357 protein-coding genes, 1 other RNA gene and 5 pseudogenes (1 of these 363 only partly in view) are annotated in these 386,090 nt (G+C 62.3%); 148 read left to right on the plus strand and 215 right to left on the minus strand.

Going from position 1 to position 386,090, the window contains the following annotated elements; translation table 11 throughout:
* The 3 genes in view from mscK to trxC are tightly spaced (at most 45 nt apart) and all read left to right on the plus strand, a layout consistent with a single transcriptional unit that may run on beyond the window.
* Positions 1-3,281 carry the 3' portion of a mechanosensitive channel MscK gene (gene mscK, locus LOY26_RS25050; RefSeq protein WP_258714214.1) on the plus strand. It extends 37 nt beyond the left edge of the window, so the window shows 3,281 of its 3,318 coding nt (coding positions 38-3,318); its start codon lies beyond the left edge, outside the window; it ends in the stop codon at positions 3,279-3,281.
* 45 nt (positions 3,282-3,326) lie between these two features.
* Positions 3,327-4,787, plus strand: a complete 1,461-nt coding sequence (gene selO / locus LOY26_RS25055) for a protein adenylyltransferase SelO (RefSeq protein ID WP_186663478.1) — start codon at positions 3,327-3,329, stop codon at positions 4,785-4,787.
* Positions 4,788-4,832: 45 nt separating this feature from the next.
* Positions 4,833-5,267 carry a thioredoxin TrxC gene (gene trxC, locus LOY26_RS25060; RefSeq protein WP_033701991.1) on the plus strand — a complete coding sequence of 145 codons (435 nt, stop codon included), beginning with the start codon at positions 4,833-4,835 and terminating at the stop codon, positions 5,265-5,267.
* A gap of 1 nt (position 5,268) precedes the next feature.
* Here trxC and LOY26_RS25065 read toward each other — a convergent pair whose 3' ends face one another.
* The 4 genes from LOY26_RS25065 to LOY26_RS25080 all read right to left on the minus strand — a co-directional run bounded on the left by LOY26_RS25065 (position 5,269) and on the right by LOY26_RS25080 (position 7,754).
* Positions 5,269-5,625 carry a type II toxin-antitoxin system HigA family antitoxin gene (locus LOY26_RS25065; RefSeq protein WP_033701993.1) on the minus strand — a complete coding sequence of 119 codons (357 nt, stop codon included), beginning with the start codon at positions 5,623-5,625 and terminating at the stop codon, positions 5,269-5,271.
* Positions 5,615-5,923: a type II toxin-antitoxin system HigB family toxin gene (locus LOY26_RS25070; RefSeq protein WP_186652903.1), complete on the minus strand. Its 309-nt coding sequence runs from the start codon at positions 5,921-5,923 to the stop codon at positions 5,615-5,617. Before LOY26_RS25070 ends, LOY26_RS25065 begins: the two co-directional genes overlap by 11 nt.
* 70 nt (positions 5,924-5,993) lie before the next feature.
* Entirely contained in the window at positions 5,994-6,767 is a 774-nt protein-coding gene (locus tag LOY26_RS25075; RefSeq protein ID WP_258714215.1) for a ParA family protein, read from the minus strand.
* Between the two features lie 96 nt (positions 6,768-6,863).
* Complete coding sequence (locus LOY26_RS25080; protein ID WP_258714216.1) at positions 6,864-7,754, minus strand: LysR family transcriptional regulator; 891 nt, start codon at positions 7,752-7,754, stop codon at positions 6,864-6,866.
* A gap of 165 nt (positions 7,755-7,919) precedes the next feature.
* Between LOY26_RS25080 and LOY26_RS25085 the strand changes: the two genes are divergently transcribed.
* Positions 7,920-9,107, plus strand: a complete 1,188-nt coding sequence (locus LOY26_RS25085; RefSeq protein WP_202883653.1) for an MFS transporter — start codon at positions 7,920-7,922, stop codon at positions 9,105-9,107.
* Positions 9,108-9,141: 34 nt separating this feature from the next.
* Here the strand turns inward: LOY26_RS25085 and LOY26_RS25090 are convergent, their stop codons facing one another.
* The 11 genes from LOY26_RS25090 to pilM form a co-directional block, all read right to left on the minus strand.
* On the minus strand, positions 9,142-9,489 hold the full coding sequence (locus tag LOY26_RS25090) for a YgiW/YdeI family stress tolerance OB fold protein (protein ID WP_186652910.1): 348 nt from the start codon (positions 9,487-9,489) through the stop codon (positions 9,142-9,144).
* Between the two features lie 119 nt (positions 9,490-9,608).
* Complete coding sequence (gene hemE / locus LOY26_RS25095) at positions 9,609-10,673, minus strand: uroporphyrinogen decarboxylase (protein WP_033701999.1); 1,065 nt, start codon at positions 10,671-10,673, stop codon at positions 9,609-9,611.
* Positions 10,674-10,824: 151 nt separating this feature from the next.
* On the minus strand, positions 10,825-12,243 hold the full coding sequence (locus tag LOY26_RS25100; RefSeq protein WP_033702001.1) for an FAD-dependent oxidoreductase: 1,419 nt from the start codon (positions 12,241-12,243) through the stop codon (positions 10,825-10,827).
* Positions 12,244-12,365: 122 nt separating this feature from the next.
* Positions 12,366-16,811, minus strand: a complete 4,446-nt coding sequence (gene gltB / locus LOY26_RS25105) for a glutamate synthase large subunit (protein ID WP_095063901.1) — start codon at positions 16,809-16,811, stop codon at positions 12,366-12,368.
* A gap of 373 nt (positions 16,812-17,184) precedes the next feature.
* Positions 17,185-18,810 (minus strand): SPOR domain-containing protein, encoded by a 1,626-nt coding sequence (locus tag LOY26_RS25110; protein WP_033702003.1) that lies wholly within the window; start codon positions 18,808-18,810, stop codon positions 17,185-17,187.
* 15 nt (positions 18,811-18,825) lie between these two features.
* Positions 18,826-19,923, minus strand: coding sequence for a 3-dehydroquinate synthase (gene aroB, locus LOY26_RS25115; protein WP_047582202.1), 1,098 nt, complete (start codon positions 19,921-19,923; stop codon positions 18,826-18,828).
* A 96-nt stretch (positions 19,924-20,019) separates the two neighbouring features.
* Complete coding sequence (gene aroK / locus LOY26_RS25120) at positions 20,020-20,538, minus strand: shikimate kinase AroK (RefSeq protein ID WP_033702005.1); 519 nt, start codon at positions 20,536-20,538, stop codon at positions 20,020-20,022.
* Positions 20,539-20,542: 4 nt separating this feature from the next.
* Positions 20,543-21,811 (minus strand): type IV pilus secretin PilQ, encoded by a 1,269-nt coding sequence (locus LOY26_RS25125; protein WP_258714217.1) that lies wholly within the window; start codon positions 21,809-21,811, stop codon positions 20,543-20,545.
* Positions 21,735-22,733 carry a pilus assembly protein PilP gene (locus tag LOY26_RS25130; RefSeq protein ID WP_186652916.1) on the minus strand — a complete coding sequence of 333 codons (999 nt, stop codon included), beginning with the start codon at positions 22,731-22,733 and terminating at the stop codon, positions 21,735-21,737. Before LOY26_RS25130 ends, LOY26_RS25125 begins: the two co-directional genes overlap by 77 nt.
* 14 nt (positions 22,734-22,747) lie before the next feature.
* The gene (locus tag LOY26_RS25135) at positions 22,748-23,284 is read right to left on the minus strand and encodes a PilN domain-containing protein (protein WP_186652918.1); all 537 of its coding nucleotides are present in this window, start codon (positions 23,282-23,284) and stop codon (positions 22,748-22,750) included.
* Entirely contained in the window at positions 23,281-24,144 is an 864-nt protein-coding gene (pilM, locus tag LOY26_RS25140) for a type IV pilus biogenesis protein PilM (protein ID WP_186652920.1), read from the minus strand. The genes LOY26_RS25135 and pilM overlap by 4 nt, the downstream gene beginning before the upstream one ends.
* A 181-nt stretch (positions 24,145-24,325) precedes the next feature.
* On the opposite strand from pilM, the gene LOY26_RS25145 reads away from it, so the two are divergent.
* Positions 24,326-26,776 (plus strand): penicillin-binding protein 1A, encoded by a 2,451-nt coding sequence (locus LOY26_RS25145; RefSeq protein ID WP_371856397.1) that lies wholly within the window; start codon positions 24,326-24,328, stop codon positions 26,774-26,776.
* Positions 26,777-26,952: 176 nt separating this feature from the next.
* Here LOY26_RS25145 and LOY26_RS25150 read toward each other — a convergent pair whose 3' ends face one another.
* From LOY26_RS25150 to rpmE, 3 genes and pseudogenes are all read right to left on the minus strand, one after another.
* Positions 26,953-28,221: a malic enzyme-like NAD(P)-binding protein gene (locus LOY26_RS25150; RefSeq protein WP_027592351.1), complete on the minus strand. Its 1,269-nt coding sequence runs from the start codon at positions 28,219-28,221 to the stop codon at positions 26,953-26,955.
* Between the two features lie 178 nt (positions 28,222-28,399).
* Positions 28,400-29,222: pseudogene (locus tag LOY26_RS25155) on the minus strand (thermonuclease family protein).
* 2 nt (positions 29,223-29,224) lie between these two features.
* Positions 29,225-29,440 carry a 50S ribosomal protein L31 gene (gene rpmE / locus LOY26_RS25160; RefSeq protein ID WP_033702012.1) on the minus strand — a complete coding sequence of 72 codons (216 nt, stop codon included), beginning with the start codon at positions 29,438-29,440 and terminating at the stop codon, positions 29,225-29,227.
* A gap of 168 nt (positions 29,441-29,608) precedes the next feature.
* Between rpmE and LOY26_RS25165 the strand changes: the two genes are divergently transcribed.
* The 3 genes from LOY26_RS25165 to LOY26_RS25175 all read left to right on the plus strand — a co-directional run bounded on the left by LOY26_RS25165 (position 29,609) and on the right by LOY26_RS25175 (position 34,378).
* Entirely contained in the window at positions 29,609-31,828 is a 2,220-nt protein-coding gene (locus LOY26_RS25165) for a primosomal protein N' (protein ID WP_258714219.1), read from the plus strand.
* Between the two features lie 113 nt (positions 31,829-31,941).
* Complete coding sequence (argS, locus tag LOY26_RS25170) at positions 31,942-33,678, plus strand: arginine--tRNA ligase (protein ID WP_186652927.1); 1,737 nt, start codon at positions 31,942-31,944, stop codon at positions 33,676-33,678.
* A 1-nt stretch (position 33,679) separates the two neighbouring features.
* Positions 33,680-34,378 (plus strand): SPOR domain-containing protein, encoded by a 699-nt coding sequence (locus LOY26_RS25175; RefSeq protein ID WP_033702014.1) that lies wholly within the window; start codon positions 33,680-33,682, stop codon positions 34,376-34,378.
* A 59-nt stretch (positions 34,379-34,437) separates the two neighbouring features.
* Here the strand turns inward: LOY26_RS25175 and LOY26_RS25180 are convergent, their stop codons facing one another.
* Positions 34,438-34,857, minus strand: a complete 420-nt coding sequence (locus tag LOY26_RS25180; protein ID WP_033702015.1) for a TM2 domain-containing protein — start codon at positions 34,855-34,857, stop codon at positions 34,438-34,440.
* A gap of 167 nt (positions 34,858-35,024) precedes the next feature.
* Between LOY26_RS25180 and LOY26_RS25185 the strand changes: the two genes are divergently transcribed.
* The gene (locus tag LOY26_RS25185; protein WP_186652928.1) at positions 35,025-35,648 is read left to right on the plus strand and encodes a C40 family peptidase; all 624 of its coding nucleotides are present in this window, start codon (positions 35,025-35,027) and stop codon (positions 35,646-35,648) included.
* Positions 35,649-35,775: 127 nt separating this feature from the next.
* Here the strand turns inward: LOY26_RS25185 and LOY26_RS25190 are convergent, their stop codons facing one another.
* Positions 35,776-36,774, minus strand: a complete 999-nt coding sequence (locus tag LOY26_RS25190; protein WP_047582189.1) for a type IV pilus twitching motility protein PilT — start codon at positions 36,772-36,774, stop codon at positions 35,776-35,778.
* A gap of 65 nt (positions 36,775-36,839) precedes the next feature.
* On the opposite strand from LOY26_RS25190, the gene LOY26_RS25195 reads away from it, so the two are divergent.
* The 9 genes from LOY26_RS25195 to LOY26_RS25235 all read left to right on the plus strand — a co-directional run bounded on the left by LOY26_RS25195 (position 36,840) and on the right by LOY26_RS25235 (position 43,422).
* Positions 36,840-37,526: a YggS family pyridoxal phosphate-dependent enzyme gene (locus tag LOY26_RS25195; RefSeq protein WP_258714220.1), complete on the plus strand. Its 687-nt coding sequence runs from the start codon at positions 36,840-36,842 to the stop codon at positions 37,524-37,526.
* 38 nt (positions 37,527-37,564) lie between these two features.
* Entirely contained in the window at positions 37,565-38,383 is an 819-nt protein-coding gene (proC, locus tag LOY26_RS25200; RefSeq protein ID WP_033702020.1) for a pyrroline-5-carboxylate reductase, read from the plus strand.
* 10 nt (positions 38,384-38,393) lie between these two features.
* Positions 38,394-38,984, plus strand: coding sequence for a YggT family protein (locus tag LOY26_RS25205; RefSeq protein WP_033702021.1), 591 nt, complete (start codon positions 38,394-38,396; stop codon positions 38,982-38,984).
* Positions 38,985-39,084: 100 nt separating this feature from the next.
* Positions 39,085-40,224, plus strand: coding sequence for a homoserine O-acetyltransferase (locus LOY26_RS25210; protein ID WP_033702022.1), 1,140 nt, complete (start codon positions 39,085-39,087; stop codon positions 40,222-40,224).
* A 7-nt stretch (positions 40,225-40,231) separates the two neighbouring features.
* Positions 40,232-40,852, plus strand: a complete 621-nt coding sequence (gene metW / locus LOY26_RS25215; protein WP_033702023.1) for a methionine biosynthesis protein MetW — start codon at positions 40,232-40,234, stop codon at positions 40,850-40,852.
* Between the two features lie 22 nt (positions 40,853-40,874).
* On the plus strand, positions 40,875-41,309 hold the full coding sequence (locus LOY26_RS25220) for a DUF4426 domain-containing protein (protein ID WP_033702024.1): 435 nt from the start codon (positions 40,875-40,877) through the stop codon (positions 41,307-41,309).
* Positions 41,306-41,902 carry an RdgB/HAM1 family non-canonical purine NTP pyrophosphatase gene (gene rdgB, locus LOY26_RS25225; protein ID WP_033702026.1) on the plus strand — a complete coding sequence of 199 codons (597 nt, stop codon included), beginning with the start codon at positions 41,306-41,308 and terminating at the stop codon, positions 41,900-41,902. Before LOY26_RS25220 ends, rdgB begins: the two co-directional genes overlap by 4 nt.
* Positions 41,899-43,086, plus strand: coding sequence for a radical SAM family heme chaperone HemW (gene hemW / locus LOY26_RS25230; RefSeq protein WP_186652931.1), 1,188 nt, complete (start codon positions 41,899-41,901; stop codon positions 43,084-43,086). Before rdgB ends, hemW begins: the two co-directional genes overlap by 4 nt.
* Positions 43,087-43,095: 9 nt before the next feature.
* Complete coding sequence (locus LOY26_RS25235; protein ID WP_033702028.1) at positions 43,096-43,422, plus strand: DUF3392 domain-containing protein; 327 nt, start codon at positions 43,096-43,098, stop codon at positions 43,420-43,422.
* 132 nt (positions 43,423-43,554) lie between these two features.
* On the opposite strand, the gene trmB is transcribed toward LOY26_RS25235, so the two are convergent.
* From trmB to LOY26_RS25255, 4 genes are all read right to left on the minus strand, one after another.
* Positions 43,555-44,277, minus strand: a complete 723-nt coding sequence (trmB, locus tag LOY26_RS25240) for a tRNA (guanosine(46)-N7)-methyltransferase TrmB (RefSeq protein ID WP_186652932.1) — start codon at positions 44,275-44,277, stop codon at positions 43,555-43,557.
* A gap of 9 nt (positions 44,278-44,286) precedes the next feature.
* Positions 44,287-45,081 (minus strand): thiazole synthase, encoded by a 795-nt coding sequence (locus LOY26_RS25245; RefSeq protein ID WP_015272152.1) that lies wholly within the window; start codon positions 45,079-45,081, stop codon positions 44,287-44,289.
* Positions 45,082-45,135: 54 nt separating this feature from the next.
* Entirely contained in the window at positions 45,136-45,336 is a 201-nt protein-coding gene (gene thiS / locus LOY26_RS25250; protein ID WP_033702586.1) for a sulfur carrier protein ThiS, read from the minus strand.
* Positions 45,337-45,438: 102 nt separating this feature from the next.
* A complete protein-coding gene (locus tag LOY26_RS25255) occupies positions 45,439-45,810 on the minus strand; it encodes a DUF423 domain-containing protein (protein ID WP_033702030.1) in 372 nt (123 codons plus the stop codon).
* 64 nt (positions 45,811-45,874) lie between these two features.
* Here LOY26_RS25255 and mtgA point away from each other — a divergent pair, with 64 nt between their 5' ends.
* A complete protein-coding gene (mtgA, locus tag LOY26_RS25260) occupies positions 45,875-46,585 on the plus strand; it encodes a monofunctional biosynthetic peptidoglycan transglycosylase (protein ID WP_186663469.1) in 711 nt (236 codons plus the stop codon).
* An 87-nt stretch (positions 46,586-46,672) separates the two neighbouring features.
* On the opposite strand, the gene rpoH is transcribed toward mtgA, so the two are convergent.
* The 4 genes from rpoH to ftsY form a co-directional block, all read right to left on the minus strand.
* A complete protein-coding gene (rpoH, locus tag LOY26_RS25265) occupies positions 46,673-47,527 on the minus strand; it encodes an RNA polymerase sigma factor RpoH (RefSeq protein WP_012312302.1) in 855 nt (284 codons plus the stop codon).
* A 113-nt stretch (positions 47,528-47,640) separates the two neighbouring features.
* Positions 47,641-48,663 carry a permease-like cell division protein FtsX gene (ftsX, locus tag LOY26_RS25270; RefSeq protein ID WP_033702032.1) on the minus strand — a complete coding sequence of 341 codons (1,023 nt, stop codon included), beginning with the start codon at positions 48,661-48,663 and terminating at the stop codon, positions 47,641-47,643.
* Entirely contained in the window at positions 48,660-49,331 is a 672-nt protein-coding gene (ftsE, locus tag LOY26_RS25275; protein ID WP_027592328.1) for a cell division ATP-binding protein FtsE, read from the minus strand. The genes ftsX and ftsE overlap by 4 nt, the downstream gene beginning before the upstream one ends.
* On the minus strand, positions 49,328-50,866 hold the full coding sequence (gene ftsY, locus LOY26_RS25280) for a signal recognition particle-docking protein FtsY (RefSeq protein WP_258714221.1): 1,539 nt from the start codon (positions 50,864-50,866) through the stop codon (positions 49,328-49,330). The genes ftsE and ftsY overlap by 4 nt, the downstream gene beginning before the upstream one ends.
* 231 nt (positions 50,867-51,097) lie before the next feature.
* Between ftsY and LOY26_RS25285 the strand changes: the two genes are divergently transcribed.
* The 5 genes from LOY26_RS25285 (at position 51,098) to LOY26_RS25305 (ending at position 55,842) form a co-directional block, all read left to right on the plus strand.
* Positions 51,098-52,453, plus strand: a complete 1,356-nt coding sequence (locus LOY26_RS25285; RefSeq protein WP_033702034.1) for a pitrilysin family protein — start codon at positions 51,098-51,100, stop codon at positions 52,451-52,453.
* The gene (locus LOY26_RS25290) at positions 52,446-53,936 is read left to right on the plus strand and encodes a pitrilysin family protein (RefSeq protein WP_095063907.1); all 1,491 of its coding nucleotides are present in this window, start codon (positions 52,446-52,448) and stop codon (positions 53,934-53,936) included. The genes LOY26_RS25285 and LOY26_RS25290 overlap by 8 nt, the downstream gene beginning before the upstream one ends.
* The gene (rsmD, locus tag LOY26_RS25295) at positions 53,936-54,538 is read left to right on the plus strand and encodes a 16S rRNA (guanine(966)-N(2))-methyltransferase RsmD (RefSeq protein WP_047582174.1); all 603 of its coding nucleotides are present in this window, start codon (positions 53,936-53,938) and stop codon (positions 54,536-54,538) included. Before LOY26_RS25290 ends, rsmD begins: the two co-directional genes overlap by 1 nt.
* A 107-nt stretch (positions 54,539-54,645) precedes the next feature.
* Positions 54,646-54,789 (plus strand): hypothetical protein, encoded by a 144-nt coding sequence (locus LOY26_RS25300; protein ID WP_186657883.1) that lies wholly within the window; start codon positions 54,646-54,648, stop codon positions 54,787-54,789.
* A gap of 60 nt (positions 54,790-54,849) precedes the next feature.
* Positions 54,850-55,842, plus strand: a complete 993-nt coding sequence (locus tag LOY26_RS25305) for a hydrolase (RefSeq protein ID WP_258714222.1) — start codon at positions 54,850-54,852, stop codon at positions 55,840-55,842.
* Between the two features lie 12 nt (positions 55,843-55,854).
* Here LOY26_RS25305 and LOY26_RS25310 read toward each other — a convergent pair whose 3' ends face one another.
* Positions 55,855-56,709, minus strand: coding sequence for a sulfurtransferase (locus LOY26_RS25310; RefSeq protein WP_186657879.1), 855 nt, complete (start codon positions 56,707-56,709; stop codon positions 55,855-55,857).
* Positions 56,710-56,744: 35 nt separating this feature from the next.
* Positions 56,745-57,410, minus strand: coding sequence for a TetR/AcrR family transcriptional regulator (locus LOY26_RS25315; RefSeq protein ID WP_033702040.1), 666 nt, complete (start codon positions 57,408-57,410; stop codon positions 56,745-56,747).
* Positions 57,411-57,561: 151 nt separating this feature from the next.
* On the opposite strand from LOY26_RS25315, the gene LOY26_RS25320 reads away from it, so the two are divergent.
* From LOY26_RS25320 to LOY26_RS25340, 5 genes are all read left to right on the plus strand, one after another.
* On the plus strand, positions 57,562-58,992 hold the full coding sequence (locus LOY26_RS25320) for a coniferyl aldehyde dehydrogenase (RefSeq protein WP_258714223.1): 1,431 nt from the start codon (positions 57,562-57,564) through the stop codon (positions 58,990-58,992).
* A gap of 10 nt (positions 58,993-59,002) precedes the next feature.
* Positions 59,003-59,488 (plus strand): twin-arginine translocation pathway signal protein, encoded by a 486-nt coding sequence (locus LOY26_RS25325; RefSeq protein ID WP_258714224.1) that lies wholly within the window; start codon positions 59,003-59,005, stop codon positions 59,486-59,488.
* Between the two features lie 20 nt (positions 59,489-59,508).
* Positions 59,509-61,107: a GMC family oxidoreductase gene (locus LOY26_RS25330; RefSeq protein ID WP_186657874.1), complete on the plus strand. Its 1,599-nt coding sequence runs from the start codon at positions 59,509-59,511 to the stop codon at positions 61,105-61,107.
* A gap of 111 nt (positions 61,108-61,218) precedes the next feature.
* A complete protein-coding gene (coaD, locus tag LOY26_RS25335; protein WP_016489662.1) occupies positions 61,219-61,698 on the plus strand; it encodes a pantetheine-phosphate adenylyltransferase in 480 nt (159 codons plus the stop codon).
* 109 nt (positions 61,699-61,807) lie between these two features.
* Entirely contained in the window at positions 61,808-62,059 is a 252-nt protein-coding gene (locus LOY26_RS25340; RefSeq protein WP_027592315.1) for a YfhL family 4Fe-4S dicluster ferredoxin, read from the plus strand.
* A 32-nt stretch (positions 62,060-62,091) separates the two neighbouring features.
* Here LOY26_RS25340 and mutM read toward each other — a convergent pair whose 3' ends face one another.
* Together mutM and LOY26_RS25350 are read right to left on the minus strand one after the other, a co-directional pair.
* Entirely contained in the window at positions 62,092-62,904 is an 813-nt protein-coding gene (gene mutM / locus LOY26_RS25345; RefSeq protein WP_033702045.1) for a bifunctional DNA-formamidopyrimidine glycosylase/DNA-(apurinic or apyrimidinic site) lyase, read from the minus strand.
* A 3-nt stretch (positions 62,905-62,907) separates the two neighbouring features.
* Complete coding sequence (locus tag LOY26_RS25350) at positions 62,908-63,726, minus strand: HDOD domain-containing protein (protein ID WP_186657891.1); 819 nt, start codon at positions 63,724-63,726, stop codon at positions 62,908-62,910.
* A 191-nt stretch (positions 63,727-63,917) separates the two neighbouring features.
* On the opposite strand from LOY26_RS25350, the gene LOY26_RS25355 reads away from it, so the two are divergent.
* Positions 63,918-65,114 (plus strand): class I SAM-dependent rRNA methyltransferase, encoded by a 1,197-nt coding sequence (locus LOY26_RS25355; RefSeq protein ID WP_186664705.1) that lies wholly within the window; start codon positions 63,918-63,920, stop codon positions 65,112-65,114.
* 39 nt (positions 65,115-65,153) lie between these two features.
* On the opposite strand, the gene mgtE is transcribed toward LOY26_RS25355, so the two are convergent.
* Positions 65,154-66,209 (minus strand): magnesium transporter, encoded by a 1,056-nt coding sequence (gene mgtE, locus LOY26_RS25360; protein ID WP_186664703.1) that lies wholly within the window; start codon positions 66,207-66,209, stop codon positions 65,154-65,156.
* 478 nt (positions 66,210-66,687) lie between these two features.
* Between mgtE and ilvD the strand changes: the two genes are divergently transcribed.
* Positions 66,688-68,529, plus strand: a complete 1,842-nt coding sequence (ilvD, locus tag LOY26_RS25365; RefSeq protein WP_186657855.1) for a dihydroxy-acid dehydratase — start codon at positions 66,688-66,690, stop codon at positions 68,527-68,529.
* Between the two features lie 97 nt (positions 68,530-68,626).
* Here ilvD and LOY26_RS25370 read toward each other — a convergent pair whose 3' ends face one another.
* The gene (locus LOY26_RS25370) at positions 68,627-69,487 is read right to left on the minus strand and encodes a LysR family transcriptional regulator (RefSeq protein ID WP_186664701.1); all 861 of its coding nucleotides are present in this window, start codon (positions 69,485-69,487) and stop codon (positions 68,627-68,629) included.
* A gap of 140 nt (positions 69,488-69,627) precedes the next feature.
* Here LOY26_RS25370 and LOY26_RS25375 point away from each other — a divergent pair, with 140 nt between their 5' ends.
* The gene (locus tag LOY26_RS25375; protein ID WP_047582164.1) at positions 69,628-70,296 is read left to right on the plus strand and encodes an FMN-dependent NADH-azoreductase; all 669 of its coding nucleotides are present in this window, start codon (positions 69,628-69,630) and stop codon (positions 70,294-70,296) included.
* A gap of 11 nt (positions 70,297-70,307) precedes the next feature.
* Here the strand turns inward: LOY26_RS25375 and LOY26_RS25380 are convergent, their stop codons facing one another.
* On the minus strand, positions 70,308-71,363 hold the full coding sequence (locus tag LOY26_RS25380; protein WP_186664696.1) for a haloacid dehalogenase-like hydrolase: 1,056 nt from the start codon (positions 71,361-71,363) through the stop codon (positions 70,308-70,310).
* A gap of 240 nt (positions 71,364-71,603) precedes the next feature.
* Between LOY26_RS25380 and LOY26_RS25385 the strand changes: the two genes are divergently transcribed.
* The gene (locus LOY26_RS25385) at positions 71,604-72,995 is read left to right on the plus strand and encodes an L-cystine transporter (RefSeq protein ID WP_186657827.1); all 1,392 of its coding nucleotides are present in this window, start codon (positions 71,604-71,606) and stop codon (positions 72,993-72,995) included.
* 33 nt (positions 72,996-73,028) lie between these two features.
* Here LOY26_RS25385 and LOY26_RS25390 read toward each other — a convergent pair whose 3' ends face one another.
* Positions 73,029-73,547, minus strand: a complete 519-nt coding sequence (locus LOY26_RS25390) for a dihydrofolate reductase (protein WP_033702055.1) — start codon at positions 73,545-73,547, stop codon at positions 73,029-73,031.
* A 54-nt stretch (positions 73,548-73,601) separates the two neighbouring features.
* On the opposite strand from LOY26_RS25390, the gene LOY26_RS25395 reads away from it, so the two are divergent.
* Complete coding sequence (locus LOY26_RS25395) at positions 73,602-74,993, plus strand: DUF2868 domain-containing protein (RefSeq protein ID WP_258714225.1); 1,392 nt, start codon at positions 73,602-73,604, stop codon at positions 74,991-74,993.
* Complete coding sequence (locus tag LOY26_RS25400; protein WP_186664690.1) at positions 74,986-76,350, plus strand: GTPase/DUF3482 domain-containing protein; 1,365 nt, start codon at positions 74,986-74,988, stop codon at positions 76,348-76,350. The genes LOY26_RS25395 and LOY26_RS25400 overlap by 8 nt, the downstream gene beginning before the upstream one ends.
* Positions 76,351-76,427: 77 nt before the next feature.
* Here the strand turns inward: LOY26_RS25400 and LOY26_RS25405 are convergent, their stop codons facing one another.
* The 5 genes from LOY26_RS25405 to LOY26_RS25425 form a co-directional block, all read right to left on the minus strand.
* Positions 76,428-77,453, minus strand: a complete 1,026-nt coding sequence (locus LOY26_RS25405; protein WP_033702058.1) for a putative 2-aminoethylphosphonate ABC transporter substrate-binding protein — start codon at positions 77,451-77,453, stop codon at positions 76,428-76,430.
* Positions 77,454-77,471: 18 nt separating this feature from the next.
* Complete coding sequence (locus LOY26_RS25410) at positions 77,472-79,196, minus strand: putative 2-aminoethylphosphonate ABC transporter permease subunit (RefSeq protein WP_095063914.1); 1,725 nt, start codon at positions 79,194-79,196, stop codon at positions 77,472-77,474.
* Position 79,197: 1 nt separating this feature from the next.
* A complete protein-coding gene (locus tag LOY26_RS25415; protein ID WP_095063915.1) occupies positions 79,198-80,256 on the minus strand; it encodes a putative 2-aminoethylphosphonate ABC transporter ATP-binding protein in 1,059 nt (352 codons plus the stop codon).
* A 117-nt stretch (positions 80,257-80,373) separates the two neighbouring features.
* Positions 80,374-81,243, minus strand: a complete 870-nt coding sequence (locus tag LOY26_RS25420) for a LysR family transcriptional regulator (RefSeq protein ID WP_033702061.1) — start codon at positions 81,241-81,243, stop codon at positions 80,374-80,376.
* 9 nt (positions 81,244-81,252) lie between these two features.
* Entirely contained in the window at positions 81,253-83,466 is a 2,214-nt protein-coding gene (locus LOY26_RS25425) for a heavy metal translocating P-type ATPase (protein WP_186657816.1), read from the minus strand.
* A gap of 83 nt (positions 83,467-83,549) precedes the next feature.
* Between LOY26_RS25425 and cadR the strand changes: the two genes are divergently transcribed.
* On the plus strand, positions 83,550-83,993 hold the full coding sequence (gene cadR / locus LOY26_RS25430; RefSeq protein WP_186657814.1) for a cadmium resistance transcriptional regulator CadR: 444 nt from the start codon (positions 83,550-83,552) through the stop codon (positions 83,991-83,993).
* Between the two features lie 39 nt (positions 83,994-84,032).
* Here cadR and LOY26_RS25435 read toward each other — a convergent pair whose 3' ends face one another.
* From LOY26_RS25435 to LOY26_RS25445, 3 genes are read right to left on the minus strand one after another with little or no spacing between them, the layout of a single operon-like run.
* Positions 84,033-85,004 carry a thymidylate synthase gene (locus LOY26_RS25435; protein ID WP_033702064.1) on the minus strand — a complete coding sequence of 324 codons (972 nt, stop codon included), beginning with the start codon at positions 85,002-85,004 and terminating at the stop codon, positions 84,033-84,035.
* 49 nt (positions 85,005-85,053) lie between these two features.
* Positions 85,054-85,863: a prolipoprotein diacylglyceryl transferase gene (gene lgt, locus LOY26_RS25440; protein WP_033702066.1), complete on the minus strand. Its 810-nt coding sequence runs from the start codon at positions 85,861-85,863 to the stop codon at positions 85,054-85,056.
* A 29-nt stretch (positions 85,864-85,892) separates the two neighbouring features.
* Positions 85,893-86,675 carry a sulfite exporter TauE/SafE family protein gene (locus LOY26_RS25445; protein WP_047582150.1) on the minus strand — a complete coding sequence of 261 codons (783 nt, stop codon included), beginning with the start codon at positions 86,673-86,675 and terminating at the stop codon, positions 85,893-85,895.
* Positions 86,676-86,805: 130 nt separating this feature from the next.
* Here LOY26_RS25445 and LOY26_RS25450 point away from each other — a divergent pair, with 130 nt between their 5' ends.
* Positions 86,806-87,552, plus strand: coding sequence for an NRDE family protein (locus LOY26_RS25450; protein ID WP_033702070.1), 747 nt, complete (start codon positions 86,806-86,808; stop codon positions 87,550-87,552).
* A 42-nt stretch (positions 87,553-87,594) separates the two neighbouring features.
* Here LOY26_RS25450 and ptsP read toward each other — a convergent pair whose 3' ends face one another.
* Both ptsP and LOY26_RS25460 read right to left on the minus strand, forming a co-directional pair.
* Complete coding sequence (gene ptsP / locus LOY26_RS25455; protein ID WP_033702071.1) at positions 87,595-89,874, minus strand: phosphoenolpyruvate--protein phosphotransferase; 2,280 nt, start codon at positions 89,872-89,874, stop codon at positions 87,595-87,597.
* A 22-nt stretch (positions 89,875-89,896) separates the two neighbouring features.
* A complete protein-coding gene (locus LOY26_RS25460; protein WP_003249017.1) occupies positions 89,897-90,376 on the minus strand; it encodes an RNA pyrophosphohydrolase in 480 nt (159 codons plus the stop codon).
* 141 nt (positions 90,377-90,517) lie between these two features.
* Here LOY26_RS25460 and LOY26_RS25465 point away from each other — a divergent pair, with 141 nt between their 5' ends.
* Positions 90,518-91,174, plus strand: coding sequence for an HAD family phosphatase (locus LOY26_RS25465; RefSeq protein WP_033702072.1), 657 nt, complete (start codon positions 90,518-90,520; stop codon positions 91,172-91,174).
* 50 nt (positions 91,175-91,224) lie between these two features.
* Here the strand turns inward: LOY26_RS25465 and LOY26_RS25470 are convergent, their stop codons facing one another.
* Both LOY26_RS25470 and ilvA read right to left on the minus strand, forming a co-directional pair.
* Positions 91,225-91,650: a DUF2269 family protein gene (locus LOY26_RS25470; RefSeq protein ID WP_186657790.1), complete on the minus strand. Its 426-nt coding sequence runs from the start codon at positions 91,648-91,650 to the stop codon at positions 91,225-91,227.
* 44 nt (positions 91,651-91,694) lie between these two features.
* The gene (gene ilvA, locus LOY26_RS25475) at positions 91,695-93,209 is read right to left on the minus strand and encodes a threonine ammonia-lyase, biosynthetic (RefSeq protein ID WP_033702075.1); all 1,515 of its coding nucleotides are present in this window, start codon (positions 93,207-93,209) and stop codon (positions 91,695-91,697) included.
* Between the two features lie 133 nt (positions 93,210-93,342).
* Between ilvA and rpiA the strand changes: the two genes are divergently transcribed.
* Positions 93,343-94,017, plus strand: a complete 675-nt coding sequence (gene rpiA / locus LOY26_RS25480; RefSeq protein ID WP_033702077.1) for a ribose-5-phosphate isomerase RpiA — start codon at positions 93,343-93,345, stop codon at positions 94,015-94,017.
* 121 nt (positions 94,018-94,138) lie between these two features.
* On the opposite strand, the gene LOY26_RS25485 is transcribed toward rpiA, so the two are convergent.
* The 4 genes from LOY26_RS25485 to LOY26_RS25500 form a co-directional block, all read right to left on the minus strand.
* Complete coding sequence (locus LOY26_RS25485) at positions 94,139-95,041, minus strand: SdiA-regulated domain-containing protein (RefSeq protein ID WP_033702078.1); 903 nt, start codon at positions 95,039-95,041, stop codon at positions 94,139-94,141.
* A 91-nt stretch (positions 95,042-95,132) separates the two neighbouring features.
* Positions 95,133-96,059 (minus strand): SdiA-regulated domain-containing protein, encoded by a 927-nt coding sequence (locus LOY26_RS25490; RefSeq protein WP_258714226.1) that lies wholly within the window; start codon positions 96,057-96,059, stop codon positions 95,133-95,135.
* 238 nt (positions 96,060-96,297) lie between these two features.
* On the minus strand, positions 96,298-96,963 hold the full coding sequence (locus LOY26_RS25495; protein ID WP_186657765.1) for a fumarylacetoacetate hydrolase family protein: 666 nt from the start codon (positions 96,961-96,963) through the stop codon (positions 96,298-96,300).
* A 25-nt stretch (positions 96,964-96,988) separates the two neighbouring features.
* On the minus strand, positions 96,989-98,386 hold the full coding sequence (locus LOY26_RS25500) for an FAD-binding oxidoreductase (protein ID WP_033702081.1): 1,398 nt from the start codon (positions 98,384-98,386) through the stop codon (positions 96,989-96,991).
* Positions 98,387-98,557: 171 nt separating this feature from the next.
* On the opposite strand from LOY26_RS25500, the gene serA reads away from it, so the two are divergent.
* Positions 98,558-99,787: a phosphoglycerate dehydrogenase gene (serA, locus tag LOY26_RS25505; protein ID WP_027592284.1), complete on the plus strand. Its 1,230-nt coding sequence runs from the start codon at positions 98,558-98,560 to the stop codon at positions 99,785-99,787.
* An 81-nt stretch (positions 99,788-99,868) separates the two neighbouring features.
* Here the strand turns inward: serA and LOY26_RS25510 are convergent, their stop codons facing one another.
* Positions 99,869-100,348: a DUF4399 domain-containing protein gene (locus tag LOY26_RS25510; protein ID WP_186657759.1), complete on the minus strand. Its 480-nt coding sequence runs from the start codon at positions 100,346-100,348 to the stop codon at positions 99,869-99,871.
* 199 nt (positions 100,349-100,547) lie between these two features.
* Here LOY26_RS25510 and LOY26_RS25515 point away from each other — a divergent pair, with 199 nt between their 5' ends.
* On the plus strand, positions 100,548-101,036 hold the full coding sequence (locus tag LOY26_RS25515; protein ID WP_186657757.1) for a transporter substrate-binding domain-containing protein: 489 nt from the start codon (positions 100,548-100,550) through the stop codon (positions 101,034-101,036).
* Positions 101,037-101,042: 6 nt separating this feature from the next.
* On the opposite strand, the gene LOY26_RS25520 is transcribed toward LOY26_RS25515, so the two are convergent.
* Positions 101,043-101,540, minus strand: a complete 498-nt coding sequence (locus LOY26_RS25520) for a DUF523 domain-containing protein (RefSeq protein ID WP_186657754.1) — start codon at positions 101,538-101,540, stop codon at positions 101,043-101,045.
* Positions 101,527-102,159 (minus strand): 2OG-Fe(II) oxygenase, encoded by a 633-nt coding sequence (locus LOY26_RS25525; RefSeq protein WP_033702087.1) that lies wholly within the window; start codon positions 102,157-102,159, stop codon positions 101,527-101,529. Before LOY26_RS25525 ends, LOY26_RS25520 begins: the two co-directional genes overlap by 14 nt.
* A gap of 113 nt (positions 102,160-102,272) precedes the next feature.
* On the opposite strand from LOY26_RS25525, the gene LOY26_RS25530 reads away from it, so the two are divergent.
* Positions 102,273-103,025, plus strand: a complete 753-nt coding sequence (locus tag LOY26_RS25530; RefSeq protein ID WP_186664682.1) for a DUF2059 domain-containing protein — start codon at positions 102,273-102,275, stop codon at positions 103,023-103,025.
* Here LOY26_RS25530 and LOY26_RS25535 read toward each other — a convergent pair whose 3' ends face one another.
* The gene (locus LOY26_RS25535) at positions 103,026-103,952 is read right to left on the minus strand and encodes an alpha/beta hydrolase (RefSeq protein ID WP_033702090.1); all 927 of its coding nucleotides are present in this window, start codon (positions 103,950-103,952) and stop codon (positions 103,026-103,028) included.
* A gap of 235 nt (positions 103,953-104,187) precedes the next feature.
* Here LOY26_RS25535 and LOY26_RS25540 point away from each other — a divergent pair, with 235 nt between their 5' ends.
* Complete coding sequence (locus LOY26_RS25540; RefSeq protein ID WP_186664680.1) at positions 104,188-104,745, plus strand: DUF6436 domain-containing protein; 558 nt, start codon at positions 104,188-104,190, stop codon at positions 104,743-104,745.
* On the opposite strand, the gene LOY26_RS25545 is transcribed toward LOY26_RS25540, so the two are convergent.
* Complete coding sequence (locus LOY26_RS25545) at positions 104,724-105,290, minus strand: sugar O-acetyltransferase (RefSeq protein ID WP_033702094.1); 567 nt, start codon at positions 105,288-105,290, stop codon at positions 104,724-104,726. The genes LOY26_RS25540 and LOY26_RS25545 overlap by 22 nt on opposite strands.
* Before the next feature lie 86 nt (positions 105,291-105,376).
* Between LOY26_RS25545 and LOY26_RS25550 the strand changes: the two genes are divergently transcribed.
* Positions 105,377-107,740 (plus strand): penicillin acylase family protein, encoded by a 2,364-nt coding sequence (locus tag LOY26_RS25550; RefSeq protein ID WP_258714227.1) that lies wholly within the window; start codon positions 105,377-105,379, stop codon positions 107,738-107,740.
* Between the two features lie 105 nt (positions 107,741-107,845).
* Here LOY26_RS25550 and LOY26_RS25555 read toward each other — a convergent pair whose 3' ends face one another.
* The 11 genes from LOY26_RS25555 to LOY26_RS25605 all read right to left on the minus strand — a co-directional run bounded on the left by LOY26_RS25555 (position 107,846) and on the right by LOY26_RS25605 (position 120,139).
* The gene (locus LOY26_RS25555; RefSeq protein ID WP_258714228.1) at positions 107,846-108,631 is read right to left on the minus strand and encodes a MetQ/NlpA family ABC transporter substrate-binding protein; all 786 of its coding nucleotides are present in this window, start codon (positions 108,629-108,631) and stop codon (positions 107,846-107,848) included.
* Positions 108,632-108,807: 176 nt separating this feature from the next.
* Positions 108,808-109,638, minus strand: coding sequence for a sigma 54-interacting transcriptional regulator (locus LOY26_RS25560; RefSeq protein WP_186664674.1), 831 nt, complete (start codon positions 109,636-109,638; stop codon positions 108,808-108,810).
* Between the two features lie 64 nt (positions 109,639-109,702).
* Positions 109,703-110,284, minus strand: coding sequence for an alpha/beta hydrolase (locus LOY26_RS25565; protein ID WP_258714229.1), 582 nt, complete (start codon positions 110,282-110,284; stop codon positions 109,703-109,705).
* A gap of 443 nt (positions 110,285-110,727) precedes the next feature.
* Positions 110,728-111,717 carry a sulfate/molybdate ABC transporter ATP-binding protein gene (locus tag LOY26_RS25570; RefSeq protein ID WP_033702112.1) on the minus strand — a complete coding sequence of 330 codons (990 nt, stop codon included), beginning with the start codon at positions 111,715-111,717 and terminating at the stop codon, positions 110,728-110,730.
* 3 nt (positions 111,718-111,720) lie between these two features.
* On the minus strand, positions 111,721-112,593 hold the full coding sequence (cysW, locus tag LOY26_RS25575) for a sulfate ABC transporter permease subunit CysW (RefSeq protein ID WP_033702114.1): 873 nt from the start codon (positions 112,591-112,593) through the stop codon (positions 111,721-111,723).
* A gap of 12 nt (positions 112,594-112,605) precedes the next feature.
* Entirely contained in the window at positions 112,606-113,424 is an 819-nt protein-coding gene (cysT, locus tag LOY26_RS25580) for a sulfate ABC transporter permease subunit CysT (RefSeq protein ID WP_033702116.1), read from the minus strand.
* Between the two features lie 87 nt (positions 113,425-113,511).
* Complete coding sequence (locus LOY26_RS25585) at positions 113,512-114,519, minus strand: sulfate ABC transporter substrate-binding protein (RefSeq protein ID WP_033702118.1); 1,008 nt, start codon at positions 114,517-114,519, stop codon at positions 113,512-113,514.
* A 50-nt stretch (positions 114,520-114,569) separates the two neighbouring features.
* On the minus strand, positions 114,570-114,752 hold the full coding sequence (gene oscA, locus LOY26_RS25590) for a sulfur starvation response protein OscA (protein WP_186657732.1): 183 nt from the start codon (positions 114,750-114,752) through the stop codon (positions 114,570-114,572).
* A 184-nt stretch (positions 114,753-114,936) separates the two neighbouring features.
* Positions 114,937-117,990: an efflux RND transporter permease subunit gene (locus tag LOY26_RS25595; RefSeq protein ID WP_186664672.1), complete on the minus strand. Its 3,054-nt coding sequence runs from the start codon at positions 117,988-117,990 to the stop codon at positions 114,937-114,939.
* Positions 117,987-119,054 (minus strand): efflux RND transporter periplasmic adaptor subunit, encoded by a 1,068-nt coding sequence (locus tag LOY26_RS25600; protein WP_033702121.1) that lies wholly within the window; start codon positions 119,052-119,054, stop codon positions 117,987-117,989. The genes LOY26_RS25595 and LOY26_RS25600 overlap by 4 nt, the downstream gene beginning before the upstream one ends.
* Entirely contained in the window at positions 119,051-120,139 is a 1,089-nt protein-coding gene (locus LOY26_RS25605) for an efflux RND transporter periplasmic adaptor subunit (protein WP_033702123.1), read from the minus strand. Before LOY26_RS25605 ends, LOY26_RS25600 begins: the two co-directional genes overlap by 4 nt.
* A 108-nt stretch (positions 120,140-120,247) precedes the next feature.
* Here LOY26_RS25605 and LOY26_RS25610 point away from each other — a divergent pair, with 108 nt between their 5' ends.
* Positions 120,248-121,408, plus strand: a complete 1,161-nt coding sequence (locus tag LOY26_RS25610; RefSeq protein WP_258714230.1) for an AAA family ATPase — start codon at positions 120,248-120,250, stop codon at positions 121,406-121,408.
* Between the two features lie 27 nt (positions 121,409-121,435).
* On the opposite strand, the gene LOY26_RS25615 is transcribed toward LOY26_RS25610, so the two are convergent.
* The 7 genes from LOY26_RS25615 to LOY26_RS25645 all read right to left on the minus strand — a co-directional run bounded on the left by LOY26_RS25615 (position 121,436) and on the right by LOY26_RS25645 (position 129,748).
* Positions 121,436-122,329: an ABC transporter permease subunit gene (locus tag LOY26_RS25615; RefSeq protein ID WP_033702126.1), complete on the minus strand. Its 894-nt coding sequence runs from the start codon at positions 122,327-122,329 to the stop codon at positions 121,436-121,438.
* Positions 122,326-123,207 carry an ABC transporter permease subunit gene (locus LOY26_RS25620; protein WP_177326479.1) on the minus strand — a complete coding sequence of 294 codons (882 nt, stop codon included), beginning with the start codon at positions 123,205-123,207 and terminating at the stop codon, positions 122,326-122,328. The genes LOY26_RS25615 and LOY26_RS25620 overlap by 4 nt, the downstream gene beginning before the upstream one ends.
* Positions 123,208-123,242: 35 nt before the next feature.
* Positions 123,243-124,385: a polyamine ABC transporter ATP-binding protein gene (gene potA, locus LOY26_RS25625; protein ID WP_033702130.1), complete on the minus strand. Its 1,143-nt coding sequence runs from the start codon at positions 124,383-124,385 to the stop codon at positions 123,243-123,245.
* Between the two features lie 72 nt (positions 124,386-124,457).
* Positions 124,458-125,552: a polyamine ABC transporter substrate-binding protein gene (locus LOY26_RS25630; protein WP_258714231.1), complete on the minus strand. Its 1,095-nt coding sequence runs from the start codon at positions 125,550-125,552 to the stop codon at positions 124,458-124,460.
* A 159-nt stretch (positions 125,553-125,711) separates the two neighbouring features.
* Positions 125,712-126,809 (minus strand): polyamine ABC transporter substrate-binding protein, encoded by a 1,098-nt coding sequence (locus LOY26_RS25635; RefSeq protein WP_258714232.1) that lies wholly within the window; start codon positions 126,807-126,809, stop codon positions 125,712-125,714.
* A 170-nt stretch (positions 126,810-126,979) separates the two neighbouring features.
* Complete coding sequence (locus LOY26_RS25640; protein WP_033702135.1) at positions 126,980-128,341, minus strand: aspartate aminotransferase family protein; 1,362 nt, start codon at positions 128,339-128,341, stop codon at positions 126,980-126,982.
* 48 nt (positions 128,342-128,389) lie between these two features.
* The gene (locus tag LOY26_RS25645; RefSeq protein WP_033702137.1) at positions 128,390-129,748 is read right to left on the minus strand and encodes a glutamine synthetase family protein; all 1,359 of its coding nucleotides are present in this window, start codon (positions 129,746-129,748) and stop codon (positions 128,390-128,392) included.
* A 574-nt stretch (positions 129,749-130,322) separates the two neighbouring features.
* Between LOY26_RS25645 and LOY26_RS25650 the strand changes: the two genes are divergently transcribed.
* The gene (locus LOY26_RS25650) at positions 130,323-131,699 is read left to right on the plus strand and encodes a glutamine synthetase family protein (RefSeq protein ID WP_186657692.1); all 1,377 of its coding nucleotides are present in this window, start codon (positions 130,323-130,325) and stop codon (positions 131,697-131,699) included.
* 51 nt (positions 131,700-131,750) lie between these two features.
* On the opposite strand, the gene argA is transcribed toward LOY26_RS25650, so the two are convergent.
* Both argA and argE read right to left on the minus strand, forming a co-directional pair.
* Positions 131,751-133,049, minus strand: a complete 1,299-nt coding sequence (gene argA, locus LOY26_RS25655; protein ID WP_033702141.1) for an amino-acid N-acetyltransferase — start codon at positions 133,047-133,049, stop codon at positions 131,751-131,753.
* Positions 133,050-133,173: 124 nt separating this feature from the next.
* Positions 133,174-134,316 carry an acetylornithine deacetylase gene (gene argE, locus LOY26_RS25660; RefSeq protein WP_258714233.1) on the minus strand — a complete coding sequence of 381 codons (1,143 nt, stop codon included), beginning with the start codon at positions 134,314-134,316 and terminating at the stop codon, positions 133,174-133,176.
* A 115-nt stretch (positions 134,317-134,431) separates the two neighbouring features.
* Here argE and LOY26_RS25665 point away from each other — a divergent pair, with 115 nt between their 5' ends.
* Complete coding sequence (locus LOY26_RS25665; RefSeq protein WP_186657690.1) at positions 134,432-135,808, plus strand: inorganic triphosphatase; 1,377 nt, start codon at positions 134,432-134,434, stop codon at positions 135,806-135,808.
* Between the two features lie 149 nt (positions 135,809-135,957).
* Here the strand turns inward: LOY26_RS25665 and LOY26_RS25670 are convergent, their stop codons facing one another.
* Entirely contained in the window at positions 135,958-136,428 is a 471-nt protein-coding gene (locus LOY26_RS25670; RefSeq protein ID WP_258714234.1) for an Lrp/AsnC family transcriptional regulator, read from the minus strand.
* A 126-nt stretch (positions 136,429-136,554) separates the two neighbouring features.
* Here LOY26_RS25670 and LOY26_RS25675 point away from each other — a divergent pair, with 126 nt between their 5' ends.
* From LOY26_RS25675 to LOY26_RS25685, 3 genes are all read left to right on the plus strand, one after another.
* The gene (locus LOY26_RS25675; protein WP_258714235.1) at positions 136,555-136,860 is read left to right on the plus strand and encodes a hypothetical protein; all 306 of its coding nucleotides are present in this window, start codon (positions 136,555-136,557) and stop codon (positions 136,858-136,860) included.
* Between the two features lie 109 nt (positions 136,861-136,969).
* Positions 136,970-138,655 (plus strand): GspE/PulE family protein, encoded by a 1,686-nt coding sequence (locus tag LOY26_RS25680; protein WP_258714236.1) that lies wholly within the window; start codon positions 136,970-136,972, stop codon positions 138,653-138,655.
* A gap of 88 nt (positions 138,656-138,743) precedes the next feature.
* Entirely contained in the window at positions 138,744-139,058 is a 315-nt protein-coding gene (locus LOY26_RS25685; protein ID WP_186657680.1) for a DUF2388 domain-containing protein, read from the plus strand.
* A 28-nt stretch (positions 139,059-139,086) separates the two neighbouring features.
* Here the strand turns inward: LOY26_RS25685 and gcvP are convergent, their stop codons facing one another.
* The 10 genes from gcvP to LOY26_RS25735 form a co-directional block, all read right to left on the minus strand.
* On the minus strand, positions 139,087-141,960 hold the full coding sequence (gcvP, locus tag LOY26_RS25690) for an aminomethyl-transferring glycine dehydrogenase (RefSeq protein WP_258714237.1): 2,874 nt from the start codon (positions 141,958-141,960) through the stop codon (positions 139,087-139,089).
* Between the two features lie 130 nt (positions 141,961-142,090).
* On the minus strand, positions 142,091-142,474 hold the full coding sequence (gene gcvH / locus LOY26_RS25695) for a glycine cleavage system protein GcvH (RefSeq protein WP_186657668.1): 384 nt from the start codon (positions 142,472-142,474) through the stop codon (positions 142,091-142,093).
* Between the two features lie 51 nt (positions 142,475-142,525).
* A complete protein-coding gene (gene gcvT, locus LOY26_RS25700) occupies positions 142,526-143,608 on the minus strand; it encodes a glycine cleavage system aminomethyltransferase GcvT (RefSeq protein WP_186657665.1) in 1,083 nt (360 codons plus the stop codon).
* A gap of 123 nt (positions 143,609-143,731) precedes the next feature.
* The gene (locus tag LOY26_RS25705; protein ID WP_258714238.1) at positions 143,732-145,354 is read right to left on the minus strand and encodes an iron ABC transporter permease; all 1,623 of its coding nucleotides are present in this window, start codon (positions 145,352-145,354) and stop codon (positions 143,732-143,734) included.
* 159 nt (positions 145,355-145,513) lie between these two features.
* Positions 145,514-146,515 (minus strand): extracellular solute-binding protein, encoded by a 1,002-nt coding sequence (locus LOY26_RS25710; RefSeq protein ID WP_033702162.1) that lies wholly within the window; start codon positions 146,513-146,515, stop codon positions 145,514-145,516.
* A 114-nt stretch (positions 146,516-146,629) separates the two neighbouring features.
* The gene (locus tag LOY26_RS25715; RefSeq protein WP_258714932.1) at positions 146,630-147,847 is read right to left on the minus strand and encodes a 2-octaprenyl-3-methyl-6-methoxy-1,4-benzoquinol hydroxylase; all 1,218 of its coding nucleotides are present in this window, start codon (positions 147,845-147,847) and stop codon (positions 146,630-146,632) included.
* Between the two features lie 9 nt (positions 147,848-147,856).
* A complete protein-coding gene (locus LOY26_RS25720) occupies positions 147,857-148,339 on the minus strand; it encodes a DUF4442 domain-containing protein (protein ID WP_258714239.1) in 483 nt (160 codons plus the stop codon).
* On the minus strand, positions 148,336-149,535 hold the full coding sequence (gene ubiH, locus LOY26_RS25725) for a 2-octaprenyl-6-methoxyphenyl hydroxylase (protein ID WP_033702168.1): 1,200 nt from the start codon (positions 149,533-149,535) through the stop codon (positions 148,336-148,338). The genes LOY26_RS25720 and ubiH overlap by 4 nt, the downstream gene beginning before the upstream one ends.
* The gene (pepP, locus tag LOY26_RS25730) at positions 149,532-150,866 is read right to left on the minus strand and encodes a Xaa-Pro aminopeptidase (protein WP_033702170.1); all 1,335 of its coding nucleotides are present in this window, start codon (positions 150,864-150,866) and stop codon (positions 149,532-149,534) included. Before pepP ends, ubiH begins: the two co-directional genes overlap by 4 nt.
* 21 nt (positions 150,867-150,887) lie before the next feature.
* Entirely contained in the window at positions 150,888-151,442 is a 555-nt protein-coding gene (locus tag LOY26_RS25735; RefSeq protein WP_033702172.1) for a YecA family protein, read from the minus strand.
* Positions 151,443-151,623: 181 nt separating this feature from the next.
* Between LOY26_RS25735 and LOY26_RS25740 the strand changes: the two genes are divergently transcribed.
* From LOY26_RS25740 to LOY26_RS25755, 4 genes are all read left to right on the plus strand, one after another.
* The gene (locus LOY26_RS25740; RefSeq protein WP_033693939.1) at positions 151,624-151,806 is read left to right on the plus strand and encodes a TIGR02449 family protein; all 183 of its coding nucleotides are present in this window, start codon (positions 151,624-151,626) and stop codon (positions 151,804-151,806) included.
* Positions 151,803-152,123, plus strand: coding sequence for a cell division protein ZapA (locus LOY26_RS25745; protein WP_033702174.1), 321 nt, complete (start codon positions 151,803-151,805; stop codon positions 152,121-152,123). Before LOY26_RS25740 ends, LOY26_RS25745 begins: the two co-directional genes overlap by 4 nt.
* Before the next feature lie 17 nt (positions 152,124-152,140).
* A non-coding RNA gene (gene ssrS, locus LOY26_RS25750) (6S RNA) lies at positions 152,141-152,320 on the plus strand.
* A 69-nt stretch (positions 152,321-152,389) separates the two neighbouring features.
* Positions 152,390-152,998: a 5-formyltetrahydrofolate cyclo-ligase gene (locus LOY26_RS25755; RefSeq protein ID WP_033702176.1), complete on the plus strand. Its 609-nt coding sequence runs from the start codon at positions 152,390-152,392 to the stop codon at positions 152,996-152,998.
* 19 nt (positions 152,999-153,017) lie between these two features.
* On the opposite strand, the gene LOY26_RS25760 is transcribed toward LOY26_RS25755, so the two are convergent.
* Positions 153,018-153,170 carry a hypothetical protein gene (locus LOY26_RS25760; protein WP_167334468.1) on the minus strand — a complete coding sequence of 51 codons (153 nt, stop codon included), beginning with the start codon at positions 153,168-153,170 and terminating at the stop codon, positions 153,018-153,020.
* A gap of 178 nt (positions 153,171-153,348) precedes the next feature.
* Between LOY26_RS25760 and LOY26_RS25765 the strand changes: the two genes are divergently transcribed.
* The 4 genes from LOY26_RS25765 (at position 153,349) to LOY26_RS25780 (ending at position 158,683) form a co-directional block, all read left to right on the plus strand.
* Positions 153,349-153,798 carry an EVE domain-containing protein gene (locus LOY26_RS25765; RefSeq protein ID WP_033702178.1) on the plus strand — a complete coding sequence of 150 codons (450 nt, stop codon included), beginning with the start codon at positions 153,349-153,351 and terminating at the stop codon, positions 153,796-153,798.
* Positions 153,799-153,892: 94 nt separating this feature from the next.
* Entirely contained in the window at positions 153,893-154,852 is a 960-nt protein-coding gene (locus LOY26_RS25770; RefSeq protein ID WP_033702180.1) for an HlyD family secretion protein, read from the plus strand.
* Positions 154,849-157,569 (plus strand): ribosome-associated ATPase/putative transporter RbbA, encoded by a 2,721-nt coding sequence (gene rbbA, locus LOY26_RS25775; RefSeq protein WP_258714240.1) that lies wholly within the window; start codon positions 154,849-154,851, stop codon positions 157,567-157,569. The genes LOY26_RS25770 and rbbA overlap by 4 nt, the downstream gene beginning before the upstream one ends.
* Before the next feature lies 1 nt (position 157,570).
* Positions 157,571-158,683 carry an ABC transporter permease gene (locus LOY26_RS25780; protein ID WP_186657657.1) on the plus strand — a complete coding sequence of 371 codons (1,113 nt, stop codon included), beginning with the start codon at positions 157,571-157,573 and terminating at the stop codon, positions 158,681-158,683.
* Here the strand turns inward: LOY26_RS25780 and LOY26_RS25785 are convergent, their stop codons facing one another.
* On the minus strand, positions 158,684-159,088 hold the full coding sequence (locus LOY26_RS25785; protein WP_033702186.1) for a flagellar basal body-associated protein FliL: 405 nt from the start codon (positions 159,086-159,088) through the stop codon (positions 158,684-158,686). It lies immediately after the preceding gene.
* Between the two features lie 157 nt (positions 159,089-159,245).
* Between LOY26_RS25785 and LOY26_RS25790 the strand changes: the two genes are divergently transcribed.
* The gene (locus tag LOY26_RS25790) at positions 159,246-160,223 is read left to right on the plus strand and encodes an NADPH:quinone oxidoreductase family protein (protein WP_033702188.1); all 978 of its coding nucleotides are present in this window, start codon (positions 159,246-159,248) and stop codon (positions 160,221-160,223) included.
* 94 nt (positions 160,224-160,317) lie between these two features.
* Here LOY26_RS25790 and LOY26_RS25795 read toward each other — a convergent pair whose 3' ends face one another.
* The 7 genes from LOY26_RS25795 to trxA form a co-directional block, all read right to left on the minus strand.
* Entirely contained in the window at positions 160,318-160,968 is a 651-nt protein-coding gene (locus LOY26_RS25795; protein ID WP_258714241.1) for a gamma-glutamylcyclotransferase, read from the minus strand.
* 246 nt (positions 160,969-161,214) lie between these two features.
* Complete coding sequence (locus LOY26_RS25800) at positions 161,215-162,183, minus strand: CDP-6-deoxy-delta-3,4-glucoseen reductase (RefSeq protein ID WP_033702191.1); 969 nt, start codon at positions 162,181-162,183, stop codon at positions 161,215-161,217.
* Positions 162,183-163,649 (minus strand): 4-hydroxy-3-polyprenylbenzoate decarboxylase, encoded by a 1,467-nt coding sequence (ubiD, locus tag LOY26_RS25805; protein WP_033702193.1) that lies wholly within the window; start codon positions 163,647-163,649, stop codon positions 162,183-162,185. The genes LOY26_RS25800 and ubiD overlap by 1 nt, the downstream gene beginning before the upstream one ends.
* Before the next feature lie 147 nt (positions 163,650-163,796).
* On the minus strand, positions 163,797-164,129 hold the full coding sequence (locus tag LOY26_RS25810) for an addiction module antidote protein (protein WP_033702194.1): 333 nt from the start codon (positions 164,127-164,129) through the stop codon (positions 163,797-163,799).
* Positions 164,126-164,446 (minus strand): type II toxin-antitoxin system RelE/ParE family toxin, encoded by a 321-nt coding sequence (locus tag LOY26_RS25815; RefSeq protein WP_033702196.1) that lies wholly within the window; start codon positions 164,444-164,446, stop codon positions 164,126-164,128. The genes LOY26_RS25810 and LOY26_RS25815 overlap by 4 nt, the downstream gene beginning before the upstream one ends.
* Positions 164,447-164,645: 199 nt before the next feature.
* A complete protein-coding gene (gene rho, locus LOY26_RS25820) occupies positions 164,646-165,905 on the minus strand; it encodes a transcription termination factor Rho (protein WP_003253661.1) in 1,260 nt (419 codons plus the stop codon).
* Positions 165,906-166,133: 228 nt separating this feature from the next.
* Complete coding sequence (gene trxA, locus LOY26_RS25825; RefSeq protein ID WP_186657633.1) at positions 166,134-166,460, minus strand: thioredoxin TrxA; 327 nt, start codon at positions 166,458-166,460, stop codon at positions 166,134-166,136.
* 245 nt (positions 166,461-166,705) lie between these two features.
* Between trxA and ppx the strand changes: the two genes are divergently transcribed.
* Positions 166,706-168,208 (plus strand): exopolyphosphatase, encoded by a 1,503-nt coding sequence (gene ppx / locus LOY26_RS25830; RefSeq protein WP_033702200.1) that lies wholly within the window; start codon positions 166,706-166,708, stop codon positions 168,206-168,208.
* Here the strand turns inward: ppx and ppk1 are convergent.
* Positions 168,195-170,444, minus strand: coding sequence for a polyphosphate kinase 1 (gene ppk1 / locus LOY26_RS25835; RefSeq protein WP_258714242.1), 2,250 nt, complete (start codon positions 170,442-170,444; stop codon positions 168,195-168,197). The genes ppx and ppk1 overlap by 14 nt on opposite strands.
* Before the next feature lie 216 nt (positions 170,445-170,660).
* Here ppk1 and LOY26_RS25840 point away from each other — a divergent pair, with 216 nt between their 5' ends.
* Positions 170,661-171,305: a DedA family protein gene (locus tag LOY26_RS25840; RefSeq protein WP_186657619.1), complete on the plus strand. Its 645-nt coding sequence runs from the start codon at positions 170,661-170,663 to the stop codon at positions 171,303-171,305.
* A gap of 501 nt (positions 171,306-171,806) precedes the next feature.
* Here the strand turns inward: LOY26_RS25840 and LOY26_RS25845 are convergent.
* A pseudogene (locus LOY26_RS25845) lies at positions 171,807-172,433 on the minus strand (sterol desaturase family protein); the annotation flags it as partial.
* A 112-nt stretch (positions 172,434-172,545) separates the two neighbouring features.
* Here LOY26_RS25845 and elbB point away from each other — a divergent pair.
* A complete protein-coding gene (gene elbB / locus LOY26_RS25850) occupies positions 172,546-173,214 on the plus strand; it encodes an isoprenoid biosynthesis glyoxalase ElbB (protein ID WP_186664654.1) in 669 nt (222 codons plus the stop codon).
* A 131-nt stretch (positions 173,215-173,345) separates the two neighbouring features.
* Here elbB and LOY26_RS25855 read toward each other — a convergent pair whose 3' ends face one another.
* On the minus strand, positions 173,346-173,801 hold the full coding sequence (locus LOY26_RS25855) for a YaiI/YqxD family protein (protein WP_033702205.1): 456 nt from the start codon (positions 173,799-173,801) through the stop codon (positions 173,346-173,348).
* Positions 173,802-173,999: 198 nt separating this feature from the next.
* On the opposite strand from LOY26_RS25855, the gene LOY26_RS25860 reads away from it, so the two are divergent.
* Entirely contained in the window at positions 174,000-176,855 is a 2,856-nt protein-coding gene (locus tag LOY26_RS25860) for a class I adenylate cyclase (protein WP_186664652.1), read from the plus strand.
* Between the two features lie 31 nt (positions 176,856-176,886).
* Here the strand turns inward: LOY26_RS25860 and rnk are convergent, their stop codons facing one another.
* From rnk to cyaY, 3 genes are all read right to left on the minus strand, one after another.
* Positions 176,887-177,297, minus strand: a complete 411-nt coding sequence (gene rnk / locus LOY26_RS25865; RefSeq protein ID WP_033702208.1) for a nucleoside diphosphate kinase regulator — start codon at positions 177,295-177,297, stop codon at positions 176,887-176,889.
* A gap of 132 nt (positions 177,298-177,429) precedes the next feature.
* The gene (locus LOY26_RS25870) at positions 177,430-177,642 is read right to left on the minus strand and encodes a DUF1289 domain-containing protein (protein WP_095063924.1); all 213 of its coding nucleotides are present in this window, start codon (positions 177,640-177,642) and stop codon (positions 177,430-177,432) included.
* A gap of 1 nt (position 177,643) precedes the next feature.
* The gene (gene cyaY / locus LOY26_RS25875; protein WP_258714243.1) at positions 177,644-177,976 is read right to left on the minus strand and encodes an iron donor protein CyaY; all 333 of its coding nucleotides are present in this window, start codon (positions 177,974-177,976) and stop codon (positions 177,644-177,646) included.
* Positions 177,977-178,167: 191 nt separating this feature from the next.
* Between cyaY and lptM the strand changes: the two genes are divergently transcribed.
* From lptM to LOY26_RS25905, 6 genes are read left to right on the plus strand one after another with little or no spacing between them, the layout of a single operon-like run.
* Positions 178,168-178,383, plus strand: a complete 216-nt coding sequence (gene lptM / locus LOY26_RS25880) for an LPS translocon maturation chaperone LptM (protein WP_033702214.1) — start codon at positions 178,168-178,170, stop codon at positions 178,381-178,383.
* A gap of 9 nt (positions 178,384-178,392) precedes the next feature.
* The gene (gene lysA / locus LOY26_RS25885) at positions 178,393-179,640 is read left to right on the plus strand and encodes a diaminopimelate decarboxylase (RefSeq protein WP_033702216.1); all 1,248 of its coding nucleotides are present in this window, start codon (positions 178,393-178,395) and stop codon (positions 179,638-179,640) included.
* 4 nt (positions 179,641-179,644) lie between these two features.
* A complete protein-coding gene (dapF, locus tag LOY26_RS25890) occupies positions 179,645-180,475 on the plus strand; it encodes a diaminopimelate epimerase (RefSeq protein WP_033702218.1) in 831 nt (276 codons plus the stop codon).
* A 13-nt stretch (positions 180,476-180,488) separates the two neighbouring features.
* Positions 180,489-181,199, plus strand: coding sequence for a DUF484 family protein (locus LOY26_RS25895; RefSeq protein ID WP_033702220.1), 711 nt, complete (start codon positions 180,489-180,491; stop codon positions 181,197-181,199).
* Positions 181,199-182,098, plus strand: coding sequence for a tyrosine recombinase XerC (gene xerC, locus LOY26_RS25900; RefSeq protein ID WP_033702222.1), 900 nt, complete (start codon positions 181,199-181,201; stop codon positions 182,096-182,098). The genes LOY26_RS25895 and xerC overlap by 1 nt, the downstream gene beginning before the upstream one ends.
* A complete protein-coding gene (locus LOY26_RS25905; protein WP_033702224.1) occupies positions 182,095-182,790 on the plus strand; it encodes an HAD family hydrolase in 696 nt (231 codons plus the stop codon). Before xerC ends, LOY26_RS25905 begins: the two co-directional genes overlap by 4 nt.
* Before the next feature lie 225 nt (positions 182,791-183,015).
* Here the strand turns inward: LOY26_RS25905 and sutA are convergent, their stop codons facing one another.
* From sutA to glnK, 3 genes are all read right to left on the minus strand, one after another.
* Positions 183,016-183,342 carry a transcriptional regulator SutA gene (gene sutA / locus LOY26_RS25910; protein WP_033702226.1) on the minus strand — a complete coding sequence of 109 codons (327 nt, stop codon included), beginning with the start codon at positions 183,340-183,342 and terminating at the stop codon, positions 183,016-183,018.
* A gap of 432 nt (positions 183,343-183,774) precedes the next feature.
* Complete coding sequence (locus tag LOY26_RS25915; protein WP_033702228.1) at positions 183,775-185,106, minus strand: ammonium transporter; 1,332 nt, start codon at positions 185,104-185,106, stop codon at positions 183,775-183,777.
* A gap of 47 nt (positions 185,107-185,153) precedes the next feature.
* Positions 185,154-185,492, minus strand: coding sequence for a P-II family nitrogen regulator (glnK, locus tag LOY26_RS25920; RefSeq protein WP_002555808.1), 339 nt, complete (start codon positions 185,490-185,492; stop codon positions 185,154-185,156).
* A 384-nt stretch (positions 185,493-185,876) separates the two neighbouring features.
* Between glnK and LOY26_RS25925 the strand changes: the two genes are divergently transcribed.
* Positions 185,877-186,137 (plus strand): accessory factor UbiK family protein, encoded by a 261-nt coding sequence (locus tag LOY26_RS25925; RefSeq protein ID WP_033702230.1) that lies wholly within the window; start codon positions 185,877-185,879, stop codon positions 186,135-186,137.
* A gap of 3 nt (positions 186,138-186,140) precedes the next feature.
* Here the strand turns inward: LOY26_RS25925 and LOY26_RS25930 are convergent, their stop codons facing one another.
* Positions 186,141-188,168, minus strand: a complete 2,028-nt coding sequence (locus tag LOY26_RS25930; protein WP_258714244.1) for a DUF4034 domain-containing protein — start codon at positions 188,166-188,168, stop codon at positions 186,141-186,143.
* 255 nt (positions 188,169-188,423) lie between these two features.
* On the opposite strand from LOY26_RS25930, the gene LOY26_RS25935 reads away from it, so the two are divergent.
* The 3 genes from LOY26_RS25935 (at position 188,424) to LOY26_RS25945 (ending at position 192,963) form a co-directional block, all read left to right on the plus strand.
* A complete protein-coding gene (locus LOY26_RS25935) occupies positions 188,424-189,911 on the plus strand; it encodes a YifB family Mg chelatase-like AAA ATPase (protein ID WP_186664646.1) in 1,488 nt (495 codons plus the stop codon).
* 158 nt (positions 189,912-190,069) lie between these two features.
* A complete protein-coding gene (locus LOY26_RS25940; RefSeq protein WP_258714245.1) occupies positions 190,070-191,857 on the plus strand; it encodes a monovalent cation:proton antiporter-2 (CPA2) family protein in 1,788 nt (595 codons plus the stop codon).
* 194 nt (positions 191,858-192,051) lie between these two features.
* Entirely contained in the window at positions 192,052-192,963 is a 912-nt protein-coding gene (locus LOY26_RS25945; RefSeq protein WP_033702243.1) for a LysR substrate-binding domain-containing protein, read from the plus strand.
* Positions 192,964-193,070: 107 nt separating this feature from the next.
* Here the strand turns inward: LOY26_RS25945 and LOY26_RS25950 are convergent.
* The 4 genes and pseudogenes from LOY26_RS25950 to ycaC all read right to left on the minus strand — a co-directional run bounded on the left by LOY26_RS25950 (position 193,071) and on the right by ycaC (position 197,395).
* Positions 193,071-194,913 (minus strand): annotated as a pseudogene (locus tag LOY26_RS25950) (amidohydrolase).
* Positions 194,914-195,214: 301 nt separating this feature from the next.
* A complete protein-coding gene (locus LOY26_RS25955) occupies positions 195,215-196,033 on the minus strand; it encodes an alpha/beta fold hydrolase (protein ID WP_047582060.1) in 819 nt (272 codons plus the stop codon).
* A 47-nt stretch (positions 196,034-196,080) separates the two neighbouring features.
* The gene (locus tag LOY26_RS25960) at positions 196,081-196,647 is read right to left on the minus strand and encodes an antibiotic biosynthesis monooxygenase (protein WP_186663736.1); all 567 of its coding nucleotides are present in this window, start codon (positions 196,645-196,647) and stop codon (positions 196,081-196,083) included.
* Between the two features lie 118 nt (positions 196,648-196,765).
* Positions 196,766-197,395, minus strand: coding sequence for an isochorismate family cysteine hydrolase YcaC (gene ycaC / locus LOY26_RS25965; protein ID WP_033702251.1), 630 nt, complete (start codon positions 197,393-197,395; stop codon positions 196,766-196,768).
* A gap of 273 nt (positions 197,396-197,668) precedes the next feature.
* On the opposite strand from ycaC, the gene LOY26_RS25970 reads away from it, so the two are divergent.
* Positions 197,669-199,096: a mechanosensitive ion channel family protein gene (locus LOY26_RS25970; protein ID WP_258714246.1), complete on the plus strand. Its 1,428-nt coding sequence runs from the start codon at positions 197,669-197,671 to the stop codon at positions 199,094-199,096.
* 156 nt (positions 199,097-199,252) lie between these two features.
* Here LOY26_RS25970 and LOY26_RS25975 read toward each other — a convergent pair whose 3' ends face one another.
* Together LOY26_RS25975 and LOY26_RS25980 are read right to left on the minus strand one after the other, a co-directional pair.
* Positions 199,253-200,539, minus strand: a complete 1,287-nt coding sequence (locus LOY26_RS25975) for an FAD-binding oxidoreductase (RefSeq protein WP_186663734.1) — start codon at positions 200,537-200,539, stop codon at positions 199,253-199,255.
* 170 nt (positions 200,540-200,709) lie between these two features.
* The gene (locus tag LOY26_RS25980) at positions 200,710-202,200 is read right to left on the minus strand and encodes an aldehyde dehydrogenase family protein (protein WP_186657530.1); all 1,491 of its coding nucleotides are present in this window, start codon (positions 202,198-202,200) and stop codon (positions 200,710-200,712) included.
* 135 nt (positions 202,201-202,335) lie between these two features.
* Between LOY26_RS25980 and LOY26_RS25985 the strand changes: the two genes are divergently transcribed.
* Both LOY26_RS25985 and LOY26_RS25990 read left to right on the plus strand, forming a co-directional pair.
* Positions 202,336-203,226 (plus strand): LysR family transcriptional regulator, encoded by an 891-nt coding sequence (locus LOY26_RS25985; RefSeq protein ID WP_186663732.1) that lies wholly within the window; start codon positions 202,336-202,338, stop codon positions 203,224-203,226.
* Positions 203,227-203,356: 130 nt separating this feature from the next.
* Complete coding sequence (locus LOY26_RS25990; RefSeq protein WP_033702261.1) at positions 203,357-204,751, plus strand: VOC family protein; 1,395 nt, start codon at positions 203,357-203,359, stop codon at positions 204,749-204,751.
* 3 nt (positions 204,752-204,754) lie between these two features.
* On the opposite strand, the gene LOY26_RS25995 is transcribed toward LOY26_RS25990, so the two are convergent.
* Positions 204,755-205,708: a LysR substrate-binding domain-containing protein gene (locus tag LOY26_RS25995; protein WP_033702263.1), complete on the minus strand. Its 954-nt coding sequence runs from the start codon at positions 205,706-205,708 to the stop codon at positions 204,755-204,757.
* Positions 205,709-205,864: 156 nt separating this feature from the next.
* On the opposite strand from LOY26_RS25995, the gene LOY26_RS26000 reads away from it, so the two are divergent.
* Complete coding sequence (locus tag LOY26_RS26000) at positions 205,865-207,253, plus strand: NorM family multidrug efflux MATE transporter (protein WP_033702265.1); 1,389 nt, start codon at positions 205,865-205,867, stop codon at positions 207,251-207,253.
* Positions 207,254-207,287: 34 nt separating this feature from the next.
* Here LOY26_RS26000 and LOY26_RS26005 read toward each other — a convergent pair whose 3' ends face one another.
* Positions 207,288-208,952 carry a bifunctional diguanylate cyclase/phosphodiesterase gene (locus tag LOY26_RS26005; protein WP_186657517.1) on the minus strand — a complete coding sequence of 555 codons (1,665 nt, stop codon included), beginning with the start codon at positions 208,950-208,952 and terminating at the stop codon, positions 207,288-207,290.
* A 285-nt stretch (positions 208,953-209,237) separates the two neighbouring features.
* Here LOY26_RS26005 and rep point away from each other — a divergent pair, with 285 nt between their 5' ends.
* On the plus strand, positions 209,238-211,247 hold the full coding sequence (gene rep / locus LOY26_RS26010) for a DNA helicase Rep (RefSeq protein ID WP_033702267.1): 2,010 nt from the start codon (positions 209,238-209,240) through the stop codon (positions 211,245-211,247).
* Between the two features lie 65 nt (positions 211,248-211,312).
* Positions 211,313-211,885, plus strand: a complete 573-nt coding sequence (locus LOY26_RS26015) for a xanthine phosphoribosyltransferase (RefSeq protein ID WP_033702269.1) — start codon at positions 211,313-211,315, stop codon at positions 211,883-211,885.
* Positions 211,886-211,979: 94 nt separating this feature from the next.
* On the opposite strand, the gene LOY26_RS26020 is transcribed toward LOY26_RS26015, so the two are convergent.
* From LOY26_RS26020 to dadA, 5 genes are all read right to left on the minus strand, one after another.
* The gene (locus LOY26_RS26020) at positions 211,980-213,839 is read right to left on the minus strand and encodes an acetyl-CoA hydrolase/transferase C-terminal domain-containing protein (RefSeq protein ID WP_258714247.1); all 1,860 of its coding nucleotides are present in this window, start codon (positions 213,837-213,839) and stop codon (positions 211,980-211,982) included.
* Between the two features lie 127 nt (positions 213,840-213,966).
* On the minus strand, positions 213,967-214,371 hold the full coding sequence (locus tag LOY26_RS26025; RefSeq protein ID WP_186655657.1) for a cytochrome c5 family protein: 405 nt from the start codon (positions 214,369-214,371) through the stop codon (positions 213,967-213,969).
* A 154-nt stretch (positions 214,372-214,525) separates the two neighbouring features.
* A complete protein-coding gene (locus LOY26_RS26030) occupies positions 214,526-215,074 on the minus strand; it encodes a cupin domain-containing protein (RefSeq protein WP_033702273.1) in 549 nt (182 codons plus the stop codon).
* 123 nt (positions 215,075-215,197) lie between these two features.
* Positions 215,198-216,271 carry an alanine racemase gene (gene alr / locus LOY26_RS26035; protein ID WP_258714248.1) on the minus strand — a complete coding sequence of 358 codons (1,074 nt, stop codon included), beginning with the start codon at positions 216,269-216,271 and terminating at the stop codon, positions 215,198-215,200.
* A gap of 88 nt (positions 216,272-216,359) precedes the next feature.
* On the minus strand, positions 216,360-217,661 hold the full coding sequence (gene dadA, locus LOY26_RS26040) for a D-amino acid dehydrogenase (protein ID WP_033702277.1): 1,302 nt from the start codon (positions 217,659-217,661) through the stop codon (positions 216,360-216,362).
* 155 nt (positions 217,662-217,816) lie between these two features.
* Here dadA and dadR point away from each other — a divergent pair, with 155 nt between their 5' ends.
* Positions 217,817-218,305 carry a transcriptional regulator DadR gene (gene dadR, locus LOY26_RS26045; protein WP_003258963.1) on the plus strand — a complete coding sequence of 163 codons (489 nt, stop codon included), beginning with the start codon at positions 217,817-217,819 and terminating at the stop codon, positions 218,303-218,305.
* 2 nt (positions 218,306-218,307) lie between these two features.
* Here the strand turns inward: dadR and LOY26_RS26050 are convergent, their stop codons facing one another.
* Entirely contained in the window at positions 218,308-218,661 is a 354-nt protein-coding gene (locus LOY26_RS26050; protein WP_033702279.1) for a YkgJ family cysteine cluster protein, read from the minus strand.
* Between the two features lie 161 nt (positions 218,662-218,822).
* Here LOY26_RS26050 and LOY26_RS26055 point away from each other — a divergent pair, with 161 nt between their 5' ends.
* Positions 218,823-220,115 (plus strand): FAD-binding oxidoreductase, encoded by a 1,293-nt coding sequence (locus LOY26_RS26055; protein ID WP_186663729.1) that lies wholly within the window; start codon positions 218,823-218,825, stop codon positions 220,113-220,115.
* 92 nt (positions 220,116-220,207) lie between these two features.
* Here the strand turns inward: LOY26_RS26055 and LOY26_RS26060 are convergent, their stop codons facing one another.
* Positions 220,208-220,438 carry a DUF1127 domain-containing protein gene (locus LOY26_RS26060; RefSeq protein WP_033702284.1) on the minus strand — a complete coding sequence of 77 codons (231 nt, stop codon included), beginning with the start codon at positions 220,436-220,438 and terminating at the stop codon, positions 220,208-220,210.
* A 178-nt stretch (positions 220,439-220,616) separates the two neighbouring features.
* On the opposite strand from LOY26_RS26060, the gene LOY26_RS26065 reads away from it, so the two are divergent.
* Both LOY26_RS26065 and LOY26_RS26070 read left to right on the plus strand, forming a co-directional pair.
* Positions 220,617-222,047, plus strand: a complete 1,431-nt coding sequence (locus LOY26_RS26065; protein ID WP_258714249.1) for a PLP-dependent aminotransferase family protein — start codon at positions 220,617-220,619, stop codon at positions 222,045-222,047.
* A 60-nt stretch (positions 222,048-222,107) separates the two neighbouring features.
* Complete coding sequence (locus LOY26_RS26070; RefSeq protein WP_033702288.1) at positions 222,108-223,661, plus strand: phospholipase D family protein; 1,554 nt, start codon at positions 222,108-222,110, stop codon at positions 223,659-223,661.
* 63 nt (positions 223,662-223,724) lie between these two features.
* Here LOY26_RS26070 and LOY26_RS26075 read toward each other — a convergent pair whose 3' ends face one another.
* Both LOY26_RS26075 and LOY26_RS26080 read right to left on the minus strand, forming a co-directional pair.
* On the minus strand, positions 223,725-224,864 hold the full coding sequence (locus LOY26_RS26075; protein WP_186655638.1) for an MFS transporter: 1,140 nt from the start codon (positions 224,862-224,864) through the stop codon (positions 223,725-223,727).
* 145 nt (positions 224,865-225,009) lie between these two features.
* Positions 225,010-226,503: an aldehyde dehydrogenase gene (locus LOY26_RS26080; protein WP_033702292.1), complete on the minus strand. Its 1,494-nt coding sequence runs from the start codon at positions 226,501-226,503 to the stop codon at positions 225,010-225,012.
* Positions 226,504-226,700: 197 nt separating this feature from the next.
* Here LOY26_RS26080 and LOY26_RS26085 point away from each other — a divergent pair, with 197 nt between their 5' ends.
* Both LOY26_RS26085 and LOY26_RS26090 read left to right on the plus strand, forming a co-directional pair.
* Positions 226,701-227,060, plus strand: a complete 360-nt coding sequence (locus LOY26_RS26085) for a cupin domain-containing protein (protein ID WP_033702294.1) — start codon at positions 226,701-226,703, stop codon at positions 227,058-227,060.
* A gap of 82 nt (positions 227,061-227,142) precedes the next feature.
* Positions 227,143-227,346, plus strand: a complete 204-nt coding sequence (locus LOY26_RS26090) for an I78 family peptidase inhibitor (RefSeq protein ID WP_186663727.1) — start codon at positions 227,143-227,145, stop codon at positions 227,344-227,346.
* 68 nt (positions 227,347-227,414) lie between these two features.
* Here LOY26_RS26090 and rpmG read toward each other — a convergent pair whose 3' ends face one another.
* Together rpmG and rpmB are read right to left on the minus strand one after the other, a co-directional pair.
* Positions 227,415-227,570 carry a 50S ribosomal protein L33 gene (rpmG, locus tag LOY26_RS26095; protein WP_003253507.1) on the minus strand — a complete coding sequence of 52 codons (156 nt, stop codon included), beginning with the start codon at positions 227,568-227,570 and terminating at the stop codon, positions 227,415-227,417.
* An 11-nt stretch (positions 227,571-227,581) separates the two neighbouring features.
* Positions 227,582-227,818 carry a 50S ribosomal protein L28 gene (gene rpmB / locus LOY26_RS26100; protein ID WP_003253504.1) on the minus strand — a complete coding sequence of 79 codons (237 nt, stop codon included), beginning with the start codon at positions 227,816-227,818 and terminating at the stop codon, positions 227,582-227,584.
* Positions 227,819-228,178: 360 nt separating this feature from the next.
* Here rpmB and LOY26_RS26105 point away from each other — a divergent pair, with 360 nt between their 5' ends.
* Positions 228,179-229,768 (plus strand): ABC transporter substrate-binding protein, encoded by a 1,590-nt coding sequence (locus tag LOY26_RS26105; protein ID WP_258714250.1) that lies wholly within the window; start codon positions 228,179-228,181, stop codon positions 229,766-229,768.
* Positions 229,769-229,902: 134 nt separating this feature from the next.
* Here the strand turns inward: LOY26_RS26105 and radC are convergent, their stop codons facing one another.
* A complete protein-coding gene (radC, locus tag LOY26_RS26110) occupies positions 229,903-230,583 on the minus strand; it encodes a RadC family protein (protein ID WP_033702300.1) in 681 nt (226 codons plus the stop codon).
* Positions 230,584-230,710: 127 nt separating this feature from the next.
* On the opposite strand from radC, the gene coaBC reads away from it, so the two are divergent.
* The 4 genes and pseudogenes from coaBC to argB all read left to right on the plus strand — a co-directional run bounded on the left by coaBC (position 230,711) and on the right by argB (position 234,828).
* The gene (gene coaBC, locus LOY26_RS26115) at positions 230,711-231,922 is read left to right on the plus strand and encodes a bifunctional phosphopantothenoylcysteine decarboxylase/phosphopantothenate--cysteine ligase CoaBC (RefSeq protein WP_033702301.1); all 1,212 of its coding nucleotides are present in this window, start codon (positions 230,711-230,713) and stop codon (positions 231,920-231,922) included.
* A 5-nt stretch (positions 231,923-231,927) separates the two neighbouring features.
* Positions 231,928-232,383, plus strand: coding sequence for a dUTP diphosphatase (dut, locus tag LOY26_RS26120; protein WP_027592160.1), 456 nt, complete (start codon positions 231,928-231,930; stop codon positions 232,381-232,383).
* 135 nt (positions 232,384-232,518) lie between these two features.
* Positions 232,519-233,892 (plus strand): annotated as a pseudogene (locus LOY26_RS26125) (phosphomannomutase/phosphoglucomutase); the annotation flags it as partial.
* A 30-nt stretch (positions 233,893-233,922) separates the two neighbouring features.
* Positions 233,923-234,828: an acetylglutamate kinase gene (argB, locus tag LOY26_RS26130; protein ID WP_027592158.1), complete on the plus strand. Its 906-nt coding sequence runs from the start codon at positions 233,923-233,925 to the stop codon at positions 234,826-234,828.
* A gap of 76 nt (positions 234,829-234,904) precedes the next feature.
* On the opposite strand, the gene LOY26_RS26135 is transcribed toward argB, so the two are convergent.
* The 4 genes from LOY26_RS26135 to pyrE all read right to left on the minus strand — a co-directional run bounded on the left by LOY26_RS26135 (position 234,905) and on the right by pyrE (position 239,689).
* Positions 234,905-237,337 carry a TonB-dependent siderophore receptor gene (locus tag LOY26_RS26135; protein ID WP_033702305.1) on the minus strand — a complete coding sequence of 811 codons (2,433 nt, stop codon included), beginning with the start codon at positions 237,335-237,337 and terminating at the stop codon, positions 234,905-234,907.
* 79 nt (positions 237,338-237,416) lie between these two features.
* Positions 237,417-238,385: a FecR domain-containing protein gene (locus LOY26_RS26140; RefSeq protein ID WP_156309976.1), complete on the minus strand. Its 969-nt coding sequence runs from the start codon at positions 238,383-238,385 to the stop codon at positions 237,417-237,419.
* The gene (locus tag LOY26_RS26145) at positions 238,378-238,917 is read right to left on the minus strand and encodes a sigma-70 family RNA polymerase sigma factor (protein ID WP_052040640.1); all 540 of its coding nucleotides are present in this window, start codon (positions 238,915-238,917) and stop codon (positions 238,378-238,380) included. The genes LOY26_RS26140 and LOY26_RS26145 overlap by 8 nt, the downstream gene beginning before the upstream one ends.
* 130 nt (positions 238,918-239,047) lie before the next feature.
* A complete protein-coding gene (gene pyrE, locus LOY26_RS26150) occupies positions 239,048-239,689 on the minus strand; it encodes an orotate phosphoribosyltransferase (protein ID WP_016394033.1) in 642 nt (213 codons plus the stop codon).
* An 80-nt stretch (positions 239,690-239,769) separates the two neighbouring features.
* Here pyrE and LOY26_RS26155 point away from each other — a divergent pair, with 80 nt between their 5' ends.
* Positions 239,770-240,549, plus strand: a complete 780-nt coding sequence (locus tag LOY26_RS26155) for an exodeoxyribonuclease III (RefSeq protein WP_033702309.1) — start codon at positions 239,770-239,772, stop codon at positions 240,547-240,549.
* 61 nt (positions 240,550-240,610) lie between these two features.
* On the opposite strand, the gene rph is transcribed toward LOY26_RS26155, so the two are convergent.
* Complete coding sequence (gene rph / locus LOY26_RS26160; protein WP_033702311.1) at positions 240,611-241,333, minus strand: ribonuclease PH; 723 nt, start codon at positions 241,331-241,333, stop codon at positions 240,611-240,613.
* Positions 241,334-241,559: 226 nt separating this feature from the next.
* Between rph and LOY26_RS26165 the strand changes: the two genes are divergently transcribed.
* Positions 241,560-242,423, plus strand: a complete 864-nt coding sequence (locus tag LOY26_RS26165) for a YicC/YloC family endoribonuclease (RefSeq protein ID WP_033702312.1) — start codon at positions 241,560-241,562, stop codon at positions 242,421-242,423.
* 13 nt (positions 242,424-242,436) lie between these two features.
* Positions 242,437-243,057, plus strand: a complete 621-nt coding sequence (gene gmk, locus LOY26_RS26170; RefSeq protein ID WP_258714251.1) for a guanylate kinase — start codon at positions 242,437-242,439, stop codon at positions 243,055-243,057.
* Between the two features lie 33 nt (positions 243,058-243,090).
* On the opposite strand, the gene LOY26_RS26175 is transcribed toward gmk, so the two are convergent.
* The 3 genes from LOY26_RS26175 to LOY26_RS26185 form a co-directional block, all read right to left on the minus strand.
* Positions 243,091-244,632: an APC family permease gene (locus tag LOY26_RS26175; protein ID WP_033702314.1), complete on the minus strand. Its 1,542-nt coding sequence runs from the start codon at positions 244,630-244,632 to the stop codon at positions 243,091-243,093.
* Positions 244,633-244,744: 112 nt separating this feature from the next.
* Complete coding sequence (locus tag LOY26_RS26180) at positions 244,745-245,518, minus strand: gamma-glutamyl-gamma-aminobutyrate hydrolase family protein (protein WP_186655614.1); 774 nt, start codon at positions 245,516-245,518, stop codon at positions 244,745-244,747.
* Between the two features lie 4 nt (positions 245,519-245,522).
* Positions 245,523-246,866, minus strand: a complete 1,344-nt coding sequence (locus LOY26_RS26185) for a glutamine synthetase family protein (RefSeq protein ID WP_408980782.1) — start codon at positions 246,864-246,866, stop codon at positions 245,523-245,525.
* A 244-nt stretch (positions 246,867-247,110) separates the two neighbouring features.
* On the opposite strand from LOY26_RS26185, the gene LOY26_RS26190 reads away from it, so the two are divergent.
* The 5 genes from LOY26_RS26190 to LOY26_RS26210 all read left to right on the plus strand — a co-directional run bounded on the left by LOY26_RS26190 (position 247,111) and on the right by LOY26_RS26210 (position 251,779).
* Complete coding sequence (locus LOY26_RS26190) at positions 247,111-247,983, plus strand: LysR family transcriptional regulator (RefSeq protein ID WP_033702318.1); 873 nt, start codon at positions 247,111-247,113, stop codon at positions 247,981-247,983.
* A gap of 179 nt (positions 247,984-248,162) precedes the next feature.
* Positions 248,163-248,426 carry a DNA-directed RNA polymerase subunit omega gene (gene rpoZ / locus LOY26_RS26195; protein WP_012312123.1) on the plus strand — a complete coding sequence of 88 codons (264 nt, stop codon included), beginning with the start codon at positions 248,163-248,165 and terminating at the stop codon, positions 248,424-248,426.
* Between the two features lie 59 nt (positions 248,427-248,485).
* Positions 248,486-250,594 (plus strand): bifunctional GTP diphosphokinase/guanosine-3',5'-bis pyrophosphate 3'-pyrophosphohydrolase, encoded by a 2,109-nt coding sequence (gene spoT, locus LOY26_RS26200; protein ID WP_033702320.1) that lies wholly within the window; start codon positions 248,486-248,488, stop codon positions 250,592-250,594.
* Positions 250,595-250,617: 23 nt separating this feature from the next.
* Positions 250,618-250,998 (plus strand): RidA family protein, encoded by a 381-nt coding sequence (locus tag LOY26_RS26205; protein ID WP_033702322.1) that lies wholly within the window; start codon positions 250,618-250,620, stop codon positions 250,996-250,998.
* A gap of 55 nt (positions 250,999-251,053) precedes the next feature.
* On the plus strand, positions 251,054-251,779 hold the full coding sequence (locus LOY26_RS26210) for a hypothetical protein (RefSeq protein ID WP_033702323.1): 726 nt from the start codon (positions 251,054-251,056) through the stop codon (positions 251,777-251,779).
* Between the two features lie 63 nt (positions 251,780-251,842).
* Here LOY26_RS26210 and LOY26_RS26215 read toward each other — a convergent pair whose 3' ends face one another.
* On the minus strand, positions 251,843-252,700 hold the full coding sequence (locus LOY26_RS26215; RefSeq protein ID WP_033702325.1) for an SDR family oxidoreductase: 858 nt from the start codon (positions 252,698-252,700) through the stop codon (positions 251,843-251,845).
* A 192-nt stretch (positions 252,701-252,892) separates the two neighbouring features.
* Here LOY26_RS26215 and exbB point away from each other — a divergent pair, with 192 nt between their 5' ends.
* The 6 genes from exbB to LOY26_RS26245 all read left to right on the plus strand — a co-directional run bounded on the left by exbB (position 252,893) and on the right by LOY26_RS26245 (position 259,627).
* Positions 252,893-253,882: a tonB-system energizer ExbB gene (exbB, locus tag LOY26_RS26220; protein ID WP_033702329.1), complete on the plus strand. Its 990-nt coding sequence runs from the start codon at positions 252,893-252,895 to the stop codon at positions 253,880-253,882.
* Between the two features lie 3 nt (positions 253,883-253,885).
* Entirely contained in the window at positions 253,886-254,314 is a 429-nt protein-coding gene (gene exbD, locus LOY26_RS26225) for a TonB system transport protein ExbD (RefSeq protein WP_033702331.1), read from the plus strand.
* A complete protein-coding gene (locus tag LOY26_RS26230) occupies positions 254,311-255,042 on the plus strand; it encodes an energy transducer TonB (protein WP_033702333.1) in 732 nt (243 codons plus the stop codon). Before exbD ends, LOY26_RS26230 begins: the two co-directional genes overlap by 4 nt.
* Positions 255,043-255,136: 94 nt before the next feature.
* Entirely contained in the window at positions 255,137-256,063 is a 927-nt protein-coding gene (locus LOY26_RS26235; protein ID WP_033702334.1) for a hydrogen peroxide-inducible genes activator, read from the plus strand.
* Between the two features lie 3 nt (positions 256,064-256,066).
* Complete coding sequence (recG, locus tag LOY26_RS26240) at positions 256,067-258,145, plus strand: ATP-dependent DNA helicase RecG (protein ID WP_033702337.1); 2,079 nt, start codon at positions 256,067-256,069, stop codon at positions 258,143-258,145.
* A gap of 78 nt (positions 258,146-258,223) precedes the next feature.
* Positions 258,224-259,627, plus strand: coding sequence for an aminoacyl-tRNA deacylase and HDOD domain-containing protein (locus tag LOY26_RS26245; protein WP_033702339.1), 1,404 nt, complete (start codon positions 258,224-258,226; stop codon positions 259,625-259,627).
* 53 nt (positions 259,628-259,680) lie between these two features.
* Here the strand turns inward: LOY26_RS26245 and LOY26_RS26250 are convergent, their stop codons facing one another.
* From LOY26_RS26250 to LOY26_RS26265, 4 genes are all read right to left on the minus strand, one after another.
* A complete protein-coding gene (locus LOY26_RS26250) occupies positions 259,681-260,055 on the minus strand; it encodes a helicase (RefSeq protein ID WP_033702341.1) in 375 nt (124 codons plus the stop codon).
* Between the two features lie 148 nt (positions 260,056-260,203).
* Entirely contained in the window at positions 260,204-260,503 is a 300-nt protein-coding gene (locus LOY26_RS26255) for an HU family DNA-binding protein (RefSeq protein WP_033702342.1), read from the minus strand.
* Positions 260,504-260,691: 188 nt separating this feature from the next.
* Positions 260,692-261,840 (minus strand): NAD(P)/FAD-dependent oxidoreductase, encoded by a 1,149-nt coding sequence (locus tag LOY26_RS26260; protein ID WP_033702344.1) that lies wholly within the window; start codon positions 261,838-261,840, stop codon positions 260,692-260,694.
* A gap of 33 nt (positions 261,841-261,873) precedes the next feature.
* Positions 261,874-262,041: a rubredoxin gene (locus tag LOY26_RS26265; RefSeq protein ID WP_033702346.1), complete on the minus strand. Its 168-nt coding sequence runs from the start codon at positions 262,039-262,041 to the stop codon at positions 261,874-261,876.
* 180 nt (positions 262,042-262,221) lie between these two features.
* Here LOY26_RS26265 and LOY26_RS26270 point away from each other — a divergent pair, with 180 nt between their 5' ends.
* Complete coding sequence (locus LOY26_RS26270; RefSeq protein WP_033702348.1) at positions 262,222-262,779, plus strand: chorismate lyase; 558 nt, start codon at positions 262,222-262,224, stop codon at positions 262,777-262,779.
* Complete coding sequence (gene ubiA, locus LOY26_RS26275) at positions 262,779-263,669, plus strand: 4-hydroxybenzoate octaprenyltransferase (RefSeq protein WP_033702350.1); 891 nt, start codon at positions 262,779-262,781, stop codon at positions 263,667-263,669. Before LOY26_RS26270 ends, ubiA begins: the two co-directional genes overlap by 1 nt.
* Positions 263,670-263,730: 61 nt before the next feature.
* On the opposite strand, the gene LOY26_RS26280 is transcribed toward ubiA, so the two are convergent.
* On the minus strand, positions 263,731-264,105 hold the full coding sequence (locus tag LOY26_RS26280) for a hypothetical protein (protein ID WP_033702352.1): 375 nt from the start codon (positions 264,103-264,105) through the stop codon (positions 263,731-263,733).
* Between the two features lie 174 nt (positions 264,106-264,279).
* Between LOY26_RS26280 and phoB the strand changes: the two genes are divergently transcribed.
* The 3 genes from phoB to LOY26_RS26295 all read left to right on the plus strand — a co-directional run bounded on the left by phoB (position 264,280) and on the right by LOY26_RS26295 (position 267,802).
* A complete protein-coding gene (gene phoB, locus LOY26_RS26285; protein WP_003253341.1) occupies positions 264,280-264,969 on the plus strand; it encodes a phosphate regulon transcriptional regulator PhoB in 690 nt (229 codons plus the stop codon).
* A 45-nt stretch (positions 264,970-265,014) separates the two neighbouring features.
* Positions 265,015-266,322 (plus strand): phosphate regulon sensor histidine kinase PhoR, encoded by a 1,308-nt coding sequence (phoR, locus tag LOY26_RS26290; RefSeq protein ID WP_047582536.1) that lies wholly within the window; start codon positions 265,015-265,017, stop codon positions 266,320-266,322.
* A gap of 139 nt (positions 266,323-266,461) precedes the next feature.
* Positions 266,462-267,802 carry a hemolysin family protein gene (locus LOY26_RS26295; RefSeq protein ID WP_033702357.1) on the plus strand — a complete coding sequence of 447 codons (1,341 nt, stop codon included), beginning with the start codon at positions 266,462-266,464 and terminating at the stop codon, positions 267,800-267,802.
* A gap of 34 nt (positions 267,803-267,836) precedes the next feature.
* On the opposite strand, the gene LOY26_RS26300 is transcribed toward LOY26_RS26295, so the two are convergent.
* The 8 genes from LOY26_RS26300 to LOY26_RS26335 all read right to left on the minus strand — a co-directional run bounded on the left by LOY26_RS26300 (position 267,837) and on the right by LOY26_RS26335 (position 278,537).
* Positions 267,837-268,733: a peptidoglycan DD-metalloendopeptidase family protein gene (locus LOY26_RS26300; protein WP_033702359.1), complete on the minus strand. Its 897-nt coding sequence runs from the start codon at positions 268,731-268,733 to the stop codon at positions 267,837-267,839.
* A gap of 148 nt (positions 268,734-268,881) precedes the next feature.
* Positions 268,882-269,772, minus strand: coding sequence for a response regulator (locus LOY26_RS26305; RefSeq protein ID WP_033702361.1), 891 nt, complete (start codon positions 269,770-269,772; stop codon positions 268,882-268,884).
* Positions 269,773-269,937: 165 nt separating this feature from the next.
* Positions 269,938-270,708, minus strand: coding sequence for a phosphate signaling complex protein PhoU (phoU, locus tag LOY26_RS26310; protein ID WP_033702363.1), 771 nt, complete (start codon positions 270,706-270,708; stop codon positions 269,938-269,940).
* A gap of 94 nt (positions 270,709-270,802) precedes the next feature.
* The gene (gene pstB / locus LOY26_RS26315) at positions 270,803-271,636 is read right to left on the minus strand and encodes a phosphate ABC transporter ATP-binding protein PstB (protein WP_033702365.1); all 834 of its coding nucleotides are present in this window, start codon (positions 271,634-271,636) and stop codon (positions 270,803-270,805) included.
* 102 nt (positions 271,637-271,738) lie between these two features.
* Positions 271,739-273,409: a phosphate ABC transporter permease PstA gene (pstA, locus tag LOY26_RS26320; protein WP_033702367.1), complete on the minus strand. Its 1,671-nt coding sequence runs from the start codon at positions 273,407-273,409 to the stop codon at positions 271,739-271,741.
* 17 nt (positions 273,410-273,426) lie between these two features.
* Positions 273,427-275,715, minus strand: coding sequence for an ABC transporter permease subunit (locus LOY26_RS26325; RefSeq protein ID WP_033702369.1), 2,289 nt, complete (start codon positions 275,713-275,715; stop codon positions 273,427-273,429).
* Positions 275,716-275,854: 139 nt separating this feature from the next.
* Entirely contained in the window at positions 275,855-276,853 is a 999-nt protein-coding gene (locus tag LOY26_RS26330; protein WP_033702371.1) for a phosphate ABC transporter substrate-binding protein PstS, read from the minus strand.
* A gap of 394 nt (positions 276,854-277,247) precedes the next feature.
* Positions 277,248-278,537, minus strand: a complete 1,290-nt coding sequence (locus LOY26_RS26335; RefSeq protein WP_033702373.1) for an MFS transporter — start codon at positions 278,535-278,537, stop codon at positions 277,248-277,250.
* A gap of 357 nt (positions 278,538-278,894) precedes the next feature.
* On the opposite strand from LOY26_RS26335, the gene LOY26_RS26340 reads away from it, so the two are divergent.
* Complete coding sequence (locus LOY26_RS26340; protein WP_003253317.1) at positions 278,895-279,293, plus strand: acyl-CoA thioesterase; 399 nt, start codon at positions 278,895-278,897, stop codon at positions 279,291-279,293.
* Between the two features lie 71 nt (positions 279,294-279,364).
* Complete coding sequence (locus tag LOY26_RS26345) at positions 279,365-280,261, plus strand: D-hexose-6-phosphate mutarotase (RefSeq protein ID WP_258714252.1); 897 nt, start codon at positions 279,365-279,367, stop codon at positions 280,259-280,261.
* A gap of 156 nt (positions 280,262-280,417) precedes the next feature.
* On the opposite strand, the gene LOY26_RS26350 is transcribed toward LOY26_RS26345, so the two are convergent.
* The 5 genes from LOY26_RS26350 to LOY26_RS26370 all read right to left on the minus strand — a co-directional run bounded on the left by LOY26_RS26350 (position 280,418) and on the right by LOY26_RS26370 (position 284,030).
* The gene (locus LOY26_RS26350) at positions 280,418-280,951 is read right to left on the minus strand and encodes a DUF3299 domain-containing protein (RefSeq protein WP_162181159.1); all 534 of its coding nucleotides are present in this window, start codon (positions 280,949-280,951) and stop codon (positions 280,418-280,420) included.
* 48 nt (positions 280,952-280,999) lie between these two features.
* Positions 281,000-281,245, minus strand: coding sequence for a GlsB/YeaQ/YmgE family stress response membrane protein (locus tag LOY26_RS26355; protein WP_033702379.1), 246 nt, complete (start codon positions 281,243-281,245; stop codon positions 281,000-281,002).
* A gap of 96 nt (positions 281,246-281,341) precedes the next feature.
* Entirely contained in the window at positions 281,342-282,424 is a 1,083-nt protein-coding gene (locus LOY26_RS26360) for a 5-(carboxyamino)imidazole ribonucleotide synthase (RefSeq protein WP_033702381.1), read from the minus strand.
* Between the two features lie 10 nt (positions 282,425-282,434).
* A complete protein-coding gene (gene purE / locus LOY26_RS26365) occupies positions 282,435-282,926 on the minus strand; it encodes a 5-(carboxyamino)imidazole ribonucleotide mutase (protein ID WP_016489856.1) in 492 nt (163 codons plus the stop codon).
* 171 nt (positions 282,927-283,097) lie between these two features.
* A complete protein-coding gene (locus LOY26_RS26370; RefSeq protein ID WP_077068706.1) occupies positions 283,098-284,030 on the minus strand; it encodes a LysR substrate-binding domain-containing protein in 933 nt (310 codons plus the stop codon).
* 182 nt (positions 284,031-284,212) lie between these two features.
* Here LOY26_RS26370 and aspA point away from each other — a divergent pair, with 182 nt between their 5' ends.
* The 4 genes from aspA to LOY26_RS26390 all read left to right on the plus strand — a co-directional run bounded on the left by aspA (position 284,213) and on the right by LOY26_RS26390 (position 289,071).
* Positions 284,213-285,637 (plus strand): aspartate ammonia-lyase, encoded by a 1,425-nt coding sequence (gene aspA / locus LOY26_RS26375; protein ID WP_033702596.1) that lies wholly within the window; start codon positions 284,213-284,215, stop codon positions 285,635-285,637.
* Between the two features lie 175 nt (positions 285,638-285,812).
* Positions 285,813-286,805: an AraC family transcriptional regulator gene (locus LOY26_RS26380; protein WP_033702385.1), complete on the plus strand. Its 993-nt coding sequence runs from the start codon at positions 285,813-285,815 to the stop codon at positions 286,803-286,805.
* 119 nt (positions 286,806-286,924) lie between these two features.
* The gene (locus tag LOY26_RS26385; RefSeq protein WP_033702387.1) at positions 286,925-287,968 is read left to right on the plus strand and encodes a histone deacetylase family protein; all 1,044 of its coding nucleotides are present in this window, start codon (positions 286,925-286,927) and stop codon (positions 287,966-287,968) included.
* Positions 287,968-289,071, plus strand: coding sequence for a polyamine ABC transporter substrate-binding protein (locus LOY26_RS26390; RefSeq protein WP_033702389.1), 1,104 nt, complete (start codon positions 287,968-287,970; stop codon positions 289,069-289,071). Before LOY26_RS26385 ends, LOY26_RS26390 begins: the two co-directional genes overlap by 1 nt.
* A 29-nt stretch (positions 289,072-289,100) precedes the next feature.
* Here the strand turns inward: LOY26_RS26390 and LOY26_RS26395 are convergent, their stop codons facing one another.
* Positions 289,101-290,630, minus strand: coding sequence for a PLP-dependent aminotransferase family protein (locus LOY26_RS26395; protein ID WP_047582524.1), 1,530 nt, complete (start codon positions 290,628-290,630; stop codon positions 289,101-289,103).
* 89 nt (positions 290,631-290,719) lie between these two features.
* On the opposite strand from LOY26_RS26395, the gene LOY26_RS26400 reads away from it, so the two are divergent.
* From LOY26_RS26400 to LOY26_RS26410, 3 genes are read left to right on the plus strand one after another with little or no spacing between them, the layout of a single operon-like run.
* Complete coding sequence (locus tag LOY26_RS26400; protein WP_033702393.1) at positions 290,720-291,349, plus strand: FMN-binding negative transcriptional regulator; 630 nt, start codon at positions 290,720-290,722, stop codon at positions 291,347-291,349.
* A gap of 11 nt (positions 291,350-291,360) precedes the next feature.
* Positions 291,361-291,807 carry a GNAT family N-acetyltransferase gene (locus tag LOY26_RS26405; RefSeq protein ID WP_047582522.1) on the plus strand — a complete coding sequence of 149 codons (447 nt, stop codon included), beginning with the start codon at positions 291,361-291,363 and terminating at the stop codon, positions 291,805-291,807.
* A 7-nt stretch (positions 291,808-291,814) separates the two neighbouring features.
* Positions 291,815-292,486: a GNAT family N-acetyltransferase gene (locus LOY26_RS26410; RefSeq protein ID WP_033702396.1), complete on the plus strand. Its 672-nt coding sequence runs from the start codon at positions 291,815-291,817 to the stop codon at positions 292,484-292,486.
* Here the strand turns inward: LOY26_RS26410 and LOY26_RS26415 are convergent, their stop codons facing one another.
* Complete coding sequence (locus LOY26_RS26415) at positions 292,487-293,386, minus strand: homocysteine S-methyltransferase family protein (RefSeq protein WP_186655565.1); 900 nt, start codon at positions 293,384-293,386, stop codon at positions 292,487-292,489. It abuts the gene before it with no gap.
* Between the two features lie 105 nt (positions 293,387-293,491).
* Between LOY26_RS26415 and LOY26_RS26420 the strand changes: the two genes are divergently transcribed.
* Together LOY26_RS26420 and LOY26_RS26425 are read left to right on the plus strand one after the other, a co-directional pair.
* A complete protein-coding gene (locus LOY26_RS26420; RefSeq protein ID WP_047582518.1) occupies positions 293,492-294,313 on the plus strand; it encodes an ABC transporter substrate-binding protein in 822 nt (273 codons plus the stop codon).
* Positions 294,310-295,131: an amino acid ABC transporter permease gene (locus LOY26_RS26425; protein ID WP_258714253.1), complete on the plus strand. Its 822-nt coding sequence runs from the start codon at positions 294,310-294,312 to the stop codon at positions 295,129-295,131. The genes LOY26_RS26420 and LOY26_RS26425 overlap by 4 nt, the downstream gene beginning before the upstream one ends.
* 3 nt (positions 295,132-295,134) lie before the next feature.
* Here LOY26_RS26425 and LOY26_RS26430 read toward each other — a convergent pair.
* The 3 genes and pseudogenes from LOY26_RS26430 to LOY26_RS26440 all read right to left on the minus strand — a co-directional run.
* Positions 295,135-295,236: pseudogene (locus LOY26_RS26430) on the minus strand (transcriptional regulator); the annotation flags it as partial.
* A gap of 148 nt (positions 295,237-295,384) precedes the next feature.
* Positions 295,385-297,193 (minus strand): sodium-extruding oxaloacetate decarboxylase subunit alpha, encoded by a 1,809-nt coding sequence (oadA, locus tag LOY26_RS26435; RefSeq protein ID WP_033702401.1) that lies wholly within the window; start codon positions 297,191-297,193, stop codon positions 295,385-295,387.
* Between the two features lie 97 nt (positions 297,194-297,290).
* Positions 297,291-298,706 (minus strand): acetyl-CoA carboxylase biotin carboxylase subunit, encoded by a 1,416-nt coding sequence (locus LOY26_RS26440; RefSeq protein WP_033702402.1) that lies wholly within the window; start codon positions 298,704-298,706, stop codon positions 297,291-297,293.
* 189 nt (positions 298,707-298,895) lie between these two features.
* Here LOY26_RS26440 and LOY26_RS26445 point away from each other — a divergent pair, with 189 nt between their 5' ends.
* Positions 298,896-299,858 (plus strand): LysR family transcriptional regulator, encoded by a 963-nt coding sequence (locus LOY26_RS26445; protein ID WP_033702403.1) that lies wholly within the window; start codon positions 298,896-298,898, stop codon positions 299,856-299,858.
* On the opposite strand, the gene LOY26_RS26450 is transcribed toward LOY26_RS26445, so the two are convergent.
* A complete protein-coding gene (locus LOY26_RS26450; protein WP_077068708.1) occupies positions 299,800-300,018 on the minus strand; it encodes a PA3496 family putative envelope integrity protein in 219 nt (72 codons plus the stop codon). The two genes, LOY26_RS26445 and LOY26_RS26450, sit on opposite strands and share 59 nt — an antisense overlap.
* A 132-nt stretch (positions 300,019-300,150) precedes the next feature.
* Positions 300,151-301,017: a transcriptional regulator HexR gene (hexR, locus tag LOY26_RS26455; RefSeq protein ID WP_027592102.1), complete on the minus strand. Its 867-nt coding sequence runs from the start codon at positions 301,015-301,017 to the stop codon at positions 300,151-300,153.
* A 103-nt stretch (positions 301,018-301,120) separates the two neighbouring features.
* Here hexR and zwf point away from each other — a divergent pair, with 103 nt between their 5' ends.
* From zwf to LOY26_RS26480, 5 genes are all read left to right on the plus strand, one after another.
* Positions 301,121-302,563: a glucose-6-phosphate dehydrogenase gene (gene zwf, locus LOY26_RS26460; RefSeq protein WP_033702404.1), complete on the plus strand. Its 1,443-nt coding sequence runs from the start codon at positions 301,121-301,123 to the stop codon at positions 302,561-302,563.
* Between the two features lie 88 nt (positions 302,564-302,651).
* Positions 302,652-302,969 (plus strand): hypothetical protein, encoded by a 318-nt coding sequence (locus LOY26_RS26465; RefSeq protein WP_186655559.1) that lies wholly within the window; start codon positions 302,652-302,654, stop codon positions 302,967-302,969.
* A gap of 107 nt (positions 302,970-303,076) precedes the next feature.
* A complete protein-coding gene (uvrD, locus tag LOY26_RS26470; protein ID WP_186663708.1) occupies positions 303,077-305,260 on the plus strand; it encodes a DNA helicase II in 2,184 nt (727 codons plus the stop codon).
* 149 nt (positions 305,261-305,409) lie between these two features.
* Positions 305,410-306,264 carry a Tim44 domain-containing protein gene (locus LOY26_RS26475; RefSeq protein WP_033702407.1) on the plus strand — a complete coding sequence of 285 codons (855 nt, stop codon included), beginning with the start codon at positions 305,410-305,412 and terminating at the stop codon, positions 306,262-306,264.
* Between the two features lie 114 nt (positions 306,265-306,378).
* Complete coding sequence (locus LOY26_RS26480) at positions 306,379-306,786, plus strand: SMI1/KNR4 family protein (protein ID WP_033702408.1); 408 nt, start codon at positions 306,379-306,381, stop codon at positions 306,784-306,786.
* Between the two features lie 101 nt (positions 306,787-306,887).
* Here LOY26_RS26480 and LOY26_RS26485 read toward each other — a convergent pair whose 3' ends face one another.
* On the minus strand, positions 306,888-308,648 hold the full coding sequence (locus LOY26_RS26485; RefSeq protein WP_033702409.1) for a cation:proton antiporter: 1,761 nt from the start codon (positions 308,646-308,648) through the stop codon (positions 306,888-306,890).
* 321 nt (positions 308,649-308,969) lie between these two features.
* Here LOY26_RS26485 and LOY26_RS26490 point away from each other — a divergent pair, with 321 nt between their 5' ends.
* The gene (locus LOY26_RS26490) at positions 308,970-309,455 is read left to right on the plus strand and encodes an acyl-CoA thioesterase (RefSeq protein WP_186655542.1); all 486 of its coding nucleotides are present in this window, start codon (positions 308,970-308,972) and stop codon (positions 309,453-309,455) included.
* Here LOY26_RS26490 and pdxY read toward each other — a convergent pair.
* Positions 309,452-310,324, minus strand: coding sequence for a pyridoxal kinase PdxY (pdxY, locus tag LOY26_RS26495; RefSeq protein WP_095063946.1), 873 nt, complete (start codon positions 310,322-310,324; stop codon positions 309,452-309,454). The two genes, LOY26_RS26490 and pdxY, sit on opposite strands and share 4 nt — an antisense overlap.
* 120 nt (positions 310,325-310,444) lie before the next feature.
* Here pdxY and LOY26_RS26500 point away from each other — a divergent pair, with 120 nt between their 5' ends.
* The gene (locus LOY26_RS26500) at positions 310,445-310,837 is read left to right on the plus strand and encodes a DUF3301 domain-containing protein (RefSeq protein ID WP_095063947.1); all 393 of its coding nucleotides are present in this window, start codon (positions 310,445-310,447) and stop codon (positions 310,835-310,837) included.
* Here the strand turns inward: LOY26_RS26500 and LOY26_RS26505 are convergent, their stop codons facing one another.
* From LOY26_RS26505 to zigA, 3 genes are read right to left on the minus strand one after another with little or no spacing between them, the layout of a single operon-like run.
* On the minus strand, positions 310,838-311,809 hold the full coding sequence (locus LOY26_RS26505; RefSeq protein ID WP_186655537.1) for a GTP-binding protein: 972 nt from the start codon (positions 311,807-311,809) through the stop codon (positions 310,838-310,840). It abuts the gene before it with no gap.
* Between the two features lie 40 nt (positions 311,810-311,849).
* A complete protein-coding gene (locus LOY26_RS26510; RefSeq protein ID WP_186663705.1) occupies positions 311,850-312,476 on the minus strand; it encodes a DUF1826 domain-containing protein in 627 nt (208 codons plus the stop codon).
* Positions 312,473-313,681 (minus strand): zinc metallochaperone GTPase ZigA, encoded by a 1,209-nt coding sequence (gene zigA / locus LOY26_RS26515; RefSeq protein ID WP_258714254.1) that lies wholly within the window; start codon positions 313,679-313,681, stop codon positions 312,473-312,475. The genes LOY26_RS26510 and zigA overlap by 4 nt, the downstream gene beginning before the upstream one ends.
* Positions 313,682-313,796: 115 nt before the next feature.
* Between zigA and LOY26_RS26520 the strand changes: the two genes are divergently transcribed.
* Both LOY26_RS26520 and folE2 read left to right on the plus strand, forming a co-directional pair.
* Positions 313,797-314,177, plus strand: coding sequence for a hypothetical protein (locus tag LOY26_RS26520; RefSeq protein WP_047582508.1), 381 nt, complete (start codon positions 313,797-313,799; stop codon positions 314,175-314,177).
* Positions 314,178-314,201: 24 nt separating this feature from the next.
* Positions 314,202-315,107: a GTP cyclohydrolase FolE2 gene (gene folE2 / locus LOY26_RS26525; RefSeq protein WP_258714255.1), complete on the plus strand. Its 906-nt coding sequence runs from the start codon at positions 314,202-314,204 to the stop codon at positions 315,105-315,107.
* Here folE2 and LOY26_RS26530 read toward each other — a convergent pair.
* Positions 315,091-315,618, minus strand: a complete 528-nt coding sequence (locus tag LOY26_RS26530; RefSeq protein WP_033702418.1) for a DUF3617 domain-containing protein — start codon at positions 315,616-315,618, stop codon at positions 315,091-315,093. The two genes, folE2 and LOY26_RS26530, sit on opposite strands and share 17 nt — an antisense overlap.
* A gap of 131 nt (positions 315,619-315,749) precedes the next feature.
* On the opposite strand from LOY26_RS26530, the gene cls reads away from it, so the two are divergent.
* Positions 315,750-317,189 carry a cardiolipin synthase gene (gene cls / locus LOY26_RS26535; protein ID WP_186663702.1) on the plus strand — a complete coding sequence of 480 codons (1,440 nt, stop codon included), beginning with the start codon at positions 315,750-315,752 and terminating at the stop codon, positions 317,187-317,189.
* 67 nt (positions 317,190-317,256) lie between these two features.
* On the opposite strand, the gene cfaB is transcribed toward cls, so the two are convergent.
* Positions 317,257-318,441: a C17 cyclopropane fatty acid synthase CfaB gene (gene cfaB, locus LOY26_RS26540; protein ID WP_095063950.1), complete on the minus strand. Its 1,185-nt coding sequence runs from the start codon at positions 318,439-318,441 to the stop codon at positions 317,257-317,259.
* Between the two features lie 208 nt (positions 318,442-318,649).
* Between cfaB and lpdA the strand changes: the two genes are divergently transcribed.
* The 7 genes from lpdA (at position 318,650) to LOY26_RS26575 (ending at position 328,006) form a co-directional block, all read left to right on the plus strand.
* Complete coding sequence (gene lpdA, locus LOY26_RS26545) at positions 318,650-320,050, plus strand: dihydrolipoyl dehydrogenase (RefSeq protein ID WP_186655526.1); 1,401 nt, start codon at positions 318,650-318,652, stop codon at positions 320,048-320,050.
* Between the two features lie 162 nt (positions 320,051-320,212).
* On the plus strand, positions 320,213-321,019 hold the full coding sequence (locus tag LOY26_RS26550; RefSeq protein WP_258714256.1) for a shikimate dehydrogenase: 807 nt from the start codon (positions 320,213-320,215) through the stop codon (positions 321,017-321,019).
* Positions 321,020-321,165: 146 nt separating this feature from the next.
* The gene (locus tag LOY26_RS26555) at positions 321,166-321,975 is read left to right on the plus strand and encodes an IclR family transcriptional regulator (RefSeq protein ID WP_033702422.1); all 810 of its coding nucleotides are present in this window, start codon (positions 321,166-321,168) and stop codon (positions 321,973-321,975) included.
* A gap of 250 nt (positions 321,976-322,225) precedes the next feature.
* Positions 322,226-323,569: an aromatic acid/H+ symport family MFS transporter gene (locus tag LOY26_RS26560; RefSeq protein ID WP_258714257.1), complete on the plus strand. Its 1,344-nt coding sequence runs from the start codon at positions 322,226-322,228 to the stop codon at positions 323,567-323,569.
* Positions 323,570-323,606: 37 nt separating this feature from the next.
* Positions 323,607-324,416, plus strand: coding sequence for a sugar phosphate isomerase/epimerase (locus tag LOY26_RS26565; RefSeq protein ID WP_258714258.1), 810 nt, complete (start codon positions 323,607-323,609; stop codon positions 324,414-324,416).
* Positions 324,417-324,459: 43 nt separating this feature from the next.
* Entirely contained in the window at positions 324,460-326,178 is a 1,719-nt protein-coding gene (locus LOY26_RS26570) for an FAD-dependent oxidoreductase (RefSeq protein WP_186663698.1), read from the plus strand.
* A gap of 88 nt (positions 326,179-326,266) precedes the next feature.
* A complete protein-coding gene (locus tag LOY26_RS26575; protein ID WP_186663697.1) occupies positions 326,267-328,006 on the plus strand; it encodes an FAD-dependent oxidoreductase in 1,740 nt (579 codons plus the stop codon).
* Between the two features lie 103 nt (positions 328,007-328,109).
* Here the strand turns inward: LOY26_RS26575 and arsH (LOY26_RS26580) are convergent, their stop codons facing one another.
* From arsH (LOY26_RS26580) to LOY26_RS26595, 4 genes are read right to left on the minus strand one after another with little or no spacing between them, the layout of a single operon-like run.
* The gene (arsH, locus tag LOY26_RS26580) at positions 328,110-328,823 is read right to left on the minus strand and encodes an arsenical resistance protein ArsH (protein ID WP_186663696.1); all 714 of its coding nucleotides are present in this window, start codon (positions 328,821-328,823) and stop codon (positions 328,110-328,112) included.
* 23 nt (positions 328,824-328,846) lie between these two features.
* Positions 328,847-329,317 carry an arsenate reductase ArsC gene (locus LOY26_RS26585; protein WP_258714259.1) on the minus strand — a complete coding sequence of 157 codons (471 nt, stop codon included), beginning with the start codon at positions 329,315-329,317 and terminating at the stop codon, positions 328,847-328,849.
* Positions 329,318-329,331: 14 nt separating this feature from the next.
* On the minus strand, positions 329,332-330,615 hold the full coding sequence (locus LOY26_RS26590) for an arsenic transporter (protein WP_186663695.1): 1,284 nt from the start codon (positions 330,613-330,615) through the stop codon (positions 329,332-329,334).
* 29 nt (positions 330,616-330,644) lie between these two features.
* Positions 330,645-331,001 carry a metalloregulator ArsR/SmtB family transcription factor gene (locus LOY26_RS26595; RefSeq protein ID WP_033702429.1) on the minus strand — a complete coding sequence of 119 codons (357 nt, stop codon included), beginning with the start codon at positions 330,999-331,001 and terminating at the stop codon, positions 330,645-330,647.
* Positions 331,002-331,167: 166 nt separating this feature from the next.
* Between LOY26_RS26595 and LOY26_RS27170 the strand changes: the two genes are divergently transcribed.
* Positions 331,168-331,329 (plus strand): GNAT family N-acetyltransferase, encoded by a 162-nt coding sequence (locus LOY26_RS27170; protein ID WP_408980783.1) that lies wholly within the window; start codon positions 331,168-331,170, stop codon positions 331,327-331,329.
* A 302-nt stretch (positions 331,330-331,631) separates the two neighbouring features.
* Here the strand turns inward: LOY26_RS27170 and LOY26_RS26600 are convergent, their stop codons facing one another.
* From LOY26_RS26600 to LOY26_RS26635, 8 genes are all read right to left on the minus strand, one after another.
* A complete protein-coding gene (locus tag LOY26_RS26600; RefSeq protein ID WP_060519736.1) occupies positions 331,632-332,630 on the minus strand; it encodes a DUF4917 family protein in 999 nt (332 codons plus the stop codon).
* A 164-nt stretch (positions 332,631-332,794) separates the two neighbouring features.
* A complete protein-coding gene (locus LOY26_RS26605) occupies positions 332,795-333,355 on the minus strand; it encodes an arsinothricin resistance N-acetyltransferase ArsN1 family B (protein WP_060519738.1) in 561 nt (186 codons plus the stop codon).
* A complete protein-coding gene (locus LOY26_RS26610; protein WP_101195987.1) occupies positions 333,348-334,430 on the minus strand; it encodes an ArsO family NAD(P)H-dependent flavin-containing monooxygenase in 1,083 nt (360 codons plus the stop codon). Before LOY26_RS26610 ends, LOY26_RS26605 begins: the two co-directional genes overlap by 8 nt.
* Positions 334,431-334,455: 25 nt before the next feature.
* Entirely contained in the window at positions 334,456-334,959 is a 504-nt protein-coding gene (locus LOY26_RS26615) for a cyclin-dependent kinase inhibitor 3 family protein (protein ID WP_082422063.1), read from the minus strand.
* A gap of 4 nt (positions 334,960-334,963) precedes the next feature.
* On the minus strand, positions 334,964-335,677 hold the full coding sequence (arsH, locus tag LOY26_RS26620) for an arsenical resistance protein ArsH (RefSeq protein ID WP_060519744.1): 714 nt from the start codon (positions 335,675-335,677) through the stop codon (positions 334,964-334,966).
* 23 nt (positions 335,678-335,700) lie between these two features.
* Entirely contained in the window at positions 335,701-336,171 is a 471-nt protein-coding gene (locus LOY26_RS26625) for an arsenate reductase ArsC (RefSeq protein ID WP_031314387.1), read from the minus strand.
* 14 nt (positions 336,172-336,185) lie between these two features.
* Positions 336,186-337,469: an arsenic transporter gene (locus LOY26_RS26630; RefSeq protein WP_060519746.1), complete on the minus strand. Its 1,284-nt coding sequence runs from the start codon at positions 337,467-337,469 to the stop codon at positions 336,186-336,188.
* Positions 337,470-337,496: 27 nt separating this feature from the next.
* Complete coding sequence (locus LOY26_RS26635; RefSeq protein WP_060519748.1) at positions 337,497-337,853, minus strand: metalloregulator ArsR/SmtB family transcription factor; 357 nt, start codon at positions 337,851-337,853, stop codon at positions 337,497-337,499.
* 733 nt (positions 337,854-338,586) lie between these two features.
* On the opposite strand from LOY26_RS26635, the gene LOY26_RS26640 reads away from it, so the two are divergent.
* Positions 338,587-338,919: a DUF2790 domain-containing protein gene (locus LOY26_RS26640; RefSeq protein ID WP_039614978.1), complete on the plus strand. Its 333-nt coding sequence runs from the start codon at positions 338,587-338,589 to the stop codon at positions 338,917-338,919.
* A gap of 135 nt (positions 338,920-339,054) precedes the next feature.
* Here LOY26_RS26640 and LOY26_RS26645 read toward each other — a convergent pair whose 3' ends face one another.
* The 7 genes from LOY26_RS26645 to LOY26_RS26680 all read right to left on the minus strand — a co-directional run bounded on the left by LOY26_RS26645 (position 339,055) and on the right by LOY26_RS26680 (position 348,311).
* Positions 339,055-339,381: a four-helix bundle copper-binding protein gene (locus LOY26_RS26645; RefSeq protein WP_101195988.1), complete on the minus strand. Its 327-nt coding sequence runs from the start codon at positions 339,379-339,381 to the stop codon at positions 339,055-339,057.
* Positions 339,382-339,541: 160 nt separating this feature from the next.
* Positions 339,542-339,895, minus strand: a complete 354-nt coding sequence (locus LOY26_RS26650) for a copper-binding protein (RefSeq protein ID WP_060519755.1) — start codon at positions 339,893-339,895, stop codon at positions 339,542-339,544.
* Positions 339,892-343,050, minus strand: a complete 3,159-nt coding sequence (locus tag LOY26_RS26655; protein WP_060519757.1) for an efflux RND transporter permease subunit — start codon at positions 343,048-343,050, stop codon at positions 339,892-339,894. Before LOY26_RS26655 ends, LOY26_RS26650 begins: the two co-directional genes overlap by 4 nt.
* Positions 343,047-344,510, minus strand: a complete 1,464-nt coding sequence (locus LOY26_RS26660) for an efflux RND transporter periplasmic adaptor subunit (RefSeq protein WP_101195989.1) — start codon at positions 344,508-344,510, stop codon at positions 343,047-343,049. Before LOY26_RS26660 ends, LOY26_RS26655 begins: the two co-directional genes overlap by 4 nt.
* Positions 344,507-345,757 carry a TolC family protein gene (locus LOY26_RS26665; RefSeq protein WP_060519761.1) on the minus strand — a complete coding sequence of 417 codons (1,251 nt, stop codon included), beginning with the start codon at positions 345,755-345,757 and terminating at the stop codon, positions 344,507-344,509. Before LOY26_RS26665 ends, LOY26_RS26660 begins: the two co-directional genes overlap by 4 nt.
* A gap of 470 nt (positions 345,758-346,227) precedes the next feature.
* The gene (locus LOY26_RS26675) at positions 346,228-347,634 is read right to left on the minus strand and encodes a heavy metal sensor histidine kinase (protein WP_060519764.1); all 1,407 of its coding nucleotides are present in this window, start codon (positions 347,632-347,634) and stop codon (positions 346,228-346,230) included.
* The gene (locus tag LOY26_RS26680; protein ID WP_060519766.1) at positions 347,634-348,311 is read right to left on the minus strand and encodes a heavy metal response regulator transcription factor; all 678 of its coding nucleotides are present in this window, start codon (positions 348,309-348,311) and stop codon (positions 347,634-347,636) included. Before LOY26_RS26680 ends, LOY26_RS26675 begins: the two co-directional genes overlap by 1 nt.
* Before the next feature lie 165 nt (positions 348,312-348,476).
* Here LOY26_RS26680 and LOY26_RS26685 point away from each other — a divergent pair, with 165 nt between their 5' ends.
* The 6 genes from LOY26_RS26685 to LOY26_RS26710 all read left to right on the plus strand — a co-directional run bounded on the left by LOY26_RS26685 (position 348,477) and on the right by LOY26_RS26710 (position 353,459).
* Positions 348,477-348,683, plus strand: a complete 207-nt coding sequence (locus LOY26_RS26685) for a co-regulatory protein PtrA N-terminal domain-containing protein (RefSeq protein WP_060519770.1) — start codon at positions 348,477-348,479, stop codon at positions 348,681-348,683.
* A gap of 181 nt (positions 348,684-348,864) precedes the next feature.
* On the plus strand, positions 348,865-350,778 hold the full coding sequence (locus LOY26_RS26690) for a copper resistance system multicopper oxidase (RefSeq protein ID WP_060519772.1): 1,914 nt from the start codon (positions 348,865-348,867) through the stop codon (positions 350,776-350,778).
* A 14-nt stretch (positions 350,779-350,792) separates the two neighbouring features.
* Complete coding sequence (locus LOY26_RS26695) at positions 350,793-351,116, plus strand: hypothetical protein (protein WP_019470286.1); 324 nt, start codon at positions 350,793-350,795, stop codon at positions 351,114-351,116.
* Positions 351,106-352,221: a copper resistance protein B gene (locus LOY26_RS26700; protein ID WP_060519774.1), complete on the plus strand. Its 1,116-nt coding sequence runs from the start codon at positions 351,106-351,108 to the stop codon at positions 352,219-352,221. Before LOY26_RS26695 ends, LOY26_RS26700 begins: the two co-directional genes overlap by 11 nt.
* A 10-nt stretch (positions 352,222-352,231) precedes the next feature.
* On the plus strand, positions 352,232-353,014 hold the full coding sequence (locus LOY26_RS26705; RefSeq protein ID WP_060519775.1) for a cytochrome c: 783 nt from the start codon (positions 352,232-352,234) through the stop codon (positions 353,012-353,014).
* On the plus strand, positions 353,004-353,459 hold the full coding sequence (locus LOY26_RS26710; RefSeq protein WP_060519778.1) for a DUF411 domain-containing protein: 456 nt from the start codon (positions 353,004-353,006) through the stop codon (positions 353,457-353,459). The genes LOY26_RS26705 and LOY26_RS26710 overlap by 11 nt, the downstream gene beginning before the upstream one ends.
* 105 nt (positions 353,460-353,564) lie before the next feature.
* Here LOY26_RS26710 and LOY26_RS26715 read toward each other — a convergent pair whose 3' ends face one another.
* Complete coding sequence (locus tag LOY26_RS26715) at positions 353,565-353,753, minus strand: AbrB/MazE/SpoVT family DNA-binding domain-containing protein (RefSeq protein WP_060519780.1); 189 nt, start codon at positions 353,751-353,753, stop codon at positions 353,565-353,567.
* 503 nt (positions 353,754-354,256) lie between these two features.
* On the opposite strand from LOY26_RS26715, the gene LOY26_RS26720 reads away from it, so the two are divergent.
* On the plus strand, positions 354,257-354,997 hold the full coding sequence (locus tag LOY26_RS26720) for a hypothetical protein (RefSeq protein WP_197864294.1): 741 nt from the start codon (positions 354,257-354,259) through the stop codon (positions 354,995-354,997).
* Here LOY26_RS26720 and LOY26_RS26725 read toward each other — a convergent pair.
* The 5 genes from LOY26_RS26725 to LOY26_RS26745 form a co-directional block, all read right to left on the minus strand.
* Positions 354,954-355,430, minus strand: a complete 477-nt coding sequence (locus LOY26_RS26725) for a DUF488 family protein (protein WP_060519784.1) — start codon at positions 355,428-355,430, stop codon at positions 354,954-354,956. The two genes, LOY26_RS26720 and LOY26_RS26725, sit on opposite strands and share 44 nt — an antisense overlap.
* Before the next feature lie 193 nt (positions 355,431-355,623).
* Positions 355,624-356,922 (minus strand): HEPN/Toprim-associated domain-containing protein, encoded by a 1,299-nt coding sequence (locus tag LOY26_RS26730; RefSeq protein WP_060519785.1) that lies wholly within the window; start codon positions 356,920-356,922, stop codon positions 355,624-355,626.
* Positions 356,923-357,186: 264 nt separating this feature from the next.
* On the minus strand, positions 357,187-358,518 hold the full coding sequence (locus tag LOY26_RS26735; RefSeq protein WP_060519786.1) for a hypothetical protein: 1,332 nt from the start codon (positions 358,516-358,518) through the stop codon (positions 357,187-357,189).
* Entirely contained in the window at positions 358,515-360,524 is a 2,010-nt protein-coding gene (locus LOY26_RS26740; protein WP_165961575.1) for a transposase, read from the minus strand. The genes LOY26_RS26735 and LOY26_RS26740 overlap by 4 nt, the downstream gene beginning before the upstream one ends.
* On the minus strand, positions 360,521-361,483 hold the full coding sequence (locus tag LOY26_RS26745) for a hypothetical protein (RefSeq protein WP_060519787.1): 963 nt from the start codon (positions 361,481-361,483) through the stop codon (positions 360,521-360,523). The genes LOY26_RS26740 and LOY26_RS26745 overlap by 4 nt, the downstream gene beginning before the upstream one ends.
* Positions 361,484-362,112: 629 nt before the next feature.
* Here LOY26_RS26745 and LOY26_RS26750 point away from each other — a divergent pair.
* Complete coding sequence (locus LOY26_RS26750) at positions 362,113-363,747, plus strand: TnsD family Tn7-like transposition protein (protein WP_082422064.1); 1,635 nt, start codon at positions 362,113-362,115, stop codon at positions 363,745-363,747.
* A 27-nt stretch (positions 363,748-363,774) separates the two neighbouring features.
* Here LOY26_RS26750 and LOY26_RS26755 read toward each other — a convergent pair whose 3' ends face one another.
* From LOY26_RS26755 to rpmH, 22 genes are all read right to left on the minus strand, one after another.
* Positions 363,775-364,689, minus strand: a complete 915-nt coding sequence (locus LOY26_RS26755) for a TniQ family protein (protein ID WP_110765414.1) — start codon at positions 364,687-364,689, stop codon at positions 363,775-363,777.
* A 481-nt stretch (positions 364,690-365,170) separates the two neighbouring features.
* Complete coding sequence (gene glmS, locus LOY26_RS26760; RefSeq protein WP_258714260.1) at positions 365,171-367,006, minus strand: glutamine--fructose-6-phosphate transaminase (isomerizing); 1,836 nt, start codon at positions 367,004-367,006, stop codon at positions 365,171-365,173.
* Positions 367,007-367,008: 2 nt separating this feature from the next.
* Positions 367,009-367,785: a DeoR/GlpR family DNA-binding transcription regulator gene (locus LOY26_RS26765; RefSeq protein WP_033702431.1), complete on the minus strand. Its 777-nt coding sequence runs from the start codon at positions 367,783-367,785 to the stop codon at positions 367,009-367,011.
* A gap of 260 nt (positions 367,786-368,045) precedes the next feature.
* Positions 368,046-369,413 carry a bifunctional UDP-N-acetylglucosamine diphosphorylase/glucosamine-1-phosphate N-acetyltransferase GlmU gene (gene glmU / locus LOY26_RS26770; protein ID WP_258714261.1) on the minus strand — a complete coding sequence of 456 codons (1,368 nt, stop codon included), beginning with the start codon at positions 369,411-369,413 and terminating at the stop codon, positions 368,046-368,048.
* Between the two features lie 122 nt (positions 369,414-369,535).
* Positions 369,536-369,955, minus strand: coding sequence for a F0F1 ATP synthase subunit epsilon (locus LOY26_RS26775; RefSeq protein WP_033702433.1), 420 nt, complete (start codon positions 369,953-369,955; stop codon positions 369,536-369,538).
* Between the two features lie 43 nt (positions 369,956-369,998).
* Complete coding sequence (gene atpD / locus LOY26_RS26780; RefSeq protein WP_016489910.1) at positions 369,999-371,375, minus strand: F0F1 ATP synthase subunit beta; 1,377 nt, start codon at positions 371,373-371,375, stop codon at positions 369,999-370,001.
* 27 nt (positions 371,376-371,402) lie between these two features.
* Positions 371,403-372,263, minus strand: a complete 861-nt coding sequence (gene atpG, locus LOY26_RS26785) for a F0F1 ATP synthase subunit gamma (protein WP_033702434.1) — start codon at positions 372,261-372,263, stop codon at positions 371,403-371,405.
* A gap of 48 nt (positions 372,264-372,311) precedes the next feature.
* Positions 372,312-373,856, minus strand: coding sequence for a F0F1 ATP synthase subunit alpha (atpA, locus tag LOY26_RS26790; RefSeq protein ID WP_012274911.1), 1,545 nt, complete (start codon positions 373,854-373,856; stop codon positions 372,312-372,314).
* Positions 373,857-373,877: 21 nt separating this feature from the next.
* Positions 373,878-374,414: a F0F1 ATP synthase subunit delta gene (locus tag LOY26_RS26795; RefSeq protein ID WP_003253191.1), complete on the minus strand. Its 537-nt coding sequence runs from the start codon at positions 374,412-374,414 to the stop codon at positions 373,878-373,880.
* A gap of 12 nt (positions 374,415-374,426) precedes the next feature.
* Positions 374,427-374,897, minus strand: coding sequence for a F0F1 ATP synthase subunit B (locus LOY26_RS26800; protein ID WP_003260032.1), 471 nt, complete (start codon positions 374,895-374,897; stop codon positions 374,427-374,429).
* Between the two features lie 58 nt (positions 374,898-374,955).
* Complete coding sequence (gene atpE / locus LOY26_RS26805) at positions 374,956-375,213, minus strand: F0F1 ATP synthase subunit C (RefSeq protein WP_003097235.1); 258 nt, start codon at positions 375,211-375,213, stop codon at positions 374,956-374,958.
* 142 nt (positions 375,214-375,355) lie between these two features.
* Complete coding sequence (gene atpB, locus LOY26_RS26810; RefSeq protein ID WP_033702435.1) at positions 375,356-376,225, minus strand: F0F1 ATP synthase subunit A; 870 nt, start codon at positions 376,223-376,225, stop codon at positions 375,356-375,358.
* A 16-nt stretch (positions 376,226-376,241) separates the two neighbouring features.
* Complete coding sequence (locus LOY26_RS26815) at positions 376,242-376,649, minus strand: F0F1 ATP synthase subunit I (RefSeq protein ID WP_033702436.1); 408 nt, start codon at positions 376,647-376,649, stop codon at positions 376,242-376,244.
* Between the two features lie 149 nt (positions 376,650-376,798).
* A complete protein-coding gene (locus LOY26_RS26820) occupies positions 376,799-377,671 on the minus strand; it encodes a ParB/RepB/Spo0J family partition protein (protein WP_033702437.1) in 873 nt (290 codons plus the stop codon).
* Between the two features lie 9 nt (positions 377,672-377,680).
* Positions 377,681-378,472, minus strand: coding sequence for a ParA family protein (locus LOY26_RS26825; protein WP_027592075.1), 792 nt, complete (start codon positions 378,470-378,472; stop codon positions 377,681-377,683).
* Between the two features lie 18 nt (positions 378,473-378,490).
* Positions 378,491-379,141, minus strand: a complete 651-nt coding sequence (gene rsmG, locus LOY26_RS26830; RefSeq protein ID WP_033702438.1) for a 16S rRNA (guanine(527)-N(7))-methyltransferase RsmG — start codon at positions 379,139-379,141, stop codon at positions 378,491-378,493.
* Positions 379,138-381,030 carry a tRNA uridine-5-carboxymethylaminomethyl(34) synthesis enzyme MnmG gene (gene mnmG / locus LOY26_RS26835; RefSeq protein WP_186655455.1) on the minus strand — a complete coding sequence of 631 codons (1,893 nt, stop codon included), beginning with the start codon at positions 381,028-381,030 and terminating at the stop codon, positions 379,138-379,140. Before mnmG ends, rsmG begins: the two co-directional genes overlap by 4 nt.
* Positions 381,031-381,564: 534 nt before the next feature.
* Positions 381,565-382,935: a tRNA uridine-5-carboxymethylaminomethyl(34) synthesis GTPase MnmE gene (gene mnmE / locus LOY26_RS26840; protein ID WP_186655452.1), complete on the minus strand. Its 1,371-nt coding sequence runs from the start codon at positions 382,933-382,935 to the stop codon at positions 381,565-381,567.
* An 83-nt stretch (positions 382,936-383,018) separates the two neighbouring features.
* Complete coding sequence (gene yidC, locus LOY26_RS26845; protein WP_033702440.1) at positions 383,019-384,701, minus strand: membrane protein insertase YidC; 1,683 nt, start codon at positions 384,699-384,701, stop codon at positions 383,019-383,021.
* Between the two features lie 2 nt (positions 384,702-384,703).
* Positions 384,704-384,949, minus strand: coding sequence for a membrane protein insertion efficiency factor YidD (yidD, locus tag LOY26_RS26850; RefSeq protein ID WP_015268406.1), 246 nt, complete (start codon positions 384,947-384,949; stop codon positions 384,704-384,706).
* Entirely contained in the window at positions 384,942-385,346 is a 405-nt protein-coding gene (gene rnpA, locus LOY26_RS26855; RefSeq protein WP_077068714.1) for a ribonuclease P protein component, read from the minus strand. Before rnpA ends, yidD begins: the two co-directional genes overlap by 8 nt.
* A 13-nt stretch (positions 385,347-385,359) precedes the next feature.
* Positions 385,360-385,494: a 50S ribosomal protein L34 gene (rpmH, locus tag LOY26_RS26860; RefSeq protein ID WP_003253163.1), complete on the minus strand. Its 135-nt coding sequence runs from the start codon at positions 385,492-385,494 to the stop codon at positions 385,360-385,362.
* Positions 385,495-386,090 lie beyond the last annotated feature (596 nt).

Raw genomic sequence — 386,090 nt, forward strand, 5'->3', positions numbered from 1 at the left:
GGTTGTGCCTGTCCTTCTCGTTCGCGGCCACCGCGAACGCCGCGGCCGAAGCGCCGACCACTGCCAGCATCCAGCACAGCCTCGACAAGATTGCCGAGCGCAAGCTGCCCGAGGCCGATCAAAAGGCCCTGCAGCAGGTGCTGGAGCAAACCCTGAGCCTGCTTGCCAGCAAGGAAGACAGCGAGAAGAAGCTGGCCGCGCTCAAGCAACAGTTGGCCGGCGCGCCGAAAGAAACCAACGACAGCCAGAAAGAACTGGCCAGGCTCAAGGACAGCAAGCCGCAACCGGTCGCCCAGCGCTACGCCACCCTCACGGTGCCGCAGTTGGAGCAACTGCTCAGCGAGCGCAGCACCCTGCAGGGTGAGCTGCAAAAGGCGCTGTCCGAAGCCAACAGCCTGATCATCAATTCCCAGACCCGCCCAGAGCGCGCCCAGGCCGAGATCAGCAACAGCCAGGCCCGCACCCAGCAGATCAACAACAACCTCAAGTCGGGCAAGGACAACGGCAAGGCGCTCAACGCCGACCAACGCAACCAGCTCAACGCCGAGCTGGCCTCGCTCAACGCGTTGACCACGCTGCGCCGTCAGGAGCTGGCCGGCAACAGCCTGCTGCAAGACCTTGGCAATGCCCGACACGACCTGCTGATCGAGCGCGCGGCGCGCCTGGAGCAGGAAATCCAGGACCTGCAAACGCTGATCAACGACAAGCGCCTGGCCCAGTCCCAGGAGGCCGTCACCCAGCAGTCGATCGAAGCCCAGAAGGCCGGCGGCAGCAGCCTGCTGGCCAGCGAAAGCACGATCAACCTCAAGCTTTCCGACTACCTGCTCAAAAGCACCGATCGCCTCAACGAACTGACCCAGCAGAACCTGCGCACCAAGCAGCAGCTCGACAGCCTGACCCAGGCCGACCAGGCGCTGGACGAGCAGATCAACGTGCTCAAGGGCAGCCTGCTGCTGTCCAAGATCCTCTACAAGCAGAAGCAGACCCTGCCGCACCTGAAGGTCGACCGCGACCTGGCCGACCAGATCGCCGACACCCGCCTGTACCAGTTCGAGATCAACCAGCAGCGCGAGCAGATGAGCAGCCCGGTCACCTATGTCGACAAGCTGCTGGCCAACCAACCGCCGGAAGACGTCACCCCGCCACTGCGCAAAGCGCTGCTGGAAGTGGCGATCACCCGCAGCGACCTGCTGGAGCGCCTCAACCGCGAACTCTCGGCCCTGCTCAACGAATCGATCACCCTGCAGCTCAACCAGAAGCAACTGCTGGGCACCGCCCAAGGCCTGCGCACCACCCTTGACGAGCAGATGTTCTGGATCCCCAGCAACAAGCCGCTGGACTGGGACTGGCTGCGCTACGTCCCTGAGCGGTTCGCCGACCAGGTCGCCAGCCTGCCCTGGGGCTCGGGCATCAAGGAACTGGCCGACGGCCTGAGCCAGCGGCCGTTGCTGTTCCTGCCGCTGCTGCTGGTGATCGGCGGCCTGCTGTGGCGGCGCAAGTACCTGTATCAACGGCTCGGCAAGGTGCACCAGGACATCGGCCACTTCCGCCGGGACAGCCAGTGGCACACGCCCCAGGCGATCCTGATCAATATCCTCCTGGCGATGCCGGTGAGCCTGGGCCTGGCGCTGTGCAGCTATGCCTTGCAGATCGACGCCCGCGGGCAGAATGCCAACCTGGGCGCCGCGCTCTGGCAACTGGCCCAGGCCTGGCTGGTGTTCTACACCGCCTACCGCATCCTGGCGCCTGGCGGCGTGGCGGAAATCCACTTCCGCTGGCACAAGCCCCAGGTCGAGTTCCTGCGCGGCTGGGTGCGCAGGCTTGGCACCGTGGTGCTGGCACTGGTCGGCGTGGTGGCGGTGGCCGAGCATCAACCTTCGGCGCTGGCTGATGACGTGCTCGGCATCGGCGTAGTGCTGACCTGCTACGCACTGATGGCCTGGCTGCTCAGCCGCCTGCTGCTGAGCAGCCCGGCGCATCGCGACACCTCGCTGTTCCGCCGGGCGGTCGGGGTGGCGTTCACGGCCCTGCCCATCGCCTTGTTCGTAGCGGTGTGCTTCGGTTACTACTACACCGCCCTCAAGCTCACCGACCGGCTGATCTACACCCTCTACCTGCTGATGTTCTGGCTGGTGATCGAGGCCGCCTTTGTCCGTGGCCTGTCTGTGGCCGCGCGGCGCCTGGCCTACCAGCGCGCCCTGAGCAAACGTGCAGCGGCCAAGGAAGGGCTGGATGGCGAAGTCATCACCGAAGAGCCGACGCTGGACATCGAACAGGTCAACCAGCAGTCGCTGCGCCTTATCCGCCTGGCCTTGCTCGGCGGCTTCATCGCCGGCCTGTACTGGGTATGGTCGGACCTGATCTCGGTGTTCGCCTACCTCAACAACTTCACCTTGTACGAATACACCAGCGGCACCGGCGCGGCCGCCAGCATGGTGCCGATCAGCCTCGGCGACCTGCTTGGCGCGCTGGTGATCGTCGGCATCACCTTCGCCCTGGCCGGTAACTTGCCAGGTTTGCTGGAGGTGCTGGTGCTGTCGCGCCTGAACCTGGCACAGGGCAGTGCCTACGCCACCACCACGCTGCTGTCGTACACCATCGTCGGTATCGGCATCGTCAGCACCCTGTCGACCCTGGGGGTCAGCTGGGACAAGCTGCAATGGCTGGTGGCGGCGCTGTCGGTCGGCCTGGGCTTCGGCATGCAGGAGATCTTCGCCAACTTCATCTCCGGCATCATGATCCTGTTCGAGCGCCCGGTGCGCATCGGCGACACCATCACCATCGGCAACCTGTCCGGCACGGTGAGCAAGATCCGCATCCGCGCCACCACCATCACCGACTTCGACCGCAAGGACATCATCGTCCCCAACAAGACCTTCATCACCGGCCAGTTGATCAACTGGTCGCTGACCGACACGGTTACCCGGGTGACGCTGAAACTGGGCATCGACTACGGCTCCGATCTGGACCTGGTGCGCGACCTGCTGCTCAAGGGCGCCCACGAAAACCCAAGGGTGCTCAAGGACCCGGAGCCGATCGTGTACTTCCTGAACTTCGGCGAAAGCTCGCTGGACCACGAACTGCGCATGCACGTGCGTGACCTGGGGGACCGCAACCCGACCCTGGACGAGATCAACCGCTACATCAACCGCGAGTTCAAGGCGCACAACATCAAGATCTCGGTGCGCCAGGTCGAGGTGTTCCTGATGGACACGAAGGGCGGCAAGCAGCAGCTGGTGCCCGTGGAACAGCCGAAATCGGATGGCACTGCGCAGGCCTGAGTGGGCTCGAATGCTTTATTCTGTGCTGAACCCCAGGAGCAGCCCGTGAAAGCCCTCGACCAACTCACCTTCGACAACCGCTTCGCCCGCCTGGGCGATGCGTTCTCTACCCAGGTCCTGCCCGAGCCCATCGCAGACCCACGCCTGGTGGTGGCAAGCGCGTCGGCCATGGCCCTGCTCGACCTGGACCCAGCCCAGGCCGATTCGCCCTTGTTCGCCGAAGTGTTCAGCGGCCAGAAACTCTGGGAAGAGGCCGACCCACGCGCGATGGTCTACTCCGGCCACCAGTTCGGCTCCTACAACCCGCGCCTGGGCGATGGCCGCGGCCTGCTGCTGGCCGAGGTGCTCAACGAGGCGGGCGAACACTGGGACCTGCACCTCAAGGGCGCCGGCCAGACGCCGTACTCACGCATGGGCGACGGCCGTGCCGTGCTTCGCTCGTCGATCCGCGAGTTTCTTGCCTCCGAAGCCCTGTATGCCTTGGGCATCCCGACCAGCCGGGCGCTGTGCGTGATCGGCTCCAGCACCCCGGTCTGGCGCGAAACCCAAGAGAGCGCCGCCATGCTCACCCGCCTGGCGCAGAGCCACGTGCGCTTCGGCCATTTCGAATACTTCTACTACACCAAGCAGCCGGAACAGCAGCGCGTGCTGATCGACCATGTGCTGGAACAGCACTACCCCGAATGCCGCGAGGCCGAACAGCCCTACCTGGCCATGTTCCGCACCATCGTCGAGCGCAACGCCGAGCTGATCGCCCGCTGGCAAGCCTATGGGTTCTGCCACGGGGTGATGAACACCGACAACATGTCGATCCTGGGCATCACCTTCGATTTCGGCCCCTATGCCTTCCTCGACGACTTCGACGCCAACTTCATCTGTAACCATTCCGATGATCGCGGCCGTTACAGCTACAGCAACCAGGTGCCGATTGCCCACTGGAACCTCAGTGCGCTGGCCCAGGCCCTGACCACGGTGATCGAGGTGGAACCGCTGAAGGAAGCGCTGGGGCTGTTCCTGCCGCTGTACCAGGCGCATTACCTGGACCTCATGCGCCGCCGCCTGGGGCTGACCAGCGCCGAAGACGAAGACCTGGCGTTGATCGAGCGCCTGCTGCAGTGCATGCAAAAGGGGGGCGTGGATTACACCCTGTTCTTCCGCAAGCTGGGCGACCAGCCAGTGGCCGAGGCACTGCAGGTGGTGCGTGACGATTTCATCGACCTGGCGGGTTTTGATGCCTGGAGCGTGGATTACCTGGCCCGTTGTCAGCGCGAGGCAGCCAATGAACAAGGGCGCCGTGAGCGCATGCATGCGGTGAACCCGCTGTACGTGCTGCGCAATTACCTGGCGCAGAAGGCCATCGAAGCGGCCGAAACGGGTGACTACAGTGAGGTGCGGCGGCTGCATCAGGTACTGAGCCGGCCGTTCGACGAGCAGGCCGGGATGCAGGCCTATGCCCAGCGGCCGCCTGAGTGGGGCAAGCACCTGGAGATCAGCTGTTCTTCGTGATCCAGGGGCCGGCGCACGGTCCCCAAAATTCCAAAGGAAACCCAAATGACCGACCCACTGCTGATCCCCTGCCCCCACTGCAACGGCCTCAACCGCCTGCCCGCCACACGCCTGAGCGACGCCCCAAAATGCGGCCGCTGCAAACAGGAGGTGCTGCTGAGCCAGCCCTTCGAACTGACCGAAGCCAGCTACGCCAGCCAGGTCAAAGGCGACCTGCCGCTGCTGGTGGACGTCTGGGCCGACTGGTGCGGCCCGTGCAAATCGTTCGCCCCCACCTTCGAACAGGCGGCCCGCCAGTTGAGCGGGCGCTGCCGCTTGGCCAAGCTGGACAGCGAAGCCAACCGCAACCTGGCAGGGCAATTGGGCATCCGCTCGATCCCTAGCCTGATCCTGTTCAAGAACGGTCGAGAAGTCAGTCGCCAGGCTGGGGCGTTTCCGCTGCAGTCGTTGCTGGAGTGGCTACGCAGCCAGGGGGTTTAATTCAAGCGCTTGCTAGAAGGGACTCGTAGGGAATACGAAGGCCATCATGCAGGCGCTTAATCATGGATAGACTGAGCCCGCGCTTTCCATTCAAGATTTCTGAAACCCGCCCGCTTGAGCCTATGAAGGGTTCAAGATCCCGTGGCGTAAGACCTTGTTGGTCCATGCAAAATTTGATGGCCTCGATGGGATTGGCGGGGTGAATCGGATAGTGCTTGTTTTCGTACACTTCGATCAGTGCCACAAGTACTTCCATTTCATCAGCTTCTGGGGTGCCCGCCTCTGCCTGAAAAATAGCTTCGAGTCGCTGAAATGCTTCTCGAAGATCGTCATCATTGCGTATCGGCTTAATATTCACAGATTGTCTCCACGTCAATCTCGTCATAGCGCTTGTGCGTACCGACGAACTTCACCCAGGCAATACCGGCTCGATACTGCATCTCGACCACTAGTCGGTACTTGTTTCCTCCGATGCTGAAGACCACGCGGTTATTGCCACATACGCTGGCATTGCCTATCTGATCCTTTACATCTTGTGGTGTTCGCCAGATGGCTTTGATCGCCATATCGTGCCAGCTTTCCAAGGGGGCCTTGGCATCGTCATGCCCAGGTAATTCCCAAAATTTCACCAAGGTGCTTGTGGCAATGACACGCATCCAAGCAAATCTCCCATTTTGGGAGATTATGCTCGGCAACGAGGGAACGTGCAAGGACTGGGAGTGACGCCTACTCGCTGCGCTCGAGCAAATCGTGCAACTCGACAAACTGCTGGGTCAGCTTGTGCCGTGGCTCCAGGTGAATCAACGGCAAGCTGGCGTGGTGCGACTCGCGCATCTTCACCGAGCTGCTCAGGTACACCGGTAGCACCGGCAAACCCTCGGCCAGCAGCTCGTCGAGCATCTGCTGCGGCAGGCTGGCGCGGGACTGGAACTGGTTGACCACGATGCCTTCGACCATCAGGTCTTCGTTGTGGTCGTCCTTGAGCTCTTCGATTTCGGCCAGCAGGCCGTAGAGCGCCTGGCGCGAGAAGCTGTCACAGTCGAAGGGTATCAGCACACGATCCGCCGCGATCAACGCAGATACCGCATAGAAATTGAGCGCAGGCGGCGTATCGATGTAGATCCGTTCGTAATCCTCATCCAGCTCGTCGAGCAACTTACGCAGCTTGTTGATCTTGTGCTTGGCTTCGAGCTTGGGCTGCAGGTCGGCCAGCTCGGCAGTCGCCGTGACCACATGCAGGTTGTCGAACGGTGTTTCGTAGATATCGACTTTGTTCTTCTTGCTGAAGGGCCCGCTGGACAGGCTTTGCTTGAAGAAGTCGGCGATCCCCATGGGGATATCTTCACCCGTCAGGCCGGTGAGGTACTGAGTCGAGTTTGCCTGGGCATCCAGGTCGATCAACAAGGTCCGGTAACCTTCGCTGGCGCTGACCGCCGCCAGGTTACAAGCGATGCTCGACTTGCCCACGCCACCTTTCTGATTGAACACCACGCGACGCATGAGAGACCTCCGTGTATCAACGAATGCCCGAGTATGTGGCGCCTCGGCAGCTAAGGCCAGTGGCAATTGTCGGGCGAAGATGGCCAGCCATTCACCTCACCACACTTGCCCGGTCAACAGCTCGGCGAAGGCCTTGGCCATCGCCGAGCCCCCGCGCTCACGCTGCACCAGCCACACTGCCGTCGTCGCGCCTTCGTCCAGCAGCGTGCGATACACCACACCCTCGATGCGTATGCGCTGGAACGACGCCGGTAGCACCGACACCCCCAAGCCCGCCGACACCAACCCGATGATGGTCATCGCTTCGCCCGCCTCCTGGGCAAAATGCGGGCTGAACCCCGCGTGGCGCGCCAGGCTGAGCAATTGCGCATGCAGCCCGCTGCCATAGCTGCGCGGGAAGAACACGAACGGCTCCGGTGCCAGGGAGGCCATGTGTACCCCCTGCTCGGTACCCACGGCCAATGGATGCGAGGCATTGATCACCGCCACCAACGGTTCGCGAAACAGCTCGATCGCCACCAGCCCTTCCGGCAATGGCATGGGCCGCATCAGCCCCACTTCGATCGACTCGTCGAAAACCGCTTCGGCAACATCGCGGCTGCTCATTTCCTTGAGGTTGAGGTGCACCGCCGGAAAACGCTGGCGAAAAGCATGGATGGCCTTGGGGATCTTCGACGTGAACGGTGCCGACGAGGTAAAGCCGATCTTCATCTCGCCCAGCTCACCCAATTGCGCACGCCGGGCCACGTCGGCCGCCTTTTCGACTTGCGCCAGCACTTGGCGGGCTTCTTCCAGAAACAACCGCCCCGCTTCACTCAGTTCGACCCGACGGTTGGTACGCTCGAACAGGCGAGCCCCCAGTTCCTGCTCCAGCGCCTGGATCTGCTGGCTCAAGGGCGGCTGCGAAATGCCCAGCTGCTGGGCCGCACGGCCAAAGTGCAGCTCTTCGGCCACGGCGATGAAGTAACGCAGATGGCGCAGTTCCATAATCGGCTCCAAACAAGTCGTAGAACGTCTTAAATAGGTCGAACAATATATTGGATGTAATCATTAGCCAGCTATATGCTTTTTTCATTGCGCCAGAGGTACCCGCCCGTGAAAACTGCTGTAGCCCCCCTACCCGCCGACCCAGAACCTGCCCCCCTGAACGACATGTGGATCGAAAAAGGCACCCCCGCCTTCATGAAGACTGTACTGGCCCTGTTCAGCGGCGGCTTCGCCACCTTCGCCCTGCTTTACTGCGTGCAGCCGATGATGCCGCTGTTGTCGCAGGAGTTTTCCATCAACGCGGCCCAGAGCAGCCTGGTGTTGTCGGTTTCGACCGCAATGCTGGCGTTCGGCCTGTTGATCACCGGGCCGATCTCTGACCGCATCGGCCGCAAGCCGGTGATGGTCTTTGCGCTGGTCTGTGCGGCCCTGTCGACCCTGGCCAGTGCGGTGATGCCGACCTGGGAAGCCGTACTGGCGACGCGAGCACTGGTCGGCCTTTCGCTGAGCGGCCTGGCGGCAGTGGCGATGACTTACCTGAGCGAAGAGATCCACCCGCAGCACATCGGCCTGGCCATGGGCTTGTACATTGGTGGCAACGCCATCGGTGGCATGAGCGGGCGGCTGATCACCGGGGTGCTGATCGACTTCGTCAGCTGGCACACGGCGATGCTGACCATCGGTGGCCTGGCCTTGGTCGCGGCGCTGGTGTTCTGGAAGGTATTGCCCGAATCGCGCAACTTCCGCCCGCAGGCCGCGAACCCGCGTAGCCTGCTGGATGGCTTCGTCATGCACTTCAAGGACGCCGGGCTGCCTTGGCTGTTCCTTGAGGCGTTTCTGCTGATGGGGGCCTTCGTCACGCTGTTCAACTACATCGGCTACCGCTTGCTGGCAGGGCCTTACCACATGAACCAGGCGTTGGTCGGCCTGCTGTCTGTGGTGTACCTGTCGGGTATCTACAGCTCTGCGCAGGTGGGCGCGCTGGCCGACAAGCTTGGGCGGCGCAAGGTGTTCTGGGTCAGTATCGTGGTGATGGCCAGCGGCTTGTTGATGACATTGGCCAGCCCGCTGCTGATGGTGATCCTCGGCATGCTGGTGTTCACCTTCGGCTTCTTCGGCGCGCACTCGGTGGCCAGCAGCTGGATCGGGCGACGGGCATTGAAGGCCAAGGGGCAGGCATCGTCGCTGTACCTGTTCAGCTATTACGCGGGGTCGAGTGTGGCGGGGACGGCGGGCGGGGTGTTCTGGCACCAGTGGGGCTGGAACGGGATCGGGTTGTTCATCGGTGGCTTGCTGACGATAGCGTTGCTGGTGGCATGGCACCTGAGCAAGCTGGCGCCTAAGACACCTTGAACAAGGGGCCGCGTTGCGGCCCCGAAATCGTGGATCAGTTGACGATCTCGACAATATCCACATCCACTTCGCGGCTCATCAGGTGCTTCTCCACCTCGCCGGTCAGCTTGACCTTGGTCTTGTCATTGAACGGGGTCGGTGGCAGGTCTTCATCGTCGATTTCGACGGTGATGGTGCCGGTGGTGTCCTTGAACTCGTACTTGTCGTCGTTGTTGACCTTCTTGGTCACATACCCCTGCAGCACCACCGGTGTGTCATCTGCGGCATCGTTTGCAGCCGCCACGGTGGTCACCGACTGGGCACCCGGGCCGGTATAGCTGGCCGCCAGGGCAGCGGTGCTGAACAGGGGAGCGAGGATCAGAGCAAGGTAACGGATTTTCATGAGGATCAGGTCCTGTTTCGGTTTCGATGGGACCAGATTAACGACGATCGCTGAACTCAAACTTAATGCAACAAAAAACCCGGCATCAAGGCCGGGTTCTTTGTTGCAGCTGCATCAGATCACTGGTGGTACTGCGCCGACAGCTCATGCACGGCGTTGATGAACACACCGGCGTGCTCCGGGTCGACCTCAGGCGTAATGCCATGGCCGAGGTTGAACACGTGGCCAGTGCCCTTGCCATAGCTGGCCAGAATGCGCGCCACTTCCTTGCGGATGGCCTCAGGCTTGGCGTACAGCACGGTCGGGTCCATGTTGCCTTGCAGCGCAACCTTGTCACCGACACGGCGGCGGGCATCACCGATGTCGCAGGTCCAGTCCAGGCCCAGCGCATCTGCACCCGCTTCGGCAATGCTCTCCAGCCACAGGCCACCGTTTTTGGTGAACATGATGACCGGCACCTTGCGCCCATCGTGCTCACGGATCAGGCCGCTGACGATCTTGCGCATGTAGGCCAGGGAGAACTCCTGGTAAGCCGCCGCCGACAGGTTGCCACCCCACGTGTCGAAGATCTGCACCGCCTGTGCGCCGGCCAGGATCTGGCCGTTGAGGTAGCTGGTGACCGACTGGGCCAGCTTGTCCAGCAGCAGGTGCAGGGCCTCTGGGTTGTCGTAGGCCATGGCCTTGGTCTTGCGGAAGTCCTTGGACGAGCCGCCTTCGACCATGTAGGTGGCCAAGGTCCAGGGGCTGCCGGAGAAGCCGATCAGCGGCACGCGGCCGTTGAGCTCGCGGCGGATGGTGCTGACCGCGTCCATCACGTAGCCCAGGTCTTTTTGCGGGTCGGGAATCGGCAACGCTTCGATGTCGGCCGGAGTGCTGATCACCTTCTTGAAACGCGGGCCTTCACCGGTCTCGAAGTACAGGCCCAGCCCCATGGCGTCGGGGATGGTGAGGATGTCCGAGAAGAGGATCGCCGCGTCCAGCGGGTAGCGGTCCAGCGGCTGCAGGGTGACCTCGCAGGCGAACTGCGGGTTCATGCACAGGCTCATGAAGTCACCGGCCTTGGCGCGGCTGGCGCGGTATTCCGGCAGGTAGCGGCCGGCCTGGCGCATCATCCACACCGGGGTGACGTCTACGGGTTGCTTGAGCAGTGCACGCAGGAAACGATCGTTCTTCAGGGCAGTCATGTCGGCATCCGGCAAAAAAGTGCGGGCATTTTCTCAGACGCCAGCACAAAAGGCACGGCCGAGGCCATGCGTTTTGTCTATTGGGTGCCGTGGATCAAGCAATTTTGTATACAAAATATGCCAAGGGCTGCTGTGCAGCCCCCGCAATCGGTCAGACTTCGAGGTAGTCCAGAATACCTTCAGCCGCTGTACGGCCTTCGAAAATGGCCGTTACCACCAGGTCCGAACCCCGCACCATGTCGCCACCGGCAAACACTTTAGGGTTGCTGGTCTGGTGCTTGAACTTACCTTTCTCCGGTGCTACCACGCGGCCCTGGCTGTCCATCTGGATGCCAAACTGCTCGAACCACGGCGCCGGGCTCGGGCGGAAGCCGAAGGCGATCACCACGGCGTCAGCCGGCAGGATCTCTTCGGAGCCCGGGATCGGCTCAGGGCTGCGACGGCCACGGGCATCCGGCTCGCCGAGACGGGTCTCGACCACTTTGACGCCTTCGACCTTGTCCTCGCCGACAATGGCGATCGGCTGACGGTTATAGAGGAACTTCACGCCTTCTTCCTTGGCGTTCTTCACCTCTTTGCGCGAGCCCGGCATGTTGGCCTCGTCACGGCGGTAGGCACAGGTCACCGACTTGGCGCCCTGGCGAATCGAAGTGCGGTTGCAGTCCATCGCGGTGTCACCACCGCCCAGTACCACGACCTTCTTGCCCTGCATGTCGACGAAATCTTCAGGCGACTTTTCGAAGCCCAGGTTGCGGTTGACGTTGGCGATCAGGAAATCCAGCGCGTCATGCACCCCCGGCAGGTCCTCACCCGGGAAGCCGCCCTTCATGTAGGTGTAGGTGCCCATGCCCATGAACACGGCATCGTACTCGGCGAGCAGTTGCTCCAGGGTGATGTCCTTGCCCACCTCGGTGTTCAGGCGAAACTCGATGCCCATGCCGGTGAAGACTTCGCGGCGATTGCTCAGCACGGTCTTTTCCAGCTTGAATTCGGGGATGCCGAAGGTCAGCAAGCCGCCGATTTCCGGGTTGCGATCGAACACAACCGGGGTCACACCGGCACGTACCAGCACGTCAGCGCAGCCCAGACCCGCTGGGCCGGCACCGATGATGGCAACACGCTTGCCGGTCGGCTTGACCTTGGACATGTCCGGGCGCCAGCCCATGGCGAAGGCGGTGTCGGTGATGTACTTCTCCACCGAGCCGATGGTCACCGCGCCAAAACCGTCGTTCAGGGTGCAGGCACCCTCGCACAGACGGTCCTGCGGGCATACCCGGCCGCACACCTCAGGCAGGGTGTTCGTCTGGTGCGACAGCTCGGCCGCCGCCAGGATGTTGCCTTCGGAAACCAGCTTCAACCAGTTGGGGATGAAGTTGTGCACCGGGCACTTCCACTCGCAATACGGGTTACCGCAGCCCAGGCAGCGGTGCGCCTGCTCCACGGACTGCTGCGGCTTGAAGGGCTCGTAGATTTCGACGAACTCTTTCTTGCGCTGGCGCAGCAGCTTTTTCTTCGGGTCTTTACGCCCCACTTCGATGAACTGGAAGTCGTTGTTCAGACGTTCAGCCATTTTTCAAAACCTCTTTACCGCAGTCGCAAGCCAGAAGCTGCAAGCTGCAAGTCGATCACTTGGGTCCGGCAAGCCTCGCACTGCATTACCTGCAGCTTGAGGCTTGCCACTTGCAGTTGTTGTTACTGCGGGTTGGCGCGGGTGCTGGACAGCAGTTGCTTGAGGGTGGCCGCCTTGGGCTTGACCAACCAGAAGCGACGCACGTAGTCGTCCAGGTTTTCCGAGAGCTCACGCCCCCACTCGCTGCCGGTCTCGTCCACGTATTCGGCAAGGACCCGCGCCAGGTGGCTGCGGTAGGCCTCCATCGCTTCACCACTGATGCGCTGGATTTCCACCAGTTCATGGTTGAGCTTGTCGACGAAGCTGTTGTCCATGTCGAGCACGTAGGCGAAGCCGCCCGTCATGCCAGAACCGAAGTTGTAACCAGTCTTGCCCAGGACGCAGACAAAGCCGCCGGTCATGTATTCACAGCAGTGATCGCCAGTGCCCTCGACAACAGCGTGGGCGCCAGAGTTACGCACAGCGAAGCGCTCGCCCGCGGTACCGGCGGCAAACAGCTTGCCGCCAGTGGCGCCGTACAGGCAGGTGTTGCCGACGATGGCGCTGTGCTGGGTTTCGAACGGGCTGCCGGCAGGTGGCACGATGGTCACCTTGCCACCGGTCATGCCCTTGCCGACGTAGTCGTTGGCGTCGCCTTCCAGATGCAGGTTCAGGCCACCGGCGTTCCACACGCCGAAGCTCTGGCCCGCAGTGCCCTTGAAGCGGAAGGTGATCGGCGCAGCGGCCATGCCCTGGTTGCCGTGCAGGCGGGCGATCTCACCAGAGATACGCGCGCCGATGGAACGGTCGCAGTTGCAGATGTCGAGGCTGAACTCGCCACCGGACTGGTCGCGGATCGCCGACATGGCCATCTCGACCATCTTCTCGGCCAGCTCGCCCTTGTCGAACGGCGGGTTCTTGTCGACTTCGCAGAACTGCGGCTTGTCCGCCGGAATGTGCGAGCTGCCCAGCAGTGGCGACAGGTCCAGGTACTGCTGGCGCTCGGTGTCGCCTGGCAGTATGTCGAGCAGGTCGGTGCGGCCGATCAGCTCGCCCAGGCTGCGCACGCCCAGTTTGGCCAGCCACTCGCGGGTTTCTTCGGCGACGAAGGTGAAGAAGTTGATCACCATGTCGACGGTGCCGATGTAGTGGTCCTTGCGCAGCTTGTCGTTCTGGGTGGCTACGCCGGTGGCGCAGTTGTTCAGGTGGCAGATACGCAGGTACTTGCAGCCCAGGGCAATCATCGGTGCGGTGCCGAAGCCGAAGCTCTCGGCGCCAAGGATGGCGGCCTTGATCACGTCCAGGCCGGTTTTCAGGCCACCGTCGGTCTGTACCCGCACCTTGCCGCGCAGGTCGTTGCCGCGCAGGGTCTGGTGGGTTTCGGCAAGGCCGAGTTCCCACGGCGCGCCGGCGTACTTGATGGAGGTCAACGGCGAAGCGCCGGTACCGCCGTCGTAGCCGGAGATGGTGATCAGGTCGGCATAGGCCTTGGCCACGCCTGCAGCGATGGTGCCAACGCCTGCCTCGGCCACCAGCTTGACCGAAACCAGCGCCTGCGGGTTGACCTGCTTGAGGTCGTAGATCAGCTGGGCCAAGTCTTCGATCGAGTAGATGTCGTGGTGCGGCGGTGGCGAGATCAGGGTCACACCCGGTACCGCGTAGCGCAGCTTGGCGATCAGGCCGTTGACCTTGCCGCCCGGCAGCTGGCCGCCTTCGCCCGGCTTGGCGCCCTGGGCCACCTTGATCTGCAGCACTTCGGCGTTGACCAGGTATTCCGGGGTGACGCCGAAGCGGCCGGTGGCCACTTGCTTGATCTTGGAGCTGCGCACCGTGCCGTAGCGCGACGGGTCTTCACCGCCCTCGCCGGAGTTCGAGCGCGCGCCCAGGCGGTTCATGGCCTCGGCCAGCGCCTCGTGGGCTTCTGGTGACAAGGCGCCCAGCGAGATACCGGCGGAATCGAAGCGCTTGAGGATGGCCTCCAACGGCTCGATCTGCTCGATCGCCAGCGGCTGGTCAGCCACTTTGACCTTGAGCAGGTCGCGGATCATCGACACCGGGCGCTGGTCGACCAGCGAGGTGTATTCCTTGAACTTGGCGTAGTCGCCCTGCTGCACAGCGGCCTGCAGGGTGTTGACCACGTCCGGGTTGTAGGCGTGGTATTCGCCACCGTGGACGAACTTGAGCAGGCCACCTTGCTGGATCGGCTTGCGCGCGCTCCAGGCTTCGGCAGCAAGCAGCTTCTGGTCGCTTTCCAAGTCTTCGAAACGCGCACCCTTGATGCGGCTCGATACACCTTTGAAGCTCAGGCCGACCACGTCTTCGGCCAGGCCGATGGCTTCGAACAGCTGCGCACCGCGGTACGAAGCGATGGTGGAGATGCCCATCTTCGACAGGATCTTCAGCAAGCCCTTGGAGATGCCTTTGCGGTAGTACTTGAACACCTCGTCCAGGTCGCCCAGCACTTCGCCGGTGCGAATAAGGTCAGCCAGCACTTCATAGGCCAGGTACGGGTAAACGGCCGAGGCACCGAAGCCCAGCAGCACGGCAAAGTGGTGCGGGTCACGGGCAGTGGCGGTTTCGACCAGGATGTTGCTGTCGCAACGCAGGCCTTGCTCGGTCAGGCGGTGGTGCACCGCACCCACGGCGAGCGAAGCGTGCACCGGCAATTTGCCCGGGGCGATGTAGCGGTCGCTCAGTACCAGTTGGGTCTTGCCGCCGCGCACCGCTTCTTCAGCCTGGTCGGCGATGTTGCGGATAGCCGCTTCCAGGCCGACACCTTGCTCGTAGTTGAGGTCGATCAGCTGGCGGTCGAAGCCTTCGCGCTCCAGGTTCATCAACGAGCGCCACTTGGCAGGCGAGATGACCGGCGAGCTGAGGATCACCCGCGAAGCGTGCTCCGGAGACTCCTGGAAGATATTGCGCTCGGCGCCCAGGCAGATTTCCAGCGACATGACGATCGCTTCGCGCAGCGGGTCGATCGGCGGGTTGGTCACCTGGGCGAACTGCTGGCGGAAGAAGTCGTACGGCGAACGCACGCGCTGCGACAGCACGGCCATCGGCGTGTCATCACCCATCGAGCCGACCGCTTCCTGGCCCTGCTCACCCAGCGGGCGCAGTACCTGGTCACGCTCTTCGAAGGTGACCTGGAACATCTTCATGTACTGCTTGAGCTGGTCAGCGTCGTAGCTGGCCGCGCCCTGGTCGTCGGTAAGGGTCGCCTGGATGCGCGTGGCATGCTGACGCAACCAGCGCTTGTATGGGTGGCGCGACTTCAGCCGGTTGTCGATGGCGTCGGTATCGAGGATCTGGCCGGTTTCGGTGTCCACCGCGAAGATCTGGCCCGGGCCGACACGGCCCTTGGCGATCACCTCTTCGGGCTGGTAGCCCCATACGCCGATTTCCGAGGCGATGGTGATATAGCCGTTGGTGGTGGTTACCCAGCGCGCCGGGCGTAGGCCGTTGCGGTCGAGCAGGCACACCGCGTGGCGGCCTTCGGTCATGACGATACCGGCCGGGCCATCCCACGGCTCCATGTGCATGGAGTTGTATTCGTAGAAGGCGCGCAGGTCGGCGTCCATGGTCTCGACGTTCTGCCAGGCCGGCGGTACCAGCATGCGCACGCCGCGGAACAGGTCGATGCCACCGGTGACCATCAGTTCGAGCATGTTGTCCATGCTCGACGAGTCGGAACCGACGCGGTTGACCAGCGGGCCGAGTTCTTCGAGGTCCGGGATCTGGTCATTGGCAAACTTGGTGCGACGGGCCATGGCCCAGTTGCGGTTGCCGGTGATGGTGTTGATCTCGCCGTTGTGGGCGAGGAAGCGGAACGGCTGCGCCAGCGGCCATTTCGGCAGCGTGTTGGTGGAGAAGCGCTGGTGGAACACGCAGATCGCGGTCTGCAGGCGCGGGTCATCCAGGTCTGGATAGAACGCCGCGAGATCGCGCGGCATCATCAGGCCTTTGTAGATGATGGTCTTGTGCGAGAAGCTGCAGATGTAGTGGTCGGTGTCGTGGGCGTTGGCCACGGACGAGCGACGACGGGCACTGAACAGCTTGATGGCGAATGCCTGATCGCTCAGGCCTTCACCGCCGATGAACACCTGCTCGATCTGCGGCAGGCGCTCCAGGGCCAGGCGACCGAGCACGCTGGTGTCGATCGGGACCTTGCGCCAGCCAACCAGCGTGAGGCCGGCGGCGAGGATTTCGCGGTCCATGTTGGCGCGGGCAGCTTCTGCTTTGACCGGGTCCTGGTTGAAGAACACCATGCCGACGGCGTACTGCTTGGGCAGTTCGACGGCAAAATGCTCCTGGGCCACGGCCCGCAGGAACTGATCGGGCTTCTGCATGAGCAGACCACAACCGTCACCGGTCTTGCCGTCGGCGTTGATACCGCCGCGGTGGGTCATGCACGTCAGCGCCTGCATGGCGGTTTGCAGAAGGTGGTGGCTCGGTTCGCCCGTCATATGGGCGATCAGGCCAAAACCACAGTTGTCCTTGAATTCTTCGGGATGGTACAGACCTGTTTTCATAGACACTTTCTCACCAGGTTCACCTCTCAACGGAGGTAAATCTCTTTTTTAACAACCACTTACCATCCACGCCGATCAAATGCCAGCTTTTTTGCGGTGGCCATGGAAAACCATTGTTGCACAGCGACAGCGATGCCCACAAATTTTCATGTCTCACCATTGAAAATTTATGTCGCGATTTTGAATGTTTTTGCGCCATGCGCCGTGATAACGGCTTGGCTGGAGTCTGAAGCGTTTCAGCCATGACTGCAAGAGAGGCTTGTGGCCGGCAGTCTGGGACAGAAAAGCCTGCCGCGCTCAGGCGCAGCAGGCTAGACGAAAAGTCAGGGTTCGCTCAGCAACTGGGCGGCGGGGTGTTGCCGCCCGGCAGGTATCAGCGGGCCGAGGCCAGCTCTTGTTGGACGCTGGCGACGGTACGTGGCCAAGGTTTACCAGCCTGGACCTTCGCTGGCAAGTTCTTGATTGCCGCAACCGCTGCGTCGCGGTTGGCGAAGCTGCCGTAAGTTACGACGTACAGCGGCTTGCCCTGCAGGTTTTTCTTGAAGTAGCGATAGTCGCCACCCTGGGCCTTGACGAACGCCTGGGCCGAGGCTTCAGAGCTGGTACCGAGGATCTGCACCACATAATTGCCCGGTTTCTGGCCTGCATACCAACCCCCACCGGCGCTGCCACTGGCGACTGGTTTTTCGGCAGGTTTGGCGGCCGGCTTGGCACTAGCGACCTGGGTCGGCGCCGGGGCAGGCTTGGCGGGTGCAACCGGTTTAGCAGGCTGGGTTGCAACGGGTTTTGGCGCAGGCGCAACCGGCTGAACCGGGGCACTGGCGATTGGCTGCGCGGGTACCGGGGCCGGGCCAGCCGGCACACCTTGCGGTGGCGCGATGGTGGTCACGGTCGGCGGGTTGCCAGGCTGCAGTGCGGTATTGCCCGCCGGGCTGCCTTCTTCGCCATCACCCATGCCAGCGGCCTGGGCCAGTGGCTCGCGCATCACCGGTTGCGACTGACCTACCAACGGCAGTGGCATCGGCTGGGACGAGCCGGAGAATTCGATGGCCGGGTTGCCATTATTGGCCTGGGCAGCACCTGGCTGGCCTTCACCGAGGGGCAACTGAGCCTGGGCGGCCGGCACCTCGGCAGGTGCCTTGTCGCCTTTCTTGGGCATGAGAACCGCAGCAGCAACGGCGACCACGACCACAGCGGACAGCGCGAGCACGTGTTTCTTAGGCATTTTCAACCCCATGGATGGTCGCTTGGCCGTCGAACGGCTGGCGATCATGGCTTCGATCAAAGTGTCACGGGCAACCTGGTTGATAGTGCCAGGCCAACCGTCGGAGTGCTCATGGATATCGACGATCTGTTCACGGGTGAACACCTCGATGCCCCGGCCGGCGCCATCCAGACGCTGCTCCAGGTACTCGCGGGTCTCTTCTTCGCTGTAGGGGGCGAGTTCGATGACGTGGAAACGTTCTTCCTCGATGCTGAGCTCATCCAACCCGGCAATCAGCGACGATTCGCCGAACAGGAACACGTGCGGGCGCCCTTCCGGAACACCCGCTGCCAGTTCCAGCAACGCTTGGAGTGCCGACTCGTCGAGTTGTTCCGCATCATCCACCAGCAAATACACTTCCTGCCCGGTCAGCGCCAGTTGCACCACCTTGGACAAGATAGCCTGGACCTCAGGCTGGGCGACTTCCAGCGACTGCGCGACCTGGCCAAGCACACTGGCCGCATCGCTGGCGCCACGGGCGGAAACCACCACGCTTTGCACCGACTGCTTGTTGGTGCTGGCCACCAGGGCCTGGCGCAGCAGGGTCTTGCCGCTGCCCAGGGGGCCGGTGACAACCAGCATCAACTGGCTGTAACGCGCCAGGTGGTGCAACTGGCCCAGCACCGGCTTGCGCTGGGCAGGGAAGAACTTGAAACCGGGCACGCGGGGCGCGAACGGATCGTGGCTCAACTGGTAATGGTCGAGAAAGGCCTCATCGGCATGCAAACTGGTCATTGCGCTGTCACAACCTCAAAGCTGGGCCACGATCGCGCGGTAATCCGCCGACAGCGTGGCCTGAAGAATCTCTTTCGGATAGTCGTCGGTGATCACGGCCTCGCCCATCTGGCGCAACAGCACCAGACGCAGACGACCGTCGAGCACCTTCTTGTCGACCGCCATATGCTCCATGAAATGCGCCGGGGTCATTTCCTGTGGTGGCACCACCGGCAAACCTGCGTCCTGCAACAGGCGGATTGCGCGATCACGCTCGGCCTGATCGATCCAGCCAAGGCGCATGGACATTTCCAGGGCCATCACCGTGCCCGCCGACACGGCTTCGCCATGCAGCCAGACACCGTAGCCCATGTGGGTTTCGATGGCGTGCCCAAAGGTATGCCCAAGGTTCAGGGTCGCCCGCACGCCCGATTCACGCTCGTCGGCGCCGACCACGGCAGCCTTGGCCGCGCAGGAGCGGCTGATGGCTTCGGTCAGGGCCGCAGAATCCAGGGCACGCAGGGCATTCATATTGTCCTCGAGCCAACCGAGGAAAGGCTTGTCGCAGATCAGACCGTACTTGATCACTTCGGCCAGGCCTGCGGACAGTTCACGCGCTGGCAGGGTCTTGAGGCTGGTGGTATCGATCAGCACTGCGTTGGGCTGGTAGAAGGCACCGACCATGTTCTTGCCCAACGGGTGGTTGATGCCGGTCTTGCCACCGACCGAGGAATCGACCTGGGACAACAGGGTAGTCGGCACCTGGATGAAATCGACACCGCGCTGGTAACAGGCTGCGGCAAAGCCGGCCATGTCGCCGATCACGCCGCCACCGAGGGCTACCACCGTGGTGCGGCGGTCGTGTCGCGCGGTGAGCAAGCCATCGAAGATCAGCTGCAGCGTTTCCCAGTTCTTGTAGGCTTCGCCATCCGGCAACACCACGGGCAACACTGAATACGCACCCAGGGTCTTGGCCAGGCGTTCGAGGTACAGAGGCGCGACGGTTTCATTGGAAACGATGGCGACCTGCCGCCCGGCAATATGCGGCGCCAGCAGCTCAGGCTGGTCCAGCAGGCCTTCGCCAATGTAGATCGGGTAGCTACGCTCGCCCAGGTCGACCTTTAGTGTCTGCATGTATCCCCACAATGTACTTGGGTGCGGCGCCGTTTGGGCGACGCACGCGGTAAGTTGAACCTCGCCTCGGCGCTGGTGGCCGAGAATAGTCCCGGCTTATCGGGGCGGCAACTGCTGCAAGCGCTCGAGAATATCGATCACCACCATGCGCGGTGGCCGCTCATCGGTTTCAACGACCAGGTCGGCAATTTCGCGGTAAAGCGGATCGCGGGCTTCGAGCAGGGCGCGAAGGGTCGCTTCCGGGTTGGCGGTGCGCAACAGCGGGCGATTGCGATCGCGTGCGGTACGACCGACCTGCTGCTCCACCGAGGCATGCAGGTAGATGACCCGGCCACCCTGGTACAACGCCTGACGGTTGGCATCACGCATGACCGCGCCGCCACCGGTGGCCAGCACCACACCGTCGAGCGCGCAGAGCTCGGCGATCATCGCCTGCTCACGGTCACGGAAGCCCGGCTCGCCTTCCTTGTCGAAGATCCACGGGATGTTGGCGCCGCATCGCAGTTCGATTTCCTTGTCGGAATCCTTGAACAGCAGGCGCAGCTCTTTGGCCAAGAGGCGTCCAATGGTGCTTTTACCAGCGCCCATGGGCCCCACAAGTATCAAATTTCGCACAGAATCAACGACTCACAGCAATCGCCTGGTCACTCATGATACGCGGAGTCAGGAAGACCAGCAGCTCGGATTTTTTCTCTTGTAATACATCGCGTCGAAACAGCCGCCCAACATACGGCAGATCGCCGAAAAATGGCACCTTGTCGACCACATTGTTTTGCGTGGTCGAGTAGACACCACCGATCACGATCGTCTCGCCGTCGGCCACGCGAACCTTGGCATTGACCTCGTTCTTGCGGATCGGCGGTACGTTGTTCAAGGCATTGACGTAATCAGGCTCGTCCTTGGTTACCCTGACGGTCATGATGACCTTGTTGTCCGGGGTGATTTGCGGGGTGACTTCGAGCGACAGCGAAGCCTCGCGAAACGACACCGAAGTGGCGCCGCTCTTGCTGGTTTCCTGGTAGGGCACTTCAGTGCCCTTGAGGATCCTGGCGGTTTCCTTGTCGGCCGTGACCACCTTCGGCTGCGAGATGATTTCGCCATTGCCGCTCTTCTCCATGGCACTGAGTTCAAGGTCGAGCAAGATGCCCCCGCGCAGCACACCCAGGCCCACACTGGAGCCGGCACGCTCCACGCCAAGGTCGACGAACAGCTCCTTGCCTGGCCGCACGCGGTCACCGTACAAAGGCCCACCCCAACGCACCCCCAGGCTCTTTTCGTAATCGACGCTGGCCTCGACAATACGCGCCTCGATCGCCACCTGGCGCACCGGCACATCCAGCTGCGCCACCAGTTGGCGCAGCTCGTCAAGGCGATCGGCGGGTTGGTAGGCCACCAGGGTGTTGGTGCGCACATCGACGCTCAAACTGCCTCGCCCGGTCAGGATGCCGTCGTCCGCCAGTGTCGCCAGCAGCAGTTGCGCGAGCGCTGAAGCTTCGGCGTGATGGATCGGCATCAGCTCACGCTGCAGGGGTTGCAACTGGGCATCCAGCACCTGGCCCATGCGGGCGTCGAGCGACTGCCCGGCAAGCTCGGCCGCAGGCGCCACCAGCAGCACATTACCCTCTTCGCGACGGGCCAGGCCCTTGCTACGCAGCACCAGATCAAGCGCCTGGTCCCAGGGCACATCCTGAAGCCGCAGGGTGATATTGCCCTGCACCGCGTCGCTGGCGACCAGGTTCACACCGGCGTAGTCCGCCAGCACCTGCAACACCGCGCGCACCTGCACATCCTGAAAGTTCAGCGACAGCGGCTCACCCCGGTAGGGCGTTGCCGACGCTAGCGGGATCGCCAAGACCCACGCCACCATCCATTTCCAGAGCTTCTTCATGCGGGTCCGGGACCTCCTTGTCCAGGGCTTTTCGGAGCGTGAGTATCGCGGTGCGTTCTTGCCAGGCACTGGCCATGAACCAACGTTCGCGCACTTCGACCTGCCGCTCGTCGACACGCACCACAACACCTTCATCGCGCCCCAGCCGATCACCTGGGCGCACGCGATACAGCCGCCCTGCGGACAGCAGCAGGGCTTCATGCGCTGTGCCACGTGCCAGGCTGCCGACCATTTCCAACTGTGCCAAGGGCACGCCGCCCAGTTCGCCGGGCGGCATTCGCGCCGCACCAGAGGCGAACGGGTCGAGCAAAGGCGGCATGGCCGCTGCCCTGGCGGGCAAATCCGCCAGTGACGCGGGCGCCGGAGGCGCCGCATCGGCATGGTAGGCATGAACCCTCAGGCGCAAGCGCAACACGGTAGGCCGCCCCTCGGCTTGATGCAGGCTCATGTCTTCGACGCGCAGCAGCCGCGCCTGGCCCAGCCAGTCGTCCAGCCAAAGGCGCAACGCCGTGTAGCGCCCCACCACGTGCACATCCAGGGGGGTGGTTCGGTAATCGGCCTGACTCACTTCGTCATGTATGTCTAGCCGCTCGAACAACAGGCCATATTCATGCCCCGAGGCCGCCAGGGCATCGAGCAAGTCACTCATGCGCTGCCCTGCCGAAAGTTGCCATCGGGCGAGCTGCAATGCCTGCCGCGCGGCAGCCAGAGAACCCTCTGCGCGCGCCAGCTCAACTACCTGCGCCGCCTTGGCCGCATGTGCCTCATTCAACTGCTTATGCTGCGCAGTTACCTGCGCTTGAGCCTGCCGTAGCTCCGGCAGGCGGACTGCACACCCTAGCGCCAACACCAGCACACCCAGCAGGAACGAAGCGCCCCACCGGAAGCGGCGGGACCGCTCGACCCTTGCTTGCCAACGCATCCACCACGCTGCACTCACGACCAGAACGCCGACACGCGCGCAGTCAGGACGAACTCGTCACCCGAAGGCAGGTGCTTCACATGCTTGAGTGCCAGGCCTTGCAACACTTCGGAGCGTTCGAGGTCGCGCATGAACTGGGCCACCACGGCGCCGGATGCGGCCACACCGGTGACGTGCAAACGGCCGTGCGCAAGCGTTAGCTCAGTGAGCTGCAAGCCTGCGGGCAACGCGGCCTCCACATCTGCGAGCAAGGCAGGCAGCACCCCCTGATCGGCCCTCAGGCGGGCCAGGGCCGCAACCTGCGCCTGGGTGGCATCGTGGTCGGCACGCACGTCGGTGTGCTGCTCCAGCTGCTTGCCCAGCAGCGCCAGCGCAGACTGGTGGCTGGCATTGCTCGTCGCTTGCTGCTGGGCGCGCTGGCGTGCCAGTTGGTCAATCAGCATCACGCAACAAAGCGCCAGGATTGCACTGCCAAGCAACATCCACTGGAAGCGCCGAAGCATCGAGCGGCGCTGCCGCTCGCGCCAAGGTAATAGGTTCAGACGCATCATGGGCGCATGCCCCCTGAGGCCAAGGCGCATGCCAGCAGCATGCCCCCGTCTTCCGGCGCCAGCCCCGCACGCAGCGGCAGTTGCCGACAGGGCAGGTTCACCGCTTCACTCAGGCCTTCAAGCCACCCCTGCTCGATCACCGAGCTGCTGACGACCAGCAAGCACTTCAGCTGGGCTTCGCCCGCCAAATGCGCATGCAATTGGGCAGGCATTTGCCCGAGGTGCAACTCGCGGCGCTGCGCTGGCACGCCCTGTTGCCAGCAATGCAACGTCGCACCTTGCGCCTCCAGGCGTAACAAGGCCGAGCCCGCAAGCTCGCTCTGCGGCAACATTCGCTGCAACGCGACGCTGTCGACTTCCATCACCTCCAGCTGCAGCCCGGCGGCATCAAGCAGGGCTTCAATCGGCTCCAATGAGCGCTGGCGACAGGCAGCCACCATCACATCCAGGCAGCCGGCCTGATCCTTGGAAGGGCCAAGCACCTGAAAGTCCAAGGCCAGATCCTCCAGCGCAAAGGGAAACAGGCGATCGGCATCGGCCAGCAACTGCGCTTCCATGTCCGCCTCACTCTGGCCTGCCGGTAACTGGCAAGGCTTGCAGATCACCTGATTTGCCGGCAGCGCTAGCGCAGCCCGCCGCTGCCGAATGCCGCTGCGCCTGCAGGCACGCTGCAAGGCACCTACCACGCGCACAGGGTCGCTTGCCCAGTCACCGCCACTGTAGGGCTCATACGGTTCGTGCGCCCAGGCCGCGACCTGGCAACGCCCATTGCGCCGCCGCAGCTGCACAACCCGAACCGAGTCGGGGGCAATTTCCACCCCCATCAATGAACCGGCATCCATGCCGAAACGTCCAAGCATCACTGCTCCTTTGCTGTATGCCGCAAACCCGCGTCAACACTAGGCCTGCACGGCCGAACGGATCGACGGGCCGCCTGGCCGGTCACCCGGCGAGGCGAAAAAATGCTTATAATGCCCAGCGTTTTTGGTCCGCCGGACCCGTACGCAATTCACTTATCAACCTGGACGCCCAAAAGCCTTGATACGTCTGCTGAAGTTCTTCTGGTGGTCTTCCGTCGCAGTCATTAGCGCGCTCGTACTCGGTGTGAGCGGTGCGTTTCTGTATCTTAGCCCTAGCCTGCCCTCGGTCGAGTCACTCAGAAGCATCCAGTTGCAGATCCCCCTCAGGGTGTACAGCAGCGACGGCAAGCTGATTGCCGAGTTCGGCGAAATGCGCCGCTCGCCGATCCGCTTCGCGGAAATCCCCCCACAATTTATCCAGGCGCTTCTGTCAGCCGAGGACGACAACTTCCTCAATCACTATGGCGTCGACCCCAGCAGCCTGATGCGCGCGGCCACTCAGTTGGTCAAAACCGGTCATATCCAGACCGGTGGCAGCACCATCACCATGCAGGTGGCGAAGAACTTCTTCCTGACCAGCGAACGCAGCTTCTCGCGCAAGACCAACGAAATCCTCCTGGCCCTGCAGATCGAACGTGAGCTGACCAAGGACGAAATCCTCGAGCTGTACGTGAACAAGATCTACCTGGGCAACCGGGCGTACGGCATCGATGCGGCCGCACAGGTCTACTACGGCAAGTCGATCCGCGACGTGAGCCTGGCGCAGATGGCAATGATCGCCGGCCTGCCCAAGGCTCCTTCGCGCTTCAACCCGCTGGCCAACCCGGTGCGCGCCAAAGAGCGCCGCGACTGGATCCTGGGCCGCATGTACAAGCTCGGCAAGATTGACCAGGCCAGCTACCAGACCGCCCTGGCCGAACCGCTCAACGCCAGCTACCACGTGCCGACCCCCGAGGTGAACGCCCCGTACATCGCTGAAATGGCCCGCGCCGAGATGGTCGGCCGCTATGGCAGCGATGCCTACACCGAAGGCTTCCGTGTCACCACGACCGTGCCGAGCGACATGCAGGAGATGGCCAACAAAGCCATTCTCGGCGGCCTTTCCGACTACGACGAACGCCACGGCTACCGCGGCCCCGATGCGCGCTTCCCGGGCAAGACCCACGCAGCCTGGCTGCTGGAGCTGGGCAAGCAGCGCACCCTGGGCGGCCTTGAGCCGGCCATCGTCACCCAGGTCGACAAGGCCGGGCTTACGGTGCTGACCCGTAGCGGCCAAGAAGAAACCGTCGCCTGGGACACCATGAAGTGGGCGCGCCCGTTCCTCAATAGCAACTCCCAGGGCCGCACACCGCAGAGCCCGGCAGATGTTGCACAGGTCGGCGACCTGGTGCGCCTGCAACGCCTGGATGACGGCACGCTCAAGTTCAGCCAGGTGCCGGGCGCACAGAGCGCGCTGGTCACCCTCGACCCTTACAACGGCGCCATCCGCGCCCTGGTCGGCGGTTTCTCGTTCGAGCAGAGCAACTACAACCGCGCCATGCAGGCCAAGCGCCAACCCGGTTCGAGCTTCAAGCCTTTCATCTATAGCGCGGCACTGGACAGTGGCTACACCGCCGCCAGCCTGGTCAACGATGCGCCGATCGTGTTCGTCGACGAGTACCTGGACAAGGTCTGGCGACCGAAGAACGACACCAACACCTTCCTCGGCCCGATCCGCATGCGCGAGGCGCTGTACAAGTCGCGCAACCTGGTATCGATCCGCCTGCTGCAGGCAATGGGCGTGGACCGCACCATCGACTACATCGCCAAGTTCGGCTTCAACAAGCAGGACCTGCCCCGCAACCTGTCGCTGGCACTGGGTACGGCTACCCTGACCCCGATGGAGATCGCCACTGGCTGGAGCACTTTTGCCAACGGCGGCTACAAGATCACCCCCTACCTGATCGATCGCATCGAGAGCCGCAACGGCGAGACACTGTTCACCGCCAACCCGGCCCGTGTACCTCAAGGTGCCGAGGACCAGGCTGGCCTTGCCGCGCCTGAACAGCCGATTAGCACCGTAGCGATGCCGGGCGAGGCGCCAGCCGCCTTTGGCCAGGTCACACCGGCGCCACAAGTGCCGGCAGTGGCTGAGCAGATCATCGACGGGCGCACCAGCTACATCCTCACCAGCATGCTGCAGGACGTGATCAAACGCGGCACCGGCCGCCGTGCACTGGCCCTGGGCCGCACCGACCTGGCGGGCAAGACCGGCACTACCAACGAGTCCAAGGATGCCTGGTTCTCCGGCTACAACGCCGATTACGTGACCACGGTATGGGTCGGTTTCGACCAACCCGAAACCCTGGGCCGTCGCGAATACGGTGGTACAGCGGCACTGCCGATCTGGATGAGCTTCATGGGCGCCGCGCTCAAGGACAAGCCCAACCACGCCCCTGCGGAGCCGGAAGGCATCCTCAGCCTGCGGGTTGACCCGGTCAGCGGTCGCGCCGCCTCGCCGAGCACGCCCAACGCCTATTTCGAGCTGTTCAAGGCTGAAGACTCGCCGCCGTCGGTGGATGAGCTGGGCAACGGTGCGGCACCGGGCAGCCCGCTGCCGGCAGATGAAGCGGCGCCGATGGATCTGTTCTAAAAGCGCAGTGCTGTCTTGAGGTTTGAGTGGGCGCGTAAATCGAGCGCCGCCCGCGCGGCGCCCAATTTCGCAGCCGACAAAAGTGTGGTGACGAATCCCACTGCCCCTACGCCTCCAAGACAAAAAAAGCCCCGACTCTCACGAGCCGGGGCTTTCTTGTGTGGCTACGACCAGAATCAGCCGTTGAACACTTCATCCACGCTGTTCAGCGGGTAGTGCTTCGGATACGGCAGGGTCGCCACGCCGGATTCGATGGCTGCCTTGGCAACGGCATCGGAAACGACGGTGATCAGACGGGCATCCAGAGGCTTCGGAATGATGTACTCACGGCCGAACTCCAGGCCTTCGACGCCGTAGGCTTCGCAGACTTCCTTCGGCACCGGCAGCTTGGCCAGGTCTTTCAGGGCGATGGCGGCGGCGATCTTCATTTCTTCGTTGATGCGCTTGGCGCGAACGTCCAGGGCACCACGGAAGATGAACGGGAAGCCCAGTACGTTGTTGACCTGGTTCGGGTAGTCGGAACGACCGGTGGCCATGATCACATCGTTGCGGGTGGCGTGAGCCAGCTCTGGCGAGATTTCCGGATCGGGGTTCGAGCAGGCGAACACGATCGGGTTGGCCGCCATCGACTTCAGGCCTTCTGCGCTCAGCAGGTTCGGGCCGGACAGGCCAACGAACACGTCGGCACCGTTCAGGGCGTCAGCCAGGGTGCGCTTGTCGGTTGCGTGGGCGAACTGCGCCTTGTACTGGTTCAGGTCGTCGCGGCCAGCGTGAATCACGCCGCTGCGGTCGATCATGTAGATGTTTTCGACCTTGGCACCCATGCTGACCAGCAGCTTCATGCACGAGATGGCGGCAGCGCCGGCACCCAGGCAGACGATCTTGGCTTCTTCCAGCTTCTTGCCGGCGATTTCCAGGGCGTTGATCATGCCGGCGGCGGTAACGATCGCGGTGCCGTGCTGGTCATCGTGGAAGACCGGGATGTCGCACTGTTCGATCAGGGTGCGCTCGATTTCGAAGCACTCGGGTGCCTTGATGTCTTCGAGGTTGATGCCACCAAAAGTGATCGAAATGCGGCGAACGGTGTCGATGAAGGCCTGCGGGCTCTCCGACTCGACTTCGATGTCGAACACATCGATACCGGCGAAACGCTTGAACAGAACACCCTTGCCTTCCATGACCGGCTTCGAGGCCAGTGGGCCCAGGTCACCCAGACCGAGGATGGCGGTACCATCAGAGATCACCGCAACCAGGTTGCCCTTGCCGGTGTACTTGTAGGCCAGCTCTGGATCACGGCCGATTTCGCGCACGGGTTCGGCAACACCTGGGCTGTAAGCCAGGGCGAGGTCGCGGGCGGTGGCGGTGGGCTTGGAGAGCTCGACGCTCAGTTTCCCCGGACGAGGTTGAGCGTGGTATTCGAGAGCGGCGGTTTTCAGGTCTGACATGGTGGGCATTCCGCTATTTACTGTTCTGACGGACCGCCGAGGATACGCAAAGAGCCGGGGAGTCACAAGACTGGTCGGTCACTTGTGTCAAGGCCTTTAGCCTACGACTTTACGCTATAACCCACGGGGCATAAGACTGACAGTGTGTACAATCCAATAGCGAAATGTCTACATCTTTTCAGCCTGAAATGCGTTCCAACATGCTCGGATCGGTCAATGGCAGCACCCAGCGTCGCTGCCCAGGCTGCAGGCCGCCCTTGCGGGAACGATCCAGCACCCAGCCACGTGCCTCGACCTGGCGTCCTTTGAGGTTATCGAAGAAGCTGGGCGGGAAGTTGCGTTGCAGACGAGCGGGAACCTGCAGCACCACGGTGGAATCCAGCGTCAGCCAGACGCCGCCGCGATTACGCTCGACACCTTGAATGCGGCCACCGATGACAGCGAAGCCGGACTGCCGGACATCCCTCGCGCGCGCCACCGGCGAACTGCGCCACAGGCCGATACCCGCCTTGCGCGCGACTTGCTCGGCCAGTTGCTGGCAACCCACCAAGCGCACATTGGGGGCAACGGCGACGCGGTAGCCAAGCCCCTCGCTGAGCAGCTGTGCTTCAAGATTGTTGCCATTGCGGCCGTAGATATGTGCCAGCGTGCGGCCGTATTTGTCTTTGGCCTCGGCACCCGGCACCAGCCCGACACGCCCGTCGCTGGCCTTGACCAAGGCCTGCAGGCGCCGCTTGGCGGCCTCGGCATAGGGCTCGCTGGTACGCCCCTTGCGCCCGATCTCCGGGGCATTGATGCCGATCATGCGTACACTGCGGCCATCGGTCAGGCGCAAGGTATCGCCATCCACCACCTGCCGCACCACCACGGGCTGCGGGTTGGCCGGCAGCGGGCAGAACGCCAGGGCCGGCAAATGCCAGATCGCGGCCACAAAAAAAGCGCCCACAAGGGGCGCTTTTTTTTTGCAACAGCGCGAAACCCGAGGGATTCGCCATGCGCATTATTACTTCTTGGCACCGAACATGCCGAAGCGATCGGCAAACTTCTGTACGCGACCACCGGTGTCCAGGACTTTCTGCTTACCGGTGTAGAACGGGTGGCACAGGTTGCAAACGTCGATCGCCAGGGTGCTACCCAGGGTCGAACGGCTTTCAAACTTGTTGCCGCAGCTGCAGGTGACTGCAACTACTTCGTAGTTCGGATGAATATTTGCTTTCATGGTCACTTCCTCGAGCTGCGTGCCGCCACCCAACACCAATTGTTGAATACCGCACGTAATTAGGCGGCGAATAATACCAGAGCCCAGCCTCAGCGCAAGTTGTCGCTTGCACCGACTGTCGTCTGCTAGGCTCGCCAGTCTTTGAAACGCCCTTGCGAGACCTTCCGCGTGTCCGATGTCATCCTGCGCCTTGCCCTGCCCTCCCCGCTGCGTCGCCTTTTCGACTACAGGGCGCCGGCGAGCATGGCGCGCCAGCCCCTCACGCCCGGCATGCGCATTCGCGTGCCCTTCGGGCGCCGCGAGATGATCGGGGTGCTGGTGGAAGTGTGCGACCAGAGCGAAGTGCCCGCCGACAAGCTCAAACCGGCCACCGCACTGCTGGACCCGGTGTCGCCGCTGCCACCCGCCTTGTTCAAGCTGTGCTTATGGACCGCCCAGTACTACCAGCACAGCCTGGGCGACACCCTGAACTGGGCGTTGCCGACCTTGCTGCGCCAGGGTGAACCGGCAGAGATGCGCCAGGAGCGGTTCTGGCATGTGGCCGCTGATGCCCGCCACGATGACCCGCGTATCGCCCGCGCCCCACGCCAGCGCGATGCGCTGAAGACCCTGGCGCAGCATCCACACGGCGTGGCGCACAGCCTTCTGGGCAAGCTCAACCTGAACAAGGACAGCCTCGACCTGCTGCTGGCCAAGGAACTGGTCACGGTCGAAGTTCGCCGCCACTTGCCGACCCCGCGCCACGAGCACTGGCTGGCGCAGCCCGAACTGCCGCTCAATGAAGAACAGCGCAACGCCTTCGACGCGGTATGCACGGGGTTCGGCAGTTTCAATGCCTTCCTTCTGGCCGGGGTGACCGGCAGCGGCAAGACCGAGGTCTACCTGCAGCTGATCCGCGAAACACTCGAGGCCGGCAAGCAGGCACTGGTACTGATCCCGGAAATCAACCTGGGCCCGCAGACCCTCGCGCGCTTCGAGCAGCGCTTCAACGCCCGCATTGCCTTGTTGCACTCGGCCGTCGGCGACCGCGAACGCTTGGATGCCTGGCTGGCCGCCCGCGATGGCGAGGCAGACATCATCATCGGTACCCGCTCGGCGCTGTTCACGCCGATGAAAAACCCCGGCCTGATCATCATCGACGAAGAACACGACGGCTCTTATAAGCAGCAGGAAGGCCTGCGCTACCACGCCCGCGACCTGGCCTTGGTGCGCGCCCACCAGGAGAACATCCCGATCCTGCTCGGCTCGGCCACGCCTTCGCTGGAGACCCTGCACAACGCCCAGACCGGCCGTTACACCTTGCTATGCATGAACCACCGCGCCGGCGGCGCCCGCCCGCCGCGCATGCTGCGCCTGGATGTGAAAAGCCTGCCACTGGACAGCGGCATCAGCGGCCCGTTACAGCAGGCCATCCGCCAAACCCTGGAAGCGGGCCAGCAAGTGCTGGTGTTCCTCAACCGCCGCGGCTTTGCCCCGACGTTGCTGTGCCACGATTGCGGCTGGTTGTCCGAATGCCCTCGCTGCGATGCACGCATGACCGTGCACCAACGTTCCGGCGTGCTGCGCTGCCACCACTGCGGCTATGACGAACGCCTGCCGCACCAGTGCCCACAGTGCAACCACGTCGACCTGCGCCCGGTGGGCGCGGGCACCGAACGGGCCGAAGAGCGCCTCAAGGTGCTGTTCCCGGACTACCCGATCCTGCGCGTAGACCGTGACAGCACGGCGCGCAAAGACGCCATGCACAACCTGTTCGGCACGATCCAGCGCGGCCAGCCGAGCATCCTGGTGGGCACCCAGATGCTCGCCAAGGGGCACCACTTCCCACGGGTGACCCTGGTGGCCATCCTTGACGCCGACGGCGGGCTGTTCTCGGGCGATTTCCGCGCCAGCGAGCGCATGGCGCAATTGATCGTGCAGGTGGCCGGGCGCGCCGGGCGTGCAGAAGAGCCCGGCAAGGTCATCATCCAGACCCATCTGGCCGACCACCCGTTGCTGGTACAGCTGACCGAACAAGGCTATTTCGCCTTCGCCGAACAGGCCCTGGACGAGCGCCGCGCGGCCGGCCTGCCGCCCTTTTCGCACCTCGCCCTGCTGCGCGCCGAGGCGCACAAACCGGGCCAGGCCGAGGGTTTTCTCGACGAAGCCTGCAGCGCGGCAGAGCGCCTGGTGGCCGAACAGCAGCTCCCAGGTATTGAACTGTTGGGCCCCGTACCGGCTCCGATGGAGCGCCGAGCAGGCCGCTTCCGCGCCCAACTGTTGATACAGGCCAATACCCGGGCACCTCTGCATCGACTGATCAGTGCCTGGTTGCTAGTGTTGGAGCAGATGCCGAGCGGCCGGCAGGTTCGCTGGTCCCTGGATGTGGACCCGGTAGACCTTTACTGACAGCCCGAACCTTGGCAAAGGTTGGCAACCCGCTCTCGGCAACGGATAATGCCCAGTTTTTCCACCTGCGCATCGAAGCGCTCCACCGCGCTTGCGGTCGAAAAGAGAACCCCATGAAAGACACCATTCGCCAGCTGATCCAGCAAGCCCTCACCCAACTCGTCACCGACGGTGTGCTGCCTGAAGGGCTGTCGCCGGCGATCCAGGTGGAAAACGCCCGGGACAAGACCCACGGCGATTTCGCCAGCAACATCGCGATGATGCTGGCCAAACCGGCCGGCATGAAGCCACGCGACCTGGCAGAAAAGCTGATCACCGCGCTGCCGGCCAGTGACGACATCAGCAAGGTCGAGATCGCCGGCCCGGGCTTCCTGAACTTCTTCCAGAACACCAGTGCCCTGGCCAACCGCCTGGACGCCGCCCTGGCCGACGACCACCTGGGTGTGCGCAAGGCCGGTGCCAGCGAGAAGGTGGTGATCGACATGTCGGCACCCAACCTGGCCAAGGAGATGCACGTCGGCCACCTGCGCTCGACCATCATCGGCGACAGCGTCGCACGGGTACTGGAGTTCCTTGGCGACCAGGTCGTGCGCCAGAACCACGTGGGCGACTGGGGTACCCAGTTCGGCATGCTGATGGCCTACCTGCAGGAAAACCCGATCACCAGCGACGAGCTGTCGGACCTGGAGAACTTCTATCGTGCGGCGAAGAAGCGCTTCGATGAATCCGAAGAATTCGCCACCCGTGCCCGTGGCCTGGTGGTCAAGCTGCAGGCCGGTGACCCTGAGTGCCTGGCGCTGTGGACCCGCTTCAAGGACATTTCGCTGTCCCACTGCCAGAAAACCTACGAGCTGCTCAACGTCAAACTGACCATGGCCGACGTCATGGGCGAAAGCGCCTACAACGACGACCTGGCCAACGTGGTCGCCGACCTCAAGGCCAAGGGCCTGCTGGTCGAGGACCAGGGCGCGCAGTGCGTGTTCCTCGAAGAATTCAAGAACAGCGAAGGCGAGCCCCTGCCGGTGATCGTGCAGAAGGCCGACGGTGGCTACCTGTACGCCACCACTGACCTGGCGGCGGTGCGTTACCGCAGCAATGTGCTCAAGGCCGACCGCGCCCTGTACTTTGTCGACCAGCGCCAGGCCCTGCACTTCAACCAGGTGTTCGAAGTGGCGCGCCGCGCCGGCTTCGTCGGCCACCCGATGCAGATGGAGCACATGGGCTTCGGCACCATGAACGGCGCCGATGGCCGCCCGTTCAAGACCCGCGACGGCGGCACCGTGAAGCTGATCGACCTGCTCACCGAGGCCAAGGAGCGTGCCTACGCCCTGGTCAAGGAGAAGAACCCGAGCCTGTCCGAAGACGAACTGCGCCACATCGGTGAAGTGGTCGGCATCGGCGCGGTCAAGTACGCCGACCTGTCCAAGCACCGGACCAGCGACTACAGCTTCAACTTCGAGCTGATGCTCAACTTCGAAGGCAATACCGCGCCTTACCTGCTGTATGCCTACACCCGCGTGGCGGGCGTGTTCCGCAAGCTGGGCAAGGGCTTCGACGAGGTCGATGGCCAGATCGTGCTGCAGGCCGAGAAGGAACAGGACCTTGCCGCGCGCCTGGCGCAGTTTGGCGAAGTGCTCAACAGCGTGGCCGACAAGGGCACTCCGCACGTGCTGTGCAGCTACCTGTACGACCTGGCGGGCCTGTTCTCGAGCTTCTACGAGAACTGCCCGATCCTCGCTGCCGACACCCCAGAGCAGCAACAAAGCCGCCTGCGCCTGGCCGCACTGACCGGTCGCACCCTCAAGCAAGGTCTGGAACTGCTCGGCCTGGAAACCCTGGAGCGCATGTAAGTTGGCTGCCAAGAAAAAACCTGCTCCAAAGCGCGGCGCCAGCCGCCAACAGGCGCCGGCCAAGCAGCCGATTCCCGGCTGGGTATGGCTGGCGGTCGGGCTGACCGTAGGCGCGTTTATCGTCTTTCTGATGAAGCTGGAACCGGGTGGCGGTGACATTACGCGCACCAAGCCGGAGCAGCAAAAACCGGAAAAGGCCGCCGAAGCCAGCAAGACCCCAGCGACCGCCCCGCAGCAGCCGGTGAAGCCGAAGTACGACTTCTACACCCTGCTGCCGGAGTCCGAAGTCATCGTGCCGCCGGAAGCGGTACCCGAGAAAACCCCACCGGTACCGGCCCAGCCGGTGACCCCGGTTACCCCGGCGGAAGCGGCGAAGATCGACACGGCGCGGGCCCAGGCTGCACTGCTGGGCCAGACGCCACCCCCGGCACCGCCGGTGATCAAGCCAGCGGCGACCACCCAGTTCTTCCTGCAGGCCGGCTCGTTCCGCAAGCAGGCTGACGCCGACAAGGTCCGCGCGCAGATCATTCTGCTGGGCCAGTCGGTGAAGGTGGAGTCGGGCACGGTCAAGGACGAGACCTGGTACCGCGTGCTGGTCGGGCCGTTCAGCAATCGTGAACAGCTGACCGGGGCGCAGAAGCAGCTTGCCGGCGCTGGCTTCAGCAACCTGCTGTTGCAACAGCGCCAGACCCGCCAGTAACCAGAAGGCCTTGCCGCAGTGATGCGCCAAGGCCTTTTTCTTACCCTTTTTTCGTACCCTCAGCGCCGGTCGCTGTTGGCTTCGGAGATCTGGCTGTTCAGGGTCCAGAAGTCGTACAGCACGCCGACCAGGAACAGGCCACCGGTAAAGAAGTAGATGATCGCGGTGACCCATTTACCTTGGTACAGGCGATGCACGCCGAAGATGCCCAGGAACGTCAGCAGAATCCAGGCGATGTTGTAGTCGATTCGGCCGGCCCGGAAGCGCAAGTCAGCCTCGCGGTCCATCGCGGGAATCAGGAACAGGTCGATCAGCCAACCGATGCCCAGCAGGCCCAAGGTGAAGAACCAAAGGGTCCCGGTGATCGGCTTGCCATAGTAGAAGCGGTGCGAGCCGGTGAAGCCAAAAATCCACAACAGGTAACCGATGACCTTGCTGTGGGTGTCGTGAAGCGGTTCACTCTGTTGATAACTGTTCATTCATAGCCCTCGTGGGTTATCCGAAAATTTTCTAAGAAAAAATGTGACTTTCTCGTTGCTGGCCGACGTATGGCACCCTGCCAATCGACCAACGGATCAAAAAATGATCAAAAAGCTGTTATAAAGTTGCGCGCCCAACACATAACTATTCATAAAGAGCTTCATCTATGCCGCCTTTACTCAAGACATGGCTGACCCTCTGTCTATTATTACCCCTGGCCGCCCACGCCACCAATCGTGAGCAACGTCTTCCCAATGGTTTCACCGGCTATACCACCAATGCCTCGGTGAAACACGCGCCGACCAAGCACACCACGCTGCGCGCGCGCCCGAACAATGCCGCCAGCAGCCGCAGCGCGCCGGTGGCTGCCATGTCGCCGAAGCAGAGCAGCGATGTGCTCAGCCGCGCGGTCAATGTGCTCGGTACGCCCTATGTGTGGGGCGGCAGCAGCCCGAAGAAGGGCTTCGACTGCAGCGGGCTGGTCAAATACGCCTTCAACGATGTGGCCGACGTCGACCTGCCGCGCACGTCTAATGCCATGGCCCAGGGCCACGGCGTTAAGGTCGCCAAGGGCGACCTCAAGCCGGGTGATCTGATCTTCTTCAACATCAAGAGCCGCCGGGTGAACCACGTTGCCATCTACCTGGGCAACGATCGCTTCATCCATGCCCCGCGCCGCGGCAAGCGGGTGAGCATCGACAACCTGAGCAAGCCTTACTGGCAGAAGCACTATGTCGTGGCCAAGCGCGTATTGCCGAAAGAGCAGCAACTGGCGTTGGCCAAGCGCTGATCAAGCTTTGTGTGTATGTGCAGGAGCGGCCTTGCGTCGCGATAGGGCCGCAGCGCGGCCCCGGCGATCTTTGATGCGAAGCTGAAAACCTGGGGCCGCGCTGCGGCCCTTTCGCGACGCAAGGCCGCTACAAGGTTTCGGTCAATCCTTTAGCGTGCAGCTCACGCAACGCCGCCTCCATCGTCCGCATGCCCGCCGCGGCTCCCGACTGCATCACCGACTGCAACTGCGCCAGCCGCCCCTCACGGATCAAGTTACGCACCGCCGTGTTGGCCACCAGCACTTCCCGCGCCGCCACACGGCCGCCGCCCACGCGCTTGACCAGCACCTGCGCCACCACCACCCGCAACGACTCGGCCAGCATCGCCCGCACCAGTGGCTTTTCCTCGGCAGCAAAGACCTCGACCAATCGGTCGATGCTATTGATGGCCGAACGGGTGTGCACCGTCGCCAGCACCAGGTGCCCCGTCTCCGCCGCCCGCAACGCCAGGCGTATGGTCTGCAGATCACGCAACTCACCAATCACGATCACATCCGGGTCCTGTCGCAGCGCACTGCGCAGCCCCTGAGCGAAGCCGCCACAATGGCGGCCAATTTCGCGCTGATTGACCAGGCTGCGCTGGCTGCTGTGGATAACTTCGATAGGGTCTTCCAGCGTGATGATATGCACAGGCCGTTCGCGGTTGAGTTGATCGAGCAGCGCCGCCAAGGTGCTGGACTTGCCGCTGCCGGTTGGCCCGCCCACCAGAACCAGGCCATCGGTACACTGCGCAACAGCTAGAAACACTTCGCCCAGGTCGAGTTCATCGAGCGTCGCTATGCGTTTCGGGATCACGCGAAAGGTTGCCGCCAGGCCGTTCAACTGGCGAAACAGGTTCAGGCGAAAGCGGCCCAGCGCTGGCAGTTGCAACGCGACGTCCAGCTCATCACCCTGTGCCCATTGCTGGCACTGCTCATCCGCCAGCAAGGGTGTCATCGCATCGCTCAGGGCCGCCGACAGCAGTGGCGGCGCGTCCATGCGTTGCAGCTCGCCATCAAGGCGCAGCATCGGTACCTGGCCTGCAGCCAGGTGCAGGTCCGAAGCCCCCGCTTCCACGGCACGGGCCAACAGGTCGGTCACATCCATGAGACTCCCCAAAGGCGATCAAGCAGGTAGAATGCCGCAGACCCTATCGCCGCCGGCATCGATCCATGTCCACCATAGCAGACAACCTATCCGCCCTCGCCGCCCGCATCACCAGCGCCGCACAGGCCGCCGGTCGGGACCCGGCCAGCATCCAGTTGCTGGCGGTGAGCAAGACCAAGCCCGCCAGCGCTATCCGTGAAATCCACGCCGCAGGCGTGCGCGATGTCGGCGAGAACTACCTGCAGGAAGCGCTGACCAAGCAGCAGGCATTGGGCGACCTGCCCTTGATCTGGCACTTCATCGGCCCCATTCAGTCGAACAAGACCAAAGCCATTGCCGAGCATTTCGACTGGGTGCATTCCGTGGACCGCCTGAAGATCGCCCAACGCCTCTCGGAGCAGCGCCCTGCCGCACTGGGGCCGCTGAACATCTGCCTGCAGGTGAATGTCAGTGGCGAAGACAGCAAGTCCGGCTGCGCCCCTGCCGACCTTCCGGCATTGGCCAAGGCGGTCGCCAGCCTGCCCAATCTGCGCCTGCGTGGGCTGATGGCGATCCCTGAACCTAGCGATGAGCGTGCCGTGCAGGAGGCGGCGTTCGCCACCCTGCGCGAGCTTCAGCAAGGTCTGGACCTTGGCCTGGACACCTTGTCCATGGGCATGAGCCACGACCTGGAGGCGGCGATCGCCCAGGGAGCGACCTGGGTACGTATCGGCACCGCCCTGTTCGGCGCCCGCGATTACGGGCCCGTCTGATTCCATGCTTTACTCACTCTTTCCCACAAGGACCTGACATGAGCAAGACACGTATTGCCTTTATCGGCGCCGGCAACATGGCCGCCAGCCTGATCGGCGGCCTGCGTGCCCAGGGCCTGGAGGCTTCGCAGATCCGCGCCAGCGACCCGGGCGCCGAGACCCGCACCCGCATCCAGGCCGAGCACGGCATCGAAACCTTCGAAGACAACGCCCAGGCAATCGCCGGTGCCGACGTGATCGTGCTGGCGGTCAAGCCGCAGGTCATGAAGGACGTCTGCCAGGCCCTGCAAGCCCACCTGCAGGAAGGCCAACTGATCGTTTCCATCGCCGCCGGCATCACCTGCGCCAGCTTGCAAAGCTGGGTTGGCCCACGCCCGGTGGTGCGCTGCATGCCCAACACGCCAGCGTTGCTGCGCCAAGGCGTCAGCGGCCTGTATGCCACCGAGCAAGTCAGCACGGCACAACGCCAGCAGGCCGAGCAACTGCTGTCTGCCGTGGGCACCGCCCTGTGGCTTGATCAAGAGCAGCAACTGGACGCTGTGACCGCCGTTTCCGGCAGCGGCCCGGCGTACTTCTTCCTGTTGATCGAGGCCATGACCGCCGCCGGCGAAAAACTCGGCCTGCCCCGCGAAACCGCCTCCCAGCTGACCCTGCAGACCGCTTTGGGCGCTGCGCGCATGGCCGTTGCCAGCGATGTAGACGCTGCCGAACTGCGCCGCCGCGTCACCTCGCCAGCCGGCACCACCGAAGCTGCGATCAAGTCGTTCCAGGCCAGCGGCTTCGAAGCCATCGTCGAGCAGGCGCTGCAGGCCGCAGCGACGCGGTCCGCCGAGCTGGCCGAACAACTGGGCAAATAAGGAGCTCTAAATGAATGCACTGTCAGGCGCCGCGATTTTCGTGGTGCAAACCCTGGTCAGCCTGTACCTGGTGATCGTCCTGTTGCGCTTCGTGCTGCAACTGGTCAAGGCCAACTTCTACAACCCGCTGTGCCAGTTCACAGTGCGCGCCACCCAGCCGCTGCTCAAGCCGATCCGCCGCGTCATCCCCAGCATCGGCGGCCTGGACACCTCGTCCCTGCTGCTGGCGGTGATCATTCAGGCGCTGCTGATGGCCTTCGTGCTGATGGTCACCTATGGCACCTTCGGTGATGTGCTGCACCTGTTGATGTGGGCCATCATCGGCATCACCTCGCTGTTCCTGAAGATCTTCTGGGTCGCGATGATCGTCATGGTGATCGTCTCGTGGGTCGCACCCAACAGCCACAACCCGGCTGCGGAGCTTGCGTACCAGATCAGCGAACCGGTACTGGCTCCGTTCCGGCGCCTGGTGCCAAACCTGGGCGGCATGGACATCTCGCCGATCTTCGCCTTCTTGGCCATTCAGGTCATTCAGTCGTTCGTCATGCCTCCGCTTGCCGCCTATGCGGGCATGCCGCAAGAGCTGTGGCGGATGATCTGACACCCTCCTTGGCCATCGGCGCCTTCTGCGGCAAGCCATTGCTTGCCGCAGGGGGTAGCGCTCTTTAGACTTACGCCTCCGTCAAGCGTGAGCAGGGTCGATGTCCACTGTCCTTCCCGAAGATTCCGTCGGTCTGGTTACACCGCAAACAGCCCGGTTCGAAGAGCCGCTGGCACTGGCCTGTGGCCGCTCCCTAGCCAGCTACGAGCTGGTCTATGAGACCTATGGCACCCTGAACGCCAGCGCGAGCAATGCCGTGCTGATCTGCCATGCCTTGTCCGGCCACCACCATGCCGCGGGCTACCATGCCGAAACCGACCGCAAGCCAGGGTGGTGGGACAGCTGCATCGGCCCCGGCAAGCCGATCGACACCAACCGTTTCTTCGTGGTCAGCCTGAACAACCTCGGCGGCTGCAATGGCAGCACCGGCCCCAGCAGCCTCAACCCGGCCACCGGCAAGCCCTATGGTGCCGACTTCCCGGTACTGACCGTGGAAGACTGGGTGCACAGCCAGGTGCGCCTGGCCGACCGCCTGGGCATTGGCCAGTGGGCCGCGATCGTGGGCGGAAGCCTCGGTGGCATGCAGGCGCTGCAATGGACCATCACCTACCCCGACCGGGTGCGGCACTGCGTGGATATCGCCTCGGCGCCCAAGCTGTCGGCGCAGAACATCGCCTTCAACGAAGTGGCCCGCCAGGCCATCCTCACCGACCCGGAATTCCACGGTGGTTCGTTCCAGGACCAGGGCGTGATCCCCAAGCGCGGGTTGATGTTGGCGCGCATGGTGGGCCATATCACCTACCTGTCCGATGATTCGATGGGTGAAAAATTCGGCCGTGAGCTCAAGAGCGACAAGCTCAACTACGACTTCCACAGCGTCGAGTTCCAGGTCGAAAGCTACCTGCGCTATCAGGGCGAGGAGTTTTCCGGCCGTTTCGACGCCAATACCTACCTGCTGATGACCAAGGCGCTGGATTACTTCGACCCCGCGGCGGCCCACGGTGGCGACCTTGCCGCCACCCTCGCCGGCGTCACGGCAGACTACTGCATCATGTCGTTCACCACCGACTGGCGCTTCTCGCCGGCCCGTTCCCGCGAGATCGTCGACGCACTGATGGCCGCACGCAAGAACGTCTGTTACCTGGAGATCGACTCGCCCTACGGGCACGATGCCTTCCTGATCCCCACACCTCGCTACATGCAGGGTTTCTCGAACTACATGAACCGCATCGCCATCTGAGGACAGCATGAGAGCCGATCTGGAAATCATCCACGACTGGATTCCCGCCGGCAGCCGGGTACTCGACCTGGGCTGCGGCAGTGGCGAACTGCTGGCCTCGCTGCGTGACCGCAAGCAGGTCACCGGTTACGGCCTGGAGATCGACCCCGACAACATCGCCGCGTGCGTGGCCAAGGGCGTCAACGTCATCGAGCAGGACCTGGACCAGGGCCTGGGCAACTTCGCCAGCAACAGCTTCGACGTGGTGATCATGACCCAGGCCCTGCAGGCCGTGGAGTACCCCGACCGCATCCTCGACGAGATGCTGCGCGTGGGCCGTCAATGCATCATCACCTTCCCCAACTTCGGCCACTGGCGCTGCCGTTGGTACCTGGCGACCAAAGGCCGCATGCCGGTTTCGGACTTCATGCCGTATACCTGGTACAACACGCCGAACATCCACTTCTGCACCTTCGCCGACTTCGAAGAGCTGTGCCACGAGCGCCATGCCAAGGTCCTTGACCGCCTGGCCGTCGACCACTTGCACCGTAATGGGTGGGGCGGCCGGCTATGGCCTAATCTTCTAGGTGAGATCGGTATCTATCGCGTCAGCAGCCCTGGCCTGCAGGAGCACCAGCTCGCGGTTTGACGCCCACTGGAGGAATCGCACCATGCGTCGCCTGACCCTGTTCCTGATCAGCCTGTGCCTGGCCCTGCCCGTACTGGCTGCCGATGCCGCCCGTCCCGAGCGCAAGGAAGTGTTTGGCGACGTGACGGTACACTACAGCGCGTTCACCTCAAGCATGCTGACACCAGAGGTGGCTGCGGCCACGGGCCTGGTGCGCAGCAAGAACCAGGGCGTGCTCAACATTGCCGTGCTCAAGGCCAACAAGCCGGCCATGGCGGTCGTCAGCGGCACGGTGAAGGACCTGACCGGGCGCAGTAGCCCGCTGTCCTTCAAGCAGATCAACGAACAGGGTGCGGTGTACTACATCGCCCAGTTCAAGATCGAACAGCCCGAAACCGTGACCTTCGACCTCAATGTCGAAACCGGCGGCATCAGTAACTCTCTCAGCTTCAACCAGGAAGTGTTCCCAGGCGAATGATGAATTTCCAGCAACTCGTATTGGCCAGCCACAATGCCGGCAAACTCAAGGAACTCCAGGCCATGCTCGGAGCCTCCGTACAGCTGCGCTCGATCGGCGAATTCAGCCAGGTCGAGCCAGAGGAAACCGGCCTGTCGTTCGTCGAGAACGCCATTCTCAAGGCACGCAATGCCGCGCGCATCTCTGGCCTGCCGGCACTGGCCGACGACTCGGGCCTGGCAGTCGACTACCTGGGTGGTGCGCCGGGCATCTACTCCGCACGCTATGCCGATGGCAAGGGTGATGCGGCGAACAATGCCAAGCTGCTGGAGGCCTTGAAAGAGGTGCCTGAGGCTGAGCGTGGCGCGCAGTTCGTCTGCGTGCTGGCGCTGGTGCGTCACGCCGACGACCCACTGCCGATCCTGTGCGAAGGCCTGTGGCACGGGCGCATCATGTTCGAAGCCAGCGGCGAGCACGGCTTTGGCTACGACCCGCTGTTCTGGGTACCGGAGCGCAATTGCTCGAGCGCGGACCTCGCCCCGGTCGACAAGAACCAGCTCAGCCACCGCGCCCGCGCCATGGCCCTGCTGCGTCAACGCCTGGGCCTGGCATGATCGAAACGTTGTCCACCCAGCCGTTCCCGACGGGGGCGGCGGGTTTCGCCGTGCTGCCGCCCTTGGCGTTGTACATCCACATCCCGTGGTGCGTGCGCAAGTGCCCTTATTGCGACTTCAACTCCCACGCGGCTGGCCCCGAGCTGCCTGAAGAGGCGTACGTCGACGCCCTGCTGACCGACCTCGATCAAGAGCTTGAGGCCGTGCAGGGGCGCCCGATCAGCTCGATCTTCTTCGGTGGCGGCACGCCGAGCCTGTTCAGCGCCAATGCCCTCGGCCGCCTGCTGCGCGGTGTTGAACAACGCATCCCGTTCGCACCAGACATCGAAATCACCCTGGAAGCCAACCCAGGCACGTTCGAGCAGGAGAAATTCAAGGCGTACCGGCAAACCGGCATCAACCGCCTGTCCATCGGCGTGCAAAGCTTCCAGCCCGCCAAGCTCGAGGCGCTCGGGCGCATCCACAATGGCGACGAAGCGATCCGCGCTGCGGGCATGGCCCGCGCCGCAGGGTTCGACAACTTCAACATGGACTTGATGCACGGCCTGCCCGAGCAGTCGCTGGACGATGCCCTGGGTGACCTGCGCCAAGCCATCGAGCTGGGGCCAACCCACTTGTCCTGGTACCAGCTGACCGTAGAGCCCAACACGGTGTTCTGGAACCAGCCCCCCGAGCTGCCCGAAGACGACATCCTGTGGGACATCCAGGAAGCGGGGCAGGCGCTGATGGCCGAGCACGGCTACCGCCAGTACGAGGTTTCCGCCTATGCCCAGCCAGGCCGTGCAGCCAAGCACAACCTCAACTACTGGCGCTTTGGTGATTTCATCGGTATCGGTGCCGGCGCCCACGGCAAGCTGACCTTCGCCGACGGGCGCATCTTGCGCACCTGGAAAACCCGCCTGCCCAAGGACTACCTGAACCTGGCCAAGCCGTTCAAGGCAGGTGAAAAGCTGCTGCCGGCCGACGAGCTGCCCTTCGAATTCCTGATGAATGCCTTGCGCCTGACCGATGGCGTGGAAGCCGAACTGTTTACCCAGCGCACCGGCCTGCCGCTGGCACAGCTGGTCGAGGCACGGCGTGCTGCCGAACAAAAGGGCCTTTTGCAGGTCGAACCGGATCGACTGGTAGCCACGCCACGCGGCCAGTTGTTCCTCAATGACCTGCTGCAGTATTTCTTGACCTAAGGATGACCCATGGATCTGGTACTTGATCTGCTCGCGACGGTTTCCCGCTGGAGCCGCAGCAACCTGTCGGAGATTTCGCTGGCCTTGGTAGGCTGCCTGCTGGTGCTGTTCGGCACCGATATCAAAGCCTGGGCCGAGCAACGCATCGGCAGCTTGGCGGGTGCGCTGCGCGTGCCAGTGATGGCCTTGCTGGTGATGATCGGCAGCGGTGCGGCGCTGATCTATGCCACGCCATGGGTGGTGAAGGGGCTGAGCCAGTTCAATAACTATGCGCTGGCACCGGTGCTGCTGGTGGTGCTGGTGTTGATCGGCGTGGTGGCTGATCGGCGGGGTTGATCTGCGTCTGCAGAGCTGCGTGTAAGCAGGGACTCCGTCCTACGCTCGCATAAAAAAAACCGCCTCTCTCAAGGCGGTTTTTTTTGCCTGCATTTCTGCAGGCGCTGCGGTTCAATCGGCTGAATCAGGTGATCAATCCACCTTTTCGAACTTCAAATCCCAAACGCCATGCCCCAAGCGCTCACCACGGCGCTCGAACTTGGTGATCGGCCGCTCTTGCGGGCGCGGCACATAGGCGCCATCCGCCGCCTGGTTACGGTAACCCGGCGCAGCGCTCATCACCTCCAGCATGTACTCGGCATACGGCTCCCAGTCGGTCGCCATGTGGAACACGCCACCGGGCTTGAGCTTGCGGCGTACCAGCTCGGCGAACTCCAGCTGGACGATGCGACGTTTGTGATGGCGTGCCTTGTGCCAAGGGTCCGGGAAGAACAGCATCAACCGGTCGAGGCTGTTGTCGGCCACGCAGCGGTTCAGCACTTCGATGGCATCGCAATCGTACACCCGCAGGTTCTTCAGGCCCTGGGTCAACACGCCATTGAGCAGCGCGCCAACACCCGGACGGTGTACTTCGACACCGATGAAGTCCAGTTCAGGGGCGGCAGCCGCCATCTCCAGCAGGGAGTGGCCCATGCCGAAACCGATCTCCAGGGTGCGCGGCGCAGCGCGGCCGAACACCTGGTCATAGTCCACCGGGCTGTCGGCCAGGGGCAGGATGAACTGTGGGCCACCCTGGTCCAGGCCGCGTTGCTGGCCTTCGGTCATGCGACCGGCGCGCATCACGAAACTCTTGATACGGCGGTGTGGGCGCTCTTCGCCTTCGGCGGTGATCGGCGTTTCTTGCGATTCAGTCATCAGGAGCTCTTACTTGATCAGACCATCCAGCGGCGAAGAGGCGCTGGCATAGAGTTTCTTCGGCATGCGGCCGGCCAGGTAGGCCATGCGACCTGCCACGATAGCGTGCTTCATGGCTTCGGCCATCAGCACCGGTTGCTGGGCGTGGGCGATGGCCGAGTTCATCAGCACCGCCTCGCAACCCATTTCCATGGCGATGGTGGCATCGGAGGCGGTACCCACGCCGGCATCGACCAGCACCGGCACCTTGGATTCTTCCAGGATGATCTGCAGGTTGTAGGGGTTGCAGATGCCCAGGCCGGTACCGATCAGGCCTGCCAGCGGCATGACCGCAATGCAGCCGACTTCGGCCAGCTGACGGGCGATGATCGGGTCGTCGCTGGTGTAGACCATCACGTCGAAACCGTCCTTGACCAGTACTTCAGCGGCCTTGAGGGTCTCGATCACGTTGGGGAACAACGTCTTCTGGTCGGCTAGGACTTCCAGCTTGACCAGGTTGTGGCCATCGAGCAGTTCACGGGCCAGGCGGCAGGTGCGCACGGCTTCGACCGCGTCGTAGCAGCCAGCGGTGTTCGGCAGGATGGTGTAACGGTCTGGCGGCAGTACGTCGAGCAGGTTCGGCTCGCCCGGGTTCTGGCCGATGTTGGTACGACGCACAGCGACGGTGACGATCTCGGCACCCGAGGCCTCGATGGCCAGGCGGGTTTCTTCCATGTCACGGTATTTGCCGGTGCCGACCAGCAGGCGCGACTGGAAAGTGCGCCCGGCCAGGGTAAAGGGCTTGTCGCTACGAACGTTGCTCATCGTTGTTCCTCGGGAAAAGGTTACTGGGCTTGCATGTGAACCGCCGAGCTGTAATCAGCCGCCGCCGATGGCGTGGACCACTTCGACCTGGTCGCCGTCGTTCAGTTGCGTGCTGTCATGCAGGCTACGCGGCACGATGTCCAGGTTCAGTTCCACGGCTACCCGGCGCCCGGTGAGTTCCAGGCGGGTCAGCAGGGCCGCGACGCTTTCGCCAGCGGGCAGTTCGTAAGGTTCACCGTTCAGTTGAATGCGCATGCGCACGGCCACCGTTGTTCTTTGGGGCCCGCATTCTAGCGCTGAACAACCCTTGAACCCAAGGGCGGTGCACGCCATTAGTCGCGATTGTGGACCGCTCGGTCAGCCCAGCCGCCAGGCTGCCAGGCCCAGGCACAACCAACCGGCCAGGAAGCACAGCCCGCCAATGGGCGTGATGATGCCGAGCTTGCTCACACCCGTCAGGGTTAGCAGGTACAGGCTACCGGAGAACAGTACGATACCCAGCGCGAACAGACCGCCGGCCCAGCCGACCAGGCGCCCAGGCAAGTGCGCCGCCAGCACGGCAACACCGAAAATCGCCAGGGCATGCACCAGTTGGTAGGTAACCCCGGTATGAAAGATCGCCAGGTAATCTGCCGTAAGGCGGTTTTTCAGCCCGTGCGCGGCAAATGCGCCCAAGGCCACACCGGTAAAGCCGAAAAAGGCGGCAAGCATCAGGAAGCTGCGAAGCATGGGAGGACTCCTACTATCGGGTCTGTATAATGGCCCCTTCCACCTGCCCGGCCAAGCCATCGACATGCTGCCATCCCTTATCCGCCGCCTCACCCGCGCCCTGCTCTGGTTCGCTGCCGGCAGTATCGTGCTGGTGCTGGTGTTTCGCTGGGTACCGCCACCCGGCACGGCGTTGATGGCCGAGCGCAAGGTGCAGTCCTGGGTGAGTGGCGAGCCAATCGACCTGCAGCGCGACTGGCAACCGTGGCAGAACATCGCCGATGACCTGAAGGTGGCGGTCATTGCCGGTGAAGACCAGAAGTTCGCCAGCCATTGGGGCTTTGACATCCCGGCCATTCAGGCAGCGCTGGCTTATAACGAACGGGGTGGCAACATTCGTGGGGCCAGTACCTTGACCCAGCAGGTGGCCAAGAACCTGTTCCTGTGGTCGGGCCGCAGCTGGTTCCGCAAGGGCCTGGAGGCGTGGTTTACCGCGCTGATCGAGCTGTTCTGGTCGAAAGAGCGGATCCTCGAGGTTTACCTCAACAGCGCCGAATGGGGCAATGGGGTGTTTGGCGCCCAGGCTGCCGCGCGCTACCACTTCGGTGTCGATGCCAGCCGCCTCAGCCGCCAGCAGGCCGCCCAGTTGGCTGCCGTGCTGCCCAGCCCAATCAAGTGGAGCGCCAGCCGGCCCAGCGCCTATGTGGCCAATCGGGCGGGTTGGATCCGGCGGCAGATGAGCCAGCTGGGCGGGCCTAGCTACCTGATGCAGCTGGATGCCTCGCGCAAACGCTGATTATCCGGGGCTGCAGTGCAGCCCCAGAAGCCCATAAAAAAGCCGCGCCCCTCACAGGGCACGGCTTTTCATCCAGCAAGGCGCGAATCAGGCCGCGATCAACGCCTTGACCTTGTTCATTGCGTTCTTTTCCAACTGCCGAATACGCTCGGCCGAAACGCTGTATTTGTCCGCCAGCTCGTGCAAGGTCGCCTTCTCTTCAGCCAACCAGCGCTGGTAGAGGATGTCACGGCTACGCTCGTCCAGGCCTTGCAACGCTTCGTGCAGGTTGCTGGTGGAGTTGTCACTCCAGTCGGCATCCTCCAGCTGTACCGCCGGATCGTAGCGGTGGTCTTCCAGATAATGCGCTGGCGACTGGAAAGCGCTGTCGTCGTCGGCTTCCGCCGCCGGGTCAAAGGCCATGTCCTGACCACTCAGCCGGCTTTCCATCTCACGCACTTCACGGGGTTCAACGCCAAGGCTTTCAGCCACGCGATGAACTTCATCGTTGTTCAGCCAGGCCAGACGCTTCTTCTGGCTGCGCAGGTTGAAGAACAGTTTGCGCTGGGCCTTGGTGGTAGCCACCTTGACGATGCGCCAGTTACGCAGGATGAATTCGTGGATTTCTGCCTTGATCCAGTGCACGGCAAAGGACACCAGGCGCACCCCCATCTCAGGGTTGAAGCGCTTGACGGCCTTCATCAAGCCGACGTTGCCTTCCTGAATCAGGTCGGCCTGGGCCAGGCCATAGCCTGCATAGCTACGGGCGATATGTACGACGAAACGCAGGTGGGCCATCACCATTTGCCGAGCGGCCTCAAGATCCTGCTCATAATAGAGACGCTCGGCCAGATCACGCTCCTGCTCGACCGTCAGCAGCGGGATGCTGTTGACCGTGTGCACATAGGCTTCCAGGTTTGCACCGGGTACCAAGGCATAGGCAGGTTGCAACGATGTGGTCATTCAAGAACCTCCGACTTACTAGACTCGCGCCTTGTGGGCACTGCCAACATTGACCGGAAACCGATGAACAAGTTCCCAAAACGGTAATAAAGTCAATGCTGGCACGGGAAAAACTATCGAGGCGCTAGCTCGTTCAAGTGCCGAGCGACCGCGATCCATGCACCGATATACCCTAACAGCACCGCTCCGATCAAGAGCGACAGACCATCGGACGCCGGCACGCCGCCCAGGGCGAAGTCACTGCCGTACAAGCCGGACAGCCCGACAACCGCCTGGTTCAGCCAGTTGAGGCCGAACGCCAGGATACCCCAAGCCAAGAAACCCGCACCCAGGCCGTACAAGGCCCCCATGTACAGGAAAGGCCGGCGCACGTAGCTGTCGGTGCCGCCTACCAGCTTGATGACTTCGATCTCGGTGCGGCGGTTTTCAATATGTAGACGAATTGTGTTACCGATTACTAACAGCAACGCAGAAATCAGCATGACCGCCAACCCGAAGACAAAGCGGTCACCCAACTTGAGGATCGCCGCCAGGCGTTCGACCCATACCAAGTCCAGCTGTGCCACTTCGACCTTGGGCAGCTCCGATAGGCGCTGACGCAACGCCTCCAGCGCGGGCTTGTCGACCTCGCTCGGGGTCACCACCACCACGCCAGGCAGCGGGTTTTCGGGGAGTTCGCGCAAGGCCTCGCCCAGCCCGGACTGCTGCTGGAACTCTTCCAGCGCCTGGTCGCGGCTGACATACAACGCATCGGCCACCCCGGGCATGCGCTTGATCTCGTCACGCAGGGCCTCGCCTTCCTTGCTGCCAGCGTCAAGCTTCAGGTATAGCGAAATCTGCGCGGCGCGCTGCCAGGACCCGCCGAGCTTCTCGACGTTCTTCAGCAGCAACGACAGGCCCATGGGCATGCTCAAGGCCACGGCCATGACCAGGCAGGTAAAGAAGCTGCCGATCGGCTGCTTGCCGAGGCGACGCAAGCTGTCGGCCATGCTTGCCCGGTGGCTCTCCAGCCAGGCATGCAGCAAGGTGCGAAAGTCCGGGCCGTCATCGTCGTCGCGTTTTTTCTTTCCAGGCTGCGGGTCAGCGGGTTTCGGCGCAACCCGCTCGGAAACCTTCGGCGTACGTGTAGTGCTCATTGCCCGGCCTCCCCATCGCCGATCAGACGGCCGCGCTGCAGCGTCAGCATGCGGTGGCGCATGCGCGCGATCAGTGCCAGGTCGTGGCTGGCGATCAATACCGTGGTGCCCAGGCGGTTGATGTCCTCGAACACGCCCATGATCTCCGCGGCCAGGCGCGGGTCAAGGTTGCCGGTGGGTTCGTCGGCCAGCAACAGGGCTGGCTGATGGACGATGGCCCGCGCAATACCCACCCGCTGCTGCTGCCCCGTGGACAGGTCCGCCGGGAACAGCTCGCCCTTGTCGGCCAGCGACACACGCTCCAGCGCCGAATCCACGCGTTTGGTGATCTCGGCCTTGGACAAACCGAGGATCTGCAGCGGCAAGGCGATGTTGTTGAACACCGTGCGATCGAACAGCAACTGGTGGTTCTGGAACACCACACCGATCTGCCGACGCAGGAAGGGGATCTGCGCATTGCTGATCTGGCCCAGGTCCTGCCCTGCCAGCAGCAGCTTGCCGCTGGTCGGGCGTTCCATGGCCAGCAACAAACGCAGCAAAGTGCTCTTACCGGCACCCGAGTGCCCGGTGACGAACAGGAATTCGCCCCGGCGCGCCCGGAAACTCAGCTCATGCAAGCCTACATGGCCATTGGGATAGCGCTTGGCGACCTGTTCGAATCGGATCATGGATGCTCTCGCTCGGCGAACAGCGCCTTGACGAACGGCTCGGCTTCAAAGGTGCGCAGGTCGTCGATACCTTCGCCGACACCGATGAAACGGATCGGGATGCTGAATTGCTTGGCCAGGGCGAAGATCACCCCGCCCTTGGCGGTGCCGTCCAGCTTGGTCAGAGCCAGGCCAGTCAGCTCGACGCTCTGGTTGAAGTACTTGGCCTGGCTGATGGCGTTCTGGCCGGTACCGGCGTCGAGCACCAGCAGCACCTCGTGAGGCGCCTCGGCGTCGAGCTTGCCGATGACCCGGCGAACCTTCTTCAGCTCTTCCATCAAGTTGTCCTTGGTGTGCAGACGGCCGGCCGTGTCGGCGATCAGCACATCGACGCCACGGGCCTTGGCGGCCTGCACGGCATCGAAGATCACCGAGGCGGAGTCGGCACCGGTGTGCTGGGCGATCACCGGGATCTGGTTACGCTCGCCCCAGACCTGCAACTGCTCAACGGCCGCAGCACGGAAAGTGTCGCCCGCGGCCAGCATGACCTTCTTGCCCTCCAACTGCAGCTTCTTGGCCATCTTGCCGATGGTGGTGGTCTTGCCAGCGCCGTTCACGCCGACCACCAGGATCACGTAGGGCTTGTTCTGCGCCTGGATCTTCAGCGGCTGCTCGACCGGGCGCAGCAACGCGGCCAGTTCTTCCTGCAGCGACTTGTACAACGCATCGGCATCGGCCAGTTGCTTGCGGGCAACCTTCTGGGTCAGGTTCTGGACAATGGCCGAGGTCGCTTCGACGCCGACGTCGGCGGTCAGCAGGCGGGTTTCGATCTCGTCGAGCAGGTCATCATCGATAACCTTCTTGCCCATGAACAGGCTGGCCATGCCTTCGCCGATGCTGGCACTGGTCTTGGACAGGCCTTGCTTGAGGCGGGCGAAGAAGCCGGGCTTGGACTGTTCGGTGGCGACCGGTACGGCAACCGGTTCAGCTTCGACCGGGGCAGGCGCCGCGACCGCTGCTGCCTCGACAACCACGGGCGCCGGCTGAGGCGCGGCAGGCGCTGCGACTACCGGGCGTTCAGGGATCGCTGGCGGGGCGATAGGCTCCAGGTCCGGCACCAGGGCCACGGGTTCTTCGGCGACCGGCAGCACCAGGTTGCTGACAGGCGGTTCTGCGCCGCGAACTACCGGGGCCTCAGGGGCTTGCACCAGTGGCGAAGGGCTTTCGACCGGTGTGGCGGCTTGCGGATTCGCGGGCAAGCCCGCACCTGCCGCTGGCTGCTCGGGCTCGGGCTCGGGGGCCTTGAAGGCAGTAGGCGGCAGCGCAGGCTGGGGCACCTCGGGAGCAACCGGGGCCGGCGCGGCCAAAGGCGCGAGCGGCGGCGCTTCAGGCAGCTCGACGGCAGGCTGCGGCGCTACCGGTTCAGCAGACTGTGGCTCGGGCGTTTGCGGCTGTTCGGCGACAGGTTGCTGCGGCTTCTTGCGAAACCAGCTGAACAGGCCTTTCTTTTCGCCAGACTCGGCCGGCGCTTTTTTGTCGTCGTTGGAACCAAACATGGAGGACGGCTATCTCAGGGTAGCGATGCGCCAGCAATGGCGCATCGGGAATTCTCTATACGCAGAACAGACTATCTTGAAGCCGGCTGGTTCATGCGCAACGTTTTGTCTTAGTGTCCTGCGGGCCAGAACGGCGACAGGCATGGTCGCCAGGCAACCGGATCAGTATCCTAGCACCTCCTGGCCCGCCGACGCTAAACCCTGCGGGCCGCCGAACAGGTTAAACACCGTATGAATGCTCTAGCCCGCCGCGCCGCTGGCCTGTTGCTCGGCACGCTCTGCCTGCCGCTCGCGGCCTTCGCCGCCGATGTGCAACCGACTCACGAATTCATCCTCGACAATGGCCTCAAGGTGATCGTGCGCGAAGACCACCGCGCACCGGTCGTGGTCTCGCAGATCTGGTACAAGGTCGGCTCCAGCTACGAGACCCCGGGCCAGACCGGCCTGTCCCACGCCCTGGAACACATGATGTTCAAGGGTAGCGCCAAAGTCGGCCCCGGCGAGGGCTCGCGCATCCTGCGGGACCTTGGCGCCGAAGAAAACGCCTTCACCAGCGACGATTACACGGCCTACTACCAGGTGCTGGCCCGCGACCGCCTGCCAGTGGCCCTGGAACTCGAAGCCGACCGCCTGGCCAGCCTGCGCCTGCCCGCCGACGAGTTCAGCCGCGAAATCGAAGTGATCAAGGAAGAGCGCCGCCTGCGCACCGATGATCAGCCCAACTCGAAAGCATTCGAGCTGTTCCGCGCCATGGCCTACCCGGCCAGTGGCTATCACACCCCGACCATCGGCTGGATGGCCGACCTCGAACGCATGAAGGTCGAGGAGCTGCGGCACTGGTACGAATCCTGGTACGCGCCCAACAACGCCACCCTGGTGGTGGTCGGCGATGTCACCGTCGACGAGGTCAAGGGCCTGGCGCAAAAGTACTTCGCCGGCATTCCCAAACGCGCGGTCCCGCCAGCCAAGCTGCCGCTGGAGCTGGCCGAGCCAGGCCAGCGCCAACTGACCCTGCACGTGCGCACGCAGTTGCCAAGCCTGATCTACGGCTTCAACGTACCCGGCCTGGCGACCACCCAGGAGCCGAGCACGGTGCACGCCCTGCGCCTGATCTCGGCCTTGCTCGACGGCGGCTACAGTGCCCGCATGCCGGCCCGCCTGGAGCGCGGTCAGGAGCTGGTGGCCGGGGCGTCGTCCAGCTACAACGCCTTCACCCGTGGTGACAGCCTGTTCCTGATCTCGGCCACGCCGAACGTGCAGAAGCAGAAAACCCTGGCAGACGTGGAAAAGGGCATCTGGCAACTGCTCGAAGAGCTCAAGACCACGCCCCCTAGCGCCGAAGAGCTCGAACGCGTGCGCGCCCAGGTGATCGCCGGCCTGGTCTACGATCGCGACTCCATCAGCAGCCAAGCCACCACCATCGGCCAGCTGGAGACCGTGGGCCTGTCCTGGAAGCTGATCGACAGCGAACTGGACGAGCTCAAGCGCGTGACCCCGCAAGACATCCAGAACGCTGCGCGCACCTACTTCACCCGCGAACGCCTGAGCGTTGCCCATGTACTGCCCGAGGAGTCCGCTCATGAGTGATCGTCGCGCACCACGCCTCACCCTGCTGGCTACGGGCATCCGCGCCCTTACGCTGGCGGCAGTGCTGGCGGCCCCGGCCCTGGCCGACAACGCGCCGAAGGCCGACAGCACTGCGGCCCGCCCGGCCAATACCCTGCAGTCACTGGCCGAGCTGGATGGCAAGGCGCCCAGCCGGCGCCAGCTGAACATCCAGAACTGGACCACCGCCGAAGGCGCCCGGGTGCTGTTCGTCGAAGCCCGCGAACTGCCGATGTTCGACCTGCGCGTCACATTCGCCGCCGGTAGCAGCCAGGACGGCGCCACGCCAGGCCTGGCCGCCTTGACCAACGCCATGCTCAACGAGGGCGTGGCAGGCAAGGACGTAACCGCCATTGCCGAAGGCTTCGAAGGCCTCGGCGCAGACTTCGGCAACGGCTCGTACCGCGACATGGCCGTGGCCTCGCTGCGCAGCCTGAGCACCCAGGACAAGCGTGAGCCGGCGCTCAAGCTGTTCGCTGAGGTCGCTGGCAAGCCCACGTTCCCGGAGGACGCCCTCAAGCGCATCAAGAACCAGATGCTGGCCGGCTTCGAATACGAGAAGCAGAACCCCGGCAAGATCGCTGGCAAGGCGCTGTTCGGCAAGCTCTACGGCGACCATCCCTACGCTCACCCGAGCGACGGCACCGCCGAAAGCATCAACGGCATCACCCTGGCACAGCTGCGCGCCTTCCATGCCAAGGCCTACACCGCCGGCAACGCGGTCATCGCCCTGGTCGGCGACCTCAGCCGCGCCGAAGCCGAAGCCATTGCCGCCCAGGTTTCCGCCGGCCTGCCCAAGGGCCCGGCGCTGGCGGCACCGGCCCAGCCCGCGGAGCCCAAGGCGGGCCTGACCCACATTGACTTCCCGTCCAAACAGACCCACCTGATGCTGGCTGAACTGGGTATCGACCGTCAGGACCCAGACTGGCCAGCCCTGTCGCTGGGCAACCAGATCCTTGGCGGTGGCGCGTTCGGCACCCGCCTGATGAGTGAAGTACGTGAAAAGCGCGGCCTCACCTACGGCGTCTACTCGGTGTTCAGCCCGATGCAGGTACGCGGCCCGTTCATGATCAACCTGCAAACCCGCGCCGAACTCAGCGAAGGCACACTCAAGCTGGTCCAGGACATCCTTGCCGACTACCTGAAAAGCGGCCCGACCCAGCAAGAGCTGGACGACGCCAAGCGCGAGCTGGCCGGCAGCTTCCCGCTGTCCAATGCCAGCAACGCCAGTATCGTCGGCCAACTGGGGGCCATCGGCTTCTACAACCTGCCGCTGACCTGGCTCGAGGACTTCATGCAGCAGTCCCAGGCCCTTACCGTCGAACAGGTCAAGGCCGCCATGAACAAACACCTGTCAGCCGATAAACTGGTGATCGTCACCGCTGGCCCCAAGGTGCCGCAAAAACCGCTGCCAGCCCCCACTGACAAGCCCGCCGAGCAACCGCCCGGCGTACCGGAGCACTAATGCCAAGATCCACCCCTCCCGCCCGCCCTCAAACGGGCCAAAGCAAGGGCCAGGGCCACCTGCGCATCATCGCCGGCGAGTGGCGCAGCCGCCGCCTGGCGGTGCCTGAAGGCGACGGCCTGCGGCCAACGCCTGACCGCGTGCGCGAAACCGTGTTCAACTGGCTTGCGCCTTACATCGAAGGCGCCCGGGTGCTGGATGCCTTTACCGGCAGCGGTGCTCTGGTGCTCGAAGCCTTGTCTCGCGGCGCCGAAGATGCCGTGGCCCTGGACAGCAACCCAGCCGCCATCAGTAACCTCAAGGACAACCTCGAGCTGCTGCGCTGCCCACGCGGGCAGATCCTGCAGACCGACGCGCTGCGCTACCTGCAAAACCCGGCCAAGCAGCAGTTCGACGTCGTGTTCCTCGACCCGCCCTTCCATCAGGACCTGCTGGCCAACACCTGCAACCTGCTGGAACAGAACCAGTGGCTGCGTGAACAGGCGTGGATCTACACCGAAAGCGAGACCGCGCCCTCGGCCTTGCAAATGCCCGGTAACTGGCGCTTGCACCGCGAGAAAAAGACCGGCCAGGTGCATTACGCGCTTTGGCAGCGCGGCTGACCGCCCGACTGCACGCCGGTTTACCGTGTTGGCGTATTTAGTTACAGCACAGTAACCGGCGCCATGGCTGAAGCTGCTCCTTCGTTTCTTGCAGGAGCACTTGCGCCATGTCCGAACACCCGTTGCGCGGTGTTGCCAGGAACAACAGCCTGGCCGCGCTACTCACCAATACCACCTATCAGCGGCAAGCGGATGACCACCTGAATACCTACATCGAGCGCTTGACCCAGCTGCCGGCTATCGACCAATAGCGCAGGTACAGGGGCAGCGTTTCATGGCACTCTAGGCAGGCACATCACGAGTCGCCCAGCATGCCCAGCCTCACTGCCCATTTTCGCCCGGCCGTCGGCCTGTCCAATCCGCACCTGCAAACCTTATGGGGCCCGCTCTGGCGCAAGCTGCCAGCGCTGCAGCGCGACCGCGAACGGCTGTGGCTGGCCGATGGCGATTTCATCGACCTCGACTGGCATGGCCCGCACCAGGCGGATGCGCCGCTGGTGCTGGTGCTGCACGGGCTGACCGGGTCTTCCCACTCGCCTTACGTCAAAGGCCTGCAGCAAGCCCTGCAGAGCCGCGGCTGGGCCAGCGTGGCGGTGAACTGGCGCGGTTGTTCGGGCGAGCCGAACCTGCTGCCGCGCAGCTACCACTCCGGCGCCAGCGAGGACCTGGCAGAAATCGTCGCGCACCTGCGCGCCCAGCGCCCATTGGCGCCACTTTATGCAGTGGGTTATTCGTTGGGTGGCAATGTGCTGCTCAAATACCTGGGCGAAAGCGGCTCGGCCAGCCAGCTGGAAGCTGCGGTCGCGGTGTCGGTGCCGTTTCGCCTGGACCAGTGTGCCGACCGTATCGGCCAGGGTTTTTCGAAGGTCTACCAGGCCCATTTCATGCGCGAGATGCTGGCCTATGTACAGCTCAAGCAGCGCCACTTCCGTGAGAAGGGCGAACACGAGCGGCTAGCAGCCCTGCAACGGCTCGGGCCCCTGACCAAACTGCGCACCTTCTGGGACTTCGACGGCAGGGTCACTGCGCCGCTCAATGGTTTCAACGATGCGCACGACTACTACCGCCGCTCATCGAGCCGCTTCTTCTTGGGCGAGAACCGCACGCCGACCCTGATTATCCACGCCAGCGACGATCCATTCGTGTCCAGCCACAGCTTGCCCTTGGCAAGCGAACTGGCAGCGCAGACGCAGTTTGAACTGCACAATCGCGGTGGCCATGTGGGTTTTGTCGATGGCAGCCTGCGCAACCCGGGGTATTACCTGGAACGGCGGATTCCGCAGTGGCTGGTAGAAGGCGCGTAGCAGCCGCCCGGGTCAATCCCCGGTCGCTACCCCACGCGCCGGATCATTGATCCACTCGCTCCACGACCCTGCATACAGCCGCCCCAGCGGATAGCCCGCCAGTGCCAGGGCAAACAGATTGTGGCAAGCCGTCACCCCCGACCCGCAGTAGGCCACCAACTGCTCTGGCGAGCGCCCCGCCAACTTTTCGGCAAACCGTTGCTTGAGTGCGTCGGCCGGTAGAAAACGCCCGTCGCCCCCCAGGTTGTCGGTAAACGCCGCGCACTGCGCACCAGGAATGTGCCCAGCAACCGGGTCGATCGGCTCGACTTCACCGCGAAAGCGCGGCAAGCCTCTGGCGTCGATCAACGTCAGCCCCGCATCGCCCAAGTGCTTGGCCAAGTGCTCGGCATCGATCAGCAACGTGTTATCCGGCTCACCTGTGAACGTACCCTCGCGCTTGAGGGGTGGGTCCAGGCTCAACGGCAGGTGCGCTGCATGCCATGCCTTGAGGCCGCCATCGAGGATCGACACGCCACTGCGCTTGCCCAGCCAGGCCAGCAACCACCAGGCGCGGGCGGCAAATGCACCGGGGCCGTCGTCGTAGAGCACCACCTGGCTGTCATTGTCCAGCCCCCACTCGCGCAGGCGCTCAACCAGCCGCCCCGCATCCGGTAATGGGTGGCGCCCCGTGCGTCCCTTGCTTACCGGGCCACTGAGGTCGCGCTCAAGGTCGGCGAAGTGGGCCCCGGCAATATGCCCCTCGGCATAGCTGCGTTGGCCATAGTCCACATCCTCGAGGGCAAAGCGGCAGTCGAGGATCACCAGATCGGGCGAGCCCAGACGCTCGGCCAACTGTTGCGGGGTGATCAATTGCGCAAGGGGCATGACTATCTCCTGATCGATGGCACGCGTGCCCTGGTTTACAGTTCCAGGGCCTGGTTGAACGGTACATGGAATTCCTGGCACAGCGCGTCCACGGCATTGCGGGCGTCAACGGTGACGAAGCCGAGCTCCAGCACCAGTACCTGATAGACGCCGCGCTTGAAGGCTTCTTCACCCAGGTGCGCGGAGTGCTCACGCGTGGTGCTGAGAAAACGCACCCATGACGTCAGCACGATCCAGGCGTTGATGGTCAGCGACTCGATCTGCGCCGGCGCCATGGCCAGGATCCCCGCGTCGACAAAGCCCCGGTAAATCGCCTGGCCCTGGCGCAGGCAGCGCTCGGAAAACCGCCGATAGCGCGCGGCCAGCTCGGGGTCGCTGTCCAGCAGGTGTTCCAGGTCGCGGTGCAGGAAGCGGTAGTTCCACATCGCCGCGAGCAGGGCCTTGAGGTAGAAACGCTTGTCTTCCACCGTTGCGGCTCGCCCTTGAGGCGGGCGCAGAAAACTGTCCACCAGCGCTTCGTACTGGCTGAACAACAGGGCGATGATCGCCTGCTTGTTGGGGAAGTGGTAATAGAGGTTGCCGGGCGAGATTTCCATGTGCGCGGCAATATGGTTGGTGCTGACGCTACGTTCGCCCTGCTGGTTGAACAGCTCCAGGCTGTTCTGCACGATGCGCTCTCGGGTCTTCATGCGCGGGGCCATGCTCAGCTCCCAGTCTGCGGGCCTTGGTCAAAGGGTCATCTTACGGCTTATCCGCTGTGGAATGCACCGCTCGAACCCCAGGAAAAATTCGCACCATGGTACCGATTAGAGTATAGGCTCTAGGGACTCCCTCGCCCGGACTCGCACCGATATGACCTCGCCCGTTGCCTTGCCTCCTGTGCATTCCGACCTCGACTTGACGGCGAGGTTCGCCGCTCAACGCCAGGCTTTTGCCGGCAACCCCACGCCACCGGCGGCGCAGCGCCGCCAGTGGTTGAAGAGCCTGCGCGAGGCACTGCTGGTGGGCCAGGCGCAACTGATCGAAGCCATCGACCAGGACTTTGACGGCCGTAGTGCCGACGAGACCTTGCTGGCTGAACTGCTGCCCTCGATCCAGGGCCTGCGACACGCCGAAAGACATTTGCAACGCTGGATGCGCCCCAGCCGGCGCCGCGTAGGCCTGGCCTTCCAGCCCGCCAGCGCGCAGGTGCACTACCAACCCTTGGGGGTCGTCGGCATCATCGTGCCGTGGAACTACCCGTTGTTTCTCGCCATCGGCCCGCTGACCTGCGCCCTGGCAGCGGGCAACCGGGTCATGCTCAAGCTCAGCGAAGCAACGCCGGCCAGTGCCCAGGCACTCAAGCAGTTGCTGGCGCGCGTGTACCCCGAAGACCTGGTCAGTGTGGTGCTGGGTGAGGTCGAGGTTGGCCAGGCCTTTGCTCGCCTGCCGTTCGACCACCTGCTGTTCACCGGCGCTACCAGCGTGGGCCGCCAGGTCATGCTGGCTGCGGCCCACAACCTGACCCCGGTGACCCTGGAACTGGGCGGCAAATCGCCGGCCATCGTCTCGGCCAGCGTGCCGCTGGACAGCGCGGCCGAGCGCATTGCCTTCGGCAAGACCCTGAACGCCGGCCAGACCTGCGTAGCCCCCGACTACGTGCTGGTGCCGCGCGAACGGCTGCAGGCCTTCAGTGACGCTTACCAAATCGCCGTTCGGCGCCTGTACCCACATATCGCCGATAACCCCGACTACACCGCCATCATCAACCCGCGTCAGCTGCAGCGCCTGCAGCACCTGCTGGACGACGCCCGCGACCAAGGCGCCGAGGTGCTCGACCTGTACCCTGGCGAACCCCGTCAGGGGCGACGCCTGCCCCCCCACCTGCTGCTAGGGGTGAACGATGGCATGCAGGTGATGCAGGACGAAATTTTCGGCCCGCTGTTGCCGCTGGTGCCCTATGACACCCTCGACCAAGCCTTGGCCTACATCAACCAGCGCCCACGCCCCCTGGCCCTCTACTACTTCGGCTACGAGCGCACCGAGCAGGAGCATGTACTGCGCCACACCCACTCCGGTGGCGTGTGCCTGAACGACACCCTGCTGCATGTCGCCCAGGACGACCTGCCCTTTGGCGGCATAGGGCCTTCCGGGATGGGGCACTACCACGGCCACGACGGCTTCCTGACCTTCAGCAAAGCCAAGGCGGTGCTGGCCAAGCAACGCCTGAACGCTGCCCGCCTGATCTACCCGCCTTACGGCAAGGCCTTGCAGCGCCTGGTCTACAAGCTGTTCATCCGCTGAGCCCTGGCCCATGCAGCGCCGCGACCTGCTCCGTTTCAGCCTGGGAGCCAGTGCGTTCCTCGCCACCACCAGCCTGATCGGCTGCACGGCGCAGTCGCCCGCCACCGGCTACCGGGCACTGCGCGACGACGACCTGCCCCTGCTGAGCGCGCTGATCCCGGTGGTGCTTGCCGGCACCCAGGCCGTCGATGGGCTGGTGCTGCACAGCCTTGATCACAAACTGGCGGCGCTGTCGCCAGAGATGCTCAAGCTCACCCGGCAATTGTTCGACGTGCTCAGCCTGCCGCTGACCCGTGGCCCCCTGACCGGTATCTGGGGCGCCTGGCAGCAAGCCAGCGCCGAGCAGATCAACGCGTTTCTGCAACGCTGGCAGGGCAGCTCGCTGAACCTGCTGCGCATGGGCCATGCGTCGCTGCTGCAACTGCTGCTGATGGCCTGGTACGAACGCCCGGAAGCCTGGGCGGCCTGCGGCTACCCAGGGCCACCGAAGATCTGACCACAACAAGAGCACCGCCAATGCCTGTAATCGACCCGTTTCGCCAAGGCCTCGAACGCGGCTGGATCACCCACGACGGCTCGCGCCTGGCGAATGATCTGACCCTGCAAGCGGACATCGCCGTGATCGGCAGCGGCGCGGGCGGCGCCACCAGTGCGCAGTTGCTCAGCGCCGCCGGGTTCAAGGTATTGCTGATCGAAGAAGGCCCACTGAAGACCAGCAGCGACTTCCACCTGCTGGAGAGCGAGGCTTACGCGAGCCTATATCAGGAGGGCTTGGGGCGGATGAGCAAGGATGGCGCCATCACCATTCTGCAGGGCCGCGCCGTGGGCGGCACCACGCTGGTCAACTGGACTTCGAGCTTTCGCACACCGCCACAGACCCTGACCCATTGGGCCCAGGAGCACCAGGTCAGCGGTTTGAGCAACGAAGCATTAGCCCCCTGGTTCGAACGCATCGAACAGCAGCTGGGCATCAGCCCCTGGGCCTTGCCGCCAAATGCCAACAACGAAGTGCTGCGCCGTGGCTGCGAACAGCTCGGCTATCGTTGGGCGGTGATACCGCGCAATGTGCGCGGTTGCTGGAATCTTGGCTATTGCGGCATGGGCTGCCCGGTCAATGCCAAGCAGTCGATGCTGGTGACCAGCATACCGGCCACCCTCGACCACGGTGGCGAGCTGCTGTACCTGGCCCGGGCAGAGCGCTTTGAGCACGACGGCGAACGCATCGCCGGGTTGCAGTGCAGTGCCCTGGACGCCAACGGGATAACCACCACCGGCAAGCAGATCAGCGTAAGCGCCCGGCACTACATTCTGGCCGGGGGCGGTATCAACAGCCCTGCCCTGTTGCTGCGTTCCAACGCCCCCGACCCGCACGCGCGCCTGGGCAAACGCACCTTCCTGCACCTGGTCAACTTCAGCGCGGCACGTTTCAACGCCCGCATCGACCCCTATTACGGCGCCCCGCAATCAATCTACAGCGACCATTTTCAATGGGTGGGCGGCAGCGACGGCCCGATCGGCTACAAACTCGAAGTGCCGCCCCTGCACCCGGCCCTGGCCAGCACACTGCTGGGCGGGCATGGCAACGACAATGCCCAGCGCATGGCCGAGCTGCCGCACACCCACGTGATGCTGGCGTTGCTGCGCGATGGCTTCCACCCCCAAAGCCAGGGGGGCGCCGTCGAGCTGCGCGGCGATGGCTCACCGGTGCTGGATTACCCAATCAACGATTACCTGCGCGACGGTTTGCGTCGCGCCTACCGCAGCATGGCGCACATCCAGTTTGCCGCCGGTGCCACGCGGGTACTGCCGGTGCACGGCGATGCCCGCTACGCCAGCAGCCTGAGTGAAGCCCTGACGATGATCGACGAGCTGTCACTGGCGCCGTACCGCACACGCCTGGGCAGCGCCCATGTGATGGGCGGCTGCGCCCTCGGTGAAGACCCGCGTCAGGCGGTGTGCAACAGCTTGGGCCAGCACCACCAACTGGAAAACCTCTCGATTCACGACGGCTCGCTGTTCCCCACCAGCATCGGCGCCAACCCGCAATTATCGGTTTACGCCCTCAGCGCAAAGCTCACCGATGCCCTGATCACCCGCCTGGCACACAACGCATGACAACAAATGCACCCACTGTCTATAGTGCCATCAGCCGGCCGCACGACTTGGCCGGGCGCAATCGCTGCGCTACCATCCGACTCCCCAACGCACTCCAGCCAGGATGACGCGATGAACCGAGTGTTGTACCCGGGTACTTTCGACCCCATTACCAAGGGCCATGGCGATCTGGTCGAGCGCGCCTCGCGGCTGTTCGACCATGTGATTATCGCGGTGGCGGCCAGCCCCAAGAAAAACCCCCTGTTCCCGCTGGAACAACGGGTGGCGCTGGCCCGTGAGGTCACCAAGCACCTGCCCAATGTCGAAGTCATCGGCTTCTCTTCCCTGTTGGCGCATTTCGCCAAGGAACAGGGCGCCAACGTCTTCCTGCGCGGCCTGCGTGCGGTGTCCGACTTCGAGTACGAGTTCCAGCTGGCGAACATGAACCGGCAACTGGCCCCCGATGTCGAGAGCCTGTTCCTGACGCCTTCGGAGCGCTATTCGTTTATTTCCTCGACGTTGGTCAGGGAAATCGCGGCATTGGGCGGCGATATCAGCAAGTTCGTCCACCCCGTGGTGGCAGAGGCGCTGACCGAACGCTTCAAGAAGTAACGCCTGATCGCCTGAATATCGCGCCCGCGTGCACTGCGGGCGCGAATGCGGCACAATTGTGCCCATTGCGTTGAACATGCCCGGGCGGTGAGCCCCGGCCGGAGTCCCCATGTCCCTGATCATCACCGACGATTGCATCAACTGCGACGTCTGCGAACCCGAGTGCCCGAACGAGGCCATCTCCCAAGGCGAAGAGATCTACGTGATCGACCCTAACCTGTGCACTCAGTGCGTGGGCCACTACGACGAGCCGCAGTGCCAACAGGTCTGCCCGGTCGACTGCATCCCGCTGGATGAAGCGCACCCGGAGACCGAAGAGCAACTGATGGCCAAGTATCGTCTGATCACTGGCAAGGCCTGAGCCCTGCGAATGGGCCGCCAAGCGGCCCCGATTCAGCGCTGGCAGCGCGGGCAGAACACACTGGCCCGCTGCCCAAGCTTCACCTCGCGCAAGGTCGTGCCACACAGCTTGCACGGCATGCCACCCCGCCCGTAGACGTACAGCTCCTGCTGGAAGTACCCCGGCTGCCCATCCCCGCCAATGAAGTCGCGCAAGGTCGTGCCGCCCTGCTCGATGGCCGCCGCCAGCACCCGCTTGATCTCGATGGCCAGCTTCAGATACCGCGCCCGCGATATACCGCCTGCCTCCCGGCGTGGGTCGATGCCTGCGGCAAACAACGCTTCGGTGGCGTAGATGTTGCCCACACCGACCACGATCGCGTTGTCCATGATGAACGGCTTGACCGCCATCGAGCGCCCGCGCGACAGCTGGAACAGGCGTTCACCGTCGAACAGGTCGGTCAGCGGCTCTGGCCCCAGACGCAGCAGCAGCTCGTGGTTGAGCGGGTCGAGGCTCCAGAGCATGGCGCCGAAACGGCGCGGGTCGGTGTAGCGCAGCATCAGCCCCGACTCCAGCTCGATGTCGACATGCTCGTGCTTGGCCGCCGGCAAGCCCAGCTCGACCAGGCGCAAATTACCCGACATGCCCAAATGGCTGATCAAGGTGCCGACCTCGGCATTGATCAACAGGTACTTGGCGCGCCGCTCGACGCTGACGATACGCTGCCCCGACAGGCGCACATCCAGGTCTTCGGGGATCGGCCAGCGCAGGCGCCGGTCACGCACCACCACGCGACTGACCCGCTGGCCTTCCAGGTGGGGCGCGATGCCGCGCCGGGTGGTTTCTACTTCGGGTAGTTCCGGCATGTGTCAGTGCCCGCCCAGCTCTCGGATATTCTGCTTGAGGTTTTCGAAGTCGTAGTCCGACAAGCCAATGTAGTCGAGCACCAGCGGCCCCACCACCTCCCACTCGTGGTCAACGCTCTGGCTGCCCAGCACGCGGTAGGACGCGCAGATGTGCTCGGCCATCTTCAGCACCGCCAGCAGGTTTTTCAGCTGGCTCTGGGTATTGCGCGACGACTCGTCGCGGAACACCGCCAAGGCATTGTGGTGGTTGGCGATGGCCGCAGTGAGGTGCTCGGGCAGACGCCAGGATTTGGCGGTGAAATACCCCACTACCGAGTGGTTGGTATTGAACGCACGGTTTTCCGTATCGACCACACGGGTTTCGCCGTCGGCCTTGGCGTAGGCCTCTTCCAGCACCTCCATGTAGTTGGGGAAGCGCTTGAGCATCAGCGGCACGCCGCAATCATGGAACAGCCCAAGGGTGTAGGCCTCGTCCGCCAACTGCATGCCGGTGCGCTTGGCCAAGGTCAGGCAGGTCATTGCCACATCCTGCGCGGTGTCCCAGAAGCGGTTCAGGGTGACGATGGTCTCGTCGCTCATTTCGCCTTTGATCGACTGGGCGTTGATCAAGTTGATGATCGAACGGCTGCCCAGCAGGTTCACCGCACGCTGGATCGAGCCAATTTTGTTGGAGAGGCCGAAATGCGGGGAGTTGACCAGCTTGAGCAAGGCGCCGGACAAGCCCGGGTCCTGGGAAATCAGCTTGGCGATGGTTTCCAGATCCGGGTCAGGCATGTACTGCTCGAACTGCAGGTCAACCATGATCTGCGGTTGCGGCGGGATGGTAATGCCTTGCAAGGCTTGCTGGATCTGTTCGGCGCTGAGTTCTTGGGACATGCGTACACACTCGTTGAGGACGGCGAATTCTAACACCGGATCGTCTGGCTTTACGGCTGGCCAGCACTTTGTCGCGCCCAGCACCGCAGCAAGGGCCAACACGGTATACTCCCGCTCTTTTTTCCCGGAGCGACGTCATGTCCCTGCCCAGCCTTCGCCTCAAAGCCAATGCCGACCGCCGCCTGCGCGCTGGCCACCTGTGGGTCTACAGCAATGAAGTCGACGTCGCCGCGACCCCGCTGCAAGGCTTGCAGGCCGGCCAGCAGGCGGTCCTCGAGGCCGCCAACGGCAAGCCGCTGGGCATCGTGGCGCTGAGCCCGAACAACCTGATCTGCGCGCGCCTGCTGTCGCGCGACGTCAAGCTGCCACTGGACAAGTCGCTGCTGGTGCACCGCCTCAACGTCGCCCTGTCGCTGCGTGAGCGCCTGTTCGACAAGCCGTGCTACCGCCTGGTCTACGGCGACTCCGACCTGCTGCCAGGCCTGGTGGTCGACCGTTTCTTCGACATCCTCGTGGTTCAGCTGGCCTCGGCCACCATGGAGCTGCACAAGGACGACGTGATCGCCGCCCTGGTCCAGGTGCTCAAGCCAAGCGGCATTCTGTTCAAGAACGATTCCGCCGCGCGTGATGCCGAAGGCCTGCAGCGCTACGTCGAAACCGTTTACGGCGAAGTGCCGGACTGGGTTGCACTGGAAGAGAACGGCGTGCAATTCGAGGCCCCGGTACGTGAAGGGCAAAAGACCGGCTGGTTCTATGACCACCGCATGAACCGCGCCCGCCTGGCCCCCTACGTCAAAGGCAAACGCGTGCTCGACCTGTTCAGCTACATCGGTGGCTGGGGCGTGCAGGCCGGCGCATTTGGCGCCAGCGAAGTGTTCTGTGTGGATGCCTCGGGCTTCGCCCTGGACGGCGTCGAGCGCAACGCCGCACTCAACGGCATCAGCGAGAAAGTGACCTGCATCGAAGGTGACGTGTTCGAGGCCCTGCGCGAGCTGAAGGCCGCCGAAGAGCGCTTCGACGTGATCATTGCCGACCCACCCGCGTTCATCAAGCGCAAGAAAGACCTGAAAAACGGCGAAGCGGCCTACCGCCGCCTCAACGAACAGGCCATGCGCATGCTCAACAAGGACGGCATCCTGGTGAGCGCCTCGTGCTCCATGCACCTGCCCGAAGATGACCTGAACAACATCCTGCTGACCAGCGCCCGTCACCTGGATCGCAATCTGCAACTGCTCGAGCGCGGCGGCCAAGGCCCGGACCACCCGGTGCACCCGGCCATTGCCGAAACCCGCTACATCAAGAGCATTACCTGCCGGTTGCTGCCAAACAGCTGATGCACTGCCCTGGGGCCGCCTTGCGGCCCCAAAGGCACATCAGATACCCAGCACGTACGAAGCAATCCCGAAATACACCAGCACCCCCGCCGCATCGGCAATCGACGTCACCAACGGCCCGCTGGCAGTCGCCGGGTCGAGCTTGAGCTTGGTGAACATGAACGGCAGGCTCATGCCGATCAGGCTACCCAGCAACACGATCACCAGCATGCTGCTGGCAACGATGATGGCCACGTCCATCCCACCGCGCAACGCACCCAGCGATGCCACCGCCACCGCCATGGTGGCCCCCAGCGCCAACGCCACACCGCACTCGCGCCCCAGCATCCGCAGCCAGTCACGCATCACCACCTCGCCCGTCGCCAGGCCCCGCACCATCAAGGTCGCCGACTGCGCCCCGGCATTGCCACCGCTGTCCACCAACAGCGGCAGGAAGAACACCAGCACGATATGCGCGGCAATGGTCTCTTCGAACGCGGCGATGCCCGCCCCCGAAAACAGGTTGCCGAACACCAGCAGCACCAGCCACAACACCCGCTTGCGGTACAACAGGCTGACCGTGGCATCCCGCAGGTTGCCCACGTGGTTGGTGATGGATGCGCCCTTGTGGAAGTCCTCGGTGGCCTCATCGACCACCACGTCGAGCGCATCGTCGCACGTCACCAGCCCCACCAGACGCCCGCCCTCGTCCAGCACCGGCACGGCCAGCAGGTCGTGCTGGCGTATCAGACGGGCCACCTCTTCCTGGCGGGTCGCGGTACACACGCAGATGACCTTGTGCACCATGATCTGCTCGATCGGCTGCTCGGGGGCGGCCAGGATCAGCTCGCGCAAGGACAAGGTACCGCGCAGGTTGCGCTGCTCATCAAGGACATAGGACTGATAGATCGTTTCGGCATCGGCGGCCTCGCGGCGCAGCATGTCGATGGCCTGGCTGGCAGTGAGGCCGGCATCGAGGCACGAGTATTCACTGGTCATCAGGTAACCGGCCGTGCCTTCGCGGTAGCCGTGCGGGTGCAGCAGGTCGTCGCGACGCGCCTGGGCGGCCTGGCGCAGGTCGAGGGGGGAAACGCAGAGATCGGAAGAGTGTTGCATGAGGTTCTCCAGGCGCCGACGCAGGCACCTGCAAACCTCAGCCACCCGGGCTCAAGCCTTCGCAGGCCCTGGCGGCGACGCGCTCAGTGCCAATTTACGAGTTCGGTATGAACTGAAACTGGGAAGGTCCATTGAGGGTGTATCTCGTGAAGCCGCACATGCGGCGGGCGGATCATAGTCAGCCTGGGCCGGCGGGTCAGCCCTTGAAGCGCCGTTTCGGAAGGGTCCTACAAACTACCGGCTATTCGGCCAAAGCCACCGCCCAGACACATCGCCATTCCCTCGCCGCGCCAGCGGTGTAGAATCGGGCTATTCATCGCCAGTCATCCCCGGCGGGTTTATGAGCTCTGGTCGAGCACGCGGCGATCCCGTGGTGTCTTCGGCCCCATCCGTGCCAGTGGCAACCGGCCTAAGGCGCATAGGACAAGAGAAGCTCACTCCCCTTTTTGTGACCTGATTAAGCCGCCAGGAGTGCTTCATGCCTGATTATCGTTCCAAGACTTCCACCCAAGGCCGCAACATGGCCGGCGCTCGTGCCCTGTGGCGCGCCACCGGGATGAAGGACGAAGATTTCAAGAAACCGATCATTGCCATCGCCAACTCGTTCACCCAGTTCGTCCCGGGCCACGTGCACCTGAAGGACCTGGGCCAGCTGGTTGCCCGCGAGATCGAGCGCGCCGGTGGCGTGGCCAAGGAATTCAACACCATCGCGGTCGACGACGGCATCGCCATGGGCCACGACGGCATGCTGTACTCGCTGCCTAGCCGCGAGATCATCGCCGACGCCGTGGAATACATGGTCAACGCCCACTGCGCCGACGCCATCGTCTGCATCTCCAACTGCGACAAGATCACCCCCGGCATGCTGATGGCCGCCCTGCGCCTGAACATCCCGGTGATCTTCGTCTCCGGCGGCCCAATGGAAGCCGGCAAGACCAAGCTGGCCAGCCACGGCCTGGACCTGGTCGACGCGATGGTCATCGCCGCCGACTCCTCGGCCTCCGACGAGAAGGTCGCCGAATACGAGCGCAGCGCCTGCCCGACGTGCGGTTCGTGTTCCGGCATGTTCACCGCCAACTCGATGAACTGCCTGACCGAAGCACTGGGCCTGGCCCTGCCGGGCAACGGTTCGACCCTGGCCACCCACTCCGACCGCGAACAGCTGTTCCTCACGGCTGGCCGCACCATCGTCGAGCTGTGCAAGCGCTACTACGGTGAGAACGACGCGTCGGTGCTGCCGCGCAGCATCGCCAACTTCAAGGCGTTCGAAAACGCCATGATGCTCGACATCGCCATGGGCGGTTCGACCAACACCATCCTGCACCTGCTGGCCGCGGCCCAGGAAGGCGAGGTGGCGTTCGACCTGCGTGACATCGACCGCCTGTCGCGCGTGGTGCCGCAGCTGTGCAAGGTGGCGCCGAATATCCAGAAGTACCACATGGAAGACGTGCACCGCGCCGGCGGCATCTTCAGCATCCTCGGCTCGCTGGCCCGTGGCGGCCTGCTGCACACCGACCTGCCGACCGTGCACAGCCGCAGCATGGAAGAAGCCATCGCCAAGTGGGACATCACCCAGACCGACGACGAAGCGGTACACACCTTCTTCAAGGCCGGCCCGGCGGGCATCCCGACCCAGACCGCGTTCAGCCAGTCGACCCGCTGGGAAACCCTCGACGACGACCGTGAAAACGGCTGCATCCGCAGCTTCGAGCACGCCTACTCGCAAGAGGGCGGCCTGGCCGTGCTGTACGGCAACATCGCCCTCGACGGTTGCGTGGTGAAAACCGCCGGTGTCGACGAGTCGATCCACGTGTTCGAAGGCAGCGCGAAGATCTTCGAGAGCCAGGACAGCGCCGTGCGCGGCATCCTCGCCGACGAAGTGAAGGCCGGTGATATCGTGATCATTCGCTACGAAGGCCCGAAAGGCGGCCCGGGCATGCAGGAGATGCTCTACCCGACGTCGTACCTGAAGTCCAAAGGCCTGGGCAAGGCTTGCGCCCTGCTCACCGACGGTCGCTTCTCGGGCGGTACCTCAGGCCTGTCGATCGGCCACGCCTCGCCGGAAGCCGCCGCTGGCGGCGCCATTGGCCTGGTGCGCGACGGCGACAAGGTATTGATCGACATCCCCAACCGTTCGATCAACCTGCTGGTCAGCGACGAAGAGCTGGCTGAGCGCCGCGTCGAGCAGGACAAGAAAGGCTGGAAACCTGTTGAAGTGCGCCCGCGCAAGGTGACCACCGCCCTCAAGGCCTACGCCCTGCTGGCGACCAGTGCCGACAAGGGTGCGGTACGCAACAAGGCGATGCTCGACGGGCTGTAAGGCTTTCCAGCGTTCGAAAAACCGGCGCCCTGTGCGCCGGTTTTTTTATGCCTGACGGATCAAAACCAGCGCCGAGCGACGAGAGCAACTACCTTGCTTACAAGTCTGCGCCGACCCTGGCAACACATTGGCGCAACTGCACCAGCAGCAGGGCAACCGAGCGTTTCGGTTTCGCCGCCGCTGTCAGCACAAACTGCGCATGGGGCAAGGGCGGCAGCGTTGGCACTTCCAGCAGCCCTGCGGCCAGGGCGGCCGTGCGAGTGACCGGTGTTACCCCAAGACCGCCGCTCACGGCTGTCATCAAGCCTCCGGCACTTGGGCTCTGGCAGACGATACGCCATTGCCGCCCCGCGCGCGCCAGCGCCTCGATGGCAGCAGCCCGATAGGGGCACTGGTCAGAAAACACGGCCAAGGGAACAGCGGTGGACTCATCATCTGCAAGCAGCGCCAGCGGCCCTCTCGCCCAGACCAGCGGCTCGGACCACAACACCTCACCAGGCTCATCACCGTTGCAGCGGCTACCCAGGACAAAATCCAGCCCACCGGACTGCACCAGCGGGAGCAACTCCCCGGTCAGGCCGACTTTCAGCACAAGCTCAGTATCCGGGTGAGCGACCGAGAATCGGCGCAGGCAGTCGATCACCGGCGCCTTGACCATCTCCTCGCTCAAGCCCACGAGCACAGTACCTGAAACCCGCCGCCCCACACCAAGGCTTGCACGGGCATCGTCATGCAGCGCCAGGATGGTGCGGGCATAGCCTGCCAACCGCGCACCTGCTGGCGTCAGGCTGACCGAGCGGGTGGTGCGCTCCAGCAACTTGTGCCCGGCTTCGCTCTCGAGCCGCCGAATGTGCGCGCTGATCGCCGATTGCGTCAGGTGCAGCCGCTCGGCAGCACGGGTAAAACCACCGCTGTCGGCAACGGCAAGCAGGCTACGCAGAAGGACAGTATCAAACACGAATTGATCACCTATCTCACTCAATGAGGCGAGCATACGTTATTTCTATAATGGTTCATCCTCAATCAGACTTTGCGCAGCCCGCCTGTGCACTCAAGCACCAGCGGACATGTCATCAACGCTGCCAAGGAGAAGCACCCGTGGTTGAACGTGTCTTGTATGTGTGCGCCTCACCGAGAGGAGAGCGTTCGGTTTCCGCTCAGATTGCCGAAGTCTTTCTGTCGGCGCTGGCAGAGCGCAAAGCCATAGAGGTTGACCGCCTGGACCCTTGGGAATGCGCGCTGCCCGAGGTGGATGGCGACCTGCTTGCGGCCAAGTACGCAGGGCTTGCCGATGCCCCGCTTTCACCCGCGCAAACCGCTGCATGGGCCCAGATCACAGCGCTCGCCAAACGCTTCCATCGGGCGGATACGTTGCTGTTCAGCGTGCCGCTGTGGAATTTCGGCATACCGTACAAGCTCAAGCACCTGATTGACGCGATTTCGCACAAGGGCGTTCTGTTCACCTTCGACGAGCAAGGCTTGAACGGCATGCTGGGCGGGCGCCGGGCGGTGGCCATCTACACCCGCGGACTGGGGTATGGCCCCGACTCGCAAACGCCCGACCAGGCGTTTGGCCTGGAAAAACCCTTCCTCGATGCGTGGTTCCGCTTTGTCGGCATCAACCGGGTGCACAGCATCGTGGCCGAACAAACGCTAAGCCCTGCGGGCGCCAGCGTCCGTGCCAGCGCCCTCGTAGAAGTGAGCTTGCTGGCGCGCAACATCGATCAGGCACAGGCCCGCACCATCATCGTCGGCCGCAGCGGCTGAGGTGCGCCCCGTTACTGGATCTGCTCCGGCGTGACGATCACCCAGTTCTTGTCAGCCGTCACCGGCAGCCCTTCCTTGGCCTGGGCGGCTGCATGCTTGGCGATCATCCCGTTGAGTTGGTCCATGTACTTGGCCTTGCGGTTTATCCACAGGTGGATGCCCCCCTTGCCCACATCCACGCCGTGGAACTGCATGTAACCATCGCTGGTCGGCGTGTCGCCGCCGACCAATACCGGTTTCTTCCATTCATCGATGTAGGTGAGGATCGCCGCCTGCTTGCCTGCCATCCACGTTGCCGGTGTCCACAGGTACGGCGTCAGTTCGAGGCCTTCATTGGCCTTGGGGTCATAGTGGCCGGCGCCAATCTGCTTGCGCGCCGTGGTCAGCTGGCCGCTGGCGCGGTCTTTGAGCAGCAGGCTGACACCAATGACATTCTGCGGCTTCACGTTGTAGCCGTACTTCGGGTCGGACGCGACCATGCGTACCAGTTCTTCGGAGGCGGCAGAAATTACATACACCTCGATGCCATTCTCCATCAGCTTGTTGAACAGCTCGGCCTGGCCGGTGAAGACCTTGGGCGGCTGCACCTCGATGGCCTTGACCTGGTCACCTTCGAAGTAGGTGCTGGGCACGGGCTTGCCCGAGGCCATCAAGGCATCGACCTGGGCCTTCAGCTCTTTCAGGGTAAAGCCCGAGAACACCTGGGCCACCCACGGGTAGCAGACCATGTCGTCGATTTCGCACAGGCGGTAGTAGTAACTGAACAGGCTTTCCTTGTGCTCGGCCGTGTCCTTGAACGGGATCAACTTCAACGAAGGGTCGAGCTTGTCGCGAGTCAGCAGGCCCTGGTTCTCCATGAACGGCAGCAGCGCCTCTTCAAGGTCGTGGCGGTAGCTGGTGTTGTCCATGTCGAACACCGCGTAGTTACCTTTGTTGGCGTTGGCGGCGATCATGCTGTCGAGCTGTTTGGCGGCCTCGGCGGGCCAGTGCTTGAGTTCGGTGGCCCAGGCCTGGACACTGAACAGCAGGGAAAGACCGACGGCGAAGGCTTTCGGAGCAAGCTGCATGTACGAATCTCCTGAAATGACCAGGCAACGCTAGCCCAACATGCCGCACCCGCCAGCCCTGACAACGACGCCCAGGCAGCTTGAAACGTCGTGTTCATTGCTTTTTGCGACACGCCGTTATTCCATTAACGACTAAGCAAATTCCATTTGGGTATAAATTCGTTTGTTTTCAGGCTGTTAGCATTTCCGTTCGCAATCGCTCACAGAGGCGATGCCTCTTCTGTTCTTGTTGGAGCTTCAATGAACCTGCCGCTGTCACTCAACCTGCTGGCGTTCCTGGCCCTGTTGCTGGGCCTGGCACAAACCCGCCATACCCAATGGAGCCTGGCCAAGAAAGTCTTGCTGGGCCTGGTGCTGGGCGTGGTATTCGGTTTGGTCCTGCACACGATCTATGGCGCTGGCCACCCGGTACTGAAAGCCACCATCGCCTGGCTCGACCTGGTCGGCAACGGCTACGTCGGCCTGTTGCAGATGATCGTCATGCCGCTGATCTTCGCTTCGATCCTCAGCGCGGTGGCGCGCCTGCACAATGCCTCCTCGCTCGGGCGCATCAGCGTGCTGAGCATCGGTACCCTGCTGCTGACCACGGCCATCGCCGCGCTGATCGGCATCGTCCTGACCAACCTGTTCGGCCTCACTGCCGACGGCCTGGTGGCGGGTGTGCAGGAAAGCGCCCGGCTGCAAGCGATCCACAGTGACTACGCGGGCAAGGTCGCCGACCTCAACATCCCTCAACTGCTGCTGTCGTTCATCCCCAGCAACCCGGTGGGCGATCTGGCGCGGGCCAAGCCGACCTCGATCATCAGCGTGGTGATCTTCGCCGTGTTCGTCGGCCTGGCCGCCCTGCAACTGATCAAGGACGATGCCGAAAAAGGCGAGCGCGCCCTGTCGGCCATCGACACCCTGCAGGCCTGGGTGATGCGCCTGGTGCGCGTGGTGATGAAGCTCACCCCCTATGGCGTGCTGGCCTTGATGACCAAGGTGGTGGCCAGCTCCAACCTGGACGACATCCTCAAGCTGGGCAGCTTTGTGGTGGTGTCGTACATCGGCCTGGGGCTGATGTTCATGGTGCATGCCCTCATCCTGGCTGCGACCGGGGTAAGCCCGCTGCGCTTCTTCCGCAAAGTGTGGCCGGTGCTGACGTTCGCCTTCACCAGCCGCTCCAGCGCCGCCAGCATCCCGCTGAATATCGAAGCACAGACCCGCCGCCTGGGCGTGCCGCAATCGATCGCCAGCTTCAGCGCCTCGTTCGGCACCACCATTGGCCAGAACGGTTGCGCTGGGCTGTACCCGGCGATGCTGGCGGTGATGGTCGCCCCGGCGGTTGGTATCGACACCTTTGACCCGCTGTGGATCGCGACCCTGGTCGCCATCGTCACCCTGAGCTCGGCCGGGGTTGCCGGGGTTGGCGGCGGTGCCACCTTCGCCGCGCTGATCGTGCTGCCGGCCATGGGCTTGCCGGTCGAGTTGGTGGCGCTGCTGATTTCGGTGGAGCCGTTGATCGATATGGGGCGAACGGCCCTGAACGTGAATGGTTCGATGACGGCTGGGGTGGTTACCAGCCAGCTGTTGAAAGAGACCGACAAAGGTGTGCTGGCCGATGATCAGCATGCAGAGTTGAGCCATAGCTGAGATGGCTAGGGGCTGCTTCGCAGCCCCACACTCTCAAACCCTTTCCCAAACGTCGAAATGGTAAGCCGGCCCAGCCCCTTCAGGCGCCTGCGGCTCACTCGATACCCGCCGCCACTGGTGCTCGTCGAACGCCGGGAACCAAGCATCGCCCTCAGGCGATAGCTCCACACGGGTCAGGTACATGCGGCTCACCAGCCCCTTCTCCAGCGCCTGCCCATACAGTTGCGCACCGCCAATCAGCATCAACTCATCGACGCCCTGCTCGCGCGCCCACTGGTCAGCCCGCACCAGCGCAGCTTCCAGTGACGCAAACACCTCGGCGCCAGGCAGCTGCAGCCCCGGCTGGCGGCTGACCACGATATTCAACCGCCCCGGCAATGGCCGGCCCAGCGAGTCCCAGGTCTTGCGCCCCATGATGATGGGCTTGCCCAGGGTCGTGGCCTTGAAGTACTTGAAGTCCCCCGGCAGGTGCCAGGGCATGGAATTGTCGATGCCGATCACGCGGTTCTCGGCGAGGGCCGCGATCAGGCTGAGAGGGAGTGTGCTAGTCATGCTGGCGAGGATAGCAAACCCGCCGTGGGTTATGCTTCTGCCCTGACCTGTGCAATGGAAGACTTTGTGACTGGACCGACGCCACTGGATAAACGCTGGCTCACCGAAGCGGTGCGCCTGCGCGAGGAACACGCCGGCCCCCTGGAAGACCAGGAGGCCAACCGCCGCGCCCGCCAAGTCGGCGGCGACCTGGCGGCCCGTATCGAGACCCGTGCGCTGTTGCTGGCCGAACGCGACGGCATGGCGACTGCCCTGCGGCACTGGAAACAGGGCGCACGCCTGGCACTGCTGGCCCTGCTGATCGTCGCTGCCTTCAGCGGCGCGGGCCTGGCCTTCGCGGCCCTGGGGGACGGCCAACGCCCGGTGAATGTGTTCTGGGCGCTGGGCAGCCTGCTTGGGCTGAACCTGCTGATGTTGCTGGGCTGGGCGATCGGCCTGGGCCTGAGCGGCGAACACGGCGCAGGCCTGGGCCGCCTGTGGCTGTGGCTGAGCGAACGCTTTGCCCGCGATGCCAAGGCCGCGCACCTTGCGCCGGCGCTGCTGGTGCTGCTGCAGCGCCAGCGGCTGAACCGCTGGCTGCTGGGCGTGCTGGTGCACGGCTTGTGGCTGCTGGCGATGAGCACAGCGCTGGGCATGCTCCTGGTCTTGCTGGCTACCCGGCGCTATGGCTTTGTCTGGGAAACCACCCTGCTCGCCGCCGAACCGTTCATCCACCTGACCCAGGCGCTCGGCGCCCTGCCTTCGCTGCTGGGCTTTGCGGTGCCGGACGAAACCCTGATCCGCGCCAGCGGCGACACGCTGCCGGCCCTGGACCTGGCGCGCCAAGCGTGGGCCAGCTGGCTGCTCGGCGTGGTGCTGGTGTATGGCCTGCTGCCGCGCCTGCTGTTGGCCGGGTTGTGCCTGTGGCGCTGGCGTCAGGGCCGCGCGCGCCTGGCGCTGGACCTCAGCCTGCCCGGCTACGCAGCCCTGCGCGAAAGCCTGATGCCCCGCAGCGAACGCATCGGTGTGCAGGATGCCGCGCCCGAAACCTTGCCCCACTTCGCTGCCGGCCAACTGGAAAGCGGCAGCAGCGGTGCACTGCTGGTCGGCCTGGAGCTGGACGACCAGCGCCCCTGGCCGCCCGCCCTGCCCAGGAACGTGACCGATGCCGGTGTGCTCGATAGCCGCGAGTCACGCAACAAGCTGCTCGAACAACTGAGCCGCTTTCCGCCTGCGCGCCTGGCCATCGCCTGCGACCCGCGCCGCTCCCCCGACCGCGGCAGCCTGGCGCTGCTCGCCGAACTGGCACGCAATGCCGGCGCCACCCGTATCTGGTTGCTGCAGGCGGCGCCAGGTCAAGCCCTGGATGCCGAGCGCTTGGGCGACTGGCACGAAGCCCTGGACCGTCTCGGCCTGCCCCACGCCGACACCTCGCCCCTGACCTGGCTGGAGCATGGCCATGACTGAGCCGCTGAAACTGGCCGTGGTCGGCCATACCAACGTTGGCAAGACCTCACTGCTGCGCACCTTGACCCGCGATGTGAGCTTTGGCGAGGTGTCTCACCGCCCCAGCACCACGCGCCATGTGGAAGGGGCGCGCCTGTCGGTGGACGGCGAGCCGTTGCTGGAGCTGTACGACACCCCCGGCCTGGAGGACGCCATCGCCCTGCTCGACTACCTTGAGCGGCTGGAGCGCCCGGGCGAGCGCCTGGACGGCCCGGCCCGTCTGGCGCGCTTCCTTCAGGGCAGCGAGGCGCGCCAGCGCTTCGAGCAGGAGGCCAAGGTGCTGCGCCAGTTGCTGGCCAGCAATGCTGGCCTGTATGTGATCGATGCCCGCGAACCGGTGCTGGCCAAGTACCGCGACGAGCTGGAAGTGCTGGCCAGCTGTGGCAAGCCCCTGCTGCCGGTGCTCAACTTCGTAGCCAGCAGCCAGCACCGCGAGCCCGAATGGCGTGAAGCCCTCGCCCGCCTTGGCTTGCACGCCTTGGTGCGGTTCGACAGCGTGGCGCCGCCGGAAGACGGCGAACGCCGCTTGTACGAAAGCCTGGCCTTGCTGCTGGAAGACGCTCGCCCTGCCCTGCAACGGCTGATCGACGACCAGCAGGCGCAACGCCAGGCCCGCCACCACAGCGGTAAACGCCTGATCGCCGAGCTGCTGCTCGATTGCGCCGCCTGCCGGCGCAGCGTGGTGGCCGAGCCTGCTGCCGAAGCCAAGGCCATCGAAGCGCTGCGCCAGGACGTGCGCCAGCGCGAGCAGCGCTGTGTCGAGGCGCTGCTCAAGCTGTACGCCTTCCGCCGTGAGGACGCCCATGCCAGCGATTTGCCGTTGCTGGACGGGCGCTGGGGCGATGACCTGTTCAACCCCGAGACCTTGAAGCTGCTGGGTGTGCGCCTGGGCAGTGGCGTTGCGGCGGGTGCTGCGGCGGGTGCCGGGGTCGACCTGCTGGTCGGCGGCCTCACCCTTGGCGCCGCCGCCCTGGCCGGGGCCATCGCCGGCGGAGCGCTACAGACGGCACGCAATTATGGGTCGAGGTTGATGGGCAAGCTCAAGGGCCAGCGCGAGCTGACCGTCGACGATACGGTGTTGCGGCTGTTGGCGCTGCGCCAGCAGCAGTTGATGGTGGCCCTGGACAATCGCGGGCATGCGGCGCAAGACAGCATTCGCCTGGGCGAACTGGATGAGAAGGCCTGGCGCGAGGGCAAGTTGCCTGAGGCCTTGATCAAGGCGCGGGCGCATCCGCAATGGTCGACGCTGAACCCAGGGGCACGGGTGAATCAGGCAGAACGGCAGGAGCAGTTGGAGGCGTTGGTTTTGCAGATTTGAGTGTTGTGAGTGGGCGGGAGGTGCATACCTTGAGGGGTGTAGCGCCTCAAGGCATGCACCTCCCAGCCCCTACGCCCTCACTGCTGCGCCACCTTCTCCGATTTGCCGTCATAGCGCTTGCGCCACTCGGCAAGAATCTCGTCGCGGTGCTTCGAAGCCCAGGCAAAGTCGTTCTTGATCAGACGCTGCTCGTAATCCGCTGGCAACTCGGTCTGCGGCTTGGCAATCCCCGGTGCAGCCAGCACCGCGAAGTTCTCCTTGTACAACTCCATCGCCGCGGGGCTGGCCGAGAAGTCAGCCAGCCGCCTGGCCGCATCGGCCTTTGGCGTGCCCTTGATCACTGCCGTCGCCTCGATCTCCCAGCCCAGCCCCTCTTTCGGCAGCACGATGTCCAGCGGCGCCCCCTGGCGCTTGAGCTGCACGGCCGGGTATTCGAACGAGATACCAATCGGGAACTCGCCCGCGGCCGCCAACTTGCACGGCTTGGAACCCGAATGAACGTACTGGCCGATGTTCTGGTGCAAGGCGTCCATATAGGCCCACCCCTGCGGCTCGCCAAAGGTCTGCAGCCAGGCGCTGACATCCAGGAAGCCGGTACCGGACGAGGCCGGGTTAGGCATGACGATCTTGCCCTTGTATTCAGGCTTGGCCAGGTCCTGCCAGCTTACCGGCTTGCTCAGGCCCTGCTTTTCGGCCTCGATGGTGTTGAAGCAGATGGTCGCGGCCCAGACGTCCATGCCCACCCATGCCGGCGGGTTGGCGGCGTCGCGGTAGTTCGCCGAAATCTTGCCCAGGTCCTTGGGCGCATAGGCGTCGAGCATGCCGTTCTGGTCGAGGATGGCCAGGCTGGACGCCGCCAGGCCCCAGACCGCATCGGCCTGCGGGCGGTCTTTCTCGGCCAGCAGTTTGGCGGTGATGATGCCGGTGGAGTCGCGTACCCACTTGATCTCGATGTCTGGGTTGGCCTTTTCGAAGGCCTGCTTGTAGGTCTTGAGCTGCTCGGCTTCCAGCGCGGTATAGACCGTCAGCTGGGTCTCGGCGGCCGAAGCCTGCAGGCTGAACACGGCAGAAACGGCAGCGGCAAGTGCAAGGTGCTTGAACATGGTGGGGTTCCTTACAGGTCAGGCGGTCGCGGCGCGTTGGCGCCAGGCTTGGGAGCGGCGCAGCAGGCCGCGCGAGGCTGCGGCCAGCAGCAGTGAAGCGCTGGCACTGGTCAGCAGAATCAGGGTCGACATGGCGGCAGCACCGCCGACGTTGCCCGCGTCGTCCATGTTCAACACGGCGACGGCGGCAAGGATGGTGTCGGGGCTGTACAGGAAGATCGCCGCCGACACGGTGGTCATCGCCGAGACGAACAGGTAGCGAATGATGTCCAGCAGCGCCGGCAGGCAGATCGGCACCGTCACCCGCAGGAAGTGCCGGTACAAGGGCGCCTTGAGCGACAACGCGGCGGCCTCGAACTCGCCATCGAGCTGGCGCAGGGCGGTGGTGGCGGTCATCTGCGCGGTGGTCAGGTAGTGGGCGATGGTGCAGATGACCAGCAGCCCCATGCTGCCGTATAGCACATGCAGCGGGTTGCCGCTGAGGTTGAAGAAGAACACGTAGCCCAGGCCCAGCACCAGGCCCGGCACTGCCATGGGGATGAAGCTGAGCAAGCGCAGCGCCTGGTTGAGCAGGCGTTGGCCCTGGGTCTTCTCCATCAGGTAGGCACCGCTGAAGATCACGACGCTGCCGATCAGCGCCGTGCCGATCGCCATGGTCACGCTGTTGCGGTAGGCCAGCCAGCCACCACCGGCAGTGTCCTCGAACATGTAGTGCTTGAGCGACAGCGAGAGGTTATAGGGCCAGAACGTGACCAGCGACGAATACACGGCCATGCCGATCACCAGCAACAGGGCCGCGCAGACCAGCACGACGATGGCCAGGAAGCAGGCATCGCGGCGGCGCGAGGGCTTGGGCTCGAACACTTGCGCACGTCCACTCATGGCCTCGCCCTGGCGCCGGCGCAACCAGGCATCGACGGCAAAGCTCAACAGTGCCGGCAGCAGCAAGACCATGCCGATCAGTGCGCCGCGGCCAAACTGCTGCTGGCCCACGACAGCTTTGTAGGCTTCCAGGGCCAGCACCTGATAGTCGCCGCCGACCACGACCGGGACACCGAAGTCAGTGATGGTCAGGGTGAACACCAGGCAGAAGGCCGCGAACACTGCCTGGCGTGTGGCAGGCCAGGTAATGCTGGAAAACGCCCGCCAAGGCCCGGCCCCCATGCTGGAGGCAGCGTCGAACAGGCGTGCATCGGCCAGCGACAGGGCTGACAGCAGAATCATCAGCGCATGCGGGAAGGTGTAGATGGCCTCGCCCAGCACGATCCCCCAGAAGCCGTAGATGTTGTCGCTCAGCAGCCCGCGCAGCAGGCCCTGGTTGCCGAACAGGTAGACCAGCGCAATGGCCGGCAGCATCGACGGCGCCAGCAGCGGCAGCAACGAGATACCCCGCCACAGGCCCTTGGCCGGGATCAGGGTGCGCTGCAAGGCGTAGGCGAACAGGTACGCCAGCGGTACCACGATGGCGGCAACGGTGAGCGCCACCGACAGGCTATTGCCGAGCAGCCAGTGGAAGCCCTCGCTGGTGAACAGTTCACGCGCAGCCGCCAGGCCGCCACCCTGGCCAGCCTCACCGCTGAAGCCGCGCCAGAAGATCGCCAGCAGCGGCATCAGCACGGCCAGCACCAGCAACATCAGCAGCAACCACTTGCCACCGACGACGAACAATCGGTCACCGCGGGCGACGCCACGTTCGGACGCAGCCTTAGCCTGGGCCAGCGGCAGGGACATTGGCGCGGCCATCTCAGGCAAACACCTGCAGGCTCTGCGGTGGCAGCGCCACCCAGATGTCCTGCGAGCCCAGCCGCGGCATGGCCTCGGGGGCCAGTTCGGCCAGCAATGCATGGCCGGGCAGGTCTTTGAGTTCGAAGCTCATGCGGCAGCGGTTGCCGAGGAACGTGATCTCGCGGACCTTGGCCGCAAACAGGTTTTCTTCGTGCACCACCGGGTTGACGGTGATCGCCTCCGGCCGGCAGAACAGCCGGCCGCTGCTGGCTCGCGCCGAGCCGGGGGTCAGGCGCATGCGCATGCCACCGACCTGGGCCTGGTTGTCACTGCTGCGCTGAAACGGCAGCCAGTTACCCTGGCCCACGAACTCGGCCACAAAGGGCGTGGCGGGCTGGTCGTAGATTTCCTGCGGCGTGGCGTACTGCTCGACCTGGCCGTTGTTCATCACCGCGATGCGGTCGGCCATCAGCATGGCCTCGTCCTGGTTGTGGGTGACCATCAAGGTGGTGATACCCAACTGGCGTTGCAGTTGGCGCAGCTCGGTGCACAGGTGCTCGCGAACCCGCGCATCCAGCGCCGACATCGGCTCATCCAGCAGCAACAACGAAGGCGCCGGCGCCAGGGCACGCGCCAGGGCCACACGCTGCTGCTGGCCGCCAGAAAGCTGGCCGGGGTACTTTTTTTCGCTACCGGACAGGCCAACCAGCTGGAGCATTTCAACCACCCGCTGGCGCGCTTGCTCACGGCCACTGCTCATCAGGCCGTAGGCGATGTTGGCTTCGACGGTGAGGTTGGGAAACAGCGCGTAGGACTGAAACAGGATGCCGTAGTCCCGGGCCTGGGGTGGCAGCTCGGAGATGTCGCGCTCACCGATGTACAGCTCGCCGCGGTCCTGGCGTTCGAGGCCGGCGATGCAGCGCAACAACGTGGTCTTGCCGCAACCGGATGGGCCGAGCAGGCACACCAGCTCGCCCGCGGCGATGTCCAGGGAGACATCGTTAAGCGCCGTGAAGGCGCCGAAGCGCTTGTGGATATTGCGCACTTTCATTTGTGCGCCCGAGGTGGCGTTGTTCATGGCAGGGCCTCATCGAAGAGATGGGGCCATGCTAGGAAGGCTGTGCGACGGTTCTGTGGCGTTCAGGCAAAAGCTGGCGATAGTGGTATAGGCAGATTTTGTATCTGCACCACTGACCTAGAACTGTGAACCGGCTACTTCTTGTGCAACCCCCAGAAACGCTGCAGGCAAACGCGCCTGGCGCCGCTCCTTCAGGCAGTACAGGTATTCATGCATCAGCGGCGCCCCCTCCAGCACCAACACCCGTAATTCGGGGTTGTGCGGCACTTCATGTCGGGCGATCACACTGATGCCGATGTTGCGCAGCACCGCCTCACGGATCGACTCGCGGCTGCCGATTTCCAGCAATGTTGCGGCCTTGACGCCCGCCTCCTGCAGCATCTGCTCGGTCAGCTTGCGCGTGGTCGAGCCCTGCTCGCGCATCAACAGGCAATGCCCGGCCACCACGTCGATGGACACCGCCTGGCGATGGGCCAACGGATGGTTACGGTGTACCGCCACCACCAGCGGGTCGGTGCCGAGCACGCGGCGCACCAGGCGTGCATCCTCCAGCAGTTGCGACGAGGCAGCGATATCGACCCGGTAGTCTTCGAGCATTTCCAGCACTTGCTGCGAGTTGCCGATCTCCACCGTCACATCCACCTGGGGCAGGCGCTCACGGAAGATCTTCACCAGGTCGAGAATGTAGTAAGGCGCGGTGGCCGCGATGCGCAGGCTGCCCTGGGCCTGGCCACTGTTGCGCAGTTCGAACTCGATGTCGGCCTCTTGCTGCAGCAGCGCCTTGACCATCGGCAGCAGGCGCACGCCCTCCTCGCTCAGCACCAGGCGCCGCCCGCCACGGTAGAACAGCTCCACCGCGTACTGGGCTTCGAGGTTGCGGATCTGCGTGGTCACCGTGGGTTGGCTGAGCCCGAGCTTCTTCGCTGCCAGGGTGATGCTGCCCAGGCGGGCCACCATGTAGAAGGCTTTGAGCTCGGAACTCTGCATGCACGTCCTCTATTTGCGCAAAAGGCGCAAGCCGTTGAACACCACCAGCAGGCTCACGCCCATGTCGGCAAACACTGCCATCCACAAGGTGGCCATGCCGGCAAAGGTGATCGCCAGGAAAATCGCCTTGATGCCCAGGGCCAGAATGATGTTCTGCCTGAGAATCGCCGCACTTTGGCGCGACAGCCTGACGAAGGCCGGGATTTTGCGCAAGTCGTCGTCCATCAACGCCACATCGGCCGTCTCGATGGCGGTGTCGGTACCAGCAGCGGCCATGGCAAAGCCGATTTCGGCACGGGCCAGGGCCGGCGCATCGTTGATACCGTCGCCGACCATGCCCACCCGATGGCCCTGGCTGTACAGCGCTTCGATGGTCTTGAGCTTGTCGTCCGGCAACAGGTTGCCTTCGGCGCGATCGATGCCGACCTGGGCGGCGATGGCCTCGGCGGTATGGGGATTATCACCAGTCAGCATGACCGTCTTGATACCCAGCTCATGCAGCTCGGCGATGGCCTGGCGACTGCTTTGCTTGACCGTGTCGGCCACGGCGAACAAGGCCAGCGGGCCGCTGCGGTCGAGCAGCAAGACCACGGTCTTGCCCTGACGCTCCAGTGCATCCAGCTGCGCCTCCAGCGCCGGCGAGCACAGGCCCAGCTCCTCCACCAGGCGGTGATTACCCAGGTGGTAGACCTCGCCCTCGATCACCCCGCGCACACCACGCCCGGCCAGGGCGGCGAAATCGCCCACCTCGCTCAAGGCCAGCCCTTGTGCCCTGCCGAACTGGGCAATGGCACGCGACACCGGGTGGTCCGAACGCTCACCCAGGCTGGCAGCCAAGGCTTGGGCACGGCCTTCGAACAGAGGCTCCAGCACCTTGGCGTCGGTCTGCACCGGCTTGCCGTGGGTGAGGGTGCCCGTCTTGTCGAGGGCCAGGTAATCCAGCTTGCGCCCGCCCTCCAGGTAAACCCCGCCTTTGATCAGGATGCCCTTGCGCGCCGCTGCGGCCAGGCCACTGACGATGGTAACCGGGGTAGAAATGACCAGTGCACACGGGCAGGCCACTACCAGCAGCACCAGCGCACGGTAGACCCAGTCGAACCAGGCGCCAGCCAGGAACAGCGGCGGGATCAGCGCCACGGCCAAGGCCAGGGCAAAGACCACCGGGGTGTAGATACGCGAGAACTGATCGACGAAGCGTTGGGTGGGCGCACGGGCGCCTTGGGCCTCCTCGACAGCCTTGATGATGCGCGCCAGCGTCGATTGCCCAGCGGCGGCAGTTACGCGGTACTCCAGGGCACCGGCCTGGTTGATGGTGCCGGCGAACAGCTTGTCACCCATGGCCTTTTCCACAGGCAGGCTTTCACCGGTGATCGGCGCCTGATCGACGCTGGATTGGCCGCTGGTGACTTCACCGTCCAAGCCGATGCGCTCACCTGGCCGTACCCGCACCTGGGCACCGATGGCCACCTCACGCACCTCCACTTCACGCCACTGGCCATCGGCCTGCTGTACCGTCGCCATGTCGGGGGTGAGCTGCATCAGGCCGCTGATGGCATTGCGGGCCCGGTCCAGGGAGCGCGCCTCGATCAACTCGGCGACCGTGAACAGCACCATCACCATGGCCGCTTCCGGCCACTGGCCGATCAGCACCGCACCGGTCACGGCAATGCTCATCAAGGCGTTGATGTTGAGGTTGCGGTTTTTCAGGGCGATCCAGCCCTTCTTGTAGGTGCCCAGGCCGCAACCCAGGATCGCCGCCAAGGCCAGCGCGGCAACCAGCCACTCAGGCGCCAGCCCGGTGAAATGCACCACTTCCGCGGCAATGGCGGCAACAGCGGACAGCCCCAGCGGCCACCAGCGGGTCTTGCTTGGCGAGGCGCTGGCGGCCGTTGCCGCGTCCCCTTCAATGAGGGGTTCGGCCTTCATGCCCAGGCTGTCGATGGCCCGTTCGATCTCGACGGTGCCGCCCAGCGTGTGCCGCACGCCAAGTACGCGGTTGATCAGGTTGAATTCCAACTGCTCGATGCCCGCCAGCTTGCCCAGCTTGTCCTGGATCAGCGTTTGCTCGGTGGGGCAGTCCATGGCCTCGATACGGAAGCGGCTGAGCTGTGCGTCGCCGCTGGCTTTTTCGCTCAACTGCACCAACGCTGGGGCGGCGGCGCTACCGCAGCAGCTGTGGGCGTGGTGGTCATGCTTGTGGTGGGGGCTGGCAGGCTGGTTCATTGGGTCATCCTTAAAGTGAGCCTGTTGCCAAGTGAACACCCTGTAGCCACTATAGGGTCAAGCCATCCGCTGGAGATTTCGCGATGAAGATTGGAGAACTGGCAAAAGCCACCGATTGTGCCGTGGAAACCATCCGCTATTACGAGCGTGAGCAGCTGTTGCCAGAGCCAGCGCGCACCGACGGCAATTACCGGCTCTACACCCAAGCCCACGTCGAGCGGCTGACCTTTATCCGCAACTGCCGCACCCTGGACATGACCCTGGACGAGATCCGCAGCCTGCTACGCCTGCGCGACAGCCCTGAAGGGTCGTGCGGCAGCGTCAATGCGTTGATCGATGAGCATATCGCCCATGTGCAGGCGCGGATCGATGGGTTGGTGGCGTTGCAGGAGCAGTTGGTGGAACTGCGGCAGCGGTGCAATGCGCAAGGGAATGAGTGCGCGATCTTGCAGCAACTGGAGGTGAATGGGGCGGTATCGGTGCCGGAAGGTGAGCATTCGCATGTGGGGCGAAGCCACGGGCATTGAGCATGCTGGGGGCGCTTTGCGCCCCAGCAATTGCGAAGGTTAAACCGCCATCGGCGCCGTCATCGGCGCATGGTGCTCATACCCTTCCAGGCTGAAATCACTCGGCTCGATCTGCTCCAGCCACTGCGGCTCATACTTGCCGGTCTCGGCAAACGCTGGCACGCGGTCGCTGATCACCAGCTTCGGCGCTTGCAGCGGCTCGCGTTTGAGCTGTTCGTTGAGCATGTCCAGGTGGTTCTCATACACATGGGCATCGCCAATGAAATACGTGAACCAGCGCGGCGTGTAGCCGGTCAGGCGGCCGAACAGCGACAGCAAAGCCGCGCCCTCGGTGAGGTTGAACGGCGTGCCCAGGCCCAGGTCGTTGGAGCGAATGTACAGGGTCAGGGAAATTTCCCGAGTCTCGGCATTCGGGTGGAACTGGTACAGCAGGTGGCACGGCGGCAGGGCCATTTCATCCAGCTGGGCGCAGTTCCAGCCGTGGAACAGGATGCGCCGGCTGCCCGGGTCGTTGGCGATGGTGTCCAGGCACTGGCGCACCTGGTCGATGGCCTTGTACAGGATGACAAAGGCCTGGCCGTCTTCCTCGTCCTGGGCAATCTTGCGGAACCCCTGCTTTTCAGCCATTTCGATGGCCGCCGGGTTGCTCAGCGGTACACGCTTGTAGCCCGGCCACTGGCGCCACTGAACGCCGTAGATCTCACCCAGGTCGTCATGCCCCTGGCGGAACGGGTTGGCCAGCCACTGGGCGTTTTCGTTGGCGTTCTGGTCCCAGACCTTGCAGCCCAGGTCGCGGAATTCACCGGCGTTCTTCACGCCACGCAGAAAACCGACCATCTCGCCGATGGCCGACTTGAACGCCAGCTTGCGCGTGGTGATGGCCGGAAAGCCCTTCTGCAGGTCGAAGCGCAGCATGGCGCCCGGCAGGCTGATGGTGCGGATGCCGGTGCGGTTTTCCTGCAGGGTGCCGTTTTCGATGACGTCACGGACCAGGTCAAGATACTGTTTCATGGCTTACCTGTAGCAAGAACGGCAGAGGGATCGCCCCTGCCGTCGGGAATCAGATGGCGGGTGTCGCCGTGGGTTTGCGATTATAAGCCCACCAGATCAATCCGAGGCCGGCCAGAATCATCGGGATGCAGAGTATCTGACCCATGGTCAGCCAGCCCCAGGCGATGTAGCCCAGCTGGGCATCGGGTACCCGGACGAATTCGACGATGAAGCGGAAGATGCCGTAGAACAGCGCGAACATCCCGGAGACCGCCATGGTTGGCCGCGGCTTACGCGAATACAGCCAGAGAATCAGGAACAGTGCCACGCCTTCCAGGGCGAACTGGTACAGCTGCGACGGGTGGCGTGGCAGTTGCTCTGGGTCGCTGAACGGCGGGAACACCATTGCCCACGGCACGTCGGTGGCCTTGCCCCACAGCTCGGCATTGATGAAGTTGCCGATACGCCCGGCGCCCAGGCCGATCGGTACCATCGGCGCGACGAAGTCCATCAGCTCGAAGAAGGTCTTGTTGTTGCGCTTGCCGAACCACAACGCCGCCAGCATCACGCCGATGAAGCCGCCATGGAACGACATGCCACCCTTCCACACCTCGAAAATCAGCGTCGGGTTGGCCAGGTAGGCGTGCAGGTCATAGAACAGCACGTAGCCCAGGCGACCGCCGACGATCACCCCCATCGACAACCAGAACACCAGGTCGGACAGCTTTTCACGGGACCAGGTGGGGTCGAAGCGGTTCAGCCGACGCGAGGCGAGCAGCCAGGCGCCGCCAATACCGACCAGGTACATCAGGCCGTACCAGTGGATTTTCAGTGGCCCGAGGGCCACGGCCACGGGGTCTATCTGCGGGTAAGGCAGCATGGATATTCCTCTAGTTTCAAATCAGCGAGCTAAATCAAAAAGCTGAGGCCGACGCAGAACAGCAACGCGGCGAACAGACGCTTGAGCAGGCGTGGCGACAGCTTGTGCGCCAGGCGCGCGCCGAAGCGGGCGAAAAACATACTGGTCACGGCAATGCCGAGCAGCGCTGGCAGGTACACGTAGCCCAGGCTGTGCGCCGGCAGGTGTTGTTCGTGCCAGCCCAGCCACATGAAACTCAGGGCACTGGCCAGGGCAATCGGCAGGCCACAGGCCGAGGACGTTGCCACCGCCTGCTGCATGGGCAGGCTGCGCCAGGTCAGGAACGGCACGGTCAACGAGCCGCCACCGATACCGAAGATCGCCGAAGCCCAGCCAATCACCCCGCCTGCTGCGGTCAGCGCGGGCTTGCCAGGGATGCCGCGGCTGGCCTTGGGCTTGAGGTCCAGGGCCATTTGCGCGGCGATGATCAGGGCGAACACACCGATGATCTTCTGCAGCAGCGGGCCCTGGATCAAGGATGCGGTCTTGGCGCCGACGCCGGCGCCGAGCAGGATGCCCACGGTCATCCAGGCGAAGATCGGCCATTGCACCGCTCCACGGCGATGGTGCTCGAGCACCGCATTGATCGAGGTGAAAATGATGGTTGCCAACGAAGTGCCGACTGCCAGGTGGGTCAATACCGAAGGGTCGAAGCCCTGCAAGGTGAAGCTGAACACCAGTACCGGCACGATGATGATGCCACCGCCCACGCCGAACAGCCCGGCCAGCACGCCAGCGCATGCGCCTAACAGCAGATAGAGTACGAACTCCATTCGTTGCCCCTGAGCAAATCAATCCGGCATGGTAACGGAAGCCGGGCTCGAGGCTCTAGTGAACTTCGTGACAGGATGGATCAGCACCGCCGCAGTGGGTACAGTGGCACAAAACACAGAGGCCCAACCGATGTGCCTGATCGTATTCGCCTGGCGGCCGGGGCATGCCCTGCCGCTGATCGTGGCGGCCAACCGCGACGAGTTCTATGCCCGCCCCACGCAGGCCCTGGCGGCCTGGGAGGATGCGCCTGGGGTGTATGCCGGGCGTGACCTGGAGGCCGGCGGCACGTGGCTCGGCGTGGGGCCGCAGGGGCGCTTCGCTGCGCTGACCAACATTCGCGACCCTGGGCAGGCGCTTGGCGTGCGTTCCCGTGGGGAGCTGGTGGCGGCGTTTCTGCAGGGTGAGCTTGGCGTTGAAGCGTATCTGGACCAGGTGGCCAGCCGCAGCAGCCAGTATTCGGGGTTCAACCTGCTGGTGGGCGATGGTACGCAGTTGGGGTATCTGCACGCTCGAGACGCGGCGCCGCGTTTGCTGGAGGCTGGGGTGTACGGGCTTTCCAATGCCGGGCTGGATACGCCGTGGCCCAAGCTGGTCAAGGCGCGCGACGGCCTGGAACGGTTGCTGGGCTCAGCTGACCCGCAGCGTTTGCTGGCGTTGCTGGCCGATGGCGAGACGGCGCCTGAGGCTGAGCTGCCGGAGACTGGCGTGGGGGTAGCGACCGAGAAGCTGCTGTCGAGTGTGTTTATTGCCAGCCAGAATTATGGAACGCGGGCCAGTACGGTGCTGATCGTGGATGATCAGGGTGAAAGACGGCTTATTGAACGCAGTTTCGGGCCGTTTGGGGGGCATTTGGGGGAAGTTGAGGTAATGGTCTGATAGAAGTGTTTCGGCAGTACCGGCCCCTTCGCGGGGCAGGTATCAGAGGGTCTTGTTGGCCCCAGGCCCGATCATCCGCGCCAGCCCAAGGTTCTTCAACGCCAGCTGCAACGAGCTGTGGATAACCTGCGGGTTGTCATGGCTCATGGCATCGGTCAGCAGTTCCTTGGCCTTGCTCATGTTGATCTGGCGCAGCATCCACTTCACCTTGGGCAGGTTGGTGGCGTTCATCGACAGGCTGTCGAAGCCCATGGCCATCAACAGTACCGCCGCCGCCGGGTCACCGGCCATCTCACCGCAGATGCTCACCGGCTTGCCCTCGCCGTGGGCATCGCGCACCACGGTATTGAGCGCCTGCAGCACCGCCGGGTGCAGGTAGTCGTACAGGTCGGCGACCCGTGGGTTGTTACGGTCGACTGCCAGCAGGTATTGGGTCAGGTCGTTGGAACCGACCGACAGGAAGTCGACCTGCCGCGCCAGCTCCTTGGTCTGGTACACCGCCGCGGGGATTTCGACCATCACCCCAACCGGTGGCATCGGCACATCGGTGCCTTCGTCACGCACCTCGCCCCAGGCGCGGTGAATCAGGTGCAGGGCTTCTTCCAGCTCATGGATGCCGGAAATCATCGGCAGCAGGATACGCAGGTTGTTCAGGCCTTCGCTGGCCTTGAGCATCGCGCGGGTCTGGACCAGGAAGATTTCCGGGTGGTCGAGGGTGACGCGGATGCCGCGCCAACCCAGGAAAGGGTTTTCTTCCTTGATCGGGAAGTACGACAGCGCCTTGTCCCCGCCGATATCCAGGGTACGCATGGTCACCGGCAGCGGGTGAAAGGCCGCCAGTTGCTCACGGTAGATCGCCAGCTGCTCTTTCTCGCTGGGGAAGCGCTGGTTGATCATGAACGGCACTTCGGTGCGGTACAGGCCTACCCCTTCGGCGCCGCGCTGCTGGGCACGTGCGACGTCGGCCAGCAGGCCGGTGTTGACCCACAGCGGCATACGGTGGCCGTCGGGGGTGATGCAAGGCAGCTCACGCAGTGCATCCAGGCCCTGCGCCAGCTGGCGCTCCTCCTCGACCACTTCGCTGTACTGCTTGCGCAGCACGTCGCTGGGGTTGGTGAACACCTCACCCTTGTAACCGTCGACGATCAGCTCGATGCCGTCGACCTTCGAATACGGCAGGTCGACCAGGCCCATCACCGTGGGGATACCCATGGCACGGGCCAGGATAGCGACGTGGGAGTTGCCCGAGCCCAGTACCGAAACCAGGCCGACCAGCTTGCCCTCAGGCACTTCGCCGAGCATCGCCGGGGTCAGTTCTTCGCTGACCAGGATGGTGTTGTCGGCGTACACCAGCGACTGCGAGCGTGCCTCCTGCAGGTAGGCCAGCAGTCGGCGGCCAAGGTCCTTGACGTCCGAAGCCCGCTCACGCAGGTAGTCGTCGTCCATCAGTTCGAAGCGGTTGACGTGTTCGCCGACCACCTGGCGCAACGCGCCCTGGGCCCACTGGCCGGTCTTGATGACCTCGGTCACTTCGCCACCCAGGGCGGCGTCCTCGAGCATCATCAGGTACACGTCGAACAAGGCGCGCTCTTCGGGGCGCAGCTGGGTGGCCAGCTTTGCCGACAGCTTGCGCATGTCGGCGCGCACGCCTTCAAGGGCGTTCTGGAACAGCTTGAGTTCAGCGTCGATGTCTTCGACGGTCTTGTCCGGCACCACTTCGAGGTCGGCAGGCGGCAGCATCACCACCGCACGCCCCACGGCAGCGCCTGGCGAGCCCGGCACACCGACGAAGCGAGCTTCCTGGATGCCCTTGCCCTGGCGGCCCAGGCCACGAATCGAGCCAGTCGCCTCGGCATGGGCGATAACCCCGGCGAGCTGGGCGCTCATGGTAACCAGGAAGGCTTCTTCGCCCTCATCGAACTGGCGGCGCTCCTTCTGCTGGATGACCAGTACCCCAACCACACGACGGTGGTGAATGATCGGCGCACCCAGGAAGGAGGCGAATTTTTCTTCACCGGTTTCGGCAAAGTAGCGATAACGCGGGTGATCGGCGGCGTTTTCCAGGTTCAGCGGCTCTTCCCGGGTACCGACCAGGCCGACCAGGCCCTCGTTGGGGGCCATGCTGACCTTGCCGATCGAACGCTTGTTCAGGCCCTCGGAGGCCATCAGCACGAAGCGGTTGGTTTCCGGGTCGAGCAGATAGACCGAGCAGACCTGGCTGCCCATGGCCTCCTTGACGCGCAAGACAATGATCCCCAACGCCGTCTTGAGATCTTTGGCGGAGTTCACTTCCTGGACGATCTTGCGCAGCGTATTGAGCATGGCTCGGGGTCGAACTCCGTCGTCAGTCGCGCGTCAGCAGACGCGGTGCTAGCTCTTTCAGGGCGCGACGGTAGACCTCGCGCTTGAATGTCACAACCTGGCCCAGCGGGTACCAATAGCTGACCCAGCGCCAGCCGTCGAACTCCGGCTTGCCCGTCAGGTCCATCCGTACCCTTTGTTCATTGCTGACCAGACGCAGCAGAAACCACTTCTGTTTCTGGCCGATGCACAGCGGCTGGCTGTGCGTACGCACCAGACGCTGGGGTAAACGATAACGCAACCAGCCGCGGGTGCAGGCAAGAATTTCCACATCATCGCGTTCAAGGCCAACTTCTTCGTTCAGCTCGCGGTACAGGGCATCTTCCGGCGTCTCGTCAGGGTTGATACCACCCTGGGGGAATTGCCAGGCATCCTGGTTGATCCGTCGAGCCCATAGCACCTGCCCGGCATCATTCGTGAGAATGATCCCGACATTGGGGCGAAAACCATCCGGGTCGATCACGGCAGCAACCTCGCAAACGCATGTCACCGCATTGTTCCACAAAGCCTGCGAGCGCAGCAACGCGCCCGCCAAGCTTATGTGCAGCGAGGTGAAAACTCCGTATTCTGCGGGCCTACCCTGTGGCTGATGCGAGTGAACGCGATGCGCCTGGCTTTATTCGACCTGGACAATACCCTCCTCGGTGGCGACAGCGACCATGCCTGGGGTGACTATCTGTGCGAGCGCGGCATTCTCGACCCGGTTGCCTACAAACAACGCAACGATGCCTTCTACCAGGACTACCTGCACGGCACCCTGGACCTGCAGGCCTACCTGGCCTTTTCCATGGAGATTCTCGCGGCAACGCCTACGGCCCAGCTCGACGCGTGGCACCGCGATTTCATGCGCGACTGCATCGAGCCGATCATCCTGCCCAAGGCCCTGGCATTGCTGCAGCAGCACCGCGAAGCGGGCGACAAACTGGTAATCATCACTGCCACCAACCGTTTCGTGACCGCGCCGATTGCCCGCCGCCTGGGCGTGCGCACCCTGCTGGCGACCGAATGCGAAACCCGTGATGGCCGCTTTACCGGGCGCAGTACCGATATACCGTGTTTCCGTGAAGGGAAGGTGACGAGGTTGCAGCGCTGGATGCTGGAAAACGACTATGACCTGGCAGACAGCTATTTCTATAGCGATTCGATGAATGACTTGCCGTTGCTGCAGCAGGTGACTCACCCGGTGGCGGTGGACCCGGACCCTAACCTGCAGGCGGAGGCGCAGCAGCGCGGGTGGCCGGTAATTTCGCTGAGGGATTGATGTTTTCTGTGTCGGCCGCTTGGCGGATACCTGCGAAGCGGCCGGCAGGTTCAGACAGGCTTGGCGCCCATCAGTCCGGCAATCGACAGGAAGCACACCCCGCTGAACACCGCCAAGGCCAAGGTAAACCGCAACCCCACCACCTCAGCCTTGCGCAGCCGATTCAAGCGCACCATCAGCCACCACACCGCCAATGCCCCGAAGGTATAGATGACGCTGGAGGCCAGCACCCAGGTCTGCCCCAGCGGCCAGCCCACCAGGTGCACCAGCCACCAGCCCGTGAACGGCATGCTCACCAGGCACAGGCCCATGACCAGCCAGACAAACACCAGCGGCCGCCGCAGCAATTTGCCGTAAGCCTCGCCATCGCCCAGCCTGCGGGCGCGAACCGTCCAGGTCGCCAGGCCCAGCGCGCCCAGAAGCAGCAGCGCGGTGGCGAGGATGTGCAAGGTTTTGAGTGTGGTCAGGTGTTCCATGTTTCGATTGTCCTTGTGCAGGCCGTCAGCCCCAGCTTAGCCGCTCAGCCCAGAAACAGCCGGTAAGCCGGGTTCTCGGTCTCGTCCCAATACGGGTAGCCGATTTTCGCCAAGGCCGCCGGCACCAGGTGGCGCTCGTCCTCTGGCACCTGCAGCCCCGCCACCACACGCCCGTCGGCCGCGCCGTGGTTACGGTAGTGGAACATCGAGATATTCCAGCGCCCGCCCAGTTTGTTGAGGAAGTTGAACAACGCACCCGGACGCTCCGGGAACTCGAAGCGCAGCACGATCTCATCACTGGCACCGGCCGAATGGCCACCGACCATGTGCCGGATGTGCAGCTTGGCCAGTTCGTTGTCGGTCAGGTCGGTGACCGGGAAGCCCTGCTCGATCAACTGCTGCACCAGCACCGCGCGCGGGTCGTTGTCCGGGTGGGTCTGCACGCCGACGAAGATATGCGCCTCGTCGGAGGTGTGCTTGCGGTAGTTGAATTCGGTGATCTGGCGTTTGCCGATCGCTTCGCAGAAGGCCTTGAAGCTGCCAGGGCGCTCGGGGATGGTGACGGCGATAATCGCCTCGCGCTTCTCGCCCAGTTCGGCCCGCTCGGCCACATGGCGCAGGCGATCGAAGTTCACGTTGGCGCCCGAATCGATGGCGACCAGGGTCTGGCCGGTCACGCCGTACAGCTCGACATACTTCTTGATGCCGGCAACACCCAGCGCCCCGGCAGGCTCGGTGATCGAGCGGGTATCGTCGTAGATATCCTTGATTGCTGCGCAGATCTCGTCAGTACTGACGGTAACCACCTCATCCACGTGCAGGCGGCAAATATCGAACGTGTGCTGGCCGATCTGCGCCACCGCCACACCGTCGGCGAACAGCCCGACCTGCGGCAGCACCACGCGCTCGCCCGCAGCCATGGCGGCCTGCAAGCAGTTGGAGTCGTCCGGCTCGACGCCGATCACCTTGATTTCCGGGCGCAGGTACTTCACGTAGGCAGCGATACCGGCGATCAGGCCGCCGCCACCGACCGGCACGAAGATCGCGTCCAGCCGGCCTGGGTGCTGACGCAGGATTTCCATGGCCACGGTGCCCTGGCCGGCGATGGTGTGCGGGTCATCATAAGGGTGGATATAGACGAAGCCCTTTTCGTCGACCAGCTTCAGCGAGTAGGCCAGCGCCTCGGGGAACGAGTCGCCATGCAGCACCACCTTGCCGCCACGCGAACGCACGCCTTCGATCTTGATCTCCGGGGTGGTCTTGGGCATCACGATCGTGGCCTTGATACCCAGCTCGCGGGCCGCCAGGGCCAGGCCCTGGGCATGGTTGCCGGCCGAAGCGGTGACCACACCGCGGGCCAGCTCTTCCGGGCTCAATTGCGCCAGCTTGTTGTACGCCCCACGGATCTTGAACGAGAACACCGGCTGCAGGTCTTCACGCTTGAGCAAAATCTGGTTGCCCAGGCGCTTGCTCAGCTGCCCGGCGCTTTGCAGCGGGGTTTCGACAGCGACGTCGTAGACGCGCGAGGTGAGGATCTTCTTGACGTACTGTTCGAGCATCGGGAAAGCATCACTGGCCGCAGGACAAGGGCTGCGAGTCTACCCCAGCGCTACGTCGGGCGACCACAGCAAAGCCGCGCAAGCCGTTATACTAAGCCCCTTTGAAACCTCCCCCGCCCCTCTCGGAGCCCGCATGACCCAGGACCAACTCAAACAGGCCGTCGCCCAGGCCGCTGTCGACTTCATTCTGCCCAAGCTGGATGAAAAGAGCGTTGTCGGCGTCGGTACCGGTTCGACCGCCAACTTCTTCATCGACGCCCTGGCTCAGCACAAGACCGCCTTCGATGGCGCGGTCGCCAGCTCCGAGGCCACTGCCCAGCGTCTGAAGGGCCATGGCATCCCGGTCTACGAGCTGAACAGCGTCAGCGAGCTGGAGTTCTATGTCGACGGTGCCGACGAGAGCGACGCGCACCTGAACCTGATCAAAGGCGGTGGCGCGGCCCTGACCCGCGAGAAGATCGTCGCGGCCGTGGCCAAGACCTTCATCTGCATCGCCGATGCCAGCAAGCTGGTGCCGGTGCTGGGCGCCTTCCCGCTGCCGGTCGAAGTGATCCCGATGGCCCGCAGCCACGTGGCGCGCCAGCTGGTCAAACTGGGCGGTGACCCGGTGTACCGTGAAGGCGTGCTGACCGACAACGGCAACGTGATCCTGGATGTGTACAACCTGCAGATCACCAACCCGGTCGAGCTGGAAGCGCAGATCAATGCGATCGTCGGCGTGGTCACCAACGGCCTGTTCGCGGCACGTCCGGCAGACCTGCTGCTGCTGGGCACCGCTGAAGGCGTGCAGAGCCTGAAGGCCGAGTAACCCCTCCTTCGCGGGGCAAGTCGGATCGCCGAACCGCCGCGCCCATAGATCCCCGCCTTTTCAATCCAGCGGGGGCGTCTGTGGGGCGGGCTTTGCCCCGCGAAGCGGCCCTCAAGGCCAATCAATCTGCCGGCTGCTTGAACACATAGAACAGGTTCGGCTCACTGACCAGGTAAATGGTCCCCGCCTCGTCCATGGCGATCCCTTCCGCCTGCGGCACCGTCTGCTTCAACCCCTGGTAACCCTTGCGCAACGACAGGGTGCTCAGCGGCCTGCCCTTCACGTCGAGCTCCAGCACCAGCCGCGATTCATCCGACAACGCCAGCAGGTGGCCGCTGCGTTCATCGAACTGCAAACTGGACAGATCCCGCACGAACAAACGCGAATCACGCTTGCGATCCTGCACCACATTCACGGCATAAGGCTGCTCGGGGTTTTCATGCGGGAAGCCATGCACTTCGTAGATCAGCATCGGGTCACGCTCCTTGGCCACGAACAAGCGCTTACCGGCCGAGTCGTAAGCCAACCCCTCGAAGCCCTTGTTGCCGTTCAGGCCAATGCCCAGGGTCAACTGCTCGGCATCACCGGCATCGAGGAACAGCGTGTCGTCATCAAGGCGCACGCGAATCAGCCGCTGCTGGCGTTCATCGGTGATCACATAACTGTTGGGCCCCACGTACTCCACCGCTTCCGGGTCGCCGAAGCCGGTCAGCGGCACCCGCCGCAGGATGCGGCCGTCCAGCGACAGCTCGATCAGCTCCGAGCGTGCATTGGTGACGGTGAACAGGGTCTTGCGGTCGGGGTCGTAGGTCAGGGCCGAAATGTCGTCATCCAGGCCCTCGACAGGCTGTGCCTCGACCACTACCCGATAGCGGTCCAGGCCAATGCCTTGTTCGGCAGGCTGCCACCAGGTCTTGAGGTTGAACCAGCCCCGCTCGAACAGGCGAAACTCTTGCCCGGCCCAACCGAGCAAGAGCAGGCCAATGAAGGCCGGGATCAGTGACAGGCGAAGAAAACGACGCATTTGAGGCAGACTCGACGAAGGGGTGACGAATCTAACCACGAACAACTGAACTAAAGCTTAATGCCATCATCCGAAAAATCAGATGATCGTGTCAGTTTTTCTTGAAACGATAGAAAAGCGCCGGCTCGCTGACCATGTACAGGTTGCCCTTGTCGTCCATGGCCACGCCTTCGGCACGCGGAATGGTGTCTTCAAGGCCGTTGAAACCACCCAGCAAGGTCATGAAGCTCACTTGCTGGCCCTGCTCATCCAGCTCCAGCAACATGTTGGAGTCTGCCGACAGCACCAGCAGGTGCCCGGTACGCGGGTCCACGCCAAGGGCCGAAAGGTTGCGCAGGTCGAGTTCATCACTGGGCAGCGGCTGTTTGTCGCCCTTGAGCGGGCTCCGGCCATCGGTGCTCCAGGTGTAGAGCTTGGGCGGGCGCTCTTCGCCGATCACCAGGCGTTGGCGCAAAGGGTCCCAGGCCACAGCTTCGAAGCCCTTGTTGCTCTTCACCGACTTGCCCAGGTCGTAGCTTGGGAAATCGCCGTGGTTGAGCGCTGTGGTGTGCGCATCCACCTTGACCACGGTCAGGTCGTGCAGCCGCTCGTCGACGATCGCCAGGTGCCCACCCTCCATCACCGCCACCCCTTCCGGGTTGTTCCAGCCGTGCAGCGGGATCTGGCGCAGCACATTGCCGTCCAGGCTCAGCTCGACCAGGAACGGGTTCTTGCCCATGACGGCGAACAGGGTGCGGGTTTGCGGGTTGAAGGCGATGTCCGAGGCTTCGTCATCGTCCATGCCTGGCAGCGGTTTGGCGTCGATATCGACTTGGTAGGCCGGCAACCACACGCTCTCGCTCTGCTCGGCCGTGCTTTCAAAGCTTTCCTGAACCCACAGCGCCGCGCGGTCATCCCAGTGCATGGCCACGGCGACGCCATAGCCGATGACCGCAGCAACTGCCAGGCCAAAGGGCCAGCGCAGGTAGAAGCGTCGCTTGGGCTTTGCAGAAACGGGGGCGCCGGAAGGCAATGCCATGCAGAGTTATCCTGGGTGAATGGGCGAAGGTTTGCGCATTATCCAGATGCCGTGTGAAAAAACGGTAAAAACCCGTCAGGTTACATCCGCGTGTGTGTAGGCGCGGCCTTGCCGGGGCGCCGACCGGTCGGAAAGGGGTGCGAAGCAGCCCCGGGATATTGGCGGCGACGCTGAAATCGAGGGGCCGCTTTGCGGCCCGTTCGCGACGCAAGGCCGCTCCTACACAAGCGGTGCCAGGTTAGAGCACCCGGCTTTCGAAGCGGCTGACACCCGGCAGTTCCAGCACCAGCTCATCACCGACATTGAACGGGCCTACGCCAGCGGGTGTACCGGTCAGAATCACGTCGCCGGCCTGCAGCGAGAAATGCGCAGCAATGTGCTGGATGATCGGCACGATCGGGTTGAGCATCATCGCGCTGGTGCCGTCCTGCACCACTTCGCCATTGAGGGTCAGGCGCACCGGGATGTCGGTCACGTCCTCGAAACTGGACGCCGAAACGAACGGCGGAAGCACGCAGGCGCCGTCGAAGCTCTTGCTCAGCTCCCACGGCAGGCCCTTTTCCTTGAGCTTGGCCTGCACGTCGCGCAGGGTCAGGTCGAGCGCCGGGGCGAAACCGGAGATGGCGTCGAGCACCTCCTCTTCGGTCGGCCGGGTGGACAGCGGCTTGCCAATCAGCACGGCGATCTCGGCCTCGTAGTGCACGGCACCACGGTCGGTCGGGATCTTGAAACCACCTTCCAGCGGCACCACGCAGCTACCCGGCTTGATGAACAGCAACGGCTCGCTGGGGATGGGGTTGTCCAGTTCCTTGGCATGCTCGGCATAGTTGCGGCCGATGCACACCACCTTGCCCATCGGGAAGTGAATGCGCGTGCCGTCTACGTACTGGTGCTGGTAACTCATGGCCGACTCCTCTGGATACTGCTTTTTATACGGGTGCGAAGATCTTACCCGGATTCATGATGCCGTTAGGGTCGAAGACGGCCTTTATTGCCTTCATGCAGGCGATTTCTTCGGGCGAGCGGCTGTAGCCCAGGTAGTCGCGCTTGGTCATGCCCACACCATGCTCGGCGGAGATCGAGCCGTTGTAGCGCTGGACGATTTCGAACACCCACTTGTTGACCTTGGCGCACGAGGCAAAGAAGTCATCCTTGCTCATGGCGTCGGGTTTGAGGATGTTCAGGTGCAGGTTGCCGTCGCCGATATGGCCGTACCAAACCACTTCGTAGTCCGGGTAATGCTCTGCGACGATGGCGTCGATATCACGCAGGAACGCGGGCACTTTCGACACGGTGACGGAAATGTCGTTCTTGTACGGTGTCCAGTGCGAGATGGTTTCGGACAAGTACTCGCGCAGCTTCCACAGGTTTTTGAGCTGGGTTTCGCTCTGGCTCATCACCCCGTCCAGCACCCAGCCTTGCTCGACGCAGTGCTCGAAGGTAGCCAAGGCTTCGTTGGCGACCTCCTCGGTACTGGCCTCGAACTCCAGCAGCGCATAGAACGGGCAATCGGTCTCGAACGGCGCCGGCACGTCGCCACGGCCCATGATCTTGGCCAGGCCCTTGTCGGAGAAGAACTCGAAGGCGGTCAGGTCGAGCTTGCCCTGGAAGGCATGCAGCACCGGCATGATCGAGTCGAAGTCTGGCGTGCCCAGCACCATCGCGGTGAGGTTGCGCGGGGCGCGGTCCAGGCGCATGGTCGCCTCGACCACGAAGCCCAGCGTGCCCTCGGCGCCAATGAACAGCTGGCGCAGGTCGTAGCCGGTGGCGTTCTTGATCAGGTCTTTGTTCAGTTCCAGCAGCTCGCCCTTGCCGGTGACCACTTTCAGCCCGGCCACCCAGTTGCGGGTCATGCCGTAACGAATGACCTTGATCCCGCCGGCATTGGTACCGATGTTGCCGCCAATCTGGCTGGAGCCGCTGGAGGCGAAGTCCACCGGGTAATACAGGCCCTGTTCTTCGGCATAGGCCTGCAGCTGCCGAGTGATCACCCCTGGCTGGCAGACCACGGTGCGGTCGAAGGCATTGAAATCGAGAATCTGGTTCATGTAGTCGAAGGCGACCACGACTTCACCATTGGCGGCCACCGCGCCACCGGAAAGCCCGGTGCGCCCGCCAGATGGCACCAAGGCCACCTTGTGCGCATTGGCCCAGCGCACAATCGCCTGCACTTGCTCGACAGTCTTGGGCAACACAATGGCAGTCGGCGCGGGCGGGTAATGCTTGGTCCAGTCCTTGCCATAGGCTTCGAGGGAAGCCGCGTCGGTCAGGACCTTGCCAGGGTCGACAAGGGTCATCAGTTCATCAATAACAGCGGGGTGGTTCATCGCTGGAACTCTCGACTTATTCATAGTCACCCTGAGCACTCTTCACCTGTCGGGATAAGCTCAGATTGTGTCGCGTATGCTAGCATAGCCCTCCCGCTGTTCATGCTAAGGCCGATGCCGCGCCTAGCATCACCCCTCGCCATTTTTTCTCCGGGATACAGGTTTACGCAGATGAGCAAGACTTCTCTCGACAAGAGCAAGATCCGGTTCCTTCTTCTTGAAGGTGTGCACCAGAACGCGGTCGATACCCTCAAGGCTGCCGGCTACACCAACATCGAATACCTCACTGGTTCGTTGCCGGAAGCCGAGCTGAAGGAAAAGATCGCCGATGCCCACTTCATCGGCATCCGTTCGCGCACGCAACTGACCGAAGAGATCTTCGACTGTGCGAAGAAGCTGGTCGCGGTTGGCTGCTTCTGCATCGGTACCAACCAGGTCGACCTGGAAGCGGCCCGCGAGCGCGGTATCGCCGTGTTCAACGCACCGTACTCCAACACCCGTTCGGTGGCCGAGCTGGTGCTGGCCGAAGCCATCCTGCTGCTGCGCGGCATCCCTGAGAAGAACGCTTCCTGCCACCGTGGCGGCTGGATCAAGAGCGCGGCCAATTCCTTCGAGATCCGCGGCAAGAAGCTGGGCATCGTCGGCTACGGCTCGATCGGCACCCAACTGTCGGTCCTGGCCGAGAACCTGGGCATGCAGGTCTACTTCTTCGACCCGCTGACCAAGCTGCCGCTGGGCAACGCGGTACAGGTCGCCAGCCTGCACGAGCTGCTGGGCCTGGCCGATATCGTGTCGCTGCACGTGCCTGAGCTGCCATCCACCCAGTGGATGATCGGCGAGAAGGAAATCCGCGCGATGAAGAAGGGTTCGATCCTGATCAACGCCGCCCGCGGCACCGTGGTCGAGCTGGATCACCTGGCCGCCGCGATCAAGGACAAGCACCTGATCGGCGCCGCCATCGACGTATTCCCGGTCGAGCCGCGCTCCAACGACGAAGAGTTCGAAAGCCCGCTGCGCGGCCTGGACAACGTGATCCTGACCCCGCACATCGGTGGTTCCACCGCAGAGGCCCAGGCCAACATCGGCCTGGAAGTTGCCGAGAAGCTGGTCAAGTACAGCGACAACGGTACTTCGGTGTCTTCGGTCAACTTCCCGGAAGTTGCCCTGCCGGCGCACCCAGGCAAACACCGCCTGCTGCACATCCACGAAAACATCCCAGGCGTGCTCAGCGAGATCAACAAGGTCTTCGCCGAGAACGGCATCAACATCTCCGGTCAGTTCCTGCAGACCAACGAGAAAGTGGGTTACGTGGTAATCGACGTCGACGCCGAATACTCGGACCTGGCGCAGGAGAAGCTGCAGCACGTCAAGGGCACCATCCGCTCCCGCGTACTGTTCTAAGTTTCACTGCATCATGAAAAAGGGAGGCCCTGGTGGCCTCCCTTTTTCGTTTGGATCCTGGGCCTGCTGCGCAGGCCTGTTTCACTCTTCCACAGTGACCGTGACCTTCTTCGATTCAACGCTCGGCTTGAACGGCACGTGATACTGGTCACCCAGCACCAGCTGCAAGGTGTGCTTGCCCGGCGTCAGGGTAATGGTCGCCTCGGTCTGTGCCTTGCCGAAGTGCAGCACTTGCGGGCCGGCCGGCAGCGGCGCATTGTTCTCCGGCATCAGGCTGGTTGGCAGCGGCATGTCGGCCACCGGCTGCTTGTCGACATCCACCAGCAAATGGTGATGCCCGGTATGCGGGGTCTGGTCACCCGCAGGTTTTAGCCCCATGCCCTCGATGCCGAACTTGACGGTGAAGGTCTTGTCGACCGTAGCGCCATCGGCGGGGGAAACGATGAAGACCTTGGCATCCTTGGGCGGCTCCTGGCTCTTCAGGGCATCCGCAGCACTGGCGAACACCGAGGCCCCCATCAGCAGACCGGCTACGGCAGCACGCGAAAATAGGCTGTTCATTCACTTCTCCTGTGATTCACTTATTGACCGCCACCTGCAAACGATCGGCGGCGGTAGTTCACCATAGCCCACAAAGAGAAATATTTCAGTTAGGGTTAAACCTCGCCAAGGCTTCAAGGTCATAGGCTGCGCTCGACCACGACGAGGAAGAAAGTCGTGGCGAAAGTTATTCATTTGCCAAAGGATAAAGGGGCATTACATGCGTTCGACCATAGGTGTACTGCTGGCAGTACTGATCACGCCATTGGCTCAAGCCGAGCTGATCGACGAAATCGCCGACCGGGGCGAACTGCGCATTGCCGTGCAGGCCGACAACTCGCCGTATGCGTTCAAAGAAAACGACCACCTGACGGGCTTTGAAATCGACTTCGGCCAAGCGTTGGCCAACCAACTGGACCTGCGTGCCGAGTTCATCGAAACGCCTGCGGCCGAAGTGCTGCCAGGTGTCGAAAGTGGCAAGTACGACATCACCCTGACCCCGTTGGACAACGCGCCCAAAGCCGATACACCGTTCGACCTGAGCCAGCCTTTTGGCGAGAAAAAGCTGGTCATCCCGTTCCAGAAGGACAACCCGGCATTCGAGAGCGCGGTGAACAACGCCTTGCAGCGCCTCAAGGACAGCGGGCGCACGGCGGAGCTTGAGCAGAAGTGGTTCAAGGGTGTGCAGGAGACGGCCGCAGGCCAGTGACCGCGCCTACACGTTCGCCAGTGCCTGCTGCGCTTCATCCAGCTCCAGCTCACTGAACACCAGCACCCCCTCGCGCCGCAGCAAGGCCGTGGTCACCCCTTCCCCCGGCACTTTCACCCCACTGAAGGTGCCATCGTAGGTCAGGCGATTACCACACGAGGGGCTGCCGGACTTGAGCACCGCGACCCGAATCCCGTGCCGGCGCACCAGCGCCAATGCCAGTTGAGCACCCGCCAGGAAGGCGTCGCTGACGTCCTCACCGGTTACCGTCAACACCTGTGCCTGGCCGTCGAGCACCTCGCCGCCCTGTCCGCCGGGGATCTCCGCAGGCGGGCGCGGGGTCGGCAGGCCGCCGGCCACTTCCGGGCACAACGGCACCACCCGCCCTTCGCCCTGCCAGAGCTGCAATAGGCCCGGGTGGCCACTGGCGCGGCCGTCATAGCGCACCGGCTGCCCCAGCAGGCAAGCGCTGACCAGTACCTTCGGCAGCTCAGAACGGGTCATTGCCACGCCTGCGGAACCAGCCGGTCAACGACAGTCGCTCACGCCCGGCCGGCAATACCTCATGGGGCACATCGCCCGCCAGAAACACCACCAGGCAGCCGGCCACAGGCTGCACATCGTGCTCGACACCATTGGCCAGGAACATGCGTAACTGGCCGCCATCCTGCGGCTGCCAACCCTCGTTCAGGTAGAACACCGCCGAGACCATGCGCCGGTCATCGTCACGGAAGCGATCCAGGTGACGGCGGTAGAACGCCCCTGGTGGGTACAGGGCGAAATGGCATTCGAAGTCTTCCAGGCCGAGAAACAGCCCCTGGTTGATGGCCAGGCGTAGCTGGTCCATGGCTGCCAGGTACTGGTCGCAGGCGGCGGCCTGGCCGGGGTCGATCCACTGGATCTGGTCGCCGCGGATCGCCTCGCGTACCTCCTGTGAAGCCCCGCGCCCGACCCCAGCCGGGTTGAGTTCGCCTTCGGCATCACGGCGTCGGCACTCGGCCGCAAGCGCGCGCACCAGGTCGGCAGGCAGAAAGAGCGCCTGCTGGGACCAGCCATGGGTGGCCAGATCGTCGACGACGGCCGCAAGCATCGGGTGTTCAGGGGAGGTGTGCATGGCGCGCATCATATCCATTAGCCCTGCACTCGCACAGCGCCACTTGGCTGAGAAGCGCGCAGGTATCTCGACAAACCGACGCTGGGACAAGGACAATGGCAGCCTGCCGACAGGAGTCCTGAATGCGCCGTCTGTTTTCCCTGATTCTGCTGATGATCTGCGCCATGCCTGTCTGGGCAGACAACCTGGATCAACTGTACAAGGCCGCCGGCTGGCCCGACCAGCGCGCCCACTTCAACGATGCCCTGAGCGCCGCCCAGGAACGCTATCGCAACAGCCTGCCGCCTGCGGTCTACCAAGCGCTGGTCAACAACAGCAATCAGCGCTTCCAGGCCCAGGCCGTGGACCGTCGTGCCCAGGCGCAACTGCGTGCCACCCTGAACAACCCCGCACCCGCGCTGGCCTTCTTCCAGTCGCCGCTGGGCCGCAAGGTGGTGGCCGCCGAACTGCAGGCCACGCGCAAGGACCAATTGGCCAAGCATGCCAAAGGCCTGCCGAAGATCCAGGCCAGCGACGACCGTTTGCTGCTCATCGGCCACCTGGCCCAGGCGCTGCCAGCCCGCGAGGCGGGTGCCGAAGTCAGCCTGGCGATTGCCGGCGTCGCCGCCGACAGCCTCAGCTCGATGATCCCCGGCCTGTTCGGCGGCGGCCAGGCCCAGGGCCTGCTCGACGGCCAGCGCCAACGGCTGATGAACCAGATCGGCGAAGACCTCAACAATACCTTGCTGTACGTCTACCGCGACTTGTCCGACGCCGAGCTTGAAGCGTTCGCCACCTTCGCCGAATCGACCGAAGGCAAGGCGTATTACCAGGCGGCACTGGCGGCGGTGCGAGCGGGGCTGGCGGTGGGCCAGAGCGCTGCCGACCTCAAGTGATCAGCCCAGGCGCTGGTCGATGAAGGCGAAGTAACGCTGGCGAATGCCGGGCAGTTCATTGGCCAAGTGGTGCCGCGCGTCGGGCAGCATCAGGATCTGCGGCTCGGTGAACTTGGCCTTGAGCACTTCGAGGTTGTAGGGCCAGTCTACCGTGCCATCCGCCTCACCCTGTACGATCAAGGGCCGCCGCGTGCTGCGTGGCGCCGCTTCTATGCGCTTGACCCAGGCGATCAGTGCACCGACCCATGCGGTCGGGAGGCGGCGCGGTTGCAGCGGGTCGGCCTCCAGGAACGTCAGGAATGCCGGGTCATTGGTGTTCTCACTGAACCGCCGTTCGATGCCGTTGACGAAATGGCGCAGCACGCAGTAGCTGAACTTCGACCACCGCCAGGCACTGGGCCGCACCAGCGGCGCAAGCAGAATCACCTGTCCGTCGGCCGGGCTTTGCTCGCCCCGGTGCAACAGGTGGTCGACCACGATGGCGCCACCCGTACTCTGCCCGCACAGGTGCCAAGGGCGCGGCAGGTCCAGCCTGCGTGCTTGCTCGAACAGGGTATCGAGCACCTGCTGATACAGCGAGAAGTCACTGATACTGGCCCGCTCACCACTGGATAGGCCATGCCCGGGCAAGTCGCAGCTGATCACCGCGTAGCCCTGGCCCAGCGCCCACTCGATCACATGCCGATAGAGACCCATGTGGTCGTAATAGCCATGCAGCAGGAATACGGTGGCCACCGGCTGCGGTGGTAGCCAGACTTGCCCGACCACATCGAACCCGGCCGCCTGGAAGCCACCCAGCCAGCGCTGTACAGGCAGATCCAGGCCGTAGAAATGCTGGTAATCCCGACCCTGCGCCGACAACGGCTGGCGATCGGTCAAGGGCGCCAGGCTGGCGCGCAGCAGGTCGGGGAGTAAGGCAGCGGGCATTGGGTACATCCAGAGCGAAGCGAGTATTGATCTGTGATATTCAGCTCTGAGCCTCAACGTGGCAAGCTTGGTCACTTACCAATGCCTGGCATCGGTCCTTGTAGGAGCGGCCTTGCGTCGCGAATGGGGTGCGGAGCAGCCCCGGCAATGTCGGCGGCGAAGCTGAAATCCTGGGGCTGCTCCGCACCCCGTTCGCGACGCAAGGCCGCTCCTACAAAGGCCCGCGGACACCCTCATGAATACTCGCGCCATCAAACTGCTTGCCCTGTTGCTCTGCATCCTCACCCTGTGGCTGGCCTACGACGCCTTCCAGGCCCGCTACCTGCGCCCGTTCGACAACCAGACCACCCTGTTCGACGGCAGCCAACTGCAACTGCCCCCTGAACTGGCCGGCCCCGGGCCGATCCGCGTCGTGCACTTCTGGGACCCGGCCTGCCCGTGCAATGTCGGTAACCAGCAACACCTGGGCGACCTGGTCAGCCAGTTCACAGGCCAGGGCGTCACCTTCCATGTGTTGCAAAAGCCCGGCAGCCACGGCCAGCTACCGGCGAACCTCACTGCCCTCAAGCCCCTCGCCAGCCTTCCTGGCAGCGAACACCTGCCCGCCTCCCCGGCCGTGGCCATCTGGGACCGGCAAGGCCACCTGGCCTACTTCGGCCCCTACAGCGAGGGCGCGGTGTGCAACGCCAGCAACAGCTTCATCGAGCCGATTATCAAGGCGTTGCTCGACGGCCGCCCAGTGACCGCCTCCAACACCCTGGCGGTGGGTTGCTACTGCCCTTGGGGCGCCTGACGCACCCGCGCCGGGTTACCCACCACCACCGCACCCGCGGGCACATCGCGCGTCACCACGCTGCCCGCGCCGACCACCGCGTTGTCGCCAATGGTCACCCCCGGCAGGATGATCGCCCCGCCGCCAATCCACACATTGTTGCCGAGGGTCACCGGCCGACCGCTTTCAAGGCCGGTGCGGCGCAGCTCAGGGTCCAATGGGTGGTCGGCGGTGTAGATCTGCACCGCCGGGCCAATCTGGCAATCGTCGCCGATGTGCACCGGCAGTACATCGAGGATCACGCAGTTGAAGTTCATGAACGTATTGCTGCCAACGTTGATGTTGTAGCCATAGTCGCAATAGAACGGCGGGCGGATCACCGTGCCTTCGCCGGCTTGGCCAAAGTGCTCGGCCAGCAGGCTGTGACGTGCGTCGTTGAGCAGTTCGAAGCTGTTGTTGTAGCGATGCATCCAGTGCTTGTTGGCAATCTGCTCGGCCTGCAGCTCGGGGCAGCCTGCGTGGTAGAGCTGGCCGCTGAGCATTTTCTGTTTTTCGCTGAGGGACATGGAAACTCCTTTCGAGGGCTATGCTCTGTTCGCGAATCCGTCGATGATCGGACCACAGTTTCCGTTCGAATGCACAAGGAGTCTCGATGAAGCGCAGCCTGACCCTGTTGGCCGTGGTGATCGCCGTGGCCGCTGGCGCCGGTTACTGGTACGTGCACGGCAAGCTGCCACAACGCGAGGGCGAGGTGCTGATCGCCGGCCTGCAGGCGCCGGTCAGTGTGCGCTATGACGCGCGCGGCGTGCCGCACCTGCAGGCGCAGAACGAACAGGACCTGTACCGCGCCTTGGGCTACGTGCATGCCCAGGACCGGTTGTTCCAGATGGAGATCATGCGCCGCCTGGCCCGAGGCGAGCTGGCCGAGGTGCTTGGCGACAAACTGCTGCCCACCGATACCCTGTTCCGCAGCCTGCGCATCCGCGATCAGGCGGCACTGATGGTGCAGCGGCTGGACCGTCAATCGCCCGCCTGGCAGGCCTTGCAAGCCTACCTTGAAGGCATCGACAGCTGGCAGGCCAGCCACCCCAAGCCAATCGAATTCGACCTGCTGGGCATTACCCCACGTCCGTTCACTGCCGAAGACACCCTCAGCATCGCCGGCTACCTGGCCTACAGTTTCGCCGCCGCGTTCCGTACCGAGCCGGCACTGACCTACATCCGCGACCAGCTTGGTCCGCAGTACCTGAAGATCTTCGACCTCGACTGGCAGCCCGAGGGTGCCTTGGCTAGCCCCTTGGCCGCCGCCGACTGGCGCAGCCTGGAGGCACTTGCCCGGCTCAGCCATGACGCCCTGAACGACGCCGGTATCCCGCAGTTCGAAGGCAGCAACGCCTGGGCCGTTTCCGGCAGCCGTACCCGCAGCGGCAAGCCCCTGCTGGCCGGTGACCCGCACATCAGTTTCGCAGTGCCGGCGGTGTGGTACGAGGCCGAACTGTCGGCGCCTGGGTTCAACCTCTACGGCTACTTCCAGGCCCTGAACCCCTTCGCACTGCTCGGGCACAACCGCGACTTCGGCTGGAGCCTGACCATGTTTCAGAACGATGACGTCGACCTGATCGCCGAACGGACCAACCCCGCCAACAGCGACCAGGTGATGATCGACGGCACATGGCAAACACTGGAAAAGACTGAACAGACCATCGCCGTCAAAGGCGAGGCTCCGGTCACCATCAGCCTGCGCCGCTCGCCCCACGGCCCGATCGTCAACGAGGTGCTGGGCGCAAGCGCCGGGACCACGCCGGTGGCCATGTGGTGGGCTTTTCTTGAAACCGAAAACCCGATTCTCGACGGGTTCTACCAGCTCAACCGTGCCGACACCCTGGGCAAGATGCGCGAGGCCGCCGCCAAGGTTCAGGCGCCTGGGCTGAACTTCGTCTGGGCCAATGCCCGTGGCGATATCGGCTGGTGGGCAGCGGCACAACTGCCGATCCGCCCGCAAGGCGTCAACCCGACATTCATCCTCGATGGCGCCGGCCCGCAGGCGGACAAGCTCGGTTTCTACCCCTTCAGTGCCAACCCGCAGCAAGAGAACCCGGCACGCGGCTACATCGTTTCGGCCAACTATCAGCCGCCCTCGGCAGTGCCCGTCCCGGGCTACTACAACTTGCCGGACCGCGGCCGCCAGCTCGACCGCCACCTGGCCACCCCTGACGTGAAATGGGACACCCAGAACAGCCAGGCCTTGCAGCTGGACACCACCAGCGATTATGGCCCGCGCACCCTTGCCCCGTTGCTGGCGACGCTGCGCGCGGTGGCCGAGGGCGACGAGGAAAAAGAGCTGGTCGAGCAACTGGCCGCCTGGGGCGGTGACTACCCGCTGGACTCGACCAGCGCGACGCTGTTCAACCAGTTTCTCTATGAACTGGCATTCGCTGCCCTGCATGACGAACTGGGCGACACCTGGTTCCCGGTGCTGATCAGCACCCGTGCCATCGATGCCGCCCTGCCCCGCCTCGCAGCGGATGCCGCGTCGCCCTGGTGGAGCACCCGAGGTGCCAACGAACGTACCGACCGCGCGGCAATCGTGCGCATCGCCTGGCAGAAGAGCTTGAAGCACCTGCGCGATACCCTGGGCAGCGACCCGGCCAGTTGGCAATGGGGCAAGGCCCATACCTTGACCCATAACCATCCGCTCGGCGTGAAAAAGCCGCTGAACCTGCTGTTCAACGTCGGCCCGTTTGCCGCGCCAGGCACGCATGAGGTGCCCAACAATCTGTCGGCGAAGATCGGGCCGGCGCCATGGCCGGTGACTTATGGGCCTTCGACGCGAAGGCTGATCGACTTTGCCGATGCAGGGCAGGCATTGACGAGCAACCCGGTTGGGCAAAGTGGCGTGCCGTTTGATCGGCATTATGCGGATCAGGCCAAGGGTTATATCGAGGGGCAGTATCAGAAGGCACAGATGGGAGTGATTCCGGCGCAGAGCACTTTGAGATTGCTGCCGGCTGAGTAAGGGCTGCTGCGCAGCCCATTCGCGGGGCAAGCCCGCTCCCACAGGATGGGCACTGGAACACAGGTTTGTGCAGTACCTGGACCGTGCGGGAGGGCTACAACCAGATCAGAACGCCGGCAGTACCGCACCGCTGTATTTCTTGGCGATGAATTCCTTCACTTCCGGGCTGGTCAGGGCCTTGGCCAGCTTCTGGATGGCGTCGCTGTCCTTGTTGTCCGGGCGGGCTACCAGGAAGTTCACGTACGGCGAATCGGCGCCTTCGATCACCAGCGCATCCTTGGCCGGGTTCAAGCCGGATTCCAGGGCGTAGTTGGTGTTGATCATGTCCAGGTCAACCTGATCCAGCACACGCGGCAGCATGGCCGATTCCAGCTCGCGGAATTTCAGATTCTTCGGGTTCGTGGCGATGTCTTTCGGGGTGGCCAAGGCATTTTTCGGATCTTTCAGCGTGATCAAGCCAGCCTTCTGCAGCAGCAGCAGGGCACGGCCGCTGTTGCTGCCCTCGTTAGGGATGGCAACAGTAGCGCCTTCCTTCAGCTCGCTCAGGCTCTTTACCTTCTTCGAGTAGCCACCGAACGGTTCGACGTGCACGCCGACCACGGTTTCCAGGTGAGTGCCTTTGCCCTCGTTGAAGTTCTGCAGGTACGGCAGGGTCTGGAAGTAGTTGGCGTCCAGACGCTTCTGGTCAACCTGCACGTTGGGCTGCACGTAGTCGGTGAAGACTTTGATCTGCAGGTCCACGCCTTCCTTGGCCAGGGTCGGCTTGATCAGCTCGAGAATCTCGGCATGCGGCACCGGGGTAGCAGCCACCACCAGTTTTTCGGCGGCATTGGCCAGGCCAGCGAGCGACAGGGCGGCGGCCAGGGCAGTGGTCAGCAGGGTCTTCTTCATGGTGGTCCTTGTTCTGAATCTGGGCCATCGGCGATGGCGAAGTCGGGTGCCCTGCCCCGTGTGGGGTGGGCATGAAGCGGACAATACCGAGATTTCTTATACCGTAACAATATCTTTTAATTAGCTGCTTATTCCAAAAACAAACTGCCATCACCGCCTTTGCTTATGAGCGCTGTCTAACGCGCAGGGTTGGGCAGGTCGAGGTCCTCCGGCTGGATCTCTTCGCTGTCATTCACCAGCAGGGCGAAGTGGATGACGTTCTCCAGCTCGCGGGTGTTGCCGGGCCAGGCATGGGTTTCCAGCACCTGCTGGGCCGCGTCGCTGATCAGCGGCACCGAGCGTTGCAGGCGGGCGGTGTAGATACCCACAAAGTACTCGGCCAACGGCAGAATATCGCCACGGCGCTCGCGTAAGGGGGGCAGTTCCAGCGCGCCCTCGCGCAGGTATTGGTACAGGCGCTCATTGAACCTGCCAGCCTTCACCACCCGCGCCAGGTCGATGCTGGTCGCCGCCACCAGGCGCACATCCACAGGCTGAGGCTGCTGCGCGCCGACGCGGGTCACTTCGCGGTTTTCCAGCGCGGCCAGCAGCTTGCCTTGGATCTCCAGCGGCAAGTCGGCTATCTCGTCCAGGTACAGGGTGCCGCCGTTGGCCGAACCGAACCACCCGGCGCGGCTGCTGGCAGTGCCGCTGTGGGCACCAGCGCTATAGCCGAACAATTCGGCGTCGGCGTAGGTCGGGCTGATAGCCGCGCAATTGACCGACACGAACAGCCCGCTGCGGTCACTGGCGCGATGAATCTGCCGTGCCAGCAACTCCTTGCCGGTGCCGGTCTCGCCACGAATCAGCACAGGCAAGGGCAGTGGCGCCAGGCGTTCGAGGTCTTGGCGAAGCTGTTGCGAACGGGGGTCGATGAACACCAGGGCCTTGGCACGAATGCTCAGCGGGCTCTTGTCCAGCTCGGGGAAGGTCAGCAGCGGCTGGCCAAACGGGTTTTGAAAGGTCATGACGAACTCCCGCCCCAGGCCTTCGATGGCCGGGCGTCAGGCTAACGGTAATCAGTAGGGGCGATCAGGCGCGGCGCAGTGCGCGCTGCTCGACCCGGCTCTGCAGGCGATACAGGTAGGCGAAGCCTTGTTCCCAACGCTCGTGGCCGGACTTGACGTTGATATGCCCGGCATTGGTCAGCAACCCCGCTTCAGCACCCCAGGCCTGGGCCAGGTGCAGTGCACGCGGCACGCTCACTGCCGGGTCGTTGTCGGAGCTGACCACCTGGCTTGGGAACGGCAGCGCCTGCATCGGGATCGGCGCGAAGTTGCGCAGGGCCGGCCCGCAGGTCGGCCGTTCGACATCCGCAGGCGCCACCAGCAGCGCGCCACGCACTTGGCGCAGCAATGCCGGGCTGGCCTCGGCGGCCCAGTGGGCGACGGTGATGCAGCCCAGGCTGTGGGCGATGAGGATCACCGGCGAGCGTTCGGCGGTAATCGCCTGCTCCAGGGCCTGCACCCAATCGCGCCGTTGCGGGGTCAGCCAGTCGTGCTGCTCTACCCGGGCGCTGTTGGGCAGGGTGCGCTGCCAGTGACTCTGCCAATGGTTGTCTGGCGATCCTTGCCAGCCCGGCACAATCAGGTAACGAATAGGCTCATTGCGCATGGGGACGCCTCCAGTGAGTTTGCGTGCTTGGAGACCAGTATAGGGAGGCAGTCATATTCGTAAAGGAATAAGAAGCTATTTATTAATAACTTAAATTCATTTACAGAGCGACTGAGATGGGGATGTGTGATGGCGTCGTGGTGCCTGGTTCAGGGGTTGCGGTGATGCGTAAACCGAGCGCCGCGCGGGCGGCGCATCGCGAGCTAGCTCGCTCCATTTGTTTCGGGCCAATCACGCCTGTCCCTGCGTACGCGACCGCCTTGTTTGTACGACGCGATATCGAGGCGGGCGCCAAAGGGGGCCGCGCGCCAATGCCTCAGGAATAATTGGCCCGCAACAAATGTACAAGCGGCCTTGTGCCGCGAAAGGGCCGCAGAGCGGCCCCCGGCGAACTTAAGTGAACAGCATCAGGGACCATGCCCGGGTTTTTATTTTGAAGCGGCTCAGATATCCGCCACCTTCTGCCAGACCTTCGGCCTGAAGAACAGCGTCTCCCCCCGCGCCAGGCCCGTCAGGCTATCGTGGTCCTTGACCACCTCAGCTTCGATCAGCTCGCTCTGCCCTTCCACCTTCAAGGTCACCCGGGTCGTCGCGCCCAGCGGGCGAATGTCGCGCACCTCGGCGGCGTGATGCCCCTCGGTCTCATGCCGCGACAGCGACACCTCGTGGGGGCGGAACAGCACATGGTTCCCTTCGCTCAAGGCCAGGCGGTTGGAGTCACCCAGGAAGTGATAAACGAAGTCGTTGGCCGGCTGCTCGTACACTTCACCCGGCGAACCGATCTGCTCGATCACGCCCTTGTTCATCACCACGATGCGGTCCGCTACTTCCATGGCCTCTTCCTGGTCATGGGTCACGAACACCGAGGTGAGGTTGATGTCCTCGTGCAGGCGCGCCAGCCAGCGGCGCAGCTCTTTACGCACCTTGGCATCCAGGGCACCGAACGGCTCATCGAGCAACAGCACCTTGGGCTCCACCGCCAAGGCGCGAGCCAGGGCGATACGCTGGCGCTGGCCACCGGAAAGCTGCTCGGGGTAACGGTCGGAGAGCCAGTCGAGCTGCACCATGTTCAGCAGCTCATGCACTTTCTCGGCAATTTTGCTCTCGCTCGGGCGCTCGCCCTTGGGCTTCATGCGCAGGCCAAAAGCGACGTTGTCGAACACGCTCATGTGGCGGAACAGCGCGTAATGCTGGAACACGAACCCGACGTTGCGATCACGCACGTCGTGGCCAGACACATCCTCGCCGTGGAACACGATGCTGCCGTCATCCGGCGTTTCCAGCCCGGCGATGATGCGCAGCAGAGTGGTCTTGCCGCAGCCGGACGGGCCGAGCAAGGCCACCAGCTCACCGCTGTGGATATCCAGGTTGATGTTGTCCAGGGCCTGGAAGCTGTTGAAGCGCTTGCTGACGTTACGAACTTCGATCGACATGAATTATTCCTCCGCAGCGCTGTGGCGCAGGCGGTTAATACGGTTCTCGCTCCACTGCTTGAGCAGCAGGATGAAGAGCGCCAGGATCAGCAACAGGCTGGCCACGCTGAAGGCCGCAACGTGGTTGTACTCGTTGTAGAGGATCTCCACGTGCAGCGGCAAGGTGTTGGTGACGCCGCGGATATGGCCCGACACCACCGACACCGCGCCGAACTCACCCATGGCTCGCGCGGTACACAGCACCACGCCGTAGATCAGGCCCCACTTGATGTTCGGCAGGGTCACGTGCCAGAACATCTGCCAGCCATTGGCACCGAGCAGGCGCGCGGCCTCTTCTTCCTGGGTGCCCTGCTCCTGCATCAGCGGGATCAGTTCACGGGCCACGAACGGCACGGTGACGAAGATGGTGGCCAGCACGATGCCCGGTAAGGCAAAAACGATCTGGATATCGTGGTCCTGCAGCCATGGCCCGAAGAAGCCTTGGGCACCGAACATCAGCACGTAGACCAGGCCGGCGATCACCGGCGACACCGAGAACGGCAGGTCGATCAGGGTGACCAGCACGCTCTTGCCGCGGAAGGTGTACTTGCTTACGCACCACGCGGCGCTGACGCCGAACACCAGGTTCAGCGGTACCGAAATGGCCACCGCCAGCAAGGTCAGCCTGAGCGCAGACAGCGCATCAGGCTCGAAAATCGCTTCGAAGAAGGTGCCAAACCCGTTCTTCAAAGCCTGCGACACCACGATCACCAGCGGCAGCAGCAGGAACAGCGCGAACACCAGCCAGCCAAGGCCGATCAGAATACGCCGCGAGGTGGCGCTGCCACGCCGGGCAGCATTGGCGGCGGCAGTAGCGCTCAGGGATGAACTAGACATAGCCGGCCTCCTTCAAGGGGTTTCGATACGGCGCTGCAGCAGGTTGATCAGCAGCAGCAGAATGAAGGAAACCACCAGCATCAACACGCCGATGGCGGTTGCGCCGGTGTAGTCGTACTGGTCGAGCTTGACCATGATCAGCAGCGGCAGGATCTCGGTCTTCATCGGCATGTTGCCGGCAATGAAGATCACCGAACCATACTCACCCACCCCGCGGGCGAAGGCCAGGGCAAAACCGGTCAGCCAGGCGGGCAGCAGTGCTGGCGCCAGTATATGGCGGAACACCTGTAGCGGTTTCGCGCCCAGGCAGGCGGCGGCCTCTTCCACTTCACGCGGGATGTCGGCCAGTACCGGCTGCACCGTGCGCACCACGAATGGCAGCGTGACGAAGGTGAGCGCCAGGGTGATGCCCAGCGGCGTGTAGGCAATCTTGAAGCCCAGGTCAGTGGCGAACTGGCCAACCCAGCCCGCCGGCGCGTACAGGGCAGTCAGGGCGATACCGGCAACGGCAGTCGGCAGGGCGAATGGCAGGTCGATCATCGCGTCGATGATCTTGCGCCCGGGGAAGGTGTAGCGCACCAGCACCCAGGCCAGCAGGGTGCCGATCACGCCATTGATGATGGCGGCGAACAGGGCGGTGCCGAAACTCAGCTTGAGCGCGGCGATCACCCGCGGCGCGCTGATGATGGTCCAGAACTGCTCCCAGGTCAGCTGCGCGGCATGCACGAACATCGCGGCCAGCGGTATCAGCACAATCAGGCTGAGGTACACCAAGGTGTAGCCCAGCGTCAGCCCGAAGCCGGGTATGACGGGGGAAATACGACGTGACATAAATATCCCTGGTTGAACGCACGAAGCCCGGCGGTTAAGCCGGGCCCGTGCAGGCTACTGAAGGGTGTTGCTCCCGCAGGCGCAGAATTACTGGGCCTGATAGATCTGGTCGAACACACCGCCGTCGTTGAAGAACTTCGGTTGCGCAGTTTTCCAGCCACCGAAGTCCTTGTCGATGGTTACCAGGTCCAGTTTCGGGAATTGCTTGCCGAATTCGGCAGCGACCTTCTCGTCACGTGGGCGGTAGAAGTTCTCGGCGGCAATCTTCTGGCCAGCCGGGCTGTACAGGTGCTTGAGGTATTCGGTGGCAATTGCGGTATTGCCCTTCTTCTCGGCGTTCTTGTCGACCACGGCCACCGGTGGCTCGGCCAGGATCGACAGCGAAGGCACGACGATTTCGAACTTGTCGGCGCCACCGTCTTCCTTCAGCGCCAGGAAGGCTTCGTTTTCCCAGGCCAGCAGGACGTCGCCCTGGCCGTTGTTGACGAAGGTGATGGTCGAGCCACGGGCGCCGGTATCCAGCACTGGCACGTGCTTGAACAGCTCTTGCACATAGGCTTTGGCCTTGTCTTCGCTACCACCGGTCTTCAGGCCGTAGGCCCAGGCGGCAAGGAAGTTCCAGCGTGCGCCGCCGGAGGTTTTCGGGTTCGGGGTGATGACCGAAACGTCTTTTTTGATCAGATCGCCCCAGTCCTTGATGCCTTTCGGGTTGCCCTTGCGCACCAAGAACACGATGGTCGAGGTGTACGGGGTGCTGGCGTCCGGCAGGCGGGTCTGCCAGTTGTCCGGCAGGGTCTTGCCGAGCTTGGCGATTTCGTCGATGTCGCCGGCCAGGGCCAGGGTCACCACGTCGGCGCGCAGGCCATCGATCACGGCACGGCCCTGCTTGCCCGAGCCACCGTGGGATTGCTGGATCTTCACCTTGTCGTCCGGGTGGGACTGCTGCCAGTGCTTGATGAATTCGGCGTTGTACTGTTGGTATAACTCACGGGTCGGGTCATAGGACACGTTCAGCAGTTCGTAGTCCTTGGCGATTGCGGAACCGGCAAAAACAGCACTGGCCAGGGCGGCGAGCGCATAACGGCGGATGGACATGGTGAAGCTCCCGATTGGCATTTTTCTATTTTTTGGAAGGTGTGGCGCGATCAGCCGGACTTGCTGCCGGGCTGTTGCAGGCGGAACTTCTCCTTGCGCTCGATCTGGACGACCTGAGCGTTGTGCACGGTAATCTCCACCGCACCGAAGCGCAGATCGCGCAAGGCGCTCTGGATCTCACGCAGAATGGTGGCTTCGTCCTGACCGTCGATGCTACGCAGCGATGCACTCATGCTCGTTCTCCTTGCAGTGAGGGTGCCGGGCAGAGGTTTGAAGGGGGGGGTGCGCCTGGCTTGAGGGCAATAGTAGTGAGGCGCGGATATTCTTAAAAATACTGTTTAAGAATTTTTATATAACCATTTTAAAAAACCCTGTGGTCGCGGCTTTAGCCGCGCCCACAGGGTTCGATGACGCGCTTCAGTTTTGTTTTTGCGGCTCGCGGATCTTGTACCAGGCCACATACAGGGCCGGCAGGAACAGCAAGGTCAGCAACGTCGCGACGATGATGCCGCCGATCATGGCGTAGGCCATCGGCCCCCAGAACACCTCTCGGGCTATCGGAATCATGCCCAGGCTGGCTGCCGCCGCAGTCAACAGGATCGGCCGCCGCCGATGGTTGGTGGCCTCCACCACCGCATCCCATGGCGAGAACCCCTGCGCTTCGAACTCGTCGATCTGGGTCACCAGGATCACCGAGTTGCGAATGATGATGCCGGCCAGGGCGAGAATCCCGAGAATCGCCACAAAGCCCATCGGCGTGCCGGTCGGCACCAGCGCCAGCACCACACCGATCAGCCCCAGCGGCGCCACGCTGACCACCAGGAACAGCTTCTGCACGCTGTGCAGCTGGATCATCAGGAAGGTCGCCATGAGGAACAGCATCAGCGGAATGACCTTGGCGATCGGGCCTTGCGCCTTGCCGCTCTCCTCCACCGTACCGCCCGTGGCCACTTCGTAGCCGACCGGCAACTGGCTGGCGAACTCATCGATCTTTGGCTTCAGTTGGGCCACCAGGTCGGTGGGCTGGATGTCGCCGTTGACCGAGGCCTTGATGGTGATGGTCGGCTTGCGGTCACGGCGCCACACCAGCGGCTGCTCCAGTTCGTAGCGCACGGTGGCGAAGGCCAGCAGCGGTATCGAGGTGCCACTTGGGGTGACGATCTGCAGGTTCTGCAGTGTGTCCGGCGAACCCCGCTCGCTGTCCACGGCACGGGCGACCACGTCCACCAGGTAGATATTGTCGTTGACCTCGGTCACCGGTGCGCCGCTGACGATGCTGTTCATCACGTTCGCCACGTCTTCGGACGACAGCCCCAGCTGGCGTGCCTTGTCCTGGGCGATTTCGATCCGCAGCACCTTACCGGGCTCGTTCCAGTCGTAGATCATCTCGCCGATGTGCTCGTTGGCATCGAGCAGCGTGGCCAGGTCGATCGCATGCTTGCGCACCTGGTCGATGTCCTTGCCGCTGACGCGGTACTGGATCGGCCGGCCCACCGGCGGGCCCATCTCCAGCGACTGCACGTTGGTGCCGATACCGACGAACTCTTCATGCAGCAGTTTCTGCAGGCGCGCCATCATGCCTGCACGCTCCTCGAAGCCTTTGCTGACGATGACCAGCTGGGCGTAGTACGGGTTCTGCAGCTGCTGGTCCAAGGGCAGGTAGAAGCGGATTGCGCCCTGGCCGATATAGGTGCTCCAGCGCACCAGGTCCGGGTCGTCCTTGATTCTTGCCTCCAGGCGGTCGACCACCTTGCGCGTCTCCTCGATCGAGGCGTTTTGCGGCAAGTTGAGATCGACGAGGATTTCCGGGCGATCGGACGACGGGAAGAACTGGTTTTGCACAAAGCGCATGCAGAACAACGCCAGGACGAACAATACGATGGTGCCGATGATGGTCAGCCATCTGTTGCGCATACACCACAGCAAACCGCCTTCGAACGCCCGCCCTAACCGGCCAGGCTCGGCGTCGTGGGCCTTGAGCTTGTCAATCTTGAGAATGTGCACGCCCAGCACCGGCGCAAAGAACACCGCCACCACCCAGGACACGATCAGTGCCACGGCGATCACTGCGAACAGGGTATAGGTGTACTCGCCGGCAGAACTGGCATTGAGGCCGATCGGCACGAAGCCGGCCACGGTCACCAAGGTGCCGGTGAGCATGGGGAATGCCGTCGAGGTGTAGGCGAAGGTGGCCGCCTGCTCCTTGCTCTCGCCCATTTCCAGCCGTGTGACCATCACCTCGACGGTAATCATCGCATCGTCCACCAGCAGCCCCAGGGCGATGATCAGCGCACCCAGTGAGATCCGCTGCATGGTGATGCCGCTGTATTCCATGAACACAAAGACCATAGCCAGCACCAGCGGGATCGAGCAGGCCACCACCAGCCCGGCGCGCACGCCCAGGCTGACGAAGCTCACTGCCAGCACGATCACCACCGCCTCGAACAAGGCGCTGGTAAAGCCGCCCACCGCGTCCTTGACCACCACCGACTGGTCGGACACGGTGTGCACACCCACGCCCACTGGCAGGTCGCTGACGATGCTGTCCATCTTCTGCTTCAGCGCAGCGCCGAACACTTGAATGTTGCCGCCGGCCTTCATGCCGATCGCCAGGCCAATGGCAGTCTGGCCGTTGTAGCGGAACATCGGCGAAGGCGGGTCGACATAGCCGCGCTCGATATCGGCGATATCGGCCAGGCGGAAGAAGCGGTCATTGATCCGCAGGTTGACGGTTTGCAGGTCTTTCTCGGAGGCGAACTGCCCGGTAGTACGTACCGAGATGCGCTCTGGCCCGGCTTCGATCACCCCGGCCGGGGTCACCGCGTTCTGTTGCTGCAGCGCCTGCATGACTTGGCGCTGGTCGATGCCCAGGGCCGCCAGCTTGCGGGTCGAGAACTTCAGGTACAGCACTTCGTCCTGGGTGCCGACCAGTTCGATCTTGCCGATATTGGGTACTTCACGCACCTCGGCCCGGGCCTGCTCCACATAGTCGCGCAACTGGCGCAGGGTCAGGCCATCGGCGGTAAAGGCGTAGATGGAGCCAAACACGTCGCCGAATTCGTCGTTGAAGCCCGGCCCCTGGATGCCTTGGGGGAATTCGCCGCGAATGTCCTGGATCTTCTTGCGCACCTGATACCAGATGTCCGGGATGTCGGCGGCCTTGGTGGTGTCGCGCAGGTAGACGTAGACGGTGGACTCGCCGGGGCGTGTGTAGCTTTTGGTGTAGTCGAGGGAGTCGAGCTCTTCGAGCTTCTTCTCGATGCGGTCGGTGACCTGGTAAAGGGTCTCGTCCTGCGTCGCACCCGGCCAGCGGGTCTGGATCACCATGGTCTTGATGGTGAACGACGGGTCTTCCTCACGGCCCAGGTTGAAATAGGAAAAAATCCCCATCAGCAAACCGACGAACATCAGGTACCAGACGAAGGACTGGTGGCGCAGCGCCCATTCGGACAGGTTGAAGCTTCCTTTCATTGCGCGTCCTCGTCGAAGGTAACTTTCTGGCCGGGCTTGAGGCTGTTCACGCCAGCGGTAACCACGCGCTCGCCGGGTTGTACGCCGGCGCTCAACATGAAGCTGTCGCCGGTGCGTTCGGTCAACGTGACGTCACGGGTGGCGACTGTTTTCTGTTGAGGGTCGATCACCCAGACCTGGGTTTTGCCATCACGCTCAAGCAGCGCGCTCAAGGGCAGTTCACTGCGCGGGGTGATCGCAGAGGTCAGGGTCACGCTGATCGCCGTGCCCAGGTGGAACGCGTCCGGGGTGCTGGCCAGGGTCAGCCGGGCACGCCGGGTGCGCGTGGCAGCGTCGGCCTGGGGCTCCAGCTCGCGCAGGGTGGCGGTGGTGTTGATGCTGGTATCCAACTGCGAGGCAACGGTGAACGTAAGGTCCTTGGTCAATGCTTCGGCAATGTTTATGGGCAAGTCGATGACCGCTTCCTTGACGTCTGGTCGGGCCAGGGTGACCACGGCCTGACCGGCCGTGACGGTCTGCCCGGCTTCGGCCTGCCAGGCGGTGATCACGGCCGCATGGTCGCTGCGCAGGGTGCTGTAGTCGAGCTGATCGCGAGCCTGGCTGACCGCCGAGCGGGCCTGCTCCAGGCTGGCACCGGTGGTTTTCAGGTCGGTCTGGGCAATATCCAGCTGGGCCTGGGCGCCAACGCCGCGGTCATACAACTGCTGCTGACGACGTGCGTTGGCCTGGGCGTTGATCCACTGCGCCTGAACCCTGGCGAGGTCGCCCTCGGCCGCGCGCAGCTGGTTCTGCTGGTCGGTCGGGTCAAGGGTGGCCAAGGTATCGCCGGGTTTCACCTGGGCGCCGACATCCAGCCAACGCCGGGCGATGCGCCCGGAGACGCGAAAACCCAGGGTACTTTCAAAACGCGCCTGGATGGCGCCGGCGAAGCGGCCCAGCTGCGACTGCGCCTGCGCCTCGACCAGGGTCGACAGCACAGGGCGCACGGCTTCAGGTTGCTGTTCTTCACTGCCACAGGCGCTCAACAACAGCCCTGCCGCGCCTATCAGCATTAGACGTTTCATGGCGCGGCGCCTCCATCCTGAGCATCGACTTTTTCAACCTGCATGCCCGGATGCAAGAGCTGACCACCGCTGACCACAACCGTTTCGCCACCTTTGATGCCTTGGGCGACGACGACCTTGCCGGTGAGGTAGCGCGTGACCTGTACTTTGCGCAGCTCGACCTTGTCGCCCTCGCCCACCACCCACACTGCCGGCTCATGCAAGGCCTTGGTCAGTGCCGCCCAAGGTAACTCGATGCTCGGTCGCCCCTGAGCATTGGCCGTGGCGGTGACCGGCGAGCCCAATTGCATGCCCGGCGGCACGTTGCGCAAGGCCACCTTGACCTGCACCGTGCCACTCTGCGCCGACACCGTCGGGGTGATTTCGCGGACAAAACCCTGGGCCTGAACCTTGGGGTCATCGAGCAGGCTGACGACCACTCCGGCATCGCTTGGCGGTGCCACCAGCAGCGATTCATAGACATTGAACACCGCGTCGCGGTCGCCATCGCGGGCCAGGCCGAAGATCGGCATGGTCGCCTGCACCACCTGGCCGACTTCGGCCTGGCGCTCGGTGATCACGCCATCGGCCTCGGACACCAGCGCGGTATAGCTCAACTGCTCCCGGGCATTGGCCAGCTGTGCCTGAGCGGCCTTGAGCGCGCTCTGGTTGCTGCGCAGCGCCGCTTCGGCAGAGTCGTACTCGCTCTGGCTGGTATAGCCTTTGGGCAACAGTTTTTGCTGGCGCACGAAGGCGGCGGCCGTCTGTGTCACACGCGCCTGGGCGGCGAACACTTCAGCCTTGGCCGAGTCGACGTTGTTCTGCAAGTCTTTGGGGTCGAGCCGCGCCAGTACCTGGTTGGCCTTGACGTGATCGCCCACATCGACGCTGCGTGAAATGATCTTGCCGCCCACACGGAACGACAAATCGGTTTGCACCCGTGCCTGCACGTCGCCGGTCAGGGTGACCCTGGCAGCGAAGTCAGTGGGTTGTACTTGTAGCACGCCGACCCGAGGCAGTTCCGGGCTCGAGACTTCCCTCTCGCACCCCGACAACATGAACAGCAACCCCAGGCAGACGACCGACAGAAGACGCCTCAACGTCATGCGGGCTCCTTGCTTGCGCGCAAATGGTTCGAGGAATGCGACTGTTAGCGTAGTTCAGGGTTCAGCAAACAGCGATACTGCCTGTTCGCCCGCACACGGAAGCGCCCCATGCTCACAACCTTGGCCATCGCCAACTACCGCTCGATCAACCAACTGGTGATGCCGCTGGGTCGGCTGAACCTGATTACTGGCGCCAATGGCAGCGGCAAGTCCAACCTGTACAAGGCCCTGCGCCTGCTGGCCGAGACAGCGCGCGGCGGGGTGGTCAATGCCTTGGCCGCCGAGGGTGGGCTGGAATCCACGTTCCATGCCGGGCCAGAAAAACTCAGCCGGCGCATGCTCAAGGGCGAGGTGCCGGTGCAAGGTGGGCCGCGCCAGCAGGTACGGCGCCTGAAAATGGGCTTCACCGATGAAGATTTCGGTTATGCCATTGGCCTTGGGCTGCCGGAGCCAAGCCAGTCGAAGTTTTCCCTGGACCCGCAGATCAAGCATGAAGCGATCTGGGCGGGCCCGGTCTGCCGCCCCGCCAGCCTGCTGGTGGAGCGCAGCGCGGCCATGGTGCGCGCCCGCGAGGGGCGCCAGTGGCAGGTCATGAGCCAGCACATGACCGAGTTCGACAGCCTGTTCGACCAGGTCGGTAGCGTGCAGGGTTCACCTGAAGTGCTGCACCTGCGTGAGCAGATCCGCAGCTGGCGCTTTTATGATCACTTCCGTACCGACCCCGAGGCACCGGCACGCCAAGCGCGCCTTGGCACCCGCACGCCTGTGCTGCACCACGATGGCCGTGACCTGGCGGCGGCGTTGCAGACCATCAAGGAGATCGGCGATTTCGAGGCGCTGCAGGCGGCGGTCAGCGATGCCTTCCCTGGCTCACAGGTGGGCATCGAGGCGACACCGGGTGGCTTGTTCAGCCTGCGCTTTCGGCAGGCAGGGCTGTTGCGGCCGTTGAGTGCCGCCGAGCTGTCCGACGGCACCTTGCGCTACCTGCTGCTGGTGGCAGCCCTGCTAACACCGCGCCCGCCGAGCATGATGGTGCTAAACGAACCGGAGACCAGCTTGCACCCCGACTTGCTACCGGCGCTGGCGCGGCTGATCCGGCGGGCTTCGCAGCAGTGCCAGGTGTGGGTGGTATCGCATGCCCCGCGGTTGGTGGCGGCGCTGGGAGAGGATGAGGGGTGCAATGCCATAAGGCTGACGAAAGAGCTGGGGCAGACTGTGATCGTCGGGCAGGGGATGCTGGATGAGCCGGCTTGGCATTGGCCGGATTGAGGGGCCGCGAAGCGGCCCCAAACCGGGTCAGGCCGACGCTGCAGCAGCCGTCGGGCGCTTGACCTGTGGCTGCGACACGTTCGCCGCTGCACCTTCCTCGATTGCTTGCTGAATCGCCTTGCGACGACGCTCTTCAGCACGGCGGCTGAAGAACCAGACCATGAACGTCACCAGCGACACCGACAGCAGGATCAAACTGGCCACGGCGTTGATCTCAGGCTTCACGCCCAGGCGCACCGCCGAGAACACTTCCATCGGCAAGGTGGTCGAGCCAGGCCCGGACACGAAGCTGGCCAGCACCAGGTCGTCCAGCGACAGCGCGAACGACATCATGCCGCCCGCCGCCAGCGAAGGCGCAATCATCGGGATGGTGATCAGGAAGAACACCTTCCACGGCTTGGCACCCAGGTCCATCGCCGCTTCCTCGATCGACAGGTCCAGCTCACGCAGCCGCGCCGACACCACCACCGCCACATACGCCGCACAGAACGTGGTGTGGGCGATCCAGATGGTGACGATGCCACGCTCCTGCGGCCAGCCGATCATCTGCGCCATGGCCACGAACAGCAGCAACAGCGACAGACCAGTGATCACCTCAGGCATGACCAGCGGCGCGGTGACCAGGCCACCGAACAGCGTACGGCCCTTGAAGCGAGTGACCCGGGTCAGCACGAAGGCCGCCAGGGTACCCAACGCCACCGCCGCCACCGCCGTGTAGCAGGCGATCTCCAGCGAGCGCATCACCGACCCCATCAACTGGGTGTTGTCGAGCAAGCCGACGTACCACTTCACCGACCAGCCACCCCACACCGTCACCAGCTTGGAGGCGTTGAACGAGTAGATCACCAGGATCAGCATCGGCAGGTAGATGAACAGCAAGCCGAGCACCAGCATCAGCTTGGAGAAACTGAAACGCTTCATGCCCTGCCCTCCATCTCTTTGGCCTGGCTGCGGTTGAACAGCAGGATGGGCACGATCAGGATCGCCAGCATCACCACCGCCAGCGCGGACGCCACCGGCCAGTCACGGTTGTTGAAGAACTCTTGCCACAGCACCTTACCGATCATCAGGGTTTCCGGGCCGCCCAGCAGTTCCGGGATCACGAACTCACCCACCACCGGGATGAACACCAGCATGCAGCCGGCGATGATGCCGTTCTTGGACAGCGGCACGGTGATCTTCCAGAAGCTGTTGAAGGTGCTAGAACCCAGGTCCGATGCAGCTTCCAACAGGCTCGGGTCATGCTTCACCAGGTTGGCGTACAGCGGCAGGATCATGAACGGCAGGTACGAATAGACCACGCCGATATACACCGCCAGGTTGGTGTTGAGGATCTGCAACGGCTGGTCGATCAGCCCCAGCCACATCAGGAAGCTGTTGAGCAGCCCGTTGTTGCTGAGGATGCCCATCCAGGCGTAGACGCGGATCAGGATCGCCGTCCAGGTCGGCATCATGATCAGCAGCAACAGCACGGTCTGCGACTCTTTGCGGGCATTGGCGATGGAATAGGCCATCGGGTAGCCGATCAACAGGCACAGCAGGGTGCTGATGAAGGCCATCTTCAACGAGCCGAGGTAGGCCGAGATGTACAGCTCGTCCTCGGTCAACAGCCCGTAGTTGGCCAGGTTGAGCACCAACTGGATCTTGTCTTCGACGTAGCTGTAGATCTCGGTATACGGCGGGATCGCCACGTCGGCTTCAGCAAAGCTGATCTTCAACACGATGAAGAACGGCAGCATGAAGAACAGGAACAGCCAGATGAACGGCACACCGATCACCAGGTGCCGCCCCTCAGGGATCAAGCGCTGGAAGGCTCGCTTGAGCTTGCGCAGTTTCATGACCGCAGTACCACGCCGCTGTCGTCTTCCCACCACACGTACACTTCATCGCCCCAGGTCGGACGCGTGCCCTGGCGCTCGGCGTTGGCCACGAACGACTGGACGATCTTGCCGCTCGGCAGCTCGACGTAGAACACCGAGTGGCCGCCCAGGTAGGCGATGTCGTGGACCTTGCCGCGCGACCAGTTGTGCTCGCAGGTCGGCTGCTGGGTAGTGACCAGCATTTTTTCCGGGCGCAGCGCGTAGGTAATGTGTTTGTCTTCGACCGACGTGGTGATGCCGTGGCCGACGTAGATCTTGCGCTCCAGCTCAGGGCTGGCAATGATCGCGTGGCCTTCGGCGTCGTCGACCACATCACCTTCGAACAGGTTGACGTTGCCGATGAATTCGCACACCAGGCGGCTGGTCGGGGTCTCGTAGATGTCCACCGGCGAGCCGATCTGGGCGATCCAGCCCAGGTGCATGATGGCGATACGCTGGGCCATGGTCATGGCCTCTTCCTGGTCGTGGGTCACCATCACGCAGGTCACACCCACGCGTTCGATGATCTCCACCAGCTCCAGCTGCATCTGCGAGCGCAGCTTCTTGTCCAGGGCGCCCATCGGCTCATCGAGCAACAGCAGCTTCGGCCGTTTGGCCAGCGAGCGGGCCAGGGCCACACGCTGGCGCTGGCCGCCAGACAGCTGGTGCGGCTTGCGCTTGGCGTACTGGGTCATGTGCACCAGCTTGAGCATCTCGGCCACGCGGGCGTCGACGTCGGCCTTGGGCAACTTGTCCTGCTGCAGGCCGAAGGCGATGTTCTGCGCCACGGTCATGTGCGGGAACAGCGCGTAGGACTGGAACATCATGTTGATCGGCCGCTCGTAGGGCGGCATGTCGGTGATGTCGACGCCGTCGAGCAGGATCCGCCCTTCGCTCGGCCGTTCGAAACCGGCCAGCATACGTAGCAAGGTCGATTTGCCGGAACCGGAGCCACCCAGCAGGGCGAAGATCTCGCCCTTGCGGATTTCCAGGGACACATCGTCCACAGCTACCGTTTCGTCGAACTTTTTCGTGACCCGGTCGATCTTGACCAGCACCTGCTTGGGTTGCTGGCCACCCTCGAGGGCTTTCTTATAGGCACCGGAGGCAACTGCCATGAGTGAAACTCCCAACAAGATTTGTGTGCCCGCGCAACCTGTTCTGCAGAGGGCCGCGGCGGGCCTGGATTGTTACTTGCCCGACTTGACCTTGGTCCAGCTACGGGTCATCAGACGTTGCACCTTGGGTGGCAACTCAGCGTTGACGAACATCTTGTCCAGCACTTCCTGCGGTGGGTAAACCGCGGCGTCAGTCCTCACGGCCTGGTCCATCAGGTCGCCAGCCTTGGGGTTCGGGTTGGCGTAACCGACGTAATCACTGACCTGGGCGATAACCTCAGGTTTCAGCAAATAGTTGATGAAGGCATGGGCCTCTTTGACGTTCTTGGCGTCCTTGGGGATCGCCAGTACATCGAACCAGAGGTTGCCGCCTTCCTTGGGAATCGCATAAGCCAAGTTCACACCCTTCTTGGCTTCTTCCGCACGGGCCTTGGCCTGGAAGATATCGCCCGAGAAGCCCGCCGCGACGCAGATGTCGCCGTTGGCCAGGTCGGTGATGTACTTGGACGAGTGGAAGTAGGTCACGTACGGGCGTACCGCCAGCAGCTTCTTCTCGGCCTTTTTATAGTCGTCGGGGTTGCTGCTGTTGGGGTCCAGCCCCATGTAGTTGAGCACCGCCGGGAGCATTTCGTCCGCCGAGTCGAGGAAGGCAACACCACACGTGGAGAGCTTCTTCATGTTCTCGGGTTCGAACAACACAGCCCAGGAATCGATAGTGTCGACGCCCAGCGCAGCCTTGACCTTTTCTACGTTGTAACCAATGCCGTTGGTGCCCCACAGGTAAGGCACGGCGTACTGGTTGCCCGGGTCATTCTTCTCGAGGCGCTTCATCAGCGCCGGGTCCAGGTTGGCATAATTGGGCAGCAGGTTCTTGTCGAGCTTCTGGAACGCGCCCGCCTTGATCTGCTTGCCGAGGAAATGGTTGGACGGCACGACGACGTCATAACCGGTGTTACCGGCCAGCAGCTTGCCTTCCAGTGTTTCGTTGGAATCGAAAATGTCCTGCACGGGCTTGATACCCGTTGCCTTCTCGAAGTCCGCGAGTGTGGTTGGGCCGATGTAATCGGACCAGTTGTAGAAATGCACCGTAGGCGCCGCTTGGACGCTGCATGCCAGCGTCAGGCCCGCTCCAGCCATCAAGGCCTTGCGTAATACAGAAATAGACAAGTGGGTGGTCCTCACAATCAGTGCATGGGTAGCGGCAATGTGGCCGCACACGCAAAACCGGCGCGCAACTTACCTTCGCAGCTTCGATGCCGCAATCAACAATTGCCTTTCACTGCCTCTGGGCCGGGAGTCCCCGGCCCAGAGGGCCTCGCATCGGGCTTACTTGCCCGACTTGATCTTGGTCCAGCTGCGGGTGATCGCACGCAGGGTGGCGGCGTCCAGGTCGCTGATCGCGTACAGCTGCTTCTTCACGGCCTCCGACGGATAGATGCTCGGATCGCTGGTGATGTCTTTTTCCACAAGCGGAGTGGCCGCCTTGTTGCCGTTCGGGAAGCGCACGGCGTTGGTGATCTCGGCCATGACCTCCGGCTGCAGCAGGTAGTTCATGAACTGGTAGGCGGCGTCGAGGTTGGTGGCATCCTTGGGGATCGCGACCATGTCATAGAAGGTACCGGCGCCTTCCTTGGGAATGGTGTAGGCCAGCTTGACCTTGTCACCGGCTTCGTGGGCGCGGGCCTTGGACTGCTCCAGGTCACCCGAATAACCGACCGCGACGCAGATGTTGCCGTTGGCCAGGTCGGAGATGTACTTGGACGAGTGGAAGTAAGCGATCGAAGGGCGCACCTGGAGGAACAGGTCTTCGGCGGCTTTGAGATCAGCCTTGTCCTTGCTGTTGGTCGGCTTGCCCAGGTAGTGCAAGGCGGCCGGAATCATTTCGGTCGGTGCGTCGAGGAAGCTCACGCCGCAGCTCTTGAGCTTTTCGATGTTCTCGGGCTTGAACACCACATCCCATGAGTCGATCTTGTCGACGCCGAGCGCCGCCTTGACCTTCTCCGGGTTGTAGCCGATACCGATCGAGCCCCACATGTACGGGAAGGCGTGCTTGTTGCCCTGGTCGCTGGCGTCGCCGACGGCCTTGAGCAGGTCTTCGTCGAGGTTCTTCCAGTTGGGCAGCTTGGAGCGGTCCAGCTCCTGGTAGACACCGGCCTTGATCTGCTTGGCCAGGAAGTTGTTGGACGGCACGACGATGTCATAGCCCGACTTGCCTGCCAGCAACTTGGCTTCGAGGGTCTCGTTGCTGTCGAAGACGTCATAGACGACCTTGATGCCGGTCTCTTTCTCGAAATTGGCCACGGTGTCCGGGGCGATGTAGTCCGACCAGTTGTACACGTGCAGTACTTTGTCATCAGCCTGAACAGCGGTCGCCATGGCACCCATCAGGGCGGCGGCCAGCAACGTCTTGCCCATTTTCTTCATGCGTCATGCTCCAGATTTTTTTTGATTAGCCATCCGTTCAGCTGCCAGGTCCCGCAGTACACGCGCTGGGCGACTGAAACAGTCGCTAGTCTGGCAAGTTACAAGGCGCTGTTTCAAGGAAAGCAGCCCCTTGTAACCAACTAATGTCACAACGCTAGCCTAGCAGGTGCTCATCTGATCGCTTCGAGGGTCAGGTCCAGGCACTTGCGCGCCTTTTCCACCAGCTCGTCGATCTCTGCATGGCTGATCACCAGCGGTGGCGCGATGATCATGGTGTCACCCACCGCACGCATGATCAGGCCGTTCTCGAAGCAGAAGTTGCGGCAGATCATGCCCACCCCCTTGCCTTCGTAACGGCTGCGGGTCGCCTTGTCCTTGACCAGCTCGATCGCGCCGAGCAGGCCCAGGCCGCGCACCTCACCCACCAGCGGGTGGTCTTGCAGCTCACGCAAACGCTTTTGCAAATACGGTGCCGCTTCGTTGCGTGCCTGCTCGACAATGTGCTCGTCGCGCAGGATGCGCAGGTTTTCCAGGCCTACTGCGGCCGCTACCGGGTGGCCCGAATAGGTGAAGCCGTGGTTGAAATCGCCGCCTTCGCTGATCACCTTGGCCACAGTGTCACGCACGATCACACCGCCCATGGGGATGTAACCGGAGGTCAGGCCCTTGGCGATGGTCATCAGGTCGGGCTTGAGGTCGTAGTAGTCGGAGCCGAACCACTCGCCGGTGCGGCCGAAGCCGCAGATGACTTCGTCGGCAACGAACAGGATGTCGTACTTGGCGAGGATCTCCTTGACCTTCGGCCAGTAGGTTTCTGGCGGGATGATCACCCCGCCCGCGCCCTGGATCGGCTCGGCGATGAAGGCCGCGACGTTGTCTTCGCCGACTTCGAGGATTTTTTTCTCCAGTTGCTCGGCGGCCCACACCCCGAACGCGTCCGGGCTCATGTCCCCGCCCTCACCGAACCAGTACGGCTGCGGGATGTGCACAATGCCCGGGATCGGCAGGCCGCCCTGCTCGTGCATGCCACTCATGCCACCCAGGCACGCACCGGCGAAGGTGGAGCCGTGGTAGCCGTTGATGCGGCCGATGATGGTCTGCTTGTGCGGTTTACCCTTCAGTGCCCAGTAGTGACGGACCATGCGCAGCACGGTGTCGTTGCCTTCGGAGCCGGAGCCGGTGAAGAACACATGGCTCATGCCTTCGGGCGCCACGTCGGTGATCGCCTTGGCCAGCTCCAATGCCGGCGGGTGCGCGGTCTGGAAGAACAGGTTGTAGTACGGCAGCTCGCGCATCTGCTTTTCGGCAGCCTGCACCAACTCTTCGCGGCCATACCCCACCGCAACGCACCACAGGCCAGCCATGCCGTCGAGGATCTTGTTGCCCTCGCTATCCCACAAATGCACGCCCTGGGCCTTGGTAATGATGCGCGGCCCCTTCTCCTTCAGCTGTTTGTAGTCGCTGAAGGGCGCGAGGTGGTGCTCGCCGCTCAGGGTTTGCCATTCACGGGTTTGCGGGTTTTTGACGCTCATGTGCTTCTCCGTTATCCGACAGCCGCGCTCCTGCGGCACCAGGGTTGATCAGACTGCAAACAGCAGGAACTCACGTTCCCAGGAACTGATGACGCGTTTGAAGTTTTCGTGTTCGGCGCGTTTGGTGGCGACGTAGCCGGTGATGAACTTCTTGCCCAGGTACTGCACCAGCGCACGGCTGACTTCCATGCGTTCCAGGGCGTCTTCGATGGTCAGTGGCAGGCGCAGGTTGCGGCGTTCGTAACCACGGCCCTGCACCGGTGCGCTGGCCTCGATGCCTTCGACCATGCCGATGTAGCCGCACAGCAGGCTGGCGGCGATGGCCAGGTAAGGGTTGGCATCGGCGCCCGGCAGGCGGTTCTCGACCCGGCGGTTCTGCGGCCCGGCATCCGGCACGCGCAGGCCGACGGTACGGTTTTCCTCGCCCCACTCGACGTTCACCGGCGCCGAGGTGTCGGGCAGGAAGCGGCGGAACGAGTTGACGTTGGGGGCGAACAGCGGCAGCGCCTCGGGGATGAACTTCTGCAGGCCACCGATGTGGTGCAGGAACAGCTCGCTCATGCTGCCGTCTTCGTTACTGAAGATGTTCTTGCCGGTGGCCGCGTCGATCACGCTCTGGTGCAGGTGCATGGCACTGCCAGGCTCGCCGGTCATGGGCTTGGCCATGAAGGTCGCGGCCACATTGTGCTTGAGCGCGGCCTCGCGCATGGTGCGTTTGAACACCAGGATCTGGTCGGCCAGGTGCAGCGCGTTGCCGTGACGGAAGTTGATTTCCATCTGCGCCGTGCCGTCTTCGTGGATCAGCGTGTCGAGGTCCAGCTTCTGCAGTTCGCACCAGTCATAGACATCCTCGAACAGCGGGTCGAATTCGTTGGCGGCTTCGATCGAGAACGACTGGCGGCCGGTTTCCGGACGACCCGAGCGGCCTACCGGCGGCTGCAGCGGGAAGTCCGGGTCTTCGCTACGCTTGGTCAGGTAGAACTCCATCTCGGGCGCGACAATCGGCTGCCAGCCTTTGTCGGCGTAGAGCTTGAGCACTTTCTTCAAGACGTTGCGCGGCGACAGTTCGACCGGGTTGCCCTTCTTGTCGTAGGTGTCGTGGATCACCTGCGCCGTCGGCTCGATGGCCCAGGGCACCAGGAACACGGCGTCTTCGTCGGGGCGGCAGATCATGTCGATGTCGGCCGGGTCGAGCAGTTCGTAATAGATGTCGTCGTCGACGTAGTCACCCGTCACGGTCTGCAGCAGCACGCTCTCGGGCAGGCGCATGCCTTTTTCGGCGATGAACTTGTTGGTCGGCGAGATCTTGCCGCGCGTGATACCAGTGAGGTCGCTGATCATGCATTCGACTTCAGTGATCTTGTGCTCTTTCAACCAATCGGTGAGCTGGTCGAGGTTGTTACTCATAAATACCTCAGGAGGTAAGGTGGTCCGCGCATTGATTCTGGATGGAGAAGATTGCTAAAGCAAAAACCCCCACGCACGAGCACAGTGGATACACTGAAACCAAGCGTGTCCGTAATGAGTTTGAAGGGCAGGAAGGCGAATCGAGTAGCGCAACGCCGCTACGGGGGAAGGTCCGGGTGCGCCAAGCGTCAATTATTGCGGCCAGGGCGGCCACACCGTTGACGGTGCGTTCATGAACGACAGGGGTACCCGACTGCACTGCGCAGGCAGCGCTTTCAGGTCGCGACAGGCGGACCATATGACCCTCGTATTATTGTGTTTTGGGTTGTGACCGAGCTTAGCCTTGTTCATTTTTTTACACAACACCTCCGTAAAAAATAAAACACGGCAAGCTTGAGATAGCCCTTTGAGCGGTAAATAGCGGATAATGGCACGCCCCGATATGCAGCAAATCTGCCGTAGATGTGCCATTTCAGGGCATCATGGGGTTGGCTTGACATCAGTATGGCTTTTCGATTGACTGGTCCTGCAAGCCCCCCTTGATTGATATTTTTAACAACAAAGGTGTTGCATCATGTCGGTACCCCCGCGTGCCGTTCAGCTTAACGAAGCGAACGCGTTCCTTAAGGAACATCCTGAGGTTCTCTACGTTGACCTTCTGATTGCAGATATGAATGGTGTGGTGCGCGGCAAGCGCATAGAGCGCACCAGCCTCCACAAGGTTTACGAGAAAGGCATCAACCTGCCGGCCTCCCTCTTCGCCCTGGACATCAACGGTTCCACCGTCGAGAGCACTGGGCTTGGCCTGGACATCGGCGATGCTGACCGCATCTGCTATCCAATCCCCGACACGCTGTGCAACGAGCCGTGGCAGAAACGCCCCACCGCACAGCTGCTCATGACCATGCACGAGATCGAAGGCGAGCCGTTCTTCGCCGACCCTCGTGAAGTGTTGCGTCAGGTTGTCAGCAAGTTCGACGACATGGGCCTGACCATCTGCGCCGCGTTCGAACTGGAGTTCTACCTGATCGACCAGGAGAACGTGAACGGCCGCCCGCAACCACCCCGCTCGCCGATCTCGGGCAAGCGCCCACAGTCGACCCAGGTGTACCTGATCGACGACCTCGACGAATACGCCGACTGCCTGCAGGACATCCTCGAAGGTGCCAAAGAGCAGGGTATTCCGGCCGACGCCATCGTCAAGGAAAGCGCCCCGGCGCAGTTCGAAGTCAACCTGCACCACGTCCCCGACCCGCTCAAGGCCTGTGACTACGCGGTGCTGCTCAAGCGCTTGATCAAGAACATCGCCTACGACCATGAAATGGACACCACCTTCATGGCCAAGCCCTACCCGGGCCAGGCAGGCAACGGCCTGCACGTACACATCTCCGTGCTGGACAAAGATGGCAACAACATCTTCACCAGCGAGGATCCCGAGCAGAACGCCGCGCTACGTCACGCTGTCGGCGGTGTGCTCGAGACCCTGCCCGCGTCCATGGCGTTCCTTTGCCCGAACGTCAACTCGTACCGTCGCTTTGGCGCGCAGTTCTATGTGCCGAACGCGCCGAGCTGGGGCCTGGACAACCGCACCGTGGCCCTGCGCGTGCCGACCGGTTCTGCCGATGCCGTGCGCCTCGAGCACCGGGTAGCCGGCGCCGATGCCAACCCGTACCTGATGATGGCGGCCGTACTGGCCGGCGTGCACCACGGCCTGACCAACAAGGTCGAGCCCGGCGCGCCAATCGAAGGCAACTCGTACGAGCAGCTGGAGCAGAGCCTGCCGAACAACCTGCGCGATGCCCTGCGTGAGCTGGACGACAGCGAGATCCTCAACAAGTACATCGATCCGAAGTACATCGACATCTTCGTCGCGTGCAAGGAAAGCGAGCTGGAGGAGTTCGAGCATTCGATCTCCGACCTCGAGTACAACTGGTACCTGCATACCGTGTAACTGAAAACGCCGCCCATCAGGGCGGCGTTTTTCATTGAGGCCGAAGCAGGCTTACAGCGACTTTTCGAAGATCTTCGAATTGCGCTGATAGTTGTACAGCGAAGCCCGCGCTGCCGGCAGCCGCTCCACGCCACTTGGCGCAAAGCCACGCTCGCGGAACCAGTGCGCAGTGCGCGTCGTCAGCACGAACAGCGTATTCAAACCCATCTGCCGTGCCCGGCTCTCGATGCGTTCAAGCAGTTCATCGCCGCGCCCACCATGCCGGTACTCCGGGTTCACCGCCAGGCACGCCAGCTCCCCCGCCTCGGAATCGGCAATCGGGTACAGCGCCGCACACGCGATGATCATGCCCTCGCGCTCGACCACGCTGAACTGCTCGATTTCCCGCTCCAGCACCTCGCGCGAACGGCGCACCAGGATGCCTTGCTCTTCCAGCGGGCTGATCAGCTCCAACAGGCCGCCGACATCTTCGATGGTTGCCTCACGCACGACCTCGAACTGCTCCTGGGACACCAGCGTACCGCCACCCCCGCGGGTGAACAGCTCGGTCAGCAGCGCACCGTCTTCGGCATAACTGACGATATGGCTGCGCGCCACGCCGCCCTTGCAGGCCTCGGCGGCAGCATCCAGCAGCTCACCCTGATAGTCGCTGCCCAGGCGCAGCAGATGCGGCGCCACCTGCTGCGGGCGCAGCTCACGCACCAGCTTGCCCTGTTCATCCAGCAGCCCCGGCTCGGCGCCGAACAGCAGCAGTTTGTCGGCACCCAGCTCGATGGCCGCGCGGGTGGCCACGTCTTCGCAGGCCAGGTTGAAGATTTCACCGGTGGGCGAGTACCCCAGCGGCGACAGCAGCACGATCGAGCGCTCGTCGAGCAAGCGGCTGATGCCTTTGCGGTCGACCCGGCGCACTTCGCCGGTGTGGTGGTAGTCCACGCCTTCGAGCACACCGATCGGCCGGGCAGTGACCAGGTTGCCGGACGCCACGCGCAGGCGCGAGCCCTGCATCGGCGAAGCGGCGATGTCCATCGACAAGCGCGCCTCGATGGCCAGGCGCAGGGCACCCACAGCATCGATCACGCAATCCAGCGTGGCCGCATCGGTGATGCGCAGGCTGCGGTGGTAGTGCGGGGTCAGGCCGCGTTCGGCCAGGCGGCTCTCGATCTGCGGGCGCGAGCCATGCACCAGCACCAGCCGCACGCCCAGGCTGTGCAGCAGCACCAGGTCGTGGACGATATTGCCGAAATTAGGGTGCTCCACCCCATCGCCGGGGAGCATGACCACAAAGGTGCAGTCGCGATGGGCATTGATGTACGGGGAAGCATGGCGCAACCAGTTGACGTAATCGGGCATGACAGGGCCTGTGGATAAGTGGACGGAGAACGGCGATACAGGGGGCGTTCAAGATCATCGTCGGAACAGGCTTGCGGTCACGCGCGGTCTCCTCTAGGCAGGAACGAATCAGCTCAATGGACGTTTAGTGCAGGCAATAGTGCCGGATCAGGTCACGCAATAGACGCACGGTAGGCTCGATTCGTGACATTTCAAGGTACTCGCCAGGCTGGTGGGCACAGGCGATGTCGCCAGGGCCCAGCACGATGGTCTGGCAGCCCAGCTGCTGAAGATAAGGCGCTTCGGTGCCGAACGCTACCGCTTCGGCGCGATGACCGGTCAGGCGCTCGGCCACGCGCACCAGCTCGGCGTCCGCAGCCTCCTCGAACGGGGGCACTTCAGGGAACAGCGGCGCATAGTCGATGCGCACCTCATAACGTTCCGCCAGCGGTACCAGCTTCTGGCGAATCGCCGCACGCAACTGCTCTGCATCCATCCCCGGCAGCGGCCGCAGGTCGAATTCCAGTGCACACTGGCCACAAATGCGGTTGGGGTTGTCGCCGCCATGGATGCAGCCGAAGTTCATCGTTGGTGTAGGCACGGTGAACTGTGGGTTGCGGTACGCCTGCTGCCATTGCCCGCGCAACTGCATCAGCTCGCCCATCACCGCGTGCATGGCTTCCATGGCGCTGCGCCCGAGGCTTGGGTCCGACGAATGGCCGCTGCGGCCCAAGATGTCGATGCGGTCCATGAGGATGCCTTTGTGCATGCGGATCGGCCGCAGGCCGGTGGGCTCGCCGATCACCGCTGCGCGGCCCAGCGGCTGGCCGGCCTCGGCCAGGGCGCGGGCGCCGGACATGGAGCTTTCTTCGTCGCAGGTGGCGAGAATCAGCAGCGGTTGCTTGAAGTCGTGCTCCAGCAACGGCAGCACGGCCTCGATGACCAGGGGGAAGAAGCCCTTCATGTCGCAGCTGCCCAGGCCGACCCAACGGCCATCGATTTCGGTCAGCTTCAGCGGGTCGCTCGACCACAGCTGCTCGTCGAACGGCACGGTATCGCTGTGCCCCGCCAGCACCAGGCCACCCGGGCCGGTGCCACGGCTGGCCAGCAGGTTGAACTTGCCGGGGCTGACCTGCTGGATGTCGCACGTGAAACCCAGGTCGCCCAACCAGCCGGCCAGCAGGTCGATGACCTGGCGGTTGGACTGGTCCAGCGCAGGCTGGGTACAACTGACCGAAGGCGCGGCGATCAAAGCGGCAAACTGGTCTTTCAGCGTCGGCAACGGCATGCCCGTACTCCTCGGAAGCGTTGCCCATCATAGGACCATCTGCCGTCTGGAATAAACCGTTGGCGGCCGACTGCTGTAGACTCTGTTGCCAACGAGCCCCTCCTTCGAGCCAGCGATGCACAAAGAAACCGAACTCAAGCTCCGCGCCAGCCGCGAGACCCTTGCCGCCCTGCGCGAGCACCCCTTGCTGAAAAAGCGCAACAAGTCCGGTTGGCAGACCCGCGAACTGCTCAACCAGTACTTCGACACCCCGGAGCGTGACCTTTCCGCTGCCCGCGTGGCCCTGCGCCTGCGCCGCGATGGCGAGGCGATCATCCAGACCTTGAAGTGCCGTGGCCAAAGCGTGGCCGGGCTGTCCGAGCGCAACGAGTACGAGTGGCAGCTGGACAAGGTCAAGCTCGACCTGAAAAAACTCGACGCCACCTGCTGGCCCGAGCAGCTGGCCGCGCTCGACAAGAAAACCATCAAGCCGCTGTTCACCACCGACTTCACCCGCGAATTCGCGGAAATCGCCTGGGGCCGTGGCAAGAGCAAAGTCGTGATCGAGGCTGCGCTGGACCAAGGCTTCGTGATCGCCGGCAAGCGCAAGGAAGAAATCTGCGAGCTGGAGCTCGAGCTGCGCGAAGGTGCGCCTGAAGCCCTGCTGGAGCTGGCCGCCGAGCTCGCCGCCAGCCTGCCGTTGATGCCCTGCGACATCAGCAAGGCCGAGCGTGGCTATCGCCTGCTGGAGCCCGAGAGCTATGAGCTGGGCTTGCCGCACACCGAGCTGGACGCCGAAATGGCCGTGGACGATGCCTACGCCGCCCTCGCCTGGCAGCTGTTGGCCAGCAGCCAGCGCCTGGCCGAGCAATATCGCCACAATGGCCACTGGCGCCTGTTGCAGGACTGGGTCGAGTGCCTGGCCGAGTTGCGCGCACTGACCAGCAGCCTGGGCCAGGCGGCACCACGCCCGTCCACCCGCGCCCTGCGCAGCAGCCTCGACGCATTGCTCGAAGACTGGCGCCCGCTGGTGCAGGCCGGTAACGATGACGAAGACATCCGCCGCGCCGCGCCCGAGCAGTTTGCCGAAGAGCTCGAAGACGTGCGTTGGGGTCAGTTCTCCCTGGAAACCTCGCGCTGGCTGCTGGCCCGTGGCTGGACCGCCGAACGCAAAGGCCGTGGCGAACGCCAGGGCAATGCGCAGCTGGCCAGCTGGATGGCCCATCTGCTGGGCGAAGAAGGCCGTGCGCTGAAGCTGCCGCTGTACACCCAGCGCCCGGAAGACCTGGCCGAACAGCTGCCGCGCATCGAACAGGTGCTTGCCTGGCTGCACCATGCCCGCCAGGTGCTCGAAGCACCGCAAATGGACCGCCTGTACGGTGACCTGAAGAAACTGCACGAGCTGGCCGAGCTGCCGCTGTCGGAAGAGCCCGACGAGCTGCTTGAAGCCCGTATCGAACAGGCCCGCGCCGTTGATCAGAGCCGCGGCTGGAAGCACCTGCTCAAGCCCTGACGACACGGCCCTTGTAGGAGCGGCCTTGCGTCGCGAACGGGTCGCGCAGCGGCCCCACGATCTCCAAAGCAGCACAGATCTTGGGGCCGCTGCACGACCCTTTCCGACCGATCCGGCGCCCCGGCAAGGCCGCTTCACGAAAATCTACCTCAGCGACCCAGTGGCAGGCTCGTCGTGGACTTGATCTCCGAAAGCGCCACAATCGAATTGACCTCCTGAATCCCCGGCACATTCGACAGCTTTTCAAAGAAGAACCGCTCGTACGCCTCGATGTCCGAGGTAACGATGCGCAGCAGGAAGTCCACCGACCCCATCAGCACATAGCACTCCAGCACCTCCGGGAACCCCCGAATCGCCTCGGTGAACTCGGTAAAATTCGAGCGACCGTGCGCGTTCAGCTTCACCTCGGCGAAGATCTGCGTGTTCAAGCCGATTTTCTTGCGGTCGAGCAAGGTCACCTGCCCGCGTATCACCCCCTCCTCCTTCAGCCGCTGAATACGCCGCCAGCAAGGCGATTGCGACAGCCCGACACGCTCGGCAATCTGTGCGCTGGACAGCGAAGCGTCCTCCTGAAGCAGTTCGAGGATGCGCCGATCATAGGCGTCCAGCTCGCTGCGCATGAATATTCCCCCAAAACCAGATAATCAGAATTGAACGATCTGCCATTCCAGCAAATCGATGGAATCATAGCGAAAAAATACCCGCCTTAACGTGCAAGAATTTCTCCCACATTCGCGGAGACCAGCATGAACGCACTGCCACGTACCGACGCTTGGGCCGCCAGCAACGCCCACAGCACCGTGCACTACCGCCTGCAGGCCGAGGCCGAGCCCGACAGCCTGTGCCGGGTGCTCAACCTGTTTGCCTTGCAGTTTCTGACCCCGCACCACGTGCAGGTCAGCCAACAGGAGGACTGGCTCGATATCGAAATCGGCATTGGCGGGCTGAGCTGGCACAGGGCCGAGGTCATTGCGCAAAAATTGCGCAACCTGGTGTGCGTGGGTGAGGTGAGCCTGGCGAACCTTGCGCGCGTGGAGCTGGCGGTGGTCTGAGCCCGCTTCTTTTGTTCATGTCGCAAGATCCCGAAACCCTTTGCCAGCAGACAGCTCACCGCACCCGGCTAGCCTTCATCAGGACTCCCCACCTGGCAAGGACGCCAACATGCATACCCCCGGCAAGCAAGCACTCGACCTCAACCGCCTGCTCCAGGCTCTGCTGACCGAGCAGCACCTGGACGCCAGCGACACCCTGCTGGTACTTGAGCAGGCCGCCGCACGCCCGGCCTGCCACCCACTGGAGCTGATCGCCGGCCCTGGTCTTGAAGACCGCATGCACCCCGGCCAGCCGCTGGACTTGGACCGCCTCTGTCAGTGGCTGGCCGATAAGGTCGGCCAGCCCTTTGTGCGCATCGACCCGATGCAACTGGACATGTCCCAGGTCAGCGGGCTGATCTCCCCGGCGTTCGCCCAGCGCCATGGCATCCTCGTCGTGGCCGCCGACGCCTCGGGCGTCACCGTGGCCAGCGCCCAGCCTTATCAGGATGACTGGCAGGCAGACCTGGCCCGCAGCCTCGGCAGGCCGATCCGTCGGGTGTTGGCAAGCCCGTTGCAGATCCGCCAGCTGGGGCAATCGTTCTTGCGCCTGGCCCAGTCGGTACAGGGTGCGCAACACCAGCAGCCGGCCAGCCTGGGGGAGCTCGAACACCTGCTGGAACTGGGCAAACGCCAGGCCGAGGCCAATGCCGACGATGCGCATATCGTGCACATCGTCGACTGGCTGCTGCAGTACGCCCTCGAACAACGCGCCAGCGATATCCACCTGGAGCCCCGCCGCGAACAGGGGCAACTGCGGTACCGCATAGACGGCCTGCTGCACACCGTCTACACCTTTCCCGCAGGCGTGACCCTGGCGCTGGTCAGCCGCCTCAAACACCTGGGGCGCATGGATGTAGCAGAGAAACGCCGGCCACAAGACGGTCGCCTGCAAAGCCGCCTGCCGGGCGGCGGCGAGGTGGAGCTGCGCCTGTCGACCCTGCCGACGCCGTTTGGCGAAAAACTGGTGTTACGCCTGTTCGACCCGCAGCAACTGCATGAAGGCTTCGACCGCCTGGGCCTCGAAGGGCAGCAGCTGGAGCAATGGCGGGCGCTGCTGCGCCACCGCCAAGGCATCATCCTGGTAACGGGCCCCACCGGCTCCGGCAAGACCAGCACGCTCTACGCCAGCCTCAAACTGCTGGCCACCCCGCAAATCAACCTGTGCACCATCGAAGACCCGATCGAACGGCTGGAACCGGCGTTCAACCAGTTGCAAGTGCAGCCGGCCCTGGGCCTGTGCTTCGCCAACGGCGTGCGGGCGATGCTGCGCCAGGACCCGGACATCATCATGATCGGCGAGATCCGTGACCGTGAAACCGCCCTGGTGGCCGTACAGGCAGCCCTCACCGGGCACCTGGTGCTGTCGACCCTGCACACCAACGATGCCTGCGCTGCGATCACCCGCCTGCAGGAACTGGGCGTAGCCGACTACCTGATCAAGGCGACGCTGATCGGGGTCATGGCGCAACGGCTGATTCGTACCCTTTGCAGCGATTGCCAGGGTTGTGCCTCGGCGGCCAGCGGCCAGCCCTGCCGTACCTGTCGTGGTACCGGATTTCACGGTCGCACGGGCTTGTTCGAACTGTTGATACCCAGCGAAAACTTGCGCGCGCAGATAGGCCCGCACACCGACCTTGCGCACTTGCGGCGCCAGGCACTGACGGAAGGCTTGCTGGACCTGCGCCGCTGCGGGGAGGCGAAAGTGGCCTGCGGGCTGACCCGCGCAGAGGAAGTGCTACGGGCCTGCTCCTGAGCGAAAATCCCTTGTATTCAAGGAACTTGCCTCCTTTGCCACGATCAAACCGCGCATCTTCAACCCTCACCCTTCGAGGTGTTTCAACATGCGTCTCAAAACCGCCATCGCGACCGCTGCCTTGCTTTCGCTGCCAATGGGCTCCGCCATGGCCGATACCTTCTGGCGTAACGTGATTTCTTCCGGTGCGACCACCGCGTCCACCTACCTGACCTCCAAGGATCACAAGCTGGTACTGGCCGCGCAGGAAGACGCTGGCAGCTTCGTGGCCAGCGAAGGCGCCATTCGTGGGCCGTTCCTGGAGTCTGCGCTGCACCAGGTGCGCGCCGAAAACCCAGGCATGCAAGCCAGCGACATGGAACTGGCCAATGCCATTCTGGCCAAGAACGCAGTAGCCGAGTAAATAATCGGGGGGCCAAGCCCCCCGAAACTCAGCGATAAGCCTCCACCGGCACACACGCGCAGAACAAATTCCTGTCTCCATACACATTGTCGACCCGGTTCACCGCTGGCCAATACTTGTGCTGGCGTACGTGAGCACTGGGGGCGATGCCCTGCTCCAGGCTGTACGGCCTGTTCCACGCTACCAACACATCGGCCAAGGTGTGCGGCGCATGCTTGAGCGGGTTGTCTTCGGCCGGCCAGTTGCCCTCCTGCACCTGGGCGATTTCTGCACGGATCGCCAGCATCGCCTCGACGAAACGGTCCAGCTCGGCCTTGGACTCACTCTCGGTCGGCTCGACCATCAGCGTGCCCGGTACCGGGAATGACATGGTCGGGGCATGAAAGCCGTAGTCCATCAAACGTTTGGCCACGTCCTCCTCACTGATGCCGGTCTGGGCCTTGAGCGGGCGCAGGTCGAGTATGCATTCGTGGGCCACGCGCTGGTTACGCCCGCGGTAGAGCACCGGGAACGCCCCGGCAAGCTGGCTGGCCAGGTAGTTGGCCGAGAGGATCGCCACCTCGCTGGCATCGGCCAGTTGCGGGCCCATCATGGCGATGTACATCCAGCTGATCGGCAGAATGCTCGCACTGCCCCAGGGCGCGGCACTGACCGCGCTGTTGTTCGGGTCCAGGCCGGGTACCGGCACCACCGGGTGGCTGGCGACAAAGGGCTTGAGGTGGGCGCGGATGCCGATCGGGCCCATGCCGGGGCCGCCGCCGCCATGGGGGATGCAGAAGGTCTTGTGCAGGTTCATGTGCGAAACGTCGGCGCCGATGTCTGCGGGCCGTGCCAGGCCGACCTGGGCATTGAGGTTGGCACCGTCCATGTACACCTGGCCACCGTGCTGGTGCACCACGTCGCAGATTTCGCGGATACCCTCTTCGTACACCCCATGGGTCGAGGGGTAGGTGACCATCAGGCAGGACAACCGATCCCCTGCCGCCTGGGCCTTGACCTTGAGGTCCGTGAGGTCGACGTTGCCGTCTTCGTCGCAATCGACGATCACCACCTCCATGCCGGCCATTTGCGCCGAGGCCGGGTTGGTGCCGTGGGCCGAGGACGGAATCAGGCACAGCGTACGCTGCGGCTGATGGCGGCTGCGGTGGTAGCGGGTGATGGCCATGAGGCCGGCGTATTCACCCTGGGCCCCGGAGTTGGGCTGCATGCAAATGGCGTCAAAGCCGGTGATCGCGCACAACCAGCTCTCCAGCTCGTCGATCATCGCTTTGTAGCCAACCGCCTGGGCAGCAGGCGCAAAGGGATGAAGCTGGGCGAAGCCGGGCCAGGTGATGGGGATCATCTCGCTGGTGGCGTTGAGCTTCATGGTGCAGGAGCCCAGCGGGATCATCGACTGGTTCAGCGCCAGGTCCTTGTTTTCCAGCTGCTTGAGGTAGCGCAGCATCTCGGTTTCACTGTGGTGCAGGTTGAAGACCGGGTGCGCAAGGAACGGCGTGCGCCGCACCAGCCCCGCGGGTATGCCTTCGGGCAGCGCCAGTTGGTCGAGCGTCGCGATGTCCAGGCCGTGGTCGACCCCCAGGAAAACATCGAACAGGCGCAACACGGTCTGTTCGCTGCAGGTTTCGTCCAGGCTCACGCCCAGGTGCCCACGCCCGAGGATGCGCAGGTTGATCTGCGCGTGCTCGGCACTTTCGATGATCGCCGCCTGCGCGCCGCCCACCTCCAACGTCAGGGTGTCGAAAAAATGCTGGTTGAGCCGCTTGATGCCCTTGGCTTCAAGGCCGGCCGCCAGGATAAAGGTCAGCCGATGCACGCGCTGGGCAATGCGCTGCAAGCCCTCTGGGCCATGGTAGACGGCATAGAAGCCGGCGATATTGGCCAGCAGTACCTGGGCCGTGCAGATGTTGGAGTTGGCCTTCTCACGGCGGATGTGCTGCTCGCGGGTCTGCAGGGCCATGCGCAGCGCGGTATTGCCACGGGCATCGCGTGACACACCGATGATGCGCCCCGGCATGGCCCGCTTGAAGTCGTCACGGCAGGCGAAATAGGCCGCGTGTGGCCCGCCGTAGCCCATCGGTACGCCAAAGCGCTGGGTCGAGCCCAACACCACATCGGCGCCCAGCTCACCGGGCGGCGCCAGCACCACCAGGCTGAGCAGGTCGGCGGCAACGCAGGCCAAGGCTTGCTGGCTGTGCAACTGGTCGATCAATGGGCGCAGGTCGCGCACCTCGCCATGGGTGTCCGGGTATTGCAGCAAAGCGCCGAATACCGAGTGCTTGGCAAGGTTATCCACAGCGTCGACGATCAGCTCGAAGCCGAACCCCTCGGCGCGGGTTTTCAGTACCGAGAGGGTTTGCGGGTGGCAGTGCTCGTCGGCGAAGAAGGCGTTGCTCTTGTTACGTGCCACGCGCTTGGCCAAGGCCATCGCCTCGGCGGCGGCGGTGGCTTCGTCGAGCAGCGAGGCGTTGGCCAGGGCCAGGCCGGTCAGGTCGATGACCATCTGCTGAAAGTTGAGCAGGGCTTCCAGCCGGCCTTGGGCGATTTCTGGCTGATAAGGCGTATAGGCGGTGTACCAGCCTGGGTTTTCCAGCACGTTGCGCAGGATGACAGTTGGCGTGACGGTGCCGTGGTAGCCCATGCCGATGAGGCTGGTCCAGACCTGATTCTGCTCGGCGTAACCGGCGAGCTTGGCCAGTGCGGCCTGTTCATCCAGGGCCGGCGGCAGGTCGAGTGGGCGATTGAGGCGGATCCCTGGCGGGACCGTCTGCTCGATCAGCTCGCTGCGGCTGGCAACACCCAGCGCGCTGAGCATGGCCTGCTGCTCCGAGGCATCGGGGCCAAGGTGGCGACGCAGGAAAGGGTTGAGCTCTTGCAGTTGATGCAGGGACGGCGACTGGGACATGACGACGCTCTCTTCCTAGACCAGGCCTCATGGAGACTTATAAGTCTAGGAAGGATTGCCGATTGTGCGGAGAAACTTGCTTTTGCCGCACCATGGCCGGGCGGCGCAGTGCGCCCCCCGGCTTGATCAGTTACTCGCCGATCGCAGCCTGATAAGCCGCAGCATCCAGCAGCTCTTCCAATTCAGCTGCGTCGCTTGGCTTCAATTTGAAGATCCACGCCCCATAAGGTTCTTCGTTCAACAGCTCCGGATTGTCTGCCAGCGCGTCGTTGACCGCGATCACTTCGCCAGCGATCGGGGCGTAGATGTCGGAAGCCGCCTTGACCGATTCGACCACGCCTGCGGCATCGCCTTTGGCAAACACCTTGCCGACTTCCGCCAGTTCGACGAACACGACGTCACCCAGGGCTTCCTGTGCATGGTCGCTGATGCCAACGGTCACTGTGCCGTCGCTTTCCAGGCGCGCCCACTCGTGGCTTTCGGCAAAACGCAGGTCGGCGGGGATATTGCTCATGTCTTGAATTCCTCGATTGGCTCAGCGGTCGGCCCGCCGGTTAATAATTGTTCAAATCAGGATTTTGCCGTGGCGCACGAAGGTCGGTTTGACCACCCGCACCGGGTACCATTTGCCGCGAATCTCGACCTCGGCGCGGTCGCCGGTAGCCATGGGTACACGCGCCAGGGCAATGGATTTGCTCAGCGTAGGAGAGAAACTACCACTGGTGATCTCACCTTCGCCAATACCGGTAACACGAACCACCTGATGGGCACGCAGAACGCCGCGTTCTTCCAGCACCAGGCCAACCAGTTTTTCCTTCACACCCTGCTCGATTTCCGCCAACAGGCCAGTGCGGCCGATGAATTCGCGCGCAGCCGGCTCCCAGGCGATGCTCCAGCCCAGGTTGGAGGTCAGCGGGGTGTGGGCTTCGTCGATGTCCTGGCCGTAAAGGTTCATGCCGGCCTCCAGACGCAGGGTATCGCGGGCGCCCAGGCCACTGGGGGCGATGCCGGCCCCTACCAGGTCGTTGAAGAAGGCCACGGCCTGGTCACCTGGGAGGATGATCTCCAGGCCGTCCTCACCGGTATAACCGGTACGGGCAATGAACCAGTCGCCTTCGGCGATACCTTCGAACGGGCGCAGCTCGCGGATCAGCGCGGCGCGCGACGGGCTCAGCAAGGCCGCCACCTTTTCACGGGCGTGGGGGCCTTGGATGGCGAGGATGGCGAGGTCCGGGCGAACCTGAACATCCACCTCGAAGCCTGCACGCTGCGCATGCAGCCAGCCAAGCACCTTTTCGCGGGTGGCGGCGTTGGTCACCAGGCGATAGCCGCCTTCGGTACGGTAGGCGATGAGGTCGTCGATAACCCCGCCCTGCGCGTTCAGCAGTGGGCTGTACAGCGCCTTGCCAATACCCGCGAGACGTGCGACGTCGTTGGCCAGCAACCGCTGCAACCAGGCAAAGGCATCACTGCCCGTGACGTCGATGACGGTCATGTGAGAGACATCGAAGACCCCGCAGTCACTGCGCACCTGATGGTGCTCCTCGACTTGCGAGCCATAGTGCAGGGGCATGTCCCAGCCGCCAAAATCGACCGTCTTGGCGCCGAGCGCCAGGTGCAGGTCATACAGAAGCGTGCGCTGTCCCATGGGTTTCTCCTTCCGGGCGTGGCGAAGCGGCGGCGGTCGATGACGTTGGGTCGTCAGCTCTTCTTGTAGGACCCGCCGCGCGAATGCCGCGCATTGTAGCCGCATGGGCGCAGGCTGGCACCCTTAGTGTCTGTGACCGGGGCGCCGAGCCGAACGGCGGATCAGCCCGATGACCGGCAGCAGCCCCACCAGTACCAGGGTCAAGGCAGGCAGCGAGGCGCGCGCCCACTCCCCCTCGCTGGTCATCTCGAACACCCGTACCGCCAAGGTGTCCCAGCCGAACGGACGCATCAGCAAGGTAGCCGGCATTTCCTTCAACACATCGACGAATACCAGCAGGGCCGCACTCAGTGCACCGGGCACCAACAACGGCAGATACACCCTGAAAAACAATCCCACGCCGCCGACGCCCAGGCTGCGCGACGCTTCAGGCAACGAGGGCCGGATACGCTCCAGGCTGCCTTCCAGCGGCCCGTAGGCCACGGCGATGAAGCGCACCAGGTAGGCCAGCAGCAAGGCCGCGAGGCTACCCAGCAGCAAGGTTTTGCCAGCGCCGCCCAGCCATGTGGAGAGCGGCACCACCAGTTGGTTATCGAGGTAACTGAAGGCCAGCATGATCGACACCGCCAGCACTGAACCTGGCAAGGCATAACCAAGGTTGGCCAGGCCGACCCCAGCGCGGATGCCAGCCGTCGGCGCCTGGCGCCGGGCAAATGCCAGCAACAGCGCCACGCTCACCGTGATCAATGCCGCCATGCCGCCCAGGTACAAGGTGTGCAGCACCAGGCCGACATAGCGATCGTCCAGGTCATGCCGACCGCGCTGCCAGAACCACACAAGCAATTGCAGCAGCGGTATGACGAAGGCGCAGGCGAACACCAGCAGGCACCAGCCGCTGGCCAGCAGCGCCTTTGCCCCGCGCAGGTGATAGAGCGCTTGCCCACGCGGCCGCTCGTTGCCGGTACGGCTGGCGCCGCGCGCACGGCGCTCGCCGTAGAGCACCAGCATCACCGCCAACAGCAGCAGGCTGGCCAACTGCGCGGCGCTGGACAGGCTGAAGAAGCCGTACCAGGTCTTGTAGATGGCCGTGGTGAAGGTATCGAAATTGAACACTGCCACTGCACCGAAATCGGCCAGGGTTTCCATCAACGCCAGGGCGATACCGGCACCGATGGCCGGGCGCGCCATGGGCAACGCCACGCGCCAGAACGCCTGCAGCGGCGACAGCCCCAGTACCCGGGCCGCCTCCATCAGGCCCCGGCCCTGCGCCAGAAAGGCCGTGCGCGCAAGCAGGTAGACATAAGGGTAGAACACCAGCACCAACACGATGACCACCCCACCCGTGGAGCGTACGCGGGGCAGGCGCATCGGCCCGAAGGCTTCACGCAAGGCGCTTTGCACGGGGCCGGCAAAGTCCAGCAGGCCGACGAAGACGAATGCCAGCACGTAGGCGGGGATGGCGAACGGCAGCATCAGCGCCCAGTCCAGCCAGCGCCGGCCGGGGAATTCGCAGAGGCTGGTGAGCCAGGCCAGGCTGACACCCAGGACAGTGACGCCGATGCCTACGCCCAGCACCAGGGTCAGGGTGTTGCCGAGCAGGCGGCTCATCTGGGTGTCGAGCAGGTGCGACCAGATCTGCTGGTCGATCGACTGCCACGACAGCAGCAGGACGCTCAGGGGCAGGAGCACCAGGGCAGCGATCAGGGCGACCGGGAGGTACCAGCGGCGTTGGGGGGTGTGGGGCAAGGCTCAAGTCTCGAAGGCGATGGCGACCGCTGCGCGGTCGTTCGCGGGTAAACCCGCTCCTACAGGTACGGTGCCGCCGCTTGGGCTGCGCTGTACCTGTGGGAGCGGGTTTACCCGCGAAAGGGCCCTTGCAGGCCCCGCAAGGATAAAGCCTGGCGCTTAGTTCCAGCCAGCCCGGTCCATCAACCGAATCGCTTCTGCCTGGCGCTTGCCCGCGATCTCGACCGGAATGCTGTCAGCTTTGAAGCTGCCCCAGGCTGCAACCTCGTCCGACGGTTTGACCTTCGGGTTGGCCGGGAACTCCTGGTTGATGTCGGCGAACAGCTTCTGCGCGTCTTCGCCGGTCATCCACTCGACCAGCTTTTTCGCAGCCTCTGGGTGCGGAGCATGCTTGGTCAGGCCGATGCCCGACAGGTTCACGTGTACGCCACGGTCACCCTGGTTGGGCCAGAAGATCTTCACCGGCAACGCGGGGTTTTGCTTGTGCAGGCGCCCGTAGTAGTAAGTGTTGACCACGCCCACATCGCACTGGCCGGCCTCGATGGCCTGGATCACGGCGTTGTCATCGGAGAACACGTCGGTGGACAGGTTGTTGACCCAGCCTTTGACGATCTCTTCGGTCTTCGCCTCGCCGTGGTTCTCGATCAGCGTGGCGGTCAGCGACTGGTTGTAGACTTTCTTCGCGGTGCGCAGGCACAGGCGGCCCTCCCACTGCTTGTCGGCCAGGGCTTCGTAGGTGCTCAGCTGTTCGGGTTTGACCCGGTCGGTGGCATAGATGATGGTCCGGGCGCGCAGGCTCAGGCCGGTCCAGTCATGGGACGAGGCACGGTACTGCGCCGGGATGTTCTGGTCGATGATGTCGGACTTGATCGGCTGCAGGATGCCCATCTGCTCGGCCTGCCAGAGGTTGCCGGCATCGACGGTCAGCAGCAGGTCGGCCACACCGTTCTCGCCCTCGGCCTTGATGCGTTGCATCAACGGGGCTTCCTTGTCGGTGATGAACTTGATCTTGACCCCGGTCTTGGCGGTGTAGGCATCGAACACCGGCTTGATCAGCTCGTCGATGCGCGAGGAGTACACCACCACCTCCTCCGCTGCCTGGGCAGTGCCGCCGAACAGGGTCAGGGCCAGGGCGGCCAGTAGGGGCTTGCGTGGCAACATGGAAAGCACTCCTCGGATCGTATGAGAGGCGCAAATGGTAGTGAATCCCATTTTGTCACTCACCCTTGGAGCCGTTACCGGATGTTGCAGGGGCCGCAAGGCGGCCCCGTAGGCTCAAGGCCTGGCCAACGCCGGCAGGTCCCCGCTCAACCCCAATGCCTGGCGCACGAACAACGCCTTGGCCTCTGGCATCTGCTCCACCAGCTTCAAGCCACTGTTACGCAACCAGCGCAACGGCAGTGGGTTGGCCTGGAACAGCCGCTCGAAACTCTCCATCGCCGCCATCAGCCCCAGGTTGTGCGGCATGCGCCGCCGCTCGTAGCGGCTCAGCACCTTCACATCCGCCAGCCGTTCGCCCCGCTCGCAGGCATTGACCAGCACCTCGGCCAGCACAGCGGCGTCGAGGAAGCCCAGGTTGACGCCCTGGCCAGCCAACGGGTGAATGGTGTGCGCGGCATCGCCAATCAAGGCCAGCCCCTCGTCCACATAGCGCTTGGCGTGGCGCTGGCGCAGCGGCACGCAGACGCGCGGGTCTGCCTGCAGGACTTCACCCAGGCGCCCCTCGAAGGCTCGTTCCAGGGCCTTGAGGAAGGCCGGCTCACCCAGCGCCATCAACTGCTCGGCATGCTCCGGGGTGGTCGACCAGACAATCGAGCACCAGTCCTGCTGGCCATCGCGCGTCAGCGGCAGGAACGCCAGCGGGCCGTCGTCGGTGAAGCGCTGCCAGGCCGTGGACTGGTGCCCCGCGCTGCAACGCACGCTGGTGACGATGGCGTGATGCAGGTAATCCCACTCACGGGTTTCGCAACCGGTCAGGCGGCGCACCGCCGAGTTGGCGCCATCAGCCGCCACCACCAGCGGCGCACGCAGCTGGCGGCCGTCGGCCAGGGTCAGCAGCCACTCGTCACCGGAGCGGCGCAGTTGCTCCAGCCGCGCATTGGGCAGCAGGCCGATGTCGCTGTCATGCAGACGCTCCAGCAGGCCATCCTGCACCACCCGGTTCTCGACGATGTGGCCGAGTACCTGAGCGTGCACGCTGGCCGCCGAGAAGTGGATCTGGCCCGTGCCGCTGCCATCCCACACGTGCATGTCGGTGTACGGCGTGGCCCGCCGCCGGGCGATACCGTCCCAGGCGCCAAGGCGCTCGAGAATGCGCTGGCTGGCCGCCGACAGGGCACTGACACGCGGCTCGAACGCGGCCTCGTTATCGTAGGGTTTGACCGACAGCGGGCTGCCGTCGAGCAGGAGAATGTCCAGGCCACTGTGGCGCAACGCCAAGGCCAGGGCGCTGCCGACCATACCGGCACCGACAATCAACAGATCTGCGCGCATTTCCATGCCTTACGCCTGCCTCGCTTGCGGCTTGAGCCGCACGTATAGGGTTTTGTCGACCCGCGCCACCAGCTCGCCGGCAGCGTCGCGGATATCCACCTGCAAACGCGGCAGGCACTTCTTGCCGGTGGCGGTCTGCTGGCGGATCTCGTCCAGCAGGGAGTCATCGAGGTGGAACTCGGCGTACACCGGGCCTTTGCCCGGCGAGATGAAGTCGATGCTCGCCGCCTTGTCCCAGACGATGTATTCACGCCCCAACTGCTCGATCAGCAGCAACATGTAGAACGGATCGACCATCGAGTAGAGGCTGCCGCCGAACTGGGTACCGACGTAATTGCGGTTCCAGCGCGTGAGCTTCATGCATACCTTGACGCTGCGCATGTCCGGGCTGATGTGCTGCACACGGATACCGGCGCCCAGGTACGGTGGGTAGAGGTTCAACAACCAGCGCAACATACGGGCCCGGCGCGCCAGCCTGCGCGGATTACTCATGCCTGGCCTCGCGGGTCGGGGCGCGTACCCAGGCCCATGGCCTGGCGGGCAAACCAGCTTTTCGCCGGGGGCAACAGGTCGAGGCCGAGCAGGCCGATGTTGCGCCCTGCGGCCAACAACGGCTGGTTGCTGCCGAACAGGCGCGTAACCTGGTCGGAAAAGCCGATGGTCAGGGCCTGATCCAGGCGCTGACGCTGGTGATAGACGCGCAAGGTAGCCAGGTCTCCGGGTTGCTGCGGGCCCGCCAGCAGCGCTTCGGCCAGTGCCTGAACGTCACGCAGCGACAGGTTGAAGCCCTGGCCGGCAATGGGGTGCAGGCTGTGCGCGGCGTTGCCCAGCACCACCAGGTGCGGGCGTACCTGCTCGTCGGCTTCGACCAATGCCAGCGGGTACAGATGCCTTGCCCCCACCTGGCGCAATGCGCCGAGGCGATAGCCGAAGGCGTCCTGCAGCTCGCGCAGGAAGCTGCGTTCGTCGATTTCGGCCAGCCGCTGCGCGTCCATGCCCTGACGGGTCCAGACCAACGCACAGCGGTTTTCCGGCAATGGCAGCAGCGCCATCGGGCCTGCCTCGGTGAAGCGCTCGAACGCCTGGCCGCGATGGGCCTCGCCAGGCGTGATGTTGGCGATCAAGGCGCTTTGCTCATAGGGCGTGCGGCGCACATGAATGCCCAGTTGCTCACGCAGGCCGGAGCGGCCGCCATCGGCCAGCACCGCCAGGTCGCAGTCCAGGCTGGTGTCGTCATCCAGCTGCAGGCGGTAACCGCCTTCGATGGCGTGCATTGCCCGCACCTCGGCGGGGCAACGCCAGCTCACCACGTCACTGTCGAGCCCCTGCCACAGGCACTGGCCAAGCCAGGCGTTCTCGACCACGTAGCCGAGCGCTGGCACGCCCTCCTCGACGGCATCCAGGCGCGTGGCGCCGAACCGGCCGCGGTCGGATACCTGAATCTGCCGGATCGGTTCGGCGCGTTGGCCGATGGCCTGCCACAGCCCCAAGTGCTGGTAGATCTGTTGTGTGCCAAACGACAGCGCCGAGGAGCGCGCATCGTAGCTGGGCTGGAAGTTGTCGCCAGGCGCGAACGGCTCGATCAGCAGGATCTTCCAGCCGCGCGCCTTGGCCCCGGCTTGCAGGGCCAAGGCCAGGCTGGCGCCGACCAGGCCGCCACCGATGATCGCCAGGTTCACGCGATTCATGCCGCGTCCTTGCGCGCAGCCTGCATCAGCGCCTCGATCTCGGTGACCGTGCGCGGCACGCCTGAGGTCAGAATTTCACAGCCTTGCCTGGTCACTACCACGTCGTCCTCGATCCTTATGCCGATGCCGCGCCACTTCTTCGCCACCGCCTGGTTGTCGGCGGCAATGTAGATGCCCGGCTCGACGGTCAGCGCCATGCCGGGCTCCAGCACGCGCCACTGACCGCCCACCTTGTACTCGCCCACATCGTGCACATCCATGCCCAGCCAGTGCCCGGCGCGGTGCATGTAGAAGGCGCGGTAGGCTTCGCTTTCGATCAGCCCCTGCACATCGCCCTTGAGCAGCCCAAGTGCCACCAGGCCCTCGGTGATGACCTGCACGGTCGCCTCGTGGGCGTGGTTCCAGTGCTTGCCGGGGGCGATTTCGGCGAAGGCCGCAGCCTGGGCCTTGAGCACCAGCTCGTAGATGGCCTTCTGCTCGGGCGAGAAACGCCCGCTGACCGGGAACGTGCGGGTGATGTCGCTGGCATAGCAGTCGATTTCGCAGCCCGCATCGATCAACACCAGGTCGCCATCCTTGAGCGGGGCGTCGTTCTGCTGATAGTGCAGGATGCAGCCATTGCGCCCGGCGGCGACGATCGAGCCGTAGGCCGGCATTTTCGCCCCGCCCTTGCGGAATTCGTAATCCAGCTCGGCTTCCAGGCTGTACTCGTGCAGCCCGGCCCGGCATGCCTGCATGGCACGCACGTGGGCGCGAGCGGAAATTTCGGCGGCAGCGCGCATCACTTTCACTTCCGCCGCCGATTTATACAGGCGCATGTCATGCAGCAGATGATCCAGCGCAACGAACTCATTCGGCGGCTGGGCACCAAGGCGCGCCTTGGAGCGGATCACGTTGATCCAGTCCATCAGCCGGCGGTCGAACTCGGGGTTGCTGCCCATGGCGCTGTAGACCCGCTCGCGGCCTTCGATAAGGCCCGGCAGGATCTCGTCGATGTCGGTGATCGGGAAGGCATCGTCGGCGCCGAAATCACGCACCGCACCTTCCTGGCCGGCGCGCAGCCCTTCCCATTGCTCGCGCTCGGGGTTGCGCTCGCGGCAGAACAGCACGTACTCGCCATGTTCCCGGCCGGGGATAAGCGCGATGACAGCCTCAGGCTCCGGGAAGCCGCTGAGGTACTGGAAGTCGCTGTCCTGGCGGTACACGTGCTCGACGTCGCGGTTGCGAATGGCAACTGCGGCGGCGGGCAGGATGGCAATGCTATTGGGGACCATCTGCGCCATCAGCGCCTTGCGCCGACGGGCATACTCGGCCTTGGGAATGTGGCTCATGGGCAGACTACCCCCGGTTGATCAGTGCAACGATGGCTTGGACGCGGGTGCGGCCGGCTTGGCCAGCTCGGAGAACAGCAGCAGCGGCGCTACGCGCAGGTATTCCATGACTTCCATGTAGTCGCTCTCGCCGTCTTCGGACTCTTCGAGGGCTTCTTGCACCTGCGAGATGGCAACCAGGTCCTGCAGCACGTCCTTGGCCTCGGTGGAAAGCTCCTTGCCACCTGCGTTCAGGCCGAAGCCGGTGATGAAGCCCTGGCACCACTGGCCCAGCGCCGCAGCGCGGTCGGCCAGCGCGGCGTCATCGGTAGGCAGCAGCAGGACGATGGCCATGTCATCGCTGGTCAGCTCACCCTTGACCATCTCCTGCAGGCCGATCAGGGCATTGCGGACAGTGTCACCGGGTTCGTTTTCCAGCAGTTGGGCGGCGTCGGCCAGCCAGGCGTCGGCATCGAAGCCGGCACCGGCGCAACTGCGCCCGACCAGCAAGCCGTGCAGCTCGGCAGGAGTGACAGGGTGGCCATTGCTGGAAAGCAGCATGGCGAAGGCGATGTAGGGCGATTGGGTATTGGGCATGGGCAACTAGGCGCCAGACGGCGCAATGACTAGAATGGAGACCTTGTATCCTAGCACCGGCAGGCGCGCCAAGACCATCGGCACTGGCCGTCGCGGGCCAGGGAGAGGCATCATCGCCAGGTGACTCAACGACGGAGCGATTCGAGTGCAACCCACGCAAGAGAACGACCTGCAAGCGCTGATGAGCCGATTCGAGTTGCTGATTGAACGTGTCGAGCAACTAAAACGGCAAAATGCACTCCTAGTAGCTCAGGAAAAGTCCTGGCGCGAAGAGCGCGCCCACCTCATCGAAAAGAACGAGATCGCAAGGCGCAAGGTCGAGTCGATGATTTTACGCCTCAAGGCTCTGGAGCAAGACTCATGAGTTCAAGCAATAGCGTCACCGTGCAGATCCTCGACAAGGAATACTCGATCATCTGCCCGCCGGAAGAGCGCAACAACCTGGTCAGCGCGGCGCGCTACCTGGACGGCAAGATGCGCGAGATCCGCAGCAGCGGCAAGGTGATTGGTGCCGACCGCATCGCGGTGATGGCGGCGTTGAACATTACCCACGAGATGCTGCACCGCCAGGAAGAGCGTACCGATGCACCCGCCGCTGGCACCAACCGCGAACAGGTGCGCGAGCTGCTGGATCGGGTCGATAAGGCCTTGTCCGACGACACGGATACCAAAATCGGCTGAGATTGGTATACTGGCGCCACTCCCTGGGGGATGCGCCAGTCGGTTATGTCCCTGAGCCGATACGCACAACCACGGGGGTTGCACGCTGGGGCCGGTGTGCATGTCCGCTCGACGGAAAGCCTTAACGCCCCCTGCAATCTCCACCTTGAACTTTCGGGTTCAAGGGCTACACCGATAGCGGTCCTATCGGGGAGCCTTATTTCTCTTGCCTGCATTTGCTGCGGGCAGACTCCACACCAGTAGCGACAACTGGGAACGTCCGTGCCATGACCGACACCGCGCCGCCTACCCGCCCCCAGCTCCGTCGCCTGCTGCGCAATGCCCGCCGCGCACTGACGCCTGCCCAGCAGCGCCAGGCCGCCCTTGGCCTGTACCGCCAGTTGGCGCAAGACCCGCTGTTCCGCCGCGCCCGGCACATCGCCCTGTACTTGCCCAACGACGGCGAAATCGACCCATACCTACTACTGCGCGAAGCCCAGCGACGCGGCAAGCGCACCTACCTGCCGGTACTGCACGCCTGGCCGCGCACGCGCATGGTGTTTCAGCGTTTCGAGCAGGGTGAAAAACTCAAGCGCAACCGCTTCCGTATTCCAGAGCCACTGACCGACCGCAAACGCCAACGCCCGATCTGGTCCCTGGACCTGATCCTGCTGCCGCTGGTGGGCTTCGATGAAGTGGGTGGGCGCCTGGGCATGGGCGGGGGGTTCTATGACCGCAGCCTGGCCTACCAAGCGCGCCGCAAGACCTGGAAAAAGCCCTTGCTGCTGGGGCTGGCGCATGAATGCCAAAAGGTCGAGCGGCTGGCGCAGGCCAGCTGGGATGTACCCTTGCAGGGGACGGTCTCGGACTGCGACTGGTACCTGGCGCCGAGCTGAGCGGCGCCAGCGAAGGGCATCAACGTGGCGGCTGGCTGGCGTCGACTGGCATCTGATAGGCGGTATCCAGCTTGCGCTCCCAGAACCCCTGCGCATAACCGGTAGTGACCACACCCAGGCCAAAAATGAACACCAGGATCCACAGCAGATCCGGCTTTTTGCGTTGATTCATCGAAGATTGCCCCCCAGGCAAACTGTTCCGGCTTGGCGATTTTCTGGGTATCGCCAGCGCATCTCGCTTTAAACGGGGCGCATTTTCCGACAACCTGCGTCTACACGCAAACATTGACGCCAACCGGCTGTCGGTTTCGTGCAACAGGTTATTTCAAACCTTTTCAGGAGCAGCATCCATGGCCTATTGGCTGATGAAATCCGAGCCCGACGAGCTCTCGATCGAAGGCCTTGGCCGCCTGGGCGAAACACGCTGGGACGGCGTGCGCAATTACCAGGCGCGCAACTTCCTGCGGGCCATGAGCGTGGGCGACACGTTCTTCTTCTACCATTCCAGCTGCCCGCAGCCGGGCATTGCCGGCATCGCCCGGATCACGCGGGCAGCCTACCCGGACCCAACCGCACTGGACCCAGAGAGCCCCTATCACGACCCCAAGGCCACGGCCGAGAAAAACCCGTGGAGCGCCGTAGATGTGGCGCACGTGCAGACCCTGCCCAAGGTGCTGGAGCTGGGCTGGCTCAAGCAACAGGCTGCCCTTGCCGAACTGCCGCTGGTACAGAAAGGCAGCCGCCTGTCGGTGATGCCGGTGACCCCCGAGCAATGGGCGGCGATTGTCGCGCTGAGCTGAAGGTGCGCTATGGTCATGGGGTTTGACCGATATCAACACGCCATGGATAGCCACACGCCACGATAGGGGCGTGCATTGAGCAGGATGCTGACTGATGAATCGATATGCCCCCAGGGTCTTCGCCACCGCGTTGATCGCCTTACTGGCGACCGCTGCAGGGCTGGGTTACTGGAAGTCGCTGCACGACCAATTGCCGGAAGGCTTGAGCATGGGCAACGGCCGCCTCGAGGCGACCGAAGTGCAGATTGCCAGCAAGGTCCCCGGGCGCTTGGCCGAAGTGCGGGTCGACGAAGGCGACAAGGTTGTCCGCGGCCAGCTGCTGGCCCGTATCGACACCCGTACCATGGAGGCCCAACGCAACCAGGCCGAGGCCGAAGTGCTGCGCGCGCGGGAAAACTACGCGGCAGCCCAGGCCAGTGTGCAACTGCGCCAAAGTGAACTGCTGCTGGCCGGCCAGGAGCTCAAGCGCGTGCGCGAAATCTTCCAGCGCAAGTACGCCAGCCAGCAGTTGCTCGACCAGCAACAGGCCCGCTTCGACACGGCCAACGCGGCAGTTGTCGCGGCACGTGCCCAGCTGGCGGCAGTCAAGGCCGCCATCGGCGCCGCCCAAGCCCAGGTGGCGCAGCTCACCAGCGAGATCGACGACAGCAGCCTGCGCGCGCCCATCGACGGCATCATCCAGCTGCGCCTGGCCGAACCGGGTGAGGTGTTGGGTGCTGGCGGTCGGGTACTGATGCTGATCGACCCGAGCGACCAGTACATGAACCTCTACCTGCCGGCCTCCACCAGCGGCCGGCTGACCGTTGGCGATCAGGCACGCATCGTCCTCGACGCCTTGCCAGAGCAGGCCTTGCCGGCGAAGGTGGCCTTTGTTGCGGCCAAGGCACAGTTCACCCCGAAACAGGTCGAAACCCGTGACGAACGGCAGAAGCTGGTGTTTCGCGTCAAACTGCGCCTGATCGACCCAAGCGCCGTGCCTCAAGCCAAGCCGGGCATGCCGGGTGCTGGCTACGTGCGCACGGCTGATGTGGACTGGCCGGCCAACCTGCAATGAACGCGCCGGCACTGCTGGCCGAGGGTATCAGCCACCGCTATGGCGGCCTGGTCGCCTTGCACACGCTGGGCTTCAGCCTGCCTGCAGGCACGCGCTGTGCACTGATTGGCCCCGACGGGGCCGGCAAATCGACCCTGCTCGGGCTGATCGCCGGCGTGAAGCGCCTGCAACAGGGTGAGCTGCAGGTGCTCGGCGGCTCGATCCGTCAGCGCCGCCATCGCGCGGCGCTGTACCCAAAAGTGGCGTTCATGCCGCAAGGGCTGGGCAACAACCTGTATCCCGAACTGTCGATCAGCGAGAACATTCGTTTTTTCGCCACCCTGTTTGGCCTTGGCCGTGATGAATGCGACCAGCGCATGGCCAACCTGCTACAAGCCACTGACCTGCAACGTTTCGCCGAGCGCCCGGCCGGCAAGCTGTCGGGGGGCATGAAGCAGAAGCTGGGCCTGTGCTGCGCGTTGATCCACGAGCCTGACCTGCTGATCCTCGACGAACCCACCACCGGGGTCGACCCCCTGTCGCGCCGGCGCTTCTGGGAGCTGGTCGAGCAGGTACGTGCGCAACGCCCGCAATTGACGCTGCTGGTGGCCACCGCCTATATGGAAGAGGCCGAGCAGTTCGAGCACTGCCTGATGCTCGATGGCGGCCAGCTGATTGCCGCAGGCCCCAGCCAGGTACTGGCCGCCGTCACGCCCAGCGGCAAGCTGGACGACGCCTTTACCCATTACCAGGGCGCAGGCAGCACGCAAAACGCACCCTTGAGCATCCCGCCACGCCCGACCAATGACGGCCCGGTTGCCATCGAGGCGCACGACCTGACCCTGCGCTTTGGCGATTTCACCGCAGTGAACAAGGTCAGCTTCGCCATTGGCCGTGGGGAAATTTTCGGCTTCCTGGGTTCCAACGGCTGCGGCAAGACCACCACCATGAAAGTGCTCACCGGCCTGATGCCCGCCACCGAGGGCAGCGCCACCCTGCTCGGCCGCCCGGTGGATGCCAGCGACCTGGCCACGCGCAAGCGGGTGGGGTTCATGTCGCAGAGTTTCTCGCTGTATGGCGAACTCAGCACCCGCCAGAACCTGACGCTGCATGCCCGCCTGTTCGACCTGCCCAAGGCCGAAAGCGCGCAGCGCATCAGCGAACTGATCGAACGCTTCGACCTGGGCAGCTTCGCCGACCAGCCGTCAGGCGCCCTGCCCCTTGGCCTGCGCCAGCGGCTGTCGCTGGCGGTCGCGGTGCTGCATCGCCCTGAAGTGCTGATCCTCGACGAGCCGACTTCTGGCGTCGACCCTGCCGCCCGGGACGACTTCTGGCGGCTGCTGGTGGAATTGTCCCGCGAGCAGGGCGTGACCATTTTCCTCTCCACCCACTTCATGAACGAAGCCCAGCGCTGCGACCGCATTTCGCTGATGCACGCCGGCCGGGTGCTGGCCTGCGACACGCCCGACGCCCTGCAGCGCCATTACGCCGGCAACACCCTGGAAGACGCCTTCGTCCGCTGCCTGGAACAGGCCCAGGAGGCCGGCCCCCAGGCCCCGGGCAACGCGGTACTGGAGCAGGCAGCAGCGACCACACCGCCGTTGCGCCAGGGCTTCAGCCTGCGCCGCCTGTTGGCGGTGGCCAGCCGGGAGGGCAAGGAGTTGCTGCGGGACAGGGTGCGCCTGGCCTTTGCCCTGCTCGGCGCCGTGTTCATGATGGTGATCTTCGGCTACGGCATCTCGCTGGATGTGGAGAACCTCGCCTTCGCCGTTCACGACCAGGATCAGAGCCCGCAGAGCCGCGCCTACCTCGAGGCCTTTCGCGGGTCGCGCTATTTCGCCGAACAGGCGCCGATCCGGGATACTCGCGAGATGCACCAGCGCTTGCAGCGCTCCGAAATCAAACTGGCGCTGGAGATCCCACCGGGCTTTGGCCGCGACCTGCACGCCGGGCGCCAGCCGGTCGTGGCAGCCTGGCTGGACGGCGGCATGCCGTTTCGTGCGGAAACCAGCCGTAACTACGTGGAAGCCGTGCACCAGGCGAACCTCGAACAGCTTGCCGCCTACAGCCCGCAACCGGTGCAGCGCCAGGAACCGGTGCGCCTGGAAACACGCTTTCGCTACAACCAGGATGTGGTCAGCGTGAATGCCATCGGCCCCGGGGTGATGGCACTGATCCTGGCCTTCATACCAGCCATGCTCACCGCCCTGGGCATTGTCCGCGAGAAAGAGCTGGGCTCCATTACCAACTTCTACGCCACGCCCCTCACCCGCCTGGAGTTCCTGCTGGGCAAACAGCTGCCCTACCTGGCCGTGAGCCTGGTCAACCTGGCGTTGCTGGTGGCGATGAACCGCTGGCTGTTCGCCGTGCCGCTAAAGGGCAGCGTGCTGGCCCTGGCCTGTGGCGGCGTGGCCTACCTGTTGGCCACCACCAGCCTGGGCTTGCTGATTTCGGCGTTCACCCGCACCCAGATAGCGGCCATTCTGGGCACCATGATCATCACCAGCTTGCCGACCATTCAGTTTTCCGGGCTGATCGTGCCGCGCTCGTCGCTCGACGGCGCTGCGGCGGTGATGGGCCAGCTGTTCCCGGCCGGGTATTTCCTCGACATCGCGGTCGGCACCTTCACCAAAGCGCTGGGCCTGCGCGAGCTGTGGCCGCAGTGCCTGATCCTGCTGAGTTTCTTTGCCGTATTCACCGGCCTGAGCCTGATCATGCTCAAGAAGCAGGAGGCCTGACATGTCGCGCTTGAACCACACCCTGCGCCTGGGCCTGAAAGAACTCACCAGCCTGCGCCATGACAGCGTGCTGCTGCTGTTTCTGCTTTATGCCTTTAGCGTGGCGATCTACATGCCTGCGGCCGGCTCGGTGATCGGCGTGCACAACGCCAGTGTCGCCGTGGTCGACGAAGACCACAGCCTGCTCTCGCGCAAACTCACCGAGTCGCTGCAACCGCCCGAGTTCCAGCCTGCCGTGCCTCTGCCTCCGGACCGCCTGGACCAGGCCATGGACAGTGGCCAGTACACCTTCGTGATCAATGTGCCGGTAAATTTCCAGAGCGACCTGCTGGCCGGGCGGTCGCCGGAGCTGCAGATCAACGTCGACGCCACGGCCATGAGCCAGGCCTTCATGGGCGCCGGCTACATCGGCCGGATCTTCGAACGTGAGCTGCTCGACTATACCCAGCGCACCACCACGCAGAGCCCGGTGCTGATCAACCCCAAGGCATTGTTCAACCCCAACCTTGAGGGCGGCTGGTTTCTGGCGGTGATCCAGATCGTCAACAACATCACGATTCTGGCGATCATCCTCACCGGCACCGCGTTGTTGCGTGAGCGCGAACACGGCACGCTCGATCACTTGCTGGTGCTGCCGTTGACCGCGCTGGAAATCATGCTGGCGAAAATCGCCAGCAACGCACTGGTGGTGGTGCTTTGCACCTGGATCTCGCTGATCGTGGTGGTCAAGGGCGCCCTGGGCGTGCCGTTGTCCGGCTCCATGGGGCTGTTTCTGGGGGTGACGGCGCTGTACCTGTTCGCCAGCACCGCGCTGGGCATCTTTCTGGCCACCCTGGCGCGTTCGACGCCTCAGTTCGGCCTGCTGGCGATCCCGGTGATCATCCCGATGCTGTTGCTGTCGGGCGGCAGCACGCCGCTGGACAGCATGCCGCAGTGGTTGCAATGGGTGATGCAAGGCTCGCCGTCGACGCATTTCGTCAGCCTCGGCGCCGCAATTCTGTTCCGCGACGCCGGCTTGGCCGTGGTATGGCCAGATATCCTGGCCCTGGCCGTGATCGGCCTGGTGTTCTTCAGCGTGGCACTGGCGCGCTTTCGGCGCAGCCTGGCCTCTTGATCACTGCACGATCAGGTTGTTGAACAGCAGGTCTTCGACAATCGGCTTGCCCTCTTCCGCTTCCATTACCTGCTGCACCTGCTTGAGGGCTTCCTGGCGCAGTTGCTCCTTGGCCTCGACGTTGCTCATCTTGTCTACCGTCTGCTGGGTGAACAGCGCCACCAGCTGGTTACGGATCAGCGGCTCGTGATGCTTCACCGCCTTGGCGGCCTCATCACCGGTCACGCGCAGGGCCACGTCAGCCTTGTAGACGCGCAGCTTGGGGCCACCGTCGAGCGCGTAGTTACCGACAAAGGGTGGGCTCAGGGTGATGTAGGCGACTTTTGGCTGCCCCTCCTTGGCCTCTTCGGCCATGGCCGCCACTGGCAGCATCAGGGCCAGCACCATCAAGATCCACGCTTTCACGAATTCGCTCCTCAATACAATTGGCGCCAGCTTACCCAGCACACCGCTCAAACCCAAGCCCAGGCTTATGCCGGCCCATCAGGGTGGGCCATGCTCGTTGACCCGGCAGGTGGCCCTCCTACACTTATCGGCCATTACCCGCAAAGGAATAGCCCCGATGAAAGCTGTGTTGTGCAAAACCCTGGGTCCGGCGCGCGACCTGGTACTGGAAGACGTCGCCAGCCCCGTGCCGAAGAAGAACGAGCTCCTGCTGGAGGTACAGGCCGCAGGCGTCAACTTCCCGGACACCCTGATCATCGAAGGTAAATACCAGTTTCAACCACCGCTGCCGTTTTCCCCGGGCAGCGAAGCAGCGGGGGTGGTCGCCGCAGTCGGCGAAAAGGCCGGTGCGTTCAAGGTCGGCGACCGGGTCATGGCGCTGACGGGCTGGGGTGCGTTCGCCGAGCAGGTCGCGGTGCCCTTCTACAACGTGATGCCGATCCCCGAAAGCATGGACTTCACGACCGCTGCCGCCTTTGGCATGACCTACGGTACCTCGATGCATGCACTCAAGCAGCGCGGCCAACTGCGGCCCGGTGAAACCCTGCTGGTGCTGGGGGCGTCTGGCGGTGTGGGCCTGGCGGCAGTGGAAATAGGCAAGGCCATGGGCGCCCGGGTGATCGCCGCGGCCAGCAGCGCTGAAAAACTGGCTGTGGCCAAGGCTGCCGGGGCCGACGAGCTGATTGACTACAGCCAGGCCAGCCTCAAGGACGAGATAAAGCGCCTGACCGGCGGCCAGGGCGCGGACGTGATCTACGACCCGGTGGGCGGCGAGCTGTTCGACCAGGCCGTGCGCGGGCTGGCCTGGAATGGACGGTTACTGGTGGTCGGGTTTGCCAGCGGCACCATCCCACAGATGGCGGCGAACCTGGTGCTGCTCAAGGGCGCTGCGGTGCTGGGGGTGTTCTGGGGGGCGTTTGCACAGCGTCAGCCGGAGGACAATGCGGCGAACTTCAGCCAGCTGTTTGCCTGGCATGCCGAAGGCAAACTGAAACCGTTGGTGTCGAAGACTTATCCACTGGCCGAGGCTGGGGCGGCTATCGAGCAATTGGGACAAAGGAAGGCGGTGGGTAAGTTGGTGGTGCTAACCCGATAAGGCATCACAACTGGGTTGGCAGCACCGGCCTCTTCGCGGGGCAAGCCCGCTCCCACAACCTGAAGACCGCAGAGAACCTGAGCAACTGTCTTGCTCAAACTTCGCGCAGGTTATGGCAGCGCCTGAACCGCGCCTCCAGGTTGCGATCCGGCATCTGGTGGGTGCGCAAAGCGTTCAAGGTCTGTTCCACATACTCGCGCGTGGTGCCATACCGCCCTTTGGCACTGGCAAGGATCTGGCTGAGCAGCGTATCTGGCAGATTCCCCGCATAGCACGGCAAGTGGCGCTCCAGCACAAAACCCAAGGCCTGCACCTTGCTGCCATCCCCCAACCGGCAACTGAGCCAGTGCGGGCGGTAGGCCGGGTAAGGCATCTCCCTCTGCCACAGCGCCATCAGCGACTCATCCAGGTTGTTTTCTTCCAGCCGATAGGCAAAACCGCTGCACGACCCGCCACGGTCCAGGCCGAACACCAGGCCCGGTGTTTCCGGCGTGCCACGGTGCTCGTGCGACCACAGGTACAGCCCACGGTGGTAACCATGCACCCGCGCCCGCTGACGCTCAACCGAACTGCACTCCGGGCGCCAGATCAACGAGCCATAGGCAAACAACCACACGGGCCCGCCTTCATGGCGTGACATGGTCATGTGCATGGAGTTGATCAATTGCTCGCGGGTCAATTGCTGGCCGAAGTCGAGCGCCGGAGGGTAAGAACTATTCCAGGATAACTGTTGAAGTGCCGACATAAGCTGCCGCCATTATTCCCCGTGAACTACTGTCGTAGCGAGCGTCGCTGTGTGCCAGGGCCTGCGCCCCGCACCCAAGGTACCTGGATTAACCTTAGGATATAAACAGGCCACTACTCAAGCCCCGCAGCTAAAGATTCACGCGAACTTCCGACAGTTGGAGCGCATTGTTTCAAGCCGGGTGAAAGTTATGAGCCAAGGCGGTAACAATTACCGCCTTATACCCAGTGGTTCAAACTTCGGTTATTAGCCACGCGGCGCGTAGGCAAATACATCCGCGCGCATGCGGTGCGCATCCATGCCCGCCTCGACCAGCGCATCGAGGGTGGCATAGACCATGTTGGGCGAGCCGCTGGCATACACATGCACGGTATTGAGGTCAGGGATGTCTTCGCAAACCGCCTCGTGCAGCATGCCGCACCGGCCTTCCCACCCGCACAGGTCACTGACGACCTTGTGCAGGAACAGGTTGGGCAAGTGCTGCCATTGGTCCCAGTGCTCGATCTGGTAGAAATCCTCGGGCCGGCGCACCCCCCAGTACAGGTGTACCGGATGCTTGAAGCCCTGGGCGCGGCAGTGCTCGACCAGGCTGTGCATCTGGCCCATCCCCGTACCGGCAGCGATCAGCACCAGCGGGCCGTCTGGCAGCTCGGCCAGGTGCGCATCGCCGAACGGCAGTTCGATACGTGCCAGGCGATCGCGCTGCAATTGCTCGATCAACTGCAGTGCGCTGGGTTCACGCGCCAGCACGTGCAGCTCCAGCTCACGCCCACCGTGGGGGGCCGAGGCCAGGGAGAACGCCGCCTGCTTGCCGCCTTCACGCTCGATCATCAGATACTGCCCGGCGTGATAACGCGGCGGCTTGCCCGCAGGCGCCCGCAGGCGCACGCGCCAGACGTCGCCACCGACGTCGACGCATTCGCTCACGCTGCACGCCAGCTTGCGCACTGGCAGCTCGCCCAGGGCGAGCACACCATCCCAGAGCAACACGCAATCCTCCAGCGGTTCGGCAATGCAGGTGAACAGCTCGCCATGGTCGCGTACTTCGCCGTTCTGGCGGACGCTCCCTTCTACCAGCAAAGCGGCGCAGACATGGCAATTGCCATTGCGGCAGCTGTTGGGGCAGTCATAGCCCAGCCGCCGCGCTCCATCCAGGATCCGTTCCCCGGGTTCGAGCGCCAGCACTGCCCCGGACGGCTGCAACGTTACCTGCATCAATCTATTCCCAACTGATCCCACAGCTCATCGATACGGCGGGTGACGGCTTCGTCCTTGACGATGACCCGCCCCCATTCGCGTGTAGTCTCGCCCGGCCACTTGTGGGTGGCATCCAGGCCCATCTTCGATCCCAACCCCGACACCGGCGACGCGAAGTCCAGGTAGTCGATCGGGGTGTTGTCGATCATCACCGTATCACGCTTGGGGTCCATGCGCGTGGTGATGGCCCAGATCACGTCATTCCAGTCGCGGGCGTTGATGTCGTCGTCGGTGACGATAACAAACTTGGTGTACATGAACTGTCGCAGGAACGACCACACCCCCAGCATCACGCGCTTGGCGTGGCCTGGGTACTGCTTTTTCATGGTCACCACCGCCATGCGGTACGAACAACCTTCCGGCGGCAGGTAGAAGTCGACGATCTCCGGGAACTGCTTCTGCAGGATCGGCACGAACACTTCGTTCAGCGCCACCCCGAGAATGGCCGGCTCATCGGGCGGCCGGCCGGTGTAGGTGCTGTGGTAGATCGGTTTTTGCCGGTGGGTGATGCGCTCGACCGTGAACACCGGGAAGCTGTCCACTTCGTTGTAGTAACCGGTGTGGTCGCCATAGGGGCCTTCGGGCGCCATTTCGCCAGGGTGGATCACCCCTTCGAGGATGATCTCGGCGGTGGCCGGCACCTGCAGGTTGCTGCCACGGCACTTGACCAGCTCGGTGCGGTTGCCACGCAGCAGGCCGGCGAAGGCGTACTCGGACAGGGTATCCGGCACGGGCGTCACCGCCCCAAGAATGGTCGCCGGGTCTGCGCCCAGCGCCACAGCAACCGGGAACGGCTGGCCGGGGTGCTTCTCGCACCATTCGCGGTAGTCCAGCGCGCCACCGCGGTGGCTCAGCCAGCGCATGATGACCTTGTTGCGGCCGATGACCTGCTGGCGGTAGATACCCAGGTTCTGGCGGTCCTTGTTGGGGCCGCGGGTCACGGTCAGGCCCCAGGTGATCAGCGGCGCCACATCGCCTGGCCAGCAATGCTGGATCGGCAGCTGGCCGAGGTCGACGTCGTCACCTTCGACCACCACCTCCTGGCACACGGCATCCTTGACCACCTTGGGCGCCATCGACACGACCTTCTTGAAGATCGGCAGTTTCGACCAGGCGTCCTTCAGGCCCTTCGGCGGCTCGGGCTCCTTGAGGAAGGCCAGCAACTTGCCGATTTCGCGCAGCTCTTCGACCGACTCGGCGCCCATGCCCATGGCCACCCGTTCTGGCGTACCGAACAGGTTGCCCAGCACCGGGATGTCGTAGCCGGTGGGCTTCTCGAACAGCAACGCCGGGCCCTTGGCACGCAGGGTGCGGTCGCAGACCTCGGTCATTTCCAGGACGGGAGAAATCGGAACCTGGATGCGCTTGAGTTCGCCGCGCTGTTCCAGGCCACGGATGAAGTCGCGCAAGTCGCGATACTGCATGCAGGAGCCTCGTGTTGGCCGTATCGGTCGGGGTGCAGAGTGTAGCGCCTAAGAGGGCAAAATGGCCAAGGGAGTCTGGGCCGCGCGCAGTCTCACCGACTCTGGATACCCGGCACGCGATGTAACCTGGGCCGCACTCCGGGTGGGTCAACCACCGTGGTGCTGTTCACTACTATGCGAGACCACCTTAGACAGCCCTATTCCGAGTGCTTGCAGCACCTTCAATACGGTGGATAACCTTGGGTCACCGTCCGCTGACAACGCCCGATAGAGATTGGGGCGAGCAAGCCCGGTGGCCAGCGCAAGATTACCCATGCCGCCACGCGCTTCAGCCACACGCCGGACTGCCGTCAGAAAACCTGCAGCGCCACCAGGCTCATCGATTTCCTCAAGCGCCACGGAGAGGTAATCGATGGCGAAGGCTTCGTCGTTACGGAGCATTTCGAGGACACTTTCTTCATGCGAGCGCGTGCCGGTCATAGCTTTACCTTTTGCCTGTGCCAAAGCGCCTTGGCTTGGTCGATATCTGCCTGCTGCCTGTCTTTCGAGCCGCCGCCGAGCAGGAAAATAATCTTCCGCCCATGAGTGGCGTAGTAGATGCGGTAGCCTGGCCCAAAATCCAGTTTCATCTCGAACACGCCATCACCCACTGGCTCGGTCGCGCCGAAATGGCCCTGCTCTGCTCGGTCCACTCGCGTGGTAATTCGTGCTTTCGCCCTTGTGTCGCGAATGGTGTTTAACCATGCCTGGTAGAGATCCACGCCGTTGACGGATAGAACGTGATGAACTGTGTACATCCACACTGTACCTTATAAAAGACAATCCATGTCGAATTATCACCCGCCCGGTCGTTTGGGCTCGATACGGCGCAAGGCAAGATACCTTCAGTGGCCGCAGGCAGCATGGTGGCCTGCGTTCAGGGGGCTGGCTAACGATCTTTTGTGACAAGCAGCAAAAAGCCGGGTTTCCCCGGCTTTTTGTATGATGCAGCGAAGCTTACTTGCGCTTCATCGACAAGAAGAACTCGTCGTTGGTCTTGGTCTGCTTGAGCTTGTCGACCAGGAACTCGATGGCGGCGATTTCGTCCATCGGGTGCAGCAGCTTGCGCAGGATCCACATGCGCTGCAGTTCGTCGTCGGCAGTCAGCAGCTCTTCACGGCGGGTGCCGGAGCGGTTGATGTTGATGGCCGGGAACACACGCTTCTCGGCGATGCGACGGTCCAGGGGCAGCTCCATGTTGCCGGTACCCTTGAACTCTTCGTAGATCACTTCGTCCATCTTCGAGCCGGTTTCAACCAGCGCGGTGGCGATGATGGTCAGCGAGCCGCCTTCCTCGATGTTACGCGCGGCACCGAAGAAGCGCTTCGGCTTCTCCAGGGCATGGGCGTCGACACCACCGGTGAGGACCTTGCCGGAGCTCGGGATCACGGTGTTGTAGGCACGCGCCAGGCGGGTGATGGAGTCGAGCAGGATGACCACATCCTTCTTGTGCTCGACCAGGCGCTTGGCCTTCTCGATCACCATTTCGGCAACCTGCACGTGGCGGGTCGGCGGCTCGTCGAAGGTCGAGGCAACCACTTCGCCGCGCACGGTGCGCTGCATTTCGGTCACTTCTTCCGGGCGCTCGTCGATCAGCAGGACGATCAGGTGGCACTCGGGGTTGTTCCGGGTGATGTTCGCCGCGATGTTCTGCAGCATGATCGTTTTACCCGCTTTCGGCGGGGCGACGATCAGGCCACGCTGGCCCTTGCCGATCGGTGCACACAGGTCGATGACACGGCCGGTCAAGTCTTCGGTGGAACCGTTGCCGGCTTCCATCTTCAGACGCTTGTTGGGGAACAGCGGCGTCAAGTTTTCGAACAGGATCTTGTTCTTCGCGTTTTCAGGGCGATCGAAGTTGATCGTGTCGACCTTCAGCAGGGCGAAGTAACGCTCCCCTTCCTTCGGCGGGCGGATCTTGCCGACGATGGTGTCGCCGGTACGCAGGTTGAAACGGCGGATCTGGCTGGGCGAGACGTAGATGTCGTCGGGGCCGGCCAGGTAGGACGCATCAGCCGAACGCAGGAAACCGAAACCATCCTGGAGAATCTCCAGCACGCCGTCACCCGAGATCTCTTCGCCGCTTTTCGCGTGCTTTTTCAGCAGGGCGAAAATCACGTCCTGTTTGCGCGAACGGGCCATGTTTTCGATGCCCATCTGTTCGGCCATTTCCAGCAGATCGGTAATCGGCTTTTGCTTGAGTTCAGTCAGGTTCATAAGGGGAGTGACGTAATCATGTATGAAGGGAGGATTAAGCTTCTGGCTTAATGAAGCCGCGCCGCTAGAAGGCGATAGGATCGCGCACAGATTCTAATTAGGAGTGCGTCGGCGACGGCGTGCAGGGGGCACTGGAGAAGCAGTGCGAGGCCGAATGTAACACTTGCTTTTTTCGACGTCTAGTGGGTTGGAAAAGAAAAGCCCCGGTTTTTCCGGGGCTTTTTCACATCACAGGTGGGCGTCGAGGAACGCGGCCAATTGCGATTTGGACAGTGCGCCGACCTTGGTGGCCTCGACGTTGCCGTTCTTGAACAGCATCAGCGTTGGGATGCCACGCACGCCGTGCTTGGCGGGGGTTTCCTGGTTCTCGTCGATGTTCAGCTTGGCGACGGTCAGTTTGCCCTCGTAAGTGCTGGCGATGTCGTCCAGGACTGGAGCGATCATTTTGCATGGGCCGCACCATTCAGCCCAGTAGTCAACCAGCACCGGGCCTTGAGCCTGCAGTACGTCGGCTTCGAAGCTGGCGTCGGTGACGTGTTTGATTTTGTCGCTCATGGAAATCTCCAAGGTCGTAAGCTAAAAAACGTTGCCCATCATAGCCGCACCTACGCCCTACAGGAAGTCGCGGGCGATTGAGTGTAACTATAGTGGTGCAAGACGCCGCGAATCGAAAACTGTCATACGTGTGTCATAACATCGAATGGCACATTGCCTTGCATCAAGCCTTGGCGTGCCACGCGTTGGCGACAGCCCCGTATCGTGGCACGATTGCCAGGTTAACGACCGAGAACATCCAGATCATGCCGCATACCAACGCGAAGAACCTGTCTCTGATCGCCGCCATCGACCTTGGCTCCAACAGTTTTCACATGGTCGTGGCCAAGGCCCACCACACCGAGATCCGCATTCTCGAACGGCTGGGGGAAAAGGTTCAGCTGGCCGCCGGCATCGACGAAGAGCGCAAGCTCAGCGAAGAAGCCATGCAACGAGGCCTCGATTGCCTCAAGCGCTTCGCCCAGTTGATCAACGGCCTGCCTGCGGGCGCCGTGCGCATCGTTGGCACCAACGCACTGCGCGAAGCGCGCAACCGTAACGAATTCATCCAGCGCGCCGAGGCCATTCTCGGCCACCCGGTGGAGGTGATTTCCGGCCGTGAGGAAGCCCGCCTGATCTACCTGGGCGTCTCCCACACCCTGGCCGACAATCCGGGCAAGCGCCTGGTCGCCGACATTGGCGGCGGCAGTACCGAGTTCATCATCGGCCAGCGTTTCGAGCCGCTGCTGCGCGAGAGCCTGCAGATGGGCTGCGTCAGTTTTACCCAGCGCTACTTCCGCGACGGCAAGATCACCCCGGCGCGCTATGCCCAGGCCTACACCGCCGCACGCCTGGAACTGATGAGCATCGAAAACGCCCTGCACCGCCTGACCTGGGACGAAGCCATCGGCTCGTCCGGCACCATTCGCGCCATCGGCGCAGCCATCAAGGCCAGTGGCCTGGGCAATGGCGAGGTCAACGCCGAGGGGCTGGCGTGGGTCAAACGCAAGCTGTTCAAGCTGGGTGAGGTCGACAAGATCGACTTCGACGGGGTCAAGCCAGACCGGCGCACTATCTTCCCGGCTGGCCTTGCGATTCTCGAGGCGATCTTCGATGCCCTCGAGCTGCAACGCATGGATCACTGCGACGGCGCCCTGCGCGAAGGCGTGCTGTTCGACCTGCTTGGCCGCCATCATCACGAAGACGTGCGCGAGCGCACCCTCAACTCATTGATGGAGCGCTACCACGTTGACCAAGGCCAGGCCGCGCGCGTCGAGCGCAAGGCATTGCATGCCTTCGACCAAGTGGCCAAAGCCTGGAAGCTGGAAGACGGAAATTGGCGCGATCTTCTGGGTTGGGCGGCAAAAGTGCACGAAGTTGGGCTGGATATTGCCCACTACCACTACCACAAGCACGGCGCCTACCTGATCGAACATTCCGACCTGTCAGGCTTCTCCCGCGAGGACCAGCAGATGATGGCCCTGCTGGTGCGCGGCCATCGCCGCAACATCCCCAGAGACAAATTCGCCGAGTTCGGCGATGAAGGCGTGCAGCTGATTCGCCTGTGCGTGCTGCTGCGCTTCGCCATCCTGTTCCACCACATTCGTGGTACCCAACAGATGCCGAAAGTGCAGCTGCAAGCCGGCGACAACAGCCTAGAAGTGGTCTTCCCGCAGGGTTGGCTGGAGCAACACCAGCTGACCCAGGCCGACTTCGCCAACGAGGCGGAGTGGCTAGCCCGGGTCGGCTTCGTCCTCAGCGTACGTTGAGCACCGGGTTGCTCAGGCGCTCCAGCAGGGTCGCCTGGGCACTGCGCGGGTTCTGGTTGCCGGTCGGGGTGCTGCGCACGTAGCGCCCGTCCGACTGCAGCGTCCAGGCATGGGTGTTGTCGGTCAGGTAGCTTTCCAGCTCCTTCTTCACCCGCAGCAACAGCTTCTTGCCTTCGACCGGGAAGCACGTCTCGACGCGCTTGTCGAGGTTGCGTTCCATCCAGTCGGCACTGGACAGGTAGATCTGCTCCTCGCCACCATTGAGGTAGTAGAACACCCGGGTGTGCTCCAGGAAGCGGCCGATAATCGAGCGCACGTGAATGTTGTGCGAAACCCCCGCAATCCCTGGCCGCAGGCAGCACATGCCGCGCACCACCAGGTCGATGCGCACGCCGGACTGGCTGGCCTTGTACAGCGCCTTGATGACCTTGGCGTCGGTCAGCGAGTTGAACTTGGCGATGATGTGCGCAGGCTTGCCTTCGAGCGCGAACTGGGTCTCGCGCGCAATCATGTCGAGCATGCCCTTCTTCAGGGTGAACGGCGCGTGCAGCAGCTTCTTCATGCGCAGGGTCTTGCCCATGCCGATCAACTGGCTGAACAACTTGCCGACGTCCTCGGTCAGAGCGTCGTCGGACGTCAGCAGGCTGTAGTCGGTGTACAAACGGGCGTTGCCAGCGTGGTAGTTACCGGTGCCCAGGTGCGCATAACGCACGATTTCACCGTGCTCGCGGCGCAGGATCAACATCATCTTGGCGTGGGTCTTGAACCCGACCACACCGTAGATCACCACCGCACCCGCCGCTTGCAGGCGGCTGGCCATCTGCAGGTTGGACTCTTCGTCGAAGCGCGCGCGCAATTCGATCACCGCAGTGACCTCCTTGCCGTTACGGGCGGCGTCCACCAGCGCGTCGACGATCTCCGAGTTGGCACCGGAGCGGTACAGGGTCTGGCGCACGGCGAGCACATGCGGGTCCTTGGCAGCCTGGCGCAGCAGGTCGACCACCGGCGTGAAGGACTCAAACGGGTGCATCAGCAGGATGTCCTGCTTGCTGATCACACTGAAGATGTTGTCGGCGTTCACCAGCAGCTTGGGGATCGCCGGGGTGAACGGCGTGTATTGCAGCTGCGGGTGGCTGTCGAGGCCGGTGATGCTGAACAGGCGGGTCAGGTTGACCGGGCCGTTGACCTGGTACAGCTCGCTCTCGCTCAGGCTGAACTGTTTTAGCAGGTAATCCGAGAGGTGTTTCGGGCAATTATCGGCCACCTCGAGGCGCACGGCGTCACCATAGCGGCGCGAGAACAGCTCGCCGCGCAGGGCGCGAGCCAGGTCGTCGACCTCTTCGGAGTCCAGCGCCAGGTCGGCGTTACGGGTCAGGCGGAACTGGTAGCAGCCCTTGACCTTCATGCCCTGGAACAGGTCGTCGGCGTGAGCGTGAATCATCGACGACAGGAACACGTAGTTGGCACCTGGGCCACCGACCTCTTCAGGCACCCGGATGACCCGCGGCAACAGGCGCGGCGCCGGGATGATCGCCAGGCCCGAGTCGCGGCCGAAGGCATCGACGCCTTCGAGCTCGACGATGAAGTTGAGGCTCTTGTTCACCAGCAAAGGGAACGGGTGGGTCGGGTCGAGGCCGATCGGGGTGATGATCGGGGCGATCTCGTCGCGGAAGAAGCGCCGCACCCAGGTCTTGAGCTTGGGCGTCCAGTGACGGCGGCGGATAAAGCGGATGTGGTGCTTTTCCAGCTCCGGCAGCAGCACATCGTTGAGGATGGCGTACTGGCGGTCCACCTCCGAGTGCACCAGCTCGCTGATGCGCGCCAGCGCCTGGTGCGGCTGCAGCCCGTCGGCACCGGCCTGTTCGCGGGCGAAGTTGATCTGCTTCTTGAGGCCGGCGACGCGGATCTCGAAGAACTCGTCGAGGTTGCTGGAGAAGATCAGCAGGAATTTCAGGCGTTCGAGCAGCGGGTAGCTCTCGTCCAGCGCCTGCTCCAGTACCCGAATGTTGAACTGCAGCTGCGACAGCTCGCGATGAATGTACAGGCTGCTGTCGTCAAGGCCGGGGACGGCGATCGCCGGTGCCGGCGCAGGGGCCGGTGCCGCAGCCTCGACCACCGGCGCAGGTTCTGGCTCGGGCTCTGGCGCCGGCGGCAGGTCTGGCGGGGTCTGCACCATCTCTTCGGGGACGGCCTGGGCGTCCTTGATCGCGACAGGGGTGAGCACTTCATTATTCATCTGGACGTTCCTGGAGGACGTTAACGCCCTATCATCAATTGAGCGGGACGATAAGCGGCCATTATGACGCCTGTGTTACACCCACTGGCAAGCCTGCGACTTGTGGCCGAAGGCATTGTCCTTGTAGGAAATGTTCACGTCGAGACACATTTGGACACTTTCATCCACGCGCGCGAAGGGGTAGGCTGCGCGTTCATTTCGCCAGCACCTCAGAAAATGCTTCAACAATTCCTGCAGGATTTCGGCTACTTCGCCCTTTTTCTAGGCACCTTCTTTGAAGGCGAGACCATCCTGGTGCTTGCGGGTTTTCTTGCGTTCCGCGGCTACATGGACATCAAGCTGGTGTGCCTGGTGGCCTTCCTGGGCAGCTATGCTGGCGACCAACTGTGGTACTTCATGGGCCGTCGCCATGGGCGCAAGATCCTGGCACGCAAGCCGCGCTGGCAGGCCATGGGTGATCGGGCGCTGGACCACATTCGCCGCCACCCCGACATCTGGGTGCTGAGTTTTCGCTTCGTCTATGGCCTGCGCACGGTCATGCCGGTGGCCATTGGCCTGTCGGGCTATCCGCCGCGCCGCTACCTGCTGCTCAACGGCCTCGGCGCCGCCATCTGGGCGTTGGCCCTGGGTACTGCGGCCTATCACTTCGGCGCTATCCTCGAAGGCCTGCTGGGTAATGTGAAGCGATACGAGCTATGGGTGCTCGGCGGCCTGCTGTTGCTTGGCGCCCTGCTCTGGCTGCGCCGGCGCTTTCGCACCATGCGCGCCGAGCGCAAGGCGGCCGCACTGGGCCAAGCCGCAGACGCTGAGCAGGCTGTAGACCAGGAGCAGGAACCACCCCAGCGGCGTGATCACCGCTAAACCCAGTGCGCCAGCCAAGTACAGCGCTGGCGCATTCGACAGCAACCGCAGCCACTCCAGGCGCCTGGCCCACGGCCGATTCTCAAGCAGCGTGCCAAGCACGAACAAGCCCACGGCCATGACCGACCAGCCCAGCACCAGTGCGGCGCCCGGCACGCGCTCTGCCACTTCCATCAAGTAGCTGCCCACGGCCACGTAGACGACGAACTGCACCGCTACGTAAGCCTGCTGCGCCCGCCCCAGGGCTACCTCGAACTTGCGAAACAGCGCCAGGTCCGGCTTGGCCTGCGGATAGCGCGCCGCGACATCGGCCGGGCGCCAGCCCGTGGGCATGAACCAGATCCGCAGCTTGTCCCACACGCGCTGGGTACGCCGGGCATCGCTCCACAGCTGGGCGTAGAACTGCAGGTTGGCCCACAACGGGTTCCAGCTGGCCAGTGGCGTGGTCACCCCGAATACCACCGGCTCGTCCGGGTCTTCTTCCTTGAACGTGCCGAACAGGCGGTCCCAGAGAATGAACACGCCGCCGTAATTGCGATCCAAGTAAACAGGATTTTGCGCATGGTGGACGCGATGGTTGGATGGCGTGATCAGTATCCACTCGAGCCAGCCAAGCTTGGGAATGTGCCGGGTATGCACCCAGAACTGGTACAGCAGGTTCAGCGACGCCACGGTGATGAACACCAGCGGCGGCACGCCGACCAGCGCCAACGGCAGGTAGAAGACCCACGCAAAGATGAACCCGCTGCTGGTCTGGCGCAGCGCCGTGGTGAGGTTGTACTCCTCGCTCTGGTGGTGCACCGAATGAGCTGCCCACAGCACGTTGCGCTCATGCCCCAGGCGGTGCAGCCAGTAGTAGCAGAAGTCGTAAAGCACAAAGGCCAGCACCCACACCCACCATGCCTGTTGCGGCAGGCGCAACAACGCCAGGTGCTCCCAGGCCAGGGCATAGGTCACCAGCCCTACACCTTTGGTCAGCAGGCCGGTACTGGTCGACAAGGCGCCCGTACTCAGGCTGTTGATCGAGTCGGCCAAGGTGAAATTGCGCTGGCCGCGCACGCGGTCGGCCACCAGCTCGGCGGCAATCAATACGAAGAAGAACGGCACGGCCAGCAGTATCAGGTCCATGGCAACGACCTCAGGCGTTATCCACCAAGATTAGGCCGCAACTGCGGGAACCCCTATGGCTACATCTGCCAAACTAGAGGACATTTAGCGCCTCGACACTGGAGTAATGAGCATGACAAAAAAAGTAGCGGTGATTCTTTCAGGCTGTGGCGTGTATGACGGCGCCGAAATCCACGAAAGCGTGATCACCCTGCTGCGCCTCGACCAGCGCGGGGCGCAGGTGCAGTGCTTTGCGCCGAACATCGCGCAGATGCATGTGATCGATCACCTGAGCGGCGAGCCAATGCCCGAGTCGCGCAATGTACTGGTGGAGTCGGCACGTATCGCCCGCGGTGAGGTCAAGGACATCCGCGAAGCCAATGCCGAAGACTTCGACGCACTGATCGTGCCCGGTGGTTTTGGCGCGGCAAAAAACCTGTCCAACTTTGCCGTCGAGGGCGCCAACTGCAGCGTCAACCCGGACGTGCTGGCCCTGGCCGAAGCCTTCGCCGACGCCTGCAAGCCGGTCGGGCTGATCTGCATCTCGCCAGCGCTGGCAGCGAAAATCTATGGCCCGGGTGTGGTCTGCACCATCGGCAACGATGCCGGTACCGCTGCAGCAGTGGAAAAAATGGGCGGCAAGCATGAAGAATGCGATGTGCACGATATCGTCGAAGACACCCAGCGCAAGCTGGTGACGACCCCGGCATACATGGTGGCGAAGTCGATCAGCGAGGCGGCGGGCGGGATCTACAAGCTGGTGGATCGCGTGCTGGAACTGACCCACGAGAACGACCAGTAACCCCCGGCCTGCACCCTCTTTGTAGGAGCGGCCTTGCGTCGCGAAAGGGGCGCGGAGCGGCCCCCTACGTTCTTGCTGGCACCCGAAAACCCGGGGCCGCTCCTACAAAAACCAAAACCCGCGCTCGCGCGTCAGGGGCCCTTGGACAAGCGCGCGATGATGCGGTCCAGTGCATTGGCGAACGCCTGTTTCTCCCGCTCGCCATAAGGCGCCTGCCCGCCTCCAACCTGCCCCTGCTCGCGCAATTCGGTGAACAGGTTGCGCGCCGCCAGCCGATCACCCATGTTGCGCTCGTCAAACTCACGCCCCCGTGGGTCCAGCGCCGCCACGCCTTTCTTGACCAGCCGATCGGCCAGCGGCACGTCGCTGCAGATAACCAGTTCGCCAGGCGCGGCGTTGTCGACCAGGTAATCATCAGCCGCATCCATGCCGCTGGGCACCACGATCAGCCGCACACAGGCAAAGGCCGGCTTGCTTTGCGCCTGGCCCGCCACCATCACCACCTCGAGTTTGCGCTTGAGGGCAAACTTGACGATCAAGTCCTTGGCCGGCTTGGGGCAGGCGTCAGCATCGATCCATACACGCATCGGGAAACACCTCTAAATCAGCGCGACTACGCTCATGCCTCACATCATGCCCCAAGCGTGGCAAAAGCTGGAGCTGCCTGGCCGGCACAAGGCATACCGGCGCTTGAAAAATGGCGTCAACAATCCATTTAGCGCTTATCCGAGTGCGTCACTCAGGCTAAACTCGCCGCAGCCCCACTGGCCTGCCCCGAGTGTGCAATGAACCACCCCCACGAAATCCGCCCCGACCTGGACGAAGGCATCGACCGCAAGGTCCTGGCGACATTACGGGCGCGGTTCCTGCAGCTCAATCAAGGCCGTTTGCAGCGTGCGAGGGAGGGGCTGTCGACGCGCCAGCAGCAGGTACTGACGTTGTTGCCGCTGCTGTTCCACGTCAATCACCCGCTGCTGCCCGGCTATGTCTCGGGCAGCACCCCTGCCGGGGTGGCCGGCTTCGAGCCTGGCGCAGAACGGGTCGCCGAAGCCCAGCGCCTGGCACGCTCGTTTGCCTACAAGGCTCGCCAGGGGCACGCACCGCGCCCGATCCATGGGCTGTTCCTGATGGGCAGCCTTGGCTCCCTGGCCCAGGCCGAACTGAGCGACATGGACTTCTGGGTCTGCCACGCGCCTGACCTGGGCGACAGCCAGCTGGACGAGCTTCGGCGCAAATGCCAGTTGCTGGAAACCTGGGCCGCCGGCCTGGGGGCCGAGGCACACTTCTTTTTGATCGACCCACAAGGCTTTGCTCAAGGCGAGCGGGATGGCCAGCTCGGCTCCGACGACTGTGGCACCACCCAGCATTACCTGCTGCTCGACGAGTTCTATCGCACCGCCATCTGGCTGGCCGGGCGTACGCCCCTGTGGTGGCTGGTGCCGGTGTATGAAGAGCACAACTACAGGGCCTACACCCAGACCTTGCTCAGCAAGCGCTTCATCCGCAGCCAGGACGTGCTCGACCTTGGCAACTTGGCGCATATCCCGCCCGGCGAGTTCGTCGGTGCTGGGCTGTGGCAGCTGTTCAAGGGCATCGACTCGCCTTACAAATCGCTGCTCAAGCTGCTGTTGACCGAAGCCTACGCCAGTGAGCACCCCGCCGTACGCTGCCTGAGCCTGGACTACAAGCAAGCGGTGTTCGCCAACCAGCTCGACCTCGACGCGCTGGACCCCTACGTGATGGTCTACCGGCGCATCGAGCAGTACCTGCACCAACGCGGCGAGCCGGTACGCCTCGAACGGGTAAGGCGCAGCCTGTACCTGAAGGTGAACAAGAAACTCAGCGACCAGGTGCGCGGCAACGGTTGGCAGCGCCAACTGCTGCAGCGCCTGGCAGACGAATGGGGCTGGGACGAGCGCCAACTGGCCCTGCTCGATAGCCGCAGCCAATGGAAAGTCGGCCAGGTGGCCGTCGAGCGCCGCGAACTGGTGGCCGAACTGAACCACAGCTACCGCTTCCTCAGCCAGTTCGCCCAGACCCGCAACGCCAGCAGCCGCGCCGACCAGCGTGACCTGAATGTGCTGGGGCGGCGCCTGTATGCCGCCTTCGAACGCCGAGCCGGCAAGACCGAGGTGATCAACCCGGGGATTGCCCCGGACCTGGCCGAGGGCACCCTCACCCTGGTCCAGGCCCCCAATCGCAAGGAGCCCGGCAGCCATCACTGGGAACTGTACACAGGCAACCTGAGCACCCACGAAGTGGAGCACTTCAGCCCGATCAAACGCTGCCGCGAACTGCTCGAACTACTGACCTGGGCCCATCGCAATGGCGTGATCGACAGCAGCACGCGCTTCGCCCTGCACCCTGGTGCCAGCGATCTCAGGGAGCTCGAACTGTTCAACCTGCTGGGCAGCCTGCAGCAGGCCATCGACCTGCCGCTGCCCACCGTCAGCGAGGTCCGCCTGCTGCAGCCCAGCGTGGCCGACGACATCCTGTTGCTGGTCAACGTCGGCGTCGACCCACTGCGCCACCACCGCGACCTGAACATCCTGATGACCACCGAGCGCACCGACTCGTTGAGCTACGCCGGCGTGCGCGAAAACCTGGTGCTGACGCTCGACCAGGTCACCCTCAACAGCTGGAGCGAGGTGCTGGTGCAGCGCTACGACGGTGAGCACGCGCTGCTGCGCTGCCTGCGCGACTACCTCAACAGCCTCGGCCAGCGTGGCCATCGCCCACGGCTGCGGGTGCGCTGCTTCTGCCACAACCGCGCGCAGGCCATCGAACAGCGGGTCGAGGACATTTTCGCCACGGTGCAACGGCTGCTCGACCAGGGTGCCAAGCACCGCTACGTGCTGCAGGTGGCCCAGCACACCCACGTGCTGGAGCTTCTGCCCGGCCAGGTCAGCCTGGCGACCCTGGGCGACCATGAGGCCGTGCTGGACTGCCTGAGCGAAGAGCGCAGCGTCTACAGCCCACTGCACCTGGACGCCAATGCCCTGCAGGACCACGACCTGCCACTGGTACTGGAGCGCGGCCGGCCCGCTTGCATCCAGGTGTTCTATCGCCTGTTGGGTGACTGGGCCGACCTGTATGTGCTGGATGAGTACAACGCGTTGTGGCAGCAACGCTTGCCACTGCAGGATGAAGCCCACTTGCTGCTGCCGCTGCAACGCTTTTTGCGCTCTGTGCTGATGCGCCGCGATGCGCAACTGCCGCTCGACAGCCTGGGGGCGGCTTCGCTGGATATCCGCTATGGGCAGTTGCTGCCTTCAGGCACAGGCAAGGCCCGCAGCATCGAGCCGCGCCTGGCGCCGGTGGACGGCAGCGACCAGCCTTTCTATGAGGTCCAGGCCATCATTCAGGCCGGGGCAGCGGGCGCCGTGCAGGTCACCTTGTACTGTGACCAACAGGAGTTTTCCGAACTGGATCATGGTGACCAGCTGTACGCAGTGGTCGCGCGGCAGATCATCGGCCAACGGCGCAATGCCGGGCATTACCGCTGCTACATCACCGACCTGGATTTGTCCGAGCTACTGGGGGACGAGCTGGGGGCGACCGTATTGTATCTGCGCTACAAGCGGGAGCTGGAGCAGGCGTTGAACGAGGGGTTGGAGCAGGTGCAGGCGATGGGTTTCTGAATAGTAGGGGGCGCTTTGCGCCCCCAAAGGCTCACAGGTCGAAATCACCCGCCGCTTCCGGCTGGTACTCAACCGCCACCAGCTTCAATTTCAGCGTCTTGCCGCCGGGCGCCGGCCAGTCGATCTGCTCGCCCACCGTCAGGCCCAGCAATGCGCAACCAATTGGCGCCAGGATCGAGACCTTGCCTTCGCCGCCGGCATCCTTTGGATACACCAGGGTCAGGTGGTAATCCTTGCCACTGGCCTCTTCACGGCAGTGCACGCGCGAGTTCATGGTCACCACGCCGGCCGGTACTTCCTCATGACCGACAACCTTCTCAGCGCGGTCCAGCTCGTCCTGCAGGGCGAGCACACCCGGCGTACTTTCGTCGAGGCTGTCGATCAGACGCTCCAGACGTTGTACGTCCAATCGGGTGAGGGTGAGGGAAGGCTTGGTGCTCATGATCCAGTCAGACTCCATTGAACAGGCGGTTTTCTGTGGGCAAATAAAGCAAAACCCCGCCCAAGGGCGGGGTTTGTGAATGCTTTGGCGTCACCGACGCATACCCCGACACTACCACAGCCGGGCAAATACTCAAGCCCGCGCGCGCAAGGCCTCGGCTTCCTGGCAGATCTGCCGGCGCCGCTGGTCATCTGCAGAGCGCCATTCGCGGATGTGCTCCACATGGCGATGACAGCCGGTGCAGACGCGCTGCTCGTCCAGACGGCAGACACTGATGCACGGCGATTTCACGGCGGTGCTGACATTGCTGTAAAGCGGCTTGGGCGGCCGCGGCTGCTCACTCATCTCAGATCTCGTCGAAGTCCAGCTCAACGCCGGCGCACTCCCCGACGAGGCGTACAAGCATCTCGCCGAGCAGCTCGTCGGTCTTCTCGCAGGTCCACTTCTTGCTCTCTTCATTGTAGTCGAAGTGGAAACCACCGGTCTTGGCAGCCAGCCACAACTGGCGCAGCGGCTCCTGACGGCTGAAGATCAGCTGGCTGCCGTTGTCGAACTTGATGGTCAGGACGCCGGCGGAGTTTTCCATGTCCAGGTCCAAGTCGCTGTCGTCGAACAGGTCTTCCAGCGCCTGTTGGGTCGCGTCGACCAGATCATGGAAACGCGCTTCGCTCAAACTCATTGCAGGAACCTCGAAATTGGCTGCGTGACAGGCAAGCCGGGCAAGATACGGGCGCTTGGCGCTGAATGCAAAGATTAGCCATTGAAGGCAGCAAGAATAGCCCGCCCGGCGGACCGGCCCTTGCATAGGCAATCCGCCGGTCGCTCGGTATACTCGGGCGCAATACTGCATATTTCAAAGGATTTCACCCAATGAAGCGCCTGATTTCCTCCCTCGCGGCGCTGGTCGCTGTTGCCTGCCTCGTTTCTGCCTGCGGCCAGAAAGGCCCCCTGTACCTGCCGGAAGACGGCAAGGACGGCAAGGACACCCGCAAATCGCACCAGCACCAGCCCAAAGCCAAGCCGGCCCAGACGCAAGAACAGCAGCCCGAGCTGCAATCCGAGCCCGAGCAGTCGCCAGCGCAGTAAGGAAATCAGATGAACGCTTTCAACTACCGCGACGGTGAACTGTTCGCGGAAGGCGTGGCCCTGTCGGCCATCGCCGAACGCTTCGGCACCCCCACCTACGTGTACTCGCGCGCCCACATCGAGGCCCAGTACCGCAGCTATGCCGACGCGCTGGACGGCATTTCCAGCCTGGTCTGCTTTGCCGTCAAGGCCAACTCCAACTTGGGCGTGCTGAACGTCCTGGCGCGCCTGGGCGCAGGCTTCGACATCGTCTCCGGCGGTGAACTGGAGCGCGTACTGGCCGCTGGCGGGCGCGCGGATCGCGTGGTGTTCTCGGGTGTCGGCAAAACCCGCGAAGACATGCGCCGCGCCCTCGAAGTCGGCGTGCACTGCTTCAACGTCGAGTCCACCGACGAGCTTGAGCGCCTGCAGGTGGTGGCTGCCGAGATGGGCAAAGTCGCCCCGGTCTCGCTGCGGGTCAACCCGGACGTCGATGCCGGTACCCACCCGTACATCTCCACCGGCCTCAAAGAAAACAAGTTCGGCATCGCCATCGCTGACGCCGAAGCCATCTACGTGCGCGCCGCGCAGCTGCCGAACCTGGACGTGGTCGGTGTCGACTGCCACATCGGCTCGCAGTTGACCACCGTCGAACCGTTCCTCGATGCCCTCGACCGCCTGCTGGACCTGGTCGACCGCCTCGCCGACTGCGGCATCCACCTGCGCCACCTGGACCTGGGTGGCGGCGTGGGCGTGCGCTACCGCGATGAAGAGCCGCCTTTGGTGGCCGACTACATCAAGGCCATCCGCGAGCGCGTCGGCGACCGCGACCTGGCCCTGGTATTCGAGCCAGGCCGCTACATCGTGGCCAACGCCGGTGTCCTGCTGACCCGTGTCGAGTACCTCAAGCACACCGAACACAAGGACTTCGCCATTATCGATGCGGCGATGAACGACCTGATCCGCCCGGCCCTGTACCAGGCCTGGATGGGCGTCAGCGCGGTTACCCCACGCGAAGGCCAGGGCCGCGCCTATGACCTGGTCGGGCCGATCTGCGAAACCGGCGACTTCATCGCCAAGGACCGCGAGCTGAACCTGGCAGAAGGCGATCTGCTGGCCGTGCAGTCTGCTGGCGCCTATGGTTTTGTCATGAGCTCGAACTACAACACCCGTGGCCGCTGCGCCGAAATCCTGGTCGACGGCGACCAGGCATTCGAAGTGCGCCGCCGCGAGACCATCGCCGAACTGTATGCTGGCGAAAGCCTGCTGCCGGAGTGAGCCCATGCTGCTGCGTTTCACCAAGATGCATGGGCTGGGCAATGACTTCATGGTCCTCGACCTGGTCAGCCAGCACGCACATATCCAGCCCAAGCATGCCAAGCAATGGGGCGACCGCCATACCGGCATCGGTTTCGACCAGTTGCTGATCGTCGAGGCGCCGAACAATCCGGAAGTGGACTTCCGCTACCGGATTTTCAACGCCGACGGCTCCGAGGTCGAGCAGTGCGGCAACGGCGCGCGCTGCTTCGCCCGCTTCGTGCTGGACAAACGCCTGACCGCGAAAAAACGCATCCGCGTGGAAACCAAAAGCGGCATCATCGAGCTGGACGTGCAGAACGACGGCCAGGTGAGTGTCGACATGGGCCCTCCGCGCCTGGTGCCGGCCGAAATCCCCTTCGTCGCCGACGAGCAGGCATTGAGTTACCCACTGGAGGTCGACGGCGAGGTCTATTCGATCGCCGCAGTGTCCATGGGCAACCCACATGCCGTGCTGCGTGTCGATGACGTACATACTGCGCCCGTGCACGCACTGGGCCCGAAGATCGAAAACCATCCGCGCTTCCCGCAGCGGGTCAACGCTGGCTTCATCCAGGTCATCGACCGTCACCGTGCCAACCTGCGGGTCTGGGAACGCGGCGCGGGCGAAACCCAGGCCTGCGGCACCGGCGCCTGCGCCGCGGCCGTGGCGGCTATCAGCCAGGGCTGGATGGACTCACCGGTAAGCCTTGACCTGCCGGGTGGCCGCCTGCACATCGAATGGGCCGGCCCCGGCAAGCCCGTGCTGATGACCGGCCCGGCCGTACGCGTCTACGAAGGACAGGTTCGTCTCTAAGTGAGTAACCGCCATGACCGATCAGCCCAAGGTTGTACCCCAGCAATCCAGTGACCTCGATGCCGAGGCGGTGGTCGCGTACCTGCGTGCCCACCCGACCTTCTTCGCCGAACACGACGAGTTGCTGGTCGAGCAGCGCATCCCCCACCAGCGCGGCGACAGCGTGTCGCTGGTGGAGCGTCAGCTCAAGCTGCTGCGCGATCGCAACATCGAGATGCGCCATCGCCTGTCGCAACTGATGGACGTGGCGCGTGACAACGACCGGCTGTTCGACAAGACCCGCCGGCTGATCCTCGACCTGCTCGATGCCGGCAGCCTGGAAGAAGTGGTGATGGCGGTCGAAGACAGCCTGCGCCAGGAGTTTCAGGTGCCCTTCGTCAGCCTGATCTTGTTCGGCGATAACGTCGCACCGGTCGGCCGCTGGGTCAGCAATGCCGAGGCACACCAGGCCATCGGTGGCCTGCTGGGGGGCGGCAAGACCGTCAGCGGCAACCTGCGCGAACACGAACTGGCCTTCCTGTTTGGTGAAGAAGAGCGACGCGAGGTCGGCTCCAGTGCTGTTGCAGCACTCGAATATCAAGGGCTGCACGGTGTACTGGCAATCGGCAGCCGCGACCCGCAGCACTACAAGAGCAGCGTCGGCACGCTGTTCCTCGGCTACATTGCCGAAGTGCTCGGCCGCGTCGTCCCACGCGTGACCCAGACCCTGCGCCAGGTGCGCTGATGGACCGCCAGCTGGAAGCTTATTGCGCGCACCTGCGCAATGAGCGCCAGGTGTCCGAACACACCCTGCTGGCCTATCGCCGCGACCTCGACAAGGTCGTCGCGTATTGCAACGAACACGGCATTGCCGGCTGGCAAGCGTTGCAAATCCAGCAATTGCGCCAACTGATCGCCCGTCAGCACCATCAGGGGCAGTCCTCGCGCAGCCTGGCGCGCCTGCTTTCAGCGGTACGCGGGCTGTACCGTTACCTGAACCGTGAAGGGCTGTGCCAGCACGACCCGGCCAACGGCCTGTCTGCGCCCAAAGGCGAACGGCGCCTGCCCAAGACGCTGGATACCGACCGTGCCCTGCAACTGCTCGACGGCGGTGTCGACGACGACTTCATTGCCCGGCGCGACCAGGCCATCCTCGAACTGTTCTATTCATCAGGCCTGCGCCTGTCCGAGCTGACCGGCCTGGACCTCGAATACCTCGACCTCGCCGCCGGGCTGGTGCAGGTGCTTGGCAAGGGCGGCAAGGCACGCGTGCTGCCGGTCGGGCGCAAGGCACGCGAGGCGCTGCAGGCCTGGTTGCGCCTGCGCGGCATCGGCGGCCCGCGCGACAGCGCCGTGTTCATTACCCGCCAGGGCAATCGCCTGAGCCCGCGGGCCATCCAGATGCGTGTGAAGGCGGCCGGCGAGCGCGAGCTGGGCCAGCACCTGCACCCGCACATGCTTCGCCATTCCTTCGCCAGCCATGTGCTGGAATCGTCCCAGGACCTGCGAGCGGTGCAGGAGATGCTCGGCCATGCCGACATCAGCACCACGCAGATCTACACCCACCTGGACTTCCAGCACCTGGCCGCGGTGTACGACAGCGCCCACCCTCGGGCCAAACGCAGCAAAGGCACAGACTCATGAGCATCAAGCTGATCACCTTCGACCTCGATGACACCTTGTGGGACACCGCGCCGGTCATTGCCAGCGCTGAAGTCGTCCTGCGCGACTGGCTCGAAGCCAACGCACCGATCCTGGGCGGCGTACCGGTCGAGCACCTGTTCACCCTCCGCGAGCGCCTGGTGCAGGCCGAACCGGGCCTCAAGCACCGTATCAGCGCCTTGCGTAGGCGGGTGCTATGCCATGCCTTGGAAGAGGTCGGTTACAGCGAAAAGCACGCCCAGGCGCTTGCCAACGAAGGCTTTGAAGTGTTCCTGCATGCCCGGCATCAGGTGGAAATTTTCCCTGAGGTGCAGCCTGTGCTGGAAATCCTGCGCCATCAATACACCCTGGGCGTGGTCACCAACGGCAATGCCGATGTGAGCCGCCTGGGCCTGGCGGACTACTTCCGCTTCGCCCTGTGCGCCGAGGACCTAGGGATCGGCAAGCCGGACCCGGCGCCGTTCCTCGAGGCGCTGAAACGTGGCGAGGTCGAGGCCGGCGCGGCGGTGCATGTGGGTGACCACCCTGGCGACGACATCGCCGGCGCCCAGCGTGCCGGGTTGCGTGCCGTGTGGTTCAACCCGCAAGGCAAGCCCTGGGCCGGAGAGCGGGCGCCGGATGCAGAGATTCAGCGCCTCTCGCAACTGCCTGAAGTGATAGCACGCTGGCGCTGACAGCCGATACCTTCCCAACGCCGCAAAGACCTGCGTAGGAGCGGCCTTGCGTCGCGAAAGGGCTGCGTAGCGGCCCCGGCGATTTTTGCTGCGCCACAGAACCTGGGGCCGCTCCGCGACCCGTTCCGACCGGTCCGGCGCCCCGGCAAGGCCGCTCCTACAAGACCGCATTCATGGCGCACAAAAAAGCCCGCAGCGACGGCGGGCTTTTTTGCATGCAACCACTCAGATAGGGCGGCTGCCGTATTTGTTGTCCGGCTTCTTGGGCGGATCGGCGACCACGTTGGCCTCCACTTCCTGCACCTTGCCACCGCGCGAAAGGAATTCTTCCATCGCTTTGGCCAGGGCATCACGCTCCTTCTGCTTGGCTTCCAAGCTCGGCATCTCGTCTACCGAGACAGCGGCCTTGGACTTGCCTTTGGCAGTGGGCGCGGGGCTATCGTCTTCGCCGGAGTCTTCCGCTACGTCATCAGCCGCAGCTTCCAGACCCTCATCAGCCTCATCATCATCGCCTACTTCGAGGTCGTCGTTTTCCAGATCATCGTCGCTCATGTTCTACCTCATGACTTGCGAAAAGCAGGTTAGTTATAGACCAGTGCAGCCGTAGACCGGCAGCCACCAGTGAAAATTCAACTGGCCGTGGGTTGGCCACTGCCTTGGGCATGCACCTCCTGATGGGAGGGTTTGTACCCTGCAGGCCCTGCTCCTGGCAGGGCCTGACGAAATCCTTGAGCCATCTGCTGGCCACGCGCTAATGGCAAGCCTAGCAAAGGCTGGGGGCGCCTGCGGACTGCTTGTCCAACACCCTTCGGCGCGCATTCTAGCGCGCCCGTAGAAAAAGCAAAGCGCCATAAACGCCCATCATCTTGTAAGTTTTCCGCCTGCGTCGCGAACGTGGCGGATAAACCGTTTGCTGTGCGGGAAAAGGCAAAAATCAGGCGAAAAAATGCCCGGCGAACCGGGCAAGATTTTCCAGCGTCGCAGTTACAGGTTGTAGCCGCGTTCGTTGTGCTGAGCCAGGTCGAGGCCGACCGACTCTTCTTCTTCGTTGACCCGCAGCCCCATCACCACGTCCAGTACCTTGAGAATCACGTAGGTAACGATGGCGGTGTAGACCACGGTGAAAATCACGCCCTTGGCCTGGATCCAGACCTGCATGCCGATATCGGTCACAGCGCCGAAACCGCCCAGGGCTGGTGCTGCGAACACACCGGTCAGGATGGCGCCGACGATACCGCCGATGCCGTGCACGCCGAAGGCGTCCAGCGAGTCGTCATAGCCCAGCTTGCGCTTGAGGGTGGTGGCGCAGAAGTAGCAGATCACGCCAGACGCCAGGCCAATCACCAGGGCGCCCATCGGGCCCACGGTACCGGCAGCCGGGGTGATGGCGACCAGGCCGGCGACCACACCCGAGGCGATGCCCAGGGCACTCGGTTTGCCGTGGCCGATCCACTCGGCGAACATCCAGCCCAGCGCCGCAGCAGCGGTGGCGATCTGGGTCACCAGCATGGCCATGCCGGCAGTGCCGTTGGCAGCGGCGGCGGAACCGGCGTTGAAGCCGAACCAACCGATCCACAGCATTGCCGCGCCCATCAGGGTGTAGCCCAGGTTGTGCGGGGCCATCGGCGTGGTCGGGTAGCCCTTGCGCTTGCCCAGTACCAGGCAGCACACCAAGCCCGCGATACCGGCGTTGATGTGCACCACGGTGCCGCCAGCGAAGTCCAGCACGCCCCAGTCCCACATCAGCGCGCCATCACCGCTCCAGACCATGTGCGCGATCGGCGCATACACCAGGGTGAACCAGATGCCCATGAACACCAGCATCGCGGAGAACTTCATGCGCTCGGCGAAGGCACCGACGATCAGCGCCGGGGTAATGATGGCGAAGGTCATCTGGAAGGTGATGAACACCGCCTCAGGGAACAGCGCGGTGGCCGAAGTGAGGCTGTCGGGGGTGACACCGCTGAGAAACGCCTTGGAGAAGCCACCGACGAAGGAATTGAAGTTGAGCACGCCCTTTTCCATACCCGTGGTATCGAAGGCCATGCTGTAGCCGTAGACGACCCAGAGAATGCTCATCAGACCGGTGATCGCGAAGCACTGCATCATCACCGAGAGCACGTTCTTGGAACGCACCATACCGCCATAGAACAGGGCCAGGCCCGGGATGGTCATGAACAGCACCAGCGCCGTTGCGGTCAACATCCAGGCAGTGTCGCCGGAGTTCAGCGCTGGGGCAGCTTCCTCTGCCAGGGCAAGCCCGGGCATTACGAGGGACAATAGGGCTCCTAGCCCTGCGATCTTACGCAGAGTCATGTTGTTTTCTCCTGGGGCGTTGGGTTTGGTGAGGCTTTTTTTGTTACTTAGATCGCGTCGGTATCGGTTTCGCCGGTACGGATGCGGATCGCCTGCTCCAGATTCACCACAAAGATCTTGCCGTCACCGATCTTGCCGGTGTTGGCAGCCTTGGTGATGGCTTCGATCACCCGATCAAGGTCCTTGTCGTCGATGGCGACGTCGATCTTCACCTTGGGCAGGAAGTCGACCACGTATTCAGCACCGCGATACAACTCGGTGTGGCCCTTCTGCCGACCGAAGCCTTTGACTTCAGTGACGGTGATGCCCTGCACGCCGATTTCCGACAGCGACTCGCGCACGTCGTCCAGCTTGAACGGCTTGATGATGGCTGTGACTAGCTTCATGAAACTCTCTCCCGATTTGGTGGACTTGCCCCAGGAAAACAAACCCGTCTCAAGTCTAAGCGCAGCGGTTGGCTTTGTAACGCGTCGTCGGCATCCGGCTCCGCGTGCGCACTGCCTGGTCACAAGGAACTGCATCAGTGCATGGCTCGTACAGGTCTTTGCAGAAACCTTGCCAGTTCCACTAAACCGCCAGAAAACAGTGAGTTGCTTGAAAGCGTCGGCGTTGGCCAGTCGCCAGCATCAAAAAGATGCACGATTTCGGTGCGCTACCCGTTGGCGTCTTGCTCGAAAAATGTGCAAGGCTCACCCGCTCCTGCCCTCAAAACAGTGTTTTGCTGCGTGCTACACTGCGGGTCATTTTTCAGATTCAGTGGACAGCCGAACATGCTCGCGCCCAAAGCCCTCCTCGACGCCCTGAGCGACCAGGCCTCGCGCCTTTTCAGCAGCGATACCGCCCAGCCTCGCGCCGAACTCGAAAGCCAGTTCAAGGTGCTGATGCAGGGCGCCTTCAGCAAGCTGGACCTGGTCAGCCGCGAAGAATTCGACAGCCAGATGGTCGTCCTCGCCCGCACCCGCGCTCGCCTGGAAGCCCTGGAGAAACAGGTCGCCGAGCTGGAAGCACGGATGGCGCCACCTCAGGCATAAGGTTCAGGCCGATGCCTGCAATCGCCCTTCGCCCGGGTTGCCCGATTTAGGCGGCAACTCGCTGGCATGCAGCGTCCCCCGAAACAAAGCGGCACCGCACAAGGTGAACAGCGTTTTCACCCGGTTGTGCGAGTTGAGTATCTCGGCCTGGATATGCTCGATGTCGTTGTCCGCCGGCTGCAACGCCACTGCGCGGTTGATCCACTCGATGGCCGCGAAGCGGCTTTGCTTGCGTGTGCCATGCCCCTGCATCCAGGCCAGCCCCAGCTCTGCGCTGGCACGGGCGGCAATCCAATCGTCCGGGTGCTCGACCAGGCCAAGCAAGTAGTCGACGGCCTCGGCCTGCTCCTGCGGCTCGCCAAACTGCCGCAGCAGAATACCCAGTTGCAGCCGCGCACCGGCAGCGGTCTGCGCACTGCCCAACGCATCGTTCAATAGCCGCCTCACTGCCAGCATGGCACTTCGGTCGCTCAAGGCTTCGGCACTTTGCATACGCTGGCATGCCAAGGTGTATTTGGCCACCTTGCAGCCAGCCTGCACCGCGCGCAGCAGCCAGTATTCGGCCGCATCCGCGTCCAGGTAGTGCCCAGGGGTGTTGGCCAGTGCACCGCGATGCAGGTGATGAAGGCTCAGCGCAGCCTCTGGCAGGCTCAGATCGGCACAGCGTTCATAAAGGAAATAAGCGGCCTCTTGCTGGTTGGCAGACCAGAGCAGACGTGGCACTTCGAGCACATCGAAATCCGGCCGCTGGCGGCCAAGTTGCCGCTTCACCGCACGCTGCGACCACATACGTGCCTGCTCAGGCGAACATGCAAACCCCCAGCGCCCAAACGCATGCCCCACCGCCCGCAGCGCACAGGCAGCCGGGTGCGAACCGCTCTCGCACAGCCGCTCGATCGCGCTACGAAATGCCTGCTGGTCATCGTCCATGCCGTGGAACAGCATGAGGCAGACAAAACTACGAAAGGGCTGGCCGATACCCGGGACAAAGCCCAGGTCAGGGTAAAGGTCTACACAGCCAGCAAAATCGCGCAGCGCGCCCGTGTAGTCCTGCAGGGCACAACCACGCAAGGCACCACGCCATGCCAGCAAGGTAGCGCGCTCCCTAGGCCTGAGCGCACGCAGCGACCACCCCTTGAACACCTGCTGCCAGGCAGCGATCGACTGCACCTGGCTGGCATGCGGCAGTTCGAGCTGGTCCTCGATAGCCAGCCAGCGCAGCGCATTGCGCTGCTCCTCTCGCCATCCTTCACACAGCGTGCCACCAGCCAATCCGTCGATTGCCGCGTAACTGCCGCCCCAACGGGGCAGCAGGTAGACGGCATGCGCCTGAATCGCTTCAAAACAGCCGGGGAAAGCACCCAGCGCATGCTGCAGCCAATAGTGCTGCGCGGCTTCTCGCCCATGCACGGCACGTTTGCCCAGGCACGCCGGCAAGGTCTGTGGCACTTGGGCCAGGGGTAGCAGGCCGTATTTCACCAGCAGCGGCGCCGCAGCCTCCTGCACCTCCACATCCGCGTGAGCGCTCGGGCTGAAGCGTGCCGGCTGGCCGTCGAACAGTTCGCGCAACCAACCTGGCTCGGCAAACTGCGCGCTGAGCCGCAGCATGCCGATGGCCGCCGCCACCGGCTGCGCCGAGCGCCCCATGGCACGCAACAGGTGCGCGGCGCCGAGCTCACAAACCTGCTCGGCCGCCAACTGCTGCTCGGCACTGAGGGGCTCGGCATTGGCACTGTCGTGGATATCGCAGGCGCGGCTGAAGCAATGCAAGCCCATCACCACCTGAGGGTGGTAGGCCTTGGGGCAGGCGTCGGTCCAGGCCTTTAGAACCTGCGTCAGGGCCTTGTCGCCCTGGCAGTCCCAATCGACCAGCATGTGCCCTTCGACGGCCTCCAGGTAGGCAGGAAACTCGCCGGGAGGCGACTGTCGCCAGCGCACTTCGAGGATGTCGAAGTAGCGGTTGAGTTCAACGAATGCACTGGCCTGCACCAATTCTCGGATTGCCTGGCGAGTGCGAGTGAGCGTTTGCACGGAGCAATACCTCAAGTCCATTTGTGGGAAGCGGCGCTGCCATTCCATGGCAAGCGCAGTAGCCTTTCAACACTAAGCCATACCCTGGATCTGCGCAAAGTTATTGGATCCATTTTTGTCAGATTGTATGAAAAACCAGGGGAAATCCCTGACCTGAAAAACCAGGACGCACACTTCTTGCGCTGATTGCCACTCCCCCCGCTAACCTTGCCCAAGCCGCCGGAAGCGGCCCTTTTCAGCGACAACGGAGCGTCCATGTCACTTGCCCTCGTCCACAGCCGCGCCCAGGTAGGCGTGCAGGCACCGGCGGTCAGCGTCGAAACCCACCTGGCCAACGGGCTCCCCCACCTCACCCTGGTCGGCCTGCCCGAAACCACGGTCAAGGAAAGCAAAGACCGGGTACGCAGTGCCATCGTCAACTCAGGCCTGGACTACCCGGCAAGGCGCATCACCCAGAACCTGGCGCCCGCCGACCTGCCCAAGGATGGCGGGCGCTATGACCTGGCCATTGCCCTAGGCATTCTGGCCGCCAGTGGCCAGGTCCCGGTGGCCACCCTCTGCGACATCGAGTGCCTGGGCGAGCTGGCGCTGTCCGGGCAACTGCGCCCTGTGCAGGGCGTGTTGCCGGCGGCGCTGGCGGCAAGGGATGCGGGTCGGGCATTGGTGGTACCACGCGAAAACGCCGAAGAAGCCAGCCTTGCAGGTGGGCTGGTGGTGTATGCCATCGGGCACCTGCTGGAACTGGTCGCCCACCTGAATGGCCAGGTACCGTTAGCGCCCTATGCCGCCAATGGCTTGATATTGAACAGCCGGCCCTACCCCGACCTCAGCGAGGTACAGGGCCAGGTGGCGGCCAAGCGTGCCTTGCTGCTGGCCGCAGCCGGGGCGCACAACCTGTTGTTCACCGGCCCGCCCGGCACTGGCAAGACCTTGCTCGCCAGCCGCTTGCCAGGGCTGTTGCCGCCGCTGGACGAGCGCGAAGCGCTGGAGGTGGCAGCCATTCAGTCGGTCAGCGGCCATGCGCCGCTGAACAGCTGGCCACAGCGCCCTTTCCGCCACCCGCACCACTCGGCCTCAGGCCCTGCACTGGTGGGCGGCAGCAGCCGGCCACAGCCGGGCGAAATCACCCTGGCTCATCATGGTGTGCTGTTTCTCGATGAGTTGCCGGAATTCGAGCGGCGCGTGCTGGAGGTACTGCGCGAACCGCTCGAGTCCGGCGAGATCGTGATTGCCAGGGCGCGGGACAAAGTGCGCTTCCCGGCGCGTTTTCAGCTGGTGGCGGCGATGAACCCCTGCCCTTGCGGCTACCTCGGCGACCCGAGCGGCCGCTGCCGCTGCAGCACCGACCAGGTCCAGCGTTATCGCAACAAGCTGTCGGGGCCGCTGCTGGACCGTATTGACCTGCACCTGACCGTGGCGCGCGAAACCACCACGCTGAACAACCAACCCAGCGGTGACACCAGCGCTGCGGTCGCCGAGCGGGTGGCCGAGGCGCGCGACCTGCAGCAACGTCGGCAAGGGTGCGCCAATGCGTTTCTCGACCTCAACGGTTTGCGCAGCCATTGCCTGCTGGAGGCGGCCGACCAGGCTTGGCTGGAGACTGCCTGCGAGCGATTGAACTTGTCGTTGCGCGCTGCCCATCGGCTGCTGAAAGTGGCGCGCACGCTGGCGGACCTGGAGGGCGTGGCGTCGATTGCCCGGGGGCATCTGGGCGAGGCGTTGCAGTATCGGCCTGGTAGCTGACAGGGGCAGGCTTGCCCGCAAGAAGGCCACCACTGACTGTCACTTTTTTCGGGACAATCTTTCCTGCCGTCAGCAGATTGTCTAACACTCCCTCCACCTCCAGAATTGTCCGCCACACTGTTCTAACGCTGCCCCGGCAGCTCATGGAGTTCGAGCCAATGCCACACGAAGGCAGCCTTCTGCAAACCGCGGTGATCTTCCTCTTCGCCGCCGTCCTTGCCGTCCCCTTGGCCAAGCGCCTGCAACTGGGCGCGGTGATCGGCTACCTGCTGGCTGGCGTGGCCATCGGCCCGCAGGCGCTGGGGCTGATCCGCGATACCGAGAGCGTCGCGCACATTTCTGAACTGGGCGTTGTTCTGCTGCTGTTCATCATCGGCCTGGAGCTGTCACCCAAACGCTTGTGGCTGATGCGCAAGTCAGTGTTCGGCGTGGGGGCTGCGCAGGTGTTGCTGACCGGTGCGGTGATCGGCGCCATCGCCCTGTTCGGCTTTGCCCAGTCGTTGCCGGCGGCCCTGGTGCTGGGCCTGGGCCTGGCGCTGTCATCGACCGCCCTCGGCCTGCAGAGCCTGGCCGAAAGCAAGCAGCTGAACGCGCCGCACGGTCGCCTCGCGTTCGCCATTCTGCTGTTTCAGGACATCGCGGCCATCCCGCTGATCGCCCTGGTCCCGCTGCTGGCCGCCAGCGGCCCGGATACCAGCCACGGTGACAGCCTCGAACATGCACTGAAGGTATTCGCCAGTATCGCCGTGGTCATCGTCGGCGGCCGTTACCTGCTGCGCCCGGTGTTTCGCATCGTCGCCCGTACCGGCCTGCCGGAGGTTTCCACCGCCACCGCGCTGCTGGTGGTGATCGGTACCGCCTGGCTGATGGAAGAGGCCGGCATTTCCATGGCCCTGGGCGCCTTCCTCGCCGGCCTGTTGCTGGCCGACTCGGAATACCGCCACGAGCTGGAGTCGCAGATCGAACCGTTCAAGGGGCTGCTGCTGGGGCTGTTCTTCATCAGTGTCGGCATGGGCGCCAACCTGAGCCTGCTGCTGGAAATGCCGCTGGTGCTGTTGGGCCTGACCCTGCTGCTGATCGCGGTCAAGCTGACCTTGCTGATCGTGGTCGGCCGGCTGGCGGGTGGCCTCAACAGCGCCAGCGCCCTGCGCCTGGGGATGGTGCTGGCGGCGGGTGGCGAGTTCGCCTTCGTGGTGTTCAAGCTGGGCAAGGACCAGGGCTTGTTCGACACCCAGACCTACGACCTGCTGATGATGACCATCACCCTGTCGATGGCCCTCACCCCCCTGCTGATGCTCGGCTGCGCCCGCGCCCTCAAGCGCCCGCAGCCGCAGCGTGAAGTGCCGGAGCAGTACAAGCAGATCCAGACCGACGCCCCGCGTGTGGTCATCGTCGGCATGGGCCGCATGGGGCAGATCGTCTCGCGCATCCTGCGCGCGCAGAAGATCCCCTTCATCGCCTTGGAAACCTCGGTGGACGCCATCGAGATGACCCGCATGTTCGAGCAGGCTCCAGTGTTCTACGGCGACCCCTTGCGCGCCGAGGTGTTGCATGCGGCCAAGGTGGGCGAGGCCGAGTACTTCGTCATCACCACCGACGACCCGGACGTCACCACCCGCACGGCGGAGCGGGTCAAGCGCCTGTACCCGCACCTGAAAGTGCTGGCCCGCGCGCGTAACCGCCAGCATGTGCACAAGCTGATCGATGTAGGCGCCGAGCCGATTCGCGAGACGTTCTATTCGAGCCTGGAGATGACCCGCCGTGCGCTGGTGGGGTTAGGGTTGAGTGATGAACAAGCGGCGGATCGCATCGCCCGGTTTACCCAACACGACGAAGAAGTGCTGGTAGCCCAAGGACAGGTACGCGATGACCGGGCCAAGGTGATGCAGACAGCCAAGGAAGCGCGGGTGGAACTGGAGCGGTTGTTTGATTCGGATGCGGATTGAGTTGTGGATTGAGGCTTGGAGCGCTCGCCGTTAGGTGATTTGTCGCCATAGAGATCGAGCGCCGCGCGGGCGGCGCTCGATTTCATAGGCCCTGAACGCCTATCGACAGGCGCCTAGAAGCCATTAAGCCAGCCCCACAGATTAAACCGTTAAACTGCGAAACTGCCCTTACCGTTCCACCCGGAGAACGATCATTGGAAGACCTCAACTCCCTCTACTACTTCACCCAGGTAGTGGAGCACGGCGGTTTCGCCCCGGCAGGTCGCGCGCTGGACATGCCCAAGTCCAAGCTCAGCCGGCGTATCGCAGACCTTGAAGAGCGTCTTGGCGTACGCCTGCTGCACCGCACCAGCCGGCATTGCTCGCTGACCGAAATCGGCCAGGCCTACTACAACCGTTGCCTGGCCATGCGCGTGGAGGCCGAGGGCGCGGCGGAGATCATCGAACGCAACCGCAGCGAGCCGCGCGGGCTGGTGCGCATCAGCTGCCCGACCACCTTGCTCAACTCCTGGGTCGGGCCGATGCTGACGCGCTACATGCTCAAGTACCCGCAGGTAGAGCTGTTCATCGAAAGTACCAACCGCCGCGTCGACCTGCTGCATGAAGGCTTCGACGTGGCGCTGCGCGTGCGCTTTCCGCCGCTGGAAAACACCGACATGGTGATGAAGGTGCTGAGCAACAGTACCCAGTGCCTGGTCGGCCAGCCGCAATACCGGGAGCAACTGCCCAAGGGCTTCGACCCGCAGATGCTCGGCCAGCTGCCCAGCGTGCACTGGGGCAGCGCCCAACGTGAGTACCAGTGGGAGCTGTTCCAAGGGGAAGACCAAAGCCACAGCATCGTGATCCCGCACACACCGCGCATGGTCACCGACGACCTGTTTGCCTTGCGCCATTTCGTGGTGGCCGGTGTGGGCATTGCGCACCTGCCCCGGGTAGCCGTGCGCGAGGACCTGGCCGAGGGGCGGCTGGTGGAGCTGTTGCCGGGCTGGCACCCGCGCTGCGGCATCGTGCATGCGATCTTCCCGTCGCGACGCGGCTTGCTGCCGTCGGTGCGGTCGCTGATCGATCACCTGGCCGAGGAGTTCGCCATCAGCGACATGGCCTGAATCTGTGCTGGTCTCATCGCGAGTGAATCCGCGCCCACAGTTACAGCGCAGTGCTGAAGATCTACACACAAAAAAGGGGCCTCTGCAGGCCCCTTCTTCACATCAACTCAGAACGCGAAGCACGAACAACCCAGCGCCCCCCAGAACCCTTGGAAGTCGTTCACCGGCACGCTGGAATGCCGCGCCTTTTCATGGCTGTGCGCATGCACCCCACACGGGCCGCTGCACTGGTGCACCGCTGCGGCCAGCGATGGCGTACCCACCCGCCAGTGCCCCGGCACCTTGGCCACCGGCGACCATTCCGGCAGTACTGGCACCTGCGGCGGGCCGAGCCTGTCGAACTCGCCGGCGCCGTACACGACCTTGCCATCGACGAGGGTCAGCACCGACTCGATGCCCTTGATCGCCTCTTCATCGACACTGAAGAAGTCCAGCGACAACGCCGCCAGGTCGGCCAGCTGGCCCACCTTGATCTGGCCTTTCTTGCCCTGCTCACTGGAGAACCAGGCGCTGCCCTGAGTGAACAACTGCAGCGCGGTGTCGCGGCTCAGGCCTTCCGGGTACAGCGCCATGCCGCCAACGGTCTTGCCGCTGACCAACCAATACAACGAAGTCCACGGGTTGTAGCTGGAGACGCGGGTTGCGTCGGTACCGGCCCCGACCGGCACACCCATGTCGAGCATGCGCTGGATCGGCGGTGTCTTTTTCGGCTGCCTTGGCACCGTAGCGGTCGACGAAGTATTCACCCTGGAAGGCCATACGGTCCTGGATGGCGATGCCCCCGCCCAGGGCGCGCACGCGCTCGATGTTTTCCGGGGTGATGGTTTCGGCATGGTCGAAGAACCACGGCAGGCCGTTGAACGGAATGTCCCGGTTAACCTTTTCGAACACATCGAGCATGCGCGTGATCGATTCGTTGTAAGTAGCGTGCAGGCGGAACGGCCAGCGCTGCTCGACCAGGTGGCGCACCACCGGCTCCAGCTCTTCTTCCATGGTTTGCGGCAAGTCCGGCCGCGGCTCAAGGAAGTCCTCGAAGTCGGCGGCGGAGAACACCAGCATCTCACCCGCGCCGTTATGGCGCAGGAAGTCCGTGCCGCTGTGAAGCTTCACGCTCGACGTCCACTTCTTGAAGTCGTCGAGTTCTTCCTTAGGCTTCTGGGTGAACAGGTTGTAGGCGATGCGCACGGTCAACTGGCCTTTGTCAGCCAGCTCCTGGATCACCGAATAGTCGTCGGGGAAGTTCTGGTAGCCACCCCCGGCGTCGATGGCGCTGGTCAGGCCCAGACGGTTGAGCTCACGCATGAACTGGCGGGTCGAGTTGACCTGGTATTCCAGCGGCAGCTTCGGCCCCTTGGCCAGGGTAGCGTAGAGGATCATCGCGTTAGGGCGGGCGATGAGCATGCCGGTCGGCTCGCCGAATTTGTTGCGCTGGATCTCGCCACCTGGCGGGTTCGGCGTGTCCTTGGTGTAGCCCACGGCCTTGAGCGCAGCGCGGTTGAGCAGTGCGCGGTCGTACAGGTGCAGCAGGAACACCGGGGTATCGGGCGCGGCCTGGTTGATTTCTTCCAAGGTCGGCATGCGCTTTTCAGCGAACTGGAATTCGTTCCAGCCACCGACCACACGCACCCACTGCGGGGTTGGGGTACGGGCGGCCTGGTCTTTGAGCATGCGCAGGGCATCGGCTACCGACGGTACGCCTTCCCAACGCAGCTCCAGGTTGTAGTTCAGGCCACCACGGATCAAGTGCAGGTGGGAGTCGTTCAGGCCTGGGATAACGGTACGCTGCTTGAGGTCGATGATCTGCGTGGCAGCGCTTTTGTGGGCCATGGCGTCGGCGTCACTGCCGACGGCAATGAAGCGGCCGTCCTTGATGGCAACGGCGGTGGCGGTGGGCTTCTCACGGTCAACGGTGTGCAGTTTGCCGTTGAACAGGATGAGGTCGGCGGTCATGGAGCCTCCTTGGGTGGATGCATGGGCGGAACCGGCGGAGCCGGCGAAGGGCAATGCGGACCAGAGCGCGCCAGCAGCACCGAGCACGGTGCTGGTGGCGAGGAACTGGCGACGGCTCTTGTCGTTGGGGTCCTGGGACATGGTCTTCTCCGTCTGGGTGCGGCGGCGGCAAGCGCAACTGCGGAGCATGCCGGTTCGTGCCTGGCCAAGGCTTGGATGGATGTGCGGTGGGTGGGTGAAGGTTAGCCTTGATCAGCTTTTGTGCAGCGGCCGGCCTCGGCGCGAGGCGGCCGCTGGATTTTCACCGGTTCAAGAACGCCAGCAGGTCTTCATTCAGCTGCTGCGTATGCGTCACGGCAAAGCCATGCGGCGCGCCTTCATACACCTTCAACTCGGCACCGCGGATCAACTCGGCAGCCTTCTTGCCGGTGGTCTCGAACGGCACGATCTGGTCCGCGTCACCGTGGATAACCAAGGTAGGCACCTCGATCTTGGCCATGTCGGGGCGGAAGTCGGTCTCGGAAAACGCGCTCACGCAATCCAGCGTGCCCTTGATCGAGGCCAACAGCGCGATGTTCAGGGTTTGCGTCAGCACGCCCTGGGACACTTGCTGGCCCTGGTTCAAACCATAGAACGGCGTGGCGAAATCAGCGATGAACTGCGCCCGGTCCGCACGCAGCCCTGCCTGAATACCTGCGAACACCGATGCATCGACCCCTTCAGGGTTGTCATCACGCTTGCCGAACACCGGCGTCACCGCGCCCAGCAGCACTAGCCCGGCAACTCGCTCGTTGCCATGGCGGGCGATATAACGGCTGACATCGCCGCCGCCCATGGAGAAGCCCACCAGGGTCACTTCACGCAGGTCGAGGTGCTCGATCAACTGGGCGATGTCATCGGCAAAGGTATCGTAGTCGTAACCGTTCCACGGTTGGCTCGACCGGCCGAAGCCACGGCGGTCGAAAGCGATGGCGCGGTAGCCGCGGCTGGCCAGGAACTCCATCTGCGCGTCCCACATGTCGGCATCCAGCGGCCAACCGTGGCTGAACAGCACGGGCTTGCCGCTGCCCCAGTCCTTGAAATAGAGCGAAGTGCCGTCGCGGGTTACGAGTGTGCTCATGTCGGTATCTCCTTGAAAGCCTTTTTGGGTGGGGGGGTGGGGCTGGCTCAGCCACGCAGCCAGTTGGCGCAGCGGCGGGTTACCCACGGCATGATGTAGAACACCACGGGCAGGATGACGAACAGGTTGACGATCAGGTTGCCGGTGATCGGGCCACCCAGCTGCGGGACGCGGGCGAACAACGGCGCCAGCAGTTGCGGGATGATCATGGTCATCGGGCAGATCACCAGGTAGGTCAGCAGTGCCTGCTTCCAGCGCGGCGGTTGCTTCGCGGTGGTGCTCGGCGGGGTGAACCAGAACTCCGGGTCGTCGTGGACCTGGGTGTTGTCACCCTCCTCCAGCAACGGCAGCACCTGGCTGACCAGCGTCTGGCGCTCGGTGGAGTTGACCCAGGCCTGCAACAGGCTGGCGTCGCTGAAGCGCACCACGGTGGTGAAGTGGCGGCCACCGTCTTCCGGGCGGATCACGTTGACATCGAGGTGTCCGGGTTGGCGGCGTGCGGCGCTGACCGTGTGCTTGAGCCAGGCTTCGTAGCCTGCCAATGCTTCGGTGCGAACCTTGTGCTGGATGACCAGCGTAACCACGTTGCGGTTGTCTTGGAGTGCGGTGTTCATCGGCGTTCCTTGGGATGAGCTGGCCCGCATCCACTGTGCAACGGCGAACGGGCGGAAGATTGCATGGGTGTGCTGCCCTTGCCGGGCACCGACTGGCGGTGCCCGGGGGCGTGGCGGGTTACTTGCCGGCGTTGAAGGCGTTGTAGCTGCTCATCAGGTTGCGGTAGTCCGGGATGTGGTTGGAGCACAGCGCCGCCAGGCCTTCGACATCGTTGCGCCAGTCGCGGTGCAGCTCACAGGCCACGCCGAACCAGGTCATCAGTTGCGCACCGGCACGGCTCATGCGGTCATGGGCTGCGTCGCGGGTCATGGCGTTGAAGGTGCCGGACGCATCGGTCACCACGAACACCTCGAATTCTTCTTCCAGGGCTGCCAGGGCCGGGAAGGCTACGCACACCTCAGTCACGACACCGGCGATGATCAGTTGCTTCTTGCCGGTGGCCTTCACGGCCTTGACGAAGTCTTCGTTGTCCCAGGCGTTGATCTGGCCTGGGCGGGCGATGTAGGGCGCGTCCGGGAACAGCGCTTTCAGCTCGGGTACCAGCGGGCCGTTGGGGCCTTGCTCGAAGCTGGTGGTGAGGATGGTTGGCAGGTTAAAGAACTTGGCCAGGTCGGCCAGGGCCAGTACGTTGTTCTTGAAGGCGTCCGGCTCGATGTCACGCACCAGGGACAGCAGGCCAGCCTGGTGGTCGACCAGCAGCACGGCTGCGTCGTCTTTGTTCAGGCGGTTGTATTTGAATGGGGTCATGGTCGTTGCTCCTAAGGGTTTTGATCTTCAGTGATTTGGGTGTTTCGCGTTGATGGGAGAAGATTAAAACCATCACCTTTGGAGCGGTAGATAGCTGTTTTTGGCTTTAGCGTTCTATTTTGTGAACGATAAGTTGGCAATGGTTTTGCTGGCTTGTTTGCGGAACGAGTCCGCACCCAACGCCTTCGACCGCTGCGGCAATGGCCATTCATTGCCTGGCGAACCAACCTGCTCTATTACTACCCACAGCCCTCCCCTCATCCCGAGACCACCATGCTGGCCCTTATCCAGTCTTCCCCGTTGCTGCTCGGCTGCGCCCTGATCCTGCTCGACCTCGTGCTCTGGCAACTGATCCCCCTCCAGCGCCGGGCCTGGCGTATCGGCGCGCGGCTGGTGATCTTCCTGCTGTTCAGCTCGGTGCTGCTGGCCGCCGGCATGAGCCCGTTGCAACCACCGCCATGGCCCGATGACGTGTCGCGCAACCTGATGGCCACGGTGCTGACGATCGGCTGGTGGCTGTTCGGCGCGCGCACGGTGACCGTGGTGTTCGGCCTGCTGCTGGTGGCGCGCGGCAGCCATGGCGGGCGGTTGCTGCAGGATGTGCTGGGGGCGCTGATATTCCTGGCGGCGGTGGTGGCGGCGGCAGGCTACGTAATGCAGCTGCCGGTGAAGGGGCTGCTGGCCACCTCCGGGGTGATGGCCATCGTTATCGGCCTGGCATTGCAAAGCACCTTGGCCGATGTGTTCAGCGGCATCGTGCTGAACACCACACGGCCCTATCAGATCGGCGATGCGATCTCCATCGATGGCACCGAAGGCAAGGTACTGGACATCGACTGGCGCGCCACCCGCCTGCTGACCGGGTCCGGCAGCCTGGCGGTGATCCCCAACTCGGTGGCGGCCAAGGCCAAGCTGCTCAACCACAGCCGCCCGGCCGATGTGCACGGTGTATCGATCAGCGTGGTGGTGCCGGCCAAGGTGCGGCCGAAGCGGGTGTTCGATGCGCTGGAGAAGGCCTTGCAGGGCACCCGCGCGATACTGGCCTCGCCCAAGCCGAAAGTCACCGTGAAGGCCTCGACCCTGGAATCGGTGGAATACGAGGCCAGTGGTTTCATTGCCGACATGGGCGGCAAGACCGAAGCGCGCAATCAGCTGTTCGACCTGGCCCACCGGCACCTTGAGGCCAGTGGCGTGATGTGGAACGTCGACCTGGCCATGCCGCCACGCAGCCGCCAGCGCGAAGTACTGGACGAGGTGCGGGTGTTCCGCTCGCTGAGCGATGACGAACGCGATGCGCTGAGCCAGCGCATGACCGCGGTAGAGTACCTGGCCGACCAGGTGATCCTGGGGGTGGGCGAACGCTCGGAGCATCTGTTGGTGATTGGCAGCGGCGTGGTTTCGGCGTCGGTCCGCGACGGCGACAAGTTGCTGGAGGCTGGGCGCATGGGGCCTGGGGAGGTACTGGGAATCGAGGGCATCCTCGACGAGGACGACGGCTTCGCTGAATTCCGCACGCTGACCAGCTGCGTGCTTTACCGCATCGACAAGGAACAGGTGAAGAGCTGCCTGGTGCAGCGCGGCGAGGTACAGACGGCGTTGAGCAAGTTGCAGCGGTTCCGGCGCCAGAGCCGGGAGTCGCTACTGCTGCAGAAGCCGACCCTGATCAAGAAGGGCGGCTTCCTCAGCTGGTTGCACAAATGACCTGAGCCCCTGAATTGGCGCTGATTGTAGGAGCGGCCTTGCGTCGCGAAAGGGTCGCGCAGCGGCCCCGGCGATTTTTGCTGCGCCATAGAACTTGGGGCCGCTGCGCAGCCCTTTCGCGACGCAAGGCCGCTCCTACAGAACCGTAGCAGTACCTTACAACACCACTCTCAAACACTGCCCCGCGTGGTACAGCGAGAACCCAGACTCATAGAACGCCGTGCGCAACGACGGCGCACTCACCCCGGTCATCGGCGAGAACGGAATCGGCAAGCTGTCCGCCTCACCCTTGAGCAGGAACTCGGCAAACGCCCGGCCGATCACGGTCCCGGTGGTGTTGCCGCGCCCGTTGTAACCGGTCACCGCGACCAACCCAGGCGCCGGCTCGAACAGCCGCATCAGGTGGTCGGGGGTGAAATCGATGCAGCCAGTCCAGTGCATCTCCCACTCGACCTTGCCCAGCTCCGGGTAGTAATGGCTCTGGATCCGGTCCGCCCAACTGCGCACGAACCAGGCTGGCTTGTTGTCGACCCGGCCCAGGCTGCCAAGCAGCAGGCGGCCCTGGTCGTCACGGCGGATGCTGCTGAGCACAGTGCGGGTGTCCCAGGAGCCTTGGCCATGCGGCAGCACCTTGTCGGCGGCGGCGCCCTGCAGCGGCTTGGACGCCACCTGGTAGTAGTAACCGCGGAAGAACTGCTTCTGCAGGTTGCTCCAGTCGCCTTCAGTGTAGGCACCGGTGGACATCACCACCTTGTCGGCGCGCACCGAGCCGCGCGCGGTCTTCACTCGCCAGCCATCACCCTCGCGCTCCAGGCCCTCGACGGACGACTGCTGGAACACTTTGCCACCCAGGCGCGAGACCGCAGCGGCCAGGCCTTGGGTGTAACCCATGGGGTTGATGGTGCCGGCGCGGCGGTCGAGCAGCGCGGCGGAAATTTTGTTGGTACCGCAGTATTCCTGGCATTGGGCGCCGGTCAGCAGCTCCACATCAGCCCCTCGCCGGCGCCACTGTTCATGGCGGGCTTCGAGGTCGGCGATGCCGGTGGCGTTGTGCGCCATGTGCAGCGTGCCTTTGTGCTGGGCCTGGCAGTCGATGCCAAGGCGCTCGATCATGGCGAAGACCTCGCCGGGTGCCTCGCCGAGCACCTTGTTCAAGCGGCTGCCCTGCTTCTGGCCGAGGGTCGCCTCGACATCGTCGGGGCGGATCCAGGTGCCCGCGTTGACCAGGCCGACGTTACGTCCGGAGCCTCCGTGGCCGATCTGCCAAGCCTCCAGCAGAATCACCGACTTGCCCTGTTCCAGCAGGTGGATGGCTGCGGACAGGCCGGTGATGCCGCCACCGATGACACAGACATCGGCCTTGTGCTCACCGGCCAGGGCCTGGGCGGCGACGGTGGGTTTGCTGACGAATTCCCACAAGCATTGTTGACGCAGTTCGGACATGGCCGGCTCCAGCAGTGTTGTTCTTATTGCGGGTGCATCTCGTGTTTTGGCGCCGCTTTGCGGCCCATTCGCAGGCAAGCCCGCTCCCACAGAGATCGCGTTGTGTGCATGATTTCTGTGGGAGCGGGCTTGCCCCGCGAACCGGGGGCATCGCCCCCGGCCATGCAGCATCAGTCGAACACGATACCCTGCGCCAGCGGCAGCTCGCGCGAGTAGTTGACGGTGTTGGTCTGGCGGCGCATGTAGCCTTTCCAGGCATCCGAACCGGACTCACGGCCACCGCCGGTCTCCTTCTCGCCACCAAACGCACCGCCGATCTCGGCGCCGCTGGTGCCGATGTTGACGTTGGCGATGCCGCAGTCGCTGCCCGAGGCACTCTGGAAGCGCTCGGCTTCACGGATGTCGGTGGTGAAGATGCACGAGGACAGGCCCTGTGGCACTTCGTTGTTCAGGCGCAGGGCCTCTTCGAAGTCGTCGTAGGCCAGCACGTACAGGATCGGCGCGAAGGTTTCGTGGCGCACTACGTCGCTCTGGGCCGGCATCTCGGCGATGGCCGGGGATACGTAGTAGGCATTCGGGTACTGGTCAGCCAGCTGACGCTCGCCGCCAAACACCTGGCCGCCTTCGTCGCGGGCCTTGGCCAGCGCGCCCTGCATGGCATCGAACGACAGCTTGTCGATCAGCGGGCCCACCAGGTTGTCCTTGCGTGGGTCACCGATACGCACCTTGGCGTAGGCGGCTTTGACGCGGGCAACCACTTCGTCCTTGATCGAACGGTGCACGATCAGGCGGCGCAAGGTGGTGCAACGCTGGCCGGCAGTACCGACGGCCGAGAACAGGATGCCACGCACGGCCAGGTCCAGGTCCGCGCTCGGCGCCAGGATCATGGCGTTGTTGCCACCCAGTTCGAGGATGCTGCGGCCGAAGCGGGCAGCGACACGTGGGCCGACTTCACGGCCCATGCGGGTACTGCCGGTAGCGCTGACCAGCGGCACACGCGGGTCGTCGACCATGGCTTCGCCCGCTTCACGGCCACCGATGACCAGTTGCGCCAGGCCAGCCGGTGCATCGCCAAAGGCTTTCAGGGCTTTTTCGAACAGCGCCTGGCAGGCCAGGGCGGTCAGTGGGGTCTTTTCCGACGGCTTCCACACCACCGAGTTACCGGCCACCAGGGCCAGTGCGGTGTTCCAGGCCCAGACGGCCACCGGGAAGTTGAAGGCGCTGATCACGCCAACCACGCCCAGCGGGTGCCAGCTTTCACGCATGTGGTGGCCCGGGCGCTCGGAGGCGATGGTCAGGCCGTACAGTTGACGCGACAGGCCGACGGCGAAGTCGCAGATGTCGATCATTTCCTGGACTTCGCCCAGGCCTTCCTGGGTAATCTTGCCGGCTTCGATCGAAACCAGCTCGCCGAGGTCGGCCTTGTGCTCACGCAGCACTTCGCCGAACAGGCGGACCAGCTCGCCACGGCGTGGGGCCGGTACGCTGCGCCAGGCTTCGAAGGCGCTGTGGGCCTGATCGATGCGGGCGATGGTCTCGGCCTTGCCGAGCAGCTTCACCGAGGCGATCTGGCTGCCGTCGATCGGCGTGTGAACAGGGTAGTCGCCCTGGGTGTAAGCCTCGGCGGCAACGCCAAGACGCTCGAGCAATCCAGCAACCATTGGTGCATCTCCTACATCGGTGATGGGGTGGAAAAATGATGTGGATCAGTATTAATCCGATCACACCAGTGCAACAAACGACCTTTATTCCGCATATCATTCCGTCAGGTAATGATTTGAGCCGCAGAGACCGCTATGTCCAAACGCCTGGTGCCCTCCATGACCGCCCTGCAGTGCTTTGAAGCCGCAGCCCGTCATTTAAGCTTCACCCGTGCCGCCGAAGAGCTGCACCTGACCCAGAGCGCGGTCAGCAAGCAGGTGGCGCAGCTCGAAGACATGCTGCGCCACCACCTGTTTCTGCGCATTCGCCGCCGCCTGCAACTGACGCCAGCCGGCAGCCTGTACCTGGCCGAGGTCAACAAGATCCTCACCCAGGTCGACATCTCCAGCCGCTACGTCCTGACCTATGGCGAGCAGACCGAGATATTGAAGGTAGCCACTCAACCGAGTTTTGGCGTGCGTTGGTTGATCCCCCACCTCAAGGGGTTTGGCAAACGCCACAGCAATATCCACCTGGACATCCGCAACGAGATGGAGCCGTTCGCCTTGCTGCAAGGCTCGGCGGACGTGGTGTTCTTCTATGGGCAGGGCACCTGGCCGGGGGCGACCTGCGTAGAGCTGTTCCGCGAAGAGGTGGTACCGGTATGCGCGCCGGAGCTTTTGGCCGGGCGGGCCCTGGCCGATGCGGGAGAGTTGGCCGAACTGGTGCTGCTGCAGAGCACATCGCGGCCGGAAGCGTGGCATGAGTGGTTTCTCGAACTGGGGCTGCACAGTGTCAGCAGCTACCACGGGCCGCGGTTCGATACCTTCTACATGGCCTTGAGCGCCGCGCAGGCGGGGTGTGGGGTGGCGTTGGTGCCGCAGTACCTAGTGGCCAAGGAATTGAATGAAGGGAGCCTGGTCATTCCGTGGAATCATGCGATGCGCAGTACTGGGGCGCATTACCTGGCGTATGCCGAGCATGCAGCGGAAGTGCCCAAGGTGCGGGCGTTGGTGGAGTGGGTGCGCGAGCAGTTGCAGCGTTAAGCGTGCCGGGGCCGCTTTGCGGCCCTTAGGTCGATCAAAAAAGGAATGACACACCCACTTTTTTTCGCTTGTGAGCCATGTGCATTCCCAGCTTTCATGTAAGCGTCCGAACCTAACCAGGAAGCTAGCGATGCCCGCCCACGATTTCGTCAGCCCAGACAGCATCCGCGCGCAGTTCTCTGCCGCCATGTCGCTCATGTACAAACAGGAAGTGCCGCTGTATGGCACGTTGCTGGAGCTGGTGAGCGAAATCAACCAGCAGGTCATGGCCCAGCAACCCAAAGTGGCCGAAGCGCTGCGCTGGACCGGCGAAATCGAACGTCTGGACCAGGAGCGCCACGGCGCCATCCGTGTCGGCACCGCCGAAGAGCTGGCCACCATCGCCAAACTGTTCGCAGTGATGGGCATGGAGCCCGTCGGCTACTACGACCTCAGCTCAGCGGGCGTACCGGTGCACTCCACGGCATTTCGCGCCGTGCACGAGCAATCGCTGCATGTCAGCCCGTTCCGCGTGTTCACCTCGTTGCTGCGCCTGGAACTGATCGACAACCCACAGCTGCGTGAGCTGGCGCAGGGCATCCTGGCCAAACGCGAGATCTTCACCCCGCGCGTGCTTGAACTGATCGAGCAGTGCGAACGTGACGGCGGCCTGAGCGCGGCCGACGCCGAAGCCTTCGTCCAGGAAGCGTTGCACACCTTCCGCTGGCACCACGACGCCACGGTAACCGCCGAGCAGTACCAGCAACTGCACGACCAGCACCGTTTGATCGCCGATGTGGTTGCCTTCAAAGGCCCGCACATCAACCACCTCACCCCGCGCACCCTGGACATCGACGCGATCCAGGTCGGCATGCCGGCCAAGGGCATCCCGCCAAAAGCCGTGGTCGAAGGCCCGCCCACCCGTCGTCACCCGATCCTGCTGCGCCAGACCAGCTTCAAGGCACTGCAGGAGAAGGTCGCCTTCTGTGACCAGCAAGGCAGCGAGGGCAGCCACACCGCACGTTTCGGCGAGATCGAACAGCGCGGTGCGGCGCTGACGCCGAAGGGCCGCCAGCTTTACGACAAGTTGCTTGATGCCACGCGCGCGGCCTTGGGCGGTGCCCCCGCCGAAGCCAATGCCGAGCGTTACAAGGCACTGTTGAGCCAGACCTTCGCGGAATTCCCGGATGACCTGGCGCAGATGCGCGAGCAAGGCCTGGCGTACTTCCGTTACTTTGCCACCGAAAAAGGCCTGGCCGCACGCGATCAGCGCGAGCGCCCGACCACCCTGCAGGGGCTGATCGAAGCAGGGCATGTGCACTACGAGGCGCTGGTGTATGAAGACTTCCTGCCGGTGAGCGCGGCAGGGATCTTCCAGTCCAACCTGGGCGATGATGCGCAGGCAGACTACGGCAGCAACGCTAACCGTGAGGCCTTCGAGGCCGCACTGGGGCTGAAGGTGCAGGATGAACTGGCCTTGTATGCGCAAAGCGAGCGCCGCTCGTTGCAGGCCTGTGCGCAGGCGTTGAACCTGGGCTCGATGTAAGGCTCAGGGGTGCATTGGGTCGCGCTGCGGCCCAATCGCCGGCAGGATTTCCACCTTCGGCAGGTCCATGGCCGCCACCTCGTCGTGCAGAAACGCGCTCAACCGCCGCAGCCGCTCGCCGCCCGGCCGGGTACGCGGCCACACCAGGTAATAGTCCATGCCGCTGGGTACCGCCGTCGGCCAGGGCAGGCTCAGGCGCTTCTGCGCCACATCCTCGGCCACCATCAGCAAATCGCCCATGGATATCCCATAGCCACGCGCCGCCGCGATCATGCCCAACTCCAGGGTGTCGAACACCTGGCCGCCCTTGAGCGAAACCTTGTCGCCAAGCCCCATGCGCTGCAGCCACTCTCGCCAGTCGCGCTTGTCCACCGTCGGGTGCAACAACTCGAAGCAGGCCAGCCGATGCTCGTCCCACGGTGCTTCGTCGCGCAGGTCGGGTGCGCCCACTGGGATCAGCAGTTCGGGAAACAACCGGCGCACCTCCCAATGTGCCGGGAACACGCCATCGCTGAGCAACACTGCGCAATCGAAAGGCTCCTGGTTGAAATCGACATGGTCGACGTCCATCCAGGCACTGGTCAGTTGCACTTCATTACCCGGCTGCAGGTGACGAAAGCGGCTCAGGCGCGCCAGCAACCAGCGCATGGTCAGGGTAGAGGGCGCTTTCATGCGCAGGATGTCATCTTCACCGCGCAAGGTATCGCACGCCCGCTCCAGCGCAGTGAAGCCTTCGCGCACGCCGGGCAGCAATAGCCTTGCCGCTTCGGTCAGTTGCAGGCTGCGGCCGCTGCGCACGAACAAGCGGCAGGCGAAGTGCTGCTCAAGGGTGCGTATATGGCGGCTGACAGCACTCTGGGTAATGGACAGCTCTTCGCCGGCGCGGGTGAAGGAGCTCAGCCGGGCAGCGGCTTCGAATGCGCGCAAGGCATACAACGGAGGGAGCTGACGAGACATGAGGCACCTGCCATACGGGGCTGTGAAACCGATCGACCGCAGCATATACCCATGAGTCAGACTCATGCCAATGATCGCTTTTATCCTTTTGTGCAAAGTTGACCAAAGCCTCAGACTCGCCCCTTGCTCACAGAATCAGGAAGAAGGACTACTCACATGCATGTAGCGCCCACCACCGAACTCAAGGCTTTGCTGCGCCTGGCCGGGCCGCTGATCGCCTCGCAGTTGGCGCACATGCTGATGGTGCTGACCGACACCCTGATGATGGCCCGCATCAGCCCACAAGCACTGGCCGGCGGTGGCCTGGGCGCTGCCAGCTACTCGTTCGTGTCGATTTTCTGCCTGGGCGTGATCGCCGCCGTCGGCACGCTGGTGGCCATCCGCAAGGGCGCCAACGACATCGAAGGCGTCACCCGCCTGGCCCAGAACGGCTTGTGGCTGGCCTGGGGCCTGGCGCTGGTCGCGGCGCTGGCGCTGTGGAACCTGGAGCCGGTATTGCTGATGTTCGGCCAGCAGCCGGACAACGTCGCCTCGGCAGCCGAGTTTCTCACCCTGCTGCCGCTGGCCCTGCCCAGCTACCTGACCTTCATGGCCTTGCGCGGGTTCACCAGCGCCCTCGGCCGCTCGACGCCGGTGATGGTCATCAGCGTGATTGGCACGGTGCTCAACTACCTGCTCAACGTCGCGATGATCGAAGGCATGTTCGGCCTGCCCAAGCTGGGCCTGATGGGCATCGGCCTGGTCACTGCGGTGGTGTCGATGGGCATGGCCATTGCCCTGGCACTGTACATCCGCTGGCATTCGGCCTATGCCGCCTACCCACTGCGCAAGGGCCTGTCGCGCCCTTCGCTGCCGGCCCTGCGCGAGTTGTGGCGGTTGGGCCTGCCGATTGGCGGCACGTACATGGTCGAGGTCGGCCTGTTTGCCTTTGCCGCGCTGTGCATGGGCGTGCTCGGCAGCACGGAACTGGCGGCGCATCAGATCGCGCTGCAGATCGTTTCGACGGCGTTCATGGTGCCGACCGGGCTGTCCTATGCCGTGACCATGCGCGTGGGCTTGTACTACGGCGGCGGCAACCTGCTCGCCGCCCGCAGCGCAGGCCGGGTGGGCATCGGTTTCGGCGGGATGATCATGTTCGCCTTCGCCGCGCTGTTCTGGCTGTTGCCGGATGCCTTGGTGGGGTTGTTCATCGACCGCGACGACCCGGCGTTCGCGGCCATCTACCACTTGGCCGTGCAACTGGTGATGGTGGCGGCGTGGTTCGAACTGTTCGATGGCATGCAGACCATCGCCATGGGCTCGATCCGTGGTTTGAAGGATGCCAAGACCACCTTCCTGATCGGGCTGTGCTGCTATTGGCTAGTGGGCGCACCCAGCGCCTGGCTGTTCGCCTTCAACCTGGGTGGCGGCGCGGTCGGGATCTGGTGGGGGCTGGCGCTGGGGCTGGCCTGCGCGGCAGTGGCGCTGACCTTTGGCTTTGAATGGCGGATGAAGCGGTTGCTGCGCAAGGCTGGGGCTGGCAGCCAGGCAGCGGTGTCGGCCTGAATGCCCGGGGGGCGCGTTGCCCTCCCCGGCTATTTCACACGCTGACCAGGTGCGGCTTGCCACCTTCCTGCAAAAACGCCATCAACTCCCCTACCGGCAGCGGCTTGCTGACCAGAAACCCCTGCACCTGGTCACAGCCGAACTCACGCAGCAAGGCCATCTGTGCCTCGCTCTCGACCCCCTCGGCCACCACCTCAAGGTTGAGGTTGTGCGCCAGGTTGATCATCGCGTGCACCAGCTTGCGGTTCTCTTCGCGCATTTCCATTTCGGCAACAAAGCTGCGATCGACCTTGAGCAACGCGATCGGCAGGCTGTTCAGGTGCACGAACGATGAGAACCCCGTGCCGAAATCATCCAGGGAAAACCGCACGCCCAGGCGCCCCAGGGCATCCATGGTCTGGCGTACCAGCTCGTTGCGACGCATGACCGCCGTCTCGGTCAGCTCGAACTCCAGCCAGCGGGCATCGACCCCGTGTTCGATGATCAACCGGCTCAGGGTCGTCAGTAGCTGGCTGTCCTGAAACTGGCGAAAGCTCAGGTTCACTGCCATGTGCAACGGCGCCAGGCCATGCTCGCACAGCGCCTGCATGTCACGCAGCGCGCGCGATATCACCCAGTAGCCCAGCGGCACGATCAGCCCGCTCTGCTCGGCCAGCGGCACGAACTCGCTGGGCGGCAACAGGCCGCGTTCGGCATGGCGCCAGCGCACCAACGCCTCCAGGCCGACAATACGCCCATCGGCCAGGTTCAGCCGTGGCTGGTAGTGCAGCTCCAGCTCGTCACGGCGCAGGGCCCGGCGCAGCTCGCTTTCCAGGTCGGCAAGGCTGCGGGCGTTGCAGTTGATGCGTTCATTGAAGACATGAAAGGTACAGCCTTGGCTGCCCTTGGCCTGGCGCATGGCGATATGCGCATGCCACATCAGGGGGTCGGCACCGCTCTGCGCGCGGGCATGCGCCAGGCCCAGGCTGCAGCCGAGCAGCAGGCTTTCGCCGTCGATCCAGTAGGGCTCGGCCAAGGCCTCGATGATGCGTTCGGCCATCCACTCGGCCCGGTTCGGGTCACGGCGGGTATCGATCAGCAGGGCGAATTCGTCGCTGCCCAGTCGCGCCACCAGGTCACCGGCTTCCAGTTGCTGCTTGAGCCGCAGCACCACCTGCAGGATAAGGCGGTCGCCGCTCTGGTGGCCGAGGGCGTCGTTGACGTGGCGGAAGTTGTCCAGGTCGAGGTGGCCGAGGGCCAGGCCACGGCCATCACCTTCTGCCAGGCGCGCCGTCAGCAAGGCCTGAAACCCCTGGCGGTTGGCGATGCCGGTCAGTGGGTCCTGCTCGGCCAGGCGTTGCAAGGTGGCCACTAGCACGCCGCGCTCGCGCACATGGCGCAGCGAGCGGCGCAAGGTATCAGCATTGAGATGGTCGCGCACCAGCCAGTCGCTGACCCCGCCGGGCGCCACCTCCGGCTCGTGATCGAGCAGCACGATGGTGGGCAGTTCGCAGCGCCCAGGGGCAGGCTGCAGGGCCGGTGTGGCCAGGACCACGGCCTGGCGGTCATGGCTGAACAGGCTGTCGACCGACTCCCAGTCAGGTGCGGTCAACAACACTGCGCTGCCGCCAAGGGCCTGCAGGCACTCACGCAACAGCACGGCCCATTCCGGCTCATCAGCCAACAGCAGCAAACGCAGAGGTTCGACAGGCGTGGACAAGCGGGCTCCTTAGGGCTTGGACGGGGCAGCGGCAGAGGCCAGGTATGCTACTGCATTAATGAAAATGATTTCCATTTTTAGACACGTACACCCCGACGCATTTTGTCGTGCATCCTGCGCGAAACCAGCCCAACCGGCAAATACGATTTTTTCAATGAATAGCATGAGCCTGACTAATGCTTATGCGCAGACAAAAGTCTGACTCAGACGTCAGACGGTCGCGCCATAACCGGCCCATGCCTGTTAGAATGCGCGGCTATTTTCTGGCGACCCCCGGTTTCTAGCATGTCCCGACTCAATCCCCGGCAACAGGAAGCCCGAGACTACGTTGGCGGCCCTCTTTTGGTGCTCGCCGGTGCAGGTTCCGGCAAGACCAGCGTGATCACGCGCAAGATTGCCCACCTCATCCAGAACTGCGGCATCCGTGCCCAGTACATCGTGGCGATGACCTTCACCAACAAGGCCGCGCGCGAGATGAAAGAGCGGGTCGCCACCCTGCTGCGGCCGGGGGAAGGCCGCGGCCTGACCGTGTGCACCTTCCACAACCTGGGCTTGAACATCATCCGCAAGGAGCATGAGCGCCTGGGCTACAAGCCTGGTTTTTCGATCTTCGACGAGTCCGACATCAAGGCACTGCTGTCGGACATCATGCAGAAAGAGTATTCCGGCGACGACGGCATCGACGAGATCAAGAACATGATCGGTGCCTGGAAGAACGACTTGATCCTCCCCCCCGAGGCCCTGGAAAAGGCTCGCAACCCGCGCGAGCAGACCGCCGCCATCGTCTATACCCACTACCAGCGCACGCTCAAGGCGTTCAACGCGGTGGACTTCGACGACCTGATCCTGCAGCCGGTCAAGCTGTTCCAGGAACACCCCGAGGTGCTGGAGCGCTGGCAGAACCGCGTGCGCTACCTGCTGGTCGACGAATACCAGGACACCAACGCCAGCCAGTACCTGCTGGTGAAAATGCTGATCGGCATGCGCAACCAGTTCACCGTGGTCGGCGACGACGACCAGTCGATCTACGCCTGGCGCGGCGCGCGGCCCGAGAACCTGATGCTGCTCAAGGAGGACTACCCCTCCCTTAAAATCGTCATGCTGGAGCAGAACTACCGCTCCACCAGCCGCATCCTGCGCTGCGCCAACGTGCTGATCGCCAACAACCCGCACGCGTTCGAAAAGCAGCTGTGGAGCGAGATGGGCGTGGGCGACGAGATCCGTGTGATCCGTTGCAAGAACGAGGAAGCCGAGGCCGAGCGGGTGGCCATGGAAATCCTCACCCTGCACCTGCGCACCAACCGCCCGTACAGCGACTTCGCCATCCTCTACCGAGGCAACTACCAGGCCAAGCTGATCGAACTCAAGCTGCAGCACCACCAGGTGCCGTATCGCCTGTCCGGCGGCAACAGCTTCTTCGGCCGCCAGGAGGTCAAGGACCTCATGGCCTACCTGCGCCTGCTGGTGAACCCCGACGACGACAACGCCTACCTGCGGGTCATCAACGTGCCGCGCCGGGAAATCGGCTCCACGACCCTGGAAAAGCTCGGTAACTATTCGACCGAACGCGGTATCTCGATGTACGCCGCCAGCGAGGAGATGGGCCTGGGCGAGCACCTGGACGCCCGTTACACCGAGCGCCTGCAGCGCTTCAAGCATTGGCTGGACGGTGTGCGCCACAAGGTGGCGCTGGACGACCCGATCGCCGCGCTGCACGAAATGATCCGCGACATCGACTACGAGAACTGGATCCGCCAGCAAACCGCCAGCGACAAGGCGGCGGAGTTCCGTATCAGCAACGTCTGGTTCCTGGTCGAAGCGCTGAAAAACACTCTCGAGAAGGACGAAGAGGGTGACATGACCATCGAGGACGCCATCGGCAAGCTGGTGCTGCGCGACATGCTCGAGCGCCAGCAGGAAGAGGAAGAAAACGCCGAAGGCGTGCAGATGATGACCCTGCATGCCTCCAAGGGGCTGGAATTCCCTTACGTGTTCATCATGGGCATGGAAGAAGAGATCCTCCCGCACCGCTCCAGCATCGAAGCCGACACCATCGAAGAAGAACGCCGCCTGGCCTACGTGGGCATCACCCGCGCGCGCCAGACCCTGGCCTTCACCTTTGCGGCCAAGCGCAAGCAGTACGGCGAGATCATCGACTGCACACCGAGCCGGTTCCTCGACGAACTGCCGCCGGACGACCTGGCCTGGGAAGGCCTGGACGATGCGCCAGTCGAAGTCAAAGCTGCGCGTGGCAACAACGCACTGGCCGATATTCGGGCGATGCTCAAACGCTGATCAACCCTTACTCTTTAACCGTTGCCGCTGTTGCGGCCACCTTTGCTACATCGAGGAAAACCACAGTGGAAGCACTGCATCAGAAGATTCGCGAAGAAGGCATCGTGCTTTCCGATCAGGTTCTCAAAGTCGACGCGTTTCTCAACCACCAGATCGACCCTGCACTGATGCAGCTGATCGGTGACGAGTTCGCCCGCCTGTTCGCCGACGCCGGCGTGACCAAGATCGTCACCATCGAAGCCTCGGGCATTGCCCCGGCAGTGATGACGGGCCTGAAGCTGGGCGTGCCGGTGATCTTTGCGCGCAAGCACCAGTCGCTGACCCTGACCGAGAACCTGCTGACTGCCTCGGTGTACTCCTTCACCAAGCAGACCGAGAACACCGTGGCCATCTCGCCGCGTCATCTCAACAGCAGCGACCGCGTGCTGGTGATCGATGACTTCCTGGCCAACGGCAAGGCGTCGCAGGCACTGATCTCGATTATCAAGCAAGCTGGCGCCACGGTGGCCGGGCTGGGTATCGTCATCGAGAAGTCGTTCCAGGGCGGCCGTGCCGAGCTGGACAGCCAGGGCTACCGCGTTGAATCGCTGGCGCGGGTGAAGTCGCTGGCAGGTGGTGTGGTCAGCTTCATCGAGTGATCGCCGTTGGGGCCGCTCCTATAGGTGAAGCAGATCGCGCGAGCCTGCAGGAGCGGCCTTGCGTCGCAAAAGGGCCGCTCTGCGGCCCCGACAATTATCGGGTCGCCGCCAAACCCGCCAGCAATAACCGCTGATAGATTTCTTCCTTCAGCCCTTGGGGATCCCCCAACCCCATGCGCGCCAACTGCGCCGCATACCCCTCCGGCCCCGGCGCATCAAGCGCTGCCTTGCCCAGCCCCAGTACCTCGCTCAACCTGAACTTGCTCTTCAGCCAGTTCAACGCCCGCAGCAAGTCACGCTCTTCGGCCGTGAAATCGGTGCCCAGCGGATACTCCGGAAACAGCCCTGCATGGCGCGCCCGGATGGCCTCAAGGCGCTCTGGCGTGTTGTCGGTAAAGCGTGCTTCCAGCTGGAAATCCCTGGCCAACTTGCCGGCCTTCTTGGCCTGTTCGATCAGCTCGCCCTGGAACCTCGAATCACTGACCGCCAACAACCGCGCAATCACTTCACTGTCGGTCTGCCCGCGCAGGTCGGCGATGCCGTACTCGGTCACCACGATATCGCGCAGGTGCCTGGGGATGGTGCAGTGGCCGTAGGCCCACAGCAGGTTCGAGCTGACCTCGCCCGCCGCCTCACGCCAGCTACGTAACAGCAGTATCGATCGCCCGCCCTCCAGCGCGTGGCCTTGGGCGACGAAGTTGTACTGCCCGCCCACGCCGCTGAGCACACGGCCATCCTCCAGCTGGTCGGCCACCCCCGCGCCCAGCAGGGTCATGGTGAATACCGTATTGATGAACCGCGCATCCCGGCGCTGGTGGCGCTTCAGTTCTTCCTGGCCATACAGCTCATTGATGAAGCTGATACGCGTCATGGCAAACCGTGCGCGCTGCTCCAGCGGCATGTCCCGCAAGCGTTGGTAGAACGCCCGTGGGCCGAGGAAAAAACCGCCATGCACCAGTACGCCCTGCTCGTCTGCCGGGCGCCGCACCACGCCCGCCTCAGCCAGCGCCAGCAGGCCGTTGACGAACATTTCACTGCATCCGTAGAGGCCTTGGGCGAAGGCATCCAGCCCCCCTTCCCGCTGGATCAGGGTTTGCCAAGGGGCAACATCCAGTTCATCCATCAATGCCCGATAGCCCGCATTGTCGCCCTGGCGCGCTAACAGCGCAGCGGCCACGGCATCGCCCATGGCGCCGATGCCTATCTGCAAGGTGCCGCCATCACGCACCAGGGTGCTGGCGTGCAGGCCGATGCAATGGTCCTGGGTGGTGACCGGCATGTTCGGCGTGGAGAACAGCCGGCGTTGCTCCACCTCATCGATCAGCAGGTCGAATGCGTCGATGCTCAGCTCCGAGTCACCCGGCATGTAGGGCAGCTCGGCATGCACCTGGCCAAGCATGAGAATGGTTTCACCGGCCGCGCGGCGCTTGGCGATCATCGGCAGCAGGTCGAGGGTGATGTCGGGGTTACAGGCCAAGCTCAGGTGCACGGGCTTTTCTGGCGTGGCGGCCACCAGCTGGGCAATCAGGTTAAGGCCCTTGGCGTTGATATCGCGGGCGGCGTGGCTGTAGTTGCTGCTGACGTAGTCCTGCTGGGCGCTCTCGCTGTGCAGCAGGCTGCCGGGCTGCATGAAGAACTGCTCGACGCGGATGTTCGGCGGCAGTTGGTCGTTGCGCAAGTCGGCGAGGTAGGTGAGGTCTTCGTAATCGGCGAACACACGCTCGATGAAGGGCTCGAGGAAGCGCCGCTGCAAGCCGTCGCCCAAGGGTGGACGGCCAAGGGACAAGGCGGTGTAGATCGTCAGCTGGCGCTCGGGCAGTTCGCGCACTCGGGCGTACAGCGCATTGACGAAGGCGTTGGGTTTGCCAAGGCCCAGCGGCAGGCCCATGTGAATGTGGGCCGGCAGGCGCGACAGCGCCTGGTCGACTGCCTGATCGATGGAGCAGAGGTGCATCTTGGCCTCCTGAGTCTTCCATGGGGTCAGGGGTTGGACATGGGGTTCAGCGGGTTGGTTGCCGGCACTGGCTGCACATATACAAAGCCCGCCATCAAAGGCGGGCCTCATGCAATTGAGCGGCTGCTTACAACCCCGACATCTTCTTGATCGCACCCATCAGGTCATCATCCGAGCAATCGGCACAGGTGCCCTTCGGCGGCATGGCATTGATACCGGTAATGGCCTTGGCCAGGATGCCATCCAGGCCGCCCTGGTGGTCGGCACGTTCCTTCCACGCGGCGGTATCGCCGATTTTCGGTGCGCCCAGCAAGCCGGTGCCATGGCAGGCATTGCAGTGCTTGGCGATGATGTCGTCCGGCGTCTTGGCAGCGCCGCCAGCCGCCGCAGCGGCCACCTCCATGCCCTTGCACTCCTGGCCCTGGACGCACACCTGGCCCACCGGCTCTAGGCGCTTGGCGATGTCGTCATTGGTTGCAGCGGTTGCGCTCATTGCCCAGAGGGCGAATACGGCTGCTGGTACGGCCAGCATCTTCTTGATTTGGTTCACGCGTACACCCTCATGGTGGCTAATCACGCTCGCGGCCACGGATCGGCGAGCGTTGAAAAGTATAGCGGGAACCCAGAGGCCGTGAAACGACCCCACACAGGAAAGGGGTATTGCCGAAACAATGCACTGCGCTGGATCAAAAGTTTGAAGGCGTTGCGGCGCTGATCAACCGGGCAGGTTCCTTGAAGGGGTTGCGAAAGCGGTGCGGGCGGGTACTTTCGAAGTAGTAGCTGTCGCCCTCTTCGAGGATGAAAATCTCGTTGCCGACCACCAGCTCAAGCCGCCCTTCAAGCAGGATGCCGGTCTCTTCACCGTCGTGGGTAAGCATCTCGGCGCCGGTGTCGGCACCCGGTGGGTAGACCTCGGTGAGAAACGCAATGGCGCGGTTGGGGTGCGACTTGCCCACCAGCTTCATGGTCACCGCACCGTCCGAGATGTCGATCAGCTCATGGGCCTTGTAGACGACCTGCGTAGGGCTCTCGGCGGCCAGTTCGACCGAAAAGAACTCGACCATGGACATCGGAATGCCGCTCAGCACCTTGCGCAGCGAACTGATCGAAGGGCTGACGCTGTTTTTCTCGATCATCGAGATGGTGCTGTTGGTGACACCCGCGCGCTTGGCGAGCTCACGTTGTGACAGGCCCTTGAGCTTGCGGATGGCTTGCAGTCGTTCGCCGACGTCCAAAGCTGGAGCCTCCTGAAACGGGTAGAGAGGGGGGTGAATGTGAACGATATCATGGCAATGCCGTTCAGTATTTACAACACACCACCCTGCAACCTGTCCGCTTCAGCGTCTTATTCGTCGCACCTACTCACCACAGTAGTCCCTCGGCACCCGCTTGAGGTTGCAGAAGATCTGGTACGGAATGGTGCCGGCATGGGCAGCCACCTCGCTGGCCAGCACCTGCTTGCCCCACAGCTCCACCGGGCTGCCCACGGTAGCATCGGGCACATCGGTCAGGTCGATGCACAGCATGTCCATCGACACCCGGCCAATCAGCTGGCTGCGCTTGCCCGCGACCATCACCGGGGTGCCATTGGGCGCCTGGCGTGGGTAGCCATCGGCATAGCCCATGGCGACCACGCCGACGCGGGTCGGCCGCGTGCCGATGAACTTGGCGCCGTAGCCCACCGGCTCGCCGGCCGGCAGCTCGCGCACGCTGATGACCCGCGATTGCAGGGTCATCACTGGTTGCAGGCGCTCAGCCTCGGCCTGGGCGACTTCGAAGGGGGTGGCGCCATACAGCATGAGGCCCGGGCGCACCCAGTCGCCACCCGCCTGTGGCCACGCCAGCACCCCGGGCGAGTTGCGCAAGCTGCACTCGGCAGCCAGCCCCTGGCGCGCGGCCTCGAACACCGCGATCTGCTCGGCGGTGGCGTCGGCGTCCAGTTCGTCGGCACGGGCGAAATGGCTCATCAATACGATGCGCAGGACGCTGCCAGTAGCCAGCAGCCGCTGATACGCCTCGTGATAATCCTTGGGGTGCAAGCCGACGCGGTGCATGCCGCTGTCGAGCTTCAGCCAGACGGTCAGCGGCTTGTGCACCTGGGTCTTTTCGATTGCTTCAAGCTGCCACAGCGAATGCACCACGCACCACAGGTCGTGCTCGGCGATCAGGGCCAGTTCGCTGGCCTCGAAGAAGCCTTCGAGCAACAGCACTGGCGCCTTGATGCCAGCTGCGCGCAGCTCCAGCGCTTCTTCGATGCAGGCCACGGCAAAGCCATCGGCTTCGGCCTCCAGTGCCAGGGCGCAACGCACCGCGCCGTGGCCGTAGGCATCGGCCTTGATCACAGCAAGGGCTTTGGCGCCGGTCAGTTCACGGGCAAGGCGGTAGTTGTGGCGCAGGGCCTGGAGGTCGATCAGGGCGCGGGCGGGACGCATGGCGGCATGCCTTATGGTGGTTCAGTTTAATAACGGTGTTTGCCTCTTCGCAGGTAACCCCGCGAAGAGGCCAGCGCAGGCCTTCAAATCATTGATGCACGGGCGCGGTCTGGCCTTGCTTGGTGGCTTCCCGGCTGTTGCCATAACGGGAAATATCCAGGCCTTCGGCACTGATCTGCGGCTTCTTGCGCGCAATCAGGTCTGCCAGCAGGCGACCCGAACCGCACGCCATGGTCCAGCCCAAGGTCCCGTGACCGGTGTTCAGGAACAGGTTACGGAACGCAGTGGCACCCACGATCGGTGTACCGTCCGGGGTCGCCGGGCGCAGGCCGGTCCAGAAACTGGCTTGGCTCAGGTCACCGCCGCGAGGATAAAGGTCGTTGACGATCATCTCCAGCGTTTCGCGTCGACGCGGGTTCAGCGACAGGTCAAAACCGGCGATCTCAGCCATGCCGCCGACGCGGATGCGGTTGTCGAAACGGGTGATGGCGACCTTGTAGGTTTCATCGAGAATGGTCGAGGTCGGCGCCATGTCGGCGTTGGTGATCGGCACCGTCAGCGAGTAACCCTTGAGCGGGTAAACCGGCGCCTTGATACCCAGCGGCTTGAGCATCTGCGGCGAATAGCTGCCCAGGGCCAGCACGTAGCGGTCGGCGGTTTCCAGCTTGCCGTCGATCCAAACGCCATTGATGCGGTCGCCGGCGAAGTCCAGGCGTTGGATGTCCTGGCCGAAGCGGAACTCCACACCCAGCTTCAGCGCCATGTCGGCAAGCTTGGTGGTGAACAGCTGGCAGTCGCCGGTCTGGTCGTTGGGCAGGCGCAGGGCACCGGCCAGAATGTCTTTTACCCCGGCCAGGGCCGGTTCGACGCGGGCGATGCCATCGCGGTCGAGCAGTTCATAAGGCACACCGGACTGCTCGAGCACGGCGATGTCTTTGGCGGCGGCATCGACCTGCGCCTGGGTGCGGAACAACTGGGTGGTGCCCAGGGTGCGGGCTTCATAAGCGATGCCGGTTTCGGCACGCAGCTCGTCGAGGCAATCACGGCTGTACTCGGACAGACGCACCATGCGTTCCTTGTTCACCGCATAACGGCTGGCGGTGCAGTTGCGCAGCATCTGTGCCATCCACAGGTACTGGTCAACGTCGCCGGTCAGCTTGATGGCCAGGGGCGCGTGGCGTTCGAGCAACCACTTGATGGCCTTGAGCGGTACACCCGGGGCGGCCCAGGGCGAGGCATAGCCGGGCGAGATCTGGCCTGCGTTGGCGAAGCTGGTTTCCATGGCTACCGCCGGCTGGCGGTCGACCACCGTCACTTCGTAACCTTGCCGGGCCAGATAATAGGCACTGGCGGTTCCGATCACACCGCTACCAAGTACCAGAACTCGCATTGTTGATCCCTCGCACGCGGCGCACCGCTGTCTTTTGTTGAAATGGCATGGATGCGCGCAGTATAAAAATTACAGACCAGTGCAATTCACTATATAAAAGCCTATATTTGGCGAGAATTCTCGGCAATATTGCCTTTCACGGAGGGGCATCCCCTATGAGAACCCAGCACCAGAGCAAGCGTGAACTGGACAAGATCGACCGCAACATACTGCGGATCCTGCAGAATGACGGGCGTATTTCCTTCACCGAACTGGGCGAGAAAGTTGGGCTTTCCACCACCCCTTGCACCGAGCGCGTCCGCCGCCTGGAACGCGAGGGCATCATCATGGGCTACAACGCCCGGCTCAATCCGCAGCACCTGAAGGGCAGCTTGCTGGTGTTCGTCGAAATCAGCCTGGACTACAAGTCTGGCGACACCTTCGAGGAGTTTCGGCGTGCGGTGCTCAAGCTGCCCCATGTGCTGGAGTGCCACCTGGTTTCGGGCGATTTCGACTACCTGGTAAAGGCGCGTATTTCGGAGATGGCGTCGTACCGCAAGCTGCTGGGCGACATCCTGCTGAAGCTGCCGCACGTGCGCGAGTCGAAGAGCTACATCGTGATGGAAGAGGTGAAGGAGAGCCTCTGCCTGCCGATTCCGGACTGACGCTAGACCAGCACCTGGCGGGTGGTGGCAATGAATTGATGAACGAGCTGCTCGGCCTCGGGCTCGATCATCTGCTCCGGGCCACGGCCGCGCGGGCAGGCCATGCGTGGGGTGGTGCCGAACAGGCGGCAGATCATCGGGCGCTCTTCATACACTGTGCAACCGTTGGGGCCCAAGTGCACGCAGTCCAGGTGCTGCAGCGCAGCGGCTTGCTCGGCCTCGGTCTTGCGCGGCAGGCGGGCCATTTCTTCGGCCGAGGTGGTGACCGGGCCGCAGCAGTCGTGGCAGCCGGGCTCGCACTCGAAAGAAGGGATGAGTTCGCGCAGGAAGTGGATCTTGTGGCGGTTGCAGGACATGGCGGGTACAGAGCAAGAAGGTGGGGTGAATTATAGGCCCATTGCACCGGCCCTGTGGGCGCAGCTTTAACCGCGAACGCGGACGCGGCTCTCGCCTTGTTGCCCACCTTCCGACCCCGGCTTATCCTCCCTCCTCTGCCCAAAAGCCCAGGACCTGCCCCATGATCCATAGCGCGCAGCACGCCGCTTCCTATTACGCCGCCAGCAGCGCGCCACACGCCGATCATGCCTTCCTGCAAGGCGAGCACAGCGCCGACGTGTGCATCATTGGCGGTGGCTATTCAGGCCTTAACACCGCGATCGAACTGGCTGAACGTGGCCTCTCGGTGATCCTGCTGGAAGCCCGCAAGCTCGGCTGGGGCGCTAGCGGGCGCAACGGCGGGCAATTGATCCGCGGTGTCGGCCATGGCCTGGAGCAGTTCCTCCCGGTGATCGGCGAGGAAGGCGTGCGCAGCATGAAGCTGATGGGCCTGGAGGCCGTGGAGATCGTCCGCGAGCGGGTCGAGCGCTACAACATCGCCTGCGACCTGACCTGGGGCTACTGCGACCTGGCCAACAAACCTGGCGAGCTGCAAGGCTTTGCCGAAGAGGCCGAAGCATTGCGCAGCCTGGGGTATCGCCACGCGCTGCGTCTGGTGGCGAAAGACGATATTCACAGCGTGGTCGGCTCCGACCGCTATGTGGGCGGCCTGATCGACATGGGCTCGGGCCACCTGCACCCGCTCAACCTGGCCCTCGGCGAAGCGGCCGTGGCCAGCCGCCTTGGCGTGCGGCTGTTCGAGCAGTCAGAGGTCACGCGCATCGAGTACGGCCCCGAAGTCAAGGTACACACCGCTCAAGGCCGGGTCCGTGCCAAGACCTTGGTACTGTGCTGCAACGCCTACCACAACGGCCTCAATCGCGAGCTGGGCGGCAAGGTGCTGCCCGCCGGCAGCTACATCATCGCCACCGAGCCCCTGGGCGACGCGCGTGCCCGCGCGCTGCTGCCGCAGAACATGGCCGTGTGCGACCAGCGCGTGGCGCTGGATTACTACCGGCTGTCTGCCGACCAGCGGCTGCTGTTCGGCGGTGCCTGCCACTATTCCGGCCGCGACCCGCAAGACATTGCCGCCTACATGCGGCCAAAGATGCTCAAGGTATTCCCGCAATTGGCCGATGTGCGCATCGAGTTCCAATGGGGCGGCATGATTGGCATCGGGGCCAACCGCCTGCCACAGATCGGGCGTTTGGCCAGCCAGCCGAACGTCTACTACGCCCAGGCCTATTCCGGCCATGGGCTCAACGCCACCCACCTGGCCGGGCGCCTGCTTGGCGAGGCCATCAGCGGCCAGCAGAGCGGGCGCTTCGACCTGTTCGCCAAGGTGCCGCACATCACCTTCCCGGGCGGCAAGCACCTGCGCTCGCCACTGCTGGCATTGGGGATGCTCTGGCACCGGCTCAAGGAATGGGTTTAGGTGATGTGAGGCGGAGCATGCCTTGAGGGTGATGGTGGCGCTCGATTTCCGCCCCACCATCACCCTCAAGCCATGCACTTCGTAGCCCTCAATCAATCCCTCCAAAATGGCTTACGCCCCTCTTCTCGGGCCTGCTCCCAGCTCAGCCCGACATCGCGCAATTCATCATCGGTCAGTTGCAACAAGGCCCTGCGGGTGTGCCAGCGGTGCAGCATCAGCCCCCAACGGCTCAGGCCTGCCGGCGCATTGAAGACCTTGGCGTGCTGCCCGGTTTCCAGCTCCTTGGCCATCAGTTGCAAGCGCACATCGCTCATGCCACCCATCGCTGCGTTCTCCCGATCAGTTGATACCGTGAAGCAAGCATGCGCGTCGGCACTGATGACAATACAGATCCAATAGCAGCTTATTATTCCCATACAGAATTGGCGAATCGACGGGTGAATGCTGTATTTTCAGCGCAACTGTACTGGTCGCTGCAGCTCAGCGGCACTGGAGTATGCCGTGACGCTTTACCTCAACCTCGCCGAGTTGCTCGGCGCCCGTATCGAACAGGGCCTGTATCGCCCCGGCCAGCGCCTGCCCTCGGTGCGTGCCCTGAGCGTGGAGCACGGGGTCAGCCTGAGCACCGTGCAACAGGCCTACCGCATGCTCGAAGACAGCGGCATGGTCTCGCCGCGGCCCAAATCCGGCTATTTCGTCAGCGAAGGCCGCCACCTCCCTGCCCTGCCCGCCGTCAGCCGCCCGGCCCAGCGCCCCGTGGACATCTCCCAGTGGGAGCAGGTGCTGGAACTGGTCCGCAGCACTCCACGCCAGGATGTGATGCAGCTGGGGCGCGGCATGCCCGACATCAACAGCCCGACCCTCAAGCCGCTGCTGCGCAGCCTCGCCCAGCTGAGCCGGCGCCAGGACATGCCCGGCCTCTACTACGACAACATCCATGGCAACCTGGCCCTGCGCGAGCAGATCGCCCGCCTGACGCTGGACTCCGGCTGCCGCCTGAGCCCGGCGGACCTGGTGGTGACCACCGGCTGCCATGAGGCGCTGTCCTGCAGCATTCGCGCCGTGTGCGAGCCAGGCGACATCGTTGCGGTCGACTCGCCCAGCTTTCATGGCGCCATGCAAACCCTCAAGGGCCTGGGCATGAAGGCACTGGAGATCCCCACCGACCCGGTCACCGGCATCAGCCTCGAAGCACTGGAGCTGGCCCTGGAGCAGTGGCCGATCAAGCTCATCCAGATCACCCCGAGCTGCAACAACCCACTGGGTTACATCATGCCCGAGGCACGCAAGAAGGCCTTGCTCAGCCTGGCCCAGCGCTATGACGTGGCCATTCTCGAAGACGATGTGTACGGCGACCTGGCCTACACCTACCCGCGCCCGCGCACCCTCAAGTCGTTCGACGAGGACGGTCGTGTATTGCTGTGCAGTTCGTTCTCCAAGACCTTGGCACCCGGCCTGCGCATCGGCTGGGTAGCGCCGGGGCGTTACCTGGAGCGGGTGCTGCACATGAAGTACATCAGCACCGGCAGCACCGCCAGCCAGCCCCAGCTGGCCATCGCCGACTTCATCAAAGCCGGCCATTACCAGCCTCACGTGCGGCGCATGCGCAGCCAGTACCAACGCAGCCGCGACCTGATGAGCGACTGGGTGACCCGTTACTTCCCGCCGGGCACGCGTGTCAGCCGGCCCCAGGGTGGCTTCATGCTGTGGGTCGAACTGCCTGAACATTTCGACACGCTGCGGCTGAACCGCGCTTTACTGGAGCAAGGTGTACAGATCGCGGTCGGCAGCATTTTCTCGGCCTCGGGCAAGTTCCGTCACTGCTTGCGCATGAACTTCGCGGCCCTGCCTACGCCGTTAATCGAGGCCGCCGTGCGCAAAGTGGGTGAAACCGCCCTTCGTCTACTGGATCAGGACGACGCCTGCGCGTAACTTTGCGCCGCCCACCATGGTCCAACCCCTTAGGCCTTTGCTGTACAGGACACGCTTACCTTGAGATTGCAGCGAGCTCTGCCGCTTCTGCTGACGCTATTGTGCGGCCTCGCAGGCTGCGCAAGCGTCGACATCCCCCGCGAAGTCAGCCAGGCGCTGCCGGCCAAAGACTCAGCCTTCGGCCGCTCGGTGCTGCGCCAGGCTGCGCCCTACGAGGGCCGTTCGGGCTTTCGTTTGCTGCCCAACAGCAACGAGGCATTTCGCGCGCGCGCCGAGCTGATCCGCAACGCCCAGGCCAGCATCGACCTGCAGTACTACATCGTTCATGACGGCCTCAGCACCCGTGCGCTGGTCCATGAACTGCTGCGTGCAGCCGACCGCGGCGTGCGCGTGCGCATTCTGCTCGACGACACCACCAGCGACGGCCTGGACACCATCATGGGTACCCTCGACGCCCACCCGAACATCCAGATTCGCGTCTTCAACCCGTTGCACCTGGGGCGTAGCACCGGGGTGACGCGCGCGGTAGGCCGCTTGTTCAACCTGTCGCGCCAGCACCGGCGCATGCACAACAAGCTGTTCCTGGTGGACAACAGCATGGCCATCGTCGGCGGGCGCAACCTGGGCGACGAATACTTCGATGCCGAACCCAACCTCAACTTCACCGACATCGACCTGCTGGGCGTGGGCCCGGTGGCCGAACAACTTGGCCACAGTTTCGACCAGTACTGGAACAGCGCCCTGAGCCGCCCCATCGGCGATTTCCTCTGGCGCCAGCCCGATGCCCACGACCTGCACGCCAGCCGCCATCGCCTGGAGGTTTCCCTGGCCGAGGCGCGTACGCGACGCAAGGCCTTGTATGACCGCTTGATGGCCTACCAGTCGCAGCCGCGCCTGGATGTGTGGCGCAACGAGTTGATCTGGGCGCACAGCCAGGCCCTGTGGGATGCGCCGAGCAAGGTCCTGGCCAATGACGAGCCAGACCCGCAACTGTTGCTGACCCAGCAACTGGCCCCCGACCTGAACAACGTTCGCCACGAGCTGATCCTGGTGTCGGCGTATTTCGTGCCCGGTGAATCGGGCTTGCTGTACCTGACCCACAACGCCGATGCCGGCATCTCGGTCAAACTGCTGACCAACTCGCTGGAAGCGACCGACGTACCTGCGGTGCACGGCGGCTATGCGCCGTATCGCCGGGCGCTGCTCGAACATGGCGTGAAGCTGTATGAATTACGCCGCCAGCCGGGTGACCCGAGTGCCGGGCGTTTGAGCTTCCATGGCGGTTCGGATTCGAGCCTGCACAGCAAGGCGATCGTGTTCGACCGGCGCAAGACCTTCATCGGTTCGTTCAACTTCGACCCGCGATCGGTGCTGTGGAATACCGAAGTCGGTGTGCTGGTGGACAGCCCGGAACTGGCCGAATACACGCGCGCGCTGGCGGTGCAGGGTATGGCCCCGGCGCTGAGCTATCAGCCGCAGTTGCGGGGCGACAAACTGGTGTGGGTGACTGAAGAAGACGGCAAGCAGCGGATACTGACGTCCGAGCCTGGCGGGATGTGGCGACGGTTCAACGCCTGGGTCAGCAAGGCCGTCGGCCTTGAAAAGATGCTGTGATCGCAGCCCTATAGGGTGCCGCCCGACCGGTCGGAAAGGGCCGCAAAGCGGCCCCATGTATGCTCAAGCCGAAGCCGGCTCGAAAGCCCCCCGCCGCCGAATCAACACCACCAACCCCGCCGCCCCCACAGCCATCAGCAACGGCAACGCATGCCCGCTGATCCACTGGCTCCCGGCCCCCGCCAAGAGCGGCCCAAGCAGGCAACCAATGCCCCACAACTGCGCCACGTGGGCATTGGCCCGCACCAGCGCATCATCCCGATAGCGCTCGCCGATCAACACCAGCGACAAGGTGAACAGGCCACCGGCACTGGCCCCGAACAGCACCCACAGCGGCCAGATCACCGGCGTGTGCAGCAACAGCGGTATCGCCAGGCTTGAGCACAGCAAGGTCACCGCACAACCGCTGAACAAGGTGCGCCGCGACATGCGGTCGGCCAATGCGCCGATGGGCAATTGCAGCACCGCATCGCCCACCACCACGGTGCTCACCATGAACAGTGCAATCTCGGTAGTGAACCCTTGCTGCAGGCAGTAGACCGGCAGCAAGGTCAGGATCATCGCCTCGAACGAAGCGAACAGGGCAATCGCCCAGGCGATCACCGGCAGGCGCCGGCAGAAGGCGAACAGGTCGCGGAAAGTGACGCTGTACGCTTCGGTGGTCGGCGCCCCGCCGCGCCCCAACAGCACCAGCGGTGCCAGCAACAGCAAGCCGGTCGCGGCCCAGAAACCGAAATCGTCGTCCGAGCCGAGAAAGCCCAGCACCAATGGCCCGGCCAGTTGGCTCAAGGCATAGCTGCTGCCATACAGCGCCACCAGCCGGCCCCGCCATTGCTCGACCACCAACTGGTTGATCCAGCTTTCGCCAAGGATGAACACCACGGTCAGGCACATGCCGATCAACAGGCGCAGAGCCAGCCAGAGCGGGTAGCTGGGCAGCAGCGCCAGCAGGCCGATCGACAGCGCACCGCCCCACAGGCACAGGCGCATCGCCGAGGGCACGCCGACCCAACCGGCCAGGCGGCTGGCCAGGCTGGCGCCCAGCAATACGCCCAAGGCAGGCATCGCGGCCATGACGCCGATGGCGAAACTGCCGTAGCCCCACCCTTCCAGGCGCAGGGACACCAGCGGCATGCTCACGCCGAGCGCCAGGCCGACACTGAGTACGGATGCCAGTACGGCGAAGTAGGTGCCCCAGCGCATGTGTTCTTCCTGTTGGATTTTCTTGGGCCCACTCGCGGAACAAGCCCGCTCCCACAAGCTCATCACCGAGATTCTGAAATCAGTGGTGATGAGCCTGTGGGAGCGGGCTTGCCCCGCGAGTGGGCCGCAGCGCGGCCCCAGCGATTTACAGCTTGATCCAGGTCGCCTTCAGCTCGGTGTACTTCTCCAGCGCATGCAGCGACTTGTCACGGCCGTTGCCCGACTGCTTGAAGCCGCCGAACGGTGCGGTCATGTCGCCGCCGTCGTATTGGTTGACCCAGACACTGCCAGCGCGCACGGCACGGGCGGTCTTGTGGGCCTTGGAGATGTCCGAGGTCCAGATGCCGGCGGCCAGGCCATACGGCGTGTCGTTGGCGATGGCGATGGCTTCTTCGGCAGTGTCGAAGGTAATCACCGACAACACTGGGCCAAAGATCTCTTCCTGGGCGATCTTCATGGCGTTGGTCACGCCGTCGAAGATGGTCGGCTCGACGTAGGTGCCGCCGGTCTCTTCGAGGATGCGCTTGCCACCCGCCAGCAGTTTGGCGCCGTCCTTGTGGCCGGCGTCGATGTACGACAGCACGGTGTTCATCTGCTGGGTGTCGACCAGCGCGCCGACGGTGGTCTGCGGGTCCAGTGGGTTGCCAGGCTTCCAGCCTTTGAGGGCCTCGACCACCATCGGCAGGAAGGTATCCTTGATCGAACGCTCGACCAGCAGGCGCGAGCCTGCGGTGCAGACTTCGCCCTGGTTGAAGGCGATGGCGCTGGCGGCGGCTTCGGCGGCAGCTTGCAGGTCTGGCGCGTCGGCGAAGACGATATTCGGGCTCTTGCCACCGGCTTCCAGCCAGATACGCTTCATGTTCGATTCGCCAGCGTAGATCATCAGTTGCTTGGCGATCTTGGTCGAACCGGTGAACACCAGGGTGTCGACGTCCATGTGCAGGGCCAGGGCCTTGCCTACTGTGTGGCCGTAGCCTGGCAGCACGTTCAGCACACCGGCCGGGATACCGGCTTCGATGGCCAGCTGGGCGATGCGGATGGCGGTCAGTGGCGATTTTTCGGACGGCTTCAGGACTACCGAGTTACCGGTGGCCAGGGCTGGGCCGAGCTTCCAGCATGCCATCAGCAGCGGGAAGTTCCACGGCACGATGGCGCCGACCACACCCACCGGCTCACGGGTTACCAGGCCGAGCTGGTCATGCGGCGTCGGCGCGACTTCGTCGTAAACCTTGTCGATAGCTTCGGCATTCCAGTGCAGGGCTTGTGCCGCACCTGGGACGTCGATGCTCGAGGAATCGCCGATCGGCTTGCCCATGTCCAGGGTTTCAAGCAGCGCCAGCTCTTCGACGTTCTTGCGCAGCAGGTCGGCGAAGCGGATCAGCTTGGCTTTGCGCTTGGCCGGCGCCAGGCGCGACCAGACACCGGAATCGAAGGTGGCGCGGGCGTTCTCGACAGCACGGTTGGCGTCGGCCAGGTCGCAGCTGGCGACCTTGGCCAGGAAGCGTCCGTCGACCGGGCTCAGGCACTCGAAGGTTTCACCGGAGGCGGCGTCGGTGTATTCGCCGTTGATGAAGGCACGGCCTTCGATCTTCAGTTGCTGGGCACGTTGTTCCCAGTCCGCACGAGTCAGGGTGGTCATACGAAACTCCTCCTCTTGTTTAGGTGCAACGCCGCACTGAGGACTCACTGGCGTTGTCAGAAATTCTGGCCGGGCGACGAGCGCACACGGGCAAGCGATACCCTAAACCAGGCTGTGTAAACTATCAATATATTTGACACGAAAGGCCTAAACGCCTACTGATGTTCATTTTATTAAACAACAACAGGAGCCGCACCATGAGCATCGCCAGCATCATCGACTTCGCCCAGGTTCTTACCGAGGCCGAACGCTACCGCCCGGCGGCAGAGAAAATCCTCAAAGGCGAGCCGGACCAGGCCGTCTACAACCACTACGCCAGCCCGTGCGGCCAGTTCGCCGCGGGCGTCTGGGAAGGTGAAGTCGGCCAGTGGACGGTCAACTACACCGAACACGAGTACTGCGAGATCGTGCTGGGTGTTTCGGTGCTGCGTGACCAGGACGGCGGCGCCAAGACCCTGCGTGCCGGTGATCGGTTCGTCATCCCGGCAGGCTTCAAGGGCACCTGGGAAGTGCTGGAGCCTTGCCGCAAGATCTATGTGATGTTCGAGCAGAAATAACTATGTAACACAGCCGGCCAGCTGGCATGCGTGAGGATGGCCCTGCCCACAACGGGCCATTTACTTCAGAAGGATACCAAGCATGAATAACGATGAAGCCTTGCAAGCCCTCGCCCATCTGGTCGATACGCCTTACGAGCCTGGGGTTAAAGCCACCATCAGCGCACTCACCGGCCGCGCTCGTGTGGTAGGCCCCAATGAGATGTCCACCCTCGAATACGATACCAATCGGGTGCACATCAGGACCGATGCCAACGGCCTGATCAAGGGGTTCAGCTTCGGCTGACCGAGCGAAGGCCATAAAAAAACCCGCATCCTTTCGGATGCGGGTTTTTTTTTCAGGTCGCCGATCAATTACTTGATCTTGGCTTCCTTGTACACCACGTGCTTACGAACAACCGGATCATATTTCTTGATCTCGATTTTGTCCGGGGTGGTGCGCTTGTTCTTGTCGGTGGTGTAGAAGTGGCCGGTACCGGCACTCGAAACCAGACGGATCAATTCACGCATGATGTTCTCCCTTAAACCTTGGCGCCAGCTTTACGGATGTCAACCAGAACGGCGTCGATGCCGCGCTTGTCGATGATACGCATGCCCTTGGCGGAAACACGCAGACGCACGAAACGCTTCTCGGACTCAACCCAGAAACGGTGGTGCTGCAGGTTCGGCAGGAAACGACGACGGGTTTTGTTGTTTGCGTGGGAAATGTTGTTCCCGGTTACTGGACCCTTACCAGTAACTTGACAGACTCTCGACATGACTCAGCCCTCTAAAACCACATGCCCAACCCGGCATGGGTTGGCCGCTTAATCTCTCAGTCTTTGGCGCCAGGCGCCGTGATTCTGGAGGTCTTATCGACCGGATCCGCTGATGCGACAGGCCGAGCCCCTAGAAAAGAGCGCTGCTTTATACCAGAAAGACTCGACTGCAACAACATATGATGAATATTGACACGACGCCGAGTGCGCCGGGGCAGCATAGCGGCAGGCCCCGTCAGGCGTCGACCACTCGTCGCCGAATTTGTAAAAAAGGGTGTGGTCATTTGCAGGCGGGCGCACTAGGGTAGGACGTTTCCAGACTGCACTGGCAGATGGGCCACTGACAGCCAAGGAGTCACGATGCGTGCCGCCGCCCTTTCCCTCTTGTTCACCTCACTGTTTACCGCAGGCGTCACCCAGGCAGCCGCGCTGAGTGTTTGCAGCGAAGCCAGCCCCGAAGGTTTCGACGTGGTCCAGTACAACTCGCTGACCACCACCAACGCCTCGGCCGACGTGCTGATGAACCGCCTGGTGGAGTTCGATGCGGCCCAGGGCAAGGTAGTACCCAGCCTGGCGGCGAGCTGGACGGTGTCGGCCGACGGCCTGATCTACGATTTCAAGCTGCGCGATGACGTGAAGTTTCACACCACTGCCTACTTCAAACCGTCCCGCGCGCTGAACGCCGACGATGTGCTGTTCAGCTTCCAGCGCATGCTCTACCCGGCCCACGCCTGGCACAAGACCGCCCCGGGCGGTTACCCGCACGCACAATCGCTGCAACTGGGCAACCTGATCAAGTCGATCGACGCCCCTGAACCGCAGACCGTGCGCTTCACCCTGGCCCACCCGGATGCCACGTTCCTGGCCACCCTGAGCATGGGCTTTGCCTCGATCTATTCTGCCGAATATGCCGACAAGCTGCTCAAGGCAGGTACCCCGGAAAAGCTCAACAGCCAGCCGATCGGCACCGGGCCGTTCGTCTTCCAGCGCTTCCAGAAGGACGCCGTGGTGCGCTACCGTGCCAACCCCGACTACTTCGCTGGCAAGCCTGGCGTCGACCCGCTGATCTTCGCCATCACCACCGATGCCAACGTGCGCCTGCAGAAGCTCAAGCGCAACGAATGCCAGGTCGCCCTGTCGCCCAAACCGCTGGATATCGCTGAAGCCAGCAAGGATGGCAGCCTCCAGGTTGCCAGCACGCCGGCCTTCATGACCGCCTTCGTCGCCATCAACAGCGCACACCCGCCGCTGGACAAGCCAGAGGTGCGCCAGGCCATCAACCTGGCCTTCGACAAGCCGGCCTACCTCAAGGCCGTGTTCGAAGGCACCGCGACGGCCGCCAACGGCCCCTACCCGCCCAACACCTGGAGCTACGCCAAGGACCTGCCTGGCTACCCCATGGACCTGAAAAAGGCCAAGGCCCTGCTGGCCAAAGCAGGCCTGCCAGAGGGCTTCAGCACCACGATCTGGACCCGCCCGTCGGGCAGCCTGCTCAACCCCAACCCCAGCCTTGGCGCGCAGATGCTGCAGGCCGACCTGGGCAAGATCGGCATCAAGGCCGAGATCCGGGTGATCGAATGGGGCGAGCTGATCCGCCGCGCCAAGGCCGGTGAGCATGATTTGCTGTTCATGGGCTGGGCGGGTGACAACGGTGACCCGGATAACTTCCTCAGCCCGCAGTTTTCCTGTGCTGCGGTGAAATCTGGGACCAACTTCGCGCGGTTCTGCGACAGCCGCCTTGACCAGTTGATCAATGCTGGCCGCACCACCAACGACCAGAGCGTGCGCAGCCGGCTGTACCAGCAGGCGCAGACGTTGATCCAGCAGCAGGCACTGTGGGTGCCGCTGGCGCACCCCACGGCAGCCACCTTGCTGCGCCAGGGGGTCGAGGGGTACCAGGTGAGCCCGTTCGGGCGGTTGGATTTCAGCAAGGTTTCGGTGACCCGCTGAGGGTGCAACTGCCTGTGCCGACCTCTTCGCGGGTCAAGCCCGCTCCCACCGGTATGTCACTGCCCTTGAGAACAGTGAAGTACCTGTGGGAGCGGGCTTGACCCGCGATGAGGCCGGCACAAGCACCGCAGCACCTAGGCAACGATCCACCCCTGCTCCACCATCGACAACGGCTCGCCGTCACCCACGATGACGTGGTCCAGCACTCGCACATCGATCAGCCCCAGCGCTCGCTTGAGCGCTAGCGTCATGTGCACATCATCCTGGCTTGGCTCGCTGTTGCCCGACGGATGGTTGTGGCACAAGATCAATGCCGCCGCGTTGTGCAGCAACGCCCGGCGCACCACTTCCCGCGGATAGATACTGGCCCGGTCGATCGTGCCCCTGAACAGGATTTCGAACGCCAGCGGCCGGTGTTTGGTATCCAGAAACAAACACCCAAACACCTCACTGGCCTCATGCCGCAGCATGGCCTTGAGGTAACGCCGCACCGCCACCGGGCTTTCCAGCGCAGGCGTGCGCTCGATACCCTCATCCAGGTAACGCCGGCCAATCTCCAGCAAGGCCTGCAACTGGGCGTACTTCACGGGGCCGAGGCCAGGCTCGCGCAAAACGGCTTGGCGATCGGCATCGAGCAACTGCCTCAGGCCACCAAAGCGCACCAGCAACCCTCGCGCCAGGTCCATCACATTACGCCCAGCAACCCCCGAACCCAGCAGCACAGCCACCAGCTCGGCATCCGACAACACCGCTACGCCACGCGACAGCAGCTTCTCCCTCGGCCGTTCTTCAGCCGGCCATTCCCTGATACTCATCCCTGCTCCTTGGTCCTGCTGCGGCACGTTTGGGCCCTGTGTTAATCTAGTTTGCCTCGTACATGCGACGTTCTGCCGCAGGCAGTTCTTGTCGCCGCCCGCTTTCACTGGAAAAAGGCAAAAGCCTATGCAGCGGCTGTATCACAAGCGCATCGTTCTCGGCGTCGGTGGCGGCATTGCCGCCTACAAAAGCGCCGAGCTGATCCGCCGACTCCTGGAGCACGGCGCGCAGGTGCGCGTCGTCATGACCCGTGGCGGTGCAGAGTTCATCACCCCGCTGACCCTGCAGGCGTTGTCCGGCCACCCGGTGCACATGGACCTGCTAGACCCCGCCGCCGAAGCGGCCATGGGCCATATCGAGCTGGCCAAGTGGGCCGACCTGGTGCTCATCGCCCCCGCCACTGCCGACCTGATGGCGCGCATGGCCCAAGGCATGGCAGACGACCTGCTGACCACCCTGATACTGGCCACCGACGCCACCGTTGCCGTGGCCCCGGCCATGAACCAGGCCATGTGGCGCGACCCGGCCACCCAGGCCAATCTCGACCTGCTCAAAAGCCGCGGCATCCAGGTATTCGGCCCGGCTTCCGGCAGCCAGGCCTGTGGCGACGTAGGCCTTGGCCGCATGCTGGAAGCCACCGACCTGGCCTGGTGCGCCGCCGAAAGCTTCAAGCGCCAGACGCTGACCGGCAAACACGTGCTGATCACCGCCGGCCCGACCCAGGAAAACATCGACCCGGTGCGCTACATCACCAATCATAGCTCCGGGAAGATGGGCTTCGCCCTGGCCGAAGCGGCCGCCGAGGCCGGTGCTCGGGTGACCCTCGTCACCGGCCCGGTGCACCTGCCCACGCCCGACCGGGTCAACCGGATCGACGTGGTCAGCGCGCGCGACATGCTCGCGGCCTGTGAAGCGGCCATGCCCTGCGACCTGTTCATTGCCTCGGCAGCCGTCGCGGACTACCGGCCAGAGGTCGTTGCTGCGCAAAAACTCAAGAAAGATCCTACGACCGGCGACGGCATGCTGCTGCAGATGGTGCGCAATCCCGATATCCTTGCAACCATTGCTGGCCGTAGCGACCGCCCGTTCAGTGTCGGCTTCGCCGCCGAGACCGAACACCTGCTCGATTACGCCACGCGCAAGCTCAAGGACAAGAACCTCGACCTGATCGTCGCCAATGATGTGGCCAACCCCAGCATCGGCTTCAACAGCGAAGAAAACGCCTTGACCGTGATCGATCGCCAGCAGCACCAGACCCTCTTTGCGCAGACCAGCAAGGGCAAGATCGCCCGGCAACTGGTCGCCTTCATCGCCGAACGGCTCAACCAGGTTCAATAAGTTACATGCACGCTCTTCAAGCCAAGATTCTCGACCCACGCCTGGGCACCGAATTCCCCCTGCCGCAGTACGCCACCCCGGGTTCCGCCGGGCTGGACCTGCGCGCCCTGCTCAAGGAGGACACCGTCCTCGAGCCAGGCCAGACCCTGCTGATCCCCACCGGCCTGTCGATCTACATCGGCGACCCGGGCCTGGCGGCCATGATCCTGCCGCGCTCGGGCCTGGGCCATAAGCACGGCATCGTGCTGGGCAACCTGGTCGGCCTGATCGACTCGGACTACCAGGGCGAGCTGATGGTGTCGTGCTGGAACCGCGGCAACACCCCATTCACCATCGCCATTGGCGAGCGCATCGCCCAATTGGTGCTGGTGCCGGTGGTGCAGGCGCATTTCGACATCGTCGAGGCCTTCGACGAAAGCCAGCGTGGCACTGGCGGCTTCGGCCACTCCGGCAGCCACTGAGCCGACAGCTGACCGTTCAGGCCAAGGATGGCGAACTCTCTGGCGAAACCACCGTCCAAGCGTTCAGTTTGCGCCTGCCCAGACAGCCTTTGACTAATGGAGCTTCCAGAGATGAACGAAATGGCCCAGCTGGTCCCCGCACTGCCGGACAGCATTTTCCGCGCTTATGACATTCGCGGCGTGGTCGGCAAAACCCTCCACGCCGAAACCGCCTACTGGATCGGCCGCGCCATCGGCGCCCAGACCCTCGCCCAGGGCGAGCCCCAGATCGCTGTCGGCCGCGATGGCCGCCTGTCTGGCCCAATGCTGGTCGAGCAGTTGATCAAAGGCCTGGCCGACGCCGGTTGCCAGGTCAGCGACGTCGGCCTGGTGCCGACCCCGGCGCTGTATTACGCCGCCAACGTGCTGGCCGGCAAATCGGGTGTGATGCTGACTGGCAGCCACAACCCATCGGACTACAACGGCTTCAAGATCGTCATCGCCGGTGACACCCTGGCCAACGAACAGATCCAAGCCCTGCTGACCCGCCTGAAAACCAACGACCTGACCCGTGCCGAAGGCAGCGTGCAGAAGGTCGAGATTCTCGAGCGCTACTACCAACAGATCATCGCCGACGTGAAGCTTTCGAAAAAGCTCAAGGTGGTGGTGGACTGCGGCAACGGCGCGGCCGGCGTTATCGCCCCGCAACTGATCGAAGCACTCGGCTGCGAAGTCGTCCCGCTGTTCTGCGAGGTCGACGGCAACTTCCCCAACCACCACCCAGACCCTGGCAAACCAGAAAACCTCGAAGACCTGATCGCCAAGGTCAAGCAGACCGGTGCCGACATCGGCCTGGCCTTCGACGGCGACGGCGACCGCGTGGGCGTGGTCAGCAACACCGGCACCATCGTCTACCCCGACCGCCTGCTGATGCTGTTTGCCCAGGACGTGCTGTCGCGCAACCCGGGCGCCGAGATCATCTTCGACGTCAAATGCACCCGTCGCCTGACCCCGCTGATCGAACAGCATGGCGGCCGCGCGCTGATGTGGAAGACCGGCCATTCGCTGATCAAGAAGAAGATGAAAGAGACTGGCTCGTTGCTGGCTGGCGAGATGAGCGGGCACATTTTCATCAAGGAGCGCTGGTACGGTTTCGACGACGGCATCTACAGTGCCGCGCGCCTGCTGGAGATCCTCAGCAAGGCCGATCAGGACGCCGAATGCCTGTTCGCGGCGTTCCCGAACGATATTTCCACGCCGGAAATCAATATTGATGTGACCGACGAGGGTAAATTCAGCATCATTGATGCACTGCAACGCGACGCCGACTGGGGCGCGGCCAACCTGACCACCATCGACGGTGTGCGGGTCGACTACGACCACGGCTGGGGCCTGGTACGCGCCTCCAACACCACACCGGTGCTGGTGCTGCGTTTCGAGGCCGACAGCGACGCCGAATTGCAACGTATCAAGGATGTTTTCCGCGCCCAGTTGCTGCGGGTTGCCCCTGAGCTGCAACTGCCGTTCTGACCGACTATCTGTTCCTTACAGGAGCCCTGCATGACCCTCGATCGCGATGCCGCTTCCCATGTAGCCGAAGTTTTGTCCGAAGCACTGCCTTACATCCGCCGCTTTGTCGGCAAGACCCTGGTGATCAAGTACGGCGGCAACGCGATGGAGAGCGAGGAGCTCAAGACCGGCTTCGCCCGTGACATCGTGCTGATGAAGGCTGTGGGCATCAACCCGGTGGTGGTCCACGGTGGTGGCCCGCAGATCGGCGACCTGCTCAAGCGCCTGTCGATCGAAAGCCACTTCATCGACGGCATGCGCGTCACCGACTCGGCGACCATGGACGTGGTGGAGATGGTGCTGGGTGGCCAGGTCAACAAGGATATCGTCAACCTGATCAACCGCCACGGCGGCAGCGCCATCGGCCTGACCGGCAAGGACGCGGAACTGATCCGCGCCAAGAAGCTGACCGTAAGCCGCCAGACGCCAGAGATGACCACCCCGGAAATCATCGACATCGGCCATGTCGGCGAAGTCGTGAGCGTGAACACCGACCTGCTGAACATGCTCGTCAAGGGCGACTTCATCCCGGTGATCGCGCCGATCGGCGTCGGTGCCAATGGTGAGTCGTACAACATCAACGCCGACCTGGTGGCAGGCAAGGTGGCCGAGGCGCTGAAAGCCGAGAAGCTGATGCTGCTGACCAACATCGCCGGCCTGATGGACAAGCAGGGCCAGGTCCTGACCGGCCTGACCACCGAGCAGGTCAACGAACTGATCGCCGACGGCACCATCTACGGCGGCATGCTGCCGAAGATCAAGTGCGCACTGGATGCGGTGCAAGGTGGCGTGAACAGCTCGCACATCATCGACGGCCGCGTGCCCAATGCGGTGCTGCTGGAGATCTTCACCGACAGCGGTGTGGGCACGTTGATCACCAATCGCAAGCCACGCTGATTCATCAAGCGGCCAGTTCAGGCAGGCACCAAAAAGGCGACCCGCAAAGGTCGCCTTTTTTTGTGCGCTCAGGTGCCTAGAAGCTGTAGCGGGCAGTCAGTTTCACATTGCGCGGGTCGCCGTAGATGTCGTACGGGCTGTAGGCGCCATTGGCCACACTGCTGTAGTAGGTACGGTCGAACAGATTGTTGAGGTTGACCTGTAGGTCCAGTTGCTCGCTGGCCTGGTAGCCTGCCACCAGGCCGACCACCGTGTACGAGCCCTGCTGGTTTTGCCAGGCAGTGGCGCCGGCACCACCCGAGGTGCGGATGCGGCTCTGCTGGTAGATGTCACCGCCCACACGCCAGCGCTGCAACTCACCCGGCAGGGTGTAGATCGTCGACAGCTTGAACAGCTGGCGTGGTTTGGTGCGGTCGAAGTCCTCACCCTCCCGGGCTTTGTTGGCGTCGCTGACGTATTTCGTCTGGGTGTAGGTGTAGCCGGCGGCCAGTTGCCAGTTGTCGGCCAGGGCGCCCTGGATTTCAAGGTCGATGCCCTTGCTGCGGACCAGCCCGGCAGCCTCGTAGCAGGCGCTGGCGGGGCCCGCCCCGCAACCTTTGGCGTCAGGCAGCTCCTGGGCACGGTTTTTCTGGTCGATCTGAAACACCGCTATGCTGGCGTTCAGCGCACCACCAAAGTACTCGCCCTTGATACCCACTTCGTAGTTCTCACCCATTACCGGGTCAAGCACTTTGCTGTCCAAGCCTTTGCTGGTCTGCGGCTTGAAGATATCGGTGTAGCTTGCGTAGACCGAGTGGTGGGTGTCCAGGTCGTAGACCAGGCCGGCATAGCGGGTCAGGTTGCGCGTGATCTTGTAGTTGTTCTCACTGCTTTTGCTGTCGTCGAACGCGTACCAGTCGACGCGGCCGCCGAGAATCAACGACAGCGGCTCGCTCAAGCGCAACCGGGTGCTGGCATAGACGCTGTCCTGGGTGGTGGTTTCGGGAAGGCCGTTAGGGCCAGTGACGTAATCGGGCTTGGCATGCCCACGAGGGTTCCACTCGAAGGGATTGATGCCAGCGTCGATGTAGGCGCTCCAGGCCTTGCCAGAGCGGTAATCCAGCTGGCGCTTGCTGACGCCCAGGGTCACGTCATGCTGTTGACCGAGCAACTGGAAGGGGCCGCTGAGCGCCAGGTCATAGCCGGTTTCCTTCTGTTCCATGGCCTCTGTCCACAGGTAATGGCGATCGTATTCCCAGACCGAAGAGGCCAGCACATCGGTGTCGGTCTTCGACTGCATGGCTGCCAGGCGCAGCGACCAGTCGTTGGCGAAGCCGTGCTCCAGGGTGGCGAAATAGCCGGTGGTGCGATCGTCCGAATACTCCCAGTCATGGCCGAGGAAGGTGTCGCGCGGCAGCCCCAGATGGCCACCGCCACGGGCCATGGGCAACCCGCCCCAAATGTAGTTGGTGTGGTTCTTCTGCCGGTAGGCACCGAGCGTCAGGGTGGTGCTTTCGCTCAGGTCGGCGTCGACCACGCCGTAGAACAGCTCATGGTCACTCTCCACCGCGTCACGAAAGCTCTTGGCGTCCTGCCGCGAGACGACGGTACGCGCGCGCAGGGTGCCACTTTCATTGAGCGGCCCGCCGACGTCCAGCGTGCCGGTGTAATCGTCCCAGCTACCGGCACTGCCGGTGAGCGTGGCCTGAAATTGATGAGTCGGGCGCTTGCGCACCAGGTTGATGGCGCCACCGGGGTTGCCGGCGCCCTGGGCCAGCCCGGTGGCACCGCGCACGATCTCCACCCGGTCATACATGGCCAGGTTGGCTTCCCCGCTGGGCAGGTAGGTCAGGAAGCTGGTAGGAAAACCGTCGTACATGATGCTGTCGACGTTGAAACCGCGGGCGCTGAACGAGGGCCGCCCTGCACCGCCGGAGTTACTGAGAAAAATGCCCGGCGCACTTTTGACCACATCGCTGATGCTGTTCATGGCCTTGTCGTCCATACGCTTGCGCGTGACCACACTGACCGACTGCGGCGTTTCGCGCAGGCTCAAGGGCAGTTTGGTGGCCGTCTGCATGGCCCCGGTGGTATAGGAGCCGCTGTGCTCGGTAGTCGCCGCCAGGCCTTGGCCGGTAATGTTGGTCGCGCTCAGCTCCAGGCCTGTGCCAGCCGTTGCCTGCGGCGTCAGCAGGTAAAGGCCATTACCTTGCGGCGAGGCTTGCAGACCGGTGCCTTGCAGCAATTGCTGCAGGCCGCCCTGCACGCTGGTGGCGGCATTCAGGCCAGGGCTGCGCAACCCCTCCACCAGGCCCGGCTCGATGGGCAGGGTGATGCCTGCCTGGCTGGCGAAGTCAGAGAGGGCACTGCTGAGGTTACCGGCCGGCACCTGATAGGCACGGTTCTGCCGCGCGCCTTGCTCGGCGGCCTGCAGCGATGCCGCAGCCAGGCCGCCGCCCGCGATGATCAGACCCAGTGCGGCAGCGTGTACTGCCCGCGCCAGTGGTTGAATGCCCTGCGTCGTCGCCATGTGTTCGCCCCTGCCCTGTAAAAGTGATGTGTTTATGGGAGGGACACGCAGCTTGAGAAAAACACGACACGCATTCTGTTCACGCGTTCGCACGCGCGGTGAGGGTGACCCAGTAGGGCGTGCGGTAGAGCACGTTCACCGGTAGGGTCTGGCTCAGGGCGCGAAGAACCTGATCGGTGTCGCGCAACTGGAAGGCGCCGGAAATCAGCAGCCCGGCCACTGCCGGATCGCAGCGCAGCAGGCCAGGTCGATAGCGGCCGAGCTCGTTGATGAAGTCATCGAGGCGCATCTTTTCTGCGCGCAGCACCTGGCTCAACCAATCGAGACGATCTTTCGCCAGCACCATGGGCGGCTGCGCAGCCCGGCTGTTGACGTGCGTCTGTAAGCCGGCCGCCAGGAGCATCAGGCCCTCATCGCCCGGTGACCGCCGCGGGCGCACCCGGGCAGCGCCCTCCAGGGCGGCAAGGTAAGTGCTGTGCGGGTACTGACGCAGCACAAAGCGGCTGCCGAGCAGGGCAATTTCCGCTTCGTCGGTGTCGACGATGAACGGCCGCCCGGCATGCTCATGGGGTACTTCGACGAGCATCTCGCCGGCGATGAGGCGCACGCGTCGAACATGCTCGTCATAGGCGATATCCACGGCGCTGCCGGTGTTCAGGCGAATCTGCCCGCCATCGGGCAACTGCAGGGAGCGTTGCTCCCCCGTGGCCGTGCGCTCGTCCGCCTGCCACTCGCGCCACGGCAGCCCGCGGTATGTCGCGAGGCCTACGGGGGCGGCGGCGATCAGCAACGCCAGGGTCTTGAGCACCTGCCGCCGCTCCAGGCTGCGTGGGCGCTCCAGCGCCACCCGCCCGGCACTGCCGGCAAGCTGCTGGGCTCGACCGCCAAACCTTTCGGCCAGTTGCCAGGCCCGTTCGTGATCCACGTGCCGCGCCCGCCACTCGGCGCCGGCGGCATGCTCGGCGGCGCCGGCGCTGCTGTTCTGCAAGCGTACAAACCATTGGGCCGCTTCACGGGCGATGCGGCGGTCGATGGGCGTATCACTCATGCTGCGCGCCCTGGCTGGCGAGCACGATGCACTCTTCAAAGGCCCGCGCAAGGTGGCGCTGCACCGAGCGCACGCTGAGATTGAGGCGGTTGGCGATCTCTTCCTGGGTATAACCCTCCAGCTGCGCCATCAGGAACGCCTGGCGGGCTTTGGCGGGCAACAGGGCAAGGACCTGGTCGATTTCGTCGAGGGCTTCGAGCACCAGCGCTTGTTGTTCCAGCGACGGAGCGAGGTCTTCTGGCGTTTGCGCCAGCGCGGCCAGGTAGGCCTGCTCCAGCGAGCGGCGACGGTAGAAGTTGAGGGCCAGGCGATTGGCGATGGTGGCCAGATAGGCGCGCGGTGTCGTGCAGTTCAGCGGCTCGCCCGGCGCTCTGCAGAGCAGCCGCACGAACGTGTCCTGGGCCAGATCCGCCGCATCGGCGGCGCTGCCCAAGCGCTTGCGCAGCCAGCCCTGCAGCCAGCCGTGGTGGTGACTGTAGAGCTGGTCGATGGCCTGATGCCGAGGGTGGTTTGCCGAAGAAGTGTGCTGCACGGGAGGCTACAGATGTGAATGAGAATTCGTCTCATCATATCAGCATAAACTTGGCCCCGTACACGTGCAGGGTCAGCCTTCGGTATAGCAACGTCAGGCGGCCTTACTGCCGCCTGAACACGGCGCTTTTTCAGATGCCGTACTGCGCCCGATAGGCCTCGACTGCCGGCAGGTGCTGCTTGAGCTGCGGGTCGTCCGCCAGGAACTCCAGCACCTGGGTCAGCGAAACGATGCTGACCACCGGGATACCGAAGTCACGCTCCACTTCCTGGATTGCCGAAAGCTCGCCATTGCCGCGTTCTTCGCGGTTCAGGGCGATCAGTACGCCAGCGGCCTTGGCCTGCTGGGCATTGATGATCTGCATGACCTCGCGGATGGCGGTGCCGGCGGTGATCACGTCGTCGATGATCAGTACCTCACCGGCCAAGGGTGCGCCTACCAGACTGCCGCCTTCGCCGTGATCCTTGGCTTCTTTACGGTTGAAGCACCACGGCACATCGAGCTGATGCTGGTCGGCAAGGGCCACGGCGGTAGTCGCCGCCAGGGGGATACCCTTGTAAGCCGGGCCGAACAGCACATCGAAGGGGATCTTGCTGTCGACGATGGCTGCGGCGTAGCAACGCCCCAACTGCGCCAATGCAGAACCTGTGTTGAACAGGCCGGCATTGAAGAAGTACGGGCTGGTACGCCCCGATTTCAGGGTGAATTCACCGAAGCGCAGAACGCCGCGGTCGATGGCAAAACGAATGAAGTCGCGCTGATACGGCTGCATGGAAAGTCCCGGACACCACGGATTTAGCTAAATGAGTTGAGCTCGGGTATCATACACGCACGAGATTTTTGGGGCCATTTATGCGGATCATCAGTGTGAACGTAAATGGCATTCAGGCTGCGGCCGAGCGTGGATTGCTCAGCTGGCTACAAGCCCAGAATGCCGACGTCATCTGCCTTCAGGATACCCGCGCCTCGGCCTTTGAACTCGACGACCCAGCTTTCCAGCTCGATGGCTATTTCCTTTATGCCTGCGACGCGGAGGTGCCCGCCCAAGGTGGCGTGGCCCTTTACTCGCGCATGCAGCCCAAGGCAGTCATCACCGGCCTGGGCTTCGAGACAGCCGACCGTTACGGGCGTTACCTGCAAGCAGATTTCGACAAAGTCAGTATTGCCAGCCTGCTGCTGCCTTCGGGCATGAACGGCGACGAAGACTTGAACCAGAAGTTCAAGTTGATGGACGACTTCGCCAAGTACCTGGATAAACAGCGGCGCAAGCGGCGCGAGTACATCTATTGCGGCTCGTTCTACGTGGCGCAGCAGAAGCTCGACATCAAGAACTGGCGCGACAGCCAGCAAACGCCTGGCTTCCTGGCGCCGGAGCGTGCCTGGATGGACGCGATCACCGGCGAGATGGGCTACGTGGATGCCCTGCGTGAAGTCAGCCGTGAAGGCGACCAGTACAGCTGGTGGCCGGACAACGAACAGGCCGAGATGCTCAACCTGGGCTACCGGTTCGACTACCAGATCCTCACCCCGGGCCTGCGCCGCTTCGTGCGTAACGCCCGCCTGCCGCGTCAGCCGCGCTTCTCGCAGCATGCGCCGCTGATCGTGGACTATGACTGGACGTTGACCATCTGAGTTGTATTCAGATACGAAAAAGCCGACATCAGTGTCGGCTTTTTCGTATCTACAGAAACAGTCAGTCGGCCAGGGCAGCCTGCTGCAGTTCGAAGATCTCGTTCATGCCCTTCTGCGCCACGGCGAGCATGGCATTCAAGTCTTCAGGCTGGAACGGCGCGCCTTCTGCGGTGCCCTGTACTTCGATGAAACCACCGGCGCTGGTCATGACCACGTTCAGGTCGGTCTCGGCGGCGGAGTCTTCCAGGTAATCCAGGTCGAGCACTGCAGCGCCCTGGTACATGCCCACGGAAACCGCAGCGATCATGTGCTTGAGCGGGTTGCCGGCCTTGAGGCCGCCACGCTTCTTGATCACCGCCAGGGCGTCGCACAGGGCGACCATGGCACCGGTGATCGACGCGGTGCGGGTGCCACCGTCGGCCTGGATCACGTCGCAGTCGATGTACAGGGTGATGTCACCCAGCTTGCTCATGTCCAGTGCGGCGCGCAGCGAGCGGCCGATCAGGCGCTGGATTTCCAGGGTGCGGCCACCCTGCTTGCCACGGCTGGCTTCGCGCTGGTTACGCTCGCCGGTGGAGCGCGGCAGCATGCCGTATTCGGCTGTCAGCCAGCCTTGGCCCTGGCCTTTGAGGAAGCGGGGAACACCATTCTCCACGCTGACCGTGCAGATGACCTTGGTGTCACCGAACTCGACCAGTACCGACCCTTCGGCGTGCTTGGTGTAGTTGCGGGTGATGCGGATCGAGCGGAGCTGATCGGCGGCGCGACCACTTGGACGTTTCATCTGGGATACCTGTACTGGGACTTGAATCTGCCGAGCATTATAGAGCTCACGGCCCCGGGAGGACATGCCTATTGTCGCTGCCCTGACGGCCTGTCGCCTTTTCCCATTGTTCATTTCCAGCTCTGTAACATGGCTGGATTGGGCGCCGAGCCCCCACTGCGCTACAATCCTGCGCCTTGCAGCCGAGAGGCTCCCCCCGTTCATTCATCTACGCGAGGTACTCCCCATGGTGCACAGCATGACCGCTTTTGCTCGTGTCGAGCGCGCCGGCAGCCAAGGCACCCTGGTCTGGGAACTGCGCTCGGTCAACCACCGCTACCTGGAACCGCACCTGCGCCTGGCCGAGGCCCTGCGCGACCTCGAAGGCGCAGTCCGTGAAGGCCTGCGCCAAGGGCTGTCGCGTGGCAAGGTGGAATGCACCTTGCGCCTCAACGAAGACAGCACCGGCAAGCCGCTCAAGGTCGACCGCGAGCGCGCGGCGCAACTGGTCGCCGCCGCCGAAGAGGTCGCAGGCCTGATCAAGCAACCGGCACCGCTGAACCCCCTGGAAGTGCTGTCGTGGCCGGGCGTACTGGTCGCTGACGCCAGCGACCCCCAGGCCCTGAACGCCGAAGCCATGGCGCTGTTCGACGAAGCGCTGGCCGAGCTCAAGGCCGGGCGCCTGCGTGAAGGCCAGGAGCTGGCCCGGCTGATCAACGAGCGCCTGGACAACATGGCCAGCGAGGTCACCACGCTGCGCGCCCTGGTGCCGCAGATGCTGGCCGCCCAGCGGCAGAAGATCCTCGACCGCTTCGGCGACATGCAGGCCGAACTCGACCCGCAGCGCCTGGAGCAAGAGATGGTGCTGCTGGCGCAGAAGAGCGACGTCGCCGAAGAGCTCGACCGCCTCAGCACCCACGTCACCGAAGTGCGTCGCGTGCTCAAGTCGGGCGGTGCAGCTGGCCGGCGCCTGGACTTCCTGATGCAGGAACTCAACCGCGAGGCCAATACCCTAGGCTCCAAGGCTTTCGACCCGCGCAGCACGCAAGCGGCGGTCAACCTCAAGGTATTGATCGAACAGATGCGTGAACAAGTACAGAACATCGAGTAAGGCCACCCCGACCATGAATCACAGCAGCGGCACCCTCTACATCGTTTCGGCACCCTCGGGTGCCGGCAAGACCAGCCTGGTCACTGCCCTGACCCAGGACGACCCGCAAATCCGCGTCTCGGTTTCGCACACCACCCGCGCCATGCGCCCGGGCGAGCAGCACGGGGTGAACTACCACTTCGTCGTGCACGAAACATTCAAGGCGCTGATCGAGCAAGGCGACTTCCTCGAGCATGCCGAGGTGTTCGGCAACTTCTACGGCACCTCGCGCAGCGCGCTGCAGCACACCCTCGACCAGGGTTACGACCTGATCCTGGAGATCGACTGGCAGGGTGCTCAGCAGGTGCGCAAACTGATGCCCGAGGCACTGTCGGTGTTCATCCTGCCGCCGAGCCAGGAAGCCCTGCGTCAGCGGCTGGATGGCCGTGGCCAGGACAGCGAAGAGATCATCGCCGGGCGCATGAAGGAGGCGGTCAGCGAGATGGAGCATTACGACGAGTACGATTACCTGATCATCAATGATGACTTCGGCGTCGCGCTGGCGGAGTTGAAGGCGGTGTTCGTTGCCAACCGGTTGCTGCTCAAGAAGCAGCAACAGCGCAACGGCGCATTGCTGAAGCAGTTGGTCGGCTGAAAACGAATGGGGCCGCTTAGCGGCCCCATTTGCTTAGTCCTGCAGTGGCAGCGTCGCCTGCTGACGCAAGGTGGCCCCCAGGAAGTACGCCGGCGCCCGCAGGCGCGACAGCATCATCAGCCCGATGCCGAGCACCGAAATGATCGCGGCAATCACGAACACCAGCCCCAACCCGCCCACATGCGAGCCGCTGCCGAAGTCTGGCGAGGCGCTGTCGATAGCGGTACGCGCGAAGATCACCGACAAGATCACCCCACCTACCAGCGGGCACAGGCCCCGCATGATGAAATGGCGCAGGCTGTCGAACAGGCTGCCGCGGAAATACCAGACGCAGGCAAATGCGGTCAGCGAATAGTAGAAGCAGATCATCATGCCCAGGGCAGTGATGGTATCCGCCAGCACGTTCTCGCTCAGGGTACGCATGGTCACGTAGAACAGGCCAGCGGCAAGGCCTGCGCAGATGGTGGCGTAGCGCGGCGTTTGCGAGCGCGGGCAGACACTGGCGAACTTCTGCGGTACCGCACCGTAGTAACCCATGGCCAACAGGGTGCGCGCCGGCGCCACGAAGGTCGACTGCAGCGACGCTGCGGTGCTGGCCAGCACGGCGATGGACATCAGGATCGCCAGCGGCCCCATGACCGGGCCGGCCAGGTGAGCAAAGACGTTCTCCTGGATGCGCGGGTTGTTCAGGCCCAGGCCCGTTTCGCTGATACCGGCAAACTGCAGTGTGGCGATGGCGGTGAACAGGTACAGGCCGAGGATCAACATCACCGTCCAGGTGGCGGCCTTGCCCGGCACCTCTTCGCTGCCTACCGACTCTTCGCTGACGGTCAGGCACGTGTCCCAGCCCCAGAAGATGAAGATCGACAACGACAGCCCTGCGGCAAACGCCGAGAACGACTCGACGCCGAACGGATTGAACCAGGCGAAATCGAACGCCAGCGGTGGCGGCGCGGTGGTGCCCCCGAAGGCAGCGAAGGCAAACCCGATCAGCACCAGTAACTGCAGGGCCACCAGGCCATACTGCACCGTCATGGTGGTGGCTATGCCGCGACAACAGATCCACACCGCCAGGGCAATGAACACGCAGCAAGTGGCGATATTGATCAGCAGGTTGTCTGCCAAGGCAGCCAGGCCATGGTTGCCCGTGATCTGACCGAGGAACAGATAGAAGAAATCGACCGCCACGCCCGCCAGGTTCGACAGCACGATGGTGGTGGCGACCACCAGCCCCCAGCCACCGATCCAGCCGATCATCGGGCCGAAGGCACGCGCCGACCAGGTGAACGAAGTGCCGCTGTCCGGCTCTGCCGAGTTCAACTCGCGATAGCCGAGGGCGACCAGCAGCATCGGCAGGAAGCCGACGATGAATACCGCTGGCAGGTGGGCACCCACCTCTCGCACGGTAGGGCCAAGCGCGCCGGTCAGGGTATAGACCGGGGCGATGGTGGAAATGCCCAGCACCACGCTGGCCAGCAAGCCCAGGCGACCTTTGGCCAAGCCCTTGCTGCGCTGGGTGTTGCCCGCGTCGGCCGCCACATCGGGTGGGCGGCCGGCTTCTGTGTAATCGCTCATGAGTATTTGCCGTAAATTTTGGAATTGTTTTCACAGGCCTTGCGCGCAAGGCCCGCTTTCACTCATTGAAAGCTTGCAGCGGGGGTGAGTCATCCGAGACTTTCGGCTGACGTCAGCATGCCTTGTGGCGCACACCCTCCCGTGCAGCATGGGCAATACAGGCCTCGCGAAACGCCTGGAAAAGGCGCCCGGAGACCGGGTTTTCGGCGAAACGCCATTCAGGGTGCCACTGCACACCAAGCACGAAGCCCGGCGCATCCGGCATCGACACCGCTTCGATCAGGCCATCCGGGGCCCGTGCCTCGACGCGCAGCCCGGGGGCCAGGCGATCGATGCCCTGGCTGTGCAACGAGTTGACCTCGAATTGCGCAGCCAGGCCCAGGCGCTCGAACAACCCGCCAGGCTCGATGCCGACAGGGTGACGAGGGCCGTATTGCACCTCCAGGGGTGCGTCCTCAGGTTCGCGGTGGTCGAGGTAGCCAGGCAGCGCTTGCACACGCTGGTGCAGGGTGCCGCCAAGGGCCACGTTCAATTCCTGGAAACCACGGCAGATGCAAAACACCGGCACACCGGCGGCAATCGCTGCCTGCAGCAGCGGCAAGGTCAGGCGATCGCGCGCGCGATCATGCCGGGTACCCTCCGCGCTGGGGGCGCCATTGTAATGATGCGGCTCGATATTTGAAGGCGAGCCGGTAAAAAGAATGCCGTCGAGCCGGGCCAGCAACCCAGGGGTATCACTGCCCCCGTCGCGAGCCGGCAGAATCAGCGGCAGCCCGGCAAAGCCGGCCGCCTCGACATACTTGTCGCCCACCGTGTGCGACGAGTTCTTCCCCACCTGCTGGCGGCAGGCGCTGATACCGATCAAAGGGACCGCATTTGCGCTCATGGGCTTACACCGTGTGCAGGTACCAGTTGTACTCGAGGTCGGAGATCGACACTTCAAACTCTGCCAGCTCGCTTTCCTTGCAGGCGACGAAGATATCGATGTAGTCCGGGCTGATGTATTGGTTGAGCACTTCGCTGTCATCCAGCGCACGCAGGGCATCGCGCAGGTTGTTCGGCAGCGTCTGTTCCAGCTGCTCGTACGAATTGCCCTCGATCGGCTCGCCCGGCTCGACCTTGTTGGTCAGGCCGTGGTGAATGCCGGCGAGAATGGCCGCGAGCATCAGGTACGGGTTGGCGTCGGCACCGGCCACGCGGTGCTCGATGCGCACGTTTTCGCTGCTGTCGGTCGGCACACGAACCGCCACGGTGCGGTTGTCCAGGCCCCAGCTTGGCGCATTGGGGACGTAGAACTGCGCGCCGAAGCGGCGGTAGGAGTTGACGTTCGGGCAGAGGAAGGCCATCGACGCCGGCATCGTCTCCAGCACGCCACCGATGGCGTGGCGCAGCTCGTCGCTTTGCAGCGGGTCGGTGTTGGCGAAGATGTTCTTGCCGGTTTTCTTGTCCAGCAGCGAGATATGCACGTGCAGGCCGTTGCCCGCCTGCCCTGGGTAGGGCTTGGCCATGAAGGTGGTGTCCATTTCATGGTCGTAGGCAACGTTCTTGATCAGGCGCTTGAGCAGGATCGCGTAGTCGCAGGCCTTCAGCGGGTCGGCAACGTGGTGCAGGTTGACCTCGAACTGCGCCGGGGCGCTTTCCTTGACGATGGCGTCGGCAGGCAGGTCCTGCTCCTTGGCCGCTTCGAGCATGTCTTGCAGGCAGTCGGCATATTCGTCGAGGTCGTCGATCAGGTACACCTGGGTCGACTGCGGGCGCTTGCCGGAGATCGGCGAGCGCGGCGGCTGCGGGCGGCCGTTGAGGTTGTCCTGGTCGATCAGGTAGAACTCGAGTTCGAATGCGGCACAGATATCCAGGCCCAGGTCATCGAACTTGCTCACCACCTGGCGCAGCACTTCGCGCGGGTCGGCGAAGAACGGCTGGCCTTCGATTTCGTGCATGGTCATCAGCAGCTGCGCAGTGGGGCGTTTCTGCCACGGCTCGTTGCACAGCGAGCCGGGTATGGGGTAACAGACGCGGTCGGCATCGCCGATATCCAGGCCCAGGCCCGTGCTTTCAACGGTCGAGCCGTTGATGTCGAGGGCAAACAGGGACGCCGGCAGGTTGATGCCTTTCTCGTACACCTTGTGCAGGCTGGCCCGCTCGATGCGCTTGCCACGTACCACGCCGTTCATGTCGGAGATCAGCAGATCGACGTACTGAGTGTCTGGATGGGCCTGGAGGAAGTCTTTCATCTCGCTGGAAGAACTGGCGCACGGAGTGACCGACGTCATGGTGTACATCCTTTGATTTGCTGCGGCGATGTGGGGATACGGCTGGCGCCTCACGGGCGACGATGGTTGCAGCTGTTGTTTTTTTCACTTTCCCATCGTGGGGATTGGTTGCCCGACCGGGCGCATTGATTCCCAGGGGCGGTTCCACTATAAAATGGCCTCAACGCAACAGACATTGGCATTTCGGCAAGCAGAGCGTGCACCAATGCAATATCAGATTACCCATGCCGACCTCTCCCTGGTCCTGGCCCTGGAACGTGGCCGCTCCCTGGCAAAGGCTGCCGAACTGCTCAAAGTCGATGTTTCGACGGTGTTCCGTTCGATCCGCCGGCTGGAGTCGGCACTGGGCACGGCACTGTTCGTCAAGAGCCGTAAAGGCTACCTGCCGACCGACACGGCGCAGGCCTTGGCGGAGCAGGCCGAGCGCGCCGAGCAGGCGCTGGAGGCCGCACGCATCGCCATGACCAGTGGCGAGCAGGTAGTCAGCGGTACCGTTCGTCTGACGTGCACCGAGGCAGTGATGCACAGCCTGCTGTTGCCGGCATTGGCCGAATTCATGCCCAACTACCCGGCCTTGTCGCTGGAAATGGGCACTTCCAATACCTTCGCCAACCTCAGCCGGCGCGATGCCGACATTGCCCTGCGCCTGACCAACACGCCACCGGAGCATCTGGTCGGCCGCTGCCTGGGTTCGACTTCCTATGTGATCTGCGGCCAGCCGCAGTGGCGCGAGCGCCTGAACGAGGCGGCCAACAGCGTGCCGTGGATCGCACCGGACGATTCGATGCAGGACCACCCCACCGTGGTCTGGCGCAACCAGCAATACCCCGGGCTGAGCCCGCGTTACCAGTGCAGCGGCATGTCGACCATCGCGCAGCTGGTCAGCACCGGGTTGGGCGTGGCGGCGTTACCCGATTACATGGTGCACGCCTTGCCAGGCGTCGATGCGCTGAGCGGGCCGCTGGCCGGTTGCGACACCCAGCTGTGGCTGCTGACCCGGCCCGATTGCCGGGCATTGCGCTCGGTGCAGACGCTGTTCGAAGAACTGACCCCACGGTTGCGCGGCGCGATGTTGTGAGATACAAGATCAGGGTGTCTGTTGCGGCCCTTTGGCGGGCAAAGCCGTTACCACAGGGAGCGCTATGATCCGCACCCGGCAAAACATCGCTTCCCTATTGGCTGGTGATTTTTTAAACTATTGAGTCCGCCTGCCCAAATTGGGCTGCACGCCTACCGCATTTGCTACTGAGGAAGACCATGGCCCGCGTAACTGTTGAAGACTGCCTGGAACACGTGGATAACCGTTTTGAGCTGGTCATGCTCTCGACCAAGCGCGCCCGTCAGCTGGCGACCGGCGGCAAAGAGCCACGCGTAGCGTGGGAAAACGACAAGCCGACCGTTGTTGCCCTGCGTGAAATCGCCGAAGGCATCGTCACCAACGAGTTCATCGCCGCTGAAGAGATCGTCACCGAGGATCCGGTCTTCGCCGCGTTCGAGGACGAGTCCAACGAGGCTGTCTGATTGATGCCAGGTCGACGTCGCGCGGCACAAGGCCCTCTTCCTCTGCAAGAGGTGAACCCATGCCGGGTATAGAAGCCTTAGCCGAACGGCTGTCGACCTACCTGGGCCCCGAACAGGTCAACCTGGTTCGTCGCGCCTATTTCTACGCCGAACAGGCCCACGATGGGCAGCGCCGCCGCAGCGGCGAGCCCTACGTGACCCACCCGCTGGCCGTGGCCAGCATCCTCGCCGACATGCACATGGACCATCAGAGCCTGATGGCGGCCATGCTGCACGATGTGATCGAAGACACCGGCATCGCCAAGGAAGCCCTCAGCCAGCAGTTTGGCGAGACGGTCGCCGAGCTGGTCGATGGGGTCAGCAAGCTGACCCAGATGAACTTCGAGACCAAGGCCGAGGCGCAGGCCGAGAACTTCCAGAAGATGGCCATGGCCATGGCCCGCGATATCCGCGTGATCCTGGTCAAGCTGGCCGACCGCCTGCACAACATGCGCACGCTGGAAGTGCTGTCTGGCGAAAAACGCCGACGCATCGCCAAGGAAACCCTCGAAATCTACGCGCCCATCGCCAACCGGCTGGGCATGCACACCGTGCGCGTCGAATTCGAAGACCTCGGCTTCAAGGCCATGCACCCGATGCGCTCGTCGCTGATCCACCGGGCGGTCAAGAGCGCCCGCGGCAACCGCAAAGAGATCGTCGCCAAGATCGAACAGTCGCTGGCCAACTGCCTGGCCGCCGACGGTATCGAGGGCGAGGTCAGCGGCCGGCAAAAACACCTTTATGGCATCTACAAGAAGATGCGCGGCAAGCGCCGCGCCTTCAACGAGATCATGGACGTGTACGCCTTCCGCATCATCGTCGACAAGGTCGACACCTGCTACCGCGTGCTCGGCGCCGTGCACAACCTGTACAAACCGCTGCCCGGTCGCTTCAAGGACTACATCGCGATCCCCAAGGCGAACGGCTATCAGTCGTTGCACACCACGCTGTTCGGCATGCATGGCGTGCCCATCGAAATCCAGATCCGCACCCGCGAGATGGAAGAGATGGCCAACAACGGCATCGCCGCGCACTGGCTGTACAAGTCCAACGACGACGAACAGCCCAAAGGCAGCCACGCCCGTGCCCGTCAGTGGGTCAAGGGTATCCTCGAGCTGCAGCAGCGTGCGGGCAACTCGCTGGAATTCATCGAGAGCGTGAAGATCGACCTGTTCCCGGACGAGGTCTACGTGTTCACGCCAAAAGGCCGCATCATGGAGCTGCCCAAAGGCTCCACGGCCGTCGACTTTGCCTACGCGGTACACACCGACGTTGGCAACAGTTGCATCGCCTGCCGCATCAACCGCCGCCTGGCGCCACTGTCGGAGCCCCTGCAGAGCGGCTCGACGGTAGAAATCGTCAGCGCGCCGGGCGCCCGGCCGAACCCGGCCTGGCTCAACTTCGTGGTCACCGGCAAGGCGCGCACGCACATCCGCCACGCGCTCAAACAACAGCGCCGCTCCGAGTCCATCAGCCTCGGCGAGCGCTTGCTGAACAAGGTACTGACCGGTTTCGACAGCAGCCTCGAAAAAATCCCGCAGGAGCGCATTCAGGCGATTCTCGCCGAATATCGCCTGGAGCTGATCGAAGACCTGCTCGAAGACATAGGCCTGGGCAACCGCATGGCCTATGTAGTCGCCCGCCGCCTGCTGTCGGCCGAAGGCGAGCAACTGCCGGCGCCGGAAGGCCCGCTGGCGATTCGCGGCACCGAAGGCCTGGTACTCAGCTACGCCAAGTGCTGCACGCCGATCCCTGGTGACCCGATTGTCGGCCACCTGTCGGCGGGCAAAGGCATGGTCGTGCACCTGGAGAACTGCCGCAACATCAGTGAAATTCGCCACAACCCGGAGAAGTGCGTGCAGCTTTCCTGGGCCAAGGACATCGCGGGCGAATTCAACGTCGAGCTGCGCGTCGAGCTGGAGCACCAACGCGGCCTGATCGCCCTGCTGGCCAGCAGCGTCAATGCCGCCGACGGCAATATCGAGAAGATCAGCATGGACGAACGCGACGGCCGTATCAGCGTGGTCCAACTGGTGGTCAGCGTGCACGACCGCGTGCACCTGGCGCGTGTGATCAAGAAGCTGCGTACCTTGACCGGTGTGGTCCGCATCACCCGCATGCGTACGTAGTCCGCCAACCGCAAGGAGTCATCATGAGCAAGTCCGTCATTACCAGCGACAAAGCCCCCGCCGCTATCGGTACCTACTCGCAAGCGATCAAGGCCGGCAACACCGTCTACATGTCGGGCCAGATCCCGCTGGACCCAAAAACCATGGAACTGGTCGAAGGCTTCGAAGCCCAGACCGTCCAGGTCTTCGAGAACCTCAAGGCCGTGGCTGAAGCCGCTGGCGGTTCGTTCAAGGACATCGTCAAGCTGAACATCTTCCTCACCGACCTGAGCCACTTCGCCAAGGTCAACGAGGTGATGGGCCGCTACTTCGAACAGCCTTACCCAGCCCGCGCCGCGATTGGCGTTGCCGCGCTGCCGAAAGGCTCGCAGGTCGAGATGGACGCGATCCTGGTCATCGAGTGATGCCCCCGGTGACGGGCGCTCTGCCCGTCACGCTCTCTCCCCAAGGTTACCCACCATGCGTCAAGCACTGCCCCTCGCGCTGGCAGCCCTGCTTTTGAGCGGTTGCGCCAGTCATAAACCCGAAGACTTCAACGGCACCTGGATCAACCAGGATGCCATCAAAGCCGCCGTCAAGGGTGGCAGCCTGCGTCAGGCCCTGAATGAGCATGGCCCGGTGTTCGAGTGGAAACTCGATATTGCCGACCAGCAGGCCAGCTTCAGCAATGGTTTTGAGGCCGCCGATGGCCAGCTGAGCGCCACTGAAAAGCAGTGGCAGGCCAGCTTCCAGGGCGGGCAGACCGAGCAGCTTGAGCTGGATGGTGACGAGCTGAAAACCACTGACCAATCCGGTGCCAAGCAGACCTTCGTGCGCGCCAAGCAGCCGGGCAATGCGCCCCTGGGTGGCAGCTTCGAGAAGGCGCTTTATCAGGCTTACCTGGGCGGCGACTGGAAGATCGTCGAAGGCCAGGGCCAAGGTAGCGTGGTGCGTTTCGCCGATAACGGCGGCGTGACCGGCCTGCCCGGCCCGGACCGTTTCGCCCTGTGCCTGGCGGGCGATTGCGCGACCATGGGTGGCAGCAACGACAGCCTGTGGCTGGAGCGCAAGCAACGTGGTGCGCCGTTCATTCTCAAGCGTGATGGCGACAAGCTGGAGATTTTCCAGGCGGTGAACCGTGCACAGCCGGACGAGATGCCTGCATTGGCAGCCGGTTCTCGTCAGTGGGTGCTTGAGAAGAACTGAAGCCATTCGCGGCCCTGCCGGCCGCGGACCGGTCGGAAAGGGCCGCGAAGCGGCCCCAGGCCGTCAGCCTTTCCCTTGCAGAATGGCCGCATACCCTTCCTTGTAGCTCGGATATGCCGGCACCCAGCCCAATGCCCGCACGCGGGCATTGCTGCAGCGCTTGCTGCCGGTACGGCGCACACGCTGCTCATCCGACCACTCGGTAACCCCCATGTACCCGCGCAACCAGGCCACCACATCGGCCAGCGGCGCCGGGTCGTCATCGACACCTATATAGCAATCGTCCAGCGCCACGCCGTCGGCATCCGCCTGCAGCAGGAAGGCCAGCAGGCTGGCTGCATCCTCGGCATGGATGCGGTTGCCATACAGCGGCGGCTGCTCGGCCACACGATACCCCTGGCGTACCTGGCTCAACAGCCACTCACGGCCCGGCCCGTAGATACCGGTCAAACGCACCACGCTTGCCGGGATACCACTGGCCAGCGCCAGGCGCTCGGCTTCAAGCATTACGCGCCCGGAGTACCCTTCAGGCTCAGTGGCCGCCGTCTCATCGATCCACTCACCCTCTTGTTGCGCAAACACGCTGCTGCTGGACACGAACAACAGCCGTCGCGGGTGCTGCCCACGCGCTGCTAGCCATGCCAGCACATGGCGCAGGCCGTCGACATAGGCGGCCTGATACCCCGCCTCATCGTGCTGGCTGGCCGCCACGCAATACACCAGATAATCCGGCGCACGCTGCGGCCACGCTGCGGGGATGGCCGCATCGGACAGGTCGGCAGCCACCGGCACAACGCCCTCGGGCAGTTGCGCGATCGAGCGGCGCAAGCCGCTCACCTGCCAGCCACGGGCAAGCAATTGCCGGGCAAGCCGGCCACCTACATCACCACAACCTACGACCATTACGGACAGGTCCAACATCTCAAAACTCCCTAGACCAGTGGATCAAACCAGCCACGCTACACGATGGGCGGCTAGACGATAGGCGAAAAAAGCAACGAGATTACTTTTGTTAACAAGAATTACTTGCAATAATGGCGCCCCTATCTGTTCTCGGCCGCTCTCGAGGCCTTGGAGAACGTTCACTCTTTTTCTTCATCAGGTCCGGCTAGCATGACACGTACTCAACCCTCCGCTTCGCCAACCCCGTCGCGCGCCTGGCGTGCCATCGCCGCGCTGATGTTCAGCCTGGTGCTGGCCCCAGTGGCCATGGCCGATGAGCCAACCGCCAACGCCAGCACACCTGCTGCCGCTGCCGCCCCCGCTACTCCCGCCGCCGCCCCGGCCCCGGCCGCTGATGGCTCGGCGCCCGTTGCCGACGCGCCTGCCGCAGCCCCGGTCGATGCACCGGTCGCCGTAGACCCGGGCGTCGAAGCACTGGTCGAGGATACTACCCTGGGCATGGCCCACGACCTGTCGCCATGGGGCATGTACAAGAACGCCGACATCGTGGTGAAGATCGTCATGATCGGCCTGGCCATCGCCTCGATCATCACTTGGACCATCTGGATCGCCAAAGGCTTCGAGCTGATGGGCGCCAAGCGTCGTCTGCGCGGCGAAATCGCACAGCTGAAGAAGTCCGCCAGCCTCAAGGAGGCCAGCGAGGTCTCCAACAAGGAAGGCACTCTGGCCCACACCCTGGTCCACGATGCCCTCGAAGAAATGCGCCTGTCGGCCAACACGCGTGAAAAAGAAGGCATCAAGGAACGCGTCGCCTTTCGCCTGGAGCGCCTGGTCGCCGCCAGCGGCCGCAACATGAGCAGCGGCACCGGCGTACTGGCGACCATCGGTTCCACCGCACCCTTCGTCGGTCTGTTCGGCACCGTATGGGGCATCATGAACAGCTTCATCGGCATCGCCAAGACCCAGACCACCAACCTGGCAGTCGTTGCCCCCGGCATCGCCGAAGCCCTGCTGGCAACAGCCCTGGGCCTGGTTGCGGCAATCCCGGCCGTGGTCATCTACAACGTCTTCGCCCGCTCCATTGCCGGCTACAAGGCTCAGGTGTCCGACGCTTCTGCCCAGGTGCTGCTGCTGGTCAGCCGTGACCTGGACCACCAAGGCAGCGAGCGCGCCGCCCCGCACATGGTGAAAGTGGGGTAAGCCATGGGCCTGCATCTCAACGAAGGTGGCGACGACCTCGCCGAAAACCACGAAATCAACGTTACGCCGTTCATCGACGTCATGTTGGTACTGCTGATTATCTTCATGGTGGCGGCGCCCTTGGCAACGGTCGACATCAAGGTCGACCTGCCAGCCTCGACCGCCAAGCCGGCGCCGAGGCCCGAGAAACCCGTGTTCGTCAGCGTCAAGGCCGACCAGAAGCTGTATGTCGGCGACGATCAGGTACCTGCACCCGCGCAACTTGGCGCGATGCTCGACGCCAAGACCAAGGGCGACAAGGAAACGACCATCTTCTTCCAGGCCGACAAGGGCGTGGATTACGGTGACCTGATGGAAGTGATGAACAACATGCGCGCGGCCGGCTACCTCAAAGTCGGTCTGGTAGGTCTCGAGACGGCAGCCAAGAAATGACGAAGACGCGGCACAATCTGGCGCGTTACAGCGGCAGCCTGGCACTTGTGCTGGGTGTCCATGCCGTCGCTGTGCTGCTCACGCTCAACTGGTCGGTGCCTCAGGCCATCGAGCTGCCGCCGGCAGCGATGATGGTCGAGCTGGCACCGTTGCCGGAGCCTGCGCCACCACCTCCTCCCAAAGCCGCCCCACAGCCGCCGGCACCGGTCGAAGAACTGCCGTTGCCCAAGCTGGTGGAAGCGCCTAAACCCAAGATCGCCATCGCCAAGCCGCCCAAGCCGAAGGCCAAGCCACAGCCGCCCAAGCCTGAGAAAAAGCCTGAGCCGCCGAAGGAAGCACCTCCGACCGAGGAGGTGGTGGATGCACCGCCAAGCAATACGCCGCCCCAAAAGTCCGCAGCACCGGCACCGAGCATCGCGTCCAACAGCAACGCCCTGCCTACCTGGCAGAGTGACCTGCTGCGCCACCTGGCCAAGTACAAGCGCTATCCGGAAGACGCGCGTCGTCGCGGCCTGCAGGGCATCAACCGCCTGCGTTTCGTGGTCGATGCCGAAGGCAAGGTAGTGTCGTACGCCATGGCGGGTGGTTCGGGGAGTGCAGCACTGGACCGCGCAACGCTGGAGATGATCCGTCGCGCCGGCACGGTACCCAAGCCGCCACCGGAGTTGCTGAACAACGGCACGATCGAAGTCGTGGCGCCGTTCGTCTACTCGCTGGACCGCCGCTGAGGCTTTTGTTTCTGTCACAAATCGGCAAGTCTGATAACGTGCGTCTATCGATTGCAGCCGCTATGCTGGGCTCGCAACTTCATGGACGCACGTTATGACCCTCACAGAATTACGCTACATCGTCACACTCGCCCAGGAACAGCATTTCGGCCACGCGGCCGAACGTTGCCACGTGAGCCAGCCGACCCTGTCGGTCGGTGTGAAGAAACTCGAGGACGAGCTTGGCGTGCTGATCTTCGAGCGCAGCAAGAGCGCGGTTCGCCTGACCCCGGTCGGTGAAAGCATCGTTGCCCAGGCGCAGAAGGTACTGGAACAGGCCCAGGGCATCCGTGAGCTGGCCCAGGCCGGCAAGAACCAGCTGACCGCCCCGCTCAAGGTCGGTGCCATCTATACCGTCGGCCCTTATCTCTTCCCGCACCTGATCCCGCAATTGCACCGCGTGGCACCACAGATGCCGCTGTACATCGAAGAGAACTTCACCCACGTACTGCGCGAAAAGCTACGCAACGGCGAACTGGACGCGGTGATCATCGCCCTGCCGTTCAACGAAGCCGACGTGCTGACCCTGCCGCTGTACGATGAGCCATTCTGCGCCTTGATGCCCGCCGATCACCCGTGGACGGCGAAAAAAACCATCGATACCGCCATGCTCAACGACAAGAGCCTGCTGCTGCTGGGCGAAGGCCACTGTTTCCGCGACCAGGTCCTGGAAGCCTGCCCGACCCTGAACAAGGGCGGTGAAGGCGCCCGGCACACCACGGTGGAGTCGAGCTCGCTGGAAACCATTCGCCACATGGTTGCCTCGGGCCTTGGCGTCTCGATCCTGCCGCTGTCGGCTGTGCACAGCCACCACTACGCGCCGGGCGTCATCGAAGTGCGCCCACTGACTGCACCGGCACCGTTCCGTACCGTAGCCATTGCCTGGCGTGCCAGCTTCCCGCGGCCCAAGGCAATCGAGATCCTCGCCGACTCGATCCGCCTCTGCTCGGTCGCCAAACCCTCTGCGGAACAGCCGGCCTGAGTCATGAGTGAGCTGTCGAAGGTCCCGGTCACGGTGCTCAAGGGCGTGGGCGATGCCATGGCGGAAAAACTCGCCAAGGTCGGCCTGGAGAACCTGCAGGACCTATTGTTCCACTTGCCGCTGCGCTACCAGGACCGCACCCGCGTGGTGCCCATCGGCGCCCTGCGCCCAGGCCAGGACGCGGTCATCGAAGGGGTGGTCAGTGGCGCTGACGTGACCATGGGCAAGCGCCGCAGCCTGGTGGTGCGCCTGGGTGATGGCAGCGGAGTGCTGAGCCTGCGCTTCTATCACTTCAGCAACGCGCAGAAAGAAGGCCTGAAACGCGGCACGCACCTGCGCTGCTATGGCGAAGCACGCCCTGGCGCCTCTGGCCTGGAGATTTATCACCCGGAGTACCGGGCGCTGAACGGCGACGAGCCTCCACCCCCGGTAGAACAGACCCTGACGCCGATCTACCCGACCACCGAAGGCCTTACCCAGCAACGTCTGCGCCTGCTCTGCCAACAGAGCCTGGGCATGCTTGGCCCGCGCAGCCTGCCAGACTGGCTGCCCGATGAGCTGGCCCGGGACTACCAGCTGGCACCGCTGGACGACGCCATCCGTTATCTGCACAACCCGCCGGCCGATGCCGACCTCGACGAGCTTGCCGAAGGCCAGCATTGGGCTCAGCACCGCCTGGCCTTCGAGGAACTGCTGACCCATCAGCTGTCGCAGCAACGGCTGCGCGAGAGCCTGCGCAGCCTGCGTGCCCCCGTGCTACCCAAGGCCAGCCGGTTGCCGGCGCAGTACCTGGCCAACCTGGGTTTCAAGCCGACCGGTGCCCAGCAGCGTGTGGCCAACGAAATTGCCTACGACCTTGCCCAGGCCGAGCCGATGATGCGCCTGGTACAGGGCGATGTCGGTGCCGGCAAGACGGTGGTCGCTGCACTGGCGGCGCTGCAAGCGCTGGAGGCCGGTTACCAGGTGGCGTTGATGGCGCCCACCGAGATCCTCGCCGAACAGCACTACATCACCTTCAAGCGCTGGCTCGAACCGCTGGGCATCGAGGTGGCATGGCTGGCTGGCAAGCTCAAAGGCAAGGCCCGCGCCAGTTCACTGGAGCAGATCGCCAACGGCGCACCGATGGTGGTGGGCACCCATGCGCTGTTTCAGGAAGAGGTCAAATTCAAGCACCTGGCCCTGGCGATCATCGATGAACAGCACCGATTCGGCGTGCAGCAACGCCTGGCCCTGCGCAAGAAAGGCGTGGCCGGCGAGCTTTGCCCGCACCAGCTGATCATGACCGCCACGCCGATCCCGCGGACCTTGGCGATGAGCGCCTACGCCGACCTCGATACCTCGGTCCTCGACGAGTTGCCACCCGGGCGTACCCCCGTTAACACCGTGCTGGTGGCCGACAGCCGCCGCTTCGAGGTGGTCGAGCGGGTACGCGCCGCCTGTGCCGAAGGGCGCCAGGCCTACTGGGTGTGCACCTTGATCGAAGAATCCGAAGAACTCACCTGCCAGGCGGCCGAGAGCACCTATGAGGAGCTTGGCAGCGCCCTGGGCGAGCTGCGGGTCGGCCTTATCCACGGGCGCATGAAGCCTGCGGAAAAGGCCGAGATCATGGCGCAGTTCAAGGCCGCAGAGCTGCAGTTGCTGATCGCGACCACGGTCATCGAGGTGGGCGTGGACGTGCCCAATGCCAGCCTGATGATCATCGAGAACCCCGAGCGCCTGGGCCTGGCCCAGCTCCACCAGCTACGCGGCCGGGTAGGCCGGGGCAGCGCTGCAAGCCATTGCGTGTTGCTGTATCACCCGCCGCTGTCGCAGATCGGCCGCGAACGCCTGGGGATCATGCGCGAAACCAACGATGGCTTCATCATCGCCGAAAAAGACCTGGAACTGCGCGGCCCTGGCGAGATGCTGGGGACCCGCCAGACCGGTCTGCTACAGTTCAAGGTCGCTGACCTGATGCGCGATGCCGACCTGCTGCCGGCCGTGCGTGATGCCGCCCAAGCCCTGATCGCGCGCTGGCCGGACCACGTCAGCCCGCTGCTTGACCGCTGGCTGCGCCATGGCCAGCAATATGGCCAAGTGTGACGCCAGTCCCAGAATGGATCCAGATTTGCGGCGGGACTGGTTATACTTCGCGTTTAAAAGAACGAGTGGATACGGACCATGACTGAAGTTGCCCTGGACACCGCAACCCCACACGCCCCCTCTGTCATCAGGCTGCTGCTCGATAAGGTGGGCGTCACCTACCGCGAAGTGGTCGAGCATGCGCAATTGCCCGCCGCCTCGCGGGTGCAGGCGGTCTTGCTCGACGACGAAATCGGCGCCCTGATGGTGTTGTTCCCACAGAGCCAGCTGCTTGACCTCAATCGGCTGGGCGAGCTGACCGGTCGCAAGCTGACGGCGGTATCGGTGCCACGGCTCAAGCAGATGCTCGACAAGCACCACCTCAAGCGCCTGCCGGGCATTCCGGCGCTGACCAGCTCGCCGTGCCAATACGAAAAAAGCCTGCTCGACTGCGAGACCGTGCTGATTCAGTCCGGTGAAGCCGGCCTGCTGCTGGAGATCGACCGCGCGAACTTCAAGCGCATGCTCACCAAGGCCAGCGCCAGCAGCTTTGGCCAGGAGGTCAAGGCCATCAGCCCTAACCTCGACCGGCCGCATGACGACCCTCACGAGATCAGCCAGGCCGTCCAGGCCTTCACAGCACGCCGCATCCAGAAGCGCCTTGAAGAAACCATCGAAATCCCGCCCTTGGCCGACACCGCGCAGAAGATCATCAAGCTGCGCGTAGACCCCAACGCCAGCATCGATGACATTACCGGCGTGGTCGAGACCGACCCGGCACTGGCTGCCCAGGTAGTGAGTTGGGCGGCATCGCCCTACTACGCCTCACCCGGCAAGATCCGCTCGGTGGAAGACGCCATCGTGCGCGTGCTGGGCTTCGATCTGGTGATCAACCTGGCCCTTGGGCTAGCCCTGGGCAAGACCCTGAGCCTGCCCAAAGACCACCCGCAGCAAGCCACACCGTACTGGCAACAGTCGATCTACACCGCAGCCATCATCGAGGGCCTGACCCGCGCCATGCCGCGGGCAGAACGCCCCGAAGCTGGCCTGACCTACCTGGCCGGGCTGCTGCACAACTTTGGCTACCTGCTGCTGGCGCATGTGTTCCCGCCCCACTTCTCGCTGATCTGCCGCCATTTGGAGGTCAACCCGCACCTGTGCCACACCTACGTGGAACAACACCTGCTGGGTATCAACCGTGAACAGATCGGCGCCTGGCTGATGAAGCTGTGGGACATGCCCGAAGAGCTCTCGACTGCGCTGCGCTTCCAGCACGACCCGTCCTATGACGGCGACTACGCGGCATTCCCCAACCTGGTATGCCTGGCGACGCGCCTGCTGCGTTCGCGCGGCATTGGCTCGGGGCCACAGGAGGAAGTACCCGATGAGCTGCTGGAGCGGCTGGGGGTAACGCGGGAAAAGGCCGAGGATGTGGTGAACAAGGTGCTGGAGGCAGAGACTTTGCTGCGCGAACTGGCTTCGCAGTTCCACGCCCCGCATTGATGCATATTGGCCCTGTGTGGGCGGGTTAACCCGCCCACACAGGGCATGCGACCTCAGCGCTTCTTCTTCGGCTTCAGGTATTTCATCAAGCCCTGGAACCACATCACCAGCGCCGGATTGCCTTTGATCTGGATGTTCTTGTCCTGAATCCCCTGCATGAAGGCCAGCTGCTTGTTGCCCGCCTGCAGCGTGGCGAACCCGTAAGCGGCATCCTTGAAGGCAATGGCGAAGGCCGGCTGTGGGTGTACGCCACCTTTGCTGCTGATGCGTTCGTCACTGACGATGAAGTGCCGGGCGATTTTGCCGTCCAGAGTCTGCATCTGGAAAACCAGGTCCTTGTCCTTGAGCTGCTGCTTGAACGCCGGGTTGTTACGGCTGGCCCTGGCCATCAACAGCCCCATGGCCCAGAGAAGAAAGCGGAACTTCATCAACGCGCCTCGAATAAAAAATGACTGAGTCGCGCAGTTTATCCTCTTCTCGAACGATTTACGCAAGTTCGCAACATATCCCCACACAAAGCACAACGGGCACCCTAGGGCGCCCGTTTGGCTGACACTGGGGGTTGTCAGGTGTGGATCATTTGACTTTCTTGGCCGGCTTGGCAGTCGTGTTGACGCTGTCGCGCAGGTTTTTGCCAGGCTTGAAGGCTACCGTGTTGCTGGCCTTGATCTTTACCGGCTCGCCGGTCTGTGGGTTCTTGCCGGTACGCGCGCCGCGGTGACGTTTTTCAAAGGTGCCGAAACCGACCAGGGTTACGGTGTCCTTGTCCAGGGCACCCGTGATGCTGTCGAGAATCGCATTCAGCACCACGTTGGCCTTTTCCTTGGTCAGATCGGCCTTATCGGCGATGACAGCGGCGAGTTCTGGTTTGCGCATGGTAAAGCCTCTTTGACGGGATTTTTTGTTGTTATGCCGTGCTGCCTCTGGGGGCAGCGCTCAAGGCACCGCAGGCTCTAATCTGCGGCAGACGGAAGTGAGAATGGCACGCCCACCGAGGCCGCGCCAGTATCTGGGCGGCCATTGTGTGGGCAACAACAGGGTAAATCCGACAGAACGACGTCTATTTAGGCCATTACAGGCGGTAACTGGCGATTCAGGGCCAGCTTCTCCATGACTGCCGCACCGGTCAGGGCATAGCCCAGCAGCGTGCCGTCGGCATCGTGGCACAGCACCTTGAGGTCACTGCCCTGCCCTTGCACCTGCCAATTGCCTTCACGCCCTTGCGGTGGCGGCGAGACAACCAGCGGGCACGCCGGGGTCTTCACGGTGATCGGCATCGGGCCGTAGCTGACGGCCGTGGGGTTGCCCGCCAGGGTCTGCGCCAAGGCCCGGGCACAGCTCATCAGCGGCATGACATAAAGCAGGTTGATGCCATCGACCTCGGCACAGTCACCCAGGGCGTAGATGTTGTCGTGGGAGGTTTGCAACTGGCGGTCCACAGCCACGCCGCGGTTGATCTTGAGGCCGGCGGCAGCGGCCAGATCGGTACGTGGGCGCAGGCCGATAGCCGACACCACCAAGTCACAGGCGATCACGCTGCCGTCCGACAAATGCGCTTCAAGGCCTTCAGCCACACGCTGCAGACGCGTCAGCACCGGGCCCAGGTGAAAGCGCACGCCAAGCCCTTCGAGCCCGGCCTGCACGGCGGCGGCGGCGGCTGGGTGCAACAGGGTCGGCATGACCTGTTCGCACGGGGCCACCACATCGACCTTGAGCCCGCCCAGGCTCATGTCATTGGCAAACTCACAGCCGATCAGCCCGGCCCCCAGCACCAGCACGCGCTGTTTGCCGGCAGCGGCGGCGCGAAAGCGTGCGTAATCCTCCAGGTCATTGATCGGGAAAACCTGCCCGCCAGCATCGCCCTCGATCGGCACCTGCACGGTCTGGGCCCCCCAGGCCAGTACCAGGTCGCGATAGGCCACAGCCTCTTCGCCGATCCACAGGCGCTTGTGCCCGGGGTCGATACCGCTGATGCGCGTGTGGGTGCGGATTTCGGCCTTGAGCTGCTCGGCCATCGCACCCGGCTCGGCCATGCACAGCCCATCGGCATCCTTGAGCTTGGCGAAGCCCGTGGAGAGCATGGGTTTGGAGTAGGAACGACCATCGTCGGCGGTAATCAACAGCAGCGGCGTCTCGCCATCGAGCTTGCGAAATTCACGGGCCAGGTTGTAACCGGCCAGGCCAGTACCGATGATGACTACAGGGGACGTCATGTCGTGCTTTCCTCAGTTGAAACAGGGTTGTGATCAGCCAATCTCGATCATTTCGAAGTCGCTCTTGCCCACGCCGCAGTCGGGGCACAGCCAGTCCTGCGGCACATCTTCCCAGCGGGTACCGGGCTCAATGCCGTCATCCGGCCAGCCTTCGGCTTCGTTGTAGATCAGGCCACAGACAATACATTGCCACTTCTTCATGGGTACGCGGTTCCTCGGTTCAGGCGTTGTGTCGCTGCTGATGGGCTTTTCGCGGGCAAGCCGCACATAGGGCCATCGCGCAATCTTTGGGGGCTTTTTACTGGCCCTGCCAGCAGTATGCAAGCAGTCGGGGCAACATGCTAAGCTCGCCGCCTCTCTGGCTGTAACAAGCATACCGACGTGTCGTACGAATCCCCGCAAGCAGCCGCTGTCGCGTGGCTGGCGTATTCACAGCTGGCGACCAAGCTCGACCAGCCGACCCTGGGCTGGCTGTTCGACGAGGGCTCGCTGACTCGCCGCCTCACCCACCTGTCCCGCGAGCATTTCTGCGTGACCCCGCTGCATGAAGGCTGGCAGACCCTGCGCGATGACGAGTGCCAGGCGCTGGGCATTGCGCCCGGGGCACAAGGCTGGGTGCGCGAAGTCTACCTGCGCGGCCATGGCCAGCCCTGGGTATTCGCCCGCAGCGTGGCCAGCCGCAGCGCCCTGGAGCGCGGCGGCCTGGACCTCGAGACCCTGGGCAGCCGCTCGCTGGGCGAGTTGCTGTTCTGTGATCAGGCATTCATTCGCCACCCAATCCAGGTGTGCAGTTATCCACAGGCCTGGTTGCCGGCCGAAGCCGCGCACGACGGGCTCTGGGGCCGCCGCTCACGTTTCGAACGGGACGGCCTGGACCTGCTGGTGGCCGAGGTATTCCTGCCAGCCTTGTGGCAAGCGGCCAAGGAGGAAACCCGCTGATGTACCTGCAATTGCTCAAGTCGCTCAACCGCTGGCACCCGCGCGCCTGGGACTTTGTCCAGCTAAGCCGCATGGACCGCCCGATCGGTATCTACCTGCTGCTGTGGCCTACCCTGTCGGCGGTGTGGATTGCCGGGCAAGGTTCGCCGACCCTGGCCAACGTGCTGATCTTCGGCCTTGGCGTTGTGCTGATGCGCGCCGCAGGTTGCTGCATCAATGACTTTGCCGACCGCAAGGTCGATGGCCACGTCAAACGCACCGCCGACCGCCCCCTGGCCAGCGGCCGGGTCAAGCCACGCGAGGCGCTGGCGCTGTTCGCGATCCTGGTCGCGGTAAGTTTTCTGCTGGTGCTGTGCACCAACAGCCGCACGATCTGGCTGTCGTTCGGGGCGGTAGCCCTGGCGTTCTGCTACCCATTCATGAAGCGCTACACCTATTACCCGCAGGTGGTGCTGGGCGCCGCGTATTCCTGGGGCATCCCCATGGCCTTCACGGCGGCCGGGGGCGAGCTGCCGGCCAGCGCCTGGCTGCTGTACATCGCCAACCTGCTGTGGACCGTGGGCTATGACACCTATTACGCCATGGTCGATCGCGACGATGACCTGAAGATCGGTGTGAAGTCGACGGCTATCCTGTTCGGCGAAGCGGATCGGGTGATCATCCTGACCTTGCAGCTGCTGTCGTTGGGCTGCCTGCTGCTGGCGGGGAGCCGCTTCGAACTGGGCGGCTGGTTCCACCTGGGGCTGCTGGCGGCTGCCGTGTGCTTTGCCTGGGAGTTCTGGTCGACACGCAAACTGGACCGGGATTCATGCTTCAAGGCGTTTTTGCACAATCACTGGGCGGGGCTGCTGGTCTTCATTGGCGTTGTCCTGGACTACGCGCTGCGCTGACAGTCAATACAGACCCTGTGGGAGCGGGTCTAACCGCTTCCACAGGGTCATGCAAAGTGCCTCAAGGCTTGGCGACGTGCCAGACGTCTTTCACGCCATCACCGGTCATGTCACCGGCTTTCTTGTCCTTGATGAAGGTATACAGTGGCTTGCCGTCATAGGCCCACTGCATCGAACCATCATCGCGCTTGATCTGCGTCCACTTGCCTTCATTCTTTTCGTTTGCCTGGGCCGCCAACGGTGGCCAGTTCTTCGCGCACTCACCATTGCACATCGACTTGCCGCCAGAATCTTTGTCGAAGGTATACAGCGTCATCTCTGTTTTAGGCGTGACCAACATGCCGTTCATTTCCTTGGCCTGATGGTGGGCCGACGCTACCCCCGGCAGCGCCAGTGCAGCGAAAAGGGCCATCCAGTTCAGCGTGTGTCGTGTCATTGGAATCACCATGTATTCGGGGGTGGAAAGAGTTCGACTAACCGCCACAGCGGCCCCTTGAAGCCTAGCCCAGTCATGCAATGTCGCCATAACAGCCAATGTCCTGTCACACAGCTGCAATAATTCCGTTATCTAATGCGGGCCAGACACGATTTTCCAGGAGAGGTTTTGAGCATGGTTGGCAGGAACATTCTGATCGTCGACGACGAAGCGCCTATTCGCGAGATGATCGCCGTTGCATTGGAAATGGCCGGCTACGACTGCCTGGAAGCAGAAAACTCCCAGCAGGCCCACGCGATCATCGTCGACCGCAAGCCTGACCTGATCCTGCTCGACTGGATGCTGCCGGGCACCTCGGGTATCGAGCTGGCCCGCCGCCTGAAGCGTGACGAGCTGACCGGGGACATCCCGATCATCATGCTCACTGCCAAGGGTGAGGAGGACAACAAGATCCAGGGCCTGGAAGTGGGTGCCGACGACTACATCACCAAACCGTTCTCACCGCGCGAACTGGTCGCCCGCCTGAAGGCCGTGCTGCGTCGCACCGGCCCGAGCGACAGCGAGGCACCGATTGAAGTGGGCGGCCTGCTGCTCGACCCGATCAGTCACCGCGTGACCATCGACGGCAAGCCCGCCGAGATGGGCCCCACCGAATACCGCCTGCTGCAGTTCTTCATGACCCACCAGGAGCGCGCCTACACCCGTGGCCAGCTGCTCGACCAGGTCTGGGGCGGCAACGTCTATGTCGAGGAGCGTACCGTCGACGTGCACATCCGCCGCCTGCGCAAGGCGCTGGGTGAAGCTTACGAAAATCTGGTACAAACCGTCCGCGGCACTGGCTACCGCTTCTCGACCAAGAGCTGACAAGCCTGCACGCCTGGCTGCACGTCGTTGTACAAGGACCGTCAATTGAACCAGAACTGGCACGCGACCCTGATTCGCCACCTGCTGCTGCTGATCACTGTCTGCCTGGTCGGCGGGCTGGTCAGCGGCTATTACGGCTGGAGCCTGGCCATCGGCCTGGCGCTGTACCTGGGTTGGACCCTCAAGCAACTGCTGCGCCTGCATGACTGGCTGCGCAACCACCAACCCGACGAGGCGCCACCCGACGGTTACGGCCTGTGGGGCGAAGTGTTCGACAGCATCTATCACCTGCAACGTCGCGACCAACGCGTGCGCGGCCGCCTGCAGGCAGTGATCGACCGGGTCCAGGAGTCCACTGCCGCGCTGCGCGATGCGGTGATCATGCTCGACAGCGACGGCAACCTGGAGTGGTGGAACCGCGCCGCAGAAACCCTGCTGGGCTTCAAGACCCCGCAGGACGGCGGCCAGCAGGTGACCAATCTGGTACGCCACCCGCGCTTCAAGGAGTACTTCGAAGCGGAAAATTACGTCGAGCCGCTGGAAATCCCCTCGCCGATCAATGACCGTATGCGCGTGCAACTGCACATCACTCGCTACGGCAACAACGAGCACCTGATGCTGGTACGCGACGTCACCCGCATCCACCAGCTTGAACAGATGCGCAAGGATTTCGTCGCCAACGTTTCCCACGAGCTGCGGACACCGCTTACGGTGATTACCGGCTACCTGGAAACCCTGCTGGACAACGTCGAGGACGTGAACCCGCGCTGGCGCCGGGCCCTGCAGCAGATGAGCCAGCAAGGCTCGCGCATGCAGACCCTGCTCAACGACCTGTTGCTGCTGGCCAAGCTGGAAGCCACCGACTACCCCTCCGACAACCTGCCAGTGCCAGTCGATGCCCTGCTGCAGTCGATCAAGGGTGATGCCCAGGCGCTGTCCGGGCCGCGCAACCAGCGCATCAGCCTGGAGGCCACACCCGGCGTGTGCCTCAAGGGCAGCGAGGCCGAGCTGCGCAGTGCGTTCTCCAACCTGGTGTTCAACGCGGTCAAGTACACCCCGGACGAGGGCAGCATTCGCATCCGCTGGTGGGCCGATGCGCACGGCGCACACCTGAGCGTGCAGGATTCTGGCATTGGTATCGATGCCAAGCATTTGCCGCGATTGACCGAGCGGTTTTACCGGGTCGACTCCAGCCGGGCGTCCAATACCGGGGGCACAGGGCTGGGCCTGGCGATCGTCAAGCATGTGCTGTTGCGCCATCGCGGGCGGTTGGAGATCAGCAGTGTGCCGGGGCATGGGAGCACCTTCACCTGCCATTTTGCACCAGCACAATTGGCTAACGGCAAGGGTTGAGTGGGCTGCCCCACAGCCCCATCACGTCCATCACCCTTTGCTTTTGCGGCTTCAACCGCTACATTGGATCCCCTGTGCCAGCCTGTGCTGGCACTTTTTTTCTCCATTCCCCAAAGACGGACCCCGTAAAAAATCCATCATGGACCCTTCCCCTGGTATCAGCCTCACCTCGTTATTCGCCGATTTCGGCATGATCATCTTTGCCTTGCTCCTGGTACTGCTCAACGGCTTCTTCGTAGCCGCCGAGTTCGCCATGGTCAAGCTGCGCTCCACCCGCGTCGATTCCATCGCCGAACTGCACGGCTGGCGTGGCAGCATCCTGCGCAAGGTACACAATCAGCTGGACGCCTACCTGTCCGCCTGCCAGCTGGGCATCACCCTCGCCTCGCTGGGCCTGGGCTGGGTCGGTGAGCCGGCCTTCGCCCACCTGCTGGAGCCGCTGCTGGCCTACTTGGGCGTCGACACGCCGGAGCTGATCAAGGGCATTTCGTTCTTCGTCGCCTTCTTCGTCATCTCTTACCTGCACATCGTGGTCGGTGAGCTGGCGCCCAAGTCCTGGGCGATCCGCAAGCCCGAGCTGCTGTCGCTGTGGACGGCAGTGCCGCTGTACGTGTTCTACTGGGCCATGTACCCGGCCATCTACCTGCTCAATGCCAGCGCCAACACCATCCTGCGCATTGCCGGCCAGGGCGAACCTGGCCCGCACCACGAGCATCACTACAGCCGCGAAGAGCTCAAGCTGATCCTGCACTCCAGCCGCGGCCAGGACCCGAGCGACCAAGGCATGCGCGTGCTGGCCTCGGCGGTGGAAATGGGCGAGCTGGAGGTGGTCGACTGGGCCAACTCCCGCGAGGACATGGTCAGCATCGACGCCCACGCCCCGCTCAAGCAGATCCTGGCACTGCTGCGCCGCCACAAGTTCAGCCGTTACCCGGTGTACGACGCCGAGCGCGAAGAGTTCACCGGTTTGCTGCACATCAAGGACCTGCTGCTGGAGCTGGCCGAGCTCGACCACCTGCCCGAAACCATCGACCTCGAAGACCTGGCCCGGCCGCTGGAGCGCGTCTCCCGGCATATGCCGCTGTCGCAGCTGCTGGAGCAGTTCCGCAAGGGCGGTGCGCATTTCGTGCTGGTGGAAGAAGCCGATGGCAAGGTGATCGGTTACCTGACCATGGAAGACGTGCTGGAAGTGCTGGTGGGCGATATTCAGGACGAACACCGCAAGACCGAGCGCGGCATCCTCGCCTACCAGCCGGGCAAGCTGCTGGTGCGCGGTGACACGCCGCTGTTCAAGGTCGAGCGCCTGCTGGGTATTGACCTTGACCACATCGAGGCCGAAACCCTGGCTGGGCTGATCTATGAAACCCTCAAGCGCGTGCCTGAGGAAGAGGAAGTGCTGGAGGTCGAAGGCCTGCGCATCATCATCAAGAAGATGAAAGGGCCGAAGATCGTCCTGGCCAAGGTGCTGAAGCTGGATTGACCTCAGGCGGGGCCGCCTTCCGGCCCCAGCCCGCTCAAGGGTTGCCGGCGGTGAAGTCCGGCAACCCGCTGATTGGCCTGTCGAACTGATACGGTATCGACTCCAGCGCCAAGCCCACGTTGCGCTGCACCACAAAATGCAGGTGCGGCCCGCTGCTGTTGCCGGTATTGCCCGACTTGGCCAGCATCTGCCCCTGTTTGACCCGCTGCCCCTCGCCCACCACCACCGAACCGCGCATCAGGTGCAGGTACACGCCCATGGTGCCGTCCGCGTGCAGCACCCTGACGAAATTGCCCGAGGGGTTGCTGCCGCGCCCGGTCTGGCTGTTCTCGACCCTCACCACCACGCCTTCGCGCGCGGCAACGATGGTGGTGCCTTCAGGCATGGCGATGTCCATGGCGTAGCGCCCTTTGGGGCCGAAGTGGCTGAAACGGCCGTTGGGCCCCTGGCTCACCCGGAATGGCCCGCCAAGCCAGGGGAAGGCGTAGCGAAAGCCCTGCGGCCGCAGCCCTGGGTCGCCCATGGCTTGCAGCAGCGTCGAGCGGTAACCCAGCAACGTACCGGGGCGGCCCCTGAGCACGCTGAGCATCTGCGTTGAACGCCCTGGCAGCACCCTGCGCACGATACGGGGGGCATTGCCGCCCTGCGCGTTTATCAGCTTGTCCAGGTGCAACTCGACCTGCACCGGCACGTGCGACTCATTGCGCGCAGAAAAGCTGACGCCACCCTGGAAGACGACCGCGTTGAGCCGCACCTGGCTTTCCTGGTACTCGACCATGGATTCGCGCAGCTCCAGTGGCTTGGCGCCGGGGCCTGGGCGGTCGGAATAGGCCGCTACACCGTCGGCATCGGTGATCGGGTAGAGGGTCACGCCCAGGCTCGACGCCGAGGCCATGAGCAATGCACAGAACAGCAGCAGGCGGGCGGGCATGATAGTGGCTTTTTGACAGGTATGATCTGTCGAAGCCTAGCAGCGGCTTTTGCGGTGAGTATGACAGTTGGTCGGATGGTGATCGTCCGCTGTGGCAGCGGCCTTGCGTCGCGCAAGGCCGCACGCACCCACAGGAGGGCAGTGGCTATCAGGCGCCGGGCGTGAAGTGCTTTTGCGCGGTGCCGCGAGCAATCAGCCGCGACAGGTAATCGAGCTTCTGCGCATCCTGATCGACGAACTTGAACGTCAGCTGCAGCCAGTCGCTATCGGGCTTGGGCTCCAGCGCCGCGATGGCATGCAGGTAACCGTTCAGCCGCGCAACTTCGGCGTTTTCGCCCTGCTCCAGGTCCAGTACTGCACCCTCTAGCACTTGCGGCAGCGCTTCGCTGCGGCGTACCACCAACAGCGCTTCCTTCAGGCTCAATGCCTTGATCACGCAAGGCTGAATCCCGCTGGCCAAGCGCAGCTGGCCTTGGCCACGGCCAGACGGTGCGGTTGTGGCTGGCGCAGGTGCCTTCGCCAAAGGCTTCACCGGCGCTGGCGCAGGTGCCGCAACCTTGGCCGCCTGAGGGTTGCCGCCGGTCAAAGCACTCAAGGAGTCATTGGCAAACGCCGAATTCACCCGCGCAGGCCCGGTTGCCATCAGGCTGTCGAGCTTGCCGATCTTGGCCAAGGCCTTCTTCACCTTGGTCAGCAACTGCTCATTGGTGAACGGTTTGCCGACGAAGTCGGAAACCCCCGCCTGAATGGCCTGGATCACGTTCTCCTTGTCACCACGGCTGGTCACCATGATGAACTGCAGGCTCTTCAATGCAGGCTGCTGGCGGCACCAGCTGAGCAGCTCAAGGCCAGACATTTCCGGCATTTCCCAGTCGCACAGGACCAGGTCGAACGGCTCCTTGCCCAACATGGCCATGGCCTTGCGACCGTTGACCGCATCGTCGATGACCATGCCGGGAAAGGCATTGCGCAGGCATTTCCTGACCAGGTCGCGGATGAACGGGGCGTCGTCCACGACCAGTACATTGACTTTACTCATCGATACTCCTCTTGAATCCCGACTAGCCTACCGGCAAGCAATGGCCATTTGCCACAACTGCGCGTGTAGCGGGACTTCTTCACACCGTTCGCGGGTGCCTGGTGGCTGCTCGACCGCAAACGAAAACGCCCGGCCTAGGCCGGGCGTTGATGCTCGGGAGCAGTACTATTTATCGTCCGGTTCAGCCGGAACATTAGCGCTTTCAGCCTCTTCGACGGGGGTGCCCTGCACTTCCGCCTTCATGCGCTTGAGGCCCATGTGGCGGACGTCGGTGCCGCGTACCAGGTAAATCACCAGCTCGGAGATGTTGCGCGCGTGGTCGCCGATGCGCTCCAGCGAACGCAAGGCCCAGATGACGCTGAGCACCCGCGAGATCGAACGCGGGTCTTCCATCATGTAGGTCACCAGCTCACGCAGGGCGGTCTTGTACTCGCGGTCGATGGTCTTGTCGTACTGTGCCACCGACAGTGCCAGGTCGGCGTCGAAGCGGGCAAAGGCGTCCAAGGCATCGCGGACCATGTTGCGCACCTGGTCGCCAATGTGGCGCACCTCGACGTAGCCGCGTGGCGACTCGCCCTCTTCGCACAGCTGGATGGCACGACGGGCGATCTTGGTCGACTCGTCGCCGATGCGCTCCAGGTCGATCACCGACTTGGAGATGCTGATGATCAGCCGCAGGTCGGAGGCCGCCGGCTGGCGGCGGGCAAGGATGCGTACGCACTCCTCGTCGATGTTGCGCTCCATCTGGTTGATCTGCTCATCGACCTCGCGCACTTGCTGGGCCAGGCCCGAGTCGGCCTCGATCAGAGCAGTAACCGCGTCGTTGACCTGTTTCTCGACCAGGCCGCCCATGGCCAGAAGGTGGCTGCGCACCTCTTCAAGCTCGGCGTTGAACTGCTGGGAGATGTGATGCGTAAGGCTTTCTTTGTTGATCATCGTTTCGCTCCGCGAAAAAGCTGCAAGCCTCAAGCCGCAAGCTTCAAGTCGTTCGTGTTATCCCTTGGCCCCCGGCCTGCGGCTGGCAGACCGACTAGCCGTAGCGACCAGTGATGTAGTCTTCGGTCTGCTTCTTCGCCGGGTTGGTGAACAGGGTATCGGTATCCCCGAATTCGACCAGTTTGCCCATGTACATGAACGCGGTGTAGTCCGAAACGCGCGCCGCCTGTTGCATGTTGTGGGTCACGATGACGATGGTGTACTTGGATTTCAATTCGTAGATCAGTTCTTCGACCTTCAGCGTCGAGATCGGGTCCAGTGCCGAGCACGGTTCGTCGAGCAGCAGCACTTCCGGCTCCACGGCAATGGTGCGGGCGATCACCAGACGTTGCTGCTGGCCACCGGACAGGCCCAGGGCCGAGTCATGCAGGCGGTCCTTCACCTCGTCCCACAGGGCAGCGCCCTTGAGGGCCCATTCGACCGCTTCGTCGAGGGTGCGCTTCTTGTTGATGCCTTGGATGCGCAGGCCGTAGACGACGTTCTCGTAGATGGTCTTGGGGAACGGGTTCGGCTTCTGGAACACCATGCCCACACGACGGCGCAGCTCGGCCACGTCCTCGCCCTTGCGGTAGATGTTGGTGCCATACAGGTTGATGGCGCCCTCCACGCGGCAACCGTCAACCAGGTCGTTCATGCGGTTGAAGGTACGCAGCAGGGTCGACTTGCCGCAGCCGGACGGGCCGATGAAGGCGGTCACGCGCTGCTTGGGGATATTCATGCTGACGTCGAACAAGGCTTGCTTGTCGCCGTAGTACAGGCTCAGGCCCGGTACTTCGATGGCCACGGTCTCTTCGGCCAGGCGCAGGCTCTGCTTGTCGCGGCCCAGGGCAGACATGTCGATGCCGTGGGTATGGGATTCGTGCTGCATGGTCTCACTCCGTTTGTAGCTGCAAGTTTTAAGCTGCAAGCTGCAAGTTAGGGCAAAGCGGCACTCCTTTTGGAGCTTGCCGCTTGTGGCTTAAAGCTTCAATCAGTGGTCGAGGGCCTTGTACTTCTCGCGCAGGTGGTTACGGATCCACACTGCCGAGAGGTTGAGGGTGGCGATCACCAGCACCAGCAACAGCGCGGTGGCGTACACCAGCGGGCGGGCGGCCTCGACGTTCGGGCTCTGGAAGCCGACGTCATAAATGTGGAAGCCCAGGTGCATGATCTTCTGGTCCAGGTGCAGGTACGGGTAGTTGCCATCGAGCGGCAACGACGGTGCCAGTTTCACCACACCCACCAGCATCAACGGCGCCACTTCACCCGCAGCACGGGCCACGGCGAGAATCATGCCGGTCATCATGGCCGGGCTGGCCATTGGCAGGACGATCTTCCACAGTGTCTCGGCCTTGGTCGCGCCCAGGGCCAGGGAGCCCTCGCGCACGGTACGTGGGATACGCGCCAGCCCTTCTTCGGTGGCCACGATCACCACCGGTACCGCCAGCAGCGCCAAGGTCAGCGAGGCCCACAGCAGGCCCGGGGTACCCAGGGTCGGTGCCGGCAACGATTCGGGGAAGAACAGCCGGTCGATCGAGCCACCCAGCACATAGACGAAGAAGCCCAGGCCGAATACGCCGTAGACGATCGCCGGTACGCCTGCCAGGTTGTTCACTGCAATGCGGATCAGGCGGGTCACCGGGCCCTGTTTGGCGTATTCGCGCAGGTACACTGCAGCCAGCACGCCGAACGGGGTCACGATCACCGCCATGATCAGGGTCATCATCACGGTACCGAAGATGGCCGGGAAGATCCCGCCTTCGGTGTTGGCTTCGCGTGGGTCGTCGCTGAGGAACTCCCAGACCTTGGCAAAGTAGGTACCCATCTTGGTCAGGCCGGACATGCCGTTCGGCTGAATGGCGTGTACCACCTTGCTCAGGTTGATCTCCACTTCACGGCCGTTGCCGTCGCGCGCGACCAGGCTGTCGCGGGAGAAGGCCTGATGCAGGCCGCTGAGGCGGTCTTCGATGGCCTTGTAGCGGCTGTTCAGCTCGGCACGCTCGGCGTCCATGTCGGCCTGGGCGGCGGCGTCGAGCTTGCCGTCCAGTTCCAGCTTGCGGCTGTGCAGGCGCAGGCGCTCCAGGCCATGGTTGATGGCGCCGATGTCTTTTTTCTCGAGTTGCTGCAGCTCGCCGTTGAGCTGGTTGGCGCGCTTGAGGCGGGCCTGCAGCTCGTTCCAGGCGGCAGGGCCCTCGGCAACCACGCGGCCTTGTTCCTTGACGCTGACCAGGTAGCCGTAGAAGTTGCCCCACTCGCGACGTTCCAGCGCCATCAGGTCGGCCGGGCGTTGCTCGTCGACCAGCCACTCGCCCACCACCCAGGAGAAGTCACTGCCGTTGAGGTCGCGGTTACCGACCTTGATCAGCTCACGGGTCATGAACTCCGGGCCCTGCTCAGGTACCGGCAAGCCGGCACCTTTGAGGCGGGCACGGGGCACCTCTTCTTTTTGCACCACTTCGCCGATGACGACGTGATCAGCCTGGCCCGGCACCTTGTAGGTGGCCTGGATCAGGTCGGCCGGCCAGAAGTGGCCCAGGCCGCGCACGGCGATGACCGACAGCAGGCCGATGGTCATGATCACCGCCATGGCAACCGCGCCACCGCTGATCCAGACGCCAGGGGCGCCGCTCTTGAACCAGCCTTTGAGGGAATCCTTTTTCACGGATCTCTACCTTTCTATCAAAGCGACGAGTATTTCTTGCGCAGACGCTGGCGAATCAGCTCGGCCAAGGTGTTCATGACGAAGGTGAACATCAGCAGCACGAGTGCCGCCAGGAACAGCACGCGATAGTGGCTGCCACCGACTTCCGACTCCGGCATTTCCACCGCCACGTTAGCGGCCAGGGTGCGCATACCTTCGAACAGGTTCATCTCCATCACCGGGGTGTTGCCGGTGGCCATGAGCACGATCATGGTCTCGCCCACCGCACGGCCCATGCCGATCATCAGCGCCGAGAAGATACCCGGGCTGGCGGTGAGGATGACCACGCGGGTCAGGGTCTGCCACGGCGTCGCACCCAGGGCCAGGGAGCCCAGGGTCAGGCTGCGGGGCACGCTGAACACGGCGTCTTCGGCAATCGAGTAGATGTTCGGGATGACCGCGAAGCCCATGGCGATACCGACCACCAGGGCGTTACGCTGGTCGTAGGTGATGCCCAGGTCATTGGTGATCCACAGGCGCATGTCGCCGCCGAAGAACCAGGTTTCCAGGTAAGGGCTCATGGTCAGGGCGAACCAGCCGGTGAACAGGATCACCGGGATCAGGATCGCCGCTTCCCAGCCATCCGGGACGCGCAGGCGGAACGACTCGGGCAGGCGGCTCCAGGTGAAACCGGCCAGCAGGATGCCGAACGGCATCAGCAGGAACAGGCTGAACACACCCGGCAGGTGGCCTTCCAGGTACGGCGCCAGGAACAGGCCGGCGAAGAAGCCAAGGATCACCGTTGGCATCGCTTCCATCAGCTCGATCACCGGCTTGACCTTGCGGCGCATGCCCGGGGCCATGAAGTAGGCGGTGTAGATGGCGGCGGCAATGGCCAGCGGGGCTGCCAGGATCATCGCGTAGAACGCAGCCTTCAAGGTACCGAAGGTCAGCGGCGACAGGCTCAGCTTGGGCTCGAAGTCGGTGTTCGACGCGGTCGACTGCCAGACGTACTTGGGCTCGTCATAGTTCTCGTACCAGACCTTGCCCCACAGCGCGCTGAAGGAGACTTCCGGGTGCGGGTTCTTGAGGCTCAGCGGCAACAGCTTGCCACCTTCCTCGATGATGATGCGGTTGGCACGCGGCGACAGGGCCAGGATGCCAGCACCCTCTGCAGCCGGCTCGACCAGCAAGGTGCGGTGCGCGGTGCTGTGGAACACACCGAGCTTGCCGTCGGCGTCGAGGGCGATGAAGCCCTTGCGGCGCTCTTCGGCATCGATCTGGACGACCGGCGCGCTGCCCATCTGGAAGCTGCGGATCAACTTGAAGCGCGACTCGCCATCGGGGTCACGGGCCATGAACCACTGGCTCAAACCACCCTTGGAGTCGCCGAAGATCAGCGAGATGCCGCCGACCAGCTGGCCACTGGCCGTGATCTCGGCATTGCCATCTTCCAGCAGCTTGTAGCGGCCGTTGAGGCTTTTGTCGCGCAGGCTGAAGACGTCGGCGGTGGCACGGCCGTTGACCACATACAGCCACTGCTGACGCGGGTCGATGTAGATGGCCTTGACCGGCTCGGTCATCTGCGGCAGGTCGATACGGCTCTGCTCGCTGGTGACCTCACCGGTCATCATGTTCTCTTCGCGGGTCAGCTGGGTGACCTGCAGGTGCGAACCGGTGGAGCCCGCCAGCATCAGGTTTTCGCCGTTGACGTTGACGCTCACGTGCTCCAGCGCGCGGCCCTGGTCGTCAAGCACGAACGCGTCCTTGCCGTAGGGGTAGTCGATGCCTGGGCTGATGGTTTTCTTGTTGTCCGGGTAGGTGATCTTGTAGGTGTGGTGGAACACCAGCGCCTGACCATTGGACAGCCCCAGCACAACCAGCGGGCTACCCGGCTGATCGGTGCTGATCGAACTCACCTGGGTACCTGCCGGCAGCGGCAGGTCGACGCGCTGCAGCTCGGCCCCGGTCTTGGTGTCGAAGAACAGCGCCTGGCCCTTGTCGGAAACCCGCATGCCCACCAGGTTCTGCTCTTCAAGCGCGATCATCAGCGGCTTGCCGGCATCCTGTTGCAGCCAGGTCGGCTCCAGGGCCTTCTTGCTGGTCAGTTCGGCGCCCTGGAACAGCGGCAGCACCACGTAGGCCAGGTAGAAGAAAATCAGGGTAATTGCCGCCAAGACGGCAAGCCCGCCCACCAGTACATACCAGCGGGTCAGGCGGTCCTTGAGCGCACGCATGCGGCGCTTGCGTTGCAACTCCGGCGTATTGAAATCAATCCGCACGGGTTGGGAATTTTGGGTCATGGTGGAGTTGGCCAGATCATTCATGCGCACACCCTAGCGGTCCCGTATGACAAAAACATGACAATGCAGTGACGCAAGAAAGCCCGACGCGCAGGGATCCTGGCTTCGGACTGAGAATTCGTGGAGGAGGCCGGGCATCGGTACCGGCCTCTTCCTCAGTTACTTACTTCTTTGCAACGTTACCGGCGTGGGACAGGCCCAGGTCAGCCAGGGTCTTGTCGACCACTTTGGCAGGCAGCGGGATGTAGCCATCCTTCACCACGACCTGCTGGCCAGCTTGCGACAGCACCAGCTTGATGAACTCGGCGTCCAGCGGGGCCAGAGGCTTGTTCGGGGCCTTGTTGACGTAGACGTACAGGAAGCGCGACAGCGGGTACGTACCGTTCAGGGCGTTGGCTTCGTTGTCTTCGACGAACTCGCCGCCTTCTTTCTTGGCCAGGGCGACGGTCTTGACGCTGGCGGTCTTGTAGCCGATACCCGAGTAGCCGATGCCGTTCAGCGAGGAGCTGATCGACTGCACGACCGAAGCCGAACCAGGCTGTTCGTTGACGTTAGGCTTGAAGTCGCCTTTGCACAGGGCTTCTTCCTTGAAGTAACCGTAGGTGCCCGATACCGAGTTACGGCCGAACAGCTGCACTGGCTTGTTGGCCAGGTCGCCGGTCACGCCCAGGTCACCCCAGGTTTTGACATCGGCCTTGGCGCCGCACAGGCGGGTGGACGAGAAGATCGCATCGACCTGCGCCATGGTCAGGCCCTTGATCGGGTTGTCCTTGTGCACGAAGACTGCCAGGGCGTCTACGGCAACCGGGATGGCGGTTGGCTTGTAGCCGTACTTCTGCTCGAAGGCCTGCAGCTCGACGTCTTTCATCTTGCGGCTCATCGGGCCCAGGTTGGCGGTGCCTTCGGTCAGCGCGGGTGGCGCGGTGGAGGAGCCGGCGGCCTGGATCTGGATGTTTACGTTGGGGTATTCCTTCTTGTAGGCCTCGGCCCACAGCGTCATCAGGTTCGCCAGGGTGTCGGAGCCAACGCTGGAGAGGTTGCCCGATACACCGGTGGTTTTGGTGTAGGTCGGGATTGCTGGGTCGACAGCGGCTACCGCATTGGCGGTGGCAACGCCAGCGGCGGCAAAGGTAAGGGCCGCCATCAAACGCTTCAGTTTCATGCCTTGCTCCTAGCAGGAATATTGGGGGTGTTGGATGGATCGGGCCCAAGTATCTGCAGGCCGCATGAATACGATATGACTTCAATATGACAATTGGATGAAAGGCCATCACCGGTTGTCCGGGATGGCCTTTTCAAAATGTTGCTGGGCGAGGCGGCCACACCGGATGCCACTGCGGCAGACACTACAGAGGCGCTTCGGCACGTGCTGAGTGTTACCTGTGGGAGCGGGCTTGCCCCGCGAATGGGGGCACGCGGTGCCTGGCACCGGCTTCGCCGGTATTCGCGGGGCAAGCCCGCTCCCACCAGAGCCCATTACTCAATCAATGACGTGGAAGTTGCTCCATGGGGCAATTTCTTGTTCGAGATAATTGCACCCGCAGAAATTTCACTCATTAACGCTTGTTGGCGAAGAGATATAGCCCTACCACCAGCCCGACGGCACACAGCCCCGCCACATAATAAGCCGGCGCCATTGGGCTGACCTTCAACAGCGCGGTGACCACCATCGGCGTCAACCCACCGAAGATGGCGTAGGCCATGTTGTAGGAGAACGACAAGCCGCTGAAACGCACCACCGGCGGGAAGGCCTTGACCATCACGTAGGGCACGGCGCCGACGATACCGACGCACAGACCGGTCAGCGCATACAGCGGGAACAACAGGTCGGGGCGGGTTGGCAGGCTGTGGTAGAAGGTCCAGGAGCTGGCCAGCAGCAGCAGGCTGCCAACGATGAATACGCGCCCGGCGCCGAAGCGGTCGGCCAGGCGGCCGGCAGCGATGCAGCCGAGGCTGAGCAGGACGATGGCCAGGCTGTTGGCCTTGAGCGAGTCGGTCGGGCTGACCTGATAGAAGCTCTGCAGCAGCGCCGGTGTCATCAGGATCACCACCACGATGCCGGCCGACAGCAGCCAGGTCAGCAGCATCGACAGGACGATCGCGCCACGGTGGTCACGCAGCACCGCACGCAGGGGCAACTCTTCGGCCAGGGCCTTGCGCTGCTGCATCTCGGCGAACACCGGGGTTTCGTGCAACCAGCGGCGCAGGTACACCGAGAACAGGCCGAACACACCGCCCAGCAGGAACGGGATACGCCAAGCGTAATCGGCCACTTCGCCAGGGGTATAGACACTGTTGATCAGCGTGGCGACCAGCGAGCCGAGCAAGATGCCCGAAGTCAGGCCGGCCGTCAGCGTGCCGCAGGCGTAACCGGTATTGCGTGCAGGGACGTGCTCGGAGACGAACACCCAGGCCCCCGGCACCTCACCGCCAATCGCCGCGCCCTGGATCACGCGCATCAACAGCAGCAAGATCGGCGCCCACAGGCCGATCTGTGCATAAGTGGGCAACAGGCCCATGATCAGGGTCGGCAGGGCCATCATGAAGATGCTCAGGGTGAACATCTTCTTGCGCCCCAGCAGGTCGCCGAAGTGCGCCATGACGATGCCACCCAGCGGCCGCGCCAGGTAGCCGGCAGCGAAAATGCCGAAGGTCTGCATCAGGCGTAGCCATTCAGGCATGTCGGCCGGGAAGAACAGCTTGCCGACCACCGTGGCGAAGAACACGAAGATGATGAAGTCGTAGAACTCCAGGGCACCGCCCAGTGCGGACAATGAAAGGGTCTTGTAGTCGCTGCGGGTCAGCGGCCGCGAAGGCTGCTCGATACTGCTCGGCACGGAGGTCATCGGTCTTTCTCTTGTAGGTCATGCAGGCCGCTGGGTGCGCGACTTCTGGATTGGTAGACGGGCGAAGATAGCAAATTGCCGAGCCGCGCCGAAAGCGATACAAAATCCATACAGATATTCATGAAAGCGCGGTCGTCGCTGGCCGTTATGCTCTATATACTGGCCATTCGTAGGAAAAGGTTGCTCCTAGCGTGGGATGTTGTGCGAAAACGCCGGTCTTTATGTCAGGCGGTTTCGCAGAGTTTCCCTACGGCCGCCCAGTGAAACGAAATCGGCGTAGTATGTTTCCAGCTGAATCGTTTACCCGGCCTTTGCGCCACACCAACGAAAAGCGTCACGGGTCAGAGGCCCCATCGCATGATTGAGCTCGAACAAGAAGATCCAATCCCGCAAGGCGACCTGGCCTTGCAGATCACCGCACTCCCTCGTGAGACCAACGGCTTCGGCGACATCTTTGGCGGCTGGCTGGTTGCCCAGATGGACCTGGCCGGCACCGCCATGGCCAGCCGCGTCGCTGGCGGCCGTGTGGCCACGGTGGCCATCGACCGCATGGCCTTCCTGGTCCCGGTAGCCGTGGGCGCGCAGCTGTCGTTCTATACCCAGACCCTGGAGATCGGCCGCAGCTCGATCCAGATGATGGTCGAAGTCTGGAGCGACGACCCGCTGTCCAGCGAATGGCGCAAGGTGACCGAAGCGGTCTTCGTGTTCGTCGCCATCGATGGCAGTGGCCGCACCCGCTCTGTGCCTCGTCGCTAAGCCCGGCCAGCGGTAAACTCATTGCATGTGCCCGGGTCCAAGGCCCACTGGCAATCAATGAGACGAACGTAATGGCTACCTTCAAGGTCGACACCGAGCAACACGGCGAACTCAACTGCTGGCGCATCACCAGCGAGCGGGCCGAACTACTGATCGCCCAGCAGGGCGCGCAGATCCTCAGCTACCAGCGTGTGGGCGAACCGCCGCTGCTGTGGCTGAGCGATCAGGCCATTTTCCGCCAGGGCAAATCGGTACGCGCCGGTGTACCGGTGTGCTGGCCCTGGTTCGGCAACCTGCAGCGCAACCCCCAGGCCGTGCAGGCCATGTACCGCGGCGAGCAAGCGCCCGCCCACGGCCTGGCGCGCGCGCGTGACTGGCAGTTGCTGGGTATCGAGGAAGTGGGCGATGGCCTGCGCATCGAGTTCGAACTGCCCGAAGCCCAGGGCGACCTGCCCGGCTGGCCCCATGATGTGCAGCTGAAACTGGTGGTGGAACTCGGCGAGCGCCTGGCGCTGAGCCTGACCAGCCGCAACATGGGCAATACCCCTGTCACCCTCAGCCAGGCCCTGCACAGCTACTTTGCGGTGAGCGATGTGCGCCAGGCGCGGGTCGAAGGGGTCGAGGGGCTGGGCTATATCGAGACCCTGGCTGACTGGGAACAGCGCCAGCAGCAAGGGCCGCTGGGGTTTGCCGGGGAGACCGACCGAATTTACCTCGCCACCCCGCAAACCCTGAGCATTGTCGACCCGCATTGGCAGCGGCGGATTACCTTGACCAGCAGCGGCTCACGCTCGGCGGTGATCTGGAACCCGTGGACCGAGCGGGCCCGGGAGCTGGCGGACATGGCCGATGACGGATGGCAGCAGATGCTGTGCATCGAGACGGCCAATGTGTGGGATGACGTGGTGGAGCTGAGGCCTGGGGCGACTTGCTCGCTGAGTGTCAGTATCGGCAGTGAAGCCATCTGAGCCTTGCGATGACTTTGCCGGCCTCTTCGCGGGGCAAGTCGGATCGCCGCACCGCCGCTCCCACAGGATCATCATAGGTACCGAGCATTACGGGACCTGTGGGAGCGGCGGTGCGGCGATCCGACTTGCCCCGCGAGGAGGCCGGTACAGGCAACCTCAGAGATCAGCTTCTTCCACCACCCTCACCTTCTGCGCATCCAAGGCATAGGCTGCATCGGCCAGGTCGTTGCTGACCTTCTCCACCTTCAACGCCCCGCTGACCCACAGCGGCGTGTAGATATCATCAATCTTCAGCCCCTTCGGATAACGCACCAGCACCAGCTGGTTCGGTGGCGGTGGCGGCACATGGATGCACGCGCCAGGGTATGGCACCAGGAAGAACAAGGTGCTGTTGCCCTTGGCATCGCTTTCCAGCGGCACCGGGTAGCCGCCCAGGCGGATGTCCTTGCCGTTCATGGCCGCCACGGTCTTGGTCGAGTACATCACCGCCGGCAAGCCCTTGCTCTGCTTGAGGCCGCCTTTGTCGGTGAAGGTGCCTAGGGCCTCCGGCGAGTCGTGATCGATTTCGGGCATCTGTTCGAGAGCCTTCTGGTCCGACTTGGGCATCAGCTCCAGCCAGTCGGTTTCAGGCAGCTCGGCACGGGCCAGGGTGCTGGCCAGAAGCAAGGGGATGAGAAAAAAGGCACGCATGGCAATGCTCGGCAACTCGGATGAATTGCCGGGCATTCTAAACGGTATTCAGCGCTTTCTGATCAATCCGTAGATCACCAGAAGGACGACGGCACCGACCAGTGCCCCCAAGAAACCTGCCGCCTGCCCGGCCTGATAAATGCCCAGCGCCTGGCCGCCGTAGGTGGCGAGCAAGGAGCCTGCGATACCCAGCAGGATGGTCATGATCCAGCCCATGCTGTCGTCCCCTGGCTTGATGAAACGCGCCAGCAGCCCGACGATAAGGCCTATGAAGATGGTCCCGATGATGCCCATGGCAATCCCTCTGCAGTGAAAATGGAACAAGCCAAAGCCTAGACAGCGCTTTGACTTGTTGCCATTTCAGAGGGCAGGTAGCACGCAGAAGTTCGATCAGCTGGCGATCAAAGCCTCTACCTCGGCGATCTTGCGCTCGAGGGTGGCCATGTCATGGCAGCGCAGGGTGGCATGGCCAACCTTGCGCCCGACCTTGAAAGCCTTGCCGTAGTGGTGCAGGTGGCAGTCGCCGATGGCAACCACCTTGTCCACCGCTGGCACTTCGCCGATGAAGTTGAGCATGGCGCTCTCACCGACCTTGGCGGTTGAACCCAACGGCAGGCCGGCCACGGCACGCAGGTGGTTCTCGAACTGGCTGCACTCGGCGCCTTCGATGGTCCAGTGCCCGGAGTTGTGCACACGCGGGGCGATTTCGTTGGCCTTCAGGCCACCGTCAACTTCGAAGAACTCGAAGGCCATCACGCCCACGTAGTCCAGCTGCTGCAGCACGCGGCCGACGTAGTCTTCGGCCAGGGCCTGCAGCGGGTGCGCTGCGCTGGCCACCGACAAGCGCAGGATGCCGCTGTCGTGGGTGTTGTGCACCAACGGATAGAAGCGGGTTTCACCGTCGCGGCCACGCACGGCCACCAGCGAGACTTCGCCGGTGAACGGCACGAAGCCTTCCAGCAGGCAGGGCACGCTGCCCAGCTCGGCGAAGGTATCGACCACGTCTTCAGCGCTGCGCAAGACCTTCTGACCCTTGCCGTCGTAGCCCAGGGTGCGGGTCTTGAGCACGGCCGGCAGGCCGATGCTGGCGACTGCCGCGTCCAGGTCGGCCTGGGAGAGAATGTCGGCGAAGGCCGGGGTGGGGATGCCCAGGTCGCGGAACATGCTCTTCTCGAACAGCCGGTCACGGGCAATGCGCAGTGCCTCGGCACTGGGGTAGACCGGGACGAACTGCGAGAGAAACGCTACGGTCTCGGCCGGAACGCTTTCGAACTCGAAGGTCACCAGGTCGACTTCGTCGGCCAGCTGGCGCAGATGGTCCTGGTCACCGTAGTCGGCGCGCAGGTGCTCGCCCAGCGGCGCGGCGCAAGCATCAGGTGCCGGGTCGAGGAAAGCGAAGTTCATGCCCAGCGGAGTACCCGCCAGAGCCAGCATGCGGCCGAGCTGGCCACCACCGATTACACCGATCTTCATGGGGTCAGCCTCAAGCCTGGCGCGGGTCTGGATTGTCCAGCACGGTGTCGGTCTGTTCCGTGCGGAACTGCTTGAGCGCCGCGTGGTACTGCGGGTACTTGGCGCCCAGGATGCTCGCCGACAGCAGTGCCGCGTTGATCGCGCCAGCCCGGCCGATGGCCAGGGTCGCGACCGGTACGCCGGCAGGCATCTGCACGATCGACAGCAGCGAATCGACGCCCGACAGCATCGACGACTGGACCGGCACGCCCAGCACCGGCAGGTGGGTCTTGGCGGCGCACATGCCTGGCAGGTGGGCTGCGCCACCGGCACCGGCGATGATCACCTCGATGCCACGGCCTTCGGCCTCTTCGGCATACTGGAACAGCAGATCCGGAGTACGGTGGGCGGAAACCACCTTCACTTCGTAGGGAATGCCGAGTTTTTCCAGCATATCGGCGGTGTGGCTAAGGGTGGACCAATCGGACTTGGAGCCCATGATCACGCCAACCAGTGCACTCATCGTCGAGCCTCTTCGCTTGTGCGCCCTTGGGCGCGTCAAAAAACAACAAGCCACGCGGGACGACCGGCGTGGCTTGTTTGCTGATCAGGACCGGAGCTATCCGGTCGAAAGGCCGCGCAGTATACCGTAACCCAGGGCGATGCTGGCACCCCCGGCGACCAACTGTCGGCCCTATTTTTCGGGGCTTTGGCTGACTTTTGGGTCAACCGCCGCTGCACCTTCGAGCTTGCGCCACAGCAAGCGCACGTTGGCCTTGCGCACCAGGGCGCAGCGGTACAGGCGGATTTCCAGGGGGACATGCCATTGGCTGCCACCACAGATCGCCAGCTCGCCCCGTTCCAGCTCGCCGCGCATCGACAGGCGTGGCACCCAGGCGATGCCCATGCCTTCCAGCGCCATGCTCTTGAGGCTGTCGGCCATGGCGGTTTCATAAACGGTGGTGTAGCGCAGGTTGCGCTGGCGCAGCAGCAGGTTGACCGACCGGCCGAGGAAGGCGCCGGCGGTATAGGCCAGCAGCGGCACACTGCCCTCGCCTTCCAGGTCGAACAATGGCTGCCCGCCGGCATCGACGGCACACACCGGCAACATTTCGGTGTTGCCCATGTGCAGCGAGGGGAAGATTTCGGCGTCCATCTGCAGCGCGGCGTCGGGGTCATAGAAGGCCAGCATCAGGTCGCAACCCCCTTCACGCAGGGCATGCACCGCATCCCCGACGTTAGTCGCAACCAGGCGGGTGGCGATGTTCAAGCCATCGTTGCGCAACTGGGCAACCCACCGCGGGAAGAACCCCGAGGCCAAGGAGTGTGCTGCTGCCACCTGGACAACTTCGCCCTGGCCACCTTCAAGGTGATGCAAATGGCGCAGAATTTCGCCCAACTGGTCGACAACGGTACGCGCTGTGACCAGGAAAAGCTGCCCGGCCTCGGTCAGCTCAATCGGCGTGCGGGAACGGTTCACCAGCTGCAGGCCCAAGGCTGCTTCCAGGCTGCGAATACGACGACTGAAGGCCGGTTGAGTGACGAAACGCCGTTCTGCCGCCTGCGAAAAACTGCGGGTGGCGGCCAGCGCGCTGAAGTCTTCCAGCCATTTGCTTTCCAGGTTCACGAAGCACATCTCCCGGCATGCACCAAAATGGAACACGCTCGAATGTCAATTGGCGTCACATGAAACACTATGCCGTTTGTGCATAGGTTAGCGTGCAACAGCATTGGCCGCAAAATCCTCTTCAGGCCTAGGATTAGCGCCATTCCGGCATGTGCCGGGTCAAATTCGAGATGATATACATCATGTCTTCCGCTGCATCGTTCCGCGTCGAAAAAGATCTGCTGGGTACCCTTGAAGTTCCTGCTGATGCCTACTACGGCATCCAGACCCTGCGCGCTGCCAACAACTTCCACCTCTCCGGTGTTCCGCTGTCGCACTACCCGAAACTGGTAGTCGGCCTGGCGATGGTCAAGCAGGCAGCTGCTGACGCCAACCGAGAGCTGGGGCACCTGAGCGATGCCAAGCACGCCGCCATCAGCGCCGCTTGCGGACGACTGATCAAGGGCGACTACCACGAGCAGTTCGTGGTGGACATGATTCAAGGCGGTGCTGGTACCTCTACCAACATGAACGCCAACGAAGTCATCGCCAACATTGCGCTGGAGGCCATGGGCCACCAGAAGGGTGAGTACCAGTACCTGCACCCGAACAACGACGTGAACATGGCGCAGTCGACCAACGACGCCTACCCGACCGCTATTCGTCTGGGTCTGCTGTTGGGTCATGACGCCCTGCTCGCCAGCCTCGACAGCCTGATCCAGGCCTTCGCTGCCAAGGGCAAGGAATTCGACCACGTACTGAAGATGGGCCGCACCCAGCTGCAGGACGCCGTGCCGATGACCCTGGGCCAGGAATTCCGCGCCTTCGCCACCACCATGACCGAAGACCTCAACCGTCTGCGTTCGCTGGCGCCAGAGCTGCTGACCGAAATCAACCTGGGTGGTACCGCCATCGGTACCGGCATCAACGCCGACCCTGGTTACCAGATGCTGGCCGTTCAGCGCCTGGCGACCATCAGCGGCCAGCCGCTGGTACCGGCTGCCGACCTGATCGAAGCCACCTCCGACATGGGCGCCTTCGTGCTGTTCTCCGGCATGCTCAAGCGTACCGCGGTCAAGCTGTCGAAGATCTGCAATGACCTGCGCCTGCTGTCCAGCGGCCCGCGTACCGGCATCAACGAGATCAACCTGCCAGCGCGTCAGCCAGGCAGCTCGATCATGCCAGGCAAGGTCAACCCGGTTATCCCGGAAGCCGTCAACCAGGTGGCCTTCGCCATCATGGGCAACGACCTGGCCCTGACCGTCGCCGCCGAAGGTGGCCAGCTGCAGTTGAACGTGATGGAGCCGCTGATCGCCTACAAGATCTTCGATTCGATCCGCCTGCTCCAGCGCGCCATGGACATGCTGCGCGAGCACTGCATCGTCGGTATCACTGCCAACGAACAGCGCTGCCGTGAACTGGTCGAGCACTCGATCGGCCTGGTCACCGCCCTGAACCCTTACATCGGCTACGAAAACGCCACCCGTATCGCCCGCGTTGCGCTGGAAACAGGCCGCGGTGTGCTGGAACTGGTGCGCGAAGAGAAGCTGCTGGACGAAGAGATGCTCAACGACATCCTGCGTCCGGAAAACATGATCGCACCGCGTCTGGTTCCGCTGAAGGCGTAACCGACCGCTTCACCTGTCTCACCAGGTCGAGGGACTAGACACCTCTCAACCTTTCAAAGGCCCGAGCGCATGCTTCGGGCCTTTTTTTGCCTGCGCGTTTCGAGCCGCCGTGCAACCTGCGCATCCCGGCACACAACTTGCTCCATAATGCATCCCACCCAACGGGATACCGAGCATGCTGCACAGCCACCTGACCACCCTCAACGCGGTTTCGCTGATCCTCAACGTCTTCCAGGCAGAGGGTTGCGAGGCGGCGGCCTTGCTGGCCGGCAGCGGCATCGGCCCGGCGGACCTGGGGCATGCCGACGCACGCATCACCACCCAGCAAGAGCTGCAAGTGTGTGCCAATGCCGTTGCCCGGCGTGAAGACATCGGCCTGGAGCTGGGCCAGCGCATGCATGTGTCGTGCTATGGCATGCTCGGTTACGCCCTGCTCTCCAGTGCCACTTTGGGTGACGCCCTGCGCCTGGCACTGCGCTTTCCGGCACTGCTGGGAACAGTCTTCGAGCTACGCCTGATCGACGATGGCCAGCGCGTCTGGCTCAGCGCCAGCGACTACCGTGACAGCCCCGCGCTGACCGCCTTCAACGCCGAGTTCTGCCTGGTCTCGCTGAAAGTGATCTGCGACGACCTGCTTGGCCGTCCACTGCCGCTGCTCGGCACCCGTTTCGAACATGCCCGGCCGGGCTACCACAGCCTATATACCCGTGCCTTCCAGTGCCCGATCGGCTTCGCTGCCGAGGACAACGCCTTTGCCTTCGAACGGCGTTGGCTGGACATGCCGCTACCGTTGGCCGACCCCATCACCCACAAAGCCATGGGCGAGCGCTGCCGGCGCCTGAACCTGGAGTTCACAGGGCGCCAGGCCTGGCTCGGGCGAATTCGCCAACTACTGGCCCAACAACTGGATGCAGCACCCGGGCTTGAGGGCCTGGCGCGGCAGATGAACTGCTCATCGCGGACCTTGCGCCGGCACCTGCAGGCACTGGGCAGCAGTTATCAACAGTTGCTCGATGAACTGCGCTTCGAGCGGGCCAAGCAGTTGCTGGCCGATGAGCACATGCCGATCTACCGCATTGCCGAAACCTTGGGGTTCAGCGAAACGGCCAGCTTCCGCCATGCCTTCCAACGCTGGAGCGGAGTGGCGCCTAGCCATTTTCGCGGGTAAGCCCGCAAAAGTGGCCAGCGAGCTTGGCCACATCGATCCCCTTTTGGCCGTTTGCGTCGTTCTCCCTGGCAGGGCCTGCACTGAAAATGGGCCCACGCCAGTTCAACCGGAGAACAACAATGCTGACGATCTATTCCGATGACCACCGCCTGCACCACGGCCGCTGCGAGCTGATCGACGGCAAGCTGATGCCCTGCTTCGAAATGCCCTCGCGCGCCGACCATGTGCTCGATCAAGTGAACAAACGCCAACTCGGCGATGTACAGGGCCCAACCGACTTCGGCCGTGCACCGCTGCTGCGAATCCACAGCGCCGATTACCTGGACTTCTTCGAGGGCGCCTGGGCGCGCTGGGCCGCACTGGGCCACGACGGCGACCTGCTGCCCTTCACCTGGCCAGCCCGCACCCTGCGCCAGCTAAAACCCACCGGCCTGCATGGTGAACTCGGCTACTACAGCTTCGACGCAGGCGCACCGATCACAGCCGGTACCTGGCAGGCTGCCTACAGCGCCGCCCAGGTCGCACTCACCGCCCAGGCGGCGATCCAGCAAGGCGCCCATTCGGCATTCGCCCTGTGTCGCCCACCAGGGCATCATGCCGCCGCCGAAGTCATGGGCGGCTACTGCTACCTCAACAATGCCGCCATCGCCGCCCAGGCCTTCCTTGACCAGGGCCGCCGCAGAGTCGCCATCCTCGACGTCGACTACCACCACGGCAACGGCACCCAGGACATCTTCTACGCCCGCAACGATGTGTTGTTTGCCTCGATTCATGGCGATCCGCAAGCCGAGTTCCCGTTCTTCCTCGGTTACGCCGACGAAACCGGCGAAGGGGCCGGCGAAGGCTGCAACATCAACTACCCTTTGCCGGCCGGCAGTGACTGGGCAGCCTGGAGCGCCGCACTGGAGGACGCCTGCCAGCGCATCGCCGACTACGACGCCGATGTGCTGGTGATCTCGCTGGGCGTGGACACCTTCAAGGACGACCCTATCTCGCAGTTCAAGCTGGACAGCCCGGACTACCTGGCGATGGGCAAGCGCATCGCCCAGCTCGGCAAGCCGACCCTGTTCGTGATGGAAGGCGGCTACGCTGTGGAAGAAATCGGTATCAACGCGGTCAATGTGCTGGAAGGCTTCCAGCACGCCCAGCCAGGAGCCCGGTAATGGCCCGACTCAAGCGTCTGCTCGCCCCGTTAATCGCTGCCACCCTGTTCACCGGTGCCCTGCAGGCCCAGGCCGAGCAGCGTACCTTGCGCGTCTACAACTGGTTCGACTACATCACCCCGCAGACCTTGGTCGACTTCCAGAAAGACAGCGGCGTGAAGCTGATCTACGACATTTTCGACACCAACGAGGCGCTGGAAGCCAAACTGCTTACCGGTAACTCCGGCTATGACGTGGTGGTGCCGTCCAACGTGTTCCTGGCCAAGCAGATCGAAGCCGGTGTGTTCCAGCCGCTGGACCGCAGCAAGCTGCCGAACTGGCAACACCTGGACCCGGCCCTGATGAAGCTGATCGAAGCCAACGACCCCGGCAACAAGTTTGCCGTGCCCTACATGTACGGCACCGTGCTGATTGGCTTTAACCCGGCGAAGGTCAAGGCGGCGCTCGGTGAAAACGCACCCGTGGACAGCTGGGACCTGATCTTCAAGGAAGAGAACATCGCCAAGCTCAAGCAGTGTGGCGTTGCCCTGCTCGATTCGCCTTCCGAGATTATGCCGCTGGCCCTGAAGTACCTGGGGCTGGACCCCAACAGCGCCAAGCCCGACGACTACAAGAAGGCCGAGGCGCTGTTGCTTAAGATTCGCCCGCACATCACCTACTTCCACTCTTCCAAATACATGGCCGACATCGCCAATGGCGATATCTGCGTGGCGGTGGGCTACAGCGGCAGCTTCTCGCAAGCCGCCAATCGGGCTCACGATGCGAAGAACGGCGTGGTGGTCGACATGCGCCTGCCCAAGGAAGGCGCGCCGATCTGGTTCGACATGCTGGCGATTCCGAAAAACGCCGCCAACCCGCAAGAGGCTCACACGTTCATCAACTACCTGCTGCGCCCCGAGGTGATAGCGCCGATCAGCGACTTTGTCGGGTACCCGAACCCGAACAAGGACGCGACCGACAAGGTCAGCCCAGCGATTCGCAATAACCCCAACCTGTACCCGACGGCAGAGGCGATGGCCAAGCTGTACACCCTCAAACCACTGCCACGTGATGCCGAACGGGCACGCACCAGAGCCTGGACCCGCATCAAGTCCGGCACCTGAGCCGTGGCGGGGTCGCTAGGCGGCCCCGCTCACTTTTTCCAGGCCCGGCGCAAGCGCATCAGCGCATTGGCAATGTCGGCCTCTGGCACTGCGGCAAACCCCAGCACCAACCCCGCACGGTTATCCACAGCCACCTGGCTGTCTTCCAGCCAATAGCTACTCAGCGGATTTACCTCAACCCCTACCGCTTCTGCCGTGGCGACCAGTTCTTGCTCGCGCGCAAAGTTATCCACATCCACCTTCACATGCAGCCCCGCCGCGACTTCCGGCATACCACCCAACCCAGGCACATCCAGCGGCCAACCAGCCTTGAGTACATTGCGCCGGCTCAACGCCGCCCGGCGCATACGCCGGATGTGGCGCTGGAAATGCCCCTGGGCCATGAACTCGGCCATCACGCACTGGCTGCCCACTTCCGAATGCCGCATGGCCAGCGCCCGCCCTTGGCTGAACGCCTGTACCAGGCGCGCAGGCAACACCAGGTAGCCCAGACGCAACGCGGGAAAGGCAATTTTGCCGAACGTGCCGACGTACAGCACCCGCCCCTGTCGGTCCAGCGCCGCCAGCGGTGCCAATGGCGCACCGCTGTAGCGGTACTCCCCATCGTAATCGTCTTCGATGATCCAGCCATCGTTGCGCTCGGCCCAGGCCAGCAATGCCAGGCGTCGCGCCAGGCTCATGGTCACGCCGGTGGGGTACTGATGCGCCGGCGTGACGTAGGCCAGGCGGCAGTCCGTCAGTTGTACGAGGCGCTCACAGTCCATGCCCTCTTCATCCACCGGTACGCCCATCACCTTGCCCCCTGCCACGGCAAAGGTATGCCCAGCGGCCCGATAGCCAGGGTTTTCCACAGCTACCCCCTCGCCAGGCTGCAACAGCAACTGTGCACAAAGGCTGATGGCCTGCTGTGCACCACTGGTGATCACAATTTGTTCAGCCGTGCACGAAAGACCCCGTGAACGCCGCAGATAGGCCGCGATCAGCTCGCGAAGCTGCAGCTCACCCGCCGGGTCACCGTAACCCAGCTGCGCAGGGTCCGGGTTACGCCAGAAAGCCGCTTGCAGCTTGGCCCACACGTCAAACGGGAACAGATCGAAGGCCGGGATGCCGACCCTGAACGCACGTGGGGCGCCACTTCTAGGAACGGGCAAGTGGTTACTTTTCAGACGCTCAAGCGCCTCGCTGGAGCGCTCAGAGCTGGATAAATCCTCAGCATTTTCTAAAGAAAATGTGGATAACCCTGTTGATAACCCTAGGGATAACCCTGTGGACAGTTGTGTGGATAGTTTTTCAAGCTGAATCACATAGGTGCCGTCGCCCACCCGGCTTTCGATATACCCCTCGGCATACAACTGGTCATAGGCACGCACCACGCTGTTGCGCGACAGCGCCAGTATCGCCGCCAAGTCACGGCTGGCCGGCAATCGCGTACCACTGCTCAGGCGCCCATCCAACACCCGCGCACGCAAGGCCTGGTAGAGCTGCTGGCTGAGCCCGCGGCGGCGGTCGAGCACGATGCCAGCCGGGTCGAAAGGCAATATGAGGGGGCGCTTGTTCACCGTATTGGACCTATCAAATCAGCCATAAATGGATCTTACACAGAACCAATAGCCTGCCTAGGATGGAGCCATTCGACAAGGAACCCGCCATGTACAACAGCAAGCCCCACCAGGAACATGACCTAGCACGCCTGCACCGGCACATGGCCGATACGCGCCTCGCCGTCCTCATCAGCCACGGTGAACACGGCTTGCAGGCGACCCACCTGCCCGTCCTGGTCGACACCCAGCAAGGCGAGTTTGGCACGGTCTACGCGCACCTGGCCCGGGCCAACGTTCAGTGGCAAGACCTGCAGCAAGGCGCTGAAGCGCTGCTGGTGTTCCCCGGTGCCGACGCCTATGTCAGCCCGAGCTATTACCCCAGCAAGGCCGACAACCCCAAGGTGGTCCCCACCTGGAACTACCTGGCGGTGCACGCCTATGGCCCAGTCGAAGTCATCCACGAGGCCGAGCCGCTGCTGCAGATCGTCAGCCGCCTGACCGAGCGCCATGAGCACGGCCGCAGCGAACCCTGGAAAGTGTCCGACGCCCCCAGCGACTACCTTGAAGGCATGCTCCGCGCCATTGTCGGCATTCGCCTGCCGATCACGCGCCTGCAAGGGGCCCGCAAGCTCAGCCAGAACCGTTCGGCAGAGGACATCGCCGGAGTGCGTCAAAGCCTCGGCGACAGTGCCGACTACCAGGACAACCAACTTGCAGCGCACATGCGCCAACTCTGAAGGAAAAGCCCATGCCCAGCGTCACTCTGCGCCCCGTCAGCGCCAACGACCATCCCGCCTGGCTTGCCCTGTGGCAGGCTTACCTGCGCTTCTATGAGACCGAATTGCCCGAAGCGGTCAGCACCAGCACCTGGCAGCGCCTGCTGGACAGCCACGAGCCGACCCACTCTGCCCTGGCCTGGGTCGATGGCAAGGCAGTGGGGATGGTCAACTGGATCTACCATCGTTCCAACTGGAGCATCGAGAACTCGTGCTACCTGCAGGACCTCTATGTGGATGGCACGCAACGCGGCCTGGGCATCGGTCGCCAGCTGATCGAGCATGTCTACGCCACCGCCAAGGCGGCCGGCTGTGCCAAGGTGCACTGGCTGACCCACGAAACCAACGCCACCGCCATCAGCCTGTACCAGCAGGTTGCCGAGCGGCCGGGCTTCATTCAATTCCGCAAAGGGTTGTAGCCACGACATGACCGACGCACTGAACTGGAAACCCGCCAAGGCACCCACGGCAGACACCATCGAGGGCCGCTTCATCCGCCTTGAAAAACTCGACCCGGCACGTCACGGCGACGACCTGTGGAACGTCTTGCAAGGCCCGCAAGCCGACCCGGCCCTGTGGGATTACCTGCCCTATGGCCCATTCCCCGAACGCGGCGCCTTCGACCGTTGGCTGCAAGGCCATGCCGCCAGCCTTGATCCGTTGTTCTACACCGTTATCGACCGCCCTACCGGCCAGGCCCAAGGCATTCTCAGCCTGATGTCGATCGTGCCCGACCATGGCCGCATCGAGATCGGCCACATCGCCTTCGGCGCCGCCATGCAGCGCACGCCAAAGGGGACCGAAGCGGTGTACCTGCTGGGCAAGCTGGGTTTCGAGCTGGGCAACCGCAGGCTCGAGTGGAAGTGCAACAACGCCAATGCCCGCTCCAAGCGCGCGGCGCAGCGGTTCGGCTTTGTCTATGAGGGGGTGTTCCGCAAACACCTGGTGGTCAAGGACCACAACCGGGATACCGCGTGGTACTCGATCACCGATGACGAGTGGCCAACGGTAGCGGCGGGGTTCGAGCGCTGGTTGAGTGCCGACAACCAACGCCCTGAAGGGCAAGCCAGGACGCTGGAAGCCTGCCGCAACGCGTGATCAGGCCAGCTTGGCCCTGAGTTCTGCAATGTGCTCCGGGCCGATACCACAGCAACCGCCGAGCAGGCTGGCACCGCGTTGGCGCCAGCTGCTGGCCCAGCTCAGATAACCCGGCGGGTCGAGGTCTTCGCGCAGCTCATCCAGGCCATCGTTGGCGGTGGCGTCCTTGGGTTGCGGGGGGAAGGCATTGGCGTAAGCGCCAATGGCGATGTCCACGCCCAAGCGCTCGAAAGCCTCGCGCGCAACATCCAGCGCAGCACCGATCACTTCGGGCTGGCTGCAGTTGAACAACAACGCACTGACGCCCAGCTCGGCAATCGCTTCGGCTGCCGCGGCAACGGTCTGCCCGGAGCGCAGGCGCGGCACGTCCACGACGCCTTCATCTTCAAGGGTGAACGACACCCAGAACGGCCTGCCGTCCTGCGGCAGGTGCGAGCTGATGGCCCGCACTTCTTCAATCGAGCTCTGGGTTTCGGCCAACCACAGGTCCACATAAGGCGCCAGCCCTGCCAGGAGCGGTGTCAGTACTTCGCTGACCCGCTCCGGCTGATACAGGTCCGGGCGGTAAGAGCCGAACAGCGGCGGCAACGACCCGGCAACACGAACAGGTACGGCAGCCGCATCGGCTGCGGCACGGGCCAGTTGCCCTGCCGTTGCGGCCAATGCGCGCCCTTCCTGGGCGAAGCGCGCTTCCCCAATATGGAACGGCACTACCGCATAGCTGTTGCTGGTGATGACCTGCGCCCCGGCCTCGATATACGCCGCATGCACCGCCACCACCGCTTCAGGTGCTTCGCTCAAGGCCAACGCTGACCATTCGGGCTGCCGGAACGGCGCACCACGACGCTGCAGCTCTCGCCCCATACCGCCATCCAGAATTACCAGCGATCGTTCGCCCATATGCCTATCACTTATATGTTTATAAATAAAATTCATTAGTGTGTAACTTGTTATAACTATTAAATACCCGAAACGGATTGTCCAACAACTTTTTCAGGTATCTCCATGCGCTTGCTTCCCTTGCTCGGCACCGGCCTCATCGCCCTGTGTGCCACCACTCAGGCCTTCGCCGGTGCCACGCTGGACCGAGTGCAAGCGCGCAAGGAAATGGTCAACGTGCTGATGGAAAGCTATCCGCCGTTCTCGTTTCTGAACGATCAGAACCAGCTGGATGGTTTCGACGTGGATGTGGCCAAGGCCGTCGCCGACAAGCTGGGCGTCAAGCTGCGCCTGGAAACACCCTCCTGGGATGTGATTGCTGCAGGGCGCTGGAGCGGACGTTATGACCTTTGTGTGTGCTCCATGACCCCAAGCAAGGCGCGCGCCGAGGTGTTTGATTTCCCGGTGGAGTACTACGCCTCGCCTGCGGTGATCGTGGTCAACGCCAAGGACGAACGCATCCATTCGGCCAAAGACCTGGACGGCCTGAAGGTCGGCCTGACCAGCGCCTCCAGCTACGAGAGCTACTTGAACAAGAACCTGGTCATCGAGGGTGATGAGGACAAGAAGATCGACTATCCCTTCGAGATGGTGCAGATCGCCCCTTATGACACTGACAACGTCGCCTTCCAGGACCTGGGCCTGGGCGCAGGTGTGCGCCTGGATGCCATCCTGACCAACCTGGTCACCGCCCAGCCGCGCCTGGATCAGGACAAGCGCTTCAAATTGGCCGGTGCGCCGCTGTACGAAGAACCCAATTCGGTGGCGATTGAAAAAGGCGACCCCGAGTGGGATGCCAAGCTGCGTCAGGTATTCGCCGAGCTGAAGGCCGATGGCACCTTGGCCAAGCTGTCACAGAAATGGATCGGCGCCGATATCAGTAAATGAGTGCTCAACAACCTGCCCCGCGTCCCGCCGTCAAAGCGTCGGGCACACAACTGTTCGGCTTTCGCACACGCCTGTACCTGACCTGGGTCGGGTTGTTTGTGCTGTTTGCCGCGTTCTTCCTCAGCTTTGACTTGAAGTTTTCGATCATTGTCGAAAAATTCCCGTATCTGGCGGGGTTCAAGCTGGGGCCGAATGGCTTTTTGCAAGGCGCGGCACTGACCCTGTTCCTGTGCCTGTGCTCGATAGTGGTTTCCGTGGCACTGGGCTTCGCCGCCGCGCTGGCACGGCTGTCGAGCAGCGCGGTGCTGTTGGGCATCGCCAGCTTCTACACGTCGTTTTTCCGTGGCACGCCACTGCTGATCCAGATCCTGTTGATCTACCTGGGCCTGCCGCAGCTGGGCGTGGTCCCTGGGGCCATCAGCGCCGGCATCATTGCCCTGTCGCTGAACTATGGCGCCTACCTCAGCGAAATTTTCCGCGCCGGCATCCTCGGTGTGGCGCCTGGGCAACGTCAGGCAGCAATGGCCCTGGGCCTTCGCCCTGCGCAGATCTTCTGGCACGTCACCCTGCCCCAGGCCATGCGCACCATCATCCCGCCGAGCGCGAACCAGTTCATTTCGATGCTCAAGGATTCATCGCTGATTTCGGTGATGGGCGTGTGGGAAGTGATGTTCCTGGCCCAGTCCTACGGCCGCTCCAGCTACCGCTACCTGGAGATGCTGACGACTGCAGCGGTGATCTACTGGGTGCTGTCGATTCTGCTGGAGCTGGTGCAGGCCAAGCTGGAAAGGCACTTTGGCAAGGGCTATCAGCAGTGAGGGTCAGGTGATCTGACGCTGGCGCCTGACCACACCTATCTGCAAGCCGAACGGGCGAAGTACCGCATTCATTGATTTGAGGGTAGGGTTCCCATCGCCCCGTTCGTTCGGTCGTTCGGTCGTTCTGAACGCTAAAAATATGCATTAAAATGCACATTTTTGACAATTATCTTCAATTATACGCAATCTAATGCATAAAAAAGGGGAGCATCCGCTCCCCAGAGGTAAACCGCTAGTTAAACGAAGGTTTCCATCAACCTTCGATCTCGATCAGGATCTCGCCCGGCGTCACGCGGTCGCCCTTGGCCACGTGGATGGCCACGACCTTGCCGGCGATGGCCGCCTGCACTTCGGTCTCCATCTTCATGGCTTCGGTGATCAGCACGGCCTGGCCGGCCTTGACCATGTCACCTTCCTTGACCAGTACATCGACGATGTTGCCTGGCATGGTGGTGCTGACGTGGCCTGGGTCGGTGGCTTGCTTGCGCTTGCTGCCGCCACCGCCGACGAACTCGTTGAGCGGCTCGAACACCACTTCTTCCGGCATGCCGTCAATCGACAGGTAGAAGTGACGCTTGCCCTCTGCCTTGACGCCCACACCGGTGATGTCGACGCGATAGGTTTCGCCGTGCACGTCGATGACGAACTCGGTCGGTACGCCTTCGCCGCCGGGTGCGGCGATGGCCCCGGCTTCAGGGATCGGCAAGAGGGCTTCCGGGGTCAGGGTGCCGGCTTCGCGTTCCTCAAGGAACTTGCGCCCGATGTCCGGGAACATGGCGAAGGTCAACACGTCTTCTTCGCAGCGGGCCAAGGCGCCGATGTCGCCACGCAGCTTGGTCATTTCTGGCTTGAGCAGGTCGGCCGGGCGCACGTCGATTACTTCTTCGCTGCCGATCGCCTGGCGGCGCAGTTGTTCGTTGACCACGCCTGGGGCCTTGCCATAACCGCCTTGCAGGTACAGCTTCACCTCGTTGGTGATGGTCTTGTAGCGCTCGCCGGCCAACACGTTGAAGAACGCCTGGGTGCCGACGATCTGCGAGGTCGGGGTTACCAGCGGTGGGAAACCGAGGTCTTCACGCACGCGCGGGATTTCCGCCAGCACTTCGTTCATGCGGTTGAGGGCGCCCTGCTCCTTGAGCTGGTTGGCCAGGTTGGAAATCATGCCGCCCGGTACCTGGTTGACCTGTACTCGGGTATCCACCGCTGTGAATTCGCTTTCGAACTGGTGGTACTTCTTGCGCACGGCGTAGAAGTACAGGCCGATTTCCTGCAGCAGTTCCAGGTCCAGGCCGGTGTCGAACTCGCTGCCCTTGAGCGCGGCGACCATCGACTCGGTGCCCGGGTGGCTGGTGCCCCAGGCGAAGCTGGAGATTGCCGTATCGATATGATCAGCGCCGTTTTCCACGGCCTTGAGCTGGCACATGGCAGCCAGGCCAGCGGTGTCGTGGGAGTGGATGAACACCGGCAGCGACTGCTCGGCTTTCAGCGCCTTGACCAGCTCGCCCGTGGCATACGGGGTCAGCAGGCCGGCCATGTCCTTGATCGCCACCGAGTCGCAACCCATGGCTTCCATCTGCTTGGCCTGGTTAACGAAGGCTTCGATGGTGTGCACCGGGCTGGTGGTGTAGGCGATGGTGCCCTGGGCGTGCTTGCCGGCGGCCTTGACCGCTTCAATGGCCACGCGCAGGTTACGCACATCGTTCATCGCGTCGAAAACACGGAAGACGTCGATGCCGTTTACCGCAGCCTTGGCGACAAAGGCCTTGACCACGTCATCGCTGTAGTGGCGGTAGCCCAGCAGGTTCTGGCCGCGCAACAGCATTTGCAGGCGGGTGTTGGGCAGTGCGGCGCGCAGTTTGCGCAGGCGCTCCCACGGGTCTTCCTTGAGGAAGCGCACGCAGGCATCGAAGGTGGCGCCACCCCAGACTTCCAGCGACCAGTAGCCGACCTTGTCGAGCTTGTCGCAGATCGGCAGCATGTCTTCGGTACGCATGCGGGTGGCCAGCAGGGACTGGTGGGCGTCGCGCAGGATCGTGTCGGTTACGTGAATTTTCTTGGACATTGTTATCTCCTCATAGCGGCAAGCTTCAAGCTACAAGCGCCAAGAAAAGCTGGTCTGCTTTTACTTGTAGCTTGCCGCTTACAGCTTGCAGCTGCATTCATAGGCCTGCGTGGGCGGCGATGGCGGCGGCGATGGCCAGGGCCAGCTCTTCGGGTTTGCGCTTGATCGAGTAGTTGGTCAGTTCAGGGTGGCTTTCGACGAAGCTGGTGTTGAACTGGCCGCTACGGAATTCCGGGTTGCGCAGGATTTCCTGGTAATACGCAGCAGTGGTCTTCACCCCCTGCACGCGCATGTCGTCCAGGGCCCGCAGGCCGCGGTCCATGGCTTCTTCCCAGGTCAACGCCCAGACCACCAGCTTCAGGCACATGGAGTCATAGAAGGGCGGAATGGTATAGCCGGTGTAGATCGCCGTGTCGGTGCGCACGCCTGGACCGCCGGGTGCGTAATAGCGGGTGATCTTGCCGAAGCTGGGCAGGAAGTTGTTCTTCGGGTCTTCAGCGTTGATACGGAACTGCAGCGCGTAGCCGCGGTGCTGGATGTCTTCCTGCTTGACCGACAGCGGCAGGCCCGAAGCGATGCGGATCTGCTCGCGAACGATGTCCAGGCCGGTGATTTCTTCGGTGATGGTGTGCTCCACCTGCACCCGGGTGTTCATCTCCATGAAGTACACCTCGCCATCGGCGAGCAAGAACTCCACGGTACCGGCGTTTTCGTAATTCACGGCCTTGGCTGCACGCACCGCGAGGTCGCCGATGTAGGCGCGCTGCTCGGGAGTCAGCTGAGGGCTCGGGGCAATCTCGATGAGCTTCTGGTTGCGGCGCTGGATCGAGCAATCGCGCTCGAACAGGTGCACCACGCTGCCGAAGCTGTCACCCAGGATCTGCGCCTCGATGTGCTTGGGGTTGACGATGCACTTTTCCAGAAACACTTCCGCAGAGCCAAAAGCCTTGGTGGCCTCGGAGATCACGCGGGGGAAGTTCTGTTCCAGTTCTTCACGGCTGTTGCAACGGCGAATGCCGCGGCCGCCACCGCCGGAAGTGGCCTTGAGCATCACCGGATAGCCGATGCGGTCACCTTCGCTCAGGGCTTCATGGATATCGGCAACGTTGCCTTCGGTGCCCGGTGTCACCGGTACGCCGGCCTTGATCATGGCGCGGCGCGCTTCGGTCTTGTCGCCCATGCGGCGAATGACTTCGGCAGCCGGGCCGATGAACTTGATCCCGCGCTCGGCGCAGATCTCTGCCAGTTCAGCGTTTTCCGACAAGAAACCGTAACCTGGGTGCAGGGCATCACAACCGGTTTCGACAGCGAGGTTCACCAGCTTGCGCGGGTTCAGGTAACCGGCCAGGGGCTCGGCTCCGATGCTGTGGGCCTCGTCAGCGCGCTTGACGTGCAGCGCATGACGGTCGGCGTCGGAATAGATCGCTACTGAGCGTATGCCCATCTCGGCGCAGGCACGCACGATGCGGACTGCGATTTCACCTCGGTTGGCGATCAGGATTTTTTTTATCACTGGAGTCTTCCCAAAGCCGTAGGAACAGTCGAGCCGGTTCTACCGGTCGGCGCGTGACCAGACGTTGCTGGCCAGTCGCACATTCACCCTAGCGCTGTAGGTCGATAAACAAAAATCAATATTTGTTAGGGTCAGTATTAGCAAAAGCTTATAGTGCAGTAACAAGGTTTTGCCGGAGCCGCGACAAAAATGCGTAAGTCCTTGATGCGTATGACTTTGCGTCAATTGCAGATCTTCAATGAGGTGTGCGATTTACGCTCCTACAGCCGTGCGGCCGAGGAAATGGCGCTCACGCAACCCGCCGTTAGTCTACAGATTCGCCAGCTCGAAGAGCTTATCGGCCAGCCGCTGTTCGAGTACGTCGGCAAGAAGCTTTACCTGACCGAGGCAGCCGAAGCCCTGCAACGTGCCAGCCGGGATATCTTTGGCCGCCTGGAAAGCCTCGACATGCAGCTGTCGGACATGCAGGGCTCACTGCAAGGGCAGTTGAAACTGGCGATCGAGTCCAGTGCCAAGTACTTCGTGCCACACCTGTTCGCCGCCTTCAAGCAGCGCCACCCGGAGGTCAACCTGACACTCACGGTGGTCAACCGCGCCCAGGCGATCCGGCGCCTTTCGGACAACCGTGACGATTTGATCATCATGTCGATGGTGCCGCAGGACATGGGGCTGGAATTCCTGCCGTTTCTGAACAATCCGATCGTCGCCGTGGCCCCGCCGGATCATCCGCTGTGCAAGCTCGACCACCTGCGCCTGCAAGACCTTGAGCCTCATACGCTGCTGGTCCGCGAACAAGGTTCGGGTACGCGCAAGGCTTGTGAGGAATACTTCAAGGACAAACGCGTGCACTTCACCCAGACCCTCGAAGTGGCATCGGCAGATGCCCAGCGCGAATGCGTGATCGCCGGCTTGGGCATTGCCCTGCTCACCCGCCATGCCTTGAACATGGAGCTGGCTGCGGGCGTGCTCAAAGAGTTGCCGGTGGAGGAACTGCCGCTGTACCGCAGTTGGTGCGTGGTACAGGCCAAGGCCAAGCGGCAGTCGCCGGTGGCCCTGGCATTCTTGGCGTTCATCCGCAGCGAACGGGTGCTGATCAGCGCGATTGTTGAGCGTTTTTCGGGGAAGATGCTGCCGAAGTCTGCCACACCGTGAGCGCTTGCAGCTCAGGGTAGTCAACCAAGTCACGGAGCAATTGACGCTGGTCGCAGTAGCTTTCGATAGCGCGGCGATACTCCATCCGGCGCTGATCCTTTTCCTGCTGCTTGCGAGCCTTGGCGTTGGGTTGGTACGTACCGTCGAAGTCACGAGCCATTGCCTGTCTCCCAGTTAGGATGCGGGAGTTTCAGACTGGCTTCGGGAGTTTACGGTTTTGCGCCAGGGCGGTTACAAAATGGTGAATTTTGCCTGCCTGCGCAGGCGATGAGGCCCGCGCAGACGCCGCAAGTCAATCGTCGGTGGCTTTGATCGACTTGGGCGATAGGCGCAGGCTGCGCAAGCTGCGCTTCACGCTCTTGAGGTGGTTGACCAGGCTCGGCCCACGCGCCATGGCAACACCCATGGCCAGCACATCGATCACCACCAGGTGGGCGATACGCGAGGTCAGCGGCGTATAGATTTCGGTGTCTTCATGCACATCGATGGCCAGGTTGACGGTCGAAAGCTCGGCCAAGGGGGTGGCGCTCGGGCACAGGGTAATCAGGTTGGCGCCACTCTCACGCACCAGGTTGGCGGTAATCAGCAGGTCTTTGGAACGGCCCGACTGGGAGATGCACACCGCCACGTCGCCCGGCTTCAAGGTGACCGCCGACATGGCCTGCATGTGCGGGTCGGAATAGGCCGCCGCGCTGAGCAGCAGGCGGAAGAACTTGTGCTGGGCATCGGCAGCCACCGCGCCCGATGCGCCAAAGCCATAAAACTCTACCCGCTGCGCCTGGGCCATGGCGCTCACGGCCTGCTGCAGCGCTTGTGGGTCGAGGTGCTCGCGCACCTCCATCAGCGTATGCAAGGTAGTGTCGAAGATCTTCAGGCTGTAATCGGCTACCGAGTCGTCTTCATGGATCGCGAACTGCCCAAAGCTGGCCCCGGCGGCCAGGCTTTGCGCGAGTTTCAGCTTGAGGTCCTGAAAGCCTGAACAGCCAATCGCCCGGCAGAAACGTACGATGGTCGGTTCACTGATACCCACGTTGTGCGCCAGGTCGGCCATTGAGCTGTGCATGACGGCAGCCGGGTCTAGCAGCACGTGGTCGGCTACTTTCAGTTCCGATTTGCGCAGCAGGTGGCGCGATTGGGCGATATGTTGCAACAGATTCACGGGCTGGACTCGGTTATGATCGGCTGGCCGGGATGTAGCTTTCTTGTAGTTATACTACATGGGCGCCAACCCGCCCAGTTAAACGAACGTGGAGAGTGGTGGTTTGACTATTCCTTGCGACATTCTGGTCTTCGGTGGCACCGGCGATCTGGCCTTGCACAAATTGCTCCCGGCGCTCTATCACCTGTTTCGCGAGGCTCGTCTGAACAACGCGGTGCGGATCATCGCCCTGGCGCGGCGCAACCTGCCACGTAACGACTACCTGAAGCTCGCCGAGCGCCACTGCCGGGCGCAGATCGCGCGCAACGACTTCGACGAAGAGGTCTGGCAACGGTTCTCCGCCCGGCTCGACTACTTCCCGATGGACGCCTCGCAGAGTGCCGATTTCGGCCGGCTGGCTCGCTACCTCGGCGAGCCCGGCGGGCTGACCCGCATCTTCTACCTGGCCACCGCCCCCAACCTGTTCGTGCCCATCGCCAACCACCTGCGCATCGCCGGCCTGGCCGACCCCGAAGCCCGTATCGTGCTGGAAAAGCCGATCGGCCATTCACTGGCGTCCGCCACAGCCATCAACGAGGCGATCGGAGCGGTGTTCGAAGAAGCCCAGGTGTTCCGTATCGACCACTACCTGGGCAAGGAGACGGTGCAGAACCTGATGGCCCTGCGCTTCGCCAACGCCCTGCTGGAGCCAGTATGGCGTAACAGCCAGGTCGACCACGTACAGATCAGCGTCTGCGAAACCCTGGGTGTTGAGAACCGCGGCGGCTACTACGACCGCGCCGGCGCGACCCGCGACATGCTGCAGAACCACCTGCTGCAGTTGCTGTGCCTGGTGGCCATGGAGCCGCCGGCGCAGTTCGAGGCCGAGGCCGTGCGCGACGAGAAAGTGAAGATTCTGAGGGCGCTCAAGCCGATCTGCGGCCAGGACGTGCAGGACAAGACCGTGCGCGGGCAGTACGGTGCCGGGCACATCGGCGGCCAGGAAGTACCCGCTTACTATTTCGAGAAGGACGTGGACAACGACAGCGACACCGAAACCTTCGTGGCCGTGCACGCTCACGTCGATAACTGGCGCTGGGCCGGGGTGCCGTTCTACCTGCGCACCGGCAAGCGCATGGCGCGCCGCTCGTCGCAGATCGTCATTCAGTTCAAGCCCGTGCCGCATGAGCTGTTCAACGGCGGCCAGGTCAACCAGCTGCTGATTCAGCTACAGCCGCAAGAGCGCATCAGCCTGCGCATGATGACCAAGAGCCCAGGCAAGGGCATGCGCCTGGAGCCGGTCGACCTGGACCTGAACCTGGCCCAGGTATTCGGCCAGACCCGCCGCTGGGAAGCCTATGAGCGCCTGCTGCTGGACGTGCTGGAAGGTGATTCGACGCTGTTCATGCGCCGCGATGAAGTCGAAGCGGCCTGGGCCTGGATAGACCCGATCATCAAAGGCTGGGAAGAGCACTTTCAGGCCCCGCGCCATTACGCCGCCGGTAGTAACGGGCCGGAGCAGGCCAACAGCCTGCTGGCCAGGCACGGCAGCCATTGGCATGGCTGAAAGCCTGCCCGATCCCATTACCCCTTTGGAGCAGAGACAGTAGCGCTGCGCCTGCTGGCGCACACCTCAAACTGCAAAGGGATCCATCATGAGCAAAATCGAAAACCTCTATGCGTACAACAGCGAAGTGCCAGGCGAACCGGTCTGCTTCGAAGTTCAGGGAACGGTGACCGTTGCTCACCCAGGCATCGAACCCGTTCTGGTGGCGCCCAAGATTCGCCACAAAGGTGGCTGGGAAGTGCTTCAGCTGAAACTGGAGGACAAGGGGGGCATCAACCCGCAGGTCCTGACCCAGAAGCCGGTATTCTTCAGGCGCGAAGGCGGGACTTCGTGGAAGCGGCTGGAGATCATTCACGCCGAAGGTTCGCAAATGGTCGAGATCGGCCACCGGGTAGCAATCAACTGAGTCTGGCAGGGTGCTGTAGGCCAATCCGGATGAGCGACAGCACGTAAAGGTGGAAATTCATACAGTAGGCGTTTGCCCCGTAACCAGCCTGCCCCTAGAATGGCCGGATGCGCACAGACGACCTCTCCCTCCTGCTGAACTCCCTCAATGACGCCCAACGCCAGGCCGTAGCCGCCTCGCTTGGGCGTCAACTGGTGCTTGCCGGCGCCGGTTCCGGTAAAACCCGCGTGCTGGTGCACCGCATCGCCTGGCTGATCCAGGTCGAGCAGGCCTCGCCGCATTCGATCTTGTCGGTGACCTTCACCAACAAGGCCGCGGCAGAAATGCGCCAGCGCATCGAGCAGTTGCTGGGGATAAACCCGGCCGGCATGTGGGTGGGCACGTTCCACGGCCTGGCCCATCGCTTGCTGCGGGCTCACTGGCAGGAAGCCCGGCTGGTGCAGAACTTCCAGATTCTCGACAGCGACGACCAGCAGCGCCTGGTCAAGCGGGTGATGCGCGAGCTCGGCCTGGATGAACAAAAGTGGCCGGCACGCCAGGCTCAATGGTTCATCAACGGCCAGAAAGACGAAGGCTTGCGCCCTCAGCATATCCAGCCCGGCGGTGACCTGTTCCTGTCGACCATGCGCGATGTCTATACCGCCTACGAACAGGCCTGCGAACGCGCTGGGGTCATCGACTTCTCCGAACTGCTGCTGCGCGCCCTCGACCTGTGGCGCGATCACCCCGGGCTGCTGGAGCACTATCAGCGCCGCTTCAGCCATGTGCTGGTGGATGAGTTCCAGGACACCAACGCCGTGCAGTACGCCTGGTTGCGCCTACTCGCGCGCGGCGGCCAGAGCCTGATGGCGGTGGGCGACGATGACCAGTCGATCTATGGCTGGCGCGGCGCCAAGATCGAGAACATCCACCAGTACACAGCCGACTTCCCAGACGCCGAAATGATCCGCCTGGAGCAGAACTACCGCTCCACCGGCGGCATCCTCAAGGCGGCCAACGCCCTGATCGCCAACAACAGCGGGCGCCTGGGCAAAGAACTGTGGACCGACATGGGCGAAGGCGAGCCGCTGACCCTGTACGCGGCCTACAACGAACACGATGAAGCGCGCTATGTGGTAGAAACCATCGAGAGCCTGGTCAAGCAAGGCAATGCGCGCAACGAAATCGCTATTCTGTATCGTTCCAACGCCCAGTCGCGGGTGCTGGAAGAAGCCCTGTTGCGCGAACGCATCCCCTACCGCATCTATGGCGGCCAGCGCTTCTTCGAACGTGCCGAAATCAAGAACGCCATGGCCTACCTGCGCCTGCTCGAAGGCCGTGGCAACGACGCGGCGCTGGAGCGGGTAATCAACGTGCCGCCGCGCGGTATCGGCGAAAAAACCGTCGAAGCCATTCGCGATCACGCCCGCCACAGCCAGCTGTCGATGTGGGAAGCCATGTGCCAGCTGCTCGCCGCCAAGGCCCTCAAGGGCCGTGCTGCCAGTGCGTTGGGTGCCTTCATAGAACTGATCGAGGGGTTGGCCGCCAAGGTCGTGGACATGCCGCTGCATACCATGACCCAGACCACCATCGAACAGTCCGGCCTGATCATCTATCACCAGGAAGAAAAGGGTGAAAAGGGCCAGGCACGGGTGGAAAACCTTGAGGAACTGGTCAGCGCAGCGCGCAACTTCGAGGCCGGCGACGAAGACGCCGACCTCTCGCCGCTCTCGGCCTTCCTCGGCCACGCCTCGCTCGAAGCGGGCGACGCCCAGGCCGATGAACATGAAGACAGCATCCAGCTGATGACCTTGCACAGCGCCAAAGGCCTGGAATTCCCCTATGTGTTCCTGGTGGGCATGGAAGAAGGGCTGTTCCCGCACAAGATGAGCCTGGAAGAGCCTGGCCGCCTGGAAGAGGAACGCCGCCTGGCCTATGTGGGCATTACCCGTGCCATGCGCCAGCTGGTCATGACCTATGCCGAAACACGTCGCCTGTATGGCAGCGAGACCTACAATAAAGTGTCGCGTTTCGTACGCGAGATTCCGCCAGGTCTGGTTCAGGAAGTGCGCTTGTCCAACAGTGTCAGCCGCCCGTTCGGCGGCGCGAAGGTCGCCACCAGCAACCTGTTCGCCAATGCCAATATTCCGCAGACCGCCTTCAACCTCGGCCAGCGCGTGCAACATGCGGTGTTTGGCGAGGGGGTGATACTCAACTTCGAGGGCTCTGGCGCCCAGGCACGGGTACAGGTGAACTTTGCCGAAGGCAGCAAGTGGCTGATGCTGGGGTATGCCAAGCTGGAGGCCATCTGAGGCTGTACGCGGGCAGCCCCGCGTACAGGCGGTTACAGGCACGCTTGTAACATTCAGGCAAAAGCTCGAAACATTATGTCGCTGGTCATGTGCCCGGGAACCTGTGCACCATGACGCGCGTGCAATCCACAACAGGGGATATCCCACTTATGCAACGTTTTCTTAGCATCGCTCTGGCGCTCTGCGTCGGCTTGACGCTGAGCCTGGACGCCAGCGCCAAGCGTTTCGGCGGCGGCAAGAGCTCGGGCTCCGCGCCTATTCACCAGACCCGCCAGGCCACGCCAACCACGCCTGCCGCCGCGCCGACCGCACCTGGCCGTGCGCCGGCCGCCGCCAGCGGTGCTTCGCGCTGGCTGGGCCCACTGGCCGGCCTCGCCGCCGGTGGCCTGCTGGCCTCCATGTTCATGGGGGACGGCTTCCAAGGCATGCAGATCATGGACTTCCTGATCATGGGCCTGATCGCGTTTCTGGTGTTCCGCTTCATTGCCGCGCGTCGCCGCCAGCAGCAGCCGCAAATGGCCGCACCTGGCCATGCGCCGTTCCAGCGTGAAGCTCACGGCCAGCCTGCCCAGCCGTCGGTCTTCGGTGGTTCGGCCGCACCTGCTGCCGCAGCCGCTCCGGTGATCAAAGCGCCGGCCTGGTTCAATGAGCAGAGCTTCCTGGCCGCCGCGCAAAGCCACTTCCAGTCGCTGCAGCAGCACTGGGATGCCAACGAGATGGACAAGATCGCCGAGTTCGTCACGCCGCAGATGCTCGAGTTCCTCAAGCGCGAGCGCGCCGAGTTGGGTGATGGCTTCCAGGCTACCTACATCGACAACCTCGAAGTACAGCTGGATGGTGTCGATGATCGCGCCGACCGTACCGACGCCACCCTGACCTTCCGTGGCGTGTCGAAGACCTCGCGCTTCGACCAGGGCGAAGTGTTCAGCGAAAGCTGGCACATGGTTCGCGCCCAGGGCGAGAACCAGCCTTGGCTGGTCGCCGGTATCCGTCAAAACGGTTAACCGACACGCGTTGTACAAAAACCCCGGGCTCTGTCCCGGGGTTTTTGCTTTTGCCACAGCGGCCTACTAGGGTATAACGCGCAGCGTTGTCATCAAGGTCAGAGGAAGTGAACCGTGGAAGAAGTGATCGAACAACTCCGTGAAGCCAATGAGCCGGTACCGGTGCCCTTGGAGCTTCCCGATGAAGATCAGCTGGTGGAAGTCGAAGAACAGCTGTTCATCAACATTCCCTTTGTGTTCAAGGAGTTCCTGCTGACCGTCAGTGATGTGGTCTACGGCTCGCTCGAACCGGTCACGATCACCGACCCGCAATCGCATACCTACCTGCCGGACGTTGCATCCAATGCCTGGGATGCTGGCGTGCCACGCGACCTGATCCCGATTTGCCAGGACGGTGATAACTATTACTGCGTCGAGGAAGACGGCACGGTAGTGCTGTGGGATGCCGAAGACGAGATCGTGGGTGAAGACAGCTGGGAATCGGTGTGGCACTGGGCGCGGGACGTGTGGCTGGAAAGCTGATCGCGCGCCTACAAGTCGCCAGGCTTTCTACGCCTGGCGACATCGCTACCGCTCCATCCCCTCGGACGACGGTGAAATCTTGCGCAGTGAGCCTTGCTGCCTCAATGCGTATTCTCGCGGCTGTTCTCCAGCGTCTCCAGCAAGGCAATCTGCATGCGGGTATGCACGCGGATGAACCAACGCCACAGCAACGCCACCACCACCGCCGCCACTACCGCAATCACCAGCAGCAGTTCACTGGTGGGCAGGATGCTGGCCGATAGCGCCGACAGCAGCAAGAAGATCACCAGCAACGACAGCAGCGGGATCACCTCGGCGATCACCCGCCGCACTCGCTGGGTATGGCGCCCCGCCATTTCAGGCTTAACGCCCATTTCCGCCAGCAGCATCGACAGCGCCTTGAGCTTGCGATACGCCGCAATCAGGAAGGGCAGCGACAGCAGCAACGCCGCGCCCCAGATCATCGCCTTTTGCTGGCTGACATCGGCGACCCACTCGCTGAGCCAATTGCCAATGCGCCCGGCAAAGTAGCCCCCGCTGAAGAAGATGGCGATCACCAGCGCCAGGTTGACGCCAACCTGCAACAGGATGCGCCGGATCATCGCCGCAAGCACGGCACCCTCGCCCTGCGGCTGGATGTTGCGCAACCACTCGCCATACAGCGACAGCACACGCGCCAGACGGCTGGGCACCACCTTGCCAAGTTTCAGCGAGAGCGGGTCAGCCGCACGGATCAGGTAAGGCGTCAGCAGCGTGGTGATTGCCGAAACCGCCACGGCCACCGGGTAGAGGAAATCGCTGGTTACCTGCAGCGTCATGCCCAGCGCAGCGATGATGAAAGAGAACTCGCCAATCTGGGAAAGCCCCATGCCAACCCGCAGCGAAGTGCGGCCGTCATTACCGGCGATAAACGCTCCCATGCCACAGGACAACATCTTGCCCAGCACCACCGCCACGGTGATGACCACGATCGGCCAGGCGTAGTCGATCAGTACTTGAGGGTCGATCATCAGGCCGATGGCGACAAAGAAGATGGCGCTGAACAGATCGCGTACCGGTTCGATCAGCCGTTCGATCTTCAGCAGTTGGCGCGATTCGGCCATGATCGCGCCAATCAGGAAGGCACCAAGGACCATGCTGTATTCCAGCTTCACCACCAGCAAACAGAAACCGAAACACAGGCCCAACACGGTGATAAGCAACATCTCGTTGCTTTCGAATTTCGCCACATATGCCAGCAAACGCGGCACCAGCAAAATGCCGATGACCAGCGCGACGATCATGAACAGCGACAGTTTGCCGACCGTGGAAAACACCTCGCCAGAGCTGACCGTGCCGCTGACGGCGATGCCCGACAGCAAGGCGATGATGCCGATACCCAGAATGTCCTCGACGATCAGCACGCCGAAAATCAGCTGGGCGAAGCGCTCGTTCTTCATCTTCAGGTCGTTGAGTGCCTTGACGATGATGGTCGTCGAGGAGATGGCCAGGATGGCGCCGAGGAACAACGCGTCCATGGTGTTCCAACCAAACCAGCGACCGATCTCGAAACCGATCCAGATCATCAGCACGATTTCCAGGAACGCCGCGATAAACGCCGTGGCACCGACCTTGAACAGCTTGCGCAGGCTGAACTCAAGGCCCAGGCAGAACATCAGGAAGATCACCCCCAGCTCGGCCAGGGTCTTGATGGTGTCTTCGTCGTGGATCAGGCCAAATGGCGGCGTGTGCGGGCCGATGATGAAGCCGGCGACGATGTAGCCCAGCACCACGGGCTGCTTGAGCCGGTGGAAAATAATCGTGACCACCCCGGCTACCAGCATGATCACTGCCAGGTCCTGGATGAAGCTGATGGCATGCATGGCGCGATACTCCTTTTCTCGATGCCCGGGCAGACCGCTCCTCTGCCAAGGCAAACCGAGCGAGCAGCAAGTACATACTGTATTGAATGCAGGAAAGCCCATGTTGCATGGGCGTACTCAGGTTAACATCGCACCCCGCCGCTCAACGTCGGTGCAATATGTAGAAACAGATCGGCAGGTTAAGCGCTGCCGATGGCGTGATCAGCGTGACGACGGAGCGTCAGCCAACGTCCCGTACCAGGAAGGCAAACTCAAAGAGGGGAAACAGAAGTGTCAGCAGATACCCGCCCCGATTCAGCGCAACCACACCGTGAGCACACTATGGAACCTGGAAACGCCCAGCTGAGCATGACCGTCCTGATGACCCCGGACATGGCCAACTTCTCCGGCAACGTGCACGGCGGCACCCTGCTCAAATACCTGGATGAAGTGGCCTATGCCTGCGCCAGCCGTTATGCCGGCAGCTACGTGGTGACCTTGTCGGTCGACCAGGTGATTTTCCGCGAACCCGTGCACGTCGGCGAACTGGTGACATTCCTTGCGTCGGTCAACTACACCGGCAACACCTCGATGGAGGTGGGTATCAAGGTGGTGACCGAGAACATTCGCGAACGCTCCGTGCGTCACTCCAACAGCTGCTTCTTCACCATGGTGGCGGTCGACGACAACCGCCGCCCGGTAGCGGTGCCGCCGCGCCAGCCGCACAGCAGCGAGGAGAAGCGCCGGTTCCTGCAGGGCCAGCAACGCCGGCAGATCCGCCAAGAGCTGGAAAAGCGCTACCAGGACCTGAAAACCGACGCCAACTAGTACGCCAGGCGCTGCGCCTCGAAGCGTACGCGCGGGTGGGCGATGCGATCCTGGGCCCGCACCAGCTGCAACTCGTAGGTGGCGCTGGCCTGGGTTTCGAGCAGTACTTCATGTACCGCAGCACCAGCGTACTCGAACGCCTGCAGCCAGTTGTCCCCGAGCAACACACGGGCCAGAAACAGGCCCGAAGTCAGGTCGCCCACCCCCACCGGTTGACGCGGAAATGCCAGCAGCGGGCGACGCAGGTGCCAGCTTTGCTCGGCCGTCACCAGCAGCATCTCGAACTGGTCTTCGGCGCGCCCCGGGTAGGCCAGGTGCTTGACCACGACGACCTGCGGCCCACGCGCGAGCAGGCTGCGCGCCATCTGCACGCAATCTTCCAGCGACTGTGCGCGGCGGCCACAGAAGCTGTCCAGCTCCAACTGGTTAGGGCAAAGGATGTCCGCCTTGGCGGCCGCCTCCTCCAGCAGAAACTCGCTGACCTCCTGCGGCACGATGCAGCCTTTCTCAGGGTGGCCCATGACCGGGTCACACAGGTACAACGCCTTGGGGTTCACCGCCTTGATGCGCTCGACGCCAGCCAGGATCGCCCGCCCTTGTTCAGCACTGCCCAGGTAGCCAGACAGCACCGCATCGCAGTGGCCCAGTTCGCCGATGTTGGAAATACCTTCCACCAACGCAGGAATTTGCGCGGGAGCAAGCACTTCGCCAGCCCACTGGCCATACTGAGTATGATTGGAGAACTGCACGGTATTGAGCGGCCAGACATTGACCCCGATACGCTGCATGGGAAACACCGCGGCGCTGTTGCCGGCGTGGCCGAACACCACGTGGGACTGGATGGCGAGCAGGTGCGGGGTACGTTTCATGCGGGAGATTTCCAAAGCTGTTTCAAGGATTGTGCGCAGCGCAGTATGAACTCGATTGCCACCTGTACGACAGGCCAGGGACGCAGTTAAGCTGGTTCGACCTGTTTGGAGCATATGCAAATGTTGACCCTGGAGAATGTCTTCGTCCTGATGCTGGTAGCCACGGCAGGCGCCTGGTTGTGGCATAACCATGGGCTGCGCGAAAAAGCCCTGGAGCGGGTCAAGCAGCATTGCGCCAAGCTCGACCTCGAACTGCTGGACGATGCCGTCGCCCTCAAGCGCATCGGCTTTGTTCGTGATGCCAACGGCAAGAAGCGCCTGGCGCGGATCTACGCCTTCGAGTTCACCGTCACCGGCGAGCAACGCCACCCAGGCACGGTGACCCAGTTCGGTGCCCACAGCGTGCAGATCGAACTGGCGCCCTACCCGTTCGAGATCAAGACGCCGCCACGCACCGACAATGTCATCGAGATGCAGCAGTGGCGCCAAGAGCATAACCGCTGGCGCAACTGATCAGACGCCAAGGCATTCCCTCAAACCGGCCTGCAGAGCCGGCTGCGGTTGAGCTTGAGCAAAAATCAGCTCGATGCGCGTATCCCTGCGCCAGTCGCTCGGCTGCCAGTCCGGCAGCACGCCCTCAAGCCCATTGAATGATTGCCAGCCGTGCGCAGTGTGGATAACTCCCTTGGCACGGAGCCATGGCCAGCCGTGTAAAAACGCCCGAATCCGCTGTGGATAAAACTGCCGACTCGGATGCCAGCGCCAACCAATACTCCAGCCCCCCTCACCTTGTTGCACCAGGCAGATAGGCTCATCGGGCCTATTCCATAGGGCTGCGGGGGTATTTCCAAGATTGTCGACAATCCTGTTATCCACATATTCAATGGAAATAGCCCCTGTGGATGAAACGGGAAGCACCGCAAGTGGTAGGTTTCCGTGGCTGGCCCACAGTATATCTTTTTCATTAAACTTCTTAGTTATCAACAACCTATGGCATTCATCCACAGCCTCTGACTTGTTGAAAACCACAGCCTTGGCAGCATCAAAAGCCTGCAGTTGAGCCTCAGGCAGGGCCTCGCCCCGTGCCATTTTCTGTGCGTCCACAACCATCAAAAGTGGCTGGATTGTCAGCACTCCTGCCCAAGGGGCCTGCTTGAGTTGGGTGAGTAACTGCAAGGGATGGCCGAGGCCGGAAGGCTCGATGAACAGCCGATCAGGCCGAGACTTGCGCAGCAACCGGCCCAAGCCAACCTGAAACGGCATGCCGTTGACACAGCACAGGCAGCCCCCTGCGACCTCGCCGATGGCAATGCCGTCTTCATCGCGGCTGAGTAGCGCAGCGTCGAGCCCCACCAGGCCAAATTCGTTGATCAACACGGCCCAACGTTCGTCAGGCGGGCGCTGCGCCAGCAAATGGCGGATCAATGTGGTCTTGCCGGCGCCCAGTGGGCCGGCAATCACGTGGGTAGGAATGTTCTGCAACATGGCATGACTTCGGGCTGGAGGTAGGCCTCACTATGCGCCGTCACGCCAACCAGTCAAGGCTCAGCAGCAAGCGCCGTTGGTGCCCGGATGGCGAGCGATGCACCAGCCCGGCGCCCTCATTGCCTTGCCATTTTTCGCCTTTGAGAACGGCCACATCGCCCGCCTGCAGCCGTTGAATGTTATCCACAGCAGGCATTGCCTGGTGCAGTTCACGCCGGCCTATCGCACCTTCCTGCAGCCATTCACTGCCCGGCCCCGCGTAGCTTGTGAGCAAGCGCAGCGGCACGTGGTCCACATGAAAGCGCGGGCACATCGGTGCATCCAGCACGCGCAGGCGCAAGCCCAACCGTCGTGCGCCGAGCAGGCAGGTATAGGCGGCCACCAGCCAGGCCACGTCGGCGACAAAGCTCTCATAACCCTGCAAGTCTGCGGTTTCATGCAACAAGCCCGGTAACGCCGGTGCCTGCTGTTCGTCCACATCGATTACCCGCTGGTCAGCCAGGGGTTGACCAAGGCTGACGACCAGCTGGGCGAAATCCTCCAGTTGAGCCGGCATGCGCCGACGCCATACCGCCAGGTTCACATTGTCCTGCAGAACTTCGGTCAGTACTTGCGGCGAGTCACCCGACACCTGAAAGATATCCACAGGCTTGTGTGCGACGATCATGCTGCCGCCTCCTCGTGCCAAGGACCGAACGGATCTGGCAAGCGCAGCCAGCCCATCGGCCCCAGGCCCATTTCTTCATCCGTCAACAGGCATGATTGCAGCTCTGTGGATAACTTTTCGAAGTCAATATTCTGCCCGATGAACACCAGCTCCTGGCGGCAGTCACCGCTCTCGACGGCCCAGTTTTTCAGTATTGCCGCCGTGTTATCCACATCCTGTGGCCACTGTTCACGCGGCACGAATCGCCACCAGCGGCCAGCCATGCCATGGCGCATCATGCCACCTGCTTGCGACCAGCTGCCGGCCTCTTGATACTTGCTGGCCAACCAGAAAAAACCTTTCGAGCGCAGCAGCCTACCGTTGGTCCAAGGGGTGTGGATAAAGTCGAAAAAGCGCTGTGGATGAAGCGGACGCCGAGCCTGCCATGTGCTGGCGGCGATGCCGTATTCTTCGGTTTCCGGAACGTGCTCGCCGCGCAACTCCTGCAACCAGCCGGGCGCCTGCGCGGCTTGGTCGAAGTCGAACAGGCCGGTGTCGAGGATACGCGCCAGCGGTACCTCGCCCATGACCATGGGCACGATCTGCGCCCTGGCGTTGAGGCTGCGCAGAATGGCGATCAGCTCTTCCCGTTCGTGCTGGCCGATCAGGTCGATCTTGCTCAACAGCAGCACATCGGCGAACTCGACCTGTTCGATCAGCAGGTCGCTGATCGATCGCTCATCGTCCTCACCCAGGGTTTCGCCACGGCTGGCCAGGCTGTCTGCCGCCTGATAGTCGCGAAGAAAGTTCAGGCCATCGACCACGGTGACCATCGTATCGAGGCGCGCCATGTCGGAGAGGCTACGGCCTTGCTCGTCGCGAAAGGTAAACGTCTCGGCCACCGGCAACGGCTCCGAGATCCCGGTGGACTCGATCAACAGGTAATCGAAGCGCCCCTCCTCAGCCAACCGCGCAACCTCCTCAAGCAGGTCTTCACGCAGCGTGCAGCAGATGCACCCATTGCTCATCTCCACCAGCTTTTCTTCAGCACGGTTGAGGCTGACGTTACGCTGAACCTCGCTGGCATCGATGTTGATTTCACTCATGTCGTTGACGATCACCGCGACTCGCAGGCTGTCGCGGTTACGCAGCACATGGTTCAGCAGGGTGCTCTTGCCGGCACCAAGGAAGCCGGACAGAACGGTAACGGGGAGACGGTTGGACATGGCGAAACCTCTTCAGGCGAAGGCATTCGAAACGATGCATTGCATAATGTTATAAAGTAACAATACAATTTCGCCAAGCTGTTCTCGTCGGATGAATGCTCCCCGGAGATGAAATATGAAGCCGTCGCGTGCGGTGTTATTGCTATTGCTGGTTGTGCCATCGGTACTGTCGGCCATGCCACAGGGCAACCCGTTGGCGCTGTGCACCCGCAGCGCAACCCTGTTGGCCTGCCAGGACGGCAAGGGCAGTTACTACAGCGTACGCACCGAAGGCAGCACGTTTTATCTACGTGGCTACGACTACGAAAGCCGCCGTTTGTGGGCACAGACCAACAGCCGCTACGGCACGTTGACCTTTTACACGGGCCTGGCAAGCGATGGCGAAGCGTGGGTGGGCTATAGCCGCCGCATCGGATGGACCACCTTGAACCGTGTTTCCAGCTCCAGCGGGCAGCGCTTCAACCTGCACTGCAGCTTGCTTGGCGGTTGCCGCTGATCGCCTTTTCATTTGGAATTACCCATGACCCAGCTCAAGCTTCCCGATATCGCCAGCCAAGCCCAGCAGCACGCCTTACCGCTGGACTGGGTGGGCATGTGTGGCATTGACTTGCCGGTGCAATTCGAGGGCCGTATCGCCGCAGCCAAGGTCGACGCAGGTGTCAGCCTGGTGGACGGCAGCTCACGCGGCATCCACATGTCGCGCCTTTACCTGGCACTTGAATCACTGGAAGGTCAGCCACTCACCGCGCTGGTTATTCGTCAGCTATTGGCTGATTTTCTGAACAGCCATGTAGGGCTCTCATCAGCGGCCTACCTACGCCTGTCCTTCGACCACCTGCTTAAACGGCCGGCCTTGGTCAGCCCGTTGGCAGGCTGGAAAAGCTATCCAGTAACTCTCGATGCACGCATCGAAAGTGAGATGTTCCACGTGGAACTATTTGTTTCCGTGCCCTACTCATCCACATGCCCTTGTTCGGCTGCGCTTGCCAGGCAGCTGATTCAACAACAATTCCAGGCGGATTTTGCCGAGCAGCAGGTGGATAAGGACAGGGTGATGGCGTGGCTTGGTAGCAGCCAGGGCATCGTGGCGACGCCCCATAGTCAGCGCAGTAGCGCGCAAATTCACGTGCGCTTGAAAAGCAATGTGCTGGAGCTGCCGGTGACCGAGTTGATCAACCGTGTGGAGGCCAGCCTGGGAACTGCCGTGCAAACTGCGGTCAAGCGCGCAGATGAACAAGCGTTCGCGTTGGCCAACGGACAGAACTTGATGTTCTGCGAAGACGCCGCACGACGGTTGCACCAGTCGTTACGACAATTGAAATGGGCCACTGCCTTCAAGCTGCGCGTGGAACATGCAGAGAGCCTGCATGCCCACGACGCAGTCGCCACCAGCCAATGGCAGTGGCAAATCAGCTACGCGGTTTGACCGCCCCGCAGTCATTGCCCAGCCAGACCGCACGGGTGTTCATGCTGCCTTGCTGCTGCACACCAGACGCATTGAACGTACCGCTGACCTGAGTGGTGAACTCTCTGTCACTCAGAAAGGTAGCCTGGCCAGTGCCCTGGGCCTTGGGGCAACTGAACTGGAACTTCCATACGTTGCCGGTGCGGTCGGTAATCTGCTGCGTGCAGCCCGACTTAGGGTCTTGCAACGGAATATCATTGGTTGCCACCTGCTCTGGCGTCAGGCACGAGCGCACCCCATTACCCCCCACTGTCACCCCTTGCTTGGCCAACACGCCCTCCATCATGGCGCGCTGCTCCGGCGGCAGGTTCTTCAATTGGCCGAGCATGAACGCCATGTCGGGTAACGGCTTGCCATCGACCTGCATGTTGCTGGTGGTCAGCTCCCACAAGCCGGGCTGCAACATCTGTGCATGCACCAACGGGCTGCTCAGGCCAAGGGCCAACGCCAACAGTGGCAGACGAATCTTCATGGGCAAACGCTCCTGGAATAAACCGGCCAACGGGCCGGGCTGAACCTTAGACGCCAAATCCACCTGCAGGTTGCAAGCCGGACCGGGAACGTGTTCTGTTACCCACAGTGTACTCGGCAAGCAGGATGCATATGGATTACCACAGCCCCTACTTCTTCGGTTATGTGCTCGGCCTGATTCACCTGTTGGGCATCATCGCCGCACTGCATGCAGTGTTCACCGTGCGTACCGCCCAAGGTGCGATTGCCTGGGCCATGCCACTGGTCTTCATTCCCTACCTGACCTTGATCCCCTACCTGATCTTCGGCGCTCGCTCTTTCTATGCCTACATCAAGGCACGGCGCCAAGCCAACCAGGAAATGCACGTGGCCATGGCCAACCTCAACTGGCGCCCGTGGGTAGAAGAGGCGCTCACCGCCCGCGAGTCCGAAAGCTATGCTGCGTTGCGTGCCATGCCAAAGCTCGGACGCATGCCCTGCCTAGCGAACAACCAGGTAAAGCTGTTGATCGATGGTGAAGCGACGTTCGATGCCATCTTCGCCGCAATCAATCAAGCCCGCGAAGTGGTGCTGGTACAGTTTTTCATCATTCACGACGACAACCTGGGCAAAGCGCTACAGCAGTTACTGCTGCGCAAAGCGGCCGAAGGGGTGAAAGTGTTCGTCCTCTTCGACCGGGTCGGTAGCCATGCTTTGCCGGCAAGCTATAGCCAGGTGCTGCGAGCGGGTGGTGTGGAGATTCATGCCTTCGCCACGCGCCGTGGCTGGTTCAACCGCTTTCAGGTGAACTTCCGTAACCACCGCAAGATCGTGGTGGTGGATGGCCTGGTCGGTTTCATTGGCGGGCACAATGTGGGTGATGAGTACCTGGGTGCGCATCCGCAACTGTCGCCTTGGCGAGATACCCACGTGCAAATCGGTGGGCCCGTGCTGGCCTGCTTGCAGGAGTCGTTCGCCGAGGACTGGTACTGGGCAACCCGCCAACTGCCACCGTTGATCCTGCCCGACACCTACCCGGAGAACGGCGTGTTGTGCCAGGCGCTTGCCAGCGGGCCAGCGGACCCGCAGGAAACCTGCTCGCTGTTCTTCCTTGAAGCGATCCATTCGGCTACGCGTCGGGTATGGATCACCAGCCCCTACTTCATCCCCGATGAGGCAGTGTTCGCCGCCTTGCGCTTGGCGGTGCTGCGGGGGGTGGATGTTCGCATCCTGATTCCGTCACGGCCCGACCACCGGATCGTCTATGCCGCCTCCAGCCTGTTTGCCTTCGAAGCGGTACGCGCCGGTGTGCGCATGTTCCGCTACCAGCCAGGCTTTCTGCATCAGAAGGTGGTGCTGGTGGATGACGATGTGAGCGCGATCGGCAGTGCCAACCTGGACAACCGTTCGTTCCGCCTGAACTTCGAGATCACCTTGCTGACGGTGGACCGTGCATTTGCCGATCAGGTGCAAACCATGTTGGCCAACGACTTCGAGCAGGCTCGGGAGATCACTGCGGAGGACAGCCTGGATACCCATCGCCTGCAACAACTAGGGATGCGGATTGCTCGGTTGATCTCGCCGATTCTTTAACAGGCACTAATAACCAGGGGCCGCATAGCGGCCCCTGGTATGTGTGGTCGAACGCGAAACACTCAGCCTAGCGGTACAAATCCTCACGGGTCCATGGCAGGTCATGGCGGCCATCGGCATAAGGTTTCACGGCCAATATCTGGTGCAGGTTGATCCAGCCCTTCTCGAAGGCGTAGGCACAACCGGCCAGGTACAGCCGCCAGATGCGCAGGGTCTTTTCCGGCACCATGGCCGCCGCACGATGCAGCTGGTTTTCCAGGTTCTCGCTCCAGTGGTGCAAGGTCTTGGCGTAATGCAGGCGCAGGCTTTCTACATCGACGACCTCAAGCCCCGCCTCACAAATGCTGGCGCTGATCATCGACAGATGCGGCAGCTCGCCGTGGGGGAAGACATAACGGTCGATGAACTCCCCCGCCCCCCGCCCTACCGGTCGCCCATCCACATGCTTGGCGGTGATGCCGTGGTTCATGACCAGGCCACCTTCACGCACCGCACCGAACAGCTTCTGGCAATACAAAGGCAGGTTGGCATGCCCGACATGTTCGAACATGCCGACACTGACCACCTTGTCGAAACGGCCATCCTGGGGCAGGTCTCGGTAGTCGAGAATCTGCAGGTCGACCTGCCCGGCCAGCCCCTCTTCCTTCACCCGCTCACGGGCCAGCTTGAGCTGCTCCTTGCTCAAGGTAATACCAAATACCTTGGCACCGTACTCACGTGCGGCAAAGCGTGACAGGCCGCCCCAGCCACAGCCCACATCCAGCAGGTAGTCACCCGCCTGCAGGCGCAGCTTGCGGCACAGGTGGTCGAACTTGTCCTGTTGGGCCTGGGCCAGCGTGTTGTCCGGCTCACGGAAGTAACCACAGGAGTAGGCCATGTCCGGGTCCAACCACAACTGGTAGAACGCATTGGACAGGTCGTAGTGATAGGAAATGGCTTCGGCGTCGGTGTCCTTGTCATGGGCAATACGCTGTGGCGTCGTGTCGTCATCGTCACTCAGCAGGGCCTCGCTGAGTACGTCGCACACGCGAATAACCTCGCCGATATCACCCTCGAGCTCCAGCTTGCCTTCAACGAAGGCCTCACCCAGCTCGTTAAGGCTTGGGTGGGTGAACTGGCTGATCAGCTGAGGCTCCTTGATCAGGATCGTCACTTGCGGGCTCGGCCCAAGATCGAACTCGTTGCCGTCCCACAATTTCAGACGCAAAGGTAAATGCAGGCTCTGCAACGCAGGTGGAAGTTGCGCAAGCATCAATGACCCTCCCTTCAGGTAACGGGGCGCCACGCCTCATAAATTCGGACGCCACGGAGTCAGGGTAGTTCATAGCTGCAGATTTTGGGCTAAACGCGACGATGGTCTAGAACCAACCGACATGAAAAACACGCAGATTGTATACAATTCTAAGCACACAGACTAACCTTGTGCCCCTCTCGCGCTTCTTCATCCTGGAGTGGAACCCATGAAATCCTATGACGTGGTGATCATCGGCGGTGGCCCTGGCGGCTATAACGCGGCAATCCGTGCAGGCCAACTGGGCCTGAGTGTTGCCTGTGTAGAAGGCCGCTCGACCCTGGGCGGCACCTGCCTCAATGTTGGCTGCATGCCATCCAAGGCGCTGCTGCATGCATCCGAGCTGTACGAGGCCGCCAGCGGCGATGAATTCGCCCACCTCGGCATCGAAGTGAAGCCGACCTTGAACCTCGCCCAGATGATGAAACAGAAGGACGAGAGCGTGACCGGCCTGACCAAGGGCATCGAGTACCTGTTCCGTAAGAACAAGGTTGACTGGGTCAAGGGCTGGGGCCGGCTGGATGGCGTTGGCAAGGTCGTGGTCAAGGCCGAAGACGGCAGCGAAACCACGCTGCAGGCCAAGGACATTGTCATTGCCACCGGCTCAGAACCCACACCCCTGCCAGGCGTGACCATCGACAACCAACGCATCATCGACTCGACCGGTGCACTGTCCCTGCCCCAGGTTCCCAAGCACCTGATCGTCATCGGCGCCGGCGTGATCGGCCTGGAGCTGGGTTCGGTCTGGCGCCGCCTGGGCAGCCAGGTCACCGTCATCGAATACCTCGACCGCATCTGCCCGGGCACCGATGAAGAAACCGCCAAGACCCTGCAAAAGGCCCTGGCCAAGCAAGGCATGAGCTTCAAGCTCGGCAGCAAGGTGACACAAGCCACGCCGTCGGCCGATGGCGTCAGCCTGACCCTGGAACCCGCCGCCGGTGGCGACGCACAAACCCTGCAAGCCGACTACGTGCTGGTGGCCATCGGCCGCCGCCCGTACACCCAGGGCCTGAACCTGGAAAGCGTGGGCCTTTCGACCGACAAGCGCGGCATGCTGAGCAATGACCACCACCGCAGTGCGGTGCCCGGCATCTGGGTGGTCGGCGATGTAACCTCTGGCCCAATGCTCGCGCACAAGGCCGAAGATGAAGCGGTATCGTGCATCGAGCGCATCGCCGGCAAGGCCCATGAGGTCAACTACAACCTCATCCCCGGCGTCATCTATACCCGCCCGGAACTGGCCAGTGTGGGCAAAACCGAAGAACAGCTCAAGGCCGAAGGGCGCGCCTACAAGGTCGGCAAGTTCCCCTTCAGCGCCAACAGCCGCGCCAAGATCAACCACGAGACCGAAGGCTTCGCCAAGGTCATTGCCGACGCAAACACCGATGAAGTACTGGGCGTGCACCTGGTGGGCCCGAGCGTCAGCGAAATGATCGGCGAGTTCTGCGTAGCCATGGAGTTTTCGGCTTCGGCAGAAGACATCGCCCTCACCTGCCACCCACACCCGACCCGCTCCGAGGCCTTGCGCCAGGCGGCGATGAATGTGGACGGGATGGCAATGCAGATCTGACAGATCGCGCTCAGGCAATGCGGCCCCGGCATTGCCTGGCACTCTTCGCTATCCACATTTGCCCAATCAAAAGGAATCTATTTCTTAAATGGAATGATATTCCGATATCCGTGTGATAGGTTTGTGCTGCAACGCTGGCGCGGCATACCCACGGAGAACTCAATGTCCCAATTGTTGATACCCAGCCCTACAGGCAATACCCGAATCTTTGCGGTCGTAGGTGACCCGGTAAAGCAAGTGAAGGCCCCGCAGCTGCTCAACAAGGTATTCGCTGAGCAAGCTGTGGACGCGGTGATGATTGCAGTGCATGCCCGGCCTGAACAGCTCGCGACGGTAATACGCGGCCTGCAAGCGATGGAAAATTTCTCGGGCATGCTGATCACCATTCCTCACAAGTTTGCCGCTCGCGAATTTGCCGATGAGGTCAGCCTTGCCGTCCAGGTCTCCGGCAGCACCAACGCATTGCGGCGCAACGAACAAGGCGTATGGGAAGCTGACAACTTCGATGGGACAGGGTTTGTCCTGGGCCTGCAGCGCAAAGGGTACGCGCTGGCCGGCAAGCGTGTCGTACTGGCCGGAGGTGGGGGTGCGGGAAGTTCGATTGCTGTCGCATTACTGCAAGCAGGAATCGGCCAGTTATCTCTGCAAGAACCGGATACCGTCAAAGCCGATGCACTGCTCTCCAGGCTGGACCAACATTGGCCGGGGCGATGTGAGGTCGCTCAGCGCCAGCACCTCGCGCTAGCCGATATCGTTATCAACGCAACGCCGTTAGGGCTCTCGGATGAAGACCCGCTTCCTGTTGATCTGGCTGCCCTGGCCCCCAGAACGCTGGTGGCAGACATCATCATGCAACCCGTTGAGACTCGCCTGCTAAGCGAGGCGCAAGCGCTGGGGCACCCTGTGCATCCAGGCAGCTACATGCTGAGTGAGCAATTGGGCTGCTACAGGAAGTTTTTCAGAATCTGAGGCCTTAACAGCGTGCACATAACCCCTGATTGGCGGCCCCTGTACGCTGGCGTCAATATAGGCATCCCTTTCTTTTGCAACGCGTCATGGGTAGCCTTCAATGCATTTTCTACGGGAGCTCATCTCTCACACATCAAGGAACAACTATGAGCAATGCGCTGGAACGCGGCCTGCACGCTATTGAGCTATTGGCCGGGAAACGCACCGGGCTGCCTCTTCAGCAAGTTGCCGAAGCCTTGGACATTCCGCCGAGCGCCACTCACCGCATGCTTAATTGCTTGGTTGAACAGGGTTTTGTGCGCCAAGACCCTCAGCACGGTAATTATGTTCTCGCCCTCAAGGTGGTATCGCTTGCACTGAAGCACCTGTCCCAGAGCGACATCGTCGACCTCGCCAAACCGATCCTTGAACGCCTAGCCCGTGTGTCTGGCGAACTGGTGCGTTTGAGCATTGTCGATGGCGACAACCTGGTGTGGATCTCCAAGGCGCAAGGCACGCGCTCCGGGCTTCGCTACGACCCTGATGCCGGTGCCGAAGCCAAACTCTGCTGTACAGCGTCGGGGCTTGCGTGGTTGAGCTGTCTGAGTGACGAACGCGCGCTGGAGCTGGTTTACCGTCAAGGCCTGGCCAAAGCCGGTGAATATGGGCCCAACGCGGCGACCACGATCGACCAGCTGCTTAAACACCTGCAGCTCGCACGTGATCAAGGCTATGCGTCAGTTGACGAGAGTTTTGAAATTGGCGCGGCGGCGATGGCTATCGCAATCCTCGATTCGCAGCGACACGTCATCGGCGTGATCAGCATAGCCGGCCCAAGCGTTCGCTTGACCCAAGAGCGTATGCAGGCTCTCAAAGCGGCATTGTTCGAGGCCGCCGAAGAAATCACCGCAATCAGTCTGGACAGTCTTCCCAAGCTGTCGATGATGACCTCCCGGATCACCGATCAGACCGGCTGATCGGACCACCGATCGAACGCGGCCTGTCATCCGACGTGGCCGCCTCCTCTCCTCAAGCTCTGCTGTCGAATGCGTTAAGCCAAGCGCGCTGACTCCTGCCGATCAAAATCATAAATGGAATGCTTTTTAATTTTGGAATGATCTTCCATTTATGATAGTATCATCACCGCCCACTGAGAAAGCCTGGTGTTCTGCAAAAGATGCCGCTGCCAGAAAGGCGTTCTGATAAAAACAAAAACAGGAGTCATCTATGTCGAGTTCTCCCAACCTTGATGTCAGCACCTTCATGGACGCTAGAAAAATGAGCGCCAGGCAATGGCTGGTGCTGTTTCTGGGCTTCATGGTGCTTGTCTTTGATGGGTTCGATACGACCTCGATCGGTTTCATAGCACCCGCGCTGGTCGACGACTGGGGCTTGCAGCGACATGACCTTGGGCCCGTGATGATGAGCGGCCTGCTCGGGCTGGCCTTCGGCTCATTGACTGCCGGATCGTTGGCAGATCGTTTTGGCCGCAGGCCGGTCATCATCGGTTCAGTGCTGCTGTTCGGCCTGTGGAGCCTAGCTTCGGCCTGGGCCACCGGGGTCGTCAGCCTGACAGTGCTGCGGTTTCTGACCGGGGTCGGTCTGGGTGCATCAATGCCGAATACCGCGACACTGATTTCCGAATTCGCACCCAAGCGTTACCGCTCTCATATGGTCTCTTTCATCTACTGCGGTTTCGCCTTTGGCGCGGCCCTGGGTGGCCTGGGCAGTGAGTGGCTGATCGCCCATTTTGGCTGGCGATCGGTATTGGTGGTCGGCGGTGTGCTGCCCATTGCCTTTGCGCTCCTGCTGCTTTTCAGCCTGCCGGAGTCCATCCGCTTTTTGGCCCAGAACGGTGCGTTGAAGGAACGTCTGATCAAGGAGATCAACAAAGTTGCCCCTGGCTTGGCCAACGCCCGTACCCGATTTCATATCAGCGAAGCGTCGATCCAACAGGCTGGCAAGGTCAGCGCGTTGTTCGCGTCCGGTTATAGCCTCGGTACCTGCATGATCTGGATCACGCTGTTCATGGGTTTGCTGACCATGTACTTGCTGTCGAGCTGGCTGCCGCTGCTGACCCGCGATGCCGGCCTTAGCATGGGCGATGCGGCACTGCTGGGCTCGTTGCTGCAAATTGGCGGCATGCTGGGCAACTTTACCGTCGGCATGAAGATGGACCGCTGGGATCACCATAAGGTGGTCGGCATTACGGTGTTCTGCGGTGGCGCCTGCGCGGTGCTAATCGCGCTGCAGCAGCCGACGATGCAGGTTCTCTGCCCGCTGATCCTGTTGCTGGGCTACTTCCTCAATGGCGTCAACGTCGGTGGCTATGCGTTGGCAGCCGCTTTCTACCCAACCCAGATCCGTGCCACCGGGGTGTGCTGGGCAACCGGCATCGGTCGCCTGGGCGCTATCAGCGGCGCCGGGATCGGCGCACTCATGCTGGCTGCCCAATGGGATTTCAGCCAGGTCTTCTTGTTCCTCGCCATCCCTTCCTTGCTCGGGGTCACGGCGCTATGGGTCAAAGGCCGTCAGCACAGAACGTCGGCGATTCCCACCCCAGCCAACTGAATTCCAGCGCGCTTAACCCCCTCTACGGAGACCTGCCATGCAAGCTAGCTATTCCATCGCCCAACTGACCGCTCTCGATTTCAGCCCGCCCGAAATCATCGAACTGGCTGCCCGCACCGGCTATGACCAGGCTGGCGTGCGGTTGTTACCCGTCGCGCCAGGGGCCGTCGCCTATCCACTGATGGATGACGCACGCATGCTGCGTGAAACGCTCGCACGGATGAACGACACCGGCGTGAAGGTCTTCGATCTGGAATTGGTACGCCTCGATGCCCAATTCGATCTGCAACGCTACCTGCCGTTTTTCGAGGTTGGTGCGCAGCTAGGGGCCAAGGCGGTACTGGTAGCCGGGGACGATCCGGAGCAAGGCCGACTTGTAGAGCACTACGCTCGGCTATGCGACGCAATGCAACCATTCGGCCTCTCAGCAGACCTCGAATTCATGCCGTGGACGGCCGTCAATGACCTGGCCAGTGCTCTGCATATTGTGGAACAGGCCGATCGAGCCAACGGCGGCATCCTGGTAGACGCCCTGCATTTTGATCGTTCAGACAGCCGCTTCGAGGATTTGCAGCGAATCCCAGCGCAGTGGCTGCACTACGCACAAATATGCGACGGCCCTGCGATGCGCCCCGACACCCATGAGGGACTGATCCAGGCGGCGCGCTGCGGGCGTTTGCTACCGGGGGAAGGTGACATCGATCTGGCCAGGATATGGCGCAGCCTGGCAGCCGCGGTTCCGGTCAGTGTCGAGATCCCGAATGACCGCAGGGTAGCGCAAGTTGGGGTAGAGGCTTGGGCCCGAGAGGCGTTGGCGGCAGCCAAGGCAATCATTGAGCCCCTGTAAATCATTGACGCTGACCAAGCCCACTACACCAGGAGACCTCTTGATGCTTACCGACACTTCCCTGCACGCCACGGTGGACTGCGATGTCCTGATCATCGGCTCTGGTGCAGCCGGGCTTAGCGCAGCCGTGACCGCCGCGTGGCATGGTCAGCGGGTGATCGTGGTCGAGAAGGATGAGGTGTTCGGCGGTGCCACCGCCTGGTCGGGTGGCTGGATGTGGGTGCCGTGCAATCCGTTGGCTCAGCGCGCCGGGATCATTGAGGACCGCTCGCTGCCACGCACCTACCTTGAACATGAATTGGGTGACCACTTCGACCCGACCATGATCGATGCCTTTCTCGAAGCAGCGCCCAACATGGTCTCCTTTTTTGAGCGCCATACCGCTTTGCAATTCGCCGACGGTAACGCAATTGCTGATATCCACGGGGATACACCAGGCGCCGGCACCGGCGGTCGGTCGGTGATCGCCGCCCCTTACAATGCCTACGCGGTAGGCAAACTGCTAAAGCGGCTGCGCAAGACGATGCGCGAAACCTCGTTCATGGGCATGCCGATCATGGCCGGCCGTGACCTGACTGCCTTCCTCACCCTGACACGCTCCTGGCGTTCGCTGCTGCACGTGACCCAACGCTTCGGCAAACACTTGATCGACCTTGCGCTCAAGGGGCGCGCCATGCACCTCGTCAACGGCGTCGCCTTGATCGCCCGCCTGGCCAAGTCAGCCGAAGACCTTGGCGTACAGCTCTGGGAGTCAGCGCCGGCCACTGAACTGATCCATGAACACGACCGGGTCGTCGGCGCCGTCGTCGAAACAGCAAAAGGCCGTATCGCCATTCGGGCGCGCAAGGGTGTGGTGCTGGCTGCAGGTGGCTTTGCCAATGACATCGAACGACGCAAGGCACTGTTCCCGCGCACGCCAACGGGCCATGAACATCTGGCGTTGCCGCCTCTGGGCGTCAATGGCGATGGTTTGCGCCTGGGCGAGAGCGTCGGCGGCCAGGTCGCTGAAGACCTGGCCAGTGCCGCCGCTTGGGCGCCCGTGTCTCGAGTACCTTACAAGGACGGTAGCGCCGGCCACTTCCCGCATATCATCGAACGCGGCAAGCCCGGCATCATCGGCGTCCTCGCCAACGGCCAACGGTTCGTCAACGAAGCCAATGGCTACTATGACTATGTTGCCGCCATGGTCGCGGCCGCACCCGGCACCGAGGTCGCGTCCTGGTTGATCTGCACCCGCGCGTTTCAGCGGCGTTATGGGCTGGGCGTTTCCCGGCCTTTCCCACTGCCCGTTGAGCCATTCATCCGCTCGGGTTACCTGAAGACTGGCCACTCCATCGAGGCGTTGGCCTTGGCGTGCGGGATAGACCCCGCGGGCCTGAGCCAGACTGTGACCGAGTACAACCGCCACGCCCGCAACGGTGAAGACCCCCAGTTCGGTCGCGGCACTACGCCCTACAACCGCAAGCAGGGTGATGCGCAGCACGCGCCAAATCCTTGCGTCGCGCCAATCGAGCAGGGCCCATTCTATGCGGTGAAGGTCGAGGCAGGCTGCTTCGGCACCTTCGCAGGCCTCAAGACCAATGCCCATGCGCAAGTCCTCAACACTCACGGGCAGCCGATCGCAGGCCTTTATTCAGCGGGGTCCGACATGGCCAGCATCATGGGCGGGCACTATCCGGCCGGCGGAATCAACCTGGGGCCAGCCGCAACCTTCGGCTATATCGCCGGGCGCCACCTGGCTGGCGCCACAGCCTACGAATAACGCCCGGCCTACAGGCCTTGATCCTCGAGGGATCCCCCATGTCGTTTGCTTCCAAGCCCTTCGCCCTTACCACTCAGGAGAACGTACGATGAGCACCATCACCCCCCTTCCCCCACGCTGGGACCAGGAAGTCGACCTGTTGGTGTTCGGCGCAGGCACCGCAGGCATGACTACAGCGTTGATGGCCAAGCACCACGGGCTGGACGTGCTGCTGTGTGAAAAAACCGCTGCCGTGGGCGGCATCAGTGCGACCTCAGGCGGTACCACCTGGGTACCCGGCACCACCCAGAGCCAGCGCGCCGGAGTACCGGACAGCGTGGCAGATGCTGCAACCTTCCTTAAGGCGGTGGTCGGTGAGCGCGGTGGTGAAGCCTTACGCGAAGCCTTTCTGGCCAGCGGGCCGCAGGCAATTGACGAGTTGGAGCGCATCAGCGAAGTCAAATTCGTGGCCGCCGCAGCCCACCCCGACTATGTCAGCGGCCCAGGAGCAGCGTTCGGTGGCCGCGCCCTGGCACCGCTCGCGTTCGACGCCAGGCTACTGGGGAAAGATTTCGCCCGCGTACGGCCACCACGCCCGGAGTTCATGGGGCTCGGCGGCATGATGGTGCCCCGCGCCGACCTCGACGCGCTGCTGTCGCCCTTTACCTCGCTGAAAAACCTGACCCGTACCCTGAGCGTTGTCGGCCGCTATTGCATCGACCGCCTGAGCCACCCCCGTGGCACCAACCTGGTGATGGGCAACGCCTTGGTTGCCCGCCTGTTCTACAGCCTGCGCCAGCGCAACGTTACCATTCGTTTTGAAACGCCCTTGCACGACTTGATCCAGGAGAACGGCAAGGTGGTGGGCGCTGTGGTGCTGCACAATGGCCAGCCCCAGCGCATCCGCGCCCGCCGAGGCGTGGTGATGGCCACCGGCGGCGTGACCCGCCACCCGACGTTGCGCAAGCAACTGTTCCCCGCCGCGGCCCAACCCCTTTCACTGGCGCCCTTGACCCATACCGGCGACGGCATCGATCGCGCGCTGAAGGCTAACGCTCAGCTCGACAACGGCCATGACAGCCCGGGTCTATGGATGCCCTGTTCGATCCGCACAAGCAAGGACGGCTACCAGGCCGTCTGGCCACACATCCTGCTAGACCGTGCCAAGCCAGGGCTGATCGCAGTCAACCGCCGGGGCCTGCGCTTCGTCAATGAGTCGGACTCCTACCACGACTTCGTCATGGGCATGCTCGCCGATAGCAGCCCCACCGCTCACCTGATCTGCGATGAAGCCTTCTTACGCCGCTATGGCCTGGGCCTGGTGATGCCGCTGCGCACCGCCGCCAACATCGCCAGCTTCGTCAAGGCCGGCTACCTGGTCAAAGCCAGCACGCTGGCCGAGCTTGCCAGCAAGCTCAAGATCGATGCCGAGGGGCTCGCAAACACGGTCAACACCTACAACGCCTCCGCCGCACACGGTGAAGACCCGGCATTCAACCGTGGCAGCAGCCCCATGAACCGTCACAATGGCGACCCACAGCAAACACCCAACCCCTGCGTGCGCCCGCTGGGCGAGGGGCCTTACTATGCCGTCACCGTACAACCCGCCGACCTCGCCTGCAGCGCAGGCTTGAGCGGCAACGCCGACGGCCAGGTGCTGGACACCCAAGGCCAGGTGATCGAGGGGCTATACGCCTGCGGTAATGACCTGGCCTCGATCTTTCGCGGCACCTACCCTGGCCCAGGTACCACCCTGGGGCCTGCGATTGTGTTCGGCTGGCGGGTGGCCCGGCATGCGGCGGGGTTGGAGGGTGCCAAGAGGGGCATGCCCGGTGCGCTCCAGCCGTGACGCTCACGGGTCGAGCGGGGTGCCCGGACAAGGCGTCAAAAGCAGCACACCCGGAGCATGGGGCAACGATTTCAATGAGTAAGGGTGCGACATGCTCATGACCTCAAATAGACCTAATGTTGACTCTCTTGGATAGTTCTTCCGCCGACTCTTTGCGCTCGGAGTAGCGGTCTACCAAATAATCCTGGCGATCACGCAGCAGCAGCGTGAACTTGGTCAGTTCCTCCATCACGTCGACCAGTCGATCGTAGAAAGAAGACGGCTTCATGCGCCCGGCTTCATCGAACTCCAGGAAGGCTTTCGGCACCGACGACTGGTTCGGGATGGTAAACATACGCATCCAGCGACCAAGCACGCGCAGTTGGTTCACCACGTTAAATGACTGCGAGCCTCCACACACCTGCATCACCGCGAGGGTCTTGCCCTGGGTTGGGCGAACGGCGCCCATGGCCAGCGGTACCCAATCGATCTGCGCCTTGAAGACAGCACTCATTGAGCCGTGACGCTCGGGCGAGCACCACACCTGGCCTTCGGACCATTGCATCAGCTCGCGGAGTTCCAGCACCTTCTCGTGGAAGTTCGGAGCGTCATCCGGCAGCGGCAGGCCGCAAGGGTCGAAGATACGGGTTTCGGCGCCGAACGCTTCCAGCAGGCGCGCAGCTTCCTCAACCATCAAGCGGCTGAATGAGCGTTCGCGGGTCGATCCGTACAGCAGCAGGATGCGCGGTTTGTGCGTGGAAGGATCCTTCGGCGCCAGCCGCTCCAGCGACGGCAAATCAATCAGTTCTGGTTGGACATTTGGCAGGTGGTCGTTCATTTCGGTCTCCATTGATCCAGGGCCTACAGGGCGCCAATACGGGCAAGTTCGGCTTTCAGTTCGTCCTCGCTCAGTTGCGAGAGAGGCAGCGCAATGAAGGCGCGCACGCGCTCATCGATCTTCGCAAGTGTGGTCTGGAAGGCTTCTTCGATTTCGGCCTCACTCCCGATGACCGCCGAAGGGTCGGCCAGACCCCAGTGGGCTTTGAGCGATGGACCGAAGAAGATCGGGCAGGCTTCGCCGGCAGCGCGGTCGCACACGGTGACAACGATGTCGGGAGGAGAGCTCTCGAAGGCATCCGAGGCCTTGCTTGAAAGACCAGCGGTGGGGATACCGGCGGCTTCCAAGGTTTTCAGTGCCCGCTCATTGACCTTGCCGCTTGGGAAGCTGCCCGAGCTCACAGCTTCCATACCCTCGGGGGCCCGGTGATTGAACAGCGCCTCGGACAGGATGCTGCGGCAGCTGTTGTGGGTGCACATGAACAAGACTTTCATCAGGTATCTCCGGTTCAAAAGCTCAAGCGGATGGCCAATGCGGCCAAGGTGGCAAGCAGGATCGGCAGCGTCAGGACGATGCCGGTGCGCAAGTAGTAACCCCAGGTGATGACGATGTTCTTGCGGGCCAGCACGTGCAGCCACAGCAAGGTGGCCAGGCTGCCGATGGGGGTGATTTTCGGACCGAGGTCACAGCCGATGACGTTGGCGTAGATCATGGCCTCGCGCACGATGCCGGTGGCCTCAGCGGAATGGATCGACAAGGCGCCTACCAGCACAGTGGGCATGTTATTCATGACCGACGACAGGCCAGCGGCGAGCAGCCCCGTGCCGAGGGATGCGCCCCAGATCCCGTACCCGGCGAAGACATTGAGGATCTGCGTCAGGTAGTCGGTGAGGCCGGCGTTACGCAGGCCATAAACCACGAGGTACATGCCAAGCGAGAACACCACGACCTGCCAAGGCGCGTCCTTGAGCACCTTGCGGGTAGAAATCACGTGCCCGCGGGCGGCGATCAAGTAGAGGATCAGCGCACAGGCAGCAGCGATGGCGCTGATCGGAACGCCCAACGGCTCGATGGCAAAGAAGCCGACCAGCAACAGCGCAAGCACCCACCAGCCGGCAACGAACGTCGCCTTGTCGCGGATAGCGGCTTCGGGAGCCTTGAGTTGGTCGAGTTCATAGGTACGCGGCAGGTCCTTGCGGAAGAACCACAGCAGCATTCCCAGGGTGGCGGCGATACTGACCAGGTTCACCGGCACCATGACCGAGGCGTATTCGCTGAAGCCAATGCCAAAGTAGTCGGCGGAGACGATGTTCACCAGGTTGGAAACCACCAGCGGTAGGCTCGCGGTATCGGCGATGAAGCCCGCCGCCATGACGAATGCCAGCGTCGCCGCCGGGGAGAAGCGCAGGGCCAGCAGCATGGCGATGACGATCGGGGTCAGGATCAGTGCCGCACCGTCGTTAGCGAACAGCGCCGAGACGGCGGCGCCCAGCAGGATGATGAAGGCGAACAGCTTGCGGCTGCTGCCCTTGCCCCAGCGGGCTACGTGCAATGCCGCCCACTCGAAGAACCCCGCCTCGTCCAGCAGCAGGCTGATGATGATGACGGCGATGAACGTTGCGGTGGCGTTCCACACGATCTGCCAGACCACTGGAATATCGGACAGGCTTACGACGCCAGCCAGCAGCGCCACGACAGCTCCTAGAGCTGCACTCCAGCCCACGCCTAAGCCCTTGGGCTGCCAGATGACGAGAACGATCGTCACCAGAAAAATCAGAAATGCGATCAGCATGACGACAACTCAATCAGCGAAGGAAAGTATCAAGCACAAGCAACAGGGCTCTGCGGCCGCTCGCCCATTTCGGCAAGGCGCAACGCATCGGGGCTCAACCATTGCTGGTTCGCATCGACCACTCCCTTCAGCATCGCGTCCACCCACTGCGGCAGTTCGGGGTGCAGTCGGTAGTACACCCATTGACCCTTGCGGCGATCCATCAGGAGTCCAGCCTCGCGCAACTGGGCCAAATGCCGCGAGATCTTCGGCTGGCTCAGCTCCAGCGCGTGGGTAAGTTCGCAGACACAGAGTTCGCCTTCGCGGGCGATCAGCAGGGTCATCCGGGCCCGAGTGTCATCAGCCAGGCATTTGAAAACGATGGGGGGAGTCAGTGTTTCCCGCATGTGACCTCCTGGGGAATGCGTGTACGACTAATATCTGGAAATCCAAATATATGCCTATTCGAATATGTGGTAAACCAGATATTCACAATCGCCGCGCCTTACGGGACGTCATAAAACAGGAAATAGCCCGCGCTCTGGGCCCTAAGGAAGTGGTCGGACTCGTCTGATTCGCTCACGGGTTGTCGGACCGGCCCAGCGAAAGTCAGGGATCGGTACCCTGCTGCTCAGAGCACTTGAGCGAATAGCGGAAGCTGAGGGAGCCCAGAGATTCATGACCCTGAACGGCAAGGGGCATCAGAGAACGCCAGATCTGGGTAGGGAGGGGTGAAGCGGGGAGGAGGGTGAAGCGCCCGATGAAGGGAAGCGAGCGCTTCCCTCTACCGGCAACAGTTTCAATTGTTCGACAACAGTTCTAATGCAACGAAACCACCATGGATTTAGAGAATTAAAACTGTCGCAAAGAGGCCCAGTTTCCGTGGCCTTCAGCCCGATTCGGAGTAAACGCAAAACTGTCGCGAGCCCCCAAAACCGTTGACTCGGACAAATGCGCCAGAGAATAAAAACTGTCTAGCCCAGTAATGACGGGCCTTACAGCCACCTCTGAGATTTCAGGAGTGGATGTCCTGCCCGCTATTCGGGTTGAACCCAGCAGCCCGGGCTCTCACTGTCGAAGAAATCGACGTCAACTGGCCCCAGGTCATCCTGAATGATTTGGTAAGCCATGTTGCAATAAGGCTGATATCCCCGAAAGACTGAGACGGCTACGCGCTCAATGCCCGTCCCCTTCATTCGCTTGAGCAAATGCCTGTCGTGCTCCCCCAAGCCCCAACCGAACAGTGTCAGTGTCTTCCGGGGCGCCGTAAGCACCTCTCGATAGACAGTCGACAGGTAGTAGCTATTTTGAATCGAAGCTACCTTCTGACGCATGGTTCCTTCACTGACAAACAGCGGTACCACACGCTCGTTTTTCCACTCCTGAAGAATGGCTTCCAGCAAGCCGCCGCCCAATGCGCGGATCTTGAACTCTTCCTCTATGTTGTTGCGGCATAAAGCTAAGCTGCCATGGGGGTAGAACACCAACGTATTCACTCGCTCCTTGTACAGCTTCCGGAATCGACGCCAGTCGTCATCGAATACCCCGCCATCGACGAAGCAGTCTTTGAACATATGGCCGTCCGGGATGTTGAGACCATAGGCCACCGTCCAGTAAACCAGCAGGTCATAGTTTAGCGACAAGACCGTGTCGAACTCCTTCAGATACCGGTACATGTTCGGCAGATGATCGGTGATCTGGTGATATTCAGGGTGAACATCCCGCACTGCCTGGATCAGGCAATCCCGGACGCGCACGTAGGCTTCGTGGGTACGCTGATCTGGGATCTCCAACGATTTGTTGACGTTGGATGCTTGCCAGACGACCCGCAGAATTAGCTCAAAATCTTCTGTCTCAAAAAACTCGAACAGACGCGCCACGTCGTTCTGGAGCAGCTCATTTTCCCTGACATGTTCTAGCAGTGAGCGGTACGCAAAACTCTGCGACACAGCGATACTCGCGCCGTTGCCCAACAAGATGGTACCGCGCTGATAATGCTGAGCTATTTCTGCCCATGGCTTTACGGGGTATGGCATAGAGGCCACCTTCGAGTTGTGATCGCAGGATCATATCTCTGATGGTTCCATCGAGTCTTCTAGGCCGCCGACGTGTCTTCGCAACACGCTAGCTCAGATTCAAGCCCTGGTGACGAAACGCTCAGCGGCCGCTCAAATGGACCCTTCAAAATGGACCTCATGTTCTAACGCGGCATCGGGATTTGGGATAAGAAGCTTGTAGGAGCCTCAGGCCGACAACCCTCGCCACCGAAATCAAACCGCCAATATCCCACGTCATGCCACGCACCGAGTTTGAACCCGACCTGCGAAAACGTACCGATGTGCTGAAAGCCGAGTCGCTCATGGAGACCCACGCTTCCTTCGTTCGGTAAAGAAATACCCGCGTATGCAGAACGATATCCTAGCTGCTTCAGAACCGGCAGGAGAACGTCATAAAGCTGCCGGCCAATCCCACTCCGACGCTGCCCCTCTGCAACGTAGACGGTCACATCTACCGCCCACCGATATGCCGCTCGCGCTCGATGCTGGCTAGCATAGGCATAACCGACCACCCGACCTTGCTGCACAGCCACAAAATATGGATAGGTATGAAGCGTCGTCTCGATACGCTGGCGCATTTCTTCCGCGCTCGGCGCTACCTCTTCAAACGAGATGGCAGTGTGGAGCACAATCGGAGCGTAGATAGCCTGTATGGCTGCAGCGTCTTCTGGACCAGCAATACGAATCTCGATTCCGCTATGCATCCGGCTGCTCCAAGCTGTTCAGGTATTCCACTACTTCGTTTACGGTGCTGCGCGCGGTACGGGTGACGCCGATCAGCGTCGCCGAGGCCAGGGCGGTCCAGTCGCCATATCCGACCAGCCAGAGGCGCGGCTCGCGAATAGAGCGCGACCCGTCAACCTCGACCTTACCGCTGTCATCCAGCACGTCCAAGTCCCGCAAGTGATCCAGAGCCGGCCGGAAACCGGTACACCAGATCACCGCATCGACCTGGGTTTTCTCACCATTGGGCCAGACGACCCCGTCAGGCGTGAATGAGACAAAAGGCCTTACAGACCGTAGGGCTCCTCGCTCGCGGGCCCGGACCACCGGGGGCACCATGACTATATCGCCAAGCCCGCCGACCGGTACGTTGATAACACGGCCCTCCTGTTGAGCCTTGAGGCGCTCGGTAGCCCGCTCGAACAGCACCCGGCCATCGACATCATCAGGCAGAAACGCCGGCTCCTCCGTGGTTACCCACGTTGCGTCGGCGACCTCGGACAGCTCCGCATAGATTTGCGCCCCCGAGTTGCCACCACCAACGACCAGCACGCGCTTTCCTTGGAAAGCCTCTGGTGACTGATAATGGGCGGAGTGAATTTGCTGCCCCCCGTACAGCTCTATCCCCGGATAAACCGGAACATAGGGTTTGCTCCAAGTCCCCGTTGCGCTGATGACGGCACGGGCTTCCCAGTCGCGGTCCTTCGAGCGAACACGAAGGCCACGCCCGGTTCGCTCCACCGCCGTAACGCTGACGGGGCGAACGATAGGAAACCCGTAGCGCGCCTCGTACTGCTCCAGATAGCTGACCACGTGATCCCTATCGGGATTACCTTCGGTGACTAGCGGCATCGGCCAGCCCGCGATCGAGCTCCATGCTGAGGGTGAGAATAGCGTCAGCGAGTCCCAGCCATGGCGCCACGCCCCGCCCGCAGCCTCTTCGGCGTCGAGCAGCAGAAACGACAACTTGGCCCGCTTGAGAAAATAGGCCACCGTAAGCGCGGACTGCCCGCCGCCAATCACGATGACATCGAGTAGTTCGCCGTCGGTGGCCATGGTCTCTCCTGTCTGGCTGGAGCGCTCAGTCTTCGCCGAATTGGTTGATGTAGTTGATGTGCGCAGGCTTCTGAATCGCCCGTGGGCGAAGCTCCTGCACCCAAGCGATCGCCTCGCGACGCGGCATTCCGGATTCGATCAGCAGACGGGCAGCGAACAGCCCGGTGCGACCGGAGCCGCCCTTGCAGTGGATGGCCAGGGCCTTGTTGGAAGCGAGCAAATCGTCTAACTGGTGGCGAATCTCCCCCAACCGAGCCTCGAAGGTTTGATCAGGAGCCTGATCATCCTCGATCGGCAACTGGTACCACTCCAACCCATACTGCCTGGCCGCGACGCCAAGCTCACCAACGCCGTTTTCCTGAAGCTCTGTATCCGACATCAGGGTAACCAGCGCCACGGCGCCAGCCTGCTTCAGCGTCTTCAGGCTTTCAGCAAGATCGCTGGCCTGGGTGCCCGGGCAGGGTGTGAAAATTAGCGCTCCTGGGGCATGGGGCAGCGATTTCATCGAGTAGGGATGTGACATGCTCATGACCTCAAATGGACCGCAGATTGACTCGCTTGGACAGCTCTTCCGCCGACTCCTTGCGCTCGGAGTAGCGATCCACCAGGTAATCCTGGCGGTCGCGCAATAGCAGCGTGAACTTGGTCAGTTCTTCCATCACATCAACCAGCCGGTCATAGAAGGAAGAAGGTTTCATGCGCCCGGCATCATCGAACTCCAGGAAGGCTTTTGGAACCGACGACTGGTTAGGGATAGTGAACATGCGCATCCAACGGCCCAGCACGCGCAATTGGTTCACCACGTTGAACGACTGCGAGCCACCACAAACCTGCATCACCGCTAATGTCTTGCCCTGGGTCGGACGTACGGCGCCCATGGCCAAAGGTACCCAGTCGATCTGCGCCTTAAAGACTGCGCTCATAGAACCGTGACGCTCGGGCGAGCACCACACCTGGCCCTCGGACCATTGCATCAGCTCGCGGAGTTCCAGCACCTTCTCGTGGGAGTCCGGAGCGTCATCCGGGAGCGGCAGGCCGGAAGGGTCGAAGATACGGGTTTCGGCGCCGAACTCTTCCAGCAGGCGCGCAGCTTCCTGGACCATCAAGCGGCTGAATGAGCGTTCGCGGGTCGATCCGTACAGCAGCAGGATGCGTGGTTTATGCGTGGAGGGATCCTTCGGCTCCAGACGCTCCAGCGACGGCAGATCGATCAGTTCTGGCTGGATATTTGGCAGGTGGTCGTTCATTTCAGTCTCCATTGATCCAGGGCCTACAGCGCGCCGATGCGAGCAAGTTCGGCTTTCAGTTCGTCCTGGCTCAGTTGCGAGAAGGGCAGCGCAATGAAAGCGCGCACGCGCTCATCGATCTTCGCAAGTGTGGTCTGGAAGGCTTGTTCGATTTCCGCCTCACTGCCGGTAACCGCCGAAGGGTCGGCCAGGCCCCAGTGGGCTTTGAGCGATGGACCGAAGAAGATCGGGCAGGCTTCGCCGGCAGCTCGATCGCACACGGTGACGACTATGTCGGGAGGAGAGCTCTCGAAGACATCCGAGGCCTTGCTTGAAAGACCAGCGGTGGGGATACCGGCGGCTTCCAAGGTCTTCAGCGCCCGCTCATTGACCTTGCCGCTTGGGAAGCTACCCGAGCTCACAGCTTCCATACCCTCGGGGGCCAGATGATTGAACAGCGCCTCGGACAGGATGCTGCGGCAGCTGTTGTGGGTGCACATGAACAAGACTTTCATCAGATATCTCCGGTTCAAAAGCTCAGGCGTATGGCCAATGCGGCCAAGGTGGCAAGCAGGATCGGCAGCGTCAGGACGATACCGGTGCGGAAGTAGTAACCCCAGGTGATAACGATGTTTTTGCGGGCCAGCACGTGCAGCCACAGCAAGGTGGCCAGGCTGCCGATTGGGGTGATTTTCGGACCGAGGTCACAGCCGATGACGTTGGCGTAGATCATGGCCTCACGCACGATGCCAGTGGCCTCGGCGGAATGGATCGACAAAGCTCCTACCAGTACAGTGGGCATGTTGTTCATGACCGACGACAGGCCAGCGGCGAGCAGCCCCGTCCCGAGGGATGCGCCCCAGACCCCGTAGCCGGTGAAGACATTGAGGATCTGCGTCAGGTAGTCGGTGAGGCCGGCATTACGCAGGCCATAGACCACCAGGTACATGCCAAGCGAGAACACCACGACCTGCCAAGGCGCGTCCTTGAGCACCTTGCGGGTTGAGATCACGTGCCCATGCGCAGCGATCAGGTAGAGGATCAGCGCACAGGCAGCAGCGATGGCGCTGATCGGAACGCCCAGCGGCTCGATGGCGAAGAAGCCGACCAGCAACAGCGCAAGCACCCACCAGCCGGCAACGAACGTCGCCTTGTCGCGGATAGCGGCTTCGGGAGCCTTCAGTTGGTCGAGTTCATAGGTTCGCGGCAGGTCCTTGCGGAAGAACCACAGCAGCATTCCCAGCGTGGCGGCGATACTGACCAGGTTCACCGGCACCATGATCGAGGCGTACTCGCTGAAACCGATGCCAAAGTAGTCGGCGGAAACGATGTTCACCAGGTTGGACACCACCAGCGGCAGGCTCGCGGTATCGGCGATAAAACCTGCTGCCATGACAAATGCCAACGTCGCCGCCGGGGAAAAACGCAGGGCAAGCAGCATGGCGATAACGATCGGCGTCAGGATCAGCGCTGCGCCATCATTGGCGAATAACGCCGACACTGCTGCTCCCAGGAGAATGATGAAAGCGAACAGCTTGCGGGTACTGCCGTTGCCCCAGCGGGCCACATGCAACGCTGCCCATTCGAAGAAACCCGCCTCATCCAGCAAAAGGCTGATGATGATGACAGCGATAAACGTTGCGGTGGCGTTCCATACTATCTGCCACACCACTGGGATATCAGACAGATTCACTACGCCCGCCAGTAGCGCCACGACCGCCCCTAGACCAGCGCTCCAGCCCACCCCCAGACCCTTTGGCTGCCAGATCACCAGAACGATCGTTGCGAGAAAAATCAAAAATGCGATGAACATGGCTCAACTCAGTCAGCGAAGTGAAAATCAAGCACAAGCAGCAGGGCTTTGTGGACGCTCGCCCATTTCAGCAAGGCGCACAGCATCGGCGCTTAGCCACTGGGCGTTTGCATCGACAACACTCTTGAGCATCATCTGCACCCATTCTGGCAAGGACGGATTGAGGCGGTAATACACCCATTGTCCCTGCCGCCGGTCCATGAGGATTCCGGCTTCTCGCAATTGAGCAAGATGCCGAGAAATCTTCGGCTGGCTGAGGTCGAGTGCGCAGGTCAACTCACATACGCATAGCTCGCCTTCACTGGCGATCAGCAAGGTCATCCGGGCTCGTGTTTCGTCAGCGAGACATTTAAAAACGATGGGGGGGGTTAGGGTTTCCCGCATTTGACCTCCTGGGGAACGCAGCACGGGCGGCTCATATCTGGAGGCTCGAATATATGACCATTCAGATATACGGTAAAGCAGATATTAATTCACTGACCAGATGACCGAGTCACAGTAGGAGGCAAAATCCAGGGTTCGCGCCCTTATCCGGATATTGATTCCCTTCCCATCGAGTCCACGATGAACCACCCTGAGATGTCTCTCCGATTGCTTGGTGCCGATCAGATCCAGGGGTTGGATGAGTATCTTTCCGCAGCCGGCTTGCCTACCCCGGACCTTCTGCAGCACGACCGCATGTTCTATTCCTTTCACCGTGGAGAAACGGAACTGGGATATGGGGCATCGAAGGATGGCCAGGCTCGTCTAATTCGTTCGCTGGTTGTGGATCCTGGGAAAGAGGATCCGGGGTCGGTACCTTGCTGCTTAGAGCACTTGAACGCATAGCCGAAGCCGACGGGGCTTAAAGCCTCTGCGGACCACAATTGCGCCCGATTTATTCGAGGCTCGGGGATATGAGCGCAGAGAGCGATCCCTAGCCCCTAGGGTGATTTCCAACTCCGCAGAGTTTGAAAAGCTCTGTCCCGTGTCGGCTTTACCTTAGGCACCCGCAAACTGTCTATGAGGGAATAGCGCTGTCAACCCAGCACAGCCTTACAAAGATGTAATGCCTGGATCACATGGATGACAGCTACCGGGCCTTAGGCTGCAGTCATGTTTTCATGGAGTAATTGAAATGATCAAAGCCAAATGCATCGCCGGCCTACTTCTCTTAATCGCCTCCTCATCCGCTTTTTCCGAAGGAGGTTCTGATCGTTTGCACGGAAAAATGATTCAGGCGAATGAGCAGGCTATGCGTGCATACGCAGCGGCCAATGGAAAAAAGCCACCTGAGGTGATCCATTATCGCTATGGAATGAAGCTGGACGTGGCGAGAGTCATCAGCAGGACTTCGACCAACGGCAGCTGCGACGTGATGCCGGCACAGATGAATTACGAGGACTCAACAGGAGAGCTGAAAATCCTTGAATATCGCACTGCCGGAATTAACTGCAGGGGTCAAAACTGACCGAAGCACAGGTTAATTCTTGAAGTCAGCTGATCACCAGTAGCGCCAGCTGATCGGCCGCCAGGGGGCTTGTGATCGACCGACCGAGGTCTTCCCTAAGTACTTTGCAAAAGAACGACGGTCGGTCGAAATTAATTAGGCAGCCATTGCTTCGCAGGATTGTGCGCAGGCCAAACAGGCTTGTGCGCAATGCTGACAGTGGTCTGCCGTGTGCTTACTGCACTCCTCCCCGCAGGCGCGGCAAATCCTGGCGCACAACGCACAAAATTCCTTGGCGAGCATGCTTTCTCGTGCCATCAAGGTAGCCGCCAGCCTGCACATATCTGCGCAATCCCTGTCCAACTTGATGCAGTCAGCCATCATTTTTACGTCCTGCTCTTGCAGGCAGGCTGACGCGCAGCCTTCACAGGCCAGCGCACAGCGCAGGCATTCCGAGATGCATTCATCAAAGCTACTGTTCATGATCATATCTCCGGTATCGGGTCGATGTGATGCCAGTGCACCGTCTCATGACGGTATGTAGCGTTCGACCTGAGGGGTTCCTGAAGATTGATTACATTTCTGTAAGCTTGTCCGAATCATCTCAGTATGAAGGCGTGCCCGATCATTCAAGGCTTTTCAATCACTGCTTCTGGATGCTCACGATTTTCGCGGAGCTTCCCTCCATGCGGAACCCAAATTTCACCTTGTCGCCTACGTTCAAGCCCTTCAGCTGTGCAGGCTCAGATTGGAAGCCCATGGTCATCGCCGGCCATTTGAGCTCTGCTACCGGGCCGTGCGCTAAGGTGATTTTCCCGCTTTGAAGATCCAGCGCCTTTATTGTCCCCTCAGCATGCGCAGTGGGAGCCGCCTGGCTCCCTTGGCCCCCCTCGGCGGAGGCTGGCATTTTCTTCATGTCCATACCATCCATGTCCTGGGCATGCACACTGGTGGCAAAAGCGGTGACCAGGCCTGCGATGACAATTAGCTTTTTCATTGGATTTCTCCTGAGAGGTTGGGGGTAGTTACAGCAAGTTCGCGGCGACGGATCAGCCAGTACGCCGCAGGGATTACAAAAAGGGAAAGCAAGGGGGCGGTGAGCATGCCGCCCACCATGGGAACCGCGATGCGGCTCATGACCTCGCTGCCGGTACCGCTGCTCCAGAGGATGGGCAGCAAGCCTGCAACGATGACCGCCACAGTCATTGCCTTGGGCCTGATGCGTTGCACCGCGCCCTCACGGATCGCGTCGAGCAGCGCTGTTCGTGTGGTTTCGCCTTTGGCTTGACGCTCAGCCCAAGCGTTATTCAGGTAGATGAGCATGATCACTCCGAACTCCGCCGCTACGCCGGCCAGGGCAATGAAACCAACGCCTGTGGCCACCGACAGGTTGTAGCCCAGCAGGTACAGCAGCCAAACGCCTCCGGTCAGCGCGAACGGTAGTGTGCCCATGATGAGCAACGCCTCACCGAGGCGCCCAAAGGTCAGGTAGAGCAGCACGAAGATGATGGCCAGCGTCGCCGGCACCACCCAGGCCAGACGGGCATTCGCCCGCTCCAGGTATTCGAACTGGCCGGAGTAGCTCAAGCTCATGCCTGGATCGAGCTTCACCTCGCTGTTGATCGCCTGACGAAGGTCTGCCACAACAGACGATAGATCCCGGCCGCGCACATCGATGTACACCCAACCCGAGGGGCGAGCATTCTCGCTCTTAAGCATGGGCGGGCCATCAGCGATACGTATGCGGGCCACGCTGCCGAGCGTCAGCTGACCGCCCTGCGAGGTGTAGATCGGCAGCTGACGCAACGCCTCCACGGAATCACGCCATTCGCGTGGATAGCGCACGCTGATGGGATAGCGGGCCAAGCCTTCAACCGTTTCTCCAATGGTTTCGCCACCAATGGCGCCAGCCACGAGGGCCTGTACGTCGGTGATGTTCAGACCGTAACGGGCAGCGGCATGGCGATCGATATCCAGATCAATGTAGCGGCCACCAGTCAAACGCTCCGCCAGCGCCGAAGTCACTCCAGGAACCTTTTTCGCTGCCCGCTCCACAGCGAGGGTAGCCCGGTCTATCTGGTCTAGGTCGCTGCCGGCCACCTTGACGCCTATTGGGCTCTTGATACCGGTGGCCAGCATATCGATGCGGTTGCGGATGGGCGGGATCCAGATGTTGGTCAGCCCAGGCACACGCACAGTGCGATCAAGCTCCTCGATGAGCTTCTCCGTGGTCATTCCTGGACGCCACTCACTCTTGGGCTTGAGCCGAACGATGGTCTCGAACATCTCCAGCGGTGCCGGGTCGGTAGCGGACTCGGCGCGGCCGGCTTTACCAAAGACACTGGCCACCTCGGGAACAGTTCGAATCAGACGATCCGTTCGCTGCAACAGCTCTGAAGCTTTCTGCGCCGAGAGTCCAGGCAAGGCTGAAGGCATGTAAAGCAGATCACCTTCATCGAGCGGAGGAAGGAACTCGCCCCCAAGATGATTCAAGGGCCACAGACTGCTGAGCAGGATGAGCAATGCTCCAGCGAGGGTAACCAGAGGCCGGCGCAGGACGACCTCTAATGCCGGACGGTACAGCCGGATGAGGCCCCGGTTGAGCGGGTTGCGCTGTTCCGCAGGCAGTGGCCCTCTGATCCAGTACCCCATCAGCACCGGAATCAGGGTCACCGATAGCGCAGCCGCCGCTGCCATTGCGTAGGTCTTGGTAAAGGCCAGGGGTGCGAAGAGACGCCCTTCCTGGGCTTGCAGCGTGAACACCGGGATGAACGATAGCGTGATGATCATCAGGCTGAAGAATAGTGCCGGTCCTACCTCGACGGCCGCCTCTGTCATTACCCTCCAATGCGCTTCGCCTCGCAAGGGTTGACCAGGATGCCGGGCATGCCAAGCCTCAACACGTTTGTGGGCGTTCTCGATCATGACCACGGCAGCGTCCACCATTGCACCGATGGCAATAGCGATTCCGCCAAGGGACATGATGTTGGCATTGATACCCTGATGACGCATGACAATCAGCGCAATCAAGATTCCCACGGGAAGCGACACGATAGCCACCAACGACGAGCGCAGGTGCCAGAGAAACGCTGCGCATACCAACGCCACTACTACGAATTCCTCGATCAGCTTGTGACTGAGGTTCTCCACGGCACGGTCGATCAACTGGCTGCGGTCGTAGACGGTGACAAGCTCCACCCCGGCTGGCAGGCCTTTCTTCAGGGTTTCTAGCTTGGCCTTGACGTGCCCGATGGCCTCACGAGCATTCTTCCCGCTGCGCAGGATCACCACCCCTCCTACGGCTTCGCCGAGGCCGTCCAGTTCGCCTATGCCTCTGCGGGCTTCCGGACCTATCTGCACCGTAGCGACGTCGCCTAATGTCACCGGCACGCCCTTGGTAGCCAGTCGCAGCGGTATCGCTCTGAAATCATCCAGCGATCGCAGGTAGCCGGCCGCACGTACCATGAACTCCGCTTCGCCCTGCTCCAGTACACCGCCACCGGTCTCCTGGTTGGCCTTGCCTATAGCCTCAACCACCTCAGCCTGGGTGATACCGAGGCTGGCCATGCGCAGCGGATCGAGGACGACTTGGTACTGCTTGACCATACCGCCGATGGTGGCTACCTCAGCGACATCCGGCAGGGTCTTGAGCTCATAGCGCAGGAACCAGTCCTGCAGGCTGCGCAGTTGCGACAGGTCATGGCCGCCGTTGCGATCGACCAACGCATACTGATAAATCCAGCCCACTCCGGTGGCATCCGGGCCCAGTACCGGCTTGGCTGCCTCAGGTAATCGCGATTGCGCCTGGCTCAGGTACTCAAGCACCCGTGAGCGCGCCCAATACAGATCGGTGCCGTCCTCGAACAGCACGTAGACGAAGCTGTCACCGAAGGCGGAGAAACCGCGTACCGTTTTGGCCCCCGGAACCGAGAGCATGGTTGTGGTCAGCGGATAGGTCACCTGATTCTCAACGATTTGGGGAGCCTGGCCTGGGTAGGACGTGCGGATGATCACCTGCACGTCCGACAGGTCGGGCAAGGCGTCGATTGGCAGGCTACGCACCGAGACGAAGCCCCATGCCACCAGAAACAGCGTGGCGAGGAGCACCAGCACACGGTTGCCTACCGACCAGCGGATCAGTTTGGCAATCATGGTTGGCCCTCCACCACGTTGATCTGCTCAACTACCATGCCCTCGTCGCGTTCGCGTATGCCAAAGCGAATCTGCGCACCGACCTTGAGGCCATCAAGGAGAGACTGATCAACCACAGGAAAGGTCATGGTCATCCCTGGCATGCCCAGGGTGATGAAAGGACCGTGGGCAACGGTGAGCTGGGTGCCGTCTATCTGCACGACACGGCCATCCGCTTCATGCAGGGCTGGCCCCGCATTAGGCTGACTATCCTGCGCCGTCGCCGCCTCGATGCCTTTCAAATTAGCGTCGGAGTCCAACAGGAATTGCCCGGACGCGACGATGCGCTGTCCTGGCTGAAGGCCCTGCAACACCGCAACTTTCCCTCTGCTCTCCTGGCCCAACACGACTTCCACCGGCCGGAAGCGACCACCGTCTTCAGCCAGCATCAACAGGTCTCGCTTGCCGGTGCGGATGACCGCCTCGGCAGGCACCAAGAGGCTTTGCTCGGAAGACTCGCCGGGATGGAGAGCCACTTGAGCGGTCATCCCAGGACGAAGCCGTCCATCCGGGTTGGGCAACTCGATACGCAGGCGCAACGTGCGGCTCTGCAAATCGGCATCGGCGAGCAACGCGGTCAACTTGCCCGGTATGGGATCGCCTGGGAACGCTGGCAATTGCGCCCGCACAGGCTGGCCTTCGCGAAGACCTTGAGCCTGGGCTTCCGGCACAGCCGCTTCCAGCCAGACGTTGGCCACTCCATTGATCCTCGCCAAGGTAGCCCCCGGCGTCAACGTCATTCCGGGTCGCAAATCGAGAACCTGGATGACTCCGGCCGTGGGTGCGGAGAGTGTGACCGAGAGCTGCACCTTCCCAGTGCTCGCGACCCGGTTGATCAGGTCGGCCGGCATGCCGGCGAGCACAAGCCGCTGTCGTGCCGCCGCCGTCAGCTGCGTGTCGCCGGAATGCCGCAGCGCCAGGTATTCCTCCTGCAAACCAGCCCACTCCGGGGTTAGCACATCGGCTAGAGGAGCCCCTTTGGCAACGATGTCGCCCGTCGCTCGACCATAGACGCGCTCGACGTAGCCGCCAGTCCGGGCCTGCAATACGCTGAAGTCGCGTTCGTCGAACGTTAGAACGCCGCTCACACTCAGGGTCCGTTCTAGCCGGCCAGCCGTCACCGTCGCCAATCGAATCCCAAGGTTTTGCTGGAGCCCAGCCGAGACCTGAACCGCAGGCTGCTCCTCGCCAGCCGTGTCATCCGAATACTTGGGCACGAGCGGCATGTCCATGAACGGCGATTTTCCGGGCGCCGGGAAGTGCTGCTGGGGATACATCGGGTCATACCAGTACAGCGCTTTTTTTTCCTCACCTACTGGCTGGGATGAGGAATACGCACCTCTTCCACCTAGCCAGAAGCCCGCGCCTATCCCAATAGCAAGGGCAGCAGCCACGAGCAAACCAATCGACCTATTCCTCATGCCCGCACCTCTCCATAAACGAAATGCAGACGCGCTGCTGTTGCCGCCAACTGTCCTTGCAGGTCCACATCCTGTAGCAGCGCTTCCACACGCTGCCGGCGTGCCGACAGCACTTCACTCAACGGCGAATTACCGGCGCGGTAGTCCGCCAGAGCGAGGCGTACCCGGTCCTCGGCCAGGGGCAAAAGTGTTTCGCGACTGCGCCGTACAGCCCGTTGCAAGCGTTGGTACTCGGCAAGGTCTGTTTCAAGCTGAGCTTGATGCTCGCGCAGGGCAGCGTCCTGCTCATTTTCCAATTGGCGAACTTGTGCGCGTCGTGCCGCAATCATTGGGTCTTGCCGGGAGCTGGTGAACAACGGCAACTGGAAGCTGACTTGCAGGCTGACCATGTTGCTGAAGTCCGGACCACGGCGCTGATAATCCACCCCCCAGGACCAATCCGATTTCTTTTCCGCCTGAGCCTGGTGTACCTGGGCTTGAGCCTCGCGTGTCATGGCGTTGTAGGTATTGAGCTCCGGATGGGCATGGACGGAGTGCAAGTATTCAGCTGCATCTACAGGCCAGACAGGGAACGTCGGCGCGCCCACTTCGGCGTCCTGCCCAATCCAGCGCTTCAGCGCGGCTCGCGCCTGAGCTGACTGACTCAACAGAACGTCTTTCTGCTCGTCCAACTGTGCCAATTCCTGTTTGGGAGCCAACGTATCGGCCGTTGAGCCTGCGCCTCCGGCCAGGCTGGCCCGCACCGTGGAAGCCAGCAGCTGGTTTTCTTTGTAGAAGGCGTCGAACTGTTCAAGCTTTCGCTGCACGGTGTATGCAGCCACCCAAGCCTGTGCGGTTGCCGCCCGAACTTTCAGCCGTTCGAACAGCGCCTCGGCATCGGCTCGCTCGACCGTGGCCTGCGCTGTCTCTATGCGAGCTTTGCGTTTGTCCCGGTTCGGTACTTCTTGGGACAGGCCAACCACCTGCATGGTCATGAAGTCTCTGTTCATGCTCCAGCGGTCGGTGCCTTCAATCGGCAGGTTCTGTACCCCGAGATTCAGGCGCGGATCGGGTAGTTCGCCCGCTGGAATGACTGCGCTGCGCGCAGCTGATGCCTGCTCCTGGCGGGCCTGTAGAGAGGGAGCGTTGCGTTCAGCCAGTTGCAGCGCCTCATCCAGCGACAGCGTTGCAGCCTGTGCCGAGACAGCCGGCAGCAGTATGAACAGGACGGCCGTGGTTATCCGTCCCTGAAAACGTTGGGGAGTCATGAAAATGATTCCTCGAAAGATCAGCGCCCAGGCGCGTGCCATCGCCCCGCTGCTAGGCGGAACGACGGTGTGAAATTAAGAGGGAATCAGACGCGGGGAGGCCGCCATGGATCGGGGGGAGAGCCTGTCGCTATGCCTACCGCGTAGGTATCGGCAGGTCGTGGCTTGGCAAAGGTCAGCCCAGGCGTCAGGAAGCTGAGCTGCACTGTGCTAGCAGTCCTGCACTCCTGGCCGACCTTGCAGGATTTGGCGTGATCGCCGGCCTTGCCCAGGTCTTGGTCCTGGCAGCAGTCATGATCCATACCCGCCATCATTTCCATGCCCATGGTCTGCATTGGGCAAGGTTCAGTCGCCGAATCGATGCCCGCCATCCCGTTAAGCGGAAGCGCCACGATAAGCATCAGGATGGTGAGCAGTCGAATGAACCGATTCATGATGGGCGAGTATAGATTACCGGGATGAGTTCAGCATTAAGGGGTTGGGGCTGCACTAACCCACCGCTTAGAGGCTGGGAGACTGATGAAGAAGGTTGTGACACCCTCCGCTGAAGTACACCAGATTCGTCCGCTATGAGCCTCGATGATAGAGCGGGTTATCGACAGACCCAGGCCTGCATTGCTTGGGCCGCCTTCGCGCCTGGCTGGATCGGCTCGATAGAATCGGTCGAAGATCTTGCCAATGTGCTGGGAATCGATGATTACCCCGCTGTTACGCACGGAAAGCGTCACGCTTTCAGGCGTCTGCTCGATTCGCACTGATATCTCGTTACCTTCCGGGGTGTAGCGCAACGCGTTGGATAGAAGGTTGGAAAGCGCTCGGTCAATCATCAGGCGATCGCCACGAACCTTACCCTGCCCGTGTAGGGTCAGCTGGATGCCTTGATCCTCAGCCAGGAACTGGTAGTACTCGAACAGCTTGGAAACGAGGTCGGAGAGCTCCACATCAATCTGCTCAGGGACGATCAGACCGTTATCCGCCTTGGCGAGGAACAGCATGTCGTCGATCATGCGCGACATACGCTTGAGGTCTTCCAGGTTCGAATAGAGGTTCTCCTCATAGGCATCCAGGTCACGCTTCTTGGTGAGCACCACTTCAGTATGGGTCAGAAGGTTGCTGACTGGCGTTCTCAACTCGTGAGCGATATCGGCAGAGAAGTTGGACAACCGAACGAATGCATCCTCCAACCGTCCCAGCATCCCGTTGAAAGACAGGATGAGCTCCTGAAGCTCTAGCGGCACGGGCTCCAGGGGAATGCGCTCGCGGAGCGATCTTGCCGACATCCCGGTGGCCACTTTGGTGATTTGCCCAACAGGCCGAAGCCCACTCTTGGCCACGACCCAACCCAAGCCTGCGCTTACAATCGCGCTGATCACCAGGCCAATTCCGAACCACCATTGCAGGGTGACAAAGAAATGGGCGTGAGTGGTGACATCGAGCATCAGCACGGCCGTCACCGGTTCCGGCTCGCCTGCAATGGTCAGCTGGGCGGTAATGCCGCGAAAGTTCTGCGATTCATCCTGCCATTCCCAGACCGCACCCCGGTGCGCCTGCTCGAACCGCTGGGGAATTTGGGAGGCTTTGGGGTCTGAAAACAGGACCGTACCGTCAGCCTTGGTGATTTTCGCCGACAAATCCTGATGTGCGCCGAGCAATGCCCGCAGCTGCTGCTCCTGATCGTGGAGCCCGCCTCGCGCTGCTGAGATGGACAGGATATGACGCGTTGACTCCAGCTTTTCGGAAAGCGCCTGCTCATCCAGCATCCGGAAATGGTGCTGGCTGAGCCCGTAGAAAGCCACCCCGGCAACCACCAGGACAGCAGTCACTGCGAACATGAACATCAGGGTCAGTCGCTTGACGAGCGATGATTGCGGGCGCATCACTCGGGCACATCCATCATGTAGCCCATGCCTCGGGCGGTATGGATGAGCTTTGGCGCGAAGTCGTCATCTATTTTGGCCCGCAGTCGGCGAATCGCTACCTCAATCACGTTGGTGTCACTGTCGAAGTTCATGTCCCAGACCTGAGAAGCGATCAGCGACTTGGGGAGCACCTCGCCGCGTCGGCGCATGAGCAGCTCCAGCAGGGAAAACTCCTTTGCGGTAAGGTCGATCCGCTTGCCGTTTCGCGTAGCTCGACGCTTGAGCAGGTCTACCTCAAGGTCTGCCATCTTCATGGTGGTTTGAGCAGCACCACCGTTGCCTCTGCGCAACAACGTGCGAACCCGAGCCAGCAGCTCCGAGAACGCAAAGGGCTTCACCAGGTAGTCATCAGCGCCCAGTTCCAAACCTTTCACGCGGTCGTCTACGCCGTCTCGGGCCGTCAAGAAAAGAACCGGCACATCCTGACCCGCCGCACGGATCTTGCGCAGGACATCCCAGCCATCGAGCCCCGGCATCATCACGTCGAGTATCAGCAAGTCATACGCTTCGCTCTGTGCCTGTTGCAGGGCGTCAGTGCCTGTCATCACCCGGTCAACGGTGAAGCCAGCTTCTGTCAGACCTTGCTGGAGGTAGACACCGGTTTTTGGCTCATCTTCGGCTACGAGTAATTTCATCTGCTCTCATCCACGCGGGGTGCATCTCCAGTTTGCAGGAAAAAAGACGCCCAACCAGAAGCTGACGGAAAAGTAATGTCGAGATCAGTTTTCTGACAGCACCGCGAAGCTAACTTGACCCTGTACCTGACGCCATGAGGCGCAGAACCCACTGAGGATCTCCAGATGAACATGGTCAAAGCAATTGTGATGGTCGTTACCTTCGGCATGGCAGGCATCGCCCTGGCAGAGGGCGGCGCGGACCGGACCTTTGCGCGGATGGAAGCGGCTCGCCAAAGCTCCATGCAGGCATTCCAAGTTGCGCAGGAGAAGAAAGAGCAGGCGCCAGTTGCCGCCCAGTCCAGCAAGCATGCCGGCCACGAAAGCTGCTGATCCCAGCTTACAGAAATGTAATCACCCCGGAATCTGAACTATGGCAGTTTCAGACTACGGCCTCTCATCAGCCTCGCGCAGTGACGAAAGTCTACGAGACTGGTGAGAGCTCCAATGAACCCAAGGGCTGCCCCATCGAGCAGCCTGGATATCAGCGATCTACCTGACTGGACGCAACGGCATGCAAAGCAAAACCACGAGACGATCTTTCGTCAAAGGCCTGGCCGCTACCGGACTTCTGGGTGGGCTCGGCATGTGGCGCGCGCCGGTCTGGGCCGTGACCAGCCCTGGCCAACCGAACGTGCTGAGCGGCACGGACTTCGATCTGTATATCGGCGAACTCCCCGTCAATATCACGGGTGCAGCTCGCACGGCCATGGCCATCAACGGTTCGGTGCCAGGGCCGATCCTGCGATGGCGCGAAGGCGACACCGTGACACTGCGCGTACGCAACCGGCTGAAACAAGACACCTCCATTCACTGGCACGGCATCATCCTGCCCGCCAACATGGACGGTGTGCCGGGCTTGAGCTTCCACGGCATCGCTCCCGATGGCATGTACGAATACAAGTTCAAGGTCCACCAGAACGGCACCTACTGGTATCACAGCCACTCAGGCTTCCAGGAACAGTCCGGGGTCTATGGGGCGTTGGTGATCGATGCCAAGGATCCGGAGCCGTTTGTGTACGACCGTGATTACGTCGTCATGCTCAGCGATTGGACGGATGAAGACCCGGCGCGGGTGCTCTCCAAACTCAAGAAGCAATCTGACTACTACAACTTCCACAAGCGCACTGTTAGCGACTTCGTTGACGATGTGAGCGAGAAAGGCTGGTCGGCCGCTGTAGCGGATCGGAAGATGTGGGCTGAAATGAAGATGAGCCCCACCGACCTCGCTGACGTGAGCGGGTATACCTACACCTACCTCATGAACGGCCAGGCTCCGAACGGCAACTGGACGGGTATCTTCAAGCCCGGCGAGAAGATCCGCCTGCGCTTTATCAACGGCTCGGCCATGACCTATTTCGATGTCCGGATTCCTGGGCTCAAGATGACGGTTGTGGCTGCCGACGGCCAGTACGTCAAACCCGTATCGGTCGATGAGTTCCGGATCGCCGTTGCCGAAACCTACGATGTCATCGTCGAACCTGAAAACGAGCAGGCCTATACAATCTTCGCGCAATCCATGGACCGTACCGGGTACTCCCGAGGCACCCTGGCAGTTCGTGAAGGCTTGCAAGCGCCCGTGCCGGAGGTAGATCCACGCCCGATCATCGCCATGAGCGATATGGGCATGGACCACGGCAGCATGGGCGGAATGGATCACGGCGGCATGGCTGGCATGGACCAGGGGAACATGGCCGGGATGGATCACAGCAAGATGGCTGGGATGGACCATGGCAGCATGGCCGGCATGGACCACAGCAAGATGGCTGGAATGGACCATAGCAGCATGGCCGGCATGGACCACAGCAAGATGGCTGGAATGGACCATAGCAACATGGCCGGCATGGATCACAGCACGATGGCTGGGATGAGTCATGAGGGCATGGCCGGCATGAGCGGTGCAATGCAGAGCCATCCGGCTTCCGAGACAAACAACCCGTTGGTCGATATGCAGACCATGTCGCCGACCCCGAAGCTGAACGATCCGGGAATTGGCCTGCGCAACAACGGGCGCCGAGTGCTGACCTACGCCGATTTGCGGAGCACCTTCATCGATCCCGATGGTCGAGAGCCTGGACGCACAATCGAACTGCACCTTACCGGCCACATGGAGAAGTTCGCGTGGTCGTTCGACGGTATCAAATTCTCTGATGCTGAACCGCTGCGGTTGAAATATGGCGAGCGTCTTCGCATCACCTTGGTCAACGACACCATGATGACTCACCCCATCCATCTCCACGGTATGTGGAGTGATCTGGAGGACGAGAACGGCAACTTCATGGTTCGCAAGCACACCATCGACATGCCACCTGGCTCAAAACGAAGCTATCGCGTCACCGCAGATGCCTTGGGACGTTGGGCCTATCACTGTCACCTACTGTTCCACATGGAAATGGGCATGTTCCGAGAAGTCCGTGTGGACGAATGAGCTGGAGATTTGAGATGAGCAAACCAATGAAACGAAGCGCCTTTTTCCTCTCTGCTGCGATGGTCGGCATGTTGGCTGTTTATGCCCCGTCGTCGTGGTCCAGCGACAACCATGATCAGCATTCCCAGAAATCTACCGAGGCCGGTAAAGCCAAAGGTTCGCAGGACAAGCAGGGTCAGGGGATGAACCATGAAGGCATGGACCATGGGTCCATGGAAAGTATGGACCACGGCTCGATGAAGGGGATGGACCATGGCTCGATGGAAGGCATGGACCACGACAAAATGATGGAATCGCATGGCAGCGACAAAGCTAAGGCAGGGAAAGATGGTCAATAGCCTTGGGCGGCCTTCGCTGCTGGCCCTGACTGTTTCAATCGGCATGCTGGGCGTAACGCCCAGCTTCGCCGCTGAAGAAATGGATCACTCGGGCATGGATCATTCGAAAATGGGGCACGGTTCCATGCAAATGGATGCTGTTCCGTCCGAATCGATGCCGGCGATGGATCACAGCAAGATGGGGGTGAGCAAACAGCAGAAACAGCCTGCCCCTGTTGATCACAGCCAGATGGAGCATGCTCAAAGCCAGAGCAAATCCAGCCCGGTGGACCATAGCAAGATGGACCACAGCAAAATGGGCCATGGAAACATGAAGGGCATGGATCACGGTTCGATGAAGGGCATGGACCATTCCCAGATGAATCATGGTTCAGCGATTTCTCCGACCACAACGAGTCGCACGCCGATTCCAGTGCTCACTGATGCCGACCGCGAGGCAGCCTTTCCGCCTTTGGGTGGCCACCAGGTGCACGACAGCGGAATCAACAGCTTCTTCCTGTTGGACCAGCTCGAATACCAAGACGCCGATGAGGGCAGCACCCTGGCCTGGGACGCATCAGGCTGGGTAGGCGGCGACATCAATCGACTCTGGGTTCGCTCGGAAGGCGAGCGCACCAATGGGGTAACCGAAGACGCTGAGCTGCAACTGCTATACGGGCGCTCGGTCAGTCCTTGGTGGGACGTGGTCGCCGGAGTCCGTCAGGATTTCAAACCGGAATCACCGCAGACCTGGGCAGCCTTTGGTATTCAGGGCATGGCCTTGTATGACTTCGAGGCCGAAGCTACGGCGTTCATCGGCGAGAACGGCCAGACTGCTGCGCGTCTTGAAGGCGAATACGACATCCTGCTGACCAATCGCTTGATTTTGCAGCCCACGGCCGAGGCGAACTTCTATGGCAAGAACGATCCTGAGCGCGGTGTTGGATCGGGTCTGGCCAATACCGAAGTCGGGCTGCGTCTACGGTATGAAATCGTCCGCCAGTTTGCCCCGTACATAGGCGTTACCTGGAGCCGCTCCTACGGCAACACCGCTGACTTCATCCGAGACGAGGGTGGAGATGTTGATGAGGCACGCTTCGTTGCCGGTATCAGGATGTGGTTCTGAGAATTCCAACATGAAAAGAACAATTACAACGCTGCTTGTGGCCGGTGCTGTCGGAAGTGCTGCGGTATTGGGCACCGCGTATTTCGGCTTGGTGAATGTCGGCGCCGATGATCCTCACTTCCCGGCTGTCCATTCGTTTCTCGCCATGGCTCGCGACCGGTCGATTGAGGTTCGAGCGCGAGACATTGAAGTGCCTGACCTGAAGAACGCTGCGTTGATCAAGGCAGGCGCAGGCAACTACAACGCCATGTGCATTGGGTGCCACCTCGCCCCTGGCGTTGGAAAGACAGAACTTAGCCAAGCGCTATACCCGTCGCCACCTGACCTCACCAAGGTGGGTGTCGGAGGCGAACCGGCTGCCGCATTCTGGACGATCAAGCACGGCATCAAAGCCACCGGCATGCCCGCTTGGGGCAAGAGCATGGGTGATGAGTACATCTGGGGAATAGTCGCGTTCCTGGATCAACTTCCCGAAATGAATCCCGAGCAGTACAAGGCTTTGGTGGCCACGAGCGGTGGCCATCAGCACGGCGGCGGCGAAAGCGATATGCATAACCATGAGGGCCAGCACGGCGGGAGCGGGCATGCCGAGCATGGCGATCACGACGAAGCGGCAGACAACGATCATGCCCAGGCAGCTCACGACCATGGAGCTCCACCCGCAGGCGCCACCCAAGCGGCAGATCATCACGGTGACCACAATGCGGCCGAAGCCCATTCGGACGCCCACCCGAAATCGTCGACAAAGACGCATGTTCACAAAGACGGTAAGGAGCACACTCATGCCAACTAACCGGATACTCGTTCGTCTAGCCGCTATCGCTGGGCTGCTGGTGACCTCAGCGGCCTACGCTGCCGAGCCTTTGTCCATCGACGTTCACCGAGACGCGAACTGCGGTTGCTGCAAGAAATGGATCGCGCACTTGGAAGCCAATAGTTTCAAAGTGACCGACCATATTGAGACGGACATGAGCGCAGTGAAACAGAAGCTGGGCGTAGCGCCACGGTTAGCGTCCTGCCACACAGCCGTGATTGATGGAAAGTTTGTTGAAGGTCACGTGCCAGCTGAGCAGATTCGAGAACTCAAGGAGCGGAACGATCTGGTCGGGATCGCCGTGCCAGGAATGCCAGCTGGATCCCCAGGCATGGAGGTTGATGGCGTAAGCCATGCCTACCAAGTCATTGGGTTAACCAAAAGCGGCGCGGACCTAGTAGTCGCCAACTATCCAGCCAAATAACGCACCGACCAGAAGGACGGCAGTAGGCTGACTGCCGTCCCATGTATCCCCGCTAGAAAGCTTCATCAGCTCAACACGACGACACAGAGGGCCTGCAACGCGTAGCTAATCAGATTCGCGGCGCTCGCGGACTGGCTTGAGTACGATATCGCCGTTGATGAGCTCTATGGAGAGTCTGTCGCCCGTCGTGACCCCGAGCTCGCGCAGAATGTCGTCAGGTAATTCCACAATCACATCGCCGGAGCCGTCGCCGGGATCCAGGCACTTTACCGTGGTGCGCGCTGATTCAGTCATTGGGCTCTCCTGCCAGAGCTACCAGTCCCCATCATACTCCAGCAGCCATGCAAGCGGTGATTTGCTCAAGCAGCTTTGCAAATGCCATTTTGTTGGAGTGTTCAGTACGCCGGAAGCCCCTTGCGACTGAGCTAGATCCCATCGACGAACATCGAAAGGGGCCGCAACCCCAAACGGTGCGTAGCTCGTCCGCTTCAATCGGACGGCAAGTTCGTGCCGAAGCTGCGTTCAATCTTTCTGCGGTGCAGCCCGGTTAGGCAATCCCTAGCAGCAGCTATGCCTGAATTGCTCGCTCTTGGTGATGACGCTCAGTGGCAGCCGCACATGGATGAGGTTTGTCGGGACAGGGCGATATCATATGGCCAGTTTACGCTCTGGTCGCTACAGTATCAGCAGTACAATAAGGACGTGCCTGTATGAGAAGGAAAGCTCGCATACTAATCCTATGCAAAACATACCCGTCACCCAGCGCTGCCTATACAGAGACTTCGTGCGTTGCGGGGATGGACGAGGCAGGCAATCTGATCCGTCTTTACCCTGTACCGTTCCGCCTGGTCACTGATGATCAACGATTTTCAAAGTGGCAGTGGATCGAAGCCTCCATCGAAAAAAGCTCCAACGATCACCGACCTGAAAGCCATAAGATTGGCGTGGATACGATTCAGCCCCAAGACATTATTCCAACCTCGAAAGCGTGGATTCGAAGGAGGGAAATGCTTAGCAAGCTGCCCATCTACGACAGTTTTGAGGCTCTGGAGCAGGCTCGACAGAATTCCAATGTCACGCTCGGCTTGATCAAGCCTGAGCGAATTATTGGATTAGAGATCCGTAAAGCCGCGTCAGAAAGCTGGACTGATGAGGAGCTTGAAAAACTGGAGAGACTGCAGCGCCAGCCCGGTTTATTCGATCAGGACGATGTCAAAGCCAGCATCAAGCGCCTAGAGAAGGTGCCCTTCGATTTCTACTACAGCTATGAGTCAGTACTTGATGGTGAGGTAAAGATTTATAAGCACAAGATCGTAGACTGGGAGGCAAGCCAGCTGTACAGAAACATGCGCCGAGCTCATGGGCCTAACGGCTGGGAAGCGCCGTTTCGACAGAAGCTGGAGGTCGAGTTACCAGGAAAAGATCTTATGCTTCTAATGGGAACGATTCATCGATTTCCGCAACAGTGGCTTATCATCAGTCTCATCTATCCACCTAAGCAACCGCCCGAAGCAAATCAGCAAATTTCTCTATTTTGAGAGGCAGATGCCGCGTATCCAGGGATGAATCCAATTCACTCGCAGCCTCGGCGATAAGGCTGCGGTGACAAAAATTCGCGTCAGCTTCGTAGCAAACCATACAAATGCGCTGGCTTGAGGCATCAGCTGTCAGGTTCTCCAGAAGGTCCATCCGGGTACGGATGTAAGCCCTGAAGTCGCGCGCATAGACCCCCCAATCGCCATCGACCTTATAGCGGTTTCGAATCGGTTTTGGGCAACCCAAGGGAGGGGAATGCTCGTAGGCAATTCCTGCATCCGCCAAGCACTGGGCGAAAGCCTTCTTGGAGAAACCAGGCTTTCTGGACAGAGGGTACTCGCGAACGTCCAGAACCTTGTCGATCTGAGCTTGCTTAAGACGAGCGATGAAGGCGTCGATAGACAACCCTTCATAGCCTGCGGTGTAGATCGCCATGTGAAATCTCCCAGCGGCTTCCTGCGGCTGTTCTGCAAATAAATGAGAGACTATACCATTCTAGCCATGCTGTACCCCATGGGCATTGGATGGATGGCCATCTCCAAGAGGTAGCGACGAGCGGATGGTAGGGGCCAGAAATCATCTCGGTCCGCGTTAGGTGGAAGCGCCTTCGCCGAGAGGCTATTGAGGTTTAGGACTTCGAATAGAGCATCGCAGCAGCCAAACCAGTGCATTCCTCAAGAAGCGCCGCTATCACGGATCGGAGCTTACTCGCGTCATACACACCTGATTCAACATCCTCCTGAGTGGTTTCATAAAACGCCTTTGCGTAGCTATCTTTGAAATCGAGGGCGCCCTGATAAATACCTAACGACTCCTTGTAATTCGTCCAGGTCACCTGCGCTGGGGGTCGCCCCTTAAGATTGAGATCGAGATAGCACTCGATAGCGGCCGCGCAGCCGTTGATGTCAGCGTTGGCAACACCACACGGGCCTTTCGCCGGAAACTCGCGCAGCTCGTCCAAGTCAGGAAGAACCATAGCTTTCATGTTCACTGGGAATTGAAAGCGTTTGAGTAGATTTTTATAGGTATCCACTCCTTCGGCGTCGTTATCGAACAGGAAGACCACGCGATTGTGAACATCAATTTTGACCAGTCCCTCGGCGAACTTGGACAGATTACCTGTACCGGAAAATGGGTGACGCTCCTCGATGTCAATGAATCGAAAAAAATCCTCGATGTCCGGGCGGAGCAGCGCCAGACCCCGCTTCAGAATGTGGGTATCAGAAGTGCCTTCAGTCGCTATCAAATAGGTCTGGGTCCGACGTGCGTTCCCAATGAAATCCTCATTTTTAGCCCATCCTGCATCCACAAAATTGCCGTAATCCCAGACGACATCTTCACCTAGATTAGCGGGGTTTTCGGCAAGGATTCGCAGAGTTGCATATGGGCTCAGAAATCCTAACATTGAGCCGAAATGGCTGCGCTCGGAGTAGCCTCCGATGTCTCGATCAAACACTCCCGTCGGGAGTAGAGATGCCGCTGGATCAGCCGCAAAGCGGCCCCGGCCCTGTGCATGATCGGAATCGTAGCTGGCGACATAGTCGCTTTTTAGGTCTCGCAATGCGTACGCTTTGATGAAGTCGATAAATTGATCGAAAGTCAAACGGTCGGATCGACGCTCACCTGGCAGGTATTCCTCGAACTGGTCTCTGTCGAGCACGACCTGATTTTCGTATTCCGACCTCACCGCCGCCAATGTGTATCCGAGCAGCTCCAACCGTGACACCATCGAACCAAGTGTCCGGCAAAAACACAGCTCCATTTGCTCCAGACTTTCAGGGCTATGAGCGTAGTCGTAGTCGATGCCCTCGTGCCGACGGTACTGGCGGTCGGACTCTTGATAGAGCATCCCGTGATCCATGCCCATATAGCCAGTGTTGTATGTGAGATCGAGGCTACCCACAGACAGCGTAATTGGTGTGCTCATAAGATCTTTGTACCTGGAGTTAACTGTCTAACGCCAATGCATGACGCGAATCTGGACATGCTTGTACTGGCACGTGATAGCACATTTCAGCGGCGTCGGAGATGCATCCGAGCTCAGGTGCTCTATCCTGGTGTACCTGCCCCTCGCTAACTCAGGCGTGTAAACCTGTTTTTTTCACTGTAAACCACTCTGGTTAACAGTGAAAAAAATAGGTTTACACGCCAGCAATCATAGGGCCCGCGAACGGAATTCTTCGCCACACCATCACTTGGGTTTGGGGTCCTTGTCGTCCTCCATCAAGGCAAAGAAAGCTTTGGCCTGCTCTTCCTCGGAGAGCTCCTCAACCGGAGTCCGCCGCGGGCGCGCAGTCGGCTTCTGCAGAGCATTCGCTGAGGCATCAAGTTGCTTTTTTACAGATCGTTCCGACGCAGTGAGCGATGAGTCGAAAACCTTCTGGGTGACTCGGTCCTGCCGTTCAGCTCGCGCAAATTTCACTACGTTGGACGTGAACGCGGCTGGCAGGTCAAACGGACACCGCAGGTCTGGATGCTGTTTGGACACCCGACCACCCAGAGCCAATTTTTGAAGGTGTTCGACCTGTTTGGCACTGGACGTGTAAGCCGCTGAGCGGTAAGCATGGCCGATGTCTTGAAGGGAGGCCGCATGACGGCCTGCACTGCGGCACTCAATGTACGCCTGCTTCAACAACTCCACCGCCAGGCGCTTGATACCGAAGGTGCAACGGTAAATTTCCCTTGCCAATTCACCCTGATTACCGCGAATCGCGCCATTGCCCACGCGAACACATTCATCAATGAAAGCTTTCCAGTCGGAACTGCCAGGCTCATCGGGAAGCATGATTCTTGGGTCCGTCAGCAAGCGCTGCTGATCCTCATTGTTTCTCTCAAACAACTTGTGACCCAAGCTGTAATTGCACACGTAGACCATTGGCGGACCGATACCAGCCATGTTCAAGAGGATATCGGTAACCTTCGCTGCACCAAGCCCCTTTTGGATGTACTGCATTTCATCCAGGATGACTAACGATACCCCATCACGATTCGCCCTACGCCGGCATTCACTCAGCAGCTCAGCAACGGTCAGTCGCGACAGAGGCAACTCAACGAACTCTCGAAGAAGGGCCTTAGCATTGGTGGTACCTCGGGCGCTTGCATACCAATGCGACCGCAACGGTAGCTCACCCTGGAAGTGATCGCAGGACAGATCAACGGGGCCAGGCAGAACCTTGCGCAGCGCAGCAATGGTCTGGCTCTTCCCAACCCCTGCAAGCCCTGTAAAACACACCGGCACAGCATCGACTGCAGGTGCTTCATAGAGCCCTCGGGCGTACTCGCGCTCAGAAGAGAACAATGCTCGCGCATGCAGCGCTGCGCGCCCCACCATCTCCTGGATGAACTCAATCGTAAATGCGTTGGGAATGAACGATTCACGCAATGCTTGAGACAGCACCTCTGCCGCCAACCGAGGTTCAATTTCGTACAGACTTTCCAATGGCTCAGGTCGACGCGTGATGATCTGGCGGACCTGATCAGCCGTTTGGCAGCCGTCGAACCAACTCGCAATGGCCTCATTCATTTGGCTTTACCTCGGAATCGATCATAGTCATCTGTATCTCGCTGCGCAGATGCCGATTTAGGTGGTCGACCAATTCTTCTCACGCCACCTTTACACTCTTCACCGGTATCTTCTTTGAATCTATCATCGTGAAATTGATGAATTGCCGGCATCTCATTACGAAGCAAAGTTTGAGATTTTCGCCTTAAGGCATCTAGTGACTGAAGATCACGTAATGATATGTCCCGATCACCGTCAACGGTCCTTTGCGTCGTTACAAAGTCCAGTTCGAACAGTGTGCCTCCTACCTCAATCCATATATGCCGAACGCACATAGTCAGTACATATACATCAACTTCAATAACGCTGCTCCTAGCAACTCGATCAAATATCCCGGTATTGATCAAATCAACAGACCTATACTTGCGCCCGTACAGATAGACTGCGTCTTGACGTACAACGGCCGGGTGCACAGACAGGAAGCTCTTTATGGCAACCTCTTGCTGCATCCCGATTGCAGAATTACGGAAGCGGCTGTCCCAGTAATTCCAGATACCCAGCGGGGTGGGCTTTATTCCGCACCAATACATTTCGGTTTCCATGCGGCCACTTGCGTCAGACGACCGGTTGTCTTTCAGGACTTGGTGAATCTCCCTGCGGGCCATTTGGACAAAATTCAGTGTGCTATGAACATAGGTGGGTTGATCGAGGTCGGATTTTGCTCGCGGGTGCGATGACTCAACCGTAGCTTTAGACTGGCCAGAAAAAACTGGCGTATTTTCAAGTGTGCCTAGCCAGTGGATCTCAGGCTCCGTGTCCAGGGCTGCTGCAGGACCTCGATCAAACACCAGCCCACCTGCCAAGCCTTCGCAGGGCCACCAGTCCGGTTTGATGGTTACTCCGAAAAGCCCACAAAACCATACTTTGTCGACAGCCATGGAAAACAGACACATCCGATAAGCTTCTTTGGTTTCTTTACCTTCGGCAAATCCAATGCCAACCACCATTCCGGACAATCCACACACGGCACGAACGACGCAAAATCCGTCAACGGGGCTACCCTCTGTCAGGCCCGAAAGTTTTTCAACTATGTAGTAACCATCAAACTCGACCTGCTGATTTAGATTCGTCAAGCGTTCTGAGAAACTGCCCAAACTGCCGCTCTGGTCGCGGGTCTTTTGTTTACCTCTTACGCCAATAGATTTCTCTTTAGCGCTAACTTGTTGTTCGATGCAGTAACGCACTTGGTCAATAGTTGGAAATGGGTGCCCTTTACGATTGATGAAAAATGCTACTCCATTTCGTTCAACGGAAACGCAACCAAATTCCTCTGTAAGGATTTTTCGGTAAACTTGACTATATGTTTTGTCAGCGGAACGGAACCTAAGATACGCAGAAAGGATTCTTTCCCTCATGGCGCTATCGGCCCGGTAACCCCACTCTTTGCCATTGGGTGATGGCCGGCCCAGCCTGCGTAATTTCCCCGGCCCCTCCCTGTCCCACCTCCCGATGCGGTGCAGGGGAGGCATGAGAGCCCACTTGTTTTGTCCAAAAGTAATGTAAGTGTAGAACCACAACCTCAAGCGAGCTGCATTTTGCTGAGGCGACTGGCTTTTGGCATGAGCGTTAATTACAGCGTCCGGATCGTCACTGGCTAGAACCTCCTGGAGACGAACCATCAGGCCTGAGATAGCCAGAAAACGGCGGTTGACCTTTTGGTCGTAGGTTTCCTTAGCAGAAACCCGCTTCGTTTCACGATCTGAAATTGCGATCCCCTTAATCGGTTCCAGCCATGGCGGAAATTTGTCCGTCTCCCCTGACGCCAGCAGCGCACCCGCTTCGAGCGCTTCTTCGAACTCGAACCTTGTGAGGGTGATCAAGGTGGTGCGCACGTCTTTCGCTAGATCACTGAACTCCACCAAGCGCACCCGGTTGTGGACCGCATCACTGTTCAGGAAATGGTAATAGTGGCCTTTGACAAGGCTCCGATAACCTTCAGGCGCAAATAACCTAGCGCCCGTGATCACGGCTCAATCTCCAAGAAAAATTTGCCGTAGGCTGCCAGCAGATCACCACCGTCGGTATCGAGAGGATGGTCGATCAGAATCGGCTTGAAGAAATTTACTGGCAGCTTTCGGTCCCAGATGTCTTGGTAGACCTTCGCAATAAACTGGTCACGCTTACCCCATCGGGCTGCATACCGGTAAATGATGGGGTGGATCAAGGCCCCAGCATGCACAGCGCCCTCAATCTCAGCGCTAAACTCCCTGAGCAGCTCGGGGTCGTGGGTCAGCGGCAAGCCATGCATCGGAAATAGCAGATCGAGATTGCCCATGACGATCGGGTCCAGACGATCCAAAGACATTTGCACGGTCCTGATACCGCCGCTTGCGTAATGCAGTTGCTCTAGGGCTGTGCGTAGCTCAGCATGATCACGGTCCTTTTTTTGCTGATTAGGGGTCTTGGCTGCTGAGTAGCGCCTCTCGCTGAAGGCATGAGCTTGATCCTTCACCGTCCAATTGACCGCGTAGGGTTTCCCATCTGAACCCATCAAATACAGTAAAAGGTCCCCCTGATAGGGAAAGGGCATTCTCTGTCGGCTACCAGCTTTAGTGGTAATCACCACCTGGTGATGCTTGAAGCCAATTTGCTTGGCAATTTCCATCGTCCCAGTGACAGGATGAGAAAAATGTCCTTTGGTGAGTGGATGCCCGTGCAATGGATGCGGGGCGTGATATGGCCACAGCATCTTCTGCTCGTGAATATCGAGCAGCTGAGGATGGAAGAGCGCGAGCTGTGCGAACACCGCTTCTGGGGTGGACAGCGAGTGAATCGCACGGCCGAGCTTCCGGCTATTCATTCTGCTGATACGAGAGCCCTTAGGGGCTTCTCGTGGAACCGCTAAAATCGAAGGCGTGTAGATATCGCCCCACGCGAAGTGAGCTTGTCGGCTCCTGATGAGGGCAAATCTCTCCTGCAAAGTCATCAATACAGTCCAATGTCTACGGACCTAGGATCGTCATCCAGCCTGGGGATAATTTGCTGGATGCCCCTATAGCCCTTGCCTCCCGGGCGTACCCAAGAGTGCGGGTTGTGGATAACGCTCACCTTCTTGTGGATGAACGAAGCCCTGCAGGACTTGACGTCCCGCATGTTCGGAATAGACAATGGAAAGGTCAGGTCGCTAAATTCTGACTTATCCACAGAGGCCCAAGGTCGCACTTGGGCCTTTGTCTATCTGAATTCTAGCGCTAATTAACTAGTCAGATTTCATTCAATACTTCCTTATTATTCATACGTGTTAAGAATCTAGGACATAGTTAGCAGCTATCTGCAATGGATTCGCTGGGTGTACACGTATCTGTGTGCACATTTTAAAGCGCTTCGCTTAGCAGGGTATGTTACCGCCGTGGTTAACAGGGTGACAACTGAAAAGTCATCCCTCTCTGGGTCGCGACTGGATTCAAAATTGTCCAGCTTGGGTCATTATCTAGATCAACCGTGCGCCTCACACCCATCGGATATATATCTTCACCCCCTTATCTCAACTGATAATTTAAGGGTTTAGCCCCAATCAAATAAAATGTTGAAAACGACAAGCGTTTGGTGAGGGAAATGGCTGATTCTGCAAATGCATCTGTCCCTGTCGTTCGATGGCTACCGGATGAGACCTTTTTCAGTATTTGTTGTCGTCAGCATCGTTTTATGTGCCACGTTACTAAGGCTAGCACCACTGCATGGCTATTTGGTGAGGGATCAAGTAGTGTGCAGCATGACTTTCCTAGCAGACTAAACTCTTTGCCCCAAAAAGCCAAAGAAGTATGGGGAAGCCCATTCAACATCATTACAGAACATACGATATTGCCGTTGTTTTTTCCTTTTCAATCCAAGGAAAGAATTGACGACGTCTTTCATACAGTTTCAAACAATTCTTTGGGCACCTTAAAATATCGCCTGGGTCTGGTGACCGGTCGCTTTGGCGCAGAGCACCCATTGAAAGCATGCCTCGAATGTTTAAGGGAAGACCGTATCAATCATGGGGTCGCCTACTGGCACCTGTCCCATCAGTATCCAGGCGTCACGTTATGCCCTAAGCACGGAACTCTCATCAGGATTTGCTCGGCCAACCGGCAGTGGTCGGACTCTGCGCACTGGGTATTACCTGCCGAGCACCTAATAGCGAGCGTTGCAGAGCAGCCCGTATGCCCGACAGTGGTACAAACCCTCAAGCGTTTAGGACACTCAGTGATTGAGTTAGCCAAGCTAGGCATTTCTGAGCAATTTCGTCCAGAAAATGTCACGGCTGCTTATAACGAAGCTATTCGTCGCCTCTCAGTCAATACAGAAGCATGCTTTGATGCCCAAGCAGACCTAGCTTCGTTCGCTTCACAACTGCAACCGTATCTTCCACTGGCCTCGCTTCCGACCACTCCAAAGAGAGCTGAAACTTTTATACAGAGTCTGACCCGTACACCGCGCGTTTACTCCCATCCGCTCAAACATCTGATTTTGATCACCTGTATATTCGGCGAGTTTGCGCCGTTTTTATGTGCGTTAAAAAGATTTCAGTCTCCAGGGGATCAGGAAACCCCAGTACAGTCTCCAGACCACGGAAGACGAGCAGTAGGCGATAAAGCAGCACACCGATTTAAAGGTCAGGAAATCAGGGATAGAGTCTTCAAAAAACTGAAGCCTAAAAAGCTGAAACCCGAGCTTCGGGAACAAATCTTGGGTTGCTTGGGCAAAGGAGTGGAGAAACATTCCATAGCGGAACGATATGACGTTTCGGTTTCTACAATAAACAGGATCCTAAGTGCTGATCCTCTACTGATGGCTGCTTGGACAACTCAGCGCAGGGAGCTACTGCTACACAATCACCGTGCGGAGTGGGTTAGCGCCATCGGCATGAATCCAGACGCCAGTCCGAAAAGCCTGAGATCAATGCTCCCCAAGGTCTATCAATGGCTATACCGGAACGATAATGACTGGTTGATGGCTCAAACTAAGCGGATGCCAAGTGGTCGCGTAGGCAACAATCAAAAAATCGATTGGAGTGCTCGCGACAGGCAACTATGCGAATCAATTGAATTGAGCATTCAAAGACTGAAATACTCGGCCACGAATTTCCCTGTTCGAGCTAGTCATATTTTCGCGTTGGTGCCCACACTGCATCGGTGCCTAGAAAAAAGGAATCGCTACCCAGAAGCACGAAACCTACTAGAAATTGTTACCCAATCGACCAAGACTTAACATGCAAGTGCAGCAACGCTCAGTCAGCTATTCCCGACAAGTGGTCGCATACCTACCATTACCATAATTTCGCCATAGAGACTCAATAGGAATCAAATCTTTATCATACTCGTACAAATCAACAACAAATTCATCGAAAGTCTCATAGGCATAAACCACGATTTTCAAAATTTCTTCGGGGAAAAATTCCGTCTTTACAACAGGACTCTCAAATCTTTTTTCTTCCAAATTATTTGAAATCCGATCGAGATACTCAATCATGGCTGTCCGCTCAGATTTCATCCGCTTCGTCAGTTTCTTGAGGCTGCGCAACTTATCGGAGAGAATGGCCACTGCAGAATGGATTGAAATGGAGAATTCATAAGCGCATAGCGCTTCTACGAAGCGAGCATGTTTGAGAGCATCTTCATCCAAGTTCATTACGCTCTCTGCGTTACCGAGGTGTCGCCCAGAACACTTTCTCCACATCACATCGAGATTGTGGCCTTTTGATGAGAAAGGTTGATCGCAATATGGGCAAGTGGACAGCAGCACCACATTGTGTGTGGCACACACGCTCACATGATCAGGGAAATTTCGTCGCCAGTAGGAAAAGCCCAAATCCTGCACGTCCTGCCTGACGCATTCCGGGCAGTAGGCGTGCAAGTCGGAATTAGTAATCGCCATTCGGGGTTTGAGATACGCCGTTCGAGAATAACTGGCATCTCGGGTATCCCTGATAACAAACTGCAGGGGCAATTGAGTGTGTTCGTGCAGCAAGCGGTTGAAGCCATAGCATCCTTGCCAACCCATCGTTGAGGCGATCACCTTAACTGCTTGGTGAGTAATCTCCCCTTCAGAAAGCCATCGTAACCTGTCTACCCTCCAGTCCATAAAATTCACGAGCAAATTGCGGTCAACATATGAGCGCAAAGATTCATCAGGTTGGATACGCAACAGCATGGATGGGTTGGCCCCTCAGCGACTGATCCCGCGTCATCGTTCAAAGGTTGCGGTTGAGCAAACATTGCCAGAAATAAGGTGTAAAAAAGGCACCCAAAGGTGCCTTTTCGGAAGGTTCGAGGAGTAGTCGCAGCGATCCTTTAACTCCCAGCCTTGCGACCTTGGGTTCAGAATCCGACCGGCTATGCCCGTCGTCACTACTTCAGAGAAACCAGCATTCTCTGCTGCCGAAATTGCGGGGGGGCCTTGCTGGTACCCAGTCCCAACGGATGCGCAGTTGCAGTCCTCGACTACAAGCCTATACAGCGTGACACACCTGTCAATTAGATTCTGAGGCGTAATTCCAAGTCGGGACAACGGCGTGCATCACTGCACCCCGCCAACCCGGATTGGTCACGAACAGGGTTACCCGCGACAGCTTTATTTCCCTTGCGACAGGTTTAATTCCCTAAATCTAACCATCGCCATTAACCGCTGTGGCTTACTCGACCGTCACCGATTTCGCCAGGTTACGCGGCTGGTCAACGTCGGTACCCTTGAGCACGGCGACGTAGTACGACAGCAGCTGCAGCGGAATGGTGTACAGGATCGGCGCCAGAGCGTCCGCGATGTGCGGCACCTTGATCACGTGGGTGCCTTCACCGTTGGTCATGCCAGCGTGCTCGTCGGCGAACACCACCAGCTCACCGCCACGGGCACGTACTTCCTGCAGGTTGGACTTGAGCTTCTCCAGCAGTTCGTTGTTCGGCGCCACGGTGACCACCGGCATGTCGTTATCCACAAGCGCCAGCGGGCCGTGCTTCAGCTCGCCCGCCGGGTAGGCTTCGGCGTGGATGTAGGAGATCTCCTTGAGCTTGAGGGCACCTTCCATCGCCACCGGGTACTGGGCGCCACGGCCCAGGAACAGGGTGTGGTGCTTGTCGGCGAACAGTTCGGCGATCTTCTCGACGGTCGCGTCCATGGCCAGTGCCTCGCCCAGGCGGGTCGGCAGGCGGCGCAACTCTTCAACCAGCTCGGCTTCCATACCGGCTTCGAGGTTACCGCGCACCTGGCCCAGGGCCAGGGTCAGCAGCATCAGCGAAACCAGCTGGGTGGTGAATGCCTTGGTCGAGGCAACACCGATCTCTGGGCCGGCCAGGGTCAGCAGGGTCAGGTCGGATTCGCGCACCAGCGAGCTGATGCCGACGTTGCAGATGGCCAGGCTGCCGAGGAAGCCCAGCTCCTTGGCATTGCGCAGGGCGGCCAGGGTGTCGGCGGTCTCACCGGATTGCGAGATCGAGACGAACAGGGTGTCTGGCTGGACCACGACCTTGCGGTAGCGGAACTCGCTGGCCACTTCGACCTGGCAAGGGATGCCGGCCAGGCTTTCGAGCCAGTAACGGGCAACCATGCCGGCGTGGTAGCTGGTACCGCAAGCGACGATCTGCACATTGCGAACCTTGGCAAACAGTTCGGCGGCATTAGGGCCGAAGGCCTGCACCAGAACATTATCCTTGCCCAGGCGGCCTTCCAGCGTGCGCTGGACCACGCTTGGCTGCTCGTGGATTTCCTTGAGCATGAAGTGACGGTAGGTACCTTTGTCGGCCGCCTCAGCGCCTTCGTGGTACTGCACGGTTTCACGCTGGACCTTGGTGCCGGCCTGGTCCCAGATGCTGACTTGGTCACGGCGGATCTCGGCGATGTCGCCTTCTTCCAGGTACATGAAACGGTCGGTGACCTGGCGCAGGGCCAACTGGTCCGAAGCCAGGAAGTTCTCACCAAGGCCGAGGCCGATCACCAGCGGGCTACCGCTGCGAGCGGCTACCAGGCGGTCTGGCTGTTTGGCACTGATCACGGCCAGGCCATAGGCACCGTGCAGGCGCTTCACAGCGGCCTTCAGCGCATCGGTCAGGTCCGGGACAGTCTTGAGCGTGTGGTGGATCAGGTGAACGATAACTTCGGTATCGGTCTGCGAAGTGAAGACGTAGCCGAGCTCTTTCAGCTCTTCACGCAGCTCTTCGTGGTTTTCGATGATGCCGTTGTGCACGACCGCCACTTCACTGGCCGAAAAGTGTGGGTGGGCGTTGCCTTCGGTGGGCGCACCATGGGTGGCCCAACGGGTGTGGGCGATGCCCAGCTGGCCGGTGAGGGGGTCGGCGGCGACGGCGGCTTCCAGCTCGCTGACTTTACCGATACGGCGGCGACGCTCCAGCTCACCTTGCTGGCTGAAGACAGCCAGGCCGGCACTGTCGTACCCGCGGTATTCGAGGCGCTTGAGGCCTTCGATCAGAATGGCGGTGATATTACGCTCGGCTACGGCACCAACGATTCCACACATGGTTATTGCTCCTGGCTGATCGCGGCGCAAATCAGGTTGATGCCGCGGGCTTGAATGTGTTCGCGTGCCGCTGCGGGCAGGCGTTCGTCTGTAATAAGGGTATTCACGCTGCCCCAGGGCAGCTCGAGGTTAGGGATCTTGCGCCCTACCTTGTCGGACTCGACCATCACGATCACTTCCCGGGCCACCTCGGCCATGACTCGGCTCAGGCCAAGCAGCTCGTTGAAGGTGGTGGTACCCCGGTTGAGGTCGATGCCATCGGCACCGATGAACAGCTGGTCGAAATCGTAGGAACGCAACACCTGCTCGGCCACCTGCCCCTGGAACGATTCGGAGTGCGGGTCCCAGGTGCCGCCGGTCATCAGCAGCACCGGCTCATGCTCCAGGTCGCTGATGGCGCGGGCCACGTTCAATGAGTTGGTCATTACTACCAGGCCCGGTTGGCGGCCCAGTTCAGGGATCATCGCAGCAGTGGTGCTGCCGCTGTCGATGATGATCCGCGCATGTTCGCGGATACGCCCTACAGCAGCGCGGGCAATGGCCTTCTTGTAGGCGGACACGGGCTGGGTAGGTTCGCCGAGCAACTCTTGCGGCACCGGCACCGCACCGCCGTAGCGTCGCAATAGCAGGCCATTGGTTTCCAGGGCTGCGAGGTCCTTGCGAATGGTGACTTCTGACGTTTCGAAGCGCTTGGCCAACGCGTCCACACTCACCTCGCCCTGCTCGCTGAGCATGGCCAGGATGTTGTGCCGGCGTTGGGGGGTGTTACGTTTCGACATGAGCGCTTAAGTTTCGATTCGAAAGATAATGGTTGCAATCAAAACCTAAGACGCTCGTTTCGTCAAGCGCCATGAGCTGTGGATAAGTCTGTTGCCGTCCGCTCACGCGGCCCTTTCGCTACCCTCCAGGTGGCGCGTATCCCTGTAGGAGCGGCCTCGCGTCGCGAAAGGAGGGCAAAGCCCTCCCAGCTTTCCAACAGCCCAAAAAAAACCGACCCATTCACACAGGTCGGCTTTCGATCGAAACAACTGTGTATAACTCAGCTCTTCTTGATCTTCTCCGGCCGCTTCCAGCCGTCGATGTTGCGCTGGCGCGCACGGCCCACAGCAAGCTGCCCTGCTTCAACAGTCTGGGTGATGGTCGAGCCTGCCGCAGTAGTAGCACCAGCCTGGATATCCACAGGCGCCACCAACGAGTTGTTCGAGCCGATGAACACGTCTTCGCCCATCACCGTCTTGAACTTGTTGGCGCCATCGTAGTTGCAGGTGATGGTGCCAGCACCGATGTTGGTGCGCGCACCGATTTCGGCATCGCCCAGGTAGCTCAGGTGGCCGGCCTTGGCGCCCTCACCCAGGTGAGCGTTTTTCAGTTCGACAAAGTTACCCACATGGGCCTTGGCATCCAGCACGCTGCCCGGGCGCAGGCGCGCGAACGGGCCGGCATCGCTACCCTCGCCCATCACCGCACCTTCGATGTGGCTGTTGGCCTTGACCACCGCACCCTTGCGCAGGGTGCTGTTCTTGATCACGCAGTTGGGGCCGATTTCTACATCGTCCTCGATCACTACCTGGCCTTCGAGGATCACGTTGATGTCGATCAGCACATCACGGCCTACGGTCACTTCACCGCGCACATCGAACCGCGCCGGGTCGCGCAGGGTGACACCCTGGGCCATCAGGCGGCGGCCTGCGCGCAACTGACAGTGGCGCTCCAGCTCGGACAGCTGGCGACGATCGTTGGCGCCCTGCACTTCCATCGGGTCATGGGGCTGCTCGGTCGCTACCACCAGGCCGTCGGACACCGCCATGGCGATGACATCGGTCAGGTAGTACTCGCCCTGGGCATTGTTGTTCGACAAACGGCTCATCCAGTCCGCCAGGCGCGCGGCAGGCAGGGCCAGAATACCGGTGTTGCCTTCCTTGATCGCTTTCTGCGCGTCGTTGGCATCCTTGTGCTCAACGATCGCCGTTACCTTGCCCTGCTCGTCACGCACGATACGGCCATAGCCGGTCGGGTCTTCGAGGGTGACCGTGAGCAGCCCCAGTTGCTCGTCGTTGGCCTTGGCTAACAGACGCTGCAAGGTCTCCACTTCGATCAACGGCACATCGCCGTACAGCACCAGCACGGTGTCTGCGGTCAACGCCGGCAGCGCCTGAGCCACGGCATGGCCTGTACCCAGCTGCTTGTCCTGCATGACGAAGTTCAGGTCGTCAGCTGCCAGGCGCTCACGTACCTGCTCGGCACCGTGGCCAATGACCACGTGGATGCCTTGCGGCTGAAGCTGGCGCGCGCTGTGGATAACATGGCCGAGCATGGAGTTGCCGGCAACCGGGTGCAGTACCTTGGGCAGCGCCGAGCGCATGCGGGTACCTTGGCCGGCGGCGAGAATAACGATATCGAGTGACATTACTGGCTACCAATCCTGGGCGGTCAGTGAAATGACCGGGGGGGGGGAAATCAAAAAAAGAAAAAGGGTAGCCGAGGCTACCCTTTTACTCAATCGCAACAGAAGTCATCAGCCGTGGCCGATTACTTGCCTTTGCGCATTTGCTGGACGGTACGCAGCTGAGCTGCGGCCTCGGCCAGACGTGCGGCGGCGGCGCCGTAGTCGAAGTCCGCGCCTTTCGTATTCAGGGCGTTCTCGGCAGCCTTGAGGGCTTCCTGAGCCTGCGCTTCATCCAGGTCTGCAGCACGTTGCACGGTATCGGCAAGCACCTTGACCATGTTCGGCTGAACCTCGAGGAAACCACCAGAGATGTAGAACACCTCTTGTGCGCCACCCTGCTTGGTCAGCGTGATCGGACCTGGCTTCAGATTGGTGATCAGCGGCGCGTGGCCTGGAGCGATACCAAGATCACCCAGGTTACCGTGCGCAACCACCATCTCGACCAGACCGGAGAAAATTTCTCCTTCCGCGCTGACGATATCGCAATGGACTGTCATAGCCATCTGCTTGCCTCAACCTGATAGCGCCCCTTGCGGGGCGCAGGAATTACAGTTTCTTGGCTTTCTCGATCGCTTCGTCGATGCTGCCGACCATGTAGAACGCTTGTTCTGGCAGGTGGTCGTAGTCACCTTTGAGGATGCCGCTGAAGCCAGCGATGGTGTCTTTCAGGGAAACGTACTTGCCTGGCGAACCGGTGAAGACTTCGGCCACGAAGAACGGCTGCGACAGGAAGCGCTGGATCTTACGAGCGCGGGCTACCAGTTGCTTGTCGGTCTCGGACAGTTCGTCCATACCCAGGATCGCAATGATGTCCTTCAGCTCTTTGTAGCGCTGCAGAACATACTGAACGCCACGCGCAGTGTCGTAGTGCTCGTTGCCGATCACGTTCGGGTCCAGCTGGCGCGAAGTCGAGTCCAGTGGATCGACCGCTGGGTAGATACCCAGGGAGGCGATGTCACGGGACAGAACGACGGTGGCGTCCAAGTGGGCGAAGGTGGTCGCTGGCGACGGGTCGGTCAAGTCGTCCGCAGGTACGTATACGGCCTGCACGGAGGTGATCGAACCTTCCTTGGTGGAGGTGATGCGCTCTTGCAGAACGCCCATCTCTTCAGCCAGGGTCGGCTGGTAACCTACTGCCGAAGGCATACGGCCCAGCAGTGCGGATACTTCGGTACCGGCCAGGGTGTAACGATAGATGTTGTCGACGAACAGCAGAACGTCGTTACCTTCGTCACGGAACTTCTCAGCCATGGTCAGGCCGGTCAGCGCTACGCGCAGACGGTTTCCTGGTGGCTCGTTCATCTGACCGTAGACCAGCGCTACTTTGTCGAGAACGTTGGAGTCCTTCATCTCGTGGTAGAAGTCGTTACCCTCACGAGTACGCTCACCCACACCAGCGAACACGGAGTAACCGCTGTGTTCCATGGCGATGTTACGGATCAGTTCCATCATGTTTACGGTCTTGCCGACACCGGCACCACCGAACAGACCAACCTTACCACCCTTGGCGAACGGGCAAACCAGGTCGATAACCTTGATGCCGGTTTCCAGCAGGTCGTTGCCGCCTGCCTGGTCAGCGAACGAAGGCGCTGGCTGGTGGATACCGCGACGCTCTTCTTCACCGATCGGGCCGGCTTCGTCGATCGGGTTGCCCAGTACGTCCATGATACGGCCGAGAGTGGCCTTACCAACAGGAACGGAAATGGCAGCACCGGTGTCGACGACATCCAGACCGCGCTTCAAGCCTTCGGTGGAGCCCATCGCAATGGTACGAACCACGCCGTCGCCCAGCTGCTGCTGAACTTCGAGGGTGGTTTCCGCGCCTTGTACTTTCAGCGCGTTGTATACACTCGGCACGACGTCACGTGGGAATTCCACGTCGATGACGGCGCCGATGATTTGAACGATACGTCCGCTACTCATAGCTGGATCCTCTGAATATGTGAACCGTTAAACCGCGGCAGCGCCGCCGACGATTTCCGAGATCTCCTGGGTGATCGCAGCCTGACGCGCCTTGTTGTAGATCAATTGCAGCTCTTTGATCAAATCACCGGCGTTGTCTGTGGCGTTTTTCATGGCGATCATCCGGGCCGCTTGTTCAGCAGCGTTGTTCTCGACCACCGCCTGGTATACCTGCGACTCCACGTAACGCACCATCAAGCCGTCCAGCAGCTCTTTTGCGTCGGGTTCGTACAGGTAGTCCCAGTGGTGCTTGAGTTCCTGATCCGGGGTTGCCACCAACGGTACCAATTGCTCGACCGTTGGCTTCTGGGTCATGGTGTTGATGAACTTGTTCGAAACCACCGAGAGGCGATCGATACGGCCGTCCATGTAGGCGTCCAGCATCACTTTGACGGAGCCGATCAGATCGTTGATCGATGGCTCTTCGCCCAAGTGGCTGATCGCTGCTACGACGTTGCCGCCAAAGATGCGGAAGAAAGTCGCACCCTTGCTGCCGATCACGCACAGGTCGATTTCCACGCCCTGTTCGCGGTTTGCGCTCATGTCCTTGACCAGGGCCTTGAACAGGTTGGTATTCAAGCCACCGCACAGACCACGGTCACTGCTCACCACGATATAACCGGCGCGCTTTACAGGGCGCTCGATCATGAACGGGTGGCGGTATTCCGGGTTGGCGTTGGCCAGATGACCGATCACCTGGCGGATACGCTCCGCGTAAGGACGGCTAGCAGCCATGCGCATTTGTGCCCTGCGCATCTTGCTGACCGCCACTTTCTCCATGGCGCTGGTAATTTTTTGCGTGCTTTTGATGCTCGCAATCTTACTGCGAATCTCTTTTGCGCCTGCCATGTATCACCTATCAGGTTAGCAAGCGGGGGCCAGGGCCCCCGCTGCGGCTTACCAGGTCTGGGTGGCCTTGAACTTCTCGATACCGGCTTTCAGGCCTGCGTCGATTTCGTCGTTGAAGTCACCCTTCACGTTGATCTTCGCCATCAGTTCAGCGTGATCACGGTTGAAGAAGGCGATCAGTGCTTGCTCGAAGCTGCCGATCTTGGAGACTTCTACGTCGGTCAGGAAGCCACGCTCAGCGGCGTACAGCGACAGGGCCATGTCCGCGATGGACATCGGCGCGTACTGCTTCTGCTTCATCAGCTCGGTAACGCGCTGACCATGCTCCAGCTGCTTGCGGGTCGCTTCGTCCAGATCGGACGCGAACTGGGCGAATGCAGCCAGTTCACGGTACTGAGCCAGCGCGGTACGAATACCACCGGACAGCTTCTTGATGATCTTGGTCTGAGCGGCACCACCTACGCGGGATACCGAAACACCGGCGTTCACTGCAGGGCGGATGCCCGAGTTGAACATGGCCGATTCCAGGAAGATCTGACCGTCGGTGATCGAGATCACGTTGGTCGGAACGAACGCGGAAACGTCGCCAGCCTGGGTTTCGATGATCGGCAGCGCGGTCAGGGAACCGGTTTTGCCAGTCACAGCACCGTTGGTGAACTTCTCGACGTACTCTTCCGAAACGCGCGATGCACGCTCCAGCAGACGGGAGTGGAGATAGAACACGTCGCCTGGGTATGCTTCGCGTCCTGGTGGACGGCGCAGCAGCAGGGAGATCTGACGGTAGGCAACAGCCTGCTTGGACAGGTCATCGTAAACGATCAGTGCGTCTTCACCGCGGTCACGGAAGAACTCGCCCATGGTGCAACCGGCGTATGGCGCCAGGAATTGCAGTGCGGCGGATTCCGAAGCACTGGCAACAACCACGATGGTGTTGGCCAGGGCGCCGTTTTCTTCCAGCTTGCGAACGATGTTGGCGACGGTGGAACGCTTCTGGCCGACAGCAACATAAACACAGAAAATACCGGAGTCTTTCTGGTTGATGATGGCGTCGATGGCCATGGCGGTCTTGCCGATCTGACGGTCACCGATGATCAGCTCACGCTGGCCACGGCCGACAGGGATCATGGCGTCGACAGATTTGTAGCCAGTCTGTACAGGCTGGTCTACCGACTTACGCCAGATCACGCCTGGAGCAACTTTCTCGACCGCGTCGGTCTGGGTGTTGCCCAGTGGACCTTTGCCGTCGATCGGGTTGCCCAGTGCGTCGACGACGCGACCCAGCAGTTCCTTACCAACTGGAACTTCCAGGATGCGGCCGGTGCACTTGGCGCTCATGCCTTCGGCGAGGGTGTCGTAGGCACCCAGGATCACTGCACCTACGGAGTCTTGCTCCAGGTTCAGGGCCATGCCGTAGACGCCGCCAGGGAACTCGATCATTTCGCCGTACATGACGTCGGCCAGACCGTGGATCCGCACGATACCGTCGGAAACCGAAACGACGGTACCTTCGTTACGGGCTTGGGAGCTCACATCGAGGTTGTCGATGCGGCCCTTGATGATTTCACTAATTTCGGAAGGATTGAGTTGCTGCATTGCTCTGCTGCCCCTTCAAACTCAAGATTTCAATGCTTCGGCCAGTTTCGCGATTTTGCCGCGAACAGAGCCATCGATTACCAGGTCACCAGCGCGGATGACGACGCCGCCAATCAGGCTGGCATCCTCCGACGCGTGCAGGCGCACTTCCTGGCCTAACCGTGCACTGAGAACCTTGGCGAGTTTGTCTTGCTGTTCTTGGTTCAACGCGAAGGCACTGGTGACTTCCACGTCCACGGATTTCTCTTGCTCGGCCTTGTACAGGTCGAACAGAGCGGCAATCTCCGGCAGAAGCAGGAGACGGTCGTTTTCCGCGGCAACATGAATGAAATTCTGTGCCTGTGCATTGAACTTGTCACCGCACACGTCAATGAACGTGGCGGCCTTTTCTGCGCTCGTCAGTCGCGGGGCCTTGAGCAGGCGCTGCATGGTGTCGTCTTGCGACACCGCAGCAGCCAGGCCGAGCATGGCTGACCAATTGGCCAGTTGCTGATGGGCCTGGGCATGCTCAAAGGCAGCCTTAGCGTAAGGTCGGGCCAACGTGGTCAGTTCTGCCATGATCGCCCTCGCTTAAATTTCAGCGGCCAGTTTGTTAACCAGCTCCGCATGCGCGTTTTGATCGATTGTGGCGCCAAGGATCTTTTCAGCACCGCCAACGGCCAGGGCACCCACTTGGGCACGCAGGGCGTCTTTAGCGCTGTTCAGTTCCTGTTCGATCTCGGCCAGAGCCTGAGCCTTCACACGGTCAGCTTCGACGCGGGCCTGATCACGGGCTTCCTCGACAAGCTGAGCAGCGCGTTTCTTGCTTTGCTCAATGATTTCGGCTGCCTGTGCTTTAGCTTCACGCAGTTGCTGACCCGCTTTCTCTTGGGCCAGCTCCAGGTCGCGAGCTGCGCGGTTGGCAGCGTCCAAGCCGTCGGCAATCTTCTTTTGACGCTCTTGCAGAGCAGTGATGACCGGAGGCCATACGTACTTCATGCAGAAGAGTACAAAAATCAGGAAAGCAACGGATTGGCCAATCAGGGTTGCATTAATGTTCACGCCAACACCTCGCTCGGTCTTAATTCATCACAGCACATCAACTCGTTGTGACGAGTGATTAGCCGGCGATCTGACCAACGAAGGGGTTCGCGAAGGTGAAGAACAGAGCAATACCAACACCGATCATGGTTACGGCGTCGAGCAGACCGGCAACGATGAACATTTTGACCTGCAGCATCGGAACCATTTCTGGTTGACGAGCAGCGCCTTCCAGGAATTTGCCGCCCAGCAGGCCGAAACCAATGGCGGTACCCAGAGCACCCAGGCCGATCAGCAGAGCAACAGCGATAGCGGTCAGACCAACTACAGTTTCCATCTTTCCTCCCGACTTTTACGTCGTATTGGTTAGGTTTTTAGTTTGAAGCGGTAAAACAAATCGTGAGTACAGCTGCCCTTGCGGACTTTTTAAGCCCTCCCCCCGTACCGGCGGGGAAGGCTATCAGACACGCCAGGCGGTCTTAATGGTTATCTTCGTGCGCCATCGACAGGTAGACGATGGTCAGCATCATGAAGATGAAAGCTTGCAGGGTGATGATCAGGATGTGGAACACAGCCCACGCCCATTGCAGCACCACACCCAGGCCGCTCAGCCACAGCAGGCCCGAGCCGAACATGACGGCGATCAGGATGAACACCAGCTCACCGGCGTACATGTTGCCGAACAGACGCAGTGCCAGCGAGATCGGCTTGGCGATCAGGGTGACGAATTCCAGCAGGAAGTTCACCGGGATCAGCAGGGCTTGAACGAAGATGTTCTTGCTGCCGAACGGGTGCAGGGTCAGCTCACCGATGAAGCCGCCCAGGCCCTTGACCTTGATGCTGTAGAAGATGATCAGGGCGAACACGCTGAAGGCCATGGCCAGGGTCGCGTTCGGGTCGGTGGTCGACACGGCGCGGAACGGAATGTGCGGATCACCGGAGATCAGGATGGCCAGCTGAGGAATCCAGTCGACCGGTACCAGGTCGACGGCGTTCATCAGGAATACCCAGACGAAGATGGTCAGTGCCAGCGGAGCGATCACCGGGCTACGGCCGTGGAAGGAGTCCTTCACGCTGCCGTTGACGAAGTCGACCATCACTTCGACGAAGTTCTGCAGGCCGCCGGGTTGGCCGGAGGTCGCCTTCTTCGCCGCCATGCGGAAGATGAACAGGAAGATCAGACCCAGCGCAACGGACCAACCCAGGGTGTCCAGGTGGAACGCCCAGAAGCCCATTGCCTTGGCTTCTGCAGCCGAATGGGCAAAGCCCCAGCTGCCGTCTGGTAGTTGACCGTAGGTCAGGTTCTGCAAGTGGTGCTGGATATAGCCCGAAGCGGTTTCTGCTGCCATGGTTGCCTCAAACGCCCTAAGGTCTCGAAAGTCTTTTATTCATTAGCAGTGGCGCGAACCAGCTGACCATTAGGGTCAGCAGGAAGACGCCGAATACTGCTAACGGCGCCAATGGCTTCACTCCTGCGAAGGTCAATGCAAACAGCACTGCCGTCAAAATCATTTTGCCTGCCTCGCCAGCGTAGAACGACTTGACGATGGCCTGCGCTGCCCGGGCTCCGCTAAAGCGAAACGCCTTCCAGGCGAAATACACATTGGGTAGCCAGGCAATCAAACCTCCGCAGAGACCTGAATATCCACTGACCGCCCCTTTCCACTGCCACACCACCAAGGTTGCCAGCAGAAGTACTACACATTGAGTCAACAGTACCGGAAAAACCGCCCAGCGATGGAAAGGCAAGCGGTTTGGCGTGCGGATTTCCATCACAACTGCTCCTCGGAAGTCGACCAACAAGTCAGCTATGACTTGGCATAATTTGTGCCGACAAAATGCGCGCAGAGTATAGGGGTGGATTAACCCCTATTCAACTCTTCGGTAGTGATTTCCGACTGCGCGCTACAACAGGAATTGTTTCAGCGGATGTGAGCAAGGACGCCTTGCAACTCGTCAAGCGAGTTATAGCGAATAACCAACTGCCCTTTGCCCTTGTTCCCATGACGGATCTGCACGGCCGAGCCCAGGCGCTCTGCGAGCCGCTGTTCAAGGCGTGCGATATCCGGATCAGGTTTGCTCGGTTCGACCGGATCAGGCTTGTCACTGAGCCACTGACGTACCAGTGCCTCGGTTTGGCGCACGGTGAGGCCACGTGCGACAACATGACGCGCCCCCTCCTCCTGACGATTCTCTTCAAGGCCGAGCAAAGCGCGAGCATGACCCATCTCCAGGTCGCCATGGGCGAGCATGGTCTTGATCGCTTCAGGCAGCGTGATCAGGCGCAACAGGTTGGCCACGGTAACCCGCGACTTGCCAATGGCATCGGCCACCTGCTGCTGGGTCAGTTCGAACTCCTGCTGCAGGCGCTGCAGGGCGAGGGCCTCTTCCAGCGGGTTGAGGTCTTCGCGCTGGATGTTCTCGATCAGCGCCATGGCGATGGCCGCCTCGTCCGCCACTTCGCGGACCATGGCCGGCACGGTGTCCAGGCCAGCCTGCTGGGTGGCGCGCCAGCGGCGCTCACCGGCGATGATCTCGTAGCGGTTGTCGCCCACCGGGCGAACCACGATCGGCTGCATCACGCCATGGGTGCGAATCGAGTGCGCGAGTTCTTCCAGCGCCACCGGGTCCATGTCGCGACGCGGCTGGTACTTGCCACGCTGGATCAGCTCGACCGGCAGGTGTTGCAGTTCCTTCTGGTCGATCTTGACAGCCTGCTCTTCGAGCGCGCTGACGGAAGGACCACTGAGCAGAGCATCCAACCCACGTCCGAGACCTCGTTTCTTAACGGCCATACGGATTCCTTAAGTTGTTTGTGCAGTGCGTGATGGACGGCGCTGACGGCGCACCAGTTCCCCGGCCAGGGCCAGATAAGCCAGCGCACCACGCGACTGCTTGTCGTAGGCCAGGGCCGGCATGCCGAAGCTCGGGGCCTCGGCCAGGCGAATGTTGCGCGGGATGACCGTGTCGTACAGCTGCTCGCCGAAGTGTTCCTTGAGCTGGGCCGAAACATCGTTGTTCAGGCTCAGGCGCGGATCGAACATGGTCCGCAGCAGGCCTTCGATCTTCAGCTCCGGGTTCAGCCGGGCGGCGATGCGCTTGATGTTATCCACAAGGTCGCTGAGGCCTTCCAGTGCGTAGTACTCGCACTGCATGGGGATGATCACCCCATCGGAAGCCACCAACGCGTTGAGGGTCAGCATCGACAACGACGGCGGGCAGTCGATGAGAATGAAGTCGTAGTTCTCGCGGATCGGCGCCAGGGCGTTGCGCAGGCGGCTTTCCTTGACCTGCATTTCCAGCAGCACCACTTCGGCGGCGGTCAGGTCACGGTTGGCCGGCAACAGCTGGAAACCACCGTGCTCGGAGTAATGCATGGCCTGAGCCAGGTCGCATTCCCCGATCAGCAAGTCGTATACCGAGTGCTCGAGCTCGTGCTTGTCGACACCGCTGCCCATGGTGGCGTTGCCTTGCGGATCGAGGTCGATCAGCAGCACACGACGTTTGGTCGCGGCCAGCGATGCCGCGAGATTGATACAGGTGGTGGTCTTGCCCACACCACCTTTCTGGTTCGCGATTGCGAATACCTTAGCCATTGATGCGCGTGTTCCCAGTCATGCCTTGCGGCGCAGTATCAGCAGATGGCGCTGGCCCTGGCAACCTGGAACGGTCAGGGCCTGCTCGCTTTCCACTGTGAAGTCTGCGGGCAATGCTACCAGTTCATCGGCAGGATGCAGCCCCTTCATTGCAAGCCATTGCGTCCCGGTGTCGCCTAGATGGCGGGTCCAGTTGGTGAAGTTCTCCATGCTGCTGAAGGCACGTGAGATGATTCCGCTGAACGGTTGCGCCGGTTTGAAGGCTTCAACCCGGCTGTGGATAACCTGCAGGTTGTCCAGCTTGAGCTCCATTTTCACCTGGGTCAGGAAGCGGGTCTTCTTGCCGTTGCTGTCCAGCACCGTCACCCGCTTGTGCGGGTGCAGGATAGCCAAGGGAATGCCCGGCATGCCACCCCCGCTGCCGACATCCAGCCAGTTATCGCGCTCGCTGTGGATAAACGACATGACGCTGAGGCTGTCGAGCAGGTGCCGGGAAACCATCTCGTCCGGATCGCGCACGGCAGTGAGGTTGTAGGCCTTGTTCCATTTGATCAACAGGGCCAGGTAGCCCAGTAGCATCGTGTGCTGCTGCGCGCTCAGCTCGATGCCGAGCTGGCGCGCGCCTGTGGACAATTCTTCGGCGTGTTGCGGGGTGACCAGGGAACTCAAGCGCTTTGCTCCAATTCGCGGCCTGCGCCGCGTTTTTTCAGATGAATCAGCAGCAGCGAAATGGCCGCTGGCGTCACACCAGGAATACGCGAAGCCTGGCCCAGCGTCTCGGGACGGGTCTGGCCGAGCTTGCCCTGGATCTCCTTGGACAGGCCGGAAATCGTGGTGTAGTCGATATCCACAGGCAGGCGGGTATCTTCACTGGCGCGCAGACGGGCGATCTCGTCCTGCTGGCGGTCGATGTAGCCCGCGTACTTGGTCTTGATCTCGACCTGTTCGGCAACCTGTGGGTCGATGGCATCCCCCCCGGTAGCCTCGATCAGGCCGGCGTAATCCACTTCTGGCCGTGCCAACAGGTTGAGCAGGCTGTATTCGTGGCTCAACGGCGTACCGAACTTATCCACAACCGCCTGCCCCTGCGGGGTATTAGGGCGAATCCAGGTCGACTTGAGGCGCTGTTCCTCACGCTCGATGCCATCACGCTTGGTGCAGAACGCCGCCCAACGCTGGTCATCGATCAGGCCCAGTTCACGGCCTTTCTCGGTCAGACGCAGGTCGGCGTTGTCCTCGCGCAGGATCAGCCGGTATTCGGCACGCGAGGTGAACATGCGGTACGGCTCCTGGGTACCCAGGGTGATCAGGTCGTCGACCAGTACGCCGATGTACGCCTCGTCGCGGCGCGGGCACCAGCTTTCGCGGCCTTGCGCGCGCAGCGCAGCGTTGGTACCGGCCAGCAGGCCTTGCGCACCGGCTTCTTCGTAACCGGTGGTGCCGTTGATCTGGCCGGCGAAGAACAGGCCGCCGATGACTTTGGTCTCGAGGCTGTACTTCAGGTCACGCGGGTCGAAGTAGTCGTACTCGATGGCATAACCCGGGCGCACGATGTGGGCGTTTTCCATGCCGCGGATCGAACGCACCAGCTCCAGCTGCACATCGAACGGAAGCGAAGTCGAAATACCGTTGGGGTACAGCTCATGGGTGGTCAGGCCTTCCGGCTCGATGAACACCTGGTGGCTTTCCTTGTCGGCGAAGCGATGGATCTTGTCTTCGATCGACGGGCAGTAGCGCGGGCCGACGCCTTCGATCACACCAGAGTACATCGGCGAACGGTCGAGGTTCGAGGCGATGATCTCGTGGGTACGTGCGTTGGTGTGGGTGATCCAGCAGCTCACCTGGCGCGGGTGCATCTGGGCATTGCCCATGAACGACATGACCGGGATCGGTGTGTCGCCCGGTTGTTCGGTCATCACCGAGAAGTCCACCGAGCGGCCATCGATACGTGGCGGGGTACCGGTTTTCAGTCGGCCGACGCGCAGCGGCAGTTCACGCATGCGGTGTGCCAGCGCGATCGAGGGCGGATCGCCGGCGCGGCCGCCGGAATGGTTTTGCAACCCGATGTGGATAAGCCCACCGAGGAAGGTACCGGTAGTCAGCACCACGGATTCGGCGAAGAACCGCAGGCCCATCTGGGTTACCACGCCTTTGACCTGGTCCTGTTCGACGATCAGGTCGTCGCAGGACTGCTGGAATATCCACAGGTTTGGCTGGTTTTCCAGGATTTCGCGAACCACTGCCTTGTAGATGGCGCGGTCAGCTTGCGCTCGGGTGGCGCGTACGGCCGGGCCTTTGCGGTTGTTCAACACGCGGAACTGAATGCCGCTCTTGTCGGTAGCCAGCGCCATGGCGCCGCCGAGCGCATCGATCTCTTTGACCAGATGGCTTTTGCCAATACCGCCAATCGCGGGGTTGCAGCTCATGTGACCGAGGGTTTCCACGTTGTGGGTCAGCAGCAGGGTTTTGACACCCATGCGTGCAGACGCAAGCGCAGCCTCGGTACCGGCATGGCCGCCGCCGATGACGATCACTTCAAAACGGGAAGGGAAATCCACCACGCACCTCGTGCCTGTTTTTGCGAATAGAGAAGGTAAGCCGACAAGTATAGGGACTTACCCCCTTGCAAAGGAACCGTTTGCGCAAAATTTGATCAGGCTGTGGATGAGTGGCAAACAACAGAAATCAAAGAAGAAGAATTTAAAAAGCTTTGTTTTTATGTTTATTCTTATGCACACACCTTTCTGTGGATAAGATTACACAGGCCTTATCTAGCGCTGTGTACAGAGAAATTAAACCCTGTTATTCAAGTGCCATGAGGGCTATGGATAACGTCATTTAACCTGTGGATTAAATGCCTATTTACCCACAGGCCGGTTTTTCCTCAAGAAAAAGAGTGGGTTATCAAGAGACCTGAAGGTGGGTTATCCCCAGGGTACAGGCGCACCTATTTTCACCTGTGGATGAAAAAAACCAGGATCTGGACGGCCTTCTTGGCCAACGCACAGCCAGTGAGGTGACTGACGAGCAAAAAAAAACCGCTCCCGAAGGAGCGGCCTGGTGTCGCCAATGGCCTTGTGAAGGCCTGTGGATTACTTGCCGATGCAGAAACTGGAGAAGATACGCCCCAGCAGGTCATCCGAGCTGAACGCCCCTGTGATCTCTCCCAGGGCGTGCTGAGCCTGGCGCAGGTCCTCTGCCAGCAGTTCACCGGCGCCAGCCAGGGTCAGCTGCGCACGGCCATGCTCCAGGTGATCGCTGGCCTGTCGCAGGGCATCCAGGTGGCGCCGGCGGGCACTGAAACCGCTCTCTGCAGTCTGTTCGTAGCCCATGCAGGCCTTGAGGTGGTCACGCAGCAGCTGCAAGCCGCTATCGTCATCCTTGGCGCTCAGGGTGATGGTCACATGGCCGTCGTCACACTGCTCCAGGCCCACGGCTTCACCGCTGAGGTCGGCCTTGTTACGGATCAACGTGACGTTGCCAGGGTCCGGGCGCTGATCGAGGAACTCCGGCCAGAGGGCGAAGGGATCGCTGGCTTCGGGTGCCGTGGAGTCGACCACCAGCAATACACGATCAGCTTCGCCAATGGCCTTGAGCGCCCGCTCGACACCTATCTTTTCCACATGGTCATCGGTATCACGCAGGCCAGCGGTGTCCACCACGTGCAACGGCATGCCGTCGATGTGGATATGTTCACGCAGGATGTCCCGGGTGGTGCCGGCGATGTCGGTAACGATGGCCGCTTCGCGACCGGCAAGGCGGTTCAGCAGGCTGGATTTACCCGCATTCGGGCGGCCGGCGATCACCACCGTCATACCATCGCGCAGCAGCGCCCCCTGCCCGGCTTCGCGTTGTACTGTGGACAACTCGCTGCGCACGGTATCCAGCATCGACAGCACGTGGCCATCGGCGAGGAAGTCGATCTCCTCCTCCGGGAAGTCGATCGCCGCCTCCACGTAGATGCGCAAGGCGATCAGCGCCTCGGTGAGGCTGTGCACACGCTTGGAGAACTCCCCCTGCAGCGAGCGCAAGGCATTGCGCGCCGCCTGGCTGGAGCTGGCCTCGATAAGGTCGGCGATCGCCTCGGCTTGTGCCAGGTCGAGCTTGTCGTTGAGAAACGCACGCTCGCTGAACTCACCCGGGCGGGCCAGCCGGCAACCGAGTTGTACACAGCGCTGCAGCAGCATGTCCAGGACCACAGGCCCGCCATGCCCCTGGAGCTCGAGCACATCTTCACCGGTGAACGAGTTGGGCCCTGGGAAGTACAAGGCGATGCCTTCGTCCAGCACCAGGCCCTGGTCATCGCGAAACGGCCCGTAATGGGCGTGGCGAGGCGTCAGGGTACGGCCGGTGATGAGCTGGCCTGCCTGGGCAGCCAACGGGCCGGACAACCTGACAATGCCCACGCCTCCGCGGCCCTGGGCGGTAGCGATGGCGGCGATGGTCTCACGCACAGTGTTCATGCTCGAAAGCCTCTACGACAAAAAACGACAGATAGCAAAAACGCCCCACTAGGGGGCGTTTTTATTCACAGACTAGCAGCCCGTCAAGCAGCAGCTTTCTTGCTCGCTGCTTCGATACGGCGGGTGATGTACCACTGCTGGGAAATCGACAAGCAGTTGTTCACAACCCAGTACAGCACCAGACCAGCCGGGAACCACAGGAAGAAGAAGGTGAAGATGATTGGCATCATTTTCATGACCTTCGCCTGCATCGGATCCGGCGGCGTCGGGTTCAGACGCTGCTGAATGAACATGGTGGCGCCCATGATGATCGGCAGGATGAAGAACGGATCCTTGATCGACAGGTCAGTGATCCACAGCATCCATGGGGCCTGGCGCATCTCGACGCTTTCCAGCAGTACCCAGTACAGGGCCAGGAATACCGGCATCTGAACCAGGATCGGCAAGCAGCCACCCAGCGGGTTGATCTTCTCTTTCTTGTACAGCTCCATCATCGCCTGGGACATCTTCTGGCGATCATCGCCGAAGCGTTCCTTCAGCGCGGCAAGCTTTGGCGCCACGGCACGCATGCGCGCCATCGAGCGGTAGCTGGCAGCCGACAGCGGGAAGAACAGGCCTTTGATCAGCATGGTCAGCACGATGATCGACCAGCCCCAGTTACCCAGCAGGCTGTGGATATGTTGCAGCAGCCAGAAGATCGGTTGGGCAATGAACCACAGGAAACCGTAGTCGACGGTCAGTTCCAGGCCTGGGGACAACTCCTTGAGCTTGGACTGGATCTTCGGACCGGCGTACAGCATGGCGCTGGTTTCGACCTTGCCGCCAGCAGGGACGCTGATGGCCGGGCCGGTGTAACCGATGATGTAGTTGCCTTGGCTGTCCTTGCGGGTTTGGACAACGTTGTTGTCCGACTTGGCCGGGATCCAGGCGGTTACGAAGTAGTGCTGCAGCCAGGCGACCCAGCCGCCGGACACATTTTCTTTCAAACTACCTTTGTCGATGTCTTTCATCGACACTTTCTTGTACGGCTCGGCAGCTGTCCACAGGGCGGCGCCCAGGTAGGTGGCGGTGCCGGTTGCCGTGCTCGAAGACGGATCGCCACTGGCGTCACGCTTGAGCTGGGCAAACATGTTGCCGCTCCAGGGCTGTGCGCTCTGGTTGTCGATCAGGTAGCTGACAGTCAGGTCGTACTCACCACGCTTGAAGCTGAAGCGCTTGATGTAGTTCACACCGTTGTCGCTGAACTTCAGGTCGACCACCAGTTGTTCCTGGCCATCGGCCAGCTGGTAGCTGCGCTGCTCGGCCGCGTACAGCGGGCGACCAGTGGAACGGGCGTCCGGGCCGTTGGCGCCGGTCAGGCCGCTCTGGGCCAGGTACACACGCTCGCCGCCATTGTCGAACAGCTGGAACGGAATGTTCGGGTGGTCCTGACGGCGTGGGTACTTCGGCAGGTTCAGCTGGACGATGTCACCACCGACCGGGTCGATAGCCAGTTCCAGAACATCAGTCTTGACCCGGACCAGATCCTTGCTGAGTGCGACCGGTGCCAGTTCGGCAGGGCTCGATTCGGCGTTGGCGCTCGGTACATCGGCGCTGGCACCGTTGTTACCGGCCGGCACGCCATCGGGCAAGCCCGGAGCAACAGTGCTGGCAGCAGTATTCTGAGTCGGCAGGGCAGCTTGGCCGTAGTCATCGTTCCACTTCAGGACCATGACGTAGGACACGACTGCCAGCGCGGCGATCAGGATCGTGCGTTTAATATCCATGATTACTCGGCTATCGAAGAAGTTCGGGAGGAAGGAGCGGGTGGAACGGGGTCGAAACCGCCGTCGTTCCACGGATGACAACGCCCCAGGCGACGAACGGCCAGCCACCCACCACGCCAGAGGCCATGGTTTTCGATGGCTTCGTAAGCGTAACAGGAGCAGCTGGGGAAGAAACGACAGTGATTGGCCATCAGTGGACTGATGGCATAACGGTAAAACTGGATCGGAACGAGTGCCAGTTTACGCATCTTGGCTGTCTACCCCTGCGGAATCGGCGCTAACTGCTGGAGATGGCCGGCTGCGCGCCAGGCGTTTCCAGAGCTTGCCAAAGTGTTGATGCAATTCCGGGTTTTCTACCTCACCCAATCCCTTGCGCGCGACGATCACGATGTCCAGGCCAGCGAGTATCTGCTGGTTCAGACGAAAGGAATCGCGCATCAAGCGCTTGAGGCGATTGCGTTGAACGGCGAGCTTGACGCTCTTCTTGCCAATCACCAGGCCAAGGCGTGGATGATCGAGGCCGTTCTCGCGAGCAAGGATCAGCAGGTTTTTCCCTGGAACCTTGCCGGTTGGGGAGTCGAAGACCGCTTTGAAATGTCGGGGTGTAAGCAGTCGCTTTTCCCGACTGAAGTCCTGACTCACCACCTGTGCCGAAAAATCAAATGGCCAGACGCTTACGGCCTTTGGCACGACGACGCGACAGAACAGCGCGGCCGTTCTTGGTAGCCATACGAGCACGGAAACCGTGAGTGCGCGCGCGCTTGATGGTGCTTGGTTGGAAAGTACGTTTCATGGCGTGTTACCTGGGTTTGTCGACGACGGCCGGGATGGCCCCCTTTTTAAGAGACCGGCGATTCTAGAGAAAGCAAGGCAATAGGTCAATTTCCAACCAGTCATTCCTTATAGACGGCGTGATGCGTTTGCTCGGCCAGCGGTTGCCCAGACACGAGCCATTCGGGATCCCCCCACCGTGGATAACATGATAAAAAAGAAGAGACATTTAAAAAGCTTTCTTAAAGAACTTATAAATCTTAAGTGGATAACTTTCTGTGGATAACGTTCTACAGCCCAGGAAAATCAGCCTGTACAGAGTTTTGAAACCCTGTCGGTATCCGGTGCTGCGCTTGTGCTGCGCCTGCGTAGAATCTGTGTATAAAAACACGCTTTATCCACAGTCGAATTATCCACAGATCTCGACCCAGGGTTGTGCATAGCCCTCAGGTGCGGTTATCCACAAGGTTTATGCACAGCTGTATAAAGACGTTTTGGTCGATAAATGGCTGTTTTGCCATGACTCCTAACGTATCCACATGTGGATAACTGATCGCTCGACCGGTACAATGGCGGTTTGCTTTTGCCTCATCCGGCTTTCAAACTCAGGGGATATCC

Source organism: Pseudomonas sp. B21-047 (assembly GCF_024748775.1).
Lineage (GTDB): Bacteria > Pseudomonadota > Gammaproteobacteria > Pseudomonadales > Pseudomonadaceae > Aquipseudomonas > Aquipseudomonas capeferrum.

Coding starts and splice junctions, on each gene's coding strand:
- LOY26_RS26725 (WP_060519784.1), bottom strand. CDS start 355,430: ATGGCGATCTACACCGCAGGCTATGAAGGGTTGTCTATCGACGCCTTC.
- LOY26_RS26055 (WP_186663729.1), top strand. CDS start 218,823: ATGATCCATAGCGCGCAGCACGCCGCTTCCTATTACGCCGCCAGCAGC.
- LOY26_RS26420 (WP_047582518.1), top strand. CDS start 293,492: ATGCGCTTGCTTCCCTTGCTCGGCACCGGCCTCATCGCCCTGTGTGCC.
- LOY26_RS25745 (WP_033702174.1), top strand. CDS start 151,803: ATGAGTTCAAGCAATAGCGTCACCGTGCAGATCCTCGACAAGGAATAC.
- atpB (WP_033702435.1), bottom strand. CDS start 376,225: ATGGCAGCAGAAACCGCTTCGGGCTATATCCAGCACCACTTGCAGAAC.
- pyrE (WP_016394033.1), bottom strand. CDS start 239,689: ATGCAGCCGTATCAGCGCGACTTCATTCGTTTTGCCATCGACCGCGGC.
- ftsE (WP_027592328.1), bottom strand. CDS start 49,331: ATGATCCGATTCGAACAGGTCGCCAAGCGCTATCCCAATGGCCATGTA.
- LOY26_RS26655 (WP_060519757.1), bottom strand. CDS start 343,050: ATGATTGCCAAACTGATCCGCTGGTCGGTAGGCAACCGTGTGCTGGTG.
- LOY26_RS25220 (WP_033702024.1), top strand. CDS start 40,875: ATGCGTCGCCTGACCCTGTTCCTGATCAGCCTGTGCCTGGCCCTGCCC.
- LOY26_RS25815 (WP_033702196.1), bottom strand. CDS start 164,446: ATGTACACAGTTCATCACGTTCTATCCGTCAACGGCGTGGATCTCTAC.
- glmU (WP_258714261.1), bottom strand. CDS start 369,413: ATGTCACTCGATATCGTTATTCTCGCCGCCGGCCAAGGTACCCGCATG.
- LOY26_RS26730 (WP_060519785.1), bottom strand. CDS start 356,922: ATGAGCACACCAATTACGCTGTCTGTGGGTAGCCTCGATCTCACATAC.
- LOY26_RS26105 (WP_258714250.1), top strand. CDS start 228,179: ATGCGTGCCGCCGCCCTTTCCCTCTTGTTCACCTCACTGTTTACCGCA.
- LOY26_RS25325 (WP_258714224.1), top strand. CDS start 59,003: ATGCAGCGCCGCGACCTGCTCCGTTTCAGCCTGGGAGCCAGTGCGTTC.
- LOY26_RS26050 (WP_033702279.1), bottom strand. CDS start 218,661: ATGTCCTGCAACCGCCACAAGATCCACTTCCTGCGCGAACTCATCCCT.
- rpoH (WP_012312302.1), bottom strand. CDS start 47,527: ATGACCACATCGTTGCAACCTGCCTATGCCTTGGTACCCGGTGCAAAC.
- LOY26_RS26350 (WP_162181159.1), bottom strand. CDS start 280,951: ATGCGTGCCTTTTTTCTCATCCCCTTGCTTCTGGCCAGCACCCTGGCC.
- LOY26_RS26500 (WP_095063947.1), top strand. CDS start 310,445: ATGTTGACCCTGGAGAATGTCTTCGTCCTGATGCTGGTAGCCACGGCA.
- LOY26_RS26230 (WP_033702333.1), top strand. CDS start 254,311: ATGACGAAGACGCGGCACAATCTGGCGCGTTACAGCGGCAGCCTGGCA.
- ftsY (WP_258714221.1), bottom strand. CDS start 50,866: ATGTTTGGTTCCAACGACGACAAAAAAGCGCCGGCCGAGTCTGGCGAA.
- dut (WP_027592160.1), top strand. CDS start 231,928: ATGCACGCTCTTCAAGCCAAGATTCTCGACCCACGCCTGGGCACCGAA.
- LOY26_RS26820 (WP_033702437.1), bottom strand. CDS start 377,671: ATGGCCGTTAAGAAACGAGGTCTCGGACGTGGGTTGGATGCTCTGCTC.
- LOY26_RS25860 (WP_186664652.1), top strand. CDS start 174,000: ATGAACCACCCCCACGAAATCCGCCCCGACCTGGACGAAGGCATCGAC.
- LOY26_RS25770 (WP_033702180.1), top strand. CDS start 153,893: ATGAATCGATATGCCCCCAGGGTCTTCGCCACCGCGTTGATCGCCTTA.
- purE (WP_016489856.1), bottom strand. CDS start 282,926: ATGAGTGCACTGGTTGGCGTGATCATGGGCTCCAAGTCCGATTGGTCC.
- LOY26_RS25560 (WP_186664674.1), bottom strand. CDS start 109,638: ATGACCTTTCAAAACCCGTTTGGCCAGCCGCTGCTGACCTTCCCCGAG.
- trxA (WP_186657633.1), bottom strand. CDS start 166,460: ATGAGCGACAAAATCAAACACGTCACCGACGCCAGCTTCGAAGCCGAC.
- LOY26_RS26380 (WP_033702385.1), top strand. CDS start 285,813: ATGCTGCACAGCCACCTGACCACCCTCAACGCGGTTTCGCTGATCCTC.
- LOY26_RS25790 (WP_033702188.1), top strand. CDS start 159,246: ATGAAAGCTGTGTTGTGCAAAACCCTGGGTCCGGCGCGCGACCTGGTA.
- arsH (WP_060519744.1), bottom strand. CDS start 335,677: ATGAACGACCACCTGCCAAATATCCAGCCAGAACTGATCGATCTGCCG.
- LOY26_RS26180 (WP_186655614.1), bottom strand. CDS start 245,518: ATGAGCGCAAATGCGGTCCCTTTGATCGGTATCAGCGCCTGCCGCCAG.
- LOY26_RS26345 (WP_258714252.1), top strand. CDS start 279,365: ATGGCTACCTTCAAGGTCGACACCGAGCAACACGGCGAACTCAACTGC.
- LOY26_RS26595 (WP_033702429.1), bottom strand. CDS start 331,001: ATGCGGGAAACACTGACTCCCCCCATCGTTTTCAAATGCCTGGCTGAT.
- LOY26_RS25765 (WP_033702178.1), top strand. CDS start 153,349: ATGGCCTATTGGCTGATGAAATCCGAGCCCGACGAGCTCTCGATCGAA.
- LOY26_RS26330 (WP_033702371.1), bottom strand. CDS start 276,853: ATGAAACTGAAGCGTTTGATGGCGGCCCTTACCTTTGCCGCCGCTGGC.
- LOY26_RS25645 (WP_033702137.1), bottom strand. CDS start 129,748: ATGAGTAACAACCTCGACCAGCTCACCGATTGGTTGAAAGAGCACAAG.
- LOY26_RS26415 (WP_186655565.1), bottom strand. CDS start 293,386: ATGGGCGAACGATCGCTGGTAATTCTGGATGGCGGTATGGGGCGAGAG.
- LOY26_RS25795 (WP_258714241.1), bottom strand. CDS start 160,968: ATGTCGGCACTTCAACAGTTATCCTGGAATAGTTCTTACCCTCCGGCG.
- LOY26_RS26080 (WP_033702292.1), bottom strand. CDS start 226,503: ATGACCACCCTGACTCGTGCGGACTGGGAACAACGTGCCCAGCAACTG.
- LOY26_RS26485 (WP_033702409.1), bottom strand. CDS start 308,648: ATGCATGCCATCAGCTTCATCCAGGACCTGGCAGTGATCATGCTGGTA.
- ycaC (WP_033702251.1), bottom strand. CDS start 197,395: ATGACCCCATTCAAATACAACCGCCTGAACAAAGACGACGCAGCCGTG.
- lpdA (WP_186655526.1), top strand. CDS start 318,650: ATGAAATCCTATGACGTGGTGATCATCGGCGGTGGCCCTGGCGGCTAT.
- rpoZ (WP_012312123.1), top strand. CDS start 248,163: ATGGCCCGCGTAACTGTTGAAGACTGCCTGGAACACGTGGATAACCGT.
- ptsP (WP_033702071.1), bottom strand. CDS start 89,874: ATGCTCAATACGCTGCGCAAGATCGTCCAGGAAGTGAACTCCGCCAAA.
- LOY26_RS25500 (WP_033702081.1), bottom strand. CDS start 98,386: ATGAACCACCCCGCTGTTATTGATGAACTGATGACCCTTGTCGACCCT.
- rpmH (WP_003253163.1), bottom strand. CDS start 385,494: ATGAAACGTACTTTCCAACCAAGCACCATCAAGCGCGCGCGCACTCAC.
- LOY26_RS26765 (WP_033702431.1), bottom strand. CDS start 367,785: ATGTCGAAACGTAACACCCCCCAACGCCGGCACAACATCCTGGCCATG.
- LOY26_RS26410 (WP_033702396.1), top strand. CDS start 291,815: ATGACCGACGCACTGAACTGGAAACCCGCCAAGGCACCCACGGCAGAC.
- pilM (WP_186652920.1), bottom strand. CDS start 24,144: ATGCTTGGACGTTTCGGCATGGATGCCGGTTCATTGATGGGGGTGGAA.
- ppk1 (WP_258714242.1), bottom strand. CDS start 170,444: ATGAATAATGAAGTGCTCACCCCTGTCGCGATCAAGGACGCCCAGGCC.
- LOY26_RS26190 (WP_033702318.1), top strand. CDS start 247,111: ATGCAATATCAGATTACCCATGCCGACCTCTCCCTGGTCCTGGCCCTG.
- LOY26_RS25855 (WP_033702205.1), bottom strand. CDS start 173,801: ATGCGTGTATGGATCGATGCTGACGCCTGCCCCAAGCCGGCCAAGGAC.
- LOY26_RS25870 (WP_095063924.1), bottom strand. CDS start 177,642: ATGAGTGAGCAGCCGCGGCCGCCCAAGCCGCTTTACAGCAATGTCAGC.
- glmS (WP_258714260.1), bottom strand. CDS start 367,006: ATGTGTGGAATCGTTGGTGCCGTAGCCGAGCGTAATATCACCGCCATT.
- ilvA (WP_033702075.1), bottom strand. CDS start 93,209: ATGCTCGAACAGTACGTCAAGAAGATCCTCACCTCGCGCGTCTACGAC.
- LOY26_RS26025 (WP_186655657.1), bottom strand. CDS start 214,371: ATGCTGGCCGTACCAGCAGCCGTATTCGCCCTCTGGGCAATGAGCGCA.
- mgtE (WP_186664703.1), bottom strand. CDS start 66,209: ATGCAACACTCTTCCGATCTCTGCGTTTCCCCCCTCGACCTGCGCCAG.
- LOY26_RS25100 (WP_033702001.1), bottom strand. CDS start 12,243: ATGGCTGAACGTCTGAACAACGACTTCCAGTTCATCGAAGTGGGGCGT.
- LOY26_RS26605 (WP_060519738.1), bottom strand. CDS start 333,355: ATGCATAGCGGAATCGAGATTCGTATTGCTGGTCCAGAAGACGCTGCA.
- LOY26_RS26360 (WP_033702381.1), bottom strand. CDS start 282,424: ATGAAGATCGGTGTAATCGGTGGTGGCCAGCTCGGCCGCATGCTGGCT.
- alr (WP_258714248.1), bottom strand. CDS start 216,271: ATGCGTCCCGCCCGCGCCCTGATCGACCTCCAGGCCCTGCGCCACAAC.
- LOY26_RS26775 (WP_033702433.1), bottom strand. CDS start 369,955: ATGGCTATGACAGTCCATTGCGATATCGTCAGCGCGGAAGGAGAAATT.
- LOY26_RS25585 (WP_033702118.1), bottom strand. CDS start 114,519: ATGTCCATCCGCCGTTATGCGCTCGCCGCCCTGGCCAGTGCTGTTTTT.
- LOY26_RS25975 (WP_186663734.1), bottom strand. CDS start 200,539: ATGTCCGAACTGCGTCAACAATGCTTGTGGGAATTCGTCAGCAAACCC.
- LOY26_RS26060 (WP_033702284.1), bottom strand. CDS start 220,438: ATGGGTGGCATGAGCGATGTGCGCTTGCAACTGATGGCCAAGGAGCTG.
- cfaB (WP_095063950.1), bottom strand. CDS start 318,441: ATGCTTGCGCAACTTCCACCTGCGTTGCAGAGCCTGCATTTACCTTTG.
- LOY26_RS25390 (WP_033702055.1), bottom strand. CDS start 73,547: ATGACTAGCACACTCCCTCTCAGCCTGATCGCGGCCCTCGCCGAGAAC.
- LOY26_RS25485 (WP_033702078.1), bottom strand. CDS start 95,041: ATGCGTCGTTTTCTTCGCCTGTCACTGATCCCGGCCTTCATTGGCCTG.
- oscA (WP_186657732.1), bottom strand. CDS start 114,752: ATGAGTGCATCGCTGCGTAGCATCGACGGTCAGGACGAAGCCACCATT.
- LOY26_RS26685 (WP_060519770.1), top strand. CDS start 348,477: ATGAACATGGTCAAAGCAATTGTGATGGTCGTTACCTTCGGCATGGCA.
- LOY26_RS26720 (WP_197864294.1), top strand. CDS start 354,257: ATGGACGAGGCAGGCAATCTGATCCGTCTTTACCCTGTACCGTTCCGC.
- LOY26_RS25605 (WP_033702123.1), bottom strand. CDS start 120,139: ATGACGTTGAGGCGTCTTCTGTCGGTCGTCTGCCTGGGGTTGCTGTTC.
- LOY26_RS26250 (WP_033702341.1), bottom strand. CDS start 260,055: ATGAAGTTCCGCTTTCTTCTCTGGGCCATGGGGCTGTTGATGGCCAGG.
- LOY26_RS26445 (WP_033702403.1), top strand. CDS start 298,896: ATGCGTAAGTCCTTGATGCGTATGACTTTGCGTCAATTGCAGATCTTC.
- LOY26_RS25385 (WP_186657827.1), top strand. CDS start 71,604: ATGAACCTGCCGCTGTCACTCAACCTGCTGGCGTTCCTGGCCCTGTTG.
- LOY26_RS25665 (WP_186657690.1), top strand. CDS start 134,432: ATGCACAAAGAAACCGAACTCAAGCTCCGCGCCAGCCGCGAGACCCTT.
- LOY26_RS25675 (WP_258714235.1), top strand. CDS start 136,555: ATGAACGCACTGCCACGTACCGACGCTTGGGCCGCCAGCAACGCCCAC.
- LOY26_RS26355 (WP_033702379.1), bottom strand. CDS start 281,245: ATGGGCATCATCGGGACCATCTTCATAGGCCTTATCGTCGGGCTGCTG.
- LOY26_RS26300 (WP_033702359.1), bottom strand. CDS start 268,733: ATGCCCGCCCGCCTGCTGCTGTTCTGTGCATTGCTCATGGCCTCGGCG.
- LOY26_RS25490 (WP_258714226.1), bottom strand. CDS start 96,059: ATGGCATTGCCTTCCGGCGCCCCCGTTTCTGCAAAGCCCAAGCGACGC.
- LOY26_RS25640 (WP_033702135.1), bottom strand. CDS start 128,341: ATGAGCGTCAAAAACCCGCAAACCCGTGAATGGCAAACCCTGAGCGGC.
- yidC (WP_033702440.1), bottom strand. CDS start 384,701: ATGGATATTAAACGCACGATCCTGATCGCCGCGCTGGCAGTCGTGTCC.
- ppx (WP_033702200.1), top strand. CDS start 166,706: ATGCCGCATACCAACGCGAAGAACCTGTCTCTGATCGCCGCCATCGAC.
- exbD (WP_033702331.1), top strand. CDS start 253,886: ATGGGCCTGCATCTCAACGAAGGTGGCGACGACCTCGCCGAAAACCAC.
- rbbA (WP_258714240.1), top strand. CDS start 154,849: ATGAACGCGCCGGCACTGCTGGCCGAGGGTATCAGCCACCGCTATGGC.
- pepP (WP_033702170.1), bottom strand. CDS start 150,866: ATGAGCCACATTCCCAAGGCCGAGTATGCCCGTCGGCGCAAGGCGCTG.
- LOY26_RS25495 (WP_186657765.1), bottom strand. CDS start 96,963: ATGAGTTACCAGCACCAGTACGTAGACGGCACGCGCATTCACTTCCCG.
- LOY26_RS26295 (WP_033702357.1), top strand. CDS start 266,462: ATGGACCCTTCCCCTGGTATCAGCCTCACCTCGTTATTCGCCGATTTC.
- LOY26_RS26825 (WP_027592075.1), bottom strand. CDS start 378,472: ATGGCTAAGGTATTCGCAATCGCGAACCAGAAAGGTGGTGTGGGCAAG.
- LOY26_RS26650 (WP_060519755.1), bottom strand. CDS start 339,895: ATGAAAAAGCTAATTGTCATCGCAGGCCTGGTCACCGCTTTTGCCACC.
- trxC (WP_033701991.1), top strand. CDS start 4,833: ATGACCGACCCACTGCTGATCCCCTGCCCCCACTGCAACGGCCTCAAC.
- spoT (WP_033702320.1), top strand. CDS start 248,486: ATGCCGGGTATAGAAGCCTTAGCCGAACGGCTGTCGACCTACCTGGGC.
- LOY26_RS26185 (WP_408980782.1), bottom strand. CDS start 246,866: ATGAAAGACTTCCTCCAGGCCCATCCAGACACTCAGTACGTCGATCTG.
- LOY26_RS25465 (WP_033702072.1), top strand. CDS start 90,518: ATGCGCCTGGCTTTATTCGACCTGGACAATACCCTCCTCGGTGGCGAC.
- coaD (WP_016489662.1), top strand. CDS start 61,219: ATGAACCGAGTGTTGTACCCGGGTACTTTCGACCCCATTACCAAGGGC.
- LOY26_RS26715 (WP_060519780.1), bottom strand. CDS start 353,753: ATGACTGAATCAGCGCGCACCACGGTAAAGTGCCTGGATCCCGGCGAC.
- pstB (WP_033702365.1), bottom strand. CDS start 271,636: ATGCAGCACGAATCCCATACCCACGGCATCGACATGTCTGCCCTGGGC.
- argS (WP_186652927.1), top strand. CDS start 31,942: ATGAAAGACACCATTCGCCAGCTGATCCAGCAAGCCCTCACCCAACTC.
- oadA (WP_033702401.1), bottom strand. CDS start 297,193: ATGTCCAAGAAAATTCACGTAACCGACACGATCCTGCGCGACGCCCAC.
- LOY26_RS25130 (WP_186652916.1), bottom strand. CDS start 22,733: ATGCGTTGGCAAGCAAGGGTCGAGCGGTCCCGCCGCTTCCGGTGGGGC.
- cysT (WP_033702116.1), bottom strand. CDS start 113,424: ATGTCACGTCGTATTTCCCCCGTCATACCCGGCTTCGGGCTGACGCTG.
- LOY26_RS26640 (WP_039614978.1), top strand. CDS start 338,587: ATGATCAAAGCCAAATGCATCGCCGGCCTACTTCTCTTAATCGCCTCC.
- LOY26_RS26235 (WP_033702334.1), top strand. CDS start 255,137: ATGACCCTCACAGAATTACGCTACATCGTCACACTCGCCCAGGAACAG.
- LOY26_RS26635 (WP_060519748.1), bottom strand. CDS start 337,853: ATGCGGGAAACCCTAACCCCCCCCATCGTTTTTAAATGTCTCGCTGAC.
- LOY26_RS26625 (WP_031314387.1), bottom strand. CDS start 336,171: ATGAAAGTCTTGTTCATGTGCACCCACAACAGCTGCCGCAGCATCCTG.
- LOY26_RS25090 (WP_186652910.1), bottom strand. CDS start 9,489: ATGAAAATCCGTTACCTTGCTCTGATCCTCGCTCCCCTGTTCAGCACC.
- LOY26_RS25150 (WP_027592351.1), bottom strand. CDS start 28,221: ATGTCAGACCTGAAAACCGCCGCTCTCGAATACCACGCTCAACCTCGT.
- exbB (WP_033702329.1), top strand. CDS start 252,893: ATGACACGTACTCAACCCTCCGCTTCGCCAACCCCGTCGCGCGCCTGG.
- mutM (WP_033702045.1), bottom strand. CDS start 62,904: ATGCCGGAACTACCCGAAGTAGAAACCACCCGGCGCGGCATCGCGCCC.
- ubiH (WP_033702168.1), bottom strand. CDS start 149,535: ATGAATCGCGTGAACCTGGCGATCATCGGTGGCGGCCTGGTCGGCGCC.
- LOY26_RS26750 (WP_082422064.1), top strand. CDS start 362,113: ATGGCTGATTCTGCAAATGCATCTGTCCCTGTCGTTCGATGGCTACCG.
- LOY26_RS25545 (WP_033702094.1), bottom strand. CDS start 105,290: ATGTCCCTCAGCGAAAAACAGAAAATGCTCAGCGGCCAGCTCTACCAC.
- LOY26_RS26255 (WP_033702342.1), bottom strand. CDS start 260,503: ATGCGCAAACCAGAACTCGCCGCTGTCATCGCCGATAAGGCCGATCTG.
- LOY26_RS25180 (WP_033702015.1), bottom strand. CDS start 34,857: ATGAACAGTTATCAACAGAGTGAACCGCTTCACGACACCCACAGCAAG.
- LOY26_RS25435 (WP_033702064.1), bottom strand. CDS start 85,004: ATGAAACAGTATCTTGACCTGGTCCGTGACGTCATCGAAAACGGCACC.
- LOY26_RS25355 (WP_186664705.1), top strand. CDS start 63,918: ATGTCCCTGCCCAGCCTTCGCCTCAAAGCCAATGCCGACCGCCGCCTG.
- LOY26_RS25740 (WP_033693939.1), top strand. CDS start 151,624: ATGAGCCGATTCGAGTTGCTGATTGAACGTGTCGAGCAACTAAAACGG.
- LOY26_RS25195 (WP_258714220.1), top strand. CDS start 36,840: ATGTCCACCATAGCAGACAACCTATCCGCCCTCGCCGCCCGCATCACC.
- LOY26_RS26745 (WP_060519787.1), bottom strand. CDS start 361,483: ATGACTTTGCAGGAGAGATTTGCCCTCATCAGGAGCCGACAAGCTCAC.
- LOY26_RS25210 (WP_033702022.1), top strand. CDS start 39,085: ATGTCCACTGTCCTTCCCGAAGATTCCGTCGGTCTGGTTACACCGCAA.
- LOY26_RS26155 (WP_033702309.1), top strand. CDS start 239,770: ATGCGGATCATCAGTGTGAACGTAAATGGCATTCAGGCTGCGGCCGAG.
- dadA (WP_033702277.1), bottom strand. CDS start 217,661: ATGCGAGTTCTGGTACTTGGTAGCGGTGTGATCGGAACCGCCAGTGCC.
- LOY26_RS25135 (WP_186652918.1), bottom strand. CDS start 23,284: ATGATGCGTCTGAACCTATTACCTTGGCGCGAGCGGCAGCGCCGCTCG.
- LOY26_RS25290 (WP_095063907.1), top strand. CDS start 52,446: ATGAGTGATCGTCGCGCACCACGCCTCACCCTGCTGGCTACGGGCATC.
- ubiA (WP_033702350.1), top strand. CDS start 262,779: ATGTACCTGCAATTGCTCAAGTCGCTCAACCGCTGGCACCCGCGCGCC.
- arsH (WP_186663696.1), bottom strand. CDS start 328,823: ATGAACGACCACCTGCCAAATGTCCAACCAGAACTGATTGATTTGCCG.
- LOY26_RS25085 (WP_202883653.1), top strand. CDS start 7,920: ATGTGGATCGAAAAAGGCACCCCCGCCTTCATGAAGACTGTACTGGCC.
- LOY26_RS25315 (WP_033702040.1), bottom strand. CDS start 57,410: ATGGCCCCGCGCATGAAGACCCGAGAGCGCATCGTGCAGAACAGCCTG.
- LOY26_RS25420 (WP_033702061.1), bottom strand. CDS start 81,243: ATGCAGAGTTCCGAGCTCAAAGCCTTCTACATGGTGGCCCGCCTGGGC.
- LOY26_RS26075 (WP_186655638.1), bottom strand. CDS start 224,864: ATGCGCTGGGGCACCTACTTCGCCGTACTGGCATCCGTACTCAGTGTC.
- aspA (WP_033702596.1), top strand. CDS start 284,213: ATGTCTTCCGCTGCATCGTTCCGCGTCGAAAAAGATCTGCTGGGTACC.
- metW (WP_033702023.1), top strand. CDS start 40,232: ATGAGAGCCGATCTGGAAATCATCCACGACTGGATTCCCGCCGGCAGC.
- LOY26_RS25445 (WP_047582150.1), bottom strand. CDS start 86,675: ATGGAGTTCGTACTCTATCTGCTGTTAGGCGCATGCGCTGGCGTGCTG.
- LOY26_RS25980 (WP_186657530.1), bottom strand. CDS start 202,200: ATGGTTGCTGGATTGCTCGAGCGTCTTGGCGTTGCCGCCGAGGCTTAC.
- potA (WP_033702130.1), bottom strand. CDS start 124,385: ATGGCAGTTGCCTCCGGTGCCTATAAGAAAGCCCTCGAGGGTGGCCAG.
- atpG (WP_033702434.1), bottom strand. CDS start 372,263: ATGGCAGGCGCAAAAGAGATTCGCAGTAAGATTGCGAGCATCAAAAGC.
- LOY26_RS25285 (WP_033702034.1), top strand. CDS start 51,098: ATGAATGCTCTAGCCCGCCGCGCCGCTGGCCTGTTGCTCGGCACGCTC.
- LOY26_RS26335 (WP_033702373.1), bottom strand. CDS start 278,537: ATGACCTCCGTGCCGAGCAGTATCGAGCAGCCTTCGCGGCCGCTGACC.
- gcvT (WP_186657665.1), bottom strand. CDS start 143,608: ATGGGACAGCGCACGCTTCTGTATGACCTGCACCTGGCGCTCGGCGCC.
- rpmE (WP_033702012.1), bottom strand. CDS start 29,440: ATGAAAGCAAATATTCATCCGAACTACGAAGTAGTTGCAGTCACCTGC.
- LOY26_RS26815 (WP_033702436.1), bottom strand. CDS start 376,649: ATGGAAATCCGCACGCCAAACCGCTTGCCTTTCCATCGCTGGGCGGTT.
- LOY26_RS25570 (WP_033702112.1), bottom strand. CDS start 111,717: ATGTCGATCGAAGTTCGTAACGTCAGCAAGCGCTTCAACAGCTTCCAG.
- LOY26_RS25550 (WP_258714227.1), top strand. CDS start 105,377: ATGAAGCGCAGCCTGACCCTGTTGGCCGTGGTGATCGCCGTGGCCGCT.
- LOY26_RS25235 (WP_033702028.1), top strand. CDS start 43,096: ATGGATCTGGTACTTGATCTGCTCGCGACGGTTTCCCGCTGGAGCCGC.
- LOY26_RS26205 (WP_033702322.1), top strand. CDS start 250,618: ATGAGCAAGTCCGTCATTACCAGCGACAAAGCCCCCGCCGCTATCGGT.
- LOY26_RS25540 (WP_186664680.1), top strand. CDS start 104,188: ATGAATACTCGCGCCATCAAACTGCTTGCCCTGTTGCTCTGCATCCTC.
- LOY26_RS25595 (WP_186664672.1), bottom strand. CDS start 117,990: ATGAAAGGAAGCTTCAACCTGTCCGAATGGGCGCTGCGCCACCAGTCC.
- ilvD (WP_186657855.1), top strand. CDS start 66,688: ATGCCTGATTATCGTTCCAAGACTTCCACCCAAGGCCGCAACATGGCC.
- LOY26_RS25935 (WP_186664646.1), top strand. CDS start 188,424: ATGTCACTTGCCCTCGTCCACAGCCGCGCCCAGGTAGGCGTGCAGGCA.
- LOY26_RS25555 (WP_258714228.1), bottom strand. CDS start 108,631: ATGAAGAAGACCCTGCTGACCACTGCCCTGGCCGCCGCCCTGTCGCTC.
- xerC (WP_033702222.1), top strand. CDS start 181,199: ATGGACCGCCAGCTGGAAGCTTATTGCGCGCACCTGCGCAATGAGCGC.
- rpmG (WP_003253507.1), bottom strand. CDS start 227,570: ATGCGTGAATTGATCCGTCTGGTTTCGAGTGCCGGTACCGGCCACTTC.
- LOY26_RS25470 (WP_186657790.1), bottom strand. CDS start 91,650: ATGGAACACCTGACCACACTCAAAACCTTGCACATCCTCGCCACCGCG.
- LOY26_RS25190 (WP_047582189.1), bottom strand. CDS start 36,774: ATGGATGTGACCGACCTGTTGGCCCGTGCCGTGGAAGCGGGGGCTTCG.
- LOY26_RS25110 (WP_033702003.1), bottom strand. CDS start 18,810: ATGACCAGTTTGCATGCCGATGAGGCCTTTCTCGACCATTACCAGTTG.
- LOY26_RS26565 (WP_258714258.1), top strand. CDS start 323,607: ATGCAAGCTAGCTATTCCATCGCCCAACTGACCGCTCTCGATTTCAGC.
- LOY26_RS25075 (WP_258714215.1), bottom strand. CDS start 6,767: ATGCGTCGCGTGGTGTTCAATCAGAAAGGTGGCGTGGGCAAGTCGAGC.
- LOY26_RS26600 (WP_060519736.1), bottom strand. CDS start 332,630: ATGCCATACCCCGTAAAGCCATGGGCAGAAATAGCTCAGCATTATCAG.
- LOY26_RS26265 (WP_033702346.1), bottom strand. CDS start 262,041: ATGAAGAAGTGGCAATGTATTGTCTGTGGCCTGATCTACAACGAAGCC.
- LOY26_RS26210 (WP_033702323.1), top strand. CDS start 251,054: ATGCGTCAAGCACTGCCCCTCGCGCTGGCAGCCCTGCTTTTGAGCGGT.
- LOY26_RS26385 (WP_033702387.1), top strand. CDS start 286,925: ATGCTGACGATCTATTCCGATGACCACCGCCTGCACCACGGCCGCTGC.
- atpA (WP_012274911.1), bottom strand. CDS start 373,856: ATGCAGCAACTCAATCCTTCCGAAATTAGTGAAATCATCAAGGGCCGC.
- LOY26_RS25755 (WP_033702176.1), top strand. CDS start 152,390: ATGACCGACACCGCGCCGCCTACCCGCCCCCAGCTCCGTCGCCTGCTG.
- lgt (WP_033702066.1), bottom strand. CDS start 85,863: ATGCTGCCTTACCCGCAGATAGACCCCGTGGCCGTGGCCCTCGGGCCA.
- LOY26_RS26665 (WP_060519761.1), bottom strand. CDS start 345,757: ATGACTCCCCAACGTTTTCAGGGACGGATAACCACGGCCGTCCTGTTC.
- LOY26_RS26680 (WP_060519766.1), bottom strand. CDS start 348,311: ATGAAATTACTCGTAGCCGAAGATGAGCCAAAAACCGGTGTCTACCTC.
- LOY26_RS26325 (WP_033702369.1), bottom strand. CDS start 275,715: ATGAATGATCTGGCCAACTCCACCATGACCCAAAATTCCCAACCCGTG.
- LOY26_RS25125 (WP_258714217.1), bottom strand. CDS start 21,811: ATGAAGAAGCTCTGGAAATGGATGGTGGCGTGGGTCTTGGCGATCCCG.
- rpiA (WP_033702077.1), top strand. CDS start 93,343: ATGACCCAGGACCAACTCAAACAGGCCGTCGCCCAGGCCGCTGTCGAC.
- LOY26_RS26400 (WP_033702393.1), top strand. CDS start 290,720: ATGTACAACAGCAAGCCCCACCAGGAACATGACCTAGCACGCCTGCAC.
- LOY26_RS26505 (WP_186655537.1), bottom strand. CDS start 311,809: ATGTTGCAGAACATTCCTACCCACGTGATTGCCGGCCCACTGGGCGCC.
- LOY26_RS26560 (WP_258714257.1), top strand. CDS start 322,226: ATGTCGAGTTCTCCCAACCTTGATGTCAGCACCTTCATGGACGCTAGA.
- gcvP (WP_258714237.1), bottom strand. CDS start 141,960: ATGTCCCAGTCGCCGTCCCTGCATCAACTGCAAGAGCTCAACCCTTTC.
- LOY26_RS25925 (WP_033702230.1), top strand. CDS start 185,877: ATGCTCGCGCCCAAAGCCCTCCTCGACGCCCTGAGCGACCAGGCCTCG.
- LOY26_RS26610 (WP_101195987.1), bottom strand. CDS start 334,430: ATGGCCACCGACGGCGAACTACTCGATGTCATCGTGATTGGCGGCGGG.
- LOY26_RS25650 (WP_186657692.1), top strand. CDS start 130,323: ATGTCGGTACCCCCGCGTGCCGTTCAGCTTAACGAAGCGAACGCGTTC.
- argE (WP_258714233.1), bottom strand. CDS start 134,316: ATGCCGTTGCCGACGCTGAAAGACCAGTTTGCCGCTTTGATCGCCGCG.
- LOY26_RS26000 (WP_033702265.1), top strand. CDS start 205,865: ATGCATGTAGCGCCCACCACCGAACTCAAGGCTTTGCTGCGCCTGGCC.
- LOY26_RS26260 (WP_033702344.1), bottom strand. CDS start 261,840: ATGACGTCCCCTGTAGTCATCATCGGTACTGGCCTGGCCGGTTACAAC.
- cysW (WP_033702114.1), bottom strand. CDS start 112,593: ATGTCTAGTTCATCCCTGAGCGCTACTGCCGCCGCCAATGCTGCCCGG.
- glnK (WP_002555808.1), bottom strand. CDS start 185,492: ATGAAGCTAGTCACAGCCATCATCAAGCCGTTCAAGCTGGACGACGTG.
- LOY26_RS26615 (WP_082422063.1), bottom strand. CDS start 334,959: ATGAGCATGTCACATCCCTACTCGATGAAATCGCTGCCCCATGCCCCA.
- LOY26_RS25970 (WP_258714246.1), top strand. CDS start 197,669: ATGCTGGCCCTTATCCAGTCTTCCCCGTTGCTGCTCGGCTGCGCCCTG.
- ftsX (WP_033702032.1), bottom strand. CDS start 48,663: ATGAGCACTACACGTACGCCGAAGGTTTCCGAGCGGGTTGCGCCGAAA.
- phoB (WP_003253341.1), top strand. CDS start 264,280: ATGGTTGGCAGGAACATTCTGATCGTCGACGACGAAGCGCCTATTCGC.
- argB (WP_027592158.1), top strand. CDS start 233,923: ATGACCCTCGATCGCGATGCCGCTTCCCATGTAGCCGAAGTTTTGTCC.
- LOY26_RS26695 (WP_019470286.1), top strand. CDS start 350,793: ATGAGCAAACCAATGAAACGAAGCGCCTTTTTCCTCTCTGCTGCGATG.
- LOY26_RS25995 (WP_033702263.1), bottom strand. CDS start 205,708: ATGTCTCGTCAGCTCCCTCCGTTGTATGCCTTGCGCGCATTCGAAGCC.
- LOY26_RS26465 (WP_186655559.1), top strand. CDS start 302,652: ATGAGCAAAATCGAAAACCTCTATGCGTACAACAGCGAAGTGCCAGGC.
- LOY26_RS25255 (WP_033702030.1), bottom strand. CDS start 45,810: ATGCTTCGCAGCTTCCTGATGCTTGCCGCCTTTTTCGGCTTTACCGGT.
- LOY26_RS25450 (WP_033702070.1), top strand. CDS start 86,806: ATGTGCCTGATCGTATTCGCCTGGCGGCCGGGGCATGCCCTGCCGCTG.
- LOY26_RS26690 (WP_060519772.1), top strand. CDS start 348,865: ATGCAAAGCAAAACCACGAGACGATCTTTCGTCAAAGGCCTGGCCGCT.
- LOY26_RS25530 (WP_186664682.1), top strand. CDS start 102,273: ATGCGCCGTCTGTTTTCCCTGATTCTGCTGATGATCTGCGCCATGCCT.
- rph (WP_033702311.1), bottom strand. CDS start 241,333: ATGAAACGTCCAAGTGGTCGCGCCGCCGATCAGCTCCGCTCGATCCGC.
- uvrD (WP_186663708.1), top strand. CDS start 303,077: ATGCGCACAGACGACCTCTCCCTCCTGCTGAACTCCCTCAATGACGCC.
- LOY26_RS26450 (WP_077068708.1), bottom strand. CDS start 300,018: ATGGCTCGTGACTTCGACGGTACGTACCAACCCAACGCCAAGGCTCGC.
- LOY26_RS25635 (WP_258714232.1), bottom strand. CDS start 126,809: ATGAAGAAAATGGGCAAGACGTTGCTGGCCGCCGCCCTGATGGGTGCC.
- LOY26_RS25680 (WP_258714236.1), top strand. CDS start 136,970: ATGCATACCCCCGGCAAGCAAGCACTCGACCTCAACCGCCTGCTCCAG.
- recG (WP_033702337.1), top strand. CDS start 256,067: ATGAGTGAGCTGTCGAAGGTCCCGGTCACGGTGCTCAAGGGCGTGGGC.
- LOY26_RS26090 (WP_186663727.1), top strand. CDS start 227,143: ATGAATAACGATGAAGCCTTGCAAGCCCTCGCCCATCTGGTCGATACG.
- LOY26_RS25780 (WP_186657657.1), top strand. CDS start 157,571: ATGTCGCGCTTGAACCACACCCTGCGCCTGGGCCTGAAAGAACTCACC.
- LOY26_RS26425 (WP_258714253.1), top strand. CDS start 294,310: ATGAGTGCTCAACAACCTGCCCCGCGTCCCGCCGTCAAAGCGTCGGGC.
- gltB (WP_095063901.1), bottom strand. CDS start 16,811: ATGAAAACAGGTCTGTACCATCCCGAAGAATTCAAGGACAACTGTGGT.
- LOY26_RS26555 (WP_033702422.1), top strand. CDS start 321,166: ATGAGCAATGCGCTGGAACGCGGCCTGCACGCTATTGAGCTATTGGCC.
- LOY26_RS26405 (WP_047582522.1), top strand. CDS start 291,361: ATGCCCAGCGTCACTCTGCGCCCCGTCAGCGCCAACGACCATCCCGCC.
- rpmB (WP_003253504.1), bottom strand. CDS start 227,818: ATGTCGAGAGTCTGTCAAGTTACTGGTAAGGGTCCAGTAACCGGGAAC.
- elbB (WP_186664654.1), top strand. CDS start 172,546: ATGACAAAAAAAGTAGCGGTGATTCTTTCAGGCTGTGGCGTGTATGAC.
- LOY26_RS25985 (WP_186663732.1), top strand. CDS start 202,336: ATGTCCAAACGCCTGGTGCCCTCCATGACCGCCCTGCAGTGCTTTGAA.
- dapF (WP_033702218.1), top strand. CDS start 179,645: ATGCTGCTGCGTTTCACCAAGATGCATGGGCTGGGCAATGACTTCATG.
- LOY26_RS26630 (WP_060519746.1), bottom strand. CDS start 337,469: ATGTTCATCGCATTTTTGATTTTTCTCGCAACGATCGTTCTGGTGATC.
- mnmE (WP_186655452.1), bottom strand. CDS start 382,935: ATGAACACTGTGCGTGAGACCATCGCCGCCATCGCTACCGCCCAGGGC.
- LOY26_RS26795 (WP_003253191.1), bottom strand. CDS start 374,414: ATGGCAGAACTGACCACGTTGGCCCGACCTTACGCTAAGGCTGCCTTT.
- cls (WP_186663702.1), top strand. CDS start 315,750: ATGGATTACCACAGCCCCTACTTCTTCGGTTATGTGCTCGGCCTGATT.
- LOY26_RS25380 (WP_186664696.1), bottom strand. CDS start 71,363: ATGCAGCTTGCTCCGAAAGCCTTCGCCGTCGGTCTTTCCCTGCTGTTC.
- atpE (WP_003097235.1), bottom strand. CDS start 375,213: ATGGAAACTGTAGTTGGTCTGACCGCTATCGCTGTTGCTCTGCTGATC.
- cyaY (WP_258714243.1), bottom strand. CDS start 177,976: ATGAGTTTGAGCGAAGCGCGTTTCCATGATCTGGTCGACGCGACCCAA.
- LOY26_RS25720 (WP_258714239.1), bottom strand. CDS start 148,339: ATGAGTAATCCGCGCAGGCTGGCGCGCCGGGCCCGTATGTTGCGCTGG.
- LOY26_RS25600 (WP_033702121.1), bottom strand. CDS start 119,054: ATGAAACGTCTAATGCTGATAGGCGCGGCAGGGCTGTTGTTGAGCGCC.
- rho (WP_003253661.1), bottom strand. CDS start 165,905: ATGAACCTGACTGAACTCAAGCAAAAGCCGATTACCGATCTGCTGGAA.
- LOY26_RS25320 (WP_258714223.1), top strand. CDS start 57,562: ATGACCTCGCCCGTTGCCTTGCCTCCTGTGCATTCCGACCTCGACTTG.
- coaBC (WP_033702301.1), top strand. CDS start 230,711: ATGCAGCGGCTGTATCACAAGCGCATCGTTCTCGGCGTCGGTGGCGGC.
- LOY26_RS25310 (WP_186657879.1), bottom strand. CDS start 56,709: ATGCCCCTTGCGCAATTGATCACCCCGCAACAGTTGGCCGAGCGTCTG.
- LOY26_RS26550 (WP_258714256.1), top strand. CDS start 320,213: ATGTCCCAATTGTTGATACCCAGCCCTACAGGCAATACCCGAATCTTT.
- LOY26_RS25305 (WP_258714222.1), top strand. CDS start 54,850: ATGCCCAGCCTCACTGCCCATTTTCGCCCGGCCGTCGGCCTGTCCAAT.
- mtgA (WP_186663469.1), top strand. CDS start 45,875: ATGCTGCCATCCCTTATCCGCCGCCTCACCCGCGCCCTGCTCTGGTTC.
- LOY26_RS26140 (WP_156309976.1), bottom strand. CDS start 238,385: ATGAGTGATACGCCCATCGACCGCCGCATCGCCCGTGAAGCGGCCCAA.
- zigA (WP_258714254.1), bottom strand. CDS start 313,681: ATGTCCAACCGTCTCCCCGTTACCGTTCTGTCCGGCTTCCTTGGTGCC.
- radC (WP_033702300.1), bottom strand. CDS start 230,583: ATGAGTATCAGGGAATGGCCGGCTGAAGAACGGCCGAGGGAGAAGCTG.
- LOY26_RS25670 (WP_258714234.1), bottom strand. CDS start 136,428: ATGCGCAGCGAGCTGGACGCCTATGATCGGCGCATCCTCGAACTGCTT.
- LOY26_RS26755 (WP_110765414.1), bottom strand. CDS start 364,689: ATGCTGTTGCGTATCCAACCTGATGAATCTTTGCGCTCATATGTTGAC.
- yidD (WP_015268406.1), bottom strand. CDS start 384,949: ATGCGTAAACTGGCACTCGTTCCGATCCAGTTTTACCGTTATGCCATC.
- pdxY (WP_095063946.1), bottom strand. CDS start 310,324: ATGAAACGTACCCCGCACCTGCTCGCCATCCAGTCCCACGTGGTGTTC.
- LOY26_RS25245 (WP_015272152.1), bottom strand. CDS start 45,081: ATGAGCAACGTTCGTAGCGACAAGCCCTTTACCCTGGCCGGGCGCACT.
- trmB (WP_186652932.1), bottom strand. CDS start 44,277: ATGACTGAATCGCAAGAAACGCCGATCACCGCCGAAGGCGAAGAGCGC.
- LOY26_RS25410 (WP_095063914.1), bottom strand. CDS start 79,196: ATGGCCGCGCCAATGTCCCTGCCGCTGGCCCAGGCTAAGGCTGCGTCC.
- LOY26_RS25535 (WP_033702090.1), bottom strand. CDS start 103,952: ATGCCCGCTGCCTTACTCCCCGACCTGCTGCGCGCCAGCCTGGCGCCC.
- LOY26_RS26590 (WP_186663695.1), bottom strand. CDS start 330,615: ATGCTGATCGCATTTCTGATTTTTCTGGTGACGATCGTTCTCGTCATC.
- lysA (WP_033702216.1), top strand. CDS start 178,393: ATGAACGCTTTCAACTACCGCGACGGTGAACTGTTCGCGGAAGGCGTG.
- LOY26_RS26530 (WP_033702418.1), bottom strand. CDS start 315,618: ATGAAGATTCGTCTGCCACTGTTGGCGTTGGCCCTTGGCCTGAGCAGC.
- LOY26_RS26660 (WP_101195989.1), bottom strand. CDS start 344,510: ATGAGGAATAGGTCGATTGGTTTGCTCGTGGCTGCTGCCCTTGCTATT.
- gmk (WP_258714251.1), top strand. CDS start 242,437: ATGAATCACAGCAGCGGCACCCTCTACATCGTTTCGGCACCCTCGGGT.
- LOY26_RS26585 (WP_258714259.1), bottom strand. CDS start 329,317: ATGAAAGTCTTGTTCATGTGCACCCACAACAGCTGCCGCAGCATCCTG.
- LOY26_RS26020 (WP_258714247.1), bottom strand. CDS start 213,839: ATGCACCTCTGCTCCATCGATCAGGCAGTCGACCAGGCGCTGTCGCGC.
- LOY26_RS26705 (WP_060519775.1), top strand. CDS start 352,232: ATGAAAAGAACAATTACAACGCTGCTTGTGGCCGGTGCTGTCGGAAGT.
- LOY26_RS25715 (WP_258714932.1), bottom strand. CDS start 147,847: ATGCGCGCAGATCTGTTGATTGTCGGTGCCGGTATGGTCGGCAGCGCC.
- rdgB (WP_033702026.1), top strand. CDS start 41,306: ATGATGAATTTCCAGCAACTCGTATTGGCCAGCCACAATGCCGGCAAA.
- sutA (WP_033702226.1), bottom strand. CDS start 183,342: ATGAGCGACGATGATCTGGAAAACGACGACCTCGAAGTAGGCGATGAT.
- LOY26_RS26735 (WP_060519786.1), bottom strand. CDS start 358,518: ATGAATGAGGCCATTGCGAGTTGGTTCGACGGCTGCCAAACGGCTGAT.
- LOY26_RS25395 (WP_258714225.1), top strand. CDS start 73,602: ATGGAAGACTTTGTGACTGGACCGACGCCACTGGATAAACGCTGGCTC.
- LOY26_RS26645 (WP_101195988.1), bottom strand. CDS start 339,381: ATGAACAGTAGCTTTGATGAATGCATCTCGGAATGCCTGCGCTGTGCG.
- LOY26_RS25520 (WP_186657754.1), bottom strand. CDS start 101,540: ATGACCCGTTCTGAGCTGCCGAAGGTACTGGTCAGCGCTTGCCTGCTG.
- LOY26_RS25810 (WP_033702194.1), bottom strand. CDS start 164,129: ATGACCGGCACGCGCTCGCATGAAGAAAGTGTCCTCGAAATGCTCCGT.
- hemE (WP_033701999.1), bottom strand. CDS start 10,673: ATGACTGCCCTGAAGAACGATCGTTTCCTGCGTGCACTGCTCAAGCAA.
- LOY26_RS26710 (WP_060519778.1), top strand. CDS start 353,004: ATGCCAACTAACCGGATACTCGTTCGTCTAGCCGCTATCGCTGGGCTG.
- LOY26_RS25610 (WP_258714230.1), top strand. CDS start 120,248: ATGCTCACAACCTTGGCCATCGCCAACTACCGCTCGATCAACCAACTG.
- LOY26_RS25185 (WP_186652928.1), top strand. CDS start 35,025: ATGCCGCCTTTACTCAAGACATGGCTGACCCTCTGTCTATTATTACCC.
- proC (WP_033702020.1), top strand. CDS start 37,565: ATGAGCAAGACACGTATTGCCTTTATCGGCGCCGGCAACATGGCCGCC.
- LOY26_RS25905 (WP_033702224.1), top strand. CDS start 182,095: ATGAGCATCAAGCTGATCACCTTCGACCTCGATGACACCTTGTGGGAC.
- LOY26_RS25800 (WP_033702191.1), bottom strand. CDS start 162,183: ATGCAGGTAACGTTGCAGCCGTCCGGGGCAGTGCTGGCGCTCGAACCC.
- LOY26_RS25070 (WP_186652903.1), bottom strand. CDS start 5,923: ATGCGTGTCATTGCCACAAGCACCTTGGTGAAATTTTGGGAATTACCT.
- aroB (WP_047582202.1), bottom strand. CDS start 19,923: ATGCAGACACTAAAGGTCGACCTGGGCGAGCGTAGCTACCCGATCTAC.
- LOY26_RS25400 (WP_186664690.1), top strand. CDS start 74,986: ATGACTGAGCCGCTGAAACTGGCCGTGGTCGGCCATACCAACGTTGGC.
- LOY26_RS26510 (WP_186663705.1), bottom strand. CDS start 312,476: ATGATCGTCGCACACAAGCCTGTGGATATCTTTCAGGTGTCGGGTGAC.
- LOY26_RS26340 (WP_003253317.1), top strand. CDS start 278,895: ATGATTGAGCTCGAACAAGAAGATCCAATCCCGCAAGGCGACCTGGCC.
- LOY26_RS26215 (WP_033702325.1), bottom strand. CDS start 252,700: ATGTTGGACCTGTCCGTAATGGTCGTAGGTTGTGGTGATGTAGGTGGC.
- lptM (WP_033702214.1), top strand. CDS start 178,168: ATGAAGCGCCTGATTTCCTCCCTCGCGGCGCTGGTCGCTGTTGCCTGC.
- gcvH (WP_186657668.1), bottom strand. CDS start 142,474: ATGAGCAATATCCCCGCCGACCTGCGTTTTGCCGAAAGCCACGAGTGG.
- LOY26_RS26490 (WP_186655542.1), top strand. CDS start 308,970: ATGGAACCTGGAAACGCCCAGCTGAGCATGACCGTCCTGATGACCCCG.
- LOY26_RS25425 (WP_186657816.1), bottom strand. CDS start 83,466: ATGAACCAGCCTGCCAGCCCCCACCACAAGCATGACCACCACGCCCAC.
- rnk (WP_033702208.1), bottom strand. CDS start 177,297: ATGAGCACCAAGCCTTCCCTCACCCTCACCCGATTGGACGTACAACGT.
- LOY26_RS25735 (WP_033702172.1), bottom strand. CDS start 151,442: ATGCCCAATACCCAATCGCCCTACATCGCCTTCGCCATGCTGCTTTCC.
- folE2 (WP_258714255.1), top strand. CDS start 314,202: ATGACCCAGCTCAAGCTTCCCGATATCGCCAGCCAAGCCCAGCAGCAC.
- LOY26_RS25615 (WP_033702126.1), bottom strand. CDS start 122,329: ATGAAGCGTTTCAGTTTCTCCAAGCTGATGCTGGTGCTCGGCTTGCTG.
- LOY26_RS25515 (WP_186657757.1), top strand. CDS start 100,548: ATGCGTTCGACCATAGGTGTACTGCTGGCAGTACTGATCACGCCATTG.
- LOY26_RS25300 (WP_186657883.1), top strand. CDS start 54,646: ATGTCCGAACACCCGTTGCGCGGTGTTGCCAGGAACAACAGCCTGGCC.
- LOY26_RS26305 (WP_033702361.1), bottom strand. CDS start 269,772: ATGAGTAAAGTCAATGTACTGGTCGTGGACGACGCCCCGTTCATCCGC.
- argA (WP_033702141.1), bottom strand. CDS start 133,049: ATGCCCGATTACGTCAACTGGTTGCGCCATGCTTCCCCGTACATCAAT.
- LOY26_RS25685 (WP_186657680.1), top strand. CDS start 138,744: ATGCGTCTCAAAACCGCCATCGCGACCGCTGCCTTGCTTTCGCTGCCA.
- LOY26_RS26280 (WP_033702352.1), bottom strand. CDS start 264,105: ATGACACGACACACGCTGAACTGGATGGCCCTTTTCGCTGCACTGGCG.
- LOY26_RS25840 (WP_186657619.1), top strand. CDS start 170,661: ATGCTTCAACAATTCCTGCAGGATTTCGGCTACTTCGCCCTTTTTCTA.
- LOY26_RS25205 (WP_033702021.1), top strand. CDS start 38,394: ATGAATGCACTGTCAGGCGCCGCGATTTTCGTGGTGCAAACCCTGGTC.
- LOY26_RS25990 (WP_033702261.1), top strand. CDS start 203,357: ATGCCCGCCCACGATTTCGTCAGCCCAGACAGCATCCGCGCGCAGTTC.
- LOY26_RS25960 (WP_186663736.1), bottom strand. CDS start 196,647: ATGAACACCGCACTCCAAGACAACCGCAACGTGGTTACGCTGGTCATC.
- dadR (WP_003258963.1), top strand. CDS start 217,817: ATGAGAACCCAGCACCAGAGCAAGCGTGAACTGGACAAGATCGACCGC.
- LOY26_RS26390 (WP_033702389.1), top strand. CDS start 287,968: ATGGCCCGACTCAAGCGTCTGCTCGCCCCGTTAATCGCTGCCACCCTG.
- LOY26_RS25915 (WP_033702228.1), bottom strand. CDS start 185,106: ATGACTCTGCGTAAGATCGCAGGGCTAGGAGCCCTATTGTCCCTCGTA.
- LOY26_RS25510 (WP_186657759.1), bottom strand. CDS start 100,348: ATGAACAGCCTATTTTCGCGTGCTGCCGTAGCCGGTCTGCTGATGGGG.
- LOY26_RS25895 (WP_033702220.1), top strand. CDS start 180,489: ATGACCGATCAGCCCAAGGTTGTACCCCAGCAATCCAGTGACCTCGAT.
- LOY26_RS26700 (WP_060519774.1), top strand. CDS start 351,106: ATGGTCAATAGCCTTGGGCGGCCTTCGCTGCTGGCCCTGACTGTTTCA.
- LOY26_RS26570 (WP_186663698.1), top strand. CDS start 324,460: ATGCTTACCGACACTTCCCTGCACGCCACGGTGGACTGCGATGTCCTG.
- LOY26_RS25760 (WP_167334468.1), bottom strand. CDS start 153,170: ATGAATCAACGCAAAAAGCCGGATCTGCTGTGGATCCTGGTGTTCATT.
- LOY26_RS25415 (WP_095063915.1), bottom strand. CDS start 80,256: ATGAACAACGCCACCTCGGGCGCACAAATGAAAGTGCGCAATATCCAC.
- LOY26_RS26135 (WP_033702305.1), bottom strand. CDS start 237,337: ATGGCGACGACGCAGGGCATTCAACCACTGGCGCGGGCAGTACACGCT.
- serA (WP_027592284.1), top strand. CDS start 98,558: ATGAGCAAGACTTCTCTCGACAAGAGCAAGATCCGGTTCCTTCTTCTT.
- rep (WP_033702267.1), top strand. CDS start 209,238: ATGTCCCGACTCAATCCCCGGCAACAGGAAGCCCGAGACTACGTTGGC.
- ubiD (WP_033702193.1), bottom strand. CDS start 163,649: ATGCAGTATCGCGACTTGCGCGACTTCATCCGTGGCCTGGAACAGCGC.
- LOY26_RS26675 (WP_060519764.1), bottom strand. CDS start 347,634: ATGCGCCCGCAATCATCGCTCGTCAAGCGACTGACCCTGATGTTCATG.
- LOY26_RS25565 (WP_258714229.1), bottom strand. CDS start 110,284: ATGCGCAATGAGCCTATTCGTTACCTGATTGTGCCGGGCTGGCAAGGA.
- LOY26_RS25405 (WP_033702058.1), bottom strand. CDS start 77,453: ATGTTCAAGCACCTTGCACTTGCCGCTGCCGTTTCTGCCGTGTTCAGC.
- LOY26_RS25940 (WP_258714245.1), top strand. CDS start 190,070: ATGCCACACGAAGGCAGCCTTCTGCAAACCGCGGTGATCTTCCTCTTC.
- LOY26_RS25340 (WP_027592315.1), top strand. CDS start 61,808: ATGTCCCTGATCATCACCGACGATTGCATCAACTGCGACGTCTGCGAA.
- LOY26_RS26085 (WP_033702294.1), top strand. CDS start 226,701: ATGAGCATCGCCAGCATCATCGACTTCGCCCAGGTTCTTACCGAGGCC.
- LOY26_RS26165 (WP_033702312.1), top strand. CDS start 241,560: ATGGTGCACAGCATGACCGCTTTTGCTCGTGTCGAGCGCGCCGGCAGC.
- LOY26_RS25080 (WP_258714216.1), bottom strand. CDS start 7,754: ATGGAACTGCGCCATCTGCGTTACTTCATCGCCGTGGCCGAAGAGCTG.
- LOY26_RS25525 (WP_033702087.1), bottom strand. CDS start 102,159: ATGCGCGCCATGCACACCTCCCCTGAACACCCGATGCTTGCGGCCGTC.
- LOY26_RS26520 (WP_047582508.1), top strand. CDS start 313,797: ATGAAGCCGTCGCGTGCGGTGTTATTGCTATTGCTGGTTGTGCCATCG.
- thiS (WP_033702586.1), bottom strand. CDS start 45,336: ATGCGCATTCAACTGAACGGTGAACCTTACGAACTGCCCGCTGGCGAA.
- LOY26_RS25955 (WP_047582060.1), bottom strand. CDS start 196,033: ATGAGCACACTCGTAACCCGCGACGGCACTTCGCTCTATTTCAAGGAC.
- phoU (WP_033702363.1), bottom strand. CDS start 270,708: ATGATCAACAAAGAAAGCCTTACGCATCACATCTCCCAGCAGTTCAAC.
- LOY26_RS25710 (WP_033702162.1), bottom strand. CDS start 146,515: ATGTTGCCACGCAAGCCCCTACTGGCCGCCCTGGCCCTGACCCTGTTC.
- LOY26_RS26575 (WP_186663697.1), top strand. CDS start 326,267: ATGAGCACCATCACCCCCCTTCCCCCACGCTGGGACCAGGAAGTCGAC.
- LOY26_RS25330 (WP_186657874.1), top strand. CDS start 59,509: ATGCCTGTAATCGACCCGTTTCGCCAAGGCCTCGAACGCGGCTGGATC.
- LOY26_RS26175 (WP_033702314.1), bottom strand. CDS start 244,632: ATGAGCGATTACACAGAAGCCGGCCGCCCACCCGATGTGGCGGCCGAC.
- hemW (WP_186652931.1), top strand. CDS start 41,899: ATGATCGAAACGTTGTCCACCCAGCCGTTCCCGACGGGGGCGGCGGGT.
- cadR (WP_186657814.1), top strand. CDS start 83,550: ATGAAGATTGGAGAACTGGCAAAAGCCACCGATTGTGCCGTGGAAACC.
- atpD (WP_016489910.1), bottom strand. CDS start 371,375: ATGAGTAGCGGACGTATCGTTCAAATCATCGGCGCCGTCATCGACGTG.
- rsmD (WP_047582174.1), top strand. CDS start 53,936: ATGCCAAGATCCACCCCTCCCGCCCGCCCTCAAACGGGCCAAAGCAAG.
- LOY26_RS26475 (WP_033702407.1), top strand. CDS start 305,410: ATGCAACGTTTTCTTAGCATCGCTCTGGCGCTCTGCGTCGGCTTGACG.
- LOY26_RS26245 (WP_033702339.1), top strand. CDS start 258,224: ATGACTGAAGTTGCCCTGGACACCGCAACCCCACACGCCCCCTCTGTC.